Source organism: Paenibacillus sp. FSL H3-0310 (genome assembly GCF_038002785.1).
In the GTDB taxonomy this organism is placed as follows: Bacteria; Bacillota; Bacilli; order Paenibacillales; family Paenibacillaceae; genus Paenibacillus_AQ; species Paenibacillus_AQ odorifer.
The window spans coordinates 1,556,422-2,017,794 of the sequence record NZ_JBBODC010000001.1 but is presented as its reverse complement, the minus strand read 5'-3'; the positions used below and the strand labels follow the sequence as shown (position 1 = coordinate 2,017,794).

Genomic DNA, 461,373 nt, shown 5'->3' with positions numbered 1-461,373 from the left:
GTCCAGAAAAGCCATAACCAATAGGGCAGCCCCGATTTTCAAACCAAGACTCATCGTCAGCTTGGCCGCAAATTTAAAAATCCCCTCCGCACTGATATGCGACAGGGATGCAAAGTTCTTCTTTTCTCCCCATAAAGTGCTATATACCAGATAAGCGATAATTAGAAGCTTAAATATGGATTTCAGGAACTCGACAAACGAACGCATGGAGAAAATATTTTTGAACCCTTTTATCGGATTAAGCTTGCTGAATTTAGGGGTGACCCCCTCTCCAGTGGTCATAAAGCCCACCTGCGCCAGATTGCTTACCAGCGCCATAACAAAAACTATTCCAAGTAATGGAGCTAGCAAAATCAGTATTTGTAGTCCATATTGATTAAATAGCAGCGTTATATTCTCAGGAGTAACCTCCAGTGTCATTTGATTCTGAAATACATCCATATATAGCTTCATGAAGCGCTCTTTCATAAAACCACCAAACATCATCAAGCTAACTACTGCTGATAACAATACAACTGCACCGGATAGCTCAGCACTTTTGGCTACTTGACCCTTTTTACGAGCATCTTGCCGTTTCTTCGGGGTTGCTTTTTCCGTCTTTTCACCGGCGAATTGTTGAAGATCCAGTCTATACCGCTTCGTCTTAGGCATAATACGCTCCCCTTACGGTCACCTACGGACTCTTCCCCATGAGATTCAATAAATTCTCCATGGATTCGAACATGATATCGAAGAGATTCTGAAACAGCACAGCCAGACCAGGCATGAGCACTAAAAGCAGTGCAAGACCTATAATGATTTTGAGCGGAACCCCAATAACAAATACATTATATTGCGGAGCCGTTCTCGCCAAGAAAGCAAGGCCAACATCAGTCAGAAACAGCGCAGTTACTAAAGGAGCCGACATTTGAAAAGCGAGTACAAAGGACTGAGCAAATGTTCGAACCAGAAACTCTGATAAACTACCGTCAATCATGCCTAGAAATAAATCATTATTCATAGGAACCCATTTATAACTGTACACAATAGCATCTAGCAGATGGTGATGACCATTCATGCTTAGAAACATTAGCAGGGCTATCATATATTTGAAATTACCAAGAATTGGTGCAGACGTTCCAGTCATAGGATCGATAACATTAGCAATACCGAAGCCAATCTGAATATCAATAAATGAACCTGCTGTCTGAATCGCCATAAACATCAAATATCCAACGAAACCTAGCAATAATCCTATTAATACCTCTCTGGCAATCAGCAAAATATAACTGAAATCCTGCGGGATCGTAAGCCCTGTTCCGTTAGCACTAAAGACAACCAATGCTACAAAAAAAGAAATGCCAATCTTAAAGGTTGTCGGGACCCCTTGTGAAGAAAATACAGGAACGACAACAAAAAAAGCGGTTATTCGACAAAAAATAAGCAAAAAGACGGGTAAACTTTGCAGTATGGTCTCCATGTTCATTGATTAACCAATATACATATAGAGATTACCCAAAATTTGGCTTGTAAAGTCAATCAGCTTCGTGATGATCCACGGACCAAATAGCAATAAAGCCAGTAGCACTGCGACGATTTTGGGAACAAACGCTAGCGTCTGTTCCTGAATCTGTGTCGTAGCCTGAAAAATACTGATTATTAGCCCTACCACCAGACCAAGAATCAGCATGGGTGCGCTGACTTCCAGCACTAAATATACGGCTTGGCTTGCTAGCCCGATTATAAACTCCGTACTCATCCCTCATGCCTCCTCTTTAGGTCAGGTGTTAAAACTAAGAAGTAATGATTTAATGACTAAGTACCAGCCGTCTACCAGTACAAAGAGCATTATTTTAAAAGGTAATGAAATCATAACCGGGGGAAGCATCATCATCCCCATGGCCATCAGTGTGCTCGCCACAACAATATCAATAATCAGGAATGGTATGAAAATTAAGAAGCCCATTGTAAAAGCCTTTTTCAATTCGCCAATTGCAAAAGCTGGCACCATCACCGTCAGTGGAATATCACTGTATGTAGCCGGTTTAGTAGATCCGGTATAACCGGTGTATTTCATAAATAACAAAAGATCTTTGGTGTTCGTCTGTTTAAACATAAATTCTTTCATCGGATCAGCAGCTTTATCAAAAGCCTCAGTTTGAGTGATTGTCCCCTTCATATACGGCTGCAACGCATTTTCATTCACTGTGGCCAGCGTTGGTGACATAATGAACAGGGTCAAAAACAGAGCAAGTCCTACCAGCACCTGGTTCGGAGGCATTGCCTGAGTACCCAGCGAGGTTCTCACAAAACCTAATACGATTACAATTCTAGTAAAGCTAGTCATAAGAACCAGAAACGCCGGAGCAATACTCAGAACCGTAACAAGAAGAAGAATTGATATGGAACTGGTACCACTGCTTGAACCTTCATTACCGACCTGAATATTAACATTAGGTATAGGATCAGCATGTATCGGCGTCATCATAACCACACTGATAATACCGAACAGCAGAATAGCAAGAATTAGCTTCTTTTTCATATATTCCTCGACTCATCCTTAGTAACATCATCCCGAAGCAGCTCTTCCATTTTCTCTTTACGCTCTGGTGCAGAACGAAGCTTGGATTGCAGAGTCTCGTAAAAAGATGATGTTTCACTAAGTTCAATTTCCTGAGATGGAACCTCCCCACGCAGCTTTACCTTAACCTTGGCAATAAGCGGTGCGAGGAAATTATTCTGGTTAGAGGACTGATCCTCAAATGCCGCAATGATCAATGCTACCTCATCCGGATCGGTGACTTTATCCAAAATGGATATATTCTCACCAATCCCGATTAAGTAAAGACTGCTTCCCAGTTCGATAACCTGCATCGACTTATTAGGTCCAAGCCCAATTGCACCAAGCGTTCTTATGGAACGGTTGCTCATAAAGGTCTGATTACGTCGTCCAAGAAAACGAATTAGTACCACTATAAGTACAATGATTATCGCCAGGACAATAATAACTTTAAACAAATTCAGCAGGGTGTTACTGCTTCCGAGCGTTTCGGAATATAACATGACTTTATCCTACGCGCCCAACGTTTTGTTAATAGCTTCGATAACCCGGTCAGCTTGGAAAGGCTTCACGATAAAGTCTTTAGCTCCTGCTTGGATTGCATCGATAACCATAGCCTGCTGGCCCATGGCTGAACACATAATAACCTTTGCAGCCGGATCTACTTTTTTGATTTCTTTCAGGGCGGCGATTCCGTCCATCTCAGGCATAGTAATATCCATCGTGATGAGGTCCGGACGCAGTTCCTTGAATTTTTCTATCGCTTGAGAACCGTCCTGAGCTTCGCCCACTACTTCAAATCCGTTTTTCGACAAAATGTCACGGATCATCATTCTCATAAATGCTGCATCGTCCACGATTAGAATTCGGTTAGCCATTTTTACAAAATCCTCCCTAAGTATGCTTATTGTAATTTCTGAATTCGGTCCCACTGGCTGACGATATCCGTAACGCGTACGCCAAAGTTTTCGTCGATAACAACGACTTCACCTTTGGCAATAAGCTTGTTGTTAACCAAAATATCTACAGGCTCACCTGCGAGCTTGTCCAGCTCAATAATTGAGCCTTGTGACATTTCTAAAATATCTTTGATCTGCTTCTGGGTCCTTCCTAATTCTACGGTTACTCTAAGCGGTATGTCCATCAATAAATTTAAATTATTTTCATCAATATGACCAAAGGCCCCACCATTCAGATTTGCAAATTGCACAGGCTGTACATTTACATTGCGATTTACCTCAGAATTAAGCGGTGGTGTCTGTCCATATGGCATCCCTTGCGGTGGCATACCGTATGGTGGCATCCCAGGCATTCCGTATGCTGGCATACCCGCTGGAGGATAATAATACCCGCCTTCTGGCATCCCTGGATACGGTGGCATACCCTGCGGTGGATATGGTGGTTGCGTTCCTCCTGCGGGCTGTGAGGGCGCCTGTTGCACCGGAGGTGCTGGAGGTGGTGTCTCAGCAGAATTAGTCACGGCAGGTGTTTCAGCCATTGTGACCGCTGCCTCCTCCTCTGCAGGACTAACATCACCAAGAAGCATGGATACCATATCTTTTGCGAACTGAACAGGCAAGAGCTGCATAATAGTAGAATCTATCAAATTACCAATTTTAAGCCGGAACGAAATACGAATTAGGGTCTCATCGTCTGGCAGACTGCCTACTCCTTCTCCGCTGGACATATTCAAAATGTCGATACCCGGAGGCGAGATATTAACAAAACGATTAAAAATCGTAGACATTGATGTAGCAGAAGAACCCATCATTTGATTCATAGCTTCTTGCACAGCGCTAATATGAATTTCATTCAACTCTTCATCCTTAGGTTCGCCAGCACCGCCAAGCATCAGATCGGCAATAACCTGCGCATCCCTAATCTTAATAACAAGTGAGTTAATCCCTTGAAACCCATCCACATATTGAACGTGAACAGCTACATGCGGTTTAGGAAAAGCAATTTCAAACTCCCCGCGTGTAATGATCGAAACTTGAGGGGTTGTAATATCTACTTTTTTCCCTAGTAAAGTGGAAAGTGCTGTTGCTGCACTGCCAAACGTTATATTACCAATTTCGCCCAAAGCATCCTGTTCAAACGGTGTTAGATAGTCATCTACCGTTTTCTCCGTAGGAGCTAATGAGCCCTCCGCAGATTGTCTCAGAAGGGCGTCGATTTCTTCTTGGGATAAATAATCTTTACTCGTCAAATTCTTCAACTCCTTCATTGACAATTTCGTCTATTTGCACGGCTACCCGATCTTTAACCATTCCGGGACTTCCGATGAACTTAAGCTTCTCCCCTACCTTAATCGACAGTCCAGAATCTACGTTTCTGTTGAGAGAAATCACGTCACCGACGCTAAGCCCTAGGAATTCAGATATGGATAAGCTCGATTCTCCAAGTTCAGCAACAATCGGCAGCTTCGCTTTATGAACTCTAGCTCTAATGGCCAGAAGCTCATCTTCATCCCGCGTCTTCTTCTCTGTCACAAACCATTGGTGAACAGAAAGTCTGGACATGATAGGCTCTAGAACGACATGCGGTATACAAAGATTGATCATGCCTGTTGTGTCTCCAATTTTGGTACTTAGAGAGATTAATGCAATGGTCTCATTGGGCGATACAATCTGCATGAACTGCGGATTCGTCTCAAGAGCTTCCATCCGCGGATGAATATCCAGCACCGTTTTCCAAGCCTCCTGCAGACTCTCAAAACATCTACTAAAGATGCGCTCCATAATTGTTGTTTCGATCTCAGTAAGAGCATTAATCTTAGAAGGTGCAGTTCCAAAGCCTCCAAGCAATCTGTCCAGCATAGCAAAAGCAATGTTAGGATGAACTTCCATTACCATGCGGCCCTCTAAAGGTTCTGCTTCAAAAATGTTCAATATCGTCATTTTCGGTATGGAGCGAATAAATTCATCATAAGGGAGCTGCTCTACTTGAACGACATTAATCTGAACGAAGGTGCGCAATTGGGCTGAAAAATACGTTGTAAGATAACGGGCGAAATTGTCATGTATCCGTGTAAGACTGCGGATATGATCTTTGGAAAAGCGGACAGCCCGTTTAAAGTCATAAGAGCGGATTTTCTTCTGAGTTTCTTCCTTTTTAAGTTCATCGGCGTCCATCTCACCTGAAGAAAGTGCAGCAAGTAGAGCATCAATTTCGTTTTGTGATAGTACATCAACCAATTCAATCACCCCCCCATCAAAGAATTATCAGGAATAAAGCTACACAGAAGCCAAAAGGAATTTGGTGATTTCGATCTGAGTAATTTGGCCCTCAGTCAATGTCTTATTGATCAGATTAATAAGCTTACTGCTAAGCTGATCTTTTCCATTCGCTCCATTAAGGTCCTCAGGTTTGGTATCTGCAAGCGTCTTGATAATTATTGGTTTGATTTTGATCTCTTTTATTTTTTCGAATTCTTCCTTTGATTTCGCAGAACTCAGTTGGAAGGCGAAATCTACTTGAAGGATAAAATCGGGATCAGCAAGATTTGTTTTGATATCAATGATCTCTGCCGTCAATTCGACGATTTCATCTGCAGTTAAATGTTTTGTTTCCACATTTTGAACAGCAGCACTTACCTCGTTCGTATCTTTCGGAAAGATCCTGTCCATTAGTAAAAATGCGGCGACCACGATCAGAGTAATCGCTAGTAATATCGTGATGAGCCACGGCATCATCTTTTTCATGTTAGCTCCTCCATTGACTGGATTTTAATGGTGGCAGCATATGTGCCTATGTCCCTGTTATAATCCCGGATCTTCGTAATAACCTCATCGGCTTTTTCGAGAACGATCAGTCTTTTTCCGGTTACGAGCGTAATATATGTATCCGGGCTTTCTTCTACCATTTCGACCAGTAGGGCATTGATCCACATCGGTGTTCCATTTAATCTTGTTACCGATATCATAACAGGCCTCCTAACAAAATAGGGGGAGGAGTAACTCCCCCACGACTCCGCATGAACCATTTAAGAAAATATAGAATTTATTGATTAAATTAACGCTTCAGGTTTACTACTTCCTGCAGCACTTCATCAGAAGTTGTGATGATACGGGAATTCGCCTGGAATCCACGCTGTGATACGATCATTTCTGTAAATTCATTGGTAAGATCCACATTGGACATTTCCAGCTGTCCAGAGATGATTGCCCCGGTGCCATCTTCTGTATTGTTCGCTGTAGTCGGAACTAGTTCGCCTTCTGCATTCGCATTAAGTGTCATACGATACAGATTGCCTCCGATTTTCTCCAGACCAGATGGGTTAGTAACCTTGGCTACACCAATCTTTACCCCAGCTTCAGTCGTTCCATCCGCCATGGTCTGTACAATTGTTCCATCATTAGAGATAGAAAACGCCGTTACATCGTCACCTAATTGAATGAGCCCGCCGTCGGAATCTAAAACATGAAGTCCGTCAGCAGTAACCAGATTACGTGCAGCGTCAATGTGGAAATCTCCGGCGCGGGTCAAAAACGCAGTTTCTTGATCCTCAGTAAGCTTAACCAGGAAAAAACCATCTCCATCGATACGTAAATCTGTTGGGTTGTTGGTGGTTTGAGCACTGCCAGCCAAATGTAGGGTATCTATAGAAGCAATACTAACACCTAGTCCAACTTGTTTCGCATTTACCCCACCTTGACCATCCTCACCCGGTGCAGTAACACCAGAAACGGTTTGGCTCATAATATCCTTGAACATAACACGTCCGGATTTAAATCCGATAGTGTTTACGTTAGCAATATTATTACCGATTACATCAAGCTTAGTTTGAAAGCCTCTCATTCCTGAAACCCCTGAATACATTGATCTTAACATGTTTAATGTCCTCCCAGATTATAGAGTCCTAATAACTTTCCAAGTGAATTGGGACCGCGTCAGTCGGTCAGCGGCCGCCTCGGCTTTCCGTTAGGACCAGCCTATTATGAAATCACTATTGCACTATCGATTTGTGTAAATACATTATCTTTGATCGAGTTACCATCCATAGCAGTAACTACTGTGCGATTAGGAACGCTAACGATAAACGCCAAATCCTTCATTAATATCAAGGATTCTTTACTTCCCTTAGCAGCAGCTTTGTCCACAGCAGATGAAATTTGATCCAGCTGACCGCTTCCAAGCTCTATCCCTCTTTGTTCTAGGCGCTTAGCAGCATGATTGCTGAATTTTAATAGTTTCTGTTGCAGTAAACTCTCAAAAGAAGCTTCCCCCGCCACAGACTGCTTAGGCAGCGAAGATCGTTGTAACGTTGTAGAATGCAGGGACGCAGGATACAGTTGGCCTATAGTAAGCCTGTCACTCATATGCTCGCCCCGCTTCCTCCGCTATTCTCCGGAGTATTACTATCTGTACCAGAACCGCTTTCTGGTGTTGCTGCGGCATTCTGAATTTGTGTAATATCGGTTAAAGCAATTCTGTCTTTTCCCACAACCGCATATTGAATACCATTGCTAACAACGATAGATTCAACATTACCTGTCTTAGGCAGCTTTGTGGCGGAGTCTGTCCAAGTAATATCTTTACCAATCAACCCGGATACAGATCCAAGGGACTGATTCATAGCATTAAGCTGAGTAGAGATATTCATCAATTGCTCCACGGATGTAAACTGAGCCATTTGCGCAATAAATTCTTTATCTTCCATCGGTTGCATCGGATCTTGATTTTGCAGCTGAGTAATTAAAATCTTCAAAAACTGATCCTTACCTAAAGTAGAATTACCCGTTGTGCGTGCACTAGAGTCGGGAGTTGTATAATTCCACTGATCTTTAGTAGAGACCGGAACTGTTGTCGCCATAACCACTCACCTCTCTTTCCTTTGTTATTAAAGTTAAGCCTTAGCAGAAAAAGATCCACCTTGGGACTGATCTTCTTGTCCCGCATTTGAAACCCAGTCCTTCCATTCACCATTCAGCTCTGCGGCTAGAACAGCATCACTGGCTTCCTCTCTGCTTTCTTTGGAACGTCTACCCTGCTGTCCACTTCCGGAATTAGGTTGGCGTCCTTCCTGCCCCCATTGCGAATTGAGTGGGGTATTATTTTGCGTAACTTCCAGCTTCTCCACTTGAAGACCTTGAGATTGCAATGCAGCGCGAAGCTGGTTCATTTGTTGTTCCAGCATATCTTTAGCGCCGGTATGTTCAGTCATGAACTGGGCAACTAAATGACCATTTTGCATGGTGATCTTAACATCAACTTGTCCGAGATTTTCTGGAAAAAGGGATATAGTCGCTTCAGCGATCCCACCTTTTTGCACAATCTCTAATTTGCCTGTAATGAAACCTGTCATTTCTTGAGCAAATTGCTGAACCGGAACAGGCGCTGCTGGCACTTCAGCCTTCAGCGGTGCTGTAATTCCTCCGCGCAGAGATAACTGCCCCGCAGTAACAACCTCATGATCCCCTTCGTTAGCTGTAATTCCTAGCGGGGAATCTTGAGCAGATTCTGTTGTCTTCGTTTCCCCGGTTACGCCTGTCTTGATTAACGGTGTGTTCGCAGTCTCTGCTTCAGCTTCTTGCACAGTTCCTGATGTCACAGGCGAGCTTACAACCGTATCATTTTTCACTACAACAGCTTCTCCGGAACGACTGCTCACATTCTGAATTGTTTTATCCGTTTGGTTATTTTTGCTTTCAGTAATAACGGGCTGTTGTAAGGAAGAATCAGAATTAATACTCACATTGCTGGTCTTTCCCTTCCCCTTATTAGTGTTAGAGGAGGACTCTTCTAAAAGCGCTGTGAAATTATTCAATAAACTGATTCCCTTAGTTGCAACTTCCTCATTGCCACTTACTGCAGCTTCTTGAATCATAGAAACTAAACTTTGCAAGTCATCTTGAACTGCAAATCTTAATGTATCAGCATTCTGTGCCAATGGTGACAAGCTTCCAGCCACTTCTGCTTCCGTTGTAGTAGTACCATTCTCTGCAGCATGGCTTCCAGATAGAAGTGCAGATACCTGAAGAATCCAAGCTTGCAAGGCTACCAACAGAGCTGGATCACTACTGATACTTTCATCCAGCTTCTCAACATCAGCAGCAAGTTTTTCAAGGAGTTCACCCTTCTGAGTGTCTTGCCCTGCTTGCTCTTCTCCAGTCGGCTGCACTTCCTTTAACAGGCCTTGCAGCAAAGAAGCTAGATTTCCCAATAGGGGTTCAGCTGGTGTCGACGGGGTGTTGGCATTGCCTCCCATGGTTTGTACCAGGGTTTGAGCAAATGGTGCACCCGTCGTTGTTGTGCCCGTTGTAGTCGATGAACTCCCATTTACTGAAGTTGCGTTTGCACTCACAAGCGATTGAACGACTAAACTCATTTATTTTTCACCTCCTTTCCCTATCTATTTAGCACCCATCAGACGATTAACAATTTTCGCAGTTTGCGCGCTATCATTTTTAGTCATTTCTCCCAAAATAGATGAACGAACACTATCACTTACGGTATTCATAATCGTCACGACCTTATCAGGGCTAATCTTGTACATTTCTCCTAGTAACGATGCCGCATTAGCAGGAGTCATTGAGCTGAAGGTCTGATTCAACTTTTCCTTATCCAAATTCTTACTGGTTGTTGTTGATGCTGTTGTGCCGGCATCTTTCTTCAATCTAGATTGAAGGGCTGCGATCGCCATGTCACTCGAAGATGTGGTTTCTTTTAACTTAATCGTTACATCTGCAGCCTTTTGCGGATCCATTTTTTCCAAAATCGCAGTTTTACTCGCTTTATTCATGACACTGAAGATCTGTACCATTTCTTCTGTAGTTAAATTCTCCATGATCGGTGCAGCCTTCGAAGCTTTCATGCCCGCATACAGCTTAGCCAAATCAGAAACCTGTTTCTGATAAGGATCTTCAGTTTCTTCTGTGCTTGCCTCTGCGGTTTCAGCTTCCTTCTTCATACCTTCAATCTGTGACTCTAGCGCCTGAACCTTGGTATCCTGGGCTGTTTTTTCATCTGTAACCTTCTTCAGGTTTTCTTCCTGCTGGGCGAGCTGAGCTTTAAGCTCCTTAATCGTTGTCGCTGAGCTCACTTCCTGCTTTTTGCTTTCTTCCTTCGGTTTAGAAGGATCTGCAGGCGGATCAGGAACCCATTTTTCCAGGATAGGAATTTTATTCGCAACTTCAAGCACATTATTACGAATGTCCATATTAAAAAGCGTCAACAGTACTCCAAGCAGTACTAGCGTGAAGATAATCGGTATCATTAAGAATAAGAACCGCTCAAATTTCCCCGCTGACCCTTCATTTTCAAGTTCCATATCATTATCAATATTAGCCACTAGCGGAAACCTCCCGGGTTAGAGGGATTTCATCGCGAAGCGGACGGTTGCCATCTCATCCAGTTCGTTTTGTTCCCGTAAAATCATACTTTGCTGAAACAGTGTCTCAGCCTTGTCTTTTGCCTTCAACCATACTTTTTCATCTAAAACCTTAGTGCTTAACTGATCTTGTTTCTTCTGGACTTCTTGATGTGCACGGCTAATGTCCGTATGCTTACGGGCAATGCATTTATCCAGATATTCCACATACTCCTGCATTTCACGAATCTTAATCATAGGTGTCTTTTGCTCTGCGGCATTTTGTAAGGATAGCATGATAGCACTCCGCTGAAAGATGAGTTCATCCAGGCTTCTTTCCTGTGCCTGCAATTCTCCAAGCGCGCTTGAGAGCATCCATTCTGCCTGTGTCTTCTCATTGCCCTTCAAGTCAACGACTTTTTGAAAAGTATAATGAAACCTCATAATACCGAATCAACTCCTTGAGAACTGTGAAATTAAAGACTGTTGAACTTCAGCCAGCGTAACTTTTTCATTCACCTTTTGTTTGGTGAAATCCCATATACTGTCGATAAATTCCATCGACTCGTCGATTTGAGCATTAGAGCCTCTCTGATAAGCTCCAATATTAATCAAATCCTCTGAATCCTTGTAAACGGCCATAAGGCGCTTCACATTCTCCGCTGCTGCAATCTGTTCTTCTGGAGCAATATCCTTCATTACTCGACTTATGCTGGAAAGAACATCTATTGCTGGAAAATGTCCTTTGTTAGCAATATTTCGATTGAGTACGATATGTCCGTCAAGTATCCCTCGGACTGCATCTGCGATTGGCTCGTTCATGTCATCACCATCAACCAGTACCGTGTAAAAGGCTGTTATAGAGCCTGTAGGACCTGTACCGGCACGTTCCAGCAGTTTGGGTAAGCTGGCAAACACCGAAGGTGTATATCCCCGCATGGCTGGCGGCTCTCCAACTGCAAGTCCAACTTCACGTTGGGCCATGGCATAACGGGTGACCGAATCCATCATCAGCATTACATTAAGGCCACGATCGCGGAAATACTCGGCAATCGTTGTAGCGATAAGCGCACCTTTTATGCGAATCAATGCAGGTTGGTCTGAGGTAGCAACAATTACTACGGATCGCTGCAAGCCCTCTGGTCCCAAATCCCGTTCAATGAAATCCAATACTTCTCTGCCACGCTCACCAATCAGAGCAATAACATTTACGTCAGCCGATGTATTCCGGGCAATCATCCCCATCAAAGTACTCTTGCCGACCCCCGAGCCAGCAAAAATACCGACCCGCTGTCCCTTGCCAATCGTTAGCAAACCGTCAATCGCTCTCACACCAATACTGATGGGTTCCTGCACCCGCGGTCTATTAAGTGGATTGGAAGGAATATTAAAGGTAGAGCTATGTGGCATTCGTGCTGGAATGAGAGAGCCATCAAGCGGCTGCCCCAGACCATCCAGTACTTTTCCTAACAATTCAGAACCTACTTGCACGCTAAGCGGCTTACCAGTGCCCACTACATCACAACCAGGTCCAATCGCCTGCAGTTCACCAAGTGGCATCAATAGTACCTTGTTATCACGGAAACCAACGACCTCAGCTTGCAGCGGTTTGTTTCCTTTAGAAGGGTAGATGTAGCATACATCACCTATACTTGCGTCAGGACCTTCCGATTCAACCATTAGACCGATTACCTGCGTCACTTTCCCATTGATCCTCACCGGATCGAGATTACGAAGTTGCTCCTTATAACGGTTGCTATTAAGCATCGTCTTCCCCATTTCTCTGCTCATCGGTGTCCAGCGCAATTCTTACCAGCTCTTTCTTGATCTCTGCGAGCTGAGTGTCGATTCGAGCATCAATGCTGCCAAAGGAAGAGCGGATAACACATCCTTGGTCTTTTACCGTTGAGTCGGGCAAGATTTGCAGTTCAGCCTGTGAATCAACAGCTAGTGATAATTCTTCCCGAGCAGCATTCACAAAAGCGAACTGCGCTGGGGATACACAAAGTGAGATCAAACCCTGTTCTCGCTTACGAGCCAGATTTTTGCGAATTAAGTCCATTGCGAATTGTGGTTCTACCGTTAACTGCTTGTCCACAATTTTCTCTGCAATATCACAGCTTAACTCTACTAAAAAAGGCTCTGCTTCCTGAATAATCACTTCTCTTGCTTTATACGCCTCAGTCAAAACAGCACGCGCTTCTTCCATCATCTCTGCGATCTTATGCTTCATCTCTTCCTCAGCCTGAGAAACACCTTCCTCATAACCTTGCTGATGAGCTTCAGCTTTGATAGCTTCGATCAGATGTTCATCCTGCTCACGCCGTTGTTTCCACCACTCTTCAGCCTCCGCTTTCGAGGACTCTACAATCTGTTCCGCTTCAAGAGATGCATTCCGAACCTGCTCTTCAGCAAAATCCTGAGCGTCCTTAAGCATTTGCTTACGCGTCTCTTCTGCCTCTTCACGTGCGGGATCATGATAGTCAGTCTCGCTTAAAGTCTCCTCGGGAACGGGCTCCTCAGTTAGGCCCGCATATTGCCGGGCCTGTTCCAGTCTCTTAAAGACATCAACCGGAACATACTGGGAGTGTTTGATCAGCTTAGACAATGATGTCATCTCCTCCGCCACGAGCGATGATAATTTCACCAGACTCTTCGAGTCTGCGGATCGTGCCTACAATACGAGTCTGTGCTTCTTCAACATCACGCAGCCGCACAGGACCCATGTATTCCATTTCTTCTCGGAACGTTTCTGCCATACGCTTGGACATATTTCTGAAAATAACATCCCGTACTTCTTCGCTGGCAACCTTGAGTGCAAGCTGTAAATCCGCATTATCGATATCACGAACAATGCGCTGTATTGAACGATTGTCCACATTAACAATATCTTCGAATACGAACATCCGTTTTTTGATCTCTTCGGCAAGCTCTGGATCTTGAATTTCGAGAGAATCCAGAATCGTACGTTCTGTCCCCCGGTCAACCCCATTCAAGATTTGCACAATTGATTCGATACCACCGGCATTTGTATAATCCTGGGTTACTGTAGCGGAAAGCTTCTGCTCCAGCACACGTTCAATTTGCGTAATTACCTCTGGAGAGGTACTGTCCATCACAGCAATTCTTCTAGCCACCTCTGCCTGCTTCTCTTGAGGAAGCGAGGAAAGGATTGCAGCAGCTTGTTCAAATTGCAGATAAGACAATACAAGTGCAATAGTCTGTACATTTTCATTCTGGATAAAGTTGAGAATCTGATTAGGATCCGCTTTTCGTGCAAAATCGAAAGGTCTTACTTGCAATGTTGCAGTCAGACGATTAATGACCTCCATTGCTTTTGTTGACCCAAGCGCTTTCTCCAGAATTTCTTTAGCGTAGTTAATACCGCCTTGTGATATATATTCCTGGGCGAGGCATATCTGATGGAATTCAGACATGATCGACTCTTTTTCACCGCTGTCCACTTTGCGAACATTAGCAATTTCAAGAGTCAGCTGTTCAATCTCCTCGTCTCTTAAATGTTTGAAAATTTGCGCCGATACCTCGGGCCCTAGTGTGATAAGCAGGATCGCAGCTTTTTGACGGCCACTAAGTCCCTGCTGGCTAGCCTTTGCCATTAGTTCACCTCTGTTCGTCTGCAAGCCATGTACGCAGCAGATTTACGAATTCGTCTGGCTTCTTCTTGGCCAAACTTTCCAATTGCTTACGAACTTGACTTTCATTCGTCACGCTCTCCAAGTTAATAGAAGGAAATTCAGTAGGAACCTGCAATGGAATGTCTTCATCTTCCTCTTCCACAGTCTGTTTACGACTCCGGTAGATTAGATATCCTCCACCTGCTCCAACCAGCAATGCTGCTGCTCCGATAGCCCATATCATCCAAGAAGCGAGACCACCTTTAACGGTGTTGGCATCGGTGCCACCAAATTGTTGCGAGTAGACCGAAACCTTTTTGGTCAAATCAGCGTCTGTATATGTAGTACCTGAATCTGCAAGAGAAGCGCGAACAATATTCACCAAAATATTTTGAATTGCAGCTGATGTTGCATCATCTAAACTTTTTTCTCCTGAAGGTGGTTCAACTGCAACATTTATGGTTAAGTCTTTAACAGTATACGGACTAGCAATAACATCTTTAGTAATTCGGTTAACTTCGAAGTTCCTCGTTTCCGAAGATTCCTCCGAGGTAGAAGTATCCGCACCCGCATTAGAAGGATAGCCCGTAACATCTTGAGAACCAGTGCCAGCCACTCCGCCAGTCGTGTTACCTTGACCCGAATACGAATTACTAATTATTTGTGAACTGATCTCAATCCCCCTCATGTTCTCTGTATCCACAGGGGTAACAAGATCTTCCTTCCGGTTTTCCTTGTCAAAGTTCAACTTCGAGAACACAAGAACATCCACTTTATCAGGACCGGTAAGAGTGCTAAGGAATTGTTTCACATTTTTCTTTACTTCTTCTTCGAATTTCTTCTGAAGAGCGAAGTTTTCTTCAACTTGGTTTGTGACACCAGCCTGTCCACCTTTAGCTGTTGGCATTAATTCAATTTCATTATTCGCAATGGTAATGTTGTCAATTGGTAAATTAGGCACAGCAGTTTTCACAAGATTGAAATACCCGTCAATATTGTCTTGGGTAGGTCTAAATCCTGGATCAAATGAAAGCACAACGGATGCAGACGCCTGCTCCTGATCAGCCTGTGAGGCAAAAACTGTCTCTTTAGGCAAATTAATCAGCACTTTTGCATCTTTAATCCCTTGCATACGTCTCATTAACTGTTCAACTTCACCGTTTAATGCATTATTGTACTTCACGTTAAACTCGCTATCTGTTGTACCTATCATTGACGAATTTTCGTCAAAGACTTTATATCCGATAGAGCCACCTTGAACAATCCCCTGAGAACCAATATCCACCTTGACCCGAGCTGCTTCTGTACTTGGTACAGAAATACTCTTTCCATCTTGACTTAATCGGTATGAAACACCTGCTGAATCTAAGGCTTTCATTACTCCAGCCGAATCCGTACTGTCCAAATCTTGAAATGCTACTTCATATTCTGTTTTTGAAAGCTGCATGGTCATAACTACGATTATTATTAGAATGATAAACAATGTTGAAAAGAATAAAATCTTCTGTTTACCACTAAATCTGTTCCAATACAAGAGAACCTTCTCCCGATATTGGGCAAATCTTTCATTCACAGTGTCACCCCATCCGAAACTAAGCTAGGATTTATTATATTTGAGTTCTCATAATTTCTTGATAGGCTTCAATCACTTTGTTCCGGACTTGTGTAGTCAACTGTAAACTCAGTAGAGCCTGTTGGGAAGAAATCATCACTTCGTCAATGTTCACTTCTCCCAATACAAATTTATTACTCATATCCTTAGCTTGTTGTTCCTGATCAGCCACTTTATTGAGCGCATCCTCAAGATAAGAGCCAAAGCTCTCCATCGAATTAGCAGGAGTGGATGAAACTTCGGAAGTTGTCGGTTTCATTGCAAGCTGCTGTACAGCCTGAACCCCATTAGATATATTCTGTATCAACTGTTTCCCCCCCTTAAGTTAATTAACATTCATTTATCTACCAATTTCGAGTGCCTTGCTTACCATAGCTTTGGATGCATTAAGCATCGTAACATTGGCATCATAAGAGCGAGATGCAGATAACATATCAACCATTTCTTTGGTAATGTCTACGTTTGGCATATAGACATATCCTTCAGCATCCGCATCGGGATGGCTCGGATTGTATACCGGCTTCAATGGTGAAGTGTCTTCTATGATCGACTGCACCTTAACCCCTTCATTGCTATTATTCATTTTCGAATTTAGTATATTCGAGAATTTATTACTTTCGTTCGTTTCCAAAACAACCAACTTACGTCGGTAAGGAACAGCCTTGCCATCCACCACGGATGCTCTTGTAGTTTCAGCATTGGCTACGTTGGAAGAAATTACATCCATCCGCAACCGTTGAGCCGTTAATGCAGATGCGCTGATCCCAAAACTACTTCCAAAGTTCATACTCTCTTATCCTCCTTGAATTACGGCTCGCATCATCGAAATCTGACTGTTAATCTGTTCAACATAAGAACTATACCTAAGCTGATTCTCTGCGCTTAACGCCATTTCGCGATCTACATCCACATTGTTGTCGTTATTGTTCATAGAGGTAGTTTCATCAGTATTTTCAACAGCAGCGGGAACAATTGTGTTGCTGCCAAATTGATAATGCCGGGTATCCGAAACTTTCGCTCTAAGTGTAGATTGGATTCCACTTTCCTGTTGTTGCAGGATACTTTCGAATGAAACATCAGAACGTTTGAAATTGGGCGTATCTTGATTAGCCACATTATTTGCTAGAGCATTTTGTCGTTTATAGGCAGCATCAATGCCTCCCTGCAATCGTTGAAAACTGACACTATTCAGCAATCCCAAGACAATTCCTCCTTTCAAAGCTATCATAATGAAAAGAATTCCACAACTTCCATCAAAAAACCTGCTTGCTTTCGACAAATAAAGAAAAAAATACTCTAAATTTACGGTATTCCGTCGAACGCTGTCGCAATGAATAACACTTAGCATTTTCACATACATTGATTTTCATTTAATTTGTATATTATTACAATAAGAAATAAGCCCTATCTTTTTAGAAAAGACAGGGCTTTTAGCACTTTATTACTATTTATTTACATTTTCAACTCATTTTTTTCTTTTTAATTGCATGTTTTGACATAATTTTACGTTTTCACGACACCAATTTGTAATTTATCTAATCCGTTATGCCCAAATTCAAAATACATAGATTTTTTGTTTTTTTGTCGCTTTAAAGAATATACTGACTTAAATCACGATCCTGAGCTATACTTGCCAATTTCTCGCGCACATACTCCGGGGTAATAACCATTTTTTCTAAAGTCAGCTCAGGCGCTTCAAAAGAAAGATCCTCTAACAGCTTCTCCAAAATAGTATGAAGACGCCGTGCACCTATATTCTCCATATTTTGATTCACTGAAGCCGCTATTTTGGCGATCTCATGTATAGCATCCTTCTGGAATTCCACTTCTAAATTTTCTGTTTTAAGCAGATTCACATATTGTTTAGTTAAAGCATTCTCTGGTTCCGTCAAAATAGAAACGAAATCCTCTAACGTTAGACTACTCAGCTCTACGCGAATCGGAAAACGACCTTGAAGTTCAGGAATCAAATCTGAAGGCTTAGCAATATGGAAAGCTCCGGCAGCCATAAAGAGTACATAGTCTGTCTTCACAGGACCGTATTTCGTCATAATGGTCGAGCCCTCTACAATCGGCAAAATATCCCGTTGCACGCCTTCACGCGACACATCCGGTCCAGACCCTTTTCCCTGACTCGCTACTTTATCGATTTCATCAATAAAAATAATGCCTGATTGTTCAGCCCGAGTCACGGATTCCTGGATCACATCATCCATATCTATCAGCTTGGCCGCCTCATCCTGAATGAGTACCTTGCGCGCTTCCCGAATAGGAAGCTTACGTTTCTTCGTCCGCTTAGGCAGCAAACTGCCGAACATCTCTTGCATATTCATACCCATCTGGTCGTTTCCTTGACCTGCAAACATATCCAGCATAGTTGGCGCTGTATCCTCAACATCAATTTCAATGATGTCATCTTCCAGCTGACCAGCTAATAGCTTAAATCTAACCCCACGGCGGCGTTCACTTAGGCTTCCATCCTGCTCAGTGTCTTCTTTAGAGTCCTCTTGGGCAGAATTCCCTCCAAAAATCATCTCAAAAGGATTCTTTTGTGATTTATTTTTGGAAGAGGAAGGGACCAATATAGAAACGATCCGCTCATTAGCCAGTTCTTCCGCACGATCCTTAACCTTCTCCGTACGCTCAAGCTTGACCATACGAATAGAAGTCTCTACCAGATCACGAACCATAGATTCCACATCTCGACCAACATAACCGACCTCAGTGAATTTAGTGGCCTCCACTTTGATGAACGGTGCATTAACAAGCTTTGCTAGACGCCGGGCGATCTCTGTCTTACCCACACCTGTAGGTCCGATCATCAAGATGTTCTTAGGAACGACTTCATCACGCAGTTCCTCTGCTAGCAGACTGCGCCGATACCGATTACGAAGCGCAACGGCTACCGATTTCTTGGCTTGCTTCTGACCTACGATATATTTATCCAATTCGGCTACAATTTGACGGGGTGTAAGCGATTGATTCACCATCGTGAATTCCTCCTTGTCTCTATGGCACTGAGTCTATAATTGTTCAACAATAATGTTGGAATTAGTGTACACACAAATTTCAGAAGCTACCTGAAGCGATTCTCTAGCAATATCCGCAGCGGAAAGATTGGGTGCATGACGTTTGAGTGCTCGACCTGAAGCCAGCGCAAAATTACCCCCGGAACCAATCGCAAGAACGTCATCATCCGGTTCGATAATTTCACCATTTCCGGAGATCAGGAGCATTCCTTCCTTATCCATAACAATCATCAAAGCTTCAAGCTTCCGAAGAATACGATCTTGACGCCAGTCCTTCGCTAATTCAACTGCAGCCCGCTGCAGGTTCCCATGATGCTCCTCCAGCTTGCCCTCGAATTTTTCGAACAGGGTAATAGCATCCGCAACGGATCCCGCAAAGCCTGCTATTACTTGTCCTCTGTACAGGCGACGGACTTTTCTGGCCGTCGTCTTCATAATAACACTCTCTCCGAATGTAACCTGTCCATCACCTGCTATAGCTGCCTGTCCGTTATGTCTTACAGCACAAATTGTAGTCGCATGAAAGCTGGGTACCATGATTGTAAGTTACCTCCTTAAGATGGGCTTTGTTCGCTATCGACAACCTCCGGCTCCGAATAAGCGAGTCCTGTACGGTTGGCAAACTCGGCAAGACTGTCCAGAGCGCGATGAGCTAACATTTCATTCTTTTCCTTCTTATTGCGGATCTTCTTCTCTACCTTCGGCAACAGACCGAAATTGGCATTCATAGGCTGAAAATGCTCTGGATCGGCAGAAGTAATATAAGCTGGCATGCTGCCTAGAACAGTATCCTGCGGGAAGATCAGTCCTTCCTGACCGAGTGCTGCCCGTGCAGCATTAATACCAGCTATGAGCCCGGAAGCAGCTGATTCAACATAACCTTCTACACCTGTCATCTGTCCAGCAAAAAAGAGTCTTTCCTTGCCTTTCATCTGATAGGTAGGGTGCAGAAGTTTAGGAGAATTAATAAATGTATTTCTGTGCATCACACCATAACGAACATATTCAGCATTCTCAAGACCTGGGATCAGCGAGAATACACGCTTTTGCTCGCCCCATTTCAAATGGGTCTGAAAACCAACAAGATTGTAAAGTGTGCCGGCAGCGTTATCCTGACGGAGTTGCACAACCGCGTAAGGAAGTTTACCTGTATGCGGATTGATAAGTCCTACTGGCTTCATTGGGCCAAATAACGCTGTTTGCTTGCCGCGTTTCATCATGATTTCGATAGGCATACAGCCCTCAAAGTATATTTCTTTCTCAAAATCCTTGAGTGCTGCTGTCTCAGCAGAAATCAACGCATCATAAAACACGTCGAACTCCTCTTCTGTCATCGGACAGTTCAGATAAGCCGCTTCACCTTTATCATAACGGGAAGCCAAATACACCTTGTTCATATCAATGGTGTCTTTCTCAACAATCGGTGCTGCTGCATCATAGAAGTAGAAATACTCTTCACCCAGCAGCCCTTTTATTTCAGCAGATAATGCCGGTGAAGTTAGTGGGCCCGTTGCAATAACAACAATCCCTTCCTCCGGTATATGCGTAAGTTCTTCATTTATGACTTCCACGAGCGGATGATTATGCAAAGTATGGGTGATCTCACCTGAGAATCCGTCCCGATCTACGGCAAGTGCTCCTCCTGCGGGTACCGCGTGTCGGTCAGCAGCACCTAATACAAGAGAGTTCAAACGTCGCATTTCTTCCTTCAATACACCTACAGCATTTCCTAATCCATTCGCACGCAAGGAGTTACTGCATACCAGTTCAGCAAATTGATTCGTGTGATGGGCTGGCGTCTTTACTACAGGTCTCATCTCATATAATCTTACCGGAACTCCTAGTGATGCTATTTGCCAAGCGGCTTCGCTTCCTGCGAGACCCGCTCCAATTACTGTTACTTTTGCTGTATCTGACACTGTCTTTTTTCCTCCCATAGAGACTATTAATCTGCTAATTCTTCTTCGTTGTCTAGAACCGCCTCTGTATGATCACAAGATGTACATTGTAGCTTGGTTCCTTGCTTATTACGTTTCTCAATCATCCAAGATCCACATGATGGACATGGTTTTATAGAAGGTCTATCCCATGAAACGAAATCACAACCAGGGTACTGATCGCAGCCATAGAAAACACGCCCTTTTTTGCTGCGTCGCTCCACAACCTTACCTTCATGACATTTAGGGCAAGTTACGCCAATATCCTTGATAATCGGTTTCGTGTTTCGGCAATCCGGAAAGCCAGAGCATGCTAGGAATTTCCCAAAGCGACCCAGCTTATACACGAGAGGTTTACCGCATTTCTCACAGATCTCATCAGAGACTTCATCTTCAATCTCAATTTCTTTCATCTCTTCTTCCGCGAATACCAAACGCTTCTCAAACGATTCGTAAAACTCTGCAAGAACCTTTACCCAGTCTTCTGAGCCCTCTTCCACATGGTCAAGATCCCCTTCCATGTTCGCGGTGAATTCAACGTTTAGGATTTCCGGAAAAAATTGCTCCATCTGCTCTATAACAAGCTCGCCAAGTTCGGTTGGCATGAATTTTTTCTCTTCAATAGCCACATAACCACGCTTCTGGATGGTTTCCAGCGTTGGGGCATATGTACTTGGACGGCCTATACCCAGCTCCTCAAGCGTCTTTACAAGTCTTGCTTCCGTATATCGTGGAGGTGGTTGTGTAAAGTGCTGTTTAGGCTCGATCTCCTGCTTATTTAAAGCATCTCCCGCTTGAAGCGGCGGCAAATACTTGTCTTCATCTGTAGTTCCGTCATCGTTGCCTTCTACGTAAACCTTCATGAACCCGGGGAATGAAACCTTCGAACCAACAGCTCTGAATGTAGCAGTACCTGCAGCAATATCGACCGAAAGCGTATCCAGCAGGGCAGAAGACATCTGACTTGATACGAATCGCTCCCACACTAGCTTGTAGAGACGGAATTGATCACGGCTCAAGAACTCTTTGACCATTTCTGGTTCGCGTAATGCCGAGGTAGGACGAATCGCTTCATGCGCTTCCTGTGCTCCAGCTGCCTTTTTAGAATACTGCCGTGGGGATTCTGGCAAGAACTTCTCACCATACTTAGCTGTTATAAGCTCTTTAGCTTCATCCTGAGCGGTGACAGAGAGACGCGTGGAGTCAGTACGCATATAAGTGATCAAACCTACGGTACCTTCTTTACCGAGTTCCACACCTTCGTATAGCTGCTGTGCAACAGACATTGTCTTAGCGGCACGGAATCCAAGCTTACGGGCTGCTTCCTGTTGTAGGGAGCTGGTGGTAAAAGGAGCCGAAGGATGACGTTGTCTTTCCTTCTCCTTCACATCACTCACCTTAAAAGATGCGTTCTTAATGGCTTCAAGAACTTCCTGAACATCACTTTCCTGGTTCAGTTCTTTTTTCACACCATTCAGCTTATGAAACTTAGCTTCAAAGACGGAATCCCGGATTCCAAGCTTCGCTGTTATGCTCCAATATTCGGTGGGTACAAAAGCGGAGATTTCATTCTCACGATCCATAATGATCTTCACGGCAACGGATTGTACACGTCCAGCAGATAAACCTTTTTTGACTTTCTTCCATAATAGAGGGCTAATCTTGTACCCTACCAGTCGATCCAAAATACGTCTAGCCTGCTGTGCATTCACGAGATCCATATTAATCTTACGCGGTGTCTTAAAAGCATCTTTTACCGCTTGTTTGGTGATCTCATTAAAAACAACTCTGCATTCTTGTGTATTATCTAAATCCAGCGCATGCGCCAAATGCCAAGCAATTGCTTCCCCTTCGCGGTCGGGGTCAGCTGCGAGATAAACTTTTTTAACTTTTTTACTAGCGTCTTTCAATTCCTTCAATATAGATCCCTTACCGCGGATAGTAATATATTTGGGACTGAAATCATTCTCCACCTCAACACCAATTTGACTCTTCGGTAGATCTCTAATGTGTCCCATTGATGCCTTTACAATATATTTACTACCTAGATATTTGCCAATTGTCTTCGCTTTTGCAGGCGACTCGACAATAACTAATGCATCTGCCATAGACTCTTCCTCCTCGTTAACACTCGCACCTCTATATTAAATTACCTTATAAATAGCTCCTGGTAATTGTGTTACCGCTTTTTTTATGATTAAAGATAACAGAACTGAATGCAAATGTCCAAAATCCCATCCTGTTCTTACAAGCAGATCGTCCAATATAAAAGGGCCTTGATGCAGTATATGGTATAGGTGAGACTCCTCATTTGTCAATTTCTTTTCAATCATAAAGTCGTCTGCTGTCTGTTCGGTAGTGCTATTATTCCCTGTTTTTATTACGTTTGTCGGCAAATAAGAAGTATATTCTTCTATAATATCTAATCCACTGGTTACCAGCTTTGCCCCCTGCTTGATAAGCTCTAACGCCCCTCTGCTCTTAGGTGATGTAATAGGTCCGGGAACTGCGAAGACATCCCTCCCAGCTTCCAAGGCAGCATCGGCTGTAATAAGTGATCCACTGCGACTGTCAGCCTCCACGACCACTGTCCCCCGTGATAAACCTGCTATGATCCGATTACGCTGTGGAAATAATCCAGGATGACTTTTAGTTCCAAGAGGATACTCTGTAATGACAAGCCCTTCCTGAGAAATACGCCGCTCCAGTTCAATATTCTCAGTTGGATAGACTTTGTCCAACCCTGTTGCCACTACCGCTATGGTCCCTCCACCGCTTCTTAGCGCCGCTTCATGACAAATGCTATCGATCCCCCTCGCAAGTCCGCTAACCACCGTTAGACCTGCTGCACTAAGCTCCTCCGCGAGAATCTCCCCTACCTTTCGTCCATATGCTGTTGGCACACGAGTGCCAACCATCGCCACACTAGGAGTTGATAACAGTTCCAAACGACCTCGATAATAAAGGATCCACGGTGGCTGTGCCGTCTCTTTCAACAAAACAGGATAAGCCGCATCAAACACAGTGACCATCTTCACTGCACATTCTTCCATTAATAAGCGCCTTTTGGCGATCCATTCTAATGTATATATGGAAGCAAGATAATTCGACAGCTTTCCGTTCAATCCGATCGTTTTCCAATCTTTTGCACTACAGGAAAATGCTCGTTCTGACATTAAGCCGGCTCTGCGAATCTTGTCGATACTCTTCCAGCCAATCCCCTCCACTTCATTAAAACCAAACAGCAGATCTTTTTCTTCCATATAAGCTTACTCTCCTTTAATGGAAGGGTTAGCCTTCCCTATTTTGTAACATGAATTAGAGGAATGCAATATTTTCTTTTAATTCAATATTTTTCTATGTTAAAAAACAAAAAAGCAACCTTTTATCCCTTGGATAGGAACAAAAGGTTGCTTACCTCTGAAATAATTATACACGAAAGAAGCCCACTCGCGTAGAGTGAATTCCTTCAATTAAATAAAATAATTAATGCGTTGTAAAAGCGCTAAGAATACCGCGTTCTTCGAGCACACTTACTAGCGTTGAACCCATTTCGGCAGGTGTAGGAGCAACCTTGATTCCGCACGATTCAAGTACGGCAATTTTCTCACTCGCTGTGCCTTTGCCTCCGGAAATAATAGCACCCGCATGCCCCATACGTTTGCCAGGAGGTGCAGTAGCGCCGCCAATAAACCCTACTACCGGCTTAGTCATATGCTCACGAATCCACTCTGCTGCTTCTTCCTCTGCGGTTCCGCCAATTTCACCAATCATGATGACTGCCTTTGTACCCGGATCCTCATTAAAAAGCTTCAGAATATCAATAAACTCTGAGCCTTTAACAGGGTCTCCGCCAATACCTACAGCTGAAGATTGCCCGATTCCACGCGTGGTCAGCTGATGAACAGCCTCATAGGTTAGAGTTCCGCTGCGCGAGACAACACCTACATACCCTGGCATATGAATATAACCCGGCATAATTCCTATTTTGCACTCACCAGGAGTGATAACTCCCGGACAGTTGGGTCCGATCAATACAGTAGAGCGCCCCTCCATATAACGGGACACTTTTACCATATCAAGCACTGGAATCCCTTCGGTAATACAAATCACCAGGTCGAGTTCTGCGTCCACGGCTTCCATTATGGAGTCTGCTGCAAATGCTGGCGGTACATAGATTACACTAGCGGTTGCGCCTGTAGCCGCCTTAGCAGCTACAACAGTATCGAATACCGGAAGGCTAACCTCACTGCCATTTTCAAGCGTGATGTTGACAGATGTTCCACCTTTACCCGGTGTTACCCCTCCAACCATCTGTGTTCCATAATCCAGCGCACCTTTAGTATGGAACAAACCCGTTGATCCTGTAATTCCCTGCGTGATAACTTTCGTATTTTTATCTACAAGAATGCTCATGCCTTAAGTCACATCCCTACTTATATTGTCAAATACGATAACTGGCTTCCTAAATCAGGCCATTATTGCACAAGAGACACAATCTTACGGGCACCGTCCGCCATAGAATCAGCAGCAACAATATTAAGTCCCGATCCAGCCAAAATCTGCTTGCCCAATCCAACATTTGTTCCCTCAAGACGCACAACCAGCGGTTTAGTCAAACCCAGTTGACTAGCCGCTTCTACAACACCGTTAGCGATAACATCACAGCGCATAATACCACCGAAAATGTTAACAAAAATTCCGTTCACCTTTTCATCCGATAAAATGATTTTAAAGGCTTCTGTTACTTTCTCGGTCGTTGCACCGCCCCCTACATCCAGGAAGTTGGCGGGTTCGCCCCCATAATACTTAATAATATCCATAGTCGCCATCGCGAGACCTGCACCGTTTACCATGCACCCAATATTGCCATCAAGTGCAATGTAACTAAGGTCATACTTCGAGGCTTCGATTTCCTTTAAATCCTCTTCATCCAAATCCCGCAGCTCTAGAATATCCTTATGACGGAACAAGGCGTTGGAATCAAAATTCAGTTTGGCATCCAGTGCCATCACATTCCCATCCGCAGTCACTACCAATGGGTTAATTTCGGCAATAGAGCAATCTTTATCCACGAAAGCTAAATATAGCGCTTGCATGAATTTCACAGTTTTGCCTACCAGCTCATTAGGAATAGAGATACTGTAAGCCAGCTTACGCGCCTGGAAAGTCTGCAAACCCACTGCCGGATCAATGATCTCTTTAAAAATTTTCTCCGGATGTGTTGCAGCTACTTCTTCAATCTCAGTACCGCCTTCTTCAGAAGCCATCATGACCACTCGGCCAGTACCTCTGTCAACTACGATACCAATGTAATACTCCTTAACAATTTGACAACCCTCTTCAATGAGCAGTCTTTTTACTACCTTACCCTCCGGTCCAGTCTGGTGAGTTACTAGAGTCTTACCCAGAATCTCAGTTGCGTAACTACGCACCTCATCGATATTCTTAGCAACCTTTACTCCTCCAGCTTTACCGCGTCCACCTGCGTGAATCTGAGCTTTAACTACAACAACCGGTGTGCTCAGTGACTCTGCGGCTTCTACCGCTTCCTCCACTGTATAAGCTACTTTTCCATTCGGTACGGCTACACCGTACTTCTTAAGCACTTCTTTTCCCTGATACTCGTGGATATTCATAGCGGTAGCCTCCTAAAGTAGCGTGGTGACTAAACAGGCAGCCTGTTGTCATCTCGCTTTCCGTTTTGATTGCCGCGGGGTTAGGGATAGGCTGATGCTATACATGCAGCACTATTCCGGAACCAGCAGAAACTGATCTACCACTCGTAAAAAGAATGGCATTGTTTCTGCAAGAGACATTGTGTAAATCTATAAGACTAAGCTTATATTTACCTATATGCCATACAAAGGAACCCAGAATAGTGTAACATGTTTTTAAAACGCTTACCTTAAATATATTCATGATTTGTACACATTTTTTCGCTTGATTTCATGCCGGAATGCGAACGATCGCATTGACTCCTTACTACGCTTACTTTTTACTATCTTGGATATTAGCTTCGTGAACACGATTCAGTAAGTCTTTAAACTGATCAAGTAGCTCTATGGATTCATTATTTGTCAGTGTCGTTTCTTCCATCATTTTGCCGGGAATACACACGGCATCACTTTGGAGTGCCCAGCCTTGTTTCGTTAGTGAGATTAATACTTTTCGCTCATCCTGCATCGAGCGTTCACGTATAATTAGGCCTGCAGCTTGCAAGCGTTTCAATAACGGAGTCAGCGTTCCTGAATCCAAAAATAACGCCTCACCAATCTCTTTCACTGTACATTGCTGCCGTTCCCATAACACAAGCATTACTAAGTATTGGGAGTAAGTTAAACCGATCTTATCCAAATACGGTTGGTACAGCTTTGTAATCTCACGCGAGCAAGCATAAATGGTAAAACAGAGCTGATTCTCGATCAGCAGCTCTGGGGTTGTAGTCATTTTCTGCATATCTTCTTCACTCATTTTCATATTTATTCACCCGCCTTATCTCTTTATTTTATCATAATTCCCTCATATATCATAATAATAGCAAAAAATTAATTTGACTTTTATATTAATTGTGATAAATTAGATTGTACACAAACTAATTAGTGAATAGGAGAGATTTATTATGATGACAATTCAACAAAAGATGTATGAAACCACAGTTAAAGCCGTTGGGGGAAGAAACGGTTATATAGAATCAGAAAGCCCTAAACTCAACCTTACGATCAGTACACCACGCGAAATGGGTGGTGCCGGTGGTGAAGGCACTAATCCTGAACAATTATTCGCAGCTGGCTACTCCGCTTGTTTTGACAGTGCTCTGAACATGGTTGCTCGTCTTGGAAAAGTGAAGATTGAAGGCAGTGAAGTTACGGCTACTGTAAGCTTTGGTAAAGTTGAAGATGGCGGATTCGGCATTGCGGTTAAGCTTGACGTGCTGGTTAAAGGCGTTGACAGAGAAACCGCAGCATCTTTGGTAGAAGCTGCCCATGGCGCATGTCCTTACTCCCGTGCCACTCGTGGCAATATCGAAGTAGAACTGAATGTACTGTAAGAAATTATAGAGAAAAATGTATGTGAAATTTGCTAAACGATCTAACCTTCGTTTGAATACGTGGCATTTCACATTCGAAGTCGCTAACGGACACAGTTGATCTTAAACGCAACTTAATCCCATATTTGGGATGCTATCGGACCTCATAGCAGCTATTGGAATGAAAACCACCAATATAACCTTCTTCCGAAGGAATAGCGTCTCCAGAGTCCGAATCTACGCTCCAAGGGCTAAAAACTTGCAAACAACGTCCTCAAGGTCCGTTCCGTAAGCATCAGAGCATAATAATGGTTCGGCGATGCTCGTCACTACCGGTCCATAGTATAGAGCAGCGATTCTCATTAACGGGAATCGCTGCTCTTTTATCTTTATTCCTCCGCTAATACCTGTCGATCCAGATTACGGTATTGCACAGCTTCCGCGAGATGTGCAGAAGAAATATCCTGTGCACCCTCCAGATCAGCTATGGTACGGGATAGCTTAATAATCCGATCATGCGCTCGCATGCTTAGACCTAAATTCTCCAAAATATCATACAGCATTTGAGCACTCTCTCGGTTTAGGCTTGCATATTTCCGAAGGGAAGCACCGGAAAGTTCACTGTTCCATGAAATCGCCAGTCGTTTGTAACGTTTAGCTTGGATGGCCTGAGCAGCCAACACCTCCGCACGCATATCTGCTGACGATAAAACATGCCCCTGCCGATTCCATTCCTTCGGGCGGGGAACATCAACCTGTAAGTCGATCCGATCCAATAATGGACCGGATATTTTGGCTCGATATTGGGCAATCCTTGATGGACTACAGGTACAATTTTGCTGGGAGATACCGCTTCCAAAAAAGCCGCAGCTGCACGGATTCATCGATGCGGCGAGCATGAATTTGGCAGGAAAAGTAAAGGAAGCCCGGGCACGACTTATAGTAACCACCCCATCTTCGAGTGGCTGTCGCAGCACTTCAAGCACATTCCGGGAGAATTCAGGCAATTCATCCAGAAACAGAATACCTCGATGCGCAAGACTTACCTCACCTGGCTTGGGAATACCGCCCCCTCCAATTAATCCGGCAGAAGATATCGTGTGGTGTGGAGAACGAAATGGACGACTTCGCAGCAAACCGTTGTGTGCATCCTTCAAATTTCCAGCCGCACTAAAAATTTTGGTTACCTCAAGTGCCTCACTGTCCGACAATTGTGGAAGGATACTGGGAAGGCGTTTGATCAGCATCGTTTTGCCTGTGCCAGGTGGGCCGATGAGCATAATATTATGCATCCCTGCAGCCGCGATAGTTAGTGCTCTTTTCACATGTTGCTGTCCAAGCACATCACTGTAATCATCCATTATTTCATTCGCTTCGGAAGAAGCAGCCTCAGAATCAGAATATTTAGGGTTATATTTGAGATGCTCTACAGAAAGAACAAGCACCGGAGGTTGTTCTTTTGCCCCCGTCCCCATACTCACGGATACAGGAAAAGGAAGTGGTGATCCTTCAGATTCTTCTAGAGGAACTAGCTTATCTATAATCGGACCAAAGCTAGCCACAGCTTCAGCAGCATTCGCTAACGTTTGCAAATGGTCGATGGTATAAACATTCATGCCACTGATTAAAGCGGCTTCTGCCGCATTGCCTTGCGGGAGCAGAACGGCTTTAAACCCGCTTTTACGCGCTGCTTCAACCATCGGCAGCACACCCGAAACCGGACGCAGACTGCCGTCGAGCGCAAGCTCTCCAATCAAAAGCATCTCTTGAGCTGAAGGCATAATCAACTGGCCACTAGTTATCAGTATCCCTAAAGCAATCGCTAGATCAAAAGCGGAACCTTCTTTACGCAGGTCAGCTGGAGCAAGATTGATCGTAATACGCTGCTGTGGATAGCGGTAACCGCAATTTTTAACGGCAGCCCTAACTCGTTCAACAGCCTCGCGAATCGCTGAATCTGGTAAGCCAATGATATTCGTCTGCGGCAGTCCATTTGCAAGATCGATTTCCACACCGATCATTACCCCTTCAATCCCATACAGACACGCGCTAAACATTTTCCCATACATAATAAAAACACCTCATCTCCTGAATTACACCCTAATTTGGGGTGTCATAGCTTCAAGAAAAAAGGTGCTTCCTTATTTTCCAAATATATATTAGCTGTTAAGTACATTATAGAAGTTGTGTCCTAACGCAATCTGTGAGCAATTTATCTTTAGAATAAGAAATTCAAGTTTTACATAAAAGCGAAAGCACATCTCTAAAGACCTACATCAATCTCCTTCTTTAACTACGACCGAGTCCCTAATCTGCTCAAAAGTCAACGGTTTATAGTTCCAATGCTCTACACAAATGTTAAAATGATTGTTCCCCTCATATTTTTGCCCATGAATATGGCCGTGCACATTTACGTAAGGCATATGTTTATTCATGTACATAGGCTCATGTGAGAGGAAAAAGAAATCCTTATAAATCAAAGGATATTCACTAACCTCATCAAAACCTGCATCAAGCCACCAACTTCGGCTGCGGCCGCGATCATGATTGCCAAGAATCAGGATTTTGTATCCATGCAGCCTGGCCACAATCGCACGAGTTGCCTCCTTATTCAGAAAAGAAAAGTCTCCCAAATGAAATACTTTGTCGTCCGGATTCACTACCGAATTCCAACTTTCAATCATAACTTCATTCATTTGCTCTACATCGTTGAAGGGTCTGGATTCAAAATCAATGATCAACTTATGCCCAAAATGATGATCTGATGTGAAAAAAACCTTAGCCATGTGCACCCTCCTTTTGTTCCTATTCTAATGACAGTATGTATGAAAAAAGCTCCGACTACCCATAAACCCTAGGAAATTCGGAGCCCCGAGGACTTTTCCGCCTAATTTCTCACGAAATTATACGTATCATTCTATGTCATGAGGCGATGACGGAATACCTCTTTATTGTTAATGTTACTTTTCCCAGTCGCGCCGCTTACTCGAACGTTTATTAACATCACTCTGAATCAGTTCAGCTAAAGGAGGCGCCTCCTCATTGTCAATGAGCCAGCCACGCATCTCCTTGATCGCTTCCACCTGTCCATTGCCTTTGTCACGCCATGTAAGCAGTTCAATAACTCTAATTACAAGCGCTAAGAGACTGCTATTGCTGTTTTGCGACTTTTCAGCCCGGATTTTTTGAAATAACGCTTCATTTTCCCAATCTATTAATATTTCCTCCGCTATAGTGGGCCGCATTACCGTGAAGGTCTTATTGCAATTATCGCAACAGACGACAGATATTGGCTCTGCTTTAAATTTCACTTCAATCTTCTGCTGGCAATATTGGCATGTAAAACTAACCTGCATTTCAGAAGGTTTATTCTTCACTAGACAGCCCTCCTCATGATGACATTAAAAAGTTACTCCTAATGTTTACCCATTTCTTTTGAGAAATGACCCACAGTGCGGAAGGTATGTAAAGACTTTTTTATCAGAACAGCAGCAAATTCATAAAGAATCGCATGAGAAAATAGAGTTACTCTTAAAACGCCTCGCGAATATGACTAAGTGAAGCTAGGCTAAGATCGTCATTTAACAAGACGCTAATTACATCAAAAGAAACCCGCCGTTCCTCATAACCCTTCATATGCAAATAAACCTGTGTTGTACTCCGAACCTGGTTTATTTTGCGAGCATTCACCGATTCTTCTGGAGTTCCCTGAAGCAGCTCTCCACTGCGGCTACGAACTTCGACAACAACAATACAGTCTTCACGCTCCGCAATGATATCAAGCTCTCCAGTACGACAACGCCAATTCCGTTCCAATATCATATACCCGCTAGAAGATAGGTACTGCACAGCTCCGTTCTCTGCAGCAGCTCCTTTCTCTTTGCGGTTATAGTGCTTTCTTACATAGGGCTCTTTCATTCTTGTCCCCGTTCACCAGCGGAACGATCGCTCTGATACACAAAGCTGAGGATTTCCGCCACCAGCTGATAGAGCTCAGACGGAATCTGTTGGTCCAGATCAAGCTTTGAAAGAACCTCCACGAGGGCTGCATCTTCCTGAACAGCAACCCCGCTCTCCTTAGCCTTTTGCAGAATAAGGTCTGCTATCGCGCCTTGTCCCTTGGCTACTACGACAGGAGCCTCGTTTTGTCCGGGACTATATTTGAGAGCGACCGCTTTTTTGAGCCCTTGTGAAATTGGCTGTACAGGCTCATTCATATACGGTAATCCACTCCTTTGTAAGCCTCAGGAACATAATCAACAAACTTATTAGTATTGGAGCCAGCAAGCTCTTTAGGCAAATTCAATTCTGGCAAGGGTTCGGTTCTTAAACCTGATAATTGATAACCGATGGATTCTACTGCAGTTTTTATTTCTTCACGCCGCGTCTCCAGCAGCTCAAGCACCCACGGATGATCATTATGAAGCTTAAGACTAACGATTCGATCGACAACCTGCACATCTACCAATGTCTGCCCTAGCTGCTTCATGTCCAAATCGAACCATAATCGACAGTTAGCTGCATCCAACTCCCCTTTGCGGCCCCGCCTGGACTGGATATGAACCGATGCAGTTTCCTGCCCATCTGGACCTTGCAGCGGCAAGAACAATGTAACCTGTGCGAAGGGAGCAGTCCGATCTGTATTCAGCAGCAGCTGTTGGCCTGTCAGCTGCTGCACTAGCCCGCTCGCGGCATCTTTTACCGCGGGCGGCACCTCGCTGCTGCTCATAAGCTGCAGCAGCACGCCCTTCAACGTGTCGGCAGCTTGCTCCCCGCCGACACTGCCTAGCGCGGCTGCAGCTGTCCCCGCTGCTGCTCGCGCTGTCTCCGCGGCCGGCAAAGCGCCGCCGCGCACGGCCTGCTGCTCGTGCTCCGCACCGAGCAGCTTCAACACCCGCCCCACCCACGACTCCGCATCCGCGGGTGGGGCGGTGTCTGGCTGCACCGGCGAAGCCGCAGCAGCCGTGGTCTCCCCGCGCGGCGCTGCCGGCGCGGGGGCAGGTTCTTGTCCCGCCGCCTCAGCGGGCGGGACGTTCGCGAGCTGCGGCATGCTGCCGCGCAGCTCGGTGAGCACGCCCTGCAGCTTCGCGAGCAGGGCAGCCCCGCTAGGCGCAGCAGCTTGGCTTGCTGCAGCAGCTTGGCTTCCCGCAGCAGCTTGGCTATCTGCACCTGCTGATCCAGTGGCGCTTGTAATCGCGCCACTGACACTACCCTGCGCTCTATCTTTATTTAGACTCATTTCATTGCCATGAGTTTCGCTCTGATTAGAACTATTTTGATTGCTTACAATTCCGTCCCCTTGCGTGTTAGCAGCACTACTCTGAGTTCCTGAAGCAAGCGTAGAAGTTATTTTCCCAGTCAAAGGTTCACCAGTATTTCCACTCTTCGAGAGCTGAACTACCTCACCAGCCTCTTCGGGGACCACTGGCTTGGCAGTTACAATACCGGTTTCATTCTCAGGAGTTTCAGCTGTACTTGCAGCTGCACTTCCTGATATTTCTGATTTCACTGAATTCAAAGGAATTATTGGTTCATCAGAAATAACTCCGGCTCCCGTTGCCCCTCCTGTTGCAGCAGCACTTCCGCTTGTAGTAGTAACACCACCACTACCTTCAGCAGGTTTACTTACAGGTTGTCCAGTTCCTTTAACCGCCACCTGGTCCATTTCCGCATCAGCATCACCTGCTGATACCACTTCCCCGTTAATCACAGCGCCCGTACCTGTCGTTACAGGAGCATTCAGCTTTCCTGTTGGGGTACCCATTCCAGGTTTAGCTTCGGCTGTTGTTGTTTCTTCACCGGCGACTTGACCTGCCCAAATCGTAATCTGTTCTTCGAGCGCTGACAAAAGCTGATGAAGCTGCGGACCAAAAACCGCCTGCTGCAATCCTTTCACACTTTCAGGGGTAACCGGCAAGCCCCGCTTTACAGAAATGACAGCTGCATCAAGCCATTCTGAGGTCGGCACGCCCGCAGGTTTCGCACTCATTACAGCATCCAGAATCGCCGCTGTCTCTTTGGTAAGCGGAATACCACCCGACTGCATCGCCAACACAATTTCCCGACCCGCTTTGGAGTCAGTAAGCCCTAGCGATTCCAATGCCTCGCCCATGTTTTGCGGGGTGGCTAACACCGTTTCGCCGAGGGAGACCGGCTTCAATACGGGCAATCCGCCTTCTCCGGGTGCTCCAACCTGTAAGTTCAGGGTCTCTCCTGGCAGTAGTGGTGTTTCCAACTCCGCACGAACAGGTGTACCTTGAATCTGCACAACGGCTTCTTTTCCCGAATCCGATACAGACAATACAACACCACGTACAACCTGCCCTTCCTTCAATTCCAAAGACTTGGCTGCTCCCGGTTTATTATCCCCGAGCAATCCACGGATCAATGTTCCGATATTCATACCGTTTCTCCTCCCTCCATTTTCTCTCTTCTTACTATATCGGTATTAATCCGACTTTTTTGAGCGGTGAATTTATCCAAGCTTAAACGCCTTTGGCGTCTTTTATATTCTGATATTTCTAAAAAAGGGTTTGCTGTTCAGCAAGAATCTTCCCAATAAAGCTGCGCCGATGCATAGGTGTCGGACCTAACGCCGTAATTTGTTCCCTGTGAAGCTTGGTCGCATAACCTTTATGTATCGCAATCCCATAATCAGGGTATAATTCCTCCCACACCCCTTCACACAGTCTATCTCTTGTTACTTTAGCTATAATCGAAGCTGCCGCAATAGACTGGCTGTTAGCATCCCCTTTTATGATCGCCTGCTGCGGCAACGGAAGATCAACTTTTTCAGCATCGATTAACATATAGTCCGGAGTATGACTAAGACCTTCTACCGCTTTTTTCATCGCCAGACGAGAAGCCTGTTTAATATTAATTTCATCAATCATGCGGGAATCCACATAACCTACACCAATAGCTATCGCCTGCTCCATAATAATCTCGAATAAGGCATCTCTTTTTTTCGCTGTAAGCTTTTTAGAGTCGTTGACGCCATCAATAATAAGCCCTTCCGGCAAAATCACCGCTGCTGCAACAACATCCCCAAACAAACAACCTCTGCCTACTTCATCTACGCCGGCTATACGGCGATAAGACTGTTCCCAGCCCTCTTTTTCATAACTCAACATATCTATCGTACTCACGAATCTGTCACCGCCAATTATAAATTATTCTATAAACTACATAAGTCAGCTTACCATAGTAAAGCCCACATGGTCATGTACAAATAAGCACTCCAATTTGATCCAAATCGGCAAAAAAAAGAGCCCCCGAAAATTTCCGGATGGCTCTTCCATACCCATTCATTTAAACGCCTTTAAGGTGTTTCCAGCGTAAAACGACCAAGCTTACCTGCCCGCAGCTCATGCAGCAAAGCACGTGAAGCTTTTTCCAGATCAACACGTCCACCGCTAATCAGACAACCGCGTTTGCGGCCCACGGCTTCCATAACTGCAACGATCTCATCAGGGTTCTCAAGATCCTCAGGAAGCTTCTCAATACCAAAGCGTTCTTGAAATCTGGAACCATAATCCTTGACCAAATACTTCACTGCATAAAAAGCAATGTCCTCAATGTTCAGGATTTCTTCTTTGATCGCACCCGTCACGGCCAAGCGGTAACCCACGTCTTGATCCTCAAACTTCGGCCATAAGATACCAGGAGTATCCAGAAGCTCCAGATTACCTCCTGTTTTAATCCACTGCTGGCCCTTAGTAACCCCCGGGCGATCACCCGTAGCAGCGATACTCTTACCAGCCATTCGATTAATCAGCGTTGATTTACCGACGTTAGGAATACCGACGATCAATGCGCGCATAGCTCGTGGGTTCATTCCCCTTGCGATCTGCCGATCAATCTTTTCCTTCAACAGCAGCTTGACCTGCTCCGGAATCTCCTTAACGCCTGTTCCAGTAGATGCGTCCACAGGATGGGCAACATGCCCTTGTTCCTTAAAGTACGCCAGCCACTTCCGAGTAATTTCCGGATCCGCCAGATCCGCTTTGTTCAAAATAATTAATCTCGGCTTGTCCCGCAAAATATCGTCAATCATCGGATTGCGGCTGGAAAGCGGCAGACGGGAATCGAGCAACTCTATAACAACATCAATCAGCTTCAGCTTATCCTCGATTTGCCGCCTAGCCTTCGTCATATGACCAGGAAACCAATGAATGGCCATTGCCGTCACCTCCTTTGACTTCTGTCAACTTAATGGTTAATCAGTGTAATATCTTTTATCGGCCAGAAGATTAAATCCGCACGACCCACAATATCACCCAGCGGCACATAGCCAATCATCCGGCTGTCTGTACTATCCGAGCGATTATCCCCCATAACGAAAATATGTCCTTCTGGTACAGTACCATCCGTGAATTTTTCATTTGGGAAATCTTTATTATTATACAGAGCGTTGTTACTATGCGCAGCATCAATAGCGCCTTGGATGTAAGTCTCGTTAACAACCTCACCGTTAACTGTAACTACATCTCCTTCTACTTTCACAGTATCTCCAGCCACACCAATTACACGTTTAATAAAATCTCTGCCTTCAGATGGCACGTGGAATACAATAACCTCACCCCGCTGCGGAGATCTTATATCGTATAAAATTTCATTAACGATAACACGTTCTCCCGTATGGAAATTAGGCTGCATGGAAGGTCCATCTACAATAAAAGGCTTGAATAAAAGCCAGCGAATCAGTATAACCAGAACTAAAGCAATCGCAATGGCCTTGACCCATTCCAGCACTTCATTTTTCTGTTTACGTGGGTTCTGCTCGCTTGATTCCAAAGTTTCGCTTTGTTCCTGCTGCATAGTTCACCGTCCTCTCTTAATACTACTCTTACTATACAACACAAAAAAAACTCCTGCCAAAAACCCCTCCACAGATACTCCTTCAGGAGGCCTTTTCGGAGAAGCTTATCCCCAAGCGTATATGTCACACGCATTGTATACCAAGCTAAAACGCCCTCAGCGTCCTTTTAAGGACGGTATGCGTTTATGCGAGAAATATAAGAATAATGTATAACGTAAAACTTATGCTTTTCTTATATTTTCAAAAAAAAATAAAGCGAAAGGGGCTTGAACTCAAGCCCCTCTCCTCTGTCACTATTCTAGCGACGAATTTCTTTAATTCTCGCTGCTTTACCACGTAGTTCACGAAGGTAATAAAGCTTAGCACGACGCACTTTACCACGACGAGCCACTTCGATTTTTTCGAGTTTAGGCGAGTTGATTGGGAATGTTCTTTCCACACCAACACCGTAAGAAATTTTACGAACCGTAAAAGTCTCACTGATTCCACCGCCACGACGTTTGATTACAACGCCTTCGAACAACTGGATACGCTCACGAGTTCCCTCGATAACTTTTACATGCACCTTCAAAGTGTCACCCGGACGAAAACTAGGGATATCTTTACGAAGTTGCTCTTGCGTAATAGCTTGTAGGATATTCATTAAGGACTTCCTCCTTCCGTACAGGTGTTCTTGCCTCTTCCGGAGAGATCTGAGCTCTCCCTCATTATCCGCAGCGGACCACCGTATTCCACACAACAGAGTTAATAATATCATAAAGGACGGGCTAATACAACTTATTTTTCTATTTTATAACGGTAACATATCTCTTTTTTTTGCCTTAGACTGGCAGTCTTTACACAAGCCGACCACGGTTCCATTGTCTTGAGCGTAGAAGATCAACTTCCCATTCTTCTTCTTGCAAGAAGAGCAAGGTTGCTCCCCTGGACTCTGTTTGGCTTTGCGATGACTATCCATTGAGATCACATTACTGCTAGTCGTGCGCAAAGGATCGCTTGAGCTACTTGTTTTCTTTTTCTGAACGATATAATACCCAACACCCAGCGCTAGCAAGACAAGCAAAATAACTACATATTTCATCTGGCTCCCTCCGCTCTTCATGATTTACTTGAGGTAAGAAAATAAAAAGACCGCCCTGTGATGCAAGTAAGGCAACGGTCTATATCGTATTCGCAAACTAGCCTTAGCACATCTCACTATAAAAAGCGCTTTTCAGTAGCTGCTGAAGATTATATATGAGAGCATCTTCGCTCTTTTTATATGTACCCTTACCCATTTTAATGTGAGCGTAAGATCTATATTTCATTTTAGCACAATTGAAATTTGAAGTGTAGTGAACACTTTTTAAATACCTAGTCTTTGGTCCAGTATATTAACCCGCCTACAGCCGTTTTTACAATAAATCCCCATAGGCTATACTTACAGAAGTACGTACATAACGTAGCGCTTAGGGAAGAACACATATACCCAAAAATAAGGAGGATTTTATTCAATGAAAAAGAGTAATACAACTAGCGTAATGGCAGCTGTAGCCGTCTTGTCCATCGTACTTCTGGCAGGATGCACAGAGTTACCGGGTAGGCAATCCGCTAATAATGAACTAGGAAAGAATATTACTGAAGATGTGCAGCAAAATATTGGTGAGGCTGTGAAGCAAGAGCTGGGTAAAGCCGCTGCAAGCGTGGAACAGGCCGTTCAGGATACAGCTACCAAGGTGGTCGACGAAGTTAAAGCAAACAGCATTAGCAAAGAACTATCCTTATCTAAAGAGATCGGCTCTGCTTCAGTGCTTAGCATGAACAATGCAGTGGGAGAAATAGAAGTTACATCAACTACGGGTGATCAAATTAATGTGAGTGCGACAATCTTAGCCCATAACGGCTCCGCTCATAAAGCTGACCGCCAGAAAATTTTGGATGACGCTGAGATTTCAATAGACGTTAGTGACGATACTCTGAAGGTATCTACAAATTCCAAATCAAATCCGAAGAAGGATTTATGGACTTGGGCTCAAGACAAATACGGTTATTCAGATTTTAGCATTAACTATACCATTGAGATCCCCACCCGTATGGATGAATATCAAATCACCAATAATGTCGGGCAAATTCGTCTCCGCAATCTGGACGGAAATTACCGCATCGTCAGCAACGTTGGAGCTATTGATATCGAAGGAGCTAACATCACCGGTAAGTCCACTCTAGAGTCTAATACAGGAAGCATACGCATGGATATAGCCGGAATGAAGAGTGATAGCCGTCTTAAAGCGACAACAAATGTAGGTAGCCTCAATGCTGTTCTAGCCGATGGCGTGAAATGTAGCTTGGTGGCTAAAAGTGATCTAGGCCAGATCACCGGGGTTGAGGGTGGCAAACGTGATGTTAACGGAGGAGGTCCTTTGTTGTCCTTAAGCTCAGATATAGGTGCAATTACAGTAGAGTAACCAACCACTAAAAACAGACCGTCCGGATTAGCGGACGGTCTGTTTTTGCATCATCATATCAGATTAATGCAATAGCCAACAGCGTGAACAAGCTGAGAGTTAAAATATTGTCAGCAGCATAAGGGTAACCAAAAAATGCAGAAGTCTGCACAGGTCCATTGGATCCTGTTCTTAAGTAAACATTATATCTGTCCACATCTGTAATCACACCTTCATGCTGTCTGCCATCAGTAGTCAGGATACGTACCCTTCTATTCTTACAACGTAAGCAATTATAATAAGCCTCCACTAGTGTACTCCTCCTCATTCGTAATGATATACTCTATGGTGAGGAGTACAGGTCGGTAACGGCTAAGTTACATAGGTCATTTGTTTGGATCGATATTTACTTTCCGTTCTCTGCATTTTTTGTATTCCCAAAGGTTATATATAAGGAAAGACATATTCTCGGCTTGTTATCCGTACCATCCTATCCATTCAAGGAGGCCAATCGAATGAATGTAGCACGTAAACAGTTTATTAAGGAAGGCGTACTGCGTATTACCATCTTTATTATTTTATCATCGCTTACCTATACCGTCCGCAACTATGCATGGGCAGTTACTGTTCTCGTATGTTTTGCGCTTTACGCTCTACTTACAGGAGTATATCGCCTCTTTCGCAAAGAGTAGAATAAGCCTCCACGAATTTTTATAGTTAACCAAACGCCCCCTTTCCAAAGAGTTTTTAATTCTCCTTGAAGAGTGGGCGCTTACATTCTGATCAGAATCACAGGGTTTGACCACTTAGTAGAGCACAATAAAACCATTAGATGTAGTGAACTTTCGTTCGCTATACTCTAATGGTTTTATTGGACTTGCTTATTCATACTTAATTATTAATCTTATATGTTCAAGCTTTAAAGGGCGAATGGGAATTACGATTTGCGATTTGTATAATAATCGATAATATCATTCACGGTGCGGAGCGGCTCCGCATCTTTGTGGATCGTGTCCACGCTAGGCTTGAATTCTTCACGCGTCTTCGTAGTCACTTCAGTTCATTCCTTTCAATAGTTAAGCTTGCTGCATCGTAAGCTGCATATAGTATTACGCCACCTCTATCTATTACCCCAAATAGAAGAGTTCAACGCACCTATGCTCATTTGTTTTGGAAATTACGCAAAAAAAATACGAGATTATAGCCCTTCTTATACTTAAGTAAACATAACAAAAACGCCTCCTTAACGTAAGATACGTTAAAAAGACGTAAAATATGCCTGTTTTATTAAAATTTTACTCCGGCTTGATTTCATTTTTCAGACGTTCCAGTGTTTTCTTGTCTTTCAATGTTAGTTCTGCACTTTCGAGCAAATCAGGTCTACGTTCAAGTGTACGCTGTAACGCTTGCTCTCTCCGCCATACTTCGATGTTGGCGTGATGGCCACTCAGCAACATATCTGGTACCTTCCAGCCGCGAAATTCAGCGGGTCGAGTGTAGTGAGGATATTCCAACAGCCCTGTACTGAACGAATCCGTGATCGCAGAGGTTTCATTTCCAAGCGCCCCTGGCTGTAGCCGAACTACTGAATCAATAACCGTCAGTGCTGGTAGTTCTCCACCCGTTAACACGTAATCGCCAATCGACAGTTCATCTGTAACCAGATGCTCCCGTATCCGCTCATCGTAGCCCTCATAATGACCACATATAAAGATTAGATGCTGCTCTTGTGCCAGTTCCTCAGCAATCTTCTGATTATAGGTCTTTCCTTGTGGACACATAAGAATGATGCGCGGCTTCACAGAGGAAGGCGACGGGACTGCAGATTCAGAACCATTCTCCAAAGGACTAGCCTCGATCCCCAATACATGTTCTACCGCTGCAAAGATCGGGTCAGGCTTTAGTACCATACCCCCGCCCCCGCCATACGGTGTATCATCCACACTGTTGTGCTTATTTCCTGAGAAATCACGAAAGTTCACAGCATTCAAAGATACAATCCCTTTTTCGCGTGCCTTACCAAGAATACTTGTGCTAAATACGCCTTCGCACATCTCCGGAAAGAGCGTTAGCACATCAATTCTGATCATGGCAATAGTCCTTCCATTAAGTGAACCGTAATTCGTTTGGCCTCAATGTCCACGTTCAGCACTACATCGTTAATTACAGGGATAAGGATGTCTTGACCTTTAGCAGGCTTAACAACCCACACGTCATTTGCACCTGGCTGTAAAATTTCCGTAATTGTGCCAAGCGGTTCACTTCCAGCATCATCCGTATAAACTTCACAGCCAACGATTTGGTGGAAGTAATATTCGTTCTCTGGCAGTTCAACCAGATCATTACTTGGCACCTTAAGCAAACTTCCCTTATACTTTTCCACTTCGTTAATATTGGTATATCCCTTAAGCTTAACGATAAACATACCCTTATGCTCTCGAGCGGATTCTACAGTCACTTCGAATTTTGCACTGCCATCCGCAGGAATGACGAACAGCTTCTTGTCTTTAGCGAAACGAACCTCAGGAAAATCGGTATGGGATAATACTTTAATCTCCCCGCGAATTCCATGTGTATTCACAAGCCGGCCTACGGTTAATTCTTCCGTCATATAACCCTCTCCTCTACAAGCTTCATCTATATATTTGAACAAAAAGGAGCCGGGATATACTATCCCTAGCCCCTCATTGTACGCATTATTTAAGATAAAATATCTACAGTTACGCGTTTATCGCTCTTGACTGCTGCAGATGTGACTACTGTACGGAGCGCCTTGGCGATCCTGCCTTGCTTGCCGATGACCTTTCCTACATCATCTGGATGTACGGACAGCTCATAGACAATCAAATGCTCTTTCTCCACAGCCCGTACCGTCACATCTTCTGGATGATCCACTAAAGCCTTAGCAATTACTCCAACTAATTCTTCCATAGAGGACCCTCGCAATCAGTCATTATTTCTGTTGCTTAAGCTCATGAAACTTCTTCATCACGCCTGCTTTGGAAAGCAAGTTGCGGACGGTATCAGATGCTTGCGCACCTGTTTGAAGCCATTTAAGAGCTTTTTCCTCATCGATCTTAACTACTGCCGGTTGTTCAATCGGATTATAATAACCGATTTCCTCGATAAAACGACCGTCACGAGGGGACCGGGAATCGGAAACCACTACACGATAGAAAGGCGCTTTATGCGCTCCCATTCTTTTTAGACGAATACGTACTGCCACGAAAAATCACCTCCTTATAATAGTTTCCAACATTAGTTGGTCAGACATTCAAGATCATTTAAAAGGGAATTTCAGCCCTTTTCCACCACCAAGACCTTTAAGCTGCTTCATGGCATTTTTCTTGGAGGCTTTGCCGCCTCCGCCCATCATGCCGGAGAATTGCTTCATCATCTTACGCATCTCATCAAATTGTTTGATGAGGCGGTTGACCTCAGCGACTGAGGTTCCGCTGCCGGTTGCAATACGCTTGCGGCGGTTATGGTTAATGATCTCAGGCTGTTGCTTCTCCGCCTTAGTCATAGAATGAACTATGGCTTCAACGCGTCCCATTTGCTTATCGTCGACCTTTAAATCTTTAATGCCCTTGGCTTTGTTCATACCCGGAAGCATATCAAGAATTTGATCGATAGGGCCTAGCTTCTTCACCTGATCCATTTGCTCAAGGAAATCATCGAACGTAAACTCTGCATTACGCATCTTACGTTCCATTTCTTTAGCCTTGTCAGTATCAATGTTCGCCTGGGCTTTCTCAATCAGCGACAGCATGTCGCCCATACCCAGAATCCGCGAAGCCATACGTTCCGGATGGAACGGCTCCAGCGCGTCGATCTTCTCCCCTAAAGCGGCGAATTTGATCGGGCAACCGGTAACAGCTTTTACTGACAGTGCAGCACCACCACGGCTGTCGCCGTCGAGTTTCGTCAATACGACCCCTGTAAGCTCAAGCTGCTTATTAAAGCTCTCGGCTACATTCACGGCGTCTTGACCCGTCATAGCATCTACTACAAGAAGTACTTCATCAGGATTTACAACATTGTGAATCTGCTTGAGTTCTTCCATTAGTTCTTCATCAATATGCAGGCGGCCTGCAGTATCGATAATAACATAATCAAGTCCGTTATCCTTCGCATGTTGTACAGCTTGTCTGGCAATTTCTACCGGACTAGTCTGATCACCAAGCGAGAATACAGGAACCTTAATCTGTTCTCCCAGCACTTGCAGCTGCTTGATAGCAGCAGGCCGGTAAATATCTCCCGCAACCAGGAGCGGACGATGATTGCCCTTCTGTAACAGCTTAGCTAGCTTACCCGAAGTGGTTGTCTTACCAGCCCCTTGTAGACCCGCCATCATAATGACGGTCGGTGGCTTGTTCGACTTGGCCAGCTTCGCTTGGCTTCCGCCCATCAGCTCGGTTAGTTCCTTGTTGACGATGTCGATAATTACCATGCCAGGCGTAAAGCTGTCCATGACTTCCTTGCCGATGGACTTTTCTTTCACCTTAGCCACGAATTCTTTAACTACCTTGAAGTTAACATCGGCTTCCAGAAGGGCTAACCGCACTTCACGCATAGCTTCGTTTACGTCTTCTTCGGATACTTTACCTTTACCGCGTAGCTTGCTGAACACATTCTGCAATCTTCCGGTTAAACCTTCAAACGCCATATGCAGATTTCTCCCTTCATGCTACTCTAACCTCTGCAAGCGATCCACGATCTCCGCGAACCGAAGTTTATATTGCTCAGGCAGCATCCCATTCTCCGGCAGTCTGCGCAGCTCTTCTAAATATTTAGTACGACTCTCATGTTTTACTAATAGTCCAAGTTTTTCTTCATAATTCTCAAGGACTTGCTCAGCGCGCTTAATATGCTCATAAACAGCTTGGCGGCTGATTTCAAATTCAGCGGCAATCTCTCCCAAGGAAAAATCATCGTGAAAATAATATTTAAGAAACGTTTGCTGCTTATCTGTAAGCAGTCGTTCATAGAAGGCAAAAAGCAAATTGATACGATTCGTTTTCTCGAGCCTATTCTCCTGACTCATTAAGGACAACCCCTTCGTCAAGGAAAAACACTTTACACCTTCACAACGTCCCTTATGATACCTAAAAGAAAGAGAGATGTCAAGCACTTTTGCTTGTCATCTCTTTCTTTATTAAAAATCCATATTTTCCGCGATAAATCCGCTTGAAATTATTGGATTGGCAGTACATAAATCAATATGGCGAAGAAATGTGTGACACTGCCCGCAAGAACAAAAACATGCCAGATCGCGTGATGGAACGGAAACCCTCTCCATACATAAAAAACTGTACCTAGAGTATAAAGCACTCCGCCAGCCATCAACAGAATCATGCCACCATCCGCTACCACTGCTGAAAGAGGATTCCAGGCGATAACAATCAGCCAACCCATAGCAATGTAGAACACCGTAGACATGAACAAGAACTTTTTAACAAAAAACGCTTTGAAGAAAACGCCAAATACTGCGATTCCCCATATAACACCAAATAAACTCCAGCCAAGTGTTCCCCGAATAGCTACTAGCAAAAAGGGTGTATACGTGCCTGCGATAAACAGATAAATAGAGGAGTGATCGAAAAATTCGAACAAATCCTTCGCCTTGCCCTCTTTGAGACTATGCACAAGTGTTGAATTGAGATACAGAAGCAGCATTGTCGTTCCATAAATGGAGAAGCTGACTACATGCCATGCCGTTCCTTTCAGACTTGCAAAAACAACAAGCAGGACAAGTGCAGCGACGCTTAATACAGCTCCGATCCCGTGCGTAATCGCATTCGCGACTTCTTCTCTCCGGGTGTAGGTGTGAGTATTTGCCATATCCATATCCTTCCGTCTAAGCTTTCTTTCTATTATACCACGCGGACCTCACTGGATTACAGTTTGTAAATCTCCGTGTATTTCTCCTCCAAATAATCAGCCAGATAATCTGGACTGAGCGGCTCACCTGTTACTTGTTCGATAATTTGCGAAGGGGTCAGGCTTTTTCCGAAACGGTAGATTTTTTCTGTTAACCATTCTTTAATTGGCAAAAGATTTCCCGCAGCAATCAATTCATCGTAGTTCGGCAGCTCCTTGCGGAGTGTATTCAAGATTTGGGCAGCATACATATTTCCCAGAGAGTAGGATGCAAAATATCCGAAGTCTCCACCGGACCAGTGCACGTCCTGCAATACACCAAGCGCATCATTAGGCGGTGTAATACCTAAATATTCTTGATATTTAGCATTCCATACCTGAGGCAGATCTTTGACAGATAGTCCTTCATTAAAAATAAGCTTTTCGATCTCGTAACGCACAATAATGTGCAGATTGTATGTAAGCTCATCTGCTTCAATTCGGATGAATGAATTTTCCACACTGTTAATAGCCCGGTAGAAATCCTCTACATCTACATTAGCAAGCTGCTCTGGGAAATGCTGCTGCAGATCACCGTAATAACGTTGCCAGAACGCACGGCTGCGGCCGATCATATTCTCCCATAGTCTCGACTGAGATTCATGAATCCCCATCGAAGCGCCTTGAGCCAGTGGTGTTCCCACTAAATCTTGGCTGATATTTTGTTCGTAAAGCGCATGTCCACCTTCATGCAGTGAGCTGAAGACGGCGCTAGTCACGTTATCAAGTAAATAAGCGGTCGTAATACGAACGTCACCTGGATTCAGCCCTGTAGCAAAAGGATGCACACTCTCATCCAAGCGGCCTGCGTCGAAGTCATAGCCCATTTGCTTCAGAATAAAGTTACCAAACTTTTGTTGCTGCTCTTTAGGGAAAATCTGCTGCAAGAAGCTGGTATCTGGTTTATTAGGTGAAGCAGCGATAGCTTCCACTAACGGAACCAAGCGGCTGCGGAGGCGACTGAACACTTCATCCACCTTTTCTACCGTGAGATCAGGCTCATACATATCTAGTAGCGTATCGTAACGTGTGCCATTTACACCCCAATAATCGATGAACTCTTGTTTCAGAGCTACGATTTTACTCAAATAAGGTTCAAATGTAGCAAAGTCATTGTTCTCCTTAGCTTCTTCCCAGATCGTTTGGGAATGAGCAGACAGGACAGCGTACTCTTCAAATCTTTTGGAAGGAATACTCTTACTGCGCTCATACTCTTTGCGGCAATCGTTGACGATCTTTTGTTGATTAGCTGTAAGCTGGCTCAACACTTCTGGACGGCTGAAAAATGCTGTAAAGTCACCCATCTCCTGTGAAATCTCAAGTCTGAACAATTCTCCACTCAGCATCCCAATCGTACCGGAACGAACTTCTACTCCCTTACGTGGTGCACCTGTGCGCAAATCCCAGTGCATTAATTCTATGGCCTCTGAATATCCACTAATTTTTGCTAATAACTCGCTGAATTGTTCCCATCGTTCCTTTACTTGTTGTTCCATTCTACTCCACCTGCTTTCTCTGTTTTACAGACTCCTCTTGATGATACTTTTTTGAATGAGTATAATCAACTTCAGAGATACATCTCTAATTTTAAATATTTAATGAGTTACATAAGAAGCAGACCATGCTTCGAACAAAAATCAAGGAGCGTGAACAGGGCTATGATGATTCAAGTTACACCTCTCGCAGAAAGGAAGTTGAAGGAAAGGCTTGGAGATCAGCCAGGATTTTTCAAGCTCTTTTATGATACGGTAGGCTGCGGGTGTGACGGAATTAATGTGTTACTGATTGTTTCAGAAGTGGAGCAAGGCGATTCTAGGATAGAGACGAATTCTCTTCCCTTTATCGTAAGCCGGCAACAGGAAATCTTTTATGAAGACAAGATGCGACTCGATGCAGAGGAACGTTTCTCTTCCTATAAGCTGGTCAGTGATTCTCAGATTTATGGCAACAATATCATGGTAAGAGATATGCGCAACGTAAGTACAATTCAAGGAATTTGAGGGAGGAAGCTAATATGAGCCACGTATCAGAAATTATTAACTTTAATAAAAGTTTTGTAGAGAATAAGGACTATGAAGCTTATTTAACCAGTCGTTATCCTGACAAAAAAATGCTGATCATCACCTGTATGGACACTAGACTCGTTGAATTATTGCCGAAAGCCATGAATTTCAAAAATGGTGATGTCAAAATCATCAAAAATGCTGGTGCGGTTATTTCTCAACCTTTTGGTAGTGTTATGCGTAGTGTAATGGTAGCTCTATATGAACTAGATGCTGAAGAAGTAATCGTGGTTGGACACTATGAATGCGGTATGGCCTCCCTCAATGCGGACCATATGATCAATTCCATTAAAGAACGTGGAGTATCTGAAGAAGTGCTGTCTACACTGGAGAATTCCGGAATCAAACTTACAAAATGGCTGCGTGGGTTTGACAATGTCGAAGAAGGGGTAATTCAGACTGTGGACCTGATTAAACGTCATCCACTGCTTCCTCCTAATGTACCTATCCATGGCATGATCATCGATCCGGCAACCGGAGCGCTTGAGCTTGTCGCTGATGGGTATAAGTAACGAATGACGACTCTCTAACTGCTGTTTGCGTGGATCCTGGATCCACGCTTTTTTTGTGTATAAAAGTATAAATTATGATAAATAAAATTGAAACCTTGTGGGACATGTCTGCGTATTACCGACCATACACAAAAATTCATGCTCACAGGAGGGTTTTCGTACTAAATGAAACCAATGAAACGCGTAATGATGATTCTAATGGCCTTCACTCTGTTTTTTGCAGTGGTTGCTCCAGACTTTGCCGATGCACGTCGAGGTGGCGGCGGATTCAAATCCGGCACTCGCAGCTATTCAACAACTCCAAAAAAATCAACAACAACAAATAACATCAAAAAAAGTGACAGCACTAAAAGTTCCACAGCAGGATCTGCTGCAAATACAAAACGTGGCTTCTTCAGCGGCGGCAGCTTAATGAAAGGCATGATGATCGGTGGTTTGGCTGGATTATTATTCGGTGGAATGTTTGGTGGAATGGGAGCTTTTGGTGACTTCCTAGGCTTTGCCGTTAATATGCTAGCTATCTATGTATTGGTTATGCTCGTGATGTCCTTCTTCCGTCGTAGAAAAGAACGTCGCCGCTTAGAAGAACAGGATGGTCGTTACTAATGTCTACAATTGTTCTAAGCATGGATGAGATCATCAATGCCCTCTGTCTGCACATGGCGGAACGAAAGGCTGTTCGCCCAGAGGATGTTCAGGTAGAACTGAGCTGGGAAGAAGATACCGGTTACTCTGCAGAGGTTTGGGTACAGGGCCGCAGTCAATTTCTAGTGGAGTCCAATATGATTGAAGCGATCTTGCGTTACATGCTCAGCGAATATGGTGTTCGCGCCTATCGTGAAGATGTAAGACTGGACCTGGATGAGGAAATCACAGCGATTGTAAATACAGGGAACTAATGATAGTAAAAGGGACAACCCGAGGGGTTGTCCTTTTTTGATATAACGCTATTCATAGAAATATTGCTTTACCGTCCCTACTCCGTCTGCCACTTCAATTTCTACATAAGCTCCATTAATAAAAGTAACCTGCGGCGGGACATGACCACAATCGATATCATAAACGATCGGTACCTTAAGCTCTTCAAATAGTTCAGCATAGATATCCTCGACAGTATAGTTATCCACAGGCCGATTAGCTGGACTTCTGCCAAACATAATCCCCGAACAATTCTCAAACCACCCTGCCAGCTTCATCTGCACTAAAGATCTGCGTAAATCCGCTGTGTTCAATTCACAATTTTCCAAATACCAAACTATAGGTTCGTCATGAATCATTTCTTGCTGAAAATGCTGGAGCTTTCCATAAGGTGTGCCGATCAAATGCCTAATTACATCTATACAACCACCCAACAGACGTCCTTTCATCGTTACAGCATCTGTAGTTAGAGACTTCCAATAAGTCTCCTCTGTCAAATGAAAAACGCATGGCGAGGGCACATCATGTTGCCATTCCCGCTGATATTTAAGAGATGAATGCTGCACAATGGACCCACCCACTGGTGTCTCTAGAACCGCCTGCCAGAGGGTTGTAGTATCATCCGAATACTCTCCCCGTAAATCAATGAGATTCGCTCCGTGGGCAGTAGCCAACCCGGTTGTCAGCGTGACCGCAAGCAGCAAGACGCTTATATCTGAATATCCCACGATCCATTTGTCCTGCAAAGCATCAAAATCAATAAATTCCAGAGCTTCAATTAACAATTCCCCGCCCCAAGGCGGAATAAGGACATCGATTCCATCATCTTTGATCATCTCATTAAACTCATGACCACGAACATTGGCTGGTGCAGATTTAGCCTTATCTTGCTTCCATGCCGTTTCGCCGATAATGACATTAAATCCTTGCGACTTCAACCGGCTGGAGGCCAGTGTTAGTAGTTCTGCATTTTGAATGCCTACTCCAGATGAAGGTGCTGTAACGCCTATCGTCGCATTCTTTTTCAAAAAAGGGTATCTAATCATATGCCACCTCCCAGAGTTTGTACCCATTATATCCCTAAAGTGATAATGAGAACACCTTCTTCTAACACATACTTTACGCCTACAAAAAAAGGACCTGGCGGGATGCGTCAACGTATGACCGCAAATCCTGCACATGTCCTTCTTCAATTAAACCCAAACACTAGATTAAAGAGATAGCAAGCAGTTCAAACAACACAAGCGGTAAAATCACATTATTATTGTATGGGGGACCTGGATAAGGTCCTGGATATGGGCCAGGTCCCGGGCCCGGATGAGGATGATAAGGCTGATGAGGGTTGTAAAACCCTCGGGGCATTTGCCCATTAGCTGCAACGTTCAGATACAAGTGTTTATTATCTACTCCGGCTATAACGCCTTCATGTACAAAGCCATCTATTGTCTGTACGTTCACCTTATGGTTAAGGTATGGCTTGCAAGATTGATGTAGGGAATCGCGGACACCGTGCAGGTGCCGGATCACAGCAGGATCAGCCTGATAAATCACATTCTGTTGCTGCCCAGTGTTAAATGTCGACATGGATGTTCTGACCTCCGTAAATGGATTTGCTCCATTCTATGCAGAAGCCTAGATTACGGTGCCTATTAAATGGGCTATTCTTAGAATGGCAGAGCGACCTTCTCAACCTTAACATTTACAGAAACTAGAGACAGTCCCATCATATTTTCAACAGCATTTCTTACATTTTGCTGCAGTATATAGCAGACCTCTTGAATCACACATCCGTAATTAACTATGACCTGAAGATCGATGGCAACATCCACTTCTTTTACTTCAACGGACATTCCTTTTTTTACATTTTTACCGCTTAGACGTTTAGCCCAGTTGTCCGAGATACTGCTTCCTGACATGCCGGCAATACCCGGTGTGTCCAGAACCACTTGCCCGACGATCGAAGTCACCACATCATCTGAAATATGAATTAGTCCTTGCTCCGTTCCTTCATTCATAGAAATCCCTCCATAATGTTTTATTAACTTAAGAGATATCAGGACTCTCCTCTACCTCTATCTCTACCCGGCGTTGCTTGACAAACAAATAATAGGCCTTGGTCAAGACGATTTTAACAATCATATACAGCGGAATAATCAGCAATATCGCAATGATCCCGCCTAAATCACCGCCAACTAATACCAGGATAATCGTTGTCAGTGGATGAATATCGAGCTTTTTCCCAAAGATGTAGGGAGCGATTAAATTATCCTGTATCTGCTGCGCTACCAGAACAATGATGATGGACCAGACGGCGATAGACGGCGATTGAATGAATCCGATGATGAAAATAGGGATACTAGACAGTATCGCACCAATAAAAGGCACGAAGTTCATCACAACTGCGATTACAGTCAACAGCAATGCATATTGCAGGCCGATAATAAGGAAACCAATATACATCAGAACGCCTAAGGCTAAATTAACAAGCACCCGGCCCACGATAAAGCCACTAAGCGCACTGTCGATTTCAGTCATCATTGTAGTTCCTTCTTCACGATACTTCTTTGGAAAGAAACTTACAATCTTACGTCCGAATTTCCCACCTTCCTTAAGCATGTAGAATAACATAATCGGAAAGGTGAATAAAATGATCGCGAAATTCGAAACAAAAGAGAACAATCCTGATACGTAATTCGTTAACAGCGTAAACCCTTTATTCAAATAATCCGTCAATGTGGAGGCTGGATTCGCATCAGCAGGGATCAACGCAGACAGAAATTCATTATCTTCTAGTTTCAATAGCTGTTGATTCAAGGAGGCAATGAGATTCGGCATATTATCGACGAAATTAACTAATTGTGTGCGAAGTGAAGGCCAAACGCCGATAATAAAAGCAAACAGAAGCACTAAAATAACTACATATACGATGATAATCGCCAAAGAACGATTCAGCTTATATTTCTCCAAGGTATCGATCAGTGGCCGCAGCAAGTAATAAAAGAAACCCGCCAGCATTAAAGGCACTATAATGACACTGAACAAAGACAGGATCGGTGTGAATAAAAAATCTACGCGTGAGCCTAAAAATACAATGCCTAACACTAAAAGAATCGCTAGACAAACTTTGATGAAATTGTTCAGTTTAGCCATACTTTCTCTCCCGTCTTCTGATTTGGATGTCTTCCAGCTCGTTATTTCGGAATCCGGATGGTGAATACCGTAGGTTCCTTCTTTCGGCGACTGAGATGAAGCGTACCCCCCATTTTCTCTGTATTTTTCATAGCTATCGAGAGACCTAGCCCTGTCCCTCCCGAAGCTGTCCGCGCTTTATCTCCCCGAACAAACGGATCAAACATTGTGGACCACAGCTCTTCTGGAATACCCACTCCAGTATCAGCGATTTCAATCGTGACTTCTTTCTCCAAAGGAATCACCTCCACACGCAAATGTGTACCTGGAGGATTATAGATCAGTGCATTGGAGATCAAATTATGAACCACACTCGAGAGCAGCTCCGCATCAAAGTTCAAGAACACATCCTCTTCGGGAACATTTAGATGCAAAACAAAGTTCTTTTGTTCAATCTCTCCGTAGGTATCTGCAATGATTTCACGAATAAATTCGCCCAGTTCTTGATGTTCCATTCGTAGCAAGAAATCCGGTGAATCTATTTTTAACAGCTCCAGCATGTTCTGAATCAGCTTAGTAACCTGTGAGGATTTATTATAAATATAGCTTAAATATCTTTTTTGGCGTTCTTCATCCTCGCCTCTACCCTCTACAAGCGCCTGGGCAAAGCCCTGTATACTCGTTATCGGCGTCTTCAGATCATGAGATAGATCAACCATCATCCGTTTCTTACTTTCCTCTGCCTGGCGTTTTTCTTTGGTCGTCTTTTCAATTACGTCTGCCATATAATTAAAAGTCTCTCCAATTTGCGAAAATTCCTTCTCTGCATATAAAGCGATTCGAGTATCATAATTCCCCTGAATCATCTGCTTCAATCCAAGCGTGATGATACGCAGTGGTTTCCTGATTCGCCGCGCTACCCAATAGCTGTACACGATAATTAGCAAAAGAATCATTCCCACACCCAAAAAGACGTAGTATGAAAGCGAATGATTAAAGTAGGCCACGAAGGGATCACTATTAATGGTGATGGTGATAGCTTCCCGCGGCAGCTTCAAGAGCAGCCACTCCGATTCGCTCTGAGCATTTAGCGTGGTCAACGAGTAAAAGTAAGCTTGATCTTCTCCATTTTCCAAACTTTTTAAAAGCTGGTTACTGGTATATTGGGTTACACCGTCTTTTTTTTCTCCAACAACCTTGGTGACCTTCATGTCTTGATCCAAGATCTCGATCCATCCCCCGCTACGCAGAAGACGTTTGGTTTCTATCCCATGCTCCAGATTATCTCGATAAGCACTAGCTTCCACCTTCAAATCAGGATCAGCGATTTTATTTTTTTCAAAAATATGGGTCACATCAAGATTAATAAACAAATAATATACAATCACGAGAAAAAACAAAATACAGATAAACAACAAAAAATCCAGCGTCAGCGATGATTGTAAAGGTCGTTGATCTCTATTGCTCCATAGGCGCTTCAATTTTGTATCCCAGCCCTCTAATAGTCTTTAAATATACTGGCTTTTTGGAATCTTCCTCAATTTTTTCCCGGATATTGCTGATATGTACCATGATACTATTATCTTCGTACACATAGAAATCTTCCCACACGGCCTCATATATTTTTTTGCGTGTAAAGACTCGTCCAGGCTGCTTCATCATTAGTTCCAAAATTTTGTACTCGGTAGAAGTAAGCACCACAGGTTCACCAGAACGATAGAGCAGACACTGGCTTTGATCCAGCATTAATTCACCTAATACAATCTGCTCAGCTTCTTTTTCCTCAACGACTTGCGCATCGAAATGATGTACACGCCGCAGCAGTGCTCCAACACGGGCTACTATTTCTAATGGATTAAACGGTTTGGAAATATAATCGTCGGCTCCTAGTTCAAGACCCAGAATTTTGTCATGATGTTCGCTTTTGGCGGATAAAAATAACACTGGAAAATGATGCACCTCGCGGATCTTTTTCAATAATTGCAGTCCATCCAGACCCGGCATCATAATATCCAGAATTGCCAAATCAACTTTATGGTTCTGTACCTGTGTTAAGGCTTCAGTACCACTGTTTGCTTCCAAAATGTTGTACTCTTTCTCTAAATATAATCTTAGCAATTCCACAATTTCCGCTTCATCATCAGCGATCAATATTGTATACATGATAATCCCCCCATCTAACTATATTCTGTGATTATTAACAGAGCCTAAACACAATCTAAAGAATAGCTAAATTATCACATAGTAATAAAATAAAAATCGCACACGGGAAACCGTCCCATGTACGATCGTAATTTGTCTGGATTGTGAGGATCACTACTTTAAAAAGCTACGCCAATTCCGCCTTCCCCAGCATAGGTTCCCATAACCGGCCCCATGCTTGAGAGTAAGACTTCTTTGAAGGGATGCTTTAGTAAAATGCGTTCTTTAATCTCGAGTGCCAGCTTCTCACAATTACTGTGTACAATAGCGATAACCGCTTTCTCGTAATCATGCTGCTTCTCATCCAAATGCGCTAGCAGACGATTCAGTGCTTTTGGAAGACCCCGGGTCTTCTCCACTACTTCGACAGTGCCTTCTTCGCTGATTTTGAGCAGCAACTTTATATTGAGTACAGACGCTACGGCTCCCGAGAGCCGACTTAGACGTCCGCCTTTCATTACATTCTCCAGAGTGTCCAGCGTAAAATAAGCGTTAACTTCCTCTATCTGCTGAAGTACCTTTTCCTTGAGCTCTTGCAAGCTTGAACAAGTTAAAGACCACTGCGCCGCCAGTCCTACAATCAATGACAGCCCGCCTGAGAAGTTTTTGGAATCTATAACCTCTATTGCATTGGTATGTCCTTCATCCTTATACATTTCCATAGCAATCATAGCCGTCTGATAAGTGCTACTAATATTAGAGGACATACAAATGACCATAATGTCAGTTCCCTCCTCCACTTGCTTGAACTTCTCAAGGAATTCGTTGGGACTTGGACTAGCTGTGGTAGGCAGCTCCTTGGATTCGCGCATTTGAGCATAAAAGCTTTTCGTGTCCGTATCTGCCGGCATTAACTCATGCCCAAAATGAACCGGTAGGTGGATCACGGAAACATTATACTTCTCCATGTAGTCAAGGGGTAGGTCTGAACCGCTGTCTGTTATGATCTTGATTGCCATAATATAAGTACTCTCCTTTCAATATCAGTACTATTATAGCCACCATAAAATGAAATCTCCAGTAACCTTTATAACTTGAAAAATTCTTCGATCTGTGCTATGTCTTTCTTCCTTAACTTGTCCTTATATGATATGGTTTATGAATAAGCGTATAGAAATGGAGTGTATGTATGAGTAAGGGTAGAGTATGGAACAGAGGCAAACATGATGGTACAGGACTATCGAGGAAAAAAACCGGAGATCAAGAGGGTGCAGCTTCTACTGAAATTGAATCCACAGAACCTTCGAATGAACCTTCCAATTCAAGAATTGATACCGTAAAACCGATGAATCGCACGAATTGGGTGACCAGACCCACCCGAGTCAGCAATAAAGATTCGAAAGACAAACGATAATTCATACATTCTGAGATTTGAGGACCCAGATGACGTTACTGGCAAATTTCCAGCCTTTTGAGCAGAGTTTCGGACTCCAGAGCCGTTATTCCGTAGAATGAGGTTCATATATGGTGTTTTCCGTGCCATTAGTGGCTATGGAGTCCGTTAGCATCCCAAATGCGGAATAAAACTGCGTTTAAGGTCATCTGTGTCCGATAGTTATCTTTGTACATGCAAAAGTAATGAAATCCAGCGAACAACAAAAAGGGTTGTCCCAGTAGCCATTTCATGGCTTATGGAACAACCCTCTTCTATTTTCTACGCCATATATCCTAACTCCGCTTCATCTCTGGAGGGAGCTTCGCCAATTAACTGCTTCAATAGTTTTTTCATCATTACCGAAGCCTTTACTTTGGTATGAAGACACGGAGAAACCTCTATTTCATAGTTCCCTTGTTTGATAGCTTCCTTCAATTCTTCCACCGTTGAGCAGGAGTCTTGCAGTCGATTCACAACACTGCCATACTGCAAACACTGATGACTGTCACTGCCAGCAATCACAGGCACACCCAACTTCTCAGCAAAGGGCGTGATCAGGTTCTTATAAGTTTCCACCCCCTGCATGTAAATATCCTTAGCGTTGAAATCAAAAGCGTCTAATCGCTGAAGCAATGCCGGATCCAGTTGATGTAAAGGCGTAGAAGTTCGGAAGGGGTGGGCTCCGATTTTCCAAAGATTATGTTCATCGGCCATATCAAGCAACTGCTTAAAAGGTATGAATTCCCCCTCCTGCGTATGCTCATCTAGTAAAGCGCGGACAGCTAGAACATTCTCCTTCAGTCCGATCAACAGGATGTGACCTGTCTCCGCGATATCCACTTCCATGCCTGGAAACAGTTTAAGTCCGTTCACATCGTAATAATGCCCGTTATAGGGATAAGTCTGATCCAGCGCATCATACATCGCAAAGAAATTAGAAGTATTAAAATGCTCGGTCAATGCTACAGCCTGTAATCCATTCGCCTTGGCTTCGAACATCATCTCCGCAAAATATTCGGGTGAAAACGTAGATTTCTTAGATAATTTACCATGGGTATGCAGATCAATATTCATCATGTCTAATTCGTCTCCTTTGAGCTTGTAAGTTATGTTAATACACCAGTTCAGGGTAGAGATAACCAATACAGAATATCAAGATGACATAAGCAGTGGATCCGGATAAAAAGTACCAGTCGGACCGCTTCATTTTCAAATAAGATAACTTGATCTTCTTCACTTTCTTATTATTAAGGCCGTAGCTAAATCCCCGAGTCTCAAGTGCTTCAATCGTTGTTCGAGAACGTTTAGCTGTGTTCAACATGAGCGGGTAAAATGCCAGAATGACGATTCGCAAATAATACGTTATTGTTCGCCAATAGAAAATTCCATGTTGAAGCGGTCGTTGCCCTCTCAATCTAAAGGAAAGTAGGATCTGATGGAATTCCTCTAGTAAAGTAGGCAAAATACGATAGCCATAAGATAAGCTGAATGCAAAGGTATCAGGGATTCCTAAAGACAGTAAGCCGTCACTAAGTCGTTCCGGATCAAGACTAGAGAAAACCGTTATACTCGCCAGCGAAATCACCGAAAGCTTAAGCGTCAGTGTCAGCATAGGCAGCAAGGATTCAATCCCCCCACCGAAAAAGAGCGACAATATAAACATCCAGCCAATCTGGCTGATTAAGCCGAGACATAATATAAAAATAATATAAGGGCTGACCCGGGAGAGGACGGTCGTTAAAACCATAAGCACGAACATCCCTAACAGGATTGTCCGGTTATGTACAAACCAAGGCACGATGGCAAAAAAGAGATACCAGAGCAGCAGGGTTCGCGGATCCAGCCTGCCCAGAAAAGTGCTGCTGCTGTTATATGCGGTCCCGAGTAACTCCAATTTGATTTGTTCTACAGATATACGGTCAAGTGCCCGTTTAACGGCTTCCATGGATTGCAGCTACCTCCTTCTTTTCCACTAAACTCACAAACTCTTCTAAGCTACTGCAAATTCTAGGGAGACCGAGCATACGACTTAGCTCCATCAATTGGGTCTGTGCCAGACCCGCACGCCGTAAAAGAAGGCCGTCAGCGAAAATTTCATCCTTCGTCCCATCCGCAATTATCCGCCCTTGATGCATTACAATTATTCTGCTGGCCCATTCAGAGACAAGCTGCATATCATGTGTTGCGATGACGACCGTCTTCACATGATTACGAAGCGTCTCCAGCACATGTACCATTTCTTGTTTGGTCGAAATGTCCAGATTAGCTGTCGGTTCATCAAGCAACATGATAGCAGGCCTAACCGCGGCACCAATCGCCAAGGATACCCGGCGCTGCTGCCCTCCACTTAGCAGTCGGGCATCCCGTTCAGCCAGCTCGCTTAAGCGAAATGCCTTTAGCATCTCATCCACTCTTCCATCCGTATCTGGTAGTTTCCGCGCCTTCAGATAATAAGCAATTTCCTTACGCACAGAATCCTCGATAAACATTTCCTCCGGATTCTGGAATACGTAAGCTACCGTACCGGAGAGACGTTCAGGCGGCAGTCCGTTCACCGTCATATCTTTAACCTTTACGGTTCCAGCTGTAGGTCTGACAATACCAGCAATCAGCTTCATTAATGAAGATTTACCTGCTCCGTTGTTGCCAATAAGAGCAATGGACTCTCCCCGCCCCAGTTCTAGCTGAATTCCATTCAGTACAGGATGCAGCACCTTATGAATCGTACGGTAAGAGAGGTGAACATTCTCCAGCTGAACGATAGAATTTTTTTCTTTTGCAGCTATGGGGAGCTGCTCTTGCATACGTCCGATTGGAAGTGTCTCCTTGGCATCCTGACGAAGCGTCATGCGGGTACTGCCTTCCTCAGCATTTAAGGGAAGCCGCCTTGTCTTCTGATCGTCGGGCTGTAGCAGCCAAGCCGCCCGGGTCACATCCGGTGGGTATATGCCCAGCTCTAGCAATTCTTGTACAGATGACAAAGCTTCACGCACAGGCTTCTGCCAGCGCATTTTCCCCTGATCCATCAGGACAACATTTTTGCAATAATCCGCAATAAATTCCGCATGATGCTCAATCACTACAATGGTCTTTCCATGCTCCTCATTCAAACGCTGCAAAATATCATAGATATGACGGGCATGCTGCGGATCCAGCTGGGCTACGGGTTCGTCGATCACCAGAATTTCCGGATCCATAGCTAGGGCTCCAGCTAGAGCGAGCAGATGTTTTTGCCCACCACTTAACTGCCAAATAAATTCGTGCCTCAAGTCACTAAGTCCGGTTAACGCCAGCGCACGCTCTCCCCGTTCCTTGTAATCCGTAAACCCATAATTTAGAGGTGTAAAAGACACATCATCAAGCACAGTCGGCCGTACCAATTGATTCTCGAAATCCTGATAAACATAACCGATACGTTTGGACAGCTCTGCTACACTTTTTCCATCCGCAGATTGGCCGCAAACTGTCACCTCTCCACTGAAATCACCAGTGTAATAATGAGGAATTAAGCCGTTAAAGCATTTGCAGAGAGTAGATTTCCCGGAGCCATTACTGCCGATGATCGCAATAAAATCTCCTTCTCCCAGTCGTAAGTCTACGTCTTGCAATACTGGTTGTTCGGCTCCCGGATACGTAAAGTTAATTTTGTTCAATTCAAGAATTGTATTACGCATCTGCTTGACCCGCTTCCTGTCTTTTTCGTGCCGAACGCCGAAGCAGTGCAATAATCGCCGTTGCCGCTACAACAGCCGCTACCAACATACTGAGCCAAATCAAGGTCTTTTCATTCGATTCCGCGCCTGCAAGCTCAAAATCACCGAAGTTCCAGCCCGATTCCGATAACAATTCCGAACCCACCGCTACCATCACTAGAAAGGTTCCGGCAATGACCAACTTGGGAGATAGCCATGCTCCTGTTGCATATTTCATATTCCGCTCACGTGGCTTCATGCCGAGCAATGGTTCAATTTTTCCATATAAACGCGGAACCAGATACATAGTAGGAATTAGCGCGAACAAAATACCGGAGAAGAGGACATCATTCAAGAACCCTACTCCCTCAATTACAACGATACTTTCTGCCAGTCCTTTAACAGCCTCTAGCTCTTCTACCCCTACCCATACCTTCACAATATCTATAACGGAGCTAAAAAACTGGTGAATCGCCACGCCGGTAATCGCAGCCACTCCAACCTGTCTACGATTCTTCGGATCAGATACCATGCGGCCTGCGGTATACATCGCCAGTGAGAAGGTAATGAATTTCTCCAGCTCCCCTAAACCTCCAAATTGGCCTAACATCAATTCCCCGAAGATTACCTCACCAACAGCTGCTCCGACCGCCGCATATAAGGGGTGAAACAACATACATAATGTCAAAGGAATGAAGGCGAAATATTCAATGGATAATTCAATCGGGCCCAGTTTGATCCCAGGCACTAGCTCGGTAAACATATTGGACAACCCGTAAAGCGACATCGACAGTACAAAAATCATCATTTTTTGTGACTGAGTCAGTGTGTAACGCGTTTTTATCGTGCTCATGAAATATTTGGCCTCCCAATAAGAATTTATCTTCATTATAAGAAGGCCATGTCATCACAGCTTTTTTCATTTGTTAAATGAGAGTAATATTTTTTTCAATATTTTTAACGTTGTAAAAATATTTACAACATATTCACACGTTATATTCTATCTATCGCATCATCATAGGAGGATTGAGAGATTGTATAAAGATTGGAACCACCGCGCTTTTTCGCCTAATCAACGGATAATTGCCGACTTTATTCAAAAAAATGAGCAACGTGTGGTCTACATGACCGAACAAGAAATGGCAGACGAGCTGCATTTGAGCATCGCCTCCGTTTCACGGTTCTGGAAAGCTGCGGGATACAAACATGCCAAAGATTTTAAAAACCGGCTCCGTTTCCGCTTTGAATCCACACCTTCTGTAAAAATGCGTGATGCCATGCAGCGATCAGACGATACCTCACTCCCTCAACTGCTGCTGGACAATTGTTCACATCATTTGCAAGAAACACGCCGCTATTTAAGCGACGATGTACTAAAGCGTGCAGTAGATGCGATATCTACAGCTCGGATTATTTATGTATACAGCCCTGGACCTTGCGCCGGATTAGCAGAGCTAATGATCTATCGAATGGCGCGTTTTGGTCTTCAAATGAAAAAAATGGCCCCCAGCGGCCATGAGCTGCTAGAGACCTTAATGCATGCTGACAAACAAGATGTCTTGCTTGTCTTTGGATTTGTGCAAATACTGCCTGAGATTGAAGTCATACTGAACCATGCACGTGAAGCAAATTACCAGGTCATCCTGATCACAGATAGACTTGTCTACCCGCGATCCCAAGATGCAGATATCGTGCTTTATGCGGGGAGAGGTGAGGTTTGGGAGTTCCATTCCATGGTTGGCCCCACCTATATTATTGAGAATCTGATCCTTGGAGTGGGATTAGCGAATAGGGACAGTAGTCTAAGCAAGCTGGATAAATTGCAGCAATTGCGCGCGCAGTATGGGGGGAAGCTCCCACGGAGTTAGGTTTAGATTTGACTGCAAGGATAAGGGGAATTTAATTCATTCCTAAAGCTTCTTTAATTTGTGGGATAGATAAACCGTTTGCTTTCATTTCTTTGATCCAAAGAATGCGCGCGACGGTTTCTTCTCTTTTATATCTGCGTGTTAAATTCTCCTCTGCCTGTTCAAAGGGCAGCATGCCTTCTTCTGTATAATGTTTGAGTGTACTATAACGAGTATTTGTGATTCTTACTAATTCCCCTATCGATACATATTCTGACGCCATAATATTCTCCATGGATCGTTGTCTAGACATTGATAACCAACTCCTTTACAGCGGGCGCTTCGGAATAAGACGCACACCTTGAATTGGCACTTTCATCATTACAAAATGTGGGATCGCATCGTAGAGCAAATTATCAATTTTAAGAGTCGCAATCGATCCTCTCTCCAGCACCTTAACTTCATGTCCATAGGACATTAATCTTGTAATAACTGCGTCTAACCTTTGATTAGAATTATCAAACCAGGACTCTGTTTCTATAAAGACAGCTCGTGATCGCTCTAGGGCAGGGAAGATAAGATTGAGACTACTGCCGATAAAGGTCTTCGCAAACTTTGTCTTCAATGCTAAAAAACGTTTGATACCTAACTCAACTCCCTGGCGAATTTGTATAGGAAACAGCGCCTTTGCCCATAAGTTACTTTGGTATAGATCATGTAATTTGATATTCACCTCTTCTAATTCGTTCAGCGAGAAGAAATCATGCATACATCCACATTCACGAAGTAGCCATAGCATACAAATGACCTCATCTGTTACTGGGCCCTCTTCCAAAATCTCTGCCCGCATATTCTCTGTAATGCTTGTGTACGCCTCCATATTACTGCGATAGGCTCTAATTTCAACTTCAGCAGAATCAAAATACATATCGCTTCCTATCAGGCTTGGTATATCTTCAAGCAAATTCATTGCTTGAAGATAATCTGAAATCGCGGTTTCGAACTTTTTTAATTGATGGTTAGACTTCCTCGAAGCCTTCTTTAACCACCAATTTAGGTCACCCGTTACCTCAGCACTATTATGAAGTAAGGGTTGTAGAACAGTTTCTCTATAGAGTGTTGAATGAGATTGATCAAGTGCTTCCTTGTGCAAAGTTAACTTGTTCTCAGATTGTGTAAAACATCCCTCTAAGTAAAGCTCCAATATAACCGCTGCTGCCATGCAGCGCAAAGACACTTTCTTAACAGTAGTCATCTGAAGACTTCTCTGTGCATTAAGCGCGATCAATGAAAAACTTGGTGCTAATTTAAGATCCATCATAACCATCCACCCCTATCCATTAATTCATATTTACAGGATGATATTTATTCCGTATGGTGAGCGTTTGATTTACTTACTACTTACTACTTACTACTTACTACTTACTACTTACTACTTACTACTTACTACTTACTACTTACTACTTACAATACACCATCTTTACAATAATTGTCAATGGTCTGGAATAACGTAAAGAAGGCCCTGCCCTTAGCACCTGCATGAGCCAACAGATAGTTCTAAGCGCTATCCCAACAAATAATAATCCGCAGCACAAACAAGCTCCTGTGATAATCACAGGAGCTGTTCACGTTTAGGCTAAAAATAGCCTGAAATTAGGGGATGCTCTTAGATACCGCTCAGGCCAGCAAGGTACGGGCTACCTGATCCACAATGTAATTGATACCTGTCGGTCCGTAGCAGCCGATCCATGTAGCGGCATCTACCGGGTATATATACGGCCGCTCATCGGAATCCAACATCCCTCGGACGCTTTGCTCTGTCGCTGATACCCCCTCCTGCATCATCTCGTTACTAAGTAAAAAATAATGGTTGGCATGCACAGCTGGCAGTCTATCAACTGTAATATGATAAGCCGTGTCGGAAGTGTCTGCGACAAATAGAGGAGCAGGCAGACCAAGATCACGGTACAGCACGGCACCTGTGCGATGGGAGGCAGTATGTACCCGTACCAGCGACTCACGCGGACGGATCAAGGCCACGCTCTGACCCGCCAGCGCCGTTGCAAGCTGCTCAGACAGCAATGCTGTTCGGCGCAGGTAATCCGCAATAATACGCTCCACCTCTATCCGCTTGTCCGTCAATTCACCGAACAGGCTCAAAATCGTCTGCCAGCTCTCATTCCGTTGAAACATTAGGGTTGGCGCAATCCGGTTTAACCGTTCATAATGCTGGGCATGCACCTCAGTACAGACAATCAAATCCGGCTGCAGCCGTTCGACAGCTTGCAGGTCCGGGTACTCATAAGTTCCGAGCATTTCCGTTGTCTTAAGTCTTTCCCTGATATATTGGGGGAATCTTAACCCTGCACTGCCCGTTCCTACACTCCCTGCCGGGGATATCCCAAGCGCAAGCAAATGGTCTGCATATTGAACGTCGAGTACGGCGATACGCCTCGGAGAAGCGGTGACGCAATATTCGCCTCGCATATGACAAATTACCGGGCCTTGCAGCGACTCGTACGATGAGGCCAGGCGATCCGGCAGCCCAGAATATGCTGAGAGAGCACGGATCCCTGAAGCGGTAGTGCGCCTGTAGATCTGCGGGGGAACTCCATGATATTTCTTAAATGCCCTGCTAAAGTAATACATGTCGCGATAGCCCGTTTTTTCTGCAATTTCGCCGATGGGAGCATCCGTATGACGCAACATCCGCTCGGCACTCTCCATCCGCAGCTGGATTACATATTCCATCGGTCCTAGTAACTTCTCCTGTTTGAATCGCCGCTGTAACTGTCTTGTACTGCATCCGGCAAGCGCTGCCAGCTCCTTAAGCTCCAGCTCCTGACGATAATGCCCCGCTATATAGGCAGCGACAACATCCACCATATCCGCCTCTGTGCCTTTCTGACCACATTCATACTCCATAATAAGCTCGTAAAGCATTCCTTGCAGTAGCGCATTCGCATGGAAACGCTCCAGCCCTTCGCCCCGGCTCCATTTGGCTTCGATTTGTTCCGCAGTCTGATGCAGTTCAGCCAGGAGCACAGGACGGTGAACAAATGAAGTTCGTAATGGGTGATTGCTCTGCGGAAACAGAACATGGGCAGCCCCCAACATTGGAAAAGCCTTGTACATAATAACGGTATAATGAATGGTTTCTGATCCAGCAGTCAAAGTAAATGCTGATCCCTTGACTGCGTGACAAGCGAAATAGGCCTGGATATGGCAAATTTCGCCATTCATCACAAGCCTACCTTCCCCGCCGCCTGCCAGCAGCAACACATTGGCTGTTAATCCGGTTTCGCTCATAACGCCGCCGGGTGGCAAAGTACCGCTAAGCACATCAAGCATCTTGATCGTTGTATCACTCCATAAACTTGCCTGTTCTTTGAGCGGCATTTCTCTCATCTCCTGACAATAGCATCCTCTGTTTAACGGGCGCACTTGAATAGGATTAAATGCTTTAGTGAAAGCGCGTCCGCAACATAAGTGAGTGCGTTACTGTTGTCATTTTAATTGAGATTCATTCTCATTGTCAATTTTCGGACATTTTCCGCAATATTCCGCCGACATCCTGTAATAAAAACAGCAGGTGATACGCTTGTTTTTTGCAACCGGAGCTAGGTCATTGTTCTCTGTGAACCTGGTAAACGGATTGCGTCTTACGCCGAACAATTGTCCGGGAGCTATCCGGGTTAGGAAAGCAAAATCGGCTTGCATTCGTTGCCTTTCTTGCCCAAATTCATCTGTTCCAGGAGAATACAACGGGGCAATGCGTACCATAATATTCTCCCAAAGTACTGCCATGGAGACGGGACCAATTGCAGCAAGTGTGTGCAGCAGCGGCGCAAGACGTACCGCGAAAATTTCCTCTACGATCTCTTCTCGCCAGGCTTCCCTGTCTTCGGGTGCCGCCGTCGCTCGAAGCCCGTTTAGCGCAAGGAAAGGAAAACGCGTATCCCCTTTAAAAGCTGGGGAAGCCGGATGATAGAGGAAGCAGTTCTCCAGCGGGATGGAGACTTCCCGGTTATGAAGGGTCATAGCGGTCAGCATCGGCGCGATCCACAGATAACCGATCCGCTTGGCCAGCATGGAAGCGGCAACCTGCATATCAGGCGCACCGATATAACCCTTAAGCCAGCTTACATACTCGCGGCATGCAGCTTCTTCGTGCAACTGGCTAAGAGCAATTGTACGAACGTTGCCTTCAGGCGGTTCACCTACCCACAGACGATATTCCTCCGCCATTTGCTTCCAAGAGGCAGACGACAGATAGTTGTCCATTTTAATGTGATCCCAACAGCGCTTGCGCCGTTTGATCTACAATAATGTTGAGGGCAATTGGGCCATAATAAGCGATCCAGAGCGTTGAATTCACATTGTATACGCGGTTATTTTTAACGGCATCATGAGATTTCCAGACCGGACTGTTCGCCATTGCCTCTGCCTCTTTGGCAAACAATTCATCCGATAACAGGAAATAGTGATCTGCTCCGATATCAGCGATGGTCTCCATCGAAATTTCAACGGAGGTATCATCTTTGATCTCCTGAACGAATGCAGGGATATTCAATCCCAAATCCTCATAAAGAATGCTTCCGGTCCGATGTTCGGGACCGTGTACGCGAATACCTTCCGGTCTTGGGCGAATCAGAGCTACCGTTTCGTCACCCAGCTTCGCCGACAGCTGTTCCCGCAGTCCGACGATTTTGTCCTCGTAGGCTTGACGCACTACCTTCGCCTCCGCCTGCTTGCCCGTTATCATACCGATGGTAGCCGATGTATCCCGCCAATCTTCATAGAAGTCGAGTACTATTGTGGGCGCTATTTTACTAACGCTGTCATACACCTGCTCCTGAAAGTCCGTCATCAATATAAGATCCGGATTCATCGCTACAATAGCTTCAAGATTGGGCTCATCGCGTGTGCCCAGGACCTTCACATCACCCAATTGTTCACTTAAATATTCTGGAAACTTTGCATCTTTCGCTCCAGCCACAACGCTTCCTGCCGGATGCTCGCCTATCGCTAACAATTGATCGACGAATTTCACATCAAGCGCGGCGATGACCTTCGGCTTCTCAGTCAGCGTATATTCACCCTTCATATGCGAGATGGTAACCGGGAAGGCTGTAGTCTGAGCCTGTGTCTCAGATGTAGGTGACGGCTCGGCTGAAGCAGATGGCAGTGCGGCAGTGCCCGCATTTGCTCCCCCTCCAGTACCGCAAGCCGTTAGCACAAGTACCAGTGCCATCATCCATATCATTAATAGTCCTGCTTTTTGGGCAGCATCTACCTTTCTAGCGGTTGCTTGCCTCTTCTTTGTTCTTTTCATGCTGACTCCCCCTTATGTATGATAATGATTTTCATTATCAGATCAATAAAGCGAGTATAATCTATCTTCATACTCTATTTCCATGTACTTTTGCGACATTGCAGCCGGATTAATGCGACATTGCACGCCATAGGAACGACTCAGGAGAATCGCGACTGACTACAAAAATTCCACACAAGCACCCAATTCTCCAATTTCAACAAATTTTCTTTGCTCCAGTTCTGCAATTATGCCAACACAGTCGATGGTAATATTGCTCAATTCAAGCTTTTCCTTCTCCAGAAACTGATCATCGAGCAATCTGGCTACTTCAGAAATGTTTCTCCCATTGCACTCCCTGCTTCTTCCCAAAATGAAAAAAGGTATCTTTGTGTAAAACAAAGATACCTTTTTTCATTAAAAGCTTACGGCTCAATCCCCCACACAAGCTGACCATTCATATACCCGGTGACCTGTTCATTGTTGATGAACTGACTGCTGGATGCCTTGAACGAATAATCATTAGCCTGGTTGTAATTGGACCAGTCGGTTTTGGAGAAACGGGTTTGAATTTCTGCGCTCTGACCTGGATTAAGTGTTCCAGCCGAACTCGTGAAACCAATTTCCAAAACATAATCTGCACTGGCAACAGGAGTCGCCAGCTTAACGAAATTTCCGGTTACATTCGCATTTCCGATGCTGGCCCAGTCGATCCAGAAACTCTGATCTTTCTCGCCATCAATCGTATAGTAATACCGGACCTTCACATCACTTAGTTGAATCGCTGAATCACCGGTATTGACTACTTTGATTTTGGGTGAAATCCCGTTGGTGGAGGCACTTGTGTTGCCATTAAAAGCTTGGACCGTCAAATCTCCAGTGGGTACTGGAACACTGCTATCCGCTACGTTCACTGTAAGAACAGCATTATTTCCTCCATTAAAATGAAAGGTTAGGGTATTCTGTCCCAGCGGCAGCGTGGAAAGATAGGATTTTTTCAGAACAACAGCAGCGCTTGATGCCGTATAATCCTGACTCGCTAAAAGTGTAGAATTTCCATTTGTGATACTTGCAAGCTGGTGTCCATTTAAGGTAAGGACTACGGAAATATCCTGGGCTAGATTCGCCGCTTTATCAAATGCAGCGCTCACGGGCGCAATGGATGCGCTTGGCGTGGAATCGACAATTTTCACTTTTAATACGGGATCTTGTCCTTTATTAAAATTAAAGATGATCGAATGCTCGCCAACCGGCAGTGTCGCCAGAAATGCTTTTTTGAGCAGCAGCGTATTTCCACTCAAGGTATAATCCTGAGTCGCTGTCAATGCATTGGCGCCTGCCCGGAGAGCGGTTAACGTATTGCCGTTTGAATTCACGGTGATGGCTTTGTCATTCTGATTGGAGGCATTTTTATCAAATTCGACGTTTGCAGGTGTAATAGACGCACTTGGAATTGGATTGTTAACCTTCAAATCAGGCAGCTCATCGAGCGTGATTACATAATTGCTTTGGTACAGCGTTGTTAAGGTAGCCGGATAATTAAAGGCGGAACTCATGAGATGCTCACCATACCACGGTAAGAAATAGAGCCAGCCCGATTTTTCCTCTGTCAGATTCTGAACGCTTGGAACGGTGTCGTTCTCCGTCATGGCTACCATTTTCGTACCGCCGGTTAAATCAACAAGCTGATAGAAAATCGAGGTAATCGCGTCCTCATTGGGCACACCACACAAACCGTCATAGCGGTTATAGATCGTGTTGTATTTATCATAGCCTACAATATCCACCTGATCATCGCCGGGATACCATGCGGGAGAAGTGCTGTACACATAGCTGTTGTAGGTCCAGATCAAATTGTGCAGACCGTACGTTTCTGTAAGTTCAGTATAGAGCAGGTCCCACAACTGCTTGTACACCTCCGAGCCTGCCGAAGCCCACCAGAACCATGCACCTTCTCCATTCAATCCACCGTTGCCCTCCGCCTCATGGAAGGGTCTGAAGATAACCGGCACATTGTTATTTTGCAGAATCTGCAGTTGCTCCGCCAAATCCCCAATGGCCAGTTGTACATATTGGTATTCTTTCGTACCTGGAACTACTGCATTGGCTGTATTAAAATTGGTTTCTGTCGGCTTGTAGGTGGCTTTCTTCCAATCCACAAATTCCCCGAGCTGATAGGCGGTGAAATCTCGGGGCACAGTGATATGCCAGCTGTTTGTCGCAATACCGCCCCGGTTATTCACCCAATCGATCATCCGGGCGGTCGTACCATCCTCCCAGCCGTAAAGCGGATTGTAGTTCATCAGATCAAATCCGCGGATGGCCGGATACTTTCCCGTTAAATTATGAATCCAATCAAACTCCAGCTCGGAATTGCCGTCATTTCCGCCTCCGTAAATCTCCTGCTGGCCGGAGATCATATGATTGCCGTAAACCTCCGTTAAATAATTCATCAGAAGCTGAGTTTCTGGAGTGGCTTGAGAATCACTGAGGACAGGTTGCACATCCAGGGGATCAAGGTCAGCATAATCCACAGTGAAGGTATCAAAATAAGCGAAACCCCAGCCAGCCTTCAGTTGAATAGTGTTGCTGCCTTGATTCAGCTTGTGATAGCCAAAATCGAAATTCGACCATGTGGTCGTATAGGGCAGCATATACGACCCCTTCGTAACGCCGTTAACGGCTAAAGATTGAAGCCTGCCGTCAGCACTGAGCTCCTGCATATAACGTGTGGAGATCGTATACATGCCGGTTTCTGGGACAGTCACTGTGAAGGAAATTGTACCGGAATTCTGCATCCAGACAAATCCGCTTCCAGAGTATCCGGGTTTGGGCTGTCCGTAAATTTGGGTCGTCACTTGAAGATCGGAGGTGAGCTGAGCGTTTTCGCTTTCAATTGTGAAAAGTGCGTTGTCTGCATGAACGGGCGGCGCTGTCATCAATCCAAGTAGCAGAGTAAATGCCAGCATCATTGTGATTGCCTTCTTGAGCAAATTTTTCATTTCCACCTTTCCTCCCTATGTTAAATATGGTAAATAAAAGTTCAATATACCATCTCTTGGATGCGCTTTCATAGATAAGATAGCATATATTCCATATTTTGTAAATCTATCAAATCGAGAAAATTTCCACATGCAAAAAAACTCCCACCAATATTTATTAGGAGGAGTTAAATAACATTGATTCATACAAACTACTCATTAATGACAGGTACGTGTGAATCAACAAATAGTTTACCCAATAGATAAGAAGACAGGTTTGTTATCATGTTTGTAGATTTCAAAACTTCTTCGGACCACGGGGAACCAGTTCACCGGATTAGAAACACTTATGGTGAAACTAGCTCGGCATTTTTACAACTTATAGAAAACTCACTTATACTTGTGACATGAATTTTTTCGGAAATGATATTGTGTGTTATATTACATACATCTCTAATTATAATTTCATTTTTATTTTCAAACACCCTGATTCCTTCAATACTTTGAACACCATTTAAATCAAATTCTACCTTTACATAATCCATGTCAAAATTAGATATACTTTTGCCGAAATAACCAGTGATATAAAATGTATGTGTTAATAACACAAATAATATGAAAAATGAGACTATTGGCGATAAGATATTAAACAAAAGTTTAGATAATCTGCCTTTTCTTTTATTCGAAAGAATTTTCATGCCAATTAATAGCAGTATTGGAACCAAAAGCATCCATACTTCGATTATTAAAGAATACTTGATCTGAGAATTTAGATACTCTACATTTAACAAAACTATATTGGGTATCGACGTTATTTGTCCCATTATTCTTCTAATAATAAGTTCTAATAAACTTGCATCCTTCGATTTATATAACATGATATAAGCAAGGTATGGAACTGAAATCAAAACACCCCAGAGCAATGAGAAAAATATGAATAGATATAGTAATGTTATTACTATAAATTTCAAAAATCTTTTCTCACTATTTCTTTCAGAAATGTTTTTCATAGAATCCTTTAAGTAAATGTGTACTCCACATGGAATTACAAAAGGAAGTAGTGTACAAATGACAATAAAACAAAATAAAAATGAATAGCTATAAACTAATGTATCATCAAATTTAATCGGATTTTGATAAGCTGTAATTATTGAAAGAGCTTCATTTTTAGCCTTACTTTGCAAAACAATAAACCCAATTGTGTAATACAATTTTACTGTAATGAAGCCTGTAACAATCCCAATGACTAGTTTTAAATACCAAGGCACTTTTAAATACCAGATAAAAAAAGAAGAAAAAGGAATGTACTTTTTATTTCTTTCTAAGAAATCAATTATTTTTTTGATAAAAACTTTATAAATCTCAAAATAGTTCATCAAAAAATACTCCTCGGTTTGCTAGGCTCGTATGTTTAAAATCTAAAAATAGTTGATTACTTTTGTAACTTCCATAAAAAATAATATGAACTTTTTTCAATTTCTTCATCAGATGTTAGTGCTTTCCCCATTTTGTTATACATGTCATATAAAAGTCTAGTTCCCCCTACTGCTGCTACAATTTTCCCAATATCTTTTGGAAGTAATCCACTATACAGACCGATTGAAGCAATAGAAGATACAAAAATAATATCTTTGACTATTGAGCCTGTGAGATGTTTTCTATTTCTCTTAATAGTCTGTTCTATTTTATTCAATTCCGGATTAATTTTATCTCTAAATATTCCCTTTAATTCTTTTGAATTATAATTATGATTCCCCTTAACTACACTTGATAAGGAATCTCTATATACTGAAAAAGCTTCACCATCTTTTAATCGAAGATTTACAATCTTCTCAATACTTGTATCTCTAAGAACCGGTAGTAGATGCGTAAGGCCTTCCATTAGATTTGTGGACTTTTGAGCGTCCTCTTTGGAGTGAAGAGCATTTAAAATATCAAAGTCAATATCTCTATTAGTAAGGTATGAAATATCGTATAAATTCACTAAAGAATTTTGATGATATAAATCTTCAAAGATCGGAGAGGTCAAAGATTCTAATAATCCGCTCTCGATAATAGCGCTTTTGGGTAGTTGAATAGAGCGCCCCTTCTTAGCTAATCCTTTTATGGAATCAGGGATATAATTACGGAAATGCACAAATGATTTTCCATGTATTATGTATTTTTCAGGACCACTTATTTCAACAAAAGGCTCTTCATCTACATAATTAACTGTATAATCTACATTATCAAGGTATTCTTCTATAAGAATTTCCTCGACTAATGACATATTCTCTCCGAAACTCACTTCTTCTTTTGCTAGTTTATCTAAGCAAGAAGAACACAAGCATAGATACTCAGATGAAAATTTAATAATATTATTTTCTACCAATGGCCGCAATTTTAGTAAAAGACATACATCAAAAAAAAGTTCACTTAAAGGAATATTGGTATCTTCTTGATACTTATCAAAAGGTGAAGGTATAAAAATCGTATCAGCATATAAAGATGCAAATCTGGCTAGATTATCAATATTATTAATTCTACAATCAAAATCTGAACATGGCGTCGGAAATCCTGCTAAACTCCTGTTTACACTAAAGTTAAATAAAGAATGATCTAGAGGGGGACTGACATCCACTAGCACAAACAAATTTTTCATGAAAGTCTCTCTATCTCTCTTATTCCATTCATAATGAATTTTTTTGAATGCTTTATCTGGACGCTTCAGACCAATTGAGTCGAGATATTTATATAACTCCATCAACATCACCCCTAATAACTTTGTAGTTCAGATACCGCATCTATCAGTAATTCCATATATAGAAGTCCAATTAGGCCATCCTATTGTTGCCTGTTCATAGCTCTTCCTAGTAAGGATAACATATACTTTTCACAAGTGGAATATATTGTACTTTATTGTCATGTTTTGTTTCAAAACCCAATTCAAAGTCCTATCCTTATTAAATACTGACTAATAAAAATAGAAGAACCAAAAGCACTATTAAGGCGAGGACAGCAGCTTCTTTTTTTACTAAAAATTTTAATACATCACCTATAAAAACCGTCAACTCCACCCGACTCCCTTCCCGATCATACACAATCCGCTCCACTGACTTCTTCAACGCTCGATTCTTCTCTTCACTCGTCACTGAAGCGCTCCACAACTCCCTAAACTCACCTATCCGCTCATATATCTGCTCCACAGTCGGATAATTCCCTTCATCTACTACAACTTTCCGCAAATCCTTCAACTCTTCCTCCAGCTTCTGTATCTGCCTTGACCGAACAGCCTTTCGCTCCAAAAATACCTGCTTCGTTATCATGTCCTCTTCATACGATTCATACAGCTTGTCCAATGCCCGCTTCTGCTTTTTCAACTCCTGCTCTTTGACCTCGATAATGACCTGTGTATCATTGTACCTACTTCCATGCAATTCAATCTCCCGTAAAATGTTTAGATCTACATGAATAATTCGGTCATATAGCGCATTGAAAAAGTCAACATCCATTACCTTGCCACGCTGCTCACATTTGCTTCCGTCTTTGTACTGGTGATAACATAATGCACTCCAATGCTGTCCCTGCTTCTTGTTCTCACCTACTCTAAATCTCATCCGAGAACCGCATTTCTCACAATACAGCAACCCTGACAAAGGAAAAATGTTACGCCTTGAATTGGGATTCAGCATGCGATTCTTAAGCAGCCGCTCCATAATGACTTCATGTTCTTCCAGCGTTTTCAGCTTTTCATGTGTTCCCATGACTTTAATCCGCTCTTCTTCTGGTACAAGCTCCACCTGTCCACGCTTGGAACGGGTTTTGCCGTATGTGATGAAACCCAAATGGATTTCGCTTGCCAGCAATCTTTGAACCGTAATATTTGACCATCCCTTATTCTTTCCATCGGGCTTAATGTTGTATGGCGTAGGTATCTTGTTATCCGTCAACCAAATGGCAATATGACCAAGGTTTGTTCCATTCAAATACTTTTCAACAATCGCTCGGTAAATCGGACGCTTCGTTTCATCCACCAGTACCGACCTTGTGTTCTTATCATAATAGTATGGAAACGGTGGCTTTCCGTTTGTCCACATGCCTTTCTTCGCCCCAGCCTCTTTGCCCTGCTTCATTCTTCTCTTAATCGCTTTGTATTCTATTCTGGCAAAAATGGACATGAAATCAAATGATACATCCTCATTGTCTATTTCCAGATCGTATATCTTGTTTGGTGTGATAATGACCGTTTCTGAGTTTAAGAATGTATCTTTAATGAGTGCCCAATCCTTGTTTTCTCCACGCCCTAAACGGTCAATATCCATGACCACTACCCCATCATAGAGCTGGTCTTCAACATGCCGAAGTAACTTCTGCATTTCCTTACGGCACTCTATCTTCTCACCAGAGGCCACTTCTTCATATAGCCTATAGGTCCAATTTCCATTCTCGACCAAAGTCAGAAGGGTGTCCCTATGCTTCGAGAGAACTTCTTCAAACTCACCATCGTCTCGTGATTTTCTTAAATAAACGGCTACGTGTTTAATTGTTTTGCTTTCCATAATAGCTTCTACTCCAAACTTGTTAAATTTTTGCCGCCATCCTAGTAGAATGTTGAGCATTTTTGATGACACATCATCGAATATGACAACTGTAAAATTTTGAAGGAAAATACCAATGAAAAAACGTGAATATGTAATCAAGGAAAGTAATCAGCCATCCGACAAAGCGTTGCGGCAATTTCATGAGCATGTGGCCCGGATATTGAGCCAAACTGTCCAAGCCGATGCCGAGATAGACATACCTCTCCCCAAGGCGCATCATTCTACGCAAGACAGTCAGAAAAATTAACAAAATAAAAACAAGCCGGAGCACATGACCAATCCATGCTCCGACTTGTTCTATTTCAGGTTATTTTGAATGAATTCCCGTTCCAACTTTTTCAGATACTTAAGCGAATTCTCGAAGGAATACAGGTACATGGAGCGAAGCATCCTCAGCTTTTCGACTGAGCTATCCGCAATCACTTGTATAATGGCCGGTGCAGAATCTTACTAAACATAATGTTTTATTTTTATAATCTAGGTCTTATAAACCACAGTCCCATTGTACTGTAACATGGTAGAAGATGTAGCACGATATTTCCATGATTCAACGCAAAAAACTTCTAATCAACACTGAGCCGCAAAAGCTTCTTTGAAAAATTGATTCACACGAAAATTCCATCAATGACAAGTCAAATATCCCATACGGAGGGAAATTCGCTTTTTTTGTTTCTTTTACCTAAATCCCCCTCACTTCAAGCGTACCAAGGCTTCTTACAACTTAAAGTTTCGGAGCGGCTTTCCGTACCATACCAAAACATGCCATAAGAGTTTTAATTCTTGAAGTACTTCTTTTTCGGTTCCTCGGTCCCGCCATGCTGAAGGATCATGCTTTAAGTGCATAGCAGCAGATCCAATCATGCTCGCATCAATATAACCGTGATGAGCAATACGCTTAGCCACGGAGGGCATCGAAGGCCCTCTAAAATCTGAAGGCACTTCGTCTACCCACATCGCGAATCCCATGTGCCAATAGAGTTGGATGGCATACTGTAAACATATTTGCTCCATGACTCGCCCTGTTGGAGTACCCTTGAATGAAGGATCGGCAACTAAAATTTCCACATCTTCCTTTAGACGAATGTTTCCATGAACTTGCGCCTCAATATAGTGGTTAAGATTACGTTTAGCTTCACCCTTTGAAGGGTCTGTAAACGGCATTGTGAGGTTGACCCGAAGATGGTCGACTAATTTTTGTGATTGAAGATCTTTTTCCCCTAGAGCGGAATCTCTTAAGAAAATCTCCTCTAATAATGCCGCCATCATATCATCAAATTCTGCATATGTCCCTTTCTGTACAGGGTTTTGATGCGAATCGATATAGGTGTATGTACTGCGATAAGAAACCTCAGGGGATAGGAGGAAATAGCAGGAGCCAAAGCGCGGAGCTGGCCCATCCGAATGACGCATCAAATCAAGAGCGCCATATTTAGGGCGTTCGCTATTCGAAGCACCCTCTTGTTGGTATGCCCCTCCAAATAGTCTTTCCTCCCACAAATCACGTGGACCGCCAGAATAGGCTGATACACTACCACTGGATAACAAGGTCTCAAATTGGCTCTTGTACACGCCTTGCTCCAATAGCGCCTCTGCAACACTTTTCTTTACCGGATCTAGTCGATCTGGATGGAAATGCAGAGCAATCTTCGCATGTGACTTTATTTTGACCACAGCATCTTCAAACTCTTCCCGATCCACATTAGACATTTGAAGAATTTCATGGATGGTCTGAACTGCTTCACTTTTTCGAGTTCGCGCGTAATTCGTAACATATTCTAAAGCCGATAATTGTGACTCCGATAGTTCCTCAGTGAACTGAGACTCTCTTTTTTTATTGGCATTTGCATCGCCTTTCCACTCCATTGCTTATTCACTCCTTTCTAGACCCAGTACATAAGAAAAGAGACTTGATTTCTCCTCTCACTGTATCAAACGCTTCTTCACTTAAAACTTCATATCCTTACCATCGCAGATTCCGATAACTTTACATGGATCTCGAATGATATAAATTCAAGATCGAATGTTGATGGCTTGAACATCGTATGCGCGTTATGCGTAATCTTCCTTTTTCGCAGGAGTAATCAACTCGATTTGCTCGTAAGGTGCTGTCAAATAGGGACTCAAAACAAATACCATTTAGTTAACCGTCAGTGTCACAACCACTCAACCATAATTAGAGCGTCTCAGCCAATTTCTGAATCTTTGAGTGGGAAATTAAATATACATTGCCTATAATGTCGATTTTGCTGCCCTTCACACGTACAGCACCATCTTTGTCTGCCGCCACATAAATATCCATTTTATTCGATAAAGGAAAACGCCCCTCAATTAGCGCGGTGTTATCATGATCAAAATGAGCTTCAAAAGAAAAGTGATTAAGAGCCATACCTTCACAAACAGTGCATTCATCCACATATTCATCAGACATGTTCATCCCACCAGCACTTGTTCCCATTACAACAGCATTGCTTTTTTTAATCAAATCCGATAATTCATATTCCGTCAAAAGGTGCTTTTGGTCCCGAGCGGTTCCACCACATAAAAAAACGACAGAGGCGTTTTGAATTAATCGCTGGGCATCTTCCTTCTGCGTGCGGTCATCAATGAAATGATATTCATCAAAATAAATGTTAGCCTGATTAAACCATGTCCTTTCAAAAACACTATCAATATTAACTTGCTCATCTTTAAAATCAGACGATTCAGCGCTAATCATAATAAGCGATTTTCTGTCTGTTATATCCTCATGCAACACATTGACTAGCTTCTCAGAAAAACCCTTATCATAAAACCAATCTAAGTAATAGTGAGTTTTCATCCGTAATTACCTCCATATGTAATATTTAAATTTATCCATTATGTTTATCAAAATCCATAGTGCCAAGCGAGAAAAAATATCTATAGTAATATAAATTTAGAGGCATAATCAAGGTTTTTTATCTGCCCTAGATCCACATTAAGCTTATCCGACGAGGAAATGGACCACGTATTTTTGTTCTGCACCGATTATCTTTACCTCCTTTTATATCATGGACATCGTACCATATAATGAAATTCAATAAATCTTACAAATTGATTAAAACAAAATAATGCCAGCATCATTAGTTCCTTCGGTGAACAGCAAAAAGACTTACTCGAGGTATCGATCCCTTCAAGTAAGTCTTTATTTCTAAAGTTATAACGTTACTAGTCCCTTAAACGAAAACATACTCCCCATCACCAATCGAAATCGTCTTCCCTTTCAGCTCTAACGAATCCGTTTCAAAAACCACCTGCTTAAATTGGTTCTCGTCTCCTTGCACGAAAGCAAATGATCTATCGCCAATCTTAAGGCTGAAGGTATCATCCTCTGACTTCGTAACTGGCAGTCCGAATATCGTTCCCCAATGGTTGGCTGCAGCTTCAGGATCGGAGACATGGAATACAGCACGCACGATTTCTACTTCTCCCGCAGGATGAGGTTTAATGACTCCAGATGATGTTAATCTTTCCACTCGCTCTGTATCCGTTCCGCTCCATTGAATGATGAACGGATAGACCAGTCCCCCAAAGTCACCAGCAATGGTCATCATCCGCCACTCTATTAATCTGCCCTCGTTATCTAGACGCTTACCATCGATAATTGGAGATAATGATAAGCCTGCTGCTTCCAGGGAAGCCGCTACTTCTTCAATATCATCCGTCCGGATGACTACTCTACTTAGAACTTCATGTTCTGGTAAAAGTTCAACTGCATCTTTCACCACTAGATTATGTTCAGTTGCCTTTGCCAGCTCAAGATTCTCAATGCCCAGAAACTCGAGATAGGTTAGCCCAAAGTAACTTAAGGCATTATAGGTTCCCCAATCTTTATGAGAGCCTCCCTTAAAAGCAACCAATCCATGAGCTCCAAAGAGCTCAACCGGTTTGGCCAAATCATTGACATAGTGAACTAAATGATCCCATCTCATCGTTGCCATGCTTACTTCACTCCCAGCTCAGTAGTACGTTTTACGGCTGCCAGAACACTTCTTTGCAGACCCGCTGCGAAATCACTGTTGTTTAATTCGTACAAGCCATGCATGCCGACACCGCCAGGTGAATTATTAATATCCAGCAGCTGTCGTGGATGCAGCCCTGTCTGTTGCAGCATTGCTACCGAGCCCATCATATTCTCCAGTGCAACCTTCCAGGCTTGCTCACGCGGCAGTCCGGCAAGTACACCTGCATCTACGAGAGATTCAATGAAATAATAGATATAGTTAGGACCCGCCACACCAAATCCAGTGAAAACATCCATTAACGCCTCATCCAGATATTGTACTTTTCCAAAGCCGAGTAGGAAATGCTCCACTTGATCACGAGTAGCATAAGCATTTAACGCTACACCACTATAGCCATATCCTGTATCGGTTAAAGTATTGGGGATAACCCGGATAATGGACCGTTCAACTCCAAAATACCCAGCTAACTGATCATTCGTCACACCCGCCACAATCGATACGATTGCGGCAGAAGCTGTAGCGAATTGTTGTACGTTCTGACCAAGTGTAGTTAAATCATCCTGTGGGCGAACTGCCACTACAATCACATCTGCTGTAGACAGGTTATGCTTTTGCGAACTCTCCGTATCTACACCGTATTTGGTATTCAAAAACTGCAGACGCGCTTCATTAATATCCGCTACACTAATTTGATTTACAGACAAGGTGTTATTCGCTATACATGCGCGGATGATCGCTTCCGCCATCTGTCCGCCACCAATAAAATGAATCTTTTCTTTGGTCACTCCGTTCACTTCCTTAATTAATTGTTGTCCCAAGCTTCAGGTAGAATGAAACCATCATATTTTTCTAATCCAAGAATATATTCTTCAAACTCTTTGGATTCATAAGCAGCTTTCAAATCTTTAGCCCACTGAGAATTTTCATCCTTTTTATTAACCGATACGATAATTCTGTGTTCCATAGGTGTGTTTTCTATTTTCAAAGCATCCGTAATCTTTCTGTCCGAATTAGCAATATAATTACCATTTACAACGCCATAATCAACATCTTGAAGGGAGACAAGGATTTGAGCGGGGTCCAATATTTTGATATCAATATTATATTTATCCGGTTCCATACTATTAATATTAAAATCCGCTACGCCTGCCCCTTCTTTAATTTTGACCCAACCCAATTCTTCCAGAATACGCAGTGCACGCTCTTGGTTTACCGGATCGTTCGGAACAGCTACGGTTGTACCGTCTTTAACATCGTCTAGCGTGGTATGATTTACAGAATAAAGGCCTTGTGGAGCACCTGGAACATAAGCAATTCCGACCATATCTGCATTGATTTCTTCGTTAATGGCCTCCATATAAGCTGTACTTTGGAATATGCTTGCGTCAATGGAGCCTTCCTTCATTGCTGGATTGACCTGCATGTTTTGCGAGAAGGTTTTAATATCAACGGAATACCCTTGTTTCTCTAGAATCGGTAGAATCGATTGGCGGAATTGTTCCTCATAGGTTCCGACACCAAATCCAACGGTAAGCTTTTTCTTATCTCCAGAATCCCCCGCCTCTTTATTGCCACAAGCCGTCAACACTGCAAGAACACCTATCATCATCACTAACATTAACTTTTTCATACTTACTTCCCCTATTCCAATATAGATTTTTTAAATTGTGCCAACGCCTCATCCGTCACATTGAGTGGGATTGCGCAATTTGGAGATAGAATAAACGGCTGGTCTTTCATTAACTTTAATGCATCTTCAGCCTGCTGCTTGATTTGGGCAATATCGTTTACCGCAAACAACCCATGATCGACTCCACCCACTTTAGTAGCCTTGAGATTTGCCTCTAACCCTGGGTTCCCCTCGGCTACCGTATCCCAACTGATCCCGTCAATCCGATAATCGTTAAACTTCTCAGGCTGGGCGTAGGCTCCACAAGTATGAAGAATGTTTTTTCCATAGCTTGCTGCTTCTAACACAATAGAATCATAAGGTCTGGACAGTTCGTCAAACATAGCTTCATCAAATAATCCTGGGTGAGCTGTGCCCGTCACTGCGTAGAACAAACCGTCAGAACCCGCTTGCTGTAACTCTTGTACATAATCGGCTAAGGTTAAGGAAATCGCATGTAGCGCATGATGTGCTGCCGCTCGATGTTCTTTAAACAAGGATTCCAAAGTTACCGGGTGCTCAATACCAAACACCGTTTTAGTAACGTAAGCAGAACGCCCTACAATAAATAGCAATACTGTTAATGGTGAAAATACAGTTTGGATTAGCGGGATGTCTGGTAACCCTTGACGAATCTTTCTAACCGCATCTAAATGCTCTGCCAAAGGGGCTGACTGGACTGCCTTTTTGACGTCGATATCCCACAGACTAGCCGCTGTTGGAATAGCCGTCGTTTGCTGTCTCGGAAATACGGTCTGATAATTCGTAAAATCGTATTGATTCCCCCAAGCTTCCGCCAGATAAGTCGCTCTTGGATTAATCTTGACCCAATCCCAATCATATTTTTTCGTAAAAGAAATCGTAGTTTCTGCTAAATCATCTGCAGTTTGTTCTTTGTCGATAAAATGGCGCCAACCACTTCCGATTGGACGATCCGCCCGTTCTCCAGATAATAATGCTTTAAAACGATCTTGCTTACTCCATTCACTCATCTGTCGAGTCCCTCCCAGAATATGTAGTAACTAGTAACGACGAATTTTTCTTGCTAGCGTGTTGCCTAAAGACTGAATACCTTGCACTAAAATAATGAGGATAATCACGGTGGCTACTACGACAACAGTGTCAAAGCGTTGGTATCCATATACAATCGCCAAGTCTCCCACGCCGCCTCCCCCTACCGTTCCAGCCATTGCAGTTGCACCTATCAGACCAATCGTCGCTGTAGTAAGAGACAGGATTAAGGATCCAACCGCCTCTGGCAATAAAAAGTACCAAATGACTTGAAAAGGAGTGGCTCCCATCGCCTCAGCGGCTTCAAGGATTCCCGGATTCACTTCAAGCAGTGAGTTCTCTACCAACCGTCCTATATAAGGTGCGATATAGATAATCAAGGGTACGATCGCTGCGCTTGTCCCAATTGAAGTATGAACAATCAATCGTGTGAAAGGCACAATCGCAACCAGTAAAATAATAAAAGGCAATGAGCGAATGATGTTGATAATTGGATTTAGTACGGCGTAAAGCGCTTTGTTCTCCAAAACCCCACCCGGACGAGTGATGACAAGCAATATCCCAAATGGGATCCCAATCAGGGAACCAACAAACAAGGAGAACCCTACCATTTGAATTGTTTCTATAATCGCCTGCAGAAATTGATCACCTGTTACTGTGGTCGAAAACATTAGATTCTACCTCCTCTACACCGACTCCATTTCTTGTTAAGAAAGATAATGCATTGTTAATCTCTGCTGCCTCACCATCGAATTGAATGATCACTGTTCCCAGAGTTGTTTCTTGAATCTCCGTCGTATTCGCAAATAAAATATTGACCTTTATATCGCAGGAGCGAATCATTTCAAACAGGATAGGCTCAGAGGCACTTGCTCCCACAAAATTAAGCTTGTACAGCTGACTTCCGGGTTCTGTTTTGATAGATTTCCGCACGCTAGAGGTCATGCTATTTTGAATAACCGTCTTCACGAAATTTTGCGTGGTCAGATGTTTTGGACTTCCGAATACATCTAGAACACTTCCTTGCTCAATAATCCGGCCTTCTTCCATGACCGCTACCTTGTTACAAATTTCTTGAATCACGGACATTTCATGTGTAATGATCATCACGGTAATGTTGTATTCAGCATTGATTTTTTTTAATAGCTGTAAGATAGAATGTGTGGTCTGTGGATCTAAGGCAGAGGTCGCTTCGTCACATAAAAGGATAGACGGATTCGAGGCAAGCGCTCTGGCAATCCCGACACGTTGCTTCTGACCACCTGATAGCTCACTCGGGTAACTCCCCGCTTTGTCACTTAATCCAACAAACTCTAGCAGCTCCATTACCCGCTGGCGGATTTCATTTTTATTCTTTTTCAGGAGAACTAGAGGGATCGCCACATTATCAAATACTTTTTTAGATTCTAATAGATTAAAATGTTGAAAAATCATTCCGATATTTTTCTTAGCGGTACGCAACTCTTTATCGTTGTATGTTCCCAAATCACGTCCAGCGACCATAACTTGTCCTTTGGTGGGTCTTTCCAAATAATTGACTAAACGAATTAATGTACTTTTCCCAGCACCGCTATAGCCGATAACCCCGAATATATCGCCTTTTTCGACCTTTAAATCGATTCCTTTAAGAGCATCAATAGTGGTCCCTTTCCGAGTGAACGATTTGTAAACATTCTTTAATTCAATCATTTCCATTCCCCTCAATCATCTTTAGGATTAAGCTTCCTCTTGCAGCTTCACCAGCGCTTGTTCTGCCAATAAAGCGAAGTACTTAGCAGCTGGCAATATCGCAGCTTCATCAACATCGAAACGAGGGTGATGTAAGGGATAGGCTGGACCCGATCCTATATTCACAAAAGCACCCGGTATCTGTTGTAAATAAAAAGAGAAATCTTCTCCACCCATCTGTGGAGGAATATCATGTACTTCATAGCCGAAATTTGAGGCGATCTCTTTGGTAAAGTCCGCCCATTCCCCATGATTTATCGTTGCGGGTGGACCTGGATACCAGTGTAACTGGGCCTCTGCCCCAGCTCCCGCAGCAATCCCTTCGATAAGACGAGTCATTTGTATTGGAATATTGCGGCGAATCTCTTCATTGTAAGTTCTTACTGTACCTTCTAATTCGACTTTTTCCGGCAATACATTCCATGTGAAGCCTCCATTAATTCGGGTAACACTTAACACTACTGGTTCCGTGGTGCTGTTTTGGCGACTTACGATGGTTTGTAGTGCGGTAATGATCTGAGCCGCAGTTACAATCGTATCCACACCTTTTTCAGGATAAGCAGCATGAGCGCCGACACCTTTTATTGTAATTTCATACCGGTCAACACCGGCTGTTAAAGCTCCTGTTCTTGTTCCAAAAGCTCCCGTAGGCAAGTCAGGTGAATTATGGAGACCAAATATAGCTGCCACATCCTGGAGTCCTCCCGAGGCTAAGACACTTTCCGCCCCATGCCCTGTTTCTTCTGCGGGTTGAAACAATACTCTAACCTTTCCAGGTAGTTCATTTTCACGAGCCTTTAATAATAATGCAGCACCTAAAATAGTAGCCGTGTGAAAATCGTGACCACAGGCATGCATCTTTCCTGAGATCTCTGAGGCAAAGGACAATTCAGTTTGTTCCTCTATGGGAAGTGCATCAATATCACAACGAATGGCCACTATGGGTCCGTGACCCTGCCCGATCTCTGCAATGAGTCCGGTTTGTAAAGGCAAGTCAAGGATGTGAATATTGGCTTGGGTCAGCCATTCCCGTAATTTTGTTGTGGTTTTAAACTCTTCATACGCTAATTCAGGCTCACGATGCAGGTTTCTGCGAACCTCTATTAATTGAATAGCTAAAGCTTGCTCAACTTCAGTCAGTGGTTTCATAGGTGACGTACTCCCCTTTCGTTATGCTTCCAGCTTTTCTTCAATCCCTTTGATACGATCAAGCGCAGTCGATAGACTGCTTAAAATATGATCTTGCATGGCTTTTTCAGCACCATCTTCATTTTTAGCAGCGATCATTTGTAAAATAAGATCATGTTCTTCATCCGCTTGTGTGTTCCAATCCCCATGCATAGAGACGAATCGACAATAACGAAGCGAATGATCTCTTAATTGATTCAGAACCTTCTCGAAGGTTTTTAGTTCGCTGATTTCTGATAAATAATCATGGAACTCAAATCCATATGTAACAAAATTCTGATTATCACCAAGCTGGAACGAGTGTTTCATTTTTGTAATCATCGTCGTTAAATTCACAATATCTTTCTCTGTGGCATGCTTAGCTGCACTTCTTGCAATATAGCCTTCAAGCATGCTGCGAATAAGAAATATTTCTTCAACCTCTTTAAGGGTTACTGAAGCTACCCGCAGTCTTCCATTTGGCTGTCGAACCAGAAAATCCTCGTTCTCCAGTCTCTGTATCGCCTCTCTTAGAGGTGTGCGGCTGACCCCGAGCAAGGCCGCCAAATTTTCTTCATTTACAGGTTGATTCGGTTCAAACTCGCTATCAATAATTTTTTGTTTTAATTCATAGTAGGTATTATCCTTTGATAACCTTCGTGATCGTATCGCCATTTCTATACTGCTCCTCATCGATAATCTGTGGGATCCGAACCCCAATAATATATTTGTATAATTGTATACAATTATTAGTTAAGAATGGATTGGTTAGTTACATTCCCTTCCATACCGTTCAAGCTTTTTTATACTATATTCCAATTATTCCACCTAGTCAAGTAGGAATTAAAAATCAATTTAATCCCCTCTTTTCAACACAAAAAAACCCTACAACCCTCAGGGGTTGTAGAGTTATTTTTGGATAAATAAATTTCAGAATTAGAAGGAAATAATCCCCGAGGTATGGAGTAGCACTAGGAACACTAGGATCGGCGCCACATAACGGAGCATAAACAGCCAAACACGGAACCAGCGCGCCTGTAGTCCAGCGGCTTCCGCTGCACCTTTCCAGAAATAACCGGCGAAGATGGTAATCAGCAGACCTCCAAGCGGCAGCATAATGTTAGAGGTGATAAAGTCCAACCCATCAAATAGAGATTTGCCACCAATCGTTAGCTCCGGGAACATTCCCAGTGACATCGCTAAAGGAATACTAAGAAGGAAACAGATCAGCGTCAAAATCCAAACCGAACGTTTCCGGCTCCAATTCCAGCGCTCCATTGTGAAGGATACAGGCACTTCAAGCAGCGATACAGCTGAGGTTAGAGCAGCAATCGCCAGCAAGATAAAGAACAAACCGCCGAAGAGCGCACCAAAAGGCATAGCCGAGAAAGCGGCTGGCAAAGCGATAAAAATCAGCGAAGGCCCCTGATCAGGAGCAATACCAAATGAGAACGTCGTCGGAAAAATAATCAAGCCTGCGATAAACGCGTATAACAAATCTCCTGCACCGATTGCGATGGCAGCGGTACCCAGCGATTGTTTTTTATCAACATAAGATCCGTAAGTCAGGAGAATCCCCATCCCGAGCGATAATGAAAAGAAGGCATGTCCCAATGCAACTAGCGCAGATTCCGCTGTCAACACTGAAAAGTCCGGTTTTAGGAAAAAAGATACCCCTGCGGATGCACCTGGTAAGGTTACCGCGCGAATCATTAGCACTACAAGGAGTACGACCATACCAGGAATTAATACTTTGTTAAATTTCTCAATCCCGCCTGATACGCCAAGGATGACTACACCCGCCGTAATCAGAATGGCTATCCCCTGCCAAACGATTGGCATATATCCAGAGACAAACGAATTGAATTCGCCTGCATAATCAGTAGTGCTGAATAGTTGTCCATTAAAAGCAATCATCGAATAGTTCAGCGTCCAGCCAGCAACAATAATATAAAAGGAGAGAATTAGAAACGGCGCAAGTACCTGCAACATTCCAGCTGCAAACCAACTCTTCCCGCCTCCAGCCCGCATAAAAGAGGTCGCCGCGCTACCACGCCCGCTGCGTCCGATAGCCAGTTCTGCCAACAGCACCGGTAACCCTATCAGCACTAAACAGACGATGAAAAGCAGGAAAAAAGCTGCCCCCCCATTTTCTCCTGTAATATAAGGAAACTTCCACATATTCCCTAGCCCAACCGAGCTGCCGATGGCGGCAAAAATAAAGCCCGCGGAAGAGAAGCGTTCCTCCTTCTCCGAGAGAAGATTTTTGTTACCCTTCATTTGATTCATTATAACGCCCCGTTTTCTTTTTTAGACCTCATTATAGCTTAAGTAACAAAGCACGTCATATGGAAATTTTCTGACTATTTTTATAACCACTCGAATTCTCTGTTTGTAAACGCTTATATTATTTATTCAGCTCTTGAATCTCATTATATCCACTAATGTCGTGCCTCATTGCTTCAATGAAACGGATTGTCTAAATCCTGACAATATTTTTAACAAAAAAGGCTCCCACTAAGGGAGCCTTTTCTAAACATTATTTGCGGACAGAGAGAATGAACCTCTCAAGCTTAGCTGTATCGGTTATGCTCCGATTACATTCCTGATTATCCAGACATACGTATTGACCCACAGCAGAAATATTATCCGGCGAAACGTTCACATTCTTGGTCTTAACATAAAAGAATGCAAGCTCTTGATGCCGATTGCAGAACATGCAGTACCCTTTTTTGTGCGTTGGTGTGATTCTACCCTCAATACCAATGAACTGTCCTTCGTACGGATAGATAATGAATAATTTATTACTGGCAATATCTATCCAACTCAAATACGTTATGTTGCGATAGTCGATGAGTTGTAGATCAGGTACTTTCAGTTTCTTATTCTTAGGGAATAGCTTCTGAATCTGCTTCAGCGTAATCGTCGGATATGACTCTAGGTATGGTTCTAATTCACTAAGATATCTCTGGAAATCTTCTGCAGTTTCGAAGGTCGATATTTGTTCCAGCATCTGCTTGTGATTCTCCGTAAGAGAAGGAAATGCCTCAATAATGTTCGTAGCAGCACTATATCTTACAGTCTCCAAGACTCTACGATCCGCAACGGTTCGCAGGGTATGCAGAACAAATTTCGTTTGTTTCTTAATTAAGTTATATTGATGGTTTCTAATAAATGGTGTACACATCGCTTTTCAGCCCCTTATTTATATTAAAAGTTCATAAGGTGCAAAGCCCATTTATAGAAACGATAAAATTAAGTTGGGCGATATATCCATCCATCGCACCTCACGCAAAGTATCGCCCTATATTAGGCTTTGCGTGAGGAACTTCTAGCTAATGGGCATTTCAACATTAGCACTGTACCACCTCCGAGCATATTTCATGCCAAAAGTATAGCACCGTATTTTAGAAGGCGCAATTCATCTCGGGTTGCCTATTTGCATGCCATACCTACAAAAAAAAGGGAGCTACATGGACTAGTCCAGTAACTCCCTCTTTTTTGACTATTCTTTTACTGCTCCGACTACAATCCCTGTCACAAAATAACGTTGCAGGAATGGATAAACCAACAATATTGGTAGCGCACTTATGAAAATCTGTGAAGCCCGTATGGTCCGTTGAGACAAGTTAGCTACAGCTGACGGATCAAGCTTGGACATATCTGCCTGAACGATAATGGTCTGCATAAACGTCGCCAGTGGCAGCTTATCCGAATCTCTGATATAGATTATACCGTCAAAGTAAGAGTTCCAATGGCCCACCATCATGAATAGGGAAACTGTTGCAATGACTGGTAAGGAGACTGGTAAATATATTTTCAAAAAGGTCTTAAAATGTCCTGCTCCATCAATAAAGGCTGCTTCCTCAAGGTCCTTAGGTACACCACGGAAGAAGTTCAGCAGCAAAATGATGTTAAACACGGCTACCAATCCAGGTAAGATAAGTGCCATCAAAGAATTCATCAGCCCGAGCTTTAGAATCAGGATATATCCCGGAATCAGACCCCCACTGAACAGCATGGTTACGACAAAATACCAAAGATAGATATTACGCGCCCGGAAAACTCTAGTTTCCTTAGAAAGAGCATAGGCTGCAACCGTATTTACTACCAGTGCAAGTGCAGTTCCTAGTATTGTCCGCTCTACCGACACCCACAGGGATGTAAGAAAATTAGTATTGTTAAAAGTTTTTGCATAGGCCTCCAAAGTGAAGCCAATTGGCCAAAAGGTGACCAACCCAGCATTGGCTGGGGCGGACGCACTAAGAGATACCATGAGTAAGTGATACAATGGCAGCAAGCAGAGCACCGAAAGGATAGTTAGGAGCACATTATTGAATATGCTAAATATTCGATATGGAAGGGTTTTATGGTACATTTGTTGTCATCCTTTCTAGAAAATTCTGTACCCTGCAAATCTATAGGCAAGTCGGTATGAAATAACGATTAGAATTAAACTAATTGCTGATTTAAAAAGATTAACTGCGGTCGCAAAGCTGAATTGTCCGCTGAGAAGACCTTCTCTATACACAAAGGTATCAATGATATCCCCTTGTTGATAGATCAAAGGACTATATAGGTTAAATACCTGGTCAAAGTTGGCGTTCAATACATTGCCCAGTGCCAAGGTCGCAATTACAATAGCAATTGGAATAAGTGCTGGTATGGTAATATACATCGTTTGCTTCCAGCGACCTGCCCCATCCACTTCAGCAGCTTCATAAAGTGATGGATTAATGCCGGATAGCGCAGCTAGGAAAATGATCGTGTTGAAACCAAATTCTTTCCAAACATCACTGGCTATGATGGTAAATCGGAACCAGTTGCCGTCCCCTAGAAAAAATATCGGTTTTATGCCGAAAACGGACGAAATAAACTGATTCACAATCCCTGTTTGAGCTAGGATATCGATCAGAATTCCTGAAAGGGTAACCCATGACAAGAAATGCGGTAGATAGACGAGTGTTTGAATCGATCTTTTAAGGCCCATATTCCTTACCTCATTAAGCAACAAGGCGAATATAAAAGGAATAATCAGGTTCAAAACAATTTTGGAGCAAGCAAAAAACAGTGTGTTCCAGGTAATTTGCAGGAAATAATCGTTCTCCCACATGTACCTAAAATGCTTAAGTCCGACCCATTCGGAATCAAAAAATCCTAATGCAGGCTTATAATCCTGAAATGCCATGAGTATTCCTGACATGGGGATATAAGAAAAAATAAAAACCATAATTGCCGCCGGTAATACCATGAAGTGGAGCACCCATGGTTGTTTATAGCCTTTTTTTCTTTTTCTTTTTATACTTGGTTTATTTTCCAGGCCTACCTGCTGTATTGAATTAGCCTCCATAGCTCTCTCCTGTTCCCAAAAAAAATATTTTGTGTGTGATGGGGATCTCTGCTATAAATAGTATCAGGCGTTTCTCAGGTTTGACTATATAACATTGTTAGGCTTGATATGGTTTTATTAGGACATCATCTGGAGGGTACATTTATGAATATTTGGAAGCGCTTTACATCCCTGAGAGAATTAATACAATCCCGGTTTAGTTTGTTTGCCAAAATAAACTGCCTGATCATACTCTTGTTCATCCCCATTATTATCATGTATACCTTTTCAAATAACGTCACATACGATGTTGTAAGCAAAGAGCTGCAGGTGTCCAATACGAAGCAGCTCACTTTTCTGTCCAGTCAAATTGATTCGCGTATTAATCAGATGATGGACTTCACCCTTATCCTTTCTAGAGATCCCAATGTCAGAGCCTTCAACGGATTAAACATTTGGGCTGATCGTTATGATCAGATGCAGACCCGGTATGTCATTCAGGAAAAGATGGTGCTTCAATCTGGGGTTGCAGATATTTGGCCTGCCAGATATGCCGTACATTCACAGCAAAATAAAGATGTCCTCTCCAACTACAATCGAGCATTTGGGTATGATGAGGATTACTTAAAAAGAAATATGAGTGGAAAATGGACGTATGGCGATCACAGCTTGGAATCTAAAGACGAGTTAAAATCCTTCTACTGGTTCTATACAGATTCCTTAGCTCAGCCGGGGATGTTGACGGGAAGCAACTTGGTGATTGAGGCCAGCTTCAGTTATGAGAATATTCAGAACATGCTGGATACGTACAAGGAAGGTGGACAAGGTGATCCTTTTCTCTATCATAAAGGGAACTCGCCAATTCTGAATCGCAGTGCGGACAAGCAGCTATCTGAAGAACTCATTCGTTACCTGGATAAACACTCACCTGAGAATACTACCCAGGATGTAGTCAAACTCAATGGCAAGAACTACCTGGTCAGCTCTGTGAAGTCCTCCTATTTGGATTGGAATTTAATAGATGTTGTCCCTCTATATCAAATTCTAAAACCCATTTCGCTCAGTCAGGATTTGTTCTATATCTCGATGATTTTGCTGTTTGTTATGGGAATTTCCGCTTCCATATTACTATACAGAAATGTTCAATATCCTATCAAAAAGCTAATTAAAGGCTTACGGCGCGTGCAGCGTGGAGATTATTCTGTACGTCTTCATAATGAAGGCCGGAACGAGTTTTCGTTTCTATTCCATCGCTTTAATGATATGTCCCATCAAATTCAAGACCTGATAGAGAATGTGTTCAATGAGAAAATCCGTGCCCGCGAAGCTACACTTAAGCAACTGCAGGCGCAAATCAATCCGCATTTTCTCTATAACTGCCTTGGTTATATTATCAATATGGCCCAAATGAAGGATGAGGACGCTGTCGTCTCCATGGCTTATAATTTAAGTGCTTACTACCGTTATACTACCCGAATGGAACGGGAAACCGCGTCACTGGATGAAGAAATCAAGCTGCTCGTCAACTATTTGGATATTCAAAAGCTGCGCAATGCCAGAATTGATTATCATATCGAAATCCCTGAGAACATGTTAAGCCAGTCTGTGCCACGTCTAATGCTACAACCTATTGTGGAGAATTCAGTCATTCACGGAGTGGCCAAATCGTATTCTTCGGGTGAGATCAGCATTAGTGGTGAGATTTCGAACGGCTTCTGCAAGATCTACATTGATGACGACGGACCTGGCTTGAATCCGGAGCAGCTGGAAGCTTTGAATCGTAAAATGCAGGAGCCATTGCAGGAAGAAATGGGCTGCGGGCTCTGGAATACGAATCAGCGGATCATGCACCTGTTCGGCAATCAATCCTGTCTAACCTTTAAACCATCCCCTCTTGGAGGTTTCCGAACAGAGATTATCTGGGAAATCCCTACGGAGGATGAATATTCTAAATTTAAGAATCATCAAGGAGAATAACAACATGCAAATGATTATAGTAGACGATGAAGCACACTGGGTAGATAATCTTGCCATGACTAAACCCTGGCATACGCTAGGCATTGAACAGGTGCATAAAGCGTATTCAGCACGTGAAGCGCTACAAATTATCGATACAAACCCTATTGATATTGTGATCTCGGATATCCAAATGCCCGAAATGACGGGAATTGAATTAATAGAGAGGATAAGAAAACGTGATAAAAAGATCAAATGTATTATTTTATCAGGCCATTCGGAGTTCGATTACGCCAAAAAAGCACTTCAGCATAATGCCGTCGATTACTTGCTTAAGCCACCTACCGATGATGAAATTATCGGTGCAGTCAAAACTGCCATCGAGCAATTGAACACAGAATGGGAACTTATCAGTTCGCTTAAACGAACCCAATTTACCCTTCGTGAGAATCTGCCGCTTTTACGTGGTCAACTGCTGCTTGATGCCTTGCAAGGTCATCAATTTCAAGCTGGCGAATGGGAACGGAAGCTCGTAACTTATGATTTGCCCTTCCATTCTGGCGATTGCGCTTTGATGCTTGTACGCATGGAAGAAGAATTTAGCCATTATAACAATAATGATCAAACCTTAATTGAATATGCCATCATCAATATGGCTGAAGAGATTATGGGTGAATTCATGCAGGTCTGGGGCGTTAAAGAGGAACATGGATATCTTGTGTTTCTGCTTCAGCTTAAAGAGAAAGGATCCGACATCGGCAAAGAAACCATCCTAGAAAAGCTTTCTTTACAGCTTCAGTATAAGGTTAAGCAATTTCTGAAAGGTTCCCTGTCCATAGTAATCACTGAATGGTTCCAGTTTCCCGAGAAGGTGTCGAGCCGTTTCCGTCAGGCTACAGCTTATTTCCGGCAGATCGTGGGAGACGAGCGCGAATTCGTAATGCGGGTCAGCGAATTTGAACCTTCCACTACCCAAGGACCTTTGGATGCCCTTTACACCCCGCCGACACTAATTCACCTGCTTGAAAGTGGGCATTGGGATGCTGCGGAAGAGAAACTACTCGCTGTCTGCGCGGAGCTGGATGAGAAATGGTCTGAATCGTGGGAGCATTGCATGGAGGCCGGTTTTTTAATCACTGCATCCTTCACGAATCTCGCACACCGAAATGGGCATACTCTAGCTAACTTAGCGGGAGACGATCTCGGTTGGTTGCAAAGCGGTGAAGCGTTCTCGACCATCGGTAAACTTAGAAAATGGTCCCTGAGCATTCTGAGCAAATTGAAAGAGGGAACGTCTAACGAAATTAAAGACATCAGGTCTGAATATGTGAAAAAGATTCAAGATTTCACAGACAAAAACCTGCATTTAGATGTTTCATTACGGGTTCTGGCTGACCATGTAAACCTCCATCCGACTCATTTATCAAAAATTTATAAGATTGAAACGGGTGAAGGAATAAGCGATTATATCTCGCGCCTGCGCATGGATCGCGCCTGCCATAAGCTGAAGACTACCTCTAAAAAAGTCTATGAAATCAGCATGGAGATTGGCTATATGGACCCTGCTTATTTTATAAAAGTGTTCAAACGACAGTTCGGAGTAACGCCGCAGGAATATCGAGACAATAATAAATAGCATGATAGAGTCCTATCGAAACTAAAAATCTCATATAGATGCCATCCCCGACTAGTTGTTAAAGTTACACTTGTAAAGATCATACACAGTAGGGGGAATTAAAGAATGATCAAGTTCAAAAAAATGTGGTCGTTGTTAACGGTCACAGCACTTATCACACTCACAGCCTGTGGCAGTGGCGGCGGAAATAATGAAAACGCCAAACAAAACAATACCACATCGTCTGAGACTAGTTTATCTGAAGCAGATGCTGCTTTTGAAAAAGGTAAATACGATCCACCCATCGAGTTCAGTTCGGTATTGATGCCGAAGAAATATGTTCAAGGTGATACCAAAGAAAACAATGTTCACGATCGCTGGATGCTGGAAACACTGGGCATGAAGCATAAAGATACTTGGTATCCTGCCAATGACGATCAATACAGACAAAAGCTTCAGCTTGCCATTGCTTCTGGCGAAAAGCTGCCTGACTTCGTTTCTGTACCAACCAATGCAGTATTGACCAATCAACTGATTGATTCCGGTCAGTTCATTGCTATCGATGAGTTGTTCGACAAATATGCTAATAAAATTCTAAAAGATCATGCTGCAGCACACCCAGAACTTTGGTATCCATTCACAAAAGACGGTAAGAAATACAATATGCCGATCCTTGAATATACTGATAATGACGATACTCTTCTCTGGTTACGTGAAGATTGGATGGAAAAGCTGAACCTTCAGGCTCCAAAAACAATCGCCGATCTTGAGAATATCATGGACAAATTTAAGAACGAAAACCCTGACGGTCTAGCACCTAAAGATGTTTTCCCACTTGCGATTTCTTTGAAAAATAATACAAACACCTGGATGGGCCAACTCGACTGGTTATTCGGTGCTTACGGTACGATTGAGGAACAATGGAATAAAGATGCCGACGGCAATCTAGAATACGGTTCCATTAACCCTGGTGCTAAACAAGCCCTTGCTAAGCTTAGTGAGTGGATGGACAAAGGTTATATTCACACAGACTCTGCACTTTGGGATGAAGGTAAATCTGCTGAAAGCTGGACAAAAGGCGCCGCAGGTATTCTACCAGGGGCAAACTGGGTTCCAGACTGGCCGGCTCCCGATCTTATGAAAAATGTACCTGGAGCGAAGATCAAAGCTTATCCGGTTCCAGCAGGTCCAGACGGACTCATCGGTACCAAATGGCAGAACTCTGGGGTAAACGCTAGTATCATGATTAACAAAGATGCTAAGCACCCTGAAGCAATTTTCTTATACTACAACTACTTGCTTGATAACCTAGCTAATCCAGCAGCTGGTAGTGAATTTGAATACGGCTTTGCTAAAGGCTACGATTGGGACATGATTGATGGAAAGCCTACTAGTGATAAAGAGAAGATTAAAGACTTCTCCAATGAGTTTCCTTTCTTAACTGGACCGGCTCGTATTCCTGATCTGTTCATGAAGACATTGGTTAAACTTGCTGACGGTGAAACCCCTGTAACTCCTTATGAAAAACAAATGGCTGAGTTCCGTAAACCGGAAAACTGGGCCGCTGCAAAAGTTGTTATGTCACAAATAGACATTCGTAGACAGAACTATTTCACTGGCGCTGCGACACCAACGATGGTATCCAAATGGAATCTGCTTCGTCAATCCGAAATGGAAACCTTCAACAAAATCATTTACGGTAAGCTACCTGTAGATGCCTTTGACTCCTTTGTTTCCAACTGGAAAGCAAATGGTGGTGATCAAATCACCAAAGAAGTTAACGAATGGTTCAAGTCTGTATCCACCAAATAGACTAAAGTAAATAAAAACAAGCCAGAGCGTGATCCTTTCGCTCCGGCTTGTTTTTTTATGAATTCCTCATTAACTTTCGCTCGCTAGAATCCCTTTCAAATACCCCGTCAACTCTTTTGCCGCTTGTTCATGAGCTAATGCTCCCGGATGACTTCTTGCCCCTATGGTCTCATCCGTCATATTTGGAAGCTGCAATACAGAAACCTGCTTGTCCCCTGTTTTCTTGCTATAAACATCGACCGCCCGGTAGATCGCTGGCATCATCGGGATACCAAGCATCCCATATGCCCATACGAGATGTGCATGTTGATTATTTTTTCTAAGCTTCATCAGAAATTTCTCAGCGGCATCGACAAAAGCTTGTATATCATCCTCATGATAGGTCCCGTCTTCATTTAAGCGTTGTTTATGGCTCTCCCCTGTTACCTCATCTTTCCATTCTGGCGATTGAAAGGCGCCCCCATCATTTGTTCCTAGATTAACTACCACAACATCTGGCTGCCAGGTTTCAAAAGAATGTTCTTGAAAAGCTCCTAAAGCTTCGTTTTTTGCTCCAGTTAGAAGACCACAAACCTGCTCATAACAATCAGGGATATTACCGTGCGGATTATTATCCCAGCTAGTAAGGACTCCCCAGCCACTTTGAGAAATAACTCTATATTCTGCATTTAAAGCATCTGCTGTCATTCTGGTATAGTTGTTGATGGCGCTAAACCACATTGGAATCCAATCTTCTTCAGCCTTGGCACCTATACTTCCTTCTCCGGATGTGATGCTGTCACCTATGAACTCTATCTTGTGGGGTTTGTCCGCAACAGGCAGGAATTTTCCATCCATCTTCACCGCATGTATCTGCAAAGAGCAGCCAGGGTCTCCACTCATTGCCTGCACATCTTTTACAATACGAATATTGTTGACAACACGATCATTCATGCCTCTAAATACACAAATCCAATACCTGCCTGCTACTAACATTTGTCTGCTAACAGGAACGGAATTGATCAGGATGCTAATCCAGGGTTCATAAACATCATAATCTGCTTCTACTTCAAGCCATAGCTCAGAACTTTTAACATTTAATTCGACCGCACTGCCTGTCCAAAATAACGTTAGTGGAGAAAGTGACCCTGTTGTTCTGCCGTGAATTTTCAGATGTTCGATATCAGCTAATGTATGTACCTTTAAGTTTGTATTCTGCTTCATAAAATCCCTCCTAATTTACCGCTAGAATCCTAATCTATACTTCTACTTCACTACTTCTTCAATACTATCTTATAATCCTTTTCCAAATAGCATATACTCTTCCTCTGGTACAATAGAATTAAATGAGGTCATGAACAAAGGTGGGATTGAAGTTGAAAGTTATACCTAACTGTATTACACTTGGCAGAATTATTTTGGCAATAATGCTGTTATTCTTCGAGCCGCTAAGTTCGGCCTTTCTTGCAATTTATATCCTTTGCGGAGTCACCGATCTGATAGATGGTCCAATTGCCCGAAAATCAGACACAACAAGTAATCTCGGAGCAAAGCTGGATTCTGCTGCCGACACGATACTAATCGGGATCTGCTTATTTACTTTGTATCCATATCTGGGTCTTACCCTCGAATTCATCCTATGGATCTTCTTGATCGCGGCCATCCGCATAACATCGACAGGGATTGCCCTCCGCAGATTCAAAACTTACGCAAGTATCCATACCTACGGCAATAAACTCACCGGGCTTCTCTTATTTGTAACTCCTATATGGCTTTCCCATAGTAACCACACCATTTGGACAACCATTGTCTGTATAGTTGCAACCTTATCCGCTGTGGAAGAATTGATCATCCAAATCACATCCACTCAATTACAGCTGGACAGAAAAGGATGGTTTTATAACCCTCCTAATCAGGAATAATGAAAGATACCGTAGTTCCCACCCCTGGAATACTTTGAATCTTCAAGCCTTGTCCATATAATTGTGTTAATCTTCGATCAGTATTAAGAAGCCCAATTCCTTGATCCTTAAGGCTTTTTGGCTGTAATAACTTGCTGACTTGAGCTTCATCCATTCCAATCCCCGTATCTGCAATGATAAAATGAACAGCCTCCACATGTGTCTCGATGTGAATACGCAAGGTTCCACCTTTTGCCCGACTTAAAATCCCATGCCGGACGGCGTTCTCGACCAGTGGCTGAATGGTCAGCGGAGGAATTAGAAGCTGTAGATTCGCGTCTACCTCCCATTCAACCTGCAGCCTCTCCTCAAAACGCTGCTGCTGGATATATACATAATTCTCGACCAGCTCCAGCTCTTGCGACAGCGAAACAAGTTTGCCTGCATTTAAGAAGTCAAAGCTGATCCGCAGATAAGTAGTGAATGCATCTGAAAGATCTTTCATTTTGACAGTGTTAAAATCACTCAAGGACATAATCGAATTTAATGTATTAAAGAGAAAATGTGGATGGATCTGCGCTTGTAAATAAGCAGCCTCCATTCTCAAACGATCATTGACTGCTTGCTTCATAGAAGTGAGCGACGAAGCACGATACTTCAATTCCATGGCATCTACTGGCTTGGTTACATAGTCATTAGCGCCAGCCAAGAAACCTGCGTAAACATCCTCCTGCTCACTGCGAGCGGTCAATAGAATAATAGGAAGTTCATACATCGTGAACCGCTCGCGTATCAATCTTGTCAATTCATATCCAGACATGCCCGGCATCATCACATCAGCGACAACCAAATCGAACTGCTCATGATGCAACATATCCAGCGCCTCACGGGCTGAAGTCGTTGTATCAATCCGATAAGCTCCATCTGATAAAATATTTTGCAGAACTTTTAAATTGACCGAATCATCATCAACCGCTAGCACATGTATGATGTCAGCGTCTGTATCGAGCTTCGAGAGTGCCTCTACTTCCTTTGTGTTATAGGCGGCAGCCACCATAGCTGATTTCTCAGCAGTTATCCACGTGCTGAATGGTGACAATGGATCCGAATCTTTTTCTGTATGAAAATCTGGAATAGATGACTTCAGGCTCCCTTTAGCTACAGGTAATTTGAAGCTGAACTTACTTCCCTGACCCGGCTGCGATTGCAGCAATAATTCACTGCCATGCAGTTCGACCAGCTCCTTACAGATGCTAAGTCCCAGCCCAATGCCGCCTTGACCGTAAGCCCCTTGTTCATAGCGCATAAAAACACGCTTTTTCAAAGCTTCATCCATACCAACTCCTGTATCCGTAACATGTATCCATACATCCCCACCCACTTGTTCTGCGGCCAGTTCAACACTTCCCTGTTCGGTGTACTTTAGTGCGTTATGAACTAAATTAATCAGAATCTGCACCAATCGCTCCTCATCAGCATAAACACGAGGCAGATTCTCATCTATAGACATTCGAAGCTCCACCTTCGTCCCACCGGTTAAGAAACGTAACATATCCAGTACACCTTCAGCCAATGACCTCACTTGCAACGCCTTTATATTCATCACAATCCGCTTATCCTGCAATCGCACAACATCAAGCAAGTCATTCAGCATAAGCGACATCCGGCGACTGACCATAATTAGCAATTCCATGTCACGCTGGCTCTCTTCATCCAGCACATGTTTTTTTCTTGTTAACACACTTTGGGCAATATTCATAATCCCATGCAGTGGAGTGCGCAGTTCATGTGACGTATTGGCTAGAAAACGGTCCTTTAATTTATTGGATTCCGCCAATTGAGCGTTCAGTAACACATTTTGATGGGATTGATGAAAATATCTCCTAAACCAATAGGCGGAAAATGCGGCAAGGGCAGCAATTAAATCTACGGGATAAAACATAAATTGTGAGCTACCGGCATAGTAGACAGCCCCCCACAACATATTATTTAGTACTGCTAACACTGAAAACAATAAAAATAGAGCACCTTCAGCTCGTAAGGATACCATCTTCCAAAAATAATATACCGTCCAACACACTGGAACGTAATACAGGATCATGTAATACCCTTTTCCGATGATATATAACACTGCCTCTTCAGGACCTACAATAATAAATAAAGTAAAAATGAGAACTGACAGGATGTAACTATAAAACGCCTTGCCTTTCCGTCGATTCCCCAATAGTTCTCTTCCCATCAATAAAAGGAATAAACAAAACCCTATATACGAAAGAACCTTTAACCTCAACATCCAGGCAAAATCAACATGAAGAAACCGGAACATCAGTCCATTATGTTCAACCCCAATGGATACAGCCGCAGCGACCATCATTAGGAAAAAAATAATCAGCTCTGTTTTTCGTACATCCATCAGATAGATAATCAATAAATACAACCCATGTAGAAGAAGCATGACTCCTACGACTAGCTGCAAGCCAATGGAATTCCAGTATATAGTGTCTACCTCATGTTGAATGCCAAACTCCACGGACCGAATTATGCCTCCTTTTAGTGGAGACTCATAATTTGACGTCCGAACAAACAGATCCAGATGCTTCTGATCTGTAGGTGTATAACTGATTAAGAATGCTTTCGTCACATAAACATGCTCTTCCTTCTCGTCAGATAACACTCCAAACCGTGAGAGAATTGTTCCATTAATCTCCACTTCAGAAGAAGTATAGATGGATTGGAACCAAAAGCTAAGTGGTTCAGACAAGGGGCGTTCTAGCAGAATCCGCAAATGATAAGTTCCGTATCCATACGCCTTCTTTTGCTCAGCAGAATTGAATACAGAATTCCAGTTACCCGGCACCTGAAGCATTTGGCCTTTTAAAACGCTATCCACATTGGCGGCATTCACCCATTGTTGAGGATAAAACTCCCATTCTCCATCCAATGGAAAAGAGCTTAGTGATTCAAGGTCTACTCCCCGCAAATCGAGCACACCTTGCTCCACTACAGGAGGATTGGACAGAGTAAAATGATTGTACCAGCTCCAGCGTATTGCAATCAGCAGGCAGATGAATACTACTATGTACAACATATGACTTAACTTAATTTTATTCTCCGAAGTTCTCATAGACTCCTCATTCGTCAATAGTATTTAATAGTGCTATATCCCTATCTCCAACTTTGAGCAATACAGTATGATTATACTATATTAAGAGGCCTATAGACGTATGTATTCCTATGTTCAGAGGAAAAAAATCAACCATCCCAAAGAGCAGATGGTCGATTCCTTTATTGCGATTTATTGATTAAAGCAGATCGCATCGCGGCAAACTTACTAGGCATTACTCCCACATTTGTTTTGAACGTCCGACTGAACAGATGAATACTAGAAAACCCCACATCTTCGGCAATCTCCGTTAGATTTTGCTTTCCCTGAATGATTCTCAATTTAGCCTGCTCGATACGAACATGCTTCAAATAATTATGAATGGTCACCCCAAGCTGAGTCTTGAACACATACGACAAATGATTGGCAGTCACCCCAACATGCCTACTGATAGATTCATTACTTAACTGCGGATCTTGATAACACTGGTGCATGTGATGAATGGCGCCTTCAATTAAAGGCCATCCTTTGGTTCTCTTCCCTTCCGTTCCTTTGGACAGATTCTGATTCCTAAAGAACAAAAACAACAATTCCAAACAGATAGACTTGTTGATTAATACCCCACCGTACGTTGGATCTAGCATCTCTTTTTGCAGTTGCATGAATCTTCTCTTCAATTCGATTCGATCTGGGAGCTGCAGATGAGATAGCGGATAAATATCAGCAAGCTGCATTTCACTTGGCATGATATCCTGGATCCCGGGCCTAAGTCCATCCGCTTGATCCGATGAGCTTTTATCCTCGTTATCATACAAATCAAAATGAAAGATATACTGCACTAAGGGTAAAGCCGAGGTGGACCTAATTATATGGGGCAAGCATGGATGCATGAGCAGCACATCCCCTTCTCGAACCAGGAACTTCACCCCATTCAAGAAAAACTCCGCCTCTCCCTGATCTATATAGGTATACACGTGATCTTGATCCAACCATTCACCTGCTAGTAAGGAGGATTCCATGACTTTGGCTACTCGAACATAAGGGGAAATGCTGTTCATCCACGACTCATTCACCTCGAATCTTCTCCTTCTTCTGACATTTTATTGATCTTATTTTATATCCTAACCGGAATCTTTAAGTGATCTTCTACAAAATCTCGGCAGATTTCCATGGTATTGTACGGGCTATTTAGCGATTCGTCCACTTCGAGTGTCATCCAACCGGAATAATCAATTTCATTCAGCGCTTCAATAGTTGCGTGTAGATCAACAGATCCTTTGCCTAACTCACAAAAATGAGGAAGCTGTGTATCAAGTGTAGCGGCAGACCTGTCTGTCAGGTCCTTCAAATGAACATAAGCTACCCTGTCCTGATACATTCGGATGATGGATGCCGGGTCCATCCCCGCTCCGAGCAAATGTGCTGAATCCGGGGCAAGATATACCACCCGCGGATCTGTCAGGCTCATCACAATCTCAATTTCTTTCTCGTCTTGCAATTCCGTCCACAAATGCGGATGAACACATGTCTTTACCCCTAAGGCATAGGTTCTTTCCGCCACTTCATTCATCGTGGCTGCGGCAACCTTCAATTCTTCCAGCGATGAGGGTTGATCCCGAGTGCCACCTGGCCCTAGGACAAGGATGTCTGCTCCACACTTCGCTATGATTTTAGCAAGTCGCACATTGTAGTCAATGATACCCGAAGTGTTCGCGGCATTGCCGAATTTTTGCTGCTGTCCCCCAGCCGTACCTCCATACAACGCAGTCATCTCCAGCCCGTACCCAGCCAAGAGCTCTTGTAATTGTTCTGGACTTTCTTCATATTGAAGTGCAAAAGACGCCCACGGCTCAATCCCCGTGAAACCCAGTCTGGAGACTTCCTCCAACGCTTTGAAATGCGCTTGCCCCCAAGTGATGGTGTGTGCAGCGATTCTACCCTTGAACAGACTCATCCTTAACGCTCCTTCCAATGTGGGATTCGATGGGGTTAGATTTCCAGTGATGAGAATACTTTATCGAAGCCTGCTTTGGAACGAGAAAATAGTTCAGATGAACTTTGTGATGAAGCTGGCGCTAGCACTTCTTGAGCGATAACGCCCTTGTATCCGATCTTTTTCAAGCTTGCCAAGAATCCGGTAAGATCAATGGATCCTTCCCCTGGATACAATCGATCGGAATCAAGCAATTCCTCTATCAGCAGAGGTTTAGCATCATTAATATGGACATACGCAATTTGATGCGGTTGTAATTTCAGCAGGTCCTCCCTCGTTAATCCATTCGTATGCCAATGATAGGAATCCAGTAACAAACCGATATTTCTCACTTGAATTGAATCCATCCAGTCCAACGTATCTTGCATCGTCCAGATTAGCGGATTTGCCCATTGTGTACGTAAGTGATGAGGACCAACGAACTCTAAGGCTAGCGAAATACCATAGGCGTCTAATATTTCTGCACATAGTCTTAAACGTCTAGTGGCTGCAATCATGAACGGTGCGACCGGAAGATCTGTCGAAGGCAAAATATAGGTACAGCATGTGGTGCAATTTAATGCAGCAGCGGCCTCAGCCATCAGCGTAAGCGATTTCAGACTTTCCCTAAAGCTTTCCTCTGTCGTGCGCCAATCTACCTCTAAACCAAATGATCCTAGCATGATGCCATGACTTTCCAGTAATTGGATGGCCCCATCCTTGCCATACTGCTGTACCAACTCTAATGGATTGACGTCTATGGCCTGAAACCCGAATTGGCTCGCAAGTCTGATATATTCTTCATTAGAAGCAATTTCTCCCAAACCCGCTGTTGTTAATCCTCTTATCATCGTCGTTCTCCCCCTTTATGACCAATCAAACAGTACGCCATTATACTGATCTTTGTTGGTTCTTAATCCCTCATAGGCTTCGCTAGCTTGCTCCGGCTTGATGACATGGCTAATCAAAGGTTCGATGTGCAGCTTCTGTTGTTGCATAAGCTCGAAGACAATGCCAGAATTACGCACCAAGGAATGTTTCACAAACGAATTAGGCTCTGTTGGATAACGCCATTCGTGAGCACCTTTAAATGTAATGCATCCCCGGTTATACAGATGACAGTAATTAAGCACATCCGTAATATCTGTATTGTATTCTCCACGCGGGCTACCCAAAAAGATGATTTCTCCCTGTGAGCCGATGTATTGAAGACTATCAACCCCAACTTTGGAAACACCGGTTGCCTCAATATGACTGGAAACACCCTTGCCCTTAGTTAACGTCATAATCTGCTCTTTTACCAATCCTTCGCCACTGTCCAGGGTGTAATCCACACCGCATTGACGCGCGGTCCGCAGCCGTTCTTTGGACAAATCCATACCAATTACCGTAGCCCCCTGCAAACGCGCCAATTGAGCTGCAAGATTGCCTACCAATCCAAGACCTGTCACACTCACTTTGTCTCCAAGTTCGATATCCGACACACGTATCGATGTAAAAGCTACCGTAGCCATCCGGGTAAACGGTACCCATTTCAAGTCTAGCGCATCCGGCACTCGAATGAAAACATCCCTAGCTTCAACCACTTGATATTCGCAATGAGTTCCGTAATGAAAAACCACATCGCCCGCTTGAAATTCCTGAACACCTTTACCACATTCTACGATACGACTGACGCTTGCATAACCTGGACACAGCGGGAGTTTTGCCCAATCCTCTTTGCCAGATAACATTGCCATCTCCGTTCCCGGACTAATCAGCGAATAAATCAATTTTACGAGTACCTCATGGTCACCTAATGCCTTAAGTACAAGCTCCTCTTCAACCGTTTCCACATGGTGTGGGCTCATAAACATTATCTTTCTATTTTTCATCCTTATTACCTCCCATGATCCTCAAACTTTCTATTTAAATGTATGCGTTTTTAGACATCATGTCTTTGACTGCAAAAATGTTTTTTTGTCTAAAAGTAAGATGGGAGGTAGAGTTTAAGTGAGGAGACGACATGTCATTCCTTTCATTTTCGTTCAAAGATCCTTATACTTGCTTGGAGAAGCATTTCAAGGGAGAATGAAAAGTATGGACATAAAAAAATTACAATACTTTATCGCAGTAGCAGAGGAACTGCATTTTAACCGTGCAGCTGAGAAGCTAAATATGACGCAGCCTCCCTTAAGCCAGCAAATTCAAGCTCTGGAGAATGAGATTGGTGTGAAACTATTAGAACGGAATAAAAGACAAGTTCGTCTCACGTCAGCAGGGGCGGTATTTCTAGAGGAAGCTAAATCCATTCTATCTCAATTGGAACGCTCTATTAAAACAACACAATTAGTCGATCAAGGAATTATCGGACATTTGAACATTGGATTTATAGATTCTGCAGCTGGTGGAGTATTGGTTGATATGTTAAAAATGTTTCGGGAACGTTATCCACAAGTACAACTCACATTACATGAGATGACGTCTGCTCAGCAGTGGCAGGCTTTACATGAAGGAACGATTCACATTGGATTTGTACGTTATACAGAGTCAGGCAAACATATCGACCATCGTCCCTTAGTCAATGAATCGCTTATTGCCGTTTTGCCAGAGCAGCATCACCTAGCTCATTTACCGGTGTTATCCATTCGCTCTTTAGCTTTAGAACCATTTATATCGTTCCCACGTCATTTAGGAGCTCCTTTTCATGACCTCATTATGAGCTTCTGCGCCCAACACGACATGTATCCGAAAGTTGTACAGGAAGCCATTCAGATGTACACCATTGTAAACTTGGTAGCTGCTAATCTTGGAGTTTCCATTGTGCCCTCATCAGTTGCTATTTTTCAGCGTGAAGGTGTCACATTTCGTCCCTTTGAAGAAAGCACACCATCGATTCCCCTTTATGCCGCTTGGAGAACCGATTGCGATCGTGCCTCCTTATCCGCGTTACTAGAGATCATAGGACAAATGAGTTCAGAAGTTATTAATGGTGAATGATATAATATTCAGCCCGTTTTTCTAGGATCACGTTCAACGAGTCCTTCTAGCACCCTATCGATTTCCAACATCACTTCCCTATCCAGACGAACTCCCGCAGCTTTGGCATTTTCTATAACCTGCTCAGGTTTGGATGCCCCAATAATTGCAGATGAGACTTGTGGATTTTGCAACACCCATGCTATAGCCAACTGCGGAAGCGTCAACCCAACTTCACTGGCGATGGAAGAGAGATTCGAGACCGCCTCAAGCACCTCAGTCCGAAGCCACTGACCCGCCAATTTATTCATAAATGGTGAGCCCGCAGCTGTTGAAGCACGAGAACCCTCTGGCAATGGTTGACCTGGCATATATTTGCCTGAAAGAATCCCTTGAGCAAGCGGTGACCAGACCACCTGTCCAATCCCTTCCCGCTCACAAGCTTGAACTACCTCCGTCTCCATCACACGCCATAACATCGAATATTGAGGTTGACTAGCCACCAATGGCACCTTCAATTCCCTCGCCAAAATAGCACCTTCTGCTATCTGATCCGCCGTCCACTCACTTATCCCGACATAGAGAACCTTACCTTGACGCACCAGATCCGAAAAAGCCAAAAAGGTCTCTTCAAGGGATACTGATGCGTCAAAGCGATGCGCATAATAGATATCAATATAATCGGTCTGTAATCTGTTCAGTGAAGCATGGCACGCCTCCATAATATGCTTGCGGGACAGACCTCTTGCGTTACGTCCCGTCCCTGTGGGATGGCACACCTTGGTACACAATTCGATATCAGCTCTGTGCACTCCTTTTAATGCTTGGCCCAGCACCATCTCAGCTTTCGTATCGGAATATACATCTGCAGTATCAAATGTTGTGATCCCTACATCCAATGCAGCGCGAACACAAGCATGGGCAGTATCATTGTCCACTTGAGCACCATGTGTAATCCAATTACCATAAGCAATCTCACTTAGATGTAAGCCACTCGTTCCTAATTTACGATAGTTCATTTTATACCCTCCTTTAGATAACAATCTGATTGTAACAAAGAGATATTAATACGAGAAATACTCTTTAAGATGCGATTTAATTCAAAAAAGATATTACTGAGATCCTTAAAGATAATAAAAAACGCCCTTTAGGCGTTTTTTTCGGTACATATTCTGTTTCGAAACTCTAACTTCGCCTATACTCCGGTGAGTATTAACCTCCAAGCCTTGTTACCGCACCACAACTAACAGTACAATAATTCCGAGCCAAAACAGCCAGCTTACTGGGTGACCGAAATTTAATCCCCAGCCGACTCCGAGCCTTTTCTTGACGATTAGGTTTGGATCTTTGCGATTGAAATAAATCATACCTAATCGCCATTTATCATCGTCATGGACAGGTCTGACATTGGAGCTATCGGCAGATCGCTCCAAGCGGCTTTCGCCCTGACCAGCCCAGAACGTTAAGGCCAAGGCGTATAGGATGACAAGGGCTATTATGATTAGGATAATAGGGATAGCGAAACTCATGTTAAGCAGAGATATCATGTTTAGTTGCACGACGGAAAACAGGATAACTATTAAGAAGCTTGCTGTAAGCATAAAATATGACCAAGTACGGCGGTAAGCTGCGTCTTGTCTGATGGAACGGTTAGGATCATTGGGTTGAACCTGCTGCTTTACTCTGCGAATACTCCAATTCTCAAATATGAACAAAAGTGTTATGAACACTTGCATGATCGTAGGCATAAACACAGAACTAAAAGATTTAGCTGCATAGCGGTCTACGTTCCAACTGCTGTTGTAATGGATCGGAATCTGATCAGGAATCAGATCGTAGTTGCGCAGCACAGTTACAATACTAACAACAGTAATTAAAACATGAATGAGGAACCAATTATTAGACAAGCCAATGTTTCTTTTCCGAAATCCAGTGTCCACTGCCATGATCGATGGTTCCAGAGCAATAGGCAGCATAGGTAGTAAACTTTTCATTTTGAAATGATAGCTAATGTTTATGACTAGGGAGATTCCGACCATGGCGAGTGAATAAGTGACAATGATCCAACTTTGTTGCTTGGAATGTTCATCACCGTATATTAGACAGAGGATACAAACCATGAATAGGATGGTATGCACGGTAGCACTAATCCTAGCATATGACTTCCGCATCTGGCGCAGAGGCTCACTATGGAATTGTACAGGGCTGACGGTGACCCCAAAACTAATCGTCTCTTTTGTTAAATAAGGCATGCATACCATGAGTACAATGGCAGGTACAAATACAAAGATCATTACTATAACAGGCATTATCGTCATATCATTCGCCTCATCTTATACATAAGTGTGTATTTGAAAACTCTATAACCCTTATAGCATAGGCAATTGAGCGCTATGCCTTTTTGCGTATGATGATCCTATTAACTTAGGATAGGTGATCGACTTGAACATAAATTTTATTATAATCGATTTTAGTGACTATAGGGGTGAAATTAACAATTTATCCAGTTTTTTTGCTGCGCAAAGCTACTCATCTGACAACTCAATTATGGCAATTATATCTGTTTGAAATTCTGTGTTGGTAAAGGACTCGCCTCTTATCTGCAATGGTGCGGATTACTGCGTCAGAGTATAAATAAGTCCGTCCATGCAGGAATCATTGGTATGAAAATATTTCCGATTTTTCGCAAAAAGTTCTTGAACGGTTTATCATTCTTCTTTTTAAGCTGCGCCTTCATTTGTGCACTTTGTGCTTGTAATTGCTCAGCCGAAGTCGCTATTTTCCTAATACTCATTTAGACTATATTGAGCAATCTAAATTTTGTATCACTTCTATGATTCCCCACGTTCCATTATTGACGAAATTTTTTTTCAACATTAAACTATAAGTTAAGAAATTAAATTTCAAAGAAAACCGTTTTTTTCATTTATTAAATTTATCCCAACATTACGGCGCAGGAGGAAATGAAAGATGACGACGACACCAAACATCATCGTAATGAACCATCCAACTAGAGAGCAGCTTGAAAATATTTACGATATTTTAGATGAATGCTTTTCCGTAGGCCGAGCTTTTTTCCAAGAAAGATTAGACCTAGACACCACATATGATCCAGATACAACATGGTTTGCGATGGTTGACGATAAGATTGCATCTAATGTACAAATTTTTCCGTTTCATATTAGAGTCGGTCAAGCGATCTTGAAAACGGGTGCAATGGGGAGTGTCGGTACAGATCTAAATTACCGCGGGCTGGGGCTTGCACACAAAATTCTTCATGCACAGACCAACTATATGAAAGAAACCGATTATGATATAAGCTTACTTTTGGCTAGTAAGCATGCGTTTTATGAAAAAGCTGGCTGGAGACTTATTCCCGAGACTGCTTTCGCAATTGAAAAACCAGCAAGTTTGGAGCAGCAGCAAAACAGTGATGAAATCATTCCTTTTGAAGCCTGTTATCTCGATGATATCCGTTTCATCTATGAACAATTCAATAAGAATCGTACCTACACCGTGATCCGAAGTAAAACGTATTGGAATGATTTATTGACCTGGCCGGAATGGAAGAAAGTTGACTGCTTGCTCCTTCGCAGAAATGGAAAAATCGTCGCTTATGGCATCATTGAAAAGAAAGATACTGAACAAGTATTTATTAATGAATTATTGTATTTGAACGAAGCCGAAAACGGCGTTGAAGCTTTGTTTCATGCCTTATGTCAGCTGCGCCAAAATGCAAAGCAAATATTAGCGATGCTCCCAGAGGACCATAAGCTATATTCCTATTACCAACAGCATCAAGCAAATTCAATTCAAATCAATATGGCGATGTGGAAAATGATCAATCTCAGTTCAACTTTCCATAAGCTTCAGCCTGAATTAGAAGATCGCCTAAACCGTAGCAACATAATTGCAGGCCAGGAGCTGCATATTGCACTTCGCAGCAATGAGGACTGTATCTACTTGGATTATAAGCAAAAGCAGCTTTCTGTTTCGGATGCTAGTAATCATACCAATCCCTATACTTCAATAGAAGTAGATGAACGCGAGCTAATGACTTATATCATGTTCGGCTATAATGAAGCAGGCGCAGCAAAGGACAGTACGGAGGACGCTAACATCCTTCAGGCTCTATTTCCGAAACAACAAGCCGTGTTTTATTTGACCGATAAATTTTAAGCCATTTTTGATTCCTACCATTTTAAAATAAGGGTGTGTCGCAAGTCCAACTGCTCGGACTTATGACACACCCTTATTTTTTCCATATCGACAAAAACTAGTCGTTGTTCATTTTTGATCTTCCTAACAGGACAGCACCGTAGGCTGCATCCTTAATCGGCAAAATCAGCTTTGTTTGCGGGTAGCTCTGTGCGAGCTTTCGCTCCAAGGCTTCTTTCACAAAGCGAGACTTTTGCAGCACACTTCCTGCAATCGCAATCGGACTTTCATATAGCTTAAGCCGTTCAATAACAGGCACAACAAGCTCATATAGATTGGCTGCACATTTCTCCGCTAACGCTAGTGCATGTGCATCGCCCTTCTCGCATGCGGTCGTCATAATCGGTGCGAGCTGCGCAATATCTTTTTTCGTCGTATTTTTATCATAAACAAAGCCAATAATCTCTTTCACAGTGCTTAAGCCAAGCTGATCATATACCATCGCTGGGATGACCGTATCGGTTATTCTTCCGTCCTCCACTTGAACTAATACAGATAATAGATCGCGCCCAATGCTATAACCGCTTCCCTCGTCATCAATCAGATGACCAAAGCCTCCTGTGCGATGCTGCTCTCCTTTTTCATTGACCCCGAAGCAAATCGATCCTGTACCGGCAATGAGAATGATGCCTTGCATCGCATTTTGTGCCCCGTATAATGCAGTTTCTTGATCGCCTGTAATCGTTAATGGCCCGATATAACCGTTATTTCTCACATGCTGCTCCAAAAAATTGATGACCAGCGGATTACTTATTCCTGCCGCACCTATACATATATGAGCAACTTCTTGTAAATTACCGCAGTAGAGCTTCGTTTGACTAAAAATTTCCTCAAAGGAGGCGGCAATAGCATCAGCATCACCACCGTTATAATTAATAGGCCCTACAGTAAAGGTGAATAAAGAGTCTTCCTGGTCATGCGTAATGGTGACAGCTGTTTTCGTGCCACCCCCATCAATTCCAACGATAAATGCCATACCTATGTCCCCTTGTTGTACTTTTTATCTACATCTGTATCGTAATATTGGCGGTGGGTACAACCTCACCATTTAGGATTGGAAGGAGTGATTTGAATGCATCAAGTGTATACTCAAATGCCGCAATTCCGCAGAACTCGCCTTCGATTAACGGTAAATCATACGGGCGACCTAATGTAATGGCCGTTACTTTGCAGCCTGCTGCCAGCAGCTTCTGAACAAGCGCAAGCTGACCTTTGTTTTCACGCGCATTGAACAAGCCGATAACAATATGCTTGTAGCCTTGTACCTTTGGCAGCGCAGCGTTGATTTGCTCCTCGCTCGGGTCAATGTCGATAATCTCATAAGCTGTATTAAAATGCTCCCCCATATATTGCGGAAAGCTAAGAGCTTGATTCAAGCTGCTGGACGCAAGATCGGTGCGGTATGAATAGGAACCCATAAATAACACTTGCTCGTCACCGGTATGAATGGGCTGGAGCTCTCCTTTCATGAGGCAGATCGTTTCCGTACGCATTAGCTCATTTGCTCGGCGATGTACATCGCAGCCAACTAGTTCATAATCCAGCTCCTCAATCGTCGCATATTGTGCTTTATAAGCTATAATTTTTGTAACAGCTGCATCAATCAGCGCTTCATCCAAATCACCGGTGGCTACAGCTTCTTCGATCAAATGAATCGCTTCCTTCACTGTCTCAGGAGTATGACTAATGAATACCAAATCAATACCTGCTTTAACAGCTCCTAACGCTCCTTTTGCCGTACCATAGTATCGTTTGATCGCGTCCATTTCTAAACAATCCGATACAACTAACCCTTTATATCCTAATTTTCCTTTTAATATCTCTGTAATAATGGTATGAGACATAGTTCCGGGCACACCGGATTTTTCAATTTTCGGAAATAAAATATGTGCACTCATAATCGCTTGAGCGCCTTGCTCAATTGCGGCCTTAAACGGCAGCAGCTCAAGCTGCTCTATTTCCTCAAGTGTTTTTTCAATGGTAGGCAAGCCAATATGTGAATCGACATTTGTATCACCATGACCTGGAAAATGCTTAAGTGAGGACATGACGCCTCCATCGAGCAATCCCTTCATCATTTGAATTCCATACTGGGATACTGTTGCAACAGAATCACCATAGGAACGAACATTTATGACTGGATTCAATGCATTATTGTTAACGTCCATAACTGGAGCTAGATTAAAATTAATACCTAATGCTTTCAATTCTCTGGCAGTCATTCTGCCTGCTGCATACGCATTTTCAGGTCGTCCTGAAGAAGCAATTGCCATGGCTCCAGCAACATTGGTCGCGTCTTTAGGCATACGAGTGACTCGACCGCCTTCTTGGTCGATCGTAATAAAGCCCGGGATACCAGTATGTGTCGTGTACCATTGCTGCAGCTCAGTAACAAGCTCGCCTAATTGATATTTATTGTCGATATTATGTGAGAATAAAATAATATTGCCGACTTTATAATGCTCAATAACTTCCTTCAGCTCAGGAGTGATCTCGGTTGAAGGGAAGCCTGTTACGAACATTTGTCCAATCTTTTCGCGCAAGCTCATATGTTCTATTGTTCTCATCAATTATTCACCTTCCTCTAGCGATATAAATGATACTGCTGTGTTATTTCTGCAAATTGCTTGCTTTCCGCTGCAAACTGTTCAAGCAGCTGCTTGGCTTGAATATTGTCCGTACGATACATGTTGTCTCCCCCCAGCAAATCGATAAATGGACGAGAGCCCTCCTTCACAGGAGGCAGGAATGAAAATTGCTCGTACAAATCTCTTATCGTAAATAATAAGGTTACCCCAACTTCTAAAGGCCTCAGCACTTGGAGATCTGTAATGTAAATTTGTACCCCGCCGCATAGCTCGCCACAATGTTTAGATGACGTTGGCTTGAAATGAACTGGACGAAAAAGCACACCCGGGATACCTTTTGCATTCATCTCATCTGCCAATTGCTGCGCTTGAATGAACGGAGCACCAATCATTTCAAAAGGGAACGTTGTTCCACGTCCTTCGGAGCAGTTTGTGCCTTCAAATAAACATGTTCCTGTATATAATAACGCCGTTTCATATCGTGGTATTCCAAGTGAAGGATGAACCCAAGTTAATCCTGTATCCGGGAAGGACATGCTCCGTTCCCAGCCTTCCAAACGAACGACATGCAGCGATGCATTCCAATTCATTTGATCATTTGCCATCGTTGCTACCTCACCTGCTGTTAAGCCGTATCGTACGGCTAGCTCGTAATTTCCAACAAATGATTTGAAGCCGGGCTTCAAGACATTCCCTTCTACCGTTACCCCGTTAAGCGGATTAACACGATCAAGAACAACAAATTCTACACCTGCATTTGCACAATCTTCAAGTGCATACAGCATCGTATAAATAAATGTGTAATAGCGTACACCAACATCTTGAATATCGTATACAATGATGTCTACTTCATTCAGCATTTCTTTTGTTAAACGCTTGGAGTCTTTACGGTACAAGCTATAGACTGGAACATTCGTAAAAGGATCCATGTAAGTGTCTACTACTGCCCCTGCATCCAAATCTCCGCGAACGCCATGCTCAGGTGAAAACATCGCAGCAAGATTAAAATTTTCATGTAAAATAGTAATCGTTGATGCAAAATCCTTCGTAAGACCTGTCGGCGCTGTAATCAATCCTACGCGCTTACCTTCGAACAAATAACGATAATTCGTTATAGAATCAATCCCATTTAACACCATATGAAGCTGCCTCCTAGCTGCTTTTTCGCATAAATGGATAGAACAAGGGAATGTTTCCTGCAATACATAGAAACACTCCCTCTTAGCTAGTTGAATAGTTACCAAAGACTAGACTGCCTAACCTTCACCGTTTCAGCTGGCACCATAAATGCTTCTGCATATGTCTTTCTTGCTTCACAGCCGCGAACAACTGCTAGTGCTTTATAGTAATCCATGTATTTGAAAGATTTGCTATTCGTCACAAACCAATGCTTGCTTAAAGCATCTATCCATAGATCAAATGCCGCTTGATCGAAATCCACATATACGTAAGGGACATAATCAACCGCATCCTCCCAGTTTTCGGAGTAATATAATCTTGCTGCAAAGTGCGCGGGGAGCGCTCGTTCAAAGGATGATAGACTTGCGAAGAAACGGGCATCATTTACGATATGATGCGTTAGCGCATGGTCCTTATGCATACTGTTTTTCCAGTGTGTAATAATAATGTTAGGCTTCACGCGACGAATTACATCACAAACCTCCATACGAACTTCCTGATTGTCAGGCAACTCTCCGTCACAATAATCATCGAATACAATGGCTTCACCGCCTAGCATATCCGCAAAAACCTGTGCCTCTTTCACTTTTTGCTGACGATATTCCTTCATATCCTGTCCTGCCGGGACCCCTCGTTCACCCGCAGTTAACGCTAGTGTCACAATGCGATCTCCCTTTAAACTATGACTAGCGAGTACACCACCAGAAGCTAGCTCCACATCACCAACATGCGCTCCAATTGCTAATACTGTGAATTTTTCGCTCATCTTTAAAGTTCCCTCCGCAATATAGAAAATTGTTTTTCAATAGTAAAGCCCGCTTTTTGATAGATTCGAAGAGCCGGATTATTATTTCCAGTGAATAGAGAGATATATTGACAGCCCACATTTTGAAAAGCTTCAACCATTCGGAAAAATAATACACTGCCAAGACCATGACCCTCATGCTCTGGGTGCACTCCGATACCGCAAAAAAATGCTCTTCCATCAGGCTGCGAAATAATTGGACCTGCAAAGCCCACAACCTCATTGCCGTACACAGCTACTACAAGTGGTGCGCCAACCTTCACATAAGTAACAATATCCTTCTTCCACTGCGGATTTTGCAGGGCAGCAAGCGTTGCTTCAAGCCCTGTATGTAAATCAGGGACATAGGACGTAATGTAATAGTCCTTGCTATTTGCATTGGTTTCCTTATCTAAAATATCTTCGGGAACTATAAAGCTTCCGAGTTTTAAATACATGCCGCATTGCGTCGCTCGATCTTCGTAGCCTCTAGCCATTAAAGCTTCATATAATGGCTGATCCTTACTGATGCCCGGGGCATTATTATGCTCATGCTGAGGTGCACTTGGTATACTCCACTTCAGCTTAACAGGGTTGAAAAACAATACATCCGCTTGTCTTTTCCTAAGTTCTTGGAATCTTTTTTCTAAACGCAATAGAAAAGCATCGTAAAGCTCCAGAGAAGCCACATGGGAATCTATAATAACACTCGTAATATAACCGGCCACATCTCCAAGAGGGAGATCAGAGCCGCAGCAGCCAGCTGCAAAACCAACAATCCCTTTTTCGTCACAGCCTACCCATATACAGTCAGCGTCAAAATAAGGATGGTCGATGAATGTATCTTGAAACTCTCGCTCTGTAAATGGCTTATAATCATATTTTGTAGCCTCACGATTCCAAAGTTCTACAACTGCATAGTGATCTTCAATTGAAAAGGATCTGATTTGCATCATTTAAGCCTCCTGTGAACGTCCAATATAGGGCCAGGAAATTTTGCCCATTACTACTGGCTGTGAAGCTCCAGTTACTAGCGGGATATTGTTGGGTAAGCGCTCCATCGTGTAATACGCTAGCAGAGCAAAAGCAATTGCTTCCTTAGCATCACTATTACCACCGATATCCTCCTGCGTCAGCACCTGCACGTTATGCGGTGCAAATAAGTGCTGTAAATCACGCAAAAGCGTCTTGTTATAGCTTCCACCGCCGCCAATTAGCAATTGCTCAGCCTGGTGCTGCGGTGCAATATACCGTTCATAGCTATCGACGATGCTCCAGGCAGTTAAGTACGTAGCTGTTGCAACAACATCTTCTGCTTTCCAGTGATTAACCTTCATCATTTCAATAATTTGTGCCACGTATTGTTGGCCAAACCGTTCTCTGCCTGTCGATTTTGGTAACGGCATCGTATAATATTTATCCTGCTGCATCCATTTCAATAGCTCATCAATCACTTGACCGCCCGCACCAATTTCGCCATTAACATCCATTGTCATTGGTGCAAATAATTGCGATACAAGGCCATCGATAATCATATTTCCAGGACCCGTATCAAAAGCAAATACCTCATCCGGTGAGGCATTTACAGGCAAAACAGTCACATTGCCTATTCCGCCAATATTTTGCATCAGAAGTGTTTTCTTTGGATTGTTAAACAATAAGTATTCAGTAAATGGTACTAACGGAGCTCCTTGTCCACCCATTGCCATGTCAGCAACTCGAAAGTCTGATACGCAAGGAATTCCTGTGCGATTGGCGATAACTGCACCATCCCCAATCTGAACGGTACAATGCAGATTATAGCCGCCCATAACATTCTCTTCCGGAGCATGATAGATTGTTTGACCATGCGATCCTACTGCGAATATTTGCGAAGGCGAAAGGCCGCATTTCCCTATAACGGATAATGTGGCTTGGGCGTATAATTCGCCAAGCCACATATTCATTGCGCCAACCTTATCAATCGTAGCGCTAGCGGGATCAAAAAGCTCAAATATGGAGTTTCTAACTTGCACCTCAAAAGGTGTGTTTTCAAAAGCCAGTAATTCAATCTCTACTCCATACTCTTTTTCGGCTGAAGGGAAAAGCTTAACTACTGCTGCATCAATACCATCTACTGATGTACCTGACATCAAGCCAACAAAGTATGTTGCATCCACTTTTGATTGTTTGTCCATTAACCTTTCACCGCTCCAACTGTTACCCCTTCAAGGAAGTATTTTTGTAAACTGAAGAACAAAATAAACATTGGAACTGCTGAAATGGTTGCCCCCGCCATCATCGGTGCAAAGTAAGTTGTATTCGCAAAGCGAAAGTTTTTCAAGCCGACCTGAATGGTTTGCATATCCATCGTATTCGTTACTAGGAACGGCCAGAAAAAGTCATTCCATGCCGCCATGAACGTTAGGATTGCTAGTACTGCCATAATTGTTTTAGATAGAGGCATAATGATATACCAGAAGATTTTAGGCTGGGAACAACCTTCGATTTTAGCAGATTCAATAATTTCACCTGGAATGGAGGACATGAACTGCTTAACCAAGAAGATATTGTATACCGTTACTATGCTCGGCATAATCAACGCAGTGTACGTATTTTGTAATTCAAAAATATTTACGATCAAAATATATAGTGGAACCTGAGTAACTTGAACAGGAATCATCATAGATCCCAGCAAAATAGCGAACAAAATGTTTTTCCCTTTAAATTTCATTTTTGCAAAAGCATATCCAGCAAGAGTAGCAAAAAATACGTTAGATACCGTGATACACGCTGCCACTATAAAAGAGTTCAATAACCAGTCCCATGTATGCGGGCTAAAGTTAAAAAAGAATTTATAAGATTCAAATGAAATCTTCTTTGGTAGGATAGAATAGCTCATTGCACCAGCTTCTACCGGATCACCGAACGAGGAAATGACCATAAAGTATATCGGGAATATGGTAGCTGCGGCGAATAGGATAAGGAACGTAATGTTTGCACCATTACGTATAAACAGATACCCTTTGCTTCTTAAGCTATTGTTGTACAAACCCATAGTATTCTGCTCCTTTTCCTAGTATTCTACATCTTTACCTATAAACTTGAATTGAAGGAATGAGATAAATCCGATAATCGCTGCTAGAACTAATGATTGTGCCGCTGCCTCACCAAACTCAAAATATGTGAACGCATTGTTAAATATTAACAAACCTACCATTGTTGTTGCATGGTCTGGTCCACCGCCTGTCATAAGATAAGCGTTTTGGAATACTTGGAAGGAACCGATAACACCCGTAACAAGTAGGAATAGCGTTGTTGGCTTAAGGAAAGGGACAACGATAAACCAAAGCTTTTGCAGGAAAGACGCGCCATCAATTTCAGCTGCTTCATAATAGCTGTTATCAATAGCGAGTAATGCGGCTATATAAATAATAATTGCTGTACCATGACTTGATAACCATGACATTAACACAAGTGAGAACATTGCAGTTGCACTGGAACCAAGCCAGTTTTGATTTTCAATACCTAAAAAACTCACGAGCTTATTGGCAATACCTGATTTTAAAGGATCGAAGATCCACAGCCACACAACAGAAAGCGCTACACCAGATGCTACGGCTGGCAAGTAATATAGTGCTTTAAAGATCGTTTGTGTTTTTTTCTTGAAAGGAATAATCAAAATTGAAATTAAAAATGACAGAAGAATATTAAACGGAACAGTTAATAGCGTATATACTAACGTGTTTTTCAGCGCTTTCCAGAAAAGTTCATCTGAAAACGAGTTAACGAAGTTATCCATGCCGACAAAAGTGGATCCTAATGGACCATATTTTTGTAAGCTGATAATAAAAGCATTGATGACTGGATATGCGGTAAATAAAGAAAACGCAATAAGTGCTACTGCGATAAACGCGTATCCCCAACCTGAGTCACTTTCGAGCTTCAATTTTTTTCTTTTAGTCAACGTTTGATTCATTGGGTCGCACCTCTCTTCTAAAAACAGTACAAGCTCTAGCTAATTTAGAAGGAAAGCTGTACGTTCTAGCTACGCACAGCTTTCACATGTCAGCCTACGACAGACTAGTCAACTACAATACCATCTTTACCGAAAGATTTAATTGCAGCTGCTTTAACTGCATCATACATTTCTTGTGGAGCAATCTCATTTGCAAGTAAGGCTTGTAGTTTAGGAATAATAACTTCTGTTTCAATTTTTAATGCTTCAGCAGCCAGATCAGTAGGAATATCTGTACGAGCCGGAAGCGCTTTTGCCATCATAGCTTTACCTGCAGCAACGTTATCTTCGTTACGAGGGAATTTTTCAAGTACTTCTGCATTACGTGCAGATTCAGTAATTGGTGATAAGAACAGCTCATTACTGTAGTTAGCAGCAATTGAACCAGAAGACAAGAAATTCGTTGCTAGGGCAATATTTTTGATGTGCTCTTCAGATGGAGCTTTTTTACCACGAAGTGCGATATAACCATCAACGATTGAAGTAGGGACATAATCAGCACCGTTGAATGTTGGGACTGGAAGTGAAATATAATCAACTTCAATAGAATCTGCAACAGCTGAACCATCGTTCGCTTTAATCTTCTCATTGTTTAGACGAGCAGAGTTTTCAAATGCAGATAAACCTTTACCTGTGATCATCGTTTGGCCCGTTAGGAACATGTTCCACCGTTTGCCAGCATCGATAGAGCTTAGCTCTTTAGGCATAGAACCATCGTTGATCATTTCGCGAATAGATGTAAGTAGCCCCAAGAAGTTTTTGCTTGTATACGTATATTTAAGATCTTTATCGAAGTAATCTGGTAAGCCTGCAGTTTTAGCAAGAATAGCTAGATAGTCTTTAGATGCTACACCAGATGTTGCGAACACGAAACCATAACGAGTAGTTTCACCTTTATCATTTTTCACTACGCCTTTAGAAATTGCATTACGGAACTCTTCATAAGTCCAACCGTTTTGTTGAATGCTTTTCCAATCAATTCCGGCTTCTTCAAGGAATTGTTTGTTACCACCGATAGTGTGGATTTCCATATATGCTGGTAGGCCGTATTGAGCGTCACCTAGTTGGAAATATTTCAATGGAACTTCGTCATAATCGGCCTTGGCTTCATCAGAAAGGGCACCGTTAAGGTCGATTAGTACATTAAGTGCTGCATATTTCGAAATTCCTGAAGCACCGATAAAAGCAATATCTGGAGGAGAACCTGCATTTACTTGAGTATCAAGTTTTTGCGTCATATCTTCCCAGCTCGCTGGTTCGATTTTCAAAGTCAAGTTAGGATGTAGTGTATTAAATTCTTTTTCCATATCAGCAAAACGTGTTTGATAGTTCGCTGATATCGGAGGTAAAAGTGCTGTAATCGTATCCTTTTTAGGCTCAGAACCACCGTTACTAGTTCCTGTATTACCGGAATCTGTAGAAGTTGTAGCGTTATTTCCGTTTCCTCCGCAAGCCGATAAGAGTGATACCATCATGATTCCTGACAAAAACAGAGTTAATCCACGTGATCTTTTTTTCATCGAAAACAGCCCCCTCAATTATTAATAGCATCCATCCTGTTATTCCACTTTTCACACCTAAACCAATGATGCGATTGCCTGTTTCAAGCGTCCTCCGTTTGCGTTAAGTACTTGTTCTGCTTCTTTTGCATCTAACCCCGATTTAATCATCATAATTGCCAGCTTACAGTTCATAGATGCTTTATCAAGTGTTTCTGCGGCGGTTGATGTATCTACACCAGTCGTGTTCATGATGATACGAATCGAGCGATCTACGAGCTTAAAATTACTAGCCTTCAGATCAACCATCAAGTTGTTGTACGTTTTTCCTAACTTGACCATTGTGCATGTTGTCAGCATATTAAGCACCAACTTCTGAGCAGTTCCTGCCTTTAATCGAGTCGAACCACTAATGACCTCAGGTCCTACAACAGGTGTTATACAAACATCTACAATGGGTTCGAACTTTGAGCCTCTGTTGTTACAAACACCGATAGTGGCTGCTCCAAGTTCCTTTGCTTTCGCTAAAGCTGCAATAACGTAGTTTGCACTACCGCTTGCCGAAATCCCAATTAGTACATCTTTGTTTGTTACACCAATGCTTTCGATTAATGCGATCCCTTCATCCATATCGTCTTCACAGCCTTCAACCGCAGTACGCAAAGCAATATCACCACCAGCGATATAGCCCTGCACCAAGGAAGGATCTGTACCAAAGGTAGGAGGACATTCGGAAGCATCCAGAACACCTAATCTTCCTGATGAGCCAGCTCCTATGTAAAACATTCTTCCACCATTAGACAACCTATGATGTAGAATATCTACCGCCTTTGCAATCTGCGGAATCTCCTCAGTTATAGCTCTGGGGACCAGTGCATCTTGTTGATTCATTAACTGGATCATTTCTTCCGTAGTACATTCATCAATCATTAATGTGTCTGGATTCACAGCCTCTGTTGTCAATCCCGCAAGGTAGTCATTCATAGCCATCCTCCTTCTTCCCAGTCTCAATCTGTCACCTAGTTAACAAAACGTGTTATATTAACTTACAATTATTATGCTCTTATACTAATACAACACCATCGCTTCGTCAATAGATTTTGAAATATAATTTCATAAAGAAATTAAATTCTGATGTTTTATTTCATTTCTTACATACTATGTTATACCACATTTATAAAGCGCTTACAAGATACAATTTAAATTTTTACCAATTGCTTTGATCGCTATGGCTCTAAGGTTAAAGCGATTTTAAAAAATGCATTATTTGCTGATTATCGCTCCAAACGAAACATAAAGTTACATCATCCGCGTTCAACCGGATGATGTTTCGTCTTCGATTCCATTCATTTTCTTCCTCATTATTGTGTGCCAAGCTATTAATTATTGAATTAAACTACTTATTATATTCATTAGATCAACGTATTCATCATGTAGATAATCTGACATAGATTGATAAGTAGTACATTTTAGTACACGAATAAGCGAATGAAATACAAAAAAAAGGAAAGCATTGATCCATGATCAATGCTTTCCTTCACATTCATTCTATCAGAACCTAATTTCTAAGTTTTTTCTTTAATATATTATGCGTTTTTGTTAAGTAGGTTTTTACTTCTTCATATTCTGCACTTGCGACACCAGCAAATAATATGTCGATGATCGTAAGCATCGCAATACGCGAGCCCATAGCCCCACTGCGGATTGTTATTTCAGGTGTGGATATGCTCAGTACAATATCCGCCCGCTCCGCAAGCTCACTTTTATTGTACTTCGTAATCGCAATACATTTCGCTCTATTCTTTTGGGCAATTTCCAGTGCATCAATAATATCACTAGTTGCTCCAGAGTTAGAAATGAAAATGGCAACATCATCTTTCTCAAGTAAAGTTGCTGCTGTGAGCTGACTATGACCATCTGTATAGGCATGACACATCTTATTAATTCGCGAGAACTTCTGTTCCCCGTCCATACAAACGAGTCCCGAAGCACCTATTCCAAAGAAAACAATTCGCTTACTATGACAAAGTAATTCTACAGCTCTTGTAATTTCTTTTCGATCAATAACACTAAGCGTATCCTCAATGGACTTGCAATTATTCAATGAAATATTTGATATAATTGTCGAGAGATCATCACCTGGCTGAATATCTGTATATTGAGCCTTTGAATCCTCATCACGAGAACCCAAAGATGCCGATATACTCACAATAAAATTGCGGTATCCGCTGTAACCCATCGTCTTACAGAAACGAAGGACAGATGCATCGCTTGTCTTACTCGATTGAGCCAATTCCTTAATCGACAAATGAGGGATATCTTCCGTATTTTCTAAAATGTAATCTCCGACCAATCGTTCAACTGGTGTAAAACTCTCTCGCATATCACGAATTTTAATTAATACGTTGTCATTTAGACTCATAATCTACCTACTCTAGATTTAATTAACACCTTTAATAATATCATAAACAATATAAACAACCTATTTCAATAACAAAATACGTTTCGGCATATCAAAAGCTAATATTAATTAATCTATTAAAATCATCCTACTCTTAGGTCATCTGGTGACTTTACGTTGATTATAGCGTAATAAAGTTGTAAGGTATAGTCGATAATTATATACTTTCTGATATGGTGAAACAAGGGATCACAAAGGTCCCCGAAGATTCTTTCTATTGTTCTCAGCATACGTAATACGCATGTATTTTTAAATTTTACTGCCGTCTAAATATGACTCGATTTGTCAACGACATTCTTTGATGTAGCACCGTACTTGAACACCGTACTTGAACCATTTAATTTGCTAGCAAGCTGCATTAATGCAGTCAAGAACACCGGCATGGCCGCTACACTTAGTAATAATAGTGCAATGATTAATACGAATGCTACCTGTATAAGTGTCGTTACGCCCGAAGGAATCAACGCGGCGCAGGTGATCCAACATCCCCTTCAAGCTCGTTATACCGCATCATCAGGAATATGCTGTAATCAACGCCCAGGGCTGCAATCATAATGAAGCTGAAAAATGAAACGATCCAGCTCAAGATTTCACTGATTCCAAGAGAAGTAAGTACACTAGCACCAAGGAAGCAATAATGAACAGAGAACTGGACACAGAGCGCGTAATGACTATTAGCACAATTATGATTCCGACCAGCATAATCACGGCTGTACGTACAAAGTCATCCTGTGAAATATTCTGCAAATCAGCATTGGTTGCAGTTGTTCCTGTTAAGGCTGCTTGCACTCCTTGCAAGTCGCTGCAATCTAATGGCATTCCAAAAGCTGTCTGCAAGTTCTTCTTCGAGCTCAAGCGAATACAGTAACTCACCTTCTTCCATCATTTTAGCGAACATCTTCAAAGGGCCATATACAGTGCAGATCAATGCCATGGAAGGCAGGGGCGTAACAATTTCTCCTCCTTACCTGATTTGACTATATCTAGAATGAATTTTAATAAATGACCGAATATTGCTTTGCTATGTTCGTCTAAGTAATATCCATCTTCATGCAAGCCTTTCTTTTGCGATTTTTTTGCGCAAGAAATAAAGAGTTCTTTATAATGTAATAATGTACATAAAGACGGATTTGGAGGGAAATAAATGGCAAGTCGTAAATGGGTATTAATCATAGACGATGAAGATGATTTAGCGCGTCTGATGAAGGCTGTTTTACATAAAGAAGGTGTTCCAGACGTTGTAACTGCCGGGACCGTTGCAGAGGGTTGGGACAAGTTCCAGGAGTATAATCCTGAGCTTATATTGCTAGATATTATGCTCCCAGATGGAGAAGGATATGACTTATGCAGAAAAATTCGGGAAACATCAAATGCACCCATCTTATTTATGTCTGCAAAAGACGAGGAAATTAATAAGCTGTTAGGACTGGCGATAGGTGGCGATGATTATATTACTAAACCGTTCAGTCCGAAAGAAGTCGCTTATCGGGTAAAGGCACAACTGAGAAGAGCTGGCTTTACAGAAGAAAAAAAAGCTCCGAAAAGCTTACAAGCTGGCCCCTTTGAGCTTAGTGCCAATGAGACAGAATTAAAAAAGAATGGCGAGGTCCTCGTGCTAACCGCCAAAGAAGTCGGTTTAATGAGCTGTTTTATGCATCATCCCAATCAGATTCTAAGCAAAGAAACCTTGTTTGGACAGGCGTGGGGTGAGGACTTTTTTGGTTCCGATAATACAGTGATGGTACATATTCGGCGCTTACGCGAAAAAATTGAGGCAGACCCTTCAAACCCTTCCTTTATTTTGACGGTTAAAGGGTTAGGTTATAAATTAAATACCAAGGAGTGAGACTAGTTGAAATGGAAATTGACACTCCGCTTTTTAAGATCGGTTATGACTATTGTTGTGATCGTTGGTATTGTAAACGCGATTTTGTTCCTTTCCTTATTCGTTATAAAGGTAAATAATAATAACTTTGGCACTGAAGAAGCATCTGCAGAAACCTTTAGCCGGACCTTTTCACAATACGTAGAATTACAGGCTGGCAAACCTGTTGTGAATGAAGAAGGTCTCAAAAAACTACAAGAAATGAGCGCCTGGGTACAATTCTTGAATGACCAAGGGGAGCAAGCAGCAGCATTTTATACCCCTGAAGAATTGAAAACAGAGTATTCTCCTATTGAAATTGTACAAATGTATAAATATAAAGAATTAGATGCACGCACGACGGTTTTTGTCAGCGAAGCCCAACATTTCAGTTACTTTTTAGGGATTAATAATCCTAAAATAGGCCGCTACGTAATGACCTATGACTACGCTAAAATTTTCAAAGATGTTAATGTTTTTCTTTTCACTTTTTTAATCGTTGATGTGCTTATTGTAATCCTCATTGGATTTCTATTTGGGAAAAAGTTAACTGCACCCCTTCATACATTAATAGAGGGTATTCAACAGCTCAGGGAACGACGTTTTAAGAAAATGCCTACTCCCAAAGGTGTTTATGAAGATGTTTTTCGTAATATGAATGAACTATCTGAAAAGCTCGATCGACATGAAGAGGAACGTAAACGTCTCGATCAAATGCGTGAGGAATGGATTAGCAATGTTTCACATGACATGAAGACACCACTTGCTTCTATTCAAGGTTATGCAGAATTTATTAACGACAGTGCCACAGATCTAACAGCCCAAGAATTACAGGAATACACATCAATTATCAAGAGTAAATCGATGTATATGAAAGATCTGTTAGATGACCTCAATTTAACGACACGTTTGCGTAATCACCAGCTATCCCTGCAATTTGAAGAGGTGAATCTCGTTCAGTTTCTACGAGAAATGACGATTGAACTTTTAAATGACCCGACCTTTGGTGAACGGCAGATAGAGTTTGAGGCGAATGTGGCTAAAGCAATGCATAAAGTAGATAAGAAGTTACTAAAACGAGCGATCCTTAACTTGATCTACAACGCGCTGGTGCATAACGATGAAAATGTCGTGGTGAAGATTCGAGTGGATACAGGTCCAGAATCTCATACCCGAATTTCGATTTCTGATAATGGCCAGGGAATTCCAGCTAAAGATCTGGAACAGATTTTCGAACGTTACTATCGGGGTACAAACACAACGAGTAAGCATGGTACTGGTTTAGGAATGGCCATCGCAAGAGACATTATTTGGGCTCATGAGGGGAAACTCGATATGACGAGCATTGAGAATACCGGAACCACCATTACTATACTTTTATAATACAAATGCCTTACTTACTCATTAGGCAGAGAAAAGGGCTGTGCTCCATTACCTTTATTGGAGACAGCCCTTCTTCAATTTATTAGTTTTTTATTGCTTTTAGCGGAATATCCTCTACCTTCACTTCATCATATGAGGAGACTTGATCACCTTTTTTTACATACATTTTTAAGTAGGCGCCTTTACGAAGATTTTTTTGTGCATTAAATTCCAGTGGAATCGTATTACCTTTGGCATTTGTAGCTTCTAGTGTATAGGAATAGGAAGTCATCACTGTACCATCACTCAGTTTATATTCATGGGGTTTCCCATCCTCTGTAATTTGTAAATAGTAATTTTCGGCATTCATGCGATTGAAATCAATCTTTGCTAGAGCAAAGACACCTACAACCCCAATAACAAACAAAATACCCATAGTAATTAGAAATTTTTTCATCTCAATCATCCTTCTGTTCTATTATTTAGTGTGATAATACGATTGTATGAAGCTACGGTTAAGAAATAATACAACCCATAAATTATGGTATAAGCAATCATCCAGAGCAACACTGGCTTTGCTAAATCTATCATCAGTAGACTAGAGAATGCTTTTAAAGCCACTACACTATGCAATAACCCTACTATAAGCGGTACAACAAAGATAACGAATACCTGTGACGCAATGGATTTCCGCATTTCTTTTGCACTGACACCCGTTTTATGCAGCATATTGTACTGTGCTTTATCTTCTTCTGCCTCAGTTAAAACTTTAAAGTAAATGATACTGCCTGTGGCAGCCAGAAATACGAGTCCAAGGAAACTTCCTATAAAAAGTAGAGAACCCACACTTTCCAAGCTTGTTTGGTAATCTTGAGGCCTGCTTGAAAATAGCGCTTCTTCAGGTAATTGGTTTGCAATTTTTGCAGATAAATCCACAGAGGCATCCTCTACCCCAAGAACACGATAGCGTAGCACTTCTCCATCATTCCGTAATACTTTATACTGTTCATCCGAGACTACAACTGTTATACCTGCTGTACCTGCATTTAATACGGTTTGTGTTTTAAAGCTTTGGAATGTGAGTGGATGGCCGTTGCCTGTTGTTATAGTTTTTCCTGTATACATAGGTGAGAACCTTTTGTTATATCCGATATCTAAAATAACCGCGTAGCCATCCTTTACATTTAATTTTTCTTTATGCTGTACATTTGCTAAGTTGTTGTATGTTTTTTCATTGATAACTGTATACACTCTTTTATCAGAGCTATCGAACGAGGATGGCGAGTTTAATTCTTTCGTATGAAACGTAATGGATAGCGTTTCGATATTTTCATCGTATTTTGTAGCTGGCAGTACAGCACTTACTTGTTTATCCATTTCTGCATCTGTTAATTGATACATAAAGGTATTCGGATTAATCGTTTTTGCCGAGTCATTCGTATTGTAATACAGGCTATAGACCGCTCCACCGGCAGTTACTGTTGTAGCACTCAACACAGCAATCACAGTTAATGTACGTGCATTCCCACGGATACGATAGAGCAGCTGCGAAATGGTTATTACATGAAGGCCCTTCCACAGCCACTTTTCATTTTTCTTAATCATTGCTAACACAAAGCCAGTCACACTGTGGAACAATAAAAATGTACCCACAATTACCGTTGTTAAAATAATTAATACGGTCATGAGAAATCCGATTTTTGCCCATACCTTAGAAGTGAAAAGGTCCTGCATTGCAAGCCAATAGCCCAAGACAATAAGTAACACTCCAAGAACAGCTACTATCATAGATGGTTTAGGCGCCACTTCTCCCTTTTTGGAAGCATGAAATAAATCAATCAGCTTAAATTGATAGATCAAGCGATAGCCTTGAAACGATGTCACTAAGAAAATAACCAGAAATACGATAGCCGTGTTCATCGCTGCCGCCGCTGAAAATGTAAAGGGTGCTACAACGTCATAACCCATTAAATGAATCAAAATCGTCATAAATCCTTTTGAACAAAGGAAGCCAAATACAATCCCTACTATTAAAGAGAATAATCCTAATAATAAATTTTCAAAAAAGAGCATAAAACCTATTTGACGATTACGTACCCCCAGCAACGCATACAGTGCGACTTCTTTTTTACGTCTTTTCATAAAAAATGAATTGGAATAAGCTATAAATATGAACACGAAAAAGATAAGAATGACTGCCGCTCCACTCATTAGGGAACCCAGTTTTTGGGATGAAGCCGTCTGTTCTGCTATCGTATCACTATATTTTAAGGTCACAAATGTAAAGTAAATGATGATACTAAACACCATCGATGCGATGTATAAAAAATATTGCGAGAAGTTTCTGGCTATATTTTTTCTTGCTAGACTAAATAACGTCATCTACCTCACCCCCAATGGCCGCATGAACATCTAAGATCTCTTGGAAGAAGGCTTTGCGTGTCTGATCACGACGATAGATTTCTGTTGAAAATGAACCATCCTTGATGAAAATGATCCGGCGGCAGAAGCTTGCGGCAAAGGCATCATGGGTCACCATCATAATGGTCGAATTGTTTTTTTCATTTAAAGTACTTAAGCTTTCCAATAAATCTGTTGCTGATTTAGAGTCAAGTGCACCTGTTGGTTCATCAGCCAAAATCAGTGCTGGCTCTGTCACGAGCGCTCTAGCCGCAGCGGTTCTTTGCTTTTGACCCCCAGAGATTTGGTAAGGATATTTCCCCAGTAAATCTTCAATCCCAAATACTTTAGAGATCTGAGTCACAAGGTGATTAATTTTCTTCGCTGGAATTTTAGCAATCGCCAGGGGAAGCAATATGTTCTCCTTTACCGTCAAGGAATCGAGTAAATTGTAATCTTGAAAGATGAACCCGAGATGTTCACGCCGGAAGTCTGACAAAGCTGCTTCCTTCAGATCATGAATACTCTTGTTCTTCATATATATCTTTCCTTCTGTTGGAGAATCTATGGTTGCTAACAAATTTAGCAAGGTTGATTTTCCCGCTCCGGAAGGTCCCATAATCCCTACAAACTCACCTTCATGAATGTCAAAAGACACGTTTTCCAACGCTGTGTAAGCAGCACTTAACTTCCCGTACACTTTTTTTACGTTTTCTACTTTTAATAATGGTTCCATTCATTTCACCTCATAATTTGCTGATACTTATACTATAGGCACCGAACCTTACAGCAAATTCATGCCAACCTTACAACAAGCTTAAATCTACAAAAAAAAGATACCCTGTAGCCATTTAAGACTACGGAGTATCCCTTTGCTATTGAATAGCATTCATTTTTTTCTCGTTGTATATAAATCAGAAGCTTCATCAAAGTAAAAGCGGCGTTTTTGTTTGCCAAACACGACTAATATAACATGAACCAACAATACGATTGTTAAAATGAGAGAGGTCAATCCAGCACCTAGCGTTAAGAATATAGATGCCTTATAAAATGGAGAATCCATTGATATTTCCACATTATTCAACGTTTTCGCAATGACTGTTATGAAGTACATCGCGTAAATGGCACCAAAGCGTTTAAATAATCGCTTGTTAGTTTCCACTCGACTTATTTTACTGTCATAGCGATAACGCATTATTTTCGTACCGATTGTCGATCCATTCCAAATCATCGGAATAATAAAAAAGGTTACAGAAAGTGTAATGGTGCTCGCAATAAATTCACTAACCATATTAACGTTGGTCATACTCAACACAACTTTAACTACTAGGTTGCTGATAAATAGATCAATAATAACAGCCAGTAACACAGACATCCCTCTTACTTCATCAAGTGCTAATAATCTTTCCGCTTTCTCCTTAATTTTCTTTTTTGACGGGAATAACGCCAACACAGCTGGAGCAATAAAGAACCCCAGTACACCGCCAGTAGTATTTAACAATAAATCATCCACATCAAAAATACGATAAGGGCAATTATAAATCCCGTAAATGCCGGTTACCTGTGTTATCTCATAAAATAAAGTTAATAAGAACGTGAAGCCTAGAGCTTTCTTCCAATATTTCTTATCTTGAAAAAAGTATCGCAGATAAACACCAAAAGGTAATAATAGCAAGAAATTAAAAAACGCTTGATAGAATGAGGGTTGGCTAAATAATAGCCTATAAGTTGCAGGCTGTGATAACACGATGCCACTATTCCCAAAGGTGCCCACTATAAATTGAAATGGCATAAGTGAATAATGTTGTGTACCCGGTTTTTGAAGAGAACAAGTGTTACGTATTTCCGGCAACGGCAACAATACTAAAAATAACGCTGCTAGAAAGTAAAAGATAAACGAAAACGAAATTAACGTGGTAGAAAAGGGAAGGTAATTATATTTTCTATAGGTATAAATGAGCCATGGGATAAATAAGGCAAATGCTAAAACCACAAAAAAGATCGCTGCCACAAAGATCGGTTGAGTATATGCTGACATTTCTAGTTCACACCCCAAAATGATTTAGTATTCATATTAACCATAAAACTGATTCTAATTCAACTGGAGTTGGAACATTTTATCAAATTTAAGGATCCTGTAATGTTGGCATCAATTTAATGTAAGGTTCGCAACTTATACTGACTCCTAGGCAAATAAAAATATTTTCAAAGGAGCACTATTAATGAATCCCTCCATTTCGCAAAAAGAAAGAATCATTTCACTCGACATCATTCGCGGACTTGCTCTTTTTGGCATTCTGCTTATAAATGTTGGAGCCTTTAAAGTTATTATGGAAGGAGATCCCTTACCAGACTATAGTGGCATTAATGGAATCATCCATAGCTTGATAATCATCTTCGTACAAAAAAAGTTCTTTTCTATTTTTTCATTCCTATTTGGTGTAGGTCTATACATTTTCGCCTCAAGAGCCGAAAGCCGGGGAGATAAACCCAGATGGCGTATGGCTAGACGTTTACTAATCCTTTTGCTGCTGGGAATCATTCATGTATTTATCTTTTGGGGAACCATTCTGCCCGCATATGCCATTATCGGATTGTTTCTGATCCCTTTTTATCACACAACGGTTTCTACACTTAAAAAGTGGCTTATGGGTATGACATCCATTTACATCATTTCCTTAGTGGTAAAAATATTCCTGCCTTCTCAAGGGGCAATCTCATCTATTCTTGATATTTTTTCTAATGACGCTATACAAATCTTTATTATGTTTTTAGCTGGTTTTTTAACCGCAAAGTCAGGTTGGCTGACACACATACAAGAATTAACAAGACCCATTAGATGGATTCAAATGGTATCATTTCTGTTGTTCATTGGTTTTTCACTATGGATTTGGAACGCTTCTCAAAATGGGAACAGCAATGTAGATTCAGTTACGGGCTTAGGATCTCTCCCAACCACTTTGTTCTACTTAACAACATTATTTCTACTATTAGAAAATAAACAAATGGTGAAATTCCTGAAACCCATATCACGGGTGGGTCAAATGGCGTTTACAAATTATGTAGCACAAAGCATTATAGGGACGGCAATCATTTCAATGATAGGTCTCGAAGTCGTTTCACCAAAAGATATTCTCTACATCGCAGTTCTGATTTATATGATTCAAATCATTTTTAGCACCATTTGGTTCAAGTTTTTTTCCATGGGCCCTTTAGAAAAGGTTTGGCGCTTGATGACCTATGGAACAAAGCCTGCAATAAAACGATAAAAGCTTCGCTTTCCTCGCCTCAATTCAAGTCGGAATTTCTTATCTAAACCCAAAAACCCCTTTTAAAAAGGGGTTTTTGGGTTTAAGCGCTTTAACTTTTAGGCGACAGATCACAACATGAACTTTAAGAATTAGAGAATTAAGTCCAAAGCATCCTGCGAAATCCACACTTTATCTTTAATCATTACTGTCAGCACATTTAGTTTCGTTGTTTTGCCATCCTGAATGGCGATATTTTTATCTATAGGCAGCTTGAGAACTTGGCCTGCTTTTTTCACTACAACCACCGGATTAGTCTTATCGGTCTTATCTAGGGTAATCGTAGCTCCTTTGGCCTTGAATTTATCACTGGATACGTACAGTGTATCCTGAAGCTGCGCCAGATTGAGTCCGGTCACTTCTTGAATATACTTATTCACATCCGTATTCTGGATTACACCGCTGTTCATGAAATCGGTCGGTTTAAAATTAGCCGGATGGTAGGCGAACAATCCAACTTCTTCCGATGTGTGATCATCCGTAGAGAAGGTTACACCTATTTTATCCCCCAAAATTTTACCGATGACTGGCGAAAGGTTATCCTGCATTCCCAATCTGACTTGATCCGCATCTTCTTTGGTTAGATCACTAAGTCCATAATTATCCGCAAGGACCTTTTTGAAATTGCTCTCATTAATACTGCCTTCAATGTAATAACTGGTGTGCTTCGCTTTCTTCAGCACGGAGATTAGATCTTTGGTAGAATCATAGTTCGTCATATTGAGCCCGCCGGTAGCATGATCCGAAACCGATAAGACTGCTGTATTCCCGTCCTTTTCTGCAAAATCAACAGCGGCTTTGAAGGCTTTATCAAACGCTAAGGTCTCACTCATAATCCCCACTGGATCGTTATCATGACCATACCAGTCAATCTGGCTTGCTTCGACCATCAGAATAAAACCATTCTCGTTCTGTGACAACTTCTCTATCGCTACATTGGACATTTCGGCAAGGCTCGGTTGCTTTTGCGGGTTCAGGTCAAAATCAGCATCCAGTGCTTCGGGGTTGAATAGTCCCCAGATTTTATTCGTTTTAGAATTCATTAAACCTGCTTTATCCGTTACGTATTCATACCCATTTGATTTCAGGATTTTGGTTAAATCTTCTCCGTCCTTGCGGTTAATGTCTTCTTTGCCGGGTACCAAATACCCGGAACCGCCCCCAAGTAGAACATCTACACCACTATAGACCATCTGTTCTGCAATAGACTGCGCATTGTCACGCGTGTATGCATGACTTAAAAATGTAGCCGGTGTCGCATCCGTTAATTCACAAGTGAATACCGTTCCTGTACTTTTACCTGCCATTCTCGCTGCATCCATAAGGGTAGGCAGAGGTTTGTTCATGTCCTCTGGTTTAACTGCGCTTACGAAAGGCATCGTTATTCGGTCTGGAAGTATGGATACCGTCTCACTCTTAACCTTATGGCCTGTGGCATAAGCCGTAGCTCCCGCAGCGGAATCTGTGGTCAGTGAATCCGTAGAATAGGTTCTCACCAGCCCGCTGAAATACTTATCCATCGCAAGCGCCTGACCTCCCTGATACCATCTGGCCAAGTTCACATCGGATAAGCTCATCCCATCCGTAATAAACAGGATTACGTTTTTGACAGATTTGTTGGTAGGAGCATCAGAGTTATTGGCGCCATCGGCGTAGGATGTTCCGTTGCCTGCTGCAAGCAGACTGCAAACCATAACTGTACTGCAAATTCTCCCGATAACCTTTTTGCGCATTTGAATCCTCCTCTAGCAGATTTTGTTAAGTACGTTACTAGTTTAAAGGAGGATTGTTTGCGGGAGCAGCACCTATTCTCTTATTTTATATTAAATTCTATGCATATTTTGTCTTGACCTGTGCTACTGATATTTGTAAAAAAGGGGCGCCCTAGGGGCACCCTTTGCATTATTATTGTCTTATTACGAGGACATCTCGAGGCGCTCTACCCGTGCTTTGAATTTGGGAAATTTCGGAGCTTGTAAGGATACGGCCTACCAATATCAACGAAGATGTGACATTGTTAAAGTTAAAATTATTCAAGTTCGCTACGTTTTGGCTGCCACGGAATACACGGAACGATCCCTGAAAGTTAATTCGCGAAAATAGTACAAGCGTTACTTGAGAGCTCTGCACAACATTTCTGAGACGGAAACTCGAGAGAACGTTGTTAAACCGAAACGCTCCAAGATCACGAACCGCAACTCCCCCACGTCTGAATCGAATCCGGCGATTGGTAAAATTAGTACCCGACCAAAGAGTAAGACGTATATCACTGTTAGCCAACTAAATCAACTCCTTCTCTGAGATTGATATAGTCTATTACTAACTTCAAAGAACGGTACAAGACAAATACAGTTGCACAAATGATTGTTTTTCAGATTTCCCTACGGTGGTATTATCCAAATCACCGAGTCGAGCCTCGGATATGTTAGCAGCCGAAGTGATTTTCCAGTTATATTCATCTAACTATTAGACACTTTCTTATACGTTAGGAGCGAATATGAAAAAAATAACTCAAACATTCGGGTATTTAGGTAGTACAATGTTGGCTGCAGCTTCACTGTCATGGATCTGCGTATTTTTGATTCACGGCTTACCTGGGGTCTATATATGGATGGCACTTAAATTTATCATCCCAATTCTAGGTTTCGTAGGCCTAATATTAAATATCTTTTTAATTATACTTTCAAGGGACAAATGCAGAGGTTATGCCGTTAAAAGGAACTCAAGTCACGCCAATGCGCAATGAATCATGATCTGGTAAAAAGTGAAGCTATCTTTTGGAGGAGTTACCCTAGGAGGAATGGACAGCTTCAACAACTATGAAAAAAAGGCGTTAACGGATGCCTAAGCCCCGTCAACGCCTCCTCTATCCATTCATTGCATTCCTGCCTCTGCTGGAAGCGAATTATTTCTTGTCCCCACTGCTTTAATCACGAAATTGTAGGCTTTAGCAGAATCTATGCCGTTTAATGTATAACTGTAACTCGTCTGACCGCTTACCGTCGGCACATACACGCTCCAATTTGTGCTGACTTTATCATTTTTCTCGTAAATCCGGTAACCTCGCACAGGCTCAGAGCTATTTGCTGGCGCTTTCCACGAAAGAACTGCACGGTTCCCTGACTGTCTTACTGCACTTGGATTTTCTACAATGCCGGGTTTGACGTCAGTCCGTTTAATACTGTAAGCATCATAGACGGCAAGAGGTTTATCTTTAACAGCTGTGTAGGATGTGAATTTCAGCACGTCGCTTGTAATGGAAACATCCACGAACATTTTCTTATTGGGCTGGTCGTTTTTTGCTGCAAAAAAAGTGTCTGCATCTGGATTAATGGCATAAAATTTCGAAGCGGCCGAGTTGCCCATCAGATACACGGTCCCTTTGGGATTCAGCACATTTCCTTGCTCATCGGTAATAACATTCTTAATCGGAACGTTGTTCAGCATTTGAAAAGACCTCATATACATATGGTCATGTCCCTCAAACACCATATCCACACCCAGCTCATCAAATACAGGAATTAGATATTTCCGGTAAAATTCTACCCGGTCGCTTTCTGCCGAAGCATTATCCCCTGAAGAATACGCTCCCTTATGCATCGAGACGAATTTCCACTTCTTGTCGGTCTTTGCCACTTGATTCCGCATCCATTCCAATTGCTTCGTGAACTGAATATCCGCTTTATACGGCTTAACCTCCCCTTCGTACTGGGAATTGATCTGCATAAACAGGGCATCGCCGTATTCGAAAGCATATACCGACCCGTCATGAGCGCCCGTCCCGACATCTTTTGGAAGATTAAAATGGTTATAGAAGTTGTTATTCGGATAATCCTCTATCTCATGGTTGCCGATAATCGGTGCAAATGGCACATTGGCAAATTCTTTTTTCGTCACACCTAAGAACCACTGCCACAACTGCTCCAGATCACCGTCATCCGTTAGATCCCCTGTAAGAAGAACAAACTTGGGATCTACCGTTTTCTCAATAGCTCTCTTAAAAGTATCCTGCCACAGATCGAAATTCGATTTACTTGAGCCTTGGGTGTCGGTTACATAGAGGAAATGGAAATCCTGATTATCCGCCTTGTCCGTGGTAAAAGAACCCGCCTCGCTCCAGCCGTCCGCATCACCGTTACCGGCCCGGTAGATATACTTGGTTCCAGGCTTAAGACCGCTTGCAATAACCTTGTGGCTGGCGAACTTTTTATACTTTTTGGAGCTTCTGTCTCCTGATGTCATTAAGGTTTCAATAACTGTTGCGCTGCCCTCATAAGAAGCTGCCAGTTGTTCCGGGAACTCGCTTCCTCCCGCATTGGTGGCCTCCACTACTTGCACTACTGTACCTCTGACGGTTTCGGCTGTATACCAGTCAAAGGCAATACTTGTCTTTGGGTCTCCATTAAAAGTCATGTTCAGCAGCGTTGGAGTTTTGATGCCGGTATCCGGAGACTTCGTCTTAAAACTCCATGTAATATCGTTCTCAGGTGTACGGCCATCCGTAGTCCCCTTAACAAGCTCTTTAGGGACGGTCACGTTGTAAGTTTTGCCGGCAGTGAAATTAGGGTGGCTGACTTTGACTGTGTCTTGACCGAGGAGTGAAGCAGAAATGTTGGTAAGAGGAAGATTGTTTTCTGTGATTACAACTTGATAACTATTGTCGAGGCTGATGGCTTTGTTAAACTTCACGGTGATCTCTGCGTTAAGGGGAACATCTGCAGCCCCTGAAGCGGGAGTTTTGCTTACCTCAAGTGTGGGAGTGTTCCCAGGTTCGCCGCTGCTGCGTGTTCCTTTAATTATCACATCTTTGATTCTGCTTGAGCCTGAGCTGGACACCGTTCCCCCGCTTACGCTTTTCGCAGAGTTTACCACCCAGCGGATATAGAGTACATCTTGATTGTTTGTTCCGGCAGGCAAAGCGAGGTTAGTTAATTTGCAGGAATTATTGGAACAATTAAAATTGTTCTGGGCTAGAACAAGGTTGCCGCCCGTAACATCTATCCATTCCTGTTGATCTATACTGTATTGCACCTTAAAATCCCTGGGTCCTGTACTTGAAGAGGTTTGCTGTGAAGAGAGGAAGATCCCTTCGAAGCCTTGGGTAGAAAGCGTGGCAAGCCAGTATTTTAGGCCCGTTCCTTCATGCCAGCCCTGGTTGCGTACGCTGTTCTCACTTGACTCATAGGTGTACGCATCCGTATTAGTTCCTACATCACGAATGGATGAAGACGTCTGATATACCCCGCCTGTAGCCGGAAATACACCGTTTTCGCCTTTGTCTTTAAAAATCCACTGGGCAATCGTTTCCTGAACTGCAGTTGCTTCATTTACAAGGTCTTCCTCAATTTCTTCCCTTCCTGCTGAGACAAAACCGGTCAACTCCATGGCAAGCAGCAAACCTATAACCATTAGACTGATTACCTTGTAAAATCTATTTTTGAGATAAGATTGGTTGTTATCCATTCAGCCCATCTCCCTCTTCCTTAATCTCACTTATCATCGAACCGCCGTCTTCGAGAAGAACGGCGGTTCTGCCCTTACCTTCCGGTTATTGGAGTTCCCAGTCGGTGACTTGAAGGATTGCCGAATCTGCACCCTTCAGGTCTGTCTCTCCCATGTTCAGCAAATTGCTCCACTGCTTCACACGGTTCTTGCCGTTAGGCGGAGAGTTGTACTCATTAGTATCCACAATCTTGGTCCGTTCTTTATAAAATTTGGTCATAAAAGTCTTCTCATCCGTGCTGCTTCCGGATTTACCCAAAAGCCCTTGAAGGGTCTCGGAGCCGCCGGTAGCTCCATGGTTCAGCGCTGCATCCACGAAGGAACCAATAGTTAATGCCGAGTTAAAGCCGCGTTTGCGGGCCTGCTCCACACTGTATTTAATATAGATATTGTAGAACGTTTTCCACATAGCCTCTCTCCACTCGGGATCATTTTGCAAATTGCCGATTTTTCTGCAGAAGCTCTCTTCGCTTTCATTGATCTCGAGGATCTTCCCTTTCATCGAACCCTTAACACCGATCCGGGCCAATGCGCCTTTAACCGAAGGATTACTCGCGCCTTTGGCAGCGTCATATGCCTTGAACAGATCCGGACCGTCGGGACCGGTATCATTTGAGCCGCCTGTAGTCGCACCGAATATTCCAATCGTATACCCGCGGTCATCATCAATATCTTCACAATATCCGTAAAAATTGATCCAGTTCAGATCGTCCTGCTCCGGTTTGTTGACAAGCATCATAATATTGTTCCACTGCTCACCATCCAGACCTGTGTTGTCACGCAAGAATTGAAGTGTTGCCGGTGAGAAATTAGAATCAGGGTTCCCTGCCGCATAACTTTTCTGTTGAGATGTTTTGGACAGACAGCCATAAGAAAAAATCATTGAAAAACTGAGCAGAATCATCAATGAAAATTTCATCTTCTTGGAAACCTTACTCTTCGTTGAATTTAGCACCGCAATCTCTCCTTTAATTGAATAGTTTAAGCGCTTTAACTTTTAGTGGCAGTGAACCTTATCCCTAACCTATCTGAGCATGACAGCCCTCCTTTTTCCAACACTTGGTAATTCAATTTAAGCTTATCTCAAAAACTTTGTCCAAACAGCACGTATTTTCTTGTAAATATTAATTTTTATACATATGTTGCTACAAACCATAGATTAAGTCTACAATCCTCTTAGGAGGTGCTGAATGAAACCGGTATTTTATGAGTCTACTCTTTTTGACATCAGCCGCAAGAAACAGGTATACACCAGCATGCCTTCAAGACACTATCATGATGCATATGAGATTCTGTATTTAATATCCGGGGATTTTTATTATTTTATAGGGGACAGAACTTACCAGGTTGCGGGCGGAACACTACTATTTATGGATATTCACGAAATGCACAAACTGGTCAATTCCGGCTGCAATATGTATGAACGGGTTACACTCCTGTTTAAAAAAGAATTCCTGCAGCATTTCTGCACCGGCAGTCAATGTGAGGAACTGCTCGAATTGTTCAAAAGTGATTACCGTGCTTTGAAGATGACCGGGATGGATCAATATTTCATCGAACAGCTTTTTCAGAAAATGATCCAGGAGGGGAAGAAGCAAGCCCGCGGATATGAACAGTACCAACAAATATTATTGGTGGAGCTGCTCCTCTATCTTAATCGTAAACTATTTGACAGCCGCGTAGCTTCATTTGTAGAATCCAATCGTACACATAAGAAAGTCCTGGACATCGTTAATTATGTAAATCAACATTATATGGAACCGCTCAAGCTCTGTGAGATTTCACGGCAATTCGACATAAGCTCTTCCTACCTTTGCCGCACTTTTAAAGAATCCACCGGGTTCAGCTTCATTGAATATATCAATAACATCCGCATTAAAAAAGCGCGTGATTTGCTGGTTGGCTCTTCTTTTAATGTTACTGAAATTGCGGGAATGGTTGGGTTCGATAACACCTCCCACTTTGGACGAACCTTCAAATTAATAATGGGCATCTCGCCGCTCTGCTTCCGCAAACAATTTAAGTCTTAATAACAAATCACTGGAATACATCAAGACATTTCATCAAGCCGAACAAATTGCAAGTTTCTTGCCTGTAGTTGGTTTAGCACTTCTTCTAAAGCTTGCAGCATAAAATAAGGAGCATGCCGGTCCGCGCCCGCAGTCTCTCCGCTGTCGTGAAGTAAAACAACGGAGCCATCGGTGATTCCACCTAATAAAATGGCCTGCATCCGGGTTTGACAGGCCCGGATGTTCCAGTCACTCGCCTTCAGCGACCATAAAACAATTCGATACTGCTTGTGCCGAAAGAAATCAAATAGATTGATTAATCCCCAGGGTGGACGGTAATGATTGGGTCTGATTCCGACAATAGACTCTATAATATCAGCGGAGCGTTCCAGATGTTCTCGCCTAATCGTACTGGGCAGCATCAGCCAATTAGAGGTATGGCAGTAATTATGGATGCCAATCTGATGGCCTTCCCGATCCATTCTTCTGATCAGATCTGGATACTGCTCCGCTCGCGCTCCAAGCACGAAAAAAGTAGCCTTCACTTGATGTAACTTCAATAAATCCAGCAACTCCGGCGTATATTTCGGATGTGGCCCATCATCAAAAGTGAATGCCACCTGTTTTTCTACCGTTCCTTTGCGAAAGACACCAAAGCCGCTCACTCGTGTAATCAAACTTGGAATAAACATGTAAAGAGTAGCGGCACATAGTATTCCTCCTATCAGATATGTAAGTATGATTACACCTCCTTATAACAAGCTTAAGACCTATCCAGAGTAGTTCTGTCCGGGTGAAAATCGATTTTTCAGTGAGGCGCGTGAATGGATCAGTAACATCGGGACCAGTTGCTCTGTTCGCCGATTGATTCTTTGTCTCCCTTCAGGATGCATGGCAGACAGCAGCAATCGAAGATAGATGGTGGTGATGCGTTCGAAAACGCCGGACTTTATATTTTGTTGTTCAAAACCAAGACCGTGCGTTAATCCCCGATGGAGCAGTGTAATCCCCAATAAAGCCTTGACCTGCCTGAACTCCGACTGCGATTCGAACGCTTCATTGATTTGCTGCATTGATTTGCGCAGCATGCGAGCCGTTTGCAGTGCGGCACGATCCGATCCTTCGGACCGGATCAACTTCAGGATTCTTTCATTGTCGAGGTGGAGTTCTCCCACCCACTCTCCCTGATTGATGACCGTGGCGTCTTGGCATACAATAGGCTGTCCCCGGTGCTTTTTTAGCATCACGGTACATATACCAAAGCGTGACTTATGTGATCCGCGAAAATGTGAAAGCAACGCAAAAGTTTTTTCCCACATCATCCAGACGGACTGCACCGTGTTTTTACGTATTTTGAAACCCAACTTTTTCACCATCCTTAAAACGGTTATTGTCTCTTATTTCATCCATTGTACCTAACGAAACTTTCTTTTTTCCTAACGTCTACTTCTATTTGACGCTATTCACCGGAATTTCTCTGCGTGTAAATCAGATTTTTTATACAATTATTTTCATTAAGATCTAAATTTGTGGCATCTAGTTAAAAAAACTTTCTGACCTAAAAAAAGGACAAAATTTAGTAGGTCTTAAATTAGACAACTTCTGCAAGAAAATCCAACTACATAAAGAAAAACCCATGTCTCTTGGACATGAGTTTCGGATGTTATCTTTTTGACTAAATCAATCTGGTTTCACTATCATTCCAAACTACCCAACTCTACCACATCTCCGCTGGTGGCCTTCACGGCATAATCACAATCCAGCTTTCCGCACAGCACATACCTCTTCTGCCCAGGATCATATACATAGACGGGTGTTAATTCGAACCATCCCTTGAGCTTATCATAAGCTTCGTCATGGCTCACAGCAATTTCACCTTCGCTCTTGAATTCATCAAACATATCGAGCATTAGCTTGTTATCCATATAATTTATAACCTTATAATTGTTCGTATCGATGAACAGGAAAAGCTTACGCTGAAAAATACGATTACTTGGCGCATTCATCCTCAATGTCACTTGAATATGTCCTCTTTCCCGATGTAAAGTCTTCAATATCCATTGTCCGGACTCATCCGGATAGAGCTGGCTTAAACCAACTTCGACTGCGGTTATACATTGTGCTTGTTCTATGTCTGTGATTGAAAATGAATCTGGATGCGGCTCACGTGCTATTGCCTGTTCGATTGTAACCACTTCTTGCAGACGGATCTCCATCCTTGCGAACTGTTTCGTGTCCGCTTGCTCCCACTGCATTACTTGATCAATATTCAGTCGTGCTCTCGTTCCTGATATCATCTCAAATGGAATTGTGGTTGTTCCATCATTTGTAATGTAGATTTCTTCTATCCCATAGATCGGCAGGAGATGCTTCATCTCGTACACTGGATATTCTATAAGCTGTAGTTGGTTTTTCGCCAGTGGCTCTACCGCTTGAAGCGTGAGAGAATAATCCTCTTTTTGCACAAGGGAACTGGAAGGAAACTGGCGATAGACACTATAAAAAATAATCCTACCTTCCCCATCGAAGCGTAACTCCATTCGCCCGCCGGGAGAGATAGGTATACCGTCTATACATTCGGCAAAATAATATTCTCCTCTTTCTTCCTTCAATAGGTAGAATTGTTTACCATATTCAAGCCCTACTTCAGCTTCCATCCACTGAATAACCCCATTTAATTCAATGTTATGGAATGGTGTTCGATTTGCATAAGATTTCCCTCCAACAAAAATAACACTTTTATAGTTACAGGATAGCAAGTCAAGTGTAATGACTGCAGTTCCTTCCGGATTATAATCTTCCTTCCATTCCTTAATGTGAAAAGGAAACCATTCCATACTAAGCAAATAGTCGGTTTCTCCCAGCATCGTAACTTCGCGATAAATTTCTTTTGTATGTAAGTAGTAGTTGTCCAGTCCATAGGTTTGCTGTGTAGCATTAACTAGTTCTTTGATTCGGAAATCCATATCAGTGCACCCCACAAAATTGATACCTATATCATATCATTACTTAGCAATGATTATGAAGCAAGCGAATCATATCTGCTACATATTCTACGATCTTATGTAATGGGTTTTGCTGGTGTTCAGAAAATGATCAGTAGCTTGGGGTTTAATAATGCAGAGTGTATCAATCGATTGTACAAGTCAGGAAAATTCACCCTGCTGACTCAAACCTTGCCAGAATACTAAACATGTATAGTGAACACATATTTTAATGGAGGTATATCATCATGATTGACATCATTGACGGAAATGCGGCATTAATACATTTTTTTCCACTTCCGTTGCATCTTTATTCTAAGAATATTGCTTGTATTGTTGCTGTGGCGCATGCAGAAGAACGGGGTCCAAATTTAACAGGCCTCATAAATGCTCTATACTCGAAGGGATATACAGATCTTGAACATCTATTAAATTCCACATGGAAAACACTATATCAAGTTCCGAGGTTGGGCCAGCAAAGACTGGTGCTTCTACTTAGTTTACTAGAACGAATTTCTGCAGATCCCAAGACCATAGAAAACTATACAGCTGTCCCTCATGTTACCATCCACAGTAAAAAGGAAATGAAAGAATTAACTTTAAAGAGGATCATTAAGAAGTATAACGAAACATTTGTAGAGGTATTAACTGAAGACACCGAAAAAGAAGCTCGTTTAAAGAAAATTAAAGATAGACTCCGAGAAATGGGGATGATCGTATAACAAAACCCCGCCAGTATAGTGAAGTGCACCCCTTAGAATAGACATTGGATAAACCCCTGGGTCATTCCGATTTCTATTCTAGGGGTGTGACTTTCAATTCATTTAGTAATCGCGTGCTGCATCGAACCAGTGTTGAGCCATCTCCTCTGTGATAGGCTGGCCAATCAGGTGGTCAGACTGGCTAAGTTGCCATACCGCTTCACCAAGGTCTTCTCGTTCGGTGGTTTCGATGCCCTTAAGATTGTTGAAGCGCACGGTGAAAGCGGTAATGGCGGCCTCGGCTTCAGCAAAGCTACGGGCTTCGGACAAGGTTACCTGTGCAACGTTGTAAGCTTCATTAGCCAGCTTGGCTAGACGTTTAGCCCAGGAGGAGAATGGGCGGCCAAACTCGGTCGTCCACCACTCTGGCTTTCGTAATTGGCTCACTGAAGCATGGTCGGTCCAAGAACGGGTTTCAGCGCGAGTTTTCATTTGCTTTTTTAGACGCTTGCCAGCGCTTTCTTCGACATTGTAGGCGATGAATCTGTCAAGCAACGGCCACGCGTTCAAGGTCGGCAAGTCCCCCAGATCAGGCATGAAGCGCAGCTCCAGATTCGTTAACTGGGTATGATGAGCTAATAAATTCAGGTGGCAGAAGTTTCCCCACAAACTCAGTGATTTAAGGTTTGGGTACCGGTTTAGACACTCTAGCGAGATGGGCTGTCCCAGCGGTGCGTTATGTAGCGTCAAGCTCGTTACCTGGTGCAGCTCCCCCATATCGGGCAGCAAAAAAGGGGGATCATTCTTACGTCGGCCGGTGCGCGGTGCTAGTGTAAGAGAAGATGGCATTTCGCCTGTGGCCGAGAAGCGTGATAGATCGCCGGACACACTCAGGCGGAAAGGCTGCTTCGGAAGTATTAGGCTAAGGGACCTCCCGGATGGTTCCAACTCGACATGTAAGCCATGCAAATTGGACTGACTGGCGTCCGCCACCGTGTCTGCAGACAGGATCGGAGTCCATGTCATCTCTTCAATGGGACGTTTCTGTGCCCAGTCAAAGAAGCCTGAATCACTGCCTGTATAATGCAGAAATCGCGGCCAGGGAGAGCCAGCCGGTGTGGCAAAGACATCGAATACGGTCCAATCGATAGGCGCATCAGACGCGACATGAAGGTCAACCTTTTTCCCCAATTGCGACGGACCCATGGATAGACTGCCCACACCGGGCTTAAGGACAAGAGTATGACTACGTGGACCTGTCAGGTTGATAGGATAACTACCAACTTCTCTAACAGAACCAGCTGAAGGACCAGCTTGGCTATCATTTGGCATTTCTATCATCCTTTCCTCTAATGCATATCAAGATCTAACTATTTACACCTGACTCTATCGTGTCTGTAATAAATTGTTTGAATCTTGTAAAATACCGCTCTGATGCTTCCCAGCGCCTAAGATCCAAATAGGACATGTCCTGCTTGCCATATTGATCGGGCGGCTGATAATTCCGGGAAACATAAGTTCCATTGTCCACTGTATAAAAATAATACGCTTCATCTGGAGTCCTGATTTCAATCCGACCATGTAGGAGGTCTCCGTCCTCGTCCGTATGCGTTTGACGGAAGCTGTAACATTTAGAGCCGTCCCAGAACCCGCCATTATCCTCCACTTCCGAATATAATTCCCGAATTACAGTGTGTTGCAAAATGTCTTGCACATACTGTACCTCAATGTTTCGTAGATAAAGCTCAGCCATATTAACGCAGGTCAGCAACATCGTCCAGCAATCGCTAATCTCTGCTAGTTGTTCCTGAGACTCTTCTGTAATGTCCTCCCACTCAGACCCTTCTTCTATGGTTCTCTTCAACAAACCGACAGAATGATCTTGCTCAAGCCAAATATAATAGTGATGCCGGTTATCATTCATATAAACGCTAAGATCCCGCTCATCCCCGTCAGCATCAATATGCTCCAGTTGAACTTTGAAAAAAACGTCTTGCTCCCGAAAATTAAAAGAAGGCTTGTCACTTGGCATTAAAATACACTGCGTCAACTTCAATATATTTTCTTCATTGATTGTGTTATGGGTGAAATATAAATGAATAGCTTTCTTGCTAGTGGGGGATTCCTTTATTTTTTTTAGAGCAGAACGGCCTTCTTTAATTACGTTCACCAGTGTGCCAAAGGAAAAGTCCTCCTCATCCTCTTCCATATCCAAAAAAACTTCATCAATCAACACTTCATGAATGTCTACCGGAAGCTCCTGAAATACGCCGTCCCCCTCCCACACATTTACTAAGCAGGCGATCGATTTATGTCCGTCCACTTTGAAACTGTACTCGTCATCCTGAACTAAAACCGCAGCGCTGAGATCACCTTTAACAATCGTTTCCCCATGATTGTAGGAGCCGCATAATATTTCCTCAATCATCAGGTTGCCCGAAACATAAATTTCCTGACCGCCTACAGCTATATTTTTTGCACTCATATTACCGGTCACCAAAAGCCCTATGGCACCATCTGTTTCTTTATTATAAAGATTGTCTACAGTAAAATTTCCTTCTATAAAAATGATGATTACCTCTTTTTGTTGCGGGAAAGGTTGCTCCCAATCTAGATTAAGAGAAGGCAGCGTCAAATCCCCTTCATAGTAAGCGGCAAGTTGCTCGTCACTAAAATCTTGGTAAAACTTCGCCCACCAAGATCCTTCGGGAAATTTATCTGCTAGTTGGCTAATAGGAATGAATCGAAAAAGATTGCTCATAAATTATTTTCCTCTCATTTTAAATCCGAATATAGTAGACGATTTCCGAAAGCGGAGGCTTCTACTCCGCCGCTTCCGCCAACCATACTTGCATAGCTGGAGATTCTGCCCGATTCAAACGGAGGGCGATTTCAGTATTGATCTCATCCGGCGGCATGACTTCGACAAGGACGCATACTGACTCTCGCAGTTGATTCAAGGCAAACACACCTTCATCATCGAGTATTTTCATCGCCAGCTCCATGGCCTTCAGCCTCAAATCAAACTCGCGATTCCCTTCGTCATCCTCAAGAACCGCAATGAAAGAACGATCGGTAAATCGTTGTTTAACATTATCAAAGTTCTCATCGCCGAAACAACAATAGGGCGAATCCGCATAAGACCATTTGATAAGTTCCGCAATCGTCGATGCCGGTGTGTCACTTTCGACGCCTTGCCTGGCTGCTTCTACCTCCAAAGCTTCCCACGACCAGGCGGAGATACTTGGCGCATGTCCCTCGCCAGTAGTGTAAAGGGTACAGTAATAGTAACGTTCGCCATTTTCAAAAAGAGCGCGAAAAGACGTTCTAGCAGCATCGGCGATCTCTATCGCCAGCCTCTCTATTTCTTGCATCTGCTTCCTCCTTTCCGTTAGTGGATCCGTTCAGGCAGGATGTCTTCTATTTGCTCCAGCCTTCTAGAAATGATATGGCGGTGCTTTTTCTACTACAAGGTTATCAGGATGAACATCAGTTGGCTCATAGTCATTCATACGGAGAAGGATATACTCAATCTCTTCTAATGGCATCTGCAATTTCTGGCTGACTTCATAAAGATCCATGTCTTGCGAAAGTAGGTCCCGTGCTTGATTTAACTTTCCATTTAGCCAATTGTTTTCGAGCATCCATTTTTTCACTAGGTCCAGTAGTTGATTTTGGTTTTCCTTAACTGCATGCTTATTATATTTAGCAACTGACTCTGACAAATAGTTAAAAAGGTGAATACCTAATCCCTCACGTTGTTCATGCTTGGACATCCGTTGGTACTGCTCATAACTTATGCTGATATCTAATTCGAGGGTATGATCCCTGCTATCAAACCGTCTGGATGTTTTTCGACCATAACCTTCAGGTAAAACACGCAACACAAAAAAGATATCATAGGGAAACTCCCATGTATTTGCTAATTCCTCTAAGGGCAGCAGTTCATCTCTCAATTGACCCACACACGTTCCATGTGTATCCAAAGTAAAAACTAGTTTCATGCATACCTCCCTCTCCCAGACTTACGGAGCACCCAGATCAGCTGTTATTTTCTGAAATCGCTTCGCAGCCTTTCGACAAGAGCCACTGCTCCATTACGACAAATGCCTGCCCCATATCCTGTTCATAGAAGATGGCCACCTCTTGCTGGTAGGCATAATTCAACCGTACATAGCCTCCCAGCTGCCGGTAGAACAGGAAACAAACATAGGTATTCTCAATAAACAAATCCGGCGGAAATTCATGTTGGCACAATCCAGCCAGTTCGGGTAGCGTAAGCTGGGCCTGCCCTTGTGGCAAACGCAAAAAGCGATGGCTGCGAGTGCCCGTCCACGGTTCATAATAGACGCTCTCCCCTTGACTGATTCCATACACCTGACGATAAATTTCGTCCAGCACCAAGGCGTACAACCCTTCGTCTTCCTGCTCCCCTGCCTGCAGGGAAATCGCCTTTACGTGCTCCGCATGCCGAGGTAGCCAAAGCAGCCCAGTTGTCTGGGGATGTATTGCCAGAAAATCACCGTCCACCGTTGTACCTATAACGATACACTCACCGATCTGTTGTTCAGTAATGGGGCTATTCTCGTCATGCTCCCATAATCCGTACTCTGCAAAAGGTTTAAGCACCTCCGCATCCGGAAACTGAACATTCAGCCACCCTCTGTAAGTCCCTTCGCCGAATCGCCGCAAAAACCGGAGGTAGCCCGGTGGATAAACAGTGGCGTCTTCCTTTGCAAGTGCTTGGTTTTGACCATCAGACAGCGGTTTTGGCCGAGATACGATGTACATAAATACTCCTCCTGCTGCCCCAACATGCAACTCCTCCAGATAAGAGAATTCTTTAAAATATTGCAGGTTGAGCAGCTTTTTTATCCAAGATAATACTGAAATTTTAGAGAGTGCAACATATCAATCCCCAATTTTTGAATTCTCCAGCTTGGCCAATGCCTCGGTGTAATTTGCCCTGAACTATTTGCCACCCGTCACAAGCCCATATTTATTGAAAATCCACGATTTGCTCAAATCTTGAATCGCACCATGGCTTATACGCACAGAAGGCTTTTGCTCCTTCATAGCATCTGCATCATGCGCCGAGAAGCGAAGCGGCTTTGTCATTTTTTTAATAGCACCCGTTATTTCATCGAAAAACGTATATGTTAACGGCTTATGGTCCCGAATATCCTCATAGATATAATACTTCCCTTTTTCATCTTCCAAATCTATTTGAAAGCCTTTAGGAAATGATAGCAAGATACACGGCAGTTCATCCTCTGCCCATTGTCCGTAATATGGAAAATAGACACCTTCATTTCTCGCGAAAAATCCAGAGCTTTCATTATCAGACGCAACAGAAATAGAATAAACAAAGAAAGGGAGACCCTCATTCCTTTTTTCTTCTGTCGTAAAATAATAATAAAAGATCTGATACGCCTCATACACCTGATTCAGATCATGCTCTGTCTGGGCATAATTAGTTAGATGAAATTGCGCTTGCTTTTGTTCAAAACGCTTCAAAACGCTTTCAAACTCTTCCGGCCTGATGAAGAATCTAAGTTTATAAAATCCGCTGTTCTTTAATTTATCCATTTCTTTTCGCTCACCGCCATGTATTAAAATGTCATCTCAGATGTCCTTAGCCATTTACTCGTGTATTTTCAAAATTCATATTTCACAAATCGATTTTTGAGAGCTTCTTCGTACGGGATCCACTCCCAGTCACTCCATAAAGACATGCTTACGATTTCTGACAGCTTATCTACGGCTAGTCCCGGACTCGTAATGCCAATGAAGCCGTCAAAATCCTCATTACGGATATCCAACGCTTTTCGCAAGTAATCATCATTGAGACGCTCTTCCCGGAGTTGTTCATATTCATCCCTCGTCCACTGTTCACAAAAGATCTTTTCGGCTTGAATGTCTCCATTCTCGAACAACGACAACTCGAATATTTCCTCATTCATATATCCGGCGGTCATCACTGGCTCCCCGGTAAGCTGGGACAACGTTTTACCGGCCTTCTTCACCGTACCCCATACAAAATAATCGTGGAGCACGCTGATCCAGTTTTCGTTGCTTTTGCTTACATACATGACAACCTTGCTCTCTGGAGCTTCATGATTTTTCTTGCCTAATACTTTGGCATGCCCTTCACTTAGCTCTCTTAATGCTTCGACAGTCTTCTCAAGGTTATTCGACTTGATATGCAAATTTGCGAATGATCTTCCCACGAAATGGCCTCCTCTAATCGCTTTTTTAATCAGCCGGATTCTTATTTATATCCTATTGATCGGTTCTATGAATGTCTCATATTTCCATTATAGTGATCGCTTGTCCTGAGTCTACCTACTTTTCACCTGGATTTTAGAAATAACCTTTGCACAGAAAGAGTTATAACCTTGACCGTTCAACACAATCTCTAGTCCCTTCCCCACTCCGCTCTTAAAAAAAGGAGGGTATCCCTCTGCCATTTTATGACGTTTAGGACACCCTCAGTCGAGCTATTCCGCACCCCCACAACACTCTTCATCTTTCCAAAACAAAATTTTTTCGTCGTCACTTATGGTAAGGTTCAGCGCGCTGGCTGTAACGGCAAGTTCTGATTTTATATTACCGTTCGATCAATCCTTACTCTAGGCAGTTACCGACTCGCTGCCTCGATGATCCAGTCGGTCAAATCGTTGATTTGTCTTTTCACGGCGATTGGGTCGCGGTACCAGGATTGGTTCTCCGTCCATAAAAATACCCGATTGTTGCGAATCGGCTCTAGCGACCCCCAGATTGGATCAGCCTGCAGCGATTCCAAGCTGGCTTCCGTCGTCAGAATCAAATAATCACCCATGTACTCCGAAAGTTTCTCCAGCGAAAATTCATAGTAGGATTCCTTCAGCATAAATTCTGGAACCGTCGTCGGCGGCTTCAGCCCCATTATTTCATACATCAGCCGGCCGCCTCGTCCCGATTTCGGACCAAAAAGGCTCACGTTTCCATCGTACTCTTGCATAATCGAAAGCGTCTCTCCTTCGGGAACGGCTTGTTGGACTTTCTCCCGAATGTCTACAATTTCCTTCTCGAATTGTTCGTTCCATTTCTCCGCTTCCTCACGTCTATCCAGCAACTCGCCAAAATACAGCATTTCTTCCTGAATGGATACAAACTGATTGTAAGGAACCGATACCGTAGGTGCGATCATCTGATATTTCTCGACTACCTCAGGCTGTGGATTATGCGTTATGATTAAATCCGGATTGAGTTCCAGCAGCTTCTCTAACGAGTCGCCTACATCCGTCACGACGTCCAGCATTCCCTCGAGATAAGGACTCGACATCAAGAACGATTCGGCTGCGATCGGCTGGACTTCCAGAGCAAGTACGGTGCCGAGATAAGAAATTGCCGCTACGCGCTGAGGGTGTGCAGGAACTTCGACATCGCCGAAAGCGGTCTTGACTACCTTGATCTCAGAAGATGCCAAAACCTCTGACTCTTGAGTAATCATGGTTGGAGAAGCGCTGACGGTAACCTGGCTGTTCGTTGCGCCTCCGTTGTTCACCGACCCACCACAAGCTGTTAACATCACGGTCAAACATAACAGCATCACTGCATAAAAACTTCGGGTTGCTCTAGTCATTTTATTCGCCCCATCCTGTTGAAATTGATAATCAATATCACTCACATAAAAAGGATAGCTTAATGACCCGCTTAGAACAACGGACGATTGTGACATATTCCTTGCATAATCTGAAACGAACTGGCCGTATCGTTTACGATATTGACCTGGCGTCATGCCGGCATGCTTTTTGAACATGCGGCTGAAATAAATGAGGTCCGGATAACCGACATGTGATGCTATTTCCTGTTGTGTTGCTATCGTACCGGCCAGCAGAGCCTTCGCATCTTCCATTCGGAAACGAATGACGTAGTCCAGCGGACTGAGCCCTGTCTGTTCTTTAAATTTTCGCGATATATATTGTTGGCTGTAATTCAATTGCCGAGCAAGCTCCTCAAACGAGATCGGCTGGCGATAATTCCTGGACAAATGTCGAATAACTTGCTCCGATAAAGATGGCTCGCCGGCTCCGAACAGACGCTCCCTCAGGACAGCGTGAACGAAGCGGATAAAGTCTCCCTTGGCCGACAGCCGGGTCAATCCGTCGTCAGATTTAAGCCAACCGTCGCGTATCGTTTGAAGCAGCTCAAGCATGGCCAGCGGTTCGCCAGGCGGGAACCCCCAGCTTTCCAGAAACGGGTCGGATTCCTCCATCATCATATGAAATTCGCGCGAGGCCGAAGCGGGGAGAAACGCTTTGTAGAGTACGATATATACATTCAGCGCTTCTCGGCTCCGAACCGTCACCAGAGAGCCTTTGCCGGCGTGCAGTACATGGAAACGATCGCACAGCCATACCTCATCGTCAACCCACAACTCGCCTTGTCCTTGAAAAGCGAATAAAAATGCGCTTGCCGGCAAACGGTATTGATTCAAATCGTTGTCGATTCCGGCCTGCTTTAGCCGTACGTCCAGCACACTCATAATCACCTGGTTCCATATTTGTATAAGTTTCAGAACATCCATAACTGATTCGCAAACTCCCTTTAAATTCTCAAGAGATAATCATTCTCAATTGAATCATGTTTCTAAACACAATAACGAATACGTCTAGCGCTGTCAATAAGGTGTTGCCGAATGAGACGAGGATGCGAATAGCGAAGCATACGGCTATTTTGCCGGAGTCTAGCCCAAAAGCAAAAGACGCTGATCCGCAAACATACGTGCGGAACTAGCGTCTATCAATGAATCGTGAGGGCCCTTTTTTTGATCTCACAATTATCGTAATCATTGGCATACTTTTATGTCGCCTGCTTAGTAAATGCCTGTCTCTTTTGCAAGGGAATTTTTGTAGGCTGCAATTTTGTCTTTCAACATCTTCTCTGTGGCTGTTAAGTTTCTGATTTGGCTCTGTATAGAGTTACTATGATTCTCAAGAAGGTTCAAGCGGGCTTGGGCCGTATGCTCTCCTTCTAAATATAACTGCGCATATTCTCTAATTTGTGAGATCGGCATTTGGGTTTGTTTCAACCTCATCACAAATCGCAGCCAAGCAAGATTGGAGTCATCATATATTCTTTCTCCATTCGCATTCCGTATCGGAGCAATAATCTTTTCCTTTTCATAATATCTCAGTGTATATGCGGTAATCCCTAGTAATTTGGCTACATCGCTGATCGTATACATACAAGCCCCCGAATCTATGTTGATTTTAAGATTCCCCATAATTATAAAAAATATTTGACTTAGAGTAAACTCTAAGATTTATGATTACATCGTTGTTGAAACACTAAATATTCTTGTAAAAACGGAGGAATTCACATGAAATATACTGTAATTACAGGCGCCAGTTCAGGTATAGGTTATGAAACCGCTCTAGCCTTTGCGGCTCGCGGTAAAAACTTAATTGTTACAGCCCGCAGAAGGGAGCAACTGGAGGAGCTAAAATCTGAAATCAATCATAACTCCCCCGATATAGATGTCGTTATTCGAGTAACTGACTTATCCGTTTCTAGTAATGCTTATAAGCTTTATGAGGATCTACAAGGGTTCGAAATCGAAACTTGGATCAACAATGCGGGGTTTGGAAATTTCGCTTCAGTGGCCAAGCAAGATTTAGATAAAATTTCTGCAATGCTGCATCTGAACATTGAATCGTTGACGATCCTTTCCTCTCTATTCGTTCGTGATTATTCCAATGTTGAAGGAACACAATTAATCAACGTTTCATCCGGTGGCGGCTATACGATTGTGGGAAATGCCATTACGTACTGTGCGACTAAGTTCTATGTGAGTGCCTTTACTGAAGGACTCTCTCATGAGTTGAAGAGTCAAGGTGCACTTATGCAGGCTAAAGTGCTAGCACCTGCCGCAACAGAAACAGAATTCGCGAAGCTTTCTTTCGATGTCCCCGAATTCGAATATCATGGGACTGTGCCGAAATATCATACCGCGAAGGAAATGGCTGGATTCATGCTTGACCTGTATGATAACGATCATGTTGTGGGGATTGTTAATGGTTTGACGTACGAGTTCGAGTTGAGAGATACCCTCTATAATTATGTGGCGAGCACGCGATAAGCTCATCTTGTAATGGCAAGTTAAGAAGCATGACCATCCATTACGGATCGCTATGCTTCAACAATGATGTATCACCTAAATCCCCTATCAAAAAAAGGCTGCCAATCCCTTATGGGCGGCAACCTTTGATTTTTACTCTACGACAACGCCAACATCGCGTTCATATCTTCTTCAGCAGTAGTAATTAGCTTCAATCCAAAAAGCTCTACCAGAACATCCAGTACACCTGGTGAAATGAACTCGGGTGGCTTTGGTCCGATGCGAATGTCCTGAATGCCGAGACTGAACAAGCCTAGCAGAATGGCTACTGCTTTTTGCTCAAACCAAGACAGCACGATGCTGACAGGCAGCTCGTTCACCGTACACTCAAATGCCTCAGCCAGAGCCATAGCAATCTTCACTGTAGAACCGGAATTATTACATTGCCCAAGGTCAATGTAACGCGGAATACCAGTGTCTCCAACGGTGCCATAATCTACGTCATTGAAACGGAACTTTCCGCAAGAAGTCGTTAAAATGACAGTATCGTTCGGTAAGGAAGTCGCCAACTCACGGTAGTAATTCCCGCCAGTACCTGGCGCATCACAGCCAGCAATGACGAAAAACCGGCGGATATGCCCGTCTTTGACAGCTTGAATGATCTCTGGTGCTAACCCGATTACAGTTTCATGATGATATCCGGTCGTAAGTACCAGATCTGACTCTACATCAGCCGCAGGTAGGGACAACGCACGATTAATTAATGGGGAGAAATCGTCGCCCGTTATTTTCTCTACACCTTCCAGCCCCGCTACTTCATATGAGAAAAAGCGGTCTGCATACGTGCCTTTAATCGGCATTACACAGTTTGTGGTAGCAAGAATTGCACCGGGAAACTTCTCGAACAATCTACGCTGATCATACCATGCTTTGCCGATGTTGCCTTTCAGATGCTTATACTTTTTGAGTGCAGGATATCCATGCGCAGGCAGCATTTCTGAGTGGGTATAAATGTTGATGCCTTTCCCCTCTGTCTGCCGCAGTAATTCCTCCAGCGCATATAAATTATGTCCTGTTACAACAATACATTGACCTTCAATTTTGTTCTGACTGACTGTGATCGGTTGCGGAATGCCAAAGCGGTCCGTATGCGCACGATCCAGTACATCCATGATGCGAACCGCCGCATCCCCGACCTTCATCGCCATCTCCAAATGTTCCTGTGTATTAAAGTTGGAATTGGTCAACGTCATATACAAAGCTTCGTGGGTGATACGATCCACCTCGGGATCGCTATATCCTAGCTGCCGGGCATGTGTCGCATACGCTGCAATTCCTTTTAATGCAAAAATCATCGTATCCTGCAAACTCGCAATGGTTTCATTTTTGCCACATACCCCTACAACGGTGCATCCGCCATTCGGTGTCTGTTCACATTGGTAACAAAACATATCGTTATCCTCCATATCTAGATAATCATTCGTTACTTCCAACGTAACAGAACACCAAAGCTTGAGTTGTGATTACACACACATTTTTTTAGATCAAGCAGATTTAAATGTCCTTCTATTTATAACAACCATTAATACAATAACGCTTAAACAAATGAAAATATTAATCTCAAAAACCAATTTGAACGCCTGCAACTGACTCCCTTGTCCTGTCTCTCCACTCATCACACCAAGTCCAAGTGCTGAGCCAAAGACCATACCCGCATTTCTTGTTAAAGCAATTAATCCGCCAATCGAACCCACGTGTTCCCGAGGTGTCTGCTGCATAATGAAGCTATTATTAGGAGAGGCAATGAGCCCCATACCAAGGCCAATAAGAGATAGAATCGCCGCGATTCCATAAATCGGTATATGATCTAAATACACCAGTAACAAGATAAACCCGCTTCCCATGCAGCTCAGTCCCATAAGCATCAAACGATGAGAGCCATAACGGTCGGAGCAGTAGCCTGCGAGAGGACCTGCAAACGCCAAGGCAATGGGATAAGCCGCCATAATATATCCTGTCGTAGATGACGAGAACGGAGCCGAAGTCCCCATCAAATAAAATGGAATGAGGACAAGCAATGTATTAGATAAAATAAAAGAGGCACAGCTAACGATCAAGCCTCCCGCTACAGTTGGAATTTTCAATGCTTGTAAGGGTAGAAAAGGATTCTTTTGCTTCCGCTCCCAGAATAGAAAAGTAATCAACAACAAGGAAACCCCCACCAAATTTGTCATTGTCCGCACGGACACCCAGCCCCATTTGCTCCCATTTGTTATTACGAGAAGGACCAAGGTGATGAATGCCATAAACAAGCTGGCCCCCACGAAGCTGATAGCACCCGGCTTGCGCTCTTGCACACGGTTCGGTATGTACCGATATGCCATAATTGTAGCCACAATCGCCACAGGAACATGGATTAAAAACAACCATTTCCAGCTCAGCCACTCTGCAATCAAACCTCCCGCTATAGGTCCCGTCATCCCGCCCAGCGCGACAGCTGTACTTAAAATTCCGAGTGCACGACCTCTTTGCTCTTTCGGCATATGAATGGTAATGAGTGCAATATTAGTTGCTTGAAACATTGCAGCTCCTACTCCTTGTACAACTCTGAGCGTTAGCAATATTGGCAGATTAGGTGAAAAAGCGACTAGGACAGAACCAACAGTAAAAATAATAAATCCAAGATTGTGAATCCGGCGAAAACCATAACGGTCGCCTAGTTTCCCCATAACAGGAAGAAGAGCCGTAATCACTAGCAGATAACCTGTTGTGATCCATAATCCCTTCCCAAGCTCTGTCTGAAAATAATTCACAATAAAAGGAAGCGACACATTCACAATTCCAGCTGTAAAATGGGAAATAAACGCCCCCATACAAATAGCCGCCATCATTCCCAGCCGCTGCCCGTGTGTGCTTTTAAACTCTATATCTTTTGCTGCCATCATGTTGATCCCGTCCCTACTCATATTGTTTAAGAATTACTAACAATTATAAGTAGATCCCTTGCAAGAACAATCCCATAAAGATGGGATGGAAATGGTTTAGGCGAATATGTCTATCAGTATAGGTGAGGAAAATCAGAGGTCCTGCGAAACAGCAAAAAGCGGCACATTTAAGTGCCGCCACTGAATTATTATCTATAAGAGTCATGCGTTGGGCGAAACAAATCTTCTTCGGAACTTCTGACCATAGAAAAATGTTCGACATTGTAGTGCCCATGTAATGTTTTATTGTGATGCTTGATGATTTGTTCTGCACTTAAAACATCATTGTCCGTTGTAGAATGACCATCTCCGACCAATGTAACATCCATGCCGCTAACCGTAGCCGTCCGAACCGCAGTATCGATGCAGTGTTGAGTTTTACATCCCATAATCACCACATGCTCAATCTGCTGATCTTTCAGATATTGTAGCAGCTCAGTTCCGTGAAAAGAATTCGTTGCCAGCTTATCAAAGATTTTGGCATTTGCAGACCTGTTGATTTCATTGTGAACTTGAAAGCCTGTACCTGTTCCTTCAGCGACATCTAGATCCCTAACGAACACAACTTCGACATCGGCTTCTTTTGCTTGTTCAATCACTTTATTAATATTCCGGATAAGCTGCTCTTTATTGAATACTGCACTTTCCTTTTCGTTTCCATCCATTAATTCTTGTTGTGCATCGATGATTAATAATACCTGATTCAAATGATTTTCCCCTTTCGAATGGTGGGGAAACGTCAACGCTTGATCAGTTAAACGTTATCCCCATATCATTTTGCAAGCTGACATTGTTTTTCATAATATCTACCTCCCAATAAAAATGGTATATAAACTTTAATCTTATAATTTAAGACTTTTTTAGTTTACCATATTTTTAAAATGTACTCTCTAAAAACTTTGATTGCTACATCCATTGATACATCATAAAAATGGTGGAAATCAGATTAGTCAGCCCGTGCAGAACCCAACCTGGAATGATCGAACCGCCGGATAATTTCTCATCCAACATTCCGATGCTCCAACCCACAAAACCTGTAAGAATCATTACAACAGCAGAATTCAATAATCCGGAACTGCTGTATAACAGCACAGCATGTACGACACCAAATAATAAAGCTTGAGCACAGTTTCCAATTCCGAATCCGAATTTCGAACTTAACCGTTTACCAATGAAGCCGCGGAACAGAATCTCTTCGGACAAGCTAGTCTGTAACCAAGAATAAATCAATGCCGGAATCAAACCTTTAAGACCTGTACCATAAAACTGTGAGCTGGCCAAAGTATTCTTATCCAGCATATAGATTGCTGTAAGCATTCCCAGGCTGGTGAATATAGTCATGGTAAGTATAAACCATAGTATGAACTGCTTCCTAGAAAGCAAGTGGGGTTTCTTCCAGCCAATCCACATGGCAAAGGATGAAGTTGTTCTGCTTGTAAAAAACCAGTATGTATAGGGAATGATGCTGAATAAGATGAGCTGAAGGACTGCACTGATGAGCAATGACAATGTCAACGGAATACCCTCCCTTTAATAAGAACAGCCTCAATATATCATGGACCGCTGCTTACCAGCGGAAAGAGACCGTAACTTGCAGGTTAGGTGGAGTAGTTGGTTGCGGATTGCTACTCAGGCAGTGGTAATACCGCCAACATCATGAACTGCCCATTCTCATATCTGAAACTGACGCTTCCTTGAAGCTGTTGAACCGCATACTCAATGCTTTCGATTCCGAACCCTCTACGCCCAAAGTTCCGCTTGCTGGACAAAAAAGAGCCCTGCCCGTCCTCTGTAAGCAGAGATGCAGGATTCTTTAAAGAAATCACCAATAACCCGTCGCAATAAATCACTTCCAGCCCAATAACATTCTGCTCTGACTCTGGCAATCTCTGAACCCCTTCGATTGCATTCTCTAATGCATTGCCTAAAATAATTGCAATTTCAACCTCTTTGCCTGCAAGTAACAGGTCCTGCGGGATGCAAAAATGAGATTGCATTGTAACTTGATGTAGCTCGGCTTTGGCGAACTTCTCATTATAGATGGCATCAATAGCTATATTTCCAGAAGAAATATACTTTTCTCCTGCCTCCTGTGTCGAAGCAAGCTCCGCAATATATCGCTTGGCTTCTTGTACAGCTCCTTCATCCAGCAGAGAATGAATAAGGATCAACACATGGTTCAGATCATGCCGCAAACGCTGTGCTTCCTGATTATCTTTCAGTTTACTCGTGTAATCCTTCACTTGCTGCTGAAGCACATGATTATGCAATTCTATTTGCATCCGTTTCATTAACTTTTGATATATAAACATTACAGCCACATTAATTACAAGAATCCCAAGCAGGATGAATACAAAATCAAACGGAATATCAAAAGGTTTATCACTGGAATGTCTCAGATTCACAATAATAATAAGCAAAGAACCCGCCGAAACAAGATTCAGCACAGCCCAATCCTGATTCGACAGTAACGTTGTGGTATCCACTTTGAACAATCGCAGCAATAGCAGACATAACATGATGCTTAGCAAAACAACAAATAGGAAAGCAAAAGATAACCACCAGAAATTAACTGTATCTATTCCCTCGGCATTGAGTGGGATATGCTGAATCCCAGACCATACCAGCATCTCAATAACCACCGTAAACACTGTATAGAAACTGCTAAAGAACAGCTTTTGTAGCACACTGCCGCGGAAATAAAAAATAGTAATCAGACTATACACAAGCAGGTGAAGGATGACCGAATCAACTAGAGGTAAGCTAGCAGCGGTAAGCGATTTAATTATATAAAAGATAATAAGACAACCTATAAATGACTGTTTGCTCCTGCTCAGGATCAGGAATTTCTTGAGAAAAATATAAAATGTGACCCCTTGCGGGACATATATAAGGACGAGCATAAATACACCAAAAAAGTAAGGACTAATCTCCCGGATGAAAGACATTTATCTTAAGAGCCTCTTTTCTATAAAGGCATGGTATGACCGTAAAGAATCAGAGCTTCTACTGCGGCTGACGGGAAGCTCCACCCCGTTCTTCAGCTGAATAAGTTCTTTGCTTAAAGAACGAACATACAGCCAATTTACCAGGAATCCCGTATGTACGCGACAAAAATCATGTGATCCCAGCTGTCCTTCCAACTCTCTCAGTTTGCCATAATACGAGTAAGTCCCTTGTTCAGTACAAAGGACCAATTTTTTGCCTCGTTCTACCGTGATATACATAATATCATCTACCCTTAAATTATAGCTCATATGATGGATTGAGAATGACAGCACGTTGTTTCTTTGCATGCATTGCTGAATGGCTTTGACTGTGGCGGTCTGCAGTTCATGTTCATCAATGGGTTTCAGTAAATAGCGAAAGGGATGAACCGCAAAGCTTCTTCTCATATAACTTGTATGGCTGGTGACATAGATAATTAATACCCTGGCATCTTTGAGCCGGATCTTCTCTGCGACTTCTATACCGTTATACTCGGGCATCTCCATATCCAGATAAACTATATCGTATGCGGTAGTCGTCATTGCCTGAAGCAGGGTTTGGCCTGATTCAAAAATCTCAATAGAGGCAGTCATCCCTTGCAGGCTAGTTATCTGCTTCATGAGTAATTCTTCCAATCGCGAGGCATCTTGCCTCTGATCGTCACAGATTGCAATGTGAAGATTCATATTATGTATCCCTCCAAGTGAACGTAATTCTATCATATTATAATTTGAAAAAATATGAAGAACCGCCAAAAAGCCGATCCTCTCGGACCGGCCTATAAACTCTTTTTTACAGGGAAGTTTCTACCCTAGTCAATTCATCGGAAGAGCGGACGCCAGCCGCCGAAACTGGATGAAAATAAACAGAGCGGTCAGCATCACCACAATTCCTGAACCGAGGAACCATAGCTGCACACCGTATCGATCCACCACAGGTCCTGCCAACAGCAGCCCAATTGGCGAAGACAACATCATAATGCTGGTCACGAGTGAAATGACACGCCCAAGCATCTCGGGTTCAAAAGAACGTTGGATCATCGCCATGAAGGGACCGTTGAAGAAGGGTGCCGCACTGCCCATCAAGAACGAGAGAATGGCAAAGATCACAAATGCATTCGGACCAATCAAACCACTGATCACACAGGTAAGACCGATGACTAGCAGACCTACGCTCATATAGCTAATGTCGCTCCATTTAGATGAGAACATCGACAATAGCAGACCACCTAAAATCATCCCGATGCTGAACACCGCTTCCACCAGGCTGGCACTGTATCCTCCGCGGCCAAAATGAGACAATGTCATATAAGGAAACAGTGTCGCTAACGGCATAAATGCGATACTAAACACCGCAGTAGCCCCCGTAATCAACACAATGGGTTTCGCTTGAATGAGTGCGTTCCAACCCAAACGGAATTCTTGAACGAAAGACGGCGCAACTGTAGCCTGCACTTTAGGCTGATGGATCTTCACCATGAACAGCATCAGATTCGCAATCAAAGCCCCGGCCACATCGAGTAGTAATACTGCCCCGAGCGAAGTTGCCGAGTAAACCGCTATCCCAAGTGCAGGACCCATTACATTCGAGAAAGAGAACACCATCTGCTGCCAGCCCGCGACTCTTGTCAATTCTTCTTCAGGTGCAATCAACGGTACAGCCGCCTGAAAAGCCGGAGCATGAAAGGCTGATGCCGCCGAACGCAAGCTCAGAATGACATACACAAAGCCAAGTCCCGGTTCCCCCCACATGAAATAAATACCTAATATCAGACTGAAGAGCGCAATTGCGCTATCAGCAATAATCATCGTTATTTTACGATTCCAACGGTCCAGCCAGACCCCTACAAAAGGACCCAAGACCGCTTGCGGCAAAAACGCTGCCAACCCAGCAATCATCAAAACTGCCGCTGACCCTGTCGATTCCGTCAAGTGCCAGATCACCGCGAATTGAACCATCGAACTCGTGAGAATCGAGAAAATCTGTCCGCTAAAAATAAGGGCGAAGGCTTTTTTCCATTGTATTTGCATAAGGTCATCTCCTTTGATTAAAAACTTAAATAAACTCATTCCATGAGCATAGGCACACTGAAACAGGCACATCACAAATAAACTCATTTCCATATCTCAAAAAAATGAATGAGTCCACTTGTCTTGCACCACTGATTACCATAAACGAATGGAATGGGTCACAAGGAGCACCTCCTGGAAAAAATTATGTTCATTATAACATCGCATCTCTTCCCTGAGCCAGTTCCAATTGTTCTTTTTACGAAAAATTTGATCTATCTCTATCTTCCGAATAAATTCCTAAATAAGGGAGAAGATAAAAATCACTTAACATCTCATTTATTTAAGGAGAATTGCATGCGGAAATTTTTTAACGCCAAGACACCTCCGTCTAATCCTAAGGTGCACCCTCAATTGGAAGCCGAAAATGAGCTTTCAATGAAGGATCTTTTTTCCCATGCTATCTCTGCGTCTCTCGAAGACAACTTACAGATTATTAATAATTGTTTTGCGAATTGTTCGGACCTAAAGGTTATTCCATGGCATTATGGCCCGGATCTTAAGTATGAAGCCTCATCCGTCTATTTCAATACACTTACTAAGTCTGACCCTACAAATTATTTTAAAGATGTCTTGCAGAATTTAGTTCCGCATGAGCTGGGTCCCACCTTGGACGTGACCGTTGAAGATGTCATCTCCTATTTTGAAAAAAATGGTGTTTCATCACCGCTGCTTGAATTAATGGACAATATCGGTCAAGCCATTAAGGGGATTCTTGATGGGAAAGTTGTCCTTTTCTTTACAGGTTGGCAAAAAGCCGTTGCCTATTATGCCTTCGATGTAGAACAGCGCCAAACCTCTGAGCCCATTTCAGAGCCTACTGTTCAAGGTCCCCACGTCAGCTTTATAGAAAGCTTGGAGCGTAATGTAGGTGTTATTCGTAGTTTGCTGAAATCTACTAATCTTAAGTTCGAGTTCTTTACCTCTGGTAAGCAGGTTCAAAGAACGTTGTCCTATGGTTATCTGGATGGAGTAGTCAAAGCAGAAACATTAAATCAATTCAAACAACGGATAGCAAGTATTGATCAGGAAGAAATTCTTGACGTCTCCTATCTCGAAGAGTGGATCGGTGATTCGCTCTACTCACCATTTCCACAAGTCCGCTATACAGAACGACCGGATACAGCTATAACAGCTCTGCTAGACGGGAAGATTATTGCTATGGTTAACGGAAGTCCTTCCATTCTGATCTGTCCCGGGAATTTCATGGAGTTTTTTACGAATAGCGAAGATTATTACTACCGGACTATTTTTTCATCATTGATAAGACTGATTAGGGTCGCTGCCTTCATCATCGCCCTGCTGTTACCCAGTACCTATATTGCCTTATCCAACTTCCATTCCGAACTAATTCCCACGGTTCTGCTGCTTGCTATTCTAAACACACGCGAAGGAATCCCCTTTCCGGCTATGGTTGAAGCTTTGATCATGGAGTTTTTCTTTGAGCTATTGAGAGAGGCGGGCATACGCTTACCCAGACCGATTGGATCGGCCGTCAGTATCGTTGGGGCTTTGGTCATTGGACAAGCTGCTATTCAATCGCAGATTGCCTCTCCGGTCATGGTCATTGTCGTCGCTTTGACGGGCATTGCCTCATTTGCGCTACCACAATACAATATGGCAATTGCGCTGCGGATTTTACGGTTTCCCTTAATGATTCTCGCGGCAACATTCGGAGGACTTGGCATCATGGTCGGTTTTATTCTAATTTATCTCCATCTGGCTACCTTGCGCTCTTTAGGAGAACCGTATTTAGACTCGTTAGCTCCGTTAGATCTTAAAAGAGTACGTGATTCTATTTTTCTACTTCCGAGAAGACTGCTGCTTCATTCACCACGGAATCGACACCTATATAAAAAGACTTCGGGAAGGAAGTAGATATAGTGAAGCGGCTTACTACCATACTAATTTCCCTTCTTGTACTCACTCTAACTAGCGGATGCTGGGATAATAAAGAATTGGACGAGTATGGGTATGTGCAGGCGGTCGCCATTGACCAAAGCGAAGACAATCGGATTGTAATCACGACACATTTCTATAATCCTTCCACCAAAATAGAAATGGGACAAGCAGGGGATCCAGCGTCCAAGGGAATTAATATCGTTACGAGTGGAGAAACCTTTTTTGAAGCAATAAGGGAGATCCCGGCAAAATTTGGTCGAAAAGCCAAATGGGATCATATGCGTGTCATATTAATCGGGGAGCAACTAGCCAGAACCACGAACATCCGGGAGGTACTTGATTTTTTCTCCAGGGATCAAGAACCGCGTGGTACCGTTCTTCCTCTCATCGCTGAGCAATCTGCGGCACCATTTTTAGATATCAACCCGTTTATCGAGCAGACCATTGGTCAACAGTATAAGAGAATGGAGACGAGCGGTGCTCTATATGCCGCAAAAACTTCCAAGATTCCTCTCTATGAGCTGGCTATACAAATGTGTAGCCCCTCCAATACTTCCATCATCCCTTACCTGCATAAGACCAGTTTGGATCATAAACCATTGATATCTGGGCTGGCTGTAATTCATAACGGTAAAATGATTGACATTCTAAAGGAGAAGGATACAGAAGCATTCATGATGCTGACGGATAGATATATCTATGGAGTACTAGAATTTCCTTGCCCGGATGAGACCGAAGTACCGCTGCGGAAAAAAGAAACGCTTGAAGTGCTTACCTTCAACAGTACGCTTACTCCAATCGTAAAAAATGGTTCTGTGTCCGTCGGTGTAAAAATTGCTATTGAAGGAATGATCGGAGAATTACGTTGCTCACATTTAAAAAACAATAAGGACATGAAGCTTTTTGAGCAGCGTATCATAACTCAGGTTGAACAACAGGTTGAGCACGCAACCAAGTTTTTGAAAACAAAAAAGATCGACGCACTCGGAATTGGCAATCAGATTTACCGGAAAAATCCGCAGCTGTGGAAACAACTAGAGCCTCAATGGAAGGATACATTCGCCCAGACTCAGTTCGATATCAACGTTGATGTCAAAGTGTTAAGCACTGGAATGAACTCAGGCACAATATTTGGAACAAAGGAGAAGTAGCTATGGTGGGAAAAATAATCTGCGTTCTCTTATTAGCTTCCGCTATGCTAGCCCATGACATCCCAAGGTTTAAGCAAGCCTCCATCCGCGATCGAGTAGTTTATGGAGTATTATTACTACCCGTACTTTATCTCGGATTTATCTTTATTGCAGCTAAGCCATGGCCCAATTTAGATTCCATCTTCAATTTATTCACGGCTCCAGCTGAGCACATCGTCCATTGGATCAACCCTGCCATTTCATAAGCTTAAAGAATGAGGAGGAACGTATGAATAAGCAAGAACGTGTTAGTTCGATCCAAATGTCCATGCTGTTTCTCTTCTTTATGACCGGTTCCTCAATCGTTATCGTCCCTGCGTCACTAACTAACTTTGCCGGCAACGGAGCCTGGATATCCCTCTTAATCGCCTCGGCCATAGGAATGGCTCTGCTTTCCGGTATTCTATATTTGAACCGACGAGCGCCAGATCTTTCGCTTGTGGAACAAAGCCGCTCCGTACTTGGAAACGGACTGACCCTCGTCCTCCTGATTCCTTTCACTTGTGTACTGTTTTGGAATGTCGCTGGAATTGTAATTGAGATCGGAACCTTTTTCAAAAGCACGATGTTAAAAGAAACGCCCACTTACGCAGTAAACACCATGTTTTTTATAACGATTGCGATGACAGCTCTAGCTGGAATTGAAGTGATTGCCCGCATGGCAGCCGTCCTAATGTCACTAATGTTCGGATTTATCATCTTAGTCTGGATACTCGTAGCAGGGTTGTATCATCCCGAGTACCTACTGCCCATCATGCCTGATGGATTTAGGCCTATCCTAAGTGCTGCATATGTAGTCTATGGCTTTCCCTATTCCGAGCTTATCGTTTTTTCGATGATTTTACCGTTCGTGCGTAAAGAAGACAATTCTAAACTGGGAAAACAGATGTATCTTGCACTCATCATCAATGCCCTGACGTTAATTGCTTCTGTCATTAGCAGTATTATGGTATTGGGACCACTGTCCGGCAGCTTGAAATATTCATTATATCAGTTGGCGAGACTCATTTATTTTCAGGAAACCATTGAAAGAATCGAATCCGTGATTGGTTTTTCACTCATTATCGGCTTCTATTTCAAGGCTTCTATCCTGCTGCTTATTCTTATTAAAGTACTAAAGGAGCTTCTGAGATTGAATGATGAACGTTTAATTGTTTTCCCACTTGCTTTTGTCTGCCTGCTGTTATCTGTAACGACTTACACACAGGAGTCTGAGCTTGAGAAAATCGTGAATACTACATGGCCCTTGCTCACTAACCTAGCTTACATCCTGCCGTTTCTTCTGATTCTATTGGTCACTTTTATTCGTTATCATATAAATCAACACAAAAAATAACCCGTTCTAAACGGATTCAATATCCCCTATCTCATTTCGCAGACTTCAGCTTCTTCTTTTCTTGGATCCAGCTCGCCAGCAAAAGTATTGCTCTACATAATTGCTTGCCATCGCGATTGAAGATTCTGAGATTTCCGGACCCAGAGGACGTTATTCCCAATTTTTTGGCCTGTGGAGCAGAGTTTCGGTCTCCACTGACGCTATCTCATATAAAAAGACTCATATTGAGTGTTTTTTTGTGGGAATAGCTGCTATACAGTCCGCTAGGATGCAAAATATGAACCAATGACGCGTTTAAGGTCAGCTGTGTCCGATGGGCTTGGTCTGTGCAATTGTTATAGGATCAAACGAAGCAAAGTAGGGATGCCCAACAGCCACTTTTAGCTTATTAGGACACCCCTGTTAAGTTTATTACGTTACTCGCTCTAACCAATAAATTCTTGAACCCACTCGCTGTTATAGTAACCTATTCCAATTTCTGTGAAGCTGCTATTCAGGATGTTGGCACGATGACCAGGACTGTTCATCCATTGGTTCATTACTTCTTCTGCGCTCGACTGACCTTTGGCGATATTTTCCCCTGCTGAATTGTATGAGATCCCGAATGCTTTCATCATATCAAACGGAGATCCATACGTAGGAGACTGATGGTCAAAATAGTTATTGTCATACATATCCTGCGCTTTAGCCAAAGCCATTTTCGAAAGTTCGCTATTTAAGCTAAGAGGCTTCAAGCCTGCATTCGTTCTTTCTTTATTCACCAGATCCAATACTTGCTGTACCGATTGGGATGTATTGGTGGATGGTTGTGGATTTGCAGACTTCTGTGGGACAGCAGAATGTTGCGGATTTGCAGAATGTTGCGGATTTGCAGAATATTGTGGTTTCGCCGACTGCTGCGGATACGTTGTTTGATCTGTTGTGCTTCCTGTAGGTGGATTGGTACGGATGAACCCATCCAGCCATTTCGCTACATCGCCAGGAACTTGTTTAGTCTTAATTGTTGTATTCCCTGCATTCTCCGTGGAAATGGAAGATGCTTGCGTTAAAGTTGAACTTGAGGCAGTTTTACGAGCATGATTGTCAACCTTCGTTTGTTGAGTTGTCATTTGGTTGTTGGCCGAGTTATTACCCGAACAAGCAGTAACGAGTAATAGCGCTACTATTACGATAAATGGTTTAATTAGAACCCCTCCTGATTTGGCAAAGTAGTGACTTAATCGAATAAAGTTTTTGTAAAGTACCCCTGATTTATTCATCTCTAATTCAAAAATATAAAAGTCCACTCGCAACATGGTTGCTGTGGACTTAATCTTAGTGGATATTTTAGATGCGTCGATATAGTTACATTTATAGTAATTTATAGAATTTTTTACTAATTAATGTTATGCTTTGTTAAGATCATAAAGTATAACATCAAATAAGATTTGGACAAACAAGCTTATAGAAATAAGCAGGCTTTGTTAGGTAAATAGATACTTTTAGATTACTTAATGTAATGTGATTGCAAAATTATTACAAGGAGTGATCATGCTATGTTAGAAGGTATCTCGATAAAACAAGTCTCCATTTATTGTCCTGAAAGAGTGATTAACAACCAATATTTTATTGACCATTTTCAAAAGCAAGGTATAGATATTAAGCGGATTCTTAAAAAGACAGGCAGAAAAAACCGCCATGTTATTGAAGGAACGAAGGAGAACTCGTTGACGATGGCGATTAATGCCGCTCAACAGGCAATTGATGCTGCATCATTGAAATCTGCAGATATAGACCTGATTCTTTTTTCCAGCTCAACTCCGGAATATTTATCACCTACGAATTCATTGCTTATTCACAAAGCTATCAAAGGTAAAGATGATACGCTTTGCTATGACTTGAATGGTAATTGTATAGGAATGTTTATTGCGGTTGAACAGGCTGCTCGTACTTTATACGATGATCCTGATAGAGATAGAGCGTTGGTTATCGGTTCGGATTTTTTAAATTTATGGGCTGATCCTTCACATCCAATAACATATTCAATTTTTGGCGATGCCGCCGTAGCCCTCATTTTAGAAAAAGATCATTCAGAGAGTGGATTAATTGACGTAAGGTATCTTTCGGACAGCCGTTTTACAGAAGAAATTGTGTACCCCGCTCAAGGATTGGCTAAGTCTTTGCGTGATGGGGCTGAACACCGCTACTTACACTGGGGGAGATTCAGCGGAATAGACAGTGTACGATTTGCGGAAGCATCTATTGTTGAATTATTAAACAAACATCACCTAACATTCGAGGATATACAAGTTTTTTGTTTTTCACAATTTACATTGGCTAATATTAAATTACTTCAAGCTAAGCTGAACCTGGATCAACATAAAATTATTTATGTAGCCGACGAATATGGCTATACAGGCACAAGCAGTCCCTTTCTGGCCTTATATTGTGCTATTGAACATGGTTTGATCAAACGTGGCGACAACTTATTATTTTGGACATTGGGGTCAGGTTATCAAGCCGGTTCAATGTTATGGCGTTATTGACATGGGGCTCCATTCATTCATTCATCCTATCACTATCGAAACTCCACAATACACTAACAACAATCCCATCAGTATATTAAATTGACTTCTATATTTAGATATCATTTTTTTGAAAAGAGAACCACATAAACACCAACTAAAAGTGCCCATAAAACCGATGAATGCTAAGACTATAGAGTAACTCAATAAGCTAAAATAGGAAGAATGAGAGGTAAGAATAAATGTAGATGTAACTGTGATTCCATATAATATCCCTTTAGGATTAATAAATTGTAAAAGCATACCCGCAATAAAACTGTTGTGTTTATCGCCACTTCCATCACTTTCTTGATGTTTACTTGTAATAATTTTAAATGCTAAATAAAACATGTAGACTCCGCCTATCACAGCCATAATAGATTCAATCTTAGGGATAAAATTGATCAGAAGTATATTAAAATAGCAACATAACAATATAATCACGAAAAAACCTGTGCCCACTCCTAAACAAAATCTCATTGTTTTTCGTAAACCAAACTGGTTTGCAAAAGTCATTGCCATAATGTTATTAGGTCCCGGAGTAAAGCTAGCCACAAATGCATATAAAAACAAAGAAACAATCACTGAATTCCACCTCGTTGTATGTTATAATGTATTTATCAGACGCTATAACGTCCTTATGTGCGTTTTATTGTATATCCTGGTCGTTATAAAGTAAATAGGAATAGGAGAATTACCGTGGAAGAGATAAATCAAATCATTGCGGAGAATATAAAAAAGATTAGAAGAAGTAAAGATTTAAGCCTGGAAAAGGTGGCAGAATTAACAGGAGTAAGCAAAACAATGATTGGTCAAATCGAAAGAGGCGAATCGGCACCTACCATTACAACCATTTGGAAGATCGCCAATGGATTAAAAACTTCATTTTCTGCGCTGATAGATTATCCAAAACCTGACACAAGATTAATATTAAGAAATGAAATTCAACCATTGCTTGAAGACAACGGAAAATATCGGGTATATCCCTCTTTCCCATTTGATGAAAGCAAACGATTTGAGGGGTATACAGTGGAGTTAGACGAAGGTGGATACCTTGATGCCAATCCACATATGGAAGGAACTGAAGAATTAATCACTGTATTTGATGGTGAATTGTCTTTGCGTGTCAATGATAATGAATATCTATTAAAATCTGGTGATTCTATCACGTTTAACGCAGACAAACCCCATGTATATTATAATCCAGGACAATCATTGACCCGTTTAAGCATGATCTTATATTATTCTAGTTAGCAAAAAAACCAAGGTTCTTAAACCTTGGGATCAAATCTTACTATGATAACCTGCGGAGATAACGCTCAGCCTCCCCATTATGAACCGTCCAGCATTAACTTATAAACCTTACCGTCTTTTGCATATTCATTATTAAAAAGCAGGGCATCCCCTTCTCTTTTCAGGAATTTCAGATTGTCTCCAAAAAAAGGAAGGTCGTTTGTTTCGGCATATTTTTGCTGCTCTACGTCAAGAAGTGCTTTGTACAACAATGTTTTGGCACCTGTTTTACGATCTATCATCATGAGGAAACCTTGCTGATTGGACCGAATCAGCAGAAAATCCTCGTCCATTCCCTCCACTAAATAATTATCCGAATTACCACCTAGGGTGTTCAGATTAATCGTCTCCGTTACGTTCCCTGTTCCATCTTCAATTAATCGTAATATTTTCCCATCGGTAAGCAGGAGCTGATCGCCAGCTATTTTCACATTGTCACCATAACGAAGATGGTATCCTACACTTGCGTGGCGAATGACCATTCCATCCTTAATAATCATCGTATACCATTTATTATTGATATGTGGTTCTCCGTAAACATCTGTTACGGTCAGATAGATTAGGCCTTTCGGCGTCTTCTGAAAATCGAACTGAACAGCATCGAATAACTGCGAACCAAGGTTCGTTAGCAAGCGAGTTTGTCCTGCGGAATCTGTTAGATATAAACCCCCTGTTTTTTTATCCACTGTATAAGTAGATCCAGCAAATTGTGCGCTGGCACTAGCATAGTTCAATAGCCCAGTTGCTGTATATATCCTCTTCGTCGCATCCCAGCTGACCGTTGTTCCTCCTAATGAATTTACAAGAAAACGGGCAGGTACATAGAGTTGACCATTAATTTCAAAAGGAACACCTTCTACACTTACCAATTTACCATCAAGGACCCCCTGTTTACTTCCAATACGAACGGCTATCTTTTTTCCCCATCCAGTAAACTCCGCTCTTTGATGCGATTTATCCCATACAACCTTAAGTCCTGCCGCTTCCCAGTGACTGGCTGAAACATAAGTAATCCCATCCTTTACTAGTGCAGCGCTCGTACCTTTCCCGCCTCCATCCATAATGAAAGTGAAGTAAGCGGGCAATGCCGCATTCGCAACTGGAGCAGCAAGCAATGATGCAACAAGTATTGGAGCTAGCAACCATCTTTTATCCATATCTTAATCAACCTCCATGTTAGAAAATCATAAATTCTTCATAGGGTATAGACGCAGTTTAATTCCAAAGGTTCCTAGAAGTTAACAATAATAGTAAATTCTAAGATCAAAGTCTCTCCTTCTATTCATCCTCTCATCTGCCTCTTTTTCTCTCATTTCGTTGTTCCCCCAAGAATCTGTGAAAGTTTTCTCATAAATTGATAGGGAGGTTGGCGCCAAACCTTAAACAAAAAAATCGAAAGAAGGCAATTACAATGGCTTTAGGTTGTGATACAGCTACAAATGTAACAGCAGCAAGATTAACTACACTTAAAAATAATAAATTCACATTCGTTTGCCGATATTTAAATCGCGTGGAAGGATACCAAGATGGTCTCACCTCAGCTGAGATTACACGGATTTCAGATGGGGGATTATATATCATATCCCTTTATCAAATCAGCAAATCGCTCGATCATTTTACGAAAGCCAATGGGGTTAAAGATGCTGAAACGGCTGTAGGATTAGCAAGTGATTTGGGACAAACCAGCAGCACTCCGATTTATTTTGCGATAGACCGCGATATGACCTCTACCGAAATCACAAACAATATAGTACCTTATTTTCAAGGCATAAAATCAGTGCTAGACAGCAGTACTAAAAATTCCAAAGGTTATAAAATGGGTATCTACGGATCACGAGCAGTCTGCTCTCATATTCGAGGCACTAATTCCGCCACAACACGTTACACCTTCATCGTAGATAATGACTGGCAGGGAACCTTCGAGGATTGGAACCTGCGACAATATAATTTCAACACTGAGGTAGGAACAAGCACTGGCAAAATCAACGTAGACTATGTAGAGTCCTCCTCACATAGCGGTGGAGGCTGGAAAAAGTAATTTATTCCACTTTTATCGGTGACGAGGCGTCGTACGAAAGCAGATTATGATAGATTCAAATAAAGTCTCGTTATTATAAAAATAGTAAAAAGACAACCAGGCATGGATTATCCGATTAATGGAGAAGCTCTGCCTGGTGTTTTTGGTTTGTAGCGGTTTGTTTAAGCAGATAATCATAAATCGTAGCTATCCGATTTTAATGTCTTCTTTGGGCAACCCTCGGAGAAAAATACGCAGAATTTTCCAATTCCCAGCCGAATTACGATCGAGCATCCATTCCACACTGACAGCAACTCGCTTTCCTCACTGATAGCAGCTTGGTTTCTTCACTGACAGCAGCTTGCTTCCGCTATCCTCTCCCTGTATATTTTATCGCTGTAACTTTATGTAACCTATGAGATAACTGCACTCTATACACTTATTTCGTCTGTAAAAGGCTAACTTCTCACTTTAACTGTATTCTATACAATTAAAAATCACAGTTATCAGCTTTAGCGGCAAAAAACTAAAAAATAGCTGTACAAAATACAACTATCTTCATGAGCGAGTTTTTCGAGCGAAAATAGCTGTACAAAATACAATTAAAAGCCGCTACATATTAAATTCGTCCGCTCTCCATATAAAAAAGGGGCGAGATCTTTGTAGATCACCCCCTGCTCCACTTGCTCCTATTTAGAATCGCCTATTTGATCATATGCTGGATCATACGTCCACTTCAGGCCGTTGTCCTTACTCGACAGATAGATGGTACCTACAGTGTTGCCCTCTTTGCTGAGCAGAATAGGATACAATCCTTCTTTTCCAATAAAAATAGGTGAAAGCGGCGTTTTTTGATATTCATTAAAGGTTTCCGGAAGGGATACCACGAGCTTTTCCCATGACTGTCCCTTATCTTTGGTCCAATAAATAACAGGCCCATTATCTTCATAATATCTGAACCCTAAGAATCCGATATCCTTGTTAGAAAACCCTGCCCCGGCTAAACTTTCCGCGTATAAATCGTTAGGATTTCCAAGCTCCGTCCATGTCTTCCCGCCGTCAGAGGTCTGGTATACATAATTTAATGAGCGTCCCACACCTGCAGAACCTCCGGAGACGATCCATCCATTTTGTTTGTCAGTAAACCCGATGAACTTGGCGTCATAACCCTTGGCACCTGCAATGTTGTAGTTATTCCACGATTTCCCCATGTCATCACTGATTAATACATGTAGAGGGGATTCTTTACCATCCGCAAATCCATATACAATTGCAGTTTTGTCCTCGGAGATATAAAATCCGGTATCCGCTCTCCCCATCCCCATTTCTGTTCCAGTCGTATCAAGTTTTAAAGGCGTTTGCGCTTGAATCTCCCCTTTCCGATAGGAGACAGAGACATTACCATCCTCGTCCATGGAATACGCATTCCCAGCGTCATGCACAACCACTTGTTCGCCACTAGAGCTGTAGGAATAAATAGTACCTGGTTTGAGCGCCGCCGTATCTGTAGATTGGCCGGTTAGGTTGGTACAGGCTGCTAGCACTGCTGTTACACTAACCACCATTAAGACCGCAAGAAATGCGCCTACTCCATTTCGTTTTTCTTTCATATTTAAAATACTGCCAAATCGCTGCTTCATCGAGTGTTTTCCTCCTGCAAAATTCGTTGATAAAGCTACATGCCGAGTAGCATTACTTTGCATAACCGATAAAATGGCTTCGCAGTATTTCTTTCGATATGCCGCATTTTGCTTACGTACAACGGTGTCATCACAATAAATTTCAATTTCGCGGACAGCTTCGCGTGCCATGAACCAGACCAATGGATTAAACCAATGCAGTGCCTGCACAATCAGTAGCAGTAGCTTATATATGATGTCATGCCTTTTGTAATGGACCAGCTCATGTTTTAAGATAAACTCCAGCTCTTCGTCACTATATTGATCATGCGGCAAGAATAGTGTTGGCTTGTAAAAACCCATTAGCATCGGATTCGGAACTTTACTGCTTATCAGAACCGGAATGGCGGTTGTTACATGCATTTCTTTAGCGACTTGTTTGAGCTTGGAGAACATATCCTCTCTCTGAAGAGGGCTGCTCCAACGTAACACCTGTTTCCTGAAAAAGAAATAACTCAGCAAATGATACCCTAAAAAAAGCACAGCGCCAGTAACCCAGATGTAAGCTAAAATATTAATTCTAGAAGGGATATGGCTTACATCCCCTGTCTGGACCGGCTGAGAGATTACTGGCGTATCCGCCTGCAAATTCTGGGACACTGAGCTTTGAAAGACAGTTGCTATGGCCTGACCTTCGGGTAGCTGAATCGCCACAGGAGGATTGGTAAAGGAAAAGTTGAATGGCAACAATAATCGCAAGGTTAGGATCAACCATATCCAATAGCTCAACTTAGCCGAATAATGTTTTCTTAACAAGGGAGTTAATGTGATTAAGCCGATAATAACTAAACTAAGGGTCACAGAAATAACCAGAAAATCTGTAAAAAGACCTGTTATCATCAGGATTCCTCCTTATCTACTCTATCGAGCAGTTCCCGCAACTCAGCAAGATCGCTTTTATCAATCGCCTTCCCGTTGTATAAGGACATCACCATATCCTGCACAGAGTTGCCAAACAGCTTTTCAAGCGTAGACTTCCCTTCGCTCTCTTTATAATCTGTCTCAGAAATTGCAGCGAGATAACGGTTGCTCCGCCCTTCTTTTTCGCAAGATAGAAAGCCCTTTTCAACCAGCCGTGACAGCACTGTCATCAAAGTAGCAAGCGCCCACTTACGTTTATCCCCCAGTTGATTCAAAATATAAGAGGAGCTAACCCAACTCTCGGCTCTCCAAATCACCAGCATAATTTCCAGTTCAGCATCTGGCAAGCGTTTGATTTTGTTATTCATCCATATTTCTCCTTGTTATACATTTGTGTAATACATTCATTATACAAACGTGTAATTAAAAATCAAGCACATTATTTCTAAAATATGTATACATTCTTAGACGTTTATTATTTTAATAAAGGTTTCACAAGTCCAGTAGCAAATAATAAATAGAACCCTAGGAATTTTTATAAGATTCCAACAATGAGATAACCAACGCACACTCAGCTGAAATTTATAACTATTTTGGAAACTAAGTGATTGGTCTGCATTATTCTTAAGTAAGGAGGTAGGTTATGAAAAAATTTAGTATTCTATCATTTTCACTGATAATTTTACTAATTTTATTATTTGTATTAGTCAGACCCACGCAAAAGATCGTAAGTGTCAATCTTGCATCCGAAACAACAGAAATTACTTATACTGACCGTGAAAGCCTTCAAATCTTCGAAGATGCTATAAGAACTGTAAAAAAAGTACGCGGGTCTGTTGATGTGGGTGAACCGACTTATCGAATGACTGTTACTTACGCTAATTCAAAGGTGGCCGGATTCAGCCTTTATATGGATTTTAAAACGAAAGATGGTTTCCTGATTAAAGCTAGCAATAGCGAAAAGATGCTGGATTTAAGAAATAAGAATTCGGTTGAGCTAGCTGATCTGTTAAGTAAAGAAAAGGAAGATTAAAATTTGGAAACTCAATCTAAAAATAGGCATGGTCATCATACAAATGTAAAAACAAGCCATCCTTTAGTACTAACTAAGGATGGCTTGTTCGTAATTATATTATTTTCCTGCGTTTCAGATATACTGTCCCGCTCCGCTCAGAGCGCTGCAATTCTCTGCTGGATGCGTGGGAATAATGCAAAGGCATTCTCATAAAATACTTTCTCGTGGTGCTGCTCAGGCACAAGCCGGCGGACGAACTCCGCATACAGGTCAATAGGCGCGAGTGGCCAATCGGTACCGAACAACATTTTTTCATAGTGATCAGAGTACACCAACGCCCGGCGAAAATGATCCATAAACAGGGGTTCATTCATGAACCGCTCAAAATGAGGCCGGTCACCAACAACGAGACCGGACAAATCGGCATAGACGTTTGGATTCTTGGCGACCACTTCGGCAGCATCCATCACCCATGGATCGCCTAGATGGCAGATCATAAAGTTCACGTCGCGCCGTTGGAACGCCAGTTCGTCCACGGTAAGCGGATGCGCATACTTAAGCAATCCATTCATCGAATACGTATCACCGGTATGAATAACCACAGGTGTGCCGTACTTGGCGGCCAGCTCATAGATCGGCGAGTAGATTTTGTCATAAACGTAATGATGATAGTACCCGGCATAGAGCTTAATACCAGCTACCTCAGGAGCTTGCAGCCGTGCCTCAATTCGGTCCAGCTCATCCAAAGCATCCTTTCCTCCGAGCATATTCGGATTAATGCCCACGCATTCCATTAAGAATGGCGGCACACTGGCTTCCAAGTCGAGTCCCATCGGATTGGGAGAGGCAGAGTCAGGGAAGGCTCCCTTCGTCTGCTCCGTGACCCCCATACCAATGCCGAGAACAACGTCGTTCTTGTCAAACTCCGCTTTGAGCCCAGCAGCTGTGTAATCAACTTTGGAGAGGTCCAGTGCTGTCTGATGAAAGCTATCGATGTCCGACAGATGAATGTGAATATCAATGATTGGCATTTATAGTCTCCTTTTTGTCAGAAGCACTAGCAAAGGTCACCTTCATAAGATTACGAACTGCCTCTGGATCCAGAGCGAGCTCTCCCATGATCATGAAGGTCGGCTGTGTCCAAGCGGTTTCTCCGTTCAGAAGTAGTAGATGGTGATTCACACCATATGTGAATACCTTATTGTTCACGTAAGACATAGCTCTCTGATTAGGATAACTATGCACCACATGCAGCATGTCTTTACGCGAAGTTGCACCGATTCGGATAAGCCCCTTGGATTCCAGATGGGCTTCGACCTTCCCGATAGGGAAGTTGCCTTCCTCTGGGAGCTCCATCCAGCCTTCCGAATAGATTGGTGAAGGCTTAAAGTAACTATCCTCGGATAGCGAATAATGCGGTAGCGTCATTCCACTTTCATTGGTTACTGAAATCAACACACAGAGCACAGGGACTCCGGGCAGCATAAGGTAATGCTGATTGATCGTGATCCCCCGGTTTGCTTCCTGCTTCTCCATCGAAGTGGTCAGTCTCAATCCCTTCCAGACGTTGCCGTGATCATCCATCTGCTCCGTCCAAGCTGCGCTTCTTGGCTCCTGCAACCGGCTAAATCCGCCTATGCCAGAAATACCCACACCGAGTCCACCATGCCAAGGATTCCACCAGGAACGTGGTTCAGCTTTGGGAAAGGTGCTGTCCAGCCACTCTTCTCCTTGGTGCTTCAAGGAATGCACAACGCTGCCGAAATCAGGAGCAGCTGCAATAGATAGAACTCCGTTGCTCACTGTGTAAATGGGACCCGCAGGTCCTTCTTCTATCCCACAAACAACGCTTGTTTCCGTTTGTGGAAACCAGAGGCCTGTTCGCTCTTGAATGCGATCCTCACCACGATAGACGACCCGGACCTTACGGCCAGATTCGTTGTGTTCTGGTGATTCTGTATCCTCAGTAGAGAGTTCAAAACCAGCGGAGTGCAAATTTCGTCCTCTTTGCAACTCCATCTCAGCGACACTTCGCTCCTCTTCTCCATCAGCCTGTACATACAATTCAAGGCTTCCATCAAGCGGTGTCATCTTTCGTTCGATTAGCTCGGCATGAAGTGCCCCTGCCGCAAAAGGATTTCCACCGCCGAGCGTTAGCTCAAGATGGTCATCCAACACCGGTATGACCGAATTCTGCTGTTTTAGGGCAAAGGCGCGGAATTCCGACCACTTAAGGAAGGTGTTAAGAGCAAACACCATAGTTTTTGTCCGTACGACATCTCCAGCGGAGATTCGGCCAAGATTATGCTCCAGCCCAAGCGGGTATTCCGGACGAAGCAATTTTAGCGAAGGATCCCAGCAGATTCCGCATGTGACGTTCTCTTCCTTGCAGAACAACCAGTTCTCCGTAATTTGTGCACTGTCCCAAAGACTTGGATCGCCTGAGTAAGCGTCGCCCATGTCCACGTATTGGCCCTGATATGGTAAGATGAGCTGTTTACCGAAAAAGCCGAAATTCGTCAACAGATACATGTCTTCTTCCAGGATATCACTATTGGTATTGCAGACCTCGCTATAAAACTCAGCGATTCCGTTGGCAAATAGCTTAGCCACTCTTTTTATCTCAAGACCCGGAAATTCTTCCGACTCGTAAAGAGCTTCGAGAACCTGACTCTCCCCTTCAGAATAGATCTTTACCTCTTTGGCCTGTTTCTTAGAGAATTCTTCTGCGAATGGCTTGCCTAACTTCGGATGGGTCAACCAGAAATTATGGCTCGAGCCGGGATATTCAATCCACATTCCATTGTCGGTATTATTAAGATGAATAGAGTAGGCGCCATTCACCGCCACCCACTGATCCCCGTTTTCCCCACCAAAGCGGCCATGCGTTCCCTTCATTAGAACGGATAGCTTGCTGATAAAGGTGACTGCCTTCTCTCCAACCGGAACGGCCGTTACCTCAATAGCCTGTGAATAAAGACCGTATGAATTTAGGGTAAAGGGTACTTGAATAGAAGCCTTACTCTTAGCTGGAACAGTAAAGCTTACTGTACGATCCGCCCACATCAGGAATTCGTCTTCGGGCAAATCAAAAGAAAATTCTGCTTCTGCAGCAAAATTATTCTCCACATTAAGGTACAGTTCCGAAGGAAGACCCAGATACAGTTCCCGGTGTGGCAGCGCTATCTTCATTTTGAGTGGAAATTTAGGAGCAACGCCAATGCGGAATTCCGCACGCTTGCCACCGATGATCCACTTGCTCATAACAACGGGGTGTGTCTTCTTATCGTTCTGCTCTTCCCGAACTGAATCAAGCTCAAAATCACCTTCCACGATAACCGTTTCACCTGGAGCGAGTATTCGCGCAGCAGATAGAGCAAAACGGATATTTTTATCGTTCTGGCCTTCGATCTCAATGGCCAGCTCAGACGTCGAACGATTCTTGATGCGATAGCGGATCTTGTAGGTCGAACCAAACACTAGATCATGATCATCTATCTCTGTAGAGATTTCATAGTCTGGTGTATCAAGAGCGGTCAGACCGCGGCCAGTCTTCTCGAATTCCGCCCTCAAGGAGAGTTCTCCCTTTTGCCAAGTGTAATCAAAGAAATCAAAGCCACGCTCCTGGCGGCCATCTGGCTGAATGGGAAGTTCACGGGTACTGTCTGCATACCAATCCAGTTCTTCAAAATAAGGAGCAAGTGCTTCCGTTTGCAGTACTGTTGGAATGAAGTTCATCAGATGGACGTAATCTTCATTTTTCTCCCAAAAAAATCCGCATTTCTTATACATTGGTACGGCTTTCGTATTACCTGCCCAGGTGAACAGATCAAGACGTGGCCAGCCCGCTTCTATTGTTTGGCGAACAGCGTTCAGAATCAGATTGCGGCCAACCTTGTATCCGTGATAATCGGGACGTACATTCAATAGCGGGACATACAAAGCCCCTTCATCTTGACGGTAGTGGGCGAAGCTGCAGAAGCCGACTACCTCTTTGCCATCAACGGCAAGAAAGGCATTAAGATTGGACGAGATCTCCATCTCACGGCGCACACTGTCCTCAGTTCTTTGATTGGTGCCTCCGCCCCAGCTTTCGTTGCTGCGGTTCCACATTTCTGCGACCGCCCCAGCATAAGAAGAATCGTATTCGATAATGCGGATTTGTTCCGCTGTAGTTTTTACAGTCATGTCTTCATCTCCTTATTCCTCAAAAAAATATGAGTATGTATTCGTATACAGTTATTCTGGATAACCTCTCTACAACATATTGAAATAACTCCTACGAGTTCTTATTATACTATTAACTGGAAGCTCAATACGAGGTAAAAAACTCTTTCTCCTTATTTTCTACATAAACTCACTGCCAGCAGAAAGCTACAAAAAAAGCTGTCGAGTCACCCTCGACAGCCTGAAGCTGCTATTAGGAGCAGCCTTTCTTCTTTAACAACTCTCCACACGATCCGCCGCTCTTTTCTTCATATTAGCGAGACCTACAATACATATCAACAGTACGCAGATAGAATAAGGAAGCGCCATATTAACGGTGTATAAGGCCGTACCTATAACTGGCCCTATGAATGACCCGCCACCTTGCAGGGCCGCAATAAAGGAAGCAACGCTTCTTTGCTCATGGTCTTGAACCGCCATTGAAGCACCCGCACTGTAGCCGAGCAGTGTAAAGCCGATGCCAATACCCAAGAATGTAAAGTCTACATACGCAAATCTGATGAACAATAACAATCCCAGCAAGCCTAAGGCAACAAATAAGAGTCCTACGAGCAGCACTTTTTTAGGATGCCATTTGAGATACTTACTGATTACAATTTGCGAGAGCACTACCATTATTCCCGAGATCGCCAGCCCCATTCCAATTAACTGAGTGGCTTGCTGAGTACTGTAACCCAAGCTATCCTGCACAAAAAATCCGATAGTAACCTGCACGATATTCAGAGCAAACGAAAGCAAAAGTCCAATCCACAAATAGAGGCGTATACGTCGATCATTGGGGGAAAGTGAAATCGCCTGCCGCTCAATCTCAATATTCTTTTCTTTAGGAATAAACACCAGAAACAATATAGCCAAGGTGAACAATAAAATAGCTGCCGCGTACATTGGTGAGGTCAGGCCCAGTGAAGCCATTCCTCCACTCATTGCGGGTCCTACTACGAAACCAAGACCGTTGGCCGCACCAAATAATGCCATTCCTTGTGTACGGGTTTCTTTTGTACTCCAGCCCATAACATAAGCTTGTGCTAATGCCGGAATTCCTCCAAAGAAAAAGCCAGCGATTGCGCGAAGTAAAAAGAAACTCCAAAACAGACTCTCTTTACTCTGTGCATTTACTGCATAATCAGCCAATAGTGCAAAAATGATGAGTGTGGCCATATAGACGAACATAATCGAAGCAAGCAGCCACTTTCGGCTCATAAACGTTTGTTTTTCCCAGAAATATCCTCCGAGCAGCCAACATAACCCCGCCACCGATACTAAACATCCTGATTGAAAATCACTCAGCCCCAAATTTCGCGCAAGCGGACCAATAATCGGATTAAAAGCAGCTATTGAGATCATTCCTGTAAGTACGATTAGAAACATAATACCCCGTCTGTATTTCATAAAATTCCCTTCTCCTCTCAAGTAAACCAGAAACAATATACGATTCATCATTATCGCTGTGTTTATGGTACTATGCATGGAAGTCAGGCCTCTACCTCTTGGCGGATTACTTTACTGGTTAGCGGGATTTATAGTAGAACTAACAAAAAAAACCTGCTCTTAAGAGCAGGGTTATAGATGTTAATCCACCGTTCCAACATTCTCCAAGTGTAATGAGCTTTCGGAGCTGACGCCTGCTTCCGTACTCAGAGTAGTAAGTGCTTGTTTTAGATCCTCTTTATTCACATAGACATACGGACTCTTCCAAAGAGATTCCACATGTAAGGAATTAATATGCTCTGGTTTAAGTTTAGGGAAGTTGAATAACCACTGCTGCAGATCTGCTTGAGGAATATCCGTCTTCACATTTTCACCAATGATATCCAATACATTTCCCCATTGGGACACACCTTGGAAGTTTCCTAGCTTATCCAGAATCTGCTTGATTACTTGCTGCTGCCGATCATTACGCTGGAAATCGGAGGATTCAGCCGTTCCTTGATTCGATTTACGGTACCGCACAAAATCAAGAACTTGTTGGCCATCCAGCTTCTGCAAGCCTTTCTTTAAATCGATGTGTGTACCATCTGCCGTATCGGTATATTTCATATCCATATCTACATCTATAGTCAGTCCGCCAAGCAAATTCACGGTCTCCTGCAACACATCAAAATTCACCACAACCATGTGATCAATCGGCAGACCGAGCAAATTGCTGAAAAACTCTTTTGTATTCGGAATAGCCTCTGTTTTGTCTTTTATGTAATGATAAGCATAATAATAATTGGCTTTACGGGAAGGTAACGATTTAGGTTTTAGCAACAAATCCCTGGGTAAAGATAAGAAACTCGTTGATTTCGTGTCCGGATTGAAGCTGACAAGCATCAGAACATCAGTATTCATTACCCCACCGCCACCGTCCCGGCTATCTACCCCGGCAAGCAGAAAAATCATAGGTTCAACCGATACCGTCTCCTTTTTTTCCTCTGGAGCAGCAGTGGGTTGGATGGTGACTGGAGCTGCCATACGCTGTATCGCATCATCCGTCTTTTTGTATAAATACCCTGCATATACTCCAATCCCTATAATAGTTGCGCCTAAGACAAGACCAATGCTCGTCAGAATTTTACGGGTTGTTGTCCACTTGCGTTTGTTAGACATAATTTCCTCCACTCAGTTCCAATAGCTTATTCAATCAGCGCTTTCATCCTTATGAACTTTAACACTTAGCACTATGCCAATCGCAATCATATTAGTTAGCAATGAGCTGCCTCCATAACTAATAAAAGGCAATGAAATCCCCGTCAGAGGCAGCAAGCCAATATGCATCCCAAGATTAACGGAAACTTGAAAGATGAACATAGCGATAAACCCGGTGACAATATAGGTACCCGCACGGTCCCTACTATCCAGCGCAATAAAGATCATTCGGTACACGAGCAGCAAATAAAGCATCAGCAGCACGGATGAACCTATAAAACCGTATTTCCCCCCGATGACTACATAGATCGAATCGGAATACGCATATGGAATATATCCTTTTCGCAAAAAAATACCTTCACTGCCCGATAATCCTCCGGAGCCAATGGCTATCATTGCGTTTTTTACATGCCAAGACTTATCTGGATCGCTCTGCGGGTCCAAAAAAGCTTGGATTCGTGACAGTTGATGGGGCTCGACAATCTTGGATAACAGGTCGAAGTTAGCATAATACAGCCATAGTATCGTGCCGATCGAAATAATCACAACACCAAGGATCAGAATCATATATAGAGCACGGATGTTACCAATCCACAGCATACTAAGTAATATGCCAGCAAATACGAGTGCTGTACCCAAATCGGGCTGATCCATTATTAAAATGAAAGGATTTAAAAAAACGAAACAGACCGGCACTAAATCTTGAAAAAACCGCAGCCGCTGGCCCTCTCGTGTACCTAATAGATGAGCAATGAGCAGCACCGTACATATTTTAGCCAGCTCGGAAGGCTGAAGCTGAAAGCTCCCAATACTTAACCAACGCACGGCACCATTGAGGTTTTCTCCAACCAGCTTGACTAGTACTAGTAAACCTATGCCCACGCCATAAAAGAGATACGCTAACCTGCCTAATAGAATCTTATAATCTACCAAAGCAATGAATAACATGGGTAGGCAAAATAAAGCAAATAAATACAAATAACTTATGTAAAGACCGTCTAACCGCGTATCCGTAGTCGCTTCATAAATAGCAACAGTACCCATGCCAACTAAGCAGGTGGTGAGAAAAAGTACGGATCTGTCCAGCTTTGCAATTTTGGTAGAGATAAGCATTTACAACCTCTATTTAATTTCTGTAGTTTTCTTGTTGTGTACAGGATATATACATGAAAATGGGCATTATAAATAATCCGCTGAGCACTTTTACTTCTTTTTTCTCAATGAAGCGCTGCGGATGATTAGGTTAAATGATTACCTCAGATCATATTTGCCCTGATACGCCTTCTTCGATAACAGCTTAAGTTTATCTTCACTTAGCGTATAAATATCCATACCATTACCTGCCTCACCCAATGACCAGCCCAGTGCAAGCTCGTTATGGCCATCTTCATCAACATCAAAGAATCCGGCATAATCTAGACCATACCCAAACCCCTCAACCTCGGAAATCTTCTGCCAAGCTTCATTTTCCTGCCTCAACAACATTGCTTTTATAGTGTATCCTTTGTTTTTACTGTACTCATACACAACTACAGCTTCGTCGATTCCGTCTCCATCCATATCGCCAAAGGAGATGGCATTATCTTCTTGTCCCTTCATCGGAGTTATCAATTGAGCTTTGTCTGGAAGCCACTTAATAAATTCCTGGCTCGTTTTGTCTCGCTGCAGATTTGCTTCTGATGATGGAGGTTTAATCAGCTCTCCGGGTGTCGCCGGGACTCCGCATCCTCCGAGCAAAAATAAAGTTGTCAACAGGGTACCTATTTTTATGAATTTGCTCGGCATTTGGATCATCGACTCCTCGCTTGTCCGCATATATAGTATTTTATCTGTGAAAGAGATGAAAGTGGTTATGAAATAGTTAAATTTGAATTCTTATTCTATCGGTAAGTCAAATTGGACAATCGTTCCTTTGCCTAAAGTGCTGCTTATTCGCAGCTCTCCATGATGCAATTTAATGATCTGTTCCGAGATGGATAATCCCAAGCCGCTGCCCGAAGCCTGTTGATCCCCTTTGTAGAATTTTTGCCGCACATTCTCTAAATCCGTCTCAGCGATGCCTGAGCCTGTATCCTTTACAGAAATCACGACTTTCCCTGGAACCGTATGAGCGGTGATAAAGATTCGACCTGATGAACCAGTAAATTTGAGTGAATTATCAATGAGATTAATCATGACTTGCTTCACACGATTCTCGTCAGCTTGAATCACTGGCAGATGTTCTTCTATTTTTACATCTAGTGAGATGCCTTGTCGGGTCGCTCTAGGGGTAAGTTGTCTGCCGATATGCTGCAGTAGTTCTGTTAGATCCACAGATGTGAAGTGAACGGCGATTCTTCCGTTATCCAACTTGGAGAAATCCAATAATTCATCCACCATATGAGTTAACCTGTCACTTTCGGATTCAATAATATCAAGCCCATCATAAAACAGAGGTTGATTACTCACCTCACTTGCCTTTAAGGTAATTGCCCAACCTTTGATCGAGGTCAAGGGTGTTCGCAGTTCATGGGATACGGAAGCGATAAAATCATTCTTAAGCTGTTCACTCTTGGAGATTCGACATGCCATCATATTTAACGTATCCGCCAATGAACCCAGCTCATCTTGATAGCGCTTATGCACTCTGATGCTGAAATCACCTTCGGTCATCTGGTCTGCTGCCTGCTTCAAATCTTTAATGGATCTGGTTATGGTCCAAGACAGTAATAATCCAAGTAAGGTGACAATGCCAATGACGATGATCCCCACCCCGATCAGTAAAACCGCAATCTGTTTAACTGTATGTATAGTTTCCGTTAAGGACGTGATAAATCTGACTCCCCCCACGATGTTTCCATTCGCTTGTAAAGGATAGGATACCGCGTAAATCGCTTCCGCTGTGTTAGGGTCCGCACCTTTCCAACTGCCGGGCTGCCCTTTTATTGCTGCTTGCACATCTATGTTCTCAGTCATAGTAAGATCGCCTTGAAGTCCATTTGAATCCTGCAACAGCCGGCCTTCAACATTAATAATCTGTACCTGTGCATCGGAATGACTCGCAAAACCCTTCAGTAACCTATCCGATTGTTCCTCCAGATCCTGGTCCCCAAAGTATTGCTGAAAAAAAGAAGCCGATAGCTCTGCTTGATTCATCAGGGTTTCCTCAATGTTATGAAAATAATAATATCGTACAGATACATTAAGAATGATTTCAAGAATGAGCACAGTAAGACAGATGACTACAAAATAGCTTCCTACTAATCTTTTCTGAATCCCCATTCTTCAACCATCCTTTCTAAAGCGGTATCCGAGCCCCCATACCGTCTCAATCCAAAGCGGATTAGAAGGATCAACCTCAATTTTCTCTCTTAACTTACGCACATGAACATCTACCGTCTTAGGATCTCCAATATAATCCTCTCCCCAGACAAGATTCATTAATTCATTCCTAGAGAGTGCTGTATCCGGATGCTCCAGAAAGGTCTTCATCATCTGAAATTCCTTCGGAGTTAATTCAATGCTGTCATCCTGCTTAAACATCTTGTTTGCATTCAGATCCAGCCGAATCGGTCCAGCTTGAAGTATCGTTTTTTGCGGCTTGAGAGCTGATTCTGTACGGCGCAAAATCGCTTTAATACGTGCTACCAATTCTAATGGATTAAAAGGTTTAACAATGTAATCGTCAGCACCCATTTCAAGGCCATTGATTTTGTCCAAATCCTGTCCACGTGCGGTTAAGAAAATGATGATGACCCCAGCGTCTTTCTCTCTTAGCTTTCGGCATATTTCGAACCCATTAGAATCAGGCAACATGATATCCAGAACCAGAACATCTGGACGGCTCACCTCAAAGCTCTGCAAGGCTTCTTCTCCACAAGCAGCTTCACTAACCACAAACCCGTTATTCGTTAAATTTATAGATATAAAACGTCTAATATTATCGTCATCTTCCACAATAAGCACATGATTGCGATCAATAGTATCCACGATTTCCACCCCTATTACCCAGAGTCTAAACAAGTAAAAAAACAAAAAAACTCTCCCGGTAAAGAGAGAGTCTTGTCTCAGATCCCTATAATTAAATCACAAGTGGATATTACTCTAAATCGCTATAGTTGTCAAAATCTAATCCAGATACACAGCCTTGCCGGTCTGCGCCGATTCATAAATAGCTTCCAATATTTGCGAAACAACAAAAGCCTGTTCAGGAGTTACAACCGGGTCCTTATCCTGTTCAATCGCTTCAATCCACTTTCTTAATTCTATATCCGGAGCACTTTCAGCTTTTCCTTCATAATAGGCAACGCCGCCTGCCCCAAGCTCAATTTTATTAGTGTACAGCTTGCTGAATTTCTCTCCGTTAATTCTAAGTCCGTCCTTCATATCTGCGCCTGCTTCCGTCCCACTTAAGCTGCATTTCGCTTCATGTACGTCTAGTGAATTCAGAGCCCAGCTCGCTTCCAGCATGATTGTTGCGCCATTCTCCATTACGACCATTCCAAAGGCTGAGTCCTCCACGGTGAACTTTTTAGGGTCCCACGGTCCCCATGCGTTGGCGGCTTCTTCTTTTTGTGAAAGTTCATGATATTTAGTGCCAAGCACGACTTTAGGTTTATAGTTATCCATCATCCAAAGGGTTAGGTCCAGCGCATGAGTTCCGATATCGATAAGCGGACCGCCGCCTTGTTTCTCTTCATCAAGAAATACTCCCCAGGTCGGTACGGCTCTCCGTCTGATGGCATGTGCTTTTGCAAAATAGATATGACCAAGCTCTCCGGACTCACAGGCTTTTTTCAAATATAAGCTGTCTTCTCTATATCGGTTGTCATATCCAATGGTCAGCTTCTTGCCTGTACGTTTCGCTGCTTCAACCATTCGTTTGGCATCTGCCGCTGTCTTAGCCATTGGTTTTTCGCACATCACATGTTTTCCGGCTTCTAGTGCAGCGATTGATATTTCCGCATGGACATCATTAGGCGTAAGCACATGAATAATATCGATGGATTGATCTTTTAATAGTTCAGTGTAATCCGTATAGACAGTAGCTTTATTATTTCCGTATTTCTCCGCTGCTTCTTCAGCACGTTCTTTAATAATGTCACAAAAAGCCACGATCTCAACCTTACTTTGTCTGCTCAAGCTTGGAAGATGTTTGCCATTCGCAATACCACCACATCCAATAATCCCTACACGAAAAACCTTACTCATATCCTTCACCCTCACCTCTAATGGATTTGTTTGCTGTTTCGATAAGTTGCCGGTGTCATGCCTAACCGCTTGCGGAAGACAATATGCAAATAGGTAGCATTGGTAAACCCTTCCGACTGTGCGATTTGTTCTATCGGATAATTGCTTTCTTCAAGCTTGCGGCAGACCGCTTGCAATCGGATGTCCTCAAGCGCCCTACTGAATGATTGTTCTGCATTTACTTGCTTAAACACCCGCTGCAGCTGCCTTGAACTAATATTCAGCTTTTCCGCAACATTTTCTAAGGTAACCGTTCCTGAATAATTCGCTTCCATATATTGCATTGCGTATTGATACCGGTAAGTCAGCATATCTCTAACCGGCGCCTCCGTGCGGATCCCCCCTGAATCATACGCTCTAACGGCCTTTAATAAAATACTAATCACGAGATGCTTAATTGAAGTATAATATCCGGTCAACTTCCCATCGCATGCTTCGTACGCTTCTCGAAAACACTTCATAGCCCCGTGATAATCTTGTGCTGGGACCAAGGGTAAACACTTCAGCTTCTCCACACAGGTCTCAGCTTCCGCAACCTCCCAAAGATCAGCATCATCCCGGATCCTCTTCTTGATGTCAACATGCAGGCATAGCTCTTCCATGGATTCATCTACGGCTGCCTCTTGACGATGCATGACACCTGGTCCGGTTAGATAGAACATTCCCTCTGACAGAGGATACTTTTGATCCCCAAGAATGACTTCTCCCTTCCCGCGCGGAATGAAATGAAACTCAAATTCAGAATGATTATGGAACTCGACTACTCTGCCCGGTGGAAAAGATGTCAAATGAAATCTAAACACTGTAATCTCGTAATGTCCCCATAGAATCGTGATATCCAATCTTTCAAGCATGTCCTGCTTCTCAAACATCATCTCATAGGGAAAGCTGCTCAACGTTAAGTCCTCCCAATCGGAATTACACAGCCTTCTTTAGCCGAGCGGTTCGCCGCCTCCATTAATCTGGTAAGCTCAACTGCCATTTCAACATTGTGAGTGGCGAGTGTATTATTTTGAATATGATCAACCCATTGATGGAAGGCGCTTTCACGATTGCTTTGCAGGGCTACTTCTTTCCAGCCTTCTTCTTTATCCGTGGATTTGTTCGTTCTAAGAAGAAGCTTATTCTCTGGTGTTCCGTAAAGCAGCGTTCCTTCAGTTCCATGCACCTCGATAGTAAACGGCGAATGACTATTCACGAAACCAGCCTCCACCACACCAATTGCTCCTGAATCCGTAAATAATGTCACTACAGCATTATCTTCCACTTCTTTACCGGTTACATACCCAAAATTAGCACTAACCCCAGTCACATCTTGATCTAAGAAAAGCTTCGCCAAATACATGGGATGACAGCCCAGATCAATCAAAGCTCCGCCTCCACATTGCTCCAAGCTAAAGAAATGATCGGGAAGCCAGCTTTCCGTTGCTCCGTTATGGGATAAGCGAACTCTAACGTAAGTAATCTTGCCGAGCAGTTCCTGACTTAGAATCTCTTGAATAGTTAATGTATAGCCGTCATTTAAACGAGGCAAGGAGACCGTTAGCTTCACTTTGTTCTCGTTAACTTCTGCGATAATTGCGTTAACTTCTTTTAACGTTGGGGCAATAACTTTTTCTGTGAAAATATGTTTACCCGCTTTGGCCGCAGCCATGATTACGTCTCTATGCATATTCGTTGGTGCATCCACGATAACGGCATCTATATCCTCTTGCGCAAGCAGATCATCCAGTGATTCAAAAAAAGGAATATTCAAGCTTTCCGCAGCTTTGTTCCCACGCTCTACGTTTTCGTCCCAAACTGCAGCTAATACGGTATCTTCATGCTCCTGAGCTTGCTTGGTATAATCCCATGCATGCACATGCCAATAGCTGAGCTTACCAATTCTAATGGTCATTTACTTGTGCCTCCCGTATATATGTTATTCTGACATCTGCTATAAAAATAACACATAACAAACAGCTTTTTTAGTAGGAAAATGCGACAAAACATATATAATATTACGACACATAAAATCCGGAGTGAAATACGATTCCTAAAAAAAGAAACCCTTGCTATAAAAGCTAAAGGTTTCTTTATACTTGGCTTAATGGGTTAGTGGCTTATTATATCCTTTGTCATCAAAAGGCTGCAGTTTCTCAAACCACTTCTTTTTCAATAGTTTAAGCTCCCAGCGCACGTCGGTTACGTCTTCTGACTCCTTCTGCTCTAACACCTCATAGCTGAAAGCTTCTGCTCCAAGTTCCTTCCAGTCCTTTTGCAGCTCCGCATTTGCAAATCTGCCCATATCTAATTGCATCTGTATAGTCATCCATTTATTCTTCAGGTTGGGATAGCTGTCAACGAATATTTTCCCGCTTCTTTTGTTTGTAATTTGAATAGCACCCATGTACGTCTTGAGCTGCTTATATTGCTCCTGAAGTTCTTTACGTTTACTTTTGTCCATTATGATTTATGATTCTCCTTTCACAGGCCATTCTGCTAAATTTCAGTACCCCATTTCTTTTAATAAACGGGACAATACCGAAAGTCGTTCTCCGATCATTTCACCATCATCACTAAGCGCCTGAGCGAACAGCTTAATATCATTATCAATCATGGGATTATCTGCACATACAGATACACTCATTGCATCTCCCTGCAGTCCAATACGATCAATCATAGGGCTCTCGGGATCATACATTTTTGGAAAACGATAGGCCTCTTGAAAATACAAACTACTTCTGCAAATCAAAATTGCCAGGTCAAGCACTCTGTGCATTGGCAGCTCTTCGGACTGTCTCGACCATTTGTCCCCTGTATGTCTCCATACCTTTGCTGAGATGTCGACCTTTCCTCTATCGTTCCATTGTGCTAATCCTAGGGACAGACCTTTTGCATCTGTGTCCCCGGCGTACCGGCCATCAACCTGCTCGTAATTTTCTGACACGACTACAGGTTTATGTTTTAGAGTTGTTGGAATTTTCATGTTAGTCACTCTCCATTTTATGATTTACTAATTTACTCATTTACTAAATTACTAATTTACTAAATATAAGATTCATATTACCCGGCAAAAGATCATCTGTCAAACGACATTACACCCGTTTTATCCAACAAAACAAAAAATCCCTCTGCGCGTAGCAAAGGGACTGTTATTTTCATGTACTATATATCTCTAGCTTAAATGATCATTCACATTACAAAACCAAACCATATGGACAGAATCAGGTCCCCAATAGTCTTCTACTACTTTATAAGGCTGCCCAAATTTACGTTGCCACCTGACCTGTGCATGTTTATAACCGCTGTCCAGACAAAACTGCTCTACCCCTTGCTTTTTTAGAAATATCATCATTTCCTTAATTAAGGCTGAACCCACACCTTGGCCCTGATAACTTGGCATAATGTATAGACTGCCCAATTCCCCTATTTCATCTAACTGATGATCCGTGCAGGTTTGAATATCTTCGCCACAAGGTCCAAAGGAAATCGTACCGACAACCTGCTCTTCTATTTTTGCAAGAAGGAAGTAAGGCTCCCCAGTCGTAGTATCCAGTGAAGTCATCACCATTTGCTTTTTATGATCTATTTCACTTTGGATATCGTCTTGTAAATGATCAAGCCCTTCTTTTTCAAAGGCATCTTGGATTGAAGTTTCAAAAACAGAGCATGTGGATTCAAACTCAGCTGGAGAAAGCGTGCTTATGGTCATTGGATTACTCTTATTCATTGATTCGGACACCTCTTCTATTCCCGGCCGGAATTCTTAAAAATCCTGCAATAATATACTATCAGCATTCAGACTGAAAGGTTTATATTCATAGAACTACTTTACTGGAGGTCATCATGAATACATTGTCCTTTCTGATCTATTGCGTTGTCGCTACATTTACACCCGGTCCTACCAATATTGTTATTCTTTCTTCCGTGCAACATTCCGGGGCTAAAAAATCAATGGGGTATGTATACGGATCTACGCTGGCTTTTGGCTTATTACTCATCCTTTCTACTCTGCTGAACCGTGTTCTAGTAGAAATCATCCCAAATATCCTGATCATTATGCAAATCATTGGGAGTTTATATATGCTCTACCTTGCTTATAAAATCTTTAAAATGGGTTCAATGGAAGACCAGCCTGACCCTAATGCCAATTTCCGCTCAGGCGTGCTTATGCAGCTTGTGAATCCTAAAGTGCTAGTATTTACACTAACGGTCATTCCCAACTACGTAATGCCATTCTATACCTCTTCGCTTGCCTTGTTTATATTTGTTATAATTATAACTGTGATCGGATTTTTTGCATTTACGACATGGGTTGTATTTGGGACAATCTTCAGAACATTTATGAAAAATCATCAAAAAGTTCTAAATACCGTGATGGCACTGTTTTTAGTATACTCGGCCATTATGATATCGGGAATCCTATAAAGTCGCGGAGGTTAAGAACGTGGAGAAATTTAACTATAAAAAGTCAGCAGAGATCCTGTCCTTATCCGCCAGCCTTACTGATTTCACCTATAAAAAACATTGCCATGAGGAATATGCACTCGGTGTGACCCTTCGTGGCATTCAGCAATATAATCTTGACGGTAGTTTGCAATCCTCTCATAAAAATGGCGTAATGTTGTTTAATCCGGAACAAACGCATGATGGCAATGCGTATGATAAAGGTGGCATTGATTATGTCATGCTTTATATTAAGCCAACCCTAATGTTAGAGATATTAAGAAAAAAAGAACTCCGCTTCGCCACTCCTATCTTATACGATGACAAATTGGCGCAGTGCATATTAGCCCTAAACCATGCCATTCAGAATGGCAAAGAGGAGTCTTTGTGCAGTGAACTGCTATTCACTCTGGTTCATTTAGTATCCAATACTGAAATAGTTACCGATCGTAGAACGAATAATAAATTTCTCAAAAAAGCAAAGGAAATGATGTACTGCAGTTTAGACCATGTGCTGAAGCTGGACGATCTCTGCACAGAGTTTGGTCTATCCAAATATCAGTTTATTCGCGAGTTTAAGACACATACAGGAATATCACCCTATCAATTTTTCTTAAATTGCAAGGTAGAGCGTGCCAAGCAGTCCATAGAGAGAACCAAGGATATCTATGCAGCTGTTGTAGATTGCGGATTTGTGGATCTAACTCATCTGAACAGGCATTTTAAAAGCGTGTTCGGAATAACCGCACATGAATACCGGTCACAGCTGTAAGATCTGCCCTCCTACCATTGTCCAGAGCACTTTGAATTCATCATCCAAGAGAACCAGGTCAGCATCCAAGCCAGAGGTGATCGTCCCCTTTTGTTGAAGTTCAAGAATATTGGCCGGTGTAGTTGAAGCCATTTGCACCGCATCTGTGAGCGAAATTCCAGTTTCGACAGTATAACGTAAGGCTTCATTCATGGTAACTGTACTGGAGGCCAGCGTGCCATCTTCCAATCGCGCTATGCCACCAGATACCGTAACCTGATGTCCTCCAAATATATAATTCCCATCCCCTAACCCCATTGCCTGTAAGGCATCTGTGATCAAGACCATTCCTTCCGGTCCTTTCATGGTATGCATCAAACGGATAATTGCAGGATGCAGATGGACATTATCCACAATAGCTTGCAGGCTCACATGCTTCTCTTCGAAAGCGGCAACCACAATCCCCGGATCTCGATGATGGATCGGCCGCATGCCATTAAAACAATGCGTAACATGACTTGCCCCAGCGGCAAAAGCTTGTTTGGCTTCCTCATATGTGGCATCCGAATGAGCAATCGCTATCACCACTCCCTGTTCTTTCAAAAAGGAAAGAAGCTCCATGCCTCCCGGCAGCTCAGGAGCAATCGTAACCATTTTTATGAGTGATCCAGCTTCTTGGAAAATGAGCTTCATTTCCTCTAAGTTAGGATGCCGCAGATACTTTTCATTTTGCATTCCTTTTCTCTTGGGGTTTAGATAAGGTCCCTCTAAGTGAATGCCTGCGATCTTTGCTCCCACTTCATACCCAATTACACGTTTGACACTACGAATCATCTCTAAAAGATCCTCCATCGTAGAACTCACAGAGGTAGCCAGAAATGAGGTGCAACCAGAAGCTGCACAAGCCTTCGATACTTCTTGAATACTCTCTTCAGTACCGTCCATCATATCAAACCCGTTAGCGCCATGAATATGCACATCTATCATTCCGGGCACTAACAAATGCCCTCCGCCATCAATCCGTTCATACTCACCCTCTGGGATAGAAATATCTCCTGAGTCTATCCTCATCACTTTTCCTTCAGAAATCCATACATTGGCCGCTGAAACTATACTATTCTGAAGCACTACTTGTACATTTTGCAAAATATAAGTCATAAACATTCTCCTCCAGTCGTTATCACTCTTGATTTCGAACCTCTTCAGCTTGATCTAGGCACTCAATAACTGTGATGTTCTTCTGATCTAGAACTTCTCTGATCTCGATTGGAAGCTCTCGATTTGTAACTAAAATATCAACGAAATCAAAGTCTAGCCGATAAAAGGATTTAGCATTAAATTTGGTGTGATCCGCTACTAAAATCACTTGATCAGATCTTCGAGCCATTTCTCTTTTTACCCGCGCATCTTCTTCATAAGGATAATAGAGTCCATCAGCACAGATCGCCGATGCTCCAATAAAGGCTTTATCCGCACGAATTTCACTAAGTTTATCGATAATGGAAGAACCATATAACAAGCGGTTTTTCACATTCAAGTAACCACCAAGTACATAAATTAGCAGATCCTCGCGATGGGATAAAATCCCTACATTATCTATCGAGTGCGTGACAACCGTAATATCCTGCGCACTAATTTGTTCTGCAACAAACTGTACAGTGGTCGATACGTCTAAAATTACAGTCTCACGATCTTGGATAAGCCCGGCCGCGATCTTCCCTATTCTCTGCTTACTCTCGGATTCATCGATCAAACGATCTTGATAAGATAATAATTCTTTTTGCAATTCAGGTAACGCTAGACCGCCATGCGTCCGAACAACGACGCCCTCTTGTACTAACCTAACAATATCCCGTCGGGCAGTATCTCTTGAGACTTCAAATTGCGTACAGATATCTTGAACACTCATCGATTGGTGTTGTTTCAAATATTCGAGTATTTTTAATAATCGTTCCTCTTGATACATAATGAAATTCACCTCCTAAAGTCATCATAAGTCATTTTATAAGTATTTACAAGCGTTTATAAGTTAATAATTAAGTATATATAAGTATTAATACGTAAAAAAAGACGAAAGCCAGATGAATGTGCATCCGCTAACGCCTTTAAAATGTCTATTCTTTAGGATTCACTTCACAATGTCACTTCACATCGCGGTTCCAGCTCTTCTGTATCTTTCGAATATAAACAATTTGGCCCACATGATAAGCATTATGGGTTGTTACATTTCCGAGGACTTCCCACCATTTACTGTCTGGAAATCCTTGAACATCAGCTTCCAATTGTTCTTTCTTAATCAATTCCTGCCAGTGTAAAAGAACCTCTAAAAGTTGTTTTTGCAGCGCTTCGAACGTTTTCCCTTCTGCAACGACAAAGGTATTATTATTACTATCCACTGGAGGAACCGCCCGAACACTAGCTTCTTTATACCTTGTTTGCCAAGTTTCATTCCAGTAAAGCAGATGCTGCACAATCTCAGCAATACTATTGCTTTCTTCCGTTACCTTCCAAAAAGCTTCTTCTTCACTTAAGTCTTTAACCGCCACTTCAAAGGGCACATACCAACTCGGATCATTCGCATTGGCCAGCAACTGGTTGGCTAGAACATCATAAGCATGAAACATTCTTCCTTCCCCCATTTTCCAGATAAATTATATGCAAATCAAGTACCGCAGAATGTACGATATGGACATGCGGATTCCTCAGGAAGTGCCGAGTATTCCTCTTGTTCAGAGGAGTAGGCGTATGGGTTAGTCAAAGCTTGAAGTAACCTCTCCATCACATCGTAATCTTTCCGCTCTACCGCTGCCTCAAGCGCTTCTTCTACACGATGGTTCCGTGGAATAATCGCAGGATTGCTGCTGTGCATCAGCTTCAGCGAAGAGGATTGTGATTCCTGCTGCCTGCTAAGTCGCGCCTGCCACAGCTCATTCCATTCCTTAAATTCAGGGGTGCCAAACAGAGCAGCATCTTCCATTACGCCTAGAGTTAAGGACCGAAATGTATTAGTGTAGTCAGCCCGATATTTTTGCATCAGTTCAAGGAGGGTATCAATCAGAGCAACATCCTCTAACTCTTCGTTAAAGATTCCCAGCTTCGCTCTCATTCCCGTTAGCCAATATTGATAGGACCGCTCCGAAAAATCTGAAATTGCCTCCTCAGCCAGCTTAATCGCCTGTGCCTGATCGTCAGCCAGCAATGGCAAGAGAGTCTCGGCAAATCTGGCGAGATTCCATGCGCCAATCCCGGGCTGATTGTGGTAAGCATAACGACCCTGCTGGTCTATGGAACTAAAGACTGTCTCAGGATTATACACATCCATGAAGGCACATGGACCATAATCAATCGTTTCTCCGCTAAGGGCCATATTATCAGTATTCATCACTCCGTGAATAAAACCTACAAGCTGCCATTTAGCAATTAGCGCTGCTTGACGTTCCATTACTTCCCGAAGCAGAACAAGATATGGATTATCTTCCACAGGAGCTTCTGGATAATGTCTTTGCAACGTGTAATCAGCCAGAATACGCAGATCCTCCACAGTCCCCCATGCAGCAACATATTGGAAGGTTCCAACACGCAAATGACTGGCAGCAATCCGGGTCAGAACCGCCCCCGGCTGTTCCGTTTCCCGAATTAGCGGCTCCCCTGTAGCTACCACCGCCAAGCTGCGAGTCGTAGGAATCCCAAGTCCATGCATAGCTTCACTGATGATATATTCGCGTAACATCGGTCCAAGCGCTGCCCGGCCATCGCCACCACGAGAGTATGGGGTTCTTCCCGCACCCTTTAATTGAATATCTACACGATCACCTTGAGGGGTGATCTGTTCGCCCAGCAGCACTGCTCGACCGTCTCCCAACATGGTAAAATGTCCGAATTGATGTCCAGCATAAGCTTGTGCAAGCGACAGGGTACCTTCAGGAACTTCGTTGCCGGCAAGAATCCCAAGACCCTCCTTACTCTGTAGTGCTGTGCTATTCAGCCCAAGAGTAGCAGCCAATGGTTCATTAAAAATAATCAGTTCCGGTTTACGCACAGGCGTTGGCTTAATCCTTGTAAACATTGATTCCGGCAGATGAGTATAACTGTTCGCAAAATTCCAGCCTATATCTATTTTCTCTGTCATATTATCTCCTTTTTATACCCTCAGTCTCTATGCCTTTATTAACTCAGAATAAGTTATGTTAAAATTTAATGCAAATCTTCTCGCAGACCTATGTTTTTGCCGAAGTGTTACAAAGACCGCCCGGCTTCCTGCCATTTTATGCAGGGAACCGGGCGGTCTTAATTATGATGTTCTATCTTGTTTTCAACTTATTTGGAAGCTAATTCGCTCCGCCTTTGGAGAGCATAATATTGAGAATGGTCTTGTCAGTATCCGCCAGCCCTTCCTGAACCAAACGCTCCATGTTGCGGATGGTATCTTCCACCTCTTCGAAAATCACACCATCCTTGGTTGTAGGAGCAATGTTGTTCATAGCCAGAGTGGCTGCCTGGATCGCCGTATTGGTGGAGGTGGAAATCTTCAGCGCACAGGTAGAATTCGCACCGTCACAGATCATGCCTGACAAAGAAGCTATCGTATTCTGTATCCCATGCTTGATCTGCTCAAGACTGCCGCCCATGAGATAAATGATCCCGCTATTTGCTCCTACTCCCCCTGCAATCCCTGAACCACATAATGGGGACAAACGCCCGATATAATGTTTGATGTGCACAGTGACCAGATTGCTCAGTGCAAGCGCCCGAGCTAGCATTTCTTCATCTTTGCCCAGCAATTCCGCCAGAGCTATAACGGGAAGCGTACAGGCGATGCCTTGATTGCCACTGCCCGCAGTTGTCATCACAGGCATTGCACTGCCATCCATTCGAGCATCTGAAGCCGCTGCGGTAGCCGCGATAATTCTGTTCGCTACATCATTGCCGAACAGATTCACCGCTGATTGCTGATTCATTTTCTTACCTACTTGCAAGCCATAATCGCCTCGCAATCCCTCATCAGAGATCGCTTTGTTCATCCGCGCCCCTTCCAAGAGAAAGCTTAGGTCTGAAAAAGGAGCGGTACAGATAAACTCGAATATCTGGTCAACTGAGCCCGCATACTCTTCCGTGTCGAAAAGACCAGGCTTGCCACAGTCGGCTTTTGAATTCCGGGGTGTTATTTTCTCCCCGTCCAGAGCCAAATATTCTATATGGGTGTGCTCTCTGGCAATAATGGCAGTCGCCGTATGGTTCTGCGTAAACAACTGGGCTTCAATATATAATTTCTCAGGAGTGTCCTTTATCTCCACTTTTAGCAGCTTTCTATCCAGCAGGTCATTTGCCATCTTCAACTCAGCCTGCGTCAGACCTGACAGAATTTCCAGCTCCTTGTGAGAACGGCCGACCACCGCTCCAAGGGCTGCTGCGATGGGCAGGCCTGTCTGGCCTGTCCCGGGAATGCCCACTCCCATTGCATTTTTGATAATATTACCGCTGAGATGCAGCTGAATCCCCGTAATTTCTTCCTCGAGAAGCTCTGCCGCCAAGGAGACGGCATACGCAACTGCAATCGGCTCCGTACAGCCTTCTGCCGGCACGACTTCCTTGTGTAAAATTTCCAATAAGTTGCTCATGTATGCATTTCCCCCTTTTCTCTCGCTGTTGGACTTATTTATATATAGTAACTCAGAGAGATGTTTCAGGGAATCCTTTTTCTTAGGAATCACTCCTTCATCCCCCTAATATAGTGTAGGAAAGAAAGGCGGGATGTACGTGAGTAAGAGGGATGAGCAAGAGCAAAGGGCGATCTTTCTAGCTGTAGTCTGCGGGCAAACCTATACACAATTTTCAAATATAGATGGAGTTTTCGTCATTCCATTCGATTATCAGCTATGTCATCCCATTGAAGCACAATCCTTCAATAATGTATGGGAACGTTTCGGCTTTATTTTGGAGTCTCCACAAGAGATTATTATTGCCTTTCGGGGAACCAGTACGACGACCAATTGGATATCCAACGTCCTCGCTTCACAGGAACGGTTCAAATATCTTAAAGAAGACTCTCTCACCCATCGTGGCTTCACCAACATTTATTCTTCAGCTCGGGACGTCATCTTCTCTGCGCTCTCCAAGCTATCTCCTGACAAGACCTTATACATTACGGGCCACAGCCTCGGTGGAGCGCTCGCCACCTTATGTACCTTAGATATTGCGGCAAATACCTCTTACACCTCACCTAACCTATATACTTATGGTTCCCCACGGGTAGGTGATCCGGACTTCGTTAATATTTTTAAACAATATGTGCAGAAGAGTTACCGGTATGCCAATCTTTTTGATGTTGTAACCTACGCACCTCCACATGTCTATAAGCTCCCCAAACGGGAAAAAAAGTATTATTACAATCATGTCCATACTTTTAACTCACTGTCTTTCCAGAATGGATCTACAAGTGGTAATCACGTAATCAGCAGCTATTTCGCCGAGCTCTCCAAGCTCCAACCGGAATTCGCTCAAGAATTATGTATAACGAACCCTGGATTCTGTCCACTCGTGGCTACGAAAGCAGAAGTATAATGTGAACACAAAAAGGAGGTGCCCAACAAGCCATATGCTGGCTGCCGGAACACCTCTTTTCTTCGTATGATTCGATGCCATCAGCAGTTACAAAGCCACTAACGGACTCCATTGACACTAACAGCAGTATATTTCCACTTTAAGAATTCCATCGGACCCCATGGCCACTATTGGCATAAAAAACACCTAATATAAGTCACTTTCTAACGAATAGCTGCACTGGAGTCCGAAACGCTGCCCAAAAGGCGATTATTTAGCAATTAACATCATCTGGGTCCGATACCGGTACGAATGAAACTAGATCAGAATATAAAATAAACTAATACCACACCCAGGACTAACAGAATAAGTGAAACTATGTGCTGTTTCGTATGTTTTAGAAATTTCCAGTCGATAAACGACTGAAATCCTATTGCTACTATTATAACTACAATCCAAAACCACTTCATAACCGTACCCTCTGGGCCATCGGCAATTATTATCACAATCCCCGTAATTAATCCCACAAGTGCAAGTATAAGCTTCCCTTTTATATTAAGCTCATAACCGTCTTCAGGAAGTTTTTCTTTATCCGGGCCAACAATCCATATCCTTAGAAATAGGTTAGAAAAAGCAAGGATTATAAGTATAAGTCCAATTTTCACTTTCGTTCACCTCCACTCTTATATAGAATTCATTCGTATTTATTTCTGATCATTAGTTCTTTGATTTCTTTTAACTCATTTAATATTTCTTTTGATAGTTGCGTACTTCTAGAGTTATCGATGCCTACTTTAATCACGAATATTCCAAGCAACAAATAGATGATTAGCATTACGATGATCCCCAATTTACGTTCACTCCTCTTATTTTTGTATATTTCATTAAAGATATAGTTAGCATTAGATTAATATTATTCCCATGATACCATAATAAGGATATCTAATTAACACTCAGGAGCTTGCCGTTGGCTTGACAAATGATCAGTATATTCGATAAAATATACTATATCTTGATAATCAAGATAATTGGTATGCGAGAGTTTTTTCAATGCGGGAACACGATTAATCTTAACTGAAAAGAGGGAACACAATGGCAGTACTTATTCTATACGCTACAAAATCTGGAGCAACAGAACAATGTGCAAAAGTATTATCAGAAGAGCTACCTCAGAGCAAAATTTGCAATATAGAATTAGAGAAGCCGAATATCGAGGCATTTGATAGCATTATTTTAGGAGCAGGAGTAAGAGATGAAAAAATATATAAAGCCATTCGTGACTTTATCAAAAAAAATAAAGATGAGTTACTGACTAAGAAGATGGGCTACTACATTTGCAACGAGAAACCTAAGAAAACCGAAGAATTAATAGAGAAAAATTTCCCTGATGATCTGAAAGAAGCTGCGATTTGTATTGAATCTTTTGGAGGTTATAAGGCCTATAAGGCTCCAAAGGAAGGTACTGATCAGCTAAAAGGGATTTTGGTAGATAAAATAAGAGAATTCTCACAAAATTTCAAATAAAAAATCCTGTTACCAAGACGAAAATCTTGATAACAGGATTCTTTTTTTATATACGTTTATTGCGCCTTGAGGGTCACTTCAAACTTCGCACCGACATCACCTACAAATACAATTTTGCCGTTGCTAGGAAGTTTGACTTGTTTAAGACCGCTTATGGTGAAGTAATTCACACATACACCATTCTCATCATAGACGGCAAAGGAACTTTTGGTTGGCAGCTCTACTGTCATTATCTTACCTGTTGCCGTTTCAGGAACTCCATACCATCTAGCATATCCATCTGATTGGATAGTTACCATAGATTGCGGGCCTGCATAAATAGGTTTAACCGCATCTTGATGTATAAACAATTGATTGCCAATCTTTAAATACTCCACACCATTTTTCTCTTCAAAAATAAGATCCGCAAGATCGCGCCCAGCGATGGTTGGGATTTGCACGGTCATTTCTGCTTTATTAGGCCCAGTTATTTTATTCGAGCCCATATAACCAGGTGCGTCAGGGAACATAGCGATTCCAGCTACCGGCATACTCATGTAATATTGGGAGCTGTACTTCTCGCTGACATCAAAATACAATTTCCCTTGGCGCTGCTGCCATGCAGTAGTGACCTCTTGAGATAGGGCATTAGGTTCAAGCTTCTCAGCTGCATATTGGGTAACGGCAGTTTCACCAAGTCCTGGAATCACCCCATACCCTTGACTCCAAAGATAGATACGGCCATTGCTCTCCTTCACAAAGCTAACTTTACTTGTACCCTCTGCATCTAAGAATTCTCCGTTCGAATTATAGGAAAATTTCTGCACCGGCATTGTAGGAGCTATAATTGAAGATATACTCAATTCCCCAGTTTTACTAACCTCTATCTTCATCAGTTGCGTAGAATCACCATAGACACCCGCATAGTTTAGCAATTCTTGCGGCATATCCTCTTTGTTCGAAGTTTTAAATGTAGGTGTAGCTTTCAGTTCCTTAATAACTCCCTTTTCCTGTAAAGCGCTGAGTAAAATTTCGTTGGCAAGCATCTGGTCCGTTGTACTTGATCCGCCAGAAGATATTACTGCTGCTGCCATCTGCTGCTCGGGCAGTACAACTAATGAGGTATGATACAGACCTGTATCTCCACCCTTTGTCAAAGCCTTGATTTCGTACTGGTTAAATGGATATAAGTTCACACTGTCCCAGCCTAATCCATAAGCTAACGAATTATCGGCTCCTTTAGGCCATATTCCACGCTTATATTCCTCTTGTTCCATCGCTTTTACAGACTTTTCTGACAAAATGCCAGTCGATTGGCCTGTAAAAATAGTTGCAAAACGCACCAAATCCTCAGCAGTGGAATAGATACCACCTGTTCCAATCACGTTAATGGTTTCTTTGGGTAAAGCTGCTGAGTAGGTAGCATTATAGACACTAGCCAGCTGAGAAGAAGCTACAGAATCTACAGGCGTTTTCGTATGTTCAAGCCCTAGAGGTTCTGTGAAATTTTGATGAATGAATGTGGTAAAGTCCGTGCCACTGACCTTTTCAACAATCAACTCAGCCAACGTAAATCCATCATTACAATATACTGAGTAGGCGCCTGGATCGGCCTTCAGACGTTGTGTTGACAAAGTCTCTAGCAAACTATCTTTTGCAATAGGATCGGAATCATTAAATAAGAAAGAATTGGATAAGTTCGAGCCAGCAAGACCTGATGAATGATTCAACAGCATCCGTACAGTGATTTGCTTATAACGAGAATCTTCCATCGTAAAATTATTCAAATAAGATACGACTGAACCGTCCAAATCTACTTTTCCTTGCTCAACAAGCTTCATAATAGAAGCTGTTGTATACATTTTACTCGTCGAGCCAATACCATACATCGTTGTGACGCTTGGTGCTGTCTTACTCTCCACATGGCTAAATCCAGATTGACCGCTCACAACGATATTATCGCCATCAATAAGAGCATATTGGAGACTAGTCGTCCCCAGCTTCTCCGTTAAGAACGCCGCCTTCTCTGCTGCCACCTTCTGAGTGTTCACATACGTTTGCCCTTTGCTGCTATCCGCTGCTAAAACACTAGTAGGGACATACACCAATAGAAGCAATGCAACTAATAAGGATGCCAAATTTTTCTTCATACATAACCTCCCGATATGAAATCGTCATCCTTTAAAGGATAATTTATCCATGGAGTAATGTAAAGGAAGTTTATACTATTGGGATTATATATCTAATCTACTATTTCTACTTTATCTCCGATTCGAATTTCCCCTGTTTTGATTACAGAGGCATAGACTCCGAAATGCAAATCAAACTCTTTATGTAATTTTTTCAAAAGCACTGGGTCCTTCTGGAGACTATCCGGGTCCATCGTAATCACAACACATCTCTCACAAAAACTATCTACCTGTAGCTGTACATCCCCAATGTTGAGCCGGCGTCCAATCCAATCTCCTTCAAAAAGAGAATCATCATTCAGCGCGATAACAAAATTCCCGCGAAAACGACGTTGATCCAAGGAATGCCCCCAGGTTGCCTCCAGTTTTTTTAAGCTGGCATCCGTAATGAGTAGAATACTAGCGCCATCCACGGATAGGAGCTGCGGATGTTCTGGCTGTGGATGTGCAGCTTTTAGACCAGACATAGTGATTGGAGTTTTGGTTTGGCTTTGGATTTCTTCCAATAGATTATCATCCCATCCAAAGGTTCGCCCGTCTGATGCCGTTACATGGATTTGTCCATCTATAAATTGCGCTTGATAGGTAAGCATATTCGGTATATTTCTAGCGGTGATATATCTTCGCCAGCCCTCTTTTGACTCATCGTAAAAGGAGCAAAAACGGTCACCAAGCATTCCATACGGTTCAATCATACAGCTTTCTAATTTTTCACCCGCAAATGACTTGACCGGATAACGATTAATTCCTTGAATTTCACCAACAACTGATAACATAATACAACGCCTCCACTTGTCTTAAAATGCAACGTATCTTCCCATTCTACCTGATTTTATTTAACTGTTGTATGAATATCTAATAACCCAGAAATTTTATATGTTTTATTGAGTTATATGTTTTATACTATGACTGTTAGACATATTGCATTTCGAAATAACACTCACTCCCCCATAAAGAAGAGAGGTAACCTGCTGTGCGGACAAATGATTTTCAAGGTTTTGACTTTGTTTTTACTCAAGCCGTGATGGGTATGGCCCTTATTTCGCTTGATGGAACGTTCCTAAAACTGAATTCAGCATTATGCGACCTCTTGGGGTATGATGAAACCGAATTAACGACACCCTCTCCAACCGTCCGTACCCTTCTAGATCAGATTCATAAATTCATTTCATTAGGAAGCTCTCTTCCACCTACGAGTACTGATCCGCAGAGACTCGAAGTAGATTATTTCCATCCCACCGGACACCGGTTATCTTTAAAAATCTCCATATCTATCCTTTCGGATGACATTGGTAAACCCATATTTTATTTTACTCAATTCGAGAATAAGACCCTGATCAGGGAAATGGAGACTCAGCTTCAGGTTGTGAAGACCCATCTACTTGAAAAAGAGAGCTCTTTTCTACAGCTGCTGGAGGAACTGCCTCAGCCCGTGCTTATCACTAGGGGAGGGATTGTTCTGTATGCAAATTCGGCAGGTTTACAATTAATCCATGCGGAAAGCCTAGATCAAGTGCTTGGTCTATCGACTATGGATATTGTAGACTACTCTAATTATGAAATTCTCTCAGAACGAAGAAAGAAATTCAACACTGATAGAACAACAGGTTCTGTCTGCTACCTGATTAATTGTTTAAATAACCAGCAGAAATATGTAGATGGGATTACATTGCCGATCATTTATGAGGGAAACGAAGCCTACATTGGCATATTCAAAGATATATCCGAGCAAGTATTGGAAGATGAACGACTGATACAGTCCGAGAAATTATCCACAGCAGGACAGTTAGCAGCTGGAATCGCTCATGAAATACGGAATCCTCTTACAGCCATTAATGGCTTTATGAAGCTACTGCGCTCTTCCGAGCGGATGAATGATAAATATATTTCCATTATTGAGTCAGAGTTGAAACGCATCGAGTTCATCGTCAACGAACTGCTTGTCTTATCTAAACCCCAAACCACTCATATTAGTAAACCAGTGGATTTATTGTCTTTGCTGGAACAAGTCACCACACTAATGAATGGACAAGCTGCCCTAAAAAATCTCAAGATCCTCCCTGTCTGTACTGATCAATCCATTTGGATCAATGGTGAGGCTTATCAGATGAAGCAGGTATTTATTAACTTACTTAAAAATGCGATGGAAGCAATGAATCATGGGGGAAACATCTATATTCATGTGCAAACCTATGACAGAGAAGCCCGAATCAGTGTGCAGGATGAAGGCTGTGGGATGACAGAGGAACAGATCAATGCCCTCGGCAAACCATTTTATACGACCAAAGAAACAGGAACAGGCTTAGGTTATATGATCACACAAAATATTATACATAATCATGGCGGAGCGATCTCTATAGAAAGTATTCTGGAGCAAGGAACAACTTTTACTGTGAGTATTCCAACGATCATTACACCTGAGGAACCTATCATGTAGAAGATGAGGTATCGCAACATCATGCAAGAATGCCCCTAACTTTCACATTATAATGGTTATACATAATTGGAAAAGAAGGTGCAGCAATGACTCGTGAAGTTCGAACAGTTGTTTTCGATCGTGACTTAAAATTTGAGGCCTATCGATTCGAAGGTATTATGCAGAAGTTTCCCAACCATTTTCATGACTATTATGTCATAGGTTTTATTGAACAAGGAAAAAGACATCTGCTATGTAACCAAGAAGAGCATATTCTTAACAGCGGAGATGTGGTCATCTTTAATCCGGCGGATCCCCATGCCTGTGAACAGATAGACGGGAGAACGCTTGACTATCGCTGCATCAATATTCAGCCGGAAGTCATGCGTGAGTATGTGCTAGAAATTACCGGCATAGACTACTTACCGCGGTTCACACACAATGTCCTCTACCAAAGTGAACTGTCGAGCCCTTTACACGATCTGCACCAAATGATATTAGAGGATCAATCCGATTTTCAAAAAGAAGAGTTGTTTCTATTTCTCTTGGAGCAGCTTCTGAGAGAATACACGGAGACAGAAACCCTCTGTCCCGCTCAAGAGCCTACTTCTGAAATTAAAATCATTTGCGAATACATAGAGTTACATTATGCGCAGAACATTACGCTGAACCAGCTAAGTGAATTGAGCGGCTTAAGTAAATATTACTTGCTGCGTTTATTTACCAGACAGAAAGGAATATCACCTTACCGTTACTTGGAAACTATTCGCATCAACCACGCCAAAAGGCTTTTAGAACAAGGAATATTGCCAATAGAAGTGGCCTCTCTAACCGGATTCAGTGATCAGAGCCATTTCACAAATTTTTTTAAAAGACTCATAGGCTTAACCCCTAAGCAATATATGCGTATATTTGTTCAACAAACGGGAGTAAAGTCATCAATGGAACTTACGAAATGATAAATCAACGCAAGATTAACACAGGACATCTGCTGGCATTGCTTACGATTTTAATCTGGGGAACCACCTTTATCTCCACAAAAATACTGTTAAAAGACTTTACGCCTGTGGAAATTCTGTTCTTCCGTTTTCTTATTGGGTACTTTGTACTGTTACTGATCTATTCACGTCCAATCCGAACTACATCCTTTAAAGAGGAATTACTCTTTATCTCAGCAGGTCTTTGTGGAGTCACGTTATATTTTCTTATAGAAAATATTGCCCTAGTCTATACCCTTGCATCCAATGTAGGTGTGATTGTCTCCATCGCTCCATTTTTCACGGCAGTTATCGCTCACTTCTTTTTAGAAGAAGAGAAATTTCATAGGCAGTTTTTTATAGGATTTTTGATAGCCTTGGCAGGAATTATATTAATTGGGCTGAACGGGAGTTATCTTCTGCCACTGAACCCCATCGGCGACTTGCTGGCATTGCTGGCACCTGTGGTTTGGGCAATATATTCAGTGTTGATGCGAAAAATAAGCCTACTAAAGGCTCATACTATAGGGGCTACCCGCAGAGTATTTTTCTATGGTCTGCTGTTTATGCTGCCTACTCTGTTTCTGTTTGATTTCCAGCTGGGTCTGAGTAGATTCAAAGAGATTTCAAATGTAGCTCACCTGCTTTTCTTAGGTCTGGGTGCCTCGGCACTGTGTTTTTTGACTTGGAATAAAGCTGTAGGGATTCTGGGGGCTGTAAAAACAAGTGTATACATCTATATTGTGCCTGTAATTACAGTGGCAGCTTCTGCCCTTGTTCTGAATGAAAAGATCACCTGGGCAATCCTGACGGGAACTTTTTTAACGCTCACCGGTTCATATATTTCCGAACGCAAACCTAAATAACCACACCATCTTTAACATTTAATAAAAAGAAGCCCCAGCAGCGTGATGCATACTGGAGCTTCTTTAAGTTTCATTCCATACTCAGAACAACGAGACAGGAATAAGCTTTCTTCCTCCCTTGATCAGGGTCGATTCCAGCATGTCCCCTTTGACGCCTCCAAAATAAAGCTGCCAATATACGCCAAAACGCACGCTGACATCATTCTTCACCAGCTCCGGCGGCGTAACAATCAGCCATTGGAATTTGAGTGCCTTGGAAATTTCGAAGACGGGGTCAAGCACGTTATTGGAGACCATTTCTCCGAAAGGATTGTCATATAAAAAGACCGTCCAGCCTTTATTCTCACGATTCACCCGTTTATGCGTCATGATCATCATTGCGACCAGCAGCTGTACAGATTGACGTTGCCCACCACTGCCGACTGCTTCATCCAGTGCGCCGCGATTAATAATCTCCCAGTCCGAATAATGATAATCTTCCGGTGCGGCGTAGAGGAAATAATTCTCCGTTACCGGTTTATACACTTGAAGTATCGGAAAGCGGTTCTGCAGCGCCGCATAGACAATTCGTCCGTCATTAATAACCTCTTTGATTACCAGCGCCGGCACTTGTTCTATCTTTGGATACTTTTTGAGCAATTCATTGATGCATTGATTGAAGTAGTCACTCACCATCGGCTCTACCTCATCGCTTGTTCTTGGCACATTGATATTCTTGTAATTCAGACGTACCAGCGGGAAGGCATAATTATTCTCGTTATGAATAATCATCCGGCGTTCCATTCGCTTCATAATATCAATGATTTGTACCACTCGTAGAGATGCCCGGCCAACCCACATCTTGCGGGAGAGATCCATGCCTTCCTTATCGCTTTGAATGCTCTCGATCTGATCGCGCGAACTGCGTAGCATGGAATCTAGGACTTGCAGTGCAATGGCGAAATTATCCCAATGGACCGTATTCAATCGATCTAGAATCTTGGTCTCCAGTTCGGAATTCCGTTCATTTTTCGCAAGTTTTTCGGTTAAGGAATTTTTCTCTTCCTTCACCTTTTTGGAGATCTCATCCTGTCTAATCCGGCTATCCTTAATGCGGAGAAGCCAGTCGGCTACTAGAGGCTCGCAGCTTTCTCTAACCCTCAGCGTTATTTCTTCTGGCACACTCCGTAGGTTGACGCGATCCTCAATATGCGCGTTCATTATTTTGATTTGATTGGATAAAGTCTGAAGGAGGACATCGATTCGGTCCAAGGATCTTTTACACTGATTAAGCATAAGCTCATTCGCTTGGCAGCGCTCCTGAATTTCTGTCTCCTTATCCCCTAGCGCCTCATTCCAAAGCTCCACGGCACGTTCATGTTTCTCTTTGATCCCCTTCTCTACTTTGCGCAACTCTTTCTGCAAGTTCTCCAATTCAGTCTGGCAGCGGATGTAACCGTCGTGAACAATCTGATAGTCTTCCTCCAACGAAGTAGTATCCGTCTTTTGGCGATTTCTTGCAGCCATAATGGTCTCAGACGTTTCCGTAGGTTCAGTCGCCTTCCGCCAATTCACATCCACTTGATTCAGGCTGGATTCAAGCTCAGCCAGATTCTCGCTTGCTGCTTTAATCTGTGCAGCTCTTGTCCGAACTTCCAGTTCATTTTCAGTTAATGATTGCTGTAGACTTTCCACGGTACTGAGCTGCTGCAAGAGAAGATTCTGCTCTACAGGATCTACAGGTATGACTTCTCCTTCATCAGAAAGCTGGTGGTCTGTTGGGAAAACAATCTCAGGAAACCATCGTTGCAGTCTGGGGAACAACGCATATTCGGTTTCTCTCGTCCATTTATTGCGTTGTCCACTCAAGCTTTCCATTTGCACCTTTAGGTGTTCAAGCTGCTGATCTTTACCTGCTAACTCTTTGCTCACCAGATTCTTTCGTTCGATTATTTTTTGTTTTTCCTTATAATCTTGTTCCTGTTTCTTCGTCCGTTCAATCCAAGCTTGCAGAACCCCCGCTCTCTGCTCATGCTCCACACTTAGAACTTTGTTCTCAGCGAGCTCCCGTCCGATCCGGGTAAGCGTCCCTTCGTTCTCATCCATCTCATGGCTCAGATTGTTAATGCTCTGCTGAAGTTCAGCCTGCAGTTTAATAAGGGCATCATGCTTGGCTGTAAGCGTCATGGTATTCTCAGTTTGGAATAAACGGTCATATTCTTGACGCACCGATTTTAACTTAGATAAATAAGCTTCAGAGTCCTGAAGGATCTGCTCCTGTTCTTTGAGCTTCCCCTGAATACTGCTCTTCCAATCCTGGAAACGATCCGGCTGCAAGACCATTTGCGGCCCTTGATTCGCAAAAAGCATGAAGGATGCTTGATGCGAAGCTGCCATCTCTTCACGGATAAAGATCGGCACCGCTGATTTAAGCAAGGTGTCCTTCATCAGTTCCGGCTGAATTTTATCAGCTTCGCGCCGGGTCATAATCAAACTATATGGAAGTAACGGATATTGCTCCAGTTCTTCCTCACGTTCAAGATACGGACGGTCATTTAAGTAGGAACTACCTAGCGTTGATTGAATCTTTAACGAATCGAGTGTATCTTTGACCGTCAGAATATCTGAATTGGGTAGCCAGTAGGATTGGTTCTGAAGTTCCACATCCATGAGCTGATTATAGTAATCCCTTCTGGAACGTTTAGTCTGTTGCTCTACTTCATCTATTTTTCGGATAAAACGTGCCGGGATAACATCTTGTTCTTCAAAAAGGCCGGTAGCTCCTAAACGATTATGCTCTTCATACATTTCCAGCAGGACAACGAGCTGTGACCATAACTGGGATTCTTTCTGAGTCTGTGACTCAAGCAGAACCCCAAGCTCGTCCGCTTCACGCTCATAAGAACGCCGTTTCTCATTCAGCTCAGCATGACTCTTATGCAGTGCCAGCTTCCGAATCTCTTCCTGCTTGTGCTGTTCTTCCAAGTCTCCAATGTCTTGAAGAATCGTTTTGGCCGCTGAGATCGTACGCTGCAGGGCAGCTGCCGGAGAATGGGCGGCATCCTGCCCATATTGGGCTGCGAATGCTCCGAGTTCTTCCGTGTATTGCCGAATAGATAAGGTCAAATCATTGATCTGATTATCCAGCCCGGCCAGCTCCACCAAGAAACTTTCCCTTTCCTTGCGCAATCTTCTCTCTTCCACCGTTAGGTCTTGCTGTGCTGTCCCAAACTCTCTGATCGTTTGCTGCCAGAGATTAAACACCACATCCCACTGTTTCCGCAGCTGTTCCTTGGCTGCCTGAATGACCTCTTGCCGTTCTTTCATCTCCAGAGAACCTTCGATAGCTTGAATTTCTTTTTGCCACTGCTCAATTTGCCGGGTATGGAGCAACCGTTTAGCCAGAAAATAAGCTACTTCAAGCTTCTTCTCTTGCGCTTTGGAATCCTCCAGCCGACCACGCGCACGGCTCTGATCATCACTGAGCTTCTTAAACTCTTCTTGCTTCAGTTCCGTTTCTTCCTTGCTGCGTAAGTATTTAAGATTGTCTGTCTCAAAGCGCAATTGCTTCGCATCCTGATAACGTCCAGCCAGTTCATCAGCAATCTTACTTCGCTCAACTTCTGCATTTCTCTGCTCTTCATAGATAACCGTATAGATTTGGCGTCCACGTAATTCCGTTTCTTGAACTACGTTTTCTGCTTCCACGCCTAGTTTTACCAGCTCATAAAGTGGTGCAGCCATACTAAGAAACTCTGTATAGACCTGCTCCCGCTGTTCAAGCATCGGCAAGCGCTGAGCCACTGTTGCTGTATCGATAAACATCCGCTGCAGCGTATTGTCGTCTTCCTTTAATCCTTCATTCAGACTAGATCCGATTTCAGGAATAATCAGCTTTTCGAACAAGTTATGATTGGTGAAGGCATCATTCTTTTTAAAATAACCTTTGATACCGCCCTCTTCACCATTGATCCGCCGCATATTACGCCACTCGGCGATATGGATATCCCGGGTAGCCAGGAAGTCATAATATCTTTTCAAATCCGAGCTATGGCTGCCAAAAGGTACAATCTCTCCCCGCCGATCGCGCACAAATTGCTGGATCGTTTCAAAACTCGTAGGTTCAGCAGTCACCTCGTCAAATAACGGCAACGTTGATAGCGTAAGTTCAGCCGCTTCACCGTAATCTGTAAGTGCGTACAGCAAGTAATCCACTTTGATATCCTGCTGATCAAGCGAATTATGTGCCGTCATAGCGATTCCCGTGGTCATATACTCATTGCGCTCATTGTTGTCGAGATGCCATTCGATAGCTACGTGAAAAGTGTACGGTTTAAGTTGTTTTTTATGATTATGAAAGAATGCCTCAACCTGGTTCTCACTGTCTTTGCCCCATGGTGTTTTGGGCATCAATAGCTGGAAAATGGATTGCAGCAGTACGCCCTTTCCACCGCCATTCATGAGCGTAATAAGCGTATTAGCGGGTCCCTCTTCGTTACAGAGGTCCAGAATCATGTCGTCGTATTTCTTGAGCATCTTCTCGTATTTAAGTCCTGTAATTCGTATGCGTTCAATCCGCGGCATAGGTAGCACCGTCTTTCTCAGCTAAAGTTCTTCCAATGAGGCTCTTTAATTCCTGGTATCGATCGACATCATGATATAAATAACGCATTCTCTCATAAAGCTCTTCCCGAGGAAAGATACGCTTCTCTGTCTCAGAGATGAATACGAGCTTCTCCTCCTCCAGAAGTTTCATGCCTTCATGAATCAGCCCAATTCGTGAGCCTGCGCCTCTGGTCAGAAGATCGCTTTCTTCCTGACTTTTAGTCTGCATATAGAGACTGGTCCATACCTTAAACATCGCTTGGATATCAAGCTGCCACTGCTGGCTAAATCGCCCATCCTCATCCATCTGAATCCACGCCTGAAAGAGCGAGGACACCTGATCAGCAATTTGAATATAGGACATACTGTCCTGCCCCGACTTAAAATGAGTCTCATCCTGATCCATTTCGGCCAGAAAAACCAGGATAATAATATTGATAATATGTAAGTGTGTTTTACGCTCAACACGTGAATATTTGTTCTTCAACTGGGTGAAGTTGGTTGCAAACACTGATCCCAGCGGATTAACTAGCAGATGGAGACGGTGCCCGGAATTCATCACCCGACAGCCCCCTTCTTTAGCAACGTACTGAAGTGCATCATAAGTTCCTGCATCCTGAAGGCATTCTGCCGCTGCAGGGTCATCGAGAGGAATTACTTTTTTACGGAGCAATTCAAAAAATAGCCGCGAAGCTTGCTGTACCTGTTCTAATGTATAACTCATGTTAGTAACTTCTCACCTCTCCACGATCGTAATCATATATGGACTCATATCCAGACCAGGACACCGTACCCTTGAGGCTGGTTCTGGAGCAATGCTCGTCCGCAGCGTTTTGCCGCGTAAACTCTCCAACAGAAGATCTTCTGCAAGTACATATTGGATTAGCTGTTGGCATTCATCAGAAACGCCGCTACCACCTTCTGGTGCCTGTTCCTGCACTAAAAAATCTGTATGAAAAAACTGCACCCACAGATCGACAGCATCCGGTGTGTTTGCCCACCCTGTCAGTTCTTCGGCGGAAAAAGCGCCTGCAGTAAAGGTAAAGCTTCCATGCTCAGCCAAGGCAGCAAAAACCGGCTTCCACAGCTCCACTACTCTTGCCCATGGAATACCTTTAGGAATATATTGAACAGGCTCTGTGTCCACCTCATCTTCGAAATCATCCATCACTAAGTCGGGGATAAACCCTACCTCTTGTTCCTCCCAAGCCCAAGGAAGCGGATAAACGAAGTCCTGATTCGGAGCGAATAATCCGCTGAGCAGCAGTTCAAGACTGTCACCGCTTGGCAGACCCTCTTCTTTCACCCATTCCTCCCATACGTGAGTACGAAAGTTAAACCCGGCTGCTCCCCAGAATAATTCAGGGAAGTTCAATCTTAAATTGGTCTCCATCTCAAAAATATTCAACACTACCTCAGCCAGCTCATCGTGTACACGCCTAGAAAGCTCGACTCGTTCAGAGAGAATACGGATCTCATTGAAGTCGATCACGTCTTTCTCATCATTGGCCAGCCGGGCCAGAGAACGGTGAATACTGTCAAAATGTTTGCGTTCCTCCTCGAACTGATGATGAATCTCTTCGAGTCGCTGATGCCGAGCCACTCCGAATTCACTAAAAATATGCTTCGGATTGCGGCGTAACGCATTGCGGTATTCTTGCTGTTGCTGAGTCATCTTACGGACACGGGAGATCAGTTCATTAACATCCTGAAGAGCCCGAGTTACGCGCCCATGCTTAATATGCATTTGAATCTCGAGCAGTTTGATGCTGATCTGAAATTCATCAATAATCTCATGGCTCATAAAAATGAGCTCCATTGCATATTCAGAGAGACGATAGATGGTTCTGCCGTTCTCTTCCCAACTGCTGCGAGTCGCATCCTCGTCCACTGTGAAATACTTATATTTCTGCACGGACATTTGCCGGGTCACATCATCATAGAAAAAGGATTCGAAATCCCCACCATTCCCGCTCCACAATAAACCGTCCACGAGACGCTCTACGGATTCGGTAGTCCCAAGATTGGCGATATTAAAACGTTCCAGCGCAGTCCAAGTAAGCTCAATAATATCCTCTTTGGATCTTCTCTCATTCGATTCTAGCTCCAGATAATAGACTTGCAGCAGAACGCTTAAAGATACCATTTCTTTGTAAGGTTGGATTTCGCCAAGGTTCATGCCAGCCCCCAAATTCCACAGGGGATTCAATCGTTTGTTTCGTTCGCCAAAATCCGACCAATTCATCTTTCTGCTAACCTCGCCATCACTTCATAATTTAAAATTTCCTGCGGAACTCTCCGATCCTCTTTTCCCTGTACGGACAACCCCATACTTGTTCTCGATCACCCTCACTAAAAGAAATAAAACCCCTATACATCCTGTATAGGGTTCTGAAGCACGGGAATATATGTTTCTATTATAACAATCCTACAAAGGTTATGCTATTTTTGTTAAACAAAATAATTGATTCTAGCCGGATGACAAAAGATCGCAGAATTACAGGGAGAAATTCCCTGATTTTTCTGTTGAAGCTTCATTAACCCTTATAGACTCCGCAAAAAAAAGACAGCCCCAAAAACCATGAAATGGCTGAATGGGACCGCCCTTTTTTATTAACTACTCGGCAACTCCTGGCGTAAACGCCATACAATACTGCTCAAGTGTGCTATTAGGTAGAGGAATGACCTTAACCGTACGGAACTGATAATGCTCATAAACGGGCAAATTGCTCGGTGTCTGTGTCTCTAACGTACATAACGTATTGCTCATACGACATTCCGCGAGTAGCGGTGTCATGATTTTTGATACATATCCTTGACCTCGATATTGATCCTGCACTGCAAGCATATCCAAATGTTTATACTTCTGATCCCCAAACATTGATAACCACAAGGAACTCATACTACACAAAATAGATAAACCACGTATAAATCCTCGCACCCCAATGATTCGGCAAATCGGCAATGACTTAATTATCGCAAGGACTATCTGTTTCATATACCTGACGTTCGAAATCACTGTCCCTGTCTGACGCTCCGAATGGAACACTAAAGCCACTGCTTCAAAGTTAGTAGAAGTCGTTAGTAAATCCGAATATGGATACAACATCTCAATGTAACGATGAAAAAAAATATTCAACACGCGTAATCGGGTTGATTCATCAGGCAAGATATGCTGATATAACGGATCATTTTTGGCAAATGCTTCGGCCAGAACACTGGCTGCTCTTGGAATATCATGCTGCTGAATTTTTAGTAATGTACTACAAATAGTTCCACCTCATTTAATAGTCTTATGAATTAGTATAACTCGTCCAATTGAATATGGCACGATGGTTCTATTGTCATTTCTTTATTGAATACGATATGATTGAAAAGATTACAAAAATACTGGGAGGTAAAATGGAAGATATTATACTGTGGCTTAAATACTTGTTTCTAGGGTTTGTTCAAGGGGCAACTGAGCCAATCCCCGTCTCTTCGAGCGGCCATTTGATCATCGCACAGAAATTGCTAGGCTTAAAACAAAATGGGCTATCATTTGAAATTTTAACAAATACGGCTTCACTAATTGCGATTTGTTTTATTTTCCGCAAAGATATCGGAAGATTGATCACTGGATTCGTTCAATTTATTCTGACCCGCAAAGAGGAATATAAGTCGGATTTCCTCTTCTCTTTGTACATCATCATCGGTACCTTGCCTGCGGTAATTGTTGCCTTACTCTTCAAGGATCAGATTGAGGATATCTTCTCGTCGGTTCATACCGTATCCATCGCCTTGCTTGTTACAGGGGTAGCTTTATGGTTGATCCGTAACCTTCGCGGACGTAAACAAGATGGTGACTTAAAAGCGAAGGATGCAGTTATAGTCGGACTTGCCCAAGCAGTCGCCCTTATTCCTGGGATAAGCCGTTCTGGTGCAACTGTCATCTCTTCCATCGCTGTGGGAATGAAGCAAGAAACTGCTTTACGCTTTTCTTTTATGCTTTATATTCCTGTCAGTTTGGGCGGACTCGTTATGGGCGCATCTGATATTGCCCACGATCCTAACCGCTCGCAGCTAGCCATTCCATACTTGATTGCATTTATTACTACACTTATCGTCACTTATTTCTCCATGCGTTGGTTTATGGGGATTATGGCTAAAGGTAATTTGAAGTATTTCTCTTATTACTGCTTCTTAGCTGGGATACTTCTCCTCATCTTTATGTAAGACATAACTTCAATTAAAAAACCTCATGACAATCTCTGAGATCACAGAGAGAGCATGAGGTTTTTTTGTACTATTTCAACATGGATATTACTTCATCGCTCGACCGGATCTTACCTATGCGAGGGAAGATAGTTTTGCATACATAATCATGTTCTTCTTTAGCCATCGCGGTCATAGCATCTTCTACAAAAACTTGATGATAACCAAGCTGATAAGCTTCTCTAGCAGTAGTATCCACACCAATCGAGGTAGAAATACCACATAATACGATCGTGTCTATTCCGCGGCGTCGTAACTGCAAATCAAGATCAGTACCGAAAAATGCCCCCCACTGCCGTTTGGTAATCAGATGTGCATTTTTGATATTCGCTAATTCTGGTACGATGTTGTCCCAACCTTCTGGATAGGTCACGGAATTCATTTTCAAATCAGTTTTAGGTTTAAGCATATCTTGCCCATCTAGCCATGACACCCTCACCAAAACAACAAATCCTCCTTTCTCCGTAAAGGATTTGGCTAATTTGCTGGCATTCTCAACCACCTGAGCACTTGTATGCGGCCCCTGCTTTGGACTGTGGACAATTCCCTGCTGCAAGTCGATCACGACTAGCACCGTTTTACTTGCCTCAATACTTTCAGATGCTAAGCTTGGTAATTCTTCCATTGTCTTCTCTCCGATTACTATCAATTTTTGTATACTACAATTACCCTATATTACCCAATAGGTGTCCCATTAGGTAATTTAATATCTGGCTTCAAGAGAACCACATCCCCTTTATCCGGTATTCCTCCAAGAACTAATACTTCTGATTGGAAACCCGCAATATTTCGAGCAGGAAAGTTAACTACCCCAATGATTTGTTGCCCTACAATCTCTTCGGCCTTATATCGTTTAGTAATCTGTGCACTTGATGTTTTGCTTCCGATATCTGGTCCAAAATCAATTTGGAGTTTAATCGCAGGTATTTTTGCTTTTGCAAAAAACTCCGCATTAATAATTGTTCCAACACGAACATCAAGTTTTAAAAAATCATCAATAGTTACCATTTGCCATCCCCCTATTTAGCTAAAACATTTTCCGACTACTTATTTACTTATTTTGAATGTTGTACTTTAAAGATTTCGCCCAAAAATACATTCCCATACCGAATAAGGTTATTATGCCACCTAAAAACTGGAATAACGATATAGTTTCCCCTAATAATAGATATGCAAGGACAATGGCAAGAACAGGCTCACCAATAATCCCAACCGAGACAGTAGTTGCTCCAATCGACTTTAACAAAAGGTTAAAGATGTATTGACCAAAAATAGTTGGAATTATTGCAAGAAGCAAAAAATAAATCCAATCTGATGAAGCATAATTAATTAATGAGACATTATTTATCAAATTGTACACGAGCATAACAGTACCACCAATAAAAAAGACGAAAATGCTGTATTTATTTGCATTGATTTTGCCGCTTACTTTTTGCCCGGCCAACAGATAGACTGAAGCAAAGAATGTGCCAATTAACGATAAACCATCGCCGATTAGTGCATCTTTCGAAACCCATATGTCTCCCCATGCAATAACAATCGAACCTAAAAGAGCAACAATCAGGCAAAAAACGGTTAGCAGGTTAACATGTTCTTTGAATAAAAAGTAAGACCCCATCATAACAAATAGCGGCTGTAACGATAAGATCACCATGGAGCTTGCAACTGAAGTATAGACCAATGATTCCATCCAGAATAAAAAGTGTAACCCTAGAAATAGGCCGGATAAAATAACGATGGCCCAATCTTTTTTATTCATCTCAGTAGAACGAGCCATTTTCCCAGATGTAAAACAGAGCATGATGATTACAGAAATAAACAATCTATACATCCCGGCCACTGAAGTAGGTGTATCTGAAAGTTTAATCATGATTGAAGAGATAGAAACGGACAAAATACTGATAAATAACAGAATAAACGGATGAAATAGTATAGACGGTTTATTTGAACTAACCATAGTTCCTCCAAAATGTGTGACAATCCCTGTGCACAGAATTGTATGATAAGTCTAGGCTGGATATAATAATATCACCGTCAGGGTCTATATTGTGCAACTATATCTTTAATTTATATAGAAATATCGTCAAATAAGGAGAATAAGCACTTTGAAAAAGCAATTGCACGAATCCATTCAATTTCCTGATGATGCATTTCCATACATCATGTACACTCATACCAATTATGAATCTATTCCTAATGGCAGAGGGGTTAACGATCTACATTGGCACCAAGAACTACAAATTACTTTAGTGACCAAAGGGAAACTAACCATACAAGTCAACGGAATCAATTATGCTTTAGAAGCAGGTCAGGCCATCTTTATTAATAAGAGCGTACTTCATATTGTTACATACCTTAACCAAGAGGGTGAATATGTTAGTTTTAACTTCCCAGAGAAGTTACTTGCTTTTTATTCTGATAGTGCAATGGAAAAAAAGTATGTACTTCCGTATACCAATTCATTCTTGTTAAGTTTAGAAATCAAAGGAGATAAGGACTGGCATAATCAAATCCTACAAATTCTTTGGGATATGAAAAAAGAATTTGAATCGAAAAAAAAATGGGGATGGGAGTACGAAGTTTCTATCAAAACAGTCCAGTTATGGTTAATCCTTATATCAAATTTTTCTCTATCCTCTGAGGAATCGTCTAAATATAACAGACTCCAGCAAGAGAGACTACAATTAATGCTTAGTTTTATTCACAAAAACTATTCTAATAATTTGACATTGAAGGAAATAGCAGATACAGCACATCTAAGTGTATCGGAGTGCACTCGAGGTTTTAAGAAAAGTATCCATATGACTCCGTATTTCTACTTAATTAAATATCGCATTAATAAAAGCTGTGATTTGTTAATAGCAACTGACTACACGATAACTGAAATCGCACAGCGAGTTGGTTTCAATAACGCAAATCACTTTATCCAGTCTTTTAAAAAACACTTAAACATAACTCCTAAGGAGTTCAGAAAAATTAGAAATGAACGAACTTAAAAAATCAAAAAAGGCAGAGTCGATCACTTTGTCTGATTGCCTTGTGTTAGCGTAATTTCGATGTCCTTCGTAAATCTCGAATATATTTCCAAGACACAAGCTTAATGTTTTCATTTTCTAATAGTCTATGATTTCGGGAACGCCATATAAACGATATCCCACTCTTTTCCAATAAAGTTACGTTTATATCTTCAACCTTTTCGTCCTGCATGAATTAGTGTTCAATTCTACTATATGATAAACTTGCAAGAAGTTATCTGCTATTTATCTATTAATAAAGGAGCGGAAAAATGAGATGGGCAAAAAGAAAAAAACATTACCCGCCAATTTTGCCGAGCTGGTTAAAACGAATGATATATCTGCCTTAAAAGAGGTATTTGAGCTATGCGAATGGGATGCCCGTGGGGGTTACAGCAAAGGTACCGCCCTCAGCTTCCGGCAAATACCGGATGAGATGGTTTCCTGGCTTGTGGAGCAGGGTGCTGACATCAACGCTGCCGACAACTATAAGCGTACCCCTCTTCATGCTCAGGCTGCAACCTGGTCCGGAAATGTCCCCTTACTCCTTGAACTAGGTGCAGATATGGAAGCTCTGGATTACCAGAATGAGACACCGCTGCACTCAGCAGCTGCTTCTTACAAAACAAAAGTAGTGCGTGATCTGGTGGTACGCGGCGCAAATGTCCATGCAGAAAATAACCGGAAAAACACACCTCTCGCCAAAGGATTATTACAATGCCGGAATATCGATATAGTTCACATGGCAGAAATCTCGCGAATTATGCTGGATGCAGGAGCAGTAATCACGCCGGAGATGAAGGAATCCGTGCGGCGTATCGGCAAGGATTTTGAATTCGTCAGAACAAATTACAATAAAGATCGACTGGATGAAACTGCAAATGCTCTCCTGGAGCTGTACCGGCAATTTGATGTCGAGCCTATAGCGAAACTGCAGAGACATGATGGAATCTCTCCTATCGAGGTAACGGCAACCGCATGGCCCGCACAGCACCAAGAGCTGTGGGATTTTCTCGTCCCTGCTTCAGGACACGCGACAACGGTGCAGGGTGAGGTTATCCGCATCACAGGGCGGGTGTCTCATGAAATCCTTAATAATGGCGGAGGAAACTGGGATGCCGATTACCGTAAAATGCTGGATGCACTGATACGGCATTTTAGCACGGGAACGCCTTTAGAGCCCGTCCTTCTTCAAGAGGCAACATCACTCGCCAAACGGTTCCGCAACATCGCTGGCAATGAGCAACCAGCCAGATTATGCGAGCTGGCGGTGCAATGGGTACTTGCCAATCCTCAGCCTATTTCTATGACACAACCCGATTATTCCCGTTAAGTCTATCCTGAATCCTTAACGTGTCTATTATCTAACTAAAGAAAACAAAGAAACGCCCCGAAGAAAAAAACTTTGGGGCATCAATTTACATGAATTCTAGATCCAACAAGTTTTAAGGATAATGACGAGAAGAATGTAAAGCACAAGAATCGTACCCGTTGATGTCCAAGGATTAATACAAACTGGAGCCTTTTTTTGTTCTTGAACGCCCCCAACACAGTTATACCCCATTTAAATCCCTCCCTAATTAATTTTTTCAAATTTCACAACAGCATATGACTATGTATCATCAAGTGATTGGGCATTAAACAACTTTGCCGCTTGTATCTAAGTCTATGATTCAATTCATTTTCTTTAACTTGACAAGCATACATAACTTTATGCTAATATAGACAAATCAATAACGTTGATATATCATCTATTCTTCAATTAGGAGAGATCATATGGATTCAAGAGAACCTTTAGGTTTGGTCATTCGAGATTTGCATTTAGAAATAGCAAATTATTTAACAAAGTTACTTGCTCCTTTTCGACTTGCACCTGAACAGCATCTACTTATGGCTCTGATGCTTGAGAAAGAAGGTCTATCTCAGAACGAGATTGCTGCTAATCTTGGTAAGGACAAAGCCAGTGTTGCCCGAATGATCGCCAGCTTAGAGAGCAAAGGTTACATACACAAAGTAACAAGTGCGCAAGATCGCCGAGCGGTAAATGTATATGTAACAGAAGAAGGACGGAAATTAGAGAATACTATAAATGAGGTGACGGTCAATTTAAACGAAATTATCGAGTCAGGATTATCTGCTTCAGATTACTCAACGTTAAAGACTTTGCTAACACATGTGCTGAATAATGTAAGAAGTGCTTAAAGCATTTCTCTCCCCCATATAGTTGATATATCATCTATCATGCAAAAATAATACGAATCAAAATTCTGAAAAGAGGTTCATCATTATTATGGAATCATCATCAACTGTTCAAGTTAAACGTCCAGCCCTCATGGCCTTCTCGCTTATGTTAGGTGCATTCGTCGGGCTATTTAGTGAAACCGCCTTAAACATGGCTTTTACAAATTTAATGGATGAATTTTCAATCAACGCCTCAACGGTTCAGTGGCTAACCACAGGATATTTACTTGTATTAGGTATCCTCGTTCCAATATCCGCCCTATTAATGCAATGGTTTACCACTAGACAATTATTCACAGCTTCCTTGCTATTATCTATCGTCGGTACATTAATTGCTGCCCTCTCGCCTAATTTCACCTCATTATTAATTGCACGATTAGTGCAAGCCTTAGGGACAGGCTTATTGCTTCCATTAATGACCAATATTATTCTTATTATTTTTCCTGCACATAAACGCGGAACTGTCATGGGAATGATGGGGCTCGTTATTATGTGTGCACCGGCACTTGGGCCTACTCTATCTGGTTTAATTGTAGATCATTTTGGGTGGGAGTATATCTTTTGGATAAGCTTACCTTTATTGTTATTTACATTAGGTTTCGGATTAACATTCATTAAAAATGTAGCCAACATCACAAAACCTAAAATAGATATTTTATCCATCTTGCTTTCTACTTTTGGATTTGGTGGAATCGTCTTTGGTTTTAGTAACTTTGCTGATCATTCTTTGAGTGAAATCATTGTTTTGCTGCCTCTTATTGTTGGTTTCATCAGCTTAATCTTGTTTGTATTACGGCAATTTAAATTGGAAACCCCAATGCTGAATTTACGGGTATTTAAATATCCCATGTTTACGATAGGTCTTATAATGCTCTTTTTAGGAATGATGATCATTTTATCTTCTGCAATTTTATTACCTTTATATTTAAAAGGAGGTTTATTGTTATCGGCCACAATGGCTGGTACTCTACTTCTTCCAGGCAGTGTTATTAACGGGGCTATGGCTCCAGTTACGGGTAGAGTATTCGATAAATACGGTCCGAAATTATTGCTGCCGCTTGGATTTTTTATCGCAACCATTGCTGGTTTTCTATTTACAAGAAACTCTACTGAAACCAGTAGCCTAACCTTTATTTTAATACACTGCGCAATGTTTATCGGATTAGCTATGGTCATTATGCCCGCTCAAACCAATGGGTTAAATCAATTACCCGTGAAATACTATCCGGATGGGGCTGCTGTTATGAGTACACTTCAGCAAATTGCAGGTGCTCTTGGTACAACGTTCGCTGTTACGCTAATGTCTAGCGGACAAACACGATTCGCAAACACACATCCAACCGCTGCACAGCCTGAAATATTAACCGCTGGAATTACACATGCTTACTTATTTATCGCAGCAATTGCAGGTATTGGATTGATTATATCGTTATTTGTGAAGCGTATTCGAGTGTATTGATTTGTATGTGAAAAAGACAGTGGACATGAACTGCCCGCTGTCTTTTTTTTAAGTATAACCCTAAGGCTTTAACTCATATGTTTTTCATAAAAAACTAATGTTAAGTTGTCATTTATTTTTTTGGTTTCCCCCGTGCTTCTATACCCTAACTTTTCATATAAATAGCAATTCCTTTGCTCCTGTATAATACTATCCAGCTCCCATTTCTTTGCATCTTTATATCTCTGTTCAATCATTGCAAAAACCTGCTGGGCAATCCCCTTCCCATGATGTTCTGGCAATATAAAGATGATGCTGACCCGATAAGTTTTATTATCCTTTTTAACGATACGGACACCGCCCACAGCAATATCAAAATACTTAATCATATAATAATCTGCAAAAGTCTGATTAATTCGATCCCTGATTTGTTCCACAGATTCATTGGCTGGGCTGGTTTCATAATCTTTATATTTCTCCAGCAATGGCATAAAGGCTTTGACTTGCATTTCATGAATAAACTCTGCGTCGCTCGCGTCTGCTTTACATAAAGAAATCTCCATAAAGTTATACCCCTCCGAAAGTTAGTAAATATATAAGCTGTCAGATATTCTTTTTATCCTCCGGTTTAGAGGAATCTCTAAAAGAGCCCAAGATCCCCGTAAACAGTCCAATTAATCCAACAAAAACGCCTATCCCGCGACCACCCTCATAGGCCAATATCACAACTACTCCAAACAATGTAATGTGAAGACCAAAAATTTGAGTTTGTAGGACACTAGGCCGGATAAAATCTAATAATGCTCCTGCGTGAAACATTACAACAACTAGCACAATTAGAGCGGTTAAGATCCATAATCCTAAACTAATCATCCTTACCTCCATTAAAATTTATTATTCACTAGGCACTCCTGATTTCAAATAAAGACACTTGAGTCACTCGGCTCCAGCGTCTTATCATGTTGATTTATGGTTTGTTTTTGGGAAGGATATAGAGCGTTCCGTCTTCTTTATATTCAGCATAGGCAATATCCTCAATGCAATTATAACCCTGCTCTCTGACGCGTTCCTGAATCTGCTCCTTGTTCATCGATCTGCCCCGCATGGACTCTTCCAGTACCCTGCCTTTATCAATAACTGTTATGGAAAAAGCAGAAGACTGCTCAGCTTCAGACTTGCGCATAACCGATAGAGAGCCGTTCGTTTCAAGCAGAGCATACCGCACTTCACTTAGGGAAAAGATATTTTGTTGCCTCAGCATGAACAGCAGTTGGGTATACTCAATATCGTATTTCTCCAACAAATCCTGATTCACTTTGCCATCGTCAATTAGCAGCACTGTCCGGCCTTCCGCCATGTTCCCGAATTTCACAAAATGGGTGGTCACCTTTTCGAACAGATAAGATAATGCGGTCCAAATAAAAAGAGCAAACAGCAGATGCCAGATCTTCACCTCATCATCATATATCGTATTGCCGACAATTTCACTTAAAATCAATGAAGACAGAAAATCGAGTGGTGTCAATTGACTAAGCGTCTTGCGGCCGGTAATAAAGGTAATGATCCACAAACCAAAAAAGCTGATGACCAATTTGACGCCTATAGATACAAATATCTCCATTGCTGCACCTCCAGATGGGACTCGCACAGGCTCGTTACCCTTTTTACACGAAATCCATTCATGAGAGGTATTACACACTCCTAGTGGGGTATAAACAGCAAAAGATACTCTCTGCAACTTGCCTATGTTGGGATAGTTATAAGGAACGTTGTCCCTTTGCCTTTTTCACTATCGACTTCAATAGTTCCTTTCACTTTATCGACGGTACTGTAGACCATAAGCATACCCAGCCCCGTTCCTTCTGCTTTAGTCGAATAATACGGCTTACCGAGTCGCGATATTTCATCTTTAGTCATGCCGACTCCGTTATCTTTGATACTGATCATAATATTTTGTTTTTTTTCAAATATATCGATAAATAGCGTACCGCCATCGGTTTCCTTCATCGCTTCTATACCGTTTTTATATAAATTAATTAGACACTGCTGAATCTGGTTTCGGTCATAGTTTTTATTTAACGAATTATTAAAACTAAATTGGACATCTACTTTGTGCATAGTGGCATAAGGCATTATGATATTTTTAGTATATTCTGATTCTGCCTTCATATTGGAGTAAACCATGTTTTCAGATTGTGGCTTGGCAAAGGAGAGATAATCACTTACAATTTTTTCTGCTCGCTGTAGCTCTTGTAGAGATAACTCTACAAAGCCCTTTTCCTCTGGCGTCATCGTTTTAGATTTATTTAATAGCTGCAAAAAACCACTAGTCACTGTAAGTGGATTTCTGATTTCATGGGATACACTTGCCGCTAGCTCGCTGACGACATTTAATCTTTCCGATTGGACAATCCGTTCCCGATTTTTAATATTGGAGATAATCTTCTCAATCAAAATCATAATGACACTCATCACCCCAACATGAGTTGTCAACGCATTTAATGAAAGAATCCAAAATTGCTTGTCTAAGGAATCCTGAACAAAACCTAAAATTAACAGATAAACCCCCATAATTAGCAAAGCAATCAGACTTGCCGCAATCACACGGCCCTTCGATGGTAATTTTAAAAATCTATTTTTATATAACGGCACCAAAATCAGAATCGCTGTCGCAAATAGAAACGAATAAAATACTCCACCTCCACCCACATAGAATCTGTAAGCATTCAAAATAATATATAGAGGAAGAACGTTCCTATATCCTCCAAACAGTGCCACAATAATAAACGGAATGTACCTCAAATCAAAAATATAGCCAATTTCAAGTCTGATAGGTTTTGCAATACAGAGACTCATGGTCACTGCAGACATAAAAACGAGAATCAATCTATTGTAGGAATAGGCCCGATTCTCAAAGAATATTAGAAATGTTAATACTGGAAAAAGCAAAAACAAAAAATTTAAAAGTAGGGTTTCAAACAAGAGATGACTTCCTTTCAGCCTTTTACTGCGTAAATGAATATATTCAAGGTTATATTAAGAGTTTTAGATCATTACCTAAGCTAACATTATAAGTCACAGTATTGACTATACACTATGTATTTCTCAACCATTTTTCAAATAATCCCAAAAAATCATACTATAGAACCACAATTAGCAAAAAAATACAGACATCTGAAGTCTGTGTGGGGTCATCAATTTTCGTATTCCTGAATATCTAAATTGTAAACTGTACCTTCGTAGTTTTTAAGGGCTCATAAATCTAGAGCTGCCACCTTTCTGTATCTGAGAGAAGGAGAGGATTTCATTGCATCCCATAACCGTAATCGAAATTGTAACGTCGGTTGGGTTTGTCCTTGTCATTTTTGTTATAGTATTAGTTTCACCTACGAGGATTAGAAAACTCGGTTTAATCGTAGCCTCTATATTAACATTACTTTTGCTTTTATCCTTTGCGATTCGTCCCGTTTGGATCCCACCAGAAGGCAAATCTCCTGAGGAAGGAACGCATTCGGAAATGAATCATTAAGTTGTCTTACACAGAAAACAGCCATCCCCTCAGGATGGCCGGTTTTTATTTCACTAAAAATCCGTTAACTGTGATATGGAGCGGCGCCTAATTTAACTTCGCTCGGATCTCCACTTTTGATAATAGCAATGGAGACAGCTATAAGCAATATTTTCCGGAGGAGAAGAAATAAGTACTACAGCCTAAAAACAATTTGATTTCCTGTCTCATTGTTCTTGAAGGGTTTACCATGTTCCCTGAACTCTAATATAACACCTGAAGGATCGTCAGAAAGCGGTGGAGAAATTACGTAATTATAAGAAGCTTGTCCGGTTGAACTTCCGCCATTCATCATTCGACTATCATATTCTTCTCCTATAAACAGCTCGAAAAAGCTATGGTTATGAGAATTTGTTGGAAGCTCAGTTGTCATGTCCCAATCTATATTAAGGGTGACCACACTAGCATTACTATATTGGCGTATAGAGGTCAGTGTATAAAAAAATCCATCTTTCTCAATTGATTTAAGAACTGCAATATGTTTTCTAAAATCAATTGGCTCAACCATCGGTTTAAAATGATCTTCACTTAGCAACGTCCCAAATACCGCTTTCAAAAAATCCTCATAGAGCTCATAATTTTCTGCCCATTTAGAGATAGATTCAAACGGTGGGAATCCTGGATTATTATTCGAGATTTCCTTTCGTTGCTTGATCAATGCACATATTTGCTCGTCAATATCCTTAATTTGCAGATCGTAATGTTCGGTTGGTCGTACAAACGGCATCCTTTTCATTTTGAACCTCCTTTTTGCACAAATGCAAAAGAAATCTCAGCTTCACATACAAGCTCACTATTTACTGTTGCGGTGCCTTTGCCTTTTACAATTTCACCTTTCATCCGATTGACTTCGAATTCGAGAAGAAGCTGATCCCCAGGCGTTACTTGGCGCTTAAAACGGGCATTATCAATGCCAACTAATAACCCTATCTTGCCCATCAGCTTCTCGTTTTTGCACATTGTGATTCCGCCTACCTGGGCTAATGCCTCCACAATTAAAACACCCGGCATAACAGGATGCTCAGGAAAATGGCCGTTAAAAAACGGTTCATTAATGGATACATTTTTAATACCTACTGCTCTTTTGTTCTCCTCCAGCTCTATTATTCTGTCCACTAAAATAAACGGATACCGATGAGGAATAAGTTCTACAATCTGCTGTATATTTAGCATAATTCCCGTCTTAGCCTCCTAAAATACTTTTTGGGTAATTTTAACATTAGAAGTGATTTTGTACTACTCAAAAATACCCGGACAACTGGCCTATAACATCACTTCTGGAGATCCTAAAAAAACAACGGCAACCCTGGACTAGAAAATAAAGTCCACGACTGCCGCTTTTTATTGATCTATTGTACCCTAGCTTAAGATTCAACTCGATTAACAAACACCTGTGTCTTTCTCCCTGCTTCAATTCGTTCAGTGAATTTTCCGCCAGTGTATTCCTCTATCACCTTTTTCCAAAAGCGTTGTGCGGGCTCGTTATTATCTATTTGGTAAACTTCCCATTGCCCCTTATGTATATTAAAAATATCTTTTGCAACTAGTCTACCTAATCCTACTCTCCGATACTTTTTTATAATAAAAAACTCTGCAATGGAAAAGTATAAATCATCATCTCTATTTTTTATTTTGACTAAAACGAATCCAGCATTTTTCCCATTCAGAGTTAACAGATATGGGAAATTCGATTCTTCTGTCCAGTAATCGTTGAGAGGATAATCATTAAATTTTCCGTTTTCTTCAAGGTGCAAATCCATATACTCGGAGAAATCATACATATAAAATTGCATTAGGTTGTTGAGGATTTCTTTTTCTTCAAGGGTCGCCCTTTTAATTTGATAGTTCATCTAAAAACCATCCCATATCTATATTTTATCTAATTAGTAACGGACTCTTCTATTTTCTCGGATAAGTTTCTTCGCATCCTTTTGAAATAAAATGATTGTTGTTGCACGCTTCAATGGATTGATTCCCAATTACTTTGCAGTAATATTTTACCACTCAAGAATACTCTCTTTCAACTTTACAAATTTTCACTTTGTAATTTTGGTACCATTCTTTCTTACCTTTCTCCTGAGCAACTTTGTGAGATTGATGTTGTTTCCAGTTACTAATCGCCTCCAAGCTCTCCCAATAAGAAATCGTAATACCCGCTCCTGAAGAATCCCTGACACTTTCCACTCCTAAAAACCCAGGTTGCCCGGACGCAAGCTGCTCCATTTTTTCAGCCATAATGTTATACCCGTTATCCCCCTCCGTACGTTGACTTGAAAATATGACTGCATAATAAGATCCGTTTGATTCATGAACCATTCCGCTCAAACTCCCCTTTAATCGTAGATGTTTTTATATAAAACAGATTATACTATTATAATTAAGATAAAAATAATGAATATTAATTGTTAGTTTAATGAATTTTTTTCATACATTATTGAGGAGAGAAATCATTATGAATCTTTTAAAATATCAAATTTTCAGTAAGGTAGTTGAGATCGGCAGCATTACCAAAACAGGAGAGATATTAAATTTAACACAATCAGCCATCAGTCATGCGCTTTCTAGCTTAGAAGCTGAATTCGGACTGTGTCTTCTCATAAGAAACAGATCGGGTATCCGGTTAACCAACGATGGCGAACGTTTAATCCCACATATCAGAGAAATCCTCCAACTTAATGAAAAACTCAATCAAGAAGTAGCTGCATTAAAGGGTGTCGAAATCGGCACTGTGAAAATAGGTACTTTCTCTAGTGTATCGATCCAATGGATGCCCCAAATCATTAAACAATTTCAAAATCAGTTTCCACATATTGAAATAAAACTACTTGATGGTAACTACTCTGAAATAGAAGAATGGATTGCCGATGGAACCGCTGACTTGGGATTTGTTAATCTGCCTACTCGAGATGCTTTTCATGTGGTCCCTCTTCAAAAAGATAGGATGGTCTGCATTATGTGGCAGAATCATCCTCTCGAGCGCCAATCAAATATCCGCCTTGAGCAATTGATTAATGAACCTTTTATCATGCCCATTGCGGGTTGTGACACCGATGTAAAGCGAATTTTCTCGCAAAATAAACTCACACCCACGATCAAATATGAATTAGAAGATGATCATGCCATAATCGCCATGGTACAAAATGGTTTAGGGTTAAGTATTCTCCCAGAAATGATTTTGTCACATCTCCCCGACAATGTATGTTATCGCCCATTGGAAGGCGAGTATTATCGTTCTATTGGTATTGCAGCCGCCTCCATTAAAAATGCCTCTCCAGCGGCAAAAAAACTAATTGAATTCATAACACAATGGATCACCAACGTGCCCATCCCTCCGCATTACCGTGATTTATGAGATGGCTCAACGCGCTGTCTGTAACGGCAAGCTTTAAGGCTATCCTTTGCAGAGTAGTCCCTTTTTTGATCCAGCATTAACGTTAGCGTCAGGGGAAACGATTCTTCACTATGTATCTTTTGCGAAATTCACAACTCCCGGGACACGATAATTTGCACAACATAGAGAACAGCCTGCTGGCTGTTCTCTATCGCTGTCTGCCTTAGAAGCACGTGAACGAGCTAATCCGATTCAAATCAATGCCGAAGTACGACCAGAAAAAACCATTCCATCTGAACCCTGCAATAGAATTACGTCCGACGAATACCGGAAAGAACCAGAATTGCTCGCCGTTGTTCAGCCAAATGTATGTGTTGCGGAACAGGCAGCGTCTGATCCCGCCGGGATCAATGGCAAATGTGGTAGACGACATTTGTGGCACGAATTGCGGTGGAGGAGCCGTCGGCGCTTGAACGCCTCCCGGTGCACCCCCCGGAAATTGTCCGGGGGTTCCACCCGGAAACCCTGGTCCCCCTGGTCCTCCAGGTCCTCCTGGCACGCCAGGTCCGCCTGGTCCGCCTGGTCCGCTTGGGAATCCTGGAAATCCTCCGCCGGCTCCCGGTGTTGGAAAAAATCCCATATGTGATCGCTCCTTTCAATGAGTAGGCATAATCATCATATGCATTCGCGGAGAGAGCGTTTGGGCGCAATAGACGTTTTTTCAAAAAATGAAAATCAACAATAAGATCTAACATAGGCCTATCGGAAACCTAACTTGCTCTACTTATGGTACGTTCAGCGCATCATAGATAAACTGACCAATTACACTCAGCTTTACCTGCTGAATTTATTCCGTCCACATCACCTTACTAAGTTTTTAACTTTAATATTGAATCTTCACTGATGTGATGTAGATGCCTGGTCAGCCTTCACACAATCAATAGCGACAACGAACGCAATCATGAGCGTCTCCATCTCATCCTTCAATATTTGAACCTTATAGCTATCCCCCCAAGTGAACCATTCCTTGTTCACTTTACCGATGACTACACCATGCTGTAAAACCTGAAAATCCATGTCCCACCAGTTACCATGTACCTCAATGTCAGCCGCATCAATCGTATAACGTGCTTTAAAGAAAGAAAACTCCTTCTTAATCGTCAATACCTCTCGACCATCTACTTCTACAAAAAACTTCGGTAAAAAACTGAACACTTTTTTCGTAATAAGTGCGACTTCATCTCTTGTTGTATTCATAATGGAGAATGTCTTGGGAATTTGCATAAAACTGCCCTCTACGTAATAGACATCTTGCTCCTGCTGATTCTTTACCGTGAATTTACCACTTAGACTGAATACCTTTTGTTTTATATAAAGTTGCTTCATTCTAAGCCTCCTATCGATCCTCTTAGTTAACATCATTTTAGACAAATGTTATAGTTGTTTTGTCATAATAAAATCTATTTGTTCTTCTTCACCCATATAAAAAGAATGAGTTCCTGTATGAACAAACTTCATTTTTTCATAAAAGCTAATAGCGTTTTTATTTTTTTCCCAAACCCCTAACCAAATCTTCTCTTTATTACATTGTACCGCTATTTCTATAGCTTTATTTATTAGATATTTCCCAAGCCCCTGTTTATGAAATTTTTTTCTAATATAGATCCTCTCGACTTCAAGTGAATCATTACCCATTACTTCAGATTGAGCATCTTCGGTGTTAACCTTTAAATACCCAGCGATTTCTTCATTAAAATAAATAAAATAGAATTCTGATGAGCTATCCGACAATTCTTTTTCTAATTGTTTTAAGTTAAATGCTCTATCCAGGTAGGCCTTCATATTTTCAGGTGAATTTTGATTACTAAATGTCTCATTAAATGTTTCAACACTAATTCCTTGAAGTGAACCTAGATCTTCGAACGTGCACTTTTTTATATTGATAGCCATATCGTTTTCTCCTTTTAAAATATCAATTTACAAATAAACTCTTATTTCGAGCTCTAATTATATGGTGTTATGCAGATGTGACAGGAAAATAGTATAACATAATTGTTGTATTTGCAACAAAAAAATTAAGGATTTACCATTCATTCTACCTATTCGCGTATTGGCGTAATCAGTCTCTATGCGGCAGTCAGAACTCCAAAAGGGGAAGCGAACGAGGTTTTGGGGATTCGATGATGGATGACGGTTACTTTCGGACCCAGATGACGTTATTTGCGAATATTTCGGCTTTGGAGCAAGGTTTCGGACTCCAGTGCAGTTATTCCTTCGAAACGTCATCTTTCGGGGTGTTTTTCAGGCTAATAACGGCTATACGGTCCGTTAGGATTCCAAAAGTGGGATATGGCGCGTCTAAGGGTCATCTGAGTCCGTTAGATGCTTCCGGGCGCGCAAATTTGATCCAAGAATGCGTGGTTTGGGGATTCGATGATGGATGACGGTTACTTTCGGACCCAGTTGACGTTATTTTCGAATATTTCGCCTTTGGAGCAAGGTTTCGGACCCCAGTGCAGTTATTCCCCCGAAAAGGCTGCTTTCGGGGTGTTTTTCAGGCCAATAACGGCTATGCGGTCCGTTAGGATTCAAAAAGTGAGATATGACGCGTCTAAGGGTCATCTGAGTCCGATTTATGCTTCCGGGCGCGCAAATTCGATCCAAGAAAGCGTGGCTTAAAGGTGATGATAGTGGAAGTGAGCCAACTTTGAGAAATCGGTGAAGGAGAATAGATCGGCGAGATTTGCGGGTCTACGATAGAGAATGTCAGCGGGATTTGGAAATCAGTGATAGCAGTAGCAAACGAAGTATGAGGATGCGTGGATAGAGGAAGCGAACGAGGTTTGGGAATTCGATGATGGAAGATGGCTACTTTCGGACCCAGATGACGTTATTTGCGAATATTTCGGCTTTGGAGCAAGGTTTCGGACTCCAGTGCAGTTATTCCCCTGAAAAGGCTGCTTTCGGGGTGTTTTTCAGGCCAATAGCGACTATGCGGTCCGTTAGAATTCCAAAAGTGGGATATGACGCGTCTAAGGGTCATCTGAGTCCGATAGATGCTTACGGGTGTGCAAATGTGATCGAAGAAAGTGTAGTTTTTTTTGGGGGATAGCGGAGGTGACAAAAGTAGAGGGTTCTTGATGATGGAGGAAGCAAACGAAGTTTCAGGATTCGCGGATGGAGGAAACGAGCGACGTTTGGGGGACGATGATGGAGCAAAAAAAATGAGGTGCCCCAGCAGCCATTTTCGGCTTTTGGGACACCCATCCTTTCCGCAATGCGCATATAGCGCGGTATGGTGGACTGGTAAGAGCCCGGTTAAAGCCATCTCATAAATCTTTTTTTAGATAGTTTAATCTGATTACTTTCGGCCCATGCGGTTAGTTCTTTCATTCCCTTGTATTCTTCGTCAAGAAAACTAAAACATAATCTATAGGGAGGAAATTTGTGATCTACAGGTTTAATGCCTATTACGGGTATGAAATAGCCCTTTACATAAATATTATCAATTTGATTCGCTTGAATTTCTTTGTTTTCTACTATTATAGAGTCCGGAAGAATCCGAACCTCAATGAACTTTCTAATCGTAATGATCCTATAGAGCAATATGATTACAACAATCAGACAGAAGGTCGACCATATATAACCAAAATAAAGTAATACTTTAAACTCCGTATTATTTCTGGTATTTAACAATAGTATGCCACTTGAAAAAATCATAGAAAACAGAAGCGACATTAACGACGGACGACTCACCTTATAAGCTCCTATATTTTCCATAACCCCCTCACTTTCTCAGACTATTATAGCTTACTATATTTCATAAATTATGGATATGGCACTCCTTTTTAATCCACAGGAATCTCAATGACCTTGTTATATTCCTTCATATAATGTATTCCTTCTATCAGAATACTTTCAGGTTTCGTTTGTGTATCAAATAATAAGGTGCGTTCCTTCATGAGTTTACCGTTCGTTTGTTCTGACTCTTTTTGATTAATTGTTGTTTTTAAAGCCGTGTTTTCGTTAACATTTTCTATAGACACACCATCCAACATTACATCCTCATCTGTAGCAATAGTTACTTCAATCCCTTGAGCGGTCTTGGTCACATCCTTAATCCATAATTCTTTATCCCCCAGTAGAATCGGCTCATTACTATCAGCATTTAGAGGATACTTTTCTTCCAGTTTCTGATATCCAACAAACTCTTTAACAACCAGCTGCAATGAATGCAGTTCTTTTGGCAAGGTGTCATAACGAATATCAAATGATCTCCCACCCAGCGAGGTTTTATTGCTACTACCTAATATTTCTACAGGCTTTCCATTGGCAATTAATTGAATGCCTTCTAACCCTAATCTTATTCGATCGAAATTCTCGACATTCATACTCCCTTTAATCACAGTCATGGTGGGTGTGGCCGTGATCGACTTGAAGGTAATTGATCCTTTGTCGGCTTTGACCTTTTTATTAATCGACTGTTTGATCTGAGTCACCATCGCTTGATTTGGATTATAAGAAAACGTTATGCTCCCTTCACTCATCTGCCCTTTCTGTGGAGGTCCCCAGTAATGAAGTGTCAGTTTTTTCGAGAATGGGCTTACGCTATCAAATGTCATCGTGCCTTTTATTTCTGTATGTTCGTCGTTGATTAAAGATACGCCACTTCTTATGTTGGAATTCGTGAGAAACCCTTCTATTTTTGAAGGACTAAAATGATCTCCCGTCTCCTCTAGTCCCTTAGGATTGTTTAACGTGTAATATACAATAAATTGATTGGCATCTGCCATAATTCCGTTAATCGTAAGTTCTGTTCCATCTGCTAACGTCGTCTTTTTGTCTATGCTTTGTCCCATTCCTTGTTCATTGAGTTGTTGTAAAGTTCCCTCTAACACCTCATCAAAACCAAATAACTTTTTTCCATAATAAGCGAAGGCATTATAGCTGTTTCCAGAAACTATTATCACTAATATAATGACGGCTGCAATCTTCCAGAGGGGCGAGCTTTTTCTTTTTATTCTTTTTGGAGGTGCCGAGTCTAAAGCATTTCTTAATCTCATTTCTAAACCCTCAGGTGCAGTTATGGACTCTAAATTCCTCTTCTCATCCACTAATCGTTGTTCGACGTTATTGTTCATCAACATCACCTCTGTAATGATTTTTCAGCGTTTGTAATCCATTGTAGATCCTTGATTTAACAGTTCCGATCGAGACCTGTGTGATCTCAGCTATCGTTTGATAATCGAGATCATGAAAATATTTCAATTGAATTGCTTCTCTTTGCTGCTCGTTCACATGTAACAATAACGCCTGCATATCCATTTGCTGTTCACTTTTATGATAAGGATCGCCTGATGTAACATCGGCTTTTTCCTTCTCGTCAGTGATGTTCCAGTCCTCTAATAACACCAGCTTGCTTCGCTTATGAAGTTGCCTTTTACAGCCATTTACCAAAATCGTCTTACTCCAGCTGTAAAAAGACTCCTCTTTCTTAAGTTGATCAATCTTCTCGTATAACGTAACTATCATTTCCTCCATGGCATCCATAGCATCATGCGCATTTCCCATATAGCTGTACGCAAGCCTATAAAAAATATCTTTTTCATACATGATTAATTGCAGCAAAACTTCTTTATTTCCCTTTTTAGCTTTTTTCACCAATCGAACAACATCCATGCCTTCACCTCTCTCCCCTATATGAGTCAGGAGCACTGTAAAAAGTTCATCTTCATAAAAAATTTTTATATATCGTGAACTATTCAATCCACCTAAACTGTAATATTCAGGAAAATTTTACTCAGACATACCCAAATCTAGTTGATTTTAAACGCTTCAATGTAATAGAATGAACTAATCTAAAAAGAAAAGGATGGGCATAAGCAATGCCGTTTAAAGAACCTCGTACACTTAGTAAAAGATCTCTGCTATTCTTCTCTCTCATTATGCTTGTAAAAAGCTATTTTGCCTGGTATTTTCTATTTGAAGATGGCCCTACTTGGACCACTTGGCTTAAAGAAATCCCTTTTGTACTTCTAGTCTTTTGCTTGATTGAATGGTTCGCTACGAAACGAAAAATTGCAATTTACATGCTTGTCAATGTATTGATTACTACTCTATTTTTCTCATTAATTGTATATCATAATCATTTTGGCATCATTGCTACTTCGCAAGTATTAGATCAGGTCAAACAAGTGGGAGCCGTAAAGAAAAGTATATTTTCGGTCCTTCGTCCTCAATATATGCTTATCTTTGTGGATATCATTGTCATCAGCTTGGTGATGTTTAGAAAACAGAAAGCGCTGGATTGGAAAAAAGCCATGTCGCGCAAAAGTAACCGTAAAGCGGTGGCAGTCCTGTTCTGTATTTCCATCATCATTTGTGCAATGAATATTTTTCCAAACCGTGCCAGTATGAACGAAACGATTAAAGCGGAACAAATGGGCATTCTTAATTATGAAGCCTACTCTCTCCTAGCTGATCAAGAGGAAGAACAAATTGACGTTTCTGAGATTACGCAATCCACTATTGATGAAACCAAAGGAATTCAAGCTATCTCTAATCCGGTTTTATTTGGAGCCGCCAAAGGAAAAAATCTAATCATTCTGCAAATGGAGTCTTTCCAGAACTTCTTAATCAATCTAAAGATTGATGGACAAGAAATCACACCAAATATGAACAAGCTTGCCGCCAGCAGCTTCTACTTCCCGCGTTTCTACCAGCAGGTTGGACAAGGCAACACTTCAGATGCAGAGTTTATTGTGAACACTTCTTTTTATGTACCCCCTGATGGTCCAGCTACCCAAATGTACGCTCCTAAAGAGCTTCCAAGCTTACCCAAGCTGCTGCAAGCACAAGGTTACGATACGGCAACATTCCATACGAACGAAGTCGACTTTTGGAACCGTGGTGAGCTTTATAGTGCTTTGGGATTCAATCGTTATTATGATAAAACTTACTTCGGAGAAGAAGACGCAGTATTCTATGGCGCTTCTGATGAAGTTTTGTATGAAAAAACAGCTGCAGAGCTGGCAAGAATGGATCAGAATGAGCAACCTTTCTACTCCCATGTAATTTCGATGTCATCTCATAATCCGTTCTCCATCCCAGAGGATAAATATAAAATGACACTTCCAGAGCGATTCGAAGGAACGCTTGTTGGCGATTATATTCGGGCTCAGAATTATGCTGATTATGCGCTGGGACTTTTTATCGATGAGCTCAAACAAAACGGTGTGTGGGATAACAGCTTGATCGTATTGTACGGGGATCATCGTGGACTGCCTATCTTCTCTTTAAAAGAGGATGATCATCTCCTACTGGAAGAGATTCTCGGCCATGAATATTCGGAACGTGAATTGATTAATATTCCGTTGATCATGTCAGCGACAGGGATTACAACTCCTAGTGTAAAAGAACAACTAGGCGGGCAAGTGGATATTTTACCTACCGTATCTAATTTATTGGGTGTCTCTCTTGCAGATCATATTCATTTCGGACAAGATCTCTTGAATCAATCAACTTATAACTTACTACCACAACGGTATTACTTGCCTACAGGATCTTTCGTAAATAACGAAGAGCTCTTCTTATCCGGCAGTGGCTTCGAGGATGGCCAGCATTATACTTTATCTGGTAACGGCAACCAACCTCTGCAATCCACAGAAGACGAATTCGAGCGTGCCTTACAGCTGCTCCATTTGTCAGACAGCTATGTTACACAGCTACCGGATAGAGTTATTGAAGAATAAGCTGCAATGTATAGCAAAAAAGACTGTGCTCACCAAATCGGTGAGCGCAGTCTTTTTCTATAATGATTATTATTTTGACTCTTTAACAACTAGTTTAAGCGGTGCCGCAATCAGCTTCTCTACGGTTTTGCCTTCTAATACATCCTTAGCGGCTTGAATGGCTAGTTGGCCAATTAATTCAGGCTGCTGCGCAACGGTTCCTGTTAATTTACCAGCTTCGATGGATTTAAGTGCATCTTCATTTCCATCAAAACCAATCACAGGGATATTCTTGCCTGAACTTTGAATGGCTTCAATAGCACCTAGCGCCATTTCATCATTATGAGCGAAAACTGCTTGTACGCCAGGATTTCCTTGTAGAAGGTTCTCCATAACGGTCAGCCCTTTCGTACGGTCGAAATCAGCCGTTTGCTTAGCAATGACCTCTAGCTGGCTGTCCGCAATCTCATGGAATCCCTTACCGCGTTCCCGAGTCGCTGAAGCTCCTGGGGATCCTTCTAGCTCGATGACCTTTGCACCTTTCCCAAGCTGCTCTACAATATATTGTGCCGCCATAGAGCCACCCTTTACATTATCAGAGGCAACAAGAGCTTTGATATCCCCTTGATCTGCGGAACGGTCCAACGTAACGACGGGAATATTTAAACTGTTAGCTGTTTGCACTACTGTCGAGATCGCTGATGAATCCACTGGATTGATCAATAACGCATTCACACCTTTTTGCATCAAATCTTCGACGTCATTACTTTGTTTAGCAGAATCATTTTGGGCATCAATGACAAGGACTTCCAAGCCTTGCTTCTTAGCCTCGGCCAAAACACCATCTTTAACGGATACAAAGAAGGGGTTATTCAATGTAGATATGGATAATCCAATCTTCATGTTCTCCATGCTTCCACCACTGCTAGGCTTAGCCCACTCTGGAGGCTCCAAGGAACAACCTGTCATGAGAATTAATAGTAAGGAAGTAAGAATCAAAGTTAACTTTTTCATGTTGGAATCCCCCTTATACGGCTTTCTTACGGTCTATGAGTACGGCAATGGCAATAACGATCCCTTTGACCACCATTTGGTAAAAAGAAGATACGCCGAGCAAGTTCAATCCATTGTTCAAAATCCCGATAATCAGTGCACCAATCAATGTGCCCACGATACGTCCACGACCACCAGTTAAGCTCGTACCGCCTAATACTACAGCTGCGATAGCATCCAACTCATAAGATGTGCCTGCTGTGGGTTGCGCGGAGTTCAATCTGGAAGTCAGGATCGCTCCTGCCAATGCAGACAACATACCGGTCAATGAATAGATCATTATTTTAATGCGGTCGACTTTAATCCCTGAAATAATAGATGCTTTTTCATTACCACCAATGGCATAGGTTTTACGGCCAAATGGAGTTTTGTGCAATACAACCCATAAGACTGCGAAGACGATGATCATTGTTATAGCAGGTACAGGTATTCCTAGTAAATATCCACGGCCAAACAATTGGAAGGTCATGCTGTCTCCGAGACCTGTGATCGGATTTCCGTCTGTGTATACAAGTGTTAATCCCCGGAAAATCGTCATGGTCGCCAACGTAGCGATAAATGGCGCCATTTTACCTTTTGTAATCATCAGTCCGTTGACCATCCCCATCACGCCACCCGCTAAACAACCTACAATAATGGCTAAGACAGGATCCCAACCAGACAACATCAGGTTAGCGGTGAAGGCACTGGATAGGGCTAGAATAGAACCCACCGATAAATCGATACCACCCGTTAGAATAACAAAGGTCATCCCAAAAGCGATAAGCGCATTTATGGCAACTTGTCTAAGCAAGTTCAGGATATTAAGGGGCTCCATAAAGCTTGGGTTCAACACCGTAACGATAACAATTAGAATAATCAGCCCTAGTAATGGACCTAGCTTCTGTGTAATTTGCCCGATTTGAAAACCTTTATTTTCTCTCTCACCTTTGATAGTTGTCATTACTATTGCCCCCCTGTAGCTAACGTCATGATTTTTTCTTGCGTAGCTTCTTGTTGTGATAGCTCTCCACTAATTTCCCCTTCATGAACCACTACGATCCGGTCGCTCATTCCTAAGACTTCAGGAAGCTCTGACGATACCATGATAATGGCGACTCCACGCTCTGTTAATTCGTTCATGAGCTGATAGATCTCCCGTTTAGCTCCTACGTCCACTCCACGCGTAGGTTCATCGAGGATAAGCACACTTAGGCCGATCCCAATCCATTTGGCGATGACCACCTTTTGTTGATTCCCCCCGGATAAATTCCGGACTAAAGTGGAGGAAGACTGTGTCTTGATGTGCAGCCGCTTGATAAGTATGTCTACAAATTCTTGTTCTTTTTTATCATTGATTACACCCTTAGGAGCGAAGCTATATAAATTTGTAAGCACCATATTGTCTCGAATAGAGAAATCAAGCACTAACCCTTCATCTTTACGGTCCTCCGTAACGAATCCTATCCCCGCCTTCATCGCATCATTGGGATTTCGAATCGTGACCTTTTCTCCCCGCACCATAATTTCTCCACGGTCTAACGATTCCAATCCGAATAAGGTTCTCATCATTTCTGTTCGTCCAGATCCCATTAATCCTGAGAAACCTAAGATCTCACCCGAACGAACGGAGAAATTAACATCTTTAAATTGCCCTTTTTTCGTAGCATTTTTAACTTCAAGAACAACCTCTCCGGGTTTGGAGGTACGCTCAGGAAACCGGTCGGTTAATTCACGCCCTACCATCTTCCGAACTACATCATCGAAGTTAGTCTCTGGAATGGGCTTCGTGTCTACTGTTTTCCCATCTCGCATGACCGTTATTCGGTCACATATCGTAAAAATCTCTTCCATCCGGTGCGAAATATACACGATGGAGACGCCTTCCTTTTTAAGGGAAGTTATGACTTCGAACAATTTCTGGATTTCCCGTTCGGTTAATGCCGCTGTCGGTTCGTCCATGACGATAACTTTTGCATGAGTCATAAGCGCTTTTGCAATCTCAATCATCTGTTTCTCCCCTACCGAACATTCCCCCGCCTCTTGATTTAAGGGAATCGTTACGGAGAGCTTACGAAACTGTTCATTTGCTAACGCTTTCATTTCTTTCATATTTAAGATCCCTAGTTTGGAGGTTCGTTCCTTACCAATAAACAGATTATCTAGAACTGTCATATCCGGCCACACATTCAACTCCTGATGGATAAAAGCGATCCCATAACGTTCAGCCTCTTTGGGATTGTTAAAGTATGTTTCCTGACCATCTATACTAATGGTTCCTTGATCACGCTGATGCAGTCCAATCAAAATGTTCATCAGAGTAGACTTTCCTGCACCATTCTCTCCCATTAGGGCATGAACTTCACCATCCTTCAGCTCAAAATCCACACCCGTCAACACACGGTTAGCCCCAAAAGATTTATAAATATCCTTCATCGTAATGTGCATATGCTTTGAACCCCCTTTTTATCAAAAATAGACCCCGGCTTGTAAAATACAATTTGCATACGGCTTAGCTTCCCCCGTACGAATGATGACCTTCGCATGTTGGGTTAACAATTTAAATTGTTCATGTGAAATCGCCTCTATAGGTATTTCCTTAAATTTGTCATTCAAGTATTCAGAAGTGCCTTTATTTTTTGCTGCTAATTCCTCTGCCACGATAACTTTCTCTATGACCATATCCTCTGAAATGATTTCGACAATCTCTTGAAAGCTGGGAACTCCCAATTTAAGCGCTAAATCAATCTTTGGAACACCAGATGGAACGGGTAATCCAATATCAGCAATGACAATCGTATCGGTGTGGCCTAAATCAGTAAGCACTTTGGAAATATGACTGTTTAAGATTCCTTGTTTTTTCATAATTAAAGACTCACCTCCACCTCTACTCTTGTTGGCATGCCACCTTGGGCACCAAATTTTGTGACGGATAAAGAAGCCGCGCGATTGGCAAACTTTACACTAGTACGAATAGACTTGCCTTCAGCTAGAGCAACAGCAAATGCCGCATTAAAAGTATCTCCTGCTCCAGTGGTATCTATAGCATTCACTTTATAGGTGGGAACTAAAACTTCCTGTTTACCATCGTAATAACGTACACCATTGCTGCCCTCGGTTATAAATAACTTATTGGGATATTTGCGTAAAGCTTCAGCAGTACTCATCTCAGGAAATAATATTGCACATTCATGTTCATTGGGAGTTAAATAGGTGGCATTGTTTATAATCGTTTCACTGATAGGCCGAGCAGGTGCTGGGTTAAGCAACATAGGCACATTGAATTTATAGCAAATCTCACTTACATAAGACACCGTCTCTTCCGGAATTTCTTGTTGGATTAATACCATGTCAGAGCCTTTAATATTATCAAGTGCCCGTTCAACCAATGCAGGAGTAACTAAATCATTGGCTCCTTTTACAACGATAATGCTGTTATCGCCTTCCGCTAAAATGATGTGAGCTGTTCCACTTTCGACATGTGTAACCGGTTCCACATTGGCGGTAAAAACGCGATTCTTTTTCAGATTATCCATGATAGCGGTACCATAGAAATCATCACCTACACAACCAACCATCGTAACTTCTGCTCCTAGACGGGCAGCAGCGACGGCTTGGTTCGCACCCTTACCGCCCGGAACGGTGGAGAATTGTTCTCCAAGCACAGTCTCACCCGCGTGAGGCCGCTTATTCGAAGTCACTACTAAATCCATTGAACAGCTGCCAATTACACATATCTTAGCCATATTCATCAACCTTTCTCATGTTGTCATCTATTCTTTACTTCTTGTAGTTTCCCGCTCCACAAAGCTAACGGGTAGTTGAATAATCTTCTCTTCCACCTTATCTTGCTCAATTAGCTTAATAAGTAAACCCGCTGCTTCTCTACCCATATCATGTGCCGGCTGGCGAATGGTGGATAAAGCAGGTGACAACAAGCTGCTGAGCGGGATATCATCAAATCCGATGATTTGCAGATCCTGCGGCACTCTTTTACCTAAACGATGTGCTTCATGAATGACTGCCGTCGCCACAATATCATTACTGGCAATTACGCCATCCGTATCTATATATTTATCAAATAACTCCACAGCCCATTGTTCTGCTACTGTATGGGAGAAGGATGAAGTTTCGATCACATTATAGCTGATTCCCATTTCATTAAGGACTTCAATCGCCCCAAGAAATCGATCTTGTGCAGGTTTGATATGCGCCGGTCCTTGTATCACTGTAATTTTTTTGCTTCCCCGTGCGATAATCTCCTGTGCTGCAAGACGTCCGCCCTTTTTGCCATCTGCGTATACGGAAGGGCTATCATTAGAAGTACGGTCCAGAAATACAACCGGAATCTTCAAGTTAGAATAAACGTCACTCTCAGGGAAATTGGTTGACGATATCATGCCAATGACATTGTTTTGGATAAAGGTTTGAATATAATCCATCTCTTTGTCCTCGTTCTCATCACTATTGCCAAAGATGATCCGATAACCTTGCTCCTGCATCCGATCCTCTATCCCCCGCGCTAACTGCGGGAAGAACGGGTTAGTAATATCAGGCAAGAGCAGCCCGATTAATTTAGATTTCCGCTTGTATAATGATCTTGCAACCTCATTAGGGGTATAATTCATTTCTTTGATCGCTGCCTCAACCTTTTTGCGAGTATCGATATTCACATATCCAGATTCATTTATAACCCGTGAGACTGTTGCTACCGAAACTCCAGCTATTTTTGCGACATCTTTGATCGTCATCATTCTTTCATTCATCCCCCAATGTGTAACCGGTTACATGTATTACATAAATTAGATTATCACATAACCTTTTCATTTACAAATCTTTTTTTCGAACATAAAGCTAACAAAAGATACCAACTATATATCGATATCTTTTGTTATTTGAATTTATTTATCTGCAAAGCGATTTAATAATTTTATTGTATTGAAATGCATACCTTCATGGTAAAGTGTGAAATTTATGAATTCACCGATTGAATTTAGGGTTAATCCACTCCCTGTTGTAAGAGGGGTTACTTGCTCACTTAAGCGATTGTGAAAAGCTTCCTGGATCCGTTTGGGTTGCTCCGTAAGCATCTCAAGTAAAACTTCAAGCGTTGGCGGTTCCTCATTCCACTCGGCTGGTTTAGTCCCTTTCGCAAATAAGCGTTCAAAGCTTGCCGGCAATTGCATAAGCTCCCGAGCAGAATGAAAGGCAAACTTCTCTTGCACCAAATAAATATGTCCCAAATTCCATCGGATATTGTTATTAAACCCTTCTGGAATGCTATTCAAAGTTCCCTCAGATAGTCCCTCGACAGCACGCACAGTAACACTACGCACAAACTTAATTTGTTTGAATACAATTTGATCCATTATGACCCCTCCTAATTTTTATCCATAGTTTACCATAAGATTATCTTTAATTTCCTAATATTATTTTATACTTAATTGTTTCATAACGAGCGTAATAAACAACTGCATATAACTTTCTTGAAGTTTCTTCTTTCTGTAGCCCATCCATATCGAATGCTTGGAGACTACATTTTCTACTGCTACTTTAGCTAATGTTCCCTGATCAAGATAAGGTTTCGCCAACAAAGCGGATACATAACTAATTCCATAACCGGCAATGACAGCTTGAATAACTTCATTCACTCCATTAAATTGAAGCCCAATCGTTGGCTGCTGTACACTTCTTTCTTCACACAACCGGACAAGCCGCTCTCTGGCTGCACTGCCCTCTTCCCTCATAATAAATGCTTCAGACATTACTTCTTCAAAGCTAGCCTGCTGATTGGCAATAGGGTGATGGGAAGAAACCACGAATACATACTCGTCCCTATATAACTCCCGATGTTCGAACACTCCTGTATTATGCGAAGGAAACTCCATATCACTGTAAATCGCCACGTCTGCTTCAAAATTATTTAATTTTTCCATGACACCATGAGAATTAGTAGTAGTGATCTGAATGTTAACTTCCGGAAAAGATTGTTTGAATAATGACGCCCACCGGGGAATGAGGATGCTTGTCGCTAAATAATTACCTGCAATCCGCAGATTCCCCTCAGGAAATTTGTGATAGTCTTCAATGATTTGCTGGACTTGATCACCCATGGCAAAAAACTTCTCAAGAGGTTCGATTAACCTTTTTCCTAAAGGGGTAAGCACCATCCTCTTTCCTTTAATTTCAAATAATAAAATATGATTCTCCCGTTCAAACTTACGGATTTGCGCTGATATAGCGGGTTGACTGATATGCAAACGTTCAGAGGCTTTGGTCACACTACCTGTGATCGCAACGTAATAAAACAATTTTAATACATGATAGTTCATCGTCAACTCTTCCTCACTTTATAAAATAATATCTGTATTCGCCGCTTATCCTCAGCCATTTTATTATAACTATACATTATGGATGTTAACTATTATATATTGTTTATTTATATTTATTTATCTTATACTTACAACTATTCATAAGGGAGGTCACGTTAATGACAAAGACAGTATTCTACTTAACCCGCCACGGGCAAACAGAATGGAATTTACAAAAACGAATGCAAGGGCATCAAAATTCTGCGCTTACAGCCTTGGGCGAACAGCAGGCGGAATGGTTAAGAGATCGTTTGGAAGTAGAAAACTTAGGCGCAATTTATTCTAGTACTAGTCCAAGAGCATTGCATACTGCGCAGATTTTACGGGGAAAGCGGAGTTTACCTATTCATCAGCAAGTTTCTTTAATGGAAATTAACATGGGGAGCTGGGAAGGAATGAATACGGATCAGATACAACTAGAATCCCCTTTACAATATTCCCATTTTTTCACCAGACCCGATCTATATATTCCTCTAACCTCAGGTGAAACTTACAAGCAACTTGAACAAAGAGTAGTGCCGACAATGGAGCGCATCATAAACGATAACGTAGGGCTAGAAGTGCTCATCGTCACGCATCGGATGACTTTAAAAGTCATTATGGCTTATTTTCTCAATAAATCATTGCAGGAAATTGGGGAGTTACCGGATATTCTCTCTACAGCATTATGTAAAGTAACCCTAACTGATAACAATACAACCATTGATCTGTATGGAGATACTTCACATTATCAATGACTATGGGTCAAAAAATAAAAAGGTAACTCCGATTAACGGGGCTACCTTTATAGGGTTCAACATTAAATATCCACACTTTTGATTATAAAACTGCGGACCTTCATCCATTTGCCTGAAATGAATTCATCAATCGTTTTCGTCTTTGGTCTAACGCAAAAGCGATGTTTTGCCCCTTTATCAAAGCCCACAGCTTCAAAAATTAGGCTATCCCCTATTTGCTCCTTGAAGAACACCTGCTTTAATCCCAACCTATTTAACATTTCAAGCTTTACGCTCTCAATATATGTGCGCGAATACTCCTTAGACATATGTGTTCCTCCTAGTAGTGGTAGTAATATTATAAGTCAATATGAAGAAAATCAACAATAGTTCATATATTCATCCACAAAAAACAACCAGGCAGCGATTCTCCGTTGGAGGTTCACTGCCTGGTGTTTTGGGTCTGCGGTGGTTTGCTTGAGTAGGTTACGAGCTAAGCTTAATCATTTGTAGCTTTCGGATACCCACTCCGTTGTAACGCACTATCTTGGTGAAATTTGTAAGATAACTGCATTCTGTACACTTATTCCATATCCACAAGGGCTAATTCTAACTTTAAGTGTATTCTATACAATTAAAAACTAGAGAAGTAGCCTGTAGAGTATTAAATCAAGAAAAATTGATGTACTAAATACAGCTATTTTTATTGGCTGGGCGTTTTGAGCATTTTAGTTGTACAAAATACAGTTAAACCCATCTACTGTACACTTCAATACTCCATTACTTGTTACTTCAAAGCTTCCGTCGGCTCTCATATGGTAACTAGATGGGGTGTAGTCCATTATGAGTTTGCCCATTCATACTGATTCCTTTTTCCTGAACCTATCCGGATAATTCTATCTATATAGTTAGTCCTTCAACTTCTACCTAATCGAAATCATTACTAACTTATTTAACTTCAGTTGCCCCAGTCACTTTACCTTCAATCCCTGCAGTTGCTTTCACATCTTCGTTTGCGAAGTAAAGATTTCCATCAATAGTCGAGGTTTCATGCAGATTAAATCCGTTCGTTTCTACATAAACATCACCTTTAATGGTTCCGCCTTGAACTCGTAAATTTTCACTTTGTACAGTTAACTTAGGTACAGTGAGTGTGTAATTGGCAGTAACTTTGTGATCAGCGTCTTGGGCATAAAGAGCAATCTTACGGTAGATGTCGCCGTCTGCGGCCCCTTTATCATGGAATTCGCCTTCAACAACAACATCTTGGGCAATCGTCACATCATTTAGAATGGCAATAATCCAATTTCCATCTTTACTTACAGCCTTGGTAAACGCATCTGCTTGATTTACGATTGAAGCTGTAGTAACTGCATCCGTTTGCTCTGTAGTTGGAGCCGTAGTAGCCGCCGAATTAGTCGCATTATTATTATTCGCACCACAACCAGACAAGACTGCAACCGAGACGCCTGCTACTAACATCATTTTAAATAACTTCATTTGAAATCCCCCTTGTTTTTGATTATAAATTAATTATATATTAAAAATTTTAATAAACAGGTGAAAATTTTCACAATATTGTGTCGTTATCTGAAGCGGTTTCACAAAGATCACTCCTCTCCATCCGGAATCGTATCCATAAGTAACACCTCATCTCGCTGCCCGTTTTAGGTTCATGGATCTTAATACTTATTTACCCAAATTTTAAGAAAGGTCACAAAGGTGCTTAATTCCATACAAAAAGGACACTCCCAATAACTGCGGAAGTATCCTCATAATCTTTATTACTATAAATCTTTAGATTAGATATCCTCTTGAAAAAGATATGGAACCATCATACTCTATGCTTACTTTTTTAATGTTAGGTTTATGCAAAACTCCAGCATAAAAATAATACAGCGGAAGGATGACCATTGGGTCAATAAACATTTTTTCAGCTTTTGCATAAAGCTTGTTTCGTATAATTTAGCTTAAGACGATTATCAAGCAGATCTTCCCAGGGTTGAATCTCAAGGGCTACATTCTTCCATTTCTAGCAACTTAACAGGGTCATCTGACTGCTCACTCCCCCCCATTGACGCTTTAGAATCAGAATGTTAATCTTTAGAAAATATCACAAGGATAAGGGAGCTATTTACTGGTGAAAAAGACAACCATGAAGGACATCGCACTTCGTGCCAATGTCTCCGTCGCAACAGTGAGCTATGTTCTGAATCGTGTCGGCAACCAAACCATTCCTGAGAAAACGCGCCAGCAGATTCTTCAGCTTGCCGAGGAACTGCATTACATACCGAATCTGGCAGCACGTTCACTTGCGAATCAGAAAACAGGATTGGTCGGTGTGCTTGTTAACACAGCAGCCCATACCCCACACTGGAAGCTCCATGCCCAGTTCTCATTTATACATGCCTTGGAACAACGGTTAACAAATGCTGGTTACCATACGCTGCTATATTCACTTGATGTTGACCAGCCTTCTTTGGATATTATCGTAGAAAGAAAGCTGGAGGCTGTATTTCTGATCGATGTGCGCGAGGAAGCCTTTTATTCGATCTCCAAGCATTTTGTAGAAGGAATTCCTTTGATTCTGATCGACAGCATGATAGAAGATAAACTCTTTAAGCAAGTCTTTTTCAACTATCGAGCAGCTCTGCAAAAGGTAAAACCACAGGACCTTTCACAGGTATGTTTAATTATGGAGAGCTTCAATAACTCTTTCCTCACCCGCTTTATTCAGGACAGTCTTCCATTACCTGAAGAAGCGATATTCACCGTTGTCAATTTGGAGGAATTAAATACATTCTTACAGGAGGGGGGCTATAAAGAGGCCATTGTCATTAATGAGTTTATTGGAAGTTACGTTGAAAAAAACGGGAGGTTCGAACAACTCTCTGTTCTTTGCACCTGCAATTGTCCGGAAATATTAGGAGATGACGTTCATAAATTCATTTTCACAGGGGATAAAGCGGCTACTGCATTTGAACTCATGGACAAATTATTGCATCATTCTGACTACTCCGCACAAGAAAATAATTGTTATTTTGTAGAATAATTTTTTGGCTATTCACTTAAGCGTTTAAGTTGAAAGGAGCATAACTTATGCCTGGTCCTGTATTAGTGAAACAAGTTCCCTCTGCTGTTCAAGCTCATCCCTCTCTTTGGGGAAATCGGAGATTCCTGCTGCTACTCAGTTCGTACTCCATTTCCTTGTTCGGTAACACTTTTCATAGTATTGCTTTAAGTTTATGGGTACTGCAAACGACCGGCAGCGCCAAAATGATTGCCATCATCACGATAATCAATTTATTGCTTAGTTCTTTGCTCGGATCGATAGGGGGAACTTTTGCGGATAGGGTCAATCGTCGAACCCTCATGCTGATCACAGATCTGATAAGTTGCGGACTCGTAGTGACGCTAGCTTTAGCCATTTCCCTGCCCTCTACTTCGTTCATTATCGTCGTCATACTGACGGGTCTTACGACCATTTCAGCTTTATTCCAGTCCCCGGCATACCAAGCTTCTATCACTACTGTTGTTGGTAAAGAACATCTACAAAAAGCGGTAGGACTGTTGAACTTGTCTGAAAACATCTGCCGGACTATTGGTTATTCCGCCGGTGGGATTTTCGTAGCGAGTTTTGGAGCAGCCGACGCTATTTTATTTGATGGAGCTACATTCTTCCTCTCCTTTCTGCTCGTGTTAGCGGTCCGTTCCCTTCCTTTGCCAACTCAATTAAATAACGTGCCCAAGAAAGAACGGAAATTCACACAGGATTTGATCGATGGAATTCGCTATATTTGGAGGTACCCTTTTGCACGCGCCGTTATGATTATGCTTCCTACCTTAACCTTATTTTTTGTCCCCTCTCTGATGTTGACCCAGGTTATGGCCGTCAAAGTGTGGGATTCCACTCCCTTTCAGTTTGGACTTATTGAAGCCTGTATTCCACTTGGTTATATGATCGGATCCGGTCTGATCTTGCTGCTCGGCTCCAAATTGAAAAACAGAGGTTTCCTTATTATGACTGGACTGCTATGTCTCGGTCCCCTGTACCTCCTGTTATCATTCGTCACTTCCGCTGCGATTGCCATTCCTATCATTCTTGTGATTGGCTTCATGTTCTCATTCTCCACTTTGCTGATTAATACAATCCTTAGGCTGGAAGTTTCAGAAGACATCCAGGGTAGGGTGTTTGGTGTATTAGGTTCTATCATGAGTGTAGCCCCAACCATTGGTCTTACTGCTGTCTCATCCTTGTCTGATCTCTTCAGCCCTGGTCCTGTCATGGGTTCAATCGGAGTCTTACTGCTGCTGTTTGCCTTATCAACTATCACTAAATTAAAGGTAATTCGAAACTACAAGTAATTTCAGAACGTATCCTGTGTTCTTTATCGCCCTCTTTTTCTAATAACACGTCTAAAATAAAGCTCAAACAGTAAAAGAACAATCAGAAAAATCAATAACAGGAGACCCGCTATACCAGTTAGAAACGGAAATAGGAGTGGGAAGAAAATACTAGGGTAGGCCTTAGTAACATCTGAATAATAGCCCATACCCATAAGGGAGGTACCGGAGAACTCGATTAGCCTGACGCCTAAATGATTGTTGCTTCTTTGCGCATAGCTGAGAACCTCTTCGTCTACTTCTCCGTCTTGGGCAATCGTAATGATTTTCCATTTTCTTGTTTCCATGGGTTGACTATCATCGGTCAGTCTTTGGACTATACTTATTTGTTTCTCACCAGTCTTTCGGTCCTTTACTGTGAGAATATCTATCCACGAAAAATACCGGCTGCCTCTGTCCCGATTGGATAGCCATATTTCATCAGGGGTGGAGATTTGTTGATCATTTAAAAAGAACTGAACTTTGACAATATCACCAGGCGGGACCTTCTCCTCTACATCCCATGGGGTCAACTCTGCTTTCCTGCCTGTTTTTTCTTCCCTGATTTTAATATTCTTATCATCAACCGTTATCTCTTGTACGTTTATTGGGTTATATTCTTTTTCAGCATGCTTTATCTCATAACGCTGATTAATTTGATCAGAGATTATGTACTCACGTATATAGTTGAACAATGGGTTAAAAGAAATCGCCAGCAAAAATAGCGAGACGCCAGATATAACTATAAACTTCTTCATAAGTCCTCCTTTTTAACGTACAGTCAGTTTAAACTTTTGGCGTGAACCCCCTTCCGGTCCATCGGAACACACTCATCCATTTATATCTTCCATCATAGCGTTAACAACATTCATAAATAAGTTCTCCTTTAATAGATTAGGCACTACCTTCCTCTAAATCTCCCAACCATAATAAACATTGTGGAATAAAATCAGCGTAGTCGTGTAATGCATTAATCGTACGGATTACCTCACGAGTACCCAGCTCCCGTTCTGCGTCATCCGAGCTCTCCAGTCCTAGCGAACGTCTGATATTGTAAGCTAACCATTCTAATTTTCCCAAAAAGCCATAGTTGAGCACAACCTGCCAATCCGCATAAATCTCTCCGCCATGCTCCAGATAGCTGTTAATCAAATTTGAGAATGCCTTTTTGCTTAAATCTCCCGATACAGAACCTGACCAATATAAAGCTACATCTATCAGCTCTAACGTCGGATGAATAGGTCCTGCTGCTTCCCAATCGATTATTATTGGAACTTTCCGCTCATCCCACAAGACATTTTTGGGATCTAAATCCCGATGGCTGATAACATAATGATTCGTCAATAGACTTGTTGAAGAATGAATCAATGACTCCCAATTCTCTATCTTATGCAGGTGATCTGCCAGCAAGCTTGACCATTCTGCACCCTGCTGCTCTCCTTTGAGAGCAAGCTCTTTCCAATTGGCAACTGCAGCCTTAGACGCTTTAAGCGTTTCAAAGTGATGATCATCCGTTCCCTGTGAGAAATCGATGATGTGGAGCTGCGCAAGAATTGCCCCAATCTTTTTACAACAATCTAAATCTATTTCATCTAAAGGTAATGCCTTCCCCTGAACCCATGGAAACAATAAATAAAATTGCCCTTCAACCTCATGCATACTACTGCCATTAGATACGATTGCCGGAACAGCATGGATTCCCTTTTGATAAGCCAGATTCGCAACCATTTCAGAAAAAATATAATTGGACATTGCTGTATCTCGTTGCATAATTTGAGGATTTAAGGCCTTTACTGCGTATTGCGCTTTATCCGTTTGCAGGCGATACATTCTGTGCAAGAGTCCGCCTGTTATCGGTTCAGGTTCATTCATCAACAGACCCAGATTATATTTGGCACAAAGTGTAGCGAATTTTAAATTATAGCTTATATTTTCCATGTTATGTATTCCTTTCTGTGTGAGTAAAGTCGTACTCATTTAAAATGGTTCAAGTAAATTTAAAACATATTTTTATCTTTATGAAATATTATGTACTGTTCACTATGACATCCTGTGTAACCCTCGTGAACCAAAAATGAAAAGGAGGCTTCGTTAATGAGTAAGCGGTTACATCAATCAGGGTATCTTGTAATCATTTGGTTTTTAGTCTTTACCTTAGGGACGGCAGCTTTTGGCTCTCTTTCCTCTGTGTCGGCAGCATCTGCCCGGCAAGCGGAAAAGCTAAATCGAGGACTAGTAGCAGTGAAGGTATCCAGCGGTGTATTTGTGAGCTGGCGGCTACTCGGAACAGAAGAACTGTCGGTTTCTTTTAATTTATACCGCAATGGTACAAAAGTAAACGTTACCCCAATCACGGACAGCACGAATTATCAGGATAACGCTGGCATAACTTCGTCTAGCTATACAGTTCGAGCAATCGTCGGCGGTATTGAGCAATCTGATTCCCCAGCAGCAAATGTATGGGCCAACAATTATTTGGACGTTCCGATTCAGATTCCGGCAGGTGGCACTACGCCAGATGGCGTAAGTTATACCTATAGTGCCAATGATGCCAGCGTGGGCGACTTAGACGGTGACGGGGAATATGAAATCGTGTTGAAGTGGGATCCTTCCAATTCCAAAGACAACTCGCAAAGTGGCTATACAGGCAACGTCTATCTGGATGCCTATAAGCTGAATGGAACTCGGCTATGGCGAATTGATCTGGGTAAAAATATTCGGGCTGGCGCACATTATACTCAATTTCTAGTCTATGATTTCAATGGTGATGGTAAAGCCGAAGTAGTCTGCAAAACAGCAGACGGTACAGTTGATGGAGTTGGCGTAACCCTTGGAAACACAAGTGCAGATTATCGCAACTCCAGTGGATATATCCTGACCGGGCCTGAATATCTGAGTGTATTTTCCGGACAAACGGGCAAAGCCTTAACCACGATTGATTATGTTCCTGCCAGAGGAACCGTATCCAGTTGGGGTGACAATTACGGCAATCGAGTAGACCGCTTTTTAGCAGGTGTAGCCTATCTGGATGGAGTACATCCAAGCATCATTATGGCACGTGGTTATTATACACGCACAGTCGTTGTAGCTTTTGACTGGAATGGCAGTGCTTTGACCCGTAAATGGACCTTTGATAGCAATAGCTCCACCAATGCTGGAACCGCCGGTCAAGGTAATCATAGCTTAAGTGTAGCCGATGTGGATAACGATGGTAAGGATGAGATCATTTATGGTGCCTTAACCATTGATAATAACGGTGCGACCTTATACAATACAGGGCTGGGTCATGGAGACGCGCTGCATGTAGGTGATTTAAATCCGAACCGCCCCGGTCTCGAAGTTTTTAAAGTCATGGAAAATACTAGTTCTCCCTATGGCGCTGCGGTATGGGATGCTGCAAACGGGACGGTCTTATGGGGTGTATACACGGGAAAAGATACCGGCCGGGGGATGGCTGCCGATATTGATCCCAATTATCCCGGGGAAGAGGTATGGGCTCACGGCGTTGGCCTATACTCCATTACAGGCACCAAAATAAGCAGCTCAATGCCTTCTGTGAATTTTGGGATCTGGTGGGATGGCGACTTGTCCCGCGAACTGCTGGATGGTGTCAAGATTGATAAATGGAACCCTGCAAGCAACTCCGTTACCAATTTATTAACCGGAGCGAGCGTAGCATCCAACAATAGTACCAAAGCAACGCCAAGCCTACAGGCCGACCTGCTTGGAGACTGGCGCGAAGAGGCTATCTGGAGAAAGTCCGATAACTCGGCTCTACGAATCTATACAACTACGAACATCACCACCAATAAAATATATACCTTAATGCATGATCCAGTATATCGGTTAAGCATTGCCTGGCAGAATACAGCTTACAATCAACCTCCGCACACAGGATTTTTCCTAGGCAACGGTATGGCCACTGTGTCTAAACCCAATATATACGTAGTGCCGTAAGCTTTCTAAAGAATCAGTAAGTGAACAAAAAAGCAATTGCTGTTATCCGGATGTGCCGGGGCAACTGCTTTTTTGTTCGGTTTATACCAGCATCAGCAATGATCGAGGTGCGTTAATAGTTTTTTTAATTGTTTAATGCCTTCGCATTGAGTGGTTATTATTGCATATAGGATAGGTTTTAGTGCTGGGCAGATATTAAACTGCAAAACGTTGTTTGACATTCGTACAGCGCTAGATCCCCAATCAGAACCCCAGCTTTAATAGCCAGGCCGCAAGCTTCTCCTCCCGCCTTTTCAATTCCCCATCTACGCGATTATATTTTCCAAGCCGTTGCTCAGCTGCAATGCTGCCATCTAGCATATACAAGACACGCTCAGCTTGAGCAGCGACTTTAGCATCATGTGTGGCGATTATAAGCGTTGTTCCTGATTGATTAATATCTGCTAATATGTCCATGATTTCACTAGCTGCTTTTGAGTTAAGCGCCCCGGTTGGCTCATCGCCAAATAATATATCTGGCTGATTAATGAGTGCTCTGCAGATTGCTGCTCTTTGTAATTGTCCTCCTGACACCTGTGTAATATCACGTTCAGCCAGCGCAGATATTCCTGTTTTGTTCATTAACTCAGCTGCTCTTTTATTGATAGTTCTGCGGCTGCTGGTTCTCGCCCGATAAGCAGACAGGATGATATTGTCGCGGATATTCAAGTTTTTTAACAGATGCATTTGCTGAAAAATAAAGCCCATATGCTTTAAGCGCAGACCGGCTAATTCGTTCTCTGAAACTCCGCTGATCTCCTGCCCTTTAAAAATAACACTTCCCTCTGTCAACTTATCCATCCCGCTGATCGTATACAGCAATGTTGATTTTCCTGAACCAGAAGGTCCCATGACAGCTATGAATTCCCCCTGAGACACCTGAAGCTGAACATCCTTTAATATCGACTGCGGAGTTCCTTGCCCTGTTGAATAACTTTTTTTTAACCCTTTCGTCTCTAATATGAACATTCTGCCACCTCCTATCATTCGGCAATTAGTTTGGCTATACTGGATTTTCTCATTGAGATCGTGCTTGTTACGGTGGTGAGCGCTACAATCAGCATGAAAAGTAGAGGAAGAATAAGATAGGCTACCGCCGGATTGACTACAAACTGTATCTTAGAAGCCCCCATAAAAGAGCCTAGCATTTGAGCAATTTTTTGCCCGAGAGTGTTAGCCGCAAAAGTACCAAGAATGACGCCCAGCCCTGATATTATCAGCATCCTTACCAGGTATTGCCTACGAATATCTCCTAACGTAAAGCCAACACTTCTCAAAATAGCGGTTTGCGAAGAATCCTTGGCAAGCAGCATTTTCAGAAATAAAGAGGTAATCAATATCGAAATCGAAAATGCGATAACGATGGATAAGCCTGTAACCAGCTTCAATTGGCGAATTGTATTTCCTAATGTCTGAGCTAAATAGCTTTGCAGATGAGTGATTTTTGCTGGATAAAATAATTTGGTGTACTGATCCATTTTTGCCTGGACGGAAATTCCCGGGTTCACATCCAAAGCAACTACATACCAGAGAACCGTCTTCGGATCATATGGCAATTGCGCTTTTGCGGTTCGACCACCATTAGTTATATCCTGATAGATCCCGCTAACGGTCAATTTTTTTGCCACCCCAGCAACCTCTAAATGAACGATATCCCCCACCTTTTTATTCAGTTCCTTGGCGTTCAGGTCAGAAAGAGCGATCTCACTTGCACTTCTAGGAGTTCCTCCATGAACATACGAGAGCGGAAAAATAGTAAAGTCACCGGTTTCAACATTTAGCGATTCCCATACACCATCACTACCTAATACCTTAAATCTAGAAGTAATCAGTGGAGAAAATTTAGAGATGTCCGGGTCATTTTCAAGCTTGGTTATCATCTCATTAAAACGCTTCTCTATTTGGTTCGATTGCTGCAAATCAATGCGAATATCGCTCTGACCGACGCCCATATAAGAAACAAACCGGGGAGACTGAAGGGTATTCAATATATTCACTGGCACTAGAACGATAAACAAACTGATCACAAATACGAAGAACAATAATCCGTACATGGTGAAGCGCCCGTAAACATCTTTTACCCCGAGAAAAGCATTCACGTTAACAAATTTACGCTTGCTAAGTGAAAATCTGCTTGTGTTCATCCTTGCTTCACCCCTCGTACCTGACCGTAAAGCTTCTACAACCGTGATGCGATTAAAGCGTCTAAGAATCATCCGGCAAAAGAATACAACAACTCCAAAGATCAAACCTACCGCCAGGACAGGAACAAAATATTGAAGGATACTGGCAGGAGCAACGCCCAAATACAAAGTAATATTAGCTGTAAACAAACGAACCACACCTAAAGACAGTAAATATCCACATACAGAGGCGACGGCTGCCATCACGATATATTTTGCTAAATAAATGCTGCGAATATCTTGCTGCGTGATCCCAATCGCTTTCATGACACCTATCTCTCTGTAATCCTCTTCCAAGGTAGCGATCATCGTAAATCTGAGACATAAAATAGCAATCAGCATCAGCAGAACACTTACCAAAATAATAACAACTGCGATAATCCCGTCCGTCAGTGCATTCAGCGTTTTAAATAAAGGATAGTCAATGGAGGGGCCTTTATTGGGCAGATTTGAGGATTGATACTCATTGCGGAAATCATTGAGCTTAGATAGATCTGTAAGCTGAAATTCAATCAGGTATTCAGGTTCGCCGAGCTGTTGTTTAAGCGCTGTAAAGTCAGCAGCATTTACGACAAAACGTTTGGAGCTGACCATGGCTGGATTCATTTGGACATCCCTTACAAAATCAGTAATCACAAACTTTTTATCGAACTGTTCACCTAGAACGCTAACTACGTCGCCGATTTTCAGATTCTTTTGCTTCATATAATAAATGGGGACAGCGATTTCTCCTGCCGATACCTCAATCACCTTGTTCTCTAAATTCAACAGCAAATCAAACGAAGGGTTCTGCTCTACAAAGCCGATATCCATCACGCTGTTTGCTTCCGAGCCTTGGTTATTGCCTAGATAAACGTTAGATCCATCCAAGTTAAGCATCTCTACGGTTTGTTGATCTTTCACCAGTGGATTAGCGGCTGTAAAGCTCTCGATTGCTGAGCTGTCGATTTGTCCTGCGTGCATCTGCACGAAATGAGGGGCTTTGGATTTAATCAATAGCTGATTCAAGGACCCCGACAATTCTATAATCACTTGCGACGCTGAAGCAACAAGCAAAGCCGATAACATGATAAACACAAATAATCCGAAGGTAATGATTTTATTGCGTTGAAGGTCTCTTTTTACAATTCGTAGCAGCATTGACGGGCCTTCTCCTCTCTAATACGGAATTCAATTATTCACGTTCAAGGCAGCGAATTGATTTCATTCGGGGGATCACAAATGCCATAATAATGATGAGCAAACCAGAGATGATAAATAATAAACCGATTCCCCGTCCTTCCCCAGTGCCTATCACCTTACCTACTGATGAAGCAAGTAGACCTCCCTCTCGTAAAAGAGGATTAAACACTTGATCAGCCAATATGCCAGCAAAAGCATACGCAGCCACATAACCGAGTTGTGATAAAATGCCAATGATCCCCCATGCCCGCCCCTGTGTGTCATTTGGGATATGGTTGCGAATCATAACGTCAGCACTGGTATTAACAAAAGGCAACGTTGCAAAAAATAAAAAGCCAGCAGCTGTAATAAAAGCAACATTCGTGGTCAGACCCACCATAGAAAAAAACAGTCCGGCGAATCCTAGGCCGAGCGCTAATACTTTGATATATTTACGATCGATGCTAAAAACTCCAATAATCAGACTGCCGAGCAACATCCCTATAGCACTTACAGATAATACCGTGCCTAGAGTTTTCGTATCCGTAAAGGGTAAAAGCATAGGCGTATATAAGGTTTGGAGAAAACCCACATAAAAAGTAACGACAGACAAAATGATCGTAAGCTGCAGTACACCTTTCGTGTAAATAAGAGCATCCCAGCCCTCCTTCAAATCTTTTACAAACGACTGATTCGTTGGAACTCTGTGTTCAGTCTGTAGATTCCTGCGAACAGCCATCACTGCAAGAACTGTAACTAGAAAGGTTGAGATATCTATAAGCAGGATAGTTTTTATATCCATAAAGCTAAGCAAAATCCCGGCAAGGATAGGGGAAAGAAGATATTTTGAGGACGCAGCAAGCTGAACTAAACCACTAGCCTTGGCAAATTGCTCCTCTGTTAATAAATCTGTAATGGTAGCCTTGTAGGCAGGTTCAAGCAAGGATACAAAAATCGAACTAAACGTCACGCCCAGACAAATCTGCCATAAATGAGGTTCACCCAGCAGCATGATGATGAGAACATATACAAGTCCAAAAGCAGACAACAAATCCCCTGCTATCATCATCAATCGCCGATCAAACCGATCCGCTAACACGCCGCCAAAAGGACTGAGCACAATGGAAGGGAGAAAAGCACATAAGGTTAAAAGTGCCACGCTAGAGGCAGTCTGTGTCATCTGGAACACATAAACCCCTAAGGTGAAAGCTGTCAACCCGCTGCCAACACTGGATATCCACTCCCCCATCCAAATGATCATAAAATTTCCGAAGGATTTGTTGTTCAGAATATTCCCTCTCCCCTACTCAAACATTTGAAACACATAGTCGAAGCTGCCCTTCTCCGCCCCCAGCGTAATTTCCATCGTATAGATAAAAGCTCTTATCTTCTGGATGATTTCCTCAGGCTGCCACTTGAATATCCCTTCATCAAAAAGAAATTGAGAGGTAATCAATAGAAATTCCATCGTCTCCCGGGGATACGGATTGTGAAACAGTCCCTCCTCTATGCCCTGCTCAATGACCTCCGTCAAAACAGGAGTTAGCCGCAAAATGGTTTCCACCAAGCTTTTCTGGTGCAGCTGTGCATTATCAGCCTGATGGAACTGCTCAATCATTTGGCTTTTTCTGTCCGTATCCGGCTTTTGCGCCATAATGATTTGCAGCAGCTTTTCATGAACGGTCAGCTTAGGATCTGCAGCAATTTGCTTAGCAGCTGCTACACCAGCATCAATAAATCGCAGCACAACAGCATCCATGACCTCTTCCTTCGATTTAAAATAATAGTAGAAGGTTCCCTTCGCGATACCTATAGCCTGCAAGACATCATTCACTGTCGTTTTGGTATACCCTTTCGTAAAAAACAGCATTTCTGCTGTATCCAATATTTCATTTCTACGTTCTTCCGCTTCTTTGGAAATTCTCATCTGCAACGTCCTCCATTCTATCGACCGACCGTCGGTCTATTCCAATTATATACAAATATTAGATCGTGTCAAGATTAACCCGGCATCACAAAAAAGAGAGAATTCCAAAAGCTACGTTATAGCATCTGGAACTCCCTCGTTTTGGGATATACTTTTGAGTTTTACTGTTTGGTCTTACTGCTGGGTTTTAGTCTTATTGTTTACTGTTTGGTCTTGCTGTCTTGCTGTTGAGTTTTAGTCTTACTATTTACTGTTTAGTCTTATCGTTTACTGTTTGGTCTTATTGTTTACTGTTTGGTCTTACTGCTGCGTTTTACTTTTAGCTTGCTCTTTGATCTGATCCGTTGAGCGAAACCTTTGCTCGCGTTGTAACACTAAACTTCGTTTGCTTAGATCACATTTACACTTAAGACGCAGCATATCGGACACAGCTGACCTTATACGCTGCATTATCCCCCATTTGGGATCCTAACGGACCGCATAGCCACTATTGGCATGAAAAACGCCACAAAAGACCCCTTCCTCAAGGAATAGCTGCACTGGAGTCCGAAAACCAACTCAAAGAGCTATAAATCTGCAAATAGCGACCTCTGGGTCCTTAAGCAACACGGGATAGGTATTCAATAGGTATTAATTACCTAAGTTCGGACTAAGTGGCTTCCGGCTGCAGATTTTGCCCCCAAACGGCTTCCCTGTATAGAATGCTGCTATTTCGCATGAGCTTCTGCAATCCCGTCTCAAATAGATTATCTAATCCGCCGGATTGTACTAATGAAAATTTGCTGCCCAAGGAATAGGCTATATAATAATCCGCCCAACTGCTATAGCGTTCTTGTAGCTGCCTTGCGGCTTCTATTTTGTATTCCCAGGCTTCTTCCTTCTTCAAATAATCCTCAACATAACCAATCCGGCTCAGATAAATTACCCAAGCTAATCCAAAAGCTGAAATGTCACCAGAAGGCAACTGATGTATACCTTGTGCAACAACCTTCAGATTAACAAAATCCTCATGATCCTTATGTGCCTCAAGATATTTACTGCGTGAGGTTTCGGAAAGTGTGGCTAATCGAGCATGTAAAGATCTATATTCTGCACGGTTGCCATCTTCTAGAAGCCAGCGAATCTGGCGATGAAAGGAGTTAGCATCCTCGATATTCCATCTTTCACAAGCATTTTTGATTAACCCTCTTTTGAAGAAGACATTACTGAAATCAAACTCATAAACCACATAGTATCTCCCTAAGAGACCACGTATGCAGGTAGAGGAAAGACAGCGGAAATACATTTCCAATCGTTTTCTTTGCTTAACATTGTATTCCTTCAGCATGTAGAGCCTCCTGATATTAGTTCGAGAATAGGTATGCTGTTTTGCAAATCTTCCTGATTTTCCATAGAAAAATAAGAATGAACACCGCATTGACAAGCGGGGGAAGCTCAGATACTGAAAAATAATATATGGTATATACCAAAATATAGAACCAGCTTAATTTCAGGAAAACCAATAGATAGAATAATATAGACCCTATAATGCTCTTTCCAATGCTTACGAGCGAAGAGATACGAAGACGTTGTGGATACATTTTTTTGTTCTTCAACATGAACTTATTCGCAAGGTAACGAAAATGAATGAACTCGTCCTTTTTAGGCTCATTAGTCTCCGTTTGTGTAAGAGCTTCCTCAATTTGAGAACATGCAATCTTACATTCCAGAATTAAACATTGCACATCTCTATTTCCAGCATCCTCTTGCAGCAAATATTCACAATCCTTCATCGCTTCCTCATAACGCTGCAAATAGTAGAGAAGCCGGCCTCTTAATAAGTAACCGTCTCTTTCGTTAGGCCACATAGCGGTTACTTGGTCCAAACACACCAGCGCTTCCATATAATCAGCAGTATCCAGACAATACTTAGCTCGCAATAATTGCAGATCAGGATCATACTGAAACAGCTTATTTGCTTCGTCGAGCAGTTGACCCGCTTCAGTATGTTTATCCTCCATCAGCATGAATTGAGCGGATTGCCTCAGATTTAGATAGTGTTCTATGTCAAACTCAAGAGACTCCTGCAAAAGGAAACACTCATAACGCATCTCCATGCTTCCGTCGACCTGCCCCAGTATGTACTCGACTAACTTATTATCATAACGTTGAAGAAATATTTCCTTGTCCTCACGAAAATGAAAAAATGAATCCAACGCCTCCCATACGGCATGAGGCAAATTCCGATGCTGATCAAGGAACAACATAAGCTTATCCCTTAGCCGATCACGATGCTCTATACTCCACATGAAATCTTCATTCAAAAGTGAATGCCACGAAGCTTGTTGAATCCGCCGCGAGAAATCCGCATACAGTTCCCTAATTTGTCTGTCAAAAATATCTGCTGGCTGTTCTTGAAGATCAGCATCAAGTTGAATGGGAAGTGGGCGAAACAGCGCCCACTCGTTTTCATGCGGTATAGTAGTAGCCCCTTCTACTTCTTCCTCGGTGTCTTCCTCCGCAACTTCTTGTTCTTCCTCCTCGCTTTCTTCCTCCTCAGCTTCATCTACTCGTATTACTGTTTCTGCTTGTATCACCATTTTTTCTATTTCTTTTGATATTGCTTCTGCTATTTCTTTCTTATCCTCACCTATAAATGAAGGGACAGTACTTGCTATACGCTGCCCGGAGCGGGCCCATTTCACAGCTGTATCATAAGCTTCTCTAAGCTGCTGGTATCCTTCAGGGTCATCTTCGGGGTGATGCGATTTCAGTTTTTTGGCATAGGCCTTTTTGATGATAGCTAGTTCATCTGTGGGTTCAATCTCCAACATACTCCAGATTGTCATGTGAAGTATGACCACCCTTCAATTTCCGCCAATTGCTCATTGAAAGCTTGTGCCGCTTTTTCAATCACTTTCTCGTTCTGAGTATATAAAGCATCTTCGAATACTTTCAGACACTGTGCGATAAATTTCCGTTGGTCCCCAAGCACCTCTTCATATAAACGCTCACCTCTAGCAAGCAGAAGCCTGTTCTCGGTACGCTCACGCGGATGAATTTTGATACTCCGCAGTTCCAGTAAACGAGCTTCAATTTGCTTTTTCGTCATTCCACCAGCATTTTGCTCAATGATCATCTGATGCTTCTGACCTGTTGAAACGGTTGTAACCTCCACCTCAAGAATCCCATTCACATCATATGTATATCTCACATCTATACTTTCTTCTCCCCGAGGTGCTTGCGGAATCTGAAACTCCATTTCTCCCAGGAAAAGATTATTTTCAACGCGAGGACTCTCCCCCTGATACACATCCACACTTATGATCTTTTGATTATCTGCGGCTGTATATAGACGTTCTACCCGGCTAACAGGAATCGGAGTGTTACGTTCAATGATCGGAAAGTAATGTCCAGATGACGTTTGTCCGCTTGAACCTCTTCGCAGAACACTGGTTCCTAATGTATAGGGGCAAACGTCCGTCAAAATCATTTCATCCAGCGCTTGATCACGCTGCTTCAGCGCCACCTGAACCGCAGCTCCCAGTGCGACGGTCTCATCTGGGCTGATATTCGCATAAGGCATTTTCCCGAACATACGGCTGATAATTTGCTTAATCAGAGGCATTTTAGTCGCACCCCCAATCATCACAATCCCATCCAGATCGGAAGGCTGCAGAGAAGCATCCCGCAATGCTCTTTCTATCGGCTGTCTTAGACGTATTAGTAATGGTTGTACCAATTGCTCAAGCTCTGAGCGTTCTATAGTCAGCACGTATTCTTCCTCTTTAATAACTATCCGCATAGTCGCAGCAGACTCTGTACCAAGAATTCGTTTACTCTGCTCAGCCTGCTTATACAACATCGACCTCGTTATTGGTGTTAACGATTCAGCGTCCAGCTTATTCTTTTGGATAAAATAGGCCACTAGTATCTCTGTGAAATCTTCCCCGCCAAGATAGTTATCTCCGGCAATCGACTTAACATCCATTACCCCTTCGAAAAGCTCCAGGATTGACACATCAAAGGTTCCTCCACCCAAATCAAAAACAAGAAATGAAGTCTCCTGATTCTGATGCAGGCCATAAGCGAGTGCTGCCGCCGTAGGTTCACTAATAAGCCGCTCTACTTGTAAACCAGCCAGCTCAGCCGCTTTCTTAGTTGCTTTCCGCTGAACATCATTGAAATAAGCCGGAACACTGATTATAGCTTTCGTTACGGACTCACCTAGATGATTTTCCGCATCCTCTTTCAGTGACCGCAGAACAAAAGAAGATAACTCTTCAGGAGTAAAAGTCATCGTACCTAGCGTGTATTTCTTTGCTGATCCCATAAAGCGCTTAAAAGTCGAGGCGGTTAGCTGTGGATGTGTAATCAGTCGTTCCTGTGCGATTCTTCCAACCAATACTTCTCCCCCTGCATCTACACTAACAATCGAGGGTGTTACATGCTCCCCGAGTACATTGGGAATAATTACAGCCTGACTGCCGTCCCAATAAGCAGCAAGACTATAGGTCGTTCCTAAATCAATTCCGATCGTTCTCACTACTATCTCCACTCCTTTTATATACAATAATATACAAAGAAAAGAGTCCAAGAATCGAAATGTCACTAATTCAACATATTTACATCCAGAGCATAATAATGAAATTGTGCTTCTGCAATAGACATAAAAAAGGTATCTCAAAAGCCACAATGGCTAATGGGATACCTTCATTTTTTGGCGGAGGATATTTTTCTGTACATCATCTATAAAAAAACAGTCTCATTCGTTCTCTGGACGTCCTAACATCTGATCTATCTTCTCTTTTGCACCTTCCCATGAGGTCAATAATGGAAAAGCATATTGTTCACGGGCCCGCAAATTCCATGGATGCGGAATACAAAGCACTTTTCTTCCCTCCTGCAATGCCGGAACCAGGTTATGCACCCCGTCATCGATCAATAGATCGTAGTTAATAAGATTTTTTCGCTTACAGGTAAAGAAATTTTCAATCGGAATAAACGGCATATGCTTCTGCAGCCAGTTCCATTTTTCCACCACCGACTGGGGTTGGGCTGCCGTAACTATAATTACATCATAAGCGTTATGCAGCTTCTCCATTTCTCCTACGACATGTTCGTCAAACAGTTCAAGCTCTTCATACAGACCGGGCCGCCCATAGAAAATCTCTTGTGTACAATCCGGATGACGTAAATGATCCGTATTCCAATCAAGCATTTCCTCATACCGCAGCAGATGCGTGGGAAAATCATTATTATTATGGTATATGGCTCGCTTAACTAGATGGCAAATTGTATCATCCATATCTACTGCAATTATTGGCTTCCTCATCTGCGCCTCCATTATTTTTTTAGATTACACTTTAATTATATACAATGAAATTACGGTTTTCGTCGAGAGTTAATTAAAATCCCGGTTAATGTTTATTAAATGCTTCTACGCATTTTTGGCAGATACAAGCTTTCCCTCTCAGTTCTTCCGGGATCTGTTCTTGCAATTCGAGTGGAATTTCTGTATGGAAACACCAACAGTCACCGCCTTCAGCGCCACAACGATTCAATTCTTTACATAAAGGACAATGGCGTTCTTCAACCAGTATGTTCATCGTATCCAAAATTTCTACTCCCCCAAAAATCACAAACTATTTTTCTTTGGAAAACCATATCAATAAAATAAATCCAACTTCAATTTCTCTATTATTCCTACACTTGTGAACTCGGTTCACTTGCATTAAGATAGTGAACATTACGAACTCAAATGGGAGAATAACAGATGAATGATAAGAAGCTGAGCTTTTTAGATACCCTACATAGTGACTTACTTGCTACCATGGAAGAAGTATATAATCCTTGCAGGTTTGATTGCTCCGAACCAATTCTTGAACCGCAAAATGCGGAATACGGAGCATATATCTTTACCTTAAATGCGCTGGCCATTAGATTCCGGGTGGCTAAAATCACACCCACTAAAGTCGGGCAATTTGTGACACTATGGGAGCGAATTGGAGATCATCCCATCCAACCCTATGACATCTCAGATCCTGCTGATCTCTTCGTTATAAGTACACGAAATGGGAATCACTTTGGCCAATTTATTTTTCCAAAAGCTGTCCTAAGAGAACAAGATATTCTATCTGATAAAGGTGAAGGTGGAAAAAGAGCTTTTCGAGTCTACCCGCCTTGGGACATTCCCACGAGTCGCCAAGCTCAAAAAACGCAAACATGGCAGTCGGAATATTTCTTGGATATCCCTGCAAATAAACCCGTAGACTACCTTCGTGCGCAAGCACTTTACGGTTTACCCGTAAATCTTACGGTCTGACCTATCTCCTCCACATGTTCCTTATCGCCCTGCAAAATAAAATAATAGTATACATCATCTCCTATTTTCACCGCTTCGGGATATTTAATTATAAGCGCCGCTTGATGATTCCATTCCTCCCCTTGGTCAGCAGAAGGCATAATCAACTTTGCCTTCTCTTCCTCTTTCAACCTCTCTAATGTCAGTTCAGTAATTTGCGGATTGGAGCCATAAGGCTTCAGCTGATGGGAGGCAACGATTTCAGCAACTTCATCTATTGATTGTCCCTCTCCAGACATAGCGGATAATTGAAAAAAACCATCCTCCCCCTGACCCTTCTTATCATCTGCTGAATCTACGACCCATTCCGTTGGATACTTCAAAGAGACTCCATAAGCATTGGAAGTAAAGGTTGCAAGCCCAGTTTGCGTAACCAGCATACCGATTACAGTACCTGCAAGTACAATAACCGCGATAACCAACACCCATAGCCACCGTTTTTTGTATACTCTTATTTTCACGATATCCCCCTAAATCAATAATTAGTTGACATGTACAATATTAGGAAATAAGATATAAACAAACATATGAGCAATCATTCATATGTATTAGTGAGGAGGAAATTAAAATGAGCGATCTTAAAAATATCCTATCTCTACTTCTTTTCTGCATCTTCCTAATTTCTTATCTATTAAAGCTCCTTATACTTTACAAGAAAAACCACATTAAAGGAAACGTTCTGGCTAAAGGCGCTAAACTATCTAAGATCCATTATACCGAGCTATTGGTAAAAACCTCTACTTTTTTATGGGGCGCAGCATGGTTTGTTTTTTCCGTAGCAGAGTCCTTTATGGTTACACTTGTAAACAAAACGTTTGATATTCCTGTAATTCACTTTAGCGGTGTGGGTGTAGCTGCCCTCGGGTGTTCCATTTTCATTCAAGCTATGATTGCTATGCGCACTTCATGGAGAGTTGGGATTGATAAGACTACTGTAACCAAACTCATCACACACGGTATTTATAAATATAGTAGAAACGCTGCATTTGTCGGGTTTGATCTCATGTTTTTGGGATTGTATCTGATGTACCCCAATCTATTAACACTCCTAATATTCATTCTTAACATTGCCGCGATTCATTTACTAATTCTTCAAGAAGAGCAACATTTAATGTCCGTATTCGGAGATGAATATATCCAATATGCCAATAATACACCCAGATATTTTTTATTTTAAAATCTTTTATCACAGCTCCGATAATTTATATCCGCTATATCATTTTACATTTTTTACAAGTCAAGAAAACATTCTCTTAATGTAACTACTATAATATGAGACTGTAAACATACATTAGGAGGGAAATTATGAAATCACCGAAAAAGTATGGCGTCAGAACAGCAATTGTAGCGACAGCGGCAACTGCTCTTTTTGTATCCAGCATAGTCACTACAAATGCACCTAATCAAGCAGACGCAGCATCTTCGAACACAAGAAATGTAATTCTGTTTATTGGAGACGGAATGGGTGCTGCTCAGCGTGATGCCATCCGGCTTGCCACCGTAGGTGAAAAAGGAAATCTAGCAATGGATTCCATGCCATACGTTGGATTAATTCATACAAGCTCCACTGTCCCTGTTACAGATTCGGCTGCTTCTGCTTCTGCTTATGCCAGCGGTGTGAAGACTTATAATGGTGCTATCGGAATGGATGCCGATAAAAAAAGTGTTAAGACCATTATGGAATATGCTAAAGATGCCGGGAAATCAACAGGTGTAGTTACTACTAGTCAGATTACAGACGCGACTGGCGCCGCATTTGGTGCTCACGTTGAAGACCGCTCAAAGCAAAGTGATATCGCTCTTCAGCTTCTGACAAAGAGCAAGGTTGATGTTCTGCTCGGTGGGGGTGAGGATTTCTGGTACCCGGCAGGCAATCCCGGCAAATTCCCAGATGAACCCGCTGAAGATCCTTCAGAAAAAAGCAAAGGAACGCAAGGTAACCTTGTGGATAAAGCTAAACAGTTGGGCTACACCTATGTAACGAACAAAGCGGATATGCAAAAAGCAAAAGACGGCAAGCTGCTTGGAATATTCGCAAACGAGGAAATGTTCCAGCAAAAGCCTGAGGGTGAAGGAGATATTTATAATCCGGTGGTATCGCTGCCCGAGATGACTAAGAAAGCTATAGATACGCTAGCAACAAATAAAAAAGGATTTTTCCTTATGGTGGAAGAAGAAGGCACTGACGAATTTGCACATCAAAACAACGCTAAAATGACGATTAAATCAGGTCAAGAACTGGACAAATCCGTGCAAGTAGCCAAAGACTTCGCCAAAAAGAATCCAGATACACTGGTTCTAGTGCTTGCCGACCATGAGACCGGCGGATTTTCTATTGAAGCAGTTGACGCAGATGATGAGTCCGGTGACGGCATATCCAAAGAAGACGGTCCATTCGCCATCGCCAATTCCAAACACAATTTTGTAGTGGACTGGACGACCTCAGGCCATACTGCGGTTGATATTCCAATTACAGCTATGGGCAAAAATGCACAATTATTTACTGGAATCTACGAAAACACCGAAGTATTCACCAAGCTTATGCAAGCATCAGGTTTTAAAGCCAAAAAATAAAAGCAAATAATAAAAGACTAGCCAGATTAAGTAGGATGATCTCTGTATTGGACAGGGGTCATCCTCACTTCTGATTACCTCGGGATTGACGTCACCGGCGTTGAGTTATTAATTATCCTTTTTTTCAATAGTTACTTCGTTTTGATCAATTTTCACTTGATACTCAACAACTTCGTCTTTTTTAAATTTGTCGCTAAATACTTTACTTACTGAGTAGTTTTTTTGAGGATTAAGAGTAATCTTAAATACCTGCTTTCCATTTCCAATCCTGAACTTCGCGACCTCTCCATGGTTGATATTAGCATCAATTAAAGCATTTTTTTGATTGTTATCTTTTTCTTTTTCTTCTTCAACAGTTACAACTACGCTTTTCAAAAATAACGGACTATTATTACTAATCAACAAATTATACTCATTATCGTTTGCTACTTTTGTATCACTTGAAACATCGGAGCTATTTCCTTTACATCCTGATAATAAGACTAAGAACATTAAGGATATAGTTAACCATTTCTTCACAGTCATAAGCTTGTCTCTCCTATCTTATATTCTATTGTACCTCCTCATATTTAAAAAATGATTGGTTCATAGGGTGCTAAACTGTTTCCTTATGCTTCTAATTTACGTGACAGCTCCTTAATTAACTCGATCTCTCGTAAAACCATACTTCGGGTGTAAAAATAGAGCTCCTCAGAGTAATCCATATCCTCACTATTGCCAACTACTTTGGATAACTGCTGTAAATGGTCCAGCTTTTCGTTCATATAAGTCTCTCTGTAATCAAGCAATCTTCTACGTGTCTCCTGATCCAAAAGCTCATAATAAGAAAGACGAATAGACCATTCATTATCAATTCGAATAGTCTCCAGCGTAAATTCTGTTAAGCAGGTGTTAAACCGCTCCTCACCCTCAGTAGTTATAGAATATACATAACGTTTAGGCCGGCGTTCCTGAATTTCCGTTTTTTTGATTACCCATTTTCGCTTTTCAAATAATTTCAGCTTTGGATAAAGCGAGTTATTGTTTACGATTTTATCATTGCCCATTACAAAAATAATGTTTTTTTTAATTTCATAACCATGTTTGGCCCCTTTCATTAATTGGGCCAGAATCAAAACTTCAATATCCATAATCATCCTCCGGGCTTCCGGAATACGTATCCGGTTCATCATTTTCTTATATTACCTCAATTACTACATTCCTGCCAAATCACTCGTGATTTTTTGCACATACTTTCACCCTGCTCTTTCGCTAATATAGGTTAAAATAACCTATTTATTTTTAACCTATATGTAGAGAGGAAGTTATCGTATGGAATTCACACATCTATTTATCAAGGGCACAATCGGAAATATGGAGCTTAAGAACCGGGTCATTTTACCAGCGATGGGCACGAAAATGAATGCGCCGGGTGGATACGTCAGTGATCGTCTGATTGATTACCATGTAGCACGAGCTAAAGGCGGCAGCGGCTTAAATACTGTAGAAGTAACAACTATTCACCCAACGGCGGCCTCCGATGATGCTCCTGCCCTTTATGATGATAAATTCATTCCAGGTATGGCTCAATTAGCATTAGCTATTCGAGAGGCAGGAGGCAAAAGCTGTCTACAGTTATGGCATGGAGGTAAAGTAACTCCCAACCTAATTCAGGTCTCCTCTTCACCTGTTCCGTTTGAAGGCGTGACTCATATACCACGTGAACTTGCGCATCATGAAGTCGGCGAGATGGTTCAAGCTTACGCAGATACAGCATTACGTGCGAAGAAAGCCGGATTTGACAGTGTGGAATTCCATGCCGGCCATGGTTATTTGCCCCAACAATTTCTAAGTCCTGCAATGAATTTTCGTCAGGATGAGTACGGCGGTTCTTGGGAGAATCGCTGCCGCTTCCCGCTGTCTTGTATCCGGGCTATCCGGAAAGCGGTTGGACCTGGGTTCCCTATCTTGATGAGAATCTCTGCGATTGAGGATCTACCGGGCGGACTTACGCTGGAAGATATGAAGCTCTTCTCAAAGCTCGCTGAAGAAGCTGGAATTGATGCTATTAATGTATCTCGTGGGGTCCCTGCTGGCGCTGCGATTAAATATGAAGTTCCGCCGATCGATTTACCTGTAGGCTTCAATGTAGATAACGCAGCACAAATTAAATCTGTGGTTAACATCCCTGTTATTGCCGTAGGCCGTATTAATGATCCAGCAATTGCAGACCGGATTATTGCGGAGGGTTTGGCTGATTTTGTAGCCATTGGGCGTGCGCAGCTGGCAGATCCGGAATTCTGCAATAAAGCTTTAGCCGGACGTGCAGACACGATCGTTAAATGTGTGGGTTGCGACCAAGGCTGCTTCGATGGATTCGTGAATCCTAATGTTCCATTTATCAGCTGTGTGTTTAATCCTGCAACCGGTCGTGAAAGTGAATATGAATTGCAGCAAACGGGTATCCCCAAAAAAGTACTTATTGCTGGTGGTGGCCCTGGCGGATTAGAAGCAGCTGTCACCCTGAAACGACGTGGGCATCATCCAATATTATGCGAAAAAAATGACATTCTGGGCGGACAGCTTTATATTGCCGGTGCCGCACCACGTAAAGAGGAAATGGCTGCAGCCGCTCTGAATATGGGAGAAACCGCTAAACGTGAAGGTGTAGACATTCGAATGAATACAGAGGTTACACCTGAATTAATCCAGGAAATTGCTCCAGATGAGGTCATTCTTGCAATCGGATCTTCTCCTATTATTCCGCCTGTGGAAGGCATCGACAGTTCACATGTGGTCAATTCACATGATGTGTTATGGGGAACGGTTCATCCAGAAGGAAGAGTCGTTATTATCGGCGGTGGTTTAGTGGGGCTTGAGGTCGCAGAACTGCTTGTAGAGCGCGGACATCAAATCACTGTAGTTGAAATGCAAGCTGATGTTGCTAATGATCTAGGGCTTCTGCGGAAAATCTGTGTCATGGAAAGTCTATATGGACATGGCGTTGAATTAATGACCAACAGCAAATGTATGGCGATTCAAGGGGATAGTGTAATTGTTGAAAAAGACGGCGAACGTCACAGCCTACCTGCTGATTATGTAGTAATTGCTGTAGGTTCACGCGCCCTCAACAAACAAATCCTTCAGGATTTCTTGGAGGAAAGCTCCATCCCTTATCATGTAATTGGCGATGCGGTGCAAGCGCGTAGAGCGCTGAATGCGATTTGGGAAGGCGCTGAATTAGCTAGACGAATCTAATTAAGCTAACTATATGCTTCATGAAAATAACCCGGCAGATCCGCCCTGCCGGGTTATTTTATACTCAGAGTGCATTCGTGAGCGGCTATTCGGTAATCGGTATCCATTTAATCCTTCACCCTTCACCCTTCACCCTTCACCCTTCACCCTTCACCCTTCACCCTTCACCCTTCACCCATTATGCCGTTCGGACTCAGGAGACGCTATTGAGCTAAAAATAGCCTTTTTACGAATCTATCGGACCCAGATGCCGCTATTCCGCAAAAATAGGGGTCAAAAGAGGTGCTGCGACGGGAATAACTGCATTGGAGTCCGAAAAGCTCAGTAAATCAGCATTTAGGTGCTAATAAGTGCAACGGTGTCCGTTAGCGAGAGAGATGCGCACAAAAGTATGGTAAGAAAGATGAAAATGGTGAGAATGTCGAGAATGATGAGATTGGTGAGAATAGTGAAATACTCATCTCAATGACCACTCACATTCATTTTGAGTATCGGCAGCCCAATAAATGCGGCATATCGGTCAGCTTCTTTAAGTACCAACTTTTCCGTATCGCCCAGATCGGCAAAAGGATGGATCATAATCTCAATCCCCTTGGTCTTTAGGGTTCTTTTCCATGTACCCACAACCTGACCCTCCACAACAATCGTCGGAAGAAAAACACCATTATTCCCCGGAACTATTAAAGGAGCAACGTCGGGCTCTAGAACGGCACTTCGGTCTTTATAACCCAGAATGTACTCATCAAAACCCGGAAGCAGATGAACGCCCGAGTCCTCAGCAGCTGGCTCTAGCCGATGAGAGGACATCCAATACTCACTGCCATCAATAACCTCTGATTGCAGTTGACTTTTGGCCGCTTCCAGACCTCTTCTAGCATCGGTAAGGGTGATGCCTGCCCACCAAGCAAAATCCTGAACAGTTGCAAAACCATGTCCAGTGAAATATCTCCGAGCGAGTTCATACAATGATTCATCGTAAGAAAGTTCTCGAAACTGTGGCACCCATTCCTCTAACAAAACAATCGTTTGCTGCTTACCATTCATCGGTCCGAAACAAATCAACCCTTGGTACGCAACATTCCACAACATATGATAACCACGCTGGTTCCCTGTGTGAATACCTTCTTCTTCTATAAGCTGAAGTAAAAGAGCACGATCTAGCTGCTTTCCACCTTGTAAAGCATTAACTATAATATGTCTACAACGTTCTAGTGTCTGATCATCTAGCCCAAGCTCTGCATTCCGCCGCTTTGTTTGTCCCGCTAAACGCGGCACAGATAGCTGATGCATCCACTTTACATCTTCCGGTGGGACAAAATGAAGCGTACCTCGCAGCGTCCAATTCAGAATCATCTTACGATCAGCGATAGCACGCTCTATATCAGCTAAATTCGAAGATGGAGTACGTAACCCGATCGCCCACATCGCCTGCATGTAATCCTGCGCCTGTACTGCCCCTAATTCTTTAACGACCTGTTCAGGCTTGATTAGCTTGTAATCAACGATCTTCTGGTTATATAGACGTTGCGCAGCTATCATTTTATTCGTCACACTTCGCCTCCTTAAGTGATCCTTCTCAAACCATCGTCTAACCTTATTGGAATAATTTTAATATAATTTTTTCCAATCTCATAGTTTTTCTTATTTCTTAGCTGTGGCCCGTCTTACGGCTGGTGCGACTACCGATCCAAACAAATCAATGATTTGCTCAACCTGAGCATAAGGTAAACCACCAATATCAATCTGAGCCAGAAAACGATTGTGTCCGTACAGCTCATGTTGATAAAGGATTTTTTCAATAACCTGTTGTGGGCTGCCTACGAGCAGCGCATTTCTCACACTCATGGCTTCAGCAAATTGGTCTTTAGGGTACGCTGATCCACGAAGCTCTTTCATCATGTGATTTAAATAAGGGTAATAGTTACGGAACGCTTGCTGTGAATCTTTATCGATATATAAAAGGGTGGTTGTACCCACCGGCAGCTCAGCCGGATTAAAACCTGATTGTGCGGCAACTTGACGATACATATTCACAGAGGTCTTGAACGCTGAAGCAGGTCCACCTAGAACAGCCAGCATCATCGGGATGCCCATTCTTCCTGCCTTAACTGCACTTGCCGGAGGTCCTCCAACCGCTCTCCAGATGGGCAGTTTACCACTCAGTGGCTTCGGAAAAATCTCCATATCATTTAGAGCAGGACGGAATTGCCCTTCCCAGGTAATTCTTTTTTCGTTATTTATTTTCATAAGCAATTCAATCTTCTCTTCGAACAATTCTTCATAATCCCTCACGTCATATCCGAACAGTTCATAAGCTCCTAATCGTGATCCACGTCCAGCAACAATCTCTGCTCTGCCTCCGGATAACAAATCCAATGTCGAAAATTCTTCATGTACACGTACAGGATCCGCTGTGCTCAATACAGTCGCTGAACTGATGAGTTTGATTCGTTCCGTTGCGTTTGCTATAGCTCCAAGTACGACCGATGCTGCTGAAGTAATAAATTTCGCCTGATGACTCTCCCCCACTCCAAATACATCTAATCCAGCATCCTCTGCTAATTTGGCGGCAGCAATGATCTCTTGAATCCGTTGTCGTTCACTGATTGATTTACCTGTTAAGGCATCTGCAACATGATCACCTAATGTGTATAAACCTATTTCTAAACCCTTATTCTCGTCGATTCTATATTGTTCCATCATGATGATGTCCTACTTTCTTAGCTGTATTATTGGATAGGATGAAGCTTCGATGCAATCTCTTCCCGGCGTTCTTCCAGAAAAGAAGGCAAGGTCAAATTCTCGCCCAATGTGTCAAAAGATTCATCAATCTCAAACCCTGGACCATCTGTAGCAAGCTCGAAAAGAATATGGTTCGGATCACGGAAATACAAGGAATGGAAGTAATAACGATCAATGACCCCTGTGTTCTTGAACCCTGCAGCTGTGATTTTAGCAGCCCATGCGGTTAATTCTTCCAGATCCTTCACTCTTATAGCCACATGATGGATACTCCCTCTTCCCGGTCTTTCCCGGTCTTGATCATTAACTTCTTTGAGCTGAAGTTCAGTGTACAAGCCGCCTTTAGCTGTTTCATAAATATCCACCATTACCTTCGGGTCACCCATGGATGGCACTCTACGAACTTGTGTATAGCCTAAAATATCCTCCAAAACAGCCTTTGTACGGCTAGCCTCACGAACAGTCAATTCAACGGGACCCAATCCAACAATGGCATATTGTGGTGGAATATCATCAGTAATCCAAGGTTCTACCAGCTGAGTCACATTATCTTTTTCTGCGGACACCAGATGAACCGTTAATTCATCACTATCCTGAAAAGTAAGCGAATTGCGCTCCTCTATACTTACGATAGCTTCATGAGCGACTTCAAATGTATCTAATCTGCTAGCCCAATATACTAAAGCCTCATCGCTAGGAACGAGAAGAGAGATTGCAGAAATACTGTTCGTTCCTTTCCGGGTCTGGCCTGCATTTGGCATTTCAAAAAAGGATACCTCGGTGCCTGGAGCGCCATTAGAGTTGCCATAGAATAAATGGTACATGGTTGGATCGTCCTGATTTACGGTTTTTTTGACAAGTCTTAGTCCCAGTACTTCTGTATAAAACCATAGGTTTTGTTTAGCGTCTTTAGTAATCATTGATACATGATGTTGTCCGGTTATTTGTGGTTGGCTCATTTTAATTTCCTCCTAATATAATTATGGTTTACTAGTAAACTGATGCTGAAAAAAGGAAGCTTTATTCAGAATAAAGCTTATACAATACTACTGAACTCCTCGTGGAATTCGATTCTCATTCTGGCTATGGCGGTGAATCTTCTTAAGCATGCTGTAAAATACCTTTTTCTCCTCGTCCGTCAGTGGATCGAATAACGAAGCTTGGAAATCCGATTGCAAAGGAAGCACCTTCTCGATAAGCGCCTGGCCCTTTTCAGTTAAAGAAATATACTTCACCTTCCAATCCTGCTTGCGTTCAATCCATCCTTCTTTTTCTAATCTGCCAAGCATATGTGATACTCCACCTTTAGTAATGGTTAAATGCTCGGCCATTTCCATCTGTGTCACAGGCTGATGTAATAGTATTTGTACTAACGCATCAAACTGGCTAACCGTTAAATCAAACTGCTTCAAGAACTCATTGGAAAGATCGTTACTATTGTCATAAACTCTTACCAGCCGCAGCCAGATCAATAAGCTTAGTTTGTTGTCTTCAGTGAATCCATTGTCTCGCATTATACCACATCCATTGCTTTGGAATTGGATCTATTTGATTATCAGTTTACTAGTAATCTGATGTGAAGTCAAATTTCGTATTAACTTAAGAAATAGAGAAGCACAGATAAACCATTACTAAACATGTGCGCGCCTATAGGCACTAATATATTTTTTCTCTTCTCATATAGGTAGGCAAAGATTAATCCAGCAGCCATATAGGAGAAGATATTCCACATTTCATTATAGTTGCTCTGGAACACCACGGCTCTATAGACATGCTGGAAGCCAAATAAAAAGGAGGATATCAGATAAGCCAGAAGACGACTCTTCCTGCGGATCGTTCTAAAAATGGTAACCCGATATACTAATTCTTCAATCACGGGGCCAATCCATACCACGTTCACTGTAAAAATAAATGGATACGAGGACAACATTGCCCGTAAATCCACCTCATTAACAGACTTTGTAATAGGATGAAAAATGGAAATTAGTGTGGGAATCAATATATTTCCGATGATAATAATCAAACAAAGTCCCCAAACCATCCATAACATATTACGGATCCAGTATTGTCTGAAATCATGGATAGCTTGTTTATAGAACCCCCTAAAACCTATAATCACTCCTATATAGATCAGACTATTCAACAGTAAGGCCATTCGATTTTGTTGTTCTGGCTGCCAAATAAAAACATGGTTAAGAATCCCCATAACCGGCCTGAGCAAGAGAATGGAGAACAATCCTAAAAAGTACATTACTGCTAATATAATGCCCAAGATCAATTGCCTTTTACTTAATTTTTCATCAATCATTATAATCTATTCCCCCAAGTAAAATTGTTAATAGACTGAATATCAACCATTTTAGCATTGGGAAATTTCATACGACTTAATGTAATCTTACATAGACCTTAAATTTGCCGGTTCAGCTCAATTATAATTTCAAACTGGTTATCTTGCGTATTCAGCTGAACAGTCCCTCCATGAGCAGCTATTATTTTTTGAACAATGAGTAACCCTAATCCAGAACCTGCCGGGTTCAAGGCTGATGGTTGGCCGTAATTAATAAAAGTAAGCTTGGCTCCATCATTCACCTTTTCCAGCACAGCTTGAAACGTAGAACCTTGCTCCTGATAAGCGATGGCATTATAAAGCAGGTTTGAGAATACTCGATTCATTCTTTTTTTATCAAACTGTAGAATTATTTCTTCTGGCTCGATTACAAAATCAGGGATCAGACCCGCAGCCTCAAGCTCGGGCAACATATGTATCATTTCTTCTCTCAAACATTCTGAGAAATCATCTGTTGTAACATCCAAGCGGAATTCGGGACTTTCCATTCTCGATAATTCAAACAAATCCTGAATCAATACATTGGCACGGATACTATTTTCGTATATTATTTTGGCAAATTCCAAATGTTCTATCCGACCGCTCACCTGTTCTTTTAGTTCAAGCTCTGCGTAACCCATAATACTTGTTAATGGATTTTTTAAATCATGGGATATATCCAATATTAGATTTTTTCGATTGTTTTCACTCTGTTCTTTTAACGAGGTCTGGATCTGAATCACTTCTGCCATATGATTAAAAGCCTGCTCCAGTTGACTAAACTCCCGATTCCCGCCTACCTGCACTCTTGCTGAATAATCCCCATTCTTAACCTTTTCAACAGCAGCGGACAACTGGTCTAAGGGTTTAATGAAACTAACCGCCGTAATTCTCGCATAAATCATCGTGCTTAGAATCAGAATCAACAAATAACCTAACCCAATAAACCCAAGCATTTGAAGGGTATGATCCTGCATAGGTGAATCTGAATTCCAATGGAAACTGCCTGTCATTTTCACTTGTATAGGTAAAGAGACGATCAGCCAAAATTGTTCCTGCTCATTATATTCAACAGTGATCATATCTTTGTTAGCGCCAGTATTCATTAGAAAATCCGTAAATTCTTTGACACTAATCTGCTTGGACGTAAATGGATTGTTGCCAATGGAATGTATGACTTCGTAATTGGAATTCACAACCTGTAAACTGCCCCCGACATCATTAACAACACTAGTGTCAATTCTTTGATAGTCATTTTGCATAAGCTTAGCAGCCGTTAACTGATTATAAATAATGTCCTTAGATCCCAGCCTGTTCATGCAAAACAAAGCAACAATCACCAATATCGTTATAACCGTTGTTATAAGAAAGATCGCGATATAGTTTTTTAACAATTGATAGGATATATTTTGTTTTCTCATCTTATTTACCTGGGTTGTAGAATTTGTAACCTAGTCCACGCACTGTAACGATATATTCGGGATGGTGTGGGTCCCGTTCGATCTTATTCCTTAGACGGCTGATGGTAACCATAATCGTATTATTATCACTATAGAAATCTTCTTCCCACGCCGCTGCATATAACTTTTTGGGCGTAAAAATTTGATTAGGACTCTGCATCAGACATTGTAACACCTTATATTCCTTGGCATTTAGAAGAACTGGACTTTCATTTATGTACAACATACATTCCTTTAAATTCAGCTTCAATTCTCTATGTTGGATTGTTTCTTCAGTTATCGATTGGCTAAGATCGTATACATTTCTTCGTCTCAGCTGCGCCTCAACCCTAGCCACAAGCTCTGAAGCACTAAATGGCTTCACCATATAATCGTCTGCTCCAAGGCCTAAGCCCACTATCTTATCAATTTCTTCACCGCGGGCAGTTAACAAGATAACCGGAATATGGCTTTTCTCTCTTATCCGTCGCAGCAGATTAAGCCCATCAAGCCTGGGCATTACAATATCCAGAATGGCAAGATTTATTTCATGTTGATTAACAACCTCTAAAGCCTCAATGCCATCCTTGGCTTCGAATACTCGATAGGATCGATCTTCTAAATGTATTTTCACTAGTTTTCTTATATCGGTTTCATCTTCAGCAATCAGTATATTCATCGCTTAATTCCCCTAACTATTCTCAAATAGCTGAGTCTTTTCACTCAGTATAACTTGCCAATACCACTTCGGTATATAAAGCCTAAAGAATACATCTGGAACATCATGATTAAAATACCCATGGATCACCATAATCAAATCTATTAAAATCAATAATTCCAAGTTCCTCGACTTCGTAATGATCATACTCCCGTTTTTTATGATCATAATGAAAAATCTCCGCCGTTCTCAACAATAACGCTCTGCCCTTATGAACCGGTTCAACTCCCTCCCATGTAGAAGCATTCGGGATGTCACTAAAAAATGGAATCATTTCACGACCTCCTTTTAATCAAACTGCTTCACAAAATAGAAAAATTTTCTTATATATTTCTCAGAAAATTATTTTATTCAATTGATGTTGGAACAACAATAGTGTATGATGCATAGTATAGATCGAATACTGTATGACACATAGTAAGTATAAACGACTTCGACGTCCTCTTAAGGACAGCAAGCGTTTAAACCAAAAATATAAGAACAATTTATAAGAGATTATAAATTCTTATATTTTAAATAATGAGGTGGGTGAATGAGTACTTTATTAAATTCTTTAATCACAGAGCTTAGAAGAGGTACGTTAACGCTAGCCGTTTTAAGTCAATTACGAACGCCCCAGTATGGATATTCGCTCGTTCAATTGTTGGAGGAATCCAGCATCATCATCGATCAAAGCACCCTATATCCATTACTTCGCCGATTAGAGAAACAGGAATTAGTGACGAGCAGCTGGGACACATCCGAGAGCAGACCCCGTAAGTATTATGTTCTAAGTGACTATGGCGTAGAGATTTTTTTACAGCTAAAGGAAGAATGGCTTAAGAATTCGAAAGAACTCTACGGCCTATTACAAGGGGAGGATGACCATGAAGCTGATTGAGATTTACATTCATGAAGTTACTCGGAGGTTACCAGAACAAAATCGGGAAGACATCGCATTAGAATTACGATCAACCATCGAGGATATGTTACCGGATGATTATGACGAAAAAGAGGTAAAAGCCGTCCTTGCAAAATTGGGCAATCCAGCTATTTTAGCTAGTGAGTACCGCGATCAGCCCATGTATCTCATCGGCCCACGCTATTTCGATTTATATGTTACGTTATTAAAAATGATTATACCCATCGCTGTAGTTGTTTCTTTAATCGCTCTGGTTGCTGATTACTTGATTGGCTACAGCGGCGATAAAACAGTTGCGGATATTGTTACTGCAGTTATAAGTACAGGAATTGGAACCTTCCTTGAAGTAGGCATCCAAGTCTTTTTCTGGATAACTGTTGTGTTCGCTATTATCGAACGGGCGGATAAAGGAAAGGAAGGTCATCCTCTTACTACAAAATTAAGGAAATGGACTCCTGATGATTTGAAGGATATCGCGCTTGTCCATAAGAAAAAAGCAATTACAAGCTTCGAAGTGTTCGGAAGTTTACTGTGGACTGCCATTTGGGCTACTGTTTATTTTAATGCTGAACACCTGATCAGAGTCTATAGAGGCGGTGAAGGCGCACTTAACTTCGTGGCCCCAGCTTTTAATCAGCATGTATTACTTGATTATTGGCCTATTATTCTTATTGTGATCGGATTAGAAGTCGCATTAACTATATATAAATTAATCAAGAGACAATGGACTAGAGAATTAGCATTATGTAATACGGTCCTTGAGCTCATTGTACTTATTGTATTCGCTGTTATCCTTATAAATCCGAGTGTATTTAACCAAGAATTTATTAATTACATGTCTAATTTATTAAACACTACAGCTAACCAATTTGAAACGGGACTAGTAGGTGGAGGAATAGCAATCTTGATTTTAGTCGCGGTCCTCAATATATATGAGGGCTTCCGCAAGGCTCGCCTTTAGTATTCACAGAACGGCGATTCTCCTGTTATTTGGAGAATCGCCGCTTTGTATTCTGATTCGTTGAATGCCTGCTTCAAATGCTTCAACAACTTCAACATTGTCACCCCCCTCTGAGAGTTGCGGACCCAGATGACGTTATTTGCACATTTTCTGCCTTTGGAACAGGGCTTCGGACTCCAATGACGCTATTCCCTAGAATCAGCTCCAAATCGGGGGTGTTTCAAGGCAATAGCGGCTATGCGGTCCGTTGGCATCCCAAAAGTGCGATATTTCTGGGTTTAGAGACATCTGTGTCCGATAGGTGTTTCGTATGTGCAAATGTTGGCGAAGAATACGAAAAAAAGGAGTTGTCTCAGCAGCCATTCAGGGCATATGGGACAACTCCTTCTGATTTAATTAAATAGTTCAAGCTCGATAACCGTATCCATCTCATCAGGTAACATCGCGCCTTTTAATGTAATAAAAGCTCCACCGTCAACATCCGAATATTCCTCAGCCATCCACGGCACCTCCACCTTTAGCTCGGTACCATCACGTAGTAATCTTGCCTTTTTAATCTTCCCTTTCAGACCTTGGAAATAGATCGGGCCAATTCCACGGTCGTAGACATGCGCATACAATTTATTGCCCTTTTGCGTATAACGTCCCCACTCTGGCTTAGGTAGCAAAGACTTCCCGCATCCATAAATACTATCTCCATTAAGGCGCATCCACTCCCCAACTTCGTCAAGGATAACCAGGGATTCCCGCGTCATTTCACCTTTGGCATCTGGTCCAACATTGAGGAGCAGGTTACCATTCTTACTGATACATTCGACCATCGTACGGATGACTTGCTTGGTCGATTTATAATTCTTATCCTCGGAATGATAACCCCAGTTGTCATTCAGGGTAATGCAGGCTTCCCAAGGGATGGATTGGCCGTTTACGTCAACAATGCCGCCAGGCGGAATGATCTGCTCGGGGGAGAAGAAATCTCCAGCATACTCCTCAGGTTCTGCCGCACGAATATTGCCACCTAATCGATTGTCGATAATAATATCAGGTTGTATGGAACGAATCATCCGGATAAGCTCCGTCGCCTTCCACTTCTCCCCTGTCATATTATCGTAGGAGAAGTCAAACCACATAATGTCGATTTTACCGTAATTGGTGAGCAGTTCCTTTACTTGCCCATGCATATACTCCAAGTATCTATCGAAATCAATCGGCTTATCTTTGACCGCTTCGTTATCCCGATCAGGATGTGCCTTATCTCCATATCCGGGATAATCCTCATGGTGCCAGTCTATGATAGAGTAATATAGACCTACTGCAATCCCTTCAGCACGGAAAGCGTCTACATATTCCCGCACTAGATCACGCCCAGCAGGCGTATTAGTCGCTTTGAAATCAGTCAGCTTACTATCGAACAGACAGAACCCGTCATGATGTTTGGTCGTAAGCACAGCATATTTCTGACCCGCAGCTTTGGCTGCACTTGCCCATTTCTTCGGGTCATATCGAGAGGCGTCAAATTCATCGAAATACGTCATGTAATGCTCTCTACTCATCCGCTCGTTGCCGCGTATCCATTCCCCTCTAGCAGGAATTGAATATAATCCCCAATGGATAAACATCCCGAACCTATCCTGTAAGAACCATTTCGTTCTTTCTTCTCTTGTACCCATCTCTCCAACTCCTCCGTTAGTGAAAGCTGTGATCAATCATTCACTCCACCTAAGTGGTATGAAATAATGCAGCTGCTCCAATTAGGCCTACATCGTCTTTGAGCGCGGCAGGTTCAATTGTAAAAGTACCCTTATAAGGATCCATGATAAATAGCTCCGTCTTCTCCACCAGTGCAGGGAATAACAAATCTCCAGCCTTACTCACGCCTCCACCGATCACGATCCGATCAGGATTGAACGTATGTACTGCATTGGCTAGACCTAGTGCCATATAATGAATACTCCGGTCAATAACCTCGACGGCCACGGGATCGTTAAGTGCCATGGCTTCAAATACGTGCCGCGAAGTAATTTTTTCTCCATTTATATTAGCCAGTTCCGTAATCATCGACGGTCTGCTCTCCATACTTCGCAGCGCCATATCCCGAATCGCTGTGCCCGAAGCGAAAACTTCCCAGCAGCCGAATCTTCCACAGCTGCATTCCGTTCCGTTCGGGTCAATAATATTATGACCTAGTTCACCAGCAAATGAATTTTTGCCAAGAAGCAGCTTGCCGTCAATGACGATACCTGCTCCAATCCCTGTGCTAAAGGTAACATAAACCATGTTGTCTGCACCTTTGCCAGCACCTCGGACATACTCGCCCCAAGCCGCAGCGTTCGCATCATTCACTACCTTTACTTCAACGCCTAGCTCCAACTCCATCCAGTGCTTCAGTGGAACATTGTCCCACTCCGGAAGATTGGTGCCGTGAATAACGATCCCGTCCTGGCTATTTACAGCTCCGGGAGAAGCCAGACCCACTCCTGTGAGTGGTCGCCCTTCGGATACGGAGCGGATCATATCGATCATTCGCTGCACCACTTCTTTAGCGGTACGTGCCCCAGCCGTTTCCATCAATTCCCGTTTCAATACGGTCCCCTTTGAATCAAACAATGCTGCGGCAATTTTTGTGCCTCCTAAATCGATTCCAACTACGTAGCTATCAACCTTCTGCATAACCCATTCACCTTTTCACTATCTATTATTAGCCGTTAGAATGAATACTCTCCGCTAACGCCCGTAAGGCTGCTGGATCGATTGGCGACAAAGCGTCTTTGTCATAACGTACAGCCGACCCAAAATGTACTTCTGTTACTCCAGTCTGATGTATAAATGAAGTAATACCTTCCGGCTTCAGACCGCTTCCAGCCAGTATACTTACCGATTTCCCCCTTGATTCCTCGACTAGCTTCCGCATAGCAGGAATAGCTTCAGGTGCCGGACCTGGCCCGGCAGAAGTGAGCACACGCGTAATTTGCGGATACTTACAAAGCGTTCGATAACCTTCTATTTGATCCTTCAACTCATCAAAAGCACGGTGGAAGGTTACTTGCAATCCCTCGGTCAACGGCAATAATGTTTCAAGCGCTCGCTCGTCGATAGTCCCTTCTGGAGTTAACGCACCAAGCACAATCCCCGCCGCACCGCTGGCTGCAATTTGCTTTATCTCTGCTGCCATGGTCAAAATGTCATACTTTGAATAGCAAAAAGAACGGCTATGCGGGCGAACCATAACAAACGCAGGAATGTTAACCGATTTAGCAACTTGTTGCACCAATCCTATCCCTGGTGTTAATCCGCCTTCCGTAATCGCAGTAATGAGCTCCAGGCGGTCAGCCCCATTCGCTTCGGCTGTAAGAGCATCGTCCATACAAGTAGCGATGACTTCCAATCTCATAACTTTCCTCCACTCTTCCGGTTGTTATTGTTGTGCCTGTTTCATAACATAATCAGCGAGCAGTCGAGCACCATAGCCCGTTGCTCCAGCTTCTGAATACCCCACATCCTGTTTGTACTGAACCGTCCCAGCCATATCAATATGGACCCAGCTCAGCGATTCCGCTACAAAGCGCCGTATAAAAAGCGCTGCTGTAATCGCACCTGCAAAAGGTGAAGTACTAACGTTGCGCAGATCAGCGTAATTGCTTCGAAGATCGACTTCGTATTCATCCATAAGCGGCATGGGCCACAGTCGTTCTCCATTGCGCTCACCGATTTCGACGAGGCTCTGCGTCATCTCTCCATCACCCCATATGCCGGCGATACCTAATCCTAACGCTGCGCCAACATTTCCAGTAAGTGTTGCAATATCAATGACCTTAGTTGCCCCGATATTTGCTGCATGAATAAGAGCATCCGCGATAATAAGCCGCCCCTCGCCATCCGTATTTGCAACCTGAACCGTCAGCCCATTAGGATAGCGTATAACAGACGATGGCAGCATTGCTTCAGCATCTGGTACGTTATCAACAACTGGGATCAACGCGGTCACATTTACATGAGCTTGATTCCGCACTAAAATATCCAGCGCCCCAAGAACAGCTGCTGCGCCACCCATGTCCATACGTGCATCGCTAATATCACTTGCGGTCTTAACATTCATCCCACCCAAATCGAAGGTAACACCTTTACCCACCAATGCCAGCATTGGCAATTCAGGGTTACTCTCATAGCGAATTTCAACGAGGGCTGGGGAGTGTTTACTGCCAGCTCCAACCGCCAGCAACCCATTCATCTGTAGGTCAACCAGCTCCTGCCCCCGGTAGACATGAACTTTCACTGCTGCGTTATCACGCTCGAAATATTCGACCATCCATTCTGCGAACCGATCCGGATTTAGAGTCCCGGGCACCTCATTCACCAGATCGCGAGCAACCACTGCTCCTTCAGCACGCATGCGGCCAGTACTTAGTACAACTTCCAGTTCAAGCTTTGTCAGTTCAGGCCAATCGGCTGTCTGGAGCAGCAAATCAACTGAAATGTCTATTTTAGTAACGCCACGATAGGTTTGAAAACGATATAATCCGAGAAGCCAGCCTTCAATCCATGCTTGCAGCTCATCCGCAGCGGAAATATCACTTTCTGCTGTCCTACGAACAAATGAAGCTGAATTTCGTCCTTCTCTTAGGGCTGTACGGGCGGCAGAGCCCGCTGCTCGGCGAACTTTCTCAAGCGTAAGAGCCCGGCGTTTTCCCATTCCAATAGCTATCACATCGGACTCTTCCTCAGAGCGAGCATATAACCATGTCACACTGCCACTCTGTTTGTGAGCTTCTCCCAGTCGAAGAGGAAAAGGCTCCTCTTCATAGGCTAAGTAGATAAGCGTATCCGCCCCATTAGCGGAATCGAACAAGATATTCATAGCTGTCCCTTCTTTTCCGTAAAGTGTACTCACATTTTAAATTATCGTTCTAGTTTCAACATTTCTTCATCAAACAGATGACAAGCGAGCTCATGACCTGGTTCAACTTCCCGGAATACAGGCACATGTTGCTTACAGATTTCCATACAGGAAGGGCATCTTGTATGAAAACGACAGCCCGTCGGCGGATCAACGGGACTTGGAAGATCCCCTTTTAGAATAATGCGTTCCTTCTTCAAGCTTGGATCGGGCACGGGAACTGAAGATAGCAGCGCTTGGGTGTAAGGATGCAAGGGACGGTCATACAATGTATCCTTATCAGCCGTCTCCACAAGAGAACCCAGATACATAACCCCAATTCGATCACTAATATGCTCGACCACACTGAGATCATGAGAGATGAATAAATACGTCAGGCCATATTCCTCCTGCAAGTCCTGTAACAGATTCAACACTTGGGACTGAATCGATACATCCAGCGCTGACACGGGTTCATCCGCCACAATTAGACTTGGGCGAACGGACAGAGCCCGGGCAATCCCAATCCGTTGCCGCTGTCCACCGCTGAACTCAAACGCGAATCGCTCGGCGTGGAAACTGTTCAATCCAACGGTCTCTAGCAGTTCGCAAGCTAGTTTATCCCGTTCTTTAGAGGACAGCTTTGTATGAATAAGCAGGGGTTCGGCGACAAGATCCTTCACCTTCATGCGGGGATTAAGTGAAGCATAAGGGTCTTGAAACACCATCTGCATATCTTTGCGCAGAGGCCGCATCTGGTTGTCTGAGATATGGCTAATATTTTGTCCCTTAAACCATACTTCTCCATGATTGGGTTCCAGTAAGCGGGTCACCAGCCTGCCCGTAGTCGATTTCCCACAGCCACTTTCACCTACAAGGCTGAACGTTTCTCCCTTACGAATGGCGAATGAAATCCCATCAACGGCGTGTAAATATTTAGTCGTTCCGAAGAAGCCCTTCTTCACAGAAAACAACTTCTTCAAACCCTTAACCTCAATTAATGGAGTCTCTTTCATAAACATCCCGCTCCTTCCGTGTCCTCCTGCTGTGTAAGCCAACAACGGCTTTTGCGCTCTAGCCCCTCAATCGGAAGTAGCTCAGGTTCTTGCGACAGACAACGCTCCATGGCAAATTCGCAGCGTGGCGCAAACTTACAGCCGGCAGGCATTTGTGAAAGGTCTGGCACATTCCCTTTTATAGACTCCAAGCGATGTACATTCTGGCGCAGCTTAGGTACCGATTGAATCAATCCCCTGGTATACGGATGTTGCGGTCTGGCGAACAGCTCCTGAACAGAGGCTTCTTCCACCACACGACCTGCATACATAACAACTACCCGGTCACATAATTCGGCAACTACTCCAAGATCATGGGTAATGAGCAGCATTCCCATATCCTGTTCATCTTTCAACTGCTTCATCAGATCAAGAATTTGCGCTTGAATCGTTACATCGAGTGCGGTCGTGGGTTCATCGGCAATCAACAGCTTTGGATGACAAGACATGGCCATTGCAATCATAACCCGCTGTCTCATCCCGCCGGATAGTTGATGCGGATATTCATCGATTAATTCCTCTGCGCGAGGGATACCTACAAGCCGCAACATATGAATCGCATGCTCACGAGCCTTCTTGCGTCCATAACCCAAATGCAGTCTAATCGGCTCTGTTAATTGCAGCCCAATCCGCAGCACTGGATTAAGAGAGGTCATCGGCTCCTGAAAAATCATTGCCAGATCATTTCCCCGGATTTGGCGCATCTCCTTCTCAGAAATCTTCGTCAAATCCTTTCCTTCAAAACGCACAGAACCTTCAGAAATTCTGCCCGGCGTATCTTTAAGCAACCGCATGATCGATAATGAGGTTACACTTTTGCCACAACCAGATTCACCAACCAGGCCTAACACTTCGCCTTTTTTAATAGCAAAGTCTACCCCCGCAACCGCAGTTATACTTCCATCGCCGCGTTTGAACTCCGTTTTCAGCCCTTGTACATCCAACAAATGTTGAGTCATGTCTTGTCCCTCCTTAGTTTTTCATTTTGGGATCAAGAGCATCACGCAGTCCGTCCCCGACCAGGTTAAATGCAAGTACTGTTAAAAAGATGGCTATCCCCGGAAAATAAACGATATGTGGAGCAATACTTAAATAATCACGTCCCATACTTAACATTGCGCCCCAATCGGGCTCTGTTGTTTTTGCACCCATTCCGAGAAAGCTCAATGAAGCAGCGGCCAAGATCGCTCCGCCAATCTTCATGGATAGATTAACGATAATGCTGGGCACGGTCTCAGGAAAAATATGACGCCAAATAATCCGGCGATGCTTCGCTCCCATGGAACGAGCCGCTTCCACAAACAATGTTTCTTTCGCAGACAGCGTTACGCTCCGAATAATTCGGGCGAACGATGGAGTACCAAAAACTGCAACTGCGATAACAACGTTGGATAGACCCGGACCGAGAATGGCGACGATCCCAATGGCAAGCAGCAAGTCAGGAAAAGAAAATAGTACATCACTGCCACGCATAATTATCCGATCTAGCCAACCGCCATAATATCCGCTTAACAGACCTAGGATAGTTCCAAGTACACCTGCGATTAAGACGGAACTGAGACTGACCGCTAAGGTTAAGCGAGTACCATCAATCAAACGGCTTAGAATATCACGGCCATATTCGTCTGTCCCGGCCCAATGTGCAGCAGAAGGACCTGCCATAAGAGCATCGTAGTTTGGTTCATCAGGATTATACGGGGTCAGAAATGGCCCGAAAATTGCAATTAGGAATAGCAATATAATAAAAAATGCGGCCACAAGGGGCATCTTTTGTTTACTGAACTTACGTAAAAAAACACCCATACGGCCTTTTGTTTTCTCCGGGGCCAGTACCTCTCCGGGTAATGGAGATTTTGCTCCCATCACCGCCGAATTGTCACTCATGATATCCCTCCTGATCCTAAATTCACCCTATAAATCTATTGAAATTCTGCTTCTTAGTCGCATTAGCTACTGAGAAAACCTTATTTTCGGATTAAGTACGCCATACAATAAATCTACTAATAGATTGATAAGAATAAATTGTGTAGCAAACAGAAGCAGTAAGGCTTGAATGACTGTATAATCCCGGAACAAAATGGAGTCTACTAGCAGCCTGCCAAGACCCGGAATACTGAATACCGTCTCAACCATTACAGAGCCGCCGAGCAGGAACCCAAACTGAAGTCCAGCTACGGTAACCACCTGAATCAAAGAGTTGCGCAGCGCATGCCTGCCGATAACAACATACTCGCGTAAGCCTTTTGCACGTCCTGTACGGATATAATCCTCCCGAAGAGTTTCCAGCATAGATGACCTAGAATAACGGGCCAACATAGACATAATCCCCATCCCGAGTGTAATGGAAGGAAGAATATAGGACTTCCAGGAATCAACACCACCCGTTGGAAACCAACCAAGCTCTACCGAGAAAATTTGAATGAGTACCAAGCCTAACCAAAATCCAGGAATAGACATCCCTGAAATGGCTGTCAACGTCCCTAAATGATCCGGCCACCGATTGCGATAAACGGCTGAAACCACGCCAATTAGAAGACCAATAATTAGAGCCCAGGCCATACTAAGAAAAGTCAGCCACAACGTAGGCATTACTCTGCTTTCCAGCATGTCAGTAACCGGGATCCCTGAACGGATCGAATTGCCCAGATTCCCACTTAGCAGATCACCCATGTAGTTTATGTATTGCTTCCACAAAGGCAGATTGAGACCCAGCTGCTCCTGAATTCCACGAATCTCTTCAAGCGTGGCATCTTTACCGGCAATAAGTCGGGCTGGATCGCCTGGGATTAAGTGAATAAACAAAAAGACAAGCACCGATACAATGAACAACAGCGGAATAACCCCGAGGAGTCTTTGTAAAGCATATCTACCCAACTCATAAGCCCCCTTCAGTATCGACAAATGATTTAGTGAGGCCGCTTCCCACCATACTACAGAAGCGGCCTCGTTCATTTCTTGGGATATTAAACCTAACGTTTGTTTAGCATTATTTCACTTCTGCATTCAGGACATTAATGGAACCATCCGGGAAGACCTTAACTCCTTCCAGATACGATCTTTTGCCTGAGATGATTTGGTCGACGCCCATGAATGCCCATGGAGCATCTTCCCAAATTGTTTTTTGAATATTGCCATAGATGGATTTAGCCGCTTCTGGATCAACAGATTTATTCGCCTCAGCGATCCATTTGTCTACATTTTCATTTTTGTAATAGGCTGTATTTGAGCCAGCAGGCGGGAACATTTCACTACTGAACAACCCTCTGGTTGCACCATCTGCATCACCAGAAGACGGAGACCAGCTGACATACCACATTTGAATTTTCGCTTCTTCTGGTGTCTTAGCAGAGTTAATTTGGTCGGACAACGTGCCGCCTTCCATGGATTTCACGTCTACCTTAATCCCTACAAGTGCTAGCTGTTGCTGAATAAATTGCATACCCTTCATAGTTTCGGATTCATTTTCACCCCAAATTTCGGTTTCGAATCCATCAGGATAACCTGCTTCAGCAAGCAATTGTTTAGCTTTTTCAATGTCATAGTCATAACCTGTTTGCGGGGAATAGTATTGTGTTTTGGAAGACATCGTGGAATCAAGCTTAGCACCAAGACCCGATTTCACAACTTTGATATAAGCTTCTTTATTGATAGCATAGTTAATGGCTTGACGTACCTTCACATCATCAAAAGGTTTTTTCATCGTATTTAACGTTACATAACGGACAATTGTCGAATCGATGGTATCTACAGTAATTCCTTCAAGACCTTCAACCTCAGATACTTGCTCCGTTGGCATTGGATAAATAAAATCTGCCTCGCCGGTTTTCAGCATGGCTATCCGTGATCCATTCTCTGGTACAGGTCTAAAGGTCACACTATCCACTTTTGGCAAGCCCGCTTGCCAGTAATCAGGGTTCTTAACGACAACCAAGCGGTCGCCTTGCACCCATTCTTTGAACTTAAATGGTCCCGTCCCTACAGGATTTTTCGAAATATCGGTGCCATTTTCTTCTAAAGCTTTCGGACTAATAATAGGTGCCATAGCTACTTTATTTAAAAATGCGTTGTACGGCTCACTGAGTGTAATAACCACGGTTTTAGCATCAGGAGTCTCCACTTTCGCTACCTTTGCGAAGCTTTTGCGCAGTCTCAGATTGTTCTTCTCATCTTGAATACGGGCGATGTTTACTTTAACCGCTTCAGCATTAAAGTCAGTACCGTCTTGGAATTTAACATTCTCTTGCAGCGTGAACGTGTAGACCAACCCGTCTTCACTTATGGAATGGCTTGCGGCAAGAACAGGAACCACGTTCATATTCTCGTCAAAACCCATCAGACCTTCGTACATCGTTCTGGCAGCGCTGATTGAATGCGTATCGCTTGCGTTATGAGGGTCCAGCGTAATAAAGTTAGAATTGATGGCAATTACAATGTCTTTATCATTCTTTGTAGTTGGGGTGCTAGTTTCAGTTCCACCAGCAGTATTGCCGTTTTGTCCCTCGTTGCTCGCTTTGTTGCCGCACCCTGCAGTCACTACTACTGTAATAAGCAGCAGCATGAACATTGACCATACTTTTCCTTTTGCTTTCATTTTTTACACTCCCCTATTCAAACGATGTATTAGAAAAGCTTCTAGTCCGATTAATCACCAAACTTGAAGATTATTCTTGACCTTATGCTCTAGATCTCCCATTGAAATACAGCACGGCGTTCGCCGACTACAGTACCGCCATCATTAACAATCGTATTAGGCACGAGTGCATATAGGCGATCAATTGTGTCTTGATTGCTGTAACCAATACGTTCTAGAATCGATGCGATAATACATGGCCAGACTTGTTCTGATCCGTCGGATACTTTCAGTGATATACCCATTCGTTCCTTACGGAGTCCGATACCGTATACCCCTTTTGCTCCACCTTTAGCCGTCAGATTGTCATCCTTCAGGAGCTCTGAGCATACAAATTTCGTGTCAGCAATCATAACCGGGTTATCATTCATAAGTTTTGCAATGGCAGCGGCTGCGTTACGTATATCCGTATCCTCAATCAAATCGGGACACGCTAGCTTTAGATAGGAATAAGCGATTTTATGAAGCGGAAGTGCGAAGATAGGAAGTCCACAGCCATCAATACCTTGCGGGATGGACGCTTTGGGAACTTCAGCGATATAAGCCATCATCTCAAGAATCTCCTGTTGTACAGGATGGTTAGGATCGTAATAAGTGTTTATATCCCAACCCATATATTTGCTAAGGCCCATTAATCCTGCATGTTTGCCTGAGCAGTTATGAAAGATTTTACGAGTGGGCTCATTTGCCCGGTGACGTTCTGCTTTGGCTTCTTCATTCAGCGGGTATGTAGAGCAGCAATGAAGTGACTCTTCTTTTAATCCCATTTTCTGAAAAAGAGCTTCAAGCGCTTCAATATGGAAGGCTTCTCCCCGGTGTGAAGCGGTAAACAGCGAAGCTTCTTTACTTATCAAACCATATACTTCATCGATCCGGCGTTTCATTACCGGCAAAGCTTGGAATGGCTTAGCAGCAGAGCGAAGATAAGTCATATGCTCCGGATCGCCTGCTTTGTACAAAATGTTGCCCTTCTCATCAACTACACTAACTGCACCATAATGCACATTCTCCAACAGGCCACCACGATATTCTTCTACCAATGTTGTAAATCCCATCTGTACAACCTCCCCAGCAGTAGTTAATTTAATCTAAGGCAAAAAATCGATTCTGCGATAAAAGTCCCGATCCGATAATTACACCCTTCTCATTCAGCAACGAGCGATGAATCGTAAAGGAACCACGAAGCGGCTCCCATGTAAAGCGCGAGAGGTACAGCTGCTCAACTTCTTCGTATATATCCGGGAATTTGTCCACGAGTTCTCCACTTAAAATCACGCTGTCGGGGTTATACATGCATACGACATTATTAATGGTGATGGCCATATACATGAGTGCACGGTCGATCAAGTGCATCGCCCATTGTTCTCCTGCATGTTTTGCTGCGAATAACTCCTCAATCGTACGGATCGGGCGAATCCGATTAGCTTCAGATAATAAAGAACTGATATTTATATAGGTCTGTAAACAGCCCGCTTTGCCGCACTCACACATCATTCCGTTAGGATCCACTGTCGTATGCCCAATTTCACCCGCACTGTTCATCACCCCTCGATAAATCTCTCCCTCGAGAATCATCGCAGAACCCACGCCTTGACCGAAACCCAATAATGCCGTACGGCTTGAGCCGACTGCGGCTCCTTTAAGATGTTCAGCAAGAGCCCTTACTTTCAGCTCATTGTCCACAGCGATTTCAAAACCTGTCAGCTCTTTCAAGCGTTTGGCTAACGGCACATTTTTCCATCCTAGCTGAACAGAGAAGACAACAATTCCTTCTTCGTTATTCACAATGCCAGGAAGTCCAACGCCAATACCCACGATACGTGTTCTGTCAATCACATGCTGCTGGAACAATTGCTCAATGGCTTCATGAATCCGTTCCAGCGTTCGTTCCGGGCTTTCGTCTGGTGTACGGGGAAATTGACTACTGCAGATAAGCTGTCCTTGTAAGTCCACAATTCCTATAGACATAAGACTGCGATCCAGTTCAACGCCAACCGATAATACAGAAGCGTCCATCATACCTATTAACGTTGATTTCCGACCTAATCCTGATGATACCTGCTCTGAATCGAGTAAATATCCTTCCTCCGTCAACTCTCCGACAATTCGACTTACAGTCGTAGGACTCATACCAGTCTGTTTAGCAATAGAAGCGCGAGAAATCGGTTGTTGATTTTTTATAATTTCGAAAACCGTTAAACGATTTTGTCGCTTCATAAAATCCTGATCGTGCTTTTTCACGGGCATTCTCCTAATTATTTTCTCCAGTGCATTAATTGGATTAATAAACCACAAAAACAAGAAATTATTTGCAAATAAAGCGCTGATAATGTATTCTTTGATTTAAATTTTAATTTAGTTTCTCCAGTGATGGGATTAATAATAAAGGGTCATGGTTTATGTGTCAATATAAATGACATATTTTTTATTTAAAAATAAATGTAAGCGGTTAACTAAAGATAACCAACACAAAAACCACTCAATATATAACACAGACATAACATATAAGCCCATGAATTAGCATTTAATTTGAATCTTGAACCTATTAATTGGAATAGAAAGACTGAAAGTGGTATTTTGCTTGGATTAATGTGAGGGTGTGTGAATCGATGGTAAATTGAAGGTAACACTCGCATCAAAAGGAAACTCTCAAAAAGGAGGTAGCTTTTGATGCGAAGTAAGTTAGTTACATCGAAGGTGCTAAAAAATCATTGAAACTCAACGGTCTTAACCGCTGCGTCCTCTTGGATCATCGATAACAATTGTACTGGATTAAATGATTCAGGCAATCTTACAACGATTTCTACGTTTAATTCGGATTCTACACTGTTATTTTCAGCATGAAAACTTAGAACAGCGATTTTGTGTTCTTTAAGCAACTCTTGAATTCGGCCCATAGCGCCTTCTGTGTTAGCTAGACTTATAACGAGCTGTTGGGTTTTTGGTGCGGCCAGCCAGCTGTTACGACTGTGTAAGATCTTTTGCCCAAGTAAAATGATTATCGTTGCTCCTACGCCAAGAATATAAAGACCAGACCCTATAGCCATGCCCACTCCGGCTGTTGCCCAAATCCCTGCAGCAGTAGTGAGCCCTTTGACTGTGTGTCTTTGCATAAAAATCATTCCTGCGCCCAAAAAACCTACTCCGCTTACTACCTGAGCAGCTATCCGAGCGGGATCAAGAGAAAGATTAGGCCAATCCGCTTGATCCTGAAACCCATATTTGGAGATGACCATCATGAGTGCAGCACCTAAGGCCACAACAAAATGTGTTCTAACTCCAGCTTCTTTCATCCGGCTTTTGCGTTCATATCCAACTAATACGCCACAAATTCCCGCGCCAATTACACGAAGCAAATACTCAAACTCCATACCTTCACCTTCTTTCATCATGATATGTATGTTGGATTAGTACCACGTAGGATAAATTCGATAATCTATTTATTGTATCACAAACAAAAAACCATAATACGTCCTCTCGCATTATGGTTAACTCGCATTTTTTTAATTTTATACTTCTTAGTTCGTATCGGAAGCTAACAAAGAGCAAATCTCCGCATCTACAAATCTACCTTTTTCAAAAAAAGATTCGCGCAACAATCCCTCATACTTAAAGCCCGCTTTCAAAAGAGACTTCTTGGAGGCAATATTAGCCGGATCATAAAACGCCTCAATTCGATGGAGCTTCATATGCTCAAAGCCATACGCAATAATAGCTGTCAGGACTTCCGTCATCACACCCTGCCGCCAATAAAGTGGAGATAATTCATACCCAATCTCTGCTTTGAAATTTCTGTGCGCCCAGTTATGATATCCGCATGAACCCATCATTATATTATCCTCACGCCTGGCTATTCCCCAGCGAATACTTTGTTTGCCTTTGAAACGTTCATCCCATCTTTCGATAAGGTTGATCGCTTGCTGTATATCGGTAAAGCTATCCAGATCATAATACTGGGTCACTTCATCTTTTGAAAAATAATTATATATTTCTTTAGCATCATCCAGTGTAATTCTTCTCAAAATAAAGCGGTCTGTTTCGAGCACAGGAAATCCTTCAACGTTATCGATCATATTTTCCTTAAGTCTCCTCTCATTTCTCTAGTAGTACAGTTCGTCGTGGAAAGTGAAACTTCCTTTAGGATATAATGTATTTTATAAACTAGTGATTTTTTTCACCTTGTAATCATTTGTTCATATTGCGTTCTTAATTGCTTGATACACTTCAATCATAACGATACCTACAAAGGAGATATTCTTATGAAAAAATTGTATTACACGTCTTTTTTCTATGCAATTCTTGGTTTGATAGCCGGAGTGGCCTATCGCGAAATTACTAAAATGAATGATTTCACAGGAGATACTATATTAGTTGCGCTTCACACTCACATTCTAGTCTTAGGATTCTTTTTCTTTATTATTGCTATGATCTTAGACAAGTTATTTAATATCCATGAGGCTAAATCTTTTGGTGCATGGTACATTGTCTATAACATTGGTCTTCTAATCACGATTGGTGCAATGGCTACACGCGGAATGCTGCAAATTAACGGCAGTGATATTAGCTTCCTGCCCCATATTGCGGGTCTTGGTCACGCCATTGTTGGGGCTGGAATCATCTGGCTGCTTGTGCTACTCGGTAAACGAATTAAATAATACAGAAAGAGCCGCCAGGATCACTCCAGCGGCTCTTTTAAATATCCCCTGCTTCCGTTACGGAGCAATTCCCCATACGAGAGCATCACTTTGATAAAGCGTCACTTTATCCCAGTTAGTATAAGCAGTTTTAGTAGCATCAAAGGAGTAGTCATTGGCTTCGTTAAAATTAGTCCAATCTGATTTATATATTCTGAGTTGAATATCTCCGGACTGGCCTCCAGCTGGAATGGAACCAGCCGAAGAAGCAAACGAAAGTTCAACGTAAGTGTCTGCATTCGTGCCAGTGTAGTCTGCAAAGGCGACTTGAACATTATTATTGCCGATCTGTGCCCAATCAATTGTGCCATTTAACGTCTGATTACTATCTTTAGTGAAATAATAACGGATTTTAAGATCGCTTAAGTTCACTGCGGTTGTGCCGTTATTTTTAATATTAAAATAAGGTTTGATCTGATTGTCTGTCGCATTAGTATCTCCTGCCCGATACTGCAACGTCAGACTAGTTGCTGCCGGAACTTGTGGAACAGCACTCGCTTGTGCCGAATTCACACTCTCTCCTGTACTATTGGTTGCGCTTACAACATAGTAATAGGTTGTTCCGTTCGTTAAGCCCGTGTTGATGTAGCTCGTTGCCGTTAGCCCTGTTGCTACAGTGGTGTACGGCCCTCCGCTTGTGGTTGCACTTTTCACAGTGTAACTAGTCGCACCACTGGATGCACTCCAGCTCAGGTTTACTTTTGCATCTCCTGCTGTCGCTACCAAATTGGTTGGCGCCGCGGGAACAGTCGCCACTGCTGCTGGAGCCGCACTCGCTTGTGTAGAATCCGCACTCTCTCCCACACTATTGGTTGCGCTTACAACATAGTAATAAGTCGTTCCGTTCGTTAGGGCGGTGTTAGTGTAGCTCGTGGTCGTTAGCCCTGCTGCTACAGTGGTGTACGGGCCTCCGCTTGTGGTTGCACTTTTCACAGTGTAGCTAATCGCACTATTGGATGCGCTCCAGCTCAGGCTTACTTTTGCATCTCCCGCTGTCGCTACCAAGTTAGTGGGTGCCGTCGGAACAGTCGCCACTGCTGCTGGGGTCGCACTCGCTTGTCCCGAATTCACACTCTCTCCCACACTATTGGTTGCGCTTACAACATAGTGATAGGTTGTTCCGTTCGTTAGGGCGGTGTTGGTGTAGCTCGTTGACGTTAGCCCGGTTGCTACAATGGTGTACGGCCCTCCGCTTGTGGTCGCTCGTTTTACTGTGAAACTAGTCGCACTGCTGGATGCCGTCCAGCTCAGGCTTACTTTTGCATCTCCCGCTGTCGCTACCAAGTTAGTGGGTGCCGCTGGAACTACAGTGCCCCCTCCGTTACTCAGAGGAATTACAGGGTAAGCATTCTGTACCAGCTGAACAAATTGATCATGGAACCAGTGGCCTGATACAGGCGCATTAGGTAATGCACCGGTCAGTGTGCCGCTTGAGCTGGTATAAGTTGGATCACACATTCTGTCAAAGCCCTTGCCTTCATTATTTGGAATGGCACTGCTGGAGCCGTCAGATTCTCCCGGAGGTTTCACCCAGACGAATGCATCCAAATGTGAGGCTGCATAACCTGCGGGTGCTGCTTGTGGAACTTCTCCAATTCCGGCACCGCTGGCATTACACCAATTGCCGCGATGGAGACGTTTATCAATCCGACCGGAATCCGCATAAGCGTTAACGGTTGTTCCGCTTGCACTAGTCGGACGATTAGGTCCTCCCCACCCGTTACGGGAAGTATCAATAAGGAAGCCGATCGTGGAAGGCCAACCTTTTGCTACAAAACCTGAATACAAAGCTGCTGTGAAATCAGCTTCATCAAAATACGGATTCCATTCATAATAACTTGCAGAACGAAGCTGCTGGCTGCCTATCGTAAGATTCGGATCTGGAAGATTAGGTTCTACTAGTGGAGTGGTATTGGCTGTATTCGTAATGAATCCATCGACACTAGCAAGTCCAGCTGTAGTGCCTGACACAACCGAAGTAAAGAGGTCGATAGCGGGGCCACGGTTAGTATCCCATCCGAGCCAGCCAGAGTGACCAATATCCATGTAAGTATACACATTTGGAATGGCATGGAGAGCATTTAAAGTGTAACGTGTAGCATCACGGTAAATATTCGTGGAGTTAGCTTGAGCACACTGTGGTGTGCTGAGATTAGTAACTAGATTCGGAAGCGAGTCCGGCTCTACGATCGTCACTATACGAATGTCACTATATTTGGGCTTTGCAAAAATACTGGCGATTACGTCAACATAATCTGATTTGTAGGTTGTCAAACCCGCTGCTGTCAGTGGCAGCTCGCCATTGGAGGCCAAAGCGTGGCAATCCCGCCCAGGCATATCATAAATTACGAATGTGGCTGTAATCGGCGTGTTTGGTTGCTTTTGCGCGAGTACGGAATCTAATGTTTCCTCAAGACTTTTTCTGCCTCCGTTTTCTGTCCCGCCATAAATTGCAGCAATTCGATCCAGCCATACGGCTGTCGGATATTTTTTAATGGTCTCCATCTTGGAAGCTAAAGTACTATCGGTAACCTGAGCAATAGAGGTATCAATCAGTGCGGCATAATCAGGATTAACATATGCTGTAGCTCCTACAAACGGATTGTCAACATGTGCCTCACTGGCATACGTGGTAGAAGGAGCATATCCGGTGATAACTAAAGCCATGATCGTAAGCAATAACAACATTTGCTTCCTTAGTGCTTTTGTCATTTATTATTCTCCTTTCGACAATTAAATAAATTCGCAAATAATTTATTAATAGCCACGCGATGCTACAATTGCAGTATTCACTCCTTTAAAGAATGGTCACCTCCTCTATGCCTTACCCGCACTCATCATCACCTCCTCTCCGTTTTAAAGATCTAACAAGAGCCTAAATACCCTAACTATTTAACATAAATATAATTTTATTTAATTTATAGAAAATTATCCCTTTTCTTGAATACTACCATATCCTATTTTTAATTAGAAGATAGTAGATGAAATAAAAGTTTAATAATGAGACTATAAGAATATTTGTTTATAAACTGGTAAATGATACAATGTGGAAGTGACAAGGTATTTTGAATTTTAAGTATTTTCGAAGTAACGCTAACAAACCTTTAAGGAGTGAAAAAAATGTCCATCGATGTTTATCTTAATTTCAATGGGAATTGTCGTGACGCAGCAGAGTTTTACGCAGAGGTGTTTGGCACTGAACGTCCACAAATCATGACCTTTGGTGAAACACCACCCGATCCCAATTTCACTCTTCCTGAGGAAGCTAAAGATTTGGTTATGCACACCCGCTTGAATATCGAAGGCAGTAATGTAATGTTTTCTGATGTTTTTCCAGGCATGCCTTTTATCGAAGGAAACAATATTAGTCTTTCCGTAGTTAGTAAGGATTTAGATAACATAAAGAAATATTTCGATAAGCTTCAAGAGGGCGGTAAAGTAGTTATGGAACTGCAAGAAACCTTCTGGAGCTCTTGTTATGGTAGTCTAAAAGATAAATTCGGCATCGACTGGCAATTCAATTATGATGACGGACGAATGAATATGTAATAAAAAACAACGGGCATGGAGTAACTAACTTCCTGCTCGTTGTTTTTTTTGTTTTTCGCTTAAATTAGTCCATAATCAAATCGTACACACTAACCTTCCGAATTCGCCGGGCAACAAGCATAGACACCGCATAAGCTACTACTAGAATGGCTGCACACAATAGCAATACTTGAGGCAAACTAACCGCCAGTTGGACATTATAAATCCCTAAACTCGAGAGCAATAGTACAAATGCTGAGTCTGAGAAAAAATACCCCCCTACACTCCCCAAAGCTACTCCCACCACAATCACCGGAAACAGACTAAAGGTAATCTGCGTCATCAGATTAAAAGTGGTATAACCCATTCCTTTAAGAATGCCGAACTCACGTTTCCGCTTCAGAATCAAAGTCTTAATCACTAAATACAAAATCAGACTGACTACTATAATCGTCACCACAGTGATGACTGCAGTCATAGAAGATACTGCGGCAGTGAATGTACTGAGCGTACTATCAACCGTTTCTCGAATGTTAGTAATGTTCCATTGCTTAGGGAAGCGTGCTTCCAGATCCTTCACAAAAGCTTGCGCATCTCCCCCCTCTTTCAGATACACATTGATGGACAGAGGGGTGTACTCCGGTTGAAGTCTTCTCATTCCATCACCGGTCATACTCGCCACCATTCCAAGTTGGCTAATCTGCTGGCTTAAGCCAGTAACCAAATAATTCTCCGTCACACCATTAAAAGTGATCGGGACCTCGTCCCCTATTTCTGAATTTTCCAACTTTGCAATAACACCGGAAATCACAATTTCATTATCATAAATTGGCTCTCGCCCTTTGTATATGGTTTGTGTCTCCAGCTTGCTATAATCGTCAGATACCCGGAGCATAAAGCTGGTGTTCTTAATGGAAGCGACCATGCTATCCAATACAGTCAACTTTTCAACCCCTGGCATGGCTTCTAATTCTGTAAACTTCCCCTGCTGTAGGTCACCGTTTTTCGGCAATAACAAAAAGTCGCTGCGTTCTATACCTACCAGTTCTATAACGGCGGAGGTATCTCCCTTAAAGTTGAAATTCAATATAGAGCAAAAAATACTAGAAAAGGTTAATCCGGCAACGATCAATACGATCATCATATTCTGTTTCGCCTGCCTTACTAAAGCTTTAAGGCTTAAGCTGAATTGCAGATTCATTCGGGATGTTTCGAGTGGCATTGGGTTCCGCTTGAAATTGTGAGTGAGGATTCCGCTCTGCAGAGCTGTAATCGGAGTAATGTTCCGAATTCGCCGGCTCGACAGATAGGTAACAAGTAGCACTAGTCCAGAGACAATAACCAAACTAAGTACTGCACTGACCCCTTCAAAGGATATTGGCCACAGAAGTCCGATTGAAGACGAAATCATATTCCCTACCAACGGCATAACCAGCCCAGATAACCCGCCTCCCGGTATAGCTGCAATGATGGAAACTGAGGTGAACTGTAGCAGAAGCGCATTTTTAATCTGCCATGAAGTATAACCGTTAGCTTTTAAAATACCGATGTTCGTTAAATTGTCTTCAATATGCCCCAATATTTGAAACCTGATGACAATAAGCGAGATTAGAACCATAATCAGTGCAAATACGATTAAAATGGCTGCTAAAAGATTAACAAAAACACGGTTCCCTTGGAGCCCAACCTCTGCCCGCATGACTTGAAATTGATCCGTACTTCCTGAGGCAAAAATCCGCTCACTAAGCATTTGCTCCAGCTTTACATCCTTTGAAGGATCGGTTAAATCTGCTGATAGAAAGCTGTACTGAGCTTCAGTTCCAAGACGTTCCCCCAACTGTTTATAACCTTCATCATTCAAAAATACTTTTAAAGCTCCATTAGTTAACGTCCCTAGCAACGGCTCCTCAATAAAGCCACCTATGGTATAAGAAAATGAGTTATTATCGTATACAAAAGTAAAGGTATCCCCAAGGTTATACCCCGATCCAACATGGAACAAATAAGGCAAATAGATCATATTTGCATCCTTAGATCCTGGCGGAGTCGTTGTCTTGAACAGTCCCTTGGTCCGCGGTGTATCCATGTTAAGAATTATAAAAGCTACCGTAGTGTCCGTTTGTCCGTACTTCATTTTAGCATCTGCTAACAGAATTGCTGCTTCATTCTCCCAGGATTCTGTATATGAATAACTATCCACAAGCTCCTCATACTCTTCTAGATAATCATCTTTTGGAAAATATGCACTTATTTCTGGAGTCCTTAATTCAGTCATTTTTTCTTGCTGGAAGGAATTGAGCTTCAAAATGACCGTAAGACCAATGTTCAGCAGCAGCACAGCTATCATGATAAGAATGAAGAGCGTAACCGTAGCACTTTTTCTTTTACGAATATTGGACCAAGCTAATTTTCCTATTAGGCTACCCATCCCTACCACCCCAATTCGGTTAGAAAGGACTGTAATTGCTGCTGCCGTTCAGGTCCGTTATCTTCGCTATAAGGGGTAAGACGCAAATCTCCCACGATGACTCCATCCCGCAAATACAATATCCGATTTCCACGCAACGCGGTTTTAAGATCATGAGTAACCATAATTATACTTTGCCCTTGTCTATTCACCTCAGTAAGGACGCGCAGTACACCTATTCCTGCTGAACTATTTAACGCACCCGTCGGCTCATCGGCGAAAACCGCTTTTGGACTGTTAATCAATGCCCGGATAATCCCCGCCCGCTGAGCTTCGCCACCTGAGATTTGCGCCGGAAACTTGCCCCAGACAGAGTCATCCAGACCTACATCAGAGAGTAGCTTTTTGGCTTTTTTTACAGCGCCTGCTCTATCCTTTTGTACAAGAAAAGCACTTGATAATACATTGTCGAGGACACTCATCGTATCCAGCAGATGAATCTGCTGAAACACGAACCCACAATTCTTCCGCCGGAATATCGCAAGCTGATCATTACTCATGGCTGTGATATCCTGACCTTCAAATAGAACCTCTCCAAGTGTTGGCTTATCCATACCCGAAATGGCATATAGCAGTGTTGATTTACCAGAACCAGAGCTGCCCATGATAATCGTAAAATCACCATGATATAAGGTCAGATCCAGATTTTTCAAAACATGCTGCTGAGTTCCTCCATGGGAGAAGGTTTTTCCAAGCTTATTAGTCTGCATCAGCACTTTATTATTCACTTCGCTCATGTTGAACACTCCATTTACATTCATGCTCATTAATTGCGCTAAAAAAAATCATAGCTCTACGCGAAATATAATGGCTGCAATCACAAGCTCATTCGTAATTGCAACCTTATCGTACGTTAAATGTTCTTAACATGTCTTTGTGCAATCCTTAGCTAATTCTTAATTCTGTCCTGCTAAAGGAATTAGCAGTTTGACTGTAAATCCGTCCTCCCGATTGGAGCACAGAATATCGCCTTGCATTTTTTGCATCATATAACGGGAAATGTACAGGCCTAGACCTGCACCATTCTGGCTCACGGCCAGACTGCCCCGAAAAAATTTATTGAATACTAAAGGCAGCTCCTCTTCAGGAACCCCGGGACCATAGTCCAGAATATCTACCTCCAGATAATGATCCGTGATCTCGAACTTAATATCTATGGGTGTGTCTGTGTAGGCATATTTGTAGGAATTATTCACAACATTATCGATCACCTGCTGCAACCGCAAGGGGTCCACCGTAATGAGACAGTCAGGCACAGATGCTGCTGAAATCCGTTCATAGAAATTCACATTATTTATAATTTGGATCAGCAGGTGGCTTTGCTCTTCCGTTAAGCTGACTTTAAGTTCATTTAGTTCCTCCAAGGTCGAATGGAACATATCAGTCACCAGACGATCAATCTGATCTGCTTTGGAGTACAAAGTGTTAAGCTGTCTGCCGGTCTTCTCATCCCTTGCGCTTAATAACATCAGTTCCGTGATCGCCTTTAACGAAGCAACGGGTGTTTTAATGTCATGACTGAGACTAGCAACCAGTTCCTTTTTACTTTTATTCGCCAAATATTCGCTGTGTCTAGCCGCTGCAAGCTCTTCCCGCATCATATCAAAGCTTTCGGTAAAAGCACCAAACAAATGATTACGATCCATCTCCAGCGGCACTTCCAGATCACCTCTCGCGATATGCTTCGCGAATTGCTGCATTTTGCGGAACGGACGGAGAACCGATCGATTCAGGAACCAAATATAGAGAACGCCTAGAACCGTAAGCAGAAGCAGCATCACAATAGAAACTTGTATAAATTGTTTTTTCATATGTATAAAGATCGCACGGTAATCATTATTAATAATCACCTTCCCCACCATCTTATCCTGAACAAAAACGTCCACTAGAGTATCCCGATTATAGATGGCTTCGTTAACAGTAACGGAAATCGCATTTCCCGTCTGATATTTAAGTACTCCCGTGGTATCGATAATGGCAAATTCATAAGGACTTTCCTTGTACAGCTTCGGATCAAGCTTGTCCCAGTTCTGTTCCGTGAGCTTCACAATGGTATTGATCGCCACTCTATCTGTTCCTGTCTCCACCTGCAAATTAAGAATTAGGAAGGTGAGCGCTAAACTTGCGGCAAATATAGTAAGCAGAAGGGCCAACAGCAGTTTTTTTGTCATAACTATTTGTCCTCAAAAGCATAACCGATGCCCCATACTGTACGGATGTACTGAGGATCATTAGGATTCTGCTCAATCTTCTCACGTAGATGACGGATATGTACATTTAAGGTGCCATCCCCCGCAAAAACATCTCCCCATACCTCAGTAAATAACTCCTCTTTGGGGATTACCCTATTTTTCTGCTGAATCAAATAGCTGAGCAATTTATATTCCATCGTTTTCAGCTTGAGAGCTACGCCATTAAGGCTTGCCCTCCTAAGTTCGGGGTCTATCTGGATAGGGCCGGCTTGGAGGATAGCTGCCTCAGCTATAACTTCGTTATTGTGGCGTTTAAGCACCGCCTTCACTTTTGCGAGCAGCACTCGCAGGGTATACGGCTTATGAATATAGTCATCTCCTCCGATATCAAGAGCAATCAATACATCATCTTCACTGGAGCGGGCACTAATAAACAAGATGGGAATCCCCATCGTCTGACGCAGCTCTTTGCATAACTGGAAGCCGGATTCACCGCCTAAATTAATATCTAGCAGTAACATTGAGACCTGATGCTCACGTAAAAAGCTTCGACAGGCATCAGCGCTTGTAACAAACGCGGTTTGAACATCGAACAAATTAAAATATTCGCAGGTGGTCTCCGCAAGTTCAGTTTCATCATCAATAATTAAACAATCATATCTCATGGATTTCTCTCCGCTTCAACAGAATTTAGTATTATGTTAGAATATGCCTTTAAGGAGGGGTTACCTGTGGATAAACAATCCCAGCGTCTGGAGCAATTTTTAGATAAATACGAACAAAGCTGGCCATTGAGCGGCACAGTCTTGATAGCTCAGCATGGAGAAATCAAGCTACAAAAAGCATATGGGTATGCGAATCTTGAACATCAGGTCCCGAACGCTATAGATACCAAATTCCGGATCTGGTCGCTAACCAAGTCATTCACTGGCATGGCGATTCTGATGCTAAAAGAACAAAAACGTCTGCGACTGGAAGATCCGATCTTAAAATATCTTCCTGAACAGCATGCATTCGAGGGGATGACCATCCTTCATCTGCTGGGACATACCTCGGGTATAGCCAACTACACTTCTCTACCCGAATATAATCAAAAATTAAATAAACTGAAGCTGACTCCCTTGGAGATGTTACAGCTATTTGTGAGTCAACCGCCTGCATTTATGCCCGGCACATCGTTTTCCTATAATAATTCGGGTTATTATTTATTAGGAATGATCATTGAAAAGATTACTGGCATGACATTTGAAGATTATATCACTACTTTTATATTACAGCCTCTTGGCATGGTAAATACAGGAGTTTATAACAATCAGCAAATCATTTCAAAATTAGCCTCACCTTATCATTCCTCATGGGAAGAGTATACTCAGGGTGAATACATACATATGAGCTCTATCCTGTCAGCGGGTGCCATGTATTCGACGGCTGCTGATCTTTTCCTGTGGGATCAAGCGTTATACTCCGATCAATTAGTGTCTCACGATACTCTGGAGATGGCTTTTCATTCAAGTAATCTCAAATATCGATTTGGTTGGTTTTTGGACGAACGTTATGATCGCAAAAGAATGTATCATGGTGGTGCTTATCGCGGCTTCCGAAGTGAAATGCACAGATATCCAGAAGAGCAGACAACCGTCATCATGTTGACCAATTATGATTGTGTCCCCATTACCAAGTTAACGGAATCTCTATCTGGATTAGTATTCGGTGAGCCTGCCGAAATGCCGATATTCCCGCGAGCCTTTCCACTTGATGATAGCATGTATGCTGAATATATGGGGACCTATGAGGGATTTGGCTGCAAAGCGAGCGTGGAGCGTAGGGGCCAGGACTATTATTTTGTCTGGAATGATGAAGAGGTTACACCGTTCTATCCTATCTCAGAAACAAGATTCCATCATACCAAGCATGACAGTGAATTTGAATTTAAACGAAATGAACAGGGTGAGCTTTCATTTCTGGGGATGAAAAAAAACAAACGAGTGCCGCAATAGCCATAAAATAGCTACTGGGCACCCGCCTTTTTTCAGCTAAGGCCTAAGCCTTGGCCAAAATTATAAATTGCGTGAGCATCACGATTACCGCTGAAGACACCCCCAGCGAATTAATGATTGTTAAAGCATTTGGATAACTTTCTTTCCGAAATTGTGAGAACAAAGACACCGTCCATAACACGCTGAAAAATAACGACGACAACCCGGATACAGCTTCACTATCAATTCGTCTGCTCCGGAGAAACAATCCGGCAAGGGTGGCGACAGTATAAACAATATATATTACTAGCTCTATCGATGTGATAACGATCGCCTCGCCGGCAGAGAACAAACGCATTAACAAGTATTGAAAACCTAAACAGATAAACACAAGCTGGTTAAAAGATAGTCTCTTCACTCTCATAGCTTAGCTCCTTTAGGATATATTTTCACAAAAGACAACGCTTACATTGTACTAGTGATTGAATATATCTTCTGTGACTTTCCATACCCTGCCAAATATTAGTCGGATAATATCCTCACATACAAAAAAGGAAGTACACTTTGCGAAAAAGATCCGCAAGGCATACTTCCTTTTTTTACGATTCGATTGTAGATTTAGACGGAATGGGACATCTTAGTTCCAAAATAGAATGAACAGTGGATTTATAAGATGTTTTCTTAAAATTAGGAGGTCATTGCTGTGAGAAACAAACAATCCATTGTCTTCGTGACCATTCCATTATCCGAGATCAAAAAATTCATCCTTATTGATATTGTTGCTGGATGGGTCTTTTATTTTGCTATAAAATTCCCCTTCCATTCCTTAATTGCCGCCTCTGCCGGAAGCATGTTTGGTCCTATCCTCATACGCCAATCCATGAAGTTAGTCCAAAATCGCGCCAAGGTTTAAGGTTTTAAGAACTGCTCAATCTGTTTTTTATGATGCTTATCATGTGGGATAAAACTTCTCAAGTACTTGCGAACGCTGAATTTTTTGCGATCTCCATCCTTATATTCATGATTGAATTCATCTTCCGTTAAGCCTACAGCTGCATCTATGATTTTAGTTCTATAACGTACAAATTGTTCAATTAATGTTTGTTCAGATAATAATTTAGCATATTCTACAGCGTTAGCATTAAACTCGTTAAAATCCAAATGCTTGGTTGTGATCGGTTCCCGGAGAATTATTTTCTTAATCGCACCTTCATAAAAATATTTATCCCATAACATGAGATGACAGATGATATCCTTTAAAGTCCATTTACCAGCTGCAATAGGCTGATTCCAATGTTTGTCTGATACTTCACCTAAAGATTCTACGAACGGGATGAGGGACTTAAATTCGAGTAACATTTGCTCATTTGTTTTTGCAGCCAGAGAGATCAACCTCCACATGAAAAATAAAATAATTCAGTCACAACATCTATGCTGCGTCATCCGCAGAAGCTGCGGACAGATCCGTATCGGTAGAGTCAGGATTCAGCCAAATCTCAATCAACTCATGGGTACGCTTCACATCATTTTCGTCAAGCATGTAATACCATTGATCCTTCCGTCTGCCCTCACCCTGCAACATATGGCTTGTGATCTCAGGAGTACCCCCTTCAAGAATTACTCTTTTCGCCAAATCAAGAATAAAGTCTGACTTCATATTGGTTTGGAAATTACTGCCTGCTATTTCGATGATTTTCTGTATATTAAGGATATTATCTACTCTCTTCATCCGTTCAAGCGCAGATTTCAAAAAGATCCGCTGCCGCTCCGTTCGTTTAAAATCAGAATCCTCGCGGTATCTTACATACATTAATGCTTCAGCGCCAGAATAAATCGGTTTGTTCGGTTCAATTCTTAATTTCTCATGATCCGGGCTCTTGTTCTCAATCACCTTGGTAATCGGAAGTTCAACACCCCCTAGAGCATCTGTAACGCCCACAAGACCGTTAAAATTAATAGTAGCGTAATATTCGATAGGCGCGTTTAATAAATTTTTAACGGTGTCTACACTCATCTGAGGACCGCCATAGGAATGAGCTGCATTAATCTTGGTTTCTTTCCTAGCTCCTTTAACCTTTTCCGCTCCGATAATTTCTGCATAGGAATCACGAGGGATCGACACGAACAATACTTTATGATCAACTGGCCGGATCACAGTATATATAATCGAATCAGAAAGCCCGTTCTCTTTTCCCCGCTGATCAGTACCCAATAGGAGGATAGAAAATGGACGATCCTTGTTATCCGCCGTTGGCTGTAATCCGGGAGCTTCAGCGTTTTCATTATTTTCTAAAGGAACGTATGATCCATCAAGCGTGTGTTCAATAGTCGGAGCCACAACATTATTAAATCCGAAAATCAGCAGTTCTTTACGAAAAACATAAGATCCTAGCCCAGCAATAAGTACGATAGCAAGCGTAAATAACCAGATCTTTTTTTTCTTGCTGGTCTTAGTTTTCTTCTTCACCTTTTTTTTCTCAATTCTACTTAAAGAAAATGAAGAAGCTGAATGGGTAGTCTGTTTATTTTTCATTCGGATCCTTAACCCTTCCTGATGACGGATTCTACCAGCCGATAATAGGGAATCATGTAGGTTGTCTCAAAGCCTAATCTATGCGCTAAGTTGAAAGAACCCTCGTTATCCAGTCGACACGCCCACACCGGCTCAAGCTGATGTTCTAGACAGTATTCTATTAAGGCTGAACAGACCGCGTAGGCATAGCCCTTCCCCCGATGTGCTTCTGAAGTTTCTATGCCTATTTCCAGTTGATGCTCATTAACAAAACCCGAAAATGCCGTAGAGGCAATTTCCCCAGCGTCAAGAATATTGAAGCCCAGCCCCTCAGCAAGAAATTGCTCTTCATTCCTCCAAAACGCCTTAGGATTGACACCTCCTGTTGCCGCCAAAAACCGTTCTTTGTTCATTCGCACCACTTCAAGGTCTTGGTTAAGATAAGAAGCTTTCTGTTTCAGATATTTCTCGCGGTTAAAGCTGAAGTTGACCCTTGTATTTCTATGGAGCATTTCCTGTTCACTCCAATGAGCGATAACTTCCGTCCAGCCTCCCGCTGGATCAGCCTGCAGCAACTCTTGATGATGCCGAATCATATTTTTATTGGTTATGTAATCAAAAAGATCGCGCTTAAACTCTTCATTATCCGACTCTCCAATTAATAAAGACATTCCACAAGGGTGTGCAATGTAAAAAGCACGCGGGTTAACAATATCGTCAACATATACGCTGCCAGGTATGACTTGTTTAACCACTGACTCAGCAAACATCGTATTTATTTTCACTTTTCCTAAAGGCTCAATAGCTTTGTAATAATCGTTACTCTCTAGTCGTTTCATAATTTTCTCCTTAGATCTCACGTAATGTTTTGATAGATAACCACCAGTATGCGAGGATATTTTTTTGCTGGATGACACTGTTACCTAAAATATCCCATTATTATAGACGATCTTAGGGTCGATAAGTTTCTATTTATAAGAAATTTGTGAGACAAAAAAAGACCATATCCTATCAAGGATTGGTCTACCCTATTTATTAATGATGATCTTAGGTTTTTTTCACAATCATATCGATCTCACTCTTGAGTAAAAGATATCTGACGACACTTCTCATGATCGGAACTTTAGTCAACTTATGCTGATCTACATAACTTTTCATTTGGTCTTTAGACAGCCCGAGCAAGCTTCCCGCTTCAGACACCGTCAATACTTCTTTGTTACTTGTAGCGTTAAAGGTTTTCTTAACTTTTAAATTCCAGTCTTCAAACACCTGCATTTACATCCGCCACCTTTCTATAAAAAAATCCCCAAACGATACGTTTGGGGATTCATTTTACTACTTACAGTTTTACAACATTCTCAGCTTGTTGACCACGATTACCTTGAACTACGTTAAATTCTACACGTTGTCCTTCATCCAGGGACTTGAATCCGTCACCAGTAATTGCGCTGAAATGTACGAATACATCTTCTCCACCTTCAACCTCGATAAAACCAAAACCTTTGTCTGCGTTAAACCATTTCACTGTTCCTGTTTGCATAATATAATTACCACCTTATTTTTATTTACATGTTATTCTTATCCTCAAAAAATCTCTTGCAAAATCTCTAAAAAAATAAAAATTCACATATGGTACAAGGTTATTAACGTCTAAAGAATAACCCTCTACGCTATGTGAATTCGCCAGGTAAATACTTTCGATAGATTGATTATAACACAGCTAACACCAAATAGATACTCTTCTGTATTATGAAGAAAATGGGAGGTAAGAAGGAGCTGTGCCATAAGTGATTCTACGAGCGGAGACTGACCTCCTCACTTTCAAAATCCTAAAATCAACAAAACAGCGATTCTTCTGTTATCGAAGAATCGCTGTTCAGCGTTTTTTGGTCATTTGCGGCCTGCTACGACTACACATTCATTATCCTACGGGGCTTTCGGACTCGGTAGACGTTATTTACATGTTTTTATTCTTTACCGCTAGATTTCGGACTCCAGTGACGCTATTCCTTGGAAAGAGGCTCATAATAAGCATTTTTCAGGCCAATAGCTGCACTGGAGTCCGATAACATTCCAAATATCGGATAATCGTACGTTTAAGGACCACTGTGTCCGTTAGCAGGTTACTAAGCGTATTTTCCAGTGACTAAGCATGTGCTTTCGACACAGCAGTCATTTTCATAGTTTTAGGTGCCAGCCCTTCTCTATATTTGAAAAGGGAATCTAAATTTTAAAGTAAGATAATTTATCCAACAGGTCTTGCACCATTGAGCTGAGTGACTCCGACGAGGCTGAGATCTCTTCCATAGAAGCAAGCTGCTCCTCAGAGGCTGCTGCCACACTTTGGGAGTCAGAGGAAGCTTCCGAAGCAAGATCGGCTAATTGTTTAACGGTAACTGAAATTTGCTCCGTTCCCGCGGTCATCTGCTGTGCAGCTGCTGAGACCTCTTGGATCTGATCGGTTACCTGTGTCATCTCTGTCAGAATCGACGTAAATAAAAGATCACTATCAGATACACTCTGCACACCAAGAATTACTTTTTCATTGCCGACAGCCATCGCTTGTGAAGCTTGATTAGTATCTTGCACCACATCTTCAACCAAAGCAGTAACTTGTTCGGCAGCTTTTTTAGTCTGATCTGCCAGCATGCGAATTTCTGAGGCCACCACCGCAAAACCTCGGCCATGTTCACCCACTCTGGACGCCTCAATAGCCGCATTTAGTGCCAACAGATTGGTCTGTTTACTTATGTTCGAAATCAAGCCGATAATCCCGCTGATCTGAGCAGATCGTTCGCCTAAACGTTCAATCGCCAGACTCGTCTCATCTACAGACAGCTTTAACTCCGACATTTGATTCACTGCCATTTGCAGCTGGGCACTGCCCTTTTTCGTCTGATCGGTAACTTCATCTGCAGATGCAGATACCGATGACGAAGAGTCAGCAATCCGTTGCACTCCAACATTCAGCTCGCTCATCGCCATTGAAGAATCACCCGCATAATCACTCTGCAGCTGCGCTCCTTCGGCTACTCGTCCAATTGCCACAGCAATTTGTTCAGCAGCTTTCCCAGTCTGCTCAGCGTTAGCTGTCAGCTCTTCAGAGGTAGCTCCCACGGACATTGATAGATCAGCGACAAGTCCAAACATTTCTCGAAGCTTATGGGTCATATGATTAAAATGTGTAGCCATTTTGCCGAATTCATCATCATTTCGAACCTGCAGGGTTTGAGTCAAATCCCCCTGAGACATCAGCTGCAATTTCTCAGATAACAAACGAAGCGGTTTAACTACCATTAACCATAGTTGAAGACCAACAATAACAGCTAAAATCAAAATCCCAATAATCATAATGATAAAAAATTCTGTTTTAGCTTGTTCATAATCAGCCATGATAACATCCTTAGAGATCGCTGTCTGTGTGTACCAGACCTGGTCACTTCCAGGCATTGGTATCGGAACAAAAGTCCGCAGCACGTCTTCTCCCTTGGAATTTATCGTGTATCCCAGTTTGGCCTCCCCATTCTTCACACGCTTCCACAGTACTGTTTTATCTTCTGTATCACCGAATTCTTTGAGTACACTTTGAGGATCATTTGGGTTGGCTGCATATTTGCCATTACCAGTGATTAAAGAAACATAACCTCCCAGAGGTTTATAGTTAACGGCTTCTTCCTGCAATTGGGTTAACGAAACATCGAACCCTACAGTCCCCAGAAATGCACCCGTTTTATCCAAAATTGGCAGCATGACCGAAATCATCTCTATAGCTCCACCAGTCGTCTCATAGGAGTAGGGTTCAATATAGACCGGTTTTTTCTCTTTTTTTGGTAAAAGGTAATAATCACCCGCACCTTCTACATCATAATTCTTTAAGGGTTCAACCTTTATTGCACCTTGATTTCTAAAGACATAAGGAATAAAACGCCCCGTACCATCATCATATGGCATCTTATTTATATTAGCCTGATCGTTCTGATCAAAAGCATTGGGTTCCCATAATATGCTCATCCCAAAAATTTCTGGTCTGTGCTCAAGCATAGTTTTCATTGTAGAAACAACATCTTCACGGTCCAAGGTTTGACGTTCTCTTGATTCAAGGAGTACTTCAGCGAGCGCTTCACCCGTCGACTGAATGTCTATCATTCTATTCTGAATGGTCTCCGCATAACTTTTTCCTGCGACCTCTGCCTGAAGTTCACCGTTGGATATGCTCACACTACGCAGATTAGCCAGGTTTGCGACTAAACTAAAGAAAAAGATCACAATAATTACTAAACTTACCACCATAACAAATTTAAACGTTAATGAAAGCCTTCGATACAATGCCATCTGAACAACTCCACTCTAGGATAATATATCTTTAATCGACAAAATACGACCTCTATTCAATAGGACTTATTACCTATAATTCAAGGGGTGAAAATTTAAAATTCTATCCATTCCAAAAGTATGTTTAAATAAAAGTAGCCTAATCAAAAAATAACATAATACAAAGGAGTTCATGCCGATGGAAATATCCTCTTTTTTGTTGCCAAAAGATCAAGTCGCCTATATCACTAACTCACTATCCATGCTGGAAGCCTTAGAACAATTAGAACAGCACCATTACACGGCTATCCCTATTATTGATAATGAAGGAAAATATGTAGGAACACTTTCGGAGGGTGATCTATTGTGGAAGCTGAAAAACACAGCAGATTTAACCTTTGACAATATAGGGGAAGTTCCAGTAAGCGACATCCAAAAGCATGTTCATAACGAAAGTGTTCTCATTAATGCAGAAATGGAGGATATGCTGACGCTTGCTGCGGATCAGAATTTCGTTCCTGTGATTGATAATGAGGGTGTATTTGTTGGAATTATTAGGAGAAAAGATATCATTGAATATTACACTCGCAACATTACAGATTAATAAAAAATGACCAATCTCCATTACGGAGACTGGTCATTTTATTTTTCATCAAAATTACAGTTCAGTCAGGATAATCGTTCCTTGTGGGGTAATCGCTAAAGTATGCTCATATTGTGCTGACAATCCGCCGTCAATGGTACGCGCAGTCCAACCATCCGCATCAATTTTTGTTCTGTAACTGCCTGTGTTCAGCATGGGCTCAATGGTAAATACCATCCCCTCTTTAAGACGAGGCCCTCTCCCTGCTGGACCATAGTGAGGTACTTCCGGAGCTTCATGCATTTCTGAACCGATCCCGTGGCCAATAAAATCACGCACTACAGAAAACCCGTTAGACTCTGCATAAACTTGGATGGCATGCGCAACATCGCCAATACGGTTGCCTGCAACCGCCTGCTCGATTCCACGGAATAAAGATTCCTTAGTAGTGTCTAGAAGTTTGGTCGCCTGTTCACTAATATTGCCAATCCCGTAAGACCAGGCCGAATCTGCCAACCAGCCGTTTAAGTTAACAACCATGTCAATGGTTACGATATCCCCGTCTTTTAGCGGCTCTTTTTTCGGGAATCCGTGGCATATTACATCATTTACAGATGCACAGGTTGCGTACGGGTACCCATTATATCCTTTTTGCTCAGGAGTAGCTCCTTGAGACAATATAAATTTTTCTGCAAATTCATCAATTTCCCAGGTCGTAATACCAGGCTGCAAAATTTGCGCAATTTGACGATGACATTCAGCGAGAATTTTTCCCGCCGCACGCATTTTTTCGATCTCTTCCATCGTTTTCATGATAATCATAATATCGCCTCTTCTGTACAGAACACATCGCTCTCGGGCAACGGTTCTTCTTTTGTATTTAGTTTACCCTTTATATTATGAAAGAAAATCGCGAGAAATCCAAATCATTAGGCAAAAAAAAATTATATTTTCCTTCCTGAATCTAAAAATAACATCATTTTTTATGAGAATGTTAGATGAAGGACGAGTGCCTTATCAGCAATTTCTCTTATCTTTCTAATAAAACATAAAGTTATTGTTATCGTTAAATTATTTATTATTCCTAAAAATTCCTTTATATGTTATATTCAAAATAACTGAGGAGGTGATACATGCCTGTAATTGAGTGCATTTACTGCAACCACCTGGAGGATACGCATAATCAAAGAAGCAACCCTATTTGATTAAGGAGGAAATGTTGATGAAATTCAGAAAGCATTTTTCGTTCCGGAAAATCAGTTTGTTAGTATTAATTAGTATCCTTACTCTTTCTATTTCTTTACCTCAACAGCAGGCAGCGGCAGCAAACACTTCTGTTAAAGGTTTTTATGTAAGCGGTACCACTTTATACGATGCCACCGGCAGTCCTTTTGTAATGCGCGGGGTTAATCATGCACACACTTGGTACAAAAACGATCTGGCTACTGCAATACCGGCCATCGCAGCGACTGGCTCCAATACCGTCAGAATTGTACTTTCTAATGGCAGCAAGTGGTCTCTCGATACTTTAGCTGATGTCCAAAATATTCTAAAGCTTTGTGATCAGTATAAAATGATTGCCATGCTGGAAGTGCATGATGCTACGGGCTCAGACAACACCTCTGACCTTAACGCTGCAGTAAACTATTGGATCAGCATCAAGGATGCTTTGATCGGTAAAGAAGATCGTGTCATTGTGAATATTGCTAATGAATGGTACGGTTCTTGGAACACTGCAACATGGGCCAGTGGATACCAAGCGGCAATTCCTACGTTAAGAAATGCGGGCATTAAGAACACTTTAGTTGTAGATGCAGCGGGATGGGGTCAATACCCACAATCTATTTTCACTAGTGGTCAGGCTGTATTTAATTCAGATACCTTAAAAAACACTATTTTCTCAATTCATATGTACGAATATGCTGGTGGTAATGCTGCTACAGTCAAGAGTAATATCGATAGTGCCTTGGCTATTGGAGCCCCTGTGATTATCGGCGAATTCGGTGACAAGCACACGGGTGGAGATGTCGATGAAGCCACCATTATGAGCTACACGAAGGAAAAAAAGGTGGGCTGGCTCGCCTGGTCCTGGTATGGTAATGGCGGAGGCGTTGAATATCTGGATCTAGCCAGCGGTCCAGCAGGAACACTCAGCAACTGGGGAAATACAGTCGTTAATGGAGCAAACGGAACCTTAGCAACCTCCGTGCTTAATAAAATTTACACAACACCTGGTTACCAACCTGTGCCGGATGGTGGCACTACACCAACACCAACACCTACACCAACACCAACAGCTACAGCTACACCTACGCCTACACCTACGCCAACACCTACACCTACACCTACGCCAACAGCTACACCTACGCCAACACCTACACCTACACCTACGCCAACAGCTACAGTAACACCTACAGCCACTCCTACCGGCTCGCCATCCAGTAATAATCTGGCACTTTACTACCGTGCAGCAGATACCAATGCTACTGATAACTCAATCAAGCCCTACTTCAACATCTATAACAACGGAACAACGGCAGTCAATTTAAATGGACTGAAAATTCGTTATTACTTTACTAAAGATGGAAGCGCCTCTCTCAATGGAGTAATCGATTGGGCGCAGGTCGGTGCTTCTAATATATCGGTTGCCCTCGGGTCCACAAGTGGGACGAACGCCGACTCTTACGTTGAGCTTACTTTCAATACTAGCGCGGGCTCCATACCTGCCGGTGGACAATCAGGAGAAATCCAATTACGCGTGCACAAAAGCGACTGGTCTAACTTCAATGAAGCAAATGACTATTCGTTCGATCCAACCAAAGTTTCCTTCAGCACTTGGAACAAAGTAACCCTGTATCAAGACGATGTACTGATCTCCGGCATCGCTCCTTAAAAACATAAACCAGCGAGCCTCCCGGAATTGGAGACTTGCTGGTTTTTAAATGGGATCTGTTGTAGCGCAGATGTTGGGATCTTACTAGATTATTGTAGATCAAATGAAGGCTGTTGCTAGATTTGTCAGTCAACGGTGATCTACTGCTGTTAGCCTGCTCCCGGACTGTTACTACTCTGATGTTAGTCTACCGCTGGACTGTTACTACTTTGATGATAGTTTACTGCTGCTCGTCTATTGTTCCGCTAGTCGGTTGCTTCTCTTTTATTTGGCTGTTCTGCGTACTACTCCACTATTGCTCCTACTGATCTAATCTAATTTTACTCTTTCACCATCTAATGTTATTTTACTATCGATGTAATTCGACCCTTTCACCACTCTGATGTTAGTCTACTGTCGCTCGTCTATTGTTCCGATAGTCGGTTGCTTCTCTTTTATTTGGCTGTTCTGCTTTACTTCACTATTGCTCCTGCTGTTCTGCGTATTACTCTACAATTGCTCCTACTGAGCTAATTTCACTCTGTCCCACTATCTAATATGACCCTTTCACTACTCTAATGTTAGTCTACTACCGCTCGTCTGCGCTCATCTGCCGTTCTTTACCTTTTGAGCGCTTTGTTGTGATTTTCGGACTCAGATGACGCTATTTTTGCGATTTAAGCCGTTCTGAGCAACTTTCGGACTGGAGAGCCGCTATTCCTCTGAAAAAGGCCTATTTCGGCCTCTTTTCATCCCCATAACGGCGCTGGTGTCCGAATACTCGGCAAATTGGCAAGATTTCAGGAAATAAGGGCTCCTGAGTCCGTCACCTTGTTAGTCTACTGCCGCTCGTTGCGCTCATCTGCTGCTCATCTACTACTCATCTCGCTCATCTGCTGCTCATCTGCCGTTCTTTACCTTTTGAGCGCTTTGTTGTGATTTTCGGACTCAGATGACGCTATTTGTGCGATTTAAGCCGTTTTGAATAACTTTCGGACTGGAGAGACCTTATTCCTCTGAAAAAGGCCTATTTCAGCCTCTTTTCATCCCCATAACGGCGCTGGGGTCCGAATACTCGGCAATTTGGCAAGATTTCAGGAAATAAGGGCTCCTGAGTCCGTCACCTTGTTAGTCTACTGCCGCTCGTTGCGCTCATCTACTGCTCATCTACTGCTCATCTACTGCTCTACTATCGCTCATCTAATACTCGTCTGCGCTCATCTGCCCCTCATCTACTACTCATCTTCTATTCGTCTGCGCTCACCTACCGTTCTTTACCTCTGGAGCATTATGTGTACGACACGACACCCCGCGCATCTAACTACGACCAAACCACAAAAATCCCGGCAGCCATCAACTGGCCCCGGGACATTTTTAAATCTACTTTCATTTAGTCATGGAAATTAAGTCCAGAGGTAACGGCTTTAACATAATCTGCACGGATCACGAAATCTCCAAAATGCTCGCCTTGTTGACGTTCTTTGGCATATCGGTGAAGAATAGGTTCAAGCGTCTCTAGGATCTCCTTCTCATCTATGTTTTCTTTATACATTTTATTGAGGCGATCACCCGTAAAGCCTGCTCCTAAATACATATTGTATCTGCCAGGAGCCTTGCCGATAAACGAGATTTCACCCAGCGCCGGTCTAGCACAGCCATTAGGGCAGCCGGTCATTCGGATCACAATTTCCTCGTCACGCAAACCAGCCTTATCTATAACAAGCTCCAGCTTATCTATCAGCGAAGGCAGATAGCGTTCCGCTTCAGCCATCGCAAGTCCGCAGGTTGGCAGTGCTACACAGGACATGGAGCTGCGTCGCAATGCAGAAAGATGTGCTCCATCTGTTAGTCCATGCTGTTTAGCCAGCTCAGCTACTTTGCGTTTTTTGGCAGTAGTGACGTTGGCAATCGTTAGATTCTGATTCGGCGTTAGCCGGAAATCTCCAGTATGAATCTTAGCAATCTCCCGCAAGCCACTCATCAAGGTGTATCCTTCTTGGTCATGAATCCGTCCGCTTTGGATATAAAGTGTCAGATTCCATTTTCCGTTGGTCCCCTTCACCCAGCCGTAACGGTCTCCGTTGTGATCAAAATGATAATCACGTGCTGCTTCAAGCTGCCATCCGAGTCTTTCATGCAGTTCGTCTACGAACCAATCCAGACCATGGCGGTCAATTGTATATTTGAACCGTGCATTTTTGCGGACAGAACGATTACCATAATCCCGCTGGATCGTTACGGTCTTTTCTGCCACATCAATCAACTGTTCCGGACGGCAAAAACCAATTATACGTCCCAACTGAGGATAAGTACTGGTATCGCCATGAGTCATCCCCATACCGCCGCCTACAGAAACGTTGAAGCCGACTAGTTTCTCATTTTCCAGAATAGCGATAAAACCCAGATCTTGCGAGAATACATCCACATCATTAGAAGGAGGCACCGCTAGACCAATCTTGAATTTACGCGGTAAATATACCGGTCCATAGATCGGTTCTACTTCCGCACGTTCGCCTAAGCTATCTACTACCTTCTCACCGTCCAACCAGATTTCATGGTAAGCAGGCGTACGTGGTGATAAGTGATCACTTACTTTGCGCGCCCATTCGTAGACCTCTGCATGCACCTCTGACTGGTAAGGATTCGGATTACTCATTACGTTACGGTTAACATCGCCGCAAGCTGCCAGCGTCGTCATCAGCGTATCATTAATGCTGCGAATGGTTTTCTTAAGATTCCATTTGAGTACCCCATGCATTTGAAACGCCTGTCTGGTAGTCAGACGTAAGGTTCCATTGCCGTATTTTTGTGCCAGATCATCCATCACTAGCCACTGCTCTGGTGTCGCTACCCCGCCTGGGGCAACTACACGAAGCATGAACTGGAATGCAGGCTCCAGCTTTTGCCGTTCGCGCTCGTTGCGTAAATCCCGATCGTCCTGCATATAGCTTCCGTGAAATTTCAGCAGCCGATTATCATCTTCCGGCAAGCCTCCGGTAATCGGATTGCTTAATGTCTCAACAAGCGCGCCCCGCAGATAGTTACTCTCTTGCTTAATGTGCTCAACATCGCTTGGAGGCCCGCCGATCGGCTTAACCTTTTCATTGTTTGCCATTGTTGTTATCTCCCCCCGAAGTCATTCGATAACTTTCCTCTATCCATTAGTAAACATCACGTTGGTAGCGCTGCGCCTGCTGCATATTATCCAAATAAGCTGCCGCTTCTTCAGGACTCAGACCACCATCATGCTGGATGACAGTAATCAGAGCAGAATGAACATCATGTGCCATATGCTTCTCGTCTCCGCAAATGTAAATATGAGCTCCCGCTTGCAGCCATTCGTAGACCTCGCGGCTCTTTTCCAGAATGCGATGCTGAACATATACTTTCTCTTCGGTATCACGGGAGAAAGCAACATCCAGCTTAGTTAACAAGCCGTCTTTAAGCATTCTCTGCCAGTCCGTCTGATAGAGGAAGTCCGTCACAAAATGCCGATCTCCGTAGAACAGCCATGATTTACCTTCCGCCCCAAGCTCGCCACGTTCCTCCAGGAAAGAGCGGAAGGGTGCAACACCTGTGCCCGGTCCAATCATAATGATCGGTGCATCAGGATTCGTCGGAAGCTTAAAGTTCGGATTATGTTGAATGTAGATGGGCAACGTATCTCCCGGCTGGACTCTTTCAGCACAATGTACCGAGCAGACCCCATAACGCTCACGGCCATGTGCCTCATAACGTACAGCTCTAACCGTTAAATGAACCTCATCTGGATTAGCTTTATAGCTGCTGGCAATTGAATAGAGTCGTGCCGGAAGCTTGCGCAAAATAGTCACAAAGCTACTGGCCGAACCCTCCCATGGAGAGAAGTCCTGAACCAAATCGAGCAGATCGCGGCCTTGAATATATTCCTTAAGCTGTTGCGCACGTTCTGGCGACAATAGATCACTTAATTGGTTAGAAGAAGATAACTTCGCCGCTTGTTCAAGTAACGGTTTGGTCAATACAGTGATTTCATAGTGGTGAAGAAGGGCCTCACGTAAGGTGCCGTCTTCCCCTTTTTTATTAAATGGAACAATATCATTAGGATTCCAGCTCATAGTATGAATAATAGCGTCTACCAATTCAGGATGATTCTCCGGATAGACACCCAGCGCATCCCCTGGCTCAAATTGTATGTTAGAACCTTCTAGGGATAGCTCCAAATGGCGGGTCTCACGGTCAGAACCACGTCCGTTCAGATTTAGATTCTCCAATACTTCCGCTTTAAAAGGATTGTTGCGGGTATACAAAGGCTCCTGAGAATCTGCGTCTTCTGCAGCTTGAACCGCTTTTGCCGCAATGGCCGGAGCATTTAAATGTGCATTTAAGGCACTAATGACGCCTTCAAACCACTCGGTAACCGAATCATCATAATCAAGATCACAATCCACACGCGGACTTAACCGCTTGCCGCCAAGTTCCTCAAGCCGCTGATCGAAGTCCTTGCCGGTCTGACAAAAGAATTCATAGGAGGTATCCCCCAGTGCCAGCACTGAGAACTTCAGATTCTCTAATTGAGGAGCTCTTTTGCTATAGAGAAATTCATGGAACATCCGTGCATTATCTGGCGGCTCGCCTTCACCGTGTGTACTGACCAGCAATAGGAGGTTCTGAACCTTCTTAAGCGCATTGGGCTTAAAGCTGTTCATCGCAGTGAGTGTGACCTGAAATCCTTGCTCCTCCAGCTTGCGGGACAAGCTCCCAGCCAGCCGTTGGCAGTTCCCTGTCTGGGACCCAAACAACACGGTCACTTCACGTGAAGCTGCAGGTTGACTAACGGCACTACCTTCCACATTTCCTATCGTATTTGATTGTACTGCTTGAACCCCGGCACCTGCCGATGGTGCAGTAGTAAAGCCCATGGCTGACAAATAACCGCTAAGCCATATTTGCTGTGTCTCCGTTAAGGATGGTAGAAGACGATTGAGTAGCTCGACTTGGCTCTCGTTAAAAGGACTGTTCGTTACCTGTAGTTGCAACAATATCCACCTCTCCTAAACATGAAATCTTCTGATGATCCGTACCTCATGAAATCAGGCTATCACAATAATTGTAAACGATCAATGATGTCGATTTACCCTAATAATTGTATTTTATTGAAAAATCATCTATAAAGTACGTAAAAACCGATCAAAACAGTATGATTTAACCTGTTTTGATCGGTTTCATTATAAAAAGTGATACTATTTATAAAATATTGTGATAAATAAAAGCTATAATTTTTGCTTACTTTCGGGAAATAACACCTCGCCGATCCCCGTCTTAATCTTCACTATCTCCTCAAGCGTATTCGACAGCTCGCCGGGCGGATAAGGTTTTGTTAAATATTTTTGAATTACATCGTTTAATTGGTTCTTATCCGATTGATCTAGAGCAGAAGAAATAACGATAGGTATATTTTCAGTTCTTGGATCTTCTTTAAGCATTCGGATCAAATCCCAGCCATCCAGCTCTTCACCCAACATCAAATCTACCACAATCGCCACAAATGGTGTTTTCAAGGCCTGATCAAAAGCTTGCTGTGGATGGTAATGATGGGTAACACGGAAGCCCTTCCCTTTAAGCTCTTCTGATAAAAGCAACGAAAGACTGTAATCATCTTCAACGATCATTACATTAGGTTTGAGCTCTTTATCGGTGCTCCATTTATTAAGCTCATCCTGTTGCCGGCTCGCTTCCGCATGGAGGATAGGGAGGCTAAACCAGACGGTAGTGCCCTCTCCTTCTACGGAATCTATACCGATATTTCCCTTTTGTTTCTCAATGATCTCCTTACAGATAGCAAGTCCGAGTCCTGTTCCTCCAATTCTTTTAGAGGCGCTATTATCCACTCTTCTGAATTTTTGGAATAGCTGTCCTATTTGATCCTTAGGAATGCCAAGACCATTATCCTGGATACGTACAATAATTCTATCCGACTCGTTATGCAGCAGTACTTTAACTTCATTGTTATCAGGCGAGAATTTAATCGCATTACTTAACAGATTCGTCAGAACTTGGACAATCTTATCCTTGTCCACATCAACATCCGCATTTAAAGCCTCATCCACTAGGAGCACATGATGGGTACTGCTCAGTTTATATTGATCAATTACACCTAATACAATTTCACTGAGATTCAAATGCTCCGTGATATATTGCTGCTTACCTGACTCCATTCTCTGCAAATCAAGAAAATCATTAATGAGCTCCGTCAGTCGTTTAGCTTCCTTATGAATCGTCTCCAGATATTTAAGCTGCTTCTCAGGCTTCATGGTCTTAGACAATAACAGTTCTGTGAAACCAAGTACACTCGATAGCGGTGTTCTTAGCTCATGACTTACCGTACTGACAAGATCAGATTTCATAAGGTCCAGCTCATATTCTCTAGTGATATCTCTGTAGACAAACAATGTACCAATACGCAGCTCGCGACGGAATACAGGGATCGCATACACGTCAATATGCTTCTTCGATTCAGTTCCAATGGAGTATTGCATGCTGCTGGATTCCAGAGCATCCTCAGCAATCGCTTTTTCAAAAAACATCCGAAGTTCATGATTCTCATTCGAGTGCTCAATGAAATAATCCATCCATTTCTGACGGGGAATCAAAGTTCCTTCTGTCCACTCATAATTAAAAATGTTGCTCAACGCTTTATTCATCTGCAGGAGCATACCTTCTGTATTCACAAATTGTATGCCCTCGTTCACATTATTTACGATGTCCCGATTCAGCTTTCGTCCATGTTCAATCTCTTCATACATGAATAAACGTTCAATCGCCAGCGCTACGCGGTTCATCATCCCCTGAACCTCATTAATCTCTTCTTTGCTGAAGGAATGACCAATCCGGCTGCCACAGAACACTGCAAGAATCTCATCCTCTGCGTTCACAACAGTAGTGTAGAAGTCGTAAACATAGACCTCACTCGCAGAAATCCCTTGCTCTGATTGTGTGGCCAGGCGCTTGATTAGGTACGTTTTTTCCGCTTGCAAGCGATATAACATCTCATTATTCTCATGATCAAGATAACGCTCCACATTCTCCTGTGGAATGCCTTTCACAGCCGCAATATTATCTTTCACAAGCAGGAAGAAACTCGAATCAAAGGCATACAGGCGATGCATAAACTCAATAAACTTATCGGCAAATTCATGTTTATCCAAAGTATAAGTAATATCATGATTCAGCTGATTATTAAGTTCAAGCATCATCTTGGTCTGTTCTGTGTTTTTTAACGTTTCGGCTAGCTCCTGCTGCACGCTTTTCATTGAGGTGATATCGTTCGCAATAAGGATGTATTGATAAATCACACCCTCTTCATTCAGGTACGGCACAATCGTCAGATGCAGCCAGATGGGCAATCCGTCTTTGGCTAGAATCTGCAGCTCATTGTTCCACACTCCGCCTGTATTTAATTTGTTAAAGATTTTCTGATAACCCTCATCAGAGAGATTATAAAGTTCAAATAACTTATAGGTGTAACCGATAATCTCAGACTTTTTATAGCGGGTATATCCACTTAAATTATCATTCGCGTAGGTAAAGACACCTTTAGCAGTAAGGATCCCCACCGCAGACGATTGATCCAAGGCTTTCATCATACTCTCAATTTCACTAAGCGAGCGCTGCAGCCTATATTGCTGATCCTGAAGTTCATCCTGCTGCGCATGCAGCTCTTCATTCTGCATCATCAATTCTTCTTCTTTATCTTGAATACTTCTAGCCATATTTAGAAAAGCATCATAAAGTCGGCCAATTTCATCTTGATTCTTAAGCTTGCCCAGAAGAATTTCTTCTCCTGCAGCCAGGGAATGGGTTGCCCCTTCCAGCTTCAGAATAGGATCTATTAGGTTCTTCAGAATCCGCCAGATCATAAAGGTGAAGATTAGCAGAATAATCGTGCTGAAAAAGAATGCGATAAAGGTAAACTCATTGGCACGTTTGATGTAATCCATAGCCATAGTATTTAATGCGGCATCGGATCGTTGCTTGTACTCTTTTGTATACGTTAAAAAATCATTTACTGATTTCGTGTTGCCATCTGCGGATAGAGCTCTCAAAGACACATAATCGTCTGCCTCGACAAACCGAATCGCTTCAGGTAAAACTTTAGTTTTGTACTGAACATAAAATGCTTTCAAACCATCTCTAAACAAGGCTTCTTCCGGAGATAAATTGAGATTAGAATAGGTATCCAGAATCTTATCAAAGTTAACAAGTCCTAAGTTTAGGAGATCTAATTCATTGTCACTCTTAAGTGCGCTGAATCCCCTCGCTCGGAAAAAAACCTCATTTAACGCAGTCGCCAATTCGTTAATCGTGTCCGCCTTATTTTGCAGAACTTCACGGTCTCTACTTAATTTGTTCTGCTCATTATTTATGAAAAATAAAAATACAGATCCCATAATAATGATTAACGAAAAAACCAAGGCAATGATACGAAAATATCTATTTTTAATACTGTGATTAGAGCTGCTTCCCTTTGTCACTTAGGATCCCCTCCACAATCTGCAAGAGTTCCATAGGACTAAAAGGTTTTGGCATAAAATAACGTGCGCCTGCATCTACCGCTCGAAGACGGTCTACATCTTGGGCTTTGGCTGTTAACATTAAAATAGCTGTAGCCTTCTTTTTCTCATCATCCAGTTGGCCTAGGACTTCAATCCCTGTCATTTCAGGCATCATATAATCCAATATCACCAAATCATAATGATCCCGTGACAATTTTGAAAGCGCCTCTAATCCGTTCTCGGCAGTGTGTATCTCCACGTCTTCCAAATCTTCTAAGGTGTCTACGATTAACATTCGTAATACTTCTTCATCATCCACTACCATTACCTTTTGCATAGCTGCCTAGTTCCCTCCGCTTTAGATCTCTCCTAGTGCTCACAACATATTCAGAACCCAATTAGAACAAAAATCTATGAGCCAACCGCTCTATCCTCGACAATAACTCAGGCATATGGACCGGCTTGACTACATAATCATCGGCACCCATCTGCAGGGCATGTACAATATCCGCCTGATTATTTCTTCCCGTCAACATGATCACTAATATATTTACTTCCGGATACGTTTTGCGGATTCTTTCCAGAACTTCTACCCCATCCAGATCAGGCATCACACCATCCAGCAAAATAATATACTTCTCATCCACGGCATACCAATCCGATTGCAGGAAATCAAGCCCATTCGCATAGCTGCTAACCTTCACCTCAGCAATATTCTCCGGCTCCCAAATGGCGAACTGACTGGTCACAATTCTCCGAATTAGCGTATCGTCATCCACAACAATCACATTCAGAACCGAATGCTTTTTAGTAGTGGATAAATGGTCCGAATAAAGCGTTGTCTGATTCCTTCCAGCATGCTTACTAGCATAAAGAGCCTGATCTGCTTCCTCAATCAATTTATCGGCTATATTCTCGGCATCTGTTACCTCAGAAATCCCGCTAGAGATAGTCACATGAAAGATTTCATTTTTCGCAAAAAAGTCAGTCGCCGCAAACCGCTCTTGAATACGTTGTATAACCAACATTGCAGATTCCGCATCCGTGTGAGGTAAGAACACTGCAAACTCTTCTCCCCCATAACGGCAAAAGGTATCCTCCAGACGGATGGAATTCTTCACAAGCTCGGAAAAGCCCTGCAGAACTTCGTCTCCGATTAGGTGACCATATGTATCATTAACGTTTTTAAAATAATCCAAATCAATCAGCGCTAACGAAAATACGCGGTTGGTCCGCTTAAAATCACCAATCAGCTGCTTCATGACTTGATTAAAGTGTTTGCGATTGAATGCGCCGGTCAAATCATCCACGATGATGGACTCCTGCCATTCTCTCTTGAGCTGAAAGCGATTTTTGATCAATACCAGAAATAAATCAATATCTACAGGCTTCGGTAAAAAATCCATCACCCCCAGCGAATACGCCTGCATTTGCGTCGCTTTGGAGTACTCCCCGCTTATAATGATAATGGGAATTCGTTCTTTTTTAGCCTTGCCGATAATTTGGTTCAACACCTCAATCCCGCTTTTATCCGGTAAAAGAATATCCAGCAGAATGAGATCTGGTTTCGTTTCATAAAAGATTTTGAGTCCCCGTTCAGCAGATAAGGCAATGCTTACATAGTAATTCTGCCTCTCCAACGACTCTTTCAGATAAGCAACTAGCTCTACATCATCGTCGATAAGAAGAATATCATTCTGTGTGAGCGTCTCAGCAGGTCCCTTTTTATCCAATGCTTTAACAGAGCTTGAAGCTGCCAATGAATGGACATTAAACAATGGAATCAGTGGATATAAATAATCCCCCCATTCCTCGACTGACCAACTCTTAAGACTGCTTTCCATGAAATAGGGCAGCGTATCCTCGGCAAATTGTTCGACATCCGGTAATCCGACAGTACCAGCAGTGCCTTTTAAATTATGCAAAAAACGATAAATGTCCTTTTCCTTCACTTCCGCCTGTTCCGTCCATTCCTGGAGGGTCATCTTCGTTCTTTGCTCAACCATATCTTTATATTTTTGTGTAGTCATATTTACTCCTTCAGACTAGCATATCAAACTCTCAGTTCATCACATTTTTTATAGGCTGTCAAATGAATTTTCTATAATTTCAGCTGCCAAAATAAATATTTAATCAAACTGACAAAAAACCTTTGGTTGAAGCTTGTTTCATCATTTGCAATAATAGTTGGAATGGTTCATTCCGTATACACGGTGAAATCAACAAATACAAAGGGAGGCTGTATTCATGAAGGGGATTATTACTGTATTGGGAAAAGATAAAGTAGGGATTATTGCTAAAGTATGTACATATCTAGCCGAACACAATTTGAACATTCTGGATATTTCGCAAACGATTGTTCAAGATTATTTTAACATGATGATGATTGTAGACATTTCTAGCTCAACTAAAGCTTTTGAGAATATTGTAGAGGAATTACATTTGCTTGGCGAATCGATTGGCGTGGAAATCAAGCTTCAGCATGAGGATATTTTTAATATTATGCACCGAATCTAGGAGGATGGCTGACCATGATATCACTAGTGGAAGTACAAGAAACGAATAAGATGATTCGTGAAATGAATCTGGATGTGCGTACCATAACGATGGGGATCAGCCTCATGGATTGTGCCCACACGGATATGCGCACCTTTAATCAAAATGTATATGACAAAATCACCAGATCCGCTGAAAAGCTCGTAAAGACGGGTGAAGATCTGGAAAGACAATTTGGGGTTCCTATCGTTAACAAACGGATTTCTGTCACACCCATCGCTATTGCCGCTGGTGCGGTGAAGACAGATACCTATGTACCTGTTGCTGAAATCCTGGACAAGGCTGCAAAAGAGGTAGGCGTTAACTTTATCGGCGGCTTCTCTGCACTTGTACAAAAAGGCTGCACCAAAGGCGATCGTATTCTGATCGACAGTATTCCAGAAGCATTGGCAGTCACTGAAAGAGTCTGCTCCTCGGTCAATGTCGGTTCCTCCAGAAGTGGAATCAACATGGATGCTGTGAAATTAATGGGCGATATCATTATCCAAACTGCGGAACGCACCAAGGATCGGGATTCCATCGGCTGCGCCAAGCTGGTAGTCTTCTGTAATGCCGTTGAGGACAACCCTTTTATGGCCGGAGCATTTCACGGGGTTGGAGAGCGGGAATGTGTCATCAACGTTGGCGTCAGCGGTCCTGGTGTCATCAAACGTGCGCTTGAAGAGGTTCGAGGGCAGGATTTTGAAACCTTATGTGAAACCATTAAACGGACAGCCTTCAAAGTCACACGTGTCGGTCAGCTAGTTGCTCAAGAGGCTTCCAAACGGATGAATGTTCCTTTTGGGATTATCGATCTATCCTTAGCTCCTACTCCAGAAATCGGAGATTCCATTGCCGAAATCTTTCAAGTCATGGGTCTGGAGGAAGCTGGGGCTCCGGGAACAACTGCTGCTCTGGCAATCCTAAATGACAATGTTAAAAAAGGTGGCGTGATGGCCTCCTCCTATGTAGGTGGACTTAGTGGAGCCTTTATTCCAGTCAGTGAAGATCACGGCATGATTCAAGCGGTTCAGCGGGGTGCCCTTACACTAGAGAAGCTGGAAGCTATGACCTGTGTGTGTTCCGTAGGACTGGATATGATCGCTATCCCAGGAAGCACTACCAAGGAGACCATTTCCGGCATCATCGCGGATGAAGCTGCAATCGGCATGGTGAATAACAAAACCACTGCGGTTCGCGTGATTCCAGTAATCGGCAAGGATGTTGGTGAAATGGTCGAATTTGGCGGCCTGCTCGGATATGCACCAGTTATGGCAGTGAATGGCTTCAACTGCGCGAATTTCGTTAATCGTGGCGGACGAATCCCTGCACCAATTCATAGCTTTAAGAATTAATAGAAACCTCTAACAGCAAGTCCCTATTTGTACTTAGGAGACTTGCTGTTTTTTTATTAATCGGATGCTGAGAATGTTAGTTTACCTTGATTAAGCCCGTTGGATGCCGATATTAGGCGTTCCGCCAGTCAAATCGATAAATAATACATAATCATTTCCATCTGTGCCCTTCAGCACGAGACCAGTCTGACCTACAGCACCTACAGAAAAGTATCGAACCTGTTGCAGGCTGGTAGGAGCGCCTGGTGGCAATGTTGCTTGGTTCGTAGCGATCAACCGGGTTGCAGCTCTGATGGTGCCTGCCCCGCTAATTTCACCGGTTACCCCCAGATGACCGAGTATGGATTCACTGCCGTTCACATTTAGGCTTCCCATTATAGTCTGACTACCATTCAAATGCAGATTCGAATCGATAGTCTCATTTCCATTAACGTGCAGATCATTTTGAATGGTCTGACTTCCTGTAACTAGAACGCTATCGAAGGTTGGCAAGGCGATCATCCCTTTCAGGTTTTATAGTATATCTTATGTTAAACAAGCCAGCCCTGTCATAGATAGATATACAGCTTTCACTAAATCCGCTTTTTATCTTCGAGACTCTGATTAATGGTCTTATACCTAAAGTCAAAATAACCCCCTACACATATAATGATTAGCAAGACTCGGTGCTAGAGCGGACGACTGGCTCCACAGAATACAGGAGGAATTATGAAGAAGACAGCTAATAGGCTCACTCCTGAAAGGCCTTCAAGTCACGAAGTCACCATCAGCCAAGTTAATCCATCGCAACACCATAACCTCATCCTAGAGATGAACTCTTATAGAGCAGAGCCTTTGCAACGGGAACTCAAGCAATTAAGAATATTACTGCTGGTTCCTACAGTGGCAAGTGATAAAATGCCTAATGTACGACTTTTTAAGGATCAACTAAGGCATTTGGTCAAAGAAGTACTTGCTATTAAATTCCAGCATAATCTGGAGGAATATTTAGCTCATTTTCAACCTGATCTAATATTAGCTCTAGGATCGGAGACCCTATTTCCGGAGGAGAACCTCCCTGCTCTGAAAGCTTCCAACGTTCCCAAAGCGGTATGGATGGCAGATGCCGCTTGTCTTACTCCAACAGAACGTAATCTGGCATTGTTGTTCGATTATATTTTCACACAGAACATAGCTAATCTGATCTATTACCAGGGTTTATGGGGCAAACACTCCAGCTATCTCCCATATGCTGCGGATACGGATCTCTATTATCCAAGACGTGTGGAGGACTGTTATCAGAGTGATGTACTCATTCTGGGCGATTTTCAAATCGATAGTGTGCTTTACACGTTGGCGTATTCAGACCTACTTCAAGGCCTTAAGGTAATGATCGACGGGCGTGGTTGGGAACCCCCCAGAAATTTCATTGATATCACCCATAGTAAAGATATGTCCAGCTATTATAATGGAGCAAAAATCGTCATCAATTGCACTGGTTCTGTGCAGCAGATTATGGAGGTCACCGCTTGCGGTGTATTTCAGTTAGTGGAGGATCATCCCCATCTTCATAATTACCGAATTGCAGAAGAAGATCTCATTCGTTTCCAGAACTTCAAAGAGCTCTCCGATAGCTTTAAGCACTATTTTTCACATAGTGAAGAAAGAAGAATTTCTGCCTCTCGTGCCCTAAAGGAACTTAAATATAACCATTCTTATATCCAGCAAGGAAAGTTACTGCTGAGAAAAATATTCAAGGAACCATAGGGGGTGACCTGACTTGAAATGCATTGCTTTTGTATTGCCTCAGTTTCATCAGATCTCAGAGAACGATTCCTGGTGGGGTGAGGGTTTTACAGAATGGACGAATGTCAGGAAGGCTGCAGCCCTTTATCCTGAACATGATCAGCCCAAGAAGCCATTAAATAATAACTACTATGATTTAACGGATCCTAAAGTGAAACAATGGCAGGCAGAGACCGCAAAGGCTCATGGCATTTACGGTTTTTGTTATTATCACTATTGGTTTAATGGCAGGCGGCTGCTGGAACAACCGGTTCAGCAGATTCTTGCGAGCAAAGAGCCTGACTTCCCCTTTTGCCTTTCTTGGGCTAACGAACCCTGGACACGTAGCTGGGATGGCACCGAAGAGGATGTCCTGATGCCACAGGAATACGGAGAAGAACGGGATTGGCGAATGCACTTTTATGCTTTACTGGAAGCCTTCAAAGATGATCGTTATATCCGGGTGGAGGATAAGCCTGTCTTTATCATTTATCGGTCTGCTAGTATCCCGCACTGTGAAGAAATGCTTCAATATTGGCGCGAATTGGCTCTGCAGAACGGACTTAAAGGACTTCATCTGGTCCGGACACTGGGCGGTTTCCCCCTAAAGAAAGAGCAAGGATTCGATGCCAGTCTGGAATTTGAGCCGCATTACACATTCGCACATGGCGGGGTTAAGCATTTATGGAGCTCAAAGCAGGTGGAGGATCAGAGGCATATCGTAATTGATTATGATGAGTTATGGGAATCTATGTTGGAGCGGACACCCCATAGAGACGGAGAAATCATATATCCGGGAGCCTTTGTCAACTGGGATAACACACCACGTAAAGGCCCTGCCGGACAAAGCACCTTAGGCGCTAATCCTCAAAAATTCGGCCAATACCTTTCACGACAAATTGAGCGCGCCAAAAAAATGTTCAAAAGTGAATATATTTATATCAACGCCTGGAATGAATGGGCTGAAGGGGCCTACCTAGAACCGGATGTACGTTATCAATATCAATACTTGCAAGCCGTTAAGGAAGCCTTACAGTTTCATCACAAAGAAGATCCTTCTTAGCCGTAGCGCCAGAAGGATCTTTTTCATGGTATGTTATCTTTCCGATGACTGCACTCTGGCGCTTCTTGCACTCACCAATCTCCAGCCAGTTAATAAAGCAGCCACTAGACATATCGATGCCGAGGTTACAAACACTACATGCATGCCCTCGATAAATAACTCTGGCCGACCAGGAACTAGCCCTGTCACCCTATAGCCGGCTTTACTGCTCATCACTTGAAAAAGAATTGTAGTAGCAATTGTTATGCCGACAACCATACCCACATTACGAACTAACGAATTGACACTACCCGCAGAACCAAGCTGTGTTCTTGGTACCTTAGACATGACAAGCGAATTGTTCGGCGATTGAAATAAACCACTTCCTATCCCCAGCATAGCGATCCACACACCTACCAGCACAACAGAGCTTCCTACATGAAGCTGTGCTAATCCGAACTGCGCAATAACCATGACCACCAGCCCTGCAAAAGTCAAAAATTCCGAGCCTATTTTATCCGATAGCGCTCCACTCATTGGAGCCACGACTACCATACATATCGGCAACAGCATTAACAAAAAGCCTGCATAGAATGGCGATAAATTAAGCATGTTCTGTGCATAAAACGGCGCGATAATATTGAAGCAGAAATTCGCTGTAAATACGAGAAAACCACATAAGATACTTAAAGAAAACAACGGATTCTTAAATAATGACAGCTGCAACAGCGGTTCTTTTCTGCGAAGCTCCATCCATATGAAAGCAACGAAGCTGACTACAGCAACAATTATTGATGTAACAATTAAGCTGTTACCATATCCAAGCTGTTGACCTAGTAATAATCCTGCGAACAAAGTAATGATAAAGACAGCGAACAGTAAACTGCCCGGCACATCAATCGAAGATTTCACTCTCGTTAAATCCTTAGGCAATACCTTCCATCCAAAAAATATAGCGATCAGGCCAATAGGGACGTTTACCCAAAAGATATACTCCCAGCCTAAGGTGGAAACCATAATCCCGCCTAGACTTGGACCGGCTATACTTCCCAGAGACACGAATGTACCAATGAAACCAAGGGCTTTACCACGCTCCGTGGCAGGAAAGATATCCGTAACAATTCCCTGACTGTTCGCCATGGTCATCGAAGCACCTAAGGCTTGAATTACGCGCGAAGCAATTAAGGCTGGTAAGCTTACACTAAGCCCACACAGCATAGATCCAATAACAAATACAATCGTGCCAATCTTAAAAATTCGAATCTTTCCTACGATATCTCCAAGCTTGCCGAAGAAAAGGATCGCCGCACAGATCGCCATTAAATATCCTGTTGTTACCCATTCGATTTGCGCCATGGGCAGCTTCAGTTGTTTGGATAGCTCAGGCAGAGCAATATTGACAATACTACCATCAAGGGTGGACATAAACGTAAAAATATTCAGAACAATTAAGATCATCCAGCGCTTCTTCTGAATTTCTTTATCCTCCTGATAGGTTGCACTTACAGAACTCATAACTAACACCTCATTAAATATTAATAATCACTGTTTAGTTGCGCACGCAACCAAACTCGCCATACCCAGTGTACAACAATTTAGTTGCGTGCGCAACGACTTTATTGTACACTTTATTTCAAGGCAACAAATGAACGAACATATAACCCAAAGAGGTGTCTATATTGGCAAGAGAGCCTATCGGGAAGCTAATTTCCCATCTTCACCGTCAAAATCAAAAGAAACTGGTTAAGCAATTTGTCCCCTATGGAATCGGTAGTGGTGGACAGCATAGCTTTCTTAAATTGATTCTCTCTCGGCCAGGCATTACTCAGGATCAGTTAACTGCCGAATTGAAGTTCGATAAAGCAACTACAGCACGTTCTGTGAAGCAATTAGAGAACTCGGGATATATCGAGCGCAAAGACGATCCTAATGATCGACGCTCTCACCTTCTATATCCTACCCCGAAAGCCATCGATTTCTTCCCAGTTTTACAGTCCATCTTAGATGAATTTAATAAAAGCCTTGTGGGCCATTTAACCGATGAAGAAGTAGAGCAACTACATTTCCTGCTGCAAAAAATCAGCAAAAACGAAGAATAGAACATAAGAAAAAGGATGTCCCACAGCCATTAGGCTGTTGAGGCATCCCACGTTTACTTTTGCTTTACGAGCTCAGTAACTTCTTCCGTAATCTCTTCTCCGCCCATACTCTTCCATTTAGCTACAAACGCATCAAAATCACTAAGCGGTGAATCACCCACAATGATATTTAAGAACGTCTCATTCTCCAGATTCTGCAGTTCCGGCCATTTAGTCTTCATAAGCCGGGTGTTCCCATAAAAGACCCCACGCACTCCCTCTATAGCAGTTGAGGTTAACACAGCTACTCCATATTTATACGCATTCGCTGCTTTCCAGCCTTCAAGATCTTTTTTGGGCTGCTCTGTTTCCGCTACCCATTGATCATAAATGAGCCGGGTATCAGAATTTAATGTATCCGGGTCTATCTTTCCGTGCAAAGCCTGCTGGATATCAGCATAATGTTTCTCAATCGCATCCCTATAATCTATCAGAAGATCGAACGGATAATAAGCACGCAGCTGAATGCCTGTCTGCGCAGAGAAATCACCCAGCTTTTTTACCTCCTCTTGATTAGGATCCTGTCTTCTTTCGAGTCTTGTAAACACGTTTAATTGTTTGATTACAGCCTCAGGATGGTCAAAACCTTTACGCACAACAAGATATCGATCTGTTACCGGCGCTAAATGAGCGACAAACTTACCGGAATCGTCAACTGGAGCTGCATATGCTCTCCATTCTGCCTTCGTATCCAAAGCCACTGCCTCTGATAAAGGATAATAAGGCATCCACCAAGGACCAAAAAACATCCCGGATTTACCTGTAATAATAGGCTCCTGAGTTTCCTTATATAGTGCAAAGTCCGGATCCAGCAACCCGCGTTTATACCAATCAGCAAGTTTAGCAAGCGCTTGTTTGGTCTCTGGTGTAATGGAGCCATACACGATATTGCCGTTGTTATCCTTAATCCAATTCGTGGGGAAAGCGTGAAATGCACTAAACACAGCATCCAGACCATTAACTAATGGTTTAGTTCCATATACGATATTTTTGTAGCCGCTTAGACCGACGGTATCTCTTTTTCCATTTCCATCAGGGTCTTTTTCAATAAAAGCTTTGGCAATTTTCTCGATGTCTTCAAAAGTTTGAGGAGGCTGCAGCTCCAGCTTCTCCAGCCAATCCTGACGTACCCAGAGCAGCACGGGAGAGTCAGCATCAATAGCTACATTCGGTAATCCATATAGTTTACCATCGCGGGAAGCGTCCTCTAATGCCTCCCCCTTTGTAGAATTGTACATATCCTTGATAAGTTCAGATCCATATATTTTATAAGTCTCTGTCAAATCTTCAATCATATCATTATCAATTAATTTCTTCAGTTGATCCCGATCCACAACCATGGCATCAGGCAAATCGTTGCTATCAATGGCAAGCTGTACCTTTTGCGTAAAAGCATCCTCACCCTTCGCTTCCCAGGAGTGAACCACTTTGATATTCGTAATGCTCTCTAAATAACGGGTGATTGGATTGTTATCGTTGCTGTCACCTGTATTAAGCCGCGAGTCGGGAACCTTAAACCCTACTCGGATCACAATCGGATCCTCATATTTGCTATAAGCGATAGAAGTAGCCTCATCCCCTGCCTGAGGGCTTGCAACCGAATCTACAATACCAATATTGTCACGACATGATGTCATTCCAATGACCATACACACTAGGAGGATAGATTTCCAAAATTTCATATTTGGTTTTTCCCCTCCGCACGGAATTCACTTGGTAATTTACCAATACGTTCTCTGAACAATCTGCTGAAATAACGATCATCCTCAAAACCGGACCGCGAAGCAATCTCACAGACGGGAAGAGTAGTCTCCAGCAGCAGTGATTTGGCGAGCTCCAGCCGCATTCCCCGTAAACATTCACCAAATGTCTCTCCGGCAAAACGAGCGAAACATTGGCTGAAATAACCACGGCTCATATTAATGACGGCTGCTACGTCGCTCTGATTGATTTTGTCACCTGCATGGCTCTGCATATAACGAACTGCACGAATAAGACAGGACATAACCTCTTTAGTTAATCCAAGCTCCAGCATTCTTCGTCCCACATGATCAGAAAATCGCCGCAGCCAGTTCTTCCAATGGCACCAGTTCAGATTATGGGAGATGTCCCTTTCCAGTTGAGCAGCATCTTCAGGCTTTAAAAGTAAAGAACTCCAGCTTTGTATTAGAGAGTGTGCAAACGCCAGAAACTGATCAGAACGGGGTTTCTGCTGAAGTATGTTTGCTACAAATTTCTCCCACTCATTTCCATCAATTGTCCACTTCAAATTCTGTGCTTGCTCCAGCAGATTATCCGCCTCTTGTTTTGAGTAGGGAGCCGCTGGTTCCTTCTTTATGTCTTCATATTTCAATGAGGTCAAATCCTCAGGTTCAGGATGATAAAATAGAATACGGTGTAATTTCGCAGTGAGCTGTTCCTCCAGTTCCTGCAAGGGTTGATCTCTCAATCCACTGATCAGCGCGGTCTGCCATCGTCCGGATAGCTGGATCTTAAGCTCACGTTTGCTCTCATCTATTGAGAAACGATGTAATAAGGGCGACATCCACATCTCATGAAAAGTAATGAGCGGATTATTTTTCACGCTGGACAGCTGAAATAATTCTTCTTCATTGCACTGATGATTTAGGGGCAAATACAGCAGAGCCTTATCAGCAGCCATACGTTTACTTTCCCCACGAACCAGAGCATCCCGTGTATTGTCCTCCCATTTAATACGATCGACAAGACGTCTGATGGTTTCATCCGCATTTTCCATCTCAAGCAGTGTTTTTACAATATAGTCAACGGCTCCTAAACGCATAGCCTCCTGAACATAGTCAAATTCATGATGACAAGTAAGGACAACACAGCGAATGCCTGCGAACCGTTGTCTAACCATTTTAATGAGCTCGAAGCCTGAAATGCCTGGCATGGTCAAATCCACAAATAATAAATCTACTTCCTGCTGTTGAAGCAGCTCCAAAGCAGATTTACCATCACCTGCCTCTCCAACTATAACAATCCCTAAGGATGACCAGTCGATCAGGGATATGAAGCCTTTTCGCACGAGTCTCTCGTCATCGACAACTACAGCCTTAATCATCGAAGTCCTCCTTACCTTTCCTCGGAATCACAATGGATACAACCGTACCTTCTCCTGGCTTACTGAACATCTCTAGCTTCATTTGTTCTCCATAATAGGTTCTAAGCATCCGGTTTACATATGAAAAACCAATTCCAAGTCCCCTTTTTTTCGCTCCATCATCAGACAACAGCTGATCTAATGTATCTGCATCCATCCCAGCGCCATTGTCTCTCACACATAGCTGAACCTCTCCTTCACCATGTTTCGTTATCTCAACATCTACCTTGCCATTATCGCTTAATCCATGATAAATCGAGTTCTCCACCAGAGGCTGAAGCAAAAATCTCGGGACAGCCACAGACAATACATCCTCATCAGCTTCAACGTTAAATTCAAATTCATAATCATAACGAATACGCTGCAGCTCCATATAATTTCGAATCGCTTCAATTTCCTCGCCAATGGTAACAATGATGCTTTGCTTGCCCAGATTATAATGCAGCACCTTTACAAGAAGAGTGACCAGCTTGTCGATCTCCTTCTGGCCGTTTAACCGGGCCATCCACTGTACCGTATTTAAGGTATTATGCAAAAAATGAGGATTGATCTGGCTGAGCAACTTCTCAATCTCAAATTGGCTTTTCTGTTTCTCATTATGGGCAACCGCAACAATCAGCTCATTCACCTGTTTTTTCATCTGCTGAAAGTTGGTAAGCACGAAATCAAATTCTTCCACATTCGTATAAGCTACCGGAGCGGTAACATTTTCCGCCATTCGGTTGATTTCAAGGTTGACCTTACGCAACGGACCATAAATTTTCCTCCAGATGATCCAAGCCAGAAATCCGGCAAAAAGAAGGGTGGAGAAGGCAAGTAAGATCATTTTATAAAACCAAGAATAAATTTCACTGTTGAATTCTGATTTTTTCACAACGGCAATAAGCTTCCAGCCCTGAGGACTCGCGTAACGAAACAGATGATATCCGCTTAGCGTTTCATGGGTGAGATTGGAGTTGCTTCCCGCAGCTTTAATAATACTTAGCGGAAGTTTGCCGTCGATCACTTTTGTACTATTACCTTGCTGATTGACCAGCAGATGATTTACTTTCATCCCGTAGGACTCCTGATTGAAGATTTTGCGAAACAAACTATAATTCGTCTCCAAATAAATATAAAGCTTATGCTGGCCCGGCACACGGACAATCCGCTGCTCCGAGAATACGAGATTATCACCAACAGCGTACATAGTAGGATGTGGTCCATAATAGTCAGCCCCGTTATATCGCATAAAAGACGGCAATGTACTGATATCAAAATTTCTGCGTGCGCTCATGTTGGTGAACAGAACGGGATCATCGCTGTCCGGCATAATGTAGGCTGTAAGTCCAATATAAGGGTTCGTAAAATTGACTAGATTGATCTTCTGGTTGATGGAATTCATCATTTGCGATTTGCGAAAAATTTGTTTTTCCTGAATAAATGAGGACATCTCCTGCACAATCTGACCGTCCAGAGCAAACTGCTTGGAGGCAAAATCCATATTGTCGATGGCATTCTCCAGGCTTGAGGCTTCCTGTCTCAGACTAGCGCTGATCCCGTTGCCAATTTTACCTGAAAGGATGGAGTAAATAGAGGTGTAGGTTACGAATCCTACTAAGAGAAGCGGAAGTAATGTTCCGATTACTAGATAGATAAATAAGGTATTGCGTAAGGATTTGACAGCTGGAGTATGACTCCGCAGGGGTACTCTTACCATCTGGATTATCCTCTTCTTTCTATTTGAAAGCGTTTTATATTAATGTGAGAATACCACATTTATCCTTAATTGAATAGAATAAGGCAGAACAGCCTCCACGCCGCCCCGCCTTATTTTATAGTTACTAGCCGTGTTTATTTAACGCTTTTACGGGCCTCGAACAATTCCTCAGCCTTTTTAATCGAGAAATCCATAACTTCGGAATACCCAAGACCATTTACCTTATCATGCATTTCTTTATTCAACTTGTCGTATTCCGCTTGATCTTTAGCAAAGACCATTTTCCAGGAAATCTGTTGAATAACCGTGCCGATTTGTTTATTCTTTTGTTCCACTGTTTTATCCATGGTTAATGGTTCTTTGCCAGTGAAGCCTTGTGGTGCTACAGCCAATAGATTGTTTTTCTCAAAATACTCCTTAGGAGTCAGAACGCCCATTTTCGCTCTCCAGTCACTATCAAGCTTGGATGGGTTACGCTCTAGGGTTGTTGTCCACAGATTATGATCGAATGGCTCACTATTCTCTGGATTCACCATCGCCGGAACTACAAACGAGAAGTTCATTTGATTGGAGCCATAGTAGTAGTCACCACCGCCGTATTCAGCAGGAACTTGAGTATTCTGTTGATCAGTATAAGCTTTCCAACCAAAATCAGTCACTGCAGGTTTGCCGTTTGCATCAATATCCCAAGTCAGACCTTGAGGTCCGTTAGGTACTGCTGTACCACTTCCTGCAGAAATCATTGCACCTTCCGGTGTGTACATCCAGTTAATGAATTCCATAATTCTAGCAGGCTCCTTAGCTTTTGCGCCGATTGCAATAATACCGTTACCACCGTAAACATTGAACCCTGTGGAATACATCAATTCATCTTTGAACGGAACCAGCGCAAAACCTTTACCTTCGGCTGTTCTTTCTGGTGTATTGTAGTTAGCAGCTCCAAGCCATGGGAACCAAGAGAACAATAGACGACCATCTTTGTATTTCGCAACAACATCGTCAAATTTTTGCGTCATAGAGTCCGGATCAACCAGCCCCATCTGGTTAGCTTCAAAATACAGTTTGAGCGATTTCATGTACCAGCTATCTTCGGATAAGAAGTCATAATACTTTTCTTCATCTGCCTTAACATACACAGCAGTATCAGGAATTTCGTCATAGCCCATCATGTTTGCGAACTGTTTAGCCAATGTCATTTTATAGTTGCCATCCCAATCAGACCACATCGAGAAAGCATAGGTTTTTTTGCCTTGTTCATTCTTAGGCTCGAGCTCTTGCATTTTTTTCAGCACAGGCAGATAATCTTCAATCTTTGTAATTTCTGGCGCTCCAATTTGTTGGTAAAGATCAAAGCGCAGGTCTGGACCCCAAGTCATATCTTTTCCTTCAGAAGGTCCGGATGGGTTAGAAGCTACGCTGTTCCCCATACCAAAGACTGATGATCCACCGCCAAAAGCTACCTTAGCTTTTTCAATAGCTTTTGGAAAAGTGCTGGAAATGTCTTTTCCGTATTTGTCCAAAAGACCGTCCTGTGTCCAGTCCAAGAGCAGCTTTCCTTTGATGGCGTTTGGATAGTGGTTCTTGTCGTCACCGAAAATGATGATATCTCCAAGATCTCCGGAAGCCATCATTGCAGAGATTTTGGTATCTCCACCAGTCAGGTTTGAAGCTACAATGTCCATTTCGATGTTGAACTTATCCTTGATAATTTTTGCAAACCATCCGGTCTGTGGACCGGCATAGTTAGCGGTTGTTGAGAATACAGTCAGCTTCAGCGGCTTGGAATGATCAAGCGCTCCGTCATCCGGTGCTGCTGTCTCTTCCGCCGGGGCATTCGTGGCAGCCGACGTAGGTTTCTCTGTGCTCGTGTTTTTGCCCGAGTTAGCCGTATTATTCCCCCCGCCACATGCTGCAAGAACGAAGACCAGGATTACGGATAGCATGACAAGCGATGCTCTTCTTAATCTCATTGCTTTATACCCTCCCTTTCATCTCTTCACTTATAGTTCAACTCTGCTTATTGCAGAGGAAAACCCAGTTCTGGTCCAGAGCGGCCACCCATCAGCCTTTAACCGCACCGATCATAATTCCTTTGACGAAAAAGCGTTGGAAGAACGGATACACGATCAAAATCGGCAATACGACGATCATCGTTACAGTCATCCGCACAGAGGTTGGAGTCTGCATATTCGCTGCACTAGCGGCCATATCTGGCGAATTACGAATTAAGGCTGCGAGCGAGCTGGATTCGTTCAAATAACGCCATAATAAGAACTGGAGCGTAAAGTATTTCGTATCTGTCATCAGAAACGCCGTATCAATAAAGGCATTCCACTGATTCACCGCTGAGAAAATCGTAATCGTAGCCAATATAGGTGTTGTAAGAGGAACAATGATACTCCAGAACACCCGGAAGTAACCTGCTCCATCCATTGACGCCGACTCCTCAAGTGAGGGAGGAATAGCCTCGACGAAGGTTTTGACCAAAATGATATTAAAAGGAGTAATAATGGTTGGCAAAATATAAGCCAGGTAATTATTAGTCAGATGCAAGTTATGCATGGTGATATACCATGGGATCAGCCCTGCACTGAAATACATCGTAACTACAACACTGCGGTACCAAATACTCCGGCCCCACATTTCCTTTTTGGTGAACAAGTACCCAAGAAATGCCGAAGATCCAACGGTGAGCAAAGTACCAACAACTGTTCTATAAATAGAGACTGTAGCCGCATGACCTAAACCACTGATTCTTAGAACCTTACTATAGTTATCAAAATGGATCTGCCTTGGATAAAATTTGATATACCCTGCTGCGCTAAGATCATTCGAACTGATCGTATTAATGAACAAATAGTAGAATGGATAAATGCATGACAGGGTGAACAATCCAAAGAGTGTGTAGATAATAATTTGAAAGATTAATTCTCCAGAAGTTAGTTTTTTCTTTCTCAAATGGGATCACCCCTGCCTTAAATGATAGATTCGTCACGCACCATCTTGGATAATGTGTTTGCCGCGAACAGTAGAATTACACTAACGACCGACTTCAGCATACTGACAGCTGTGGCAAACGGAAAGTTGTTAGCGAACGCAATATTGTATACATAAAGATCCAGCACTTCTATGGAATCTTTATTCATCGCATTTTGAAAGGCAAAGTACTGCTCCATCCCGTTATTGACCAGGTTACCTATGGAGAGCAGCAGTAGGACAAAGAAGGTTGGGATAAGACCCGGAATGGTAATATGCCAGATTTTACGGAACCGGCTTGCACCATCCACCTCTACGGCTTCATACAACTCCTGATCAATGCCTGCGATTGCAGCAAGATAGAGAATGGCACCCCAGCCTAACGATTTCCACCAATACCAAATGATCATCGTGACCCAAATATTTGAGCTGGAGGCTAAAAAGTTATAACCCTCATCAACGATTCCAAGCTGCACTAAAATGTGTGTGATGACCCCGTTATCAACGGAAAACAACGAGAAGGCCAATGCATATACCAGAATCCAGCTGATAAAGTTCGGAATCGTGGTTAGCGTCTGCACCATCTTGCGATACCAGCCTGACTTAATCTCGGTCAGAAAAATCGCAAAGATCACTGGAAATATTGAGGTAATTAGTCCAAGTGAACTCATGGCAAGAGTGTTCTTCAGCACGCGCACAACCTCTGCGGTCTGTGTTGGATTGGATACAATCGTCTTGAACCATTTCAACCCGACATATGGCGTGTCAGACAACGGTATTCCGGGAATGAAATCATAAAATGCATAAATCCATCCGCTGATCGGCAGATAATAGAAAATAAAGGTGACAACAAGAAACGGAAAAGCCATGAAGAACAACTTATGTTTGTTCTTCATCTTCCAGCGGGATCGATGAACCGGATCGACGCTGGGAAGTAATTCACCAGAAGGTACCCCCATGTCGGAATCTCCTATACCCAGATTTTGATTACGTTTTCATAGTATCAGAACCTTTACGTATGACGAGATAGATCACAGAACGGCCTCACTGGAGAACCGTCTGATGCTTGTGAACCAAATTCGCATCTATTTCGACCATTTTCTACCTAATCGCTGTAGGTCTAGTGATGGAGAGCCTACATGCCTTTTGGCTTATAAAAAGCGGCAGGATGACAGGGAATTCCCGTCATCCTGCCGCTGATGGATATGCTTTGTTAAGGGTCGCTATGTCTGCTACATCAACTATAGTGCGCTTTGTCCTCTTCGTCTGCCACATCAACTGTGGTGCGCTTTGTCCTCTTCGTCTGCCACATCAACTGTGGTGCGCTTTGTCCTCTTCGTCTGCTACATCACCTACGGTGCGCTTTGTCCTCTTCGTCCGCTACATCACCTATGGTGCGCTTTGTCCTCTTCGTCTGTATGGTCTTTCACACTTCATAGTTTTGGCATCGGACCCAGATGCACTTATTTCCGGAATTCAGCGCTTTTCATCGTGCTATCGGACTCAGGTGCAGCTATTCACACAAATATAGTCCAAATATGAGCAAATTCATGCCGATAAGAGCTATACAGTCCGAAAATACGGCAAAGTTGCTCAAAAATCAGCAATAGCGACTATACGGTCCGCAACACTCCATCCATCATTCTTGGGCACCCTACTATCACGTCTCCATCACATTTGCTCACGCTGTCGGACCCAGATACACTTATTTCGGAAATCCATCGCTTTCCCTCATGCTGTCGGACTCATTCTTGGATCCATCAAATTTGCTCACGCTTTCGGACTCAGGTGCACTTATTTCCGGAATTCAACACTTTTTCTCGTGCTGTCGGACTCAGGTGCAGCTATTCACACAAATATAGTCCAACTGCGAGCAAATCCGTGGCAATAAGAGCTATACAGTCCGAAACTACGGCAAAGTAGCTCAGAAATCAGCAATAGCGACTATACGGTCCGCAACACACTTCATGCAGCAAAATCAGGCACTCTTCTCTCGAGAATTCATCGCATTTGCTAATACTGTCTGACTCATTCTTGGATCCATCACATTTGCTCACGCTATCGGACTCAGGTGCACTTATTTCCGGAATTCAACACATTTTCTCGTGCTATCGGACTCAGGTGCAGCTATCCACACAAATATAGCCCAAATACGAGCATATGCATGCCGATAAGAGCTATACAGTCCGAAACTACGGCAAAGTAGCTCAAAAATCAGCAATAGCGACTATACGGTCCGCAACACACTTCATGCAGCGAAATCAGGCACGCTTCTATCGAGAATACATCGCATTCCCTCATACTGTCTGACTCATTCTTGGATTCATCACATTCCCTCATGCTGTCGGACCCAAGTGCACTTATTTCCGGGTTTCAACACATTTTCTCGTGCTATCGGACTCAGATGCACCTATTCACACAAATATAGTCCAAATACGAGCATATGAATGCCGATAAGAGCTATACAGTCCGAAACTACGGCTAAGTAGCTCAAAAATCAGCAATAGCGACTATACGGTCCGCAACACACTTCATGCAGCGAAATCAGGCACTCTTCTATCGAGAATACATCGCATTCCCTCATGCTTTCGGACCCAGGTGCACTTATTTCGGAAATTCATCGCATTCCCTCATACTGTCTGACTTATTCTTAGATTCACCGCATTCCCTCATACTGTCTGACTCATTCTTGGATTCATCACACTTCCCTCATGCTGTCGGACTCAGGTGCACTTATTTTCGGAATTCAACACATTTTCTCGTGCTATCGGACTCAGGCGCAGCTATTCACACAAATATAGCCCAAATACGAGCATATGCATGCCGATAAGAGCTATACAGTCCGAAACTACGGCAAAGTAGCTCAAAAATCAGCAATAGCGACTATACGGTCCGCAACACTCCATCCATCATTCTTGGGCGCACTTCTATCTAGAATCCATCACATTTGCTCATGCTGTCGGACTCAGGTGCACTTATTTCCGGGTTTCAACACATTTTCTCGTGCTATCGGACTCAGGCGCAGCTATCCACACAAATATAGCCCAAATACGAGCATATGCATGCCGATAAGAGCTATACAGTCCGAAACTACGGCAAAGTAGCTCAAAAATCAGCAATAGCGACTATACGGTCCGCAACACTCCACGCATCATTCTTAGGCGCACTTCTATCAAGAATCCATCACATTTGCTCAAGCTATCGGACTCATTCTTGAATCCATCGCATTCCCTCATGCTATCGGACTCAGATGCTCTTATTTTTCGGATTCATCGCATTTACTCAACCTTCGAACTCAGCTCCCTTACTTCGAGGGTTCATGCTCATTTGTACTCCCAACCACACATAAAAAAGCAGCCTCTCAAATGAGAAGCTGCTCCATCACTTTACAACCCTAGTTTGTTTACACCTAATTCACTGCATTCCGCATAATACGCACTACATTCCGCTCGTCATTCGAATGCCCGCGCCTTCCGCCATTGCCTAATGCCCGGGCGCCTGATCTTTCCCCTCCGCGGAGGCATCCATTTTCTGGCGCCCCATAAAAAAGGAGGCCAGCAAAGCTAACGCAGCAGGAATAACCGCCCAAGCGAAGGTGTTCGCAATGGAAGAGGAAAGTCCCTCTGTAATTTTGCTCAAAATTTCCGGTGGAATCAGTGCTCTAGTCTCAGGCGACAGCAGGGAATGCGGATCTTTAAAATCCATAACCCCAGCAGCCCCCGCAGAAGCAGCTCCTCCTCCATTTGCTGTGAGCAACTTAGTTAGACTGCCCGAGAAATAATGGCTTTGAATAATGCCAAATGTGGTTATTCCGATGGTCATGCCAAGCGAACGAATGAAATTCAGTGTTGCGCTGGCGGAGCCGCGTTGCTGCGCAGTCAGACCATGAATGGCTGCCGTGCTTAACACAGAGAAGGAAGCGCCAATGCCTAATCCGATTAAAATCATATACAAGGTAACCAAGAGACGTGAAGCTTCCGGAGTAAGCGTTGCTACCAGTCCTGTGCCGATCACCAAAAGTACAAACGTAGGAATCAGCAGATTGCGGTAACTGGTTTTTGCCATCAGGAATCCTCCCGTTGTGGCGGTAATTACTGAGCCGACCATCATCGGCAGCAGGACAAGTCCCGAATTGGTAGCCGAACCCCCTAATACACCTTGGATAAAGATCGGGATATATACGGAAGCCACGATAAATGCAGCACCACTAAATAGCGCGCACAGAATGCTGACGGCGTACAGTCTTTTTTTGAATAACGCAAAGGAAATGATCGGCTCTTTCGCTCTCGTCTCTACAAAAAGGAACACTGCCGCCAATATAGCAAAAGCTGCAAATAAGCCGAGGATCATCGATGAGCCCCAAGCGTATTCTTTTCCACCCAGCTCCAACGCAAACATTAAGCAGATGACAGAGCCCAGCAATGTGCCCGCACCCAGCCAATCAATAGGTTGTTTGGAATGCTCATGTGACTCTTTATAAAAGAAAACGACCATCACAAAAGCCAACAGTCCAAGCGGTAAGTTAATATAAAATATCCACTGCCAAGCAATATGATCGGTGATATACGCGCCTAGCAATGGACCAAAAATACTTGATAATCCAAATACCGCACCAAATGCACCGCCCAGCTTGCCCCGTGTCTCCAGCGGTACGGCGTCGAACATTATGGCAAAAGCAATCGGCACTAGCGCGCCGCCTCCAATTCCCTGAATCGCCCGATAAGCAGCCAGCTGAGTAATCGTATCTGCCGTCCCGCAAAGCGCTGAACCCGCCATAAATACAATAATCCCAAAAACAAAAAACTTTTTACGCCCATACATATCAGACAGCTTGCCAAAGATAGGCATCCCCGCCATCTCAGCTACGAGATAAGCTGATGTTACCCAGACAAATTTGTCCATACCGCCTAGTTCCCCAACAATATTGCCCATTGCTGTAGCAACGATGGTGCTGTCCATGGAGGCCATCAGTATTCCTAACAGCAGACCTGCGATTACAATGCCCAGATTGGGCGCTTTGGCAGCACTCATTTATTCCACTCCCCATTGTCAAAAGATCTATAACTATCTGTTACAGCTTCACTTGATGCCTCACTATTGCATTCTTGTGAATCTCCAAAGCACTACGGTATTCCACAGTATCAATCTCACAGTCCACACCGATGATTACCCGATCTCCTCTGACAATATTTGCTTTTGTATTATTCAGCTCTATCGTATCGCCTTCAATGAGCCCAGCCTCAAAAAGCACTTTAGGATTCTGCTTCATCAAATGCAGGAATTTTCCGGTCTTGCTTTTTTTGATCGTTAAAGCACTGCCTCCAACCTCTTTCGCTCTACTTAGACCATATAAATTGATCTCCAGTTGCTCCGCACTTAGCAGTCCTGCCACATTGAGAGCGCCCGAAATACGCAGATGTTCACCTTCACAATCACCATTAACCTCCAAATTACCGTTAAGATGAATATCGTCGATTTTTACGGAGGCTGCTTTAATTTCCCCCTGACCCCGCAAGGCATCGCCTTCAAGATTACCCATAAGTGTCATCTCACCGGTTATTTTCATTTTGGTCATTAGCAGGTTTCCATCTACCCTGGCATTTCCAGTCAGGCTCAGCTTCTCACAATCTACATCCCCTGCAAAATGACCTTCCCCAGTAACCTTAATATCCCGAAAAAAGCCTCCCGCTGAGGTCGTTGTGCCCATTATTTTCAAATTACTCCGAGTTGTTTCTTCAGTCACCGATCTTCTCCACCTTTCCAATCTTTGCTTCAGGATGTACTGTAATCTGATCACGATACTCTATCCGTTCGACAGTACAGCCTGGACCTACAATCACAATATTGCCCCTGATAACATCAGCCGTTGTATATTCCAAATCAATAAAATCTCCTTCAATAGTCCGAGCCCGCAGCTCCGATCTTAATTTAGGGATGATTCCACTTAACATTTTGCTCCAGACTCCACTATTCGTTTGCCGGATCACTAGACTCTCCACACCAATTTCATGCGCCTTTCCCTGCCCTTGCAGTTTGAAGTCTACATGTCCTGCACTAAGTAAACCTCCGACACTAAAGCTTCCTTCCCCCGCAAAATCCTCAAGCTCACAATCACCCTTGATATTCAGCATTCCATGAAGTGTGCAGCTTTCTCCCCGAATGCTCTCCCCGACAGTAATCATTCCGTCCACTTTTAGGGAGTTAAAACGCAAATGGCCCAGCACTTTCATCGTTCCATTGCATTCCGCTTCTTCCGCCGAGAGATCATTCTTCAAATTCATATGCCCGTTTCCTTTAAAAATTCGCGTCACGATAGGTCCCGTTACTTTGCCTACACCATCGATTCGCACGCTGTTATAAGTACCTCCTGCCCCCCCGCTGACTCCGTTTATAATCAGATCCGGCAGCTCTCGTTTGTCCATTACACTAACCCCCTATTCAACAAGCTTAAAAGCAAGCTTACCTTTCAATTGTTCTATTACATCTGCACTTAGTATTTTACTGACCAGCTTTACCCCTTCATCGAACCATAACTCCGCTGGTGCCTGAGCCAGAATAAAGGATGACACCCCCATTTTGCGGATAAAAAATAACTCCCAGCTGCCACTCTCAAGATTGGAGGCTTTATCCATTAAGGTTCGAAACAGCAGCTCTGCTTCCTCCATACTCATCTCCCCTGCACTAAGCAGGCGATCTACAGCCAATAAATAAGTGAGTTGATCGAAGCTATATCCATTCTTGACACCGAGCCTCTCTCCAAATTTCCCCAGCGTCATCGACGAAACAATGTTACGTTCTATAATTTCCGCAGCAGATATACTTACTCTGTCAAAAGAAGCCTTATCTGATAGCTTATCAGCCATTTCATCCAAAGAAAGTCCATCTTTCATATTCACAATATTATCGATACGGGACAAAATCATGTCTTTTGGAAAAAAAGTCTCCTGTCCAGTAAACGTAGATTTACGGATAAACCATTCCTCTGGAATCAACTGCTTCCGCTTCCAGCGGTACAATTGCCCATAAGATATACCGGTTAAATCCAATAGCTGCTTCTTTGAGATCAAATCCTCTTCCATGCTTATCACTCCTTGAAGCCATCGTAACATAACACTGTTACGTTGTAAAACCAATAAATTAAACTCCCCTCATACCTATCTACGCTAGTAACCATCGTGTCCTAACGTCTCCCCCAAAGATTTTAAAGCATACCTTAAGAGCAGACCTCCGTCTTGAGAAGGATTTAACGGTCATTCACTATTTTTTCCACAAAAAAAGACTGCCCCCGCCGCTATAAATAGCAGCATGGAACAGCCTTCTCTTAGAATGATTTTTACGATCTGCTAATCTTACTGAACAAAAGTATAATGTGCTGAATCATATTGCGGGCCGGATTTTTCGTAAGTGAACCAGTACTCAATACTGCTGCCAGCGCTTAATCCACTCACCGTCTGCTTCCATGTTCCTGAGTTATTAGTCATCCTGTAATTAAGCTGGGAACCCCCGTTAATCTTGTAATGCACATCTACATAAAGGGCACTGGTTACAGGTGTAATATAGATACTCGCCTCTGTAGCAGAAAGTCTCGTTACCCCTGCTGTAAAGTCAGCCGTCACATGATCACCGCCTCCGCTGCCTCCAGTGGGATTAGTAGTAACTGTTGCGGTATTACTAGCGGAGGATAAATTACCTGCTGCATCTGTAGCTTTTACTGTAAACGTATAGGCTGTGCTTGGAGTAAGTCCACTAACAGTAGCTGTAGTTCCCCCCACAGTGGACACCTGCTGTGTTCCGCGATAAACAATATAACCTGTAACGCCAACATTATCGGTAGAAGCGGACCAGCTTAAGCTAACTCCTGTATCCGTCTTACTGGTTACCGTTAGATTAGCGGGAGCGGTTGGCGCGGTTGTATCCCCAGTATTACCACCACCCGTCAAATATTGACCTGTGAATGGATTAAACCGGTGCAGGGACATTATTAACCAACCTGTGCTGGAAACACAGTTTTGCTGCGCCATCACCCAATAACTGTTGCTGGACCCTTTCAGCGAGTAGGGAATACCCCCAAGCGAAGCACCGCTTGTGCCTTGTTTTTTAATAATCTCTGTATTAATAGCGTCTGCCTTTGAGGCATTGCCTTGCAGATAATAAGCGAGCGACATGAATGCGCTTCCTTCAAACCATACGTCAGCACCCGTATTGCCAATTTGATTTCCGTTATCGTCATACGCTGGCAATACTTCATCTGTCCAGTCAAAATCATATCCGGTGAGCGTATTCCCAGCATCATTGTAAGTAAGCGTCTGCTTGTAACGCGGATTCGCAAGTGTTCCCGGGGTGCCGGAGGCATTTTCCACATAGGTTAAGCTTGCGCCGTAGTTATGTGTTCCGGATACGCCTAAAGCTAATACTCCCCAAGGATTCACGTCTAAAGGTATTTTGGGGTCGATCAGATTTGTATCGTTTTTCCAGCCCCCCTTGAAACGTTTGACTGTGTCATCCCACACATAATTATCCAGGAAGGTTTTGACTCCAGAAGCCGCACTGTTATAAGTGGCTGCCTTTGAGGAATCCACCGAAGCATAATACTGCAATACCCGGTAAATATCGATATTGTGCTCGGTTGAGCTCCAAGGCTCATCGGAATTACTCCAACCACTCCATCCCCCTGCAATACTGCCATTAGCCTTTTTATACTGTAAACTCCAATCTAATGCTTTGAGTGCCATCGGACGATACCGTGAATCATTATATTGCTTCTCATAAGCCATAGCAGCCATTGCCATCCATACAACGGGTCCCACATGTTTACGGATTTCTTCTCCGAAGCCGTTGTTATACCAATAAGAATTCAGCCAGAAGCCTGATGGATCTTGAATGTCCCGCATTTTGTTCAAAACCTGCTCTGCCCGCGTCCGTTCACCCTTTACAATAAAGGCGATAGCTGCAACCGCTTGATCATATGTGTATACAATCTGTTTGGGGTTGTTTGGTCCCCAGAAATCTTCAAAGCTATCGACCAGTCCCTCAAAAGCATACCCCGCTGTTGCATCCTGCTGGGCCTTCAGCCAGATTAAAGCACGATTTGAAGCGTCACTTGCAGCATCTGCATTCGCTTTTCCACCAAAGGGTAGAGCTACCCCAAGCACCAGCAAACTTGTCATTAAGATCGAAAACAGCTTCCTCATCTTCATAACTTTCCTCCTCTTAATCATGATGAACTAGGCAATAAGAGTTCTTTGAAGCATAAAAACTAAAGCGTTTTCAAACAGCAACAACAGGGACTTTTGAATATTTTACCATGGTAATTGTCCTCATTTTCAGGCTTAGAAACCCGTTCGTCAACGATTTTATGTAAATTTTTAACTAAATGAGGCGAAACAACCAAAATTGCCATTTGAGAAATCATACGAAAGACCAGCATCATTTTTATGAATTCATATTTATGAAGACAAAACAAAAAGAGCAGACAGCTCCTTTATAAGGATTCTATCTGCTCTTTACTATTTATCTCTATACTATTCTGCTTTATCTTCGCCAGCAGTTTCAGCTACAGCGGGTTCAGCAGTATCTTCTTCTGTTGGCTCTTGCGCTGCTGGAGGTGAAATACGGACAATCAATGTGTCCTCAGGCGTCAATACTTCCCAGCCTTCATGCTTCGGCAAATCAGATACCAGCAATTGATCACCAATATCTAGTCCACTGATATCCACTTCAAAGGATGCAGCTATTTTATCTGGAAGTGTGCGAATATCCAGCTCATGCAATTCAATTTGTTGCACGCCGCCGCTCTTCACACCTACTGGTTCACCTGTAAAGTGGAACGCTACTTTTGTATCCAATTTGGCCTTCATATCAATCTGCTGAAAATCAATGTGCAGCAGTTGTTTGGAAATTGGCTGACGTTGGATTTCTTGAATAACCACGTTCTTTTTGCCCGAGTCTGGCAATTCCAAAGTAAGAACAGCCCGTGGGTTGCTGGCTAAAATACCTGAAATTGTCTTAGCATCCGCTGTAAAGGACTGGCTATCTGAACCTGCACCGTACACGACTACCGGTACAAAGCCTTTTCTGCGCTGTGAAGAAGTCGAGCCGGATCTTTCTGTCAAACGTACTGTTGTATTCACGATGATTCCTCCTAAGTAGGGATTTTATACTAGACCGATTAGATATGTACGCCTAACCTAACCACTCTCTAATTACCCCATTGACCTGGCTTTGAAACCTCTCACGACTTTTGAGCCCAGGCAAAAATAAGGTCAAATTGTATTATTATACAATTCAACATTAATTATTCATGTCTTAGGAGTAAATCATTGCTATATTTGTGACAACTATTAAACTAAATGACAAGCTACAAAATGGTTACTGCCAACATCACGAAATACTGGGATTTCAGATCTGCAAACCTCTTGCGCAAAGGGACAACGGGTATGGAATTTACAGCCAGAAGGCGGATTTACCGGACTCGGAATATCTCCCTTAAGTACAATTCTTTCCCTTTTCAGCTTTGGAATAGGAATCGGAACAGCCGACAGCAGCGCTTTGGTATACGGGTGGAGCGGATTCTTAAACAGTTCATCTCTTGAAGCCGTCTCCATCATAGAGCCCAGGTACATGACACCGATTCTTGAACACAAATGCTCCACAACACTCAAGTCATGGGAGATAAACAAATACGTTAACCCTCGACTCTGCTGGAGCTTACTGAATAAATTAATAATCTGTGCTTGGATGGAAACATCCAGTGCTGAAACTGGTTCGTCTGCAATGATCAGCTCAGGATTCAAAACAAGCGCACGGGCGATCCCAATCCGCTGCCGCTGCCCCCCGGAGAATTCATGCGGAAAGCGATCAATATGATAAGAAGATAACCCGCAAGCCGCTAGCGCTTCAAGCACCAGATCTCGCACCTCGGACCTTGAGCATAGACCATGATCCAGTAAAGCTTCACCAATGGCATCACCTATACGAACCCGTGGGTTAAGTGAGCTATAAGGATCTTGGAAGATCAACTGCATTTGGGGTCTAATATTGCGCAATTCAGCGGGCGACAGGGAGTGAATGTCTATCCCTTTGAACTTGATCTCACCTGCCGTTTTATCCGTTAGCCGTAAAATCGTCCGTCCGACTGTACTTTTGCCGCTCCCAGATTCCCCTACAAGCCCAAACGTTTCCCCAGGTTGAAGTGTGATGCTAATATCGTCAACAGCCTTTACATGCCCAACGGTTCGGTTAAGCAGCCCCTTAGTAACAGGAAAATATTTCTTTAAATGATTGACCTCAAGCAGTGCTTCAGGCATGAACAACCGCCTCCTCATACAACCAGCAAGCTACCTTTTGTCTGCTGGCCACCTCTTTAAGCTGGGGCTGCTGGCTGACACATACAGGCATGCAATGCTCACAGCGGTCATGAAAATAACAAGAGGGCACCAGCTCAAGCGGATTTGGCACTTGACCTGGTATGGAATACAGCTCATCCTGTCGCTGATTGATTACCGGCTTCGATTTGAGCAGCCCTTTTGTATAGGGATGTTTGGGGTTGTTGAACAATTCAACAACTTCACCCTCCTCCACAATCTTACCGGAATACATAACAATCACATAATCGGCCATCTCTGCCACTACGCCAAGATCATGGGTGATTAGTAGAATGGACATGCCCGAGCTATCTTTAATTTCACGCAGCATATCCAGAATTTGCGCTTGAATCGTTACATCCAGCGCCGTAGTCGGTTCATCAGCAATCAATAGCTTTGGACTGCAGGCAATGGCAATAGCAATCATAATCCGCTGCAGCATACCTCCACTTAATTCATGCGGGTAACTATCAGCAATTTGCTCTGGTCGTGATATGCCTACCTGCTTAATCAGTTCAATCGCCCGGATGCGCGCCTGTTTCTTGTTCATCTTCAAATGTACAATCAGCGGCTCCATGATTTGCTCACCGATCTTGATTACAGGATTAAGGGAGGACATGGGCTCCTGAAAGATCATCGCGATCTCATTCCCGCGGATGGTCCGCAGTGTGTTTTTGTCCATTTTCAACAAATCTTCACCCTGAAAATCAATTTTCCCTTGGGCTACCTTGCCCCCGGGTTCCTCAACAAGCCCCATGATGGACATCGCGGTCACGCTTTTGCCGCAGCCTGATTCTCCAACAATACATACCGTCTCTCCCTCGCGAACACGGAAGCTTACATCATCAACGGCTTTCACTTTTCCTTCTTCCGTGAAGAAGTATGTACTTAGACCGTCTATATTCATTAAATCACTCATCTGAGGGTCACCTACCTCTTCTGTTTAGGATCAAGCACGTCCCGGAGTCCGTCTCCAAAGATATTGATCGCGATCACTGTCGCAAAAATCGATAACCCTGGTGGAATCCACAGCCACGGCCGATCCTGAAAGTCGATCATATTATTCGCAGCATCAATCATATTGCCCCAGGTTGGAGTTGGCGGCATAACACCTAGTCCAAAAAAGCTAAGAACCGATTCACTCAATATAGCACCACCGATGTTAAGGGTAGCCATAACGATCAGCAACGGAACGATATTCGGCAGCAAATGATTAAATAATTTACGCCGATCACGGAGGCCTAATACTACCGCCGCCTGCATAAACTCACGTTCTCGAAGACTAAGCATTTGACCCCGTACCATACGTGCCATACCCGGCCAGCTCACAATACTAAGCATCAGCATAACGATATACATCCGATAATCCGTTGGAATCTTCCACTCCGATAATAACGCACCAAAAATAAAGAGCAGTGGCAGACTCGGGACCGTCAATAAAAGATCCGCAATCCGCATAATGATTTGATCGGCAATACCGCGGTAATACCCAGCAATAGCCCCCAAAAGGGCACCGATAAACACCGAAAGAACCATTGACGCTAGTCCCACGGTCAGTGAAATGCGCCCCGCCTGCATTACCCGGGTCAGAATATCTCTGCCCAATGCATCAGTGCCCAGCCAATGCTTCATATTGGGTGCCTTGTTCATCATAGCCATATTAATTTTGTTATCCGTATAGGGTGAGAACAGCGGACCAATAAAACAAAGCGCAAACATAAAGATCACCACCACAAATCCGGATACCGCCAGCTTGTTCTTCAGCAACCTCCGCATAGATTGCCGGAATAAAGAGGATTTTCCTTTGGTGGTCTGCGGCTTCGCGATCCCAGCTACATTACTTTGAACTGCCACGTCAGCTTCCTCCTCTCTATAGCCGAACTCTAGGATCGGCAATCCGGTACAAAACATCCGAAAGCAACGTTCCTATGACGGTAAGTATGGCAATAAACATCGTAAAGCCCATCAGTAAAGGATAATCCCTTAGTCCGAAGGACTGCATATACAGTTGGCCAATCCCAGGCCAATTGAATATTTTCTCAATAATAAGTGATCCGCCAAATAGTGCCGGCAGCTCAAAACCAACCAGTGTAATTGCGGGCAGCAAGGCATTACGTAAGGCGTGTGTAAAGAGCACCTTGCGTTCTTTCAGGCCTTTGGCGCGTGCCGTACGGATATAATCCTGTTTTAAGACATCGATCATATTACTGCGAAAATAACGGGTGAGCGAACCTAATCCAAGAAGGGTCATAACCACAACCGGAAGGGTCATATGCATTACGATCTCCTTAAAGTAAGCCAAACCCGTAGCATTACTACCCGTGGTGATTATTCCACCTGGAGGCAGCCACTTGAGATCGACGGCCAGGATTTTGATCAGGAATAAGCCTATAAAAAATGACGGCAGCGACATGGCTGCGAATATAGCGATCATCACGAGTGTATCGAACCATGAATACTGCTTATAGGCCGAGATGACGCCAATAATGACCGCAATCACCCACGTCAGAAACGTAGATACGGCAGCCAGCAGAAAGGAATTCCAAATATAATCATTAAAAAGCTGCAGCACAGGCTTTTGTTGGGCTAAGGAATACCCGAAATCACCATGCAGCGCATTCTTCATCCAGATCCCATACCGTTCAAGCACAGGCTTGTTTAAGCCGTAGATTTCACGCAGCTCAGCTTTGCGTTCAGCGGTCAATTTAATATTTCCGGTTATGAAGTCACCGGGAGTTGAAGCATACAGACAGAAGATCAATAATGATGCCGCAAATAAGATGATGACCATGTACAACAGTCTTTTCGATAAATAAGCGCTCATGACAGACTCCTTATGATTCGTCCCCTGCCCTTGAATCCAGTCAGGGCAGGGGACACTGGTTTATTTATTTCAGGCTCCAAGTTGGCAGACTGCCAGCAAGACCGATGAACGGGCTGACCGATAGATTCTCAATACGTCCGTTATAGGCGTATACTGTCTTTTTATAACTTGTGAAAATAATAGGCAGTTCATCATTGAAAAGCTGATACAGCTCTTTATATACCGCTTTGCGTGCCTCAATATCAGTAGTGGCCAAGGCTTTGTTGTACAGCTCCAGGAATTTCGGATTGTCATAATCCGTGATTTCTCCATCGAAGAATTGCATGAACCCGTCAGACGGATCAGTCAACATGCTTGTGGAGAAGGATACGAGATCGTAGTCCCCACCTTCTACTTTCGATACCAGTGAGTTAAAGTCTGCGAAAACCTCAGGCTGGAATTCGATACCCAGCGCTTCAAAATTCTCTTTAGCTACAGCGATGAAAATATCTGTGTTTTTACTCTTCGAACCGAGGTAATGGATGGACAGCGGTTTGCCATCTTTTTCACGGATCCCCCCCGCGCCTACCGTCCAGCCAGCTTCATCGAGTAATTGTTTTGCTTTTTCCGGATCATATTTGTAAGGATTAATGCCTTCCTCCGTGTAAGACCAAGAGATAGGGGATGCCGGGATGTTGGCAATAGAACCTGCACCTTGCGCTGCATCCACATAAATACTCTGACGATCCAAACCGTACACAATAGCTTGACGTACAAGCTTATCCTTGAGCTGCTCATGCTTCAGGTTAACTTGCAAGTAACCATAGGTACTTGGAGTGTAAGGAATAATATTCACAAAACCGAGTGCTTTCAGCTTCTCGATATTCTCGTCTGTCGCACTAAAGGAAGCGTAGTCCACTTCACCAGTTTCTACGAACTGCCATACGTCGCCTTCCGTAGTTTTGTAGATGAAATGCTCCGTCTTTGGTTTACCTTTGAAATAATTCTCATTCGCTACAAAACGCACTTCTTGACCTGGAATAAATTTTTCCAGCTTGTAAGGTCCATCGCCAAGTGGCTTCTCATGCAGCTTTTTAATGTATTCAAGATTTCCAATTTTATAGTCCTTGCCATAGAAAGCTTTCGACAGTACATTCGAGCCGAGCTGTACCAGCGCCGTTGCGTTTGGTTGCTCAAGGGTTGCTGAGATCGTCTGTGGATCAATTACTTTAATGCCCTCAACTGTAGGGGATGTACCTTCCTTATAGGCTTTGCCGCCTTTAACATTTAGCGATGGAAGCTGGGAGCTACCATCATACGATTTGTCGTATTGGATCGTCCATGTAAATGCCACATCATCCGCTGTTAACGGTGAACCGTCGCTGAATTTCAAATCTTTTCTCAAGTGGAAAGTGTATGTAAGCTGATCATCCGAAACATCCCAGCTCTCCGCAAGTTCCGGCGTTGGAACGCCTTTGTCATCAACAGTTACGAGAGAAGCGTATAGCAGTGAAGAGACATTGCCATCATAACCACTTTGTTGAAAATAAGGAGTGAACGCTCCGCTTGGGTCCGTAAGCCCGACGATAATGGTATCTGTACGTTTCTGGGCCACCGCTGGAAGTTTGGATAAATCCGTGGCAGTAAAAGGTTCGCTTAGAGCACCCGCAGGAACAATCTCTGGTGCAGTGGTTGCTTCCACATTGGTTGAATTGGAGCCTGCAGCCGCATTGTTTGCGGATGAGGATTCGTTATTACTGTTGTTAGCGCAAGCAGAAAGTAACAGTGACCCCGTAAGCAGTAATGAAGTGATTACAATCGCATTTTTTCTCATGTACCTATCTCCCTTTTCTCTCTGAATAGAATAATAACTATAATTCCTACCCGTTAAGTATGAATAACATCTGATGTTCATTATAGAAAGGTTTTCTAGTTCTGTAAAGAGAGAACTTCAAAAAAATTCTCCATAAACAGAATTAGGCGATAATTAAAATAAATAAAAAAAGCCAAAACTCTCTCTGCATAAGAGAAGTCCTGGCTTTCAGGCGGTTATATTTTTTAAAAATCATTATTTCAAATACTCGAATAGCTGCTCATTCATCCGATGAATGCCTTCAAGACGCAGACTGTATCCGGTGACATTCTCCCCTTCAATATAGGCATGAAGTAAACCTGCACAACGAAGATTAAAAATATGATCATGCACAATCCCCTTCGAGATCCCCGCATGCTTAACAATTTCGGTAAACGTCTTACGGCCACCACTAAGGGCTTGGAGGATTTTTAGCCGGCTTTTTTCACTCAGACTACGGATCGCTCTGTACATAAAAGGGGAGATTTCCTCATTCTCCATCGATATCCACGCCGCATAATGGCAGATCGTTAATTCACCGTAGCAATAGATAATATTAGCAGGCTGAAAATGATACTGTGGAATCAGTACGAGCTTCTTAAGCCCATCCGTAGGCATGAAGTAAAATCCGTTGGTCGTCTTGTTCACGAAATCCGCAGTGTCCAGTCCATTAAGCTCCATGTTCTTGGAATCCGCATGCTGCTGTAGTTTGCTCAAAATCGCAGGATTGCATTGGCTAAAGTACTGGCGGTTCCACTCGGAGAGTAAAAATACTACGCGGTTACGGTAATCCTCCATATGGCTTGGAAATACCTTTACATACTTTGATAAGGTCTCATATAACTCGCCAACCGATAACCCTTCAATCCAGTTCAACACACTGTCTACATCATCTTTAAATGGACAACAGTAAATGAGCAGATTCAACATTTTCCACTCATTGTTTAGTTCGGTTTCTTTCAGACGGGATAACAGCTCTTCACTGAGCGTGCTTTCAATTTCATTAGCCCACGCTACCCCTAAATCAATCTTCTTATAGGATTTTTTGCAGAGATAAGTATGTAAGCTATTCAACAATTCATAAATCGATCCAAATTCAACCTCAACCTTGTATTCCACAATGATTCCTCCTGCTAGCGGTTCTTTTCAGTAGTGAGATATTCTCTTAATCTTATTGTATTATCCTGAGAATACGCAAGCTACTCTATAAACGGGAGTGCATAAAAATTCATTAGCTGCTGTTTCAGCATCAAATTTTCTGTATTGCACGGTGGTTTAGCTGTCATTTCCGCGAGCGTGGACGCTATCGGACACAACTGAGCTTGTGCTAATGGCGTCTGCCGTAGGCTTCAGCGGTAGATCAGGACTCTGCGCTATCGGACTCAGTTGACCTTGTGCTAATAGCGTCTGCTCGATCCTTAAGCTCCAGCGCGAGATCAAGACTCTGCACTATCGGACTCAGTTGACCTTGTGCTAATAGCGTCTGCTGGGTCCGTAATCTCCAACGGGAGATCAAGACTCTGCTCTATCGGACTCAGTGGACCTTGTGCTAATAGCGTCTGCTGGGTCCGTAATCTCCAGCGGGAGATCAAAACTCTGCACTATCGGACACAGTTGACCTTATTCGCAGTATTATCCCCTTTTTTGTGTGCTATCGGACTCCATAGGCGCTATTGACACTATAAATGCCTATTTCGTGCCTATTCCAAAGGAATAGCTGCACTGGGGTCCGAAACTTTACTCAAAAGGCTAAATATGTGCAAATAGCGTCTGCTGGGTCCCTAAGCATCAGTGGGGAATTAGGATTCTGGACCGTAAGCATCAGCGGGGGATTAGGACTCTGGTCCGTAAGCTTCTGCGGCGGATTAGGATCCTACGCTATCGGACACAGTTGACCTTATTCGCAGTATTATCCCATTTTCAGCATGTTATCGGACTCCATAGGCGCTATGGGCATTAAAAATGCCTATTTCGCGCCTATTCCAAAGGAATAGCTGCACTGGGGTCCGAAACTTTGCTCAAATGACTAAAAATGTGCAAATAGCGTCAATTGGGTCCGTTAGATTCCGCAGAGATTAGGACAAGCGAGAGTTAAGGGTTCGGGGTTCCATGGATCCAGCGTTCTGAGGTTCCGAGGTTCCAAGGGTTCGGGGGTTCCATGGTTCCGGGGTTCCGGGGTTCCGAGGTTCCAAGGGTTCGGGGGTTCCATGGTTCCAGCGTTCTGAGGTTCCGGGGTTCGGGATTCCAGCGTTCCTAGCGTTCCCAGCATTCCCAGCATTCCAGCGTTCCCAGCGTTCCCAGCGTTCCCAGCATTCCCAGTGTTCCCAGTGTTCCCAGCGTTCCCAGCATTCCCAGCGTTCCCAGTTTTCAGCTTACCAAAACAAATACTCGAGGTTAGTTAACTCTCACTTGCTCATATTCTGCTATAGCCATGTTGCCCACATGAACAAAAATGCAGTGCAGCGATCCTCGGGTAACAAGGAAAACAACATTCAGCCCGAAGAACAATCAATCTGGTTCGCTCCTCGCTTTTTGCAATTCATGGTAGTAAAATATAGGCAATAACTAATTAGGAGTGAAGCCATAAGATGCAAATTCAAAATGAAAACGGACGTTTTTTTGTTGCTAATGACGGTAAGGACCTTGCCGAAATCACATACAGTTTGGATAAAGGAACCGGGGAATTGGTCATTGACCACACTCGTGTCTCCGAAGAACTGCGCGGGCAAGGTACTGGACAAGAGCTTGTACGTGCTGTTGTGGACAAGGCTCGGAATGAGAATTTAAAAATTGTACCCGTATGCTCCTATGCTGCGCATCAATTCGAGAAGCACCCGGAGTACAAAGACGTGCTGAGCGGGAATACTGGCGGGAGAGCTTAAACCTGCTCCCGTTTCCGCGAAGCTTTTTTAGTAACTATGCGAACTTATAATAGTTCAAATACACTTTAGGGGGAAACGGGTTTGACGACTGCCGACACTTTTAAGAATATTGAGGAATTACAACAACGCTGTGAGCAATATGAAGGAATTTCATTAAAACTGAATTGGGATATGCTCCGCCAGCCATCAAGCGCAGGTGATACGGAATGGCTCGTGACTTATGAGGACGAATTACTGGTCGGTTTCTTGGGACTCTATGGTTTTGGAAGCGATATGGAGGTCTGTGGCATGGTTCGGCCAGGCTACCGTCGACGCGGAATCTTCACCTCTCTGTGGAACCGAGCACAAACCATAATCAAGCGCAATAAAGTCTCTACTCTTCTTCTAAATGCACCCGCCGCTTCTTCATCTGGAACTGCTTTCCTGCAAACCTTGCCTCTGCAGTTCAATCACGCTGAATATCAAATGAAATGGGATGGCAATTCCATGGTGTCATCTGATGTCAGCTCAGCAACAGGGACTGTCGTCTTACGGCCAGCTCGTGAAGAAGAGGCACACATTCTGGTCGAACTGGATTGTGGAGGTTTTGATATGAAGACAGAAGATGCTGCAGAGCAGTATGAGTTGCACAAACAGGAAGGTATGCAAGAGAATATTATGATCGAGATGGACGGCAGGCCTGTTGGGAAGATGCGAGTGTGGACTGAAGATAATGAATCCTGGATCTATGGATTTACAGTCGACAAAAAGCTACGTGGGCTTGGCATTGGCCGCAGCGCCCTTCTTCAGACCATCGAACGAGAGCGCAAAAATTATAATGGTGTAAATCTGGAGGTCGCACTGGATAATCCCAATGCACTTAAGCTGTATGAGAGCTGCGGCTTTGTCATTCAGAATAAACAGGATTATTACCGATATATCGGCTAATCCCCAGACCTACTCTTGAGATTTTAATAAAGCAGTCACAATAAGACCTCCTTACTTGCTGGTGTTCTAACCTGCAGATAAGGAGGTCTATTTATTATAGTAAATAATCCGCTTCGCCTCTCTCATTTCTACGATCGCTGCAGCTTAAGGAACCGTCAGCTAACACTTCACGCTCAAGAAATACGGATAACAGACGCACATAATCCAGTGACTCCATAATCGAGATTGCCTCTCCATCAAAGCAGTATTTACGTCCATCCAGCAGCGAGAAAACTTCCACGGTCTCCGCTGGCTCACCATAAGCATGATGGCAAAAAACATTGGCCATATGCATAAATCCAGTGATGATATCCTCATTGCCATTAACCATAAATTTCTGAATGTTCACGCTTCGGCAACTTTTTGAAGAGTTCCAAGCCAGCTGCGTAATCATCGATAACTCCAAATTCAGCGCTGGAACTGGAACATGCCACTGTTCATATAACATCACTGGAATCTCCTGTAGATGATTGCTTGAAACGATACGCATAAGCTCATCAGCTACACTCGTTTTGATATCCCAATATTGCAAAAGGGAGGGAAAAGCATCTCCCCTAGGAGGCCACCGGCGTTCTAACAGAAATTGTATAGGTGTCTCTCTTCGCACTTCCGGCAACAGACTATAGAAGTCATTAAGTGTATGCCCCACAGCATATTGAACCTGCTGACGCCAGCGTGGGAGCCCCGTCGCTGGAGCTCCGCTAGCTAAATTCTCAGTCCCGCCCAGCATAATATGCTCCATGCGATAATCGTGCAGCCGTTTATACGGAGGGGTATGTACATCCCTTGGTTTGTTAAACCAACTTCCCACTGGCCCACCCATCTTAGGTTACCGCCATACAGGCTTCGATGAATTGACGTCCGAATTGACGGCAGGCTTCTTTTTCGGCAGCATTAGGGCCATACTCAATCTTTAGGCTATCTTGCAAAATGACTGCTCCACGCTCCTTTAGCTTCTCCTCGATAACATCCACTGCCCCACAATAAATGGCGTAGCCTGTATCTCCACTACCAAAAACTGCTGACTTCATAGCAGTCAAATCAAGTTCATCCATCTCCTCATAGAAATCAAGAGCTTCATCCGGCAACTCTCCGTCTCCCCAAGTATATGCCCCTAGCAGAACGCCTTCATATGATTTTATCTCAATCGCATTACATTCAGTGACCGACTTCAAAACAGCCTCACCGCCTGCTTGGCGTATTCCTTCTACAATCAATTCAGCCATTTCCTCAGTGTTCCCAGTTAAACTAGCATATGCCACAAGCACTTTAGCCATAAACTCCTGTTCCTCCCCTACTAACACCTTAAATTTAAATCATATACGCTTCACCTCATTCTATTTGATAATGATTATCATTGTCAATAAATAAAGTTAAAAAAACGCAAACTCCCCGTTATTACACACGGTTGAGGTTTGCGCTCCGTCTCATTTTTCTTAAAAAGAAGCTTAATAAGCACCTTCCAGCAAGGTTATGTGATTCCCATCAGGATCACGAAAATTCATTTCTTTACCGCCATATTCCATCGTAACAGGTGGCTGACAATCCAGTCCCTTAGCTTTCAACTGCTTGTATGTCTCATCCAGATTATCACAGCCGAATACTAAATTAACAAAACCTGTCGTAAGATTTTCCCACTTTGCAGCATCCCAAATAATAATTCCCGGCTGTTTCTTGCCAAAGCCAAGCTTTGCCCCGTCGAAATTACCGTAACCTTCGAAAGGCATAGGAATTCCTAGTACCTCCGTATAAAATTTAGCTGACACCGCAGTATCTTTAGTGTAAATGTTAGTCCCTTCAAAAGACGAAATCATAACTTGTCCCCTCTCATTCTCATAATATGTCTCATTTCTTACTTGGGTTTAGTCTAACAAGGTTGACACGCTTTGTATTGCAAAATTACGACATTCTTCGGTCTGCATAGACCAAGGCTTCAAGTGGGGTTCTTCCTGCATATTTTTTGAAATTATTGATAAAATGGGACTGGTGACTGTAACCATACGCGAAAATAAGATCCTGCATATTCTTCGTCTGCCCAGGTAAATGACACATCTCCCGCCATACATTCTGAAACCGCACGAGATCTGCTGTTTTTTTGGGCGATACACCTATATATTCTTGAAAAAGCCGTTCAAGTTGTCGTCTGCTTAAATTAGAACTGGTCTCCAAATCCTCTGCGGTCACAATCCCTTTTTGTTTAACCATAGTATAGACTGCGTTCATCATCCGATCGTTAGTCCGCCCTCTACGCTCAAGACGACGAAGCAGATAGGCTTCAGCGGCTGCAATCCTTTCGTCCATCGAGTTTACTTTCTCCAATAGATGACCAAGCTCTTTTTTAAAAGTGCCAAAATATTGTTCTACATCGACATGTGCGTTCAAGACATTCCGCAGATGATCATCTGCAAAAAAATGAACCGCCCAGAAATGAAATCGGATACCAAAGGTTGAACTCCCCCCTGGCTTTCTGTCTGAGGAGACTTCAAATGGAGTGTCATTGATGCCGGAGAAAAAAGTGTTTGTATTGCCTGATTCTCTATCCAAATCCCAAATAATATCCATACAGGTGTCCGGAATTATTGTCTCCGTCTCAGGTTGTTGTATAGACTCCACATCTACAGAACCCCAAAAACAGCGAATAAACGGCTGCAAGGCATGGCTGGGCAGAAACTCACTAGTGTGGTTGGGTTTTGCAGTTATAGGGAAATACAGCGGTGAGAGATTGAACATAGCTTTAGTTCTCCGATCGTAAATAGGGTAAGAACTCTACTATCTGATCATACACAATCAAGTCATGAAGCACCAGTTGAATAGCCGCATAAGCATGGGAATATTATACACCTCATTAGCATTGGACAAAATAATTGGTGAAGCTGGCTGAGGCGTAATTTGTTTGTAGCAATCAGGTGAAATGTTGTACAATAAAGGCTAAATGAATTTTTTTGAAGGATGGATTAAATCATGTATATAGCGAGCGATTGGAAAGACTATGAAGTAATTGATACAGGCGGTGGAGAGAAGCTCGAACGCTGGGGCGATATTATCTTGCGTCGTCCTGATCCACAGATTATTTGGCCTCTAAATAATGAGACCGCTAAATGGCGTGATGTGCACGGACATTATCACCGTTCCTCCGCTGGTGGCGGACAATGGGAAATGAAAAAAACCATTCCAGACGATTGGAAGATTAGCTATGGTAAATTAAAATTCCACTTACGTCCTACAAACTTCAAGCATACAGGACTATTCCCGGAACAAGCAGCCAACTGGAGCTGGATGATGGACAAGATTGCAGCGGCTAACCGTCCAATCTCAGTGCTGAATCTTTTTGCTTACACAGGTGGAGCTACTGTGGCAGCGGCGAGTGCCGGTGCGTCTGTCGTTCACGTGGATGCAGCCAAAGGTATGGTGCAGTGGGCGAAAGAAAACGTTCAGCTGTCTGGTCTTGGAGAACGTCCAGTGCGTTTTATCACGGATGATGTATTCAAGTTCGTACAACGTGAACAACGCCGCGGCAGCAAATATGACGCGATTATTATGGACCCTCCTTCTTACGGAAGAGGACCTGGTGGAGAAATGTGGAAGCTTGAATCAAGCTTGTACCCTTTCCTTGAGAGCTGTATGGAAATTATGAGCGACAACCCATTGTTCATGCTCATTAATTCCTACACCACTGGAATTTCTCCAACTGTACTGCGCAACATGTTGTCCATGACCATGGGCAAACGTTATGGCGGAAAACTTACCTCCGGCGAAATTGGTCTTCCGATCACCTCCTCCGGCATGAACCTGCCATGTGGTATCCTGGGTCGCTGGGAGGCGTAAGCCATGACACAGCATAGTTCCGGCAACAATGAGGCTGTAAGCGGCGGATCGCAACGATTTGAAGTCTTGTACGAAGACAACCATCTTCTGGGGATTGTAAAACCCGTGAATATTCCTGTTCAGGAGGATGCAACAGGAGATCCTGACCTGCTGAACCTGCTGAAAGAAGATGTGAAGGAACGTTTCAACAAACCCGGCAACGTCTATATAGGTCTGGTCCACCGTTTGGATCGACCGGTTGGGGGAGCAATGATTTTTGCCAAGACTTCCAAAGCGGCTTCAAGACTATCCGAGAGTGTTCGTACTCACGGCTTTCATAAGGTGTATTTAACAGTCGTGCATGGTAAACCGCCAGCCACTCGTGGCCGTCTTACAGATACGCTGCTTAAAGACGCAAAGAGTAACACCGTCACCGTGGTTCGAAAAGGAACTCCCGGCGGCAAGGAAGCAATTCTGGATTACACAGTGCTTGACAGTGCAGAAGGATACAGCCTGCTTAAGATTGATTTACTTACAGGGCGTTCCCACCAAATTCGGGTGCAGCTGAGTTCGATCGGCTGTCCATTATACGGTGATCAGAAGTACGGGGCTTCAGTGAACAGACCGGGGCAACAAATTGCGTTATGGTCAGCACTTGTAGGATTCCCTCACCCTGTTACTAAAGAAGAAGTGGAACTCATCTCTCTGCCCCCACAAACCCATCCTTGGGATCTGTGGCCGCGTGAAACACTACAAGAAGGGCTGTCCTGAAGCAGCCCTTTTTAGGCAATGAAACAAACCCTGTTATTTAAAACAAGGCAGTGATTCTCCGGTTAGTGGAGAATCACTGCCTTGTTTTTGGTTCTGCGTCTGCTACTTGAACAGAATATGGGAAGAGGATCCACGTTGGAGTGTTCTTCCTAGCTCCGCAGGATATGCTTAATCCGATTTTTCCAGCCGGGCATTGAATATCCCTTTGAGATTAAAAATCCCTTCGAGATTAAACATCATTTTGAGAGATTAAACATCCTTTCCACCTTCCAGCCTGAACTTAGCTAACGGTCAACCGGCTCTGTTTAGCGGTGAATCAGCAGTGGTTCAGCAGTGGAGCAGCAGTGGATCCTAGATGGAATCTGAAATGAAAGTAAGATAACTGCACTCTATACACTTATTCCGAATAAAAAAACAGTAGGTCGGATTTTAAGTGTACTCTTTACAACTAAAAATCAGGGAAACTGTAAAAAGAGAAGTAAATCAAGAAAATAGTTGTATAAAATACAGTTATATCTCAATGCTCGAGTAATTTACAAATAATAGCTGTACAAAATACAACTAAATACATTTAGATACCTCTACATGTTTCTCTTACTTCTAGATGCCACTAAATACCTATATATACTTTCAAACGCTTCTAAATGTTTCTATATACTTCTATATACTTCTATATACTTCTATATATATCTATATATTTCTATATATTTCTACATTCATCTAATTCTTCTAAACGCCTCTATCTTCTTCAACATTTTCCGCATTGCTTCCATCGGCTCTTTATACATATATTCTAAATGGGTGTAGATCCAAATCTAATACCCTATCATATTTATTAAAGGCTTATCATCCCAAATTTGAACCTCAATATATCGTTCAGGTCCCTTGTCACCATTGGCATTCCATTCCTGTGGCATACCGAATTTATCGATTACATCTATAATCTCGTCCCATGTATAAACTTGATTGCGATAAGGTTTGCCATCTTTATATCTCATAGTAGGAAACAAATCCCCGTAAGTGAAACTGATCGAAGCAGGATCAAACTGCTCAATAGTAATTTGCAGGCTTTTACCTCTAGGATACCAGTCTAATAACCACGGACATTCTCCCAGCGTCATATAATGCGGACAGGCTCTAGAAGGCTTACCACCTTTTATTATAAATAATTCCCTGGCCTTTGCTTCAAGACCCCGGCGAATATCTAGATAATCTGCTGAACGCTTACTCGCAAAACCTTTATTACGCTGACGTAGATCATTCAGAACCTGTTCCGCTTCTTGGGATGGCAGATCAGACAGATTTTGAAATGGACCTGTAGATTCATCATAGTAGTGATACAGCCAAGCTATTTGCTTCAAGGTGTAGAACCCTCCGGTGTAGTTGTAACAACCATTTTGCCCATTAAGTAGAGCAGTAACTGTTGGTTATGAGAGGAGATCGGATCAAGCGCTTCCGCAAAAAAATCACTGCGGATCTTTAGACCCCGTGCAGTTTCTTCCATTCCAGTCTCCGTTATACTCACCCATACAATCCGCCGGTCCGAAGCATCTCTTTCCCGCACAATAAGCTCATGCTTCTCCATCCGATCAAGTAACATCGTAACCGCTGCAGGACTGGTCGCCAAATGTGGAGCCAGATCAGAAGGCTTCATGGCGTCGCGTTCCTGAAGCAGTTCAAGTACAGTAAGTTGGGCATCCGTCAGCGTTGGAGCAAGATTACTGTCCATATGTAATTTATAATCTTTTAAAATCTTATGCCAAATTTTACTGAATTCAGAAGCATGCACACTTATTCCTTCCTTTCCTCGCGGTTCTATCCGGTATATCTACATTTTCGCGAAACAACTTCCATTTCCTGCAAACGAAGAAAAATAAATCTGCCGGACCTTCAGTATAAAAAAATAAAAAACGACGCTTAGTCAACCCTCCAAAAGAGCGGACTAAACGCCGTTATAAAATCACTTGTTAATCGCTAGTTTTAATGAACTGATGGGAAAAGATTTATGATCTCATCCTTTTTCTCCACAGCTACAATCTGTTTGCCTGTAGAACGACGCTCGCCCAGCGGCGCTGATTCAGAGGAGAACGTATGGTGGGCATTCTCACGGGTAACGGCATTCAGTTCTAATGGCTCCTTGCAATAGAAAGCCCCTGCTAACCTGCTGCCATTTGGACGTATTCGTTTGCCTTCCTTGAATTCGAAGGTTGGCATTCCTTTGCCACCACGGCTTTGTGATGGATAATCCACAAGTAATGAACGTTTCGCATAACCAATATCAGAAATAGCAAGGATTTCGCCTTCATCTTCGCTGACCCAGAAGCAGGAAATCACCTCGTCGCCCTCGCGCAGCTGAATTCCTCTTACACCGGATGCAACGCGACCCATAGGGTTAACCTCATTCTCATGGAATCGGATACTCATTCCCTCACGGGTGACCAGCACAATGTCCTTGTCATTCGTACTAGAAGCCACTGTAATGATCTCATCACCCTCGGCTACCTTACAGGCCGCTACAGCTCCAGAACGGCTTGTAGAGTATTCCTTGAGCTCTGTACGCTTCACCTGACCCCGACGGGTGACAAACACAAGGCTCTGCTGCGGATCATCTAGATTATTCACCGGAATCACACTAACGATTCCATCTCCTTTAGACAATCCAATAACATTCACAATCGCTGTACCAGGGTCTTTCCATTTAAACTCCGGGATCTGGTGCACAGGAAGCAAGAAGTATTGCCCTTTGCGGGTAAATACCAGCAGACTGTCACGGGTATTTACATCCAGCAGCCTGACGATATGATCGCCTTCTTTGACGCCTGAGGTATGACGCTCCCCACCAGAACGGGTGAAGGAAAGCATACTAGTCCGCTTAATATAACCATCTGCTGAAAGAGCAACGAGCACATCCTCCGCGTTGACCAGCGCTTCAAGGCTAACCTTGAGCTCCTCGACTTCGCCTTGGATCAGAGAACGGCGATCAATGCCGTATTTGTCGCGAATCTCCAGCAGTTCCTTACGAATTACAGCAACTAGCTTTTTGTCGCTATCCAAAATACCGCGCAGATGTGTAATCTTTGCCATCATTTCATCTAATTCTTTCTGGAGTGAAGTGATCTCCAGATTGGTCAGACGATACAATTGCAAAGTAAGGATCGAATCGGCTTGGCGTTCACTGAAGCCGAACATCCATACGAGATTGTTCTGAGCATCCTGACGATTTTTCGAAGCTTTGATCGCAGCGATAACCTCATCCAGGATGTTCAGTGCTTTAACTAAGCCCTCTAAGACATGAGCACGGTCTTCAGCGCGTTCCAGATCGAACTGGGTGCGATGAGTCACAACTTCACGCTGATGCGCGATATAAGCTTCCAGGATGGCTTTTAGACCAAGCTGCTGAGGTGCTTTGTTAACAATAGCAACCATATTGAAGTTATAGGTGATTTGAAGATCGGTTTTTTTGAGCAGATACGCCAACACGCCTTGAGCATCAGCCTCTTTTTTGAGTTCGACTACAATCCGCAGTCCCTCACGACCGCTCTCATCACGAACCTCGGCAATGCCATCGATCTTTTTCTCCAGCCGAATATTCTCCATGGAAGTAACCAACCGTGATTTTACAATCTGGAATGGAACTTCCGTGATCACGATTTGCTGCTTGCCGCCCCGCATATTCTCAATCTCTGTTTTGGAGCGCAGGTAAATACGGCCTTTACCTGTGCGGTAAGCATCCATGATGCCGTCTCCGCCCATGATTGTGCCGCCTGTAGGGAAATCCGGACCTTTCATGAAGGTCATAATTTCTTCCAGCTCAATATTTGGTTTCTGCATCACTGCGATACAAGCGTCAATTACTTCACGCAGATTATGTGGCGGAATTTCAGTGGCAAAACCAGCAGAAATCCCACTCGTGCCATTTACGAGCAGATTCGGATACCGGGAAGGAACCACAACAGGTTCTTTGGCGGTATTGTCAAAGTTATCTTTAAACAAGACCGTCCGCTTCTCGATATCACGCATCATCTCCATTGCAATGGGAGACAGCCGTGCTTCTGTATAACGCATTGCCGCTGCTGGGTCATCGTCCATAGAGCCCCAGTTACCGTGACCGTCAACTAGCACATGCCCCATCTTCCAAGGCTGTGCCATACGTACCATACCATCGTAAATAGAGGAGTCACCATGTGGATGGTAATTACCCATTACATCTCCGACAGTTTTGGCTGACTTGCGGTATGGCTTGTCAGGGGTGTTGCCGGAGTCGTACATCGCATAAAGAATCCGGCGCTGCACGGGTTTAAGTCCATCACGGACATCGGGGATTGCCCGGTCCTGAATAATATATTTGGAATACCGACCAAAGCGGTCACCGACGACCTCTTCCAGAAATGCCGGCAAAAATTGTTCTGATAAACTACTCACTTTGCTCACCTTCTGTTCCTCAAACTGCCCGTTTTAAAATAGTGTGGTGATTCTCAGGTACTTCAGAGCTTTTTGGAATTCCGGGCATTATCGCTCCTACAGTTCCAAAATCTCCCTAGGTCCCATAAATCACCAAGCTCTTAGAAAATCGGGATTATCGTCACTTGCAGCACTGACATTACTCTACAATTTCGGTGAAATCGACATTTTCAACAATCCAGCGTTTACGTGGATCGACTTTGTCACCCATAAGTGTTGAAACACGGCGCTCCGCCTTAGCGGCATCCTCAATCTGTACCTGAAGCAGCGTACGCGACTCTGGATTCATCGTTGTCTCCCACAGCTGATCGGGGTTCATCTCGCCCAATCCTTTATAACGCTGAAGCTCGAAGTTTTTGCCGAATTCCTTTAAGTAATTTTGCAGCTCTTCATCACTCCATGCATACCTTACGGTCTCCAGCTTTCCCGTTTTGCGGGTCAACTTATAAAGTGGAGGCTGAGCGATAAAGACCTTACCTGCATCTAATAAAGGCTTCATATAACGATAGAAAAATGTCAGCAGCAGCACCTGAATATGCGCTCCATCGGTATCGGCATCGGTCATAATGATAATTTTAGAATAATTGCTGTCTTCGACGGTGAAATCCGGACCAATTCCAGCACCTATTGTAGAAATAATTGCTTTATACTCGTCGTTCTTCAGGATGTCCAGCAGCTTAGCTTTCTCCGGATTCATCGGTTTACCTTTTAGCGGCAATATCGCTTGAATCTTAGAGTCACGGCCTTGCTTAGCTGAACCACCGGCGGAATCACCTTCCACGATAAACAGCTCCGTACGTGTAACGTCCTTTGATTGTGCAGGAGACAGCTTACCGCCAAGATTCGAGCTTTCGCTGCGTTTCTTGCCTGTGCGGATCTCATCGCGGGCTTTACGTGCCGCTTCCCGCGCTTTCGACGCTTGAATCGATTTCTTCAGCAGGCTCTGCGCAACTTGTGGATTTTCTTCCAAGAAACGCGCCATATTTTCAGAAACGATATAATCTACTGCACTACGGGCGGAAGCACTGCCAAGCTGATCCTTCGTCTGTCCAACAAATTCAACCTCGGACATTTTTACACTGATGACAGCCATCATGCCTTCCCGCAGATCATTACCTTCCAGGTTTTTATCTTTTTCTTTAAGCAATTGCGTGCGGCGGGCATATTCATTTAATACACGAGTGTACGCAGTTTTAAAGCCGGTCTCATGTGTGCCTCCGCTGCGAGTTGGAATGGAGTTTACGAAGGAAGCCAAGGTTTCTGTGTAGCCTCCGTTGTATTGCAGAGCTACTTCTACCTCGATATCATCCTTTTCTGCACTGAAATGAATAACATCATGGAGAACATCCTTACCTTCGTTGAGGAACTGCACAAATTGACTGGCTCCACCTTCATAAAAGAACTCATCCTGACGGTTGCTCCGCTCATCTTGCAGTGTAATACGCAGACCGGAATTCAGAAAAGCAATCTCCTGAACCCGCTCTGCCAGCGTGTCATAATTCAGAGCAATTCCATTTGGGAAGACACGAATATCTGGCTTGAAAGTAATTTTCGAACCCGTTTTATTGGTGTTACCCAGAACTTCAAGACCAGTTACAGGTTCGCCAACATGCTCCTTGCCCTTCTTGTCCACCCAGTACTCAAACCGCTGCCGATGGATTTTGCCCTCACGATAAATCTCTACTTCGAGCCATTCAGACAAAGCGTTTGTGACAGAAGCCCCTACGCCATGCAAACCGCCTGATTTTTTATAACCCGATCCACCGAACTTACCGCCCGCATGCAAAATTGTAAATACAACTTGCGGGGTAGGTACCCCTGTCTTATGCATTCCAGTTGGGATCCCCCGTCCATTATCGCTAACGGTTACCGAGCCATCCTTGCGAAGCAGTATGTCAATCTTTGTACAATACTTGGCTAAATGCTCATCTACGGCATTATCTACGATTTCCCATACTAAATGATGTAGTCCTGAAGAACTCGTACTGCCGATATACATGCCAGGTCGTTTGCGTACTGCAACCAGACCTTCGAGCACTTGAATGTCGTCAGCATCGTATCCAGTACGGCCATTCTCGCCGTTATTAGAAACTTCAGCAAACATATCGATCTGTTCGAGCATTCATGCTCCTCCTTCTTTTCTCTATACTAAGAAGAAACGGCTTGGCCGTCCTTTATGTTAAGAACGGTATCCGTTACTGCCAAAAACCTAAGGATAGAATATAACGTGAAATTATACTCTCCTATATTTCTAAGAAATGCAAACAAACGTTTTGGTCACTTTGTTCATTCTAATTCAAAATATCCCTTTTCGTAAAGACGGCGAATGAAATGATCACCGAAGCGGCCCCCCATACTGCCAGCACAGCCATGGAAAATGACAAGGACATCCCTTCAATGGGGGCGGGAGTACCAGACAAATAGCTGGTCAGTCCAAGATTTACCATAAATAAATATTTCGCTGTTGTCCAGGCAGAGGCCATATTGGTCAGTATACTACCTGCAATCAGCGCTGCCATCATAACTACTATACTCGCCGCAGTACTGCGAACAAGCACCGAGATCATGAACGCGAGCAGTGCAACCACTACGCTGACGAACCAAATCAAACCACCTTGCATAAGCATATATTTCCACTGGGGCACTGCATGTACAGTAGACATATCTAGCGAATCACCACTGATTTTAAAGCCTGTAAAAACAGGAATATTAAAACCTTTAAAACCAAAGGCGAGACCAGAGATAAAGTAACTGATTGCAAATGTGGAAAGTACGATAAGCGAGACAAACATTAGCAGTGCTGTCATTTTGCTAAAAAGCACCTTCCAACGCTTGACCGGCCTAGTCAACAGCATTTTGATAGTTCCAGTTGTCCTTTCGGCCGAGACCAAATCTGAGGCCACCGCCATAATGAGCAATGGAATAAATAATGTAACCGAATTATCCATAAATTCTCGGGTAAAGGTAACCCCGCTAGGTTCATTCGGATTAACGTCATGGTGAAGATAATACTGAAGCTGTTGTACAAATATTCGCCGATAAGTCTTCCATTCCTCTGGAATCCGGTCACTGCCCAGTGAATTTTGATTATCGATAATCTGCTGCTGGATCTCAAGCCGCCAATCGGAATTAAATTTCTCCCGACTCCGTTCGGCTGAACGCATCTGTGCATAGGTGAACATAGGCACCAGTACAATCAGAATCAGCAGTATAACATAAAACCGTTTCTTTTTTATAATCTTCAAGCACTCATTACGGATTAGCGGAAGCAAGTTACTCAACATTCTCACCCTCCGTTAGTTTCAAGAATAGCTGTTCCAGTGTCGGATTAATTTTATGCACAGCTCTCACCTCAATTTCAGCAGTAACCATTACGGCCACAATCTCGGGGATCAGATCCTGATCCATGATCGTTATTAAAGAATTGGGGCCCATCCCGGCAATAATTGAGTCATCTAATGTGACGTCTTCCAGTTTCTGAATTTGAATATCTGAACGATCAGCCAGCATTTCCCGGGCCTCAGCAAAAGGCTCCAGCTCCCAAAGTACATACGGCGAATTACGAGCGATCAGCTCATCTACCGCACCTACTGCCAATACACGCCCTTTACTAATAATCGCTACACGGTCGCAAAGAAGCTGAATTTCACTAAGCAGATGGCTCGATACGAACACCGCCAGCCCTTCTTCCGCCAGCTTGCGAATGAATTCTCGCAGCTCTTTAATGCCTTTAGGGTCAAGTCCATTCGTCGGCTCGTCCAAAATAAGCAGCCGTGGACGTCCCAACAGCGCCTGCGCAATGCCTAATCGTTGTCTCATCCCAAGCGAGTATGTACTTACCTTATCATGTATCCGCTGATCTAATCGAACAATATCTACCACTTCGCTAATACGTTCATTGTCTACGCCAGGCTGCATCCGGGCAAAATGCTGCAAATTCTCCCACCCGGTCAAATAGGTATATACCTCAGGATTCTCAACGATAGAGCCTACATATTGCAATGCTTTTTCCGGATTTCGGTTCACATTGTACCCACATACTGTAATCTTGCCCTCAGTAGGTCGAATCAAATCCACAAGCATGCGGATCGTGGTCGTCTTCCCAGCCCCATTAGGCCCGAGAAAGCCGAAGATCTCCCCTTTTCTCACATCGAAAGTGACATCATCTATAATCCATATTCGCCCTATTTTTTTACGTACCCCGTCCACAGACAAGACGACTGTGCCGGAGTCTTCACTATTCGCTTTTGTCATATTTAATTTAGCTCCTTGTGACTGTCATTTTCTCGGTTTGTACTTGCTCAAAGGGCATTTACCTACATGATCTTACTGCAAAATTTAACACTCACCTATATACTACTGCACAGCCTGTATGAACCGTTCTCCGATTCGCTGATAGCCATCACCATTAGGATGAAAATGATCGGTGGATAGATACTTGTCCAAATGTCTGTTAAACAAGTCAAACGTAGGAACCAAGGTCATGTTGCTATGCTCATTAATAATATCCATTGCCGTATTATTCCACTTCGTTACCGCTTGATTGCCTGGTGCCAGTAATTCTGGAATATCGCCAAAGGGATTATACAGCCCCATATAGTAAACTTGCGCATTCGGATTGATCTGTGAGATTTTATCGAGAATCTTCTCCAGTCTAGCTGCTGCTTCTGGCAGAGCGGCTAATAAAGACTCTGGAGTCAGCTCCTGCCCAGAGGTTGATGAAGTTGTGTTGCCCTGTTGCGCCCCATTATTCTCAAGAATATCCGAATCCTTAAACAGATCATTTCCTCCGACGGATAGCAAAACAACATTCGACATGCGCAAGGCATACTCCACACCATCTTCGTTCAGTTTGCTTAACAGCCCCGCAGTAGTCAACCCGTTAATCCCCATATTGCCTAAAAAGTCTACTGTGACACCTTTTGCGGATAAACCAGTAACCGTACGCTTAACAAACCCTTCTCCGGTGTTATCACCGGTCCCCTTGGTAAGCGAATCCCCGAGCGCAACAATTTTGAGGAGCTTGACGGTCTCCGTCACCGGTGCGGCTGTTTGCTGAGGCAAGCTGCTCTCGGTAACCTCTCCGACCGGATAGATAATATCTTTAACCGCATAAACTAAACCAACCATCAAAACTATAGTTGTTACTATGGAAATCAAGCTGACGCTGCGCCATGTCCATTTCGAATCCTTCAAAGCTATCCCTCCGTATGCCGTTCTATTATGTATTGTTCCACAATTTACAAAGATCTTAACTATGTTACATAAACATAATTCTTCCATACAAGTTTTGCAAATGTCTAGCAAAGAAAAAAATCCCGCTGCTACAGTGTTTTTGCCGAGGAACGAGTGTGGACTTTTTTGAAAATAAAAAAATACTGGCTTTTTAATTAATGCCATTATATAATATTCACCGTTGACTCTTTAGACATTACGGGTTATTAGCTTAGCTGGTAGAGCAGCCGACTCTTAATCGGCAGGTCGCAGGTTCGACCCCTGCATAACCCATAGAGCTAGACAGAAGAAGTAAGGACAAGTTCCTTGCTTCTTTTTTTGTTGCATTTTTAATCTTCACCACACAAAAAAAACCGCTCCCCGACTTACATCGGAGAACGATTTCTTCCTGAAGCATCTACTCGTATTATTTACCAATAAACTCTTGAACCCAGTAATTATTATCATAGCCTACACCGATATAATTGAAGTTAGCATTCAAAATATTAGCGCGATGACCTGGACTATTCATCCATGCCTTCATTACTTCCTCTGGTGTTTTTTGTCCCATTGCGATATTCTCACCTGCGGCTTTATAAGTGATGCCAAAGGATTTCATCATATCAAAAGGTGAACCATACGTAGGTGAAGTATGTGAGAAATAATTATTCGAACGCATATCTGTAGCTTTTGTAGCGGCAACTTTGTGCAGGCTGTCCAATCCAGCTACAGGTGACAAACCAGCTGCTGCACGTTCTTTGTTTACCAGCGTTACGATTTGCTGAACATAGGTTCCTTTATTGCTCACAGCACCTGTTGTAGTTGTATTATCTGTTGGCTTAGTTACAGTAGTTGTGTCTGCTGGCTTTGTAACCGGTTTTGTAGTTGTAGTTGTGGTCGTGTTGTCTTTTTTTGGTACTGTTCCAGTTTGCGGCTTAGTCACCACGATTGTGCTATTCGAAAAAGGGAATCCCTCAAGATTAGCTTGTTTAAAATATTGTAATATTTGCTCATAACTTGTGCCTTTTATTGTTACTGTCGATTCATTCGATGCCGCATTTGCTTCCAATGGAAGAGAAATACTAAGTGCCATAACAGCTGCCACGCTACCACCGATGATTGCTTTTAATGTCTTGTTCTTCAATCTGCCATCTCCTTTTTTCTTGCGTGTAATATATGCTTCTGCCTAGAGTGACCATCTACAAATGTTACAAAGTTGTAATTTGTTCCTCAGTCATTGTAGCATAAATCTCTCAAATGTGCGCTTCTAATTTTTTACATATAATAGTCTTGACTGTAAGATTTCCGATTCCTAGATACATTCGCTTTCTTTCGCTGTTTTCCTGCCTAAAAATACCATTTTACCTGTTATGCGCGAAAAAAAGCGAAAAAAAGCGAAAAAAGTCGCCCTCCCCGAAAGGACGGCAACTTCAGCAAACCTATGGATACCTGACGATTAATGAAACGATTGCCAGAACTCGCCCTCCGTAGAGATCAATCCCATGATTTCCGCATAAGGAATCCGGAAGGTTGGAAAACCTGCAGAATACGGAGCGATCTCATAAGGTGCGAAATATAGATACAACGCTTCATTATCTACAAAAAAGGGCTGATCCGAGGTAATTCCTTTATACGTATCCGGAAAAACATATGAATATTGTGGATCGTTCTCGATCTGTTTGCCCACAATTTTACTGAGCTTCTCCACATATCTGCTGCCCGGCTTGAACAAATCCCCCAGCTTATAGAACCTGCCGCTGCGCAAATTAATATGCGGATAGATTTTGGTAGGCATTCCATGTGCTGCTCCAAAAGGAAAACGATACCCGGTCAGCTCCAGCACCAGCAGATTTTTACGGAAGAAAGAGACTGAAAAATCACCATTATAACTAAAGTCCTGGGAAACCCCTCCACTCCCAACGTCTTCAGCAAGGGATAGCTTGCGCAGCTTATCGTTAACCTCTCGCGAAACTTCCGCACTTGCAATCCCCTCAACGACCGGATAATACACCAGATAATCCCTGTTCGGTTTGTATTTCTTCTCTACTACGGAATAGGGAGGTCTCAGCGGAATGACTCCATTTTGGCGCCAAACCTGCTTTCCCTGCCGATCATAATAAGATGTGCGTTGATCTACATCTGCTCTTATCAAACGTCCGCTAAGGGTGAGTGTTCCTGCCCCTGGAATAACTGGGGGCTGGGCTGCCTTTTTTCCACTTCTATCGATAAAATAGGTATCTTTAGCATCAAATACAGACGCCAATCCCTCCTGGTAATTGTTCACGCCAAGCAGGGTGTGATTGCTCAGGACCGCTCCCGTTTTCGCATCTGCAATTACGTAACGTGATCCGCGATAAGGCTGGCTGGGGAATACAGGCGTTCCTATGGCTACTCTGCCTTCACCTAGCTGCAATACTTCATAATATTTTGCCGGGATGATCATTTTTCCTTGTTTATCAATCAGCCCGTAGGCGTTGCCATAATTTTCAGCGGTATTCACCACCGCACGTCCCTCTGAAAAAGGTAAAGCAGAGGTGAATTGCGGCTGAATAGCTACAGAACCATCCGTATTTAAATAGCCATATTTACCGTTTTCAGTCGCTTGATAGGCTAGCAAACCTTCTCCCGGACTTCCAACGAAAGGATGGTTATACGTATGCAGAATGTTCCCATCCGGATCGATGAGCGCATACTCTCCTTCTTTGATTTTAACCAAAGCCACGCCGTTCATAAAATCATTGGCATCTACATAAATCGCGGGCAGCACCTCTTTGCCTTGCGCGTCCACATATCCATATAGCGATTGGCCGCCGGTCGTATTTTGTTTTGAAAATAGTGCTCGCCCCTCATGTAATGAGTTCAAATAATCATACCGGGCGGACGTCACTTCTTTGCCTTTTTCATCAATAAAAGTGTAGCCCTTGGCATCCGACACGACCGCGCGCTCTTCCGAAAAAGGCGCAATAAAAGAATAGATCGGCTTCACTCGTTCTCTTCCAGTGCTGTCAATCAGCCCGCTGTTATTTTTTCGCTGAACTACGGCAAGACCGTTCTTTTGAAAATCCTCAGCATATTCGTACCGGGGTTCAATCTGAACACGGCCCTCGTCATTAATATATCCCCAAAGTGTGCCCTCTTTGAGATTAAACGGCGCCGGATGCAGACCCGTGGTCCGCAGATCGTCCCCCACCCACTCCGGCAATAAGTATGGCGCCTCAAAAGGTTTATTAGAGTAATCTACACGATATAATCCCGCTTCTGCCGGAATCGTGACGAACAACTCCTCTTCCGTGCGTATGAAATCCTCATCCTGCTGAGTAATATATTCGTTCCAGCCAATGCCATCCCATTTCCATACATCCGCCTGTATCAGACCATTGTCATTCCCTTTCCCCAGCTCATTCAACCTAATCCTTAACATCCAGTCGCTCCCCTTTAACAAAGGCATTTGCCTATAGAATATGGGAGAACGTTGGTTTATGTGCTTTTTGATCTTTGGGGTTAGGGGGAGGCGTATTCTAGGGCATTTTTGCCTCTCTTTCCGCTTCCGTTGCTCGATTTGGCGTATTCTAGGGCATTAATGACTCTCTTTCTTTCACGTTAGCTCGTTTCAGCTAATTGTGCGGGATTTATACCGTTCTTTCGCCCCACGTAGCTCGTTTCAGCCAATTCTACGGGATTTATACCGTTCTTTCGCCCCACGTAGCTCGTTTCAGCCAATTCTACGGGATTTATACCGTTCTTTCACCTCACGTAGCTCGTTTCAGCCAATTCTACGGGATTTATACCGTTCTTTCACCTCACGTAGCTCGTTTCAGCCAATTCTACGGGATTTATACCGTTCTTTCGCCCCACGTAGCTCGTTTCAGCCAATTCTACGGGATTTATACCGTTCTTTCGCCCCACGTAGCTCGTTACAGCCAATTCTACGGGATTTATACCGTTCATTCGCCACACATAGCTCGTTTCAGCCAATTCTGCGGGATTTATACCGTTCATTCGGCCCACGTGGCTCATTTCAGCCAATTCTACGGGATTTATACCGTTCTTTCGCCCCACGTAGCTCGTTTCAGCCAATTCTGCGGGATTTATACCGTTCTTTCGGCCCACGTGGCTCATTTCAGCCAATTCTACGGGATTTATACCGTTCTTTCGCCCCAGCTCGTTTCAGCCAATTCTACGGGATTTATACCGTTCTTTCTCCTCACATAGCTCAGGTCGGCTAGTTCTACGGGATTTATACCGTTCTTTCGCCCCACGTAGCTCGTTTCAGCCAATTCTACGGGATTTATACCGTTCTTTCGCCCCACTTAGCTCGTTTCAGCCAATTCTAAGGGATTTATACCGTTCTTTCACTCATGGTGCTTCTGTTCTGTTACTAATATTAGTTTGTTGATATTGTTGGTGAGCTATGATGAATATGATGTGTTTTCGTGGTGCTCCTGATGGCGATGGTAGTTTTATTGCTGCTGATATTGATTTGTGGCGGTGATTGCCGTGTTCATGCTGTTAATGTTGAGAGGATTGTGATAACCGTGTTTGTGTTGATGATATTAATTGGTGATGGTAATGATGCTGTAGTAGTACCGTGGCGGTTATGGTGCAACTATTGGGTGAAGTAAATCCTATTGGTGGAATATTAGATTTGATGGAGCAGGGGTGGCAATGTTGATTGAAGTTTATGGTGGTAAGTAATGTTGATGTTAGTGTTGCTGGCGCTGTTTAGTCGTGGTGGCATTTTGGCGGGTAGTTTTAGTGGTGTATTTGTTTCATGTTTGTAGTAGCCATTGATGATCTGTGTGTTAGTGGTGGTGACACTATTTGGTCGTGGTGGCATTTTAGTGGGTAGTTTTGGTGTTGTGTTTAGTTGTTAGTACTGTAGTTAGTCGTGTTTTGGTTGACAGTGTTGTGGTTGGCAGTACCGTAGTTAGTGGTGCTTTAGTTAGCAGTGCTGTAGTTAGCAGTGCTGACAGTGACATTATTGGTGTAGTTGATATTATTGGCGTAGTTGATATTATTGCTGTACTTGATGCTGGTCCCAATGGTACTAGTGGGAGCGAAATTGGTTTATCCCTAACTAATTAAACTAGTTTTTGTGGGTAGTTTTTCATACATAGTTTTTGTGGTTAGTTTTTGTGGGTAGTTTTCGTGCTCGTGCGTAGTTTTCCTATGCGAGGAGCAAGGGGGCGACGTTCAGTACTTATGAATTTGCAATTGTGAATTTGTACTTTAAATTGGTACTTATGAATTGGTACTTATGAACTGATTCTTACGAGTTGCTTATATCCGCAAGCGAAATGGACAAACCAAAAAGCGTTTGCCATAAATAGCAAACGCTATAATCACCACACATCCCCCACACAACTACTTCTTCGAAGAATATTTCCGCATATCAAATGCGACCGCGGCGATGATGATCAGACCTTTGATAATCAACTGATAGTAAGGGCTGATGCCGATGAAGGTCAGGCCATAGTTGATTAAGGTAAAGATAATAACACCGACCAGAACACCTGGCACTGTTCCGATACCACCGGTTGTGGACACCCCGCCCACGACGCAAGCAGCAATCGCATCGAGCTCATACATGTTACCATAGTTATTGGTTGCGCCACCTGTTCTGGCAGCCTCCAGCACACCAGCCAAACCATAAAGGGCTCCAGCAATCGCATAGATGTAGATCAAGTTCTTGGAAACATCGATGCCAGATACTTTTGCTGCCTGCATGTTACCGCCGATAGCGTACATGTTCTTGCCCAGCTTAGTTTTATTGAACACCACCCATACGATGGCGGCGACACCCAAGGCTATCAGCACGATATACGGGATTGAATATTGTCCCTTGCCGATAAACCCGGAACCGATTGTAGTGAAATCTGGACGCAGACCGCCAATCGGCTGTGATTGGTTGGGGTCCATGTCAAAGTACAAGGAATTCAAGCCGTAGACGATAACCATCGTACCCAGTGTTGCGATAAACGGCGGGACGTTCAGCTTGGAGACGACAATACCATTGACGAGTCCGCAGAGAAGGCCAGCGATAATAGCTATAAGGATCGGAAGCCACACTTGCACCTGCGGCAGATCAGGAAAAAAGCGCCGGGAATAATCCGGAATTTGCAGCATCGAAGCAGAGATTACCGCTGTAAAACCAACCACACGTCCAGCAGACAAGTCCGTCCCAGCTGTGATAAGGATGAAGGCAACACCAAGCGCGATGATAATCCGTGTTGACGACTGAATTAGAATGTCCCGTAAAGTATTTACAGAGATAAAGGCCGGCTCATATAAGGCAATACCCATAATTAGAATTACCAAGACAATATAAATAGCATTTTGAGTAATAAAAGATTGGGCTCTTTTAGCGTTCATTAGTAGTGTTCCTCCTTAAAGTTACGCGAAGAGTACTTCTCTTCGTAAACCAAATCTAGTTTCGCCCAGCAAAACTATCATTGAAATCCTATCCTAATGCTGTGCAGCGAGTCGCATAACTTCGGTTTCCGTAGCTTGCTCGCCTTCTAGTATTCCGGTAAGCCTACCCTCCGACATGACCATTACACGGTCAGACATTCCGAGCAGCTCCGGCATTTCTGAGGAGATCATAATGATGCTTTTCCCTTGCTGCGCCAAGTCGGCAATAATCGAATAAATCTCGAATTTAGCCCCTACGTCGATACCGCGAGTCGGTTCGTCCAGAAGCAGGATTTCGGGCTCGGTTAAAAGCCATCTGGCGAGCAGCACTTTTTGCTGATTCCCACCAGAAAGATTCATGATCAGCGTTTTGGTTGTTGGAGTTTTGGTCCGTAATTTTTCAATCATTTTATCGACTTCTTCTTTTTTCTTTTTTCCATCTAGTAGAAGTAGTAGTTTCTGGTATCGATGCAGATTAGCGATTGCGCCATTTTCATGAACAGACAAGACTGGAAAAATACCAGTGACACGCCGTTCCTCCGTAAGCAAAGCCATTCCGTGTTTCTTAGCATCCTTGGGAGATTGGATATGAATGCGCTTACCATCGATAGAAATCGTCCCCGATTTGATAGCCCTCAGGCCGAATAATGCCTCAATAACCTCTGTTCTCTGAGCGCCTACCAGACCACCAATCCCTAAAACCTCACCTCGTCTTAATTCAAAAGAAACATCTTTAAACGATCTTTCTTCAGGGGAGGTTAATCCTTCCACCTTCATATATACTTCGCCAGGCACGTTAAAGCGTTCTGGGAATCGATTGGTCAAGTCACGGCCGACCATTTTGGAAATAATAAGATCTGTAGTCAATTCCACCGCTGGCCAGGTTCCGATTTTTTTACCATCCCGCATAATGGTAACCTCGTCAGAAATTTCGAGAATCTCTTCCATTTTGTGAGATATATAAATAATAGCTACGCCTCTACTCCTAAGGTCCCGTATGATTCGAAATAAATGCTCCACCTCCACACTGGTCAGGGAGGAAGTAGGTTCATCCATTACAATAACGCGGGAGTGAAAAGAGACAGCCTTCGCAATTTCAATGGATTGGATTTTGGATACAGACAGCTTACCCACTAATGTCTCGGGATTCAGATCGATATCCAGATCTTTAAACAAATTCTCCGTGTCAGTGTACATTTTCTTATGGTCAATAAACTGGAAAGGTCCAATCCCTTTGGTTGGGAAACGTCCTAACCAGATATTCTCCATCACACTTCGGAACGGCACGGGATGCAGCTCTTGGTGAATCATGGAGATCCCATTTTTCAAAGCGTCATTTGAGCTTCCGATAGAGGTCTTCTCACCCTCCAAAAAAATCTCACCGGCATCCGGTGAATAAATACCAAAGAGACATTTCATTAAAGTGGACTTACCCGCACCATTCTCGCCCATAAGGGCATGCACCGAACCTGGTCTGACCTTTAAACTAACTGCATCCAGCGCTTTGACGCCGGGGAATTCTTTAGTAATGTCATTCATTTCTAGCAAAAACTCAGCTTTTTCCATGTTGTTACGCCCCCTACGCTTTTTTCTTTTTTCATGAGAGGCACAGCGGTTTCATCCTGTTCCCTGCCTGAAAGAAATCCGAGGAGCGAAAATCCGCTCCCCGTTGCTGCCATAAGATCATGAATTCCATCTAGATTAGAGCGTTATTATTTGGCGTCATCGATATTGTCTTTGGTGATCTTTTTATAGGAAATCCACACGTATTGGTTGTCTGTGATATCAAAGCCTACGTTATCTTTTGTAGGTGTTTCTCCTTTAGCAAGCAGAGCAGCAACTGTGATCGCAGCTTTACCTTGGTTGTTCGCATCATTCAGCACGGTACCAAGCATCGTTCCATCTTGCAGCGCTTGAATCGCAGGAGCAGTAGCATCTACACCTACTACCGGCATGAATTTATCACCCGTGAAGTAACCTGAAGCTTTTAGAGCTTCGATGGCACCGAGAGCCATATCGTCGTTGTTCGCAAGCACAGCTTCAATTTTGTCGCCATGGGAGCCAAGGAAGGCTGCCATTTTTTCTTGCCCTTTTACGCGGTCCCACATCGCAGTATCTTCAGCCAGCTTTTCTACCTTGATGCCGGCGTCTTCAATTGCTTGGATGGAGTAAGTAGTACGAAGTTCAGCGTCTTGGTGCCCCGGTTCGCCTTTTAGCATTACGTATTGGAGGACACCGTCGCCGTTTTTATCCGCTTCAGGATGTGCCTTCCAGTAGTCCACGATCAGTTGACCGGACATAGTTCCGGATTCTTCTGCCTTAGCGCCTACATAATAAACCTTATCCCATTTCTTCATATCTTCTGGCAGCGGCTCGCGGTTCAGGAAGACCACCGGAATATTTGCCGCTTTTGCTTTTTCGATAATAACGCCAGCCGCAGTACGGTCAACCGGATTGATCAGCATGCCTTTATATTTTTTGGTGATGAACAAGTCAACTTTGTCATTTTGTGTGGGTTGAGAATTTTGGCTATCTACGATATCTACAGTAGCAATGCCTTTGGCAGCAGTGTCGATTGCGTTACGAACACCTGTCATGAAGGTATCGTCAAATTTGTAAATGGCTACCCCTACTTTTGGCGTTTCAGTGGAAGAGCCCGCATTTTCAGTTTTTGGAGCGTTGGTAGCTTTACCACTGTCTGCATTATTGTTGCTATTGCCACAGCCTGCCAGGGCGGCACCCAGTATTGCGCTTGCTAAAAGAACGGAAGTGATTTTTTTCATTATTCATTGACCTCCTGTTTATACTTCTTTTTTTTGGTTTAACCCTGAATTCTCTCGGGCACATCCATATTATGCCTTAGGTGAAAACGGTTTCGAATATAAAATCCTACTCACTTTTATAAAAATTCTACTGAACCCAAAAAACGAATACCTCCCATTTTAAGGATGGCATTCGTCTTTTCAAAAATAAACCGTCCACTATCTGACGAAGGGAAATAACAATTTCTGATTCTCAGGCCATAGCATATTGTCCAAATCAATGAGTTTAGTGCCCGTATCGACACGTTCAGGAACATCCATTCCTTCGATTACCTCAACGGCATGTTTTACGGCTAAATACCCGTTACTAAAAGGATTTTGGATTACGGTCGCTTGAACCGTACCCTCCTGCAGCAACTCCATCATTGACGGGGAGCTGTCGAACGCAACCATTTTAATATTATGCAGCCCTCGGCTCTGGATAGCTTTTGCCGCCCCCTGTGAAGCTGTCTCATTCAAGCTGGCGATCCCGCGAAGATTTGGATGTTTCAGCAGCATTAACCGTGTCAGCTCTTCAGCATCACTAATACTCGAAGTGGTATAAGAAATCTCTACTACCTGTATGTTCGGATATCGGGCAGCGTAATTTAAAAATCCCTTTTCCCGCTCCTCCGCGTCCCTAGCACCATATTCAATGCCGTTTGAAGACTCCTGCTCCGCCCCCAAAGATGAATTTGTGAAGTTAATGATGCCGACCTCCCCGTATCCATTTAGCAGCTGAATGAGTCTTTCTGCAGACTTTTGTCCCGCTTCATAACCGTTTGAACCCACATAGGCTCTTACTCTGGCCGAACCGACTTCTGCATCCACAGACAATACGGGAATCTTGGAATATGCCGCCCGATCAACCACTTGTGCAAGTCCCATATAGCTGCTGGCAGCTAAAATAATAACGTCCGCTTTTTCTTTAATGGAGTCCTCAACCATTCTGACCTGTTCCGCAATATCACTCTCAGCATTCGGAGCTTTGAACGTTAGTTTCACATTAAATTCCTGTGCCGCGGCTTCTGCACCCAATCTAACTGTATTCCAATAGTCACCTTTGTTCATTTTTACAATAAGATGAATATTGCGGGTTTTGTTCGTGTTGATATAATTAGGTGCCGAATTAAAACAAGAGGTGATAGTTGTCCATAACACCACACATACCAGCAGGGTTAGCCAAAAACGAACGATTCTCATACCGATGTCTCATCCTCCTCCTGTCCAGGATTGCCCTCGCCTGCTGCGAGTGCCGGGAAGATAAGAGTAACCGTAGTGCCTTCTTCAATTTCACTTTCAAAAGAAAGACCATAATCACGCCCATAATACAGCTCAATACGCTCGTTAACATTTCTAACGCCTACCCCGGAGCCATGCATACTCTTACTGCCGCCTGTTAAAAGAACCTTCATAGTCTCCTCGGACATTCCCAGTCCATTATCACGAATGCGGATGATGACAAGATCATCCTTCAGCTCCGCTTGGATCGAAATAAAACCTTCATCAGGCATCATTTCAATCCCGTGATACAGAGCATTCTCCACAATAGGTTGTAAAATTAGCTTAATCGTCTGACACTGCAGCACTTCATCCTGAGCCTCGATCTCGTAGCGGAACTTATTTTTGAACCGAAAACTCTGAATCACAAGGTAATGACGAACATGATCAAGCTCTTCCTGCACGGTAATCATATTATTCCCTTTACTAAGGCTAATCCGGAAAAACTTCGATAAGGACTGAATCATCGTGACTACCTCCTCAGTCTTGCCGCGTTCAGCGAGCCGGATCACAGAATTCAGGGTATTGTACAGAAAGTGCGGATTGATCTGGGATTGCAGTACTTCAAGCTCACCTTTACGTTTGGTTTCCTGTTCATAAATAATCTGATCCATCAGTTGGCGGATACGTTGCAGCATAAGGTTAAACCGTTTGGACAGCTGTTCCACCTCATACGCCCCACTGACATCTATTCGGGTGTTGAGATCCCCTTCGCCCACCTGCTGAAGCGTCCGTTCCAGCTTGCGGATAGGGCGGGCAATACGTGCAGACAAAAAGACAGATACAATAATTACACATAAAATGACTACCGCTAAAAACCAGGATAAAAAAGTGTTTAGATCACGTTTGGTGGTTACAATCTCATCATAATAAGCCACGCCCACGATCTTCCAGCCTGTCTGTTCCAGTGTTCTTACGGTGATAAACCGTTTTTCACCCGTAGACTCATCCAAATAGCTACGAAAAGCATATTCCAGTACTGGCTCCACATTCTCATATTTTAAGCCAGCGTAAATCAGCTGCTGCTGGGGATGGTACACAATATTTCCTAGCTGATCGAGGATGTAAGCGTATCCTCTTTTGCCAAGCTTAACCTGCTTGCTCAGCTCATCAATGGTTCGAAAGTTAAAATCCATCAGCAGGATGCCGGTTTTTAAGACTCCGTTCTCCTTATATTGAATTAATTTGCTGATAGACACGACCCAGATATATTGACCTTTGAACAAATTCTGAATATGAGGTGCGGAATAGGAGAGCTCTGATGTTCTTTGCGCCGTCGTAAACCAGCTCTGAGTCTCCAGCTGTGTGTTGCTGCGCAGCTTCTGACCGGGTGTACCCACGACATATTTCCCCTGTGGTGTAAAAACAGCCGCCGAGACCAGATCCTCTCTGCTCCCCATTAGCATAGCCATTCTTTCCGTCAATAAAGCGGAATCCACGGAAGGGCTATTCGTAATCTGCTCCTCCGCTGTCTCAAAAATATTGCGCATTCCCTTAACATAAAGACCCAGATTGTAATTCACTTGCTCAATGATCTGCTGCATATTCATATTGGCATTCTCTTCTGCGGTCTTGGCAAACTTGTTGTACAGCATAAGGCTGACAACGACAGCTACCAGCACGGCAACAGATGTAAAAGTGAGTGTAATCGTAACTTGAATGCTTCGGAGCTTGGAGGACAACCGACGTTTTCCGCCTTTGGGATGCTGCGGTCTTAGATGAAAGGAATAAGGTTTATCCTTCAGCATCTTTACCCTCCTCTGGAGCTGTTTTTATACTCTTTAGGAGATTGGCCATATTTTTTGCGGAAACAAAAGCTGAAATAGTTAGGATCGGCAAAACCTATTTTTTCTGCGATTTCAAAAGCCTTCAGCTCCGTGGACCGCAAAAGTTCCTTGGCTGCCTCTAACCTAATTTGCAAAAGATAACTAACGAACGTCATTTTCATTTCCTTCTTAAAAATACTGCTAAAATAGCCGGTACTTATATGTAAATGCTGACAAACCTTGCCGATAGAAATATCAGATTCAACATAGTGGCTGCGTATATATTCTTTAGCTTCATCAATAAGCAGCTTATAGGAAGATTGACGTTCTAATGCAATCGTATCCATTAAACCGCTACAGACTGCAATAATCCATTGCTTGGCTTCGGCCATACTATTAAATTTATTGATGGCAGTTAGCGACGAAATGCCAGAACCAATATACTTTGCAGCCTCACTGCCGGATTCTTTAGCCACTCGCAGGATAGATGTAAAAATCTCCAGCAAAAAAATCTGATAATCCTGTGTAGACACCTGCTCTGCGTCAAGACCGGCAAATAAATCCTCAACAACCTCTTTGAGTTCTTGCACCGTACCTAGTTTAATCGTCCGGATTAAGGATTGCTGGGTTAGTTCATCATAGGTTAGCAGTGTGCTGGAACGTGACTCAACGTCCTCAATCCAGATCACCCGGTTATTGCCGAGAATAAGCCGATAATCTAATGCCTGCAAGGCATCCCCAAAAGAATTAAATAACAAAGCAGGCGATGAACAGACCGTTCCGGAGCCTGCCGTGACCGTCAGCTTCAGAAAACGCTGTACGTTCTGGCGGATTTCTTCAAGAAGCTCAAAAGTCTTTCCAGTGATATCAGTTTCTTCCCCTTCTTCATGGATTGTGAGCAATACGACCTCATCACGATGAATGAACACCCTTCCAAAACCATGCTTCGAGCATATTTCTTCAGCAATATTCAGCACAGCGAATAGCTGTAAATTCTTTTCACCAGTGTCTCGTAAAGAAATTTGTCCGCCTGTTGCACCCCCAGCAGATTCTCGCTCAGGACGAATATAATCCACACTAATTACCGAAGCCTGAAACCACCGTCCCGTTAATTTTATACCATATTCAGTGCTTTTCTCAGCAATTTCATCCGTACGCAATCTACGCGAAATAAGGGACGATAAAAATTGCTCCCTTAACACAGGCAGACTTTTCCGGTAATGCTCACTGAGTACAAATACATTTTCTTTTTCTGCAATTTCAGCCTCGATAGTGGCTCTAACCTTAAGCAATACTTCAATTAATTCCTGTGAAGAGAACGGTTTCAAAATATACTCATCAATTTGCAATTTTATCGCCTTCTGAGCATATTCAAATTCATCATACCCAGTCAAAATGATAATCTTAGTGTTAGGATGATGACTACGAATCCATTCAGCCAGCTGAAGTCCATTCATAAAAGGCATTTGGATATCGGTAACTACCACATCCGGCAGCAAACGGTCTATGGCATCCGCAGCTTCCCGTCCATTCTCCGCCTGCTCAACAATCTCAAATCCGTAACCCTCCCAGTCAATCTGCCCGATAACGCCTTCCCTAACGTCTTCTTCATCTTCAGCAAGAACTAGCTTATACATGTCTCATCCCTCTTTGGAAACGTTTTAGATGTCATAAATTTTATTGTATATGATTCAAACCAATCCATCTATGGTTAAGTTATTTAAATAGTTTTAGGTATTAATATATTAAATACATATAAAAAAAGAGTTCCAGAGCAAAAAAAAACCATCCCGCCGTAGCTGGGATGGGGATGATCGGTAACCTATAAGTATTATAGCAACGCTTTGTTAAAGCGATAGCCTGCTGTCTTTTCGAAACCGATATGACGATAAAAAGCATGTGCCGGTGCGCGTTCTACGCGGTTGCCACTTCTAAGGAAAAGCTGACAGCAACCTTGCTCACGTGCCCATTCTTCTGCTGCGGCCACAAGTCTTTTACCGAGTCCGTTTCCTCTGAGTTCTTCTGATACGATAAGTGCAGTAATCTCAGTGATACAATCTGTCTGTTTGTAATACGAGCTTACCTGTCTAAGGCCGATCATACCCACAACTTCATTGTTCAGCTCTGCTACAAGTGTGCATTGGAGATTGCTGTTCTCCATGCTTTCCAGTCTCTCTTTCATCACGCTTAGCGTTGTTGGATAGCCGAATTCCCGCAGAAGCGCTGTAACTCTCTCCAGATCATTCAAGCCGCATTTGCGAATTTCCAGTACAGGTGCCATGGTACTACTGTTCATCCTCATATACCTCCACTTTTAGCATAGACGCCGCCTGCTTGGCTATCGTCCGCGCGATTTCCACATCTTCCGCCGCACTTAACGCTACTGCCATCCGCCGACCAGGACGAACTTCCGGTTTACCAAATACGCGAACCTGAGTCCTAGGCAGTTCCAAAGCTTCACCAATTCCGGTCACAGCAAAGGCTCGTCCTTCTCCATCAGCCTTCAGCGTAGCTGAGGCACCAGGTGTCAGCAATTGTACTGACTGGACAGGAAAACCAAGAATAGCTCTGACATGCACTGCAAATTGAGATAAATCCTGCGTCGCCATCGTTACCATCCCCGTATCATGGGGTCTAGGTGACACTTCACTGAACAATACGCCTCGATCTGTCAAAAAAAGTTCCACTCCAAAAATACCGAAACCTCCGAGCTGATCCGTTACTGCTTTTGCAATAGATTGCGCTTCTTCAAGCAGCTCTGGCTTCATAAAGTGAGGCTGCCAGGATTCCACGTAATCTCCATCCTTCTGAATATGTCCAATAGGTGGACAAAATACCGTACCAGACACAGATCGAACCGTCAAAAGAGTAATCTCGCTCTCAAAAGTAACAAAAGCCTCCACGATAACCCGTGTTCCTTTAGCTCTCGCTCCAACCAAAGCAGTGTTCCAGCAGTTTTCTGCATCCTCAGGGCTTTTGCATACGCTCTGACCCTTGCCAGAAGAACTCATAATCGGCTTAATGACACAAGGAGTACCTAGCTCGGCTATAGCTTGTTGCAGCTCTTCCAGACTATCCGCAAAACGGTAATCAGCAGTTGGCAGTCCAAGGTCTTCAGCCGCAAGACGACGAATCCCTTCTCTGTCCATGGTCAGCCGAGCCGCCCGCGCCGTCGGAACAACGAAAAAGCCTTCTTCTTCAAGCTCTTGAAGAGCATGAGTGGCAATTGCCTCAATCTCCGGAACAATGACATCCGGTTTCTCAGAGCGAATCAGCGCTTTCAGCGCCTCTGCATCCAGCATATCAATTACATGTGAACGATGAGCTACACCCATCGCCGGTGCATCGGTATAACGGTCTACAGCTACGGTCTCTACGCCAAGGCGTTGAGCTTCAATTATGACTTCCTTACCCAGTTCCCCGCTGCCCAGCAGCAACAGCTTGCGGCTTTGAGCTGAAAAAGGAGCTCCCCACATTGTCGATTCCAACCTCTTTCGGCAAATTGACTGTCTCGTTTTTATGAATTTCAGAAAACGTAACAGTTTCATTGTATATTTTCAGGCTTCTTTATTTTCATCCATCATACGCCAGATTGCAAGTGTTCTTCGACATTTTCCTACAAACTTCACAGAACTTTGTCGACTTTATCAACGAAAGTTTGTTCTAGACGTGATAATTGGTGGCTTATTTGGCCCCAATGATCTGCAGTCTCACCCCCTTTAAGGAGATCTAACATCGCTTTCTCTTGCTCCGCAAGCCCTTCTTGCAGGCTTTCGGCAGCAGATTTTAATTCTCTGCTGATATTCTCAACGTAATGAGCGATTAATTTTTCCTTCTGCTCTGCCGCTGCAAGATTAACCGCTTCTTTCAAAAGCGGCTCTGCCGCACCTTTGACCAACTCCCGCCCAGTTCCCTCAAAGAAATAACGCGGGGATTTGAAATGGCCCCATAAAGCGGACCACTGCACAGGCTGAAGCTGGCATTCCAGATCCTTAGGAGATGGCCAAGCCTGCTCCTCATTCTCCATAAGATGAAATTCCTCCGTGGAAAAGAGTAGCTCTGTAGCTGCCGCTTCAGCAGCTTCATGTACAAGCCTGCGTCCCGTGCTCTCTAGCCGCAGCGTTGTTGCCCATAGCTCTTGCTCAAGCTCGCGCTGAGTAGTACGCATTAGTTCGGCACCACAGGCAGAGAAAATGGCTTTTAAATTCCCTGCATCCTCACGCAGTAAGGAGGGATGAAAAGATTCCTGAAAATTTCTGTTGAAGGAGAAGCTAATCCGCTGGCACACATGATAGATCAGTTCTTCACTTTCATGAATAAGATCTCTGCTAGGACGTTCCTCAGTCTCCAAAAGAGATAACCGCTTCATGGCGAACTGCCGCCTTTCCTGCAGTTCTTTTAACCCGGCTTCACGCTCGTTCGCCGCCTTGGAAGCCAGATTCTGCCATTCCTCAGCCCGGCGCCGAACCGATGCGATGCTCTCAGCAGCTGCGTTAAGTGAAAGCTGTGGAAGCTCATCACCAGCAAAGCTGGATAATGCTTGCTCAAATTCATTGAAGCGGGAGGTTTCATAAAGATCGTGATTATGTTGAATTTTAGCTTCTAGAGCAAGCAAGCTGGACAAAGCATAGATTCTCGGAGACCGCAAACCTCCGGCACGCAGATTTTGAACGACATGTGCTTTAACCTCATCTAGTTCTTCTTCGCTTGAAGCGAGATCGGAGGCATTAATAATAAAGAACATTTTATCGAGAGAAAAGCTATCTTTAATGCGGCCCAGCTGGGCCAAGAGGCCGCGATCCGCCTTCGAAAAGGCGTGGTTATAATAGGTCACAAAACAGATCGCATCCGCATTTTTCATGTAACTAAAGGTTACGCCAGTGTGGCGTGCATGCAGTGAATCTGCTCCTGGTGTATCTACGAGCACAATCCCGCTCTCCGTCAAAGGACAGGCATAAAATAGGTCAATCCCTTGCACGAAGCAAGCCCGGGTCTCTTCCGCAACTAGGTTTCGATATTCATCCAAATCAACCGTCCGCACCGTTCCTAATAGCGGCTCAGCTTCAGCCCAACCGGATGCTGCGGCTCTTAGAAATCCTGCATGCGGCAGCGCAGAGGGGTGAATTCCCCGTGTTGGCAGGCTCGCAAGTACTGCTGTCCACGTATCCTGTTGCGGCTCTCCAAGCTGCAGCACGCTGAAGGAATGGCAGATGTCATCCCAGAAATCCGCCATGCTCTTCATCGTTACAACCGCGCTGGCATGGCGGAAGTCTCCTTCCGGCGCCAATATGCGGTTAACTGCGGCCGTGGCAGGGTGTGGCGACACGGGCAGTACTTCTTCGCCGAGCAAAGCGTTGGCGAAGGAAGATTTGCCTGCGCTGAACGCACCGAACAGCGCAAGGGTGAAGCGGCCGCCGGCGAGATCCTCCGCCCGTGCGGCCAGACTGCGCGCCGCCGATGCCATCGCTGGCTCGCGGCGCAGCAGCTCTGCCGCAGCCGCCAGCGCGTCAGCGGCTGCCGAGAGCCGGCGGCGTCCGCCCGCCGGCGAAGCCGTTCCCGCCGCCCAGCTTGCGGCGGCGGCACTTTCAGCCGCGGCGCGTTCGCGCGGCTGGGTCTCCCGCGGTGCGGCGCTCTGCGCAGCCGCACGCGGGGTGACCCTCACCTCCGGCAGGATGCCGGGGGTGAGGGTCCGGCGCGGCGGCAGCAGCGCCGCTAGCTCGTGCGCGCGGGCGTCAGCCGCGCGGTCCAGGGCGGCTAGCGCGCGGGCAGCGCTCGCCTGCCGCGTAAGGGCCTGATCGCGGCGCTGGAGTTCCGCGCGCTGCTCCTCGATAAGCGATGGCAGCTTCGCCAGCAGCTCATCGCCAACTAACAGCGCAGCGCGGCGGAATTGGCTCTTCAGCTCTGCCGCAAGTGTGCGGCAGAAATTGAGCAGTGCCTCGCCGCTATTCCCCGTTCCCGGCTTAACTGCAGCCGCCAGCCATTCTTGGCTCACCGCCGGGAACCCTTGCTTCAGAGTCGTCTCTGCCTCTTCTGCCCACAGTCCGAGATTCTCCGCCCATTGACGTACCAGCTGAATCAGATGCCATTCCAGCTGAGCGGAAACCTCTCGGACCAGTAATCCTTGCCAGGCATCCAGTCGTTTGCCTTGCTCCTTCTCCCGCCGTCCGGCTGTAGAGAACAAACCTAAGCGGAAGCCTGGGCTGACACTCTCCACATAGCTCCCTGCCGCCTCTCTAACATCCGCAGGCATTAAGTTAGCATTATTGAGTAAGGCATCAAGATCACTTCGCAGGCTAGCTCGTGATTGCTGAGGCAGCTCCTCAAGCAGTGCCTTCTCTTCCTCCAACGATTTCAGCTCATCCATCACAACTGTAACCTCTGCACCCTCTAGCTCAGCTAAAAGAGTTTCCCGTTCCTCCTGCTGATCTTCACGGAACGCGGTTAGCGAAGAATCTGCTGTATGATGAATGGAACGTGACAAGCTATATTGAAGCAATTGTTCTCTGTGCTCCAACAGCTCTGTTATAAGGTTCAGCAGATTATCCCAATGATTGTGTGGGTGCTCTTTCATTTTGAGTGAGGTAAACAGAATCCCCGCACAATGAATCCCCCACTGCTCAAAAGCATTTTCAAGCTGGCGTTTATATTCTTCAATGGAAATTTCTTGTTCTCTGTGCTTGTCTATCTGATTAACAATAAGATAGAGCGGTTTGCCCCAGTCACTGAGATTTTTGGCAAAAGCCAAATTATTCTCTGACTGAACATGGTTATAATCCATAACATAAAAGACGACATCAGCTAAATGCAGCGCGGAACGAGTGGCCGCCTGGTGGCCATCATCCGTCGAATCCACGCCAGGCGTATCCAATAGAACACCATGCTTCCCTATAAGAGGAATCTCATTCCAGACTTCAATCGCGGAATATTCTCCGCCATTTCGACAATATTCCTGTAATCTTTCTGGTGTTGTCTCTACAGGGGTAGATTCATTTTCACTTCCCTCAACCCTTGGATAGATAAGCACTCGTGGAGCCCCGCTGCGAATAGAAACAATATTGGCACTAGTCGGCACAGGTCCGGAAGGCAACACTGAGCTGCCGCATAAAAGATTAATCATGCTGGATTTCCCTGCCGAGAAATGCCCACAAAAAGCAAGGGTCAGTTCATTCCCACCCTCTTTATTTTGTAAATCTTCATATATTCGTTCAGCACTCTCATCGCCCCAGTGGCGCATTAAATCTTTCAGCCGGGAAAGCTGCGATGCTGTTTCACTTAATGTTTCTCTCTGAATTCTAACCTGTTCCGCTCCCACAGACATTCCACCTCCACAGTTACCTTCTAATCATGCACTGATCTTAATCCATTCATGAATACTGATTTAAGCTCTTTTTTATGCAAAACTTATATAGGTGCAATTTCTGAACTTTAGCGCGGAACATTTTTTATAAATAATAATTACAGTTTATCACCAGTTTGACACAAATTAAATACACACTACTTACAAAATAACCTATCATCTCCTACGAAATGATACCAAAAAAGAAGCGTGGTTGTCGTCCTGTAAAGCCAACAGTCGTTTCTCGTAGAAATATAAGGATATTCAATAAAAAAAGGAGCCAGCCCCAAGGGCCGACTCCATTTCAGGTCACTTCTCAATTATGCAGTTTCCAAAACAGGCAACAGAATTTCAAAAACTTTTCCGTGCTGCAGAATAGTCAATCCACGAGATTTGTCTCTCATTACGACAACCTCTGGTTTTACAGACATACGCTCCAGATAGTGCTCAGGCACATCACCGGAATGACTGATCGTAATGCCCTCTACTTCTTGCTCTTCATTTTCTTCCAACGGGCTTTCCACTACGCGGTCAAAAATATCCGAGAATACCTCAAAATTATCTGTGTATACAGAAATGCATTTCATCTCTATCCCATCCTCTTCTTCAACTCTAACTTTTAACTTTTTGGCGTATGATCTTTAGCTTTCCTGACGACAGCCGTTTTCATACGTTTTTTGCCCTCTCGACATACATCAAGGAGCGGACAAACCTGACATTTTGGATTCTGAGCCTTACAGTGATATCGTCCGAAAAAGATTAGCCGGTGATGCGTGAGCGTCCATTCATCACGTGGCACAGCCTTCATCAGCTTTTTCTCCACTTCCAGCACAGAATCTTTCCAGCCTGCCAAAGCAAGTCGTTTAGCAACCCGCTCCACATGAGTGTCCACAGCAATGGCAGGAACTCCAAATGCGTTGGATACTACTACATTAGCGGTTTTACGACCTACTCCTGGCAACGTTACAAGCAAGTCATGTGCCTCAGGCACTTCTCCGCCATACTGTTCTATGAGTATAGAGCACAGGCTTTGGATATGCTTAGCTTTGTTACGATATAAGCCGATGCGCCGGATATCCCCCTCCAATTCCTCCAGCGGCACAGAAATATAATCGATGGGGGCTTTGTACTTTTGGAACAGGTCCTCGGTCACTTTGTTCACCGTTGCATCCGTACATTGGGCTGACAGCAGCACCGCTATTGTCAATTCAAAAGCGTTACTGTGATTCAGCTCGCAATGTGCATCCGGAAACAAATCTCCAATCGTATCCAAAATGTGGCGGACGTCTGCAGCTTTCATAGTGTCCCCTCCACGGAGCAAAAACGCTCAGAAAATTCTATCGAGCGTCTCACCTCAAATGTTAGAAATATAAGCAAAGTATGTATTATAACGTATGGATTCATACATTTCAACACATACGATACTGGCATTATATTTCAAGTATTAACGCCTGGATTGTCCTAATAAGAACAGTAAGCGTTTAAGCGAGAAATATAAGACATACAGTATAGGAGCAATACTTATACTTTCTTATATTTCAAAAAAAACGTCTTGACGCAGGTAAAGCCCCCTGTGTCAAGACGGTGATTCACTCAGAAATCCACCATTGCAACTATTGTTTCACAATTTCAACCAAAATATCATTATTGAAATACATTATAATATTATCATTTTCTTTCAAAGATTGCACGGATAAAGTCGAATCTCCCTGATGAATATAAACATTAGCAGGAACAAAGAATTGATATTTATCGTTCAAATTAGGTCTCTTCGTCACCAATGAGTTTGTTGCACTCTCATAACGTGAGAATGTTCTACTGAGCTGAGACATAATACGAATCGTTGTAGATCCATCCGGATCCTTGCGAATCTCTACTCTGTCCCCTGCCGTCAAGTTGCTAAGAGCAGTCGTTGTCGAGCCGTCACGAATGATTTTGACTCCTCCACTTACCGCTAAGGTCTGTGCAGCTCCAGTATAATCCTTCACGACTACGCTATTCCCAGCGGCATCTACAGAACTTACCTGGCCTGTTGTGAGCTTAACTGCTTGAATAGCCAGCGGTGAGCTACCATCAAAGGTCACATTAAGATAATCTCCCGCTTTTAAATCCGTTAGCTTAATGCTCTCACCAGCTTCATTGGTCAATGGGATTGCCAAAGTATTAATATCACTGGTTCCCCCATTCCATTTGATGCCCAAACGGTTGGTTCCAGAATTCACGGTTGCCGCTTCAACTTGCAGCACAGTCTTCACTTTCAATACCGCTATCAGATCCTGACCTGTAGTCAGTGAAGCCGTTACATTGCTTCCAATAGGAATATCACTTAGGGAAGGACTAGTCTTACCAAAGAGATCAACAAGTTGCGGATAAGGCATCGTTAAACTTTGTCCATCATTAAGCTTCAAAACAAGAGTTTTCGACGTAGAATTAACAGCTGTTAAAGTTCCTTCGTACTTTGTGACAATTTCCAAAGACAAAGCCCGCTGTCCTATTGCCTTCAGATTAACTTTGCGGTTCTCGATAAGTTTCGCACCCATATTAGTTAAGTTAGGCAGTGCACCTTCATAAATCAGCTTTGTTTTCTCATCCAACTGAACCACATGGGCTTTTTTGCTGCTGTCCATAACTGTAAGGAGCTGCGTTTTGCTATTATAATCCACAATTGTTGCTCCACTATACTGTTCAATTTGACGGCTTAACACTTCAATTTTGGTGACTTGATCGCTACTGTTTAAGGTAACCTGAATCTTGTCCCCACCTACTGCATCAGCAATAAGATCATCAGCTACTGCTCCACTCATGTTCGGAATAACAATCGTCGGTTTAGTGCCAAGCAGTTTAACCTCACGATTTCCGTCTGCTTTTTTGTAAACAACTGTGGAGCTAGTCAGCTCGGTGAGTACCCCATCAACTGTCCGTTCAACACCTTCTGTCACTTCTACAGTGCGGATCACATTATCTTGAATCGTATATTTGACCGCATTACCTGTCTTCAAATCTGCAGGTTTCAGCACTGATGCTTGGGAGCTGAATAATGAAGTCCCATCTTCCCATTTAAAAGTTTCTACAGTACCCGCAGTATTTTTGAAAGTAATGCTTTTACCAGTAAGATCTACACTTTGAATAGTGCCTGTGGTTGTTTTGTTAACAACCCCTGAAGTCACTTGAACCTTTACTACTTTATGCGAACCACTATACGTTTCTCGTTGCAGTGAAACTACACTGTCTGTTACCAGCGAAGCAGGTTCAAGTCCAGCTCCATTTACATCCACAAAGGAAGTAGTCTCATCGTAGTAATATTCAGTGAACCCTGTTGGTGACTTTAACCAAAGCTTATTACCTGGAGCTACCATGGCGAAGTTTCCTGACAGAGTCTCTACTTGTTGTGTAGGGTCAGTCACTTCAACATAAGCCGCGTTATATGTCGCACCAATTACAGTAACCTTAGTGTAGGGTTGGACATCACTTAGATTGATTCTGCTTTCAGAGGCACTTGTGTAATAAGCAGTGCTTGCTCCCAGGGTATATGTAGAAGTCTTTCCGTTGTTATAAACGGATAGTTTCCCATCTGCTAATTGACTGATCGTTCCTGATACCGTGTTGTCGTATTCAACCGTATTGTGAGCTTCAGCACGACTGAAAAAAGTCGCCAATTGCGCACGTGTTACAGCGCCTTGCGGATCAAAACGATTTCCGTCAAGTCCATTGGCTAGGCCTAAATTAACGGCAACGTTGATGTAACCACGTTTGTTGGCAGACACTTTGGTATCATCCGCAAAGCCTGTTGGCTCACTAGCGGCCCCTGCTGCATCTGCGCTTTTTCCAAGGGAGCGGATTAACAGCTCCGCAATCCATTCCCGGGATGCTTTACGCTCTCCCCAAGAAGTCTTCAGATTATCTGGAGCCATTTCGGTTGCTTTATCGAGTAATCCTTGTTGAAAAGCTAACACAACATAATCCTTGTAATAATTCGTAACTTTAAAATCGGTAGGCAACGCTACCGCAGAAGAAGCATCCACTTTATCCTGCAGCTTCATAAACCGCAGGGCCATAAGCACTGCTTCCTGCTGAGTTACAGAATCACCCGGACGGAACAATCCATTATTTCCAACCACAATTCCTTGTGAAGCGAGTTTATAAATATGTTTTTCAGCCCAGAAGCCTGTCTTTACATCGCTAAAAATCCCTACAGATTGTGTAGTGGTTGATGTCGGTGTAGTGGCAGCTGTGTCTGCAAACACTGCACTTGCACCACCAAAAACCATAACGCCAGCCATAACAGCCGACACTGCTTTATTAGAATAAGCCTTCAATGGACGTTTTGACCTTTTTTGCGCGGACAATAGATTATTCCCCTCTCTATGACTCAAATAAATAGTATGTTTAAAAATTCGTCAGCTAGATACCTAATTCCTTTGTTGCATAACCAATTAAGAATTATCTCTAGTCATAGGATGCAATAGATCCACATGGCCCATTAGACTTTCTACCTTTTCACCATCAACTAAAACTTCGATACTCTTTACTTCCGCAAATTGAAAATAAGTTTTGGCAAGTGAAGTAATGGCAAAGGATTCTCCACCCGCACCAAGCTGAGCTTCATCTGGTTTATGAATATCCATTACGATTTGACCCTCTACGAATTTTAATGATTTCAGTTCAATTTTCCCCCACAAAGGTACAAGATCTGTATTCTCACTACTTTGCAGTACTTTGAACGTCTCTGTATATTTCTCAACATCGTCAGAGTAGTTAATCGTAGTCTTAGCAGGCACTAAATCCATAATTTGCGAATCAGTGTAATAAACTTCAATACTCTGGCTTTGCTTTTGTGTCTCATTTTCTACCGGCTTCGAAGATGGCTGAGTTTCTGCATTAGTATTATCCGCTGTCGGTTGCGGAGTGCTAGCCACTTCGGTTTCCTGATCATCAGATGGAGCTGGGGTACTTTCTCCCGCACCACTTACAACGTTTGTAGTATCTTGCTCCACTCCATTAGCAGGAGCTGCAGTAGGCTTATCTCCACAGCCAGCTATCACTAGTAGAAGTAGCGCAGCAACCCCAACCATAGTCCATTTTTGTTTAAACATTAATAAACGCCTCCTCTAGATGAATACGGGCAGACAGGTACCGCAAAACCACTTCTTGCCTTTTTATTGATAAAAGCAGAAAGCTGACTTTGCGGCGCTCGTCTGCCACTGGTCTGTTATTTTATACCCAAATATTCCTTGATCCCACTCACTATTGAAGCAGCAACTTTATTTTGTAATGCTTCCGTAAAGAGCAATGTCTCATCCTTCTTATTGCTAAGGTATCCTACTTCAAGTAGAACAGCAGGCATTTTCGTTTCACGAATGACATGGAAATTTCCGTATCGTACACCGCGATCACTAAGCCCTGTAGCCTCAACAAGATACTTATGCATTACTTTCGCTAAGGCCTTACTGGCTTCCCGCTGATAATACGTTTCTGTCCCGCTTGCCGCAGAAGATGCGGAACTGTTGGCATGTACAGAAATGAATAGATCTGCTTTTAAATTATTAGCCATAGCTGCTCTATCCTTGAGCTCCAAGAATGTATCGTCACTGCGCGTCAGTACGACATCGATATTACTTTCTTTTTTCAGCAATGCTGCTGTCTTAAGTACTATAGCTAAATTAAAATTCTTTTCGTATTTTCCTGTTACTCCTACTGCACCAGAATCTTTGGCTCCGTGCCCCGCATCCAGTACTACGAGCTTCTTGCCATCATTACCTGGCTGTGTTGAAGTATCATCCGTACTTTCTGCATTCAGGTCAATGATAACCAACTTAGAATCCGTCCCAGATACGCTGATGTTATAATTCTTAGGATAATTCAAATCAATTACAAAACGTACAGTATAAGGATTGGAGCTATAAAGCGAATACCGGACACCTGATACATCAGGATAATCCTTCACTTCCAGTTTACCATTCAGATCAGGATCAAGAACTTGTCCCGTACCAAACAGATCTGAGAAAGTGGCATTAGGAAAATCAATAACTAACCGATCCGGCCCTGTCATTACACTTACTTTTGGCTCGGAATTACCTTCCATCGCAATGCTCAAACGATTCTCACTAAAGCTCAAACCATTTATCATGGTTAAATTTTTAGTAGGATCTACCGGCGGAACAACAACTTCAGATCCACCATTTCCAGAGTTCCCATCAGAACTGCCGTTTTCATTTGAGGATCCTGGGGTAATAAGATACACGATCTTCTTCGCATTATCCCAAGTGACGGTGAGACCAAACTGCTCACTTATGAACCGTATAGGTACAAGTGTCGTATCACTCCGCAGGACAGGCGCAGTGGTAAGCTGTACTGTTTTGTCATCAACCGAAGCTGTCTTTTGATTAACAATAAGTTTGATGACCTTCCCTTGCTGTTCAATCGTCACCGTTTTGCTTTTTTGATCCCAGCCCACGGTATAACCAAGACTCTCGGAGATCAATCTCAACGGTACCATGATAGTATCATTCACATTTTCAACCGGTACTTTTTGCCCTGCAGTAATCTCTTTGCCGTCTAGATAAATCTTGCTATTCGCGGCAGCAGCATGTCCATGCTCAGGCAAAACCAACACAAAGAGCAACAATAACAACATCAAACTGAATTTCTTCATTCTTCACCTCTAAGAATCTAGTATTCGCCTGTGAATGGCGATCGTGGTGCCCCTGTCTCCGTCAACCTCAGACCTCTATTAGACGCTGGTAATCTATAAAGGTTGCGAATATATTCCATAAAAATTGAGAAATCTCACCAACCTCAAGTGTTAAAGCCCCAGATATTCCTTAATTCCGGCAACAATTTCTCTCGCTAATTTCTCTTGAAGCTGCTCACTATACATCGCCGATTCATTTCCTGAATTCGTAAGATATCCTACCTCTAGCAAGACTGCTGGCATTGTGGTTTCCCGTGTAACATGTAGGCTTTTCGTACGAATCCCGTTGTCTTTAAAACCAGTAGCGGCTAATAAATGCTTATGCATAATCTGAGCAAGAGGCAGACTATCACTGCGAGAATAATAGGTTTCACTTCCATTTATTTTATCTCTATTTGGATATCCAACCTCTAGCGAATTCGCGTGCACTGAAATAAAGAGATTCGCTTTAGCAGCCTCCGCAATTTTCACGCGATCCTGAAGCCCCAATGTAGCATCGTCAGTTCGAGTAAACACCACGTCAACTAATGCTTCCTGCGTTAACAGCGTTTGTACTTTGCGGATGACGGCCAGATTGAAGTCTTTTTCCAGCTTACCTGTGAGACTGACAGCTCCTGATTGAGTTCCGCCATGACCCGCATCTAGAACTACAATTGGCTTACCTAACGTTCCATTAGCCCCTGTGGTGTTGCCTCCGCTGTTAGTTACATTCAAATCAATCGTAACCAGCCCGGTGCTTTCATCCGTACTAAGCTGGTACGGTTGATTTCCAACCGTTTGAATTACGAATCTGACAGTGGACGGACTCACACTGAACAGTGCATAACGGATCTCAGAAACGAGCGGGTAGCCGGCAACGTCCAGCTTACCTTGTGGACCGCCAGTGGTGGTAATACCCGTAAGACTTCCAATGAAATTCGGATCGAACGCAGCACCCGGAAAATCTACGACGATTCGATCAGGGTTGCTCATTTTTGTAACGTTTGGCTTAGTAGCCCCCGACACAGCGATAATAAGTCGGTTCTCAGTGAATACTGCCCCGTTTACTAGAGGGCCTGTTGGAATTCCTGCTGTGCTTCCCGGTGCCGTAGTTGTTTGTGGAACTGGTGTCGGGCTGGGTGAAGTTACTACACTGCCAGCAGTTGTCCCGTTGTCATTTCCCGGCGTAGCACTTGGAGTTGGAGCAGGTGTATTAGTTGCTGTTGGATTGGTAGTATTCCCCTCAGGTGTCACTGCAGGATTGCTAACTTGTCCACCTGTCAAATAGACGGTTTTATCAACATTATCCCAGCCCACCTTTAAGCCGAACTGCTCGCTTACGAAACGAATTGGAACAAGTACTGTGCCGCCACTCTGCTTAGGAGCTGCATTTAAATCAAATGTCACCCCATCTGCATCAGCTGTTTTCCGTCCTACCGCCAGCTCAATGCTTTTACCATCCTGGTGAACGGTTACTTTCCGGGTCTGCTGCTCCCATAACACCTCGAATCCAAGATTCTCTACTACCACTCTGACCGGAATCATAACGCTACCATTTACATTTTCGAGTTTAATTCCTTTTGGCAAAGCAAGTTCCTGATTGTCCATAATAATTCTGCCTGTGCTGCTACCAGCTGCGGCAGCTTCTTGTCCGGTGGATGTTAAAAATAATAAAGGCAGTAACAAAAGCAGCAATACACGAAGCCCAGCTCTTCTCATTCTCATTTTCCGCTCCTTCTGCAAGTAATAGATCCTAGATAAGTATTTAGACGACAGAAATCACCAAATGTTTCCTTAATGACCAATGAATATATCGATTATAGCAAAAAAACTTCTATTTCCGACACCCGGAAATAGAAGTTTTGCGTATTTTTTGTAAAGTTTAAGAATCAGACCAGTTATATCCTCTTTTTAAGAGAATAGCTTTGCAGCATGACGCTCTTCATAAGCAGCAATTTCATCTGCATGTTGAAGGGTCAAACCGATATCATCCAAGCCTTGCAGCAGGAATTGACGACGGTGCTCATCCAGATCAAAGCTGATGCTCAGTCCGAATTCATCTTGTAAAGCATTGTTCTCAAGATCAACTGTCAGCTTGTAGTCCTCATGCTCAGCTGTCCGTTTGAACAATTCATCCACTTGCTCTTCCGAAAGCTTAATCGGCAGAATGCCGTTCTTAAAGCAGTTATTGTAGAAGATATCCGCATAAGAAGGTGCAATTACAACTCTGAACCCGTAATCCATAATCGCCCATGGTGCATGCTCCCGAGAGGATCCACAGCCAAAGTTAGCGCGTGAGATCAGAACAGAAGCCCCTTGATAACGTGGTTTATTCATTTCGAAGGCTGGATTATCGTTACCTTCTTCATCAAAACGCCATTCATAGAACAAAAACTGTCCAAATCCCGTCCGTTCAATCCGTTTCAAAAACTGTTTTGGAATAATCGCATCCGTATCTACATTTACCCGGTCAACTGGTGCAACAATTCCTGTTAATTTTTTAAAAGCATCCATAGTTTTATCCTCCCGTGTTCTCTCTAGTTCTATGAGCTGACGGCTTCCGTCTTATAATTCCAATCACGTACATCAGTGAAACGACCTTTGATCGCAGCTGCGGCTGCCATAGCTGGAGATACAAGATGTGTACGTCCTCCGCGTCCTTGGCGTCCTTCAAAGTTACGGTTCGAGGTAGATGCACAGCGTTGTCCAGGCTGCAGAACATCCGGGTTCATGGCCAAGCACATGCTGCATCCCGCTTCACGCCATTCAAAGCCAGCGTCAGTAAAGACTTTATCAAGTCCTTCTTTCTCAGCCTGCATCTTAACACGGCCCGAGCCTGGAACAACAATGGCAGTAACCTTTTCAGACACCTTATGACCTTTAGCTACCACTGCTGCAGCTCTCAAATCTTCGATCCGCCCGTTAGTGCAGGAACCGATAAATACATAATCAATCGGAATTTCGGAAATAGGTGTTCCAGGAGTCAAATCCATATATTCAAGCGCTTTTTCAGCAGCTTTACGTTCATTTTCAGTGGTGAAGTCCGCCGGATTCGGAACGCTGGAGTTGATGTCAGTTCCCATGCCCGGGCTAGTCCCCCAGGTCACTTGTGGAATCAATGTTTCCACATCAAATTCAACAACCGTATCGTACTGGGCGCCCTCGTCGCTTACAAGACTCTTCCATGCTTCTACAGCAGCATCATAAGCTTCGCCTTGCGGTACGTATTGACGTCCACGCAGATAATTAAAAGTAGTTTCATCAGGGGCAATCAAGCCAGCTCTTGCTCCGCCTTCGATCGACATATTGCAGACAGTCATACGTTCTTCCATCGACAATTCACGAATAGCTTCGCCTGTATACTCAATTACATAACCTGTGGCAAAATCAGTACCGTATTTAGCAATAACACCCAGGATCATATCTTTTGCTGTTACGCCAGGGTTGCGTTTGCCTGTAAAGCGTACTTCCATAGTCTTAGCTTTGGATTGCTGCAAACATTGGGTAGCCATTACATGTTCAACTTCACTAGTTCCGATACCGAATGCCAGCGCGCCGAATGCACCATGCGTGGAGGTATGGCTGTCGCCGCAAACGATAGTTTTACCAGGATGTGTCAACCCGATTTCAGGACCCATTACGTGTACGACGCCTTGATCAATATCATTCAGATCGAACAGTCTTACACCAAAATCAGCACAGTTTTTAGAAAGGGTATCAATTTGCTGCTTGGAGATTGGATCTTTAATGTTAAAACGATCTTTAGTTGGTACGTTATGATCCATCGTTGCGAAGGTCAGCTCAGGACGGCGAACCTTCCGGTTGCTGAGGCGAAGCCCTTCAAAAGCCTGCGGAGAAGTAACTTCATGAACCAAATGCAGATCAATATAAATAATGCTAGGTTTGCCTTCCTCTTGATGAATAACGTGATTCTCCCAAATCTTCTCAAACATTGTCTTGTTGCTCATAATTTCACCTCATTAATAGAATCGTTCATTGGAAGAGAGCGTGGAGTCTCTCTTGAATGATCTAAATATAACACCCCTGTCTTTATAATTCCAAGATATGATATCTATAAAAGTTATAGTCTGAACCTATAAGCTGAGTTAGGGGATGTTGAGGCGCAATATGTAGGAGCGAGGCGCAACCGGGATGTGTAGGAGCAATGCGCAAGCTTGATGTGTAAGAGCGATGCGCAAGCTTGATGTGTAAGAGCGATGCGCAAGCTTGATGTGTAAGAGCGATGCGCAAGCTTGATGTGTAAGAGCGATGCGCAAGCTTGATGTGTAAGAGCGATGCGCAAGCTTGATGTGTAAGCGCGATGCGCAAGCTTGATGTGTAGGAGCGTTGCGCAAGCTTGATGTGTAAGCGCGATGCGCAAGCTTGATGTGTAGGAGCGTTGCGCAACCGGGATGTGTAGGAGCGTTTAGTTGTATTTTGTACAGCTATATTCCTGTGAATCATTCGTTAATGAATATAACTGTATTTTGTGCAGCTATTTTCTTGAATTATCGCTCTATAGCTGGGAACTCTGGTTTTTAGTTGTATAGAATACACTTAAAACCAAAATCATCCCTTTTGCATACGAAATAGATGCACAGAATACAGTTATCTCATAGATACTCTCAAGATCCGGCGCAATAAATATATTGTGAGAGGATATCGGATACTTCGATCAGTGCAGTAGGGATAATTCTTGAAAACAGGCCCGGCAAATTCTGGGGAGGGAAGAAGTGAATGCTCCTTCGGGTTGCCTATACAAAACTATAATCCAATAGGATATACTTATAAGTAAATCATTTCCCTAAGGAGTCCATATATGGAACTGAGACAACTGCAGTATGTGCTGCAAATCGCAGCCGAAAAAAACTTTTCACGTGCAGCGGACAAGCTGCATATTGCCCAGCCCTCGCTCAGCCAGCAGCTTTCCAAACTGGAAAAAGAGCTCGGCGTAATGCTTTTTCAGCGTAATACCAGCTCAGTTGAGCTGACCTACGCAGGTTCTAAATTCGTTGAACAAGCCCAGATTATCATTGACGCAGTCGAGCTGCTGCGACAAGAGATGTCCGACATATCAGAACTGCGCACTGGACGTGTAGTTGTGGGCAGTATGCCGATTACAGGTGCACATCTTCTGCCGCATGTGCTTCCAGTTTTCAAACAAAATTATCCTGAGGTAGAAATTACGCTGCTAGAAGACTCGTCGATGAACCTAGAGAAGCTCACGGCAAGTGGCCAGACCGATTTAAGCCTGCTCTCCTTCCCCCTCGAAATTCCAGCTTTAGCTTATGAAGAGCTTGGAGAGGAAAGAATTGATCTTGCCGTCCCTCCTGAACATCCGCTCGCTAAACGAATCATAGATGGAACACGGACCTCACTTGAAGAGCTTAAGGACGAACCTTTCATCGTACTTAAGGAAGGTCAGGGCTTCCGCAAAATGACTGTGGAGCTGTGCCGGAAAGCCGGATTCGAGCCACGAATCGTTTTCGAGAGCAATAATATGGAAACCGTTCAATCCCTAGTGGCAACAGGTATGGGCGTGACTCTTGTTCCTCGTTTTATCGCTCGTGCACCGCGGAGTGAATTTGTTCCAGTCTACTTACCGCTCGCTGATCCGGTGCCTAGTCGTACGCTAGTTGTAGCATATCGACGCGGACGATATTTATCCAAGGCCGCAAAGGCTTTTGTAGAAACATTCAAATCAACCGTGTCTGAATTAACGGAAGAATAGAATAGATACAAATAAAGTGCCCCAGTAACCATTCGCGTGGTTGTCGGGGCACTTTTTCAGGTAAACCTCTTTTAACAGTACTAGATTATTTACGCAAATTACGCTGTGTAATCAGGCGGTTCTGATCATCCGACACACGTGCTTTACTTGAATCAGCCAATCCCTTATCAACTGGAGCCCCGGTGTGCTCTTCCACAAATTCACGAGTCACACTATTCTGAAGCTCTGCTATTTCGTTTGAATCTTGATTCTGTCCCTGCTCGGCATTGTTGTCTTTAGTCAATTTAATCCACCTCCTGGTAACAGATTATAAGTTCTTTACCCCTTCTCTTTGAGGTTAAACATAATATATAGAGCTTTCTGCATGAAGAAATATATCCTACGTTTTCCCTTTGCAATGCAACCAGCTCCATGGTATTCTATTGAAAATAAGTGAAACGTGCAGACGGGACCAGTAAGAATGAGTCTAACCGCGCCTAGAGAGTAGATTCCGACAGGCTGAAAGAATTTACCGCGGTTTTCGTTCCGAATCCTACCCCCGAGCGGCCTGTGTCTAACAGGACGGATCCTCCCGTTATGAGAATGAAGTCGGATGATCCCTCATCAATGAAGGTGGTACCGCGGAAGTTTATAAGCTTTCGTCCTTTGCTAAGTCTAAGGATGGGGGCTTTTTGTTGTTTTCAGGACTTAATAAACGAAGAGGATGTGGACAGAAATGACGACGCGAATCGTGGTCAAAATAGGCAGCAGCTCGCTGACCGGACCCGAGGGCGGTTTGAATCGTGAAGCAGTCTCCTTTTTTGCCTCAGAGATTGCCGAGTTGAAGAAAAACGGCTGTGAGGTGTTGTTAGTAACCTCTGGTGCGGTAGCCGCCGGCTTCCGCAGTATCGGTTATCCAGCACGTCCGAAGCTGCTGCATGAGAAGCAGGCCGCTGCGGCTGTGGGTCAGGTACTGCTGATGCAGGCTTATCAGGAAGCTTTTGCCCGGCATGGAATTACTACCGCGCAAATATTGCTGACTCGCACCGATTTCTGCAGCCGCAGAGCCATGAATAACGCTATGATGACTGTAGAAGAGCTACTTCGCCAAGGAGCGGTGCCCGTATTTAACGAGAATGACACTGTCTCCGTAGATGAACTGAAATTTGGCGATAATGATACCCTCTCTGCGCTCGTAGCCAACCTGTTAAAAGCCTCTAGACTGCTTGTCTTAACCGACATGGATGGTTTATACAGTGGAGATCCCCGCAAGCATCCGGATGCTGTCCGTTATCAGTTCGTAGATGACATTACACCAGAGATATATGCTATTGCTGGTGGAGCTGGCTCTAGTGTTGGAACAGGCGGTATGCGATCCAAAATCGATGCGGCCAAAATTGCTACTCGGGGTGGTGTTCCTGTCTTTGTCGGAAGAGCCACCGAACCTGGTGATTTACAGCTTGCTGCAACGGGAGAAGGCAGGGGCACTTATTTTGCAACGAAGCTATCCTCTCTTCCCGTCAAAAAACAATGGTTAGGCTTTATGTCTACCCCTCTCGGCTCCCTATACGTGGACGAAGGGGCTGTAGAAGCTTTGCTACATGGCGGACACAGCCTGTTGCCTGTAGGCGTCAAACAGACAGAAGGTAGTTTTCACGCAGGAGATGTTGTAGAAGTCCTTGGACCCGACTCCAAATTGCTTGGACGTGGGATTGTAAATTACGATGATGCTCAGCTGCGCAGCATTCAAGGTCTGCCAAGCCGTGAAATTGTACCGAAGCTGGGAGAAGTACACCGGCTTGAGGTCATTCACCGTGACGAATGGATTACACTGAGATAAGCATTTTTTTCAATTCAAATATAGGGAGGAAACGTCATGAGTGAAGTTATTAATAAGAGTAAATTAGCCAAGGAGACAACAGGAGTTCTAGCAAGCTTAACAACTGGCCAGAAGAATGAAGCACTGCTGGTCATGGCCGATGCACTTCGCCGCGAAGCTCCCGCCATTATCACCGCCAATGCGGAGGATTTGGAACGAGGAAGACTTAATGGAACTCCGGAATCCATGCTCGACCGGCTGGCATTAGATGTTGACCGGATTAACAGCATTGCCGAAGGCTTGCAACAAATCGCTGTATTACCGGACCCTATCGGTGACACGCTAGAAAGCATTGAACGTCCTAACGGCCTCAACATCCAGAAGCTGCGTGTTCCGATTGGTGTGATCGGCATCATCTACGAAGCACGTCCCAATGTTACTGTTGATGCTGCGGGTCTATGTCTCAAAACCGGCAACGCTGTTGTGCTGCGCGGGGGCTCCTCTGCCCTGTCCTCCAACCGTAAAATTGTCGAGGTTCTGCACAATGCTCTTGCTGAAACCTCAATGCCGCCTAACGCGCTTCAGCTGATTGAAGACCCAAATCGTTCTTCAGTAGATGAAATGCTAAAGCTGAACGGACTTTTAGATGTGATTATCCCGCGCGGAGGCAGCTCTCTTATTCAAAATGTAGTCCTTAACGCAACCGTTCCCGTAATTGAAACTGGAGCAGGCATCTGCCATACTTATCTCGATGCAACTGCCTTGCCAGAAATGGCACAGAACATTAGTTTAAATGCCAAAGCTCAGCGCCCTTCGGTATGTAACTCTATGGAAACACTACTCGTTCATCAGGATTACGCGAGCAAATATCTGTTATCCTTAGCCGAAGCATTCCGTGAGGTTCATGTAGAACTTCGTGGCTGTCAACAAACCATCTCTCTTGTCCCATGGGTATTACCTGCAACCGTAGAAGACTACGCTACAGAATACAATGATTATATCCTTAATATTAGAATCGTCAGTGATTTGGAAGAAGCTATGCAGCATATCGCCCAGTATGGCACGAAACATTCGGAATGTATCGTAACAGAAGATCAGGAGAACTCCACACGCTTTTTACAAGAAGTGGATGCTGCCGCTGTTTATCACAATGCCTCAACCCGCTTCACGGATGGCTTTGAATTTGGATTCGGTGCAGAGATTGGTATTAGTACCCAGAAACTCCACGCTCGTGGCCCGATGGGTCTGCCTGCACTAACTTCAACCAAATATAAGATCTACGGAACGGGACAAATTCGGGGTTAGTATACACGTTTAAGTATTCTATCACACAACTTTTAGGAGGATTTTAGCCATGTGTCAGCAACCTTCAGTTCCACTCATGAATCATAATATTGTTTTTTATGGCGCAGGCTCCATGGCAGAAGCCATCGTTCGCGGGATGATTAGCCGCAATATCGTGAAGTCCGATAATGTCATCATGCTCAATCGCAGCAGCAGTGAACGTCTGGCAGAATTAAAAAGCCGTTATGGTGTAATAGGCACAAATGATCCCGAACAAAAAATAGAATACCTACGTAACGCACCAGTAATAGTACTGGCAATGAAACCTAAAGATGCTGCAGAATCCTTACGCGGACTAGGCCCGCTTCTTTCTCCGGATCAGCTTGTAGTTTCTGTCATTGCAGGTCTATCTATTCGAACCATGCAAGGTCTTCTTGGCAAAGCACAGCCTATTGTTCGCACAATGCCTAACACCTCCAGTTCCATCGGTCTGGGTGCCACTGGTCTAGCCTTCTCCAAAGAAGTAGACGAAAGAGGCCGTCGCCTTGCTCTTAATATCTTTGAGGCTGTCGGGCTTACAACAGTCATTGATGAGGAACGTATGGAAACCTTGACCGGAATTTCAGGCAGCGGGCCTGCGTATATCTATTACATGATGGAAGCCATGATCGCCGCTGGTATCCGTGGTGGGCTGCCACTTGATCAAAGCACCGAATTAACTGTTCAAACTGTGCTGGGAGCTGCCCGAATGGTACAACAGACGGGAGAAGAACCCGCAGCACTTCGTAAGAAGGTTACTTCCCCTAACGGTTCAACACAAGCAGCTATAGAAGTGCTTGAACGAGGGGAATTCTTTGAAACTGTGATTGCTGCCGTTAACCGATGTGCCGAGCGCTCACGTGAAATGGGTGCTGCCCTAGAGAAAGAGCTTCGTTCTTAACCAAAAAAAGATCGCAGCCCATCCCCTCATCGGGTGGGAAGCGATCTTTTTTTACCTTGTTACAACATTTCCATAATTATCTCTTACGATTACCTTTAGATTTACAGGAGCCGCAACGGTCACGTTCAACGCATTCCTGGAGTTATCGAATACTAGATGTCTAGGTATGTCTCCTAAGATAACGTAAAATGTGTCTCCGACTTGCTTAGTTTGCAACAGCCGCTTCTCTTGCTCTTGCTTGAGTTGCCCTTCTGCCGTGGAATAACTCCCAAATACATTCAACTCGTTCCCAGCCGTTCGATCAACCATAATTCCATAAGGTTCGGCAGCCTGGATTATAAGTGTACCTACACCCTGTGGAACATTCCCCTTCCATTCCGGCAAGGAATAATTCTCCTCCGTAGATGAGATCACATGTCTAAGTTCTTGTGTTAATCCTAAAGAGCTGACTCCTGCGAATACTAAACAGCACACTGCCAGAAATCCGACGAACAGAACACTTAGCACATCATAGTACATTTTCCCTTTACCACGGAACCATAAGGTGTAAATTACAATTTCTAAACCAAGTAAGATAAAAATGAGCGGCCACCAAGCAAGTGTTGTCTCGAACACATCCGCTCCTTTCCACTGCGAGACCATTATTAATGCCCCGAGAAATAAAAGGCTCAGTCCCATCGACAACGTACCTACACGCCAACTTCTAGACTTCCCTACGTTCACTGGAAACTCGCTAGTTACCATGACTCCCGACTCTACTTCTATTGGATTATTCAAGATTGACCCCCCGCCCCTTTTCTACCTTTATTATTTTTACTTCCAGTCATCAGCTTCACCCCACCACCAATCAATAACACGGAGACGACAATGGTCTTAAAATATTCATTTACGCGATATTCCAGCCGCCATTCTGGAAATCTGATATCAATGGCAGGAACTGCGACATTCACAACAATAAAGTATAATCCGAGACACATCAGGACTGCTCCGAGCCAGCCTTGATGATTTAAGAAACCTTCGATAACCGGCTTATCCTGCAAAGGTTCACGTCCATATCGGCTAACTAACTGTAAGCCATCGAATAAGCTATAGAACCAAATGACCGGGATAAGGAAAAAGAGCAATGTTAACCGCAATAGATCCATGACATAAATACTTCCTAAGAAAAGAAGCATGAGCTGGAGCCCTCTTTTTTGCAGTCCCAGATACATCTGTCCAGCACCAGGAAATGCGGATAGTAATGTCGCTAATACTTTGCTGCGTCGTCCTTCCTCACGTCCAGCCTCCATCTCTTCGAATAATGTGCGGTCAACAAGCATTTCTCCTGCTTGTTTACGATGGATCAACTGAACTGCATCAAACATGCAATACAGCCAAATTACTGGCAATACTCCAAACAGCAGCAAAAATGCATCACTCGAAGTAATTCCAGCCAAGAATAACATAACGGTCATGAATCCGAAAAATGAAATCAGAAAGGATAGTCCACGCTGCATCAGCCCCATATGAAAATGACCCAATCCAGGAATGAAAGACAATAAGATGACATGCACACGTTCATTATCCTCCGTCTTTACGGGCATAGTAGAACTAAAATCCAGCATTGATCCATCAGGCGCTACAATTGGAGTGGGCATTTGCAGTAATTTAATCACCAGATGAATCATCGAAAGAATCCATAGAAGTAAGAATCCGATCACCCCCAATGCCAGAATCCCCTCATCCCCTTCAGCCATAGCGATTAAGAATGACATAAATAACACACCAAAGCTTAGCAAAAAATAAACAATCCCTTGTGGGCGTCTTCCCATATAATAATGACCTGCTCCAGGAATCATATTAAGAAAAAGACCCTTAATTTTATTACGCTGCTGTTGCATTGTTCATTTCTCCTCTCATTTCTGTCTTCCGTCCATAATCCGGCTCAACCATCCGCTGGTGGCTTGCATGAATTGTTCGCTATAAGATGGCGAATTATCTTTCTTAGGGACAATAAGCTCCATTTCACCCGTGAGTAACTTATCAAACATCCCGGAAGACATAATCAACAGCGTTAACGAAGCAGCAACGGCATAATGAAAGATTGTTTTATCATACCAGCGATAACGCCGTGATCCTTCTTCTTGCCCCGCTACTTCTTCTATGACTACTGAAGATCTCACCGTAGCCATCCAATCTCCCATAACTCTCTCTGTAAAAGCAGACGAATTCTCCAATGAAGGCAGATCCTCCTTTAGCTCATCCAGCATCTCCATGTATGAAACAAATGTGTCTTCATCCTTGAGCAGCAATTGTTCCCATCCATCTCGCTCTATACTATCTTCTTGCCCTTCAAGATAAGCTTTTGCCTGCTCGCGGCGAATTAGGTTTTCTCCACTCTTCATCATAGCCATTCGTCCTCCTTCCAATGTTTTCGCATCCATTGTCTCGCCCTATATAGTCTGGACTCCACCGTCTTCAGAGTAATTTCATTTTCAGCAGCAATTTGCTCATATTTTTTATTTTCCAGATAATAAGCCACCATAATTTCCCGATGACCCTCCGGTAAATTGTTGATCTCACCCGACAGACGATTCATCCGGTCACGACGGACAACAGTGGCTAGTACATCCTCCTCATTAGAAGGTGTCTGGCTCAGCACAAGCTCATAGTCACCAGGTAACTCTCGTAGCCGATCACGTTTACGTTTGGCATCAATAGCCTTATTTAAGGCGATCCGCGTAATCCATGATTTTAAGCCTTGATAACGGTAGTCAGGGAGAGATCTATACATCTGAAGAAAAGCTTCCTGAGCAGCGTCTTCAGCCCCTTTGACTTCACGTAATACAGAATAGGTGATTTTGTATATGTGCTGACTGTATGTATTTACAAACTGGCGAAACGCATCTTCGTCTCCTTGGCAAATCCGCTTGATTAATAGCTCTTCCTCAATGACTCTCCCCTCCTTCCCACAGCAATAGACGCTGAGATCCTCGCCTACCCCTGCACTTATCTAAAAAAATAAAAAAAGAACCGTACAGACTCTAGCAATAGCTAAAGCAATACGGTTCTCTCCTAAACGATCTATCTTCCACCATTGCGGAATTTTTGTGTATACGTCTTAACATCCTGAGCGTTCTTGACCCGGTTACGGGCCCATTCCAGCAATATCCGGTCGATATAACGAAAATGAACCTTCCCCGCAAATACGGATTCCTTGAGTGCTAACAGAATCAGCTCCTCAGGGTATCGGTCTTGATCCACCCAGCTAGAAATCGTCTCACATTCCATTGGAGACAGCGGGCGCCCGAATTCCTTCTCGAAAATACTGAATAGATTCCGGCTCTCCTCTTTATCTCCAAGTGAAGAAGGAGATGTGGGGGGAGTTCCGAATCCTCCACCTGACGCAGCAGCCCGGGGAGCTGATGTTCCATATGCTCCCTTGTCCTTATCTTGCTCATTTTCTTGTACAGCTGTCGCAAGATAAGCACCTAGCTTTCCATATAGCCCTGAGAAATTGTAGCGTTCATAATGGATATCTCTTAGCTCATCGTTGTCTCCATCGATGCTAATGAAACCCTCCTTCATGAGCTTCTGCAATTCTCCGGCCAGAACGGAAATGCTACGACCAGTTACGACCTGAAGCTCCTCCAGAGAAGGGAACTCAATCCCTTCCACTTGCCTGAAGGAGAGCAGATGAATCAGCAGCATGGCTTCACTTCCGCTTAAATTCAGCTTCCGGTAATACTTCAGTAATGCGTAAGGTATGACGGCCATTCCGTTCTCCAGACCGAAGGAGACGCCTTCGCTCCAGGTACTCCATGTCTTGCCGTCCATGTGCTTCCCCCTTTGTTCAAATCCTAAGAACTTATGGGTAGAGGCGGTACAGTGTACGTGGGAATGGAATAGTCTCACGTACATGGTCAAGACCACAGATCCAAGCTACAGTACGCTCAAGCCCAAGTCCAAAACCGGAGTGAGGTACAGATCCGTAAGTACGCAGATCCATGTACCATTTATAAGAGTCCATCGAAAGATTGTGCTCTTTATAACGCTCTTCAAGCAGCGCAGGATCATCGATCCGCTGTGAACCCCCAATAATCTCTCCATAACCTTCAGGAGCGATCATATCAGCACACAGTACGACTTCAGGACGATTTGGATCCGGCTTCATGTAGAACGCTTTGAATGAAGCAGGATAATGAGTAATAAATACAGGTTTATCGTATGCTTCAGCGATTGCTGTTTCATGAGGTGCACCAAAATCATCACCCCAAGCAATATCTTCAAAGCCTTTATCATTCAAGAACTTGATCGCATCGTCATAAGTAATGCGTGGGAATGGTGCTTTGATATTCTCCAGCTTGGAAATATCGCGGCCTACCGCTTCCAACTCCGCACGGCAATTCTTCAATACGGATTGCACTACGAAGCTAATAAACTCTTCCTGAACCTTCAAGCTTTCTTCATGATCTGTGAAGGCCATTTCCGGCTCGATCATCCAGAACTCGATCAAGTGGCGACGAGTCTTAGATTTCTCCGCACGGAAGGTTGGTCCAAAGGAATATACACGGCCCAGTGCCATAGCTGCAGCTTCCATGTATAACTGTCCGCTTTGGGTCAGGTAAGCATCCTCATCGAAGTATTTCGTGTGGAACAAGTTAGTAGTTCCCTCTGCTGACGTTGGCGTCAGAATCGGAGGATCCACCTTTGTAAATCCGCTCTCGTTGAAGAACTGTTGGATTGCCCGGATAATCTCCGCACGAATAACCAGAACAGCCCGCTGCTTCGAGGCACGGAGCCAGAGGTGACGGTGATCCATCAAGAAATCAACGCCATGCTCTTTCGGAGTAATTGGATAATTCTCTGTAAGGTGCAGAACTTCAATTCCGGTAACAGTCATTTCAAAACCGGATTGACTGCGAGGCTCCTCACGAATAATACCGGTCACATACAATGAGCTTTCCTGTGTGAGGCTCTTAGCTGCATCCCATACCTCTTCAGGCACTTCTGATTTCACTACAACTCCCTGAATATAACCTGTACCATCGCGAAGCTGCAGGAACTGAATTTTACCACTGGAGCGCTTGTTGTTTACCCAACAACCGATAACAACACTTTCTCCAACATGTTCATTCACGTTCTTGATTACACTCTTGTTAGCCATGCCTTCAATCTCTCCTCTAATTTAGCCGTTAATTCCTTGCACAATACGGTTTGTATCACGTGCGATGACAAGCTCTTCGTTAGTCGGAACTACAAGCACCTGCACTTTGGAATCTACCGTAGAGATACGACGCGGGTCGCCGGAGCGAACTTTATTAGCTTCAACATCCAACTCAATACCCAGGAACGTAAGGTTATTTAGCAGTTTCTCACGTAGCAATGAAGCATTTTCACCAACACCAGCAGTGAATACGATAGCATCTACACCGTTCATAGCAGCCGCATAAGAACCGATATACTTGCGCAAGCGGTACTCATACATTTCAAAAGCTAGCGTGGAATTAGGCTCACCTTTTTCCATACCCTCAATAATATCACGCATATCACTGCTTACGCCCGAAATTGCTAGGAGTCCACTATGTTTGTTCAACATGGAGTTAACTTCGCCTACGGACAATTCTTCCTTGTTCATCACGTAAGGTACAATTGCTGGATCAAGATCACCACTGCGAGTCCCCATCATCAAACCTTCCAGAGGAGTCATACCCATGGAAGTATCCACAGACACTCCATCTTGAACCGCAGTTACACTACCTCCGTTACCGATATGACAAGTAATGATCTTCAGATCTTCCAACGGACGCTCCAAGTACTCCGCAGCAGCTTTGCTTACGAAGTCGTGTGATGTACCGTGTGCGCCATAACGACGAACTTTATATTTATTGTACAGTACTCTAGGAATCGCGTACATATAAGCTTTTTCAGGCATTGTTTGATGGAATGCAGTATCGAATACAACAACCTGCGGTACACCCGGCATATTTACTTCAGAAGCCGTAATCCCCATCATTGCTGCTGGGTTATGCAGGGGTGCAAGGTCAAACAATTGACGAATTTTAGTCTTGGCATCAGCGTCCACAAGTGCGGAAGCTTTGAAGAATTCACCACCATGTACTACACGGTGACCCACAGCATTGATTTCTTTAATGGATTCAATAACGCCATGCTCTTTATCCGTTAGGCAAGCTAGAACTTTACGAATCGCTGTGTTATGCTCCAAAATTTCACTTACTTCTGTTACTTCAGCTTTACCAGTAGGTTTATGGTTCAGAATGGAGGAATCCATCCCGATACGTTCCACCAAACCTTTAGCCAAAACGGATTCATCAGCCATATTGTACAATTGATATTTTAAAGAAGAACTACCGGAGTTAATTACTAGAATATTCATATACGGTCACCATCCTTGTCGTACTGGAAGAAGCCTTCGCCTGATTTCATACCCAATTGTCCTGCACGCACCATCTTCTTAAGGATCGTGGAAGGACGATATTTCAGCTCACCATATTCACGGAACATATTTTCGAGTGCAGCAAGAACCGAATCCAGACCAAATCTGTCAGCCATTTCAAGCGGTCCATATTGGAATTGATAACCAATACGCATAGCATCGTCAATATCCTGTGCGGAGGCAACGCCCTCTTGCAATACATGCATAGCTTCGTTGATAAACAAGCAAATGAGGCGTGATGTTACAAATCCTGGGGATTCATAGATCATTACACCTTTTTTCTCAACAATTTCATCAACAAAGGATTTTGTATCTTCAAATGTAGCATCTGAAGTTTTCAGACCGCGTACAATTTCAACAAGATCCACTTTAGCTACAGGGTATATGAAATGCATTCCGATCACGCGTTCCGGATACATTGTAGAACTTGCAAGTTCAGTCAAGCTAAGTGTTGACGTATTGCTGGCAAGAATAATGTGGTTTGGACATACTTGATCCAGTTGATTTAATATTTTTTTCTTTTCTTCTAAATCCTCAACGATTGTTTCGATAACCATGTCACAAGAGCTCAGCTCTGCGAAATGTGTCACTTTTTGAATGCGGCTAAGAATCAGCTTCTTCTCAGCTTGAGTGATCGCCCATTTCTCCAGTTGCTTATCTAGACTTGTCTCGATCATTTCGTAGGAGTAGTCCAGTTTCTCAGGGGTTTTCTCCACCAGCAATACATCCAGGCCCTTGGCTGCCAGCATTTCGGCAATCCCTTGTCCCATTGTGCCACCGCCGATGACACCAATTTTCTTGAAATTCATAAAAAAGTCTCCATCCTTTCAGGTATCTATACTTTTGTATTGTACCTTGTCTGTCGCAAAAATTTATAAAGCCCGACATATAATGATATCTTAGCATGCCTGAAAAGTAAAAAAAAATAACCAGCATAAATATTTATGCTGGTAAACGCACGCTGTCACGAAATTGACATCGAAATTGCTCTCCAGAGAGCACTTCTTCCTTCATTAAAATGTCAAGGGAGTAATCAAATACATTTCGTTGCTTTTCAAGGTGGTCGTGAGTACGTACCATCAACTCGTCCAATATTTTACTGTTTTCCTTCATAAGCTCTTCAGTGGTAACCATTTCCAGCTTGGCAATACCCAACGAAGTCAATCCGGATTTCATCATGGTTTCGACAATATTCAGGGCCTGATCAAAATCGCCACGTGAACCTGTGCTTCGTCCGCCATAATACATCTCTTCTGCAGCCGCTCCACCAAGTGCGATCATAATCTGATCTTCGAGATAATCTTTGGTGTACAGATACTGCTCTTGCTGAGGATTGTGACGTACATAACCAAGGGCTTGCCCCCGCGGAGTCAGCGTAACCTGACTGACACTTCCCGGACGAAGCAGTTCTGCCATAATGGCATGTCCCAATTCGTGGATCGCCACACGTTTTTTCTCTTCGTGGTTAGTTTCTCTGTCCGTTTTTTCCCCCATCATAACCTTGTCAATCGCCATCGACAGATGCCGCTGCTCAACCTCTGTCAATTCCTCACGCATCATATAAATTGCTGCCTCATTCATAACACTTTCGAGCTGAGCACCGGAAAAACCATAGGCTTCTTCGGAAATTTTGTCGAGGTTCACATTGGCATGAAGCGGCTTATTTTTGGCATGCAATTCGAGAATCGATCTGCGGCCTTTTTTATCAGGCATGTCCACTTGAATATGACGGTCAAACCGGCCAGGACGCAGCAATGCTGAATCAAGCATTTCTTTACGGTTAGTGGCTGCTACCAGTAGAATGCGTGGTGTTTCGTTGTTATAGATCCCGTCCATCTCAGTCAACAGCTGATTCAAGGTCTGATCATATTCTCGCTGCTGTCCGCCCTCACGCTTACCGCCAATTACGTCAATTTCATCTATGAAAATAATAGCGCTTTGCTTGTTTTCCTTAAGGGCGCGGGTACGGGCATCCTTAAACAAATCGCGGATACGGCCGGCACCGACACCTACGTACATTTCTACAAACTCACTGCCTGATGCTGCCACAAATACAGAGTTTGTATAATGTGCTGCTGCTCTAGCCATAAGGGTCTTACCTGTTCCTGGAGGGCCTGTAAGCAGAATCCCTTTCAAAGGCCGAATCCCGAATTTGCTGATTTCCTCATGCCGGATCAAAAAATCCAACGCTTCACGAAGCTCCTGCTTTGCATTGTCTTGCCCGCCAATTTCTTCAAAAGTAAGCTTTGAAGGTCCATCCTTCTTGCGTTTTTTCCCGGCACCTGCATTTACCGCAAGTCCGCCTCTTAAATGAGCAATGATAAGTAACGCCGTGAGCATCCCAGCAGCAATTACAATCGGGAATATATTAATGCCTAGAAAAGCCATAAAAATAAACAAGACAGGAATAAATCCGATTAGAATTTCTTTAAGGTATTTAGGCATTATTCCATACCCCCAATGTCGCAGGTTTACGCGGCAAAATAATAAATTTGCTTTCTTTTCCATTACTCAAGCTTACATAGACATTATTGTCATCAATTTCTGTTGAGGCTATCACATTTTTATATTGCGGATATTGCGCTTTGAGTCCATCAAGTTCTGTGGGTATAAGTGTATATTTACGGCTCTCCATGGCTTCGGCTACAGAGAACATCGCTTTATCCCAGTATTCATCCAGCAGTTCACTGGAGTTCTGTTCTACATCAAGTTTTAGTGTACGTCCATCAATCATCGATTTTCCTTCTTGGGAGACGTACTGAACCAGTTCACGTAATTTCGTGCCTGGCTGGAGATCAAGTTTCAAAGTGACCTCATTGCGGTTAATACTGATATGAGAATTATTGACGCCCTCATATTGAGATACAATCTTCTGAAGTGGTTCCTGCATTGCAAACTGACGATACAAAAAGAAGCCACCAAACAATAGAGTAGCCGACAGTAGAGACGTTATCAGCACAGGTACAAGACGTAATTTCAAGAAACGTCCTCCTCTCAAAGATGACAAAATATAAAGCTCATTATAATAATTTATAGCTACTTGAGAGCTCATCAGAGAGACTGAAGTCTCTTATTGCTGTTCTAATTACAAGTAGTAGTATATCACAGGTGTATATACTAATTTCAAAATAAATGTGAATATATTTAAAATTTAATTTTTTAAATATTTCCATCAATACCAAATAAATTCCTCACTTTCGACAAAATCGGCCTTGATTTTTAATCAATCAGCCTATTTTCGTATGTGAATATAAGAGAATATTCGGTGATAACCACCCATTCAGTATATCACTTAGTATATCACTTTTGTACATCAAATAAATGTAAACAAGCGAACTTATAATAAAGTTCGCTTGTTTACTATGCCACCCTTAATTTCCTTATGTTCAGCTTAACTTTTAGGTAAACTGTAACCTTCGCCCATTCGGGACCCATCCGAAAAGCGATAAAATTGATAATAATACCGACCGCTCTGTTTATAAAAAAGCTGCCAAGCATACTCTCCGTTATATACTCCCGGCAGCAAGCGTTCAATCGTTATGTCCGGAAGATCAGCTTTGATAATGCCGCGTATTTTGGCTTCCGAGGTTCCTTTACTTAGTTCCTCAGCAAACACTGCGTCGTCGCCTTCAGCAAATTTTCCATCTACCGTAAAGCGGACCCAGACCATAAGAGCAGTCCCGGCTTCATTTTTCCCAGTTAATACCCAGTACACTGCATTTTCATCCCAAACCGATTTTTGTGCTTTGGTTACCTCTGTTAGACCCGCTCTGGTTTTGGCAACATCCTTAGCGATATCACGCTCGTTCCATTGATCTTTCATAATATAGGCATAGAACTGGATAAGTCCAAACCCCAGGAGCAGAATCAGAACTGACCCCAGGAGGATCCATTTTTTCCTTTTCTTCAAGGTACAGCTCCCTTTCTAGTAATATATCTTTTTTGATTATATAACACACCCGCGCGTTTATCCAAAATTTCATAATTTTCTAGCTTTCCCAGCCTTAAAAATACACAAAAGGCCGCAACTTTTGCTAAAAGCAAAAAGTCGCAGCCTATTATTTATTCGTTATTCTCCAGACTTAACGCTTCAATAAACCTTCGAAGGCTTCTTGCGCTTTACGCCGGATAGCTTCCTCATCCAGGGTTAAGCATTGTCCATGCTTGATGACCTGTTTACCATTCACCCACACATGCTCAACATCCTTAGCGCTAGCAGAGTAAACTGCATGAGACAACAGATCTGTGTGTGGCAGCAAATGTGGCTGATCGATATCAATAGCAATGAAATCTGCTTTCATCCCTACAGCAAGTCTGCCTACATTATTTAAAAAGATGGATTGCGCGCCATATTCTGTAGCCATACGCAGAGCTTCTGGAGCTGGAACAGCCGTTGGATCACCGCTGACACCCTTATGAATGAGAGCTGCAAGCCGCATCTCTTCAAACATATCCAAGTTATTGTTGCTTGCCGCGCCATCCGTGCCAAGAGACACCTTCACACCAGCTTTTAGAAGATCAGTAACCCGAGCCACTCCGCTAGCCAGCTTCAAATTACTGCCCGGATTATGAGATACACCCACATTATGGCGAGCCAAGATCTCAATCTCTTCATCATTTAAATGAACACCATGTGCAACTATCGAGGGACGTGTGAACATGCCAAGCTTCTCTAAGTGAGCTACAGGACGCAACCCGTAATCCGCCACATTTTGTTCCACTTCACGTTTCGTTTCGGACATATGCGTATGCATCGGTAAATCCAGATCATGCGCTGCCTGCACAAACTTAACCAGGAAGTCCGGAGGGCAAGTATAAGGGGCGTGTGGCGAGATCATAGTAGTAATTCTACCGTCAGCCTTTCCATGCCAGTTACGGGCAAAAGAAATCGCTTCCGCAAGCTTGTGATTCTGTACATCCTCTGGACATAACCCGATCACACCACGCATCAATACGGAACGGATACCTGATAACTCAGCTACCTCGGCTACTCGGTCCATATGATCATACATATCGAGGAAGGTCGTAGTTCCACCCTTCAGCATTTCCAATACAGATAAGGAGGTTCCCCAGTATACATCATCACCGGAGAACTTTTCCTCCATTGGCCACATCTTCTCCTGAAGCCACACTTGTAGCGCTAAATCATCTCCATATCCACGCAGCAAAGACATCGCCGCATGACCATGTGTGTTTACAAGTCCAGGCATGAACAGCAGACGGCTGCCATCAACCACTTGCACTCCAGCTTCCATCTGAGGCTCTTCTTTTCCTATGTAAGTGATTAAATCATCTTCAATAGTCATATATCCACTCAGAACCGGCTCATCCGTTCCCGGAGTCAGAAAATACCCGCCCTTAATTATCGTTTTATTGTTGTTCATGTTCACTTTCTTCCTTTCCATCCCGCAAGTAATAAGCAAGACTTTGCAGATCAGTTGTAAAATCAGCTGCATGCACCCGGATATTCGGTGGTGTCTTCAGAATCACAGGGGCAAAGTTCAAAATTGCTTCAATCCCAGAAGAAATGAGGATATCTGCTACATTTTGAGCTTCTGAATCAGGTACGGTAATAATGGCAATGCGAATACCTTGCTCACGAATTGTGCTGCCTAGTTCATCCATCGGTTGCACAGTAAGGGAGTTGATCTTACGTCCAACCTTAGGAGCGTACGAATCAAATATAGCCGTAATTTTCATAGTATCTTTGAGATATGCATTGTAATTAGACAAGGCATGTCCGAGATTACCTGCTCCAACTAAAGCTACATTAAGCTGTTGATCCAGCTTCAGGATATGACGGATTTTCTCAATAAGATACGTTACATCATATCCGATACCTTTTCTGCCGAAGTCACCAAAATATGCTAAATCCTTACGAATCTGTGCGGGATTAAGATCAAGCTTTTGTCCAAGTTCCTGAGAGGAAACTGTTAATATTTCGCGATTCTGGAGATCATTCAAAAAACGCAAGTACACAGGTAGTCTGCGAACAACGGCTTCTGATATTTTATCCGATTTCATATTTTTCCTCCTAAAAATAGTAATGTTCTTGTGAAAATCCATATTCAAACGTCTACCTCTCCTTATTAAGGACGGTACTGTAACACACCGCCCTTAAGGATAAGGAGGAGCTAAACTGAAGACGAGCGTTTTAAGAAGCGCCGCCATCCTCTAGCCATTCCGCTATGCGAGGGACCATTTGATCAGTAAGCATATGCTCCATTTTGGGACCAGGCAATGAATAAAGGAAATACTTCCCGTAATGAGATTCAATAACCCTTGTATCATAAACAATAACTATTCCGCGATCCTGCGCCGTGCGAACCAGTCTTCCGAATCCCTGCTTAAAACGAATAACCGCTTGAGGAACAGATAATTTCATGAACGGATTCTTCTTCTGGGCCTGTAATAACTCCGACTTCGCTTCCGCCAACGGGTGATTCGGCGGTTGAAATGGAAGTCTCACGATGGCCAGGCAAGTCAGTGCTTCACCTGGAATATCTACACCTTCCCAGAAGCTGCTCGTCCCCAGCAATACGGATGCTGCACTGTCCTGAAAGCGGCGGATCAGCTTGCTCCGGCTGCCACCTTCCACGCCTTGACCAAGCACCGTAATCTCTTGTGAGGCCAAAGCCTCTTTAAGCGGATCATATACCTGACGCAGCATTTTATAAGAAGTAAACAGAACCAGCATCCGCCCACGTGTTGTTTTAGCAGCTTCCGATAATGACTGTACGAGTGTATCGACAAATCGAGCATCGCCCACACTCCCCTTCACACTAGGAAAATCACGCGGTATAACTAGCAGTGCCTGCTCGCGATACTTAAAGGGAGATGGAAGGAGTGAGGTCATTAGACGTCCCTCTTCTGCAGCTTCGTTAAGTCCGAGATTATCAATCATAAATTGAAAAGACTTATCTACAGACAGCGTCGCCGAGGTAAGCACGATGCTTTTTTTCTTATCGAAGAACAACTCTTTAAGCTGGCTGCTAACATCCACAGGGACGGCATACATCTGCAGTGATTTGCTGCGGTAATTTCCATTTGCCTCCAGCCAATATACTACATTATCGTCATTCAGCCCCATAAAGAATCTTACTTGCTCACGGATGGAAGCCAAATCCTTAAATAAACCGCTAATATCAGTAACAAGACTGTCTGCTGAAGATTGGCTTTCCTGGTCGCGCATCTCGTTAAGCATTTTATCACCCTTACGGATGATGTCGCTTAACGTCAGATTCATAGTGTTCTCTAGCGCAACCAATTCATCCCAATCCTTCGGCTTACGGGCGGGAATCAACCGCATAACCAGTTGTCCCGCTTCCCCTGCCCCTGCATCACTGCGTTCCGGCAAAAGGCTGAACAGCTTGTCGCTGAGTGCATCCCAGGTTTCTTTGACGGTAAGCAGATCCGGGTAGATCCGATCGATGACTCCGCTCCATTCTGAAGCCTCTTCACTGCCTGACGACTGTAATATCTGACGCAGAGCAGGAAGCTGTCCGTTTCGGCTATCTTTATACAGTCGCGATAACGTGTGTGCCACAGTGAAATGCTTCATATGCATGCCAAGATGTTTACCAGCCACATCTTCTAAATGATGTGCTTCATCAATGACAAGATGCTCGTAAGCCGGAAGCAGCTGGTGCCCAGCCTTAACATCTGCGAATAGCTTGGAGTGGTTCGTAATAACCACGTCAGCAATCCCAGCTTCATGCTTGGCCCTATGATAATAACATTTGCGGAACCAAGGACAAGAACGGCCCAGACAGGAATCGGTATCGCTTGCCACCGTCTCCCAGAAGTCACCGCCCCGGCCGCTTAAATTCAGCTCTTCATCATCCCCTGATTCACTTTGAGTGAGCCATACAATCATCTGAGCGGCAGTAAGCGCATCTTCCCTTGGGCTTATAAAGTCCTTCTTATTAATTTTATGCTCAAACTTACGCAGACACAAATAATGCCCTCTTCCCTTAAAAATAGCAGCTTTAAACGGAAAAGGAACTACCTGCGTTAACAAAGGGATATCCCGCTCGCGCAATTGGTCCTGCAGATTAATGGTATGAGTGCTGACCATGACTTTTTCATTGGTGCGAACGCTTTGATAAATGGCAGGCAACAAATAACCGAGCGATTTACCGGTTCCTGTGCCCGCTTCGATCAGTAGGTGTTTGTCTTCGGCAAGTGCCGTCATCACCTCATTGATCATAATATCCTGAGCTTCCCGGCTTTCATACTGCGGTAATGTGTCTTTAAGTCGTTTGGTTACTTCGTCCATATAATCAGTAAAAGATAAATTCGCTAGCGGATTCTCAGCATGCTCATCTCTAGGTGGCGCTAACTCCGTCCAATCTCCTACTGCAAGCGCTAATTGACGATAGAAAGTCAGATCACCTTCGGGCTGTAGCGTTTCCGCTTCCCGCTCTCGCAGCAGACCATCAAAGTACCAGCCCAGATCACTATCCTCTTCGGTAAACAGCTCACAGAGTCTCTGGATCGTAAGCAGCGGCAGCTCGTAGAGCTCCTCCAGACATTTCAGCAGCACTAAAGCAGTCGCAAGTGCATCACTATCTGCCTGATGCGGACGATCATGTGTCACTCCAAAATGAGCACTGACAGAGCCTAGTTGATAAGATGTGAGCGAAGGAAAGCAAATTTTCAGAAAATCAATCGTATCCAAAATCCGCCCTTGAAATGGCAAATAACCACAACGATCTAAAGCATTTTGTAAAAAATGGAAGTCGAAAGCGACATTATGCCCTACAAGCACAACATCATCCAAGAGCGGAACAAGCTCCATCATCATCTCATCCAGCTCAGGCGCATCCTTAACATCATCATCGGTAATCCCCGTCAGACCTGTTATAAAAGGAGGAATCGGCGTTCCGGGCTTGACATAGGAACCATATACCCGGGAGATGGACCGGTCTTCTTCTATAATTGCAAGGCCAACCTGGATAATTTCACCCACGGATTGGGTTCCTGTTGTTTCAAAATCAAGCACGGCAAATTTCATTATAATTCTATTCCCTTTCAATTGAGACTCTTAATCAGCATAACAGAAGTTGCGAAAAAAGGCGATGCACACCACTGGTTCAGGGGATGCATCGCTTGAATGGAAATTTCCAAAACCGTTATTCTTTTACAAAAGGGAAACCAGCTGATTTCCAAAATGCAGCTTCCCTCCACGACGGCGGCATACCTCTAAGTTAACGTTTGGTTCCGGAAGCGCAGGGTCATGCTGCAAAGCAAGATCAAATAATTCCTGCGCTTCATTGAAACGTTCCTGTGAGGCTCGTATGCAGCCTAAAGCATTATAAACCATGGCTTTCAGCTTGGTTTCCCGTATCAAGCCCAGCATATGGTTCAGATGACCCCAAGCGGCCTCACCGTCACCTTCCTGCAGATAAGAGATGGCTAAATATAATCGAGCAGCCAAGCTATCCGGGTATTGCGCAATAACTTCTTTAAACTGATCAATACACTTTCCATACATCAGCAGCTTATAATACCCCTGACCTCTTACAAAGGAATCCATACATAGCTCTGGTGCTTCCTGTTCCGGCACTTCCTCTTCGACCACTGCTGTAAAATCCGCACTTTCGCGAAAGGAACTAAGCTTCTCAGCAAAAGCGAGCCATTCATCCATCACTTTGTCGCTCAGTCTATGCAGCATATTATAATTGCATAAAAGCTCGTTCCGGCGGGCACCCTCCGCTGTAGGGTAATCTGTTACGATCTCCTGAAGCACCTTGTTCATTTCAGCAAACAAATGTTGAAACATGGGCGATCCCCCCTTACTGAAGATGAAATCAGTTCAGCTTGCCTGACTTCATTTTCTGCGAGATCGGGGTCTTTCATCCCTGCCATTCATTACATGGCGTAAGTCCATACATTAAGCGATTGTAGCATGCAATTCATGATCAGCCAGCTTCACTGGTTTGTTATTCTCATCCACGAATACCACCGTTGGCTTATGTGACTCCAGTTCTTCTGAGGACAACATCGCATACGAAATGATAATTACTGTATCGCCCGGCTGAACAAGACGAGCTGCGGCACCATTAAGACAGATCACTCCGCTTCCGCGCGGTCCAGGGATTACATAGGTTTCCAGTCGCGAACCATTATTGTTATCCACAATTTGAACTTTTTCATTCTCAAGAATGTCCGCGGCTTCCATCAAGCTCTCATCAATGGTAATACTGCCTACATAGTTCAAATTCGCTTCCGTTACTGTTGCGCGGTGAATTTTGGATTTCATCATATGTCTAAACAAGTGCAGCAACCTCCTTTGGAATAAATACATTATTATCAATCAAGCGTGTTCTGCCAAACTTCACGGCGAGCGCTATTATAATTTCCCCATCCACTTCTGATAAAAGAGCTTCATCCTCTAATCCTTCAAGATCAGGGAATGTTAAGATCTCCGCATAATCAATCACCGCTAGAGGGGAGCTGGAAATAACCGATGTCAACAATTCCCGCACTTCAGCAACGGTTGTTACTTTTCCTTCTTCAATAGACTGACGTGCTTCACGTAAGGATCGAGATAACACCAATGCCTGACTACGCTCCTCTGGAGACAAGAATACGTTACGTGAGCTGAGTGCAAGTCCATCCCCTTCACGAACGATCGGACAAGGAATAATTTCGATATTCATATTAAGATCGGACACCATTCGGCGAAGCACAGCAACTTGTTGAGCATCCTTCAGCCCAAAGAAAGCATAATCCGGCTGTACGATATTGAAGAATTTATTAACCACTGTGGTTACACCATCAAAATGCCCAGGGCGGGATGCCCCACAAAGCCGGGTAGTAAGCTCCGATACCGAGACCGTAGTCCGAGTAGGCTGCGGATACATTTCTTCCACACTGGGGATAAATACAATATCTACTCCCTCACGTTCAGCGAGCTCCAAATCACGACGCTCGTCACGCGGATAGGAATCATAATCCTCGTTTGGCCCGAATTGCAATGGATTCACAAAAATGCTCATTACCACTGTGTTGCTCATTTCTCCAGCCCGGCGAAGCAGACTGGCATGTCCGTCATGCAAGTATCCCATCGTAGGAACGAACCCAATCGGGGCGTGCCCGCCTTGTCTCATATACTCCAAAGCTTCGCGCAGCTGCTCCATGCTTCTGACGACTCTCATTTATTTCCCTTCCTTTCTTGCAGCGCCATATAAAGATTCCAAAACCGTTTCATCTGCATTAAAAACGTGGTCTTCATCTGGGAAGGAACGTTCCTTCACTTCCTTCACATATTGGCTGATGCCCTCACGGATTACATTACCCACTTCCGCATAGGTTTTGACAAAACGTTTCTCACGGTAAGGTGAGGCATACCGCAGCAAATCATGGAAAACCAATACCTGTCCATCACAGTAACGGCCTGCACCGATACCAATGGTTGGGATGCTAAGCGCTTCAGAGATCGCTTGGGCTACTTCTTCCGTTACCAGCTCCAGAACGATTGCAAAAGCACCTGCTGCCTCAAGCGCCTTAGCTTCATCCATCAGGCGTTGCGCATCTTTGGCATCTTTGCCTTGAATCCGGTAGCCACCAATCATATTCACAGATTGCGGAGTAAGCCCGATATGTCCCAGTACAGGGACTCCCGCAGCTACAACCGTAGCTACAGTATCACAAATCTCGAGTCCGCCTTCCATTTTGACGGCATGAGCCCGCCCTTCCTGCATTAATCTGCGCACACCCCGCAGAGTTTCATCTACACTTCCGTGATAAGTCATAAATGGCATATCCGCCACGATAAAGGTGCTTTGTGCTCCTCGAGTTACCGAGCGGGTATGATACACCATATCTTCAATCGTTACCGGTAAAGTTGTATCGTATCCAAGGACTACATTCCCAAGAGAGTCACCAACCAAAATAAGGTCGATACCTGCTTCTTCTGCAAGAACTGCAGACGGATAATCATAAGCGGTCAGCATGCTCAGTGGCACACCTTCTGCTTTCATTTTTTTCATTTTCACAATATTTAGCGCTTGTTTGTTTGCCATTTCTCTTTTCGTCCTCCTTTTTAAGTAACCTGCCCGTAAAAATCGCAACAAAAAAACCTTTTAGCAATCATTTGCTAAAAAGGTCCGAAGGGCAAAAAAGAGTCACTTGCGATCGTCCCTTCTGTCTCGGTCCTTACGGCTCAGAGCAGAATCCAACGTAACCGTCAAACGCAGTTATGAAGGTATTTCCAATAATAAAAATATAAAAAAGTTCTTCAGTTCAAGAGTACAGTTCGATAAACGATACCGCCTCCGACCCATAGTATAACAAAAAAAGCTCGGAATTACACGAAAAAAATATGACAAGGGATGATACCCTTGTCATATAAAAAATATTATAAAAGTTCAATCTCACCTGAGCATACGTTAGAGATCTCTCCCAAGCTGTTTTTAAGCAGCAGACCCCCCATTTCATCCAAACCTACTACCACACCTTCAGAACGCCCCTGAGAGCTATTGAGTGCGATCTGGCGACCCAAAGTCACTGACATGGACTCCCAGAGCTCTTTGATGGGTTTAAAACCTTGCTTCATGTACAAATTGTAATGCATCTCCAGCTCGTCCAAAACCGCTTTTACCAGCTCAGAACGGTCAACTGGAGCACCACCCCGCTCAATCCGAAGTGAAGTCGCGACCTCCTGCAGATGATCAGGATAATCTTCCTCTGTCATGTTCGCGGAAATGCCAATTCCAGCAATGCAATAATGAAGCTCCCCTTCTCTTAGAGAAGATTCGAGTAAAATCCCACAAATCTTACGACCGCCTGCGAGCAGATCATTCGGCCATTTAATGCCGGCATCTACACCTGTTACCCGTCGAATTGCCTTACAGACGGCAACCCCAGCCAGCAATGTCAGCTGCGGAGTCACCGACAAGGGTAATTGGGGCCGTAACACAATACTCATCCAAATGCCCTTGCCACGGGGAGAAAACCACTTTCTTCCCATTCGGCCGCGGGCACCCGTCTGTTCCTCCGCGATGACTGTTGTCCCTTCCGGCGCGCCGTTTTCCGCTAAAAACTTAGCTTCTTCTTGAGTGGACACCACAGATTCCAGCAACTGAATGTCACCTACCCAATTCGAAGCGGAGGTCTCTCGCTTCAGCTCAGTTAGCGACAGCGCTTTATCATCGCTCATGTCCATCCATCCTTTTTGCTTCATGCAGCAATAATTGTTTATCGTTAGGTAAATCACCTGAAGCGACCGCTTGCAGGAGTCCATTTAACATTTTGCCTAGCCATGGTCCCGGACGTTTATCCAAAGCCTCCACCAGCTCATTGCCTGTAATCTCAAGCTCTGAAAGGCTGGTTAGCGGCATTTGAGCGATCCATTCTCTTGCCGCTTGTACATTTACAGTGGCAGGTGAGGTTGAGGCCTCTGACGATTCCACGACGGAAAAGACAGAAGAAGCCGCTGTTGAAACCACAGCGGGAAGCGCAGGTGCGGCGGCTGGCAGGATCGCCAGCAGCGAGAGCCACGCTTCGGCAGCTTCCACGCCGAAGGCCAGCACGGCGGCGATCCATTGCCGCCGCAGACCTTCCATGCCGCCCGTATCCGGCGGCATGGCCTCTATCGCAGCGGTCCAAGCTTCGCGGACCCGAAGCACCTGGACGACGCCGCTCCGCGTCGTCCCCGAGAACGTCCATGCCCGCAGCAGCACATCGGCCTCTTGGGCCGATTGCTTCAGGGCATGGAGGAGAAGCGCCCACCGCAGGCGGGCGCTCTCCAGTTCCCCGATCCCGGCCGTTGAGGCGGCGGCAGCCGCCATATCGGTTCCGGTCCAGGGGAACGGGGCTTTGCCGCGCGCCAGCAGCTCGCAGCGCGCTAGCATGCCGAGGCCGCGCAGAGGATGCGGCCCCTCGACGATGCGGTCCAGCTCCGCGCGGACACGCTCCACAGCAATATGCGCCAGCTTATCCCGCTGGCGCATCAGGCCCCTCCACGTGTTCTTCGCGATGGAGAAATCCAGCACCGCTGCAAAACGAATGCAGCGAAGCATACGAAGCGCATCTTCGTCAAACCGCTCCTCCGCATCGCCTACACAGCGAATCACCTGCAGCTGTAGATCCTTCTCACCCTCAAAAGGATCAATAAGTTCCCCATTTAATCCACAGCAAATCGCGTTGATCGTGAAATCACGACGACGAAGATCCTCCTTCACATCGTTGACGAAAAAAACATGCTCTGGACGACGATGGTCTACATAACCACTTTCTGTCCGGTATGTTGTCACTTCAAACCCACAACCATCCTGTATCACGGTGACCGTACCATGAGCTAATCCTGTTGGCACACTGCGCGCAAAGATAGCTATCACTTCCTCCGGCAGTGCTGAGGTTGTAATATCCATATCATGCACTGGCCTACCCAATAGCTCATCGCGAATACATCCTCCAACCCAATAAGCCTCGTGGCCATTTTGGGTTAACTCGGAAATTACAATCTCCGCTGCAATTGCCATCGCAGAAGGTGCCATTGTCCATTCCATATATGACTCCTTACCCCCGAACCGGGTCCAGTCCAAGTACCTTGCGCCCCAGCACCCGGTAATAAATATCTTCATATTGTTTCGTTATCGAATCCTTACAGAAATCTTTGCAGGCTGTTTGTAGACAAGCTTCTCTGAACTGTTGCACCATACGTTCATCCGACAGGAGCTTAACTGCATATTTAGCCATAGCCGTTGTATCGCCAATCGGGGCAAGGAATCCAGTCTTTCCATGCTCTATAAGCTCAGGGATGCCTCCGGTTTGCGAGCCAATCGTCGGTACGCCGCAAGCCATTGCTTCCAGAGCAACCAAACCAAAGCTTTCCTTCTCGGAAGGTAGCAGAAGCAGATCAGCTAAAGAGATCACCTGAGCGATTTCATCCTGCCTTCCCAGAAAACGAACTTTATCTTCCAGACCCATTTCGCTAATTTTGGCTTGAATTTTGGGAAGATCCGGACCTTCACCTACAAGCAGCAGGCGTGAAGGCAGTTCACGATTCACTTTGGCAAAAACGTCAACAACATCGCTGACTCTTTTTACAGGACGGAAATTACTGATATGCATCAGAATCTTTTCATCAGGCGCTGCGAAATCTCCCCGCAGATCCGTTACATCACGCGGATAATAGACCCGATGATCCACGAAGTTATAAGTGAGATCAATGTCGCGGGTAATATCGAGTACGTCCCGTGTTTCTCTAATAAGATCCTGAGAGACCGCCGTAACGGCATCACTTTCATTAATCCCCAGACGAATCAAATCTTTAAGCGATTCATCCTGACCAAGCACCGTTATATCCGTACCATGCAACGTAGTTACAACCTTCATATCGTTCCCAAGCATTTGCTTTGCAAGGAAAGCACACACTGCGTGTGGCACTGCATAGTGAACATGGAGAAGGTCCAGATTTTGCATTTTGGCAACCTGAGCCATCTTCGTAGCAAGCGCTAGATCGTACGGGGGATAGCGGAATACATAATAATCGTTTACTTCTACCTCATGGTAAAAAATATTTTTCTGAAACGTTCCCAACCGGAACGGGATACTATGTGTAATAAAATGAACTTCATGACCCTTCTCGGCCAAGAGTTTACCTAATTCAGTCGCAACTACGCCTGAACCGCCAAGAGACGGATAACAGGTAATTCCTATTTTTAGCATACGATCCATCTTCCTGTCTCCTTCTTCTCCAGTATTGATTCGTGTAATGAATCATCTATTGTTTGTCGGCCGCTTTCAAAAAAGCGAAGCGAACACCGTTTCTTTCAAAATCACACAGGACTTCATTTCTCTAAGCTGTTCAAAAAAAGCTCTCAGGAGCGCAATGGCGTATTCATTCCAAGCGCTCCTGGATCAATCATAATCAGCTTATTATATTATCATACAAACTTCGTTATATCCGTTCCTTAAGTAAACAATTCCACCGTATGAGGTACCTTGGTTGCAAACCCTTCTGCATAAGGAATCAGCCTGCGCTGGCCAAGCAGCATATCTCTCGAACGGACTCGTTCAATGTAGCCTTCCGTTAACGGTGTGGATACAGCATCCTCACCCGGAGGTTTGGTGAACTGCGAGCGATAGCAGGACAATGCCTGCTCCTTCAAGCCATATTGTTCAGTAACATCAACAATAAGATCGGTACGTCCTAAATCATTGATAAAATAGAAGTACAGCTGTGGAGCAGGAATTGCCGGCTTGTCCGGCATATATTTACGTAGCTTGGCATTAAACACAGCCTCTTCCACCAGCTTGCTACAGGCGATATGATCGGGATGACGATCCTCCCAATAAGGAGCAAAAACTATCGTAGGAGAAAAGCGGCGAATTTCAGCAGTCACAGCCGCCACATGCTCTGCTGTAATAAAAAGCCCTCTATCTGGCAGACCCAGGTTTGTCCGCACGGATGCTCCGAGAAGGTCTGCAGCTTGCTGCGCTTCTTGCTTGCGAAGTTCTACTGTACCGTTCGATGACATTTCCGCGGCTGTTAAATCGCAAAGTCCCACCTTAAGTCCCGCAGCGGTATGTTTCGCAATTGTTCCTGCCATACCAATCTCCGCATCATCTGCATGCGCACCAAATACAAGAATGTCCAGCTTCATTCATCAACACCTGGTTTGTATTTGTGAACCAGTGCACGCCAAGCAAAATCACCACGATCAATCGCCTTCACAAGAACCTCCGCTGTGGCAATATTCGTAGCTACCGGTATCCCGTATACGTCACACAAACGAAGCAGAGCTGAAATATCAGGTTCATGTGGCTGCGCCATTAATGGATCCCGCATGAAAATAATAAGATCCAGTTCATCCTGTGCTACCATTGCACCGATTTGCTGATCTCCACCTAATGGACCAGACATGTAACGATGAATTTTTAAGTTAGTTACATCCATAATCCGTTGGCCAGTAGTCCCTGTAGAAAATAGTTCATGACCTTCAAATACATGTTCATAAGCTAATACAAAATTTACGATTTCATCTTTTTTACGATCGTGGGCAATAAATGCGATCTTTAACATGGTGTTCTCTCCTGTCTATTCTATAAAGTGCTCGAATCCATAGATCAAGCCTGTATATCCCATTACCTTTTCAATACCCATCTTAACGCCTGGCATATATCCTGCACGCTCATAAGAATCATGGCGAATCTTCAAGGATTGTCCGAATCCACCAAAAATCACTTCTTCTTGAGCAAACACGCCAGGAAGACGGACACTATGTATCCGGAATCCGTTATAGTAACCACCACGGGCACCTTCAATGGTTTCTTCCTCTTTAGGATTACCTTGACGAAGTTCCTCACGAACTTCCGAAATCATCTCTGCGGTTTTGACCGCAGTTCCGGATGGAGCATCCAGTTTCTGGTCACCATGATACTCTATAATTTCCAGATGCGGGAAGTACTTTGAAGCTTGTGCCGCAAATTTCATCAATAGAATAGCTCCAATGGAGAAATTCGGAGCAATAAGTCCGCCAATCCCCTGTTCTTGACACTGCTTGTCCAGTTCCACCATCTGCTCCGGTGTGAATCCGGTTGTACCGATAACCGGACGCACTCCGTACTTAATAGCTAGCGCTGTATTCGTATACGCTGACTGCGGTGTAGTGAAATCGACAAGGACATCTCCGTTGCTTCCCGCGAGGGCGGCCTCAAGATCAGAAGTTACAATAACGCCTGAGTCTTCCAGACCTACCAGACGCCCTGCATCAATATCGCCCGAAGAACGATCTACTGCTGCTGCTAACTCCAGCTCTTCGTCCTGCAATACAAGTTTAACAACCTCTTTACCCATTCTTCCGCCTGCGCCGGATACAACGACCCTGATCTTGTTATTCATATTTTTTCCATCCTCGCTCTCACTAGTTATATAGTTATTGCATATACGATTGTATGGATTTCTGAAGGTCTCTCATCAATTCCCGCAAGCCAGAATCATCCGGATGTAACGAAATCACTTCTTTTAAGGCAGTCATAGCTTGTAAATGTTCATTCACTCGGCTATGCGCGATAGCAAGCCATACATAAGCATCCCCATATAATGGATCAAGGGTAATAGCCTCTTTGAGCAGTGTAATCGGATGATAAGGGTTGCGAGTTTTGTTATCTTCATCTTCTATCAACCGTTTGGCTTCTTGTACATGCATCATAGCCTGCAAATGCTGCAGATGCAGACTATACTCAGGTTTGCTGGTGTCCAGCTTTACAGCAGCCTGAGCATGAACTAAAGCTTTATCTAGCATACCACTGCGGGCATACGTTATGGAACAACGATATCTAACCTCGGCATCAGCAGGGCTTGCTGCAATTGCAGACTCGAAGCAAACAATAGCTTCGGCAAAGTCACTGCGCAATATCGAGCGGTAGGCCTCTCTTACATAATCCTTATGATCCATATACACACCATCCTCACGGCTAAATCCCGTTCGTTTGGTACAGCATATGTTATAGAGGCCTAATCGGTGTCTTTCGGCGTCCAACGTCCCGCATCACGGGTATTAAATTTATGCATTACCTTATTATGCGCTTCCGTCAGGTCTATCCCGAGAGAATTTGCAAAACAAACGGTAATAAACAGAATATCTCCCAGTTCAAGTTCAATGGAATTCTCAGCTTCATCAGACTTCTTAGGCTTCTCGCCGAACTCATGATTGACCTCTCTAGCCAGTTCTCCGACTTCCTCGGACATGCGGGCCAGCATAGAGAGTGGACTGAAGTACCCTTCCTTAAACTGCGATATATAAGCGTCTACTTCACGCTGTATGTCACCAAGACTTTTGTCCATAAAATGTAACTTCTCCCCCTCTGTATATCTTGCCTTCTGTTTGCCCCTATGTTATCGTAAAGACGTTTTGAAGACAATCTTTTTTGAATATTTTAACACACGCAAGAAAAGGTATACTTATTATAGGAAAAGAAAAACTGCCTACAAAAGGCCTAACGAGGGATTTCATGAATTCAAAAAAGGTAATTACAATCAGCAAGACAGTCGCTCCCATCTTGCTCGGAGCCGCAGTATATGCCTTCGGGCTACTGTATTTCATCATTCCTAATCAGTTGATGGAAGGCGGCGTAACCGGGATCACACTTCTCCTTAATTATGCCTTTAGTATTCCCATCTTTTTATCCACACTGCTGATCAATCTTCCTTTGTTTCTGCTAGGCTGGAAAGTTCTAGGCGGGCGGCAAATTGTGTATACAGGTGTAGGGATTGGGGCATTGACCTTTTTCCTGTGGGTTTTCGAACGAATGATTACTGCGGGATGGATTATCCCCTTCAGTACCGAACACGACTTTATTCTTGCGGCACTGTATGCAGGAGTAACGCTTGGAACGGGGCTTGGGCTTGTATTCCGTTTTGGGGGTACAACAGGTGGTGTAGATATTGTCGCAAGAATTCTGGGACGGAATTTTGGTTGGAGCATGGGGCAGATTATTTTGGCCATCGACATTATTATTATTGGCTCTTCCATCCTCTACATTCCTAAAGAAAAAATACTTTACACACTCGTCGCAGTTTTTATCTCATCACGAGTTATAGATTTTATCCAAGAAGGCGCCTATGCTGCCAAGGCATTTACAATTATCAGTGATGAAGCACCACAAATTGCCGATCTGATTACAGCCGAAATGGACCGTGGTGTAACCCTCATCCCTGCCATTGGTGCTTATTCCAAGCAAGCCAAATATATGGTGTACTGTGTAGTCTCAAGGCAAGAAATCCGCCGGCTAAGTCTGCTGGTCAAATCCGTTGATCCACGCGCCTTCGTAATTATTAGTGATGTACACGACGTACATGGAGAAGGCTTTCGAGAAACCTAAATAAAAAGGAGTGTAGGCCATTTCAAGCCCACACTCCTTTTTGCTGTTTATAATTTCATCCTACGGAATCGGCTTCCAATTCTGATTCTGACCACGATACTTGCGATAGGCTACATAGGCTAACGCAGCTATAATGAAGCTTGCGGCTAACCCTCCCCAAATCCCAAATTCTTGCGATGCCAGCGGCAAGGACAAAGCAGGTTCATCCTTCTCTTTTCCGAACATTACTCTTACCGCATCCTGACCATAAGATACAATTTCAAGCAGGCGGGCACGTTCAACCTTTTGTGAGGACGAAGGAATGCCGGCCGCATATGAGAGCCAGGAATCAAAAGCATTCACAACTTCAGGCTGGCGGGAGACAATCACTGCCGGCCGGATGTTATCATACCTGCCCTGCAGTCTTTCCAGAGCTGTTTTCCAGCCCGCCAAATCATTCGCAACCGCACTTTGCTCCATCGCATTTAGATCCTCACGAATCAGCTTGTAGTACTGAAGCCAAATAGGCTGGCGCGGATGATTAAGACTGTTGGCAGCTAGACGTAGCTTGGCGGCTGCCGCTTCCCATTGCTGTGGATTTATTTTCGCGCCTGCCACGGTAGCCTTCAGGTCCATAATGACCCCTGACAATGCATTAATACCCTCCACAGAGGTCATTCCTTCAAAGGATGAGGACACAAAGATCTTGGAGATCGCTTCGGTCTCCTGTCGGACCTTCATTACATCTCCTTCCAAAACATTCCCATACAATGCCTCAGCAGCTTGTTCCAGCTGCTGCGCTCCAGTCTTTCCGCTCATTACTGCCAAACCGTTGCCCGAACTAACGTCGGCGCTTTGCTTCGAAGCTTTGCCAGACCCTTCACCAGCATCCCCTAGCGCTGCTGAAGCCTTTACAACATCCATACTGGACAGCAGCCAGCAGAATACTAGAACAACCACTACATAATATCTTCCGCGGCGCATGAGACATCCCCCTCCTACTTAAGAAGAAACGACGTTGTCGTCTTTTAAAGACGATATTCGTTTCTCGTAAAATTATAAGGATAAAGCATAGTATAAAACTTATACTTCTTATAATTCTAAATGTATGGCAGGGGGACAAGGGATAGAACTGCTTACTAACGTCTATTCTTGAACTGATAGATTGACTCTACCGGTCTTTGTCTTCTACTAAACAACCAAGCAGCTGCAACACTAAGCAGCGTAAGCGCCATTGTAAAGTACTGTACCTGTATAACATAATCGTTCAAAACAGAAGGTAACCACGGATAGATTCCGTAAGAATAATCCAGCATATCGTTGGCGAGTGTCCAAAGCAGGGCTAATGGAATCATTTTGCGGAAAGAAAAAAACCTTGCATAAATCAATGCTTCAACTGCCATCCCCGTATGGGAGATTACCAGCATCCAATCTTTCCAAACCAAAACATCACCGTGATAACCCCCGGCAAAAATAATACTCACTGCCCATATCCCGTACTTCACTGACGTAACGACCGCCAAAGCCTCAATAAGTTCCCTTACATTGTTTCCTGTGTAGCTTTTTGGAGGGAAGAGCATCAGCAACAGAGCCAAGGTAAAAAACAAACTTGCGGTTGGACTATCCGGAACAAATGGAAGCAGCCAGTGTGGATAATTAGCCGCAGTGAACTCCAGTTGATTGCCATACCATATGTAACCATAAATTGTACCCAGGAAATTTACGATAAATAACAACCAAATAATTCCCCGGTTCTTAAACAGTTTGTTAAACCAATGAACTGGCATACAGATTATTAACCTCCCCAAGTAATGGCACTTTGCATTTAGACATACAAAAACCTGACCGCATGCACGATCAGGTTGCGTTATCATTATTTTACTGTTCGCTTTTTTGTTTGGCAAGCCAGCCGGCCAAGGTATCAATATCCGCTTCTGATAGACCTGCTCCCAAGGCGGTATCGTACATTTTCGGCATCTGCCCTTGACCCTCTTTTATAATAGTAAGGATTGCTTCTTTGTCATGAGTGTCTCCAACTCCACGAAGTGAAGGTCCGCCCGCCCCTTTCAAATCCGCTGCGTGACAGGAGATACAAGTGGCTTGCTTGAAGAGCCCCATAGCAGGATCATCCTTGTCCACAATCGCTACTTCTTTTGGCTTAACGGCACTGGAGGTCGGAAGACCCTTTGCCCTGTTCTCCGCCGCCTTTTCTTCCCTTTGAACATCTTCAGGAATCTGATCCGTTTCAGCCATTTCATGTTTGTATTCAGTCCAGGCTGTATTGGTCAAATAAACAATTGCTGCAAGTGACAAGAACATTAAAGATGAAGCAATCGGCCTACGGTAAAAGCGACGCTCTCTACCCGTATCCAGAAAAGGAGCCAACAGAAGTGAACCAAAAGCTACACCAGTAACTCCTAGTGTACCCAGAACGATATAATCGCCCGAAGCATATGGGAGCTTCAAATACTGATAGAGGAACAAGAAATACCAGTCAGGAATCGGGATAACCGTAGCACTAGCATTTGCTGGAAACCCTAGCGGAGCTGGCTCTGAAATAGTAAGGACTAATATTCCTACAAGTACAACGACTCCGACCATCCATTCCTTCAGTAGAAAGTTAGGGATAAAGGCTTCCGATTTGCCGGGGTAAGCCGTGTAGTCCGGAGGTGTGATAAATCCGTTCCCTCTGCGAACTCTGGAATCACCGACATATACAACCTTTTCCTTAGAATTGTTTCCATGCGCCATCCGTATTCCTCCTCTCTCAGATTAACTTACAACGGTCCGGAAATCCCTTGTCTGCGGATCATAATAAAGTGTCCTACGAGCAGACTAAGAAGCACCGCTGGGAGGAAGAATACATGTAATGCGAAAAAACGAGTTAAGGTTTCGGCACCAACAATCGTTCCACCTTGCATCAGTTCCTTCAGCACCGGCCCCATCACTGGAACAGAATTGGCTATTTCAAGAGTTACCTTTGTTGCGAAATAAGCTTTATTATCCCAAGGCAACAAGTAACCTGTTAAACCAAGTCCCAACATTACGAAGAAAATCAGCATTCCAACTACCCAGTTCATCTCGCGCGGCGCTTTGTAAGAGCCTGTAAAGAAGACGCGCATTGTATGAAGGAACATCATAACAATTACTAGACTTGCGCCCCAGTGATGCATCCCGCGGACAATCTGTCCAAATGCAACACTTGTCTGCAAATACTCAACACTAGCATAAGCATTAATAATGTCCGGAACATAATACATCGTTAAGAACATACCTGATAAAATCTGTATGACTGTAATAAAAAAGGTCAGTCCGCCAAAGCAATACACGAACGCAGAGAAATGATGGGCCGGATTAACATGCTCAGGAACCTCGTGATCGGCCACGTCTCTCCAAATCGGCGTAACATCCAGACGTTCGTCAATCCAGTTATAGACATTTTTAAACATCAGAACTACGCCTCCTCACGAGCTACTGTATTTGGCACAATGTCTCCCAAAAGCACCCACCCGTTATCGAATTTCGTTTTATACTGGTCAAGCGGCTTAGGAGCAACTTCGAGATTTTTGCCAAGCTTTGTATAACGTGCACCATGGCAAGGGCAGTGATATTCGTCCGGATGAGCTTTATCGTTGTTCCACCCGACCGTACATCCCAAATGTTTACAAATCGGTGAAAGCGCATAAATATCACCCTTCGCGTCTTTCCGGATCCACGCAGTGAGTGTCGCTGTACTGTCGTACCATCCGTCCTTCTGTTTCAATTCAAAAGTAAATTCCTGGGGCTCTTCGGTGATTTTGCTTATCTCAGCAACCTTGATAAAATCTCCAGCACCCTTCTTATGTAATATCGGATCCACGACAAAACGGACCATGGGGAGAATTGTACCCGCCCCCATAAAAGCAGTGGCGCCACCAAGCGTGTAGGTCAAAAATTGCCTGCGCGACATCTCTTTACGGCTGGGTGGTTGTTCAGGCCATGTCTCCTGTTGTTCATTATGGCTGCTCATACTGTTATATAACCCCCTTCTCAAGATATAAGAAAGTATCTGTGGTGTCCGATCAGAGATGTCTCAATATAAATAATCCGTTTTCAAATCTTTTCAATGAAATACATCACATACCATTTGGATTCAACCTAATAATAGCTTAGGCTCCAAAACCCGTCAAGAATATTGTCTAATTTGTGACAGGCTAAAAAGCGGTTTCAACCTATAATTGTTGATTTTCTGTCACATTTATAAGGAGTTCATCCCCGCCACATGTCTTGAATTTTCATACTAATTTCACTGTTATTCCTCCCTTCTTGAGAAGCCTCAATGATAGGCAGAGAGAGAACTAAATCGCTTTCATAGATTTGGCTTTCTTGGAGAGGTACATCCGCTGTCAACACCACTACATGCTGGAAACCACTGGATTTGACTTTTTGGCAAATCTCATTAATTAAATTCACATAGCCCTCTCCAGCGTACTGAATGGCTGGGTAAGTCACGATCCGCCCTTTGAACGGTATTTCCACCATATCCATGAAATTACGTAATCTTTCGAGTGCCTGAACGGTCTCAGGAGGACTCTCAAGTCCACTTAATCCTGTAAAAGGTATGAGACATGTATCATAGAATTTTTGATTTTCTTCCCAAGTGTCCACTTCAAAATCGCTGAATTTCATTCCCATTCATCTCCCTATGTATAATTGTTAATTTTTCCGTTCTTTCGCAAAGCTTCCTGAAGTTATAGAACCCATTATATTGAAGGAGGAGGAGGAACGTCCAGATTTAGATTTTATATTTTCGTTCGATTAAGCAAATTGAGTAGATTATAAGCAAAAAAAGAAATGCGCTAAGCGCATTTCTTTATGCCAAACTTTTAAGTTCCTCAGTAAGATTTCGGAAAGCCATCTCATCTCCGGTAGCCAGCGCCGTGTCAATCTCACGGTGCAAGATGTCGGAGCGACGCTTTCGCAGCGCTTCATCCCACACCATTTCTGCCGCAAGTCCTAGCATCACTTCATACGTAGCCTTCATTTTGTCCATTCGATACACCTCCGCTGTTTAAGAGATCCTTTTTTCTTGTTATTTGATATTTTGATATCCATCAAGATGATTATGTTTTCGGTTTCAAGAGAATCGGCACCTACTAAAGCATATTCATCAATCCTGTCTTCGTTCTACATATTTGCCCATTCCGCTCAATACTTCCTCTATTGTACCCATCAGCAACAATAACGGATTCCTACATCTGCGTATGTAATCCCCATAAGCATTTCGCACACGCACCTCTACCGAAGATACTTAGGCACGGCTGTCTCTATCCCCCATGGCGTCATCATCACAGCGAGTCCACCAGAAGTCTCGCCCAATTTAAGCATCCCTAGGTGCACCATCATCCGTATTATACGTTGCTCTAGAATAGAAGCAGCACTGTCATAATAAAACGGTTTAATTAGCCACCCCACACCATCCACTAAAGAAGGTACTGTCACCCAATTACCGGCGCTGATGCTTATCCAATACACAAGTGAAGGTAGATTTGGCACAGCCCCTTTATATAGTCTTAACCAAAAAGAGAATATCTGCATCAACGAATCACATTTTCCATCGTTTAACACAGCCTCACCGGTCGCAGTAAGCCTTAGCCGGAAGCCTTCCTCAGAGATCCAGCGGCGGTGACGAATATAGTCATACAAAAGCGCAAATCTTGGAGGATAATGCTCACAAGCTCTCCCATAACCAAACCTCCAACCGCCTTTGCTAAGAAGCTCCTCCGGAATATGAAGCGCGTTCATCACACCTTGCTGATAACGCCTATACATTGCCCCTTCCTGATTCAGTTCTGGCTCATTGTCCTTAATATATCTCAGCAGCATTACCAGATCACTGATCATTAATTCTCCTTCACTGCGATACATCACAGGTTCAGGGCTAGTTGCGATGCTCTCTTTGATATGCGCACTCATCGTCTCCCGAAAACGCTCTTTTAAATCTTTGGGTACCTGGTACAAATATCTGGTCTGCTGTGAGGAACCACTAAAGAGCCAGCCTCCACTCTTGAAGCGAGAGACCATCTCCCGGAAACCTCCAGTTTTTCCTTCAGGTGCATCAAAAGACGCTTGCCTTGCCACAGCCAACAAATCCTCAAGACTAAAGTAGGTGCGTTCATCAAAAAGCAATGTATTCAAAAACCTTAAATCCTCCGGAGTGCATTCCCGGATATGAGACTCCATAAAACTTCTGCTTCCAAGCATAATCAAAATACTTTGGATCAAGTCGTGTTTGGAATTCTGTTTGCATTCACACCGGTAGCGGCCCGCTATGGCGGTCAGTTGTCCAATATCTGCATAAGTAAGCATATCCGCCAGATTCATGTTTTATCGCCTCACCGTTTTACTACCATTATGGGGAATACTGCCTATTTTATTCCCTTTATTGCAAAAAAAATAACCCGAAGCCCGGGTTAATGCTGATTTTGCAGGATATGGCGAGTACAATTATATAAAATAGGGTTCCATTCCCGCTCTTTCTTCTCCAGAATCGTCAAGGATAGATTGCCAATTCGTTCAGAATACTTATCCTTGTAAAGAGCAGTATACAGCTGAGCAAGAAATCCTCCATGGGATATGACGAGTATATTCCGATTGGGATGCAATGCAGAAATATCTTCCATAAAAGCAAGAGCCCGAGCCTGAAGCTGTTCGTCGGTTTCTTGACCGAGGGAGAGCTGGCTCCATTCCTTCCCCCACTTCTCTTCACGTTCTGCGGCAGTAAGCCCTTCTACCTGCCCATAAGCACGTTCCCGGATACGCTGATCAGGTTCTAATAGCGGAATCCCTAACTTGTCAGCAATAATCTTACCGGTCTCAGCAGCGCGGGAAAGATTACTAGTAACGCAGCAGTCCCAGCTGTACGGTTCCTGTAATAAGCGGTCAGCAAGCATTGCAGCTTGCATCCGTCCTTCATCATTAAGTGGAATATCACTTTGTCCCTGTATTTTCCCTATCGCGTTCCAGTCCGTCAATCCATGGCGTATCAAGCCGATTAGCATGTTGCCTCCCCCTTTTCAGCAAAGTATTTGTCTCTTAATGTAACATGGATGAAATAAAAAGTCTTCTTTTTATGAGTTTTACAATGCAAAAAGCCCCTCATTACATTAAGTAAAGGGACTCATTCAATGTTCTGAATATTATAAACAACGGAAGCAAAGACATATGTCTAATAACCCTCTATGATCGGCGATAACGATTCAGCCTAGTTAATGAAAATACTGCAAAGCCTACACCTAACATTGATAACATCATCCAGTATTGAGGATGAGTGGGTCCCATACTTACTACAAGGGGTTCAATGATCCCACCTTCAGAGCCCAAAATTGGATACGTTGATTGCCATTCCATCGAGGATCCAGCGACACCTGTCTCCACAATTCCACTCTGAGCAACAACTGCATCACCTGGAGTTCTGAACATCGTAAAATAAAGAACGCTGGACAGAAATATTGCCAGAAAGCATGCGATCCATAAGCTAAGCCGATGGCGAACAATAGCAGAGGTCCCAGCAGATTTCCCGTCACCGGGCATCAACCATGGACTCTCTAAATAAATCCGCTCCATGACCTTAACATTTATGGCTTCAGCACGCTCTTCACTGATCTCTTCCCTCAAATCTTGCATAAGCAGGCTGCTCTCTTGCCATAGAGCCCATTCTGCAGCGCAGTAAGGACAAGTTTCAATATGTCTTTCAAGTAAAATCCGCCTAGGAAGTGTGGGGGGAGCGTCCCACAAGAGCGGAATACATTCTTGCGCTTCCCTGCAATTCATTCGCCTTACACCCTCTCAACCTGCTCTTCAACTTCAGGCTCATTGAAATAGGATTCGAGTTGAAGCTTCACACTACTCCTGGCACGAAACAATAATGATTTCACTGAGCTTACACTCTGATCTAAAATTTCTGCGATTTCTTGATAGTCCATTTGATCATATTCACGTAGGATAAGTGCAGAGCGTTGTTTTTCGGGAAGATTATTTATCGCCTCACGGACCAAATTCATCCGTTCATTGCGCAATGCAGCCTGCTCGGGTGCAACTTCAAACGGTGCTACTGGTGTATATCCACTCTCTTCCAGAGATACATTACCGGCACGGTTCTTGCGAAGCTCACTTAGAACAGTGTTGCGGGCGATAGTGTACAGCCATGTTGAGAATGAAGCATCTACCTCTCGAAAGGAATGCAAGCTACGAAATGCCTTGTAGAAGGTCTCCGAACAAAGGTCCTCTGCGATAAGCTCCATATGTGAATTTCTAAGCATATGATATACAAATGCTAGTATTTTACGTTGATAACGACGCATTAATTCTGAATATAATTCCGTGTTTCCTTGTTTGATTTGCTGGATCAACTGGGAATCCGTCATGGTGAGATTGGCCCTCCTCGCCCTTGCACGTCTTTTCCCATCCGGTCCGTACTTATTATACCGGTTTGGGCTTTAAAAGTTGCGGTGTTACTGCAAATTTTTAGTTTTTTTATGAAATACACCTATGTATATTCAACTACCCGATAATTAAGGCATGATGTATATGAAGAAGACAAAAAGAAATAAGGCATACTTCTAATTTTACATAAATATAGAAACGAATCTAGAAACATACCTGCTCTATTGTACCACATATTCTCATAGGATGACATTAATAGACTTTAGATAGGTCGACTCGCCAGCAAGACCCGACATTGGATTTCTGACTTAGAATCCGGCTTTAAAAATAACACATTTATCAATTTTTAAAAACTGTTGACAAAATGTAAACGTATACATATAATAAAAGTACAGTATGGTTTCTCTCCACTCCTATCCAATACTTAACGGTTCCAATTTATTGTGAACTGTAGCCGCTTACTTTGTAAGCGGTCTTTTTTTGTCCTGAAAGCGCTCTACCTTTTTTTAGATGATCTATATTAGATTATTTTACTATAGCGAGCGAATTAGCTTCCACAAATCCCCACAATTATCTATTACCCCGTCTACGTCCACTTGAAGAGGGATATGCTCATTACATTTCCAAATGTCTGGCAGCCCTGCGTTACGGCTCTCTTGTACGTCATTCATTGGATGATCACTACAAATATAGCCTCCTCTGCGCTCACCCCATTGGTATCCTTCCTTTTGCAAAAATAAAGGATTAAACCGGGGAAGGTGATAAGCCTACGGGCAGGTTCGTTACATAGACGTCATTTGCATAGCTGCGTGTGTAATCCACCCTCTAATCCTAATCGTATGGAAAAGAGTCAGGATAAACAATATACTAGCTATAAAGTTATTTGTTGAGGTGAATTTGAAATGGATGAAATCGATGAATCAAAACAACTGGTACTACAAATCGGCGGTGCCTTGAAAAAGTACAGAAAAGAAAAAAACATGAGCTTAGACGACTTAGCGGAATTAACGGGCGTAAGTAAACTTACTCTGGGGAATATCGAACGTGGCGAGACAAACCCAACTTTGGCGATAATATGGAAAATTTCAAAAGGCATATCTTTGCCCCTATTAGCTTTGTTCAAATCTGAAGACCCTGTTAGTTTGTATCGAGCAGGCGAAGGTCTTCGGTTTTCTAATGATCAAAAGAATTGGATCATAGAACCCGTCTTTAAAAATGTAAGCAACGATATTGAAATGTGTCGGGCTTACTTACAGCCAAATAGTTCGTATCACCCTGAAGGTCATCATGTGAATACAACTGAAATTGCGACAGTAATGACTGGTTCCATTGAAATACGAGTCGATGGAGAAATGTACACATTGAATCAATATGATACGATCAGTTTTCGTGCAGATCGCCCTCACTCTTATACCAATCATACGAATAGCGAAACAGTGCTCCATATCTCCTTAAAATATGGTTTCTAAAAGTCGAAAATTTCACCTATTACATGCAACTCAGTATTCCATTCTAAATGGAAACTCTGAGTTGTATTTTTTTATCTAATATAAGCATTTCAATTTATAGAACCATCTCAATAAAGTAAACTTTAAAATACTTATTGTTAAATTTAATATATTATACTATACTTTCATTGTCCGCGCGGATATTAGTACGCATTAATTCTGGGAGGGAAAATGAAGAATGCCGAATAAAAAATTCGTACCATCATCTTTAGGGCTGCTACTACTCGGCATTATTATTATTGCCGCAAATTTACGTGCTCCCTTAACCTCGGTCGGTCCTTTAGTGGGTCTCATAAGGGATGACGTTCATATTTCCAATACTTTAGCAGGCTTGATCACAACGGTACCTTTACTTACCTTTGCTTTATTATCGCCTCTAGTACCAAAACTAGGACGTAGGTATGGAGTTGAACTTTTAATTTTGTTTGCCCTGATCTTTTTGACTGTTGGAATTGTAATACGTTCTTTATCTGGGGCTGCAAATCTGTATATTGGAACTGCAATTCTTGGATTTGCAATTGCCGTTTGTAATGTATTAATGCCAAGTTTAATCAAACGTGATTTCCCTAATAAAATCGGTGCCATGACTGGTGTATTTGCAATTTCAATGAGTTTATCTGGAGCGATCGCCTCGGGAATCAGTGTACCGCTAGCTGCAAACGCAGGTTTAAAATGGCAGGGTGCATTGGGAATTTGGGGGATCCTAAGCTTTGTATCGATCCTCTGCTGGTTGCCTCAATTAAGGAAGCGTACGAAGCAAACAGCCTCGACGAGTCAACAGATGACCGGCAATGATGTGAATGTTTGGCGTTCCCCTCTTGCCTGGCAAGTAACCTTGTTTATGGGGATGCAGTCTATGATTTTCTATGTGCTGATCGCATGGTTGCCTGAAATTTTAAAACAGCAAGGCATTGACTCAAGCCAATCAGGATGGTACCTCTCAATAATGCAGTTAGCACTGCTTCCATTTACCTTTATTGTCCCCGTTATTGCAGGGCGAATGTCAAATCAACGTTCGTTAGTGTTCATTACAACCATTTTGCTTTTGACGGGAACGCTCGGACTGCTTTACGGAAGCTCCAACATCATTCTGTTGTGGATCATCATACTCGGAATTGGTGGAGGCTGTGCCTTTAGCTTGTCCATGATGTTTTTCGGTTTACGTACTAAAAATGCGCATCAAGCAGCGGAACTGTCTGGTATGGCGCAATCGATCGGATATCTGCTTGCCGCAATTGGTCCTGCCCTTATAGGATATTTGCATGACACGACAAATAGTTGGAACGTGCCACTTTTCATACTGCTTGGAGCTTCGGTCTTACTCTTTATTGTCGGTCTAGGAGCAGCAAGAAATCGTTTTGTAGGTAGCCAAGCTAGTTACGAAGAAACAAACTCAAGTACCAGAGAATTTCTTGGAAGAAATACTGATCGAAATGAAGAAAGCGAGTTGGGGAACAGTTGCAACAAACCAAACCTAAATTAGAGTCTTCGGGTATTAATCCGGAAGCATTTTGCGGCACTCCTTTCTTTGCTTCGTTGATCAAAAAACATTTAGCTTGTACTAAGACGCTATCGGACACAGTTGACCTTAAATGCAGCATTAATCCGCATTTGGGATGCTAACGGACCGCATAGTAGCTATTGGCACGAAAAACACCCAATATAAGCCTCTTTATGTGAAATAGCGTCTGTGGAGTCCGAAAGACTGCTTCAAAGGCAAAAAACGAGCAAATAACGTCATTAGGGTCCGTAAGTACTAGGTGGTACTTATACTGGTACTTATACTGGTACTTATACTGGTACTTATGGTGGTACCGATGCCGATGACGATACTGACGGCATGTTGAAATAAGCAACCAATAACCCAAAAAACAAAAAAATAGCGATTCTCTATTCACATGAGAATCGCTATTTTACTGTTTTTTATGATTTAAAAATGAACCCGAACTAACCTTAATACTACACGTATACCGTATAATCATGATGCTGCAACAGGATCTTCGCCCGCTCCATATCGTTCTCCTGACGGAAAGAGAGACGCATAATCCCCGGCACATCTTCACGGCTTTCGATAATTTGTACGTTGCTAAGGTTAATTCCTTGATCCCCCAGCTCTGTAGCAATACGACCGATAATCCCCGGATGATCCGGTACATCAATATGTAGGTCAAATAAAGGTGCTATCATACCTTTACGCCGTTCAGGCAATTGACTACGGAAGCCATTGGCTTCATGAAATGCCTCTTCAATCCCTACACCATCTTCACTTTCCAGCAAACGAACAAAAGAAGAAACTTCCTCGTTCCAATCCTTCAATAAACGAAGCATCACTGAACGATTGTTTAACAAGATATCACGCCAAATAATTGGATCACTGGACGCAATCCGTGTAATATCCCGAAAGCCCCCTGCAGCTAACGTACTATACAAGGAGTCAGTATCATCATAAGCTTTAATCTGATTTACCAGCGCAACGGCAATAATATGTGGCAAATGACTAATGGCGCCTACAATCTCATCATGACGTTCTGGATTAAGGCGTACAATCTGCGCTCTAGTAAGGTGGAGTAAGGACTCCAACGCATGATAAGCCTCGTCTGGCACTCCCGGTGGAGGCGTTAATACGTAATAGGCATTCTCAAACAACAGCGATGAAGCTGCCTCAACACCTGAACGCTCTGATCCTGCCATAGGGTGACCGCCGATAAAATGTACTCCAGGAATATCCAAAGAGACCGCGCATGCGGCAATACTAGCTTTCGTACTTCCAACATCTGTAATGATGCAGCCGGGCTTGAGCGGCAATTTGCTTAACTGCTGCAAATAATCCTCTAGCATACCCACCGGCACACATAAAAAAATGAAATCGGCATCGATTGCCGCTTCCTCCACAGACAATGTGGCACTATCGACCACACCTCTGCTAATATACTTACTCGCGGATTCAGGACGGTGGGCATGGCCAACGACGGTCAGGCCCTCCTTGCCTTTAAAGCAAAGGGCCAGTGAGCCTCCGATCAGACCGACACCGAATATTGCTATTTTTGTCGTCATGTTCTTTGAACTACCTGCCTTCTTTAGTCTTGACTTGCTGTTATTACTAGGCGCGTACTCCACTCTCTATAAGAGTTTGTTCCAGCGCGGTGATAAAAGCCGTGTTCTGCTCAGCCGAGCCCACAGTAACCCGAATATAAGTCGGATAAACCTGATGACCCGCTCTTACGATGATTCCTTTACGCATCAAAGCATCAAAGACCTCTGTAGCAGGCTTTCGAACATCTACCATGATGAAGTTCCCGTGTGCCGGGAAGGATTCTAGGCCCAGACGTTTGAATTCACCTTGCAATTGGACAATACCCGCGCTATTAAGACGACGACATTCCTGTACGTAATCTTGATCATTCAAAGCAGCAAGAGCTGCAGCTTGAGCAAGCCGTGAGGTATTAAAAGGCTCACGTACCTTGTTGATCAACGAAATGATCTCAGGACTCGCAACACCGTATCCAATACGCAATGCAGCTAAGCCATAAATTTTGGAGAATGTGCGGAGCACAACCAGATTCTTGTAACGAGTCAGCAACTGGATGCCATTGGAGTATGAAAGATCTGTTACATACTCACAATATGCCTCATCAAGGACAACCATTACATTGGAAGGCACAGCATCCAGGAAAGAAACCAAAGCTTCCTCTGGAACAATCGTACCTGTTGGGTTATTCGGATTACAGATCCAGATAACCTTAGTGCGGTCCGTTATACGGGCCAGCATCCCATCCAGATCATGTGTACCTTTTACAAGTGGCACCTCAATAGATACCGCACTTTCGATGTCTGCGTTACTCTTATACACGGAGAAGGTTTGGTCCGCCATGATTGTCTCATCACCCGGTAAGAAAAAGGCACGAGCAATAAGTGCAATAATCTCATCTGAGCCACAGCCAAAAATAATATTGTCGTTATTCACGCCAAGACGGCTGGAAAGTGCTGAAGTCAATTCAACGGCTGAGCCGTCCGGATAAAGATAAAGATTCTCAAGTTCTGCTAGAATTGCTTCTTTTGCACTCGGTGAAGCTCCATACGGGTTCTCATTGGATGCAAGCTTAATAACCTCACTTAAGCCAAGCTCCTTCTTGACTTCGTCTATAGGTTTCCCTGGTTTGTAGACAGGGAGATTAACTATATTCGGTTTTGGATTCATACAATAGTCCTCGCTCTCCATAGTTGATTACTCCACTATACACAGGTCAGAATGACACTGTTATGGTCTTTTTAATTGTGCCACAAATTCTCGAATTTGCAACAGTCCCTCATTCCGCGTAGCAGGATGATCGAGCAACGGAATTACCTCTTCTATTTTGCGGACAATGGCACTCCCTACTACAACACCATCGCAAATCTGAGCAAAACGGGCAACCTGTTCGCCAGTAGAGATCCCAAATCCTACAGCCACTGGCAGATCCGTAGCTTGACGAACGGAATCAATAAAGGCTTCTACATCCGCATGGAAAGAGGATCTTTCTCCAGTCACCCCTAATGAAGATACACAATAGATAAACCCGCTCGCACCGGATACAATCTTTGCAATACGTTCGCTTGAGGTTGGTGCAACTAAAGGAATGAGGTTGACTCCAACTTCATCACTACGGCGCCGCATCTCCGCTGATTCCTCAACGGGAAGATCCGGGATAATAAGTCCGCTAATTTCATGTTTGTTCAGATCAGCAAAAAACGTATCTAGACCCATTTGCAGAATAGGATTGTAATAAGAAAACAAGATAAATGGCAAACTGCTGCCGGCTTCACGAGCCTTTAACGCGGTCTCCATGCAAGTGCGCAGGTGAACTTCACCCCGCAGTGCCCGGGCAGATGCTCGCTGAATTACAGGGCCGTCTGCAAGCGGATCAGAGTATGGTACTCCTAGCTCCAGAATATCTGCCCCTGCTGTCTCCAGTTCAGTGATGATGGCAAGAGTAGTCTCCAAATCCGGATCTCCAACAGTCAGAAAAGGAATCAATGCGGTCCGGTTCTCAGCTTTTAGCTTTCGGAATACCAAATCCATCCGGTTTGTAGTTTGGGTTGTCATTCAGTTCCCTTCCCTTCTGTATACGCCATAATGGATTCTACGTCTTTGTCTCCCCGGCCTGACAGGCAGATGACAACAATGTCATCCTTAGTAAGGGTTGGACCCATTTTTACAACATGTGCTATCGCATGCGCCGATTCTAACGCTGGAATAATGCCTTCCGTTACACATAGCAGCTTCAGTGCATCTAGCGCCTCTGCATCTGTAATCGGGACATATTTTGCGCGTTCGATATCTTTTAGATAGGAGTGTTCAGGACCTACACCAGGATAATCCAGGCCTGCGGAGATGGAATGTGCTTCTGTTACTTGTCCATGCTCATCCTGCAGGAGATAACTCATCGATCCCTGGAATACGCCATGAGTTCCTTTACTCATTGTTGCCGCATGAAAAGGGGTATCAATGCCTTTACCAGCCGCCTCTACACCAATCATACCGACATTTTCATCCTCAACAAATGGATAGAACATACCGATGGCATTACTGCCACCGCCTACAGCAGCTACGAGCACATCCGGCAGCCTTCCTTCAGCCTCCAGAATCTGGCGCCGTGTTTCATCCCCAATAACCCGCTGAAAGTTACGAACCATCATCGGATAAGGATGCGGTCCTACAGCTGAACCCAATATATAGAAGGTATCATCTACATTGCTAACCCAGTAGCGAAGCGCTTCGTTGCCGGCATCTTTTAAAGTACGCGATCCGGAAGTAACGGGAATCACTTCTGCACCAAGCAGCTTCATCCGGAATACGTTAAGGGCCTGGCGACGTGTATCCTCTTCCCCCATAAACACCTTACATTCCATACCTAGCAAAGCTGCAACTGTAGCTGTGGCTACACCATGTTGACCCGCACCCGTCTCAGCGATTACCTTCGTTTTTCCCATCATTTTGGCCAAAATCCCTTGACCAATCGCATTGTTAATCTTATGGGCACCTGTATGATTCAAATCTTCACGCTTCAGATATATTTTAGCTTCTCCCAGATGTTTGCTCAGCCGTTCCGCATAATACAGCGGGGTCTCCCGTCCGGAATACTGCTTTAATAGATAATCTATTTCTTCCTGAAAAGCTGGATCTGCCGAAAACTTACGGTAGGCCTCCTCCAACTCAATCAATGCATTCATCAAAGTCTCGGGCACGAAGCGGCCTCCGAATGAACCGAAACGTCCATGCTGGTCCGGTACTTGTATCATGATTGCTTCACCCTTTCCACAAAAGCTGTCATTTTTTGAATATCCTTAATGCCGTCAGTCTCTACTCCACTCGACACGTCTACCCCATACGGGGCATAGGTATCAAGCAATTCACCAACATTATCTGTATGAAGCCCTCCAGCCACAAACAAGGGCAAGTCATGTTGTACTGCAATTTCTTGGTAAGTAGGTAATTTATTCCAAGCGAACGTTCGGCCGGAGCCGCCACTCTGCAATGGATCATAAGTATCTAATAAAACCGCATCTACTGCAGCTGCGTAATCTTCCAAGCTATATTCATTTTCAGCTTTATCCCGCTCTTGATCCGCAACGGACAGTGCCTTCCATACCTGAACCTGTGGATAAGCTCGGCGAACCTGCTGGCAAAAAGCTGGACTCTCCTGTCCATGAAGCTGAATTACATCTAAATGCACCACAGACAGCAATTCGTTCAACTCATCCAGCTCCGGATTAACAAAAACCCCGGCAGCCTTAGGAATTTCACCAGTCTTCCAATTTGGAAGCTCTGCAATCAGTTCGGCAGCACGCTCTATGGATACCTTCCGGCGGCTAGGTGCAAAAACAAATCCGATATAATCTAGTGGTAAGTGTAACATAGATTTTAGCACTTCAACGTCCTGAAGTCCACAGATTTTTACTAATGTCTCAGCCATGCCGGACACGGTCCTTTCCATTAGGAAGCTCACCGAGCAGACCGTTAACCGCATCCTCTACGTTAGCTTGACGCATTAGATACTCCCCAACGAGCACTCCGTGAGCACCAGTAGTTCTTAGGTAGCCGATGTCTTTTGACCCGGAAATTCCACTTTCGCTGATCACTGGAACACCTTGCGGCACAAGAGCTGCCAGCTCGGCTGTTGTCTCCAAAGAGGTCTCAAAGGTACGTAGATTACGGTTATTAATTCCTAGCAGGACGTTAGGTTGGGTTATCTTTTCTGTGCTCAGTACAACCGCCAGTTCATTTCGGTCATGCACCTCAATCAAGATATCCAATCCAAGCCCTGAAGCTATATCTATAAAATGAGATAGTTGTGCCGGTGTCAAAATAGCGACGATTAACAACACGGCATCCGCTCCGAGAAGACGTGCTTCGTAGATCTGCTTCTCATCGATAATAAAATCTTTGCGAAGCAGCGGCAGATTTACAGCTTCTTTCACTTGCTGCAGATAAGCTGCGCTGCCCTGGAAATATTCTGTGTCCGTCAGAACAGATAAGCAATCTGCACCTCCAGCTTCATACCCTTTTGCAATGGAAACAGGATCAAAATCCTCACGGATCAACCCTTTGGAAGGAGAAGCCTTCTTCACCTCAGCGATCAAGCCCATATCTCTGTTCTTCCCTTGGGTCAGAGCCTTACGAAAGCCTCTTGTTGCCGGAAGAAGCGCAATATCACGCTCTGCTTGTGCCAGCGAAAAGTTTTTACTGAGCAGTTCAACCTCTTTAATCTTAGTCGCGACAATTTTATCAAGATACATAATTAAGTTCCTCCGTCATAGCTACAAGCTGATTAAGCTTGGATAGTGCCTTGCCTGAATCCACTACTTCTTTTGCTCTCTCTACGCCTCCGGCCATGGTATCTGCCAGACCAGCAACATATATACAGGCTCCGGCGTTAGCAAGAACGATATCGCGATAAGGATTCATCTGCCCTTGAAGGACCGAGGTAATAATCGCCGCATTTTCAGCTGCATCTCCACCCAGCACAGCTTCCAATGGATGTCTGTTAAGACCTAATGCCTCTGGCGTTACCTCATACGTGGTTACGATGCCCTCTTTTAGCTCAGACACTAATGTAGGGGCCGAGATGCTGATTTCATCCAGACCATCCAAGCTGCTAACAACCATCGCACGCTTGGACCCCAGCTCCTTCAGTACATTAGCCACCGTCTCTGTCTTATTCCGATCATAAATCCCCAGCAGCTGACGGTCAGCACCAGCGGGATTCGTAAGCGGACCAAGCATATTAAAAATCGTCCGCACTCCAAGCTCTTTACGCGGTGCTGCCGCATGCCGCATCGAAGGATGATAGATTTGTGCGAATAAAAAACAAATGCCGATTCGATCCAAGCATTCCCGAGCCTGATCCGCATTCAGATGAATGTTGACGCCCAAAGCTTCAAGTACATCTGCACTTCCTGCTCTACCGGAAGCTGAGCGGTTGCCATGTTTGGCAACTCGTACCGAAGCCGCTGATGAAATAATCGCTGAGGCGGTAGAAATATTAAACTTATGGATGCCGGAACCGCCCGTACCACATGTATCTAGCAGACGCGCTTTTTCAGTAAGGACAGGTGTGCCGAAACCTCTCATGGCTTCCGCAAACCCCGTAATCTCCTCCACGGTCTCTCCCTTAATCCGTAAAGCGGTTAGCAGTGATCCGATTTGCGCCTGTGAAGCCTCTCCCAGCATGATTGCACCCATTATATCCCGTGCTTCTACACGTGTCAGACTTTTGCCTTCGATTAGTCCAGCAATTCCTGATTGTATCAATTTTGTTGCATCCATAATGTTCATCCTCCCAGCCTTAATGTAATCTTTTTTATTAATCAAACCACCTGTTCAGGGGTATATGCGTACATGTAATCTTGATTGATGACTTGTTTCTCTTTTATCTCGGGTGGGAACATAGCCTCTGCCATACGAATAGCTTTTAGCATGCCCTTCGCTTTATTCACCGTCTCTTCATACTCTTTCTCCGGAACCGAGTCCCAAACGATACCCGCTCCAGCCTGCACATATGCTCTGCCCTTACGGAAGATGATTGTACGGATGGTGATACATGAATCCATATTTCCCGAGAATCCCAAATATCCAATCGCCCCCGCATAAGCACCACGGGCTTCTCGCTCCAATTCAGCAATAATCTCCATTGCCCGTAGCTTAGGTGCTCCTGAGACAGTACCGGCTGGCAGACAGGAGAGAAAGGCATCAAAGAAATCTTTATCCTCGCTAAGCGTGCCTGACACATTCGAAACCATATGCATGACATGAGAGTATCTTTCAATTTCCATAAAGGAATCACATTTTACAGAGCCGAATTTGGACACTCTTCCTAAATCATTACGACCTAGATCAACTAGCATCAAGTGCTCTGCACGTTCTTTTTCATCCTCCAGCAGCTCCGCGGCGTAAGCACGATCCGAAGCTTCACTTTCACCTCTTGGTCTTGTTCCGGCAATCGGCCGTGTCTCCACACGGTTTCCATCTACCTTTACGAGCGCTTCCGGTGAGGTTCCAACAATAATCTCTTCATCCATTTTCAAATAATACATATATGGAGATGGGTTAAGCGTCCTGAGCATCCGGTATACATGCAGTGGAGAAACTTCCGTTTCAATATGCAGGCGCTGCGACAACACCACTTGAAAAATATCGCCAGCCCGAATGTATTCCTTCGCTTGTTCTACGTTGTTGATATATTGTTCTTTAGTCAGGTTGGAATGAATCTCACCCAGCTCAATATCCTGCGGAATGCTGCGGCGGTTCACATTTTCCTTAGGCCCTTCCTTCTGCAGCTCTTCGGCCATATCCTCAAGCTTACGACTTAAGCTTTCGTAATTGGATTTGATATCTGAGTCCGTATCACCGTCTTTAACATGCAGGTTGCCAACTAGGAGAATTTGTTGTTTCACATGATCAAAAACAATGATGCGATCACAGAACATAAACCGGATATCATCCATTTGGAGATCATCTACTGGATGCTCAGGCAGCTTCTCATAATATTGCAGCAGATCATATCCAAAAAATCCGATCGCTCCTCCAGTAAATGGCGGCATCTCATCCAGCTTAGGGCTACGGTATGAACGAAGCAGCGCCTTAAGCTCCTCAATCGGCTTTCCATGCAGCTGTTTTTTCTTACCGTCGATCTCTACGTTAATCGCACCCTTTTTTCCCGATATCATTAAAAAGGGATCGCTGCCGATGAACGAATACCGGGCCCATTGTTTGCCACCCTCTACACTTTCTAGTAAGAACGCGCGGTCACGTTCAGCAAAACGTTGGAATAACCGGATAGGTGTTTCCATATCAGCCAGCAGCCGCTTCACAACAGGAATCAGATTATAATCCTGCGACAGCTTTACCACCTCTTGAACACTCGGATTCGTCATTTTTAGATGCCCCCTCAGTTATATAAATCTTTCCGAAACACAGAAAAACCCTCTACCAAAGTAGAGGGTTTGTGTAAGTAAGTATATGTTTTTGAGCAATGATCAGCATCGTTATGTTGTGCCTACAGACTTATCTCTAAATAAGATACATCACGGATGTGAAATAACACTCCAGTACATATCAAAATAAAGACTCTGCGTACACAAAAACTGCTAATCAGGCATAAACGTCTTCAGCATCCTTATAAGGACGGTAAGCGTATATGCGTGAAATATAAGAATGTATAGAACAAAGCTTATACTTTCTTATATTCGCAAAAATTTCTTGCACTCTGCTCAACTATACTCATCTCAACTCAACTAAACTCTTCTATACTCGGCTAATTACACTATACATGATGACAAGGGTCATTGACAACCCACAACTCAAATTTAAGACTTACTCTGCGACAAATCCGGACGAAGCTTCTGAGCTTCATTCAGATACACATGGCGGATCTCACGCTGTGATTTATCCGTATTAAACTGCACCATTAACCGGATACACATCGGCAGGCTGCCTTTGACCGGGATCTCGGTTGAACACATAAGCGGCACCATTTCCCAGCCCTCAATCTCACGAATGGCTCTTGCCGGAAAAGTAGCATCCAGATCATTGGTCATCGTAATCCATACATTGCTAATATCCTCAGCTATAACATTATTGCGTTCAACGATCTCCCGCAGCAGCACAACGGTTTCACGCAAAATCTCTGTTTCTTCGTTATTAATCACGGTAGTTGCTCCGCGAATCCCTCGATTTACCACGGTTTCCCCTCCTTTTTAAGCTCTGCCAGAACCTCTCGCACAAGCGATTCCTGTACATCGTTTACAATACTAACAGCTCCTATGGCATCAGGCACAATAAAAGTCATTCTGCCTTCTTTGAATTTCTTATCATGCATCATCGCTTCCATTAGCTCCTCTTCATCATATTCAGAAGGAAGCTGTATAGGCAGTGAAAGTGCAGATAACATAGATACTGTATCCTCATAGATGGATCGGTCACGTCCAAGCTTTACAGCCAGCAGCGCCGAACCCGCCATACCAATCGCAATCGCTTCACCGTGCAAAAACACACCGTATCCGCCAACCGCTTCAATAGCATGGCCGATCGTATGGCCTAAATTCAGGATCGCCCGAAGTCCATGCTCACGTTCATCGTTCGCCACGACATGAGCTTTGATCGCACAACCGCGCTCAAGGGCATAACCCAGGGCTTCAGCATTCAGAGCAAGCAGCTCATCAGCATGTTCACGGCACCAATATGCGAATTCTTTGTCCATAATCAGACCATGCTTCACTACTTCAGCTAAGCCAGAAGAGACTTGGCGCGGCGGAAGCGTGCGAAGGGTATCCAAATCGTAAAGCACCAGCGAAGGTTGATAGAACGCACCAACCATATTTTTGGCTAGTGGATGATTGACAGCCACTTTGCCGCCTACGCTGCTGTCATGGGCTAGAATCGTCGTTGGAATTTGTAGAAATCCTATTCCGCGCATGTAGGTAGCTGCTACAAAACCAGCTAAATCACCAACAACCCCGCCACCTAAAGCCAACACCGCTGAGTTGCGATCCAGTCCCGCTTGAATCGCGGTCGTCATAACCTCTTCATACACGGTTAATGATTTGGATGCTTCCCCTGCCGGCATAATATGGCTTACTACGGTATAACCTTGCTGACGTAGAGCTTCTTCAAGCGCCGGTAAATACCGTGGAGCTACTTCACTATCACTCACAACCAGTAGCGGGCTACGAGTGGACAGTCCAGCCTCAGCACAGTACTGGGCAATGTTCTGCAGCAGACCACTACCGATGTGGATTGGATAAGAACGATCTCCCAAATCTACATTGATTGTACGCATGATTAATAACTCTCCAATTGTGCAAGATAGTTTTCATAATTCGCTTTAATTTCTTCGAGAGAATCCCCGCCGAATTTATCAAGAAATGCTTTAGCAACTTCCCATGCCACTACGCTTTCCAGAACCACACATGCCGCTGGAACTGCACATGCATCCGAACGTTCTACTTGAGCAGTAAAAGGTTCTTTCGTATCGATATCTACACTTTGAAGTGGCTTATACAAGGTAGGAATAGGCTTCATAACACCACGAACCACTACCGGCATGCCATTCGTCATCCCGCCTTCAAAACCGCCTAAACGATTGCTTGCGCGATAGTATCCTTTAGAAGCTTCATACATAATTTCATCATGGACTTGCGATCCACGCAATTTACCTGCTTCAAACCCAATGCCGATTTCAACGCCTTTGAAGGCATTAATCGACATTACTGCCCCAGCAATTGCCCCGTCTAACTTCCGATCTGACTGTACATAGCTGCCAAGTCCAATGGGCAGTCCTTCGACGATACATTCAACGATTCCACCGATGGAGTCGCCCTCTTCCTTGATCTGATCTATGTAAGCCTCCATTTTCTGTTCTGTTTCTTTGTCGACAACTCTGACAGAAGACTGTTCTGTCCGTTCAATCAGCTCATCGATAGGCAGATCATTTGCAGGAGCCTCAATTTCACCAATGCGAATGACTTGACCTGCTACTTTCACACCAAAAGCTGCCAGCAGCTGTCTGGCTACAGCGCCACATGCGACTCTGGCTGCGGTTTCGCGGGCACTGGAGCGCTCCAGAACGTTGCGAAGATCCGTATGATTGTACTTCAATCCACCATTCAAATCTGCATGTCCAGGACGCGGCCGATTTACCCGGCGTTTTTCTTCATCACTGCCTGGAATAGGTTCAATATTCATAATGTTCTTCCAGTGAGTCCAATCCTTGTTCTCTACTACCAAGGCTACCGGAGCACCCGTAGTATAGCCGTGACGTACTCCACCTACAATCTGTGCCGTATCTTTCTCAATCTGCATGCGGCGTCCACGTCCGTATCCCTTTTGTCGACGATGCAATTGAAAGTTAAGCTCTTCAAAATCCAAAGTTAAATTACTTGGCAATCCCTCAATAATAGCCGTTAGCTGGGGGCCGTGCGTTTCCCCCGCTGTTAAATAGCGTAAACTCATGATGTCTTCCCCCTTTTATACTTTTAAACTGTAAACCGCTAAAATCCTATGATCTTTGCTCATTATAGTATAGGGAATCCGCTTTGACAAGAAAGGGATCTCCCTAGAAACACTGTATGTATACCGAAATAAAAAGCGCCATCCATACCCTTAAGAGTATGAATGGCGCTCCTCGGCTGGGTCCTCAGCTTGTTAGCTGCCGAGCCGCTGGCTTGGTGGAGGGAATGTAGACTTACGCTCTTCCAGCTGCAGAAGGCGCTCCAATTGCATTTCCTCCACACCGAGAATTTGCCCGCACTCACGAACGGTGATAAAGCCTCGTTTGTACGCGGCAATGACCTTGCTTTTGTCCATCGGTTTAACTTTCCTTTCACTTAGCGTACAGATTCTACTATCCAGTATCACTGAACTTTTGCGAAAGTATACCTTTGAAGTTAATGGCGAAGGAGCAAAAAGTATTTATTTTTTACGATAGAAAAAAGTTTCCGTCGATTCAAAGCCATATTGAGCCGGTGTAAAGATTTGCTCTGTGCTGCCCACAAACAAATAACCACCCGGACGTAAGCTAGCCGAAAACTTATGATAGAGCTTGTTCTTCGCTTCTTCAGTAAAATAGATCATTACATTGCGACAAATAATAAGATCGAAACCTTCGTCGAACTTGTCCAAGAGCAAATTTTGTTTGCGGAAATCTATGTTTTTCTTAAGTGAATCGCTGACCTTGAAGACAGGGCCTTCCGGCGTAAAATAACGTGCTGCCACGTCTTTCGGCACATCCTTTAAAGAACGTTCCAAATAAAGACCCTGCTTTGCTTTGGATAAAGCGCCATCATCAATGTCAGTGGCAAGAATACCTGTCTGCGCCAATATATTCTTGTCCGACAAAATCATAGCCAGCGTGTAAGGCTCTTCGCCTGTGGAACATGCCGCGCTCCACAGCTTTAATTTGCGGCCCGACTGCTGGAGGTCAGGGAGGATAATATCCCGCAAAACTTCCCAGCGATTCGGATTCCGCCAGAACTCAGAGACATTGATCGTCATTCGATCTAAAAATTCATAAAATAAGTCCTTATTTTTCATCATCGCTGCAAAAAAATCACTGAAGGTATGATAACCATTCTTCATCCGAAGAGTCGTCAAACGCCGCTTCATCTGTGCTTCTTTATATTGAGCCAGATCAATTCCGGTGCTTTGTTTAACGTTGTGAATAAATCCGCTATAATCTGGATCTGTTGTTAATGCTGCAACATTACGATCAGACATGTTAATCCCCTGCCTCCCACCTGGACCTTACATCCAGACTGCGATGTCTTTGTTATACTGATTCAGTTCATCTGGAGCAAAGAAATTAGCAATTTCCCGTTCTGCACTTTCAGGCGAGTCTGATCCATGAATTAAATTAAGTGGTGTATGGCTGGCAAAGTCGCCACGAATCGTGCCTGGCAGAGCTTCTCCAACTTTTGTTTTGCCTATGAGTGTCCGGGATAAAGTTACGACATCATCGCCTTCCCATACCATTGCAAACACTGGACCTGAAGTGATGAAAGAGACCAGCTCTGAAAAAAAGTCTTTGCCTGCATGCTCAGCATAATGTCTTTTCGCTTGATCCTCACTCACTGTAATCAGTTTAGCAGCGACCAATTTAAACCCCTTATCCTCAAAGCGGGCAACAATACGCCCTATTAATCCACGTTGAACTCCATCAGGCTTGACCATCAGATACGTCTTTTCCATAGAAGCACTCTCCATTTTCCCATTTGAAGGGTTGTTTTGACGCTATCTTAACAGAAACATTGCTTTCTGGAAACGTTTAATTTCAATCTCACCAGAAGATCAATAACTTCTACCTGTTATAAAATACGCAATATCGCGCAGATTGCGCTTAGTCTTATTGTTAGGCAATTGTTCCAGCGCCGCCAGCGCCTTGTCGATATAACGTGAAGCGAGCTCCTCAGAACGGGCGATTCCGTCTCCGGAAAGAATGAGATCAATCGCATGTCCTACCGTGCTATGTCCCTCACGTATAGACTTCAGTTCCTCAAGCAATGACTCGCGCAGTCGCTCATCCTCAAGACTATAAATCACTGGAAGTGTAATGTTTCCTTGCCGCATATCACTGCCCGGAGGTTTACCGATCTGTTTCTCTGTGCCTGAGAGATCCAGTAAATCATCACGAATCTGGAACGCCATACCCACGTTATATCCATAATTATAAAGCAGACGAGCTACTTCTGGATCTGCCTCAGCAGCAAGAGCGCCGAGTTGGCAGCTAACTGCAATCAGCAGGGCTGTTTTGCGGCGGATACGCCGTAGATAATGACGTACACTTTGCTCACTGTTGAAAAAGTCACGAATCTGCTCCATCTCTCCGATCGACATTTCGATCATCGCCTTAGACAGAATTTGATGAATTCGTGGATTCTTCAGCTCCGTAGTCATAACCAGCGCTTTTGCATATATGTAGTCACCAGTGTACATGGCAATTTTATCGCCCCATTTTGCTTTCACGGTGAGTTCACCACGGCGCAATTCTGCATCGTCGATCACATCATCATGGACCAGTGAAGCGCTATGGATCAACTCTAACGGTATCGCCACCCGTTTCAGTTTTTCCAGATCATACTTACCGAATTTCCCGCCCATTAGGACAAATACGGGACGTAATCTTTTGCCGCCTGCCTTTAATAAATGCAGGGAGGTTTCTGTAAGCAGATCGTCATCCCCCTGTACACTGCGGTACAGCTCTTTTTCAATCTGATCCATATCTCTGTTCAGTAATCCGAATATTTGCAGTCGTTTCATTCTTTCACCCGTGTCAACAGTTTATGGCTCCAAATCTCCATCTTCACTTCCTGCGGCAGCAGGCCCATCTCATAGGCATAGCGGAAAT

General features: G+C 43.3%; 430 protein-coding genes, 1 tRNA gene and 1 pseudogene (2 of these 432 cut by a window edge). 80 read left to right on the top strand and 352 right to left on the bottom strand.

What is annotated here, in order from left to right; all coding sequences use genetic code 11:
- The 31 genes from flhB to MHH63_RS08955 all read right to left on the bottom strand — a co-directional run.
- Positions 1-651 carry the 5' portion of a flagellar biosynthesis protein FlhB gene (gene flhB / locus MHH63_RS09105; RefSeq protein ID WP_341171427.1) on the bottom strand. Its footprint begins 444 nt before the window's first position, so the window shows 651 of its 1,095 coding nt (coding positions 1-651); its start codon is at positions 649-651; its stop codon lies off the left edge, out of view.
- 22 nt (positions 652-673) lie between these two features.
- On the bottom strand, positions 674-1,459 hold the full coding sequence (fliR, locus tag MHH63_RS09100) for a flagellar biosynthetic protein FliR (protein ID WP_036688514.1): 786 nt from the start codon (positions 1,457-1,459) through the stop codon (positions 674-676).
- A 9-nt stretch (positions 1,460-1,468) separates the two neighbouring features.
- Positions 1,469-1,738 carry a flagellar biosynthesis protein FliQ gene (gene fliQ, locus MHH63_RS09095; protein ID WP_036688516.1) on the bottom strand — a complete coding sequence of 90 codons (270 nt, stop codon included), beginning with the start codon at positions 1,736-1,738 and terminating at the stop codon, positions 1,469-1,471.
- A gap of 21 nt (positions 1,739-1,759) precedes the next feature.
- Positions 1,760-2,521 (bottom strand): flagellar type III secretion system pore protein FliP, encoded by a 762-nt coding sequence (fliP, locus tag MHH63_RS09090; RefSeq protein WP_036688518.1) that lies wholly within the window; start codon positions 2,519-2,521, stop codon positions 1,760-1,762.
- Positions 2,518-3,042, bottom strand: coding sequence for a flagellar biosynthetic protein FliO (locus MHH63_RS09085; protein ID WP_036688521.1), 525 nt, complete (start codon positions 3,040-3,042; stop codon positions 2,518-2,520). The genes fliP and MHH63_RS09085 overlap by 4 nt, the downstream gene beginning before the upstream one ends.
- Positions 3,043-3,051: 9 nt before the next feature.
- Positions 3,052-3,417 carry a response regulator gene (locus MHH63_RS09080; protein WP_076127811.1) on the bottom strand — a complete coding sequence of 122 codons (366 nt, stop codon included), beginning with the start codon at positions 3,415-3,417 and terminating at the stop codon, positions 3,052-3,054.
- Between the two features lie 26 nt (positions 3,418-3,443).
- Positions 3,444-4,748 carry a flagellar motor switch phosphatase FliY gene (gene fliY, locus MHH63_RS09075; protein WP_341171426.1) on the bottom strand — a complete coding sequence of 435 codons (1,305 nt, stop codon included), beginning with the start codon at positions 4,746-4,748 and terminating at the stop codon, positions 3,444-3,446.
- On the bottom strand, positions 4,738-5,736 hold the full coding sequence (gene fliM, locus MHH63_RS09070; protein ID WP_036688529.1) for a flagellar motor switch protein FliM: 999 nt from the start codon (positions 5,734-5,736) through the stop codon (positions 4,738-4,740). The genes fliY and fliM overlap by 11 nt, the downstream gene beginning before the upstream one ends.
- Positions 5,737-5,775: 39 nt before the next feature.
- On the bottom strand, positions 5,776-6,243 hold the full coding sequence (locus MHH63_RS09065; RefSeq protein ID WP_076100380.1) for a flagellar basal body-associated FliL family protein: 468 nt from the start codon (positions 6,241-6,243) through the stop codon (positions 5,776-5,778).
- Entirely contained in the window at positions 6,240-6,464 is a 225-nt protein-coding gene (locus MHH63_RS09060; RefSeq protein ID WP_036688535.1) for a flagellar FlbD family protein, read from the bottom strand. Before MHH63_RS09060 ends, MHH63_RS09065 begins: the two co-directional genes overlap by 4 nt.
- Before the next feature lie 89 nt (positions 6,465-6,553).
- Positions 6,554-7,372, bottom strand: coding sequence for a flagellar basal body rod protein FlgG (gene flgG, locus MHH63_RS09055; RefSeq protein WP_076127808.1), 819 nt, complete (start codon positions 7,370-7,372; stop codon positions 6,554-6,556).
- Positions 7,373-7,476: 104 nt separating this feature from the next.
- Entirely contained in the window at positions 7,477-7,860 is a 384-nt protein-coding gene (locus tag MHH63_RS09050) for a TIGR02530 family flagellar biosynthesis protein (protein WP_036688541.1), read from the bottom strand.
- Positions 7,857-8,354: a flagellar hook capping FlgD N-terminal domain-containing protein gene (locus MHH63_RS09045; RefSeq protein WP_076127806.1), complete on the bottom strand. Its 498-nt coding sequence runs from the start codon at positions 8,352-8,354 to the stop codon at positions 7,857-7,859. Before MHH63_RS09045 ends, MHH63_RS09050 begins: the two co-directional genes overlap by 4 nt.
- 33 nt (positions 8,355-8,387) lie before the next feature.
- Positions 8,388-9,869: a flagellar hook-length control protein FliK gene (locus MHH63_RS09040; RefSeq protein WP_076127804.1), complete on the bottom strand. Its 1,482-nt coding sequence runs from the start codon at positions 9,867-9,869 to the stop codon at positions 8,388-8,390.
- 24 nt (positions 9,870-9,893) lie between these two features.
- Positions 9,894-10,811, bottom strand: coding sequence for a MotE family protein (locus MHH63_RS09035; protein WP_076309800.1), 918 nt, complete (start codon positions 10,809-10,811; stop codon positions 9,894-9,896).
- 39 nt (positions 10,812-10,850) lie between these two features.
- A complete protein-coding gene (gene fliJ / locus MHH63_RS09030) occupies positions 10,851-11,294 on the bottom strand; it encodes a flagellar export protein FliJ (RefSeq protein WP_036688544.1) in 444 nt (147 codons plus the stop codon).
- Between the two features lie 9 nt (positions 11,295-11,303).
- Complete coding sequence (gene fliI / locus MHH63_RS09025) at positions 11,304-12,617, bottom strand: flagellar protein export ATPase FliI (RefSeq protein ID WP_036688546.1); 1,314 nt, start codon at positions 12,615-12,617, stop codon at positions 11,304-11,306.
- The gene (locus tag MHH63_RS09020) at positions 12,610-13,458 is read right to left on the bottom strand and encodes a FliH/SctL family protein (RefSeq protein WP_036688548.1); all 849 of its coding nucleotides are present in this window, start codon (positions 13,456-13,458) and stop codon (positions 12,610-12,612) included. Before MHH63_RS09020 ends, fliI begins: the two co-directional genes overlap by 8 nt.
- Positions 13,451-14,467: a flagellar motor switch protein FliG gene (gene fliG, locus MHH63_RS09015; RefSeq protein ID WP_036688550.1), complete on the bottom strand. Its 1,017-nt coding sequence runs from the start codon at positions 14,465-14,467 to the stop codon at positions 13,451-13,453. Before fliG ends, MHH63_RS09020 begins: the two co-directional genes overlap by 8 nt.
- A 4-nt stretch (positions 14,468-14,471) precedes the next feature.
- Positions 14,472-16,058, bottom strand: coding sequence for a flagellar basal-body MS-ring/collar protein FliF (fliF, locus tag MHH63_RS09010; RefSeq protein ID WP_076182681.1), 1,587 nt, complete (start codon positions 16,056-16,058; stop codon positions 14,472-14,474).
- Positions 16,059-16,092: 34 nt separating this feature from the next.
- Entirely contained in the window at positions 16,093-16,404 is a 312-nt protein-coding gene (gene fliE, locus MHH63_RS09005; protein ID WP_076276201.1) for a flagellar hook-basal body complex protein FliE, read from the bottom strand.
- A gap of 33 nt (positions 16,405-16,437) precedes the next feature.
- Positions 16,438-16,884 carry a flagellar basal body rod protein FlgC gene (flgC, locus tag MHH63_RS09000; RefSeq protein ID WP_036688555.1) on the bottom strand — a complete coding sequence of 149 codons (447 nt, stop codon included), beginning with the start codon at positions 16,882-16,884 and terminating at the stop codon, positions 16,438-16,440.
- A 6-nt stretch (positions 16,885-16,890) separates the two neighbouring features.
- Positions 16,891-17,298 (bottom strand): flagellar basal body rod protein FlgB, encoded by a 408-nt coding sequence (gene flgB, locus MHH63_RS08995; RefSeq protein WP_036688558.1) that lies wholly within the window; start codon positions 17,296-17,298, stop codon positions 16,891-16,893.
- Positions 17,299-17,686: 388 nt separating this feature from the next.
- The gene (gene hslU, locus MHH63_RS08990) at positions 17,687-19,087 is read right to left on the bottom strand and encodes an ATP-dependent protease ATPase subunit HslU (protein ID WP_248548840.1); all 1,401 of its coding nucleotides are present in this window, start codon (positions 19,085-19,087) and stop codon (positions 17,687-17,689) included.
- Positions 19,088-19,120: 33 nt separating this feature from the next.
- Positions 19,121-19,663, bottom strand: a complete 543-nt coding sequence (gene hslV, locus MHH63_RS08985) for an ATP-dependent protease subunit HslV (protein ID WP_036688562.1) — start codon at positions 19,661-19,663, stop codon at positions 19,121-19,123.
- Between the two features lie 17 nt (positions 19,664-19,680).
- Entirely contained in the window at positions 19,681-21,063 is a 1,383-nt protein-coding gene (trmFO, locus tag MHH63_RS08980) for an FADH(2)-oxidizing methylenetetrahydrofolate--tRNA-(uracil(54)-C(5))-methyltransferase TrmFO (RefSeq protein WP_341171425.1), read from the bottom strand.
- An 8-nt stretch (positions 21,064-21,071) separates the two neighbouring features.
- Positions 21,072-23,171 carry a type I DNA topoisomerase gene (gene topA / locus MHH63_RS08975; protein WP_036688567.1) on the bottom strand — a complete coding sequence of 700 codons (2,100 nt, stop codon included), beginning with the start codon at positions 23,169-23,171 and terminating at the stop codon, positions 21,072-21,074.
- Positions 23,172-23,207: 36 nt separating this feature from the next.
- The gene (gene dprA / locus MHH63_RS08970; RefSeq protein ID WP_341171424.1) at positions 23,208-24,326 is read right to left on the bottom strand and encodes a DNA-processing protein DprA; all 1,119 of its coding nucleotides are present in this window, start codon (positions 24,324-24,326) and stop codon (positions 23,208-23,210) included.
- A 223-nt stretch (positions 24,327-24,549) separates the two neighbouring features.
- Positions 24,550-25,479: a succinate--CoA ligase subunit alpha gene (sucD, locus tag MHH63_RS08965; RefSeq protein WP_036688571.1), complete on the bottom strand. Its 930-nt coding sequence runs from the start codon at positions 25,477-25,479 to the stop codon at positions 24,550-24,552.
- A 62-nt stretch (positions 25,480-25,541) separates the two neighbouring features.
- Complete coding sequence (sucC, locus tag MHH63_RS08960; RefSeq protein ID WP_038571984.1) at positions 25,542-26,702, bottom strand: ADP-forming succinate--CoA ligase subunit beta; 1,161 nt, start codon at positions 26,700-26,702, stop codon at positions 25,542-25,544.
- A 352-nt stretch (positions 26,703-27,054) separates the two neighbouring features.
- The gene (locus tag MHH63_RS08955; RefSeq protein ID WP_235219564.1) at positions 27,055-27,543 is read right to left on the bottom strand and encodes a MarR family winged helix-turn-helix transcriptional regulator; all 489 of its coding nucleotides are present in this window, start codon (positions 27,541-27,543) and stop codon (positions 27,055-27,057) included.
- A gap of 142 nt (positions 27,544-27,685) precedes the next feature.
- Between MHH63_RS08955 and MHH63_RS08950 the strand changes: the two genes are divergently transcribed.
- Positions 27,686-28,114, top strand: coding sequence for an organic hydroperoxide resistance protein (locus MHH63_RS08950; protein WP_036688575.1), 429 nt, complete (start codon positions 27,686-27,688; stop codon positions 28,112-28,114).
- 368 nt (positions 28,115-28,482) lie between these two features.
- On the opposite strand, the gene MHH63_RS08945 is transcribed toward MHH63_RS08950, so the two are convergent.
- The 11 genes from MHH63_RS08945 to MHH63_RS08895 all read right to left on the bottom strand — a co-directional run bounded on the left by MHH63_RS08945 (position 28,483) and on the right by MHH63_RS08895 (position 37,995).
- Positions 28,483-30,162: a YifB family Mg chelatase-like AAA ATPase gene (locus MHH63_RS08945; protein WP_341171423.1), complete on the bottom strand. Its 1,680-nt coding sequence runs from the start codon at positions 30,160-30,162 to the stop codon at positions 28,483-28,485.
- Positions 30,163-30,369: 207 nt separating this feature from the next.
- Positions 30,370-30,879: a metallophosphoesterase gene (locus MHH63_RS08940; protein ID WP_076218229.1), complete on the bottom strand. Its 510-nt coding sequence runs from the start codon at positions 30,877-30,879 to the stop codon at positions 30,370-30,372.
- A 174-nt stretch (positions 30,880-31,053) separates the two neighbouring features.
- Positions 31,054-31,470, bottom strand: coding sequence for a hypothetical protein (locus MHH63_RS08935; RefSeq protein WP_051491578.1), 417 nt, complete (start codon positions 31,468-31,470; stop codon positions 31,054-31,056).
- Between the two features lie 154 nt (positions 31,471-31,624).
- Positions 31,625-32,011 (bottom strand): YraN family protein, encoded by a 387-nt coding sequence (locus MHH63_RS08930; RefSeq protein WP_076281600.1) that lies wholly within the window; start codon positions 32,009-32,011, stop codon positions 31,625-31,627.
- A complete protein-coding gene (locus MHH63_RS08925) occupies positions 32,008-32,310 on the bottom strand; it encodes an EscU/YscU/HrcU family type III secretion system export apparatus switch protein (RefSeq protein ID WP_038571992.1) in 303 nt (100 codons plus the stop codon). The genes MHH63_RS08930 and MHH63_RS08925 overlap by 4 nt, the downstream gene beginning before the upstream one ends.
- A complete protein-coding gene (locus MHH63_RS08920) occupies positions 32,307-34,496 on the bottom strand; it encodes a DNA ligase (RefSeq protein WP_341171422.1) in 2,190 nt (729 codons plus the stop codon). Before MHH63_RS08920 ends, MHH63_RS08925 begins: the two co-directional genes overlap by 4 nt.
- 118 nt (positions 34,497-34,614) lie before the next feature.
- Positions 34,615-35,226: a ribonuclease HII gene (locus MHH63_RS08915; RefSeq protein WP_076100429.1), complete on the bottom strand. Its 612-nt coding sequence runs from the start codon at positions 35,224-35,226 to the stop codon at positions 34,615-34,617.
- Between the two features lie 188 nt (positions 35,227-35,414).
- Entirely contained in the window at positions 35,415-36,275 is an 861-nt protein-coding gene (gene ylqF, locus MHH63_RS08910) for a ribosome biogenesis GTPase YlqF (protein ID WP_036688587.1), read from the bottom strand.
- A 29-nt stretch (positions 36,276-36,304) separates the two neighbouring features.
- Complete coding sequence (gene lepB / locus MHH63_RS08905; RefSeq protein WP_036688589.1) at positions 36,305-36,913, bottom strand: signal peptidase I; 609 nt, start codon at positions 36,911-36,913, stop codon at positions 36,305-36,307.
- 299 nt (positions 36,914-37,212) lie between these two features.
- The gene (rplS, locus tag MHH63_RS08900; protein ID WP_036688590.1) at positions 37,213-37,557 is read right to left on the bottom strand and encodes a 50S ribosomal protein L19; all 345 of its coding nucleotides are present in this window, start codon (positions 37,555-37,557) and stop codon (positions 37,213-37,215) included.
- 147 nt (positions 37,558-37,704) lie between these two features.
- Entirely contained in the window at positions 37,705-37,995 is a 291-nt protein-coding gene (locus tag MHH63_RS08895; protein ID WP_051491579.1) for a hypothetical protein, read from the bottom strand.
- A gap of 412 nt (positions 37,996-38,407) precedes the next feature.
- Between MHH63_RS08895 and MHH63_RS08890 the strand changes: the two genes are divergently transcribed.
- Entirely contained in the window at positions 38,408-39,358 is a 951-nt protein-coding gene (locus MHH63_RS08890) for a hypothetical protein (RefSeq protein WP_341171421.1), read from the top strand.
- A gap of 58 nt (positions 39,359-39,416) precedes the next feature.
- Here the strand turns inward: MHH63_RS08890 and MHH63_RS08885 are convergent, their stop codons facing one another.
- On the bottom strand, positions 39,417-39,647 hold the full coding sequence (locus MHH63_RS08885; protein WP_036688596.1) for a hypothetical protein: 231 nt from the start codon (positions 39,645-39,647) through the stop codon (positions 39,417-39,419).
- A gap of 205 nt (positions 39,648-39,852) precedes the next feature.
- Here MHH63_RS08885 and MHH63_RS08880 point away from each other — a divergent pair, with 205 nt between their 5' ends.
- Positions 39,853-40,029 carry a hypothetical protein gene (locus MHH63_RS08880; RefSeq protein ID WP_155288145.1) on the top strand — a complete coding sequence of 59 codons (177 nt, stop codon included), beginning with the start codon at positions 39,853-39,855 and terminating at the stop codon, positions 40,027-40,029.
- A 603-nt stretch (positions 40,030-40,632) separates the two neighbouring features.
- On the opposite strand, the gene trmD is transcribed toward MHH63_RS08880, so the two are convergent.
- The 8 genes from trmD to MHH63_RS08840 all read right to left on the bottom strand — a co-directional run bounded on the left by trmD (position 40,633) and on the right by MHH63_RS08840 (position 46,755).
- Complete coding sequence (gene trmD / locus MHH63_RS08875) at positions 40,633-41,424, bottom strand: tRNA (guanosine(37)-N1)-methyltransferase TrmD (RefSeq protein ID WP_036689109.1); 792 nt, start codon at positions 41,422-41,424, stop codon at positions 40,633-40,635.
- Positions 41,424-41,948 carry a ribosome maturation factor RimM gene (gene rimM / locus MHH63_RS08870; RefSeq protein ID WP_076190860.1) on the bottom strand — a complete coding sequence of 175 codons (525 nt, stop codon included), beginning with the start codon at positions 41,946-41,948 and terminating at the stop codon, positions 41,424-41,426. The genes trmD and rimM overlap by 1 nt, the downstream gene beginning before the upstream one ends.
- Before the next feature lie 89 nt (positions 41,949-42,037).
- Positions 42,038-42,268: a KH domain-containing protein gene (locus tag MHH63_RS08865; RefSeq protein WP_036688600.1), complete on the bottom strand. Its 231-nt coding sequence runs from the start codon at positions 42,266-42,268 to the stop codon at positions 42,038-42,040.
- 22 nt (positions 42,269-42,290) lie between these two features.
- Positions 42,291-42,563 (bottom strand): 30S ribosomal protein S16, encoded by a 273-nt coding sequence (rpsP, locus tag MHH63_RS08860; RefSeq protein ID WP_036688604.1) that lies wholly within the window; start codon positions 42,561-42,563, stop codon positions 42,291-42,293.
- 54 nt (positions 42,564-42,617) lie between these two features.
- Positions 42,618-44,006, bottom strand: a complete 1,389-nt coding sequence (gene ffh / locus MHH63_RS08855) for a signal recognition particle protein (protein WP_036688607.1) — start codon at positions 44,004-44,006, stop codon at positions 42,618-42,620.
- Positions 44,007-44,027: 21 nt separating this feature from the next.
- Positions 44,028-44,384: a YlxM family DNA-binding protein gene (ylxM, locus tag MHH63_RS08850; RefSeq protein WP_036688609.1), complete on the bottom strand. Its 357-nt coding sequence runs from the start codon at positions 44,382-44,384 to the stop codon at positions 44,028-44,030.
- Between the two features lie 149 nt (positions 44,385-44,533).
- Positions 44,534-45,181, bottom strand: a complete 648-nt coding sequence (gene trhA / locus MHH63_RS08845; RefSeq protein WP_036688612.1) for a PAQR family membrane homeostasis protein TrhA — start codon at positions 45,179-45,181, stop codon at positions 44,534-44,536.
- 56 nt (positions 45,182-45,237) lie between these two features.
- Complete coding sequence (locus MHH63_RS08840; RefSeq protein WP_036688614.1) at positions 45,238-46,755, bottom strand: carboxypeptidase M32; 1,518 nt, start codon at positions 46,753-46,755, stop codon at positions 45,238-45,240.
- Between the two features lie 162 nt (positions 46,756-46,917).
- On the opposite strand from MHH63_RS08840, the gene MHH63_RS08835 reads away from it, so the two are divergent.
- From MHH63_RS08835 to MHH63_RS08820, 4 genes are all read left to right on the top strand, one after another.
- On the top strand, positions 46,918-47,259 hold the full coding sequence (locus tag MHH63_RS08835; RefSeq protein WP_076127099.1) for an iron-sulfur cluster biosynthesis family protein: 342 nt from the start codon (positions 46,918-46,920) through the stop codon (positions 47,257-47,259).
- 14 nt (positions 47,260-47,273) lie between these two features.
- Positions 47,274-47,834 carry a beta-class carbonic anhydrase gene (locus tag MHH63_RS08830; protein WP_036688619.1) on the top strand — a complete coding sequence of 187 codons (561 nt, stop codon included), beginning with the start codon at positions 47,274-47,276 and terminating at the stop codon, positions 47,832-47,834.
- Between the two features lie 174 nt (positions 47,835-48,008).
- The gene (locus MHH63_RS08825) at positions 48,009-48,440 is read left to right on the top strand and encodes a hypothetical protein (RefSeq protein ID WP_081383222.1); all 432 of its coding nucleotides are present in this window, start codon (positions 48,009-48,011) and stop codon (positions 48,438-48,440) included.
- 8 nt (positions 48,441-48,448) lie between these two features.
- On the top strand, positions 48,449-48,733 hold the full coding sequence (locus MHH63_RS08820) for a YxcD family protein (protein WP_036689115.1): 285 nt from the start codon (positions 48,449-48,451) through the stop codon (positions 48,731-48,733).
- A 48-nt stretch (positions 48,734-48,781) separates the two neighbouring features.
- Here MHH63_RS08820 and MHH63_RS08815 read toward each other — a convergent pair whose 3' ends face one another.
- From MHH63_RS08815 to MHH63_RS08785, 7 genes are all read right to left on the bottom strand, one after another.
- Complete coding sequence (locus tag MHH63_RS08815) at positions 48,782-49,798, bottom strand: S66 family peptidase (RefSeq protein WP_339243946.1); 1,017 nt, start codon at positions 49,796-49,798, stop codon at positions 48,782-48,784.
- Positions 49,799-49,958: 160 nt separating this feature from the next.
- Positions 49,959-50,336, bottom strand: a complete 378-nt coding sequence (locus MHH63_RS08810) for a hypothetical protein (protein ID WP_036688624.1) — start codon at positions 50,334-50,336, stop codon at positions 49,959-49,961.
- An 80-nt stretch (positions 50,337-50,416) separates the two neighbouring features.
- On the bottom strand, positions 50,417-50,767 hold the full coding sequence (locus MHH63_RS08805) for an Asp23/Gls24 family envelope stress response protein (RefSeq protein WP_076127105.1): 351 nt from the start codon (positions 50,765-50,767) through the stop codon (positions 50,417-50,419).
- A 28-nt stretch (positions 50,768-50,795) separates the two neighbouring features.
- Entirely contained in the window at positions 50,796-51,902 is a 1,107-nt protein-coding gene (locus tag MHH63_RS08800) for an AI-2E family transporter (protein ID WP_076306638.1), read from the bottom strand.
- Positions 51,903-51,943: 41 nt separating this feature from the next.
- Positions 51,944-53,269, bottom strand: coding sequence for a sensor histidine kinase (locus tag MHH63_RS08795; protein ID WP_341171420.1), 1,326 nt, complete (start codon positions 53,267-53,269; stop codon positions 51,944-51,946).
- A 70-nt stretch (positions 53,270-53,339) separates the two neighbouring features.
- Entirely contained in the window at positions 53,340-54,047 is a 708-nt protein-coding gene (locus tag MHH63_RS08790) for a response regulator transcription factor (RefSeq protein ID WP_170914177.1), read from the bottom strand.
- Between the two features lie 155 nt (positions 54,048-54,202).
- A complete protein-coding gene (locus tag MHH63_RS08785; protein ID WP_036688632.1) occupies positions 54,203-55,042 on the bottom strand; it encodes a DegV family protein in 840 nt (279 codons plus the stop codon).
- Positions 55,043-55,212: 170 nt separating this feature from the next.
- On the opposite strand from MHH63_RS08785, the gene MHH63_RS08780 reads away from it, so the two are divergent.
- Positions 55,213-55,437 carry a hypothetical protein gene (locus MHH63_RS08780; protein WP_341171419.1) on the top strand — a complete coding sequence of 75 codons (225 nt, stop codon included), beginning with the start codon at positions 55,213-55,215 and terminating at the stop codon, positions 55,435-55,437.
- Between the two features lie 300 nt (positions 55,438-55,737).
- On the opposite strand, the gene MHH63_RS08775 is transcribed toward MHH63_RS08780, so the two are convergent.
- The 4 genes from MHH63_RS08775 to MHH63_RS08760 are packed head-to-tail and all read right to left on the bottom strand — an operon-like array spanning position 55,738 to position 60,003.
- The gene (locus tag MHH63_RS08775) at positions 55,738-56,535 is read right to left on the bottom strand and encodes a PHP domain-containing protein (RefSeq protein ID WP_305953990.1); all 798 of its coding nucleotides are present in this window, start codon (positions 56,533-56,535) and stop codon (positions 55,738-55,740) included.
- A 34-nt stretch (positions 56,536-56,569) separates the two neighbouring features.
- On the bottom strand, positions 56,570-57,403 hold the full coding sequence (locus tag MHH63_RS08770; RefSeq protein ID WP_076100351.1) for an energy-coupling factor transporter transmembrane component T family protein: 834 nt from the start codon (positions 57,401-57,403) through the stop codon (positions 56,570-56,572).
- A complete protein-coding gene (locus tag MHH63_RS08765) occupies positions 57,390-59,132 on the bottom strand; it encodes an ABC transporter ATP-binding protein (RefSeq protein ID WP_341171418.1) in 1,743 nt (580 codons plus the stop codon). Before MHH63_RS08765 ends, MHH63_RS08770 begins: the two co-directional genes overlap by 14 nt.
- Positions 59,125-60,003 (bottom strand): cell division protein FtsQ, encoded by an 879-nt coding sequence (locus MHH63_RS08760; RefSeq protein ID WP_076127114.1) that lies wholly within the window; start codon positions 60,001-60,003, stop codon positions 59,125-59,127. The genes MHH63_RS08765 and MHH63_RS08760 overlap by 8 nt, the downstream gene beginning before the upstream one ends.
- 181 nt (positions 60,004-60,184) lie before the next feature.
- Between MHH63_RS08760 and MHH63_RS08755 the strand changes: the two genes are divergently transcribed.
- Positions 60,185-61,018: a MurR/RpiR family transcriptional regulator gene (locus MHH63_RS08755; protein WP_076127116.1), complete on the top strand. Its 834-nt coding sequence runs from the start codon at positions 60,185-60,187 to the stop codon at positions 61,016-61,018.
- A 31-nt stretch (positions 61,019-61,049) separates the two neighbouring features.
- Here the strand turns inward: MHH63_RS08755 and MHH63_RS08750 are convergent, their stop codons facing one another.
- The 10 genes from MHH63_RS08750 to MHH63_RS08705 form a co-directional block, all read right to left on the bottom strand.
- Positions 61,050-61,310 (bottom strand): helix-turn-helix domain-containing protein, encoded by a 261-nt coding sequence (locus MHH63_RS08750; protein ID WP_076190848.1) that lies wholly within the window; start codon positions 61,308-61,310, stop codon positions 61,050-61,052.
- Between the two features lie 15 nt (positions 61,311-61,325).
- Positions 61,326-62,318 carry a hypothetical protein gene (locus MHH63_RS08745; RefSeq protein WP_339243956.1) on the bottom strand — a complete coding sequence of 331 codons (993 nt, stop codon included), beginning with the start codon at positions 62,316-62,318 and terminating at the stop codon, positions 61,326-61,328.
- A 356-nt stretch (positions 62,319-62,674) separates the two neighbouring features.
- Entirely contained in the window at positions 62,675-64,396 is a 1,722-nt protein-coding gene (locus tag MHH63_RS08740; RefSeq protein ID WP_340033274.1) for a helix-turn-helix domain-containing protein, read from the bottom strand.
- A gap of 108 nt (positions 64,397-64,504) precedes the next feature.
- Complete coding sequence (locus MHH63_RS08735) at positions 64,505-65,281, bottom strand: IucA/IucC family C-terminal-domain containing protein (protein ID WP_076316293.1); 777 nt, start codon at positions 65,279-65,281, stop codon at positions 64,505-64,507.
- Between the two features lies 1 nt (position 65,282).
- A complete protein-coding gene (locus MHH63_RS08730) occupies positions 65,283-66,332 on the bottom strand; it encodes an ABC transporter substrate-binding protein (protein WP_341171417.1) in 1,050 nt (349 codons plus the stop codon).
- Between the two features lie 159 nt (positions 66,333-66,491).
- Complete coding sequence (locus MHH63_RS08725; RefSeq protein ID WP_248548605.1) at positions 66,492-66,683, bottom strand: hypothetical protein; 192 nt, start codon at positions 66,681-66,683, stop codon at positions 66,492-66,494.
- 53 nt (positions 66,684-66,736) lie between these two features.
- Positions 66,737-69,313 (bottom strand): glycosyl hydrolase, encoded by a 2,577-nt coding sequence (locus tag MHH63_RS08720; RefSeq protein ID WP_341171416.1) that lies wholly within the window; start codon positions 69,311-69,313, stop codon positions 66,737-66,739.
- Between the two features lie 326 nt (positions 69,314-69,639).
- Positions 69,640-70,668, bottom strand: a complete 1,029-nt coding sequence (locus MHH63_RS08715) for a hypothetical protein (protein WP_340033276.1) — start codon at positions 70,666-70,668, stop codon at positions 69,640-69,642.
- A 56-nt stretch (positions 70,669-70,724) separates the two neighbouring features.
- Positions 70,725-72,035 carry a hypothetical protein gene (locus MHH63_RS08710; RefSeq protein WP_340033277.1) on the bottom strand — a complete coding sequence of 437 codons (1,311 nt, stop codon included), beginning with the start codon at positions 72,033-72,035 and terminating at the stop codon, positions 70,725-70,727.
- A gap of 199 nt (positions 72,036-72,234) precedes the next feature.
- Positions 72,235-73,830 (bottom strand): recombinase family protein, encoded by a 1,596-nt coding sequence (locus MHH63_RS08705; RefSeq protein WP_341171415.1) that lies wholly within the window; start codon positions 73,828-73,830, stop codon positions 72,235-72,237.
- Between the two features lie 115 nt (positions 73,831-73,945).
- Between MHH63_RS08705 and MHH63_RS08700 the strand changes: the two genes are divergently transcribed.
- Positions 73,946-74,119, top strand: coding sequence for a hypothetical protein (locus tag MHH63_RS08700; RefSeq protein ID WP_341171414.1), 174 nt, complete (start codon positions 73,946-73,948; stop codon positions 74,117-74,119).
- Between the two features lie 467 nt (positions 74,120-74,586).
- Here MHH63_RS08700 and MHH63_RS08695 read toward each other — a convergent pair whose 3' ends face one another.
- From MHH63_RS08695 to MHH63_RS08630, 14 genes are all read right to left on the bottom strand, one after another.
- Positions 74,587-75,735 carry a DUF3626 domain-containing protein gene (locus MHH63_RS08695; RefSeq protein WP_341171413.1) on the bottom strand — a complete coding sequence of 383 codons (1,149 nt, stop codon included), beginning with the start codon at positions 75,733-75,735 and terminating at the stop codon, positions 74,587-74,589.
- Between the two features lie 310 nt (positions 75,736-76,045).
- A complete protein-coding gene (locus MHH63_RS08690) occupies positions 76,046-76,690 on the bottom strand; it encodes a Type 1 glutamine amidotransferase-like domain-containing protein (RefSeq protein ID WP_280753072.1) in 645 nt (214 codons plus the stop codon).
- Between the two features lie 376 nt (positions 76,691-77,066).
- Positions 77,067-77,831, bottom strand: a complete 765-nt coding sequence (locus MHH63_RS08685; RefSeq protein ID WP_341171412.1) for a VOC family protein — start codon at positions 77,829-77,831, stop codon at positions 77,067-77,069.
- 2 nt (positions 77,832-77,833) lie between these two features.
- Positions 77,834-78,673, bottom strand: coding sequence for a pyrroline-5-carboxylate reductase (gene proC, locus MHH63_RS08680; protein WP_341171411.1), 840 nt, complete (start codon positions 78,671-78,673; stop codon positions 77,834-77,836).
- Complete coding sequence (locus MHH63_RS08675; protein ID WP_076141012.1) at positions 78,658-79,485, bottom strand: MetQ/NlpA family ABC transporter substrate-binding protein; 828 nt, start codon at positions 79,483-79,485, stop codon at positions 78,658-78,660. The genes proC (MHH63_RS08680) and MHH63_RS08675 overlap by 16 nt, the downstream gene beginning before the upstream one ends.
- A gap of 11 nt (positions 79,486-79,496) precedes the next feature.
- Complete coding sequence (locus MHH63_RS08670; protein ID WP_341031405.1) at positions 79,497-80,516, bottom strand: uroporphyrinogen decarboxylase family protein; 1,020 nt, start codon at positions 80,514-80,516, stop codon at positions 79,497-79,499.
- A 30-nt stretch (positions 80,517-80,546) separates the two neighbouring features.
- Entirely contained in the window at positions 80,547-81,206 is a 660-nt protein-coding gene (locus tag MHH63_RS08665) for a methionine ABC transporter permease (protein ID WP_036688669.1), read from the bottom strand.
- On the bottom strand, positions 81,181-82,224 hold the full coding sequence (locus MHH63_RS08660) for a methionine ABC transporter ATP-binding protein (RefSeq protein WP_036688670.1): 1,044 nt from the start codon (positions 82,222-82,224) through the stop codon (positions 81,181-81,183). Before MHH63_RS08660 ends, MHH63_RS08665 begins: the two co-directional genes overlap by 26 nt.
- 27 nt (positions 82,225-82,251) lie before the next feature.
- Positions 82,252-83,403 (bottom strand): amidohydrolase, encoded by a 1,152-nt coding sequence (locus MHH63_RS08655; protein ID WP_445321764.1) that lies wholly within the window; start codon positions 83,401-83,403, stop codon positions 82,252-82,254.
- Positions 83,404-83,433: 30 nt separating this feature from the next.
- A complete protein-coding gene (locus MHH63_RS08650) occupies positions 83,434-84,105 on the bottom strand; it encodes a GntR family transcriptional regulator (protein ID WP_052097124.1) in 672 nt (223 codons plus the stop codon).
- 261 nt (positions 84,106-84,366) lie between these two features.
- Positions 84,367-85,719 (bottom strand): sodium-dependent transporter, encoded by a 1,353-nt coding sequence (locus MHH63_RS08645; protein ID WP_076127152.1) that lies wholly within the window; start codon positions 85,717-85,719, stop codon positions 84,367-84,369.
- Between the two features lie 250 nt (positions 85,720-85,969).
- The gene (locus MHH63_RS08640) at positions 85,970-86,617 is read right to left on the bottom strand and encodes a FusB/FusC family EF-G-binding protein (RefSeq protein WP_036688678.1); all 648 of its coding nucleotides are present in this window, start codon (positions 86,615-86,617) and stop codon (positions 85,970-85,972) included.
- A gap of 318 nt (positions 86,618-86,935) precedes the next feature.
- A complete protein-coding gene (locus tag MHH63_RS08635) occupies positions 86,936-87,808 on the bottom strand; it encodes a carbohydrate ABC transporter permease (RefSeq protein ID WP_036688680.1) in 873 nt (290 codons plus the stop codon).
- A 15-nt stretch (positions 87,809-87,823) separates the two neighbouring features.
- Entirely contained in the window at positions 87,824-88,780 is a 957-nt protein-coding gene (locus MHH63_RS08630) for an ABC transporter permease (protein WP_036688682.1), read from the bottom strand.
- 144 nt (positions 88,781-88,924) lie between these two features.
- Between MHH63_RS08630 and MHH63_RS08625 the strand changes: the two genes are divergently transcribed.
- The 3 genes from MHH63_RS08625 to MHH63_RS08615 all read left to right on the top strand — a co-directional run bounded on the left by MHH63_RS08625 (position 88,925) and on the right by MHH63_RS08615 (position 94,142).
- The gene (locus MHH63_RS08625) at positions 88,925-90,736 is read left to right on the top strand and encodes a sensor histidine kinase (protein ID WP_341171409.1); all 1,812 of its coding nucleotides are present in this window, start codon (positions 88,925-88,927) and stop codon (positions 90,734-90,736) included.
- Between the two features lie 4 nt (positions 90,737-90,740).
- Positions 90,741-92,351, top strand: a complete 1,611-nt coding sequence (locus MHH63_RS08620; RefSeq protein ID WP_076218728.1) for a response regulator transcription factor — start codon at positions 90,741-90,743, stop codon at positions 92,349-92,351.
- A gap of 105 nt (positions 92,352-92,456) precedes the next feature.
- Entirely contained in the window at positions 92,457-94,142 is a 1,686-nt protein-coding gene (locus MHH63_RS08615) for an ABC transporter substrate-binding protein (protein ID WP_076127158.1), read from the top strand.
- 69 nt (positions 94,143-94,211) lie between these two features.
- On the opposite strand, the gene MHH63_RS08610 is transcribed toward MHH63_RS08615, so the two are convergent.
- Entirely contained in the window at positions 94,212-95,345 is a 1,134-nt protein-coding gene (locus tag MHH63_RS08610) for an SGNH/GDSL hydrolase family protein (protein WP_076182776.1), read from the bottom strand.
- 152 nt (positions 95,346-95,497) lie between these two features.
- Between MHH63_RS08610 and MHH63_RS08605 the strand changes: the two genes are divergently transcribed.
- On the top strand, positions 95,498-96,043 hold the full coding sequence (locus tag MHH63_RS08605; RefSeq protein ID WP_341171408.1) for a CDP-alcohol phosphatidyltransferase family protein: 546 nt from the start codon (positions 95,498-95,500) through the stop codon (positions 96,041-96,043).
- Here the strand turns inward: MHH63_RS08605 and MHH63_RS08600 are convergent.
- From MHH63_RS08600 to MHH63_RS08580, 5 genes are all read right to left on the bottom strand, one after another.
- Positions 96,030-99,146, bottom strand: a complete 3,117-nt coding sequence (locus tag MHH63_RS08600) for an ATP-binding response regulator (RefSeq protein WP_341171407.1) — start codon at positions 99,144-99,146, stop codon at positions 96,030-96,032. The two genes, MHH63_RS08605 and MHH63_RS08600, sit on opposite strands and share 14 nt — an antisense overlap.
- A gap of 161 nt (positions 99,147-99,307) precedes the next feature.
- Positions 99,308-100,198 (bottom strand): helix-turn-helix transcriptional regulator, encoded by an 891-nt coding sequence (locus MHH63_RS08595; RefSeq protein ID WP_076182783.1) that lies wholly within the window; start codon positions 100,196-100,198, stop codon positions 99,308-99,310.
- 41 nt (positions 100,199-100,239) lie between these two features.
- On the bottom strand, positions 100,240-101,079 hold the full coding sequence (locus MHH63_RS08590) for a sugar phosphate isomerase/epimerase family protein (RefSeq protein ID WP_076182787.1): 840 nt from the start codon (positions 101,077-101,079) through the stop codon (positions 100,240-100,242).
- A gap of 35 nt (positions 101,080-101,114) precedes the next feature.
- Positions 101,115-101,948 (bottom strand): sugar phosphate isomerase/epimerase family protein, encoded by an 834-nt coding sequence (locus MHH63_RS08585; protein WP_076182792.1) that lies wholly within the window; start codon positions 101,946-101,948, stop codon positions 101,115-101,117.
- A gap of 15 nt (positions 101,949-101,963) precedes the next feature.
- Positions 101,964-102,971, bottom strand: coding sequence for a zinc-dependent alcohol dehydrogenase (locus MHH63_RS08580; protein ID WP_076127168.1), 1,008 nt, complete (start codon positions 102,969-102,971; stop codon positions 101,964-101,966).
- Between the two features lie 205 nt (positions 102,972-103,176).
- Here MHH63_RS08580 and MHH63_RS08575 point away from each other — a divergent pair, with 205 nt between their 5' ends.
- Positions 103,177-104,076, top strand: coding sequence for a LysR family transcriptional regulator (locus MHH63_RS08575; protein WP_341171406.1), 900 nt, complete (start codon positions 103,177-103,179; stop codon positions 104,074-104,076).
- Between the two features lie 8 nt (positions 104,077-104,084).
- Here the strand turns inward: MHH63_RS08575 and MHH63_RS08570 are convergent, their stop codons facing one another.
- Positions 104,085-105,074: an aldo/keto reductase family protein gene (locus MHH63_RS08570; protein WP_076127171.1), complete on the bottom strand. Its 990-nt coding sequence runs from the start codon at positions 105,072-105,074 to the stop codon at positions 104,085-104,087.
- A 210-nt stretch (positions 105,075-105,284) separates the two neighbouring features.
- Entirely contained in the window at positions 105,285-106,373 is a 1,089-nt protein-coding gene (locus MHH63_RS08565; RefSeq protein WP_248548598.1) for a DUF1648 domain-containing protein, read from the bottom strand.
- Between the two features lie 652 nt (positions 106,374-107,025).
- On the opposite strand from MHH63_RS08565, the gene MHH63_RS08560 reads away from it, so the two are divergent.
- Positions 107,026-108,234, top strand: coding sequence for a GNAT family N-acetyltransferase (locus MHH63_RS08560; RefSeq protein WP_341171405.1), 1,209 nt, complete (start codon positions 107,026-107,028; stop codon positions 108,232-108,234).
- 97 nt (positions 108,235-108,331) lie between these two features.
- Here the strand turns inward: MHH63_RS08560 and MHH63_RS08555 are convergent, their stop codons facing one another.
- From MHH63_RS08555 to MHH63_RS28565, 13 genes and pseudogenes are all read right to left on the bottom strand, one after another.
- Positions 108,332-109,249 carry an N-acetylglucosamine kinase gene (locus tag MHH63_RS08555; protein ID WP_036688707.1) on the bottom strand — a complete coding sequence of 306 codons (918 nt, stop codon included), beginning with the start codon at positions 109,247-109,249 and terminating at the stop codon, positions 108,332-108,334.
- 28 nt (positions 109,250-109,277) lie between these two features.
- The gene (locus tag MHH63_RS08550) at positions 109,278-110,840 is read right to left on the bottom strand and encodes a glycoside hydrolase family 3 protein (protein ID WP_036688710.1); all 1,563 of its coding nucleotides are present in this window, start codon (positions 110,838-110,840) and stop codon (positions 109,278-109,280) included.
- A gap of 17 nt (positions 110,841-110,857) precedes the next feature.
- Positions 110,858-112,000 (bottom strand): exo-beta-N-acetylmuramidase NamZ family protein, encoded by a 1,143-nt coding sequence (locus tag MHH63_RS08545; RefSeq protein WP_036688711.1) that lies wholly within the window; start codon positions 111,998-112,000, stop codon positions 110,858-110,860.
- Positions 112,001-112,098: 98 nt separating this feature from the next.
- Positions 112,099-112,806: a PIG-L deacetylase family protein gene (locus tag MHH63_RS08540; protein ID WP_036688713.1), complete on the bottom strand. Its 708-nt coding sequence runs from the start codon at positions 112,804-112,806 to the stop codon at positions 112,099-112,101.
- 2 nt (positions 112,807-112,808) lie between these two features.
- Positions 112,809-113,780: a GNAT family N-acetyltransferase gene (locus tag MHH63_RS08535; RefSeq protein ID WP_341171404.1), complete on the bottom strand. Its 972-nt coding sequence runs from the start codon at positions 113,778-113,780 to the stop codon at positions 112,809-112,811.
- Positions 113,781-115,001 (bottom strand): anhydro-N-acetylmuramic acid kinase, encoded by a 1,221-nt coding sequence (locus MHH63_RS08530; protein ID WP_248548594.1) that lies wholly within the window; start codon positions 114,999-115,001, stop codon positions 113,781-113,783. It lies immediately after the preceding gene.
- The gene (locus MHH63_RS08525) at positions 115,001-115,861 is read right to left on the bottom strand and encodes a carbohydrate ABC transporter permease (protein WP_076127188.1); all 861 of its coding nucleotides are present in this window, start codon (positions 115,859-115,861) and stop codon (positions 115,001-115,003) included. The genes MHH63_RS08530 and MHH63_RS08525 overlap by 1 nt, the downstream gene beginning before the upstream one ends.
- Before the next feature lie 18 nt (positions 115,862-115,879).
- Complete coding sequence (locus MHH63_RS08520; RefSeq protein WP_060622964.1) at positions 115,880-116,782, bottom strand: carbohydrate ABC transporter permease; 903 nt, start codon at positions 116,780-116,782, stop codon at positions 115,880-115,882.
- Between the two features lie 104 nt (positions 116,783-116,886).
- Positions 116,887-118,341, bottom strand: coding sequence for an ABC transporter substrate-binding protein (locus MHH63_RS08515; protein WP_076190768.1), 1,455 nt, complete (start codon positions 118,339-118,341; stop codon positions 116,887-116,889).
- Between the two features lie 57 nt (positions 118,342-118,398).
- The gene (gene murQ, locus MHH63_RS08510; protein ID WP_076217895.1) at positions 118,399-119,304 is read right to left on the bottom strand and encodes an N-acetylmuramic acid 6-phosphate etherase; all 906 of its coding nucleotides are present in this window, start codon (positions 119,302-119,304) and stop codon (positions 118,399-118,401) included.
- 574 nt (positions 119,305-119,878) lie between these two features.
- Complete coding sequence (locus MHH63_RS08505) at positions 119,879-120,742, bottom strand: MurR/RpiR family transcriptional regulator (protein WP_341171403.1); 864 nt, start codon at positions 120,740-120,742, stop codon at positions 119,879-119,881.
- 305 nt (positions 120,743-121,047) lie between these two features.
- Positions 121,048-121,585 (bottom strand): annotated as a pseudogene (locus MHH63_RS08500) (MMPL family transporter); the annotation flags it as partial.
- The gene (locus MHH63_RS28565) at positions 121,530-121,679 is read right to left on the bottom strand and encodes a hypothetical protein (protein ID WP_371915737.1); all 150 of its coding nucleotides are present in this window, start codon (positions 121,677-121,679) and stop codon (positions 121,530-121,532) included. The pseudogene MHH63_RS08500 and the gene MHH63_RS28565, both read right to left, overlap by 56 nt.
- A gap of 246 nt (positions 121,680-121,925) precedes the next feature.
- On the opposite strand from MHH63_RS28565, the gene MHH63_RS08495 reads away from it, so the two are divergent.
- Both MHH63_RS08495 and MHH63_RS08490 read left to right on the top strand, forming a co-directional pair.
- Entirely contained in the window at positions 121,926-122,627 is a 702-nt protein-coding gene (locus MHH63_RS08495; RefSeq protein WP_076127196.1) for a response regulator transcription factor, read from the top strand.
- 6 nt (positions 122,628-122,633) lie between these two features.
- Positions 122,634-124,028: a sensor histidine kinase gene (locus MHH63_RS08490; protein WP_341171402.1), complete on the top strand. Its 1,395-nt coding sequence runs from the start codon at positions 122,634-122,636 to the stop codon at positions 124,026-124,028.
- An 82-nt stretch (positions 124,029-124,110) separates the two neighbouring features.
- Here MHH63_RS08490 and MHH63_RS08485 read toward each other — a convergent pair whose 3' ends face one another.
- The 4 genes from MHH63_RS08485 to MHH63_RS08470 form a co-directional block, all read right to left on the bottom strand.
- Entirely contained in the window at positions 124,111-124,464 is a 354-nt protein-coding gene (locus tag MHH63_RS08485; RefSeq protein WP_076127200.1) for a YxeA family protein, read from the bottom strand.
- A 5-nt stretch (positions 124,465-124,469) separates the two neighbouring features.
- Positions 124,470-126,389: an ABC transporter permease gene (locus MHH63_RS08480; RefSeq protein WP_341171401.1), complete on the bottom strand. Its 1,920-nt coding sequence runs from the start codon at positions 126,387-126,389 to the stop codon at positions 124,470-124,472.
- The gene (locus tag MHH63_RS08475) at positions 126,376-127,143 is read right to left on the bottom strand and encodes an ABC transporter ATP-binding protein (protein ID WP_341171400.1); all 768 of its coding nucleotides are present in this window, start codon (positions 127,141-127,143) and stop codon (positions 126,376-126,378) included. Before MHH63_RS08475 ends, MHH63_RS08480 begins: the two co-directional genes overlap by 14 nt.
- A 153-nt stretch (positions 127,144-127,296) precedes the next feature.
- Positions 127,297-128,445 (bottom strand): VanZ family protein, encoded by a 1,149-nt coding sequence (locus tag MHH63_RS08470; protein WP_341171399.1) that lies wholly within the window; start codon positions 128,443-128,445, stop codon positions 127,297-127,299.
- 184 nt (positions 128,446-128,629) lie between these two features.
- Here MHH63_RS08470 and MHH63_RS08465 point away from each other — a divergent pair, with 184 nt between their 5' ends.
- Positions 128,630-129,676 carry a DUF418 domain-containing protein gene (locus MHH63_RS08465; RefSeq protein WP_076182853.1) on the top strand — a complete coding sequence of 349 codons (1,047 nt, stop codon included), beginning with the start codon at positions 128,630-128,632 and terminating at the stop codon, positions 129,674-129,676.
- A 131-nt stretch (positions 129,677-129,807) separates the two neighbouring features.
- Here MHH63_RS08465 and MHH63_RS08460 read toward each other — a convergent pair whose 3' ends face one another.
- The 4 genes from MHH63_RS08460 to MHH63_RS08445 form a co-directional block, all read right to left on the bottom strand.
- Positions 129,808-131,448 (bottom strand): alkaline phosphatase, encoded by a 1,641-nt coding sequence (locus MHH63_RS08460; RefSeq protein WP_341171398.1) that lies wholly within the window; start codon positions 131,446-131,448, stop codon positions 129,808-129,810.
- A gap of 172 nt (positions 131,449-131,620) precedes the next feature.
- Positions 131,621-131,995 (bottom strand): hypothetical protein, encoded by a 375-nt coding sequence (locus tag MHH63_RS08455; protein ID WP_076182861.1) that lies wholly within the window; start codon positions 131,993-131,995, stop codon positions 131,621-131,623.
- Between the two features lie 594 nt (positions 131,996-132,589).
- Positions 132,590-135,178, bottom strand: a complete 2,589-nt coding sequence (locus MHH63_RS08450; protein ID WP_341171397.1) for a metallophosphoesterase — start codon at positions 135,176-135,178, stop codon at positions 132,590-132,592.
- A gap of 85 nt (positions 135,179-135,263) precedes the next feature.
- Positions 135,264-136,136, bottom strand: coding sequence for a chitosanase (locus tag MHH63_RS08445; protein ID WP_076127377.1), 873 nt, complete (start codon positions 136,134-136,136; stop codon positions 135,264-135,266).
- Positions 136,137-136,407: 271 nt separating this feature from the next.
- Here MHH63_RS08445 and MHH63_RS08440 point away from each other — a divergent pair, with 271 nt between their 5' ends.
- Positions 136,408-137,247, top strand: coding sequence for an AraC family transcriptional regulator (locus MHH63_RS08440; RefSeq protein ID WP_076217885.1), 840 nt, complete (start codon positions 136,408-136,410; stop codon positions 137,245-137,247).
- Between the two features lie 20 nt (positions 137,248-137,267).
- Here MHH63_RS08440 and MHH63_RS08435 read toward each other — a convergent pair whose 3' ends face one another.
- The 3 genes from MHH63_RS08435 to MHH63_RS08425 form a co-directional block, all read right to left on the bottom strand.
- Positions 137,268-137,918, bottom strand: a complete 651-nt coding sequence (locus MHH63_RS08435) for a polysaccharide deacetylase family protein (protein WP_175617280.1) — start codon at positions 137,916-137,918, stop codon at positions 137,268-137,270.
- Between the two features lie 78 nt (positions 137,919-137,996).
- Positions 137,997-138,602, bottom strand: coding sequence for a YkoP family protein (locus tag MHH63_RS08430; protein ID WP_256716011.1), 606 nt, complete (start codon positions 138,600-138,602; stop codon positions 137,997-137,999).
- Between the two features lie 321 nt (positions 138,603-138,923).
- On the bottom strand, positions 138,924-140,192 hold the full coding sequence (locus MHH63_RS08425) for a hypothetical protein (protein ID WP_341171396.1): 1,269 nt from the start codon (positions 140,190-140,192) through the stop codon (positions 138,924-138,926).
- A 266-nt stretch (positions 140,193-140,458) separates the two neighbouring features.
- On the opposite strand from MHH63_RS08425, the gene MHH63_RS08420 reads away from it, so the two are divergent.
- Complete coding sequence (locus tag MHH63_RS08420; RefSeq protein ID WP_248548586.1) at positions 140,459-140,932, top strand: hypothetical protein; 474 nt, start codon at positions 140,459-140,461, stop codon at positions 140,930-140,932.
- 102 nt (positions 140,933-141,034) lie between these two features.
- Here MHH63_RS08420 and MHH63_RS08415 read toward each other — a convergent pair whose 3' ends face one another.
- From MHH63_RS08415 to MHH63_RS08375, 9 genes are all read right to left on the bottom strand, one after another.
- The gene (locus MHH63_RS08415; RefSeq protein ID WP_248548620.1) at positions 141,035-142,243 is read right to left on the bottom strand and encodes a hypothetical protein; all 1,209 of its coding nucleotides are present in this window, start codon (positions 142,241-142,243) and stop codon (positions 141,035-141,037) included.
- Between the two features lie 34 nt (positions 142,244-142,277).
- Entirely contained in the window at positions 142,278-143,672 is a 1,395-nt protein-coding gene (locus tag MHH63_RS08410) for a hypothetical protein (RefSeq protein ID WP_339168538.1), read from the bottom strand.
- Between the two features lie 61 nt (positions 143,673-143,733).
- Positions 143,734-144,285, bottom strand: coding sequence for a DUF4303 domain-containing protein (locus MHH63_RS08405; RefSeq protein WP_076301694.1), 552 nt, complete (start codon positions 144,283-144,285; stop codon positions 143,734-143,736).
- A 63-nt stretch (positions 144,286-144,348) separates the two neighbouring features.
- Positions 144,349-144,915 (bottom strand): hypothetical protein, encoded by a 567-nt coding sequence (locus tag MHH63_RS08400; RefSeq protein ID WP_076127226.1) that lies wholly within the window; start codon positions 144,913-144,915, stop codon positions 144,349-144,351.
- 37 nt (positions 144,916-144,952) lie between these two features.
- Complete coding sequence (locus tag MHH63_RS08395) at positions 144,953-145,702, bottom strand: hypothetical protein (RefSeq protein WP_341171395.1); 750 nt, start codon at positions 145,700-145,702, stop codon at positions 144,953-144,955.
- Positions 145,703-145,882: 180 nt separating this feature from the next.
- Positions 145,883-146,500: a hypothetical protein gene (locus tag MHH63_RS08390; RefSeq protein WP_341171394.1), complete on the bottom strand. Its 618-nt coding sequence runs from the start codon at positions 146,498-146,500 to the stop codon at positions 145,883-145,885.
- A 68-nt stretch (positions 146,501-146,568) separates the two neighbouring features.
- Positions 146,569-147,141 carry a hypothetical protein gene (locus MHH63_RS08385; RefSeq protein WP_312148251.1) on the bottom strand — a complete coding sequence of 191 codons (573 nt, stop codon included), beginning with the start codon at positions 147,139-147,141 and terminating at the stop codon, positions 146,569-146,571.
- A 410-nt stretch (positions 147,142-147,551) separates the two neighbouring features.
- Entirely contained in the window at positions 147,552-149,483 is a 1,932-nt protein-coding gene (locus MHH63_RS08380; RefSeq protein ID WP_341171393.1) for an AraC family transcriptional regulator, read from the bottom strand.
- 288 nt (positions 149,484-149,771) lie between these two features.
- Positions 149,772-150,143, bottom strand: coding sequence for a MerR family transcriptional regulator (locus MHH63_RS08375; protein ID WP_076127234.1), 372 nt, complete (start codon positions 150,141-150,143; stop codon positions 149,772-149,774).
- A 135-nt stretch (positions 150,144-150,278) separates the two neighbouring features.
- On the opposite strand from MHH63_RS08375, the gene MHH63_RS08370 reads away from it, so the two are divergent.
- The gene (locus MHH63_RS08370; protein WP_341171392.1) at positions 150,279-151,037 is read left to right on the top strand and encodes an SDR family NAD(P)-dependent oxidoreductase; all 759 of its coding nucleotides are present in this window, start codon (positions 150,279-150,281) and stop codon (positions 151,035-151,037) included.
- A 137-nt stretch (positions 151,038-151,174) separates the two neighbouring features.
- Here the strand turns inward: MHH63_RS08370 and hcp are convergent, their stop codons facing one another.
- The 7 genes from hcp to MHH63_RS08335 all read right to left on the bottom strand — a co-directional run bounded on the left by hcp (position 151,175) and on the right by MHH63_RS08335 (position 159,018).
- Positions 151,175-152,467, bottom strand: a complete 1,293-nt coding sequence (gene hcp / locus MHH63_RS08365; RefSeq protein ID WP_076127238.1) for a hydroxylamine reductase — start codon at positions 152,465-152,467, stop codon at positions 151,175-151,177.
- A gap of 93 nt (positions 152,468-152,560) precedes the next feature.
- A complete protein-coding gene (locus tag MHH63_RS08360) occupies positions 152,561-153,982 on the bottom strand; it encodes an MFS transporter (protein ID WP_341171391.1) in 1,422 nt (473 codons plus the stop codon).
- A 167-nt stretch (positions 153,983-154,149) separates the two neighbouring features.
- Complete coding sequence (locus MHH63_RS08355; protein ID WP_076127240.1) at positions 154,150-154,707, bottom strand: cysteine hydrolase family protein; 558 nt, start codon at positions 154,705-154,707, stop codon at positions 154,150-154,152.
- Positions 154,708-154,906: 199 nt separating this feature from the next.
- Positions 154,907-155,515 carry a CPBP family intramembrane glutamic endopeptidase gene (locus MHH63_RS08350; protein WP_076306918.1) on the bottom strand — a complete coding sequence of 203 codons (609 nt, stop codon included), beginning with the start codon at positions 155,513-155,515 and terminating at the stop codon, positions 154,907-154,909.
- Between the two features lie 110 nt (positions 155,516-155,625).
- Positions 155,626-156,948 carry a sensor histidine kinase gene (locus MHH63_RS08345; RefSeq protein WP_076190717.1) on the bottom strand — a complete coding sequence of 441 codons (1,323 nt, stop codon included), beginning with the start codon at positions 156,946-156,948 and terminating at the stop codon, positions 155,626-155,628.
- Positions 156,949-157,674, bottom strand: a complete 726-nt coding sequence (locus MHH63_RS08340; RefSeq protein ID WP_076190714.1) for a LytR/AlgR family response regulator transcription factor — start codon at positions 157,672-157,674, stop codon at positions 156,949-156,951. It abuts the gene before it with no gap.
- A gap of 129 nt (positions 157,675-157,803) precedes the next feature.
- On the bottom strand, positions 157,804-159,018 hold the full coding sequence (locus tag MHH63_RS08335; protein WP_076127246.1) for an MFS transporter: 1,215 nt from the start codon (positions 159,016-159,018) through the stop codon (positions 157,804-157,806).
- 336 nt (positions 159,019-159,354) lie between these two features.
- Here MHH63_RS08335 and MHH63_RS08330 point away from each other — a divergent pair, with 336 nt between their 5' ends.
- The 4 genes from MHH63_RS08330 to MHH63_RS08315 are packed head-to-tail and all read left to right on the top strand — an operon-like array spanning position 159,355 to position 163,485.
- The gene (locus MHH63_RS08330; RefSeq protein WP_341171390.1) at positions 159,355-160,935 is read left to right on the top strand and encodes a spore germination protein; all 1,581 of its coding nucleotides are present in this window, start codon (positions 159,355-159,357) and stop codon (positions 160,933-160,935) included.
- A gap of 5 nt (positions 160,936-160,940) precedes the next feature.
- Positions 160,941-162,110, top strand: coding sequence for a Ger(x)C family spore germination protein (locus MHH63_RS08325; RefSeq protein WP_175617281.1), 1,170 nt, complete (start codon positions 160,941-160,943; stop codon positions 162,108-162,110).
- Positions 162,111-162,112: 2 nt separating this feature from the next.
- Complete coding sequence (locus tag MHH63_RS08320; protein WP_248548575.1) at positions 162,113-162,355, top strand: hypothetical protein; 243 nt, start codon at positions 162,113-162,115, stop codon at positions 162,353-162,355.
- 23 nt (positions 162,356-162,378) lie between these two features.
- Positions 162,379-163,485, top strand: a complete 1,107-nt coding sequence (locus tag MHH63_RS08315) for a GerAB/ArcD/ProY family transporter (RefSeq protein ID WP_076190710.1) — start codon at positions 162,379-162,381, stop codon at positions 163,483-163,485.
- Between the two features lie 425 nt (positions 163,486-163,910).
- On the opposite strand, the gene MHH63_RS08310 is transcribed toward MHH63_RS08315, so the two are convergent.
- Positions 163,911-164,594 (bottom strand): CAP domain-containing protein, encoded by a 684-nt coding sequence (locus tag MHH63_RS08310; protein WP_341171389.1) that lies wholly within the window; start codon positions 164,592-164,594, stop codon positions 163,911-163,913.
- A gap of 426 nt (positions 164,595-165,020) precedes the next feature.
- Between MHH63_RS08310 and MHH63_RS08305 the strand changes: the two genes are divergently transcribed.
- Positions 165,021-166,010 (top strand): ketoacyl-ACP synthase III, encoded by a 990-nt coding sequence (locus MHH63_RS08305; RefSeq protein ID WP_076127253.1) that lies wholly within the window; start codon positions 165,021-165,023, stop codon positions 166,008-166,010.
- Positions 166,011-166,031: 21 nt separating this feature from the next.
- On the opposite strand, the gene MHH63_RS08300 is transcribed toward MHH63_RS08305, so the two are convergent.
- Entirely contained in the window at positions 166,032-166,613 is a 582-nt protein-coding gene (locus tag MHH63_RS08300; protein ID WP_076304549.1) for a LysE family transporter, read from the bottom strand.
- 114 nt (positions 166,614-166,727) lie between these two features.
- On the opposite strand from MHH63_RS08300, the gene MHH63_RS08295 reads away from it, so the two are divergent.
- Positions 166,728-167,282, top strand: a complete 555-nt coding sequence (locus MHH63_RS08295) for a helix-turn-helix domain-containing protein (protein ID WP_339187641.1) — start codon at positions 166,728-166,730, stop codon at positions 167,280-167,282.
- A 77-nt stretch (positions 167,283-167,359) separates the two neighbouring features.
- Here the strand turns inward: MHH63_RS08295 and MHH63_RS08290 are convergent, their stop codons facing one another.
- Positions 167,360-168,478 (bottom strand): copper amine oxidase N-terminal domain-containing protein, encoded by a 1,119-nt coding sequence (locus MHH63_RS08290; RefSeq protein ID WP_175617282.1) that lies wholly within the window; start codon positions 168,476-168,478, stop codon positions 167,360-167,362.
- A gap of 254 nt (positions 168,479-168,732) precedes the next feature.
- Between MHH63_RS08290 and MHH63_RS08285 the strand changes: the two genes are divergently transcribed.
- Positions 168,733-169,359 (top strand): glycoside hydrolase domain-containing protein, encoded by a 627-nt coding sequence (locus MHH63_RS08285; protein WP_076190697.1) that lies wholly within the window; start codon positions 168,733-168,735, stop codon positions 169,357-169,359.
- A gap of 668 nt (positions 169,360-170,027) precedes the next feature.
- Here MHH63_RS08285 and MHH63_RS08280 read toward each other — a convergent pair.
- Both MHH63_RS08280 and MHH63_RS08275 read right to left on the bottom strand, forming a co-directional pair.
- Complete coding sequence (locus tag MHH63_RS08280) at positions 170,028-171,857, bottom strand: M56 family metallopeptidase (protein ID WP_341171388.1); 1,830 nt, start codon at positions 171,855-171,857, stop codon at positions 170,028-170,030.
- A complete protein-coding gene (locus MHH63_RS08275) occupies positions 171,857-172,246 on the bottom strand; it encodes a BlaI/MecI/CopY family transcriptional regulator (RefSeq protein WP_076143756.1) in 390 nt (129 codons plus the stop codon). Before MHH63_RS08275 ends, MHH63_RS08280 begins: the two co-directional genes overlap by 1 nt.
- Before the next feature lie 275 nt (positions 172,247-172,521).
- Here MHH63_RS08275 and MHH63_RS08270 point away from each other — a divergent pair, with 275 nt between their 5' ends.
- Positions 172,522-172,911 carry a hypothetical protein gene (locus MHH63_RS08270; RefSeq protein ID WP_076127262.1) on the top strand — a complete coding sequence of 130 codons (390 nt, stop codon included), beginning with the start codon at positions 172,522-172,524 and terminating at the stop codon, positions 172,909-172,911.
- Positions 172,912-173,048: 137 nt separating this feature from the next.
- On the opposite strand, the gene MHH63_RS08265 is transcribed toward MHH63_RS08270, so the two are convergent.
- From MHH63_RS08265 to MHH63_RS08200, 14 genes are all read right to left on the bottom strand, one after another.
- Positions 173,049-173,924, bottom strand: coding sequence for an amidohydrolase family protein (locus tag MHH63_RS08265; RefSeq protein WP_076104960.1), 876 nt, complete (start codon positions 173,922-173,924; stop codon positions 173,049-173,051).
- The gene (locus tag MHH63_RS08260) at positions 173,911-177,081 is read right to left on the bottom strand and encodes a GNAT family N-acetyltransferase (protein ID WP_341171387.1); all 3,171 of its coding nucleotides are present in this window, start codon (positions 177,079-177,081) and stop codon (positions 173,911-173,913) included. Before MHH63_RS08260 ends, MHH63_RS08265 begins: the two co-directional genes overlap by 14 nt.
- 252 nt (positions 177,082-177,333) lie before the next feature.
- Positions 177,334-178,509 carry an MFS transporter gene (locus MHH63_RS08255; RefSeq protein ID WP_076201547.1) on the bottom strand — a complete coding sequence of 392 codons (1,176 nt, stop codon included), beginning with the start codon at positions 178,507-178,509 and terminating at the stop codon, positions 177,334-177,336.
- Positions 178,510-178,689: 180 nt separating this feature from the next.
- Positions 178,690-179,709 (bottom strand): LCP family protein, encoded by a 1,020-nt coding sequence (locus MHH63_RS08250; protein ID WP_341171386.1) that lies wholly within the window; start codon positions 179,707-179,709, stop codon positions 178,690-178,692.
- A gap of 30 nt (positions 179,710-179,739) precedes the next feature.
- Positions 179,740-180,861, bottom strand: coding sequence for an FtsW/RodA/SpoVE family cell cycle protein (locus tag MHH63_RS08245; RefSeq protein ID WP_341171385.1), 1,122 nt, complete (start codon positions 180,859-180,861; stop codon positions 179,740-179,742).
- Between the two features lie 138 nt (positions 180,862-180,999).
- Positions 181,000-181,533 carry a hypothetical protein gene (locus tag MHH63_RS08240; protein ID WP_076182931.1) on the bottom strand — a complete coding sequence of 178 codons (534 nt, stop codon included), beginning with the start codon at positions 181,531-181,533 and terminating at the stop codon, positions 181,000-181,002.
- Between the two features lie 90 nt (positions 181,534-181,623).
- On the bottom strand, positions 181,624-183,009 hold the full coding sequence (locus MHH63_RS08235; RefSeq protein ID WP_341171384.1) for a sensor histidine kinase: 1,386 nt from the start codon (positions 183,007-183,009) through the stop codon (positions 181,624-181,626).
- A gap of 3 nt (positions 183,010-183,012) precedes the next feature.
- The gene (locus MHH63_RS08230; RefSeq protein WP_076190682.1) at positions 183,013-183,717 is read right to left on the bottom strand and encodes a response regulator transcription factor; all 705 of its coding nucleotides are present in this window, start codon (positions 183,715-183,717) and stop codon (positions 183,013-183,015) included.
- 138 nt (positions 183,718-183,855) lie between these two features.
- Complete coding sequence (locus MHH63_RS08225) at positions 183,856-184,938, bottom strand: Gfo/Idh/MocA family protein (protein WP_076190679.1); 1,083 nt, start codon at positions 184,936-184,938, stop codon at positions 183,856-183,858.
- A 17-nt stretch (positions 184,939-184,955) separates the two neighbouring features.
- Positions 184,956-185,873 (bottom strand): AraC family transcriptional regulator, encoded by a 918-nt coding sequence (locus MHH63_RS08220; RefSeq protein WP_256720973.1) that lies wholly within the window; start codon positions 185,871-185,873, stop codon positions 184,956-184,958.
- A gap of 2 nt (positions 185,874-185,875) precedes the next feature.
- Positions 185,876-186,874, bottom strand: coding sequence for a Gfo/Idh/MocA family protein (locus tag MHH63_RS08215; protein WP_076278709.1), 999 nt, complete (start codon positions 186,872-186,874; stop codon positions 185,876-185,878).
- A 189-nt stretch (positions 186,875-187,063) separates the two neighbouring features.
- Positions 187,064-187,423 (bottom strand): GIY-YIG nuclease family protein, encoded by a 360-nt coding sequence (locus MHH63_RS08210; protein ID WP_038572157.1) that lies wholly within the window; start codon positions 187,421-187,423, stop codon positions 187,064-187,066.
- Between the two features lie 42 nt (positions 187,424-187,465).
- Positions 187,466-187,945 (bottom strand): DUF6530 family protein, encoded by a 480-nt coding sequence (locus MHH63_RS08205; RefSeq protein ID WP_038572158.1) that lies wholly within the window; start codon positions 187,943-187,945, stop codon positions 187,466-187,468.
- Between the two features lie 189 nt (positions 187,946-188,134).
- Positions 188,135-188,689, bottom strand: a complete 555-nt coding sequence (locus tag MHH63_RS08200; protein ID WP_341171383.1) for a GNAT family N-acetyltransferase — start codon at positions 188,687-188,689, stop codon at positions 188,135-188,137.
- A gap of 116 nt (positions 188,690-188,805) precedes the next feature.
- Here MHH63_RS08200 and MHH63_RS08195 point away from each other — a divergent pair, with 116 nt between their 5' ends.
- The gene (locus MHH63_RS08195; RefSeq protein ID WP_076127282.1) at positions 188,806-189,387 is read left to right on the top strand and encodes a LysE family translocator; all 582 of its coding nucleotides are present in this window, start codon (positions 188,806-188,808) and stop codon (positions 189,385-189,387) included.
- Positions 189,388-189,406: 19 nt separating this feature from the next.
- On the top strand, positions 189,407-190,177 hold the full coding sequence (locus MHH63_RS08190; RefSeq protein ID WP_076127284.1) for an AraC family transcriptional regulator: 771 nt from the start codon (positions 189,407-189,409) through the stop codon (positions 190,175-190,177).
- Here the strand turns inward: MHH63_RS08190 and nagA are convergent.
- The 5 genes from nagA to MHH63_RS08165 form a co-directional block, all read right to left on the bottom strand.
- Complete coding sequence (nagA, locus tag MHH63_RS08185) at positions 190,166-191,314, bottom strand: N-acetylglucosamine-6-phosphate deacetylase (protein WP_076127285.1); 1,149 nt, start codon at positions 191,312-191,314, stop codon at positions 190,166-190,168. The genes MHH63_RS08190 and nagA overlap by 12 nt on opposite strands.
- Before the next feature lie 22 nt (positions 191,315-191,336).
- Positions 191,337-192,122, bottom strand: a complete 786-nt coding sequence (locus MHH63_RS08180; protein WP_076127287.1) for a DeoR/GlpR family DNA-binding transcription regulator — start codon at positions 192,120-192,122, stop codon at positions 191,337-191,339.
- Positions 192,123-192,297: 175 nt separating this feature from the next.
- Entirely contained in the window at positions 192,298-192,780 is a 483-nt protein-coding gene (locus tag MHH63_RS08175) for a DinB family protein (RefSeq protein WP_076127289.1), read from the bottom strand.
- 38 nt (positions 192,781-192,818) lie between these two features.
- The gene (locus tag MHH63_RS08170; protein WP_076127290.1) at positions 192,819-194,285 is read right to left on the bottom strand and encodes a protein adenylyltransferase SelO; all 1,467 of its coding nucleotides are present in this window, start codon (positions 194,283-194,285) and stop codon (positions 192,819-192,821) included.
- A gap of 199 nt (positions 194,286-194,484) precedes the next feature.
- Positions 194,485-195,774: an L-cysteine desulfidase family protein gene (locus MHH63_RS08165; RefSeq protein ID WP_340394073.1), complete on the bottom strand. Its 1,290-nt coding sequence runs from the start codon at positions 195,772-195,774 to the stop codon at positions 194,485-194,487.
- 133 nt (positions 195,775-195,907) lie between these two features.
- Between MHH63_RS08165 and MHH63_RS08160 the strand changes: the two genes are divergently transcribed.
- Positions 195,908-196,717, top strand: coding sequence for a lipase family protein (locus MHH63_RS08160; RefSeq protein ID WP_341171382.1), 810 nt, complete (start codon positions 195,908-195,910; stop codon positions 196,715-196,717).
- A 302-nt stretch (positions 196,718-197,019) separates the two neighbouring features.
- Here MHH63_RS08160 and MHH63_RS08155 read toward each other — a convergent pair whose 3' ends face one another.
- Positions 197,020-197,361 carry a DUF4181 domain-containing protein gene (locus MHH63_RS08155; RefSeq protein WP_076127294.1) on the bottom strand — a complete coding sequence of 114 codons (342 nt, stop codon included), beginning with the start codon at positions 197,359-197,361 and terminating at the stop codon, positions 197,020-197,022.
- Between the two features lie 427 nt (positions 197,362-197,788).
- Between MHH63_RS08155 and MHH63_RS08150 the strand changes: the two genes are divergently transcribed.
- On the top strand, positions 197,789-198,220 hold the full coding sequence (locus tag MHH63_RS08150) for a flavodoxin domain-containing protein (RefSeq protein ID WP_076190655.1): 432 nt from the start codon (positions 197,789-197,791) through the stop codon (positions 198,218-198,220).
- A 56-nt stretch (positions 198,221-198,276) separates the two neighbouring features.
- Here the strand turns inward: MHH63_RS08150 and MHH63_RS08145 are convergent, their stop codons facing one another.
- Together MHH63_RS08145 and MHH63_RS08140 are read right to left on the bottom strand one after the other, a co-directional pair.
- Positions 198,277-200,349 (bottom strand): serine hydrolase domain-containing protein, encoded by a 2,073-nt coding sequence (locus MHH63_RS08145; RefSeq protein WP_339244106.1) that lies wholly within the window; start codon positions 200,347-200,349, stop codon positions 198,277-198,279.
- A gap of 92 nt (positions 200,350-200,441) precedes the next feature.
- Entirely contained in the window at positions 200,442-201,164 is a 723-nt protein-coding gene (locus MHH63_RS08140) for an MOSC domain-containing protein (RefSeq protein ID WP_076276121.1), read from the bottom strand.
- A gap of 197 nt (positions 201,165-201,361) precedes the next feature.
- On the opposite strand from MHH63_RS08140, the gene MHH63_RS08135 reads away from it, so the two are divergent.
- The 3 genes from MHH63_RS08135 (at position 201,362) to MHH63_RS08125 (ending at position 204,647) form a co-directional block, all read left to right on the top strand.
- A complete protein-coding gene (locus MHH63_RS08135; protein ID WP_256717178.1) occupies positions 201,362-202,825 on the top strand; it encodes an ATP-binding protein in 1,464 nt (487 codons plus the stop codon).
- An 86-nt stretch (positions 202,826-202,911) separates the two neighbouring features.
- Positions 202,912-203,763: an AraC family ligand binding domain-containing protein gene (locus MHH63_RS08130; protein ID WP_076218426.1), complete on the top strand. Its 852-nt coding sequence runs from the start codon at positions 202,912-202,914 to the stop codon at positions 203,761-203,763.
- Positions 203,763-204,647: a DMT family transporter gene (locus MHH63_RS08125; protein WP_341171996.1), complete on the top strand. Its 885-nt coding sequence runs from the start codon at positions 203,763-203,765 to the stop codon at positions 204,645-204,647. Before MHH63_RS08130 ends, MHH63_RS08125 begins: the two co-directional genes overlap by 1 nt.
- Before the next feature lie 81 nt (positions 204,648-204,728).
- Here MHH63_RS08125 and MHH63_RS08120 read toward each other — a convergent pair whose 3' ends face one another.
- The 4 genes from MHH63_RS08120 to MHH63_RS08105 form a co-directional block, all read right to left on the bottom strand.
- Entirely contained in the window at positions 204,729-209,219 is a 4,491-nt protein-coding gene (locus tag MHH63_RS08120; RefSeq protein WP_341171381.1) for a hypothetical protein, read from the bottom strand.
- Positions 209,197-209,955 (bottom strand): DUF6063 family protein, encoded by a 759-nt coding sequence (locus MHH63_RS08115; protein WP_076182984.1) that lies wholly within the window; start codon positions 209,953-209,955, stop codon positions 209,197-209,199. Before MHH63_RS08115 ends, MHH63_RS08120 begins: the two co-directional genes overlap by 23 nt.
- Positions 209,956-209,967: 12 nt before the next feature.
- Positions 209,968-211,476, bottom strand: a complete 1,509-nt coding sequence (locus tag MHH63_RS08110) for a hypothetical protein (protein ID WP_341171380.1) — start codon at positions 211,474-211,476, stop codon at positions 209,968-209,970.
- A gap of 372 nt (positions 211,477-211,848) precedes the next feature.
- Positions 211,849-212,229 carry a GNAT family N-acetyltransferase gene (locus MHH63_RS08105; protein WP_256720975.1) on the bottom strand — a complete coding sequence of 127 codons (381 nt, stop codon included), beginning with the start codon at positions 212,227-212,229 and terminating at the stop codon, positions 211,849-211,851.
- A 98-nt stretch (positions 212,230-212,327) separates the two neighbouring features.
- Here MHH63_RS08105 and MHH63_RS08100 point away from each other — a divergent pair, with 98 nt between their 5' ends.
- Entirely contained in the window at positions 212,328-212,504 is a 177-nt protein-coding gene (locus tag MHH63_RS08100; RefSeq protein WP_256717547.1) for a hypothetical protein, read from the top strand.
- 129 nt (positions 212,505-212,633) lie between these two features.
- Positions 212,634-213,446: an undecaprenyl-diphosphate phosphatase gene (locus MHH63_RS08095; protein ID WP_036688882.1), complete on the top strand. Its 813-nt coding sequence runs from the start codon at positions 212,634-212,636 to the stop codon at positions 213,444-213,446.
- A 70-nt stretch (positions 213,447-213,516) separates the two neighbouring features.
- On the opposite strand, the gene MHH63_RS08090 is transcribed toward MHH63_RS08095, so the two are convergent.
- From MHH63_RS08090 to MHH63_RS08080, 3 genes are read right to left on the bottom strand one after another with little or no spacing between them, the layout of a single operon-like run.
- Positions 213,517-214,110 carry a hydrolase gene (locus MHH63_RS08090; RefSeq protein ID WP_341171379.1) on the bottom strand — a complete coding sequence of 198 codons (594 nt, stop codon included), beginning with the start codon at positions 214,108-214,110 and terminating at the stop codon, positions 213,517-213,519.
- A gap of 50 nt (positions 214,111-214,160) precedes the next feature.
- Entirely contained in the window at positions 214,161-214,493 is a 333-nt protein-coding gene (gene csaA / locus MHH63_RS08085) for a chaperone CsaA (RefSeq protein ID WP_076182994.1), read from the bottom strand.
- Positions 214,494-214,536: 43 nt separating this feature from the next.
- On the bottom strand, positions 214,537-215,442 hold the full coding sequence (locus tag MHH63_RS08080) for a DMT family transporter (RefSeq protein ID WP_076182997.1): 906 nt from the start codon (positions 215,440-215,442) through the stop codon (positions 214,537-214,539).
- 148 nt (positions 215,443-215,590) lie between these two features.
- On the opposite strand from MHH63_RS08080, the gene MHH63_RS08075 reads away from it, so the two are divergent.
- Both MHH63_RS08075 and MHH63_RS08070 read left to right on the top strand, forming a co-directional pair.
- Positions 215,591-216,481, top strand: a complete 891-nt coding sequence (locus tag MHH63_RS08075) for an AraC family transcriptional regulator (RefSeq protein ID WP_076306935.1) — start codon at positions 215,591-215,593, stop codon at positions 216,479-216,481.
- Positions 216,482-216,776: 295 nt separating this feature from the next.
- On the top strand, positions 216,777-217,832 hold the full coding sequence (locus tag MHH63_RS08070; protein ID WP_076190631.1) for an ankyrin repeat domain-containing protein: 1,056 nt from the start codon (positions 216,777-216,779) through the stop codon (positions 217,830-217,832).
- Between the two features lie 96 nt (positions 217,833-217,928).
- Here MHH63_RS08070 and MHH63_RS08065 read toward each other — a convergent pair whose 3' ends face one another.
- Positions 217,929-218,009, bottom strand: a complete 81-nt coding sequence (locus MHH63_RS08065) for a YjcZ family sporulation protein (RefSeq protein WP_232061537.1) — start codon at positions 218,007-218,009, stop codon at positions 217,929-217,931.
- 266 nt (positions 218,010-218,275) lie between these two features.
- Here MHH63_RS08065 and MHH63_RS08060 point away from each other — a divergent pair, with 266 nt between their 5' ends.
- The gene (locus MHH63_RS08060; protein ID WP_076183004.1) at positions 218,276-218,701 is read left to right on the top strand and encodes a MarR family winged helix-turn-helix transcriptional regulator; all 426 of its coding nucleotides are present in this window, start codon (positions 218,276-218,278) and stop codon (positions 218,699-218,701) included.
- A gap of 79 nt (positions 218,702-218,780) precedes the next feature.
- Positions 218,781-220,199: an MDR family MFS transporter gene (locus MHH63_RS08055; RefSeq protein WP_370510795.1), complete on the top strand. Its 1,419-nt coding sequence runs from the start codon at positions 218,781-218,783 to the stop codon at positions 220,197-220,199.
- 68 nt (positions 220,200-220,267) lie between these two features.
- Here MHH63_RS08055 and MHH63_RS08050 read toward each other — a convergent pair whose 3' ends face one another.
- The 8 genes from MHH63_RS08050 to MHH63_RS08015 all read right to left on the bottom strand — a co-directional run bounded on the left by MHH63_RS08050 (position 220,268) and on the right by MHH63_RS08015 (position 226,062).
- Entirely contained in the window at positions 220,268-220,741 is a 474-nt protein-coding gene (locus MHH63_RS08050; RefSeq protein WP_248548549.1) for a GNAT family N-acetyltransferase, read from the bottom strand.
- Between the two features lie 40 nt (positions 220,742-220,781).
- Complete coding sequence (locus MHH63_RS08045) at positions 220,782-221,051, bottom strand: hypothetical protein (protein WP_248548548.1); 270 nt, start codon at positions 221,049-221,051, stop codon at positions 220,782-220,784.
- 94 nt (positions 221,052-221,145) lie between these two features.
- A complete protein-coding gene (locus tag MHH63_RS08040; RefSeq protein ID WP_076304880.1) occupies positions 221,146-221,799 on the bottom strand; it encodes a DUF421 domain-containing protein in 654 nt (217 codons plus the stop codon).
- 122 nt (positions 221,800-221,921) lie between these two features.
- A complete protein-coding gene (locus MHH63_RS08035) occupies positions 221,922-223,049 on the bottom strand; it encodes an ATP-binding protein (RefSeq protein WP_248548547.1) in 1,128 nt (375 codons plus the stop codon).
- Between the two features lie 833 nt (positions 223,050-223,882).
- Positions 223,883-224,482 carry a chorismate mutase gene (locus MHH63_RS08030; protein WP_076278720.1) on the bottom strand — a complete coding sequence of 200 codons (600 nt, stop codon included), beginning with the start codon at positions 224,480-224,482 and terminating at the stop codon, positions 223,883-223,885.
- Positions 224,479-224,919 carry a 3-hydroxyacyl-ACP dehydratase FabZ gene (gene fabZ, locus MHH63_RS08025; protein WP_341171378.1) on the bottom strand — a complete coding sequence of 147 codons (441 nt, stop codon included), beginning with the start codon at positions 224,917-224,919 and terminating at the stop codon, positions 224,479-224,481. Before fabZ ends, MHH63_RS08030 begins: the two co-directional genes overlap by 4 nt.
- A gap of 191 nt (positions 224,920-225,110) precedes the next feature.
- Positions 225,111-225,596: a GNAT family N-acetyltransferase gene (locus MHH63_RS08020; RefSeq protein WP_076127339.1), complete on the bottom strand. Its 486-nt coding sequence runs from the start codon at positions 225,594-225,596 to the stop codon at positions 225,111-225,113.
- Positions 225,597-225,750: 154 nt separating this feature from the next.
- Positions 225,751-226,062, bottom strand: a complete 312-nt coding sequence (locus MHH63_RS08015) for an antibiotic biosynthesis monooxygenase family protein (RefSeq protein WP_341171377.1) — start codon at positions 226,060-226,062, stop codon at positions 225,751-225,753.
- Between the two features lie 136 nt (positions 226,063-226,198).
- Here MHH63_RS08015 and MHH63_RS08010 point away from each other — a divergent pair, with 136 nt between their 5' ends.
- Complete coding sequence (locus tag MHH63_RS08010) at positions 226,199-227,098, top strand: LysR family transcriptional regulator (protein WP_341171376.1); 900 nt, start codon at positions 226,199-226,201, stop codon at positions 227,096-227,098.
- 202 nt (positions 227,099-227,300) lie between these two features.
- Here MHH63_RS08010 and MHH63_RS08005 read toward each other — a convergent pair whose 3' ends face one another.
- The 6 genes from MHH63_RS08005 to MHH63_RS07980 form a co-directional block, all read right to left on the bottom strand.
- Positions 227,301-227,717 (bottom strand): transporter, encoded by a 417-nt coding sequence (locus MHH63_RS08005; RefSeq protein ID WP_076183029.1) that lies wholly within the window; start codon positions 227,715-227,717, stop codon positions 227,301-227,303.
- 257 nt (positions 227,718-227,974) lie between these two features.
- Positions 227,975-228,463 carry an LURP-one-related/scramblase family protein gene (locus MHH63_RS08000; RefSeq protein WP_076183031.1) on the bottom strand — a complete coding sequence of 163 codons (489 nt, stop codon included), beginning with the start codon at positions 228,461-228,463 and terminating at the stop codon, positions 227,975-227,977.
- Positions 228,464-228,511: 48 nt separating this feature from the next.
- Positions 228,512-229,027 (bottom strand): GNAT family N-acetyltransferase, encoded by a 516-nt coding sequence (locus MHH63_RS07995; RefSeq protein WP_076183033.1) that lies wholly within the window; start codon positions 229,025-229,027, stop codon positions 228,512-228,514.
- A 1,368-nt stretch (positions 229,028-230,395) separates the two neighbouring features.
- On the bottom strand, positions 230,396-230,857 hold the full coding sequence (locus tag MHH63_RS07990; protein ID WP_341171375.1) for a hypothetical protein: 462 nt from the start codon (positions 230,855-230,857) through the stop codon (positions 230,396-230,398).
- Positions 230,858-230,925: 68 nt separating this feature from the next.
- Positions 230,926-232,191, bottom strand: coding sequence for a DUF4179 domain-containing protein (locus MHH63_RS07985; RefSeq protein WP_341171374.1), 1,266 nt, complete (start codon positions 232,189-232,191; stop codon positions 230,926-230,928).
- Positions 232,192-232,207: 16 nt separating this feature from the next.
- A complete protein-coding gene (locus MHH63_RS07980; RefSeq protein WP_076127357.1) occupies positions 232,208-232,756 on the bottom strand; it encodes a sigma-70 family RNA polymerase sigma factor in 549 nt (182 codons plus the stop codon).
- Between the two features lie 206 nt (positions 232,757-232,962).
- Between MHH63_RS07980 and MHH63_RS07975 the strand changes: the two genes are divergently transcribed.
- A complete protein-coding gene (locus MHH63_RS07975; protein ID WP_341171373.1) occupies positions 232,963-234,828 on the top strand; it encodes an LTA synthase family protein in 1,866 nt (621 codons plus the stop codon).
- A gap of 69 nt (positions 234,829-234,897) precedes the next feature.
- Here MHH63_RS07975 and rbsB read toward each other — a convergent pair whose 3' ends face one another.
- From rbsB to MHH63_RS07935, 8 genes are all read right to left on the bottom strand, one after another.
- Positions 234,898-235,821 carry a ribose ABC transporter substrate-binding protein RbsB gene (gene rbsB / locus MHH63_RS07970; RefSeq protein WP_076183044.1) on the bottom strand — a complete coding sequence of 308 codons (924 nt, stop codon included), beginning with the start codon at positions 235,819-235,821 and terminating at the stop codon, positions 234,898-234,900.
- A 13-nt stretch (positions 235,822-235,834) separates the two neighbouring features.
- Positions 235,835-236,803: an ABC transporter permease subunit gene (locus MHH63_RS07965; RefSeq protein WP_076127362.1), complete on the bottom strand. Its 969-nt coding sequence runs from the start codon at positions 236,801-236,803 to the stop codon at positions 235,835-235,837.
- A 2-nt stretch (positions 236,804-236,805) separates the two neighbouring features.
- Positions 236,806-238,287 (bottom strand): sugar ABC transporter ATP-binding protein, encoded by a 1,482-nt coding sequence (locus MHH63_RS07960; RefSeq protein WP_076190602.1) that lies wholly within the window; start codon positions 238,285-238,287, stop codon positions 236,806-236,808.
- Positions 238,288-238,308: 21 nt separating this feature from the next.
- Complete coding sequence (gene rbsD / locus MHH63_RS07955; protein ID WP_076127366.1) at positions 238,309-238,704, bottom strand: D-ribose pyranase; 396 nt, start codon at positions 238,702-238,704, stop codon at positions 238,309-238,311.
- 2 nt (positions 238,705-238,706) lie between these two features.
- Entirely contained in the window at positions 238,707-239,585 is an 879-nt protein-coding gene (rbsK, locus tag MHH63_RS07950; RefSeq protein WP_076127398.1) for a ribokinase, read from the bottom strand.
- Positions 239,586-239,612: 27 nt separating this feature from the next.
- The gene (locus MHH63_RS07945; protein WP_076127368.1) at positions 239,613-240,593 is read right to left on the bottom strand and encodes a LacI family DNA-binding transcriptional regulator; all 981 of its coding nucleotides are present in this window, start codon (positions 240,591-240,593) and stop codon (positions 239,613-239,615) included.
- A 147-nt stretch (positions 240,594-240,740) separates the two neighbouring features.
- A complete protein-coding gene (locus tag MHH63_RS07940; RefSeq protein WP_076127369.1) occupies positions 240,741-241,208 on the bottom strand; it encodes a DinB family protein in 468 nt (155 codons plus the stop codon).
- Positions 241,209-241,268: 60 nt separating this feature from the next.
- Complete coding sequence (locus MHH63_RS07935) at positions 241,269-242,171, bottom strand: LysR family transcriptional regulator (RefSeq protein ID WP_076301737.1); 903 nt, start codon at positions 242,169-242,171, stop codon at positions 241,269-241,271.
- Between the two features lie 158 nt (positions 242,172-242,329).
- On the opposite strand from MHH63_RS07935, the gene MHH63_RS07930 reads away from it, so the two are divergent.
- Positions 242,330-242,947, top strand: a complete 618-nt coding sequence (locus MHH63_RS07930; protein ID WP_076301738.1) for a histidine phosphatase family protein — start codon at positions 242,330-242,332, stop codon at positions 242,945-242,947.
- Between the two features lie 62 nt (positions 242,948-243,009).
- Here the strand turns inward: MHH63_RS07930 and MHH63_RS07925 are convergent, their stop codons facing one another.
- Complete coding sequence (locus MHH63_RS07925; RefSeq protein WP_036688955.1) at positions 243,010-243,255, bottom strand: hypothetical protein; 246 nt, start codon at positions 243,253-243,255, stop codon at positions 243,010-243,012.
- Positions 243,256-243,874: 619 nt separating this feature from the next.
- Entirely contained in the window at positions 243,875-244,426 is a 552-nt protein-coding gene (locus MHH63_RS07920) for a polymer-forming cytoskeletal protein (RefSeq protein ID WP_076301739.1), read from the bottom strand.
- Positions 244,427-245,066: 640 nt separating this feature from the next.
- On the opposite strand from MHH63_RS07920, the gene MHH63_RS07915 reads away from it, so the two are divergent.
- Entirely contained in the window at positions 245,067-245,978 is a 912-nt protein-coding gene (locus tag MHH63_RS07915; RefSeq protein WP_076129864.1) for a LacI family DNA-binding transcriptional regulator, read from the top strand.
- Positions 245,979-246,025: 47 nt separating this feature from the next.
- Positions 246,026-247,291 carry an MFS transporter gene (locus MHH63_RS07910; protein WP_341171372.1) on the top strand — a complete coding sequence of 422 codons (1,266 nt, stop codon included), beginning with the start codon at positions 246,026-246,028 and terminating at the stop codon, positions 247,289-247,291.
- Positions 247,292-247,314: 23 nt separating this feature from the next.
- On the opposite strand, the gene MHH63_RS07905 is transcribed toward MHH63_RS07910, so the two are convergent.
- Positions 247,315-248,067 (bottom strand): hypothetical protein, encoded by a 753-nt coding sequence (locus MHH63_RS07905; protein WP_341171371.1) that lies wholly within the window; start codon positions 248,065-248,067, stop codon positions 247,315-247,317.
- A 136-nt stretch (positions 248,068-248,203) separates the two neighbouring features.
- Positions 248,204-249,247, bottom strand: coding sequence for a phosphotransferase (locus tag MHH63_RS07900; protein ID WP_341171370.1), 1,044 nt, complete (start codon positions 249,245-249,247; stop codon positions 248,204-248,206).
- Positions 249,248-249,403: 156 nt separating this feature from the next.
- Between MHH63_RS07900 and MHH63_RS07895 the strand changes: the two genes are divergently transcribed.
- Positions 249,404-251,266 (top strand): rhamnogalacturonan lyase, encoded by a 1,863-nt coding sequence (locus tag MHH63_RS07895; protein WP_179086269.1) that lies wholly within the window; start codon positions 249,404-249,406, stop codon positions 251,264-251,266.
- 243 nt (positions 251,267-251,509) lie between these two features.
- Here the strand turns inward: MHH63_RS07895 and MHH63_RS07890 are convergent, their stop codons facing one another.
- From MHH63_RS07890 to MHH63_RS07850, 9 genes are all read right to left on the bottom strand, one after another.
- Positions 251,510-252,274, bottom strand: coding sequence for an ABC transporter ATP-binding protein (locus tag MHH63_RS07890; RefSeq protein WP_076129868.1), 765 nt, complete (start codon positions 252,272-252,274; stop codon positions 251,510-251,512).
- Positions 252,275-252,288: 14 nt separating this feature from the next.
- Positions 252,289-254,628 carry an ABC transporter permease gene (locus tag MHH63_RS07885; RefSeq protein WP_341171369.1) on the bottom strand — a complete coding sequence of 780 codons (2,340 nt, stop codon included), beginning with the start codon at positions 254,626-254,628 and terminating at the stop codon, positions 252,289-252,291.
- Between the two features lie 34 nt (positions 254,629-254,662).
- On the bottom strand, positions 254,663-255,910 hold the full coding sequence (locus MHH63_RS07880) for an MFS transporter (protein WP_175618998.1): 1,248 nt from the start codon (positions 255,908-255,910) through the stop codon (positions 254,663-254,665).
- A 42-nt stretch (positions 255,911-255,952) separates the two neighbouring features.
- Positions 255,953-256,576: a TetR/AcrR family transcriptional regulator gene (locus tag MHH63_RS07875; protein ID WP_076129871.1), complete on the bottom strand. Its 624-nt coding sequence runs from the start codon at positions 256,574-256,576 to the stop codon at positions 255,953-255,955.
- Between the two features lie 649 nt (positions 256,577-257,225).
- Positions 257,226-257,903 (bottom strand): DUF1266 domain-containing protein, encoded by a 678-nt coding sequence (locus MHH63_RS07870; RefSeq protein ID WP_051491590.1) that lies wholly within the window; start codon positions 257,901-257,903, stop codon positions 257,226-257,228.
- A 16-nt stretch (positions 257,904-257,919) separates the two neighbouring features.
- Positions 257,920-259,404, bottom strand: a complete 1,485-nt coding sequence (locus tag MHH63_RS07865) for a J domain-containing protein (RefSeq protein WP_340394104.1) — start codon at positions 259,402-259,404, stop codon at positions 257,920-257,922.
- Positions 259,401-261,101 carry a molecular chaperone HscC gene (locus MHH63_RS07860; protein WP_248548536.1) on the bottom strand — a complete coding sequence of 567 codons (1,701 nt, stop codon included), beginning with the start codon at positions 261,099-261,101 and terminating at the stop codon, positions 259,401-259,403. The genes MHH63_RS07865 and MHH63_RS07860 overlap by 4 nt, the downstream gene beginning before the upstream one ends.
- Before the next feature lie 219 nt (positions 261,102-261,320).
- Positions 261,321-261,890, bottom strand: coding sequence for a 5' nucleotidase, NT5C type (locus MHH63_RS07855; protein WP_076129874.1), 570 nt, complete (start codon positions 261,888-261,890; stop codon positions 261,321-261,323).
- An 85-nt stretch (positions 261,891-261,975) separates the two neighbouring features.
- Positions 261,976-262,164 (bottom strand): cysteine-rich CWC family protein, encoded by a 189-nt coding sequence (locus MHH63_RS07850; protein WP_076310487.1) that lies wholly within the window; start codon positions 262,162-262,164, stop codon positions 261,976-261,978.
- Positions 262,165-262,331: 167 nt separating this feature from the next.
- Here MHH63_RS07850 and MHH63_RS07845 point away from each other — a divergent pair, with 167 nt between their 5' ends.
- Entirely contained in the window at positions 262,332-262,880 is a 549-nt protein-coding gene (locus MHH63_RS07845; RefSeq protein WP_076301747.1) for a MepB family protein, read from the top strand.
- Here the strand turns inward: MHH63_RS07845 and MHH63_RS07840 are convergent.
- Positions 262,850-263,380: a hypothetical protein gene (locus MHH63_RS07840; protein WP_076129876.1), complete on the bottom strand. Its 531-nt coding sequence runs from the start codon at positions 263,378-263,380 to the stop codon at positions 262,850-262,852. The two genes, MHH63_RS07845 and MHH63_RS07840, sit on opposite strands and share 31 nt — an antisense overlap.
- Before the next feature lie 107 nt (positions 263,381-263,487).
- On the opposite strand from MHH63_RS07840, the gene MHH63_RS07835 reads away from it, so the two are divergent.
- Both MHH63_RS07835 and MHH63_RS07830 read left to right on the top strand, forming a co-directional pair.
- On the top strand, positions 263,488-264,096 hold the full coding sequence (locus MHH63_RS07835) for a methyltransferase family protein (protein WP_076304859.1): 609 nt from the start codon (positions 263,488-263,490) through the stop codon (positions 264,094-264,096).
- A gap of 128 nt (positions 264,097-264,224) precedes the next feature.
- Positions 264,225-265,493 (top strand): alkaline phosphatase, encoded by a 1,269-nt coding sequence (locus MHH63_RS07830; protein ID WP_076129878.1) that lies wholly within the window; start codon positions 264,225-264,227, stop codon positions 265,491-265,493.
- A 108-nt stretch (positions 265,494-265,601) separates the two neighbouring features.
- On the opposite strand, the gene MHH63_RS07825 is transcribed toward MHH63_RS07830, so the two are convergent.
- Both MHH63_RS07825 and MHH63_RS07820 read right to left on the bottom strand, forming a co-directional pair.
- Positions 265,602-266,018 carry a hypothetical protein gene (locus MHH63_RS07825; RefSeq protein WP_076304858.1) on the bottom strand — a complete coding sequence of 139 codons (417 nt, stop codon included), beginning with the start codon at positions 266,016-266,018 and terminating at the stop codon, positions 265,602-265,604.
- Positions 266,019-266,101: 83 nt separating this feature from the next.
- Positions 266,102-266,623 carry a PadR family transcriptional regulator gene (locus tag MHH63_RS07820; protein WP_341171368.1) on the bottom strand — a complete coding sequence of 174 codons (522 nt, stop codon included), beginning with the start codon at positions 266,621-266,623 and terminating at the stop codon, positions 266,102-266,104.
- A 181-nt stretch (positions 266,624-266,804) separates the two neighbouring features.
- Between MHH63_RS07820 and baiCD the strand changes: the two genes are divergently transcribed.
- Entirely contained in the window at positions 266,805-268,730 is a 1,926-nt protein-coding gene (baiCD, locus tag MHH63_RS07815) for a bile acid Fe-S flavoenzyme BaiCD (RefSeq protein WP_341171367.1), read from the top strand.
- Between the two features lie 462 nt (positions 268,731-269,192).
- Here the strand turns inward: baiCD and MHH63_RS07810 are convergent, their stop codons facing one another.
- The 8 genes from MHH63_RS07810 to MHH63_RS07775 form a co-directional block, all read right to left on the bottom strand.
- Positions 269,193-270,281 (bottom strand): winged helix DNA-binding domain-containing protein, encoded by a 1,089-nt coding sequence (locus tag MHH63_RS07810; protein ID WP_341171366.1) that lies wholly within the window; start codon positions 270,279-270,281, stop codon positions 269,193-269,195.
- 90 nt (positions 270,282-270,371) lie between these two features.
- Entirely contained in the window at positions 270,372-271,433 is a 1,062-nt protein-coding gene (locus tag MHH63_RS07805; RefSeq protein WP_341171365.1) for an LLM class flavin-dependent oxidoreductase, read from the bottom strand.
- Between the two features lie 26 nt (positions 271,434-271,459).
- A complete protein-coding gene (locus tag MHH63_RS07800) occupies positions 271,460-272,431 on the bottom strand; it encodes a ring-cleaving dioxygenase (protein ID WP_076190569.1) in 972 nt (323 codons plus the stop codon).
- 87 nt (positions 272,432-272,518) lie between these two features.
- Complete coding sequence (locus tag MHH63_RS07795) at positions 272,519-272,986, bottom strand: MarR family winged helix-turn-helix transcriptional regulator (protein ID WP_341171364.1); 468 nt, start codon at positions 272,984-272,986, stop codon at positions 272,519-272,521.
- Positions 272,987-273,066: 80 nt separating this feature from the next.
- Positions 273,067-273,780: a CPBP family intramembrane glutamic endopeptidase gene (locus tag MHH63_RS07790; RefSeq protein ID WP_341171363.1), complete on the bottom strand. Its 714-nt coding sequence runs from the start codon at positions 273,778-273,780 to the stop codon at positions 273,067-273,069.
- 98 nt (positions 273,781-273,878) lie between these two features.
- Positions 273,879-275,192: a sensor histidine kinase gene (locus tag MHH63_RS07785; protein WP_341171362.1), complete on the bottom strand. Its 1,314-nt coding sequence runs from the start codon at positions 275,190-275,192 to the stop codon at positions 273,879-273,881.
- A 28-nt stretch (positions 275,193-275,220) separates the two neighbouring features.
- On the bottom strand, positions 275,221-275,916 hold the full coding sequence (locus tag MHH63_RS07780; protein WP_076281473.1) for a response regulator transcription factor: 696 nt from the start codon (positions 275,914-275,916) through the stop codon (positions 275,221-275,223).
- 109 nt (positions 275,917-276,025) lie between these two features.
- Complete coding sequence (locus tag MHH63_RS07775) at positions 276,026-276,229, bottom strand: hypothetical protein (RefSeq protein WP_340396928.1); 204 nt, start codon at positions 276,227-276,229, stop codon at positions 276,026-276,028.
- A 258-nt stretch (positions 276,230-276,487) separates the two neighbouring features.
- Here MHH63_RS07775 and MHH63_RS07770 point away from each other — a divergent pair, with 258 nt between their 5' ends.
- Positions 276,488-276,835 carry a PadR family transcriptional regulator gene (locus tag MHH63_RS07770; protein WP_076129886.1) on the top strand — a complete coding sequence of 116 codons (348 nt, stop codon included), beginning with the start codon at positions 276,488-276,490 and terminating at the stop codon, positions 276,833-276,835.
- Positions 276,822-277,817 (top strand): HAAS signaling domain-containing protein, encoded by a 996-nt coding sequence (locus MHH63_RS07765; protein WP_076129887.1) that lies wholly within the window; start codon positions 276,822-276,824, stop codon positions 277,815-277,817. Before MHH63_RS07770 ends, MHH63_RS07765 begins: the two co-directional genes overlap by 14 nt.
- 392 nt (positions 277,818-278,209) lie before the next feature.
- Here MHH63_RS07765 and MHH63_RS07760 read toward each other — a convergent pair whose 3' ends face one another.
- The 13 genes from MHH63_RS07760 to MHH63_RS07700 all read right to left on the bottom strand — a co-directional run bounded on the left by MHH63_RS07760 (position 278,210) and on the right by MHH63_RS07700 (position 292,448).
- A complete protein-coding gene (locus MHH63_RS07760) occupies positions 278,210-279,487 on the bottom strand; it encodes an alpha-L-fucosidase (RefSeq protein WP_076307753.1) in 1,278 nt (425 codons plus the stop codon).
- Between the two features lie 49 nt (positions 279,488-279,536).
- Complete coding sequence (locus tag MHH63_RS07755) at positions 279,537-280,487, bottom strand: ROK family protein (protein WP_076310473.1); 951 nt, start codon at positions 280,485-280,487, stop codon at positions 279,537-279,539.
- A gap of 28 nt (positions 280,488-280,515) precedes the next feature.
- The gene (locus MHH63_RS07750; protein WP_076219992.1) at positions 280,516-281,208 is read right to left on the bottom strand and encodes a copper homeostasis protein CutC; all 693 of its coding nucleotides are present in this window, start codon (positions 281,206-281,208) and stop codon (positions 280,516-280,518) included.
- Positions 281,209-281,232: 24 nt separating this feature from the next.
- Complete coding sequence (locus MHH63_RS07745; protein ID WP_341171361.1) at positions 281,233-282,672, bottom strand: leucyl aminopeptidase family protein; 1,440 nt, start codon at positions 282,670-282,672, stop codon at positions 281,233-281,235.
- Positions 282,673-282,713: 41 nt separating this feature from the next.
- Positions 282,714-283,706, bottom strand: coding sequence for an ABC transporter ATP-binding protein (locus MHH63_RS07740; protein WP_139332068.1), 993 nt, complete (start codon positions 283,704-283,706; stop codon positions 282,714-282,716).
- On the bottom strand, positions 283,703-284,704 hold the full coding sequence (locus tag MHH63_RS07735) for an ABC transporter ATP-binding protein (protein ID WP_076278748.1): 1,002 nt from the start codon (positions 284,702-284,704) through the stop codon (positions 283,703-283,705). Before MHH63_RS07735 ends, MHH63_RS07740 begins: the two co-directional genes overlap by 4 nt.
- Before the next feature lie 13 nt (positions 284,705-284,717).
- Entirely contained in the window at positions 284,718-285,548 is an 831-nt protein-coding gene (locus MHH63_RS07730; RefSeq protein ID WP_370510612.1) for an ABC transporter permease, read from the bottom strand.
- A 147-nt stretch (positions 285,549-285,695) separates the two neighbouring features.
- A complete protein-coding gene (locus MHH63_RS07725) occupies positions 285,696-286,619 on the bottom strand; it encodes an ABC transporter permease subunit (RefSeq protein WP_036689023.1) in 924 nt (307 codons plus the stop codon).
- A gap of 112 nt (positions 286,620-286,731) precedes the next feature.
- Positions 286,732-288,336, bottom strand: a complete 1,605-nt coding sequence (locus MHH63_RS07720; RefSeq protein ID WP_076141089.1) for a glutathione ABC transporter substrate-binding protein — start codon at positions 288,334-288,336, stop codon at positions 286,732-286,734.
- Positions 288,337-288,425: 89 nt separating this feature from the next.
- A complete protein-coding gene (locus MHH63_RS07715) occupies positions 288,426-289,430 on the bottom strand; it encodes an asparaginase (protein ID WP_341171360.1) in 1,005 nt (334 codons plus the stop codon).
- Between the two features lie 28 nt (positions 289,431-289,458).
- Positions 289,459-290,622, bottom strand: coding sequence for an ROK family transcriptional regulator (locus MHH63_RS07710; RefSeq protein ID WP_341171359.1), 1,164 nt, complete (start codon positions 290,620-290,622; stop codon positions 289,459-289,461).
- A 461-nt stretch (positions 290,623-291,083) separates the two neighbouring features.
- Positions 291,084-291,767: an MgtC/SapB family protein gene (locus MHH63_RS07705; RefSeq protein ID WP_244886359.1), complete on the bottom strand. Its 684-nt coding sequence runs from the start codon at positions 291,765-291,767 to the stop codon at positions 291,084-291,086.
- Between the two features lie 126 nt (positions 291,768-291,893).
- A complete protein-coding gene (locus tag MHH63_RS07700) occupies positions 291,894-292,448 on the bottom strand; it encodes a GNAT family N-acetyltransferase (protein WP_081387118.1) in 555 nt (184 codons plus the stop codon).
- Positions 292,449-292,634: 186 nt separating this feature from the next.
- Here MHH63_RS07700 and MHH63_RS07695 point away from each other — a divergent pair, with 186 nt between their 5' ends.
- Entirely contained in the window at positions 292,635-293,030 is a 396-nt protein-coding gene (locus tag MHH63_RS07695; protein ID WP_076129897.1) for a DUF2871 domain-containing protein, read from the top strand.
- Between the two features lie 57 nt (positions 293,031-293,087).
- On the opposite strand, the gene MHH63_RS07690 is transcribed toward MHH63_RS07695, so the two are convergent.
- Positions 293,088-295,781 carry a glycoside hydrolase family 6 protein gene (locus tag MHH63_RS07690; RefSeq protein ID WP_445321752.1) on the bottom strand — a complete coding sequence of 898 codons (2,694 nt, stop codon included), beginning with the start codon at positions 295,779-295,781 and terminating at the stop codon, positions 293,088-293,090.
- Positions 295,782-296,189: 408 nt separating this feature from the next.
- On the opposite strand from MHH63_RS07690, the gene MHH63_RS07685 reads away from it, so the two are divergent.
- Positions 296,190-296,618, top strand: a complete 429-nt coding sequence (locus MHH63_RS07685) for a VOC family protein (RefSeq protein ID WP_076307627.1) — start codon at positions 296,190-296,192, stop codon at positions 296,616-296,618.
- A gap of 64 nt (positions 296,619-296,682) precedes the next feature.
- Here MHH63_RS07685 and MHH63_RS07680 read toward each other — a convergent pair whose 3' ends face one another.
- The 4 genes from MHH63_RS07680 to MHH63_RS07665 all read right to left on the bottom strand — a co-directional run bounded on the left by MHH63_RS07680 (position 296,683) and on the right by MHH63_RS07665 (position 301,921).
- A complete protein-coding gene (locus MHH63_RS07680; protein ID WP_341171358.1) occupies positions 296,683-299,025 on the bottom strand; it encodes an ABC transporter permease in 2,343 nt (780 codons plus the stop codon).
- Between the two features lie 2 nt (positions 299,026-299,027).
- Positions 299,028-299,801 carry an ABC transporter ATP-binding protein gene (locus MHH63_RS07675; protein ID WP_076183127.1) on the bottom strand — a complete coding sequence of 258 codons (774 nt, stop codon included), beginning with the start codon at positions 299,799-299,801 and terminating at the stop codon, positions 299,028-299,030.
- 159 nt (positions 299,802-299,960) lie between these two features.
- Entirely contained in the window at positions 299,961-301,235 is a 1,275-nt protein-coding gene (locus MHH63_RS07670) for a HAMP domain-containing sensor histidine kinase (RefSeq protein WP_076278755.1), read from the bottom strand.
- 2 nt (positions 301,236-301,237) lie between these two features.
- The gene (locus tag MHH63_RS07665; RefSeq protein WP_076129903.1) at positions 301,238-301,921 is read right to left on the bottom strand and encodes a response regulator transcription factor; all 684 of its coding nucleotides are present in this window, start codon (positions 301,919-301,921) and stop codon (positions 301,238-301,240) included.
- Positions 301,922-301,987: 66 nt separating this feature from the next.
- On the opposite strand from MHH63_RS07665, the gene MHH63_RS07660 reads away from it, so the two are divergent.
- Complete coding sequence (locus MHH63_RS07660; protein WP_076306965.1) at positions 301,988-303,253, top strand: serine hydrolase domain-containing protein; 1,266 nt, start codon at positions 301,988-301,990, stop codon at positions 303,251-303,253.
- Positions 303,254-303,296: 43 nt separating this feature from the next.
- On the opposite strand, the gene MHH63_RS07655 is transcribed toward MHH63_RS07660, so the two are convergent.
- On the bottom strand, positions 303,297-303,656 hold the full coding sequence (locus tag MHH63_RS07655; protein ID WP_036685802.1) for a hypothetical protein: 360 nt from the start codon (positions 303,654-303,656) through the stop codon (positions 303,297-303,299).
- A gap of 279 nt (positions 303,657-303,935) precedes the next feature.
- On the opposite strand from MHH63_RS07655, the gene MHH63_RS07650 reads away from it, so the two are divergent.
- Positions 303,936-304,145, top strand: a complete 210-nt coding sequence (locus tag MHH63_RS07650) for a hypothetical protein (protein ID WP_036685800.1) — start codon at positions 303,936-303,938, stop codon at positions 304,143-304,145.
- Here the strand turns inward: MHH63_RS07650 and MHH63_RS07645 are convergent.
- The 6 genes from MHH63_RS07645 to MHH63_RS07620 all read right to left on the bottom strand — a co-directional run bounded on the left by MHH63_RS07645 (position 304,142) and on the right by MHH63_RS07620 (position 310,076).
- Positions 304,142-304,633, bottom strand: a complete 492-nt coding sequence (locus tag MHH63_RS07645) for a DinB family protein (protein ID WP_076276073.1) — start codon at positions 304,631-304,633, stop codon at positions 304,142-304,144. The two genes, MHH63_RS07650 and MHH63_RS07645, sit on opposite strands and share 4 nt — an antisense overlap.
- A 28-nt stretch (positions 304,634-304,661) precedes the next feature.
- Entirely contained in the window at positions 304,662-305,765 is a 1,104-nt protein-coding gene (locus MHH63_RS07640) for an LCP family protein (protein WP_340396945.1), read from the bottom strand.
- An 8-nt stretch (positions 305,766-305,773) separates the two neighbouring features.
- Positions 305,774-306,583 (bottom strand): GNAT family N-acetyltransferase, encoded by an 810-nt coding sequence (locus MHH63_RS07635; protein WP_341171357.1) that lies wholly within the window; start codon positions 306,581-306,583, stop codon positions 305,774-305,776.
- Between the two features lie 208 nt (positions 306,584-306,791).
- The gene (locus tag MHH63_RS07630) at positions 306,792-307,019 is read right to left on the bottom strand and encodes a hypothetical protein (RefSeq protein WP_038572358.1); all 228 of its coding nucleotides are present in this window, start codon (positions 307,017-307,019) and stop codon (positions 306,792-306,794) included.
- A gap of 64 nt (positions 307,020-307,083) precedes the next feature.
- Positions 307,084-307,284, bottom strand: coding sequence for a cold-shock protein (locus tag MHH63_RS07625; RefSeq protein WP_036685790.1), 201 nt, complete (start codon positions 307,282-307,284; stop codon positions 307,084-307,086).
- A gap of 683 nt (positions 307,285-307,967) precedes the next feature.
- Entirely contained in the window at positions 307,968-310,076 is a 2,109-nt protein-coding gene (locus MHH63_RS07620; RefSeq protein ID WP_076218469.1) for a methyl-accepting chemotaxis protein, read from the bottom strand.
- A 178-nt stretch (positions 310,077-310,254) separates the two neighbouring features.
- Here MHH63_RS07620 and MHH63_RS07615 point away from each other — a divergent pair, with 178 nt between their 5' ends.
- A complete protein-coding gene (locus MHH63_RS07615; protein ID WP_038572361.1) occupies positions 310,255-310,659 on the top strand; it encodes a CBS domain-containing protein in 405 nt (134 codons plus the stop codon).
- 54 nt (positions 310,660-310,713) lie between these two features.
- On the opposite strand, the gene map is transcribed toward MHH63_RS07615, so the two are convergent.
- Positions 310,714-311,460, bottom strand: coding sequence for a type I methionyl aminopeptidase (gene map, locus MHH63_RS07610; protein ID WP_036685786.1), 747 nt, complete (start codon positions 311,458-311,460; stop codon positions 310,714-310,716).
- Between the two features lie 400 nt (positions 311,461-311,860).
- Here map and MHH63_RS07605 point away from each other — a divergent pair, with 400 nt between their 5' ends.
- Positions 311,861-313,531, top strand: a complete 1,671-nt coding sequence (locus MHH63_RS07605) for a cellulase family glycosylhydrolase (protein WP_341171356.1) — start codon at positions 311,861-311,863, stop codon at positions 313,529-313,531.
- Between the two features lie 1,369 nt (positions 313,532-314,900).
- On the opposite strand, the gene cysI is transcribed toward MHH63_RS07605, so the two are convergent.
- From cysI to MHH63_RS07580, 5 genes are all read right to left on the bottom strand, one after another.
- Positions 314,901-316,625, bottom strand: coding sequence for an assimilatory sulfite reductase (NADPH) hemoprotein subunit (gene cysI / locus MHH63_RS07600; RefSeq protein WP_076281461.1), 1,725 nt, complete (start codon positions 316,623-316,625; stop codon positions 314,901-314,903).
- Positions 316,626-316,671: 46 nt separating this feature from the next.
- On the bottom strand, positions 316,672-318,528 hold the full coding sequence (locus MHH63_RS07595; RefSeq protein WP_341171994.1) for an assimilatory sulfite reductase (NADPH) flavoprotein subunit: 1,857 nt from the start codon (positions 318,526-318,528) through the stop codon (positions 316,672-316,674).
- A 234-nt stretch (positions 318,529-318,762) separates the two neighbouring features.
- Positions 318,763-322,023 carry an ATP-binding protein gene (locus MHH63_RS07590; RefSeq protein WP_339168713.1) on the bottom strand — a complete coding sequence of 1,087 codons (3,261 nt, stop codon included), beginning with the start codon at positions 322,021-322,023 and terminating at the stop codon, positions 318,763-318,765.
- Positions 322,001-322,381 carry a response regulator gene (locus MHH63_RS07585; RefSeq protein ID WP_076301769.1) on the bottom strand — a complete coding sequence of 127 codons (381 nt, stop codon included), beginning with the start codon at positions 322,379-322,381 and terminating at the stop codon, positions 322,001-322,003. Before MHH63_RS07585 ends, MHH63_RS07590 begins: the two co-directional genes overlap by 23 nt.
- A gap of 61 nt (positions 322,382-322,442) precedes the next feature.
- Entirely contained in the window at positions 322,443-324,074 is a 1,632-nt protein-coding gene (locus tag MHH63_RS07580; RefSeq protein WP_076130764.1) for a diguanylate cyclase, read from the bottom strand.
- 217 nt (positions 324,075-324,291) lie between these two features.
- On the opposite strand from MHH63_RS07580, the gene MHH63_RS07575 reads away from it, so the two are divergent.
- Together MHH63_RS07575 and MHH63_RS07570 are read left to right on the top strand one after the other, a co-directional pair.
- Entirely contained in the window at positions 324,292-324,561 is a 270-nt protein-coding gene (locus tag MHH63_RS07575; RefSeq protein ID WP_036685776.1) for an ACT domain-containing protein, read from the top strand.
- Between the two features lie 17 nt (positions 324,562-324,578).
- Positions 324,579-325,934, top strand: a complete 1,356-nt coding sequence (locus MHH63_RS07570; RefSeq protein WP_248548616.1) for a PFL family protein — start codon at positions 324,579-324,581, stop codon at positions 325,932-325,934.
- A gap of 90 nt (positions 325,935-326,024) precedes the next feature.
- On the opposite strand, the gene MHH63_RS07565 is transcribed toward MHH63_RS07570, so the two are convergent.
- Entirely contained in the window at positions 326,025-326,435 is a 411-nt protein-coding gene (locus MHH63_RS07565) for a hypothetical protein (RefSeq protein ID WP_248548519.1), read from the bottom strand.
- 207 nt (positions 326,436-326,642) lie between these two features.
- Here MHH63_RS07565 and MHH63_RS07560 point away from each other — a divergent pair, with 207 nt between their 5' ends.
- Positions 326,643-327,680 carry a glycosyltransferase family protein gene (locus MHH63_RS07560; RefSeq protein WP_341171355.1) on the top strand — a complete coding sequence of 346 codons (1,038 nt, stop codon included), beginning with the start codon at positions 326,643-326,645 and terminating at the stop codon, positions 327,678-327,680.
- A 13-nt stretch (positions 327,681-327,693) separates the two neighbouring features.
- The gene (locus MHH63_RS07555) at positions 327,694-328,761 is read left to right on the top strand and encodes a glycosyltransferase WbsX family protein (RefSeq protein ID WP_076130767.1); all 1,068 of its coding nucleotides are present in this window, start codon (positions 327,694-327,696) and stop codon (positions 328,759-328,761) included.
- A 33-nt stretch (positions 328,762-328,794) separates the two neighbouring features.
- On the opposite strand, the gene MHH63_RS07550 is transcribed toward MHH63_RS07555, so the two are convergent.
- The gene (locus tag MHH63_RS07550) at positions 328,795-330,255 is read right to left on the bottom strand and encodes an MFS transporter (protein WP_076278765.1); all 1,461 of its coding nucleotides are present in this window, start codon (positions 330,253-330,255) and stop codon (positions 328,795-328,797) included.
- Between the two features lie 164 nt (positions 330,256-330,419).
- Between MHH63_RS07550 and MHH63_RS07545 the strand changes: the two genes are divergently transcribed.
- Positions 330,420-330,839, top strand: a complete 420-nt coding sequence (locus MHH63_RS07545) for a MarR family winged helix-turn-helix transcriptional regulator (RefSeq protein ID WP_076130769.1) — start codon at positions 330,420-330,422, stop codon at positions 330,837-330,839.
- 53 nt (positions 330,840-330,892) lie between these two features.
- Here the strand turns inward: MHH63_RS07545 and MHH63_RS07540 are convergent, their stop codons facing one another.
- From MHH63_RS07540 to MHH63_RS07455, 18 genes are all read right to left on the bottom strand, one after another.
- Complete coding sequence (locus MHH63_RS07540) at positions 330,893-332,560, bottom strand: extracellular solute-binding protein (RefSeq protein ID WP_341171354.1); 1,668 nt, start codon at positions 332,558-332,560, stop codon at positions 330,893-330,895.
- A complete protein-coding gene (locus MHH63_RS07535; protein WP_340392382.1) occupies positions 332,557-333,963 on the bottom strand; it encodes a response regulator transcription factor in 1,407 nt (468 codons plus the stop codon). Before MHH63_RS07535 ends, MHH63_RS07540 begins: the two co-directional genes overlap by 4 nt.
- On the bottom strand, positions 333,956-335,701 hold the full coding sequence (locus tag MHH63_RS07530; RefSeq protein WP_076130772.1) for a sensor histidine kinase: 1,746 nt from the start codon (positions 335,699-335,701) through the stop codon (positions 333,956-333,958). The genes MHH63_RS07535 and MHH63_RS07530 overlap by 8 nt, the downstream gene beginning before the upstream one ends.
- A gap of 134 nt (positions 335,702-335,835) precedes the next feature.
- On the bottom strand, positions 335,836-337,671 hold the full coding sequence (locus MHH63_RS07525) for an ABC transporter substrate-binding protein (RefSeq protein WP_036685758.1): 1,836 nt from the start codon (positions 337,669-337,671) through the stop codon (positions 335,836-335,838).
- Between the two features lie 91 nt (positions 337,672-337,762).
- Positions 337,763-338,659 carry a carbohydrate ABC transporter permease gene (locus MHH63_RS07520; RefSeq protein WP_036685756.1) on the bottom strand — a complete coding sequence of 299 codons (897 nt, stop codon included), beginning with the start codon at positions 338,657-338,659 and terminating at the stop codon, positions 337,763-337,765.
- A gap of 17 nt (positions 338,660-338,676) precedes the next feature.
- Positions 338,677-339,636 carry an ABC transporter permease gene (locus MHH63_RS07515; protein ID WP_076130774.1) on the bottom strand — a complete coding sequence of 320 codons (960 nt, stop codon included), beginning with the start codon at positions 339,634-339,636 and terminating at the stop codon, positions 338,677-338,679.
- Positions 339,637-342,160: 2,524 nt separating this feature from the next.
- Positions 342,161-343,708: an MDR family MFS transporter gene (locus MHH63_RS07510; protein WP_076301775.1), complete on the bottom strand. Its 1,548-nt coding sequence runs from the start codon at positions 343,706-343,708 to the stop codon at positions 342,161-342,163.
- Positions 343,709-343,748: 40 nt separating this feature from the next.
- Positions 343,749-344,420 carry a hypothetical protein gene (locus MHH63_RS07505; protein ID WP_280753041.1) on the bottom strand — a complete coding sequence of 224 codons (672 nt, stop codon included), beginning with the start codon at positions 344,418-344,420 and terminating at the stop codon, positions 343,749-343,751.
- Entirely contained in the window at positions 344,413-345,099 is a 687-nt protein-coding gene (locus MHH63_RS07500) for a hypothetical protein (protein ID WP_280753040.1), read from the bottom strand. The genes MHH63_RS07505 and MHH63_RS07500 overlap by 8 nt, the downstream gene beginning before the upstream one ends.
- Positions 345,100-345,111: 12 nt before the next feature.
- Positions 345,112-345,786 (bottom strand): YhbD family protein, encoded by a 675-nt coding sequence (locus MHH63_RS07495; RefSeq protein WP_340033319.1) that lies wholly within the window; start codon positions 345,784-345,786, stop codon positions 345,112-345,114.
- Positions 345,787-346,026: 240 nt separating this feature from the next.
- The gene (locus MHH63_RS07490) at positions 346,027-347,874 is read right to left on the bottom strand and encodes a fibronectin type III domain-containing protein (RefSeq protein WP_179089376.1); all 1,848 of its coding nucleotides are present in this window, start codon (positions 347,872-347,874) and stop codon (positions 346,027-346,029) included.
- A 324-nt stretch (positions 347,875-348,198) separates the two neighbouring features.
- Positions 348,199-348,807, bottom strand: coding sequence for a 50S ribosomal protein L25 (locus MHH63_RS07485; protein ID WP_076130800.1), 609 nt, complete (start codon positions 348,805-348,807; stop codon positions 348,199-348,201).
- 210 nt (positions 348,808-349,017) lie between these two features.
- Entirely contained in the window at positions 349,018-349,983 is a 966-nt protein-coding gene (locus MHH63_RS07480; RefSeq protein ID WP_036685744.1) for an ABC transporter ATP-binding protein, read from the bottom strand.
- Complete coding sequence (locus tag MHH63_RS07475; RefSeq protein WP_076130798.1) at positions 349,976-350,959, bottom strand: ABC transporter ATP-binding protein; 984 nt, start codon at positions 350,957-350,959, stop codon at positions 349,976-349,978. Before MHH63_RS07475 ends, MHH63_RS07480 begins: the two co-directional genes overlap by 8 nt.
- 11 nt (positions 350,960-350,970) lie before the next feature.
- Positions 350,971-351,894: an oligopeptide ABC transporter permease gene (opp4C, locus tag MHH63_RS07470; RefSeq protein WP_036685740.1), complete on the bottom strand. Its 924-nt coding sequence runs from the start codon at positions 351,892-351,894 to the stop codon at positions 350,971-350,973.
- A 16-nt stretch (positions 351,895-351,910) separates the two neighbouring features.
- Complete coding sequence (locus MHH63_RS07465; RefSeq protein ID WP_036685739.1) at positions 351,911-352,864, bottom strand: ABC transporter permease; 954 nt, start codon at positions 352,862-352,864, stop codon at positions 351,911-351,913.
- A 64-nt stretch (positions 352,865-352,928) separates the two neighbouring features.
- Positions 352,929-354,677: an ABC transporter substrate-binding protein gene (locus MHH63_RS07460; protein WP_341171353.1), complete on the bottom strand. Its 1,749-nt coding sequence runs from the start codon at positions 354,675-354,677 to the stop codon at positions 352,929-352,931.
- Positions 354,678-354,911: 234 nt separating this feature from the next.
- Positions 354,912-355,814 carry an ArsR/SmtB family transcription factor gene (locus MHH63_RS07455; RefSeq protein ID WP_076278176.1) on the bottom strand — a complete coding sequence of 301 codons (903 nt, stop codon included), beginning with the start codon at positions 355,812-355,814 and terminating at the stop codon, positions 354,912-354,914.
- A gap of 1,469 nt (positions 355,815-357,283) precedes the next feature.
- Between MHH63_RS07455 and MHH63_RS07450 the strand changes: the two genes are divergently transcribed.
- Together MHH63_RS07450 and MHH63_RS07445 are read left to right on the top strand one after the other, a co-directional pair.
- Complete coding sequence (locus MHH63_RS07450; protein ID WP_076308376.1) at positions 357,284-357,577, top strand: GNAT family N-acetyltransferase; 294 nt, start codon at positions 357,284-357,286, stop codon at positions 357,575-357,577.
- A gap of 81 nt (positions 357,578-357,658) precedes the next feature.
- The gene (locus tag MHH63_RS07445; protein WP_076127613.1) at positions 357,659-358,504 is read left to right on the top strand and encodes a GNAT family N-acetyltransferase; all 846 of its coding nucleotides are present in this window, start codon (positions 357,659-357,661) and stop codon (positions 358,502-358,504) included.
- Between the two features lie 94 nt (positions 358,505-358,598).
- On the opposite strand, the gene MHH63_RS07440 is transcribed toward MHH63_RS07445, so the two are convergent.
- From MHH63_RS07440 to MHH63_RS07425, 4 genes are all read right to left on the bottom strand, one after another.
- Positions 358,599-359,366, bottom strand: a complete 768-nt coding sequence (locus MHH63_RS07440; RefSeq protein ID WP_076308378.1) for a hypothetical protein — start codon at positions 359,364-359,366, stop codon at positions 358,599-358,601.
- Position 359,367: 1 nt separating this feature from the next.
- Positions 359,368-359,820, bottom strand: a complete 453-nt coding sequence (locus tag MHH63_RS07435; RefSeq protein WP_076134641.1) for a flavodoxin — start codon at positions 359,818-359,820, stop codon at positions 359,368-359,370.
- Positions 359,821-359,991: 171 nt separating this feature from the next.
- The gene (locus tag MHH63_RS07430; protein ID WP_248548511.1) at positions 359,992-360,357 is read right to left on the bottom strand and encodes a VOC family protein; all 366 of its coding nucleotides are present in this window, start codon (positions 360,355-360,357) and stop codon (positions 359,992-359,994) included.
- 85 nt (positions 360,358-360,442) lie between these two features.
- Entirely contained in the window at positions 360,443-361,273 is an 831-nt protein-coding gene (locus MHH63_RS07425; protein WP_076304048.1) for an AraC family transcriptional regulator, read from the bottom strand.
- A 231-nt stretch (positions 361,274-361,504) separates the two neighbouring features.
- Here MHH63_RS07425 and MHH63_RS07420 point away from each other — a divergent pair, with 231 nt between their 5' ends.
- Both MHH63_RS07420 and MHH63_RS07415 read left to right on the top strand, forming a co-directional pair.
- Positions 361,505-362,368 carry a class I SAM-dependent methyltransferase gene (locus MHH63_RS07420; RefSeq protein ID WP_036685718.1) on the top strand — a complete coding sequence of 288 codons (864 nt, stop codon included), beginning with the start codon at positions 361,505-361,507 and terminating at the stop codon, positions 362,366-362,368.
- A 3-nt stretch (positions 362,369-362,371) separates the two neighbouring features.
- Positions 362,372-363,118, top strand: a complete 747-nt coding sequence (locus MHH63_RS07415) for an RluA family pseudouridine synthase (protein WP_076219226.1) — start codon at positions 362,372-362,374, stop codon at positions 363,116-363,118.
- A gap of 815 nt (positions 363,119-363,933) precedes the next feature.
- Here the strand turns inward: MHH63_RS07415 and MHH63_RS07410 are convergent.
- From MHH63_RS07410 to MHH63_RS07380, 7 genes are all read right to left on the bottom strand, one after another.
- Positions 363,934-364,479 (bottom strand): hypothetical protein, encoded by a 546-nt coding sequence (locus MHH63_RS07410; protein WP_305954006.1) that lies wholly within the window; start codon positions 364,477-364,479, stop codon positions 363,934-363,936.
- Complete coding sequence (locus MHH63_RS07405; protein ID WP_076127601.1) at positions 364,476-364,907, bottom strand: MarR family winged helix-turn-helix transcriptional regulator; 432 nt, start codon at positions 364,905-364,907, stop codon at positions 364,476-364,478. The genes MHH63_RS07410 and MHH63_RS07405 overlap by 4 nt, the downstream gene beginning before the upstream one ends.
- A 191-nt stretch (positions 364,908-365,098) precedes the next feature.
- Positions 365,099-367,540, bottom strand: coding sequence for a DNA gyrase subunit A (gene gyrA, locus MHH63_RS07400; protein ID WP_341171352.1), 2,442 nt, complete (start codon positions 367,538-367,540; stop codon positions 365,099-365,101).
- A gap of 178 nt (positions 367,541-367,718) precedes the next feature.
- Positions 367,719-369,701 (bottom strand): DNA topoisomerase IV subunit B, encoded by a 1,983-nt coding sequence (parE, locus tag MHH63_RS07395; RefSeq protein ID WP_076127597.1) that lies wholly within the window; start codon positions 369,699-369,701, stop codon positions 367,719-367,721.
- A gap of 169 nt (positions 369,702-369,870) precedes the next feature.
- The gene (locus MHH63_RS07390; RefSeq protein WP_036685819.1) at positions 369,871-370,860 is read right to left on the bottom strand and encodes an ABC transporter permease; all 990 of its coding nucleotides are present in this window, start codon (positions 370,858-370,860) and stop codon (positions 369,871-369,873) included.
- A complete protein-coding gene (locus MHH63_RS07385) occupies positions 370,853-371,833 on the bottom strand; it encodes an ABC transporter ATP-binding protein (protein WP_341171351.1) in 981 nt (326 codons plus the stop codon). The genes MHH63_RS07390 and MHH63_RS07385 overlap by 8 nt, the downstream gene beginning before the upstream one ends.
- A gap of 102 nt (positions 371,834-371,935) precedes the next feature.
- Positions 371,936-372,775 (bottom strand): GDSL-type esterase/lipase family protein, encoded by an 840-nt coding sequence (locus MHH63_RS07380; RefSeq protein WP_076127595.1) that lies wholly within the window; start codon positions 372,773-372,775, stop codon positions 371,936-371,938.
- 239 nt (positions 372,776-373,014) lie between these two features.
- Between MHH63_RS07380 and MHH63_RS07375 the strand changes: the two genes are divergently transcribed.
- Positions 373,015-373,087: transfer RNA gene (locus MHH63_RS07375), tRNA-Lys, on the top strand.
- Between the two features lie 133 nt (positions 373,088-373,220).
- Here the strand turns inward: MHH63_RS07375 and MHH63_RS07370 are convergent.
- The 3 genes from MHH63_RS07370 to MHH63_RS07360 form a co-directional block, all read right to left on the bottom strand.
- The gene (locus tag MHH63_RS07370) at positions 373,221-373,937 is read right to left on the bottom strand and encodes a CAP domain-containing protein (protein WP_341171350.1); all 717 of its coding nucleotides are present in this window, start codon (positions 373,935-373,937) and stop codon (positions 373,221-373,223) included.
- Positions 373,938-374,249: 312 nt separating this feature from the next.
- The gene (locus tag MHH63_RS07365; RefSeq protein WP_340010697.1) at positions 374,250-376,214 is read right to left on the bottom strand and encodes a WG repeat-containing protein; all 1,965 of its coding nucleotides are present in this window, start codon (positions 376,212-376,214) and stop codon (positions 374,250-374,252) included.
- Positions 376,215-376,588: 374 nt separating this feature from the next.
- Positions 376,589-376,912 carry a hypothetical protein gene (locus tag MHH63_RS07360; RefSeq protein ID WP_341171349.1) on the bottom strand — a complete coding sequence of 108 codons (324 nt, stop codon included), beginning with the start codon at positions 376,910-376,912 and terminating at the stop codon, positions 376,589-376,591.
- Positions 376,913-377,238: 326 nt separating this feature from the next.
- Here MHH63_RS07360 and MHH63_RS07355 point away from each other — a divergent pair, with 326 nt between their 5' ends.
- Positions 377,239-377,415 (top strand): hypothetical protein, encoded by a 177-nt coding sequence (locus MHH63_RS07355; RefSeq protein WP_341171348.1) that lies wholly within the window; start codon positions 377,239-377,241, stop codon positions 377,413-377,415.
- Positions 377,416-377,686: 271 nt separating this feature from the next.
- The gene (locus MHH63_RS07350) at positions 377,687-377,878 is read left to right on the top strand and encodes a hypothetical protein (protein WP_143759993.1); all 192 of its coding nucleotides are present in this window, start codon (positions 377,687-377,689) and stop codon (positions 377,876-377,878) included.
- A 279-nt stretch (positions 377,879-378,157) separates the two neighbouring features.
- On the opposite strand, the gene mglC is transcribed toward MHH63_RS07350, so the two are convergent.
- The 17 genes from mglC to leuC form a co-directional block, all read right to left on the bottom strand.
- On the bottom strand, positions 378,158-379,165 hold the full coding sequence (gene mglC, locus MHH63_RS07345; protein WP_076127586.1) for a galactose/methyl galactoside ABC transporter permease MglC: 1,008 nt from the start codon (positions 379,163-379,165) through the stop codon (positions 378,158-378,160).
- Between the two features lie 93 nt (positions 379,166-379,258).
- Positions 379,259-380,770, bottom strand: coding sequence for a sugar ABC transporter ATP-binding protein (locus tag MHH63_RS07340; protein WP_076302735.1), 1,512 nt, complete (start codon positions 380,768-380,770; stop codon positions 379,259-379,261).
- Between the two features lie 146 nt (positions 380,771-380,916).
- Positions 380,917-381,987 carry a galactose ABC transporter substrate-binding protein gene (locus MHH63_RS07335; protein WP_094903385.1) on the bottom strand — a complete coding sequence of 357 codons (1,071 nt, stop codon included), beginning with the start codon at positions 381,985-381,987 and terminating at the stop codon, positions 380,917-380,919.
- 198 nt (positions 381,988-382,185) lie between these two features.
- Positions 382,186-383,208: a substrate-binding domain-containing protein gene (locus tag MHH63_RS07330; RefSeq protein WP_036685687.1), complete on the bottom strand. Its 1,023-nt coding sequence runs from the start codon at positions 383,206-383,208 to the stop codon at positions 382,186-382,188.
- A complete protein-coding gene (locus tag MHH63_RS07325; RefSeq protein WP_341171347.1) occupies positions 383,205-385,034 on the bottom strand; it encodes a sensor histidine kinase in 1,830 nt (609 codons plus the stop codon). The genes MHH63_RS07330 and MHH63_RS07325 overlap by 4 nt, the downstream gene beginning before the upstream one ends.
- A 2-nt stretch (positions 385,035-385,036) precedes the next feature.
- Positions 385,037-386,689 (bottom strand): response regulator, encoded by a 1,653-nt coding sequence (locus MHH63_RS07320; protein WP_341171346.1) that lies wholly within the window; start codon positions 386,687-386,689, stop codon positions 385,037-385,039.
- Positions 386,690-386,883: 194 nt separating this feature from the next.
- Positions 386,884-387,348 carry a GNAT family N-acetyltransferase gene (locus tag MHH63_RS07315; RefSeq protein WP_232061416.1) on the bottom strand — a complete coding sequence of 155 codons (465 nt, stop codon included), beginning with the start codon at positions 387,346-387,348 and terminating at the stop codon, positions 386,884-386,886.
- The gene (gene purT, locus MHH63_RS07310) at positions 387,338-388,528 is read right to left on the bottom strand and encodes a formate-dependent phosphoribosylglycinamide formyltransferase (protein ID WP_076183965.1); all 1,191 of its coding nucleotides are present in this window, start codon (positions 388,526-388,528) and stop codon (positions 387,338-387,340) included. Before purT ends, MHH63_RS07315 begins: the two co-directional genes overlap by 11 nt.
- Positions 388,529-388,677: 149 nt before the next feature.
- Positions 388,678-392,364: a dynamin family protein gene (locus MHH63_RS07305; protein ID WP_341171345.1), complete on the bottom strand. Its 3,687-nt coding sequence runs from the start codon at positions 392,362-392,364 to the stop codon at positions 388,678-388,680.
- A 344-nt stretch (positions 392,365-392,708) separates the two neighbouring features.
- Complete coding sequence (locus MHH63_RS07300; protein WP_036676334.1) at positions 392,709-392,975, bottom strand: hypothetical protein; 267 nt, start codon at positions 392,973-392,975, stop codon at positions 392,709-392,711.
- Between the two features lie 32 nt (positions 392,976-393,007).
- Positions 393,008-393,688, bottom strand: coding sequence for an endonuclease III (gene nth / locus MHH63_RS07295; RefSeq protein WP_036676333.1), 681 nt, complete (start codon positions 393,686-393,688; stop codon positions 393,008-393,010).
- Positions 393,689-394,001: 313 nt separating this feature from the next.
- Entirely contained in the window at positions 394,002-396,734 is a 2,733-nt protein-coding gene (locus MHH63_RS07290) for an S-layer homology domain-containing protein (RefSeq protein WP_341171344.1), read from the bottom strand.
- Between the two features lie 87 nt (positions 396,735-396,821).
- Positions 396,822-397,481, bottom strand: a complete 660-nt coding sequence (locus tag MHH63_RS07285) for a GerMN domain-containing protein (RefSeq protein ID WP_341171343.1) — start codon at positions 397,479-397,481, stop codon at positions 396,822-396,824.
- 116 nt (positions 397,482-397,597) lie between these two features.
- On the bottom strand, positions 397,598-399,040 hold the full coding sequence (locus MHH63_RS07280; RefSeq protein WP_076127574.1) for an N-acetylmuramoyl-L-alanine amidase family protein: 1,443 nt from the start codon (positions 399,038-399,040) through the stop codon (positions 397,598-397,600).
- 150 nt (positions 399,041-399,190) lie between these two features.
- Positions 399,191-400,783, bottom strand: a complete 1,593-nt coding sequence (locus MHH63_RS07275; protein ID WP_341171342.1) for an N-acetylmuramoyl-L-alanine amidase family protein — start codon at positions 400,781-400,783, stop codon at positions 399,191-399,193.
- A 186-nt stretch (positions 400,784-400,969) separates the two neighbouring features.
- Positions 400,970-401,572 (bottom strand): 3-isopropylmalate dehydratase small subunit, encoded by a 603-nt coding sequence (gene leuD, locus MHH63_RS07270; RefSeq protein ID WP_076127570.1) that lies wholly within the window; start codon positions 401,570-401,572, stop codon positions 400,970-400,972.
- A 29-nt stretch (positions 401,573-401,601) separates the two neighbouring features.
- Positions 401,602-403,026 (bottom strand): 3-isopropylmalate dehydratase large subunit, encoded by a 1,425-nt coding sequence (gene leuC / locus MHH63_RS07265; protein WP_076127568.1) that lies wholly within the window; start codon positions 403,024-403,026, stop codon positions 401,602-401,604.
- A gap of 851 nt (positions 403,027-403,877) precedes the next feature.
- Here leuC and MHH63_RS07260 point away from each other — a divergent pair.
- Complete coding sequence (locus tag MHH63_RS07260) at positions 403,878-404,789, top strand: LysR family transcriptional regulator (protein WP_341171341.1); 912 nt, start codon at positions 403,878-403,880, stop codon at positions 404,787-404,789.
- A gap of 85 nt (positions 404,790-404,874) precedes the next feature.
- Here MHH63_RS07260 and MHH63_RS07255 read toward each other — a convergent pair whose 3' ends face one another.
- A complete protein-coding gene (locus MHH63_RS07255; protein WP_076127564.1) occupies positions 404,875-405,072 on the bottom strand; it encodes a hypothetical protein in 198 nt (65 codons plus the stop codon).
- A 432-nt stretch (positions 405,073-405,504) separates the two neighbouring features.
- On the opposite strand from MHH63_RS07255, the gene proB reads away from it, so the two are divergent.
- Genes proB through proC (MHH63_RS07240) form a run of 3 tightly spaced genes read left to right on the top strand, consistent with a single transcriptional unit; the run spans position 405,505 to position 408,811 of the window.
- A complete protein-coding gene (gene proB / locus MHH63_RS07250; protein ID WP_076127563.1) occupies positions 405,505-406,608 on the top strand; it encodes a glutamate 5-kinase in 1,104 nt (367 codons plus the stop codon).
- A 36-nt stretch (positions 406,609-406,644) separates the two neighbouring features.
- A complete protein-coding gene (locus tag MHH63_RS07245) occupies positions 406,645-407,892 on the top strand; it encodes a glutamate-5-semialdehyde dehydrogenase (RefSeq protein WP_076127561.1) in 1,248 nt (415 codons plus the stop codon).
- Positions 407,893-407,941: 49 nt separating this feature from the next.
- Positions 407,942-408,811, top strand: a complete 870-nt coding sequence (gene proC, locus MHH63_RS07240; RefSeq protein ID WP_341171340.1) for a pyrroline-5-carboxylate reductase — start codon at positions 407,942-407,944, stop codon at positions 408,809-408,811.
- Between the two features lie 51 nt (positions 408,812-408,862).
- Here the strand turns inward: proC (MHH63_RS07240) and MHH63_RS07235 are convergent, their stop codons facing one another.
- The 26 genes from MHH63_RS07235 to MHH63_RS07110 all read right to left on the bottom strand — a co-directional run bounded on the left by MHH63_RS07235 (position 408,863) and on the right by MHH63_RS07110 (position 434,046).
- Positions 408,863-409,588, bottom strand: coding sequence for a hypothetical protein (locus MHH63_RS07235; protein ID WP_341171339.1), 726 nt, complete (start codon positions 409,586-409,588; stop codon positions 408,863-408,865).
- Positions 409,585-410,691, bottom strand: a complete 1,107-nt coding sequence (locus MHH63_RS07230) for a hypothetical protein (protein ID WP_076127557.1) — start codon at positions 410,689-410,691, stop codon at positions 409,585-409,587. Before MHH63_RS07230 ends, MHH63_RS07235 begins: the two co-directional genes overlap by 4 nt.
- Positions 410,692-410,706: 15 nt before the next feature.
- Positions 410,707-411,204, bottom strand: a complete 498-nt coding sequence (locus MHH63_RS07225; protein ID WP_341171338.1) for a hypothetical protein — start codon at positions 411,202-411,204, stop codon at positions 410,707-410,709.
- On the bottom strand, positions 411,195-411,650 hold the full coding sequence (locus MHH63_RS07220) for an RNA polymerase sigma factor (RefSeq protein ID WP_254848932.1): 456 nt from the start codon (positions 411,648-411,650) through the stop codon (positions 411,195-411,197). Before MHH63_RS07220 ends, MHH63_RS07225 begins: the two co-directional genes overlap by 10 nt.
- Positions 411,651-411,874: 224 nt before the next feature.
- Complete coding sequence (locus MHH63_RS07215; RefSeq protein WP_038572407.1) at positions 411,875-412,627, bottom strand: DnaD domain-containing protein; 753 nt, start codon at positions 412,625-412,627, stop codon at positions 411,875-411,877.
- Between the two features lie 31 nt (positions 412,628-412,658).
- Positions 412,659-413,957 (bottom strand): asparagine--tRNA ligase, encoded by a 1,299-nt coding sequence (asnS, locus tag MHH63_RS07210; RefSeq protein WP_036676308.1) that lies wholly within the window; start codon positions 413,955-413,957, stop codon positions 412,659-412,661.
- Positions 413,958-413,978: 21 nt separating this feature from the next.
- Entirely contained in the window at positions 413,979-415,187 is a 1,209-nt protein-coding gene (locus tag MHH63_RS07205) for an acetate/propionate family kinase (RefSeq protein ID WP_036676305.1), read from the bottom strand.
- Positions 415,184-416,056 carry a 3-hydroxyacyl-CoA dehydrogenase family protein gene (locus MHH63_RS07200; RefSeq protein ID WP_036676304.1) on the bottom strand — a complete coding sequence of 291 codons (873 nt, stop codon included), beginning with the start codon at positions 416,054-416,056 and terminating at the stop codon, positions 415,184-415,186. Before MHH63_RS07200 ends, MHH63_RS07205 begins: the two co-directional genes overlap by 4 nt.
- Positions 416,057-416,189: 133 nt before the next feature.
- Positions 416,190-417,692 carry an AAA family ATPase gene (locus MHH63_RS07195; RefSeq protein WP_076127550.1) on the bottom strand — a complete coding sequence of 501 codons (1,503 nt, stop codon included), beginning with the start codon at positions 417,690-417,692 and terminating at the stop codon, positions 416,190-416,192.
- Positions 417,685-418,227: a hypothetical protein gene (locus tag MHH63_RS07190; RefSeq protein ID WP_076127549.1), complete on the bottom strand. Its 543-nt coding sequence runs from the start codon at positions 418,225-418,227 to the stop codon at positions 417,685-417,687. Before MHH63_RS07190 ends, MHH63_RS07195 begins: the two co-directional genes overlap by 8 nt.
- 411 nt (positions 418,228-418,638) lie before the next feature.
- On the bottom strand, positions 418,639-419,157 hold the full coding sequence (locus MHH63_RS07185) for a cell wall elongation regulator TseB-like domain-containing protein (RefSeq protein WP_339281200.1): 519 nt from the start codon (positions 419,155-419,157) through the stop codon (positions 418,639-418,641).
- A 172-nt stretch (positions 419,158-419,329) separates the two neighbouring features.
- Positions 419,330-420,631 carry an amidohydrolase gene (locus tag MHH63_RS07180; RefSeq protein ID WP_341164137.1) on the bottom strand — a complete coding sequence of 434 codons (1,302 nt, stop codon included), beginning with the start codon at positions 420,629-420,631 and terminating at the stop codon, positions 419,330-419,332.
- On the bottom strand, positions 420,618-421,271 hold the full coding sequence (locus MHH63_RS07175) for a redox-sensing transcriptional repressor Rex (protein WP_036676294.1): 654 nt from the start codon (positions 421,269-421,271) through the stop codon (positions 420,618-420,620). Before MHH63_RS07175 ends, MHH63_RS07180 begins: the two co-directional genes overlap by 14 nt.
- 130 nt (positions 421,272-421,401) lie before the next feature.
- Positions 421,402-424,263: an ATP-dependent DNA helicase DinG gene (dinG, locus tag MHH63_RS07170; RefSeq protein WP_076127545.1), complete on the bottom strand. Its 2,862-nt coding sequence runs from the start codon at positions 424,261-424,263 to the stop codon at positions 421,402-421,404.
- Positions 424,264-424,389: 126 nt separating this feature from the next.
- Positions 424,390-425,031, bottom strand: coding sequence for a tetratricopeptide repeat protein (locus MHH63_RS07165; protein ID WP_076278335.1), 642 nt, complete (start codon positions 425,029-425,031; stop codon positions 424,390-424,392).
- A 111-nt stretch (positions 425,032-425,142) separates the two neighbouring features.
- Entirely contained in the window at positions 425,143-425,526 is a 384-nt protein-coding gene (gene panD, locus MHH63_RS07160) for an aspartate 1-decarboxylase (protein ID WP_036676288.1), read from the bottom strand.
- Entirely contained in the window at positions 425,519-426,409 is an 891-nt protein-coding gene (gene panC, locus MHH63_RS07155; protein WP_076306198.1) for a pantoate--beta-alanine ligase, read from the bottom strand. Before panC ends, panD begins: the two co-directional genes overlap by 8 nt.
- A complete protein-coding gene (gene panB / locus MHH63_RS07150; protein ID WP_076302751.1) occupies positions 426,410-427,276 on the bottom strand; it encodes a 3-methyl-2-oxobutanoate hydroxymethyltransferase in 867 nt (288 codons plus the stop codon).
- 335 nt (positions 427,277-427,611) lie between these two features.
- Positions 427,612-428,412 carry a biotin--[acetyl-CoA-carboxylase] ligase gene (locus MHH63_RS07145; protein WP_076302752.1) on the bottom strand — a complete coding sequence of 267 codons (801 nt, stop codon included), beginning with the start codon at positions 428,410-428,412 and terminating at the stop codon, positions 427,612-427,614.
- Positions 428,402-429,763 (bottom strand): CCA tRNA nucleotidyltransferase, encoded by a 1,362-nt coding sequence (locus tag MHH63_RS07140; RefSeq protein WP_076302753.1) that lies wholly within the window; start codon positions 429,761-429,763, stop codon positions 428,402-428,404. Before MHH63_RS07140 ends, MHH63_RS07145 begins: the two co-directional genes overlap by 11 nt.
- A gap of 10 nt (positions 429,764-429,773) precedes the next feature.
- On the bottom strand, positions 429,774-430,934 hold the full coding sequence (gene bshA, locus MHH63_RS07135) for an N-acetyl-alpha-D-glucosaminyl L-malate synthase BshA (RefSeq protein WP_036676278.1): 1,161 nt from the start codon (positions 430,932-430,934) through the stop codon (positions 429,774-429,776).
- A 236-nt stretch (positions 430,935-431,170) separates the two neighbouring features.
- Positions 431,171-431,863, bottom strand: coding sequence for a bacillithiol biosynthesis deacetylase BshB1 (gene bshB1, locus MHH63_RS07130; RefSeq protein WP_038572419.1), 693 nt, complete (start codon positions 431,861-431,863; stop codon positions 431,171-431,173).
- On the bottom strand, positions 431,860-432,282 hold the full coding sequence (mgsA, locus tag MHH63_RS07125; RefSeq protein ID WP_036676275.1) for a methylglyoxal synthase: 423 nt from the start codon (positions 432,280-432,282) through the stop codon (positions 431,860-431,862). Before mgsA ends, bshB1 begins: the two co-directional genes overlap by 4 nt.
- A 15-nt stretch (positions 432,283-432,297) precedes the next feature.
- Entirely contained in the window at positions 432,298-433,101 is an 804-nt protein-coding gene (dapB, locus tag MHH63_RS07120; protein ID WP_036676273.1) for a 4-hydroxy-tetrahydrodipicolinate reductase, read from the bottom strand.
- A gap of 34 nt (positions 433,102-433,135) precedes the next feature.
- On the bottom strand, positions 433,136-433,657 hold the full coding sequence (locus tag MHH63_RS07115) for a tetratricopeptide repeat protein (RefSeq protein ID WP_036676272.1): 522 nt from the start codon (positions 433,655-433,657) through the stop codon (positions 433,136-433,138).
- A 59-nt stretch (positions 433,658-433,716) separates the two neighbouring features.
- Positions 433,717-434,046 (bottom strand): nucleotide pyrophosphohydrolase, encoded by a 330-nt coding sequence (locus tag MHH63_RS07110; RefSeq protein WP_036676271.1) that lies wholly within the window; start codon positions 434,044-434,046, stop codon positions 433,717-433,719.
- Between the two features lie 167 nt (positions 434,047-434,213).
- Here MHH63_RS07110 and MHH63_RS07105 point away from each other — a divergent pair, with 167 nt between their 5' ends.
- The gene (locus tag MHH63_RS07105; RefSeq protein WP_076127532.1) at positions 434,214-435,083 is read left to right on the top strand and encodes a YitT family protein; all 870 of its coding nucleotides are present in this window, start codon (positions 434,214-434,216) and stop codon (positions 435,081-435,083) included.
- Between the two features lie 60 nt (positions 435,084-435,143).
- Here the strand turns inward: MHH63_RS07105 and MHH63_RS07100 are convergent, their stop codons facing one another.
- From MHH63_RS07100 to MHH63_RS07045, 12 genes are all read right to left on the bottom strand, one after another.
- Entirely contained in the window at positions 435,144-436,046 is a 903-nt protein-coding gene (locus MHH63_RS07100) for a sporulation protein YpjB (protein ID WP_076302754.1), read from the bottom strand.
- A 155-nt stretch (positions 436,047-436,201) separates the two neighbouring features.
- Complete coding sequence (locus MHH63_RS07095; protein ID WP_051490910.1) at positions 436,202-436,849, bottom strand: DUF1405 domain-containing protein; 648 nt, start codon at positions 436,847-436,849, stop codon at positions 436,202-436,204.
- 91 nt (positions 436,850-436,940) lie between these two features.
- On the bottom strand, positions 436,941-437,813 hold the full coding sequence (locus tag MHH63_RS07090) for a menaquinol-cytochrome c reductase cytochrome b/c subunit (RefSeq protein ID WP_076127526.1): 873 nt from the start codon (positions 437,811-437,813) through the stop codon (positions 436,941-436,943).
- A gap of 26 nt (positions 437,814-437,839) precedes the next feature.
- Entirely contained in the window at positions 437,840-438,511 is a 672-nt protein-coding gene (qcrB, locus tag MHH63_RS07085) for a menaquinol-cytochrome c reductase cytochrome b subunit (protein ID WP_036676266.1), read from the bottom strand.
- 5 nt (positions 438,512-438,516) lie between these two features.
- Positions 438,517-439,071 carry a QcrA and Rieske domain-containing protein gene (locus MHH63_RS07080; RefSeq protein ID WP_076127525.1) on the bottom strand — a complete coding sequence of 185 codons (555 nt, stop codon included), beginning with the start codon at positions 439,069-439,071 and terminating at the stop codon, positions 438,517-438,519.
- 239 nt (positions 439,072-439,310) lie between these two features.
- Positions 439,311-439,730 carry a DUF2487 family protein gene (locus MHH63_RS07075; RefSeq protein ID WP_076127523.1) on the bottom strand — a complete coding sequence of 140 codons (420 nt, stop codon included), beginning with the start codon at positions 439,728-439,730 and terminating at the stop codon, positions 439,311-439,313.
- 184 nt (positions 439,731-439,914) lie between these two features.
- A complete protein-coding gene (locus MHH63_RS07070) occupies positions 439,915-440,094 on the bottom strand; it encodes an IDEAL domain-containing protein (protein ID WP_036676261.1) in 180 nt (59 codons plus the stop codon).
- A gap of 245 nt (positions 440,095-440,339) precedes the next feature.
- A complete protein-coding gene (locus MHH63_RS07065; RefSeq protein WP_076127522.1) occupies positions 440,340-441,425 on the bottom strand; it encodes a hypothetical protein in 1,086 nt (361 codons plus the stop codon).
- A gap of 89 nt (positions 441,426-441,514) precedes the next feature.
- Positions 441,515-442,102 (bottom strand): histidine phosphatase family protein, encoded by a 588-nt coding sequence (locus MHH63_RS07060; protein ID WP_076127520.1) that lies wholly within the window; start codon positions 442,100-442,102, stop codon positions 441,515-441,517.
- 178 nt (positions 442,103-442,280) lie between these two features.
- A complete protein-coding gene (locus MHH63_RS07055; RefSeq protein ID WP_051490909.1) occupies positions 442,281-442,727 on the bottom strand; it encodes a hypothetical protein in 447 nt (148 codons plus the stop codon).
- A gap of 152 nt (positions 442,728-442,879) precedes the next feature.
- A complete protein-coding gene (locus MHH63_RS07050; RefSeq protein ID WP_036676255.1) occupies positions 442,880-443,467 on the bottom strand; it encodes an RNA polymerase sigma factor in 588 nt (195 codons plus the stop codon).
- A gap of 552 nt (positions 443,468-444,019) precedes the next feature.
- Entirely contained in the window at positions 444,020-444,157 is a 138-nt protein-coding gene (locus MHH63_RS07045) for a hypothetical protein (RefSeq protein WP_341171337.1), read from the bottom strand.
- A 231-nt stretch (positions 444,158-444,388) separates the two neighbouring features.
- Here MHH63_RS07045 and MHH63_RS07040 point away from each other — a divergent pair, with 231 nt between their 5' ends.
- On the top strand, positions 444,389-444,955 hold the full coding sequence (locus MHH63_RS07040) for a helix-turn-helix domain-containing protein (protein WP_038572428.1): 567 nt from the start codon (positions 444,389-444,391) through the stop codon (positions 444,953-444,955).
- Between the two features lie 217 nt (positions 444,956-445,172).
- Complete coding sequence (locus tag MHH63_RS07035; RefSeq protein ID WP_081383403.1) at positions 445,173-446,477, top strand: CynX/NimT family MFS transporter; 1,305 nt, start codon at positions 445,173-445,175, stop codon at positions 446,475-446,477.
- A gap of 476 nt (positions 446,478-446,953) precedes the next feature.
- Here MHH63_RS07035 and MHH63_RS07030 read toward each other — a convergent pair whose 3' ends face one another.
- The 16 genes from MHH63_RS07030 to MHH63_RS06955 form a co-directional block, all read right to left on the bottom strand.
- A complete protein-coding gene (locus tag MHH63_RS07030; protein WP_036676253.1) occupies positions 446,954-448,048 on the bottom strand; it encodes a prephenate dehydrogenase in 1,095 nt (364 codons plus the stop codon).
- Between the two features lie 46 nt (positions 448,049-448,094).
- Positions 448,095-449,192, bottom strand: a complete 1,098-nt coding sequence (gene hisC / locus MHH63_RS07025) for a histidinol-phosphate transaminase (RefSeq protein ID WP_076127634.1) — start codon at positions 449,190-449,192, stop codon at positions 448,095-448,097.
- 60 nt (positions 449,193-449,252) lie between these two features.
- Positions 449,253-450,077: a tryptophan synthase subunit alpha gene (gene trpA, locus MHH63_RS07020; protein ID WP_076127517.1), complete on the bottom strand. Its 825-nt coding sequence runs from the start codon at positions 450,075-450,077 to the stop codon at positions 449,253-449,255.
- Positions 450,074-451,273, bottom strand: coding sequence for a tryptophan synthase subunit beta (gene trpB, locus MHH63_RS07015; protein ID WP_076127515.1), 1,200 nt, complete (start codon positions 451,271-451,273; stop codon positions 450,074-450,076). The genes trpA and trpB overlap by 4 nt, the downstream gene beginning before the upstream one ends.
- Positions 451,270-451,947, bottom strand: a complete 678-nt coding sequence (locus MHH63_RS07010) for a phosphoribosylanthranilate isomerase (RefSeq protein WP_076281431.1) — start codon at positions 451,945-451,947, stop codon at positions 451,270-451,272. Before MHH63_RS07010 ends, trpB begins: the two co-directional genes overlap by 4 nt.
- Positions 451,940-452,770 carry an indole-3-glycerol phosphate synthase TrpC gene (trpC, locus tag MHH63_RS07005; protein ID WP_036676246.1) on the bottom strand — a complete coding sequence of 277 codons (831 nt, stop codon included), beginning with the start codon at positions 452,768-452,770 and terminating at the stop codon, positions 451,940-451,942. Before trpC ends, MHH63_RS07010 begins: the two co-directional genes overlap by 8 nt.
- Positions 452,760-453,800 carry an anthranilate phosphoribosyltransferase gene (gene trpD / locus MHH63_RS07000; protein ID WP_175618936.1) on the bottom strand — a complete coding sequence of 347 codons (1,041 nt, stop codon included), beginning with the start codon at positions 453,798-453,800 and terminating at the stop codon, positions 452,760-452,762. The genes trpC and trpD overlap by 11 nt, the downstream gene beginning before the upstream one ends.
- A 41-nt stretch (positions 453,801-453,841) precedes the next feature.
- Positions 453,842-455,407 (bottom strand): anthranilate synthase component I, encoded by a 1,566-nt coding sequence (gene trpE, locus MHH63_RS06995; RefSeq protein WP_076127509.1) that lies wholly within the window; start codon positions 455,405-455,407, stop codon positions 453,842-453,844.
- A 432-nt stretch (positions 455,408-455,839) separates the two neighbouring features.
- Entirely contained in the window at positions 455,840-456,214 is a 375-nt protein-coding gene (gene aroH, locus MHH63_RS06990; protein WP_076127508.1) for a chorismate mutase, read from the bottom strand.
- Positions 456,208-457,311, bottom strand: coding sequence for a 3-dehydroquinate synthase (gene aroB, locus MHH63_RS06985; RefSeq protein ID WP_076184012.1), 1,104 nt, complete (start codon positions 457,309-457,311; stop codon positions 456,208-456,210). Before aroB ends, aroH begins: the two co-directional genes overlap by 7 nt.
- A gap of 2 nt (positions 457,312-457,313) precedes the next feature.
- Positions 457,314-458,483 carry a chorismate synthase gene (gene aroC / locus MHH63_RS06980; RefSeq protein WP_076134686.1) on the bottom strand — a complete coding sequence of 390 codons (1,170 nt, stop codon included), beginning with the start codon at positions 458,481-458,483 and terminating at the stop codon, positions 457,314-457,316.
- Between the two features lie 192 nt (positions 458,484-458,675).
- Positions 458,676-458,837, bottom strand: coding sequence for a hypothetical protein (locus tag MHH63_RS06975; RefSeq protein WP_169744788.1), 162 nt, complete (start codon positions 458,835-458,837; stop codon positions 458,676-458,678).
- Positions 458,838-458,942: 105 nt separating this feature from the next.
- Positions 458,943-459,746 (bottom strand): CheR family methyltransferase, encoded by an 804-nt coding sequence (locus MHH63_RS06970; protein ID WP_036676236.1) that lies wholly within the window; start codon positions 459,744-459,746, stop codon positions 458,943-458,945.
- Between the two features lie 27 nt (positions 459,747-459,773).
- Positions 459,774-460,217, bottom strand: coding sequence for a nucleoside-diphosphate kinase (ndk, locus tag MHH63_RS06965; protein ID WP_076127503.1), 444 nt, complete (start codon positions 460,215-460,217; stop codon positions 459,774-459,776).
- 99 nt (positions 460,218-460,316) lie between these two features.
- Positions 460,317-461,285, bottom strand: coding sequence for a polyprenyl synthetase family protein (locus MHH63_RS06960; RefSeq protein ID WP_076127501.1), 969 nt, complete (start codon positions 461,283-461,285; stop codon positions 460,317-460,319).
- Positions 461,282-461,373: the final stretch of a menaquinone biosynthetic enzyme MqnA/MqnD family protein gene (locus MHH63_RS06955; protein ID WP_076127500.1), read on the bottom strand. The gene runs 769 nt beyond the window's last position; 92 of the gene's 861 nt are visible here — the last part of the coding sequence; its start codon lies beyond the right edge, outside the window; its stop codon occupies positions 461,282-461,284. Before MHH63_RS06955 ends, MHH63_RS06960 begins: the two co-directional genes overlap by 4 nt.

Bases quoted from the DNA above. Each gene is read 5' to 3' on its own strand.
- MHH63_RS08250 (WP_341171386.1), bottom strand. From the start codon at position 179,709: ATGTCTAACAAACGCAAGTGGACAACAACCCGTAAAATTCTGACGAGC.
- MHH63_RS07905 (WP_341171371.1), bottom strand. From the start codon at position 248,067: ATGAAGAAGTTTATAGTTATATCTGGCGTCTCGCTATTTTTGCTGGCG.
- MHH63_RS07315 (WP_232061416.1), bottom strand. From the start codon at position 387,348: ATGAACAGTAGTACCATGGCACCTGTACTGGAAATTCGCAAATGCGGC.
- MHH63_RS07565 (WP_248548519.1), bottom strand. From the start codon at position 326,435: ATGATCGCCTTGCCAACCTTCGATAGCGTTCTAGTTACAGGAAGTCAG.
- MHH63_RS08925 (WP_038571992.1), bottom strand. From the start codon at position 32,310: ATGAATGAGCCTGTACAGCCAATTTCACAAGGGCTCAAAAAAGCGGTC.
- MHH63_RS08630 (WP_036688682.1), bottom strand. From the start codon at position 88,780: ATGGAGGCTAATTCAATACAGCAGGTAGGCCTGGAAAATAAACCAAGT.
- MHH63_RS07195 (WP_076127550.1), bottom strand. From the start codon at position 417,692: ATGCCTAAATACCTTAAAGAAATTCTAATCGGATTTATTCCTGTCTTG.
- rimM (WP_076190860.1), bottom strand. From the start codon at position 41,948: ATGACGGAAGAATTAACCGTAGGCCGGCTTGTGAATACACATGGAATT.
- MHH63_RS08700 (WP_341171414.1), top strand. From the start codon at position 73,946: ATGAAAAAACGTGAATATGTAATCAAGGAAAGTAATCAGCCATCCGAC.
- MHH63_RS08540 (WP_036688713.1), bottom strand. From the start codon at position 112,806: ATGAGCGAAAAATTCACAGTATTAGCAATTGGAGCGCATGTTGGTGAT.
- MHH63_RS08895 (WP_051491579.1), bottom strand. From the start codon at position 37,995: ATGAAATATGTAGTTATTTTGCTTGTCTTGCTAGCGCTGGGTGTTGGG.
- MHH63_RS07330 (WP_036685687.1), bottom strand. From the start codon at position 383,208: ATGAGAATCGTTCGTTTTTGGCTAACCCTGCTGGTATGTGTGGTGTTA.
- MHH63_RS08475 (WP_341171400.1), bottom strand. From the start codon at position 127,143: ATGGAACCATTATTAAAAGTAGAAAACGTAAAAAAAGTGTACGGGAAG.
- proC (WP_341171340.1), top strand. From the start codon at position 407,942: ATGTGTCAGCAACCTTCAGTTCCACTCATGAATCATAATATTGTTTTT.
- MHH63_RS08865 (WP_036688600.1), bottom strand. From the start codon at position 42,268: ATGGAAGAATTAGTTGGAGTAATTGCTAAGGCTTTAGTGGATCATCCA.
- MHH63_RS07850 (WP_076310487.1), bottom strand. From the start codon at position 262,164: ATGAACATACTGGTTGAAGAACGCCATTGTCCTTTATGTAAAGAATTG.
- MHH63_RS07475 (WP_076130798.1), bottom strand. From the start codon at position 350,959: ATGAGTGATTTAATGAATATAGACGGTCTAAGTACATACTTCTTCACG.
- MHH63_RS07930 (WP_076301738.1), top strand. From the start codon at position 242,330: ATGACAAAGACAGTATTCTACTTAACCCGCCACGGGCAAACAGAATGG.
- MHH63_RS08515 (WP_076190768.1), bottom strand. From the start codon at position 118,341: ATGAAAAAAAGATCACGTGGATTAACTCTGTTTTTGTCAGGAATCATG.
- trpD (WP_175618936.1), bottom strand. From the start codon at position 453,800: ATGGATGCAACAAAATTGATACAATCAGGAATTGCTGGACTAATCGAA.
- MHH63_RS07695 (WP_076129897.1), top strand. From the start codon at position 292,635: ATGAAAAAATTGTATTACACGTCTTTTTTCTATGCAATTCTTGGTTTG.
- MHH63_RS07995 (WP_076183033.1), bottom strand. From the start codon at position 229,027: ATGGCTATCAATATAAAAAAGTGCACGTTCGAAGATCTAGGTTCACTT.
- MHH63_RS07165 (WP_076278335.1), bottom strand. From the start codon at position 425,031: ATGTTTCAACATTTGTTTGCTGAAATGAACAAGGTGCTTCAGGAGATC.
- fabZ (WP_341171378.1), bottom strand. From the start codon at position 224,919: ATGCTAAATATACAGCAGATTGTAGAACTTATTCCTCATCGGTATCCG.
- MHH63_RS07490 (WP_179089376.1), bottom strand. From the start codon at position 347,874: ATGAAGATGAGGAAGCTGTTTTCGATCTTAATGACAAGTTTGCTGGTG.
- MHH63_RS07655 (WP_036685802.1), bottom strand. From the start codon at position 303,656: ATGAGAGTGAAGAGACTATCTTTTAACCAGCTTGTGTTTATCTGTTTA.
- mglC (WP_076127586.1), bottom strand. From the start codon at position 379,165: ATGAACGCTAAAAGAGCCCAATCTTTTATTACTCAAAATGCTATTTAT.
- MHH63_RS07690 (WP_445321752.1), bottom strand. From the start codon at position 295,781: ATGACAAAAGCACTAAGGAAGCAAATGTTGTTATTGCTTACGATCATG.
- MHH63_RS07685 (WP_076307627.1), top strand. From the start codon at position 296,190: ATGTCCATCGATGTTTATCTTAATTTCAATGGGAATTGTCGTGACGCA.
- MHH63_RS08815 (WP_339243946.1), bottom strand. From the start codon at position 49,798: ATGATTAGATACCCTTTTTTGAAAAAGAATGCGACGATAGGCGTTACA.
- MHH63_RS08550 (WP_036688710.1), bottom strand. From the start codon at position 110,840: ATGAGAACAATAGAACATATGAGCTTGCGCGAAAAGATTGGACAAATG.
- MHH63_RS07585 (WP_076301769.1), bottom strand. From the start codon at position 322,381: ATGCAAAAGGTAATGGTAGTGGATGATGAAGAAGTATTACGAATGTTA.
- MHH63_RS07215 (WP_038572407.1), bottom strand. From the start codon at position 412,627: ATGGACGGCAAGACATGGAGTACCTGGAGCGAAGGCGTCTCCTTCGGT.
- MHH63_RS08140 (WP_076276121.1), bottom strand. From the start codon at position 201,164: ATGTTATCAGTTGTTGGTGAAATTCAAGGAATTAATCGTTATCCGGTC.
- MHH63_RS08000 (WP_076183031.1), bottom strand. From the start codon at position 228,463: ATGAAGCAACTTTATATAAAACAAAAGGTATTCAGTCTAAGTGGTAAA.
- MHH63_RS08530 (WP_248548594.1), bottom strand. From the start codon at position 115,001: ATGGACAAACAATCAAAAGTGGATGCAACATACTTTGTTGGCTTGATG.
- MHH63_RS08620 (WP_076218728.1), top strand. From the start codon at position 90,741: ATGCAAATGATTATAGTAGACGATGAAGCACACTGGGTAGATAATCTT.
- nagA (WP_076127285.1), bottom strand. From the start codon at position 191,314: ATGACTTATATTTTGCAAAATGTACAAGTAGTGCTTCAGAATAGTATA.
- MHH63_RS08275 (WP_076143756.1), bottom strand. From the start codon at position 172,246: ATGAATAACAAAATCAAACGCTTGCCAGATGCTGAACTGGAAATTATG.
- MHH63_RS08575 (WP_341171406.1), top strand. From the start codon at position 103,177: ATGGACATAAAAAAATTACAATACTTTATCGCAGTAGCAGAGGAACTG.
- MHH63_RS07615 (WP_038572361.1), top strand. From the start codon at position 310,255: ATGGAAATATCCTCTTTTTTGTTGCCAAAAGATCAAGTCGCCTATATC.
- MHH63_RS08405 (WP_076301694.1), bottom strand. From the start codon at position 144,285: ATGCAAGAAATAGAGAGGCTGGCGATAGAGATCGCCGATGCTGCTAGA.
- MHH63_RS08650 (WP_052097124.1), bottom strand. From the start codon at position 84,105: ATGGCGATACGATCACGAAGGTTATCAAAGGATAATACCTACTATGAA.
- lepB (WP_036688589.1), bottom strand. From the start codon at position 36,913: ATGCAGCAGGAACAAAGCGAAACTTTGGAATCAAGCGAGCAGAACCCA.
- bshA (WP_036676278.1), bottom strand. From the start codon at position 430,934: ATGGATCGTATGCTAAAAATAGGAATTACCTGTTATCCGTCTCTTGGC.
- MHH63_RS08730 (WP_341171417.1), bottom strand. From the start codon at position 66,332: ATGAAAAGAACAAAGAAGAGGCAAGCAACCGCTAGAAAGGTAGATGCT.
- MHH63_RS07205 (WP_036676305.1), bottom strand. From the start codon at position 415,187: ATGAATATTCTAGTAATTAACTCCGGTAGTTCTTCTTTAAAATATCAA.
- MHH63_RS07030 (WP_036676253.1), bottom strand. From the start codon at position 448,048: ATGACGACAAAAATAGCAATATTCGGTGTCGGTCTGATCGGAGGCTCA.
- MHH63_RS07830 (WP_076129878.1), top strand. From the start codon at position 264,225: ATGAAATCACCGAAAAAGTATGGCGTCAGAACAGCAATTGTAGCGACA.
- MHH63_RS07825 (WP_076304858.1), bottom strand. From the start codon at position 266,018: ATGACTGTGAAGAAATGGTTAACTATATCCTTAATGTTCTTAGTCTTA.
- MHH63_RS07620 (WP_076218469.1), bottom strand. From the start codon at position 310,076: ATGGCATTGTATCGAAGGCTTTCATTAACGTTTAAATTTGTTATGGTG.
- MHH63_RS08675 (WP_076141012.1), bottom strand. From the start codon at position 79,485: ATGAAAAAGTTAATGTTAGTGATGATGATAGGTGTTCTTGCAGTGTTG.
- MHH63_RS09035 (WP_076309800.1), bottom strand. From the start codon at position 10,811: ATGGAACTTGAAAATGAAGGGTCAGCGGGGAAATTTGAGCGGTTCTTA.
- MHH63_RS08670 (WP_341031405.1), bottom strand. From the start codon at position 80,516: ATGAGTGAATGGAGTAAGCAAGATCGTTTTAAAGCATTATTATCTGGA.
- MHH63_RS07065 (WP_076127522.1), bottom strand. From the start codon at position 441,425: ATGAATCTGGCGGATATGCTTACTTATGCAGATATTGGACAACTGACC.
- MHH63_RS07110 (WP_036676271.1), bottom strand. From the start codon at position 434,046: ATGGACAAAAGTCTTGGTGACATACAGCGTGAAGTAGACGCTTATATA.
- trpA (WP_076127517.1), bottom strand. From the start codon at position 450,077: ATGACAACCCAAACTACAAACCGGATGGATTTGGTATTCCGAAAGCTA.
- MHH63_RS08480 (WP_341171401.1), bottom strand. From the start codon at position 126,389: ATGACGTTATTTAGTCTAGCAAGAAAAAATATAGCCAGAAACTTCTCG.
- MHH63_RS07675 (WP_076183127.1), bottom strand. From the start codon at position 299,801: ATGAGCGAAGTGAATAATAAAGTGCTGATGCAGACTAATAAGCTTGGA.
- MHH63_RS08695 (WP_341171413.1), bottom strand. From the start codon at position 75,735: ATGGAGTGGAAAGGCGATGCAAATGCCAATAAAAAAAGAGAGTCTCAG.
- MHH63_RS07865 (WP_340394104.1), bottom strand. From the start codon at position 259,404: ATGACAATCTGGAGTATGTTGGAGATTGAACCCACAGATGAACTAGCT.
- MHH63_RS08115 (WP_076182984.1), bottom strand. From the start codon at position 209,955: ATGAGTTATACATTAGAACAGGTACAGCAAGCTTCGCGGCTATTTTTT.
- MHH63_RS07360 (WP_341171349.1), bottom strand. From the start codon at position 376,912: ATGAGCCACGTGGGCCGAAAGAACGGTATAAATCCCGCAGAATTGGCT.
- MHH63_RS08940 (WP_076218229.1), bottom strand. From the start codon at position 30,879: ATGGCTAAGGTTTTTTTCACATCAGATCATCATTTTGGGCATAAGTTG.
- MHH63_RS07990 (WP_341171375.1), bottom strand. From the start codon at position 230,857: ATGGAAAATATAGGAGCTTATAAGGTGAGTCGTCCGTCGTTAATGTCG.
- MHH63_RS08030 (WP_076278720.1), bottom strand. From the start codon at position 224,482: ATGAAAAGGATGCCGTTTGTACGACCAACCGAACATTACGATCTGCAA.
- MHH63_RS08240 (WP_076182931.1), bottom strand. From the start codon at position 181,533: ATGCCGAGCAAATTCATAAAAATAGGTACCCTGTTGACAACTTTATTT.
- MHH63_RS08430 (WP_256716011.1), bottom strand. From the start codon at position 138,602: ATGGTGAAAAAGTTGGGTTTCAAAATACGTAAAAACACGGTGCAGTCC.
- MHH63_RS07640 (WP_340396945.1), bottom strand. From the start codon at position 305,765: ATGAAAAATAAACAGACTACCCATTCAGCTTCTTCATTTTCTTTAAGT.
- MHH63_RS07080 (WP_076127525.1), bottom strand. From the start codon at position 439,071: ATGAGCAGCCATAATGAACAACAGGAGACATGGCCTGAACAACCACCC.
- MHH63_RS07100 (WP_076302754.1), bottom strand. From the start codon at position 436,046: ATGCGCCGCGGAAGATATTATGTAGTGGTTGTTCTAGTATTCTGCTGG.
- MHH63_RS08760 (WP_076127114.1), bottom strand. From the start codon at position 60,003: ATGAGCACGATAAAAACGCGTTACACACTGACTCAGTCACAAAAAATG.
- MHH63_RS08330 (WP_341171390.1), top strand. From the start codon at position 159,355: ATGCGGAAATTTTTTAACGCCAAGACACCTCCGTCTAATCCTAAGGTG.
- MHH63_RS07530 (WP_076130772.1), bottom strand. From the start codon at position 335,701: ATGGTAAGAGTACCCCTGCGGAGTCATACTCCAGCTGTCAAATCCTTA.
- MHH63_RS07465 (WP_036685739.1), bottom strand. From the start codon at position 352,864: ATGAGCGCTTATTTATCGAAAAGACTGTTGTACATGGTCATCATCTTA.
- fliI (WP_036688546.1), bottom strand. From the start codon at position 12,617: ATGCTTAATAGCAACCGTTATAAGGAGCAACTTCGTAATCTCGATCCG.
- MHH63_RS07805 (WP_341171365.1), bottom strand. From the start codon at position 271,433: ATGATGGAACAATATAGAATCGACGAGAATAAGGGTTTAGAAATAGGT.
- MHH63_RS08130 (WP_076218426.1), top strand. From the start codon at position 202,912: ATGACTCGTGAAGTTCGAACAGTTGTTTTCGATCGTGACTTAAAATTT.
- MHH63_RS08215 (WP_076278709.1), bottom strand. From the start codon at position 186,874: ATGACCATTAGAATTGGTAAGCTCAGCTATTGGCATGTGCATGCATGG.
- MHH63_RS07730 (WP_370510612.1), bottom strand. From the start codon at position 285,548: ATGGGTGTTTTTTTACGTAAGTTCAGTAAACAAAAGATGCCCCTTGTG.
- MHH63_RS08640 (WP_036688678.1), bottom strand. From the start codon at position 86,617: ATGTGTACACCATTTATTAGAAACCATCAATATAACTTAATTAAGAAA.
- MHH63_RS08335 (WP_076127246.1), bottom strand. From the start codon at position 159,018: ATGCAAATACAATGGAAAAAAGCCTTCGCCCTTATTTTTAGCGGACAG.
- MHH63_RS08090 (WP_341171379.1), bottom strand. From the start codon at position 214,110: ATGGAAGAATTACCAAGCTTAGCATCTGAAAGTATTGAGGCAAGTAAA.
- MHH63_RS08685 (WP_341171412.1), bottom strand. From the start codon at position 77,831: ATGGCAACGATGAGATGGGATCATTTAGTTCACTATGTCAATGATTTG.
- MHH63_RS07790 (WP_341171363.1), bottom strand. From the start codon at position 273,780: ATGATTGATGAAAAATTAAGTAAAAGGCAATTGATCTTGGGCATTATA.
- trmFO (WP_341171425.1), bottom strand. From the start codon at position 21,063: ATGGGAGGAAAAAAGACAGTGTCAGATACAGCAAAAGTAACAGTAATT.
- trhA (WP_036688612.1), bottom strand. From the start codon at position 45,181: ATGGCAAATACTCACACCTACACCCGGAGAGAAGAAGTCGCGAATGCG.
- MHH63_RS08780 (WP_341171419.1), top strand. From the start codon at position 55,213: ATGAGTAAGGGTAGAGTATGGAACAGAGGCAAACATGATGGTACAGGA.
- MHH63_RS08955 (WP_235219564.1), bottom strand. From the start codon at position 27,543: ATGAAAATGAGTGAAGAAGATATGCAGAAAATGACTACAACCCCAGAG.
- MHH63_RS07760 (WP_076307753.1), bottom strand. From the start codon at position 279,487: ATGGGTACAAGAGAAGAAAGAACGAAATGGTTCTTACAGGATAGGTTC.
- MHH63_RS07245 (WP_076127561.1), top strand. From the start codon at position 406,645: ATGAGTGAAGTTATTAATAAGAGTAAATTAGCCAAGGAGACAACAGGA.
- MHH63_RS09050 (WP_036688541.1), bottom strand. From the start codon at position 7,860: ATGAGTGACAGGCTTACTATAGGCCAACTGTATCCTGCGTCCCTGCAT.
- MHH63_RS07280 (WP_076127574.1), bottom strand. From the start codon at position 399,040: ATGAAGAAATTCAGTTTGATGTTGTTATTGTTGCTCTTTGTGTTGGTT.
- MHH63_RS08800 (WP_076306638.1), bottom strand. From the start codon at position 51,902: ATGGCTAAACTGAACAATTTCATCAAAGTTTGTCTAGCGATTCTTTTA.
- sucC (WP_038571984.1), bottom strand. From the start codon at position 26,702: ATGAATATCCACGAGTATCAGGGAAAAGAAGTGCTTAAGAAGTACGGT.
- murQ (WP_076217895.1), bottom strand. From the start codon at position 119,304: ATGAATGACTACCTTGCGGGATTGACAACAGAGGCTGTGAATCCAGAC.
- MHH63_RS07440 (WP_076308378.1), bottom strand. From the start codon at position 359,366: ATGGGTGGGCCAGTGGGAAGTTGGTTTAACAAACCAAGGGATGTACAT.
- MHH63_RS07975 (WP_341171373.1), top strand. From the start codon at position 232,963: ATGCCGTTTAAAGAACCTCGTACACTTAGTAAAAGATCTCTGCTATTC.
- MHH63_RS08445 (WP_076127377.1), bottom strand. From the start codon at position 136,136: ATGAAATTTTCATTGATGATTCTGCTCAGTTTTTCAATGATTTTTTCT.
- MHH63_RS08690 (WP_280753072.1), bottom strand. From the start codon at position 76,690: ATGAAAACTCACTATTACTTAGATTGGTTTTATGATAAGGGTTTTTCT.
- MHH63_RS08400 (WP_076127226.1), bottom strand. From the start codon at position 144,915: ATGAAACTAGTTTTTACTTTGGATACACATGGAACGTGTGTGGGTCAA.
- MHH63_RS08435 (WP_175617280.1), bottom strand. From the start codon at position 137,918: ATGTTTATTCCAAGTTTGATTACACGAGTGAGCGGCTTTGGTGTCTTT.
- MHH63_RS08270 (WP_076127262.1), top strand. From the start codon at position 172,522: ATGAAAAAATTTAGTATTCTATCATTTTCACTGATAATTTTACTAATT.
- rbsD (WP_076127366.1), bottom strand. From the start codon at position 238,704: ATGAAAAAACAAGGAATCTTAAACAGTCATATTTCCAAAGTGCTTACT.
- MHH63_RS08010 (WP_341171376.1), top strand. From the start codon at position 226,199: ATGAATCTTTTAAAATATCAAATTTTCAGTAAGGTAGTTGAGATCGGC.
- MHH63_RS08070 (WP_076190631.1), top strand. From the start codon at position 216,777: ATGGGCAAAAAGAAAAAAACATTACCCGCCAATTTTGCCGAGCTGGTT.
- MHH63_RS08660 (WP_036688670.1), bottom strand. From the start codon at position 82,224: ATGATTGAATTAAAGAATGTTTACAAATCGTTCACTCGGAAAGGGACC.
- MHH63_RS07745 (WP_341171361.1), bottom strand. From the start codon at position 282,672: ATGAATATCTTGTTCGATTCCGCTAATGGGGCGGATACGCTTATCTAC.
- MHH63_RS08840 (WP_036688614.1), bottom strand. From the start codon at position 46,755: ATGGAACAACAAGTAAAGGAACGATGGGAACAATTCAGCGAGTTATTA.
- MHH63_RS07890 (WP_076129868.1), bottom strand. From the start codon at position 252,274: ATGTTCATATTAGAGACGAAAGGGTTAAAAAAAAGTTATTCAACAGGG.
- MHH63_RS07450 (WP_076308376.1), top strand. From the start codon at position 357,284: ATGCAAATTCAAAATGAAAACGGACGTTTTTTTGTTGCTAATGACGGT.
- MHH63_RS08535 (WP_341171404.1), bottom strand. From the start codon at position 113,780: ATGATGCAAATCAGATCCTTTTCAATTGAAGATCACTATGCAGTTGTA.
- MHH63_RS08145 (WP_339244106.1), bottom strand. From the start codon at position 200,349: ATGAAGAAAAATTTGGCATCCTTATTAGTTGCATTGCTTCTATTGGTG.
- MHH63_RS08265 (WP_076104960.1), bottom strand. From the start codon at position 173,924: ATGCCAATCATTGATATTCACATTCATCTGTCGGACATCGATAGCTTT.
- MHH63_RS08390 (WP_341171394.1), bottom strand. From the start codon at position 146,500: ATGGATAAATTAAAGAACAGCGGATTTTATAAACTTAGATTCTTCATC.
- qcrB (WP_036676266.1), bottom strand. From the start codon at position 438,511: ATGTTTAAAAATGTCTATAACTGGATTGACGAACGTCTGGATGTTACG.
- MHH63_RS08170 (WP_076127290.1), bottom strand. From the start codon at position 194,285: ATGACAGAGAAAATAGATATAGGCTGGAATTTTGCGAACAGTTATACT.
- dapB (WP_036676273.1), bottom strand. From the start codon at position 433,101: ATGAATAACAAGATCAGGGTCGTTGTATCCGGCGCAGGCGGAAGAATG.
- MHH63_RS08080 (WP_076182997.1), bottom strand. From the start codon at position 215,442: ATGGTTAGTTCAAATAAACCGTCTATACTATTTCATCCGTTTATTCTG.
- flgC (WP_036688555.1), bottom strand. From the start codon at position 16,884: ATGAACTTTGGAAGTAGTTTTGGGATCAGCGCATCTGCATTAACGGCT.
- MHH63_RS08930 (WP_076281600.1), bottom strand. From the start codon at position 32,011: ATGAAAGAGCCCTATGTAAGAAAGCACTATAACCGCAAAGAGAAAGGA.
- MHH63_RS09045 (WP_076127806.1), bottom strand. From the start codon at position 8,354: ATGGCGACAACAGTTCCGGTCTCTACTAAAGATCAGTGGAATTATACA.
- MHH63_RS08360 (WP_341171391.1), bottom strand. From the start codon at position 153,982: ATGAGTAGGGACGGGATCAACATGATGGCAGCAAAAGATATAGAGTTT.
- MHH63_RS08645 (WP_076127152.1), bottom strand. From the start codon at position 85,719: ATGAATCAAATGAAGGGTAACAAAAATCTTCTCTCGGAGAAGGAGGAA.
- MHH63_RS08765 (WP_341171418.1), bottom strand. From the start codon at position 59,132: ATGCGTAATACAATTCTTGAATTGAACAAAATTAACTTTACGTATCCG.
- leuC (WP_076127568.1), bottom strand. From the start codon at position 403,026: ATGAGCAACAAGACAATGTTTGAGAAGATTTGGGAGAATCACGTTATT.
- MHH63_RS08610 (WP_076182776.1), bottom strand. From the start codon at position 95,345: ATGAAGCAGAATACAAACTTAAAGGTACATACATTAGCTGATATCGAA.
- MHH63_RS07835 (WP_076304859.1), top strand. From the start codon at position 263,488: ATGAGCGATCTTAAAAATATCCTATCTCTACTTCTTTTCTGCATCTTC.
- MHH63_RS08720 (WP_341171416.1), bottom strand. From the start codon at position 69,313: ATGAAAAATTTGCTCAAGAAGGCAATCACAATGATGCTGGCATTTACT.
- MHH63_RS08555 (WP_036688707.1), bottom strand. From the start codon at position 109,249: ATGGCATTTATCGTTGGAATTGATGGGGGTGGCACGAAAACAGCTGTC.
- MHH63_RS08810 (WP_036688624.1), bottom strand. From the start codon at position 50,336: ATGTCGACATTTAACACTGGGCAGCAACAGAATGTGATTTATCAGGCT.
- MHH63_RS08705 (WP_341171415.1), bottom strand. From the start codon at position 73,830: ATGGAAAGCAAAACAATTAAACACGTAGCCGTTTATTTAAGAAAATCA.
- MHH63_RS09040 (WP_076127804.1), bottom strand. From the start codon at position 9,869: ATGAGTTTAGTCGTTCAATCGCTTGTGAGTGCAAACGCAACTTCAGTA.
- MHH63_RS08380 (WP_341171393.1), bottom strand. From the start codon at position 149,483: ATGGATGTTCTGAAACTTATACAAATATGGAACCAGGTGATTATGAGT.
- MHH63_RS07705 (WP_244886359.1), bottom strand. From the start codon at position 291,767: ATGATGAAAGAAGGTGAAGGTATGGAGTTTGAGTATTTGCTTCGTGTA.
- MHH63_RS07560 (WP_341171355.1), top strand. From the start codon at position 326,643: ATGAAGAAGACAGCTAATAGGCTCACTCCTGAAAGGCCTTCAAGTCAC.
- MHH63_RS08165 (WP_340394073.1), bottom strand. From the start codon at position 195,774: ATGAGCAACTTATTGGAAATTTTACACAAGGAAGTCGTGCCGGCAGAA.
- MHH63_RS08450 (WP_341171397.1), bottom strand. From the start codon at position 135,178: ATGGATAACAACCAATCTTATCTCAAAAATAGATTTTACAAGGTAATC.
- MHH63_RS07320 (WP_341171346.1), bottom strand. From the start codon at position 386,689: ATGTATAAGCTAGTTCTTGCTGAAGATGAAGAAGACGTTAGGGAAGGC.
- MHH63_RS07535 (WP_340392382.1), bottom strand. From the start codon at position 333,963: ATGATTAAGGCTGTAGTTGTCGATGACGAGAGACTCGTGCGAAAAGGC.
- MHH63_RS07945 (WP_076127368.1), bottom strand. From the start codon at position 240,593: ATGATGACGATCAAAGATGTCGCAAAAATAGCTGGAGTTTCGGTAGCA.
- MHH63_RS08290 (WP_175617282.1), bottom strand. From the start codon at position 168,478: ATGGATAAAAGATGGTTGCTAGCTCCAATACTTGTTGCATCATTGCTT.
- MHH63_RS08420 (WP_248548586.1), top strand. From the start codon at position 140,459: ATGATTGACATCATTGACGGAAATGCGGCATTAATACATTTTTTTCCA.
- MHH63_RS08225 (WP_076190679.1), bottom strand. From the start codon at position 184,938: ATGAGTAAGGTTTTTCGTGTAGGGATTATTGGATGTGGTGGTATTGCG.
- csaA (WP_076182994.1), bottom strand. From the start codon at position 214,493: ATGGTAACTATTGATGATTTTTTAAAACTTGATGTTCGTGTTGGAACA.
- MHH63_RS08560 (WP_341171405.1), top strand. From the start codon at position 107,026: ATGACGACGACACCAAACATCATCGTAATGAACCATCCAACTAGAGAG.
- MHH63_RS09080 (WP_076127811.1), bottom strand. From the start codon at position 3,417: ATGGCTAACCGAATTCTAATCGTGGACGATGCAGCATTTATGAGAATG.
- MHH63_RS08345 (WP_076190717.1), bottom strand. From the start codon at position 156,948: ATGTCTTTCATCCGGGAGATTAGTCCTTACTTTTTTGGTGTATTTATG.
- MHH63_RS08520 (WP_060622964.1), bottom strand. From the start codon at position 116,782: ATGAATCAAACGTTGACTAAAAGAAAAAAATTGAAGCTCGAAAGTGAC.
- MHH63_RS07095 (WP_051490910.1), bottom strand. From the start codon at position 436,849: ATGCCAGTTCATTGGTTTAACAAACTGTTTAAGAACCGGGGAATTATT.
- hcp (WP_076127238.1), bottom strand. From the start codon at position 152,467: ATGTTTTGTTACCAATGTGAACAGACACCGAATGGCGGATGCACCGTT.
- MHH63_RS08150 (WP_076190655.1), top strand. From the start codon at position 197,789: ATGGCAGTACTTATTCTATACGCTACAAAATCTGGAGCAACAGAACAA.
- MHH63_RS07115 (WP_036676272.1), bottom strand. From the start codon at position 433,657: ATGGATCATAAGGATTATGTAAGAGAGGCCTACCGCTCGATATTGCGC.
- MHH63_RS08050 (WP_248548549.1), bottom strand. From the start codon at position 220,741: ATGGAGATTTCTTTATGTAAAGCAGACGCGAGCGACGCAGAGTTTATT.
- MHH63_RS07625 (WP_036685790.1), bottom strand. From the start codon at position 307,284: ATGCAAACAGGAACAGTGAAATGGTTTAACGCAGACAAAGGTTTTGGT.
- sucD (WP_036688571.1), bottom strand. From the start codon at position 25,479: ATGAGCATTCTTGTAGATAAAAATACGAAAGTTATCACGCAGGGAATT.
- MHH63_RS08105 (WP_256720975.1), bottom strand. From the start codon at position 212,229: ATGAAACAGATAGTCCTTGCGATAATTAAGTCATTGCCGATTTGCCGA.
- MHH63_RS07105 (WP_076127532.1), top strand. From the start codon at position 434,214: ATGAATTCAAAAAAGGTAATTACAATCAGCAAGACAGTCGCTCCCATC.
- MHH63_RS07645 (WP_076276073.1), bottom strand. From the start codon at position 304,633: ATGTGGAGGTTGATCTCTCTGGCTGCAAAAACAAATGAGCAAATGTTA.
- MHH63_RS07855 (WP_076129874.1), bottom strand. From the start codon at position 261,890: ATGAGGAAGCCAATAATTGCAGTAGATATGGATGATACAATTTGCCAT.
- MHH63_RS07795 (WP_341171364.1), bottom strand. From the start codon at position 272,986: ATGCGAGACAATGGATTCACTGAAGACAACAAACTAAGCTTATTGATC.
- MHH63_RS08320 (WP_248548575.1), top strand. From the start codon at position 162,113: ATGGTGGGAAAAATAATCTGCGTTCTCTTATTAGCTTCCGCTATGCTA.
- MHH63_RS08175 (WP_076127289.1), bottom strand. From the start codon at position 192,780: ATGTTTCATGCTTATGATGTTCTAGCCAACCAGTTGCTGGCCAATGCG.
- MHH63_RS07800 (WP_076190569.1), bottom strand. From the start codon at position 272,431: ATGAGCCAACCACAAATAACCGGACAACATCATGTATCAATGATTACT.
- MHH63_RS08465 (WP_076182853.1), top strand. From the start codon at position 128,630: ATGAATCCCTCCATTTCGCAAAAAGAAAGAATCATTTCACTCGACATC.
- MHH63_RS07540 (WP_341171354.1), bottom strand. From the start codon at position 332,560: ATGAAATTTTGGAAATCTATCCTCCTAGTGTGTATGGTCATTGGAATG.
- MHH63_RS08890 (WP_341171421.1), top strand. From the start codon at position 38,408: ATGAAAAAGAGTAATACAACTAGCGTAATGGCAGCTGTAGCCGTCTTG.
- MHH63_RS07225 (WP_341171338.1), bottom strand. From the start codon at position 411,204: ATGGCTATGATGAAGAGTGGAGAAAACCTAATTCGCCGCGAGCAGGCA.
- MHH63_RS07875 (WP_076129871.1), bottom strand. From the start codon at position 256,576: ATGAGAATTTCCAAAGAAGCGGAAGAACGTAGAAATGAAATATTGGAT.
- MHH63_RS08715 (WP_340033276.1), bottom strand. From the start codon at position 70,668: ATGAACTATTTTGAGATTTATAAAGTTTTTATCAAAAAAATAATTGAT.
- ylqF (WP_036688587.1), bottom strand. From the start codon at position 36,275: ATGGCCATTCATTGGTTTCCTGGTCATATGACGAAGGCTAGGCGGCAA.
- panC (WP_076306198.1), bottom strand. From the start codon at position 426,409: ATGAGAGTCGTCAGAAGCATGGAGCAGCTGCGCGAAGCTTTGGAGTAT.
- MHH63_RS07765 (WP_076129887.1), top strand. From the start codon at position 276,822: ATGAAGCTGATTGAGATTTACATTCATGAAGTTACTCGGAGGTTACCA.
- trpC (WP_036676246.1), bottom strand. From the start codon at position 452,770: ATGTATCTTGATAAAATTGTCGCGACTAAGATTAAAGAGGTTGAACTG.
- MHH63_RS07495 (WP_340033319.1), bottom strand. From the start codon at position 345,786: ATGTTACGATGGCTTCAAGGAGTGATAAGCATGGAAGAGGATTTGATC.
- MHH63_RS08035 (WP_248548547.1), bottom strand. From the start codon at position 223,049: ATGTCTGCAGTGACCATGAGTCTCTGTATTGCAAAACCTATCAGACTT.
- MHH63_RS07980 (WP_076127357.1), bottom strand. From the start codon at position 232,756: ATGGATGTTGTTCGATTGGTGAAAAAAGCTAAAAAGGGAAATAAAGAA.
- fliJ (WP_036688544.1), bottom strand. From the start codon at position 11,294: ATGAGGTTTCATTATACTTTTCAAAAAGTCGTTGACTTGAAGGGCAAT.
- MHH63_RS08245 (WP_341171385.1), bottom strand. From the start codon at position 180,861: ATGCTTATCTCTACCAAAATTGCAAAGCTGGACAGATCCGTACTTTTT.
- MHH63_RS07500 (WP_280753040.1), bottom strand. From the start codon at position 345,099: ATGGACAAACGAGAGCTGCCGGATCTGATTATAAACGGAGTCAGCGGG.
- MHH63_RS07870 (WP_051491590.1), bottom strand. From the start codon at position 257,903: ATGCTGAAGGAATACAATGTTAAGCAAAGAAAACGATTGGAAATGTAT.
- MHH63_RS08785 (WP_036688632.1), bottom strand. From the start codon at position 55,042: ATGGCAATCAAGATCATAACAGACAGCGGTTCAGACCTACCCCTTGAC.
- MHH63_RS08205 (WP_038572158.1), bottom strand. From the start codon at position 187,945: ATGAAAATTCCAACAACTCTAAAACATAAACCTGTAGTCGTGTCAGAA.
- ffh (WP_036688607.1), bottom strand. From the start codon at position 44,006: ATGGCGTTTGAAGGTTTAACCGGAAGATTGCAGAATGTGTTCAGCAAG.
- MHH63_RS07075 (WP_076127523.1), bottom strand. From the start codon at position 439,730: ATGAAATTCAGCGATTTTGAAGTGGACACTTGGGAAGAAAATCAAAAA.
- flgG (WP_076127808.1), bottom strand. From the start codon at position 7,372: ATGTTAAGATCAATGTATTCAGGGGTTTCAGGAATGAGAGGCTTTCAA.
- dprA (WP_341171424.1), bottom strand. From the start codon at position 24,326: ATGGAAGAAAAAGATCTGCTGTTTGGTTTTAATGAAGTGGAGGGGATT.
- trpE (WP_076127509.1), bottom strand. From the start codon at position 455,407: ATGACGAATCCGAGTGTTCAAGAGGTGGTAAAGCTGTCGCAGGATTAT.
- MHH63_RS08260 (WP_341171387.1), bottom strand. From the start codon at position 177,081: ATGACTGTAAAAACTACAGCGGAACAAATCCGCATTATCGAATACGAT.
- MHH63_RS08415 (WP_248548620.1), bottom strand. From the start codon at position 142,243: ATGCCAAATGATAGCCAAGCTGGTCCTTCAGCTGGTTCTGTTAGAGAA.
- MHH63_RS07040 (WP_038572428.1), top strand. From the start codon at position 444,389: ATGGATGAAATCGATGAATCAAAACAACTGGTACTACAAATCGGCGGT.
- MHH63_RS08770 (WP_076100351.1), bottom strand. From the start codon at position 57,403: ATGGAAGCCGTTAAACGGGCACTTGACCGTATATCTGTAGAACAAATC.
- MHH63_RS07385 (WP_341171351.1), bottom strand. From the start codon at position 371,833: ATGACAAAAGCGAATAGTGAAGACTCCGGCACAGTCGTCTTGTCTGTG.
- MHH63_RS07515 (WP_076130774.1), bottom strand. From the start codon at position 339,636: ATGGGGGTACCTTCTGGTGAATTACTTCCCAGCGTCGATCCGGTTCAT.
- MHH63_RS08285 (WP_076190697.1), top strand. From the start codon at position 168,733: ATGGCTTTAGGTTGTGATACAGCTACAAATGTAACAGCAGCAAGATTA.
- MHH63_RS07335 (WP_094903385.1), bottom strand. From the start codon at position 381,987: ATGAAAAAAATCACTTCCGTTCTTTTAGCAAGCGCAATACTGGGTGCC.
- MHH63_RS08200 (WP_341171383.1), bottom strand. From the start codon at position 188,689: ATGAATAAGAGTAATCCAATGACCATAAGCACGCTTTCTCCAGCTGAG.
- MHH63_RS06960 (WP_076127501.1), bottom strand. From the start codon at position 461,285: ATGAAACGACTGCAAATATTCGGATTACTGAACAGAGATATGGATCAG.
- MHH63_RS09065 (WP_076100380.1), bottom strand. From the start codon at position 6,243: ATGAAAAAGATGATGCCGTGGCTCATCACGATATTACTAGCGATTACT.
- MHH63_RS07755 (WP_076310473.1), bottom strand. From the start codon at position 280,487: ATGCAGAAGGTTGATAGCTACGTAGTTGGAATCGATTTAGGAGGCACA.
- MHH63_RS08580 (WP_076127168.1), bottom strand. From the start codon at position 102,971: ATGAAAAATAGAAAGATAATGTTTATGAGCCCACACCATGTGGAAACG.
- asnS (WP_036676308.1), bottom strand. From the start codon at position 413,957: ATGGCTAACAAGAGTGTAATCAAGAACGTGAATGAACATGTTGGAGAA.
- MHH63_RS07145 (WP_076302752.1), bottom strand. From the start codon at position 428,412: ATGAGCGATGATAAAGCGCTGTCGCTAACTGAGCTGAAGCGAGAGACC.
- fliP (WP_036688518.1), bottom strand. From the start codon at position 2,521: ATGAAAAAGAAGCTAATTCTTGCTATTCTGCTGTTCGGTATTATCAGT.
- MHH63_RS07665 (WP_076129903.1), bottom strand. From the start codon at position 301,921: ATGAGATATGATTGTTTAATTATTGATGATGAAACTGAACTTGCGGAG.
- MHH63_RS07820 (WP_341171368.1), bottom strand. From the start codon at position 266,623: ATGGATATTGAAGTTTTGATTCTGGCCCAATTAATGAAAGGGGCCAAA.
- MHH63_RS08370 (WP_341171392.1), top strand. From the start codon at position 150,279: ATGAAATATACTGTAATTACAGGCGCCAGTTCAGGTATAGGTTATGAA.
- MHH63_RS07605 (WP_341171356.1), top strand. From the start codon at position 311,861: ATGAAATTCAGAAAGCATTTTTCGTTCCGGAAAATCAGTTTGTTAGTA.
- MHH63_RS07325 (WP_341171347.1), bottom strand. From the start codon at position 385,034: ATGCTGAAGGATAAACCTTATTCCTTTCATCTAAGACCGCAGCATCCC.
- MHH63_RS08740 (WP_340033274.1), bottom strand. From the start codon at position 64,396: ATGCCGCTCAAAGAACAGGCAAGTTTATGGAGTGATACAACGATCAAG.
- MHH63_RS07180 (WP_341164137.1), bottom strand. From the start codon at position 420,631: ATGAACAACAATAAAACGATAATTAAGGGCGGGTATTTTCTGACTCCG.
- trpB (WP_076127515.1), bottom strand. From the start codon at position 451,273: ATGATACAAGTACCGGACCAGCATGGACGTTTCGGTTCATTCGGAGGC.
- MHH63_RS08495 (WP_076127196.1), top strand. From the start codon at position 121,926: ATGGCAAGTCGTAAATGGGTATTAATCATAGACGATGAAGATGATTTA.
- MHH63_RS08590 (WP_076182787.1), bottom strand. From the start codon at position 101,079: ATGAGTCTGTTCAAGGGTAGAATCGCTGCACACACCATCACTTGGGGG.
- MHH63_RS07175 (WP_036676294.1), bottom strand. From the start codon at position 421,271: ATGAAATCGGATAAAATATCAGAAGCCGTTGTTCGCAGACTACCTGTG.
- MHH63_RS07680 (WP_341171358.1), bottom strand. From the start codon at position 299,025: ATGGGTAGCCTAATAGGAAAATTAGCTTGGTCCAATATTCGTAAAAGA.
- MHH63_RS07550 (WP_076278765.1), bottom strand. From the start codon at position 330,255: ATGAGTTCTGTAAGTGCAACCTATCAGGAGGATAAAGAAATTCAGAAG.
- MHH63_RS07910 (WP_341171372.1), top strand. From the start codon at position 246,026: ATGCCTGGTCCTGTATTAGTGAAACAAGTTCCCTCTGCTGTTCAAGCT.
- MHH63_RS07045 (WP_341171337.1), bottom strand. From the start codon at position 444,157: ATGAATGACGTACAAGAGAGCCGTAACGCAGGGCTGCCAGACATTTGG.
- bshB1 (WP_038572419.1), bottom strand. From the start codon at position 431,863: ATGAAGCTGGACATTCTTGTATTTGGTGCGCATGCAGATGATGCGGAG.
- MHH63_RS08440 (WP_076217885.1), top strand. From the start codon at position 136,408: ATGAAACCGGTATTTTATGAGTCTACTCTTTTTGACATCAGCCGCAAG.
- MHH63_RS07770 (WP_076129886.1), top strand. From the start codon at position 276,488: ATGAGTACTTTATTAAATTCTTTAATCACAGAGCTTAGAAGAGGTACG.
- MHH63_RS07920 (WP_076301739.1), bottom strand. From the start codon at position 244,426: ATGAAGTTATTTAAAATGATGTTAGTAGCAGGCGTCTCGGTTGCAGTC.
- MHH63_RS07720 (WP_076141089.1), bottom strand. From the start codon at position 288,336: ATGAAAGCAAAAGGAAAAGTATGGTCAATGTTCATGCTGCTGCTTATT.
- MHH63_RS07700 (WP_081387118.1), bottom strand. From the start codon at position 292,448: ATGATCGATAACGTTGAAGGATTTCCTGTGCTCGAAACAGACCGCTTT.
- MHH63_RS07230 (WP_076127557.1), bottom strand. From the start codon at position 410,691: ATGCAACAGCAGCGTAATAAAATTAAGGGTCTTTTTCTTAATATGATT.
- MHH63_RS08880 (WP_155288145.1), top strand. From the start codon at position 39,853: ATGAATGTAGCACGTAAACAGTTTATTAAGGAAGGCGTACTGCGTATT.
- MHH63_RS07525 (WP_036685758.1), bottom strand. From the start codon at position 337,671: ATGAGATTAAGAAGAGCATCGCTTGTCATGCTATCCGTAATCCTGGTC.
- MHH63_RS07740 (WP_139332068.1), bottom strand. From the start codon at position 283,706: ATGAAAGAGACTCCATTAATTGAGGTTAAGGGTTTGAAGAAGTTGTTT.
- MHH63_RS08315 (WP_076190710.1), top strand. From the start codon at position 162,379: ATGAATAAGCAAGAACGTGTTAGTTCGATCCAAATGTCCATGCTGTTT.
- MHH63_RS07050 (WP_036676255.1), bottom strand. From the start codon at position 443,467: ATGACGGATTCCCAGTTGATCCAGCAAATCAAACAAGGAAACACGGAA.
- MHH63_RS08095 (WP_036688882.1), top strand. From the start codon at position 212,634: ATGGAAGATATTATACTGTGGCTTAAATACTTGTTTCTAGGGTTTGTT.
- MHH63_RS08305 (WP_076127253.1), top strand. From the start codon at position 165,021: ATGTTAGAAGGTATCTCGATAAAACAAGTCTCCATTTATTGTCCTGAA.
- rplS (WP_036688590.1), bottom strand. From the start codon at position 37,557: ATGAATATCCTACAAGCTATTACGCAAGAGCAACTTCGTAAAGATATC.
- MHH63_RS08485 (WP_076127200.1), bottom strand. From the start codon at position 124,464: ATGAAAAAATTTCTAATTACTATGGGTATTTTGTTTGTTATTGGGGTT.
- MHH63_RS08600 (WP_341171407.1), bottom strand. From the start codon at position 99,146: ATGAGAACTTCGGAGAATAAAATTAAGTTAAGTCATATGTTGTACATA.
- MHH63_RS08805 (WP_076127105.1), bottom strand. From the start codon at position 50,767: ATGAATGAAGGAACGGAGCAAGGACTAATTCATATTTCAGATGATGTG.
- MHH63_RS09085 (WP_036688521.1), bottom strand. From the start codon at position 3,042: ATGTTATATTCCGAAACGCTCGGAAGCAGTAACACCCTGCTGAATTTG.
- baiCD (WP_341171367.1), top strand. From the start codon at position 266,805: ATGGAATTCACACATCTATTTATCAAGGGCACAATCGGAAATATGGAG.
- MHH63_RS08195 (WP_076127282.1), top strand. From the start codon at position 188,806: ATGAATACATTGTCCTTTCTGATCTATTGCGTTGTCGCTACATTTACA.
- MHH63_RS08425 (WP_341171396.1), bottom strand. From the start codon at position 140,192: ATGGATTTCCGAATCAAAGAACTAGTTAATGCTACACAGCAAACCTAT.
- MHH63_RS08395 (WP_341171395.1), bottom strand. From the start codon at position 145,702: ATGTACATCGTATCTCGGCCAAAACCGCTGTCTGATGGTCAAAACCAA.
- MHH63_RS07965 (WP_076127362.1), bottom strand. From the start codon at position 236,803: ATGACAACTATCAAAGGTGAGAGAGAAAATAAAGGTTTTCAAATCGGG.
- fliQ (WP_036688516.1), bottom strand. From the start codon at position 1,738: ATGAGTACGGAGTTTATAATCGGGCTAGCAAGCCAAGCCGTATATTTA.
- MHH63_RS08920 (WP_341171422.1), bottom strand. From the start codon at position 34,496: ATGAATATCGGAACATTGATCCGTGGATTGCTCGGGGATAATAAACCG.
- MHH63_RS08160 (WP_341171382.1), top strand. From the start codon at position 195,908: ATGTACGTGAGTAAGAGGGATGAGCAAGAGCAAAGGGCGATCTTTCTA.
- MHH63_RS08005 (WP_076183029.1), bottom strand. From the start codon at position 227,717: ATGGGATTTTTTCCAACACCGGGAGCCGGCGGAGGATTTCCAGGATTC.
- MHH63_RS08505 (WP_341171403.1), bottom strand. From the start codon at position 120,742: ATGAGTCTAAATGACAACGTATTAATTAAAATTCGTGATATGCGAGAG.
- fliG (WP_036688550.1), bottom strand. From the start codon at position 14,467: ATGGCAAAGGCTAGCCAGCAGGGACTTAGTGGCCGTCAAAAAGCTGCG.
- ylxM (WP_036688609.1), bottom strand. From the start codon at position 44,384: ATGAGTCAGGAGAATAGGCTCGAGAAAACGAATCGTATCAATTTGCTT.
- nth (WP_036676333.1), bottom strand. From the start codon at position 393,688: ATGAAAGCTGCAGACGTCCGCCACATTTTGGATACGATTGGAGATTTG.
- MHH63_RS07885 (WP_341171369.1), bottom strand. From the start codon at position 254,628: ATGCTGCTACGAATTGTAAAAAGAGACCTTCAACGCAATAAAATCATT.
- dinG (WP_076127545.1), bottom strand. From the start codon at position 424,263: ATGAAATTTGCCGTGCTTGATTTTGAAACAACAGGAACCCAATCCGTG.
- MHH63_RS08410 (WP_339168538.1), bottom strand. From the start codon at position 143,672: ATGAGCAATCTTTTTCGATTCATTCCTATTAGCCAACTAGCAGATAAA.
- MHH63_RS07300 (WP_036676334.1), bottom strand. From the start codon at position 392,975: ATGAAATGCATTTCTGTATACACAGATAATTTTGAGGTATTCTCGGAT.
- MHH63_RS08100 (WP_256717547.1), top strand. From the start codon at position 212,328: ATGGATACAACATCTCAATGTAACGATGAAAAAAAATATTCAACACGC.
- MHH63_RS08615 (WP_076127158.1), top strand. From the start codon at position 92,457: ATGATCAAGTTCAAAAAAATGTGGTCGTTGTTAACGGTCACAGCACTT.
- MHH63_RS07035 (WP_081383403.1), top strand. From the start codon at position 445,173: ATGCCGAATAAAAAATTCGTACCATCATCTTTAGGGCTGCTACTACTC.
- MHH63_RS08745 (WP_339243956.1), bottom strand. From the start codon at position 62,318: ATGATGGATCTTAAATTAGCACCAAGTTTTTCATTGATCGCGCTTAAT.
- MHH63_RS08310 (WP_341171389.1), bottom strand. From the start codon at position 164,594: ATGACAACTCAACAAACGAAGGTTGACAATCATGCTCGTAAAACTGCC.
- MHH63_RS08915 (WP_076100429.1), bottom strand. From the start codon at position 35,226: ATGTTGAGTTATGAAAAAGAGGGCTGGGAACAGTCTTATCGCCGTATA.
- MHH63_RS08775 (WP_305953990.1), bottom strand. From the start codon at position 56,535: ATGATGAATATTGATCTGCATACCCATGGTAAATTATCTAAGAAATCT.
- MHH63_RS08020 (WP_076127339.1), bottom strand. From the start codon at position 225,596: ATGAACTATCAAATTAAAAGGGCGACCCTTGAAGAAAAAGAAATCCTC.
- MHH63_RS08375 (WP_076127234.1), bottom strand. From the start codon at position 150,143: ATGTATACGATCAGCGATGTAGCCAAATTACTAGGGATTACCGCATAT.
- MHH63_RS08665 (WP_036688669.1), bottom strand. From the start codon at position 81,206: ATGTTTTCGACCACAGTAACAGGTGATCAATTTCTGCAGGCGATTATA.
- leuD (WP_076127570.1), bottom strand. From the start codon at position 401,572: ATGGATGCTTTTAAAAAATTAACAGGAATTGTTGCACCAGTTGACCGG.
- MHH63_RS07670 (WP_076278755.1), bottom strand. From the start codon at position 301,235: ATGACAAAAAAACTGCTGTTGGCCCTTCTGCTTACTATATTTGCCGCA.
- MHH63_RS07355 (WP_341171348.1), top strand. From the start codon at position 377,239: ATGGCGATGGTAGTTTTATTGCTGCTGATATTGATTTGTGGCGGTGAT.
- MHH63_RS07260 (WP_341171341.1), top strand. From the start codon at position 403,878: ATGGAACTGAGACAACTGCAGTATGTGCTGCAAATCGCAGCCGAAAAA.
- ndk (WP_076127503.1), bottom strand. From the start codon at position 460,217: ATGGAAAAGACGTATCTGATGGTCAAGCCTGATGGAGTTCAACGTGGA.
- MHH63_RS07710 (WP_341171359.1), bottom strand. From the start codon at position 290,622: ATGCCCGTGAAAAAGCACGATCAGGATTTTATGAAGCGACAAAATCGT.
- MHH63_RS08565 (WP_248548598.1), bottom strand. From the start codon at position 106,373: ATGACGATAATGCCTGTTATAGTAATGATCTTTGTATTTGTACCTGCC.
- topA (WP_036688567.1), bottom strand. From the start codon at position 23,171: ATGGCAGATGCATTAGTTATTGTCGAGTCGCCTGCAAAAGCGAAGACA.
- MHH63_RS06970 (WP_036676236.1), bottom strand. From the start codon at position 459,746: ATGTCTGATCGTAATGTTGCAGCATTAACAACAGATCCAGATTATAGC.
- MHH63_RS07895 (WP_179086269.1), top strand. From the start codon at position 249,404: ATGAGTAAGCGGTTACATCAATCAGGGTATCTTGTAATCATTTGGTTT.
- MHH63_RS08340 (WP_076190714.1), bottom strand. From the start codon at position 157,674: ATGAATCTTCACATTGCAATCTGTGACGATCAGAGGCAAGATGCCTCG.
- MHH63_RS08180 (WP_076127287.1), bottom strand. From the start codon at position 192,122: ATGTATCAAGAGGAACGATTATTAAAAATACTCGAATATTTGAAACAA.
- MHH63_RS07750 (WP_076219992.1), bottom strand. From the start codon at position 281,208: ATGAGATTGGAAGTCATCGCTACTTGTATGGACGATGCTCTTACAGCC.
- MHH63_RS08945 (WP_341171423.1), bottom strand. From the start codon at position 30,162: ATGTATGGGAAAATGTTTAGCGCGTGTCTGTATGGGATTGAAGGGGTA.
- aroB (WP_076184012.1), bottom strand. From the start codon at position 457,311: ATGCGTACAATCAATGTAGATTTGGGAGATCGTTCTTATCCAATCCAC.
- MHH63_RS08750 (WP_076190848.1), bottom strand. From the start codon at position 61,310: ATGTCTAGACAACGATCCATGGAGAATATTATGGCGTCAGAATATGTA.
- MHH63_RS07430 (WP_248548511.1), bottom strand. From the start codon at position 360,357: ATGATTTCGTCTTTTGAAGGGACTAACATTTACACTAAAGATACTGCG.
- MHH63_RS07960 (WP_076190602.1), bottom strand. From the start codon at position 238,287: ATGCACATTACGATGAAGGATATTTATAAATCTTTTGGGGCTAACCGT.
- MHH63_RS07365 (WP_340010697.1), bottom strand. From the start codon at position 376,214: ATGTTAAGGATTAGGTTGAATGAGCTGGGGAAAGGGAATGACAATGGT.
- MHH63_RS08710 (WP_340033277.1), bottom strand. From the start codon at position 72,035: ATGGAGTTATATAAATATCTCGACTCAATTGGTCTGAAGCGTCCAGAT.
- MHH63_RS07925 (WP_036688955.1), bottom strand. From the start codon at position 243,255: ATGTCTAAGGAGTATTCGCGCACATATATTGAGAGCGTAAAGCTTGAA.
- MHH63_RS08545 (WP_036688711.1), bottom strand. From the start codon at position 112,000: ATGGTGTTAAATGGGATTGATTCTATAACGAATTATCGTTATTTGTTC.
- MHH63_RS08570 (WP_076127171.1), bottom strand. From the start codon at position 105,074: ATGAACTATCGTAAATTAGGAACGAGTGGCTTACATCTAAGTGAGATT.
- MHH63_RS07735 (WP_076278748.1), bottom strand. From the start codon at position 284,704: ATGACTCAACATTTGTTGGATGTACAAGGGCTGAAAACGGAGTTCAAA.
- MHH63_RS07140 (WP_076302753.1), bottom strand. From the start codon at position 429,763: ATGGAATGGACAATGGCACCTTCTGCGATGGCAATTGCAGCGGAGATT.
- MHH63_RS07880 (WP_175618998.1), bottom strand. From the start codon at position 255,910: ATGATCATTTGGATGGGGGAGTGGATATCCAGTGTTGGCAGCGGGTTG.
- MHH63_RS28565 (WP_371915737.1), bottom strand. From the start codon at position 121,679: ATGTTCGCTAAAATGATGGAAGAAGGTGAGTTACTGTATTCGCTTGAG.
- MHH63_RS07425 (WP_076304048.1), bottom strand. From the start codon at position 361,273: ATGTTCAATCTCTCACCGCTGTATTTCCCTATAACTGCAAAACCCAAC.
- MHH63_RS06975 (WP_169744788.1), bottom strand. From the start codon at position 458,837: ATGGACAAAAGCAAGGTCATTGCCGCGTACAAACGAGGCTTTATCACC.
- hslV (WP_036688562.1), bottom strand. From the start codon at position 19,663: ATGGTACCCAGCTTTCATGCGACTACAATTTGTGCTGTAAGACATAAC.
- MHH63_RS08470 (WP_341171399.1), bottom strand. From the start codon at position 128,445: ATGTCAGCATATACTCAACCGATCTTTGTGGCAGCGATCTTTTTTGTG.
- MHH63_RS07435 (WP_076134641.1), bottom strand. From the start codon at position 359,820: ATGGCTAAAGTGCTTGTGGCATATGCTAGTTTAACTGGGAACACTGAG.
- MHH63_RS07580 (WP_076130764.1), bottom strand. From the start codon at position 324,074: ATGACTACACAAAAATATAAAGATATGGTTGAGCAAAGAACGAAGATG.
- MHH63_RS07900 (WP_341171370.1), bottom strand. From the start codon at position 249,247: ATGGAAAATATAAGCTATAATTTAAAATTCGCTACACTTTGTGCCAAA.
- MHH63_RS08015 (WP_341171377.1), bottom strand. From the start codon at position 226,062: ATGGTTCATGAATCAAACGGATCTTATTATGCAGTCATATTTTCAAGT.
- fliR (WP_036688514.1), bottom strand. From the start codon at position 1,459: ATGGAGACCATACTGCAAAGTTTACCCGTCTTTTTGCTTATTTTTTGT.
- panB (WP_076302751.1), bottom strand. From the start codon at position 427,276: ATGGCAAACAAACAAGCGCTAAATATTGTGAAAATGAAAAAAATGAAA.
- MHH63_RS07775 (WP_340396928.1), bottom strand. From the start codon at position 276,229: ATGATTCCATTTTTTAGTGACATCCCGAATGCTTCTACATGGGAGGGA.
- MHH63_RS07715 (WP_341171360.1), bottom strand. From the start codon at position 289,430: ATGGGATTTACAACATTGGTAGAAGAATATCGTGGTGGCCTGTTGGAG.
- MHH63_RS08525 (WP_076127188.1), bottom strand. From the start codon at position 115,861: ATGGGTTTGTACAACAATAGCTTAAGAAGCAAAGGGTATCTGTTTATA.
- MHH63_RS07935 (WP_076301737.1), bottom strand. From the start codon at position 242,171: ATGAACTATCATGTATTAAAATTGTTTTATTACGTTGCGATCACAGGT.
- MHH63_RS08835 (WP_076127099.1), top strand. From the start codon at position 46,918: ATGATGATTCAAGTTACACCTCTCGCAGAAAGGAAGTTGAAGGAAAGG.
- MHH63_RS07480 (WP_036685744.1), bottom strand. From the start codon at position 349,983: ATGCCTGAAGCACTGCTTGAGGTCAATCATTTAAAGAAATATTTTCCT.
- rbsK (WP_076127398.1), bottom strand. From the start codon at position 239,585: ATGGCTAAGATATGTGTAATTGGCAGCTGTTCAATGGATTTAGTAGTG.
- MHH63_RS08950 (WP_036688575.1), top strand. From the start codon at position 27,686: ATGATGACAATTCAACAAAAGATGTATGAAACCACAGTTAAAGCCGTT.
- cysI (WP_076281461.1), bottom strand. From the start codon at position 316,625: ATGGCAAACAATGAAAAGGTTAAGCCGATCGGCGGGCCTCCAAGCGAT.
- MHH63_RS07845 (WP_076301747.1), top strand. From the start codon at position 262,332: ATGAATGATAAGAAGCTGAGCTTTTTAGATACCCTACATAGTGACTTA.
- MHH63_RS08110 (WP_341171380.1), bottom strand. From the start codon at position 211,476: ATGAATTGGTCGGATTTTGGCGAACGAAACAAACGATTGAATCCCCTG.
- mgsA (WP_036676275.1), bottom strand. From the start codon at position 432,282: ATGTTAAAGATCGCATTTATTGCCCACGATCGTAAAAAAGATGAAATC.
- MHH63_RS07090 (WP_076127526.1), bottom strand. From the start codon at position 437,813: ATGGCGCATGGAAACAATTCTAAGGAAAAGGTTGTATATGTCGGTGAT.
- MHH63_RS08045 (WP_248548548.1), bottom strand. From the start codon at position 221,051: ATGATTAGTTTAGGATTATGGATCTTAACCGCTCTAATTGTGCTAGTT.
- MHH63_RS07285 (WP_341171343.1), bottom strand. From the start codon at position 397,481: ATGTTTAAACAAAAATGGACTATGGTTGGGGTTGCTGCGCTACTTCTA.
- hisC (WP_076127634.1), bottom strand. From the start codon at position 449,192: ATGAATCCAAAACCGAATATAGTTAATCTCCCTGTCTACAAACCAGGG.
- MHH63_RS07415 (WP_076219226.1), top strand. From the start codon at position 362,372: ATGACACAGCATAGTTCCGGCAACAATGAGGCTGTAAGCGGCGGATCG.
- MHH63_RS08830 (WP_036688619.1), top strand. From the start codon at position 47,274: ATGAGCCACGTATCAGAAATTATTAACTTTAATAAAAGTTTTGTAGAG.
- MHH63_RS07460 (WP_341171353.1), bottom strand. From the start codon at position 354,677: ATGAGAAAAAATGCGATTGTAATCACTTCATTACTGCTTACGGGGTCA.
- MHH63_RS09060 (WP_036688535.1), bottom strand. From the start codon at position 6,464: ATGATATCGGTAACAAGATTAAATGGAACACCGATGTGGATCAATGCC.
- MHH63_RS07060 (WP_076127520.1), bottom strand. From the start codon at position 442,102: ATGCTAATCGGCTTGATACGCCATGGATTGACGGACTGGAACGCGATA.
- MHH63_RS08825 (WP_081383222.1), top strand. From the start codon at position 48,009: ATGAAACGCGTAATGATGATTCTAATGGCCTTCACTCTGTTTTTTGCA.
- hslU (WP_248548840.1), bottom strand. From the start codon at position 19,087: ATGGTGAATCAATCGCTTACACCCCGTCAAATTGTAGCCGAATTGGAT.
- MHH63_RS07510 (WP_076301775.1), bottom strand. From the start codon at position 343,708: ATGAGTGCTGCCAAAGCGCCCAATCTGGGCATTGTAATCGCAGGTCTG.
- proB (WP_076127563.1), top strand. From the start codon at position 405,505: ATGACGACGCGAATCGTGGTCAAAATAGGCAGCAGCTCGCTGACCGGA.
- rbsB (WP_076183044.1), bottom strand. From the start codon at position 235,821: ATGAAAAAGTTAACTTTGATTCTTACTTCCTTACTATTAATTCTCATG.
- MHH63_RS08735 (WP_076316293.1), bottom strand. From the start codon at position 65,281: ATGGACAACTATCTGTCGTCTGCCTCTTGGAAGCAAATGGCGGAGGAA.
- map (WP_036685786.1), bottom strand. From the start codon at position 311,460: ATGATTATCATGAAAACGATGGAAGAGATCGAAAAAATGCGTGCGGCG.
- MHH63_RS07630 (WP_038572358.1), bottom strand. From the start codon at position 307,019: ATGCAGGTGTTTGAAGACTGGAATTTAAAAGTTAAGAAAACCTTTAAC.
- MHH63_RS08460 (WP_341171398.1), bottom strand. From the start codon at position 131,448: ATGCGCAAAAAGGTTATCGGGAGAATTTGCAGTACAGTTATGGTTTGC.
- MHH63_RS08255 (WP_076201547.1), bottom strand. From the start codon at position 178,509: ATGAAATACAGACGGGGTATTATGTTTCTAATCGTACTTACAGGAATG.
- purT (WP_076183965.1), bottom strand. From the start codon at position 388,528: ATGTGGGGAGCTCCTTTTTCAGCTCAAAGCCGCAAGCTGTTGCTGCTG.
- aroC (WP_076134686.1), bottom strand. From the start codon at position 458,483: ATGAGTTTACGCTATTTAACAGCGGGGGAAACGCACGGCCCCCAGCTA.
- MHH63_RS08280 (WP_341171388.1), bottom strand. From the start codon at position 171,857: ATGATAACAGGTCTTTTTACAGATTTTCTGGTTATTTCTGTGACCCTT.
- MHH63_RS08625 (WP_341171409.1), top strand. From the start codon at position 88,925: ATGAATATTTGGAAGCGCTTTACATCCCTGAGAGAATTAATACAATCC.
- MHH63_RS07420 (WP_036685718.1), top strand. From the start codon at position 361,505: ATGTATATAGCGAGCGATTGGAAAGACTATGAAGTAATTGATACAGGC.
- MHH63_RS08235 (WP_341171384.1), bottom strand. From the start codon at position 183,009: ATGGGGATTCAGAAAAGATTAGTAGGAAGCTATTTTGTAGTCATCTGT.
- MHH63_RS07055 (WP_051490909.1), bottom strand. From the start codon at position 442,727: ATGCAAGATTTGAGGGAAGAGATCAGTGAAGAGCGTGCTGAAGCCATA.
- MHH63_RS07200 (WP_036676304.1), bottom strand. From the start codon at position 416,056: ATGAATTTCAAGAAAATTGGTGTCATCGGCGGTGGCACAATGGGACAA.
- MHH63_RS07780 (WP_076281473.1), bottom strand. From the start codon at position 275,916: ATGAATATACTGATTGCTGAAGATGAAACCGATATAAGAAAACTAGTG.
- MHH63_RS07575 (WP_036685776.1), top strand. From the start codon at position 324,292: ATGAAGGGGATTATTACTGTATTGGGAAAAGATAAAGTAGGGATTATT.
- parE (WP_076127597.1), bottom strand. From the start codon at position 369,701: ATGCTCGAACAGATCGATATGTTTGCTGAAGTTTCTAATAACGGCGAG.
- MHH63_RS08635 (WP_036688680.1), bottom strand. From the start codon at position 87,808: ATGTACCATAAAACCCTTCCATATCGAATATTTAGCATATTCAATAAT.
- MHH63_RS07275 (WP_341171342.1), bottom strand. From the start codon at position 400,783: ATGAGAATGAGAAGAGCTGGGCTTCGTGTATTGCTGCTTTTGTTACTG.
- MHH63_RS08585 (WP_076182792.1), bottom strand. From the start codon at position 101,948: ATGATAAGAGGATTAACAACAGCGGGTTTGGGAGAAATTGCTTCTAAT.
- MHH63_RS07010 (WP_076281431.1), bottom strand. From the start codon at position 451,947: ATGGCTGAGACATTAGTAAAAATCTGTGGACTTCAGGACGTTGAAGTG.
- MHH63_RS07940 (WP_076127369.1), bottom strand. From the start codon at position 241,208: ATGGATCAAATTGTATTCAAACAAATTAAGTTTGTGCGTAGTGTTACT.
- MHH63_RS07635 (WP_341171357.1), bottom strand. From the start codon at position 306,583: ATGAAACGACTAGAGAGTAACGATTATTACAAAGCTATTGAGCCTTTA.
- MHH63_RS07340 (WP_076302735.1), bottom strand. From the start codon at position 380,770: ATGGAAAAAGCTGAGTTTTTGCTAGAAATGAATGACATTACTAAAGAA.
- MHH63_RS07070 (WP_036676261.1), bottom strand. From the start codon at position 440,094: ATGGACAAAATGAAGGCTACGTATGAAGTGATGCTAGGACTTGCGGCA.
- MHH63_RS08040 (WP_076304880.1), bottom strand. From the start codon at position 221,799: ATGGAGATATTTGTATCTATAGGCGTCAAATTGGTCATCAGCTTTTTT.
- MHH63_RS08060 (WP_076183004.1), top strand. From the start codon at position 218,276: ATGGATTCAAGAGAACCTTTAGGTTTGGTCATTCGAGATTTGCATTTA.
- MHH63_RS08210 (WP_038572157.1), bottom strand. From the start codon at position 187,423: ATGGACAAAAGTAAACGTAAAGAACTTCAGGAGCAATATAAGCAGCTC.